We start from the raw sequence: 364,394 nt of genomic DNA on the forward strand, positions 1-364,394 counted from the left end.
GACTGCGGCGGTTTGCTCCAAATTCCCGATTCTGCCGAATTTGCATAGACTTTCTGCCGGTCATTCACGAATATCGTCTGCTCTACAGCCTTCGCGTGTGGCGTTTGTGGGGGTCAAAATGCCCTGGAGCAAAGTCCTTGTATTCAACGATCCGGCTCAATACGCGACGAGCGTACGTTCCGCGGAGATACAGATTTTCCCGACGACCAAAGGGGATTTTCGGGCTGAGTTGACTCAAGTTACATTGAATGAACTGTGGATGCAGCGCTTTGCGGAGTGCTTGCCACGCGTGCACAGGGGTACGATTAGCCCAGGCCGTCAGGTTTATACTTTTCTGACAAACGAACAGCCCGAGGTGCACAGCCGGGGACGACTATTATCGCTGGGGGAAATGTGTGTCCACGATTATGACGTGCAACATGTCAAAACCTCCGGGGATTATAGGTTTGGGGGGGTCTCCCTAAGACCAGAGGCGCTGGCTACGACCTGGAGGGCATTGGTCGGATCCGAATTCAATCCGCACAAGGGCGCGCGGTTCATACGGCCGAATTCTGGATTAATGAGCCGATTCCTGAACCTTCATGCGATTGCCGGAGGGTTGGCGAAGAGCGCGCCCGACCTCTTCACACAGCCGGAAGTGGCTCACGCGATTGAGCAGCATCTGCTGCACGCGCTGATAAACTGTTTAGCTGATTGTGAGGCCTCCAACATTGGAACAGGTTTGCTGCGCCACGGAATCATCCTCGGACGTTTCGAAGAGTATTTGGAAGCGAATCCAAATACTCCGTTGCATTTGAGCGAAGTTTGCGCAGCCATTGGGGTGGCAGAGCGAACGCTTCGCGCCGCATGCGAGGAGCATCTCGGGATGGGACCCATTCGATATCTGACGTTGCGGAGAATGCATCTCGTCCGCCATGCCTTGCGGCAAGCCGCTCCTGATGCAAAGACCGTTACCCAAGTGGCGACCGCGCACGGGTTTTGTGAATTGGGGCGGTTCGCTGTAGCTTATCGGCAGATGTTTGACGAATCACCAATTGCAACCCTTCGCAAAACACCAGACTCTTGGCAGGAAAAGGTAAGCCGTCCCTTGAAGCTAGTGTCGTAAGTTCGTCAAAGGCTCTACCGATGGATTTGGAAGAGCCGTCGGGCCGCAGGCGGTGCGCTGTCGATCAGTTTCCCAATACGGTGTGCCCACTGTACAGGTTATTGCCGGGAATACTCAGGCTGCCGTTTGCCCATGCCCAGCCGAGTTGCCACCAATCTAGAAGCCTTACCAATTACAAGGTGGTGCGCCCCTGAAGGTTCGCTCCAACAGCTAACGATCAGACAAAGGGCGCGCGAGGCCTATTCAGTCGCGTCATCTTTACGCGGATTTTGAACCGCCTGTGCCCCGTTCAGCAACTATTCCGAATGCAAAATTGGCTTCTAACGGCGGTCGCCTTTGCGCGCGCAATCGTTTGGTTTGCCGAACTCGCATAGTAACGCGCAGCCCCCCGCGCTAATTTGATCAGTCAACAGGCCGCGGCATGATTGCACGCATTCAGGACGAAGTGCTCCGGTCTAGCGCGAGATTTACGAAGACTCCGTCATAAGCAGCCGCCGAATTTCTCGCGCGAGGATCAACAAGGACGCGACCTATGTCGAATTACGACGGAAATGCACCCGCTGCCCCCCTTTCTCCGAACGCTACAGCGATTGACGTCGGCCTCCGCGCTTTCATGTTACGGGTCTACAACTATATGGCTGCCGGGGTTGCTTTAACGGGCGTCATGGCGCTGCTGACCTATCAGTTCAGCGGTCCGGAATTACTTCAAAGTCCGCTGATGTGGGTGCTGATGCTGGCTCCCCTGGCGCTGGTGTTCTTCATCAGTGCACGAATCAACACGATGTCGGTGGAAACCGCGAGAGGATTGTTTTTCCTCTATGCGGCGCTTGTCGGAATCTCCCTGTCGACCATCTTTCACATCTACACGGAGTCTTCGATCACACGGGTGTTCTTTGTCTCGGCCGCCGCCTTTGGTGCGCTTAGCATGTGGGGTTACACGACCCGGCGCAACTTGTCGGGTGCCGGCACCTTTCTTTTCATGGGCTTGATCGGCATCATTGTTGCCAGCCTGGTGAATTTGTTTCTGAGATCTAGCGGGCTGGATTGGATGATCTCCGTCATCGGTGTCGGCGTGTTCGCAGGTCTCACAGCGTACGATACCCAACGGATCAAGGAGATGTACGAAGGTGGCGATGACAGAACGTCGACAGGCCGCAAGGCGGTGATCGGCGCACTGTCGCTTTATCTAAACTTCATCAATCTGTTCATGATGATGCTGCGCCTCATGGGCGGCCGGCGTTAGCATCTGGACTAATTGGCGTGCGCGGCGCCCAGATCCCTCAAACGTCTCACGGGAAGAATTCATTGGGAATCAGGAGGGTGTGCAACTAAGCCGAGCGAGAGGCCCTGAGTTGTAGATGAGAAACAGGTCGCCCGTATAATGGAAGTCTTCTCCAACGAATTCCTTTGTCACAAACTTGAGCTGGATCTTGTTATTACTGGTAACACGGAGAGGGAGTTTATTATTTGCCATGATCAGCGACATCCCGTCCCTGCCATCCAGCGTGACGTTCAGGTCGACTGGTTTTGGTTGAATGGCCGGATCCAGCATCTGTTGAACGATTTGACCTTTGCATAAAAATTGCTGGCCTGCGGCATAGCTTGGCCCGATCATCGTCATCAGCATGGCCAGGCTAACCGCAAATTGAATTGCTTGCATTTTAGCATCCCTAAAATTCGAAGATCGTCGTGACTGGAAGATGTAAGCCATTGCTGATCGCGGGCTTGCCGAATGGCCCGATCTCGACGAGCAGGGGGCCGCTTTTAGTACAGATGGTCCAATACACCGCAGTGATGGCCGATTTGCCACGTCGAGTGTGGACCGATGCGTAGAAAGCAGTATGCAAATCCGGCCATTTCCGGCTTTTGCACCTCCGTGACGCTACACCGAAACGTTGAAAGTGACTCGCGAAGGCCGAGCCACAAGTTGCGGCGTCGCTGATCGTGATAACTGCGCCCGGAGCAAGCGCGCAGGCCGACCGGGTGACGCTGCGCCACCGACGAAGTGTGGGCTGCCTGATATCTGGCGGCACGTCTAATGGTCTAAAGGCAGTATCGAGCCTGACGTTCCGCTTGGCATGCTAGACCGAGTCAGCGCACGCCGAGCACTGCTTTGGAAAAGCGCGGCCAGCTATTTCTTGCTGCTGCCATCACCGTGCCCCAGAACCAACGCCGCCCCATCCTGGCCGTGCTTTTTCAGATCGGCCAAAATTCCGAGATCGGACAAATCGAGCCTATGCGAATGTTTCCAGTCGCGCCGCGAGACCTGGACCAACCGTTTGATCACAGGCTTGGATTTGGTCGCGATCGCCAGCTCGCGTCGCGAGTCGAAACTTCCCGGGCTCAGATTGATTGATCCGACAATTGCTTCTTTCCCATCCGCAATCAGAATCTTGCCGTGAAGCTTAAGCCCCTGCAACAGATGCACCTTCGCTCCAACGTCGTGCATGATGCGCAAGCCGCCGATCCCTTCGGCGAGCTTCTTGCCGCCTAGCTTATGTGGAGCTCGAGCCATGATCTTGACGCGAACGCCGCGGTTCACAGCACGTACCAGCCTTTCTACAATCACCGTGTCCTGATAACGTTCATTTTGCAGCCAGAGCGTCTTTTTCGCTTTATCGATCACATTCGCGATACGCTCGCGCCCGTTGTTCGGACACCAAATTAGGTGCGACTTCGGATCTGGCTTGAATGGTTTGCGGGTCCAATCAGCGTCGAAACACCGTACCATTTCCCGAACTTCGCTCTTCTTGGTCGTCGTGACCGCATAGTCTCTGGTTTCCGTGAGATCACGAGGCTCCCAATTCAGGGAATCTACAAAACCGATCTTGTCGTCGATGACCATTGATTTTTGATGCGTTAACGCGAACGCCGCGCTGCTGTCCCGCACTTCGACGCCCGCTGCCAAAAGTGCCTTTCTAGCCTTCGCGTTTTCACTCTTCCCGTTGCGCCTTGCGGGATTCAACATGACACGGACATTGACACCGCGTTCCTTGGCTGCGATCACCGCTTTCAATAGGGTCGGTTCGGTGAACAGAAACATCCTGATATTTAAGGAGCGCCTGGCGGCGCTGATCGGATCCAGAATTGCCGAGATGGTATCGTCCGGAAGAACGATAAGTCTGTGGGGCATGGTGTTGCTCCGTACTTTAGCCGGCTCGATAACTAGGCCGCGTTTGCTGATGCCGATGCCGGTTCGTATTGAATTCGGTGCAGCTCGGCATAGACGCCGTTGCGCGCGAGAAGTTCGCTGTGAGAACCCTCCTCGGCAACCACGCCATCCTTTAGAACGACGATTTTGTCTGCCTGGCTTATCGTGCTGAGGCGATGAGCAATCATGATGACGGTGCGGCCCTTCATCAATTGTCGTAGCCCCTCGATCACGAGGCGTTCGGATTCGGTATCGAGCGCGGCGGTCGGTTCATCCAGGATCATGATCGGACTGTTCCGAATTACAGCCCGGGCAATACCGATCCGTTGCCGCTGACCGCCAGAAAGAGTGTCTCCTCGTTCTCCGACGACGGTATCGTAACCGTGGGGCATACGGCTGATGAACTCGTCGGCGTTGGCAATTGTCGCCGCCGCGATGATTTCTTCGTCGGTTGCTCCGGGACGCCCGTAGGCGATATTTTCGCGAATGGTCCCGCGGAACAGGACCGTCTCCTGCAGGACGAATCCGACCTGAGACCGCAGCGCCGCCAACTTGAAAGTAGCCACGTCGTTTCCATCGACGAGAATGCGGCCACCGCTGGGATCATAAAAGCGCGGGAGCAAGCTCAGAATGGTAGATTTTCCAGACCCGGTAGGGCCGACAATGCCGATGACTTGGCCGGGTTCGATGTTGAACGAAACGTCCCGAAGTACCTGAACTTCGTCGCTATAGCCGAACGCGATACTCTCGAAAGAAATGGCGCCCTTAACGCGGCCTGGATCCACTGCCTCGGGATGTTCGCGAATGACAGCGTCGGCCAGGAGGATTTTCTGGATGCGCTCGAGCGCGACAGTTGTCTGTGCAATCGCGCTCGTCATGCTGGCGAGATCTTTCACAGGCTTGAAGAACTTTGCGAGATAGGCGAGGTAAACAGTAAGCGCGCCGGTTGTCATCACCCCCGCGACAATCAAGCCCGTACCTCTCCACAGTACGATTGCAGTGCAGAACGCAACTACGATGCTGACCATAGGCGACAGCAGCGATTTTACCTGCCGAGCCTTCAGAGCGGCCTCGACGCTAGCGTGACTCGCAGCCTCAAGATGAGCGGTCTCAAGGTCCTGTCGTCCAAATGCCTTCACAGCGCGCACGGATCCGAGGCCCTCTTGAACTACTGCGACAAGCTCGCTCTGCTTGATTCGGACGATACGCGTGACCTCCTTTACAGCTTTCTTGAAATGCATCACGGCCGTCAGGAGGAAGGGCGTCACTGCAAGGGCGATCAGGGTGAAGTCCCAGTCTAGCCAAAACATCAATCCCACCATGAAAATGATGGTAATGACATCAACGACGATGCTTAGCGTTGACGAAGACGCGAAACTCTGGATTGTCGCGACGTCACTTGTAATGGTTGACATTAGCGTGCCCGTCTTGGCGGTATCGTAGAAGCGGAGCGACAATCGATGCAGGTGTTCGTAAATCCGGATCCGCAGATCGTTCGCAACCCATTGTCCGATGCTGGTGGTGTAGTAATTGTCGATGTATGTGGCGAGCGCGCTTATGATTGCGATGACCAGCGTCGCGGCGCCCGCGAACATGGCCACACCGAGCGTGTGGCGTCCGAAGCCATAGTCATGTGCCCATGCCAGCCAGTCGGGCAATCTATGCTTTCCGAGTGCGTCGTCGAGCACGAGCTTTAGGGGCCAAGGCGCCGCCAGACTAGCCGCAATCTCGAGCAGCATCGCTGCGAAAACAATAGCGAGCCAGCCGCGATAAGGTCGGAGCAATCCGAGCACGAGACGCGTCATTTTGCTGTCCCCATCAGCAAGAGTCGTAATCATGCGGGCCGAGTGCTTGAGTGAATGTCCGCCGGGAGGATGTTCGCCGGTGCTGCAGCTAGGGGCTATGCAGAATCGGCCGTTCGCCGAAAATCGGCATAGTGCCTACCTGAGTTGGCAAAACCTCAGGAGGCGCCTTCCGCCCGAGAAGCCCAGCCGTCAATCCAGCCTGTGTCATTGCGTCTGCCGAAGTTGCATAGACGTCGTACGCAGAGCGTGGCTAACTGGCGTAGCGGTCCGGAAGTGTTCTGACCCGCTTCGCAGGGGGCGCTTGCTACCAAGAGAAAAGCGCACTGACATGAGCTTTTGTTAGCGATCGAGACTGCCGCTGGCGCCTTCGTTGAGGGCAGCTCTTCGGCAAAAAAGCGCTACTTCTAGGAGAATACGAAATGCCTTTTTCAGTGGCTATGATCGCTCTGAGCACACAACTGGTTGTGGCGGTAGCGGACGGTGTGCCGGCGTTTGACATGGCAAGAAGCTGCAAGCTCGATTTGGCTGCGACATCCGGACTGTCCGATACCCAATCGCTCCGGGCGTGCATCAGGGATGAACAGGGAGCGCGAAAGCAATTAGCCCAGCGATGGTCGACGTTCCCGGCCTCGAGCAAAGCGGAATGCATTCCCCAGGAGTCGATCGGGGGCACTCCCAGTTACGTCAGCTTGCAAACGTGCCTGCAAATGAACCAATGGGACAAGTAGACTTCTTTGAGTTCGGGTTGACGAGTATAGCGCACCGTCGACAGCGCGTTGAGATCGGCGGCAGTCTCGACATCGGCCGCTGCTGAAAAGCCATCACGGGGCAGTTTTACTCGCTTGTTAGTGAGAGACAGGTACATTCGCCGCGAATTAGAGCAACGGTAGGACATAGTCGCTACACGGAAACCCGCCGGAAGCGTGCGCGCACCGAACTCACGTCATCGAATTGCTTGCTGTGGTCGCAAATCGGCGTCGATGTCCTGTCGTGTCTCCGCCCAAATCGTATGGAGATAAACGTGATGCAAAGAACCAGCGGAATCCGCATGACCCAGCTTAGTGCGGGCGAGTGTGGTACTTGGACCAGCCCAAGCCTAGAAGTTCAATCACCCAGTGCGCTCCTGGGAAGTATGCGGAGGTTGAGGGCGGCGGGTGTGCCCTGCACAGGATGCGTTTCCAGGATGGGCGATATGCCGGCGCGATAGGATCTGAAGCATGAACGGGGGCCGGAAGAATTTCTAAGCGGCTCATCCGCCTCCCGGCGGATAAGAGCGTGCTTGCTTGATTAGACTTTGTGGCAAGCAGACGCTCGTAGCTCCGGGCTTACTTGTTCGGAGCATGGACCGGCGCGTGCCGAAATCGCATAGACGCGCAAACGAACGTTCGTAAGGTCGTGTCGTCGTAGTGCGAGAGGTTTCAGATGTACGCAAGCAGCCGAACAACTTTCGCATCAACGCTGCTTGCGGGCAGCATGTTCGGCGGACGCATTCGAGGGCATCGGCCGTGGCGAATCGCTTTCAAGCCGATGTACTGCTGGGTGAAGCCGGTTCGCGCGATAGCACGGCGTTTTGAGTATACCGCAACAGACGATATGGCACTGATCGCCCCGGGTGCCTTTCGGCACCGCTGGTCCTAGTGCACTGCTCAGTTCTCACGCGGAAACAGGATCAATTGTCCGGGCTCAGAAAGGTGCTCCCATGAAGATCTCTGCTGGATTGCGCTTTACGTCCTGTGTGGCGCTACTAGCCGTAATGGGGTCGACGACCGCGTTTGCGCAGCAGCGCAACAAGCCCAACGTCGTCTTTATCCTGGCTGACAATGTCGGCTACGGCGACCTCGGATCGTACGGCGGAGGCCAGCTGCGCGGAGCTCCGACGCCGCGCCTCGATGCGCTTGCCCAAGAGGGACTCCGTCTCACGCAGTTTTTGGTCGAACCGGCCTGCACGCCCTCCCGTGCGGCACTTATGACGGGCCAGTACTCGATTCGCAGTGGGCTTTCGCTGATCGCCATTGAAGGCAGCCCCTATACACTTCCTGCAAACGCCTTCACGATGGGGGAATTGTTCAAGAACGTGGGTTATGCCACCGCGATCTTTGGGAAATGGCATCTCGGAAGCGCCCCCCAAAGCCTGCCGACGGCGCACGGATTCGACGAGTTCTACGGTATTCCGCCTGACATTAGCTGGGATGCAGCAACATACCCCGCAACGATCGCTCTCACGCATTCGATCGACGAGCCTTATGATGCGTTGCTGAGAGCAGGGCCCCATATCGTCGAGGGGAAGGCTAAGGGGTCCTTGCAGACCGTCAAGCCATTCACCGAAGAGGTGCGCGCCAACATCGACAATGAGCTGGTGGACAAATCAGTCGATTTCATGCGGCGTCAAAAAGCCGCCGCGATGCCCTTCTTCCTCTACCTTCCCTTTTCCATGGGGCACTTTCCGAACCTGCCTTCTCAGCAATTCAAGGGCAAATCGCGGATTGGTAACTATGGCGACAAGCTGATGGAAGGCGATTATCACGTCGGCGAGATTCTCGACACGCTCAAGGAACTTGGACTCGAGGACAACACGATTGTCGTCTTTGCTTCCGACAATGGCCCGCAAGGACAAACCGCGCGCGAACACGGCAATCAGGGGACGCCCGACATGGGCAGTTCCGGGCCGTTCCGCGGTGAATTGGGCGAAGTGACCGAAGGAGCGATACGGACAGCGGCGATCATCCGCTGGCCTGGCAGGGTCAGGCCGGGAACGACTACATACGCCATGTTCTCCATCATGGACTTCCTGCCGACGTTCTCACATATCGTGGGAGGCACGATGCCAGCGGACCGAGCGATTGACGGCATCGATCAGTTCGATCTCCTGATCGGCGCTGCGGCCACGGGTCGTCGCGAAAGCATGTTGAGCTTTATCGGAGGAGAGCTCGTCGCCACGCGCTGGAAGCAGTGGCGCATTTACTTTACCGACGTTCACCCCACCGGTATCGGCCCGCAGCGGCAGCCGGGAATGTTCTCCGCCGGTGCTCCAATGGCCGGTTACCCGAAGATTTTCAACATTGAGATGGATCCTCACGAGGACCTCATTGTGGCTGCGATGTTTGGCTGGGTGTCGGGGCCGGCGCTCAAAACTGTCGAAGACTACAAGGCAACGACAAGGCGATATCCCAATCCGCCGGCGCCGAACATCACACAATTTGGCAGTGGCGGCTGATCCGGAGCGGCATCATCAAGCGGATAGCGGAACACCGGCGCGACACCAGCGGCCAGACGGAAGCCGATGCGCAGCGCAGGTCTGCCGGTCCATCGTCATCCGGGCGCCGGTGAGCGCGCCGAGCGGTGCGGCAATCGGCCGGATAGGTCGTCGCAGGATATGCAAAGCTGGCATTGTCACGGCAACGAGCATTCAGAACTCATGCACGTAGCTCCACGGGGAACCGCCACCGAGAAAGATGAACGAAGTTTATCCCATGTTGTAGCGCAAGCTTCCCCTCGATGGCCTGATCGCGAGCACCGCCAGAAGGGTAGCCAGCGTGAACACATCGATAAACGTCAGACCCTCGATCGAAGATCAACATCTGACTGTGGAGGAGTGCGACGAACTCTCGCAAATCCTGATTCAAGACGCCGCAAGCATGCAGGATGGACCGCAAAGACGGAAGCTTTTGGAATTGGCGGAGTGTTACGGGGCCTTGGCGCGCCTTAAGAATCTGGTTCTTGGAAAGGTGTATTGATCGTGTGCCGGGTAGGCACGGTTTTCCCTTCCGAGCAAACCAATACTGACTTGTCTAATCGTCAAACAGTCGGTTTCGTCTCGCGCCATTGGAATTCTGAACAGCCCGAACGGTCCGGTGCGAGAGCAAAAAAAAGCTCGGGTCGTTTCTTCCGGTTCGTTGTCGGACACGGAAGTCCTTCTGCGCTGTTTGGGCCAGCGATCTTCGGGAGACCGTCAGGCTGATGGGGATAGCGACCTGGCAGGTCAATAAGGCTTTGATCGACGAAGTGCTATTGAGACGACATGGTCTCGACCCTCTGAATGGCTTCCACGCAACCCGCAGAGGCTGTCGATTTATTAGACAGCAGACAAGCGGCAATTCGACCTTGGCCGGGCACTATTTTTCCACACGTTCCGGTTATCTCGGCTTTGCACGCAATCACAGCGTCTTTCAGAACGTCTGCCGTTGTTTGCACACTTGTCGCGGCTTCCCCGAGTTCAAATGCGCATTTGGGGCTGATCTTGTCTTCATGGGCTTGCATGCAATAAATCATGCGCCCTTCACCAGGCGTCACCGATTTGCAGTATTTCTTGATTTCGCTTGCGCAGGCGCTCTCAAGCTTTGCCACCCTGGCGGTCAGCTTTTCCAAAAGGGCCTTTCCCACGTCGGTCTGCGCGGACGCGTTGCCAGCCGACGAAATGGCCAGGCACAGGAGAGCCCCACGGATGATGATTAATCTGACTGTCATTCTCATCGATACGTCCTCTGATGACTGGCTCCGAACCGCGCCATCGTTGAAATGGCTGCGGGCTCGTGATGAACACTGAGGGATGCTCCTTGTCTGTAATTCATTGCGCTAAGGAAAGCGTGAGGCTTGAAACTCCAAGCGACAAATTGATCCCGACCGAGCCCTCGAGGGAGAGCGGCTGCAAGGCGATCGAACGCCCCGTTCCGCCGAACAGCAGATTGGCGCCGACCCCGACGCCTACGCCAACGGCGCCACTCGCGCCCACATAAGTGCCGGATAGCGCTCCGCGTCGTGGACCTGCCGTGGGGGCAAAGACGCCCCAAGCCATCGCCCCGCCTGCCGTGATCCCGATATCGATACCGATAGTGCCCATTACGCCGAGATATGCTTCTTGCGGATAAGGGCCATTGGGTGCGAAGCGGCATGCCATCCGCTGGCGTGATCCAAAGATCAAGCCGATGGAAGGCGCCATTTTGCACGTGAGGGTACCCACGCTAACTCCGGGAGCCGGCTGCTGGGCAACCGAAGGTGATACGACCACTGCGGCGAGCCCCACGAGCAACAGCGTGAACAGACATTTGAGCATGACGAAATCCCGCGTTGCTGCAATTACTCGATGTGGGCTCAGCCAAGGGTCGAAGGCGATTCAGAACTTATAGCCAAGGCGAACCGTGACCTGGTTGTTGCTCAGCTCTTGCTTAAGCCCAATGATGCCAAGATTGAGAACCGGTATCGGATACACCAAGGATCTGGATTGATACTGTGAGTAGCGATACTCGAGGCCTGTGAACCAGTTGTTTGTGATGGCGTAGTCCACTCCGGCGCCGGCCGTCCAGCCCACCCGCGTGCCGTCGCCGCCGACCGAAATGCCGGTAAAAGGAATCGAGGTCTCGATGGATGCGAACGCCGCTCCACCCGTCACATAGAGCAGGGCGCGGTCGGCAGCGTAGCCGAGCCGGCCGCGTATCGAGCCGCCCCATTTGCTATGCGCCGTGAGGAAATCGCCGGTGATGGCGGTGTAGCGTATTACGCCGACCGTCCATCCCTGAAAATCGCCTTCCACGCCCAACACAAACTGACCCGCTTGGTAGTTATAGCCAGTGAGAATTCCATATGTCAGGCCATCCTTACGCGAGCCGGATGTGAGCAGGAATGGAGCCCCAAACAAATGTGCGCCGGTCGTGTATTGGGGGTTCGTTTGTATCCACCCCAGCTCTCCACCAACGTAGAAGCCTGTCCATGAAAACGCAGGCGCATAGGCGACCGGTGCGAGCGGCTCCAGTCGACTTGGGAGGTCGGCAGCAGATGCCGATGCGCTAACGGCGCCGGTCGTGGTGGCGAGGAGAGCGATACGTGACAAACGCCACATGAGCCGGTCCTTATGAGTTGAAGCCGCCAAGTTTTACCGACGGAATTCTGGAGGAGCATTCGGGGAAGCCGAGCGGCTGTCAGGATTGAGCGCCCGCGGCAAAGGGCGCCGAGCTCCGAAGGCAAGAGGGTCTGTTCTCGGAGGTGCGTCTTCAATAGCAAGGCGGGTAAGGGTAGTAGCCGCAGGCCGGAGGGGGCGGATAGGAACGATAATATGGGGCGGCATAAGCTGCCGCCCCATATGCGGCAGCCCCTACAGCGCCCGCGTACATTGCGCCGCGGAATGCTGAACGGCGAGCAACTCCGGCAAACGATAGCGGCGTCAGCGGTCGCCCGATAATATCGATGAAGATCGCTGCCGCTCCGTCGGCGCCGGCGAGATCACCTTCCAGCGTCTGCACGGTGAACGTCAGCTTGTCACCCTCGAGCTTCGGGCTCTTCAGCACCACGACTGCATCCTTCACTGAGCCGTCCTTCGCTAAAACGGACACTGTCGCATTGGGCGGGTTCTTGGCGAAGCTGTCCTCTCCTGCGCCCCATTCTGCAATCACGTCGGCGGTGGCCTGGTGACCGGCAGCTCGTATCGGGCGATCGGCGAAGATAATCGAGCTCGGCGTGACGCCAGTCAGAACCAAGTTATCTCCCTGCAGTGATGCACCGCGGGAGTTCATTACGAACAGGGACGGGACGATTTCGGGTTTGGCAGGCGCGCTGGGGGTGCCGATCGTTTTGATTGGGGACGATGATGGACCTGCCTGCCCAAATGCGCTGGCGATGCCTGTGAACGCGATGGAAACGCCCAAAAATCCTGCGAGCGCGGCGGTCTTGGTCTTGCTCGTCATATCGCCCCCTTATTCGTCAACGTTCTCGGACGTCTCGCTTCCAGAATTGTCGGAAGGCGTCCCGTTACTCGGGGCGACCATGGAAGAGCGTTGTGCGTTTGGCTATGCAATTCCGGCGACCGGAAAGGTAATTCTCTCTGCCGGCCAATTCTGACGCGGAATCTGGGGATGAAGGCTCTCGTAAGACCACGTGCTCCACATCGTGAAGCTTAAAAATTGCGGTCAAGAGCAATGTCATTTGAATCCGGCCGAGAGCCGCTCTTGCTTGGGCATGACGGCAATGGCCTCAATGATGCTATTTGAGGACTTGCTTTGCAGTAGACGATCACCTCATGCTCGAGCTCTTTTGATCTCGCTATATTGTAATGCTTCTTGGCGAGGCCGTTGTAGCATCCGCATATGCGGTGAGGTCCGTTTGCGCTTCGCATGCGAGTTTTCCGCCAAAAGCATTGTTGTCACGACAAGGAGCATCTTGCGCATTGTTGGCCTCTCTGAAGTGTTAAGGCAGTCCGGTTGTCGGCGTCGAGATCACAATAAAATGGCCTGTCTGCAACTCGGTTCGCTTCGTGGCATCGACCTACGCGGCCCAAGATCGCGTGCGACAGGACCGACTTGATCACCCTCACGGATGAGGAAGTTCATCAAAAAGTTCTGCTCCCTCAGAATTGGCCGGGTTGAGCAGGAGGGCTGGGCCAGTCTACGCGGAAGTTATTTGGGTTGCGCCGATCAAACAGATCCTGTCGAGCGACCATGCTAGATCTCACGCGCAGAGCGGACCGAGTATCGCGAATTGTCACGGTGCGTTCGTGCCCGTCTTTGGCGATGGCCACTGACGGCAGCGCATGTTCAAGGATGAGAATGATAGCCAGCGAGCGGGCGGTGATCATGAGCAATCCTACAATCCTGCAGTCGGCCATGGAGTGGTTGCTGTCCTCGCCTCCAAAGCGATCGTGCCTGGAGGTGGTTTATCGCAGTGGCTTGCCGCAGTCTGAAGTTCAACACTCAGGCGCGCTATGCAATTCCGGAGAAATTTAATTCATTCGATTTTGCGGCAGTTCCATGTGAACGCGCGCGTAGGGGAGACATATTTCGGAAAGGTTGAGCAATGTCGAGCTTCCTCCTTCATTGCTCGTAAACCCGTGTATTCCGAAGATTCGCCGAAACTGCATAGACGGTGAGCATCCAAGTCCATCAAGCTTTGACTAGACGGCTGCTGTCATCAATTGGCTTTTGGAGGTGAGCTATGAGGCGCAAATGTTGGCGCGCCATTGCCGGCGCGATACTGTGCGTGGCGCTGACTCTCAGCTGGCTGCCGCGCGCGTCTGCCCAAGATGACCCATTGCCGTCATGGAACGATACTTCGACTAAACAAGCCATCGTCGATTTCGTGCGTCGAGTTACGACGTCCGGAAGTTCCCAGTATGTGCCGCCCGCCGCACGTATCGCGACCTTCGACAACGATGGCACGCTTTGGGTTGAGCAACCAATGTATGTTCAATTGGTATTCGCCCTCGAGCGGGTAAAGGCTTTGGCGCCATTGCATCCGGAATGGCGATATACCGAGCCTTTCCAGTCGGTTCTTGAGGGCGACATGAAAGCACTGGCGGGGTTCAGCGAGCGGAGCCTCCTCGATCTGATCATGCAGACCCATGCCGGGATGACCACTGACGAGTTCTCGAAAATAGTAATGGATTGGCTCGGCTCCGCGCGCGATCCGCGCTTCCGGCGGCCATATACTGATCTGGTCTACCAGCCAATGCTTGAGTTGCTCTCTTACCTGCGGGCGAACGGCTTCAAGACCTTTATCGTCTCGGGCGGTGGAGTTGAGTTCATGCGTCCATGGACAGATAAGGTTTACGGGGTTCCTCCCGACCAGGTCGTAGGCTCATCCATCAAGACCAAATTCGAGATGCGCGACGGAATTCCTACGCTGTTTCGTTTGCCGGAGTTGAACTTCATCGACGATAAGGCGGGCAAGCCCGTCGGCATCAACGAAGCCGTAGGCCGCCGCCCAATTGCTGCATTCGGAAACTCAGACGGAGATCTCGAAATGCTTCAATGGACTACCATCAGCGACGGCTTGCGCTTTGGGGCTATCGTTCATCACACCGACGCAGTGCGCGAGTACGCCTACGATCGGCAGTCGCATTTCGGGCATCTCGACATTGCTTTGGACGCCGCTGCTACGAATAGGTGGACGGTGATCGATATGAAAAAAGACTGGAAAGTGATCTTTCCCTTCGATACGCGCTGAAAACACTGCTGGTTCATTCTATCTGCACTGCATTCTATCTGCACTTCATTCGGCATCAGGCGCGATTGCAGCCACGAACGTCAAATTGGCGATGGCCCCGGCCGTTGGGTGTAATTCGCCGGCCCGGTAGCGCTTCCGGCATGGCGGCCAAGCCCGTCCGATCGAGCGATTAGAAGGAAAGTAGAAGGCGCGTTGGGAGGCGAAGGCCTCGGCGGCTTTGCGGCCCTACTTCGTCACGAGATGCCGGGTCGCTTTCGCATCAATTGCCGCAGTTGGGGAAATTGCAAACGTCAGCCAGGTATTCCAACCAGATGGCCGGTTGGCCGCATTGAATTCCCCATACGCTTTAATGTTTAAGTACCCCTGCATGTCGCCGACGGGAAAGATGTATCCCAATTGGGGCCCCACGCCGAGAACGCGGGATCTGAAGCCACCAAGCAGTGGATGACCGCCAGTATCATCTGAGACTTGCTGATAGGCGTAGCCAACGAAGCCCACAAAAGCCTGTTTCGTAAGAAATTGGGCTGTGCTCCAGTCGAAATGAAAATCGATCCCGCTTTGAACCTGAGTGTCGGGGTTCTTGAAATTGTAGGTAAACCCTGCAACTCCGGAAATCGTCACGCCGGAAGCCGGGTTCAGATAGGTGTAGCCGCCGCCGGCATCGATCGCGCCGTGGCCGATACCAAGGTTCGCGATGCGACTTGGATCGTAAGCGCCGACGGGAATGTCGCCCGTTATATACGTCATGTAATTGTTGACACCCGAATTCCATTTGAGCGTGATCATCGGATAGAGGTCGCCGACAGACGTGATTGAATCTCCGATACTCCCCATCCGGGTTGCCGCAAATCCTCCCACGTTAGCTGTCAATGTTCCGTCAATGGTCGCGGCTGACCGGCCGAATATGCCGGTTACTCCCATCGCCAACTGACCACCAAGGACCGGCGTGCCGAAAGTGTAGGTTGGGTTGAGCAACAAGAGATCGGCTTGCGCATTCAGGCTCGCGTTGAGGCTGACATTGACAGTCGGTGCCAATCTGCCGACCTGAATCTCTCTTGCCGCAGCGACGGAGCCGGAGGCTGCAACACTCGTGTGGTAGTAGACGGTTCCCATTGACCAGCCCGGCGCGCCCTGCGGGACTGCCGGCAGACTGCTGACCTGGCCAGGCAGCCAGAACGAAATGCCGCTTTCGTCGGCGCGGGACTGTTGGCTCGTGAGGATCAGCATCGCACAGATCGCACCGGTACCGAGCTGGAAGTCCCTGATCGAACGATCACGCCGCATCTGCCCGCTCCTCGATACATGCTTATCCTATGCTATCTGCGGTTCGGCCTTAAGCTATGCAAAATCGGCAAAAACAACAAACTGTGCGTGGTTGATGTACCGGCGCGACACTCGGAGTAAAGCGCGAGTCGCGTAGCGGAGCTCTCAGGGCACCAAAAAGTCGCGACGAAGCACAATCGGCTTCCGAAGCTGCATAGGCAGGTCGTTGCCAATCTACCATGCTGTAGCCCGGCTGGGCTCGCGGCGGTGGCGGCCATCTCGAACGAGACGATTCGGATGATCCAGAACGGAACGGCGATCTTCGTTAGTCCCGATGCCTACGGTGCGGCGATTGGAGCAGAAAAGGTCGAGCTTTTTGTAACAGGTAATGGAGAGTTCAAGGGGCAATTGACCCACTTGAAAATTGGTCGCCTGCACGTGCTGAGAGGAAGAGAGAACCTTCCCCGCATCGCCTTTATCGCCTTGCCGTCGGCCCATGTGCATATCTCGTTTTCGACAAGCCGGACGCGGAGCATGGTCTATTGCGGCGTGGCCTTGAACTTCGGCGACCTGGTGTTCCATTCCCTTGAACAGCGAGCACACCAGCGCACGACTGGAGGAGCCGAGTGGTGCCTTATATCTCTGCCGCCAGACGAGCTTACCGCATGCAGCAGAAGGTTGATCGGCGAAAGTATCAGAGTGCCATCAGAATCCTGTGACGTCATGCCTGCACACGACGCCACCGCAGCGTTTCTTGCCATCGTTTCGAAGCTGTGCGATCTCGCTGAACTGGTGGGAGAAGTATTCTCAACAGCGGGCGCCGCCTCGCTTGAGCGCGAGTTGCTCAGCGCGCTTGTCAAATGCCTGTCGATCAAGAATGGGGGTAGACCCTCGAACTCCAGGCGGCGCCACTCGGACATTATGGTTGGTTTCGAGGACTGCTTGGCTCGACAAAAAGAGCCTCATTTGAATCTGTCGGAGCTCTGCACCACAATCGGGGTGCCGGAGCGCACCTTGCGACTTTGCTGCGCCGAATTTCTGGGCGTTAGTCCAAGCCGTTACTACCTGTTGCAGCGATTGAATAGGGCGCGATCAGCATTGCGTTGCGCCGATCCGGCATCAGCCAGTGTTTCAGAGATTGCGCGAAATCATCACTTTACCGAACTCGGGCGCTTCGCGGTGGCTTACCGCGACGTCTTCGGAGAGACGCCGTCATCAACGTTGCGCCGCGTCTCCAGCAAGGAGGAGTAATTCAAGCGCTGTGCCGAATTCGCATAGCGCGATCGAAGAAACTTCGGACAGACTAACCTCCACGGAGAGCGGAGCCCTGTGAGTGGGGCAGCTCCTCTTCGCTTCTGCACCCCACAGACTTCGAGAAGTCTGCCGATCAAGTATCGTGACAGCTAGGAGCCGGAGTTATGAAGATCACTAGAAACTTCAAACGTATGCTGGTGTCAGCAACCGCCTTGGCGGCAGTCAGTCTGCCGGTAATCTCCCTGCCTGCCTTCGCACAGGCACCAGCCGGAAAGCCCAACATCCTCTTCATCATGGGCGACGACATTGGACTATACCAGCCAAGCATTTATCATCGCGGATTGATGGTTGGCGAGACACCCAATATCGACCGCATCGGCAACGAGGGTGCGATCTTCACGCATTACTATGCCGAGCAAAGTTGCACGGCCGGAAGGAACGCTTTCTTCACTGGAATGCATCCGTTGCGCACAGGTATGATTCCTCCGCAGTTGCCTGGCAGCCCGTCCTATCTACGACCCGGCACACCGGCACTCGCAAAATTCCTGCTGGATCTCGGCTATAATACCGGCGAATTTGGCAAAAACCATCTCGGCGACCATACCGATGCATTGCCGACCGCGCATGGATTTCAGGAATTCTGGGGCTATTTGTATCATCTCGACGCGATGCAAGGCGTGAGCTTCCCGGACCTCAACAAGTCTCCTACTCAACAGACCGTTGCTCCGCCGTGCAAGAACACGCCGATACCTGGGTTGCAGGAGGTAAATGGTGCGGTTGATCCGAAAACGTCACCAGTTTGCCTGACACCGCCGCGACCAGTCTTGTCGTGCAAATCGTCCGATGGCACCGCAAAGAACATGACGTGCAGCGATCAAGGTCCCCTGACGCTTGAGCGCTCGAAGAGCGTCGACGAGGAAATCTCGGCGAAGGTCGTTGACTTCCTCGATCGCAATGACCCGAAGAAAACCAACAAACCCTTCTTCGCCTGGTACAATCCGGCACGCATGCACATTACGACCGTGCTGAATGAGAAGTACGCGGGCATGATTGGCGAAGCCGGCGGCAAGGATTGGGGCCTTAACGAAGCCGGCATGAAGCAGCTGGATGATAACATCGGCACTGTGCTTAAGAAGCTCGAGGACATGGGCCAGCTCGACAATACGATCGTCGTGTTCACGACCGACAATGGCGCCGAAACCATCACCTTCCCGGACGGCGGCACTACCCCATTCAAGGGCGGCAAGCTTAGCACTTGGGAAGGCGGCATGCGTGCACCTGCACTTATCCGTTGGCCGGGAGTGATCAAGCCAGGCACGATCAAGAACGATATTTTTGCGTCGCTGGATTGGATGCCGACGCTTATCAATATTGCGGGCGGCGCCAAGGGTGATGGTTTGAAGAAGCGCATCGAGGCCGGGCAATATCCCGGCATCGTCAAGACGACCTTGGATGGCGTCGATCAGACCGAGTACCTCTCCGGACGTTCGGAAAAGTCTGCGCGCGACACATTCTTCTACTATTCCGGCAAGGACCCCTCGGCGGTTCGGTACAAGAACTGGAAGATCTACTTCACGATGGTATCTGACGCTCCATCCGGCTTTATTGCTGGCGCGCTTCCCTACCACTGGGCACAGGTCGTCAATATCAAGCGAGATCCGTTCGAGACGTCGATCGGTGCGCAGTTCAAGACCCTCATGGGCCAGGGTGGCACGATCGGCTCACCTTCGACGGCCTACGTTTACGACTGGAACATGTTGCCCATCGGTCAGACGCTGTGGCTGAAGGAATTGGAGACCTACGTCGAATATCCGCCGCTCCAGGATCCTGCAAGCTACAACCTCGACCAGGTTATCCAGCAGCTCAAGCAGGCCAAGACTGCTGGACGGAGCGATTAGCGAACGGTTAGTGCTCGATTGAAACACAATTAGCGGCCGGCCGCGAAGGGCCGGCCGCATGTTCCAGAAATTCCAGGAATCACAGGACGTAGAATGGGCTTCAGCAAGATCATCCGACCAAGCCTGATCGCACTCACCACCTTGGCCGCCGTCAACACTTCTGTTCGAGCGCAACAGCCGCAGAAGCCCAACATTCTCGTTATTATGGCTGACGACATCGGTTACTGGAATATCAGTGCTTACAACCGAGGTATGATGGGATATCGGACGCCCAACATCGATCGTATCGCCAACGAGGGCGCAATTTTCACCGACTATTATGGGCAACAGTCCTGTACAGCCGGTCGTGCTGCTTTCATCACCGGGCAGAGCCCGCTCCGCACGGGCCTTTTGAAAGTTGGGCTGCCTGCAGCCAAGGAAGGGCTCTCCGCGAAAGATCCAACGATCGCGGAGCTCTTGAAACCGCAGGGTTACGCAACCGCACAATTCGGCAAGAACCATCTAGGTGACCGCAACGAATTTCTGCCGACCGTGCACGGCTTCGATGAGTTTTTTGGAAATCTTTATCATCTAAATGCCGAGGATGAACCAGAGCATGCGGATTATCCGGCTAATCCATCGTTCCGGGCGAAATTCGGTCCGCGCGGAGTCATGAAGTGTTTTGCTACGGCAACTGCGACGCCCGGCGACGATCCCCGATTTGGACCTCTTGGCAAACAGCAGTGTGAGGACACCGGTCCTCTTACCAAGAAGCGCATGGAGACGATTGATGAGGAATTTCTAAAGGCATCGACAGATTTCATCGATCGCGCCAATCGGGACAAGAAACCGTTCTTCGTTTGGTTCAATCCCAGCCGCATGCATATCTGGACGCGCCTTAAGAAGGAATCGCAAGGCAAGACGGGTTTGGGCATCTACCCCGATGGTATGGTCGAACACGACGGGCAGGTCGGCCAGTTGCTGAAGAAACTCGACGATCTCGGCATTTCTAACAACACGATCGTCGTCTACACGACCGACAATGGCGCTGAAACTTTCAGCTGGCCTGATGGTGGAACCACGCCGTTCAAAGGCGAGAAGAACACCAATTGGGAGGGCGGCTACCGGGTCCCCGCGATGATCCGTTGGCCCGGCTTCGTCCCGGCGAAAACGGAAATCAACGAGATTTTCTCCGCCGAGGATTGGGCGATGACACTGATCGCTGCGGCCGGCGAGCCCGCCATCAAGGAAAAGCTGCTTCAAGGCTATGAGGCGGCGGGCCAAAACTTCAAGGTTCATCTTGACGGCTATGACCAGCGCGACCTGCTGGCGGGAAAAGGTCCCGACAAACGTCGGGAATTCTTTTACTGGACCGATGACGGCGACCTCGCCGGGCTCCGCTTCGAGCAATGGAAAGCAGTCTTTCTCGAGCAGAAGGCCGAAGGTTTCAGCGTTTGGCAACAACCGATGATTCAGCTCCGCCTTCCCATGCTGTTCAACTTGCGCTCCGATCCGTTCGAGCGGGCCCAACATGAATCCGGCGACTATGTCCGATGGTTTATCGAGCATGCGTTCGTGGTCATGCCCGCGCAGCTAGTTGTCGGGCAGCATCTGGCGACTTTCGCGCAATTTCCGCCTCGGCAACGACCTGGTTCGTTCTCTGTCGAACAGGCGATGGAGAAGCTGAGGCTGCCGCCGGCCAACAACTAGCAAATCTCGGGAGCTTAGGTCATGACCAACATCGCCGTCCTGCCACAGCAGTCCAGCATCTGGTGGGTTTTCCTCCTGCAAGGGTTTGCCGGCGTCATCCTAGGCCTTATGCTTGTCACCCAACCCAGCGCGACGATCCTCGCGCTCACAACGTTTTTGGGATTTTACTGGCTCATAACGGGCTTGCTTGCGTTCGTCCAAGTTTTTATCGATCGCTCAACGCCATGGATATGGTCGTTGCTCAGCGGAGTGGTTGGCGTTCTCGCAGGTCTTTTCGTTCTGCGACACCCGCTCGTTGCTGCCCTGACTGTGCCGACGGTGCTGGTGCTCATTCTCGGCGTTCAAGGACTTCTCATGGGCACTCTGCAGATCATTGCCGGCCTCAAGGGTGGCGGCATCGGGCCGCTTATCTTGGGAGCGATCAACGGCCTGGTCGGTCTTCTGCTACTAGGGTCTCCCATCGCAGCCGCATTGGCCGTGCCGGTTGTCTTTGGTGCGCTGCTCCTCATTCAGGGCGCGGGATTGGTAATCCTGGCCTTTCGAGTTCGTAGCTAAGGCTTTCTTTTCTCTTCGGGGTTTACGGATTTTGCCGAATTCGCATAGTGCGCACGGCGCAGGGTGCGCATTCTGCTGCTGAAGTGACCGTCAAGACGGAAGTCACATGAATTCTGCCCGCCAGTCTGATCTCAGGCGCCCCCTTGAAGACCCGCCGCATCCAGAGATGGTGCGCGTACCAGGCGGTACGTTTCGGATGGGCTCGGACAAGCATTATCCGGAAGAAGCTCCCGCCCACCGCGTCACCGTGGACGGTTTTTGGATGGACCGGACCCCTGTAACCAATCGCCAGTTCCGCGACTTTATCAACGCGACCGGCTACGTCACCTTCGCCCAGATAACTCCTGAAGCGAAGGATTATCCGAACGCATTGCCGCAGATGCTCAAAGCTGGCTCCCTTGTCTTCACTCCGCCCAAAGAGGCGGTGGATCTGCGTTACTGGGGTGAGTGGTGGACCTTCGACTTCGGCGCCAACTGGCGGCGGCCGTACGGACGCCACAGCAATATCCGTGGCCTCGAAGATCATCCCGTCGTCCACGTCGCATTACGCGACGTGGACGCATACGCAAAATGGGCCGGGAAGGATCTGCCAACCGAAGCCGAGTGGGAATTCGCCGCGCGAGGCGGATTGAGCGAGGCGGAGTTCGCGTGGGGAGACGAACTGACGCCTGCTGGCAAACACATGGCAAACACCTGGCAGGGTAACTTCCCGCATGAGAACCTTTTAGCCGATGGCTTCGAACGTACCTCGCCGGTGACCGCGTTTCCACCGAATGGCTACGGCCTCTACGACATGATTGGGAATGTCTGGGAGTGGACGGCCGATTGGTATTCGCCGAAGCACGACGCCGATGCGCCGAAGGCTTGTTGCATTCCGCAGAATCCCCGCGGCGGCGCCGAAGACGAAAGCTACGACCCACGTACCCCAAACATCAGCATTCCCCGGAGAGTGCTTAAGGGAGGCTCGCATCTGTGCGCGCCGAACTACTGCCGACGGTATCGCCCGGCAGCCCGTCACGCCGAGCCGATCGATACTTCGGCGAGCCATGTTGGATTCCGGTGTATCTCCAGGACGAAATCCTGATGTAAAAGGCCGTTGCCTAGCTTGCCATCTGCCGATGTCTCAGATGCTTCTCGATGTAAGCGCTATTGCAACGCTCGTGTCGGTTCATCTTAGCGTTCTCGACGAGCAAAATGTTTCTCGGTCTAGGTATTTTCCAGTGTGCTGCCTCCCTTGTAGAGGGAGGCTAACGTTTTTAGCGTGTGGCGGCGCTCAGGTTGATCCCTCGGCCGCCAACAGTGCGGTGTCGCATTCGTCCTTGGCTCTTAGCTGACATGCCGCGACTGTCGAAGTTGAGTCCAAAACGCATATGCGTGCGTTCGAAGCGGCTGCCGTTTGTGCATAGTCGATCGCTGGAAACACAGTCAAAGTGCGGCGTCGGCATCAGCGTGTCGGATCGCAAGATCTGATGTGCCCTGCGCGATATTCGTTGGGTTGAGTTAAAGCCCGTTAGCCACCGCGAACAGGAAAAAGGACTGTCATGAGCGACAAAAAGGCGTCCGAGAAGTCAGAGCTCTCTAGCGGGCCGAGCAGCGCAGGATTGAAACGCCGCGAGTTGCTGTTGAGCGGCAGCTCTCTGGTCGCGGCCTCCGCACTCGCAGCCGTCGGGTTGACGAACCCTGCCCAGGCGCAGCAGGCAACGACAGCGCCCGCAGCTGCGTCTGCCGGACAGAAGCCCAACATCGTCGTCATCATGGGCGACGACATCGGCATCTGGAATCTTGGCGCTTATCACCGCGGCATGATGGCCGGCCGGACTCCGAATTTGGACAAGATCGCCGCCGAGGGCATGCTGTTCACCGACTACTACGCCGAGGCGAGTTGTACGGCCGGCCGCGCCAACTTCATCACTGGCGAGCTGCCGATCCGCACCGGTATGACTACGGTTGGGCAAGCCGGCGCTCCCACTGGTCTGCCGGCTCAGGCGGTAACGATCGCTCAGGCGCTAAAAGGAATGGGCTACGCGACCGGCCAATTCGGGAAAAATCATCTCGGTGATAAGAACGAGTTCTTGCCAACCGTTCACGGCTTCGACGAATTCTTCGGCTACCTCTATCATCTCGACGCGATGGAAGATCCAGCTCATCCCGCCTATCCGCAGGATTTGCTGAACACCGTCGGTCCGCGGAACATGATTCATTCATATGCCACCAGCGTTGACGACGCGACGGTAGATCCACGCTGGGGCAGGGTAGGCAAGCAAAAGATCGAGGACGCCGGAACGCTCTATCCGAAGCGAATGGAAACTGTGGACGACGAAATTCGCGACTTCTCGCTGGCTTTCATCGATAAGGCCAAGGCTGAGAACAAGCCGTTTTTCCTGTGGCTCAACCCGACCCGCATGCACATCGTCACCCATCTGTCGCCGAAATATCAGGCGTTACGCAACTCCAAGAACGGCTGGACGATCCATGAAGCCGGCATGGCGCAACTCGACGATGACGTCGGTATCGTTATGAAGAAGCTCAAGGACATGGGGGTCGACGACAACACCATCGTCATCTTCACGACCGACAACGGCACCGAAGTGTTCACCTGGCCTGACGGCGGACAGACGCCTTTCGCGCAGAGCAAAGGCACGGTGATGGAAGGCGGCTTCCGCGCGCCAGCAATGATCCGGTGGCCCGGCAAAGTGCCGGCGGGCAGGGTGGAAAATGGCATGATCTCCGGCCTCGACTGGTTCCCGACACTTCTTGCAGCCGCGGGCAATCCCAACATTGCGGAAGAATTGAAGAAGGGAAAACAGATCGGCGACGCCACGTTCAAATGCCATCTCGATGGTTACAACCAGATGGATATGATCACCGGTCAGGGGCCGTCGAAAAGGCACGAGATCTGGTACTTCGGCGAAAGCGAACTCGGCGCGGTTCGCATCGATGACTACAAGTTTCGTTTCATCGACCAGCCCGGGGGCTGGCTGGGTGACAAAAGCAAGCCCGACGTACCCTACATAACCAACCTCCGCCTCGATCCGTTTGAGCGCACGGGCTGGCCGAACAATGGGACCAAGGAGGGCGCGCAGCAATATTTCGATTGGTTCAAATACGAATTCTGGCGCTTCGTATTTGTCCAACAACAGGTTGAAAAGCTGGCGATGACTGCGATCGAGTTTCCGCCGATGCAGAAGGGCGCGAGTTTTAATCTTGAGGCTGTGAAAGCGAAGATCGCTGCCGCCCAAGCAGCGATCGCCAAGTAAATTGAGCTTCGTTAACTAACTTGTACGGGTGCCCCCGATAGCGAGGCACCCGTCGTTTTTTTGATTAAGCTAATCACCTGCGGGCGTCCTGTGGCAGAACGGGTTGGTCCACAACATGCGTATTTGGCCTTTCGAGCGGAGGTCTGTTTACGACGTTGATCCGGACGTCGCACGACTTGCTCAACGATCCAGCGGGCCTAAGCGGGATCGACATTCATCGTGAGCTTATGATCGAGTTCTGAGCGTCGTCTTGTCTTCACCGGTGTCGTCCTGTGGCGCACGATGCAGGCTGGCGAAGGGGCTGCCAAGTACTTCATTGCACGCAACCGAGAAAAGACGCTGCTTCCCGACTCGTGGGTGGTAGCATCTGTGCAACTGGTGACGACGCGCGCCTTCGGACAAGATGTCTGCTCGTCTCAGTCATCAGCGAGAGAGGGGGAGGGAATGGAACAAGCTGGGCTGAACAAAGCTCATGGCCAGTACACTTTGTACGTCCGGGTTTGGTCTGTCCGTTCCTCTGGATATGTAGCCAGTCCAAGGAAAACCCGGTAGCAATCCTAGACCTAAAAAAGGCGAGCAGTCCGCGCCGGATACGGCAAAGCGCTGTCAGACGCTCCGTCCGCGCGTCGCTCAAGAGCGCTGATCCCGAATCTGTGCAGACTGCATCTGCTCACCGTGCACTAAGCCGAAGCTCTCGCTCATTCACATGCTTGCACGGCGCCTGGGATGAATGATTCTGCCACGTGATCCCTTGAGCCCAAGCGCCAAGGCTGGGGAGAACCCGATCCGCAGGAAATGGTTCCCTGACCGACTTTGTGAATGTCAGGCAAATTTCTAAGCAATAACAAGGTACTAGGCCGCTGCCCATGTTCAGCAAAAAGTGATATTTGTGCAACATCCGTCCAAAAACGCGCCATTCCGACCTCATCCGAGGCACTCTGTCATTGATTGATCGGAGGTCTTTGCCTCATATCGTGAGTGCGACGGAGGGGGGCATCCCGAGGTCGTCCCGTCTTAGGTGGTTCGCTTAAGTAGACCATCGTTACGAGGATGCGTTGATTTCCAACGTCTTTTCGCGGGTAGCTCAACGGCCTTTGTACGAGGGATTGTACGGGGCTTCAACTTGGAGGTTTAACATGAAGTTCAAGGGCCTTTTGCTCGGTTCCGCGGCAGCTCTGCTCGCCGTTGGTGGAGCACAAGCGGCTGATCTTCCCGTAAAGGCCAAGGCGGTCGAATACGTGAAGATCTGTTCGCTCTATGGTGCTGGGTTCTACTACATCCCGGGCACTGACACCTGCATCAAGCTGGGTGGTTACCTGCGCGCTGAAGTCGCGCTGGGCACCAACAGCGTCTACGGCATTTCCAACGGGTCTCCCGGTGGTGCGCGTAACCGCCTGAGCAACTACTACACTTGGCGCGCTCGTGAAGATCTCAACATCGACACGCGTACTGCCACCGAATACGGCGTCGTTCGCACGTTCTTCGATGCGACCTTCTCCTGGACCACCGGCAGCTATCAGGGCACCGGCTCCGGCTTCGGCGGCACTGCCTATTCCAGCACGGTGGCCATCAATAACGCTGGTGCGACCCCGGCGCTGGTTGGCACGACGATCAACCCGACCGACGGTGGTACCTCGGGCGGCTCGCTCGGCGTGTACTATGCCTTCATCCAGTTCGCTGGGTTCACGATGGGTAAGGCCGTGTCGCAGTTCGACGCGCCCTGGACCAACTATCCTGGTAACAACATCGACAGCCTCGTCGGCGGCAGCGGCACGGTCACTGGTGTCAACCAGTTCACCTACACCGCTGACTTCGGTCAGGGCATCACGGCGTCGTTCTCGGCGGAAGATAGGGCGGCTTACTATGATGCCGGCAACCTCAATCTGAGCAGCATCGGTGCGCCTGGTGGTGCGGGTGCTATCGCCGGGCTTACCCTTGGTGCGGTGGGTGCCAACGCCATCGGCGGTACGCGTTCTCCGAACCTCGTCGGTATGGTGCGTGTCGACCAGGCTTGGGGTCTGTTCCAGGCGTCGGTTGCTGCGCATGACAACCACGTTGCCTACTACGGTGCGACCGAGCCGACTGGCCACCCCGACGACAAGTGGGGTTGGGCGGTTCAACTCGCTCTGTCGATCAAGAACATCCCGACTGGTGCGGGTGACGTGATCAACATTTCGGGCGTCTACACGGACGGCGCGACCCGCTACAACTTCCAGAACCTGGCGGGTAGCTCGTACGTCATGTACGGCACCTCGGGCGCCGGTGCTTACGGCAGCGTCGCTGCTGTGAGCGCTCCGGACACCGTGTTTATCAATGGCGGCCAGCAGGAGTCCATCAAGACTTGGGGCTTCCGCGGTGCCTACACCCACAACTGGGATCCATACTGGAACACCGCAATCTACGGTGCTTACGCTGCAGCTCAGTTTGGCGGCGGTGCCAAGACCTTCCTCTGCGGTCCCACCGGTGTCTTCACGGCGGTCGCAGGGTTGACCTCGTGTAACCCGGACTTCAACGTCGGTCAGGTGGGCTTGATCACCCGCTGGACCCCGGTCAAGAACCTGACGTTCTCGGCTGACTTCAACTGGACGCACGTCGACCAGAAGTACGCTGGCGTCGTGGCCGCGGGAAGCAACTTCGCGGTTGCCAAGCCGGCCGCATTCTACGAGCTGAAGGATCAGGACTCGCTGACCCTGCTGCTCCGCGCTCAGCGGAACTGGTAAGTTTGGCACTAAGGACCTAACCTCCAAGAGCCCTCGGCGGGAAACTGCCGGGGGTTTTTGCGTTCGGTGGCAGTGACGAGGTCTCGCTGAGGGGCATCAGGCTGAGCAGGACAGCTAAGCCTGCTCTCCCCGCAGCGCGGTGAGCCGAATCGTCTCTCGACGATTTCTAGGCTAAGCGTCTCGGCATGGGCTGGGCCGGCCATGATGATTGTGGAATGCGGGCGGAACAGAACGTAGGAAGGCGGTCGCTTCGAGCCAAAAAGATGTTGCCTTGTCAGTCGCTTGTGACTTCATCATAGTGGTAAAAGAGACTTTGAAACGGCCATTGGCCTCAACTCAGGTAGTTGAGATGCCCCTGTAGATGGCGCCGTCCCACAAACGCAGCTCGTAGAATCGTCCTTTGACGTCGCGTCGAACAGCTGCATCCGCCAGACGATTCCCCGGAGTAGACCCGCTGCTTGAAAGCGTGAGCTGCGTCACGATCTTTCTGAGACTTAGGGCGATGGAGTAACGAGTGACGTAAAGGTCGCCGTCGTCACCCAAGCGGACGATGTCTCCAACCAGATTTCGAAGCTCGTCCTTCCGCGAGGGCTCGGCTGAGTCCAGGAGCGCAGGGTGGGCCAAAAACTGCCAAACGTTTGCTTCGAAATCTTGGTAGGACCATGCCGTCCGCGTGCACCCGTTTTCATCGAGCACCTTCGCACAGACCAGGCTCTTGTAAGGGTGACTACTAAGAAACCGGACTTTGCTCCCGCAGTAAGCGCATGTGGTAAGATCGTCGAACAGATTTGCTAAATTGTTGCCCTTTCGCCCGCGGCTGGTGATCAGATTTTGCTGCCGGGCGGCCTGAGCTTTTTGGAAGGTATCTTCGTCTATTACGGCCGGATAGTAATCCGGCACGGGCGGACCATTCGGAATTCCCTTGCTTCGGCCGCCGGCATAACTCTTCGGCTGATACTCCCCTAAGACGGCGCGGTTGCGAAGCATGCTATCTATCGTGGTGTGGTCCCATTTGCGCGATGATCCGAACGGGGGAATGCCCTGTTTCTCCAGAAAGTTCGTTATTGCGTAGCTGCCCAACCCGCCAATCGAAAGTTCAAAGATCTTTCGATTATCTCGGCTCAGCCGCTACAACTTCCAGGACCTGATGGCGACCAACTACGCGATGTATGGCGGCTCGGGCTTGCCCGGCGTCTACCAGAGCATCGGCGTCGGCGCTGTGACAGACTCCACATTCGTCACCGGTGGCCAGCAGGAACTGACCACGACGTACGGCTTCCGCGGTGGTTATACCCACAACTGGGATCCATACTGGAACTCCGGCCTTTATGGTGCTTGGGCTGCAGTCCGTTATAATAATAATGCCAAGTTTAACATCTGCAGTGGTGTGGGTGGTTTGCTCTCGACTGGTTTCGCCGGTTGCAGCCCCGACTTCAACTACGCTGTCGTCGGTGTGATCACCCGCTGGACCCCGGTCAAGAACCTGACCTTCTCGGCTGACCTTGCCTACGTCATGCTCGACCAGAAGTTCGCTTCCGGCACCACCTTTGCGGCGCCGGCCGCTCTCGGCATCGCCAAGCCGGCCGCTACCTATGAGATCAAGGACCAGAACTCCCTGCAGCTTCTGCTTCGCGCTCAGCGCAACTGGTAAGTTCAGTCTACGGACCTGATACCCAAGGCCCTCGGCGGGAAACCGCCGGGGGTCATTTGCTACGCAGGTACTTGCACAGGGGTCAATGACACGCTGGCCAACGAAAGAGACGGGAGCGGCTGCTGTTTCAGAACAGATCAGCAGATTGATCAGGTCCATAGGTGCTTCCATGGCCGAGGTTCAGGCCAATTGGGCAAGCAAGCTTGGTCTAACCGCCTCGCAATGGACCATCCTGCTCATTATCTCGGATGCGGATGACGAGTTGGGTATGCCTGTCAAAGCTGTCGCAGAGTTGCTCAGCGTCGAGAGCACGTATGTCACTGCGCAATCTAGGATTTTGGCGGCCCGAGGATTGCTGCAAAAAAGCAACTCCAAATCTGATAAACGGGTAATCTGCCTCACGCTCACGGAAAAGGCCCGCAAAGAGCTTCATAAGTTGGATAAGAGCAGGAGCGCCTTTGATGCTTCGGTCAAGCTGGCGTTCGGTGAGGTAGGAACATTGCGAACGCTCGAACTATTGCGGGATCTGCATCATTGCATTGTGCGGTGTCGCTTGAGCTTGCACTTGGAGGAGTAGCTTCGCTGTAAGAGGGGACGGCTCGCGATTATTTTCCCATTCGGCTTCTACATTTTAGAAGGCAGGCAGCCCCACCATATAGGCAACGACTTAGAAGCGCAGAAAACAATGCGAGCATGGATGGAGGCAAGTGTATTTGCGTTCGGACGTGATCGAGCTGGTGCTGTTCCTGACGAGGTTCCTGGGGCGTGACGAACGCACCCCGCAGCCAAGATGGCCAAGAGCCGCAGCTGTTCGAAACGAAACGCTGTGAAAATGAACGAGTAACCTTTAGCCGCCCTCACGATGCGGCTCTTACCGGTCATGCTGAGCTCGTCGCAATTGCTAGAGCAGGATACCATTGACCACGTCGGGCCCCCACCCGCCGGGGGGGTGTTGAGCAAAAGATCACGAGACCTCGATAGCCAGGAGTCTTGCGGCCAGCCGCGCGTTCTTTGCTATTGTTGCAAGCGCAGCGTTCAGCTCGGCCAGTTTCTTTTCACTTACGTCGTTGAACATCGTGGAGTTCAGGGCAGCCTGCCTTTTCGAAAGCTTGTTGATTGCATCTGTCGCGTTTGCAGTCAGCGACATCAGCACGAAGCGTGCGTCGTCGGCTCGCCGACGGATAAGGAAGCCGGCCTTTTCAAGGTTCTTTGTCTGATTGGTCACAAAGGCAGGGTGCACGCGCAGCTTATTCGCAATCTCAGTCCCAGCGACCCCGCGCCCCTTCTCCAATTCGACTATCGCCATCAGCATGAGCCACTGAGGCTCGGTAAGATCCAATAAACCAGCCCAAGCGGTATGAATGTCGCCTAATTGGGATCGAATTTCGATGATGTTCCAAACAAAATTGGTCATCGCTCTGTCGATTTTCTCAACCATTCGGGTCTACCACTTCGGACCGATTTGAATAATGAAAGGTGCTGTCACAAGCAGTCGTAGCAAAGGTTGCCGAAGCCGCCAACCAGGCAACGAGTCGTGGTGCGCTCATCTTGTCGACGCGAATGCAGCCGTCTTGAAGCGGCTCAATGGTCACCGCGATGGGGGCAGCAGTTACTCGATCGGCGCTCCCGGAGCGTCCGTTTCGCCCTTGCTGGCGCGCGGCTCGTGCTTGGACGCGCCCGCGCGAGAGCCGGAACGAGAGGGTCAAGACCTGGAGCTTCGGTAGCGGTTACACCACCTGGGATCCGTACTGGAACTCCGCGGTCTACGATCCCTACGGCTAGGCGCAGTTCGGTAGCTTGGCTAAGGGCACCCTCTGCGGTCCCGCATCGGCCAAGCCGGCGACGACCTACGAGCTGAAGGATCAGGACACGTTCACCATCTCCTCTGCGCTCAGCGCAACTGGTGAGTTCGGTCTAACGACCTTACATCCAAAGGCTCTCGGCAGAAAACTGCTGGGGGTTTTTCCATTGGTGCCCCGCAGATTAGGACAACCTAAGATTGCGTTCCCTGCAGCGCGGTTGAGCCGAAACGTCTCTCGACGATTTCTAGGCTACGCGTCTCGGCCTGGGCTGGGCCGGCCATGATGATTGTGGAATGCGGGTGGAACGAACGTAGGAACGCCGGTCGCTTCGACCCAAAAAGATGTTGCCTTGTCGGTCGCTTGTGACTTCATCATAGTGATAGAAGAGACCTCGAAACGGCCGTAGGCCTCAACTCAGCTCGTTGAGATGCCCCTGTAGATGTCACCGTCCCACAAACGCAGCTCGTAGAATCGTCCTTTGACGTCGCGTCGAACGGCTGCATTCGCCAGACGATTCCCGGGGGTAGACCCGCTGCTTGAAAGCGTAAGCCGCGTCACGATCTTTCTGAGACTTAGGGCGATGGAGTAACGAAGGACGTAAGGGTCGCCATCGTCGCCCAAGCGGACGATGTCTCCAACGAGATTTCGAAGCTCGTCCTTCCGCGAAGGCTCCGCTGCTTCCAGAAGCGCAGGGTGGGCCAAAAACTGTAAAACGTTTGCTTCGAAATCTTGGTAGGACCATGCCGTTCTCGTGCAGCCGCCTTCGTCGAGCACCTTCGCACAGGCTAGGCTCTTATAAGGGTGACTACTAAGAAACCGGACTTCGCTCCCGCAGTATGCGCATGTGGCAAGTCCATCGAACAGGGTTGCTAGATCATTTCCCTTTTCGCCCGCGGCCGGTCATCAAATTTTGTTGGCGGGCGGCCTGAGCTTTTTGGAAGGTATCTTCGTCTATCACGGCGGGATAGTAGTCCGGCACGGGCGGACCCGTCGGAATCCCCTTGCTTCGCCCGCCGGCATAACTCTTCGGCTGATACTCCCCTAAGACCGCGCGGTTGCGGAGCATGCTATCTATCGTGGTGTGGTCCCATTTGAGCGATGATCCGAACGGAGGGATGCCCTGCTTCTCGAGAAAGTTGGTTATTGCGTAGCTGCCCAACCCGCCAATCGAAAGTTCAAAGATCTTTCGAATTATCTCGGCTCGATCCTCGAGATAGACGAAGCTCCTGCGGTCCTCGCTCAGTTCGAGCCAGCTAGGACACGCGGAAATTTTCTTGCTTTGTGTGATCGTCATAGGGGGACGCCGTTCTCCATCGTCAATTTTATGTCGAGAGCAGAAAGTCGGGCGAAATGTGGCCGGGCGCAAGCCTTATCAAACTGGTTCCGATCGCTAGTGCAAAATGTGGCGTCTGGCCGAGCCGAGCGCCATTGGGAGCCTTTGCACAAGTATGATGCGATCGGACGTCTCAGCCGAAACTGCATAGTGGGTGGCGAAAATACCAATCACGATCCAGAACAGCCCAGCTGGGTGCGGGGGAGAACCGGATGCGTGTTAATTACCAGATCCAGAGCAACCATCAGCGGACATTGCTTTCTGACGCGGGCTGCGCGTCATGACTGTAGCGAGTACGCCGCGGTGGAGCTGGGCTTGGCCCGCGATGGCGTGGCTGCTGCTCGCGATGGCCCCCTTCATCGGTACCTGGGTCATCGTCGGTGGACTCGCCGGAGCCGTGTTGCTGGGTACCGTTTTTGCAGCCGTTTACCATGCCGAGGTGGTTGCCCACCGTGTTGGTGAGCCGTATGGAACACTTGTTCTTGCCTTGGCTGTAACAGTAATTGAAACGGCCCTGATCGTTTCGGTTATGGTCGCCGCGCCGGCCGAAAAAGCGGCGTTAGCTCGTGACACGGTCTTTGCTGCCGTCATGATCGTGTGCAATGGCATCGTAGGCGCGTGTCTATTGTGGGGCGGCATTCGTCACCACGAACAGGGATTCCAGGCTCAGGGTGCGAGTGCGGCGATGGCGGTTCTCGTCGCGCTCACCGGCCTAACGATGATTCTTCCGAATCTCGCGGCACAGGAACTCGGCCCCCTGTACAACACGCCGCAACTCATCTTCGCCGGCCTTGTATCGCTAGTGCTGTACTTCGCATTTGTCTTCATCCAGACGGTACGCCACCGTCATTATTTTCTGCCGGTCAAGCCACCAAGCAACGACGACCATGTCGCGCTGCCCGACAATAGAGCGACCGCGCTAAGCGCAGGGCTTCTCCTGGTTTCGCTTGCCGCCGTGGTCGCTCTCGGCAAGATTCTGACGCCTTCGATCGAACGGGGAATCAGTTATCTCCACGTGCCGGAATCAGTCGTCGGCATCATCATCGCTCTGCTGGTTCTGCTGCCGGAAGCGGGAGCAGCAATCAAAGCGGCGCGAAACAACAGATTGCAAACCAGCTTGAACTTAGCGCTCGGCTCGGCGCTCGCCACGATCGGTCTCACGATCCCTGCGGTAGCGGCAGTTTCAATTGCGCTCGGATACCGTCTGGAGCTTGGGCTGGATGCGAAGGAGCAGGGGCTTCTCGCCCTGACTCTGCTTCTCGGTGTGATCACTCTCGGCACGGGGCGAACAACCGTGCTTCAGGGAATCGTGCATCTCGTCATGTTCGCGGCGTATTTATTTTTTGCCGTTGTGCCATGATGAAACGCAATCCTTCCGGACTATCATCCATTCGATCATTGCAGAGACGCGTCTTCGTCGCGGCTTGGCAGGGGAAGAATCAATAGGACTTGGAATGTTGGCTGACACTCATTCGCCTGTCCTTCTGGTTCTGGTCATGGCCGTCGCCGGACCTTTGCTTGCTGAGCTTCCGATCGGATTTCGCATTCCAGCGGTAGTGCTTGAAGTCGTGTTAGGCGTCATCATCGGCCCGCAAGTTCTTGGCTGGGTGCGATTCGACGGCGTCTTGGCCTCTATGTTCGCCTTCGGAATGGCGGCTACGCTCTTCATGGCGGGCATGGAGCTCGAGTTCGAAAGAATTCGCGGACGGCCCTTGTTGCTTGCGATGGGCGGGTGGGGAATGTCAGTCTTGCTTGCGGTGTCAGCGGCAGCCATCCTTCGTGCGAGTTCGCTCCATGATCCTATGATCTTGGCATTGGCTCTTGCCACAACCGCGCTGGGTACGCTGCTACCCATTTTGCGTGATGCAAATCAACTCGACACACCGTTCGGGCGTTTTTTTATCGCCGCAGGGACAATGGGCGAACTAGGACCGATTGTCGCAATGTCGTTGCTGCTTAGCCAGCAGTACACGACTGTCCAGGAGTTTGGTTTCCTGGTGGCATTCCTTGTGGTCGTAGTTTTGGCGGCCGCAATCAGCTTGGGGCTACGTCCGCCCCGTGTTGTCGCCCTCCTGGCTCGCTCGCTGCATGGGAGCTCCCAGCTTCCAGTTCGCATTACTCTGCTACTGTTTGCCGCCTTCTTCGTTCTGTCGGAGCGCTTCGGGTTCGAGAGCATATTGGGAGCCTTTGCTGCGGGATTGGTCGTGGGGCTGGGTACACAAGGGCCGGACGGAAAAGCACCGCGGATGAAAATTGATGCCATCTTCTTCGGGTGGTTCATCCCGTTCTTTTTCGTCGGCACGGGTATAAAATTCGATCTCGCGTCAATAACCGGTAGCGTCGTCACGATGTTGCTAATACCGGTCGCGCTCGTGCTTTTTCTGCTGGTGCGAGGCGCGCCGGTATTTCTGTATCGCAGGGATCTGAAGCCCGCAGAACGGATACCGTTTGCGCTTTACAGTTCGGTCGCCTCGCTTTCATTGGTCGTGGTCATCACCGAGATCGCCGTTCGTGCAAAAACCATGAGCCAGCAGATGGGCTCCGTGCTGGTGGGAGCTGCAGTTTTGTCGGTGTTGCTGTTCCCGACCATCGCCGGGCAGCTTCTTCATAGGCGGCCCGACGAGCCGCCCAGGCGCCGGTAAAGGCTTGCACCGGCGATTTGACCAGCGACGATGTGAACCCGTCGGCATTGCGCTGCGGATGCCGGGCATCGAGGTGACAGCGCTGCAGCCACATGCTGAATGAATAGCCGCGGCTCTTCTTCATGCATTTCTGCGCCGAGGACCATGCCATCTATTCGCTGAAGACCTGAGCGGCGCTCCACGAGGTCGCGAATACAATGCGCCGATGCAAGGGAAGGAACCGCACGGGATATCGAAAAGAGCAAAAAAGAGGTGTGTTCGCGTGATGGTTCGCAGAGGAGCTTGTTGCTTTTAATGTCTCGAACGCTCGCCTTCAGCTGACGCTGGCAAAAAATGCGCCAATGATCCCACCTACTCGATCCATAGGCGGAATATTCGGGTATGTTCGTAGGGACACAAAGCTTGGGCGATCACGATGACAGCAAGCCAACTCGGCGAACTGAGAACTTTTTTCTTCGATGTCCTGCCCTTCTAGTTGAGATCGGAACGTTTCTGCTATGCATTCGTGTGCCGGAGGCACTTGGGGAAGAGTGTCCGACTACTCCTCAGTAATTCTTCGAGATGCTCATCCGACCGTTAATCTTGGAGGTCTGTATGGACGTATCACCCCCCGACAGAGCTCGTGGCGGAAAACGGTGGACTGGCGGCGACGATACCAGGCGTCTTGAGCTGGCTTCTCAGGGCAAGTCTATGGTGAACTCGCATGTACAATGCAGCGCAGCTACTCCAGCGTTCAGAGCCGACTGCGCACTTTGATCAACCAATCGGGTCGTGCCAACTGCCCACGTCCTCGCTCGGAACCAAAGCGGTTTCCGGCGGTCGATCTCTCCTGCGGCGCGCTTTCCCAAGCATCCCACGAAGTCTTGTCCACTTTATGGTTCGATATCAAAGGGCACCATAGCATCATAAGGCGATCGGAACCCTCGCTGCTTAAACCGGAAGTGGAATTGTTTTTGGGTGCAGTGATACGGGAGGCACTAATTTGCCTGCCACCAGACAGCCCCCCGACGTGGAAGAGATTGTCACTGTCTCGAATACGCGCGAATGATGCCGGGGTAGATTCTGGCGTAGCGAGAAACCTGATAAGCGCCCTTCACTATCATGGTTTTTTGGACTTATTTGTCGGATATGTAGGTTACAGTGGGTCCTTCCAATTGGACATCCATGCCGCTCGATTCGGCCGCTCCGCGCTCCTGAGGGCAACTCGAAAGACGCTGGAAGCCAGTGCACGGCGCGGAATAAATCTGAACAATCTTTATACGCATTTCCCAAGTCTTCGTTAAGGGGCTTTGATAATCGTCGACTTGGAGCACAGGCTCGCGACCATCGCGCTGACGATCCTGCCACGGGCTCAGATTGTTAAGAGCCGCGCGTATCCACAAGGGGACCCGGTGATCACGCTTCTACGTTCAGCGTGCATTTACTTTCACTACGAGCGATGCGCGTGCGAATGGCCCATTAACAAACTCGATCGATGCGCTATGTTGTGCTGTTCAGAAACCGTGTGCGCCGCCAAGTCGTACGCATCCGGTGACGACCCCTGGTTGGGTCGCCTTGGGCATATAGGTGATTTTGCGCTCAAGCAGCGTGGGCGATGCTCTTGGGGCTCCAATTCCAGGGCAGAAGTTCGTGGATGCGCTTGGCGGGATGATCCGGCAGGCGGGCCAGCACATCGGCGAGCCAAGCCTGAGGATCGATGTCGTTGAGCTTCGTGGCGACGAGGGTGTAGATCGCAGCCGCACGCCGGCCGCCCTCATCGGAGCCGGCGAAGGTCCAATTTCTTCTGCCCACGGCGACAGCCCGCAGCTCGCGCTCGGCGGCATTGTTCGACATGCACAGGCGCCCGTCATCGAGGAAGCGAGCAAATGCATGCCAGCGGCTGAGACAGTAATTGATTGCCTTCGCCGTATCGTTGCTCCTGGAGAGCTTGGCGCGCTGTTCGCGTAACCACGCCTGCAACTCGACGATCAGAGGGCGGCTACGCTGCTGGCGCACGCGCGGCGCTGCTGCGGAGCAAGCCCGTTGATCTCACGTTCAATGGCGAACAGGACATCGATGCGTTTGACAGCTTCGGCCGCAATCGGTGCCTTGCTGAGCCGTGCGAGATCAAAGAACTTGCGCCTGCCATGCGCCCAGCATGCGGCCTCGACGATTTGGTCTCCTTTGCGATTGGGCTCGTAGGGCGTGCTGAACCCGGCGTAGAGGTCGGCCTGCATCAGTCCGGCATACCCGGTCAAATGCTGCTCCGGATGCTCACCGCCACGATCGGGCGAGTAGAAGAACACGGCCGCCGGCGGATCGGGGTCGGCGAACGGGCGGTCGTCGCGCACATAGGTCCAAAGCCGGCCTTGCCCTTGGCCAGGACTGGTGCTGTCGTATCGTTCCGCGTGGATACGCTCGGCCGCAGACATGGCTCACGACCCGGGGAGCAGTCACTCTGGGGTCACGGGTCTTTAGGGTCGCTGAGACTACCTCAAACTCGGTCCTAGGAATGATGAAAGGCACCTCGACGGTGACATGCTCGTTGACGGGTTTCTGCTGCTGGGTCCTGGAATCCCGCTTATTGAACACCCACTCGCCAATATAGACGGTGTTGGTAGAATCCCGTGGACGGTCGCGACGCCGAAGCGGGCACCGCGACGGGTGCGGTAGCCGCGCTCGTTGAGCCAGGAGGTTGGTTCTTCACGCCCAGCGGTCCAGACATGCTGTCGCCCTGGCGATACAAGCGGAAGATTAACTTGATCGTCTCGGCCCTCCACGGGGTCGATGGTCAGCTTCGTCTTGATACGGGCGCCTCTTTTGTCGACCTCGATGGTCTTCTATCCGAGCGGGATGGGCGAGCCGTTGTAGAAACCCTGACGAGCATTCTCGACCATGGCCTTCCGGACGTGTTTGCCGTTCTCGCGGGACTGGTACTCGTCAAACAAACCGATGATCTGCCGCATCATGACTTGCGCAGGATCATCGCCCAGCTCCTGGGTGATGGAAACGAGCCGCACGCCCGCCTTCGTAAGCTTGCGGATGTACATTTCCATGGTGAAGCCATCGCGAAAGAAGCGGCTGAACGAGTAGGCAACGATGACGTCATAGGGATGATCATCGTCGCAGGCGCGCTCAATCATCTTCTGAAATCGGGGCGATTGTCATCGGTTGCCGTTGCACCCTGTTCGACGAACTGCGCTACCAATCTCCTACCCTTGCGGTCGCAAAAGGCCTCGACTGCGCGAATTTGACTCGGAATCGTGAGTTCGGCTTCTGTCTGTCGGGCCCGAAAATACCCGCAGGCACGCAGCCCGACATCCTCAAGGATAGAATTCGGCTCGTGATGCCCACTTGATTTCTTCATCTTAGTCTTACACCTACTTTGGATGGAGAATTGTGGCATCTGTTGAAGCCAAAGAAAAGCCCATGGTTATCGCGGATCGCGGGAGCGCTTTACTGCGAAATGTCGATACGCATACTCCTTAGGGGGCCTGCCAGCCGACCAAGTAAAGAACCGGAGAAAGTGCGGTTTGAGGGGGGCGAGGATACGATCAGGCCTTGCCGGCGCGAGGAAAACCTCGCGACGGCGCCCTTTTATTGGGCCCGCATCTCGATGCCCTCGGCCGTCACCAGCACGAGGCGCAGCCTGGTTTCGTCGTCGACGAAGAACCGCAGCCAGTCATCACGGCCGATGCTCCCGACCAAGCTAGGCGGGAAGCCGTCGTCCTCGAGCTTGCGGAAAGCCACGCGCCCGGCCACCAGCCCGTCGTGGACGCTCAGCCAAGAGTCCGTGGCCTCGCTGTCGATCCAAACGTCGATTGAAATCCTAGCACTCGCCGAGCATGTCGAGCTGATGCAGATCCTTGCGATCATGTGAGACATCGAGAATCGTAGAGTTTAAAAACTAACATTACTACGACAACGCAGAGAATGGCTGAGGCAAAGCAATTTAAGAGGGTCTGTCCATTGTATCTCGCTTTCCCGCTTATACCGATTTCACGCGCGGTTGGGGCCCATGCCAACGCATAAGTGGTGTCGCGGCCGCCTGCTTCCTCATTGGACTCATCGAGTCAATATCGACGGGGTGGATGCAGCCATCCACGATGAGACATCGCGGAGAGTGCTACCACGTGACGTTCAAGCGGAGCTGTCCTTTGAAGTTGTAGACGGGATAGTCCTTAATGATGGGCACTCCGACCTCGATCGACGCCGCGATTTGATCGGAGATCTTCTTTCCAAACCTGACATCGAGCGGAAGGAATAAGCGGCCGGTTTGCCCGGTGACCGGGTCGCCGAAATTGTATCGGATATCTTGGCTCGGAAAGAATGTGACGAACCAGCGCTTCGGAAGTCCGACATTCAAAGTAGGACCAAATTGGAGGTTGCTGATATTCCGCCTGGTCGGATCGCCGGCCACGCTGAAGTCGTACCGGAAGATCGGCTCAAAATAACTCGCCTTGCTGAGCTCGGGCAGCGCGACGCGAAAGCCGATGATCGGCATAGTACGCCACTTGCCCGATCCAAGAGGATCCGCGCCGGTGGGCGTGATCAGACGCAGGCCGAAGCCGACCGCCCAGCGCGTGTCGAGGTCGTGGATGACCGCAGCCTGGACGTCGACGTCTCCGAGGCCGGACAGATAGTCGCCGTTTGGATTACTCGCATTGATGGTGTTCCTGGCGAGCAGCGGGAGATCGATGCGGCTCACCACCGTCCAGGTCGGGGACAAATAGAACGCGTGGTCGTAACGAAGGTTAAGCGTGTCAGTCGTGACGTCGCGCGTGCTTCCGGGGGCGGTCCGGTATTCGTACTGCAACTGGAGGAGGTTGGTAGGTGGACGGAAAAAGTCCAGGCCGGTATTGTCGGCCGTCGCGGCGGATGACGTCTGCGCCGACGCTATCGGCGACCACGATATCATGGCGAGCGCGCCGAGCACGAGACCTCGTTGCCGAGCATAGTTCAGCCAGTACTTCATCCGCAGCAGCCGCCGGATCACCGCAAGGGTGGGGCGGTGATCGCTGCAAGCCACGAATTGCGGCGCGCCGACGACGGGCAGCTGAAAGGTCGGCAGATTGTCGAGAATGGTTAGTGACCAATGCAAGACCGGGGGCCGTCGCGCAATCCTCGGTGTCGAACCACGTCTGAGCACAACGCTCGCCTTGCCGGACAGGCGTGGGCCTGCAGCAGCCGTGGCGACTAAGCTTGCGCACTCTCCGGAATTTGGGTGGGCAGCCTTCGTGACCTTTGCTCCGGGTCGGACTTCAGCGATGTATCATCGGAAAGTCTTGGCGAGCTCGCAAGGCGAAAGTCTTGCAGGAGCGCAAGGCAGGAGAGCTGGGGCCCCGGCATAAGTAGGGTACGCCGGAGCCACCGTTGCCGATCCCTCTTGGAGGAAAAGAGATCAGATCAATCAAGCGATCGCCGCACGGACGGATCTTGTGAGAACTCGATGGGGCAGCGGCCAAGCGTCCATCGGATGTTTGTTCTGCGGCAGACTAGCAAACGTTGACGGTCTGCCGGACGTAAGCGTAGCCGTTCCAGACGTTCTGAGTCTGATAGCATGACGAGCCGTAGGCTGCGGCTGCACCAAGTGCTGCGCCCGTTGCAACGCCGGCCGCTGCAGCGCCCCAGCCGTAGCCTCCGCGGTAATATCCTCCACGATAGTATCGTCCACCGGCCCATCGCGTGCCGCCACCGTGCCAGCCGGGACGCCCATGCGCGTGCCAGCGCGCTCCGCCACCATGGAAACGTGCCGCACCTCCGTGGAAATGCGCTCCACCACCGTGGAAATGAGCGCCGCCACCTATGCGGCGCGCTCCTGCGGCGTTCGGAAGTGCGGTTGCTGCAGCAGCAACGAAGCCTAGGGCAAGCAAAGCTTTAGTGGAACGCATTGTATTCTCCATTGCAAGATACAACTCAGCGGGGAATGCGTCGCGACGGGATTCGTTCCCCATCCACGTTGCTCGTGGAGATGCTTCCTTGCGGAGGACTGACTTGCGGAGAACGATACCCCCGCGTCGCCCGTCGCGCCGATCGCGACAAGGTCGGAAATCGAGGCGCGCACCCTCAAAGAACTGGAAGTTCTCAATGGACGACGTCAAGGAGCGTCACCAGCGAACCGCAAAATTGAGCGGTCCATCGGATTGAGTGTAGGTCTTTCGACATGAGCAGCTGCGGCGCGAGCTTCGGATGGATCGGCTTCGCCGCAACCGTGCGAACATGTTCGTACCTTGAACATCTCCCTTCTTGGAGCAAACCTGCGACGGCTGATCTGCCGGTTTGGCCGGTGGGATGGGTCCAGAAAACAAACCGATCAAGGGAGAGGATGATGTTGAATGCAAGAACACTGAGCACTTTAGGCCTACTTGTGCTGGCGCTTGGCAGTGCCCGTCCAGCCGATGCTGCGCCAAAGAAAGATACCGACGCAATCCGTGCTGAATGTTTCAGACAGGCGAACGAAGCTGCCTCGGCTGCTGCCGGCAGCATGACAAGCGGAGCCACGGCCATGCGAAACTCCGCAGGCTATTCCGCCTACCGCGATTGCGCGCGTAAGAACGGGATTCGCCCGTAACCGTGCCCAGTCCCTTCACGGCTGACAGAGGGCCGCCGACAGGCGGTCTTTTGCCGGCGCGAACCAAAGCGAACAGGCCGCGTTTGACCGGATTGAAAGTTCTGCCCGGGTCAATGTGACCGCGCCTTGCGCAGGCCAGTCGTGAGAGCGTCAACAACTTGATCAGCCGCGCCATTGCGGCGAAGAAAACCTGCGGGATCGCTCGCCAATGGTTCATGTCGCGACAGCTTTGCAAGTGCGACCTCAGCGTCGTCGCGACGATCCAGTTCTGCATTCGCGATCGCGATCAATAACTGGCTGAACCCCGTATCGCTCAACGCCGCCTGTTCGGCTACATGCAGCATCTGCTCATACTGGCCTTGGATATACAGATCAACGGCGATGAAATGAAAATACCAGGGCGGAGGGCTCAACGAGCCTTCTATCGCCCGCTTGAGCAGTGGGACGCCCTCGGCAAAGTTTCCTCGGATCGAGAGCCGCCAACCGAACTGGCCGAGCGCATCGGGATCGTTCGGATTGAGTCGGATCGCTTGTCGGCTAATGCGATCACTTTCTTCATAGCGGCCCAAAAAATGATAAGTCGCGGCAAGGGCTTTCAGCGCAAGGGGACTATTTTGCTGGAGCTTGACCGCGCGCGACGTTGCTTCCAGAGCTTCGGCGTATTCCTTTTGAGTATTGCCGGCCCCGGTGTAGCCCAGGCGTCCCGCGTGAACATGCAGCCATCCGAGCATCGCCCATGCGTCACTGTATCGGGGATCCCGTCGAACGGTTTCCTTGAGACACTCCATGACAGGAGCGAAAAGCGCATGCGAGAAAGTGCGCTGATATTCATAAGCCCGCAACACGCAGTTGTAGCTTGCCATGCTGCGCGGGGACGGGCTGTTGCGAATGTCGTTCCGCAGCACGCCCGACGGTTGGCCGATGAGACCCGCAATTTCGCCCGCGAGTTCCTTTTGAGTCTCCATGAGCAATCGGGGATCGGCCGATCGGGTGTATGTTCGCGCCCAAACTATCTCCCTGTTGCTCGCGTTTGATACAGTTGTCGTCACCCGCACTTCGTCGGCATTAGTTTGCACGCTTCCGCTGATGGCGTAGACAACGTCAAGGCCGTTGCCGAATTGCGCGGCGGCTGAACTCGGGGGCTGGCCGCCACCTGTCGGCGAGGTGAAAAGCCGAAAGCCTTCAAACTGAATCAGATTGCTGGTCAATTCTTGACCAATGCCCGCGGCGAAATGGCGCGCACTTTCTCCAGGGCTCAGTGCCTCAAACGGCATGAGGAGGACCGCAGGCTCGCGCGAGGATACAAGCGGGGGCGATCGTGGCATCCAAATCCACAGCGCGGCGAGCCCAATGGACAGAATGGCCGCCGAGGCGGCAGCGATCAGCACTCTCCAAGAGAGGTCGGACCTCCTTGGATCGCGGACGCGCTTCGCGCCGTTCACTTGCGCAGTATCAGCAGACATCAACGGCGGTACGGGCGAGCGGGCGAACCACCCGAAATAAGGAACATACGATCCCTTGGGGACGACAATACGCACGGCATCGTCTCGTCCGGCGCCTACATAGTAGCTGTCCAAGTCTCGCCGCAAGCGGCGCGCCTCGAGACGGACGACCGGATCAGCTTGAGGATCGAACGTCTCCTTGCGGCCGAATACGGCCAAGGCAACAGTATAGCCCTTCAGGCTATCGCCACGGCCGGCAAGCGTCTCCTCAACAATAAAGCGAAGGAATGCGCGACGACGCTCGCTGGCTTGGAAGTGCTGGCTCGAGAGAATGCATTCCAACTCGGCACGTATCTGTGTTGGCGGGACCTCTGCGTCCTCGCCGGCCACGAAGTCCGCAGAACCGCTTCCCGGCTCAGGAGACAAGGGTACATCACGCATTAGACTGGCGAGCCCATAATTGCTCGACGGAACGATAATTTCTATCAGCGCTTTATGCAACTCACAAGCGAGCCGTTTGCCGCGCCCATGGTCCGTTTTGATTTGGAGCAAGGATCCGTCCCACCACGCTCAAACAAAGCGCAGTTGGCCTCGACTAAGGCACGGCGTCATTAGCGTACTGTGGTTCAGCCGGCCTGCACTCATACGGTGATAGGTGCGAACATGTTCGTACCTTGACCCCGCTTGCACAGCGAGTGAGCTTGGCGATGCATGGTGCTTGCACGGTTTTCGTTCCATGGAAGAAGTCCGCTCGATAGTGGCCCGCTTCCCGCAGCGCGAACTCGAAATTCGGCGCCGCTTTATGCGTGACGCTCAGTTCAGAGCAGTTTGCGCGGATCATGAGGAGGCGATGAGAGCGCTTCGGCATTGGCAACACGCAGCTCGCGTCGGAGACCCCGACGGGAACCGGAAGGCAGCGGAGTACGAACAGATCGTCGCCGAACTGGAACAGGAGGCCCTGGCCTATTTGAACTGACCCACGATACCTGCGGCTTGCGGACTTACCACTACGAATTTGGTCCCACTGGAGATGAGTATGACAGTGAAGGTTTTCGTCAAGCTTTCCATATCAAGTCTCGTCGCGCCTGGGATCTTGCATGCCTGCCCCAGACACAGGGACAGCGGCTGATCGATCTTCGAAGTCACCGACGACATCTACCATGCGCGGAATTCAGCCCTGTCGGACATGACGATCATTGAGCGAACATGACGACCATTGAGCGCAGCGAAGGAATCACATCGATCCGCTCTATTTCGGCGGGACCGACACTCGACCTGTATCGCTCGAAGGGCGGCACCCGTCGAGGCGGAAATCCAGCGAGGACGACGTCGGATTGGGCAAGGTGTAACGGCATCGCGAAGCTGCCTACCCTCGACACTGCAGTCACGGCACGGTAGGCGCGATGCCCATTGCGCCCAAAACACGATGGACCAAGGCTCAATTAGGCGAATCGTTGGGCCTGGTTCTCCCGCTCCTGGCCAGTCTTTCATCGAATGGATTGCGAGGAGCGCTCTTGCAGATATGGAGTATCCGACGTGAACATTGCGCAAGCACCGATCGCTGATATTGACGACAGCAGTCCGCCAAACTCGGTCTTCATTCCGGGCGGAACGTTTGGCATGGGATCGGATCGGCACTATCCAGAGGAAGCTCCGTCCCACAGGGTGAACGTCGACGGCTTTTGGATCGACCGGACGCCGGTGACGAACCGGCAATTCAAAGAGTTCGTGCGCGCCACCGGCCACGTCACGTTTGCCGAGGGCGCTCCGAATCCAGAGGACTATCCGGATGCCCTGCCGCACATGATCTTCGCAGGTTCGCTCACCTTCACGCCTCCGGATCATCCTGTCGACCTTCGCGACTACGGTCAATGGTGGACCCTGCTCAAGGGCGCAAGCTGGCGCCATCCCTACGGCCCGAAAAGTAACATCAAGTCGCTCGATGACCATCCTGTCGTCCACGTCGCTTATGCCGACGCCCTCGCCTATGCCCGGTGGGCCGGCAAGGACTTGCCGACGGAAGCGGAGTGGGAATTCGCCGCGCGCAGTGGACTCGATGGAGCCGAGTACGCCTGGGGTGACGAATTCGCTCCGGGTGGCACGCAACAGGCCAATACGTGGCAAGGCCACTTTCCCTTCGAGAACAGGTGCGAGGACGGGTATGAGCGCACCTCGCCCGTGACGGCCTATCCGCCGAACAGCTATGGCGTCTTCGACATGATCGGCAATGTCTGGGAGTGGACCAGTGACTGGTGGGCCCCCAAGCATCGCGCCGACGCAACGAAGGCCTGCTGCATTCCGCAGAACCCGCGGGGCGGCTCCGAACATGACAGCCACGATCCGTCGCTGCCGCTGAGCCGGATTCCACGCAAGGTGATCAAGGGCGGCTCGCATCTCTGTGCGCCGAACTATTGCCGGCGTTATCGACCGGCCGCGCGCCATGCCGAGCCGATCGACACGTCTACCAGCCACCTCGGGTTTCGCTGCGTCACACGTGCAGGGAGAAAGTGATGACTGAGAAGAAGACGACAGAAGACCTCAGCCGCCGCAAACTGCTCGCGGCCTCCAGCTCGCTTGCCACGATTGCGGCATTCTCGGCCATGGCACCCGTCCAAACAGCGCAAGCCCAGGCGACCACCCCGCAACCGTCGTCCTCCGCCGGTGGAGCGAAGCCAAACATCATCCTGATCCTGTCGGATGACTTTGGTTACGGTGACTCCGGGCCGTACGGCGGTGGTGAAAATCGCGGCATGCCGACGCCGAGTATCGATCGTCTGGCGGCCGAAGGACTGCAGTTCATGTCCTTCTACGCGCAGCCGAGTTGCACGCCCGGACGAGCGGCAGTGCAGACCGGCCGTATCCCAAATCGCAGCGGCATGACCACGGTGGCATTCCAGGGCCAGGGAGGTGGTCTTCCCGCGGCGGAATGGACGCTCGCCTCGGTTCTGAAAACCGGAGGCTACAAGACCTTCTTTACCGGCAAATGGCATCTCGGCGAGGACGACTACGCAATACCGAACGCTCAGGGCTATGACGAGATGAAGTATTGCGGGCTGTATCATCTCAACGCCTACACCTACGCCGACCCGACGTGGTTTCCCGATATGGATCCAGAACTCAGGGCGATGTTCACGAAGGTCACCAAGGGCGCGTTGTCCGGAAACGCAGGCGAGAAGGCGAAGGAAGACTTCAAGATCAACGGCCAGTACGTCAACACACCGGACAAGGGCGTGGTCGGCATCCCCTTCTTCGACGACTATGTCGAGAAGGCCTCGCTCGAGTATCTCGATCGCAACAAATCCTCGGGCCCCTTCTTCATGAGCATCAATTTCATGAAGGTGCACCAGCCCAATATGCCGGCGCCCGAATTCCAGGGCAAATCGATGTCGAAGAGCAAGTTCGCCGACTCGGTCGTGGAGAACGACACGCGTATTGGCCGCATCCTGGACAAGGTGCGGTCGCTCGGCCTCGACAAGAACACCTATGTATTCTGGACGACCGACAACGGCGCCTGGCAGGACGTCTATCCGGATGCCGGCTATACGCCGTTCCGCGGCACAAAGGGCACAGTCCGCGAGGGCGGCAACCGCGTCCCCTCCATCGCATGGGGACCTGGCATCAAGGCCGGCACGAAGAACTCCGACATCGTCGGCGGCCTCGATTACATGGCGACGTTCGCAAAGCTCGCCGGCGTGAACCTGCCGGAGAACGATCGCGAGGGTAAGCCCATCATCTTCGACAGTATCGACATGTCCCCGATCCTGTTCGGAACGGGAAAATCCGAGCGCAAGAGCTGGTTTTATTTCACCGAGTCCGAGCTCACGCCTGGTGCTGCTCGCGTCGGAAATTACAAGGCGGTGTTCAATCTGCGCGGCGACGACGGCGCAAAGACGGGCGGCCTCGCGGTTGACAGCAATCTCGGCTGGAAGGGCGCGGAGTCCTATGTGGCGACTGTTCCCCAGGTCTTTGACCTCTGGCAGGACCCGCAGGAGCGCTACGACATCTTCATGAACAACTACACGGAGCGCACATGGTCCATGGTTACGATTAGTGGCGCGATCAAGGATCTGATGAAGACTTACGTGAAGTATCCTCCGAGGAAGATCCAGAGCGAGACCTACGCGGGACCGATCACGATCCAACAGTACGAGCGGTTCCAGTTCTTCAGGGAAGCGCTCGCAAAGGATGGCTTTGCCATAGGCCTGCCCAACGGCAACTGAACTCGCTCGACGGAGCGGTCCGAAATCTCGGGCCGTTCCGACATCGTGAACGGCTGTATCGGAGGACAAGTGGCTGTGAAGGGAAGCTCCGTTGATCGTCGTACGATTCTGGCTGGTCTGCTGGTGTCGGCGGCCACGCTGTCGGTCTCGGGCCGGTCTGCGCGGGCCCAGAGTGATCCTCTTCCGTCCTGGAACGAAGGACAAGCGAAGACGTCGATCCTGGACTTCGTCTCCGCGGTGACAAGGGAGGGAGCGCCGGACTTCGTGCCTGCGCCGGAGCGTATCGCGACCTTCGACAATGACGGTACGCTCTGGTGTGAGCAGCCGATGTATGTGCAGCTCGCGTTCGCGTTGGACCGGGTCAAGGCCTTGTCCGCCAAGCACCCGAAATGGAAGCAGAAACAGCCGTTCAAGGCAGTGCTTGACAACGATATCGCGATGCTTGCCAAGGCAGGTGAGAAGGGCTTGGTCGAATTGGTCATGGCGACCCATGCCGGCATGACCACGGCCGAGTTCGAACAAATCGCCAGCGAGTGGATTGGCAGCGCGCGTCATCCGAAATACGACAAGCCTTATACCGATCTGGTCTACCAGCCGATGCGCGAGCTGCTTGCCTATCTCAGGGCCAACGGCTTCAAGACCTTCATCGTCTCAGGCGGCGGCATCGAATTCATGCGGCCCTGGAGCGAGCGCATCTACGGCATCCTGCCCGAGCAGGTCGTGGGATCGAGCATCAAGACTCAGTTCAAGGTCGACAAGGACGGGGCGGTGCTGGTGCGTCTGCCGACCATCGATCTCGTCGACGATGGTCCCGGCAAGCCGGTCGGCATCAATTCGCATATCGGCCGTCGCCCCATTGCGGCCTTTGGCAACTCCGATGGCGACTTCCAGATGCTGCAATGGACAACCGGCGCGCGCGGCCGCCGCTTCGGTCTGCTCGTGCATCACACGGATGCTGAGCGCGAATACGCCTACGACCGCAAGTCGCCCTTCGGCAAGCTCGACAAGGCCATCGACGCGGCCGGCGCCAACGGCTGGACGGTTGTCAGTATGAAAGATGATTGGAAACGTGTGTTCAGCTTCCAATAGATGAAAGAGCCAACGATGACGATCAGAAGACGCCAAGATCTCCAGCAAGAGGTGATATCCGTCGTGAAGACAATCTTCGTCGCCATCGCCGTCGCGACACTTGCAGCGTCAAGTGCGCGGGCACAAACTCCGCTTTCGGCCTATGCTGATTCAAAAGGCTTTGTCGACGTGCAGGCGCTGACATGCGCGCAGCTCGCCGGAACGTATCAGGAAGACGCCGATATGCTGGCCGCGTGGTATAGCGGCTGGTACAACGGTCTGGCTAAGAAGCACTTTGCCCACATCACACGGGCAAAGTCCGGAGAGCATCAGCTCATCCTCTATTGCAGGGCCCATCCAGATCTCAAGATCGTTGAAGCGATCGACACGCTCCTGAAGAACGAGAAGTAACTCGGCAATGGTGCCCAAATCATTACCGCGCCGGGGCATGGAGTCCGTACCAATGTTGTCGTCTGCCAAACTCGCAGTCGATCCTCATGCGGGCTCAATCGAGGGCATGGTTTGGGTCCCTGGCGGGACGTTCCACATGGGATCGAACGACCATTATCCCGAGGAGGCGCCCGTTCATCGCGTGGCGGTGGACGGGTTCTGGCTCGATCGTACCCCGGTGACGAATCGACAATTCAAGCAATTCGTCAACGCCACAGGTCACGTGACGACGGCGCAAGTAACCCCGGATCCGAAGGACTACCCCGGCGCACGTCCCGAAATGCTCTATGCGGGCTCGCTGGTGTTCTTGCCGCAAGCGAAGATCTCAGACCTGCGCGACTGGAGTCAGTGGTGGTCATTTATGAAAGATGCGAACTGGCGCCACCCTTATGGCCCGAAGAGCAACATCAGGGACCTCGATGATCATCCGGTCGTGCACGTGGCCTATGCCGATGCGCTGGCCTACGCGCAATGGGCGGGCAAGGACCTCCCGACGGAGGCCGAATGGGAATTTGCCGCGCGCGGTGGCCTGGACGGCGTGGAATACGCATGGGGCGATGCATTCGTGCCGAACGGCAAGCATATGGCCAACACCTGGCAGGGGAGCTTCCCGGCTCAGAACCTCTGCGAGGATGGTTTTGAGCGCACCTCGCCGGTGATGACATTTCCGCCGAACAATTACGGCGTCTACGATATGATCGGGAATGTCTGGGAATGGACCTCCGATTGGTGGTCGACCAGGCATGAGGCCGATGCAGCCAAGGCGTGTTGCATTCCGCAAAATCCGCGTGGCGGGCCCGAAAGTGCGAGCATGGATCCCCGCCTGCCCCATATCCAGATTCCACGAAAGGTCTTGAAGGGCGGCTCGCATCTGTGCGCTCCCAATTATTGCCGTCGCTATCGTCCGGCCGCGCGGCATGCAGAACCGATCGACACGTCGACGAGCCATGTGGGCTTCCGATGCATTGTGCGCGCAGGACCTCGCGAGGGGGGTCAGTCGCGCAATTTGTGATGGCCATTCGCCGACTTGGCCGGAAGGAGACGAGACGATGTTTGAACGGATCGTGCAGGCGCTGCGCACTTCGCTTGTCTACGTAGGCATGATGACCCTCGTCCTGGGCCTTCAAGATGTGCCCGCATTGGCGCAGGCGCCGGCACCTGAGGCGTCGCCAGCCGCTCCAGCGAGTCCGCCTCAAACCCAAACCCCGCCTCAACCCCAAGGCGGCGGCGCGGCTCCCGGCGCGAGCCCAAGCCCTGCGCCTGCAACGAGTGCGGCCCCGCCGCCGACAGCCGCGCTGACCCAGGGACAGATCGAACAACTGGTCGCGCCGATCGCGCTCTATCCCGATTCCTTGCTCTCGCAAATCTTCATGGCTTCGACCTACCCGCTGGAGGTGGTGGAAGCCGCACGCTGGTCGAAGGAGAATACGAACGTCAAAGGCGAGGCGCTCGAGGACGCCATGCAGAAGCAATCGTGGGATCCGAGCGTGAAGGCGCTCGCCGCAATTCCACAGACTTTGCAGATGATGAACGACAAGCTGGAATGGACCCAGCAGCTTGGCGATGCATTTCTGGCGCAGCAGCAGGACGTCATGGATGCCGTCCAGAAATTGCGCGCGCAAGCGGATGCCGCGGGCAATCTCAAGTCCACGCCACAGCAGAAGGTGACGAAATCTGCGCCGCCGGCCGGTGTTGCGCCGCCGCCGGGTATGCAGCAGGCCATCGCCATCGAACCCGTCGACCCCGACACTTATTACGTTCCGGTCTATGATCCCGGCGTCGTCTACGGCGCATGGGATTATCCAGCCTACCAGCCGTTCTACTGGTATCCGCCTGGCTATGTTGCAGCAGGGGTGATCGGCTTTACCGCCGGCGTCGCGGTGGGCGCCGCGATCTGGGGACGTTGCGACTGGTGGCGGCGCGACGTGAACATCAACGTCAATCGTTACAACCGGTTCAATCGCACCAGCATCGTCAATGGCGGATGGACCCATAATCCGGCGCATCGCGGTGGCGTGGCCTATCACAATGCTAACGTCGCGGCCCGCTTCGGCGGCGGCAATACGGCTGCCGCGCGGGAAGCTCTGAGGGGTCGCTCAAATCCGGGTCAGCGGAATTTTTCCAACGCAGGCAGGGGTCCCAAGAACGCTGGCGCGCGGCCGGGAGGCAATCGCCCGGCGAACGTCTCGCGGGGTGGTGGCCATAAGCAGGCTGGACGCGCGCGGAGCGGCGCGGGCAGGCACGCCGCTGGCTCGGGGCGGCACGTCAGCCGTCCTGGCGGCGGTGCGCGCCCTCACATCAACCGTGGCGGCGGTGCACCGCAGATTCATGCAGGCGGCGGTGGTGGGCCGCGATTTCATGCGGGCGGCGGCATACGCGGCGGTGGCGCGATGCGCGGTGGCGGCGGCCATGGTGGCGGCTTCCATGGAGGCGGCGGTCGCCGTCGGTAGCACTCTGACAGTCAGGCGTAGTCAACTCGAAGAAGCAGGGAAAAGCTCATGAAGTTCGAAAAGAAAGACCATTGTCGGGGTTCCGGGATGAATGAAGGTCCCAATCGCCATTCCCGGTCCGGCGGGATGCTTCGAACTATCTTCGCTGCAGCGCTCGTTGCAACGAGCCTCTCTCCTCTCGTCTGCTCGCCCGCATCTGCGCAACAGCCCAACGTCGCAAAGCCGAACATCCTGGTGATCTTCGGCGACGATGTCGGTCAGTCCAACATCAGCGTCTATACGCGCGGATTGGTCGGTTACAGGACGCCGAACATCGACCGCATCGCCAACGAAGGCATGTTGTTCACCGACTATTATGCGGAGAACAGCTGCACAGCTGGACGCTCCACATTCATCACCGGCCAGGTCTGCCTGCGTACCGGCCTTTGCAAGGTCGGCATTCCCGGCGCCACGGTGGGCCTGCAAGATCGTGACGTCACGATCGCTCAGGCCATCAAGGCGCGCGGCTACGCTACCGGACAGTTCGGCAAAAACCATCTCGGCGACCGCGACGAGTTCTTGCCGACCAAGCATGGCTTCGACGAGTTCTTCGGCAATCTCTACCATCTTAATGCCGAGGAAGAGCCCGAACGGCCCTACTACCCCAAGAACGATACGACATTCACCAAAAGCAATACGCCGCGTGGCGTGCTCAAGGCCTCGGCCGACGGCAAGATCGAGGACACCGGCCCGCTCAACAGGAAGCGGATGGAGACGATCGACGACGAGACGACGGCTGCGGCTATCGACTTCATGCAGCGGCAGGCGAAGGCCAATAAACCATTCTTCACCTGGATGAACACGACTCGCATGCACGCGTTTACTCACGTTCGTCCGTCAATGCAGGGCCAGAGCGGCATGCCTGGCAACGAATATGCCGACGGCATGATCGAGCACGACGGCGATGTCGGCAAGCTGCTCAAGGTGCTCGACGATCTCGGCATCGCCGACAACACCATCGTCGTCTACACCACCGACAACGGGCCCAATCAATGGTCGTGGCCGGACGCAGCGACGACGCCGTTCCGCAGCGAGAAGGACACGAATTGGGAGGGTGCATTCCGGGTGCCGGCAATGGTCCGGTGGCCCGGGCGCGTCAAGGCTGGCGAAGTCTCGAACGAGATGATCTCCGGTCTCGACTGGTTCCCGACGCTGCTGGCGGCAGCTGGCGACACCGATATCAAGGACCGGTTGCTGAAGGGCACCGATCTGGGCGGCAAGACGTTCAAGGTGCACCTCGACGGCTACAATCAACTGCCGTTGTTGACAGGCCAGGGCAAGTCCGCTCGGAACGATTTCTACTACTTCAATGACGATGGCGAGATGGTCGCCTATCGCTACAACGACTGGAAGCTCGTGTACTGCGAGCAGCGGCAGCCGGGTGGCTTTATCGTGTGGGCCAACCCGTTCACATGCTTGCGGGCGCCGAAGGTCTTCAATCTGCGGATGGACCCCTTCGAGCGTGCCGATGTTGTCTCGGATCAGTACTACGATTGGCTGGCCAAGAATGCCTACCTTCTTCAGTACGGCACCTGGCGGGTGGCGCCGTTCCTTCAGACCTTCAAGGACTATCCACCGAGCCAGCGCTCCGCGAGCTTCAGCATCGACCAGATGATCGAGGCGATGATGAAGACGCTCGACAAGGCAGGGACGAAGTAGGGGTCGCAAGCACAATGCCCTGGTCGCCAATCGCGGCGGCCGGGCATCATTCAATCAATGAGAGCCATGCCGGAACCTCGCATCAATAAATCGAGTGCCGCGACAGAGCCCGAAAGTTCAAAGGGAGCTTCGGCCGCCCGCGATGCCGTGCTCGAGCTGAAATCGCGGATTGGAAAGTCTGTGCTCGGCCAGGACCATCTCGTTGAAAGCATGCTGATCGGGCTGCTTGCCAACGGCAATCTGCTGATCGAGAGTCTTCCCGGTCTTGCCAAGACCCGTGCGGTCAAGACACTGGCGAAACATCTTGCGGCCGATCTGTCGCGCGTCCAGTTCACGCCGGACCTGCTGCCGTCGGATGTGACCGGTGCGGAAATCTATGTCCAGACCGAAAAGGGCGGCCAATTCGAGTTCCAAAAGGGACCGATATTCGCCAATCTGGTGCTTGCCGACGAGATCAACCGCGCGCCGGCCAAGGTGCAGTCGGCGCTGCTGGAGGCGATGGAGGAGCGCCAGGTCACCGTCGCCGGCAAGACCTACAAGATGCCCGACCTGTTCATGGTGCTCGCGACCGAGAATCCGATCGAACAGGAGGGCACCTATTCGCTGCCGGAAGCCCAGCTCGACCGCTTCCTGATGCATGTCGTCATCACCTATCCCGATGAAGCCGTCGAAGGCGAGATCATCAAACTCAATCGCAACGAGAACGCGCAGAAGCCGAAGGATCACGCTGCGGAGCCCGCGCCCATACCGCAGCAGGCCGTCCTGGACGCGCGCGGCGAGATCGACGGCGTTTTTGTCTCCGACCTTGCCCAGAAGTACATGGTCGACGTGATCTTCGCGACGCGCTTCCCCAGCCGCTATGGCGATCCGCTGGGCAAATGGATTCAAGTCGGCGCCAGCCCGCGTGGCAGCCTCGCGCTCGATCGGTGCGCGCGTGCCCGCGCCTGGCTCGACGAATACCAGTTCGTGACGCCAGACCACATCCGCGCGGTGATCCACGACTGCCTGCGGCATAGGCTGATCCTCAGCTACGAGGCCGTGTCACAGGGGATTACGCCCGACCAGGTGATCGACAAGATCATCGAACTGGTTGCGTCAGCCTGAGGCCGTCAATGACCGAGACATTAGCCAAAACGCCTGGTGTCTATGTCGGTCTCGACGATCTCATCGCGCTCGAACTCCGCGGGAGCAAGATTTCGTTCCTGCCGCGCCAGCCCGTGCACAGCCTGCTGTCCGGCCGCTTTGCCTCGCGCGTGCGTGGCCGTGGTCTCAGCTTCGAGGAGATCAGGGACTATCGCGCCGGGGATGATGTCCGCTCCATCGACTGGAAGGTGACAGCACGGCTGCAGAAGCCCCATATCCGCGTCTTCAACGAGGAGCGCGATCGGCAGGCGGTCCTCCTGGTCGACCAGCGCCTGTCGATGTTCTTCGGCAGCCGGCTTGCGATGAAATCGGTGACCGCGGCGCAAGCCGCGGCGATCGGCGCATGGCGCGTGCTCGGTGTCGGCGACCGTGTCGGCGCCATCGTATTCAACGACAAGGATCTGATCGAGGTGAGGGCGCGGCGCAGCCGGGCAACCGTGCTTCAGATCCTGTCGGCCATCGTGACTCAGAACCAGGCACTCGGCGTCGGGCGCGGTCTCGTTTCCGCGCCCACGATGCTAAACGCGGCGTTGGAGCATGCGCGGCGCCGCGCCCTGCATGACGCGCTCGTGGTCGTGATAAGCGATTTCGATGGTGCCGACAATGCGACGCGCCAGATGATCGGCGCGATGGCGCAGCACAATGACGTCGTAGCCTTGCTGGTCCATGATCCCCTGCAGAGCGATTTGCCGCCTTCCGCCAGCATGACCGTGACCGATGGCGAGTTGCAGATCCAGCTCGAGGTTGGTCGCGACACCGTTCGCAAGAGCATTTCGCAGGCCACGGAGGAGCGTCTGAAGGGCGTGTTTGCGCTGACGCACGAGCTCGGTGTTCCCGTGCTGCCGCTCAGCGCAGCCGAAGGAACTCCAGCGCAGCTTCGCCGCCTGCTCGGCGGGATGCCGGCCAGGCACGGACGCGGCGGCGGTGGCCAAAGGACGGAGGCGACCCTTGGCTGACGCTCAACCCATCGATCCCGTTGCAGGGCTCATCGATATCCCACTGCCCCCAGAGATCAGCCTGTGGCCGCAGACCTGGGAGGCGCGGATTGCGATTGTGCTGCTGCTTGCGGTCGTGGTCGCTGTGCTCTGGCGCCTGGTGCATTATCGGCGCGTCAATCGCTATCGCCGGGAGGCGCTCGCCGAATTGCGGTTGATGGCGGAGACGAGCCCCGCTGGGCCTGAAGATTTGCTGACGCGACTGACCCTGCTGGTCCGGCGGACTGCGCTCGCGGCATTTCCGCGCGAGCAGGTGGCATCCCTGGCCGGCCCGGCATGGCTTTCCTTCCTTGACCGTTCTTATGGCGGGCAGGAGTTTTCGCAAGGTATTGGGCGCCTGCTTGTCAGCGGGCCCTATCAGAAAATTCAGCCGGACGAAGCCGAGCTGAAATCGCTCTCGAATCTGGTGTGCCGCTGGATCGGGGGACACCATGCTTGAATTCGCCTGGCCATGGATGTTTCTGCTGCTGCCGCTGCCGGTCCTCGTCTGGTGGTTGTTGCCGCCTTACCGCGCGCAACAGGCCTCGATCCAGGTGCCGTTCTTCGAGCGGTTGGCCGCCGCGACCGGGCAGACGCCGCAACGGGGTGCCGTGGTACTCGAGCGCCGCGCCGTGCAGATGATCGCAGCGATCGCGATCTGGATTCTCCTGGTTGCAGCCTTGGCCAAGCCGCAATGGGTCGGCGATCCCGTGACGCGGGAAGTTTCCGCGCGCGACCTGATCCTGGCCATCGACATCTCGGGATCGATGGAGCAGCGCGATTTCAAGGCGCCTGACGGCGCGACGCTGACGCGCCTCGACGGCGTCAGGCGCGTCATCAAGGATTTCATCGCGCGGCGGAAGGGCGATCGCATCGCGCTGATCCTGTTCGGCACCAGGGCCTATGTGCAGGTCCCGTTCACGCAGGATCTGCAGACCGCGCAGCAATTGCTCGACCAGACCGCCGTCGGCATGGCGGGCCAGCAGACCGCGATCGGCGATACTATCGGGCTTGCCATCAAGACGTTCGTGACGAGCACGGCAAAACAGAAGCTTCTGGTCCTCCTGACCGACGGCAACGACACGGCAAGCCGCGTGCCACCCGAGCATGCCGCGGATATCGCACGCCAGAACGACGTGACCGTCTACACGATCGGGGTCGGCGATCCCGCGGCATCCGGCGAAAATCGCGTCGATCTCAGCGTACTGCAGTCCGTCGCGAGCACCACCGGCGGTCATTCCTTCCGGGCCGAGGATGGTATGCAGCTGCAGGCAATCTATGCCGATATCGACCGGCTCGCGCCGGCCAAGCTCCAGACGCTGTCGTGGCGGCCGAAGCTGCCGCTCTTTCAATGGCCGCTCGGCGCGGCCGTCGTCCTCGGCCTGTTGCTGTGGATCGCATTGCTGCTCGGCAGCGAATGGCGCCGGGTGAAGGCTGTCAGCCATGCATGACGCCGCCGCCATATCGTTCCACCTGCTGCGTCCGCTGTGGCTCGCCGCACTCATACCGGTCGCCGCCGTGTTCGCGCTCTTGCTCTGGCGACAAAGCGTACGGGCGCAATGGGGCGGTGTGATTGCGCCGCATCTCCTAGCCCATCTGATCGTTCAGCCCGGCCCGGGGCGCAGCGTCAATCCGCTCTATCTCGTCGCGGCCGCCATGACGATCGGCATAATCGCGCTGTCCGGCCCGACCTGGCGGCGCGAGTTGCCGCCCTTCGTCGAGGACAAGGCACCGCTGATGATCGCGCTCGCGGTCGGGTCCTCGATGAGCGAGAGCGACGTCGCGCCCTCGCGCCTCGAGCGCGCCAAGCAGAAGATTGCGGACCTCCTCGCGGCCCGTGCCGGCGCCAGAACCGGTCTCGTCGCGTATGCCGGGACCGCTCATCTCGTGATGCCCTTAACCGATGACCGCGCGGTCATCGCGCCCTTCCTCGCCGCGCTGGCGCCGGGATTGATGCCGGCCGATGGCAAGGACGTGGCCGATGCGGTTGCCCTGGCCGCACAGTCGCTCGCGACCGAGCCGGTTGCCGGCACGATCATGGTTGTTGCCGACGACCTGGGCACCGCCGACGCTGCCGCGATCCGGCAGGCGGCTGGGCGCAACAATCTCGTGATGCTCGCCGTGGCCGCGGGCACCACATCCGCTGCACTCGGAAGCGACGCCGTCAAGGTCAGCATAGATGGAAGCGACATCCTGCGGCTGGAGCGGCGGATCGAAACGCGCTTTCAGTCCGCGCAGGGCGATGCTTTTGGCACGCGATGGCAGGACGAAGGCTTTTGGCTGCTGCTGCCGCTCGTGCTGCTGATCCTGCTTTGGTTCCGGCGCGGTACGACCGTGGCATGGGTTGTTGCCCTGCTCATCGTAACGCATGCCGGTCAATCGCGGGCCGGCGAGGCCTTGCGCGTCATTAATCTTTGGTTGACGCCGGATCAGCAGGGCCGGCTCGCGTTCGACCGCGGCGACTATCGCGCCGCCGCAACGCTATTTGCCGACCCGATGTGGCGCGGCCTTTCCGCATATCGCGCCTATGATTTCATTGTGGCTGCGCAGGAATTTGCAAAGGTCAAAACCCTCGATGGCACGTTTGCGCTGGGCAACGCCCAAGCCCAAAACCACGCCTTCGAAAAGGCGATCGCGGCCTACGACGACGTGCTGAAGGTGCAGCCGAACAATGTCGCCGCCAAGAGCAATCGTGCGATCGTGCAGGCCGCTCTCGACGCCAAGGAGACGAAGCGGCGCAAGCAGGAGCAAGGCGATGACTCGCCGCCGGATCAGAAGGCCGACGAGATGCGCATCGATCCCAAGCAGAAAGGCGGCAAGACGATCAAGGTTACGCCGCAGGACGTCACGACCGCAGGGGCGGCGGAGGCCTGGATGCGCCAGGTGCAGACTTCGCCCGCAGATTTCCTGAAGCTGAAATTCGCAGTCCAGGCGGCGGCGCCGGTGCAGAAGGGAGCGTCGCCATGAGGTGCTGGCTCGCCGTCTTCGCCGTTGCGATCGCGCTGCCGTCGCAAAATGCGCTCGCGCAGCAGGCTGTTGGGCCCGAGCCGGTCGTCAAAGTGACGATCGATCCGCCACGCGTCGTGGTCGGGCAGCCGGCGACGATCCATATCGTCGTGCTGGCGCCGAACTACATGACGTCACCGCCCGAGTTGCCGGGCTTTCAGGTGCGCAATGCCGTGACGCGGCAGCTGCAGAGCGTCAACACTAACGAGCAGCGGGACGGCGTCGCTTACGCGGGCGTGCAGTTCGAATACGCCATCTATCCGCAGGAGCCCGGCTCCTACGCCGTCTCCGGCCAGAAGGCACATATCAAGTATGCGGCTGAGCCACCGGCGACGCGCGAGGTCGACGTCACGCTGCCCGATGTTTCCTTTGAGGCTTTCATTCCCGACGCGGCCGTCGAGCTGCAACCCTTTTTGTCTGCCGGCAAGCTGACGGTCGAGCAGGAGGTCAAGCGCTCGTCGGATCAGCTCAGGGCCGGCGATGCCGTGACGCGCACAGTGACGATCAGGGCGGAAGGTACGCCCGCGATGCTGCTGCCGCCGCAGTCGTTCGCGACGATCGACGGGCTGAGGCTCTATCCGGCGCAGCCGTCGCTCGAGGACCGCACGGACGGACGCACCGACGTCATGACGTCGACCCGGATCGATTCGGCGACCTACATGCTGGAGCGGCCCGGCGATTATGTGCTGCCCGCGATCGATTTCGGCTGGTGGAATGTCGGAAGCGGTAAAGTCGAGACGGTTCATCTCGATGTCGTGCCGTTGAAGGTCGCGGTCAATCCCGCTGCGCTCGGCACGGCGCCTGCTGGCGGGTCGAGCAGGAGTTGGACCTGGGATGGCTTCGTCGACTTCGCCGCAGAACACTGGCCATTCGCACTGCTCGCCGTTCTCGGCATCGCCGCACTCGCGTGGTTCGGACCGGGCGTGGTGCGGCGATTCGCCGACCACCATCGCAGGCGGCGACAGGCTAATTTGCAATCCGAAGCCTTTGCCTTCGGTAGGCTTCGTCGCGCGGTTCGTCACCGCGATGCAAGGGCCGCGTACTTCGCCTTGCTCGACTGGTTGCCGCATCTGGATGCAGCGCCGCCGGACAATACGCTTGGCGCTTTCAAGGCGATTGCGCGCGACCCTTCGCTAGACCTGCAGCTTGGGGTTCTCGAAGGCGAACTATTCGGAGCTCAGCGCGACGCAGGCCACTGGTCACCGAGTCAATTGTGGCGCGGCGTCGCCGTCGCCCGGCGCAGCGTGCGCTCGCGCGCGCGGGTCCACACGAACACACGTCTACCCCAGCACCTGAATCCGGCCGCGGCTTCTAGCGCTTCGGCTTACGTGGGCAGAAAGCCTGCCCGATGAGCGAAGGAGGAGGCCGAGCAAGCAGACTGCAAGACCCGAACCAACGACCGTAATCAAAGTTGGACATCAAGGAGCGCCGAATGAGCACCGAGAAGAAGCAGGACAACACCGTCGCCGATCCTACCCATGCTGACAATTCCACCATGAACCGCCGCGCCGTGCTGCTCGGCTCGTCATCACTTGTCGCCGCAGCGACGTTAACATCGCAGGCACTCGCACAAGCGCAAAAGGCGGCTCCCGCAGCAACTCCGGCGCCAGGCGCCTCGGGCCGCAAGCCGAACATACTGGTCATCTTCGGCGACGACATCGGCATCCCGCAGATCAGCGCCTATACCATGGGCATGATGGGATATCGCACGCCCAACATCGACCGCATCGCGAGCGAAGGGGCGATCTTCACCGACGCCTACGGCCAGCAGAGCTGCACCGCCGGCCGCGCCTCCTTCATTCTCGGCCAGGAGCCATTCCGGACCGGCCTGCTCACGATCGGCATGCCCGGCGATCCCCACGGCATCCAGGACTGGATGCCGACGATCGCCGATGCCATGAAGACGCAAGGTTACGCCACCGGGCAGTTCGGCAAGAACCATCTGGGTGATCGCGACGAGCATTTGCCGACGAAGCATGGCTTTGACGAGTTTTTCGGCAATCTCTACCATCTCAATGCCGAAGAGGAGCCGGAGGGCTATTTCTATCCGAAGGATCCGAACTTCCGGAAGCAATTCGGTCCGCGCGGCGTCATCAAATCGTCCGCTGATGGAAAGATCGAGGACACCGGTCCGCTGAATACAGCGCGCATGCCGACGGTCGACGAGGAATTCCTTGGCGCAGCCAAGGACTTCATCGGCCGGCAAGCCAAGGCGGACAAGCCGTTCTTTGTCTGGTTCAACTCGACGCGCATGCACGTCTTTACCCATCTGAAAAAGGAATCGCTGGGCAAGACCGGCAAGGGCATCCATGCCGACGGCATGGTGGAGCATGACGGGATGGTGGGAGAGCTGCTCAAGCAGCTCGACGATCTCGGCATCGCCGACAACACCATCGTACTCTACACGACCGACAACGGTGCCGAGATCGCGCTGTGGCCCGACGGAGCCATGACGCCATTCCATGGCGAGAAGGGCACGACGTGGGAAGGCGGCATGCGCATTCCCATGATGGTGCGCTGGCCGGGCGTGGTGAAGCCCGGTACCCAGTACAACGACATCATCTCGCTGATCGACTGGTTTCCGACCTTGGCCGCAGCGGCAGGGATCCCTGATGTCAAGGAGAGGATGAAGACCGGTTTCGCGGGTGCCAACGGGAAGAACTTTAAGGTCCATCTCGATGGATACAATTTCTTGCCGTACTTGAAGGGCGATGCCAAGGAGGGCCCGCGCGACGCGATCTACTACTTCGATCAGGGCGGCAATCTCAATGCCATCCGGTGGAAGGACTGGAAGCTGAGCTTTGCCTCGTCGAAGGGAAACATCGCAACAGGCACGCGCGAGGTGACGGCTTGGTCGTTGATCACCAATCTGCGCATGGACCCATACGAACGTGGTCTGGAAGAAGGCGGAGAGGCGATGAAATTCCTTGCCCAGAACATGTGGTTGATCGTGCCGGTGCAGGGCAAGATCAAGGAGTTCTTCTCCGATTTCGACCAGTTCCCCTATCAGGAAGGCAGTTCGCTGAACGCGGGCAGCATCAACTACGGAATGCTCCGGCAACAGGCGGCGCTGAAACGGCTCAACGAGCTTGAAACGCTCAAGCCGCGATAGGAGACGGCCAGGGATGACGGCGCGGCGAAAAAGGCGATTGCCGATTTCGTCGCGCGCGTCGCAACACAACGATACCACCGTAAACAATCTCAAGAGGTGCTTTGATGTCCAATCACACCCGCACGATATCGTTCGCAACCGCCGTCCTGATGGTCACGTCGAGCGCTTCCATGCCGGGCGGAATTGCCTTGGCGGCGCCGCTGTCACCCGCGACAATTCACCAGAACATCAGGGCACCGCCTGATCTCATCGAGGTGCGCGCTGCCGGTCACCGCGGCGGAGCTGCCGTTGGCCCGCGCGGTGGCGCCGTGGTGCACCGCGGCGGCGCCGCGGTCGGCCCTCGCAGCGGAGCCTATCACGGCCGAACCGCGGTCCGCGGGCCGCGCGGCAATGTCGCGGTTCGCAGCACCACGGTTGTGCGCGGAGGCGGCGGCTGGGCACGGCCCGGCAACTACCGCTGGCCAAGAGGCGGCGCTATCGCCGCCAGTGCGGCGATCGGTTTCGTGAGCGCGGCCACGGCGGCTGCCTGGGCGGGTGCGGCACCCGCACCCGGCATGTGTTGGTACTACACCGACCCGTCCCGGACACAGGGATTTTGGGATTATTGCCGGTGATGCGGGGCCGTCCTGAGGCGATCGCCTTTGAAAGCAGCCGGGCCTTCAGCGGCCCGGTCCGGGACGTTGACGCAAGCGGGATGACACCTGCGATCGCCGATCAGGGCGCCGACAGGGGCAAGCGATCGATTCAAGTTCGAAAAATGAGGTTCGATGATGTTTCTTCGTGCTGTGGCAGCTGCTGCTTCCCTATTCGTGATCTCGTCAACATGCGCGTCCGCGCAATCCGTCTCCTCGGCCGAGGCCAAGGCGATTGCGAAGGACGCCTATGTCTATTCCTACGCGATGATAGAGAGCTATCAGACTTGGCGCACCCAGGCGGTCGACAAGGCCGCAAATGGGTATGTCGGCGGCTTCAACGTGTTCCGGCATTATTCGGAGCCGTTCACGCCTGATAACAAGGACATCGTGACGCCGAACAACGACACGCCGTACTCCTGGGCGTGGCTTGATTTGCGCGCGGAGCCGATGGTGGTCAGCGTGCCGTCGGTTCCGAAGGATCGTTACTACGTGATGCAATGGATCGACCTGTTCACCCAGAATTTTGCTTACATCGGCGTGCGATCGACGGGCTTCGGCGCCAGCAACTACCTGATTGCCGGACCGAAATGGCGCGGCAGGAAGCCGGCCGGAATCAAGGACGTGTTCAAGTCTGAAACCGAGATCGTCGGAACGCTGACGCGTACCGCGCTGCAGGGACCCGAGGACGTTCCGAACGTCAAGGCGATCCAGGCGCAATACAAGCTTCAGCCGCTGAGTGCCTTCCTGAAGCAGCCCGCGCCGCCGGCACCGCCGCCGATCGAATTCCCGCTATATGACAAGGCCAAGGCTCGCACCCATGATTTCATCGGCTATCTGAACTTCCTGCTGCAATTCGCAGAACCGCCCGTTCCAAGCGAGTTCGCGATCCGCAAGCGCTTCGAGAAGATTGGTATCGGACCCGACCGGCCGTGGGACGCTTCGAAGGTCGATCCCGCGACGCTCGCTGCGATCGATGCCGGCGTGAAAGAAGGGCAGGCGGAGATCGATGCACTGGCAGCCAAGACCTTCAGCACCAACGGTCTGTTCGGTTCCCGCGCGCAGTTGAAGACCAACTATTTGCAACGCGACGTCGGCGCCATGAAGGGACTTTACGGTAACTCGCTCGAGGAAGCCTGGTACGGCGGCTACGTTTGCGACGGCAGCAAGTCGGCCATGGTGCATTTTACCAAGCCCAATCTGCCTCCGGCAAAATTCTTCTGGTCGATGACCATGTACACGATCCCGGACCGGTTTCTCTACGCCAATCCGATCAACCGCTACTCGATCGGCGATCGTACCAAGGGCCTTCAATACGGCAAGGACGGCTCGCTGACGATCTATGTGAGCAACGCCTCGCCGGGAACGGACAAGGAGAGCAACTGGTTGCCGGCGCCGGCGGGGAAGTGCAGCCTGGTCGCGCGCGTCTATGGCCCGAGCAAGGCTGCCATGACCGGGGCATGGAAGCTGCCGCCGCTGGAGCCGATGCAATGAGGAAGGGCTGGACTGTACCGTACGCCTTTATCGGCCAGGGCCTGAGATCATGACCGGCAAGAGGGATATTCCAAGAACCGCAGCCGGCCAGCTAGAGGATTGCCAATGAGCGGTTACGACATCTTCGCCTGGATCGTGCTCGTCATCCTGCTGGTGAGCGCGATCGGGGTCGTCTGCATCGCGGGTTGGTTGCCGGGGCACATCGCGAAATCCCGCAACCACCCCTACGCGGAGGCGGTGACAGTCGCCGGCTGGATCACGCTGTTCTTCGGCTTCGCCCTGTGGCCGGTTGCGCTGATCTGGGCTTATGTCGACGTTCCCGCGCGCAAGGCGGGAGACGTCTGATGGCGGTCGCGATTCTCAATATCTACCTGTTGCTGCTGTTCTTGCTGGTGCGCTTCAAGATCGTGCCCTTCAATGCGTTCTGGAAGGCCTCGCCCTTCATCGTGCTGGTGCTCGTGATGTTTGGCCTCCTGGTTCCGATGGGCTGGGGCGCCCCGCAAGGCAACGCGCTCGTGGCGCGCAATGCCGTCTCGATCGTGCCGGAAGTGGCGGGCGAGGTGATGGACGTGCCGGTGGTGGCGAACACTCCGCTGAAGACCGGCGACGTGTTGTTCAAGATCGATCCGACGCCCTACGCGGCACAGGTGAAAACCATCGAGGCGCAGTTCAAGCTCGCCAAGACGCGGCTCGGCCAGATGACGCAACTCTACGAACGCGACGCCGGCCGCGCCTTTGACGTCGAGCAGCGCCAGGCTGAGGTCGACCAGCTCGCAGGGCAGCTCGAGGCGGCACAATGGAATCTCGACAAGACTGTCGTGCGCGCACCGGCCGATGGCTATGTCACCAATCTTGCTCTCCGCAAGGGGGCGCGAGTGGGGACTTTATCACTGTCTCCGGTGATGGCCTTCATCGACACCTCCAACACCATCATCGGCGTCGAGATTAACCAGATCGATGCGCGCTACGTCGGGCCAGGGCAGGCCGTCGAAGTCACTTTCAAGTTCGCGCCGGGACAAATCTATGCCGGCAAGGTCGAGAGCGTGCTTCAGGCGATCGCGACCGGCCAGATCCAGACCTCGGGTACGGCGGTGGTGTCGAAAGCGATCGAGGCCGCTCCTTTCATCGTGCGGGTCAAGCTTGATGACGGCGCCTTTGCCGACCGCCTGCCGGCCGGCAGCACCGGAACGGCCGCGATCTACACCGAGCATTTGAAGCCGACCCACATCGTTCGCCGCGTGGTCCTACGCCAGCTCGCAATCCTCAACTACGTCAATCCGTTCTAGGGAGAATCGGTCCATGCGGAAGAGGATCGTCAGAGTGCCTGATGCTTTTGCAAGAGGAGAGGTCATGAGAAGAATTGCCATTTGCGCTGCTCTGGTTGCTGCCCTGTTCGCAGGGATCACATGCTTCAGTTCGGCATCGCGAGCCGATACGGGAAGGGTCGCTGTGGTCTTCACCAAGGGCGGGTTCATTGTCGGGGTGGGTGGGGGCGAAGGCGTGCTGATCTATCACGGCAGGCAATACCCCTTCACCGTTTCGGGCATGAGCGTGGGCTTCACGATCGGCGCCTCGACGACTAGGCTCACGGGACGGGCGCTTAACCTCAGAGGACCTGCATCATTCGAAGGCAGCTACAGCGCAATCGGCGCCGGCGGCGCGATTGCGGCCGGCGCGGGTGGTGTTCAGCTCCAGAATGGCAACGGCGTGATCCTCCAGCTCAGTGGACCGAGAGTCGGGGCTGAAGTGTCGGCGGCCGTCGGCGGGGTCACTATTCGATTGAAATAGATATGCGCGATGAAGCTGCGCCCTCATCGCGGCTGGATGGGCGATGTCGCCATCCGGATGATTGTTGACCGCCACCCAGGGTTACGATTTGCGGCGGTCCAGGGTGTCTGGTTCTGAATGGAAGCCGGATGCGGGATGCAAATGGAGAACAGCGGCTGCAGTCATGCAGCCGGCTAAAGAAAGAGGAAAACGCGGGTAAAGGCTCGTTGGATTCCATCTCGTCGATGGCTGCTCCGGAGTTTTTCGGCATCTGCGAATGCGGGTGTGTGCGGTGGATGTGCCATGAGTTTTCGTGTCACTCTTACGACCTCAGTCATGTTGATGATCGGCCTGTTGGCCGCTCTGCTGGTTTTTGTCCAGATCCGCACGCTCGATCTTGCTATTGAAGACGCCGCCTCCTCGACGATGGAGGCGGCCAGCAAGAACACGATTTCGCTGCTGCAGTACCAGGTAGAGATGCTCTCGCGGGCAACCCGAACGCTGGCTTTCAGTCCGGCGATTGCCGGATCAGACGAGCCGGACGCCGCGAGTTCGTCGGCGGCGCTGATGAGAAACAATCTTTTACAGTGGCCCGCATTGGACAGCATCTATGTCGGTTATGGCAACGGCCACTGGCTCCAGGTTCAACGGTTGGTCGGCTTGAAGGGCGAGCAGCGCAGTCGGGTGGGAGGTCCACCCGAAGCGGCATTTGCCGTCACGGTCACCCGCTGGAATGGTGCTCAGGAAATGCCGACCACGCGCGTGTTTCAGGACGCGACCGGCAACCGGATCGCACAAATTGAAATACCGCCACGCGGCTACGATGCCCGGCAGCGCGATTGGTACCTCAATGCCCGGGAAACCGGGCAATTAGTCGCCTCCGCGCCCTATCTTTCGTTCAATCTGCGCGTCCCTATGATCACGTTCAGCGCGCCTATTCAAGGATCAGCGTTGGGAGTTGTCGGCGTCGATCTCAAGCTCGACGTCTATAGCGCTTCGGAGCCGATCCTGAAGTTCGGCAAGAGCGGCTATCTCTCGATCTTCGACGCCAGTGATACCGTGATCGCGCACCGCGACTACGCCGCCATGTTTGCTCGTTCGTCTGCCAATCCAAACGGCGCCAGGCTTCCAAGCACGGATGATCTCAAGGGCAGCATCGAGGGCGAGATCATCGCCGAGTGGGACAAGGCGAGTCCCTATTGGTGCAAGCTGCGTTGGAGCGACCACAAGGTGTATTTTGCTCGCCTCGAAACCATCGCCATTGGTCCAACATTGACGGGAAATGTTCTGCTTGTCGCGCCTGAGGATGATTTTGCTTCTGGCATCAGAGATCTCAACAGGAGGGCGAAGATCCTGGCGGTGATCGCATGCTGTCTGTTCATCCCGGCGGCCTGGATTTTCGGCAGCGGAATGTCAAAGACAGTCAAGGACATCACGGTCGAAGCAGACCGCCTCCACACCATGGCGCCGCCGCCAGGCCGGCCGATCGGATCTTTCGTCACGGAGCTCAATACCCTGGGCAGGACGATACACAAGTCTCAACGCGCCATCTGGTCGTTTTCGCGGCTCGTACCGCGCGAGATCGTCCGAGGTGTACTCGACTACTCGATCTCCACAGAGCTTGGCGGCAAAAGGCAGGAGATCACGACCCTGTTCACCGATGTAAGAAACTTCACCACCATCGCCGAAGCAGCCGATCCCGATACTCTCATGCAGCAGACGTCTCGATACTTCTCGGCCCTGACGGACGTGATCCTAACGCAGGGTGGCACAGTCGATAAATTCATCGGTGATGCCGTGATGGCGTTTTGGAACGCGCCGAATCCGCAAGCCGATCATTGCGAGCGCGCATGTCGTGCCGCGCTGCAAGCGAAAGCCGTCAACGAAGCCATCAATCGTCAGTTCGACGCAGAGGGATTGCCCCCGTTCCACACGCGCTTCGGAATCCATGCCGGCGAGGCCGTTGTCGGCAATGTTGGTTCGTCCGAACGCATGAACTACACGGCACTCGGCAACGTCGTGAATCTCGCCGCGCGACTGGAAGGACTGAACAAGGACTACGGAACGCAAATTCTGGTCAGCGACGCCGTGCACGCACGGGTCAAGCATCGCTTCCGCTGCCGGTTCGTAGATTCGGCCGTCGCCAAAGGAATGGCTGCCGAGACCCGGGTCTACGAGCTCCTCGAGGAGAAAGCTGACGGCGATGTCGAGGATTCGAACCCGTTGAATCCTACTTTGTGATCGAATGTTTCGTTGGTGTTACGGTTGACGTGGGGGCGGCATTCGAAATAGCGAAGGTCAACCACACGTTCCAGCCGTCCGGGCGATTCTCTGCCGCGAATTCTTTGTAACCCTTCAGGTTCAGATACCCCTGCTTGTCGCCGATTGGAAATAGATAGCCCAGTTGAGGACCTGCACCGAGAACGCGCGACCTGAATCCGCCCAGAAATGGTGCCGCGCCGAAGTCGTCGGTGATCTGCTGATAGGCATACCCGACGAGGCCGACAAAAAGCTGCTTGGACAGGAAGTGCGATGCTCCCCAGTCGAAGTGGAAATCGATGCCGTTTTGATATTGTGTGGTCGGATTCTTGAAATTGTAGGTGAACCCGGCGACGCCGGAGAACTCGTTGCCTGTCGCCGGATTGAGGTAGGTATAGCCGCCGCCCAGATCGATCCCGCCATGCCCAATGCCGATGTTGGATAGACGTGTCGATTCGTAGGCGCCCACGGGAATGTCGCCGAATCCGTACACCATATAGTTGTGAACACCCTGGTTCCACTTCAACGAGATCAGCGGATAGAGGTCACCTACGCCGGTCAGTGAATCCGACAAAAATCCATTGCGTGTCGCGACGATTGGTCCAACCTGCGCGGTCAGCGTGCCGGCGATGCTGGTGTCGAGGTGGCCGACAATCCCGGTGACGCCGACGGCAAGCTGACCGCCGAGCACCGGCGTGGCGAACGTATATGTCGGTGCAACAAAAAATAAATCGCCATTGGCCTTGAGATTGGCGTTGAGACTGACGTTTGCCGTTGCAGGGACTTGGCCTATCTGGATTTGACGTGCTGCCGCAACGTTGCCTGAAGCTTCCACGCTGGTGTGATAGGCCACCATCCCGAGCGACCAGCCGGGAACGGCCGGCGCAGCAGCGAGGCTGCCGAACTGGCCCGGAAGCCAAAGCGAAACACCATTTTCATCCGCGCGAGCTGCTTGAGAAAACAACGCCAGCGCCGCGGAAGCGGCGATCGCGATTCGGCAGACAGTTGAGAAAACAATCTTCATTGTACCCCCGAACGCCGTCAAGATCACAAGTAGAGCAGAATCGAAGCCGGGAATCTGTAGCCGTTCGGTCACAAGTCGCTGCGAAATCGAAGTGGATCTTTGCAGTGCATCTCCAAATGTGCCGGCCTCACAATACCGTCGAGCGTGCAGCTTTAATCCCTTACCTTGAAATCCTTCACCCGAAGGCGGCTTCGGTGGTCCGCACGCGCTTCCTCGCCAGACGGATTGAGGCCACGAAAATATGCCTTCTGCCAGCGCTGCTGCGTTGCTTCCGATCCCGGCTGCTGCAAGTCGCTATTGAAGGCGCTGCGACCGTCAGACCATAGCTTGTATTCACGCTCGGTCGAAACCGGGATCCGTGCGAAACAGGCAGGGGACATGGAACGTCAAAACGCCATGACCGAAATGGCTCACGGCGGGCGCCACTGTGCCGAGATCAGGTTTGATCCGAATGGTCTCCTTGTGGTTGAGCCCGTCCCAGCGCGCCGAGAACCCGGACGGGCAGAGCAGTTCCCAGCCGTGAGCATTTGCGATGTTCAGCGGCAGGCAGCGATACGCGAACCGCTGGTCGCTGGCATCCATCCAGTCGCGTTCGAGCGGAGCAGGACGGATGTCCAGTTCATGTCCGTCGAGCGTGTAGGCCACAAGCTTCGGCATCGATCCTGCTATTGTCTCATTGCGCGAACCAGCCGGTAGCTCCATTTGGCGCACCGGTGAATTTGTAGCTCAACCCTAGGCGAATGACGTCGTCGCTCAATTTGGCCGAATGTGTCCATGCAAATGGGCTCAGCGCACCGACATTCTGTGGTGCCGGGGCGCTGCGATCGCCGAGGTCGACGTGAAGATACTCGAACTTGGCCGTCCACGGGCCGCTCACAACGGTTTCCCAGCCGAAGCCCGCCGTCCAGCCCGGCTTCACGCGCGAGTCAGCCCCCGCAAATCGAAAGCCGGAGAAGCCAGGGAAATCCGCCGCGGTCGCAAAGGCAAACTCCGCATACGCCAAGCCCGCGGTCACGTAGAACATGTTCGAAGGGTTGGCCAGGAACCCGAGGCGTCCGCGGATGGTCCCGAGATAGTTCGATCGAAAGCTGTTCTCCCAGGTGTTGTTGACTCCCGGCGCCAGCGGGAATGGTCCGCGCAGCTCCGACGATTGCAGATCGGTGTAGTTCAAATCTGTTTCGAGCCCGACGACCGTCTTGCCATACTGCACATTGCAGGAGACGCCTCCGCCGGCCGTAGCCCCGCCTTTGCGTCGAGCGGCGTTCGAGCCCGCCTGCTGGGTTGCAAGTTGGGGGAGAGTTCCGGTGATCTGAGCAAACTCAACGACGGCTCCATTCGGCGCCGAAGAGAATTCGGCATTGGCCGAACCATAGCCGGCGTTCACGCCGATGCTGCAGCCGGTCCAGCTATACGGCAGAATCGGCTTGGCCTTGACCGGCATGAAGGCAGCAAACGCCGAGCTCGCCTCGTCGAACCGCATGCGAAAATGCGCCTTCGCCTCCCACGCATCGATCCCGGGCGTAAAGAAGGACAGATAGCCGCCTGAGAGCCACAACTCAGCCTGGGATCCGAGCCGGGTCCGGACGCCGCCGCGCAATTGCCCGTGCAAGCGCGAGAGCTCGATATCCGTGCCGTTGATCGTTGTGATGGTGTTGACCAGTTGCTGCGTGTCGTACCGCAATGTGGCCTGGACGAACGGCTGCAGCATAAATCGGGAATCAAGACCGAAATCCCGGTTGAGCTCCACCGAGCCTTCCACATGGCCCCAGCTATAGGCCTGGCCGGGGATGGAAAATCCCTGACCGCTCGTGACACCCGAGACGTCGTCGTGAGCATGAAAAACCGTAAATCGAGGCAGGACACGCATCCAGGGCGTATCGATGATCTGGGTGATGCTCGAGGACAGGAAGACGCGGTCGACGGGCATATTGGCGCCGTGCCCGAAAGCGTCGAAGGCGCGATCGAGTCGCGCGTACCCAAGCCAGGCATCGAACAGCGTTGTTGGGGTGATGAGCCATCCCAGATAAGGCCCGCCGCCAATTCCCGATTGGTAAATCGACGCATTCAGTCCGTCATACGTGACTTTGGTGCTTTCCGGATTGAGCGCGATACCCGCAATGAGGTCCGGGCCGACACGATAGTCGAGCCCGTACGTGAGTTCCGACAGCGTGCCCTGCGACGTGAGCCCGACGACCCGGTCGGTGAAATTGACCTGGCGCGGCGTGACCCATGCGTGCCAACCGTGGCCCATCGATGCCGAGGTCGGACTGTTGGCAACGCTTGCGTACTGGTTGAACCCGGCCAGGATCGCGTCCGAGAGGAAGTAGCTGCGCGCAAAATCCGTCCCCAATGCGCGTGCGAAATTCGCATGCGGCACCGGCATCGGCGGCGGAGGTGGAGGTGGCCCGGGTGGTGCTGGCGGCGGCGGTGGCCCCGGCGGAGGTGGCGGAGGCGGTGGTGAGGGCGGTGACGGCGGCGGGAATGGCCCGAAATCTGGAAACGGTATGAAGCCGTTCCAGTGCCGTGGAAGCCGCGGAATTGGCGGCGGCGGCGGCCCCGGCGGTGGTGGCCCCGGTGGAGGCGGCGGCGGTGATGGCGGCGATATGGAACACAACTGGTTGGTGAATGCATTCACCTCGTTCGAAAGGGACTTTTCACCGAGCAGCGGTCCCAGGGCACTGCCATAGGCCCTGAACTTCTCATGATCATCGAATGACGGGGGGAATACTTCGATGGCCGGGTCTGTCCTCATGTCGAGGAAGGTCGGCCCGCCGGTCAGCGTTCCGCTCTTGCTGAAGCGCCACATGAAACCGATTTGCGGATCGCCTTGTACGCTGCTCGCATTGATGCAGTAATCATTCGTTGCGGGCGGGTAGCCATCGTATCGAAGGTGGATGCGATCCGCCGCAACCGCGACCTGGCCGTAGGCGAGCGTTACCGCCGTTCCCAATAGCAACGAGCGGAACCGCCACAGGTCGGCGGGGAAGCACAAGCGCTGCGGGTCGAATGCGACCGGATCTCCGGCTGGCGTTACCGAAGGCGAAGCCGATTGAATTCGCGGTACATCCATCCGCGGTCTCCAAAGCCAGCCCGATTCAACTCTAGTATTCGTCGATAGAATTTTCAGCCGCGAAAATGCGGCGCGAGGGATTGCCACTACAGATTGTCTGCCGGTGTTGTACCGCGCAACTTCTCGTTACAATTGCTGATATTGCCACGTCGTCGACGGCCGACGTCCGCCGCGGCAAAGACGCTGCGGCGTGGGAACGCAAAGCACTCTCGACGTGCGGATCCTTCGTTGACGTCGTCAAGCAGCCAAGTTCTTCGCTCCAGGCCCGGTCTGGTGGTTCTCACAGACAAAGCCTAAGCCGAAGCAGATGGGACAGTTGAGATGGAAGCGCAGGCGACGCGATGTGGCTGCGCAGCAGTACGGTTTCATCAAGCACGCCAACGCGCCCGAGACAGTCCATCCCAGCCTGTGGCGGCAATCCCGGCTCATCAACATCTCCGCCCTGTTCGAGATAGTGGAAGGCATCTATCAGGTCCGCAACCAGGACCAGTCCAACATGACGATCATCGAGGGCAGCGAAGGCATCACGATCGTCGATCCGCTGGTCTCGGCGGAGACGGCGAAGGTCGCCCTTGCGATATTGTCCCTAGTAGGACGGAACCTAGTCCCCAATCAACGAACCTCAATGAGAGCGCGGCAAATGGCTCGCTGTGAGTTGTTCTGATACATGGCCAGACCCTTCGGGCCGACCAGTTAGACGCCATGAATGCTCTTGGCATTATACGTCACTTTTCCCCAGCCAACGACTTTGATTCGTTCGGGCGCAGTTTTGTCCATCCAGCAGTCCGGGTTGATTTCACTCGAAACAATTCTCGCGATTTGTCTAAACCTCTGGGAGCGAATTCCTCGGCAAGCCGACGACCCTGTTCTTCTTTGGACGCCGTTTTCGACATGACCAACCGCAGCGCGGGTTGACGCCTCCATGCAGCGGTTCCGTAGGACCGGTGCGAACATGTCCGTATCTTGATCGCCTCTGTTCTTGAAGCAAACTTTCGAGGGCTAAGCTGCCGGTTGAGCCGGTGGGATGGGCTATCCAAGAAGCAACGGATCAAGGGAGAGGATGATGTTGAATGCAAGAACACTGAGCACTTTAGGCCTACTTGTGCTGGCGCTTGGCAGTGCCCGTCCAGCCGATGCTGCGCCAAAGAAAGATACCGACGCAATCCGTGCTGAATGTTTCAGACAGGCGAACGAAGCTGCCTCGGCTGCTGCCGGCAGCATGACAAGCGGAGCCACGGCCATGCGAAACTCCGCAGGCTATTCCGCCTACCGCGATTGCGCGCGTAAGAACGGGATTCGCCCGTAACCGTGCCCAGTCCCTTCACGGCTGACAGAGGGCCGCCGACAGGCGGTCTTTTGCCGGCGCGAACCAAAGCGAACAGGCCGCGTTTGACCGGATTGAAAGTTCTGCCCGGGTCAATGTGACCGCGCCTTGCGCAGGCCAGTCGTGAGAGCGTCAACAACTTGATCAGCCGCGCCATTGCGGCGAAGAAAACCTGCGGGATCGCTCGCCAATGGTTCATGTCGCGACAGCTTTGCAAGTGCGACCTCAGCGTCGTCGCGACGATCCAGTTCTGCATTCGCGATCGCGATCAATAACTGGCTGAACCCCGTATCGCTCAACGCCGCCTGTTCGGCTACATGCAGCATCTGCTCATACTGGCCTTGGATATACAGATCAACGGCGATGAAATGAAAATACCAGGGCGGAGGGCTCAACGAGCCTTCTATCGCCCGCTTGAGCAGTGGGACGCCCTCGGCAAAGTTTCCTCGGATCGAGAGCCGCCAACCGAACTGGCCGAGCGCATCGGGATCGTTCGGATTGAGTCGGATCGCTTGTCGGCTAATGCGATCACTTTCTTCATAGCGGCCCAAAAAATGATAAGTCGCGGCAAGGGCTTTCAGCGCAAGGGGACTATTTTGCTGGAGCTTGACCGCGCGCGACGTTGCTTCCAGAGCTTCGGCGTATTCCTTTTGAGTATTGCCGGCCCCGGTGTAGCCCAGGCGTCCCGCGTGAACATGCAGCCATCCGAGCATCGCCCATGCGTCACTGTATCGGGGATCCCGTCGAACGGTTTCCTTGAGACACTCCATGACAGGAGCGAAAAGCGCATGCGAGAAAGTGCGCTGATATTCATAAGCCCGCAACACGCAGTTGTAGCTTGCCATGCTGCGCGGGGACGGGCTGTTGCGAATGTCGTTCCGCAGCACGCCCGACGGTTGGCCGATGAGACCCGCAATTTCGCCCGCGAGTTCCTTTTGAGTCTCCATGAGCAATCGGGGATCGGCCGATCGGGTGTATGTTCGCGCCCAAACTATCTCCCTGTTGCTCGCGTTTGATACAGTTGTCGTCACCCGCACTTCGTCGGCATTAGTTTGCACGCTTCCGCTGATGGCGTAGACAACGTCAAGGCCGTTGCCGAATTGCGCGGCGGCTGAACTCGGGGGCTGGCCGCCACCTGTCGGCGAGGTGAAAAGCCGAAAGCCTTCAAACTGAATCAGATTGCTGGTCAATTCTTGACCAATGCCCGCGGCGAAATGGCGCGCACTTTCTCCAGGGCTCAGTGCCTCAAACGGCATGAGGAGGACCGCAGGCTCGCGCGAGGATACAAGCGGGGGCGATCGTGGCATCCAAATCCACAGCGCGGCGAGCCCAATGGACAGAATGGCCGCCGAGGCGGCAGCGATCAGCACTCTCCAAGAGAGGTCGGACCTCCTTGGATCGCGGACGCGCTTCGCGCCGTTCACTTGCGCAGTATCAGCAGACATCAACGGCGGTACGGGCGAGCGGGCGAACCACCCGAAATAAGGAACATACGATCCCTTGGGGACGACAATACGCACGGCATCGTCTCGTCCGGCGCCTACATAGTAGCTGTCCAAGTCTCGCCGCAAGCGGCGCGCCTCGAGACGGACGACCGGATCAGCTTGAGGATCGAACGTCTCCTTGCGGCCGAATACGGCCAAGGCAACAGTATAGCCCTTCAGGCTATCGCCACGGCCGGCAAGCGTCTCCTCGACAATAAAGCGCAGGAATGCGCGACGACGCTCGCTGGCCGGGAAGTGCTGGCTAGAGAGAATGCATTCCAACTCGGCACGTACGTGTGTTGGCGGGACCTCTGCGTCCTCGCGAGCCACGACGTCCACAGAACCGCTTCCCGGCTCGGGAGACAAGGGTACATCACGCATTAGACTGGCGAGCCCATGATTGCTCGACGAAACGATAATTTTTACCAGCGCTTTTTGCTGCGCGGCGATCGGCTTTTCCGTGCTTTTTCGTCGGATCCTGGAGAGCGGCGATGAAGACGTCGGCGGCCCGCGTCCCCGTTACAGTGACAGAGAAGCTGCCAGCCATGTGCGAACGCTAGATTCACCGCCCTAAAAGCCTTGTCGTCGGCGATCGCTGAATACCCGACGCAATCCAGGCCTTTGCCAAGCGGAGGGACGTAGTAGGGCCGCGTCAGCCAGGCGGTCTTGCCTTGGGGCGATCCGTCTTCCATGGAGCAAATTGGCAAGAGGGCCACAGGCCAAGGCACATTCCGACTCCTCGTTAGCGTGAGCGCCGCCGCGCCGCCTCGCACTATCCTTGAAAGAAACGCGCCAAATCCGCCTCCAACCGAGGCAGCACGATGCCATTCAAGGAAGAGCTTGCCGCAGGCGAGGTCTGTGCGTGAGCCGGCGACGCTGTCAAGAGTACTGCGCCGACGGCTGCTGCAGCGAGAAGCGAATGCTTCATGACGACTTCTCCATCTTAGAGGAAAAGAATCGTTCCTGGTTCAACCCGCGCCGCACAGCGGCCAGCAACCCGCTGAACCGGCGACAGCAAGCTCCCGCCGATCACGCTCGACAAACGCATTCGACGGCACGTACATCGAGGTAAATAGCGGATTGATTGAATTTGGATACCAAAACTCGCGCAAGATGTCAATGTGCCATTGATGGTCCGTCGGATTTGTGGAACTCTAAGCGCTTACGAGTAGGCTCAATAGCGATGAAAGCACAAAATAGCGTCGCGACGGGAGAGGCTGCACGCCGATTGAATGTCGCGCCCGCAACGATCCAGCGATGGGTCGATAGCGGTCTATTACGCGCAGAACGAACAAACGGCGGTCATCGACGCATACCCGTGGCTGAATTGCGGCGTCTGATCGCATCGATGCGTCCTCCAGAGTTGGCAAAGCCGCTGGCTGCGTGGCTCGATGCTATGCTCACCGGAGATTCACTGCGACTAAAGACGATGTTTCTCGTTGCTCGAGAGCGCTGTGGAGATTGGGCGCAGGTGGCCGACGAGCTTGCGTCGGTCATCGTTGAAATCGGGAGGCTTTGGGAAGCTGGTGATTGCAATGTGTTCCAGGAACATATTGCAAGCGAGGCGTTCCGACGCGCTGCGGCGGCCTGCGTTAATGAAATTTCGTCGGATGGCAACGCCTCACGTGTTGCCATCCTGCAGACTATGCCTGGGGAGCGACACACGTTGGGACTGTCGCTCGCGGAGTTGGTGCTGGTAGAAGCGGGTTTGCAAGTTCACTGGGTCGGCGAAGGCCCGCCCGCGGAAGAACTTGCTCCCCTACTCAAAAAGTTGAAGCCGGACGTTCTTGTCGTCTCGGGGTCTTCATACATGACCCGCCGGGCGACAGCGACTTATCAAGATCACCTGCGTCAAACGCTTACGAGTCGGCGTCTTAAATTGTTTCTGGCGGGAAGTGCGCCATGGGTACCGATGCGGAATGCGCGCCTCGTGGGTTCCTTCCGGGAGCTTCACACATTGCTCGGGCGGCTCCCAGCGAGCAACATGGGGCCAAGAAAGGCGCAGGTGGTCCAGCGTTCAATGCGCACTAAGGAACGGTAATTCGAAGCGCCAAGCGCAAGTAACCATTGAGTGCCCGGCATCATTCTCAGGACCGAGTTTGCGGCCCGAGCTTATCATGTTCTATCTCCTCAAGTGAGGAGCCTCAAATGAGGCGCTGCCGGCAACCAGCATGGGAATTACTTAGCCAGACGACGCCGGAAATGCCTGACGCACACAAGCTTGGTGGCATCGCCAATCTCAGCGTTGGTAACAGCGACGAGATTGACACTTATGTCGATCTCGTCGAAGCGAGCACCGTGCAGGCCTTCCTCGAGGAGCTGAATGCCGGTCGCGTGCAGTTCACCAACATCGACATCGATCGTCGCCCCGCCAGCCATGTTGGGGCGATCGATGATACCGATCGGCTGCGGGTCTTCGTCGATGGCAGGCCCACGCTGCGCGTTGCCGTCCCGCCCCTCTAGCCAGTTATCCCGATCTTCCGTCAGGAAACCGTAAAGGCGTTAAAATTCAGAGAGCTGGAGGCCGTTTCGTCGCCGTGAGTAAACCGGAGCGCGGTCACGACTGCCGCAATAGCCTCAGGGTTCTTCAGAGCCACCGTAGGTCCGCTTCGCCCAGCAAAACCATAATGCGGGATTCCGCCCCTTTAGTGCAACCGGAATCGACTCGCGGCCAGCTGTCCCAATGGCTAAATGCTCAGGGCGAGCCGCTCTTGCGAAACTCGATCAGCGGAGCAGACGGGAAAGCTGCGGCTGGAGACGCTTGAGCCGTTCTCACGGTCCTCCGACTATGAGGCCTCAACGACAGGCCGTACCTTGAGGGGCGCTCGCCGCTTCACGCTGGCCTGCCGTGCGGCGAAGGCCGCAGCGGGAGGTTAAGTCGCTGCGGCCCACGCGTCGTCAAATGAAGCCGGGTTAAAAACACCAAGTGAAATATGCAGCCAGCCCGTAACAAAAAGTTCTGCCGCACCTTTGTCTCTATTGCAAACATAAGTTCGTCGAAACCGAAACCCTCTGTTCCGAGGGCGGAACAATTCTGGTTTCTGCCGCTGCGAAGGCACAGAGACCCGGTCATGGTGGGCTCGGTCGAGACCCGGTTACTGGCATTTCGCTAATAGGACCGACTGCGGACGGCCTTGAGTCCTCAGCCCCTCGCTGAAATTAAGCTTTCCGGCGGGTTCTTTTTGACTGTGCGGGATTGAGCGCGTTCACTCTATAATGTTGATGGAGATGAGGGTGATCAGTTGGTTGTTAGTCATCATAATCGCCGCCAGCGTTGCGGTCCTGATAGCTCCACGCGATTGACGCCATCCGTTCTGAAGCCGAGCGCAGCGGCGGAAAGTGGCGCCTAATCTGATGACGCGGAAACAGTCGGCTTGCTTGTAACGATCGCCCAATTAAAGACGGTCCTAGACTGATGAGAATTGTCGGCAAACCTTATCAGTCAGCAGCAATTGATATTCGGCGAAATCTACGTGGTGGATACTCGACGAGAAGCGCCATGTGTGCGCGTTTCAATTTAACCTGAGTTAAGCAGGACGTCAGCAGAAGCAGGGTGGCCACAAAAATGGCCTTTAGTAGACCAAATTGTTTGTAGCCTCTGCAGGCGGGGCAGGACACGCGTAGGAGTCCTGCATGTTGAAGCTTGTCTTTTTCACTTCGCTTGTTTTCATCACCGGCTCAATCCCATCTGAGGCGCGTCCCTTCCGCAACCAGAAAATCGCCGAATGCAACGTGTCGATGCCGTGTGACTTCTCGTACCTGAACGCTGGTCCCAGGAGCGCACGACGCGCGGGTTGGCTGCAGATGCGCGAACGAGGGACTTCAACTGAAAATGCTTTGAATGCATTTGCGAGCGCGAGTGAGCCCGAGGGCAGCGTGATCGGTGGTCGTCCGGCCGGATGCCCGCCCTCATATTGCGGTTGTGGCGCCGCGATCCTTGCGTTCGGTCGGGTCATTCCGGAGTTGAACGTTGCGGCGAATTGGCTCCGTTTGCCCCGTACACGCCTGCACCGGGAATGGTCGCTGCACGCCACGGCCACGTGTTTGTATTGGAACAGCACGTTGGGGGCGACATGTGGATGGCGTACGACGCCAACTCTGGCGGGCATGCAACACGCGTTCATGCTCGCTCATTGCGCGGATATACAGTCGTGAATCCGCACGCGACCTAATCGGGGAACCCATCCTTAATGCGGCGCTCTCAGCAACGAAGCCTCTGTCTCGGAATTGGTCAGGCGTTCGCGCGCAAATGATAGGCGCCGGATGATGCCAATCTGGCAATACGGTTGCTACTGATTACCGGCTGGTGAGTCCTTGGGGGATTGGATTCCCACGCCGCCGCAAGTCGGGCGCTTTTGAGCTGGCCGTCGTCGGAGCGACGAGCCATCCCAGATGCTGCGCCTCCATCGTGACGCTCACATTTCTACGACTCTGACTGTGGCGCAAGAGAGCAACACTCCGCAGGGCTACAAATGTTAATTTGCGCAGCTACCGCGAGTCAGGCCACCTCCGTGCAATGAACCACCAGGTACGGAGGTAGCAATGAAGGTCGCGTCTGCCGTTTTGTTCCTGATCACGATGAGCTCTGACGCGTATGCCGCACGCCAACACAGGCCCGGAGACCGGATCTCCTGCTCGGAAGTCAGATACTACGTAGCAAGGTATTCAGCAGCCCTGGCTGAAATGTATGCCCGTAGTCAGGGTACTACCGACGTCCAGATAGAGCGGGCGCGGCGTTGCTTGTCTTCGAACAAGACGGCCGAAACAGGGCAACAGCGATCCTACAGTGAATGAGAAGGGCCAATGAAGCCGCAGCTGTGGTCGCTTAGTTATGCAAAAGAGGCGGTTTCGCCGCCAGTAGGCTCCAAGTAAACCGAAGCCATATCATCGACTGATTAGCTTTCGCACGGAAGCCTATTTTATGATGTAGAGAGCGCGGGTGCTACGGCTCCTTGCAACGGAGCCGCCAGCTTCCGCGATAAGATCACACGATTGTTTTTAGATACAGACTGGGGTCGAAATATTTGCTTGCCGGCGTGAAATCCTTGATGCCTGCATTGGCCATGAAGAAATCCGTAGATTGCTGCAGCCAGTTGGTGACCGTCCCGTCTGAATACATGCGCTTCCAGTCCTTGGACGTGAACATCTTCTGGGCCTTAAATGACTCGTTGATGTCCGCCAGCGGTGTTTGGCTATAGTGGTCCTTTTGCAGTTTATCCATTGCTTCGGTACTGTTCGCGATGATGTAGTCATTGGCATCCGCCCAACCACGGATGAGCTTCGCCAGCGTTTCCTTGTTTGGCTCGTAATAATCGTTGGCCGCCGCCCAGCCGCCGATGATAGCGGCCTTTGGATAGTAGGCTGATGCATCGGCGAGCTTGACCGCGCCTGGCACCTTGTCGCGAACCGTGACGTTGAAGGGTACCCAAAGAGCGACGGCCGGTACCGCGCCGGAGATAAAGGCGGTCACGGCGGCTGGCATGGTCTGGTTAACGAGTTCGACCTCCCTCGGATCGACCTTGTTGGCGCGAAGCGCGGTATCCAAGAACACATGCGCGGTGGTACCGGTCGCGGTCGCGATCCGCTTGCCCTTAAGGTCCTCAAACGACTTGATGCCCTGGTCGCCGCGAACCCAGAGCTGTGCCGTCGCGACCTCAATGTCGTTGATCAGGAACACCTTGCCCTGACCCCGGGCCGGGAAGTTCGAAAGCACGGCGCCGGTTGCCAGCACGTCGAGGCTGCCGCCGATCAGCGCCTGGAAGATCTCCAAGCCGGTGTTGAATTGTCGCAGCTCGAGATCGAGGCCCTGCTTTTCGAAGGAACCGCGATCCATGCCGGTCCAGATCTGGCCATCGACGGCGACAGTGTGAAGATAACCGACGCGGACCTTCGTTTTCGCTTGCGCGATCGCCGGTGCCGAGGCCGTGAAGGTGCCAAGCGCAAGGCCCGCCGTCGTGCCCAGAAATTGTCTGCGATCCATGGTGTATCCTCCAGTTTGCTTGTTATTCCGAGAATGATGCCGGACGCATTTGCGCCTGCTGGGCGCGATACTCGTCCATCACCAGTTGCTTGATGTAGCTTCGCAGCTCGCCGAATTCGGGCCGCTCCTGGATCGATTCATCGCGCGGATAGGCGAACGGCACGTCGATGATCTCCCTGATCCGTGCCGGCCGGGCGGTCACCACGACGATTCGGGAGGCGAGATAGATCGCCTCTTCCACGGAGTGGGTGATCAGCATGACCGTCTTGCCTTCAGTCTCAAGCACCTTGAGCAGCAGGTTCTGCATGTTGGAACGGGTCTGGGCATCGAGTGCGCCAAACGGCTCATCCATCAGCAGGAACTGCGGCTTGACAGCGTAGGCACGCGCGATCGCGAGCCGCTGACGCATGCCGCCGGACAAATGCTTGGGATAGGAGCTGGCGAAGTCGGACAATCCCATCAGACCCAGATAGTGATCGCAGATGGCATCGCGCTCGCCTGCCGCGACGCGGTTGGCGCTGAGCGTCAGGCCGAAAGCGATGTTCTGCTTCACAGTCAGCCACGGGAAGACTCCATACTCCTGAAAGATGACGCCGCGCTCGGGTCCGGGACCCGCGACGGGACGTCCGTCGAACAGCACATTTCCGGTCGTCGGCCTCTGGAAACCCGCGAGCATGCTCATCATCGTGGTCTTGCCACAGCCGGAGGGCCCGATCACGGCGATGAAGTCGCCATCGTTGATGTCGTAGCTGACGTCCTCGACGACGTTGAGCCGGCCCTTCGGAGTCTCAAAAGACAACGAAACGTTTTCGAATCGCGCACGCTTCGTCATGCGACGACCCGATCCTGCCACACCAACAGCCGCGCCGTGATCCTGCGCAGGATCATGTCCATGATCAGAGCGATGAGGCCGATGCAAATGATGCCGACATAAATGACATCGAGCAGGAAATAGGTCGAGGCATTCTGGATCATCGCACCAAGTCCGCGCTGGGCCGCGATCAGCTCGGATGCAACGAGAGTCGCCCACGCCACACCCAATGCGACCCGCAACGCGGTGAGGATATGCGGGACGGTGAGGGGAATGATGACCTTGCGGAAGATTTCCGCCTGACTCGCGCCGAGCGTCTGCGCTACGCGGATGTAGAGGGGCGTGATCTGCGAGACGCCTTCATACATCACGATCACGCCGGAGAAGAATGAGGCGTAGAACAGGATGACCAGTTTTGCGACCTCGTCCACGCCGAAATAGACAATCACCAGCGGGATCAGCGCGATTGGTGGCAGCGCGCGGAAAAAGTTGATCATCGGGTCGGCGAAGGTGCGGGCCGGGCGATACCAGCCGAGCAGGAAGCCAACGGGCACCGCTGCAAGAATCCCGAGCGCGACGCCGAAGAAGACGCGTCTGGTCGAGACGAAGATGTCGACGAGGAGGCCTTCCTTCGTGAGGAGCTCGAAGAACTTGGCGGCGACCTGGTGCGGCGCGGGGATCAGCGAGACATTGACGAAGCCGCTCCAGCGCACCGTGTACCAGAGCAGGATTGCACCGACCCACGGAATCAATCCGAGACCAAAGCGTCTTACGCCAGCTCCGTTCATTCGACGCGTCCACCTGGATAGCGGTTGATGTTTTCCAAGTCATATTATAAATAGGATGACCATACAAGAGCGCCTTTGGTCATAGGCATAGCAGGCCTTTTGAGCATGACATCGTCGTCTTTCACCATTCGCAGCCTCCAGGCTTTCGGCTATCGCTATCCGTTGACGACACACGTCACCACCTCGTTCGGGCGGATGGCCGATCGGCCTGCTGTTTTCGTTCGCGTCGAGGATACGGACGGTTACGTGGGTTGGGGCGAGGTGTGGTGCAATTTTCCAGCGCCGGGCGCCGAGCATCGTGTTCGGCTGGTCAACGAGGTGCTCGCGCCGGCCCTTGTCGGATTCAAGGCGCAAGGACCATCAGCTGCTTTCGAGCGCCTGACGCAGGGAACCTCGGTGCTCGCGCTGCAATCCGGCGAAGCGGGTCCCTTCGCGCAGGCGATCGCCGGCATCGATCTTGCTGTCTGGGATCTCCACGCGCGCCGCCAGAACGTTGCGCTGTGGAAGTTGCTCGGCGGATCTCGGAACAGGATCAAGGTCTACGCCAGCGGCATCAATCCGATCGGATCGGAGAAAACGGCGGAGGCAGCGCTTGCACGCGGTTACCGCGCCCTGAAACTGAAGATAGGTTTTGATCCAGCTGTCGACCGCGCCAATCTTGCAGCACTGCGGCGGCTTGTTGGCGAGGGCGTGCTTGCCGCCGACGTCAACCAGGCCTGGACCATCGCTCAGGCGCTTGAGCTTGCTCCGCAGCTGGAGGCCTTCGGCCTCGGCTGGCTCGAGGAGCCGATCCGCGCCGACCGCCCGCGGCAGGAGTGGAAGCAGCTCCGCGAGAAGATCCGCTTTCCGCTCGCCGCCGGCGAGAACATCGCCAGCCACGCCGGATTTGCCGAGGTGCTGGGCGAGCCGGTTCTCGGCGTGGTCCAGCCTGATATCGCGAAATGGGGTGGACTGTCGGCTTGCGAGGGCATCGCCCGCGACATCCTGCAGTCAGGAAAGATGTTCTGTCCGCATTATCTTGGCGCCGGCGTCGGACTTCTTGCATCGGCCCACCTTCTGGCCGGCGTCGGCGGGGACGGGCTGCTGGAAGTCGATTGCAATGAGAACCCGCTCCGCGATCGCTTCTGTGGTCCCGTGCTTGAAGTCCGGGACGGAACGATCGAGCTCGGCGACGGGCCGGGTCTCGGCCTCACGCCTGATCTCGCGTCGATCGAACAGTACCGGACCGCCTGATGTCATCGCACGGCTACGATTACATTATCGTCGGCGCGGGCTCCGCCGGCTGCGTGGTCGCAAACCGGTTATCAGCCGATCCCGCCTGCCGCGTGCTGCTGCTGGAAGCCGGTGGATCGAACCGGAACTTTTGGCTCAGGCTTCCGGTCGGATACTACCGGACCATCTACAACGAACGCTTCTCGCGCCTGTTCAGGACAGAACCATCGGAGGGAAGCGGGGGCCGCGCCATTGTCTGGCCGCGCGGTCGTGTGCTCGGCGGGTCCTCATCGATCAACGGCCTGATCTTCATCCGCGGCCAGCACGAAGATTTTGACGATTGGGACCGCCTCGGCGCCGATGGCTGGAGCTATCGCGAACTCCTGCCTTATTTCCGGCGCTACGAACGCTACCGCGGCGGCGAGAGCCAGTTTCACGGTGGCCTTGGGGAGTTCGAGGTCTCTGATCTCCGCAACGACAATCGGGCATCCAGGGCCTGGGTCGAGGCGGGTGTGCAGTTTGGCCTGCCACCCAATCCCGACTTCAACGGCGCAACCACGCTCGGCGTCGGCACTTACCAGCTCGGCATCGGGCGCCACTGGCGGACCAGCTCCGCCTCCGCGTTTCTGCAACCGGTTGCCGGCCGTCGGAATCTTTCCATCATCACCCATGCGCATGTCAGCAGGGTCGTTTTCAACGGTCACGTCGCGACCGGCGTCGAATGGATTAGCAATGGACAGGTGCACAGCGCAACAGCCGATCGCGAGGTCATCCTGTCGGGTGGGGCCCTGCAGTCGCCGCAGATCCTCCAGCTCTCCGGCGTCGGTCCGGCTGATGTACTGCGCAAGCTCGGCATCCCCGTCGTTTCCGATGCTCCGGAAGTGGGCGCCAATCTTCAGGACCACTATCAAGCTCGGCTGATCGTCCGCCTGAAGGAGCGGATCTCGCTCAACGATCAGGTCCGAAATCCGGTCGAGCTTGCGAAGATGGGCTTGCAGTGGATGCTCGCTGGCAGCGGTCCGTTGACGGTTGGCGCGGGGCAGGTCGGCGGCGCAGCCTGCACGGAATACGCGGTCGGAGGCCGGCCGGACGTGCAGTTCAACGTGATGCCGCTCTCAGTCGACAAGCCCGGTGAGCCGCTGCACAGCTATTCCGGCTTCACCGCCTCGGTTTGGCAATGCCATGGAAAGTCGCGTGGACGGCTTGTGATCAGCTCGACCGATCCGTTCAAGCAGCCGCGCATTGAGCCGAATTATTTTGCCGAGGAAATCGACCGCAAGACCATTGTTGCGGGCCTGAAGATTCTGCGCGAGATTTATCAGCAGAGGGCGTTTCGCACGCTCTGGGACGTCGAGATGGTGCCGGGCGAGGCGGCAAGGGATGATGCCGGGCTGTGGGACTTTGCGCGTAATACCGGGGGCACGGTGTTTCACTGTGTCGGCACCTGTCGCATGGGCAGGGATGCGCAGGCCGTGCTCGATCCGCAGCTGCGCGTGCGCGGCGTCGAGCGGTTGCGGGTGATCGATGCCTCGGTGATGCCGCAGATCACGTCGGCCAACACGAATGCGACCAGCCTGATGATCGGCGAACGCGGTGCCGCGCTGGTCATGGCTTGATCGCGCGGCCTGAATTCCGGAGGGCGAGATGGAATTGAGTTCCGACAGTCACGTCCCCAAGTACGCGCAGATTGCCGACATCTTCCGCCAGCGGATTGCGCGCGGCACCTGGACCCGTGGCTTTCGCCTGCCAGCCAACGAGGACCTTGCGGCCGAGTTCGGCGTGTCGCGCGTCACCATCCGTCAGGCGGTCGAGCTGCTTGCCCGCGACGGCGTGATCGAGGCCCAGCAGGGACGAGGCACGTTTGTCACGGGCACCGTGCGGCAGGATCGCTGGCTTAAGGTCGAGACTACGCTGTCCGATCTCGCCGACATGTACCGCGACACCTCTCCGGAGATCATCAACATCTCGGAGAGCCGCAGCAACGCGCCGCTGCTTGCCGAGGACGGCAAGCCGGCCGAGAAATACGTCTTCATGCGCCGTCTGCACTCACGCGGGAAGCAGCCTTACTGCGTCATTTCCATCTATCTCGACGAGAAGATCTTTCGCAGGTCGCCAAAGCGTTTCCGCAATGAGACCGTGATTCCGATCCTCAACGATCTCAAGGATCCCGCGATCGCCAGCGCCCGTCAGACGCTCACGATTGGCACCGCGGATCTCGAGGCGGCGCGGCTGCTGCGCGTGCCCCTGAACTCTCCCGTGGCCGAAGTCCGTCGCGTCTTCACAACCAGCGACCGCACCGTGATCTATCTCGGCGAAGTCACCTATCGAGGAGATTTCGTGCGTATCGACATGGACCTGCGGCCATAGAGCCTAATCCGCAAGAGCGCAGACGGCTTTCGGGCAAGGTCACGCTCAAACCCGGACTTTGACCGTCTAACGGGAAAATAATTCCTGGTTCCGACGCTCAAGTTCTTCGCCATAGGTCCGCAGCACGTGGGATTCGCTCAGCGTGCCGATCGCTGTGCGACTGTCGGCGCCGTCGACGACTGCAAGGACGTCGGCCTCGCTGCGCTCGAAAGCTTTCAGGATCTCGCGGACCGGGGTGGTCGGGAGCAGGTATTCACCCTGTTGCTGCGCCAGCGACCCGAGCAGTTCCTCGTCCTGACTGGCCACGGAATGCAGCGTGGCGGCGGGCACGATGCCCGCATAGATGCCGTTGGGATCGCGCAATACGATTTGGCGGACCAGCGCCGGCGAGAACTGCCTTTGCGCCTCGCCGATCGGCATCGTCGTCAGCGCATTCTCGAAGTCGGCGCGCATCAGGGATGCCGCGCTCATCTGCCGGACCCAGCCAATGTCCTGCGGGCCGCGGATCGCCTCGCCGCGCAGATGGAAGCGCCATGTCGCGAAGCTGTATCCGAACAGCTCGCGGACGATCAGCGCGCAGACCGACGAGGCGACCACGGCGCCAACGGTGACGGAGAAATCGCCGGTGATCTCGAGCGCGAGACAGACCATGCTGAAGGGTGCTCCGAGCACGCCGGTTCCGAGCGCGGCGAGCGCTGCAATCGCGGCGGTGCCGGGCTGAAGCGCGATCGTGGGAAGAGGCCCGGTCAGCACGACGCTGTAGAGCTGCCCGATCAGCGCGCCGAGCAGGAGCGAGGCGAAGAACAGGCCGCCGCGAAAGCCCGAGCCGAGCGAGATGGCGGAGGCCAGGATCTTGAACACGATGGTGGTCGTGAGCAGGAGCCAGGTCGGATTGCTGACCAGCAGAATCTGCATCGCGCCGTGGCCGGCGCCGAGCACGGTCGGCGTCAGCAGGGCGAGGCCGCCGAGCAGCAGGCCTCCGAGGATCGGCCGTACGAATCCCTTGAATACCGTGATGCGCTGAAAGCACCGTTCCGAGAACGCGACTGCGAGCATGACGATAATGCTGACGAAGGCGCAGATGACGCCGATCAGCACGGTTTGCCCGATCATCTCGACGGACACCGGTGAGGGGAAGCCGGGCACCATCAGGAACGACTGGTGCGTCAATTGCCGCGCGACCAGCCACGCAGTAACGGCGCTGGCGGTGACCGGAACAAGTGCGGCGGAAGTGTACGCGCCCAGCACGACCTCGAAGGCGTAGAAGGCGCCGGCCAGAGGTGCAGAAAACGCAGCGCTGATCGCACCCGCGGCGCCGCAGGCGACCAGGAGCCGCATGTCGTTACGTCGTGCGGCGAGGCGCTGGCCGACATGAGAACCGAACATCGCGCAGATCTGCGTGTAGCCGGCCTCCAGTCCGACCGACCCGCCGAAGCCGTTGGAGAGCAGGGTCTGCATCGAAATCAGGAGGCTGCCGCGAAACGACAGCCGGCCGCCATAGAGGGCATTCGCCTCGATCGCGTCGGCGAGCTGCTGGCCCTTTACGCGTCGGGCGAAGTAGAGCCCGATCAGCGCGAGCACAAGGCCGCCGAGCATCGGGATCAGCAGTGTTCGCTGCCACGAAATCACCCCGGTGGCGCTGAGATGTGCGTCGAAGGGAATATCGAACAGCAGCGCATGTGACACCTGGCTGAGGCCCGAGATGGTGGCGACGAGAACGCCGCTGAGCAGTCCGATGACAATGGCGACCAGCACAAGGCCGGTCTCGCGATTGCGCACGAAGTTGCGCAGAAAGAGCGGCAGCAAACGGATGCCGGCAGCTTGAGCCGGCTTCCCGGCATGTGAGGCTGGCGCCATCCTATGCCGGATCCCGCGGGGGTTCAGCGCGCACGACACGGAAGCCGGTATTACTCGATGACGAATCGGGTGAATTGGAGCTTCGCGCCGCGACGCGGTAGCGGTTGCAGTAGGATTCGTGGCAAAGGAAGGATCCGCCGCGCATCGAGCGGTTCGGGGCTAGTTCGCGATTCAAGGGATCGTGAGATGTTGTGAGGCGGTGATAACTCGGCGAAAAGTAGTCCTCACACCATTCCCAGACATTTCCGGCGACATTGTGCAGGCCGCATCCGTTCGGCGCAAAGGCGTGGACGGGCGACGTGCCGAGATAGCCATCGTCCAGAGTGTTGCGGCTCGGAAAATCGCCCTGCCAGATGTTGCAACGATGCTCGCCGCCTGGCTGAAGCTCATCGCCCCACGGATAGGTGGCCTGGTCCAACCCGCCGCGTGCGGCCATCTCCCATTCCGCTTCGGTCGGAAGCCGCGTGCGCGACCACGCGCAATAGGCCTGAGCGTCATTCCAGGAGACATGGACGACCGGATGATCGAGCCGGTCCAGAATGCTGCTCGACGGGCCCTCCGGTTGCGCCCAGTAAGCATGCAACACCCGGATCCACCAGGGCGTTTCGCGAACGCGCGCCGTTTGCGCAGTGCGCGTCTCTTCCGGCAGGAGCCCCTCGAAGACGAAACTCCAGCCGTAGCGTTCGGCTTCGGTCGTGTAGCCTGTGGCACGGACGAAGTCGCCGAACTGCAGGTTGCTTACGGCGTGACAGGCAATAGCGAACGGCGACAGCGTGACGGGCCGCACCGGGCCTTCGCCATCTTCAACGAAGCCCCTGTCGGCAGATCCCATGTGGAAGGTTCCGACGATCATTGAGCTCCAGCGGCGCGGGATCGGGGTTAGACTGGGAAGGATCGCTGCCTGCGCATCGTTGCCCGTCGCCGACCCCTTGTCGGCGGCGCTCTCGGTGCAACAGTGCGAGCGATCCTTCGTCATGTCCTACGTCTGCTTCTCTTCCTCCCAAAAGGCCGTGCCGCCCGCGGCCTTCATCAGTTCGAGAATCTTCTCGCGCGGGATCACGCCACAGCGATTGGCCCATTGCTGATACTGCGCCGCCATCTCGTGGACGCGATCCGGATGCTGCGCGGCCAGATCGTTCATCTCGGTGCGGTCGGTTTCCATGTCGTAGAGTTCCCAGGGGCCGGGATATTTCCGCACCAGCTTCCACTTGCTAACGCGCACGGCCGCATTGCCTTCATGCTCCCAGAACAGCGGGCCCCGATTGCCATAGGCCGCCGCGAAAGATGGCACCAGGCTCTCGCCCTCGCAGGGCAAAATAGTGTTGCCGTTGTATTCACTGGGGTAGGTGGCACCGGTGACGTCGAGGATGGTCGCCATCACATCGGTGAGCTGGCTTGGATTGTGCCGCAGGCCGCCCTTCTCGGCGATGCCGCGCGGCCAGTGCACAATGAACGGCGTGGCGATACCGCCCTCGTGGACCCAGTGCTTGTAGAGCCGGAACGGGCTGTTGGAGAGATTGGCCCAGGCGGTGCCGTAGCTCTGGTAGGTGTCCTCGCCGCCAGGCATGAGCCTTGGATCGTTGCCGAAGCGCACCGGCCTGCCGTCGCGCGTCTTTGCCTGCGCGATCATGAGCTGGTCGACCAGCTCCTTCGCGGTGACGCCTTCCGGAATGTCCTCGGCGCAGGCGCCATTGTCCGAGAGGAAGATGATCAGCGTGTTGTCCATCTGGCCGGTTTCTTCCAGCGCCTTCAGGATACGCCCGATGCCTTGGTCCATCCGGTCGATCTGGGCCGCGTAGACCTCCATGCAGCGCAGCGTCCATTCGCGCTGCTCGGCGTCGGTCCACGCGGGCTGGGTCGGGTCGCGGTCGGTCAGGCGCCAGTTCGGATGGATGATGCCGTCCTCGACGAGGCGCTTGAGGCGCTCCTCGCGCAGCTTGTCCCAGCCGGCGTCGAAGCGGCCCTTGTATTTTGCTATGTCCTCGTCATGGGCGTGGAGCGGCCAGTGCGGGGCGGTGTAGGCGACGTACTGGAAGAACGGCGCGTCGGGCTTTTCCGACCTGTGCTGGCGGATGAAGGCGGCAGCTTGGTCGCTGATCGCATCCGTATAGAAGAACGACGGGTCCTTGACGGCCTCGTGCTCGATATTGTCGTTGCCGCGGGTCAGCGTATTCGGGTGATAGAAGCTGCCGGCGCCGATGATGGTGCCGTAGAAATGGTCGAAGCCGCGCTGCATCGGCCACGCGTCGGTCGGCTCGGTGAGGCTGCTGGCGATGTGCCACTTGCCGCTGAGATAGCTCGTATAATTCCTGCTCTTGAGCGCTTCGGCGATCGTCACGCAGCTCTTGTTGAGGTTGCCGGCATAGCCTTCCGGGCCGTTGCTGTAAGTGAGGATGCCGATGCCGGTCTGGTGCGGATGCAGACCGGTGAGCAGCGAGGCGCGTGACGGGCTGCAGCGGGCGGTGTTGTAAAACTGCGAATAGCGCAAGCCGTTGGCCGCGAGGCGGTCCAGGTTCGGCGTCTGGATCTCTCCGCCGTAACAGCCGATGTCCGAAAAGCCCATGTCGTCGTTGAGTATGAGCAGGATGTTGGGCTTATCAGGGGTCTTTGCGCCATTCGGCATGTTTGTGTCCTCGTTATTGACGTGTGGCGATCTCAGTGGCGGCGAGTCAGGCTGATGCTGAGGCGGAAATAGTTCGGCAAATAGACCGCGCGCAGAAGCTCCAGCGCCCGTCCGTCCTTGCCGAAGGTGACGCGCTCGATGGCAAGCAGGGGGGACCCCACCTTCACGCCGAGCAGTTTTGCGCTGCTGGCGTCGGCAAGATCGGCGCTTATGGTTTGCTGCGCATCCTTGATGGCAAGGCCGAACTCGTCCTCGAAGACGCGATACATGATAATCGAGACCAGGTCGCGCTTTTCGAGCTCGAGCCCGATGTCCGGCGGATAGAAGGCGTGCTCGATCGCGATTGGCGTCTCATCTGCGAGCCGGAGACGCTTGAGTTGCCAGACGGCGCGCTCGCGCAGCTGATCGCGAACGGCGGCGTCGTGGCGATTGGTCATGCCTTGCTGCAAAATCCTGGCGCCGGCATGGTAGCCGGCGTCGCGGATGGTCTCCGAAAAGCCCATGAGGCGGCCGACCCAGTTCTCGGGCTGGTTCGAGCGCAGGAATGTGCCGCGGCCGCGTGAGCGGTCGAACATGCCTTCGTTCACCAACGGCGCAATGGCATTGCGGATGGTGATGCGGCTGACGCTGAAATGACGGCCGAGCTCGGCCTCGGTCATCAGACGGCCAGTTGCGTCAATCAGCTTGCCGTCGCGAACCTGACTGCGAATGGACTCGCGAATCTGGACGTGCAGGGGCGTCGAGCCTTCCGCGACGACATCGCTGCCGAGCGGAGCGGGTTTCTTCTTGCGGGTTTGAACAGCCATGGTGTCAGAGCCGCATGCGGGTCGTGGGATCAAACAAGTGAATGTCCCGGGGTCGGGCGGTGATCGAGATGGTCTCGCCTTCGCTGGGAATGTTGCCGTCGCTGACGCGCATGCGGATCATGGTGCCAGCGCAGTCGAGATCGAGCACGGCGGTATCTCCGAGGTCCTCGATCAGGTCGACGCGCGCGCCGAGTCCGCCCTCCGTCATGCGCAGGGCGCCGGGACGAAGCCCGACCACCACATCACGCTTGCCCGCGGTTGTGGTCGTCGTCTTGAGACGATGCCCGGCGATGATCACGTCGCCGTCGACATAGCGGGCGGGAACGAGGTTCATCGGGGGATTGCCGATGAAGCCGGCAATGTCGATCGAGTTCGGGCGCGCGAAAACCTCCGCGGGCGTGCCGATCTGCTGGATCTCGCCTGACATGAACACCGCCATGCGGTCGGCCAGCGTCATGGCCTCTTCCTGGTCATGGGTGACGTAGACCGCGGTGACGCCCAGCGAGCGTTGCAGCTTCTTAAGCTCCGCGCGGGTCTCCAGCCGCAGCTTCGCGTCCAGGTTTGATAGCGGCTCGTCGAGCAAAAAGAGCCGCGCCTTGCGCACAATGGCGCGGGCGAGTGCGCAGCGCTGCTGCTGACCGCCCGAGAGCTGGCCCGGCTTCCGATCCAAAAGGTGGTCGATCTTCACTTTTCTTGCCGCTTCTTGCACGGCGGAAGCAATTTGTGCCTTTGGCAGCCTGGCCATCTCAAGTGGGAAGGCGATGTTCTCTGCGACCGTCATGTGCGGATAGAGCGCGTAGCTTTGAAATACCATGGCGATGTCACGATCGCGCGCGTCAGTCGAGGTGACGTCCTTGTCGTCGATCAGCACGCGGCCGGCGGTGGGCGCATCCAGGCCGGCGAGAATGCGCAGTGTGGTGCTCTTGCCCGAACCAGAGGGGCCGAGCAGCGCGAAGAACTCGCCCGGCTTGATGTCGAAATTGACGCCCTTGAGCGCGGCGAACTCGCCGTGCATCTTGACGATGTTGCGAAAACTGACCTGACCCTGGCCGCTCATCGGCGCCCTCCGCCTTTGACTGCACCGACCGTCAAGCCCTTTACGATATGCTTCTGTGCGACTACGCCGAGCACGACGACAGGCAGCATGGCAAGGACCGAGACCGCTGCGAGCTTGGCCCACAGCGTCTGCTCAACGGAGACGAAATTGAACATGGCCACCGTCACCGGCCGCACCGTGTTGCCGCTGAGCACAACGGCGAACAGGAACTCATTCCACGCATTGAGGAACACAAACACGACGGTTACGGCGATGCCGCCGCGGACCTGCGGAATGATGATGCGCCACAGCGTCTTGAGCCTGCTGGCGCCGTCGAGATAGGCGGCTTCCTCCATCTCGAAGGGAATGTCCTCGAAATAGGAGACCAGTAGCCAGATCGCGAACGGCAGGGAGAACGACAGATAAATCAGGATGATGCCCTGATAGGTGTCGATCCAGCCGATGTTCCGCAGCACCAGGAAGTAGGGGATGATGATGCCGACTGGTGGCAGCATCTGGGTTGCCAATACGTAGAAGCCCGCGAACTTCTTGCCGCGAAAGCGCAGGCGCGCCAGGGCATAGGCCGCGGGCACCGCCATCAACATGGTGACGATAGTAGTGCCGACCGAGATGATGGCACTTGAAAGAAGGTTCGGGAGGATCGATCCGGAGCCGAACAGTACGTCCCGATAAGCCTCCAGCGTCGGCGAGAAAACGAGCTTGGGCGGATAGGCGAGCACGTCGGAATCGGTCTTGAGCGAATTCAGCACGCTCCAGATGATCGGGAAGGCCCAGGCCAGCAGGAAGACCATGGAAATCGCGAGCAGGGCGATGGCGCGGAGACGCTTTGCCGTCACTTCGCCCTCCGCAGGGCAAACAGGATACCGGAGATGATGATGGTCACGATCAGCAGCGCCACCGCCAGCGCCGCACCGTACCCGATTGACAGCTCGGTGAAGGATTTCCTGTAGGCATAGAGGTTGAGGATCTCTGTCGCAGTCCCGGGACCGCCGCCGGTGACGGTGAAGATCGCAGCAAACGCGGTCAGCGCCACCATCGTCCGCATGATGATGACCATCACGATCGCGGGCCGCAGCAAGGGCAGGGTGATGCGGCGGAAGCGCTGCCACGCCGATGCACGATCGAGCCGCGCGGCCTCATAGATATCTTCGGGCAGTGATGCCAGCGAGGCCAGCAGCACCATGAACGCAAACGGCGTCCATTGCCAGGTATGGATTGCGATCACCGAGACCGTCGCAAGCGTGGGATCGCCGAGCCAGTTCTTGCTACCGAGGCCGGCGTTGATCGCGAGGTAATCGATAATGCCGAATTCCGGTGCCAGCATGAAGGTGCGCCAGATCATCCCGACGACGGCAGGCGACAGCACGACGGGCAAGATCGCGATGACCCTGAACCAGCCCTGGCCCCGCTTCATGTCCATGACCAGCAAGGCGAGCGCCAGGCCGATGATGACCTGCAGCGCGACCGTGGAGCCGGTATAGACGAGGCTCACCAGCAGCGAGGTCCAGAAGCGCTCGTCGGAGAGCAGCACCTGGTAGTTCTCGAATCCGACGAAGCCGTTGGTGAACGGCATCGCCAGATCCATCCGGAACGCGCTGGTATAGACCAGAAAGAGCAGCGGAAACGTTGTCGTGGCAAGCAGCGCCAGAAACGCCGGTGCAAGCAAGGTTGCCGCAAACCGGCGCTCGCGCTGCGCCAGGACGCGCCCGAAATCGCTGTGAGGCGCCTCACTCGCGATCCCGGCTGATGTCGCCGCTGTCGTCGCCATGGCTCAGCCGCGCATCATGGGTTCGATGCGGCGCTGCGCATCGTCCAATGCGGCCTTGATCGTGGCTTGGCCGGAGAGGGCCGACTGGATCGCGGTTGCCATGGTGTCGCCGATCGCCGGCCATTGTGGCACGCGCGGGCGCCAGTCGACGTCGGTATCATCCTGCAGAGCGCCCATCGTGGCTTCGACGAAATTCTCGCCAAAGCCGTTCATGAGCTTGATGTATTCCGGATCCTTCCAAACCGAGGTGCGGTTGACGCCGGAGCGCTTGGTCGGGCCTGCAAAACGATGCGCGGTGCGCGCCTGGGTCTCGGCGCTCGCGGCCCATTGAATGAAAAGCCACGTCGCCTTGCGCTTCTTCTCGGGCAGCGCGGAATTGATTGGAAAACCCCAGTTCCAGATCGAGGTGGTGCGCGTGCCCGATGGGCCCTTGGGCCAGCGCGCAAAGGCGACCTTGCCGATGACCTTGGACTTCTCGGGATTGTTGATGACCGAGGCCGAGGAATGCGCGTCGATGTAGCTGGCGACGGTGCCTTGCGAGAAGGCGTCGGCAATATCGGGCCAGTTCCAGTTCGCAGCCGCCGTCGGCGCGTACTTCTTCATGATATCGACGTACCAGGCGAGCGCCGCCTCGGCCTCGGGGCCATTGACGGTGAGCTTGCCGCCCTTCATCCAGTCGCCGCCGAATTCGCGGAAAATTGACGGATAGATGTACATATTCTGGCCGGCACCGGCGACGCCGCGCAGCGCTGCGCCCCAGATGCGGTCGTTCGGCGTGTTCAGCGCCGCGGCGTTCGACATATAGGCTTCGAGCGTGTCGGCCGGCTTTAGACCCTTCGCGTCGTAGAGATCCTTGCGATAAACCTGAATGGTGACTTCGCCGTCATAGGGCATGCCATAGAGCTTGCCGTCGATGCCATTGGCGCTGCGCCAGGCCGGAATGATGTCGTCGAGCTTGAACCATGCCTGGTCGGTCAGCGACTTGTCGTTCAGATAGGTGTCAAGCGGCTCCACCCATTTGTTCGCGGCGTAGAGCGCGTAATACATGGGGTCCGCGGCATGGGTCGCGTAGGTGCCGGTCTTCGAGGTCAGGTCGATGACGCTCTTCTGACGGATCTGCGCCGGCGGAATCTTTTCGAAACGGACATCAATGCCGGTCAGCGCCTTGAACTGCGGCGTAAGCGTGATGAGGTTTTCGAAGTAGCTCGCCGGGATCACGGCGACCGTGATGGTCTCGCCGGAGACCTGCTGCCAGTCGATCTGAGCGGATTTGTAGGGCGCGAGGTCGGTGTCCTGTGCTGCGGCTTGCCGGAGAAAGGCCGGACCAAGCGTCGCAACGGCGGCGGCTGCGGTTCCGGTCTTGAGTAGCGTTCGTCGCGTCGGCTTGAATGACGGCATGCGGTCCTCCCGAAAATCCGGATTTATAATTCCGGTTAGTTAAGACATTTACTTAAATGTTATAACATGTCAACCGCGACCAGCCTGTGTCTGCTTGAGAGCGACTGGCCAATGTCGGCCATTACACTGAATGAGGTCTCAAAGTCGTGGGGTGCGATGCCCGGCCTCGATGACAGCAGTCTGACGGCGGACAAGGGGCTCGCTGCTGGTGCTGCCAGGACCGTCGGGGCTATGGCAAGTCGACCACGTTGCGGCTGATCGCCGGTCTATCGCGAGATCATGGCGGAGCTCCCCAAGCTCAGGCTTGGTGAGTTGAGGTTGTGGAAGGAAGTCAACGGCACGAACCGCAGGTCCGGCCGAAGGATGAGCGATGCGATCTTCCTGAGCAGGAAGGCCCCGGGCCCCCCTCAAGCTCGGCGACAAGAAGGAGCTCGACCGGGCGGAATGGCGAAAGCGCGCGGGTGGAAATTGCCTCCAACCTCGCGCTACGCGCCAAGCTGATTCCGAAATAGGCGGCGTGCCTTGCCGCGCTCTGTGCAGAGTAGAACGGGACAGTCTAACCTGCTGCGCGCGGGAGCATGCCCCTGGTCGTGATCTCCGCCGAGAGTTCTTCGATCGTCTTGCGCTGCTCCATCGCGGTTCTGCGGATCAGGGCAAAGGCGGCAGGTTCGGCGAGCGCATGCGAATGCATCACCTGAAGAACGGCAGCCAGAACGACGCGACGTGATCGCAGGCGCTGTTCGAGCTTGAGAATCTGCTGCTTCAGTTCGCTGGTGCGTTCGTTGCGCTCGAACGCCATGACGACCGCTGCGTAAATGCCGGCCGATCGCAACGGCTTGATGAGGAAGGAAGCCGGATCGAGTTCGAACACCAGCTTGAGGCGGCTTGGCGTCTCGGTGCCGAGCAGGGCGATGACAGGCGATCGCGCGAGGAACGCACGTTGCGCCGCTTGCAGCAGGGGCAGGAACTCGTCGTCGATCAGCGACAGGTCGGGAGCGAAGGTGACGGGCTCCGCAGGCGACCATGCAACCCCCTCGATCCCGAGACGCTCGAACTGGCGTCGCACGATGGTTGCGTCGCGTTCGTCCTTGATGGCGACGAGCGCCTTGCGTCCGCGTAGCGAAAATGAAGACGGTCTGCTCATTTTACAACCCGCAAATGCGGCGCGTTCGGCAATGCGCCGCCCGCCGAGGTTTCTTTCGACGGACTGACGGCGACGTCGAGCTGCGTCAGGTAAGGATCAGGTTTAACAGGCGCGTCGGCTTCCCAGAAGATATCAAACTGTCCTTGCGGATTGGATACCGCAAGCCGCGGTGTAAGGACGCAATGATTGTTGCCACCGTCGATCCACACCGGTCCTTGCGGCGAATTGTAGCGATATCCGGCCGCGGCGCGTCGCACCTCGGAGATGTCAGACGTGCCCGCGCGTTGCAGCGCGCGCGCCAGCAGATAGACTGCGACATAGGCGGATTGCCCGTCGACGGAAGGGCTGCTGTCCTCCCCGTAGCGCGCCCTCCAGCGCGCGACGAAGGCGCGGTTCTCCGGCAGGCGGATGCTCTCGAAATAGGCGGACGACGTGATGCATCCGGTCGATGCCGGCCCGACAATCGCCAGTTCCGGCTCGCACAGGCTGCAGCTCAGCATGGGAATCACCAGCCCCGCGGCCCTGGTGCCGGCGTGAAATGCGCGGATGAAGTCGTAGCTCGAGCTTCCGACCAGTGTGTTGAACACGATTGGCGGCTTGCGGCCAACGATCTCGTCGACGATGTGACCGACGGCGCTCTCGCCGAGCTCGAGCAGCCGCTCGGCGAGGATGTGGCCATCCGCCGCGCTGACCAGTTCACGGGTGACGCGATTGGTCTCCCAAGTCCACACGTAGTTGGAGCCGACGCAGAAGATTTCCCGCGACAGATTGTCGAGCACGTAGCGGACCAGCGGCAGCACGTTGTGATTGGGAGAGGCGCCGACATAGATCACGTTGTCCGAGCACTCGAAGCCTTCGTAGCGGGCGGGATACCAGAGCAGGCGATCGGTGCGCTCCACGATGGGAAGCACCTGCTTGCGCGAGGCCGAGGTGTAACAGCCGATGATGTGCGCGACGCCGACATTTCGAATGAGGTCGTCACAGACGGTGTGATACTCGGAGACGATGCCGCGAGGATCGCGAACATGAGGCGCGATCGCGAAGTCGAAGTCCGTCTGGCTGTTGATCTCGTCGACCGCCATCATCGCGCTCTTGAGGATCTCGCGTCCCATGGCCTGATAAGGCCCGGACTGCGAGCAGATGATGCCAACGGGAACAGACGGCTTTGTCATTGACAGCTTTCGATCAAGTAACGCGAAGATGAAATCATCATCGCGGATGACTGCGCAAGTGGCTTGCCGTTTTGCTGCGCAGCACTCTCGAAATTTAGGCAGACAGCATCGTTGACAACGCGATAGGCAGTTACTTAGACTTTTCTCCTACAGGGCAACCTGTCGAACCTCGCGTGCGCCGATCTGGCCGATGACGTCCAGTTCCTTGCACTAAGTGCTTCGTTCGATCACGGACCCTAAGCGACAGATCATAGCCGCGGCATTTGAGCCATTCGTCGCCTCATTCGGGAGGGACGGGTGGCTTTTTTCGTTTGCCGCCGAAGAAGCTGGCGATGCGTCCGCGTCGCCAGAACGGTGGCGCATGCGCGAGACGGCGGTGTGTCATGTGAGCGGGAGGATAAAGAGCGATGGCGGAAACGGATCTCCACTATCTCGGGCTCGTCGACCTTGGACGAAAGATCCAGGCGAAAGAGCTGTCGCCGGTCGAAGCGACCAAGGCGATGCTCGGGCGGATCGAGAAGCTCGACGGCAAGCTCAAGAGTTTTGCCTATGTGATGGCTGACTCGGCGCTCGCCGATGCCGCCGCGGCCGAAAAGGAGATCGTCTCCGGCAAGATCAGGGGGCCGCTGCACGGTGTGCCTGTGGCGGTGAAGGATCTCTGCTGGGCCAAGGGTGCACCTGCCGCGCATGGCATGACGATCCATGGTGACTTCCGCCCCACCGAGGATGCAACGGTCGTGGCGCGGCTGAAGGACGCCGGCGCCATCATCCTTGGCAAGCTGCAGCAGACCGAAGGCGCCTACGCCGATCATCATCCGAAGATCGACCCACCGAAAAATCCGTGGAACGCGGATCTCTGGCCGGGCGCATCGTCGAGCGGTTCCGGCGTCGCGACGGCAGCAGGCCTCTGCTTCGGCTCGCTCGGCACCGATACCGGCGGCTCGATCCGCTTTCCCTCCGCGGCCAATGGCGTCACCGGCCTCAAGCCGACCTGGGGACGGGTCAGCCGCTACGGCGCTTTCGAACTCGCCGCGACGCTGGACCACATCGGTCCGATGGCGCGAAGCGCGGTCGATTGCGGCGCCATCCTCGGCGTAATCGCGGGGCAGGACCCCAAGGACACGACGGCGGTGCCGCTGGCGGTTCCTGACTATCTTGCCGGGCTGACCGGTGATCTGCGCGGCGTGACCATTGGCGTCGACCGGCGCTGGACCAGCGACGGCACCGACGGCGATGCGGCAAAGGTGCTGGCCGAGGGGTTGCGGGTGGCGGCCGATCTCGGTGCTAAGATCAAGGAAGTTGCCTTTCCCGATCCCAAGGCGATTATCGACGACTGGTTCCCGCTCTGCGGCATCGAAGTCGCGGTCGCGCATGAGGAGACCTATCCGGCACGCAAGGACGAGTACGGCCCGGCGCTGGCGGGCCTGCTCGATCTCGGCCGGCAACAGTCCGGCATGGACTATCAGAAGATTGTGCTCCGACGCGAAGCGTTTCGCGGCGCCGTGCGTGCGCTGTTCGAGACGGTCGATCTTCTCGCGATCCCGGCCCAGGCGTTCGCCGCGCCGACGCTTGCCAAGATGGCAGCGCTCGGTGAGGACGCCTCGCTGATTGGAGGCTTGCTCCGCTTTACATGCCCGTTCGACATGACGGGGAGTCCGACCGTGACATTGCCCGGCGGCTCCGCGGCGAATGGCGGCCCGGTCGGTTTCCAGTTCGTCGGCCGTCACTTCGAAGAGGCCGGCCTCGTTCGCGCAGGCGATGCGTTCCAGCGCGTCACCGACTGGCACAAGCGTCATCCCGCGATCTGAGCCGAGGAGCCGATCTCATGTCCGAAGACTGGTTGAACACATCCATCTTGGCCAGGCGCGCCGTCGCCAAGGGCGCGACCGGCGCGACCCATAGCCTGACCATCGAGCAGCAGGGGGACTTCCATTACGTCTACGGTCCCTATGCCAAGCCGACCCTGTCGATCGACCCGGGCGGGGTGGTCGTCATCGAAACCGAAGATGCGTTCGGCGGCGTGCTGACCAAGGAGACCGACAGCCCCACCGCCAAGCTCAACTTCCCCTATCTCAATCCGCAATGCGGGCCGATCGCGGTGAATGGCGCCAAGAAGGGCGATTGCCTCGCGATCTATATCCGCGACGTCGAGACACGGGGCGAGCAGCCGGCCGGCACGACCTGCATCATTCCGGAGTTCGGCGGGCTGGTCGGGACCGGGTCGACGGCGCTGCTCAATCCGCCGTTGCGGGAGCGCGTGAAGAAGCTGCATGTCGACAAGAGCGGCGTGCGCTGGAACGACAGGCTCACGCTACCCTACGAGCCCTTCATCGGCACCATCGGCGTCTCGCCGGAGATCGAGGCGATCTCGTCGCTGCAGCCGGACTATCACGGCGGCAATATGGACCTGCCCGACGTCGCGCCAGGGGCGATCATCTATTTCCCGGTACATACCGACGGCGGGATGCTCTACGTCGGCGACTGCCACGCGACGCAGGGCGACGGCGAACTCTCCGGCGTTGCGCTCGAGCAGCGTGCGACCGTCACGCTCCAGGTCGATTTGATCAAGAACTGGAGCTTCGCCTGGCCGCGGCTCGAGACCAAGGACTTCATCATGACGATCGGCAGCGCGCGTCCGCTCGAGGATGCGGCGCGCATCGCCTATCGCGAGCTGGTGCGATGGATGGCGGCCGACTACGGCTTCGACGAGATCGACGCCTACATGCTGCTCAGCCAGGCCGGCCGCATGCGCCTCGGCAACATGGTGGACCCCAAATACACGATGGGGGCGTCCATCCTGAAGAATTACCTCAAGCCATGACACCCAGCCGCTTTCCATAGAGGGGACATCACGATGAATTCGGGACGCAAATTACGGATGGTTTTGCTCGGCGCCTTGCTCGGCACAGTGGCGTCGATGAGTGTTGGGCGCGCAGCGGAGCCGCCACTGAAGGTCGGCCTGCTCGAGGACGTGTCCGGCGATCTCGCCTTCATGGGCATGCCGAAGCTGCACGGCTCGCAGCTCGCTGTCGAGGAGATCAACAAGAGTGGCGGTATCCTGGGGAGGCAGATCGAACTGATCCACCTTGATCCGCAAGGCGACAACGCGCGCTATCAGGAATTTGGCCGCCGCCTGCTCAATCGGGACAAGGTCGACGTGCTGATCGGCGGCATCACCTCAGCCTCGCGCGAGGCGCTGCGTCCGATCGTCGATCGCACGACGACGCCGTATTTCTACACCAACCAGTACGAGGGTGGTGTCTGCGACGCCAGCATGATCAGCATGGGCGCGGTGCCCGAGCAGCAGTTCTCGACGCTGATCCCCTGGATGGTCGAGAAGTTTGGCAAGAAGGTCTATGTCATCGCCGCCGATTACAACTTCGGTCAGATCTCGGCGGAGTGGAACCGCAAGATCATGAAGGACCTGGGCGGCGAGGTCGTCGGAGAGGAATTCATTCCGCTCGGCGTGTCGCAATTCGCGCAGACCATCCAGAACATCCAGAAGGCGAAGCCGGACTGGCTGCTGACGATCAATGTCGGCGCCGCCCAGGATTCGTTCTTCGAACAGGCGGCCGCGGCCAACCTCAACCTGCCGATGGGCTCGTCGATCAAGGTCATGCTCGGCTTCGAGCACAAGCGGTTCAAGCCGCCGGCGCTCAACAACATGCACGCGACCGCGAACTGGTTCGAGGAGATCGACACGCCCGAGGCCACCGAGTTCAAGAAGCGATGGCACGCGAAATTCCCCGACGAGCTCTACATCAACGACATGGGGTACAACGCCTATAACGCGCTTTACATGTACAAGGCGCTGGTCGAGAAGGCGAAGTCGATCAAGCTCGAGGACATGCGCAAGGTCATCGCCACCGGCGATGCGTGTATCGATGCTCCCGAAGGCAAGGTCTGCATCGATCCCAAGAGCCAGCACACGTCTCACCGCATGCGCCTGATTTCGGTTGGACCAAAGCATGAGGTGAAGGTCGAGAAGGACTATGGCACGATCCAGCCTTATTGGCTCGGCGAGATCGGCTGCGATCTGACCAAGAAGAACGACAAGGATCAGTACACGCCAAACCATCTTCCCAAGAAGTCGTGATGTTCGGGCACGGATCTTGCTCGTGTTGAGTCTTACGATCCTGAACAAAACCGGCGCCGCAACGACGCGGCGCCGGGAGCGGCGGGGGTGACAGGATGTCGGCTGAAGTGTTCTCGGTATTCTACCAGTTCGCCGACGTCTTCGCGTTCCTCATTCTCTCGGCCGCGGGTCTCGCCATCGTGTTCGGCATGATGGGCGTGATCAACATGGCGCATGGCGAGTTCATCATGTGCGGCGCCTATGTCACCGTTGGCCTGGTGAATCTCGGTGTGCCGCTCGCAATCGCACAGATCCTGGCCGCGGTCACCGCGGGTCTCATCGGAGTTCTCGTCGAGTTCCTCGTCGTGCGGCGATTCTACAAGCGGCCGCTGGATTCGCTGCTCGCGACCTGGGGCCTCAGCCTTATCGTGACGCAATCGATGCTCCTGATCGTCGGCTCTGCCGTGCGCGGCATCGGAACGCCAGAGGGAAGTTTTGCGATCGGCGGCTATACGTTCTCGACCTATCGCCTGGTTCTGTTCGGTTGCGCGGTGGCCGTGCTGGCCGGCCTCTACATCATCTTTATGAAGACGCGGTTCGGCGTGATCGCCCGCGCGACCATGCAGAATGCGGCGATGGCGAAGGCACTCGGCGCGCGCACCGGACGCATCTATGCCATCAGCTTCGGGATCGGCACCGGCCTCGCCGGGCTTTGCGGGGCGCTATACGCGCCGACCATGACGCTGATTCCGACCATGGGGGCGACGTTCGTCGTCGAGAGTTTCGTCACTGTCGTGATCGGCGGAGCCAATGTGCTGCTCGGAACGGCGCCGGCGGCGGTGTTCCTGGCGATGATCCGGATGGCGCTGAACGCGAGTTACGGCCAGATTATAGGGCAGATCGGCATGCTGGTGGCCGTCATCCTGATCATCCGCGTGCTGCCCGAAGGGCTCTCCAGCGTGCTGGTTCGGCGTGGGCGGTAAGAGGAGATGTTGATGTTCAAGCTGCTGGAAGGTCCACAGACCCTTGGACGTGGCAGGATGTTCTGGTCTTGCTTCCTGGTTGGGTTGGGCGCGGCGCTGACCTACCCGCTGTTCGCCGACTCCTACGATGTCGGCAATTTCGCCTACTTCCTGATCTGGATCTTCATGGCACTTGGCCTCTGCCTGATGTGGGGCTATGGCGGGATGCTCTCGTTCGGCCAGACCCTGTTCTTCGGTATTGCCGGTTACGGTTACGGCGTGCTCGCGATCAACATGGGCGGCGGGAGCGCGACGATTGCCGCGCTCGTGCTCTCCGTGGTGCTCGCGATGATCGCGGCGGGCATCCTCGGCTACTTCATGATCTGGGGCGGTATCAATGGCATCTTCTTCGGCATCGTTACGCTGTCCGCAACGCTGGTGCTGGCCTTCTTCCTCGGCCAGACGGCTGGACCGGAATGGCATATCGGTCCGGCCCGGCTGAACGGCTTCAACGGCATGAAGGGCATGGACCCGCTGACCGTGGGTGACTTCTACATCGAGGGATCGGCGCTCTACTATGTCATGGTCGCGCTGATCGTGATCGTCTATCTCGCGCTGCGGATGCTGGTGAACTCGGGGATCGGCAACGTCATCGTGGCGACGCGCGAAAATCCGCAGCGTGCGGAAATGCTGGGCTATGACGTCCGCAAATATCAGCTTCTGACATTCGTGATCGGCAGCGGCCTCGCTGGGCTGAGTGGTGCGCTGTACACATCCTGGGGGCAGTTCATCACACCGTCCAGCATCGGCTTGCCGGCTGCCGCGATGCCGATCGTCTGGGTCGCCTTCTCCGGGCGCAGCGATCTGACGGCGACGTTGGTCGGGTCGTTCCTGCTGCTGTTCGGCTTTCAGACCATCACCGTCTACAGCCAGCAGGCCGCGCTGGTGCTGATGGGGGCGTTGCTGCTCGCCACGGTGATGCTGGCGCCGCAGGGCTTCGTGCTCGGCATCGGCAAGCTCGTTGCGGACTGGTCGCGCGGACGACGTCGCGGTGACGGTGACGTCATCGCGGAGGCCGGTCGCTTGCAGTCGGAAGAGTCCTGATCATGGCGCTGGTCGAGGTCAAAGGCGTATCCAAGCGGTTCGGCGGATTGACCGCGGTCTCCGGCGTCGACCTCACGGTCAACGCCGGCGAGGTCCACTGCCTGATCGGTCCCAATGGCGCCGGCAAGAGCACGCTGTTCAAGCTGATCGTGGGTCTCTACCCCCCGACCGAGGGCAGCATCCTGTTCGACAGTGTCGACATCACCAAGGAGCGTCCCTATGCGCGCGTGCAGCGGGGCATGAGCATCAAGATGCAAGCCCCGAGCGTGTTCAAGGAATTGCCGGTCCGACAGAACATCCAGACTGCGCTCCAGGAGCGATTGTCCGGCGCGGAACGCATCGCGGAGGAAAATCGCCTGCTGACGCTGCTCAACCTCGCACCGGACAGCGACAAGCTCGCGGGCGCGCTGTCGCATGGCCAGCAGCAATGGCTCGAGATCGGGATGGCGCTGGCGCTCAAGCCGCACCTCCTGCTGCTGGATGAGCCGACGGCCGGCATGTCGCCGGAAGAAACCTACAAGACCGGGGAGCTGATCAAATCGTTCAATGCCGAGGGAATGACGGTGCTGGTCGTCGAGCACGACATGGCCTTCGTACGCCAGGTGGCCCAGCGCGTCACGGTGCTGCATCTCGGCAAGATCTTTGCGCGCGGTGATCTCGAGAGCATCTTGCAGGACGAGAAGGTCGCGGAAATCTATCTCGGCAAGACCCATGCTCACTAAGCCCAAACCCACCGACCGGATTTTGCACGTATCGGAATTATGGGCCGGATATGGTGCGACGCCGATCCTGCAGGGAGTCACCATGTCGGTCGCGCGCGGCGAGATTGTCGGCGTGATCGGCCGCAACGGGGTCGGCAAATCGACCTTGATGCGATGCCTGATCGGCCTGCTGCAGACGTGGCGCGGCACGATACAGTTCATGGAGCAGGACGTCACGGCGCTGGAAGCCGATGCACGGGCGCGGGCCGGCTTCGGCTACATCCCGCAAGGGCGCGACGTGTTTCCACAGATGACCGTCGAGGAGAATCTTCAGGTCGGAGAGCTGATCGGCGGCCCCGGCGGCAAGAAGCTGCCGGAGCTCGTCTATGAATATTTTCCGCGGCTGAAGGAGCGTCGCCGGCAGGCCGCGGGCACCATGTCGGGCGGCGAGCAGCAGCAGCTCGCCATCGGCCGGGCGCTGATCGGCAATCCGTCGCTCATGATCCTGGACGAGCCGTCCGAGGGCATCCAGCCGTCGATCGTCCAGCACATCTGCGAGGCGCTGCGGTCGTTCCGCAACGAGCTCGGAACCACCATCATCTTCGTCGAGCAGAACCTCGACACGATCCTGGCGGTCGCCGAGCGCTGCTACATCATGGAGAAGGGCAAGATTACGCAGTCGCTGGCAGGCGCCGAGGTCAACGAGGAGAACGTCCGCGAACAGCTTCTGCTCTGAATGGCAGCATGCGTGTCTTGAAGTCGTCGATAGGGAGGAAATGAACATGGATCTGGGACTCAAGGGAGCAAGGGTTCTCGTCACGGGCAGCACCAAGGGCATCGGCAGGGCGATCGCCGACACGTTTGCGGCCGAAGGCGCCAATGTCGGCATCTGCTCGCGCAACCAGGCCGACGTCGACAACGCGGTCACCGCGATCAAGGCGAAGGGCGTCGCCGCGTTCGGCAGCTCGGTCGACGTTTCCAACGGCCCGGCGCTCAAGGCCTGGGTAGAGGATATGGCCTCCAGGCTCGGCGGCATCGACGTCGTCGTCGCCAATGTCAGCGCGTTGTCGATCGGGCAGGACGAGGAGAGCTGGGAGAAGGAGTTCTCCACCGACATGATGGGCACTGTGCGGCTGGTCAATGCGGCGATGCCGTATCTGGAGAAGAGCAAGGCCGCCGCGATCGTCACCATCTCCAGCGTGTCGGGCCGCGAGGTCGATTTCGCCAGCGGGCCCTATGGCACGTTCAAAGCCGCGATCATCCACTACACGCAAGGGCTCGCATTCCAGCTTGCTGGCAAGGGCATCCGCGCCAACTCGGTCTCGCCGGGCAACACTTATTTCGAGGGAGGCGTCTGGAACCAGATCAAGGATGGCAATCCCGAGCTGTACAAGGCTGCACTTGCGCTGAACCCGACCGGCCGCATGGGCACGCCGCAGGAAATGGCGAACGGTGCGGTGTTCCTCGCCAGCAAGGCTGCAAGCTTCATTACGGGGACCAACCTCGTGGTCGATGGCGCGCTCACGCGCGGCGTGCAGTTCTAGGGCCGCGAGCGCATCGCGCTTTCTCCCCCCGCCTGCGGGGGAGGATCGGCGAGAGGGTGTCTCCGCGTCGGGAATCCCCAAGAGGAGAAAGCCCTTATCCGTGCAGCGGCGCGACCTCTCCCGCGAGCGGGCGAGGTGCACCGAGTTTGTCGTTCAGTTGAGAATAACACCAAGAAGAAGAGCCTCCAATGTCCACCGATCCAATCCACTACAAGCAGATCACCGAACTCTCCGAACTGTTCCGCCGGGGTGAGCTCCTGCCGTCGAAGGTGACGGAGGCCATGCTGAGCCGGATCGAGAAGCTCGACGGCAGGTTTCACGGCTACGCACTCGTCCTCGCCGAGCGCGCCATGGCTCGGGCGAAAGTTTGTGACGCGGAGCTCGCGAAAGGGATCTGGCGCGGGCCGCTACACGGCGTGCCGATCGGGCTGAAGGATCTCTGCTACACCACCTTTGCGCCGACGGCGGGCGGCACCACGATCCACGCCAAGTTCGTCCCGTCCTTCAATGCGACGATCGTGGACCGGCTCGAGCATGCCGGCGCCGTTACGCTCGGCAAGCTGAAGATGACCGAGGGTGCCTACACCAGTCACCATCCGGACGATCAGGCGCCGCTCAATCCCTGGAACGTCGACTACTGGGTCGGCTCCTCCTCGAGCGGATCGGGCGTGGCGACCTCGGCGGGGCTCTGCTTCGGCTCGATCGGTAGCGACACCGGCGGCTCGATCCGGTTTCCGTCCGCGACCTGCGGGCTGACCGGCATCAAGCCGACCTGGGGACGCGTCAGCCGTCACGGCATCTTTCCCCTGGCGGACTCGCTCGACCACGTCGGGCCGATGTGTCGAAGCGCAGCCGATGCGGCCGCCATGCTTGGCGTGATCGCGGGAGCGGATGTCAACGACCCGACGGCGCTGCAGGCGCCGGTGTCGAACTATCTAGCCGCGATCGGAGACGGCATTCGAGGCTTACGGATCGGCATGGACCGCAGCTACACCCAGAATGGGATCGATCCGCAGGTGGTCGCCGCGCTGCTGGACGCCGAGCGGACGCTTGCGGCGCTGGGGGCCGACATCCGCGAGGTCAAGTTTCCGGCCTATGAGAAGCTCGTGAGCATGTGGATTCCGATGTGCTCGATTGAGACCGCGGAGGCGCATCTCGAGACCTATCCGTCGCGGAAGTCGGAATACGGCCCCGATCTGGCGCAGCTGATCGAGCAGGGGAGGTCAATGAGCGGCGTCGAGATCGCGCAGATCCATCACGAGCGCCTGAAGTTCTGCGGCAGCCTCTCCGCGTTGTTCCGTGACGTCGACCTGCTGCTCATTCCCACCATGCCCGTGCCGATCCCGACGCTAACCAAGATGGGGGAATACGGCGCAGATCCGGGTGTGCTGCTCAGCATCCTGCGCTTCACCGCGGTGTTCGACTTCTCCGGCAGCCCGACGATCACGCTGCCGAACGGCATAGCGTCGGACGGCCTACCGCTGAGCATGCAACTGGTCGGCCCTCATCTGTCCGAGGATGTGCTCGCCCGCTCCGGGCATGCCTTCCAATCGGTGACGGACTGGCACACCCGGCGTGCTCTGATCGATTGAACCTATGTCGGCCCGGCTCAGGGGCCGAACCGTCGCTTTCCGCATCACTGACGGTATTTTGAATTGATACTGTGGCAGTTCAAGAAGTGGCGATTTCCGCCACTTCTGTAGACTATTCGTCGATCGTCTCCGACAGGTAGCCATATCGCCGATACTTCGAACAGCGCAAATTATCCTGTGAATTCGAGATCGAAAATTGCAGCGGATATACCATCGGGATATGTCCGTCAGATGTGGAGATTTGTGCTTGTAGAACAAGGACGAAACTTTCTGCTCAACAATCGAGTGGGGGTAGTGTGGCCGGCGGCTGCCGCGCAATTTGGCTTGGTTTGGCGCGTCGACCTGAGTTGCGGCACCCACTTACCCCCTATCAGGGTGTGAATCCCACAGGCTTACGCAAGCAGCGTGTTGTGGCGCGCTCCAGCGGCCTCCACGAGTTCAACAGGTGTTTTTGTTCTGATGAGCCAATCGCACGTTGCGGCTTCGCGTAACTATCGGTGTGGAGATACTTTGCTGATTGATAGCTAAGCGGCCATTCGCAGCAGATCGAGGATGTCGGCTTCGCTTTTGAATGGCCGCGGATTGGCCAGGACGAAGCGATGATTGATTGCAATCTTGCTAATCTGGTCAAACTTGTCTTCGCCAATCCCGACGTCGGCAAGACGGCCGGGCAATCCAAGTTTCTTGGTGAATTGCGCGAAGGCGGCGGCGGCTTCCATACCGGGCTCGCCAAGGGCCGTCGCCAGGCGTTGCTGCGCATCCTCAGTGAACGGCTTGTTGTAACGAAGCAGGCTCGGCATGATGACCGGTGTGCAATAGTAGTGCGGAACGCCGAACGTTCCGCCGAGCACATGGCCAATGCCGTGACTGGCTCCCATCGGTACCCGCGCCTGGAGGCCGAAAGCGGCGAGCCACGCGCCGTATTGGGACAGTCGGCGCGCCTCCAGATCATCAGGTTGCTGCAAGGTCCGGAGCATTCCGTCGCGCAGGGTGCGGATGCCCGCCAGGACGACCTCGTCGGCGAGCGGGGTGCCGGCAGGGGAGCACAAGGCTTCAATGCCGTGATCCATCGAGCGCGTTCCCGATCCCATCCACAGCTTGGAAGGCGTATGAACGGTGAGCGCAGGGTCGAGAATGATCGCCACCGGCATCATCCGGGGATGAAAGAAAATCTGCTTCAGCCTGTTGCGTTCATCCGTGACAAGCGCTGCTGCATTGTATTCGCCGCCATTCAGCGTCGACGGCACCGCGATCTGTCGAATTTTTGGCGATCGGAACGGTGAGACGGTGACCCCAGGCCCCATCGGGAAGGGATCGAAACCCGCTTCGTCGGCGATGTCATGTTCCATCGCCATGATGACGATCTTGGCGAGGTCGATCGCCGAGCCTCCGCCGACGGCGACGACCAGGTCGGCTCCGGCATCCTTGGCTTGACGGGCAACCTCGGCAGCTTGCTTGCGCGTGGTGTGCTCTGCGATTCCATCGAAGGTCGCGACATGTCTTTCGCCGAGCGCGCGCCGGATCTTCTCGATCTCGTCGGTCCTGGTGTTCAAGGTGCGGCTGACGATCAGGAAGATGCGCTTGGCATCCAGCCGCACCGCTTCATCGTTCAAGGCGTCAGACGCAGCTTTGCCGTATACGACACGATCTATTGCCGGAAAATTGTGTATCCCTGCTTTGCGCATTTGCGTTGTCCCTGTGAGTTATCGAGCACCGGTCCTCAAGCGGCGACAGTGTCGCGAATCTGTCGCGACGCCGTTTTCAGAAAGGCCTGAGCGAGATCGGGATCGTTGACAACGCGTGAGAGTGTCAACGCCCCGACCATTGTCGAAAGAACGGCCATGGCTTTGCTCCTGGATTCTTCGTCGCTCGTTTCAGCGATCAGCCGGCTGAGGATTTCGATATGAGCTTTGATCCCGCCTTCAAACGACGCTTTCACCTCGCTGCTCTGTCTGGCCACATCGGAGCCGAGCGCCACGATCGGGCAGCCGTCCATCTTTTCGTCGCGATGATCCATGCTGAGATAGAACCCCATCACTGCCCGCAGGGGATCCTCAGGGGCCGCGGCGATGGCCGTCGACCACCGAAGTGTGGCGCTCTCCAGCGCGCGCGCCGACGCCTGCGTGGCCAGGTCCTCCTTCGACTCAAACTGCTTGTAGAATGCGCCTTGGGTCAGCCCGGCAGCTTCCATCAGGTCCTTGAGCCCGATGCCGTCAAATCCCCGCGACCGAAACAGGCGGCTTGCGACGTTGATGACGTTTTGCCGGTTTTCCTCAGCTTGATTGCGACTCACTCGCATCACTGGGTCTCCAAATTTGGATTGCGTTCAACATCTATTATTCGATATAGAGCTCGAGCGCAATCTATCTGGTATGAGGCGATCGTATGAGAGCGCGACCCGTGATCGAGCTTGGGAGCGTCCTGATGCGCGGTGGCCGCATTCGTTGCGCTTCGCGCGCCGGCAGCCTCCGCCGTGGGCGACCCGAGACAGGAAGCACCGGTCGTCAGGATCGCGGCCGCGGCGCGGATTACCGGATCGTAGCGTGGCTTCACCGGCATCCATCGGGGCGCGGATACCTTACCGTAAGCTTTCGGCCGATCAAACTTGTTCGGGTGACAGACGAAACGGCCGTGATCTCCGGGTTGACCTCTGGTGATGCGATCGTTTCGCTCGGCGCTCACCTCCCGCAGGAGGGCGCCCGCGTCAGGACCACCGCTGGAAGCCGGAGCAACTGCCTGGTCTCAATCTAACCGCGCTAACCGTTGGAGAAGCTATATGTACAGCTACATTGTCGAGCAAGAAATCCGAAAGAGCTTCGACCATGTCAACAACCATCAGGCCCTGAATGACCGCGGCGGCGTCAACGGACGCAAGATCAACTACATCGCCTATGACGACGGATACAGTCCTCCCAAGGCGGTGGAGCACGTCCGCAAGCTCGTCGAAAGCGACGAAGTATCGTTCATGTTCGGCCAGCTCGGCACGCCCGGCATCTCGGCCACTGCAAAATACCTGAAGGCCAAGGGGGTACCGAGTGTCGCCATCGTCAGCGGCTCGTCCAAATTCACGGATGTCGCCAATTTCCCGCTGATCACCACGGGTCTCGTCAGCTACGACACCGAAGGAAAAATCTACGCCAAATACCTGACGAGGACGTTGCCGAACGCCAAATATGCCATCCTGTATCAGAACGACGATCTCGGCAAAGATTACCTCGGCGCCTTCAAGGCGTTCCTCGGAAAGGATTTCGATCGCAAGGTCGTCAGCGCTTCCTATGAGGTCACCGAACCGACGATTGACTCGCAGATTACCAATCTGAAGAGCTCGGGTGCCGAGGCGCTGGTGATTGCCGGGACACCCAAGTTCGCGGCACAGGCCATCCGCCAAGCTTCCGTGATCGGCTGGAAGGCGACCGTGATCATCAATTTTCCGTCCGGATCGGTCGGAGGCACGCTTGCACCGGCCGGCCTGGACAAATCGGTTGGCGTGATGGTCGGGACGATCAACAAGGATATCCTGGACGAGACATGGAAGGATGACCCGGGCATGCAGGCCTACCGGGCATTTCTCGACAAATATCTCCCGGGCGTCGATGTCACCAACGGCAGTTATCTGACGGGCTATCAGCAAGGCGTCCTGCTCGAGCAGATTCTGAGGCAATGCGGAGATGATCTGTCGCGGAAGAATATTCTGGCACAGGCGAAGAACCTTAAAGATGTCGTCGTTCCCACTGCGCTGCCCGGGATCAAGGTCAACACCAGCGAGACGGAGAACATGATCTGGACGCAGATGCGGCTGCAGCGCTGGACCGGCACGACGTGGCAAGCCTTCGGAGAAGTCCTGGATGCCAGATCCGAGTGAATCTGGCGCCGCCCGCCGTTCTATCCGTCCGCGGAAATTCAGGAGATCGTTTTCGATGTCGACGAGGCCATTGACGTTTGCGCCAAGGGAGCTCTCTGTCGAGCGTCGGATCGACGGCACGCTCATATTGAGGTCGCCGCTCGAATTGGGGCCATGCGACTGGCGCGTCACCGATTTTCTGCCGCGCTGGGCAAGCGCGGTTCCGGACAGAATATTCCTCGCGCAACGCAATGCCAAAGGGGGATGGGACGAGATCACCTATGGCGAGGCATGGGCGCAGGTCCAGGCGGTCGGCCAGAGCCTGATTGATATGGGCGCAAAGCCGACTGACAGGCTGGCCGTGCTTTCGGGCAACTCCATCGAGAATGCGGTGATCTCCTTTGCGGCAATGTCGATAGGCGTCATTCTGGCGCCAATATCGCCGAACTACACGCTGATGCCCGGCGGCCTTGCGCGCCTCAAGGACATCGCGCAGGTGCTGCGGCCAAACTTCGTTTTCGTTCAGAGTGGACGCGATTTTTCTGCAGCCCGTTCCATTCCCGAATTGGCAGACTCGGCCTGGATCAGCGTCGATGGCACGCCGCAGACGACGCCCTTCCGTGTCCTGATGGATCGAACGGACCGTGACGGATTCACGCGTGCGTCGGGTGCAATCTCCAGCGACGCCGTTGCGAAAGTTCTCTTCACCTCCGGTTCGACCGGCCTGCCAAAGGGCGTGCTGAACACGCACCGCATGATGGCGAGCTCCCTGCAAATGGGGAGCCTGCTCGTGTCGCCTCCGGAGGCGCCGGTTCAGGTCGAATGGCTGCCGTGGCACCATACGATGGGCAGCAACGTCATTCTTCACGGCATTCTCAAGAACGGTGGCACGCTCTACATCGATGACGGCCGGCCGCTGCCTCAGCTCTTTCACAAGTCGGTGGCGAACCTCAAGGAGATCTCGCCGACGGCGATGTTCAACGTTCCCGCCGGCTATAATCTGTTGTGCGATGCCATCGAGAACGACGTCGGCCTCGGCGCGAGCATCTTCAAGCGGCTGGATCGACTGAGCTACGCTGGGGCTGCCATTTCACAAGGCACACTCGAAAAACTCTATCGGTTGACCTCGTCGATCACGGGCCGGCGGATTCCGGTGATGTCGGGCTACGGGACGACCGAAACGGCGCCGACAATCAGCACGACCCATTGGGCAACGGATCGGCCGGGCGAGATTGGCCTTCCCGCGCCGGGCGTGCAGCTGAAACTGATCCCTGTTTCCGACACCTTCGAGGCCAGGGTGAAGGGGCCCAACGTCACCCCCGGTTACCTCGGCAGGGACGATCTCACCGAGAAGGCCTTCGACGAGGAGGGGTTCTATCGCATCGGCGACACCGTGTCGTTTATCGATCCCGAGATGCCGGAGCTTGGTCTGCGTTTCACGGGCAGAATTTCCGAGAACTTCAAGCTCGCGAACGGCACCTGGGTTGCGATCGGAGCGATGCGTGCCGCCATCCTGGCCGCAACGTGCGGCGTCCTGCTGGACATTGTCGTTGCGGGAGAAAACCGTGAAGCCTGCGCGCTGCTATGCTGGCTGAACCCGACCGAGGCGGCGCGGATTTCGAACGCGCCAGCTGCTGATTTGACCTGCGACCCCCGAGTGATCGAATTCCTGAGGCAGCGCTTGCGGGAATACAATGAGGCGGTTGGAAGCAGCGAAAAAATCTGCTCATTCACCCTGCTGAAGGATCCGCCCTCGTTGGCCGCGGGAGAAATCACCGACAAGGCCTATGTCAATCAACGTGCTGTGCTCAAACACCGGGCTGATCAAGCGGACCGTCTCCACTGCAACGAACCCGACGCAGCCGTGATTCGAGTCTGAGGATGCGCTCGGTTCGTGATGCCAGTGGCTGGCTCAAGCGGCGCTGCGGCGCGGCTTTGCCTTCGGCTTGTCAGGTGCCGCGATCGTCCGCAGGCTTTGGGCGCCTGGGCCTGGATGGGTATGAACCTCCTTGGCCAGGAGCGGCTCGCCGCATTCAGAGCACACGATGACCGGATCGAAGTCCTTTCCGCACTTGCGATGCTGGTGCAGCAACGGCCGGCCGCGCTCGTCGACCATGTGAGTGTCGCCCCAATGCACGAGTGCCATCATGATCGGATAAAGATCGAGGCCCTTCTGGGTCAGGATATATTCGTGACGCTTGGGCGCCTCCTGGTAGGGAATGCGGCGCAGGATGCCCTGCCGAACCAGCTTCTTCAGCCGTTCGGCGAGGAGATGACGGGTAATTCCGAGCGCCGACTGGAATCCTTCGAAGCGCCGCGTGCGCAGAAAGCATTCGCGCAGGATCAGAAGGGTCCAGCGGTCGCCGATCACGCCGATGGTTCGGGCCATCGAACACGGCTCTTCCTCCAGTTCTTTCCACTTCATCCGTACTCTCCAATCATCCCGGCAAGGCCCGCTCGAATCGCCGCCGAGGTCGCTGCATTTCCCTAACATTCTAGATAGGTACTGAATTCCAAACAATACCCGATGAACTGGTCAAACCAGCACAAATACCGTCAAATTTGACAGTTCGATTTTAGAACTATAGAAGTGAGAACAGGCAAGCCATGCGATTGGATCGCCGGTCCCTGACCATCCAATACGCTCTGCGGGAGAAAGCGGTCATGACCCTCAAGGTTGAATTCCAGTTCGATTTCGGCAGCCCGAATGCCTATCTGGCGGAGGTCGCCATCCCAGGGATCGAGCGGCGGACGGGCGTAAAATTCGAGTACGTCCCGGTCCTGCTCGGCGGGATCTACAAGGCGACCGGAAACATGTCGCCGTTCGATTCGCTTCGCGGGATCAAGAACAAGCCGGAATACCAGGCGCTCGAAACCCAGCGGTTCATCCGGCGCCACAACATCACGAAATTTCGCCAAAACTCCTTCTTTCCGGTCAATACATTGATGCTGATGCGCGGGGCCGTCGCGGCCCAGTTCGAAGGCGTGTTCGAGCCCTATTTCCGTGCCGCCTATCATCACATGTGGGAGGAGCCCAAGAAGATGGACGATCCCGAAGTGTTCCGGAGTGCATTTGCTTCCTCGGGGATCGACATCGACAGGCTGGTCGCGCGCGCGCAGCAGGATGACGTCAAGAAGAAACTGATCGAGCTCACCAATGACGCCGTCAGCCGCGGCGTCTTCGGCTCGCCGACATTCTTCGTCGGCAAGGAGATGTTTTTCGGCAAGGACCAGCTCCGGGACGTCGAGGAATCGATCGTCAAACAGACCCGGCAGCCCGTTTCCAAGACCGGCTAGTTGCCTGTCCGGGCGATCGTGGTGAGGGGGGCAGCGGGAAGAGTTAACCTCAGCCCGTTGGCATAAAAAAATCCAGGGAGAGTGCAATGGCTGGTCCGCTTGGCGGCGTTCGTGTCCTCGATCTGACCGGCGTGGTGTCGGGCCCGTTTGCGACGATGTTTCTGGCAGATCAGGGCGCCGACGTGCTCAAGATCGAGCCGATCGGCGGCGATATCACCCGTCGCAGCCGTGCCACTATCGACAAGGATGGCGAATTCTCGGCGCTGTTTATCTCGTCGAACCGTGGCAAGCGCTCGCTCTCGATCGATGTCAAGAGCACGGCCGGGCGCGAGGTGCTGGCCAAGCTGGTCGCGCAGGCCGATGTCCTGGTGCAGAACTTCCGCCCCGGCACCATGGAGCGCCTCGGTCTCGGCGTCGAAGAGTTGCGTCGGCGCCATCCGCGCCTGATCTACGTGTCGATCAGCGGCGTCGGCGAGACCGGACCGTATGTGAAGAAGCGCGTCTACGATCCAATTATTCAGGGCCTGTCGGGCTTTGCCGATATCCAGTCGCAGCCGGTCACAAACCGCCCGCAGATGATCCGCACCATCGTTTGCGACAAGACCACCGCCGTGTTCACCGCGCAGGCCGTGGCGGCCGCGCTTTACGCGCGTGAGAAGACGGGGCAGGGGGATCATATCCAGGTCGCGATGCTGGACGCGATGATTTCCTATCTCTGGCCGGAAGGCATGATGCAGTACACCGTGGTCGGAGCCGAGGCCGCCGCCGCCGATCCCAACGACCGGCCGGATCTCGTGTTCAAGACCAGCGACGGCTACATCACGGCCGGCACCATCTCCGATTCCGAATGGCAGGGCTTCTGCCGGGCGTCCGGCGATGCCGAGCTTGCCAAAGATCCGCGGTTCGCGACCCCCTCGGCACGTTCGGTCAATGCGACGGCGCGCATCAACAAGATGGCGGAGTATATCGGCCAGCACACGACCGCCGAATGGCTGGAGCGTCTGGACGTCGCGGATGTGCCTTGCGCGCCGATCCTGCGGCGCGGCGAGATCATCCACAATGAGCAGGTCGTGGCGCGCGGGATCATCGCGGAGTTCGATCAGCCGAAGGTCGGCCGTGTGCGCCAGCCCAAGCCCGCGGCCCGCTTCGAGGTCAACCAGGCCGCGATCGGCGGCCCAGCCCCGCGCGTGGGCGAGCACTCGCGCGAGGTACTGCGCGAACTTGGCTACGATGATGGCGCGATCGACGATATGGTCGCTGCTCGCACGTTGCGCGTGGCCGTTTAGGCCGACGCCCTTTCCTCGTCCGGCGATCGGCGATCAAGCCTTGGCAGGCACCGGTGTAATCGGTGCTGCCGGAACATTCGCCGCAGCCGCGTGCTGGTAAGCCTCCCGGCTTCGCATACGCTCGAGATAAGGCAGCGCATTGTCGCAGATGCCGACACCGTAGGCGACCGCCCAGTCCAGGCACGTCGTCAGCAGGATATCGGCGCTGCTGAATCGCTCGCCCATGATAAAATGTCGGCCGTCGGCCAGCGCGACCTCGACATGGCGAAGCTGCGCCCGAAAATATTCGGCGGCTTGAGCTACGACCTCCGGTGCGACGCCGTAGATCGGGCCGAGCGCATCGGCGCTGTGACGGCGCATCACATACAGGCTGGTCGAGTCGAGCTCGGTGACGATGAAGAAGCACCATTCCAGCCACGCTGCATAGTCGCGGGTGGATTCAGGGATCAATGCGCGCTCCGGCGTAGAGTACATGCGCGACAGATAAGCGACGATCGCGGCGCTCTCGCCGATGCGGAAGTCACCGTCCTGCAGCAGCGGAATCTTCTGGCGCGGATTGAGCTTGGTGTATTCGGCGGTCTTGGTCTCGCCGGTCCGTGGGCCGATCGGCTTGATCTCGTAGGGCAGGCCCAGTTCGTGCATCGCCCAGTGCGGCCGAACGGTGCGGCTTGTCCCGACGCCCCACAAAGTGAGGTCTGGACTGTCGCCCATGTCACCATTTCTCCACAGAGGGGCGAAGATCGAGTTCATGGGTCCAGCCGTCGCGGCTTTGCTGATGGGCAAACCAATACGCTTCCGCAATCGAGGAGGTCTTGGTCAGGCTGTCGGGAGGGATTTCACTGGCCTCGATCCCCTTGGCTGCCTTCATGCGCTGATGAATGGCTTCGCTATCGACGCCGGCGTCGATGATGAGATGGACGACGTGAATGTTCTTGGGCCCGAGCTCGCGCGCCATGGCTTGGGCCAGCGCGCGAAGACCGAATTTTGCCGATGCGAACGCGGCAAACCCCTTGCTGCCGCGGATGCTTGCGGTCGCGCCGGTGAAAAAGATGGTGCCGCGTCCGCGCTGAAGCATGACGCGTGCGGCCTCACGTCCGACCAGGAAGCCCGCGTAGCACGCCAGCTCCCAGGCTTTGAAGAAGAGCTTCTCGGTGGTCTCCAGCAGGGGCTTGTTGACGTTCGATCCGGCATTGAACAGACAGATCTCGATCGGCCCGATGTCGCGTTCGACGTCCGCGAACAGCTTCTGCACCTCCGCTTCCTGGCGGGCATCGACGCTGAATGCGTGGATGTCGCAGCCTTTCGCCCTGAGCTCATCCACCAGCGCCTGGGACTTGGCTGCATCGCGCCTGCAGATGCAGACAGTGTAGCCGCCGTTAGCAAACCGCCGCGCAACGGCAGCGCCGATGGCATCACCCGCGCCGACCAGCATCGCGACCCCGCGACTTTCTCCCATGCTCGCCCCTCCCATAAGTTCTTATTTGATACGTTATGCGTAATGGCAGGAAGCTGCGTTGTAAACGGCGATCTCGCAGGTTGGCGATTATGGCAGTGAACTTGCCATTTCCTGATCCGGTTGTGAGAGCAAAATAGCAATTGACGAGTTCTAAAAAAGAACGCATGTTTCGACGCGAGGCGCATTGATGAGGAAGCGTCGATGTTCTTCAGGCGGGAGGTGGTTGGTCGTGGCGAAACTGTCGCAAGCGCTTGGCCTCGACGAGACTGCTGTCGGGTTGCGAGCCGCATCCATCGATCGGCCGGCCGCCAGGCTTCCAAACGCTTGGAGCGAACCACGCCGCTTGATGACTGCGCCTTTGCCCATGGTAACCTCACCAGCGTACTAGCGAGACGGGAGGGGACGAGCGCCTCGTCATCGGCCGCAAAATTGCGCTCCTCGTTCCAGGGCCACTAGAACAGCTTTGCGCACAGCGCGCCTAACCTAACCGGGAGAAGTTCCTTGAAAAAGAGAAATGCAACCGTCGCCGTGATCGGCGCGGGCGATTTCATCGGCGGCGAGATCGCCAAGAAATTTGCCTCCGAGGGCTTTACCGTCTTCGCGGGCCGCCGCAACGGCGACAAGCTGGCGCCGCTGGTCAAGGAGATCGAGGCCGCCGGCGGCGAGGTGCACGCACGTTCACTCGACGCGCGCAAGGAGGAGGAGATCATCTCCTTCCTGAATGACGCTGACAAGCACGCGCCTCTGGATGTCTGCATCTTCAACATCGGCGCCAACGTCAACTTCCCAATTCTCGACACGACCGAGCGCGTGTTCCGCAAGGTCTGGGAGATGGCCTGCTACTCGGGCTTTCTCGCCGGGCGCGAAGCGGCCCGGCTGATGCTGCCGCGCGGCCAGGGCAACATTTTCTTCACCGGCGCGACTGCTTCCTTACGCGGTGGCAGCGGCTATGCCGCCTTTGCCAGCGCCAAATTCGGGCTGCGCGCTGTGGCGCAGGCGATGGCGCGCGAACTCGGCCCGAAGAATATCCATGTCGCCCACTTGATCATCGATTCCGGCGTGGATACCGAGTGGGTTCGGCAGCGTCGCCTGGAAGCACTCGGGCCCAATGCGCTTGACGATCCCGATGCACTGATGCCGCCGGCCTCGGTCGCGACGTCCTATTGGCAGCTCTATCAGCAGCCGAAGAGCGCATGGACCTTCGAGCTGGAAATCCGGCCCTTCGGTGAGAAGTGGTAGGACGCCTCGATGGAACTCGCACTGTCTCCTGAAGACGCCGCCTTCCGCGATGAGGTGCGCGCTTTCATCGCCGAGAACTATCCGAAGGAAATGCGGGTCCCCAATCCGGAGACCGACCTCACCAAAGAGCAATCGTTGCTCTGGCATCGCATTCTCTACAAAAAGGGCTGGATCGCGCCGCTCTGGCCCAGGGAATATGGCGGCCCCGGCTGGTCGATTACCCGACGTTTCATCTTCGAGCAGGAGACGAGCCGGGCCGGCACGCTGCCGCCGTTGGCATTCAGCGTCACCATGGTGGGGCCGGTCATCTACACTTTCGGCAACGACGCGCAAAAGCAGAAGTTCTTGCCGCGGATCCTGTCGGGTGAGGATTGGTGGTGCCAGGGCTATTCCGAGCCGGGCTCGGGTTCGGACCTCGCTACCGTTCGCACCAAGGCCGTTCGCGACGGCGACCACTACATCGTCAACGGCCACAAGACCTGGACGACGTTGGCGCAGCACGCCGACTGGATCTTCTGCCTGGTGCGCACAGATGCGAGCGCAAAGCCTCAGGCGAGCATCTCGTTCCTCCTGATCGACATGAAATCGCCCGGCGTCACGGTGCGTCCGATTATCACGATCGACGGATCGCATGAGGTCAACGACGTCTTCCTCGAGGACGTCCGCGTCCCCGTCGAGAATTTGATCGGCGAGGAGAACAAGGGCTGGACCTATGCAAAATTCCTGCTGGGCAATGAGCGCACCAGCATGGCCGGTATCGGGCGGTCGACGCGCTATCTCGACCGGCTGAAGAAGATCGTGAACGCGGAGATCACAGCGGACGACCCGGCCCATCTCGAATTCCGCAAGGAGATCGGTCGGATCGAGCTCGACGTGCTTGCGCTTGAGGCGACCGAGTTGCGCGTTGTTGCCCAGATGGCGCGCGGCATTGATCCGGGTCCTGCGGCCTCGCTGTTCAAGATCCGCGGCACCGAGATCTTTCAGGGGATCACCGAGCTGACGCACCGTGCCATCGGAAATTACGGGCTGGCGCTTCGCGAGCAGCCGCTGAGCGCAAACCAGTTCATGCCGGGTCCCGATTACGGTCATACCGCGACGGAGAAGTACCTGAACGCGCGCAAGCTCAGCATCTACGGCGGATCGAACGAGATCCAGCGCAACATCATCGCCAAAGCAGTGCTCGGTCTCTAGCAACAGGCGCGACAAGAGGATCGGATGGATATCCAGTTCACGGAAGAGCAGGAACTGTTGCGCTCCAGCGTACAGCGCATGCTGCGCGACCAATACAGCTTCGAGGCGCGCCGCAAGATCGTCACCGGCGAAGAGGGATGGAGTCGGAAGCAGTGGAACGGCTTTGCCGAGCTCGGCCTGCTTGCCGCGCCGTTCTCGGAGGAGAGCGGCGGGCTCGGCGGCGGCCCGCTCTCCACCATGATCGTTGCCCAGGAGTTCGGACGCCACCTCGTCGTGGAGCCGTACGTCGAAACGGTCGTTCTGGCCGGGGGCTTGATCGAGCATGCAGGGACAGATGAGCAGAAGCAGGCGTTGATTTCCGATATCATCGCCGGACAGAAGATCTGGGCGCTGGCCTGGACGGAAAAGGGCGCGCGTTTCGATCTTGCCAATGTCGCGACTGCGGCGCGGCGCGACGGCAAGGATTACATCCTCAGTGGTGAGAAGACCGCTGTCATCGCCGCGCCCTGGGCCGATTATCTCATCGTCTCCGCCCGGACTGCTGGCAAGCGCGACGATCGCGCCGGCGTCAGCCTGTTCGTCGTCGACGCCCGGGCGGCCAATCTCGATCTGCGCAGCTTCAAGACCATCGATGGCCGCCGTGCCGCGGAGATCGCCTTCCGCGATGTGCGCGGCGAGTTGCTCGGCAGCGAGGGCGAGGGCGTCGCCTTGTTGGAAGCCTGCCGTGACAGGGCCATTGGCGCGCTCTGTGCCGAGGCGGTCGGCGCCATGGCCGAACTGAACTCCGCAACTCTGGAATATTCCAAGACCCGAAAGCAATTCGGCGTCACCATCGGCAGCTTCCAGGTGCTGCAACACCGGATGGTCGACATGTTCATCGCTCATCAGGAGGCGCTCTCCCTGATGCAGCATCTCAGTCTCAGCCTGGGCGCCGGCGAGAGCGGCGTCTCCCGCCTAGCGTCCGGCGTCAAGTCGAAGATCGGCTATGCCGGCAGGTTCATCGCCGACCAGGCGGTGCAGCTCCATGGCGGCATGGGCATGACCGACGAATTGAATGTCGGCCATTACTTCAAACGAATCTCCTCCATCAACATCCAGTTTGGCGATCCCGCTCACCACTTGCTGCGTTATGTGCAGCTCGACGCGGCTGCGTAACAAAAGAGGCAAGCATGACGACAGAGGCAGTTATCGTTTCCACCGCCCGCACCGGTGTCAGCAAGGCCTATCGGGGTGCATTGAACAACACCGAGGGACCGAGCATGGCCGGTCATGTCATGGCTGAAGCGGTCAGGCGCGCAGGGATCGAACCCGGCGAGGTCGAGGACGTGGTGATGGGCTGCGCGATGCAACAGGGCACCATGGTGATGAACGTCGCACGCAAGGGGGCGATTCGTGCCGGCCTGCCGGTTACCGTCGCCGGCACCACGATCGATCGGCAGTGCGCCTCCGGCCTGCAGGCCATAGCGGTCGCGGCACGCTCGATCATGCTGGACGGCGTCGAGATCGCAATCGGAGGCGGCATCGAATCGATCAGCCTGGTGCAGAACGAGCACATGAACAGGTTCCACGCGGTCGACGACGAGCTGATGGCAATGAAGCCGGACATGTACATGTCGATGCTCGACACTGCGGAAGTCGTCGCCGAGCGTTACAAGATCGGCCGCGACCGGCAGGACGAATACAGTCTCGAATGTCAGCGCCGTATCGGTGCCGCGGTGCAGGCCGGCCGCTTCAATGATGAGATCGTCCCGATCACGACCAGGATGGCCGTCGTCAACAAGGACACCAAGGAGGTCACCTATCAGCAGGTGACGCTCTCGAAGGATGAAGGCCCGCGCCCCGAGACCACGGCGGAAGGCCTTGCGAAGATCAAGCCGGTGTTCGAGGGCAAGACCATCACGGCGGGCAACGCCAGCCAGCTCTCCGACGGCGCATCGGCCTGCGTGATCATGAGCGACAAGATCGCCGCCAAGAAGGGCCTGAATCCGCTCGGCATCTTCCGCGGCTTCGTCGCCGCCGGTGTCGAGCCGGACGAAATGGGCATCGGCCCGGTAGCGGCGATCCCGCGCCTTCTCAAGCGCCACGGCCTGAAGATCGATGACATCGATCTCTGGGAGCTCAATGAGGCCTATGCCGTCCAGGTGATCTACTGCCGCGACAAGCTCGGCATCGATCCGGACAAGCTCAATGTGAATGGCGGCTCGATCGCGATCGGTCATCCCTACGGCATGACCGGCAGCCGGCTCGCTGGCCACATCCTGATCGAGGGGCGGCGGCGCAGGGCGAAGTACGGCGTTGTGACCATGTGCATCGGCGGCGGCATGGGCGCGGCCGGCCTGTTCGAAATCGTCAACTAATCGGAAAGCGGAGAAGCGCACGTGAAGACAGCAATTACCGAACTGTTCGGCATCAAGCATCCGATCATCCAGGGCGGCATGCATTACGTCGGCTTTGCCGAGTTGGCAGCCGCGGTGTCGAACGCCGGCGGACTCGGCATCATTACGGGCCTGACCCAGCGGACGCCGGAGCTGCTGGCGAAGGAAATCGCGCGCTGCCGCGACATGACCGACAAGCCGTTCGGCGTCAACCTGACCTTCCTGCCGAGCTTCACCGCGCCGCCTTATCCGGAATACATCGCCGCCATCAAGGAAGGCGGCGTCAAGGCGGTGGAGACCGCCGGCCGCAGCCCCGAGCAGTACATGCCCGCACTGAAGGCGGCTGGCATCAAGGTGATCCACAAATGCACCTCGGTACGGCATTCGCTGAAAGCCGAGAAGATCGGTTGCGATGCCGTCAGCGTCGACGGTTTCGAATGCGGCGGCCATCCCGGCGAGGACGACATCCCGAACATGATCCTGCTGCCGCGCGCGGCGGATGAGCTGAGAATTCCGTTCGTGGCCTCGGGGGGCATGGCGGATGCGCGGAGCCTTGTTGCCGCGCTGTCGATGGGGGCCGCCGGGATGAACATGGGGACCCGCTTCGTCGCAACCAAGGAAGCGCCCGTCCATGCCAACGTGAAGCGGGCCCTGGTCGGAGCCACCGAGCTCGACACGGTGCTGGTGATGCGTGCGCTGCGCAACACCGAGCGCGTGCTGAAGAACAAGGGTGTCGATCAGCTGCTCGAAGTTGAGCGCGAGAAGGGCGCCAGCCTCAAGATCGAGGACATCCATGAGCAGGTGGCGGGCGTCTACCCCAAGGTGATGGTCGACGGCGATATGGACGCGGGCGCCTGGAGCTGCGGCATGGTGGTCGGACTGATCCACGACATCCCGACGGTGAAGGAGCTCATCGACCGCATCATGATGGAGGCCGAGCAGATCATCCGGGAGCGTCTGATCGGGTTCCTCGATGCTGCCGAGCACAGGCCGGCTGTCGCCCGGGCGATTGCATAAGGGCTTCCACGGTTGTGCTGCTACCGTATGTCTTGACGAAGTTGCGCACACATGATCGAGCGTGCGTTGATTACTATCGATCAGGCTCGACTGTCGGCAGCCTTGAAGGAGAATGTATGGATCCGGCCGACTTCCACTACTATGAGCCTTCGAAGGGTCACGGACTCCGGCACAATCCGTTCAACGCGATCGTCGCGCCGCGTCCGATTGGCTGGATTTCATCGCGGAATGCGGCCGGGCAGCTGAATCTTGCTCCGTACAGCTTCTTTAATGCGTTTCTCTACGACCCTCCAATAATCGGGTTCTCCTCTATTTCATGGAAGGACACCGTCAAAAACGTCAGCGAGACCCGGGAGTTTGTCTGGAATCTGGTTACGATGGATCTGGGCGAGCGCATGAACACGACTGCGGCGCCTCTCGATCACGGCGTGAGCGAGTTCGAAGCGGCAGGGCTTACGCCAGTACCCGGGCGACACGTCGCTGTGCCGCGGGTAGGCGAGAGCAGGGCGGCAATGGAATGCAAGGTCGTCGACGTCTCTCAGTTGGCGAATGCGCGCGGCGAGAAGGTAGAAGGGTGGTTCGTGCTCGGCGAGGTCGTCGCGGTATACATCGACAAGTCCTTGATCGAGGACGGCGTCTACAACACTGCACTTGCGCGTCCCATTCTGCGCGCCGGCCGTGGTGGAGATTACCTCGAGGTCAGGACGGAAAACATGTTTGAGATGAAGCGGCCGCCGGCAGCAGCAAACCGGAATTCCACGGCACTTGATTGACGCCAATCAAGACCCCCGGCGCCGCGCGTACAGGCAAAGAGCCAGCAGCGAAAACGTGCTCAACACGATGCCTAGCGCCAACATCGCTTGATGCGACACCGTGGCGGCAAGCCATACTCCGATTGCGGCAGTCATCATTTGCGAGAAGCCGAGCAGCGCCGACGCCGCGCCGGCTTTCTCCCCGAATGGAGACAGCGCTCGCGCGGTGGCTAATGGACTGACAATGCCCATGCCGAGGAGAAATACGCTCATCGCGCCTAGAAATGGCAAGAAAGTCGGGTCGACCATCGAGATGAGCAGGATCGCAAGGCTGCTGGCGGCCGTCGCCCACAAGCCTGCCCGGATCGGGCCATCGAGCCCGTAGCGTGGTGCCAATCTCGTTGCGAGTATACCGGCGGCGAATACGATAAAGACGGTTCCGGCGAAGAAGAGACCGAGCTGGATTGGCGTGAAGCGCAGCGCTTCGATGAACAAGCGCGGTGCAGCCGAAAACATCGAGAACAACCCGCCCATGATTAGGCTTGAGGTCGCAGCTGGGATAGCGAAACGACGGTCGCCAATCAGGCCAGCATAGGTCTTTGCGATAGCGAGGGGATTGAGCGGCGTGCGGGTCGAATTGTGGGTTTCGCCAAGGACAATGCTGTAAGCAATTGCGCTAAAAGCGGCAAAGGCCGCGACCAGCACGAATTCGGAGCGCCAGCCAAAACTATGATCGAGTGCGCCACCAAGCAGGGGCGAGAATCCAGGAGCTGCTGACATCACGATCATGATCAGCGCCATCGCGCGTGCCAGCGCCGCGCCACTGAACATGTCGCGGGCGATGGCGCGAGACAGCACGGATGTCGCGCAAGCGCCGGCAGCCTGCACGATGCGGCCGGCCAAGAGATTAGGTAAATCGTTGGCCAAACCGCACCAAATGCTGCCGCCAAAGAACACGGCAAATCCGATCAGGACCGGCCAGCGTCTTCCGTAGCGATCCGAAAGCGGTCCGACCAGAAGCTGGCCTACCCCAAACACTGCAAGAAACGCGGTGATGGCGGACGTGACCGCCGCACTCGTGACATTCAATGAGATCGCAATTTGAGGCAGCGAAGGCAGCAAAATGTTGGTCGCAAGCGTTCCCATGGCGGCCAGGAGGGAAAGGATTGCAATCGGCAGCGCGCCGGAGATATTAACACTCGGCGGCGCGGACTCGATTGCTTCGCACTGGTCAGCCATTTGATCTTTCGCGGTAATAGGGAATAGGCAGACAATGCGGCGAGCATCGCGGTTCGCTCTGCTCGCCGTGCCGTTCACAGAGATGGTCCGTCCTATCGGCGGACAATGCGCTCAACCGCGATGGCGGTAGCCTCACCGCCTCCGATGCAGAGTGCAGCCACCCCCCGCTTGAGGTTTTGGGCTTCGAGCGCATGCAATAGCGTCACGATCAATCGAGCGCCGGTGGCGCCGATGGGGTGACCGAGCGCACAGGCGCCGCCATTGACGTTCAGCTTCTCCCTGGGGATGCCGAGATCCTTCTGCGCCGCCATCGCCACCACGGCAAAGGCCTCGTTGATCTCGAACAGATCGACGTCGCCGACGCTCCAGCCGACCTTGTCCAACAGGTTGCGAATCGCCGGGATCGGCGCCGTGGTGAACCATTGCGGCTCCTGACTGTGGGTGGCGTGGCCCTTGATCTCGGCCAGCACAGGGAGGCCGTCGCGATCCGCCAGCGAGCGCTTTGCGAGAATGAGGGCTGCGGCACCGTCGGCATTGGCGGAGGAGGCGGCCGGCGTGATAGTGCCGTTGGCGCGGAACGCGGCTTTCAGCCCCGGGATCTTGGCGGGATCGACCTTTAGCGGGTGCTCGTCATTGGCGATGATCCGCGGCCCGGCCTTTTCGGACAGTGTAATTGGCACGATCTCGGCCTTAAACGCGCCGCCCTCGACCGCCTTGCGCGCGCGGGTCAACGTCTCGATCGCGTAGGCGTCCTAGTCCTTGCGGGTGAATTGATAGGCCTCCGCAGTCGCCTCGCCGAAATCGCCCATCGAGCGCCCGGTCTCATAGGCGTCCTCCAGCCCGTCCATGAGCATGTGATCGATGATCCGGTCGTGCCCAGCGCGATACCCACCCCTCGCTTTCGCCAGCAGATAGGGAGCATTGCTCATGCTCTCCATTCCTCCGGACAACACGATCTCCGCTGATCTCGCGTTGATGATATCGTGCGCGAGCATAGTCGCCTTCATGCCGGAACCGCAGACCTTGTTAACGGTCGTAGCGCCAGTGGCGTCAGGCAGCTTGGCGCCGCGGGCGGCTTGGCGTGCCGGAGCCTGGCCCTGGCCGGCCGGCAGCACATTGCCCATAAATACTTCGTCGATCCTTTCAGGCGCGAGCTTCGCCCGCTCCAGCGCCGCGCCAATCACGTGAGCGCCGAGCTTGTGGGCGCTCACGGACGACAACTCGCCCATGAACCGCCCAAGTGGCGTGCGAGCGGCGGAAACAATGACGACGGGATCGGAAACGGCGGCCATCGCGAACTCTCCTGCTGATACCTGTTGTTATATGATGATAGTCATATAAGATGGTGGGCATTGCAATGAAATCCTGCCGCAGGCTTCAAGGAAGCGCGGTTCCAGAATTGTTCCGGGGGCGAGTACGGTTGCACAGCCGGTCCTCTTGGGAGCTTGCAACGGAGTGGCGATGCGCTACGGAGAAAACCACAGGCGTCGGACTCACCGTCGGATAGTCGAAAATGCCTCTTACGGTTTGCGCCAGAAGGGCGCCAAAGGGCTTAGCGTCATCGATTTGATGAAGCTTGCGGGTCTGACGCATGGCGGCTTCTACAATCATTTCGAGTCGCGTGAGGCGCTTGTTGGCGAGGCGATCGCCTTTGCAATGGACCAAACGACCGAGCGCTGGAAAAAGCTGACGCACGACACGGCCAACGGCGAACGCTTCGAGACCTTGATTGCCGACTATCTGAGTCCGCGGCATCGAGACAATCCCAAACATGGTTGCGCCCTTCCAACCCTGGCTGTCGATATCGCTCGATCGGGCTCGAGCGAGCAGCAGGCGTTTGCCGACAAGCTGGAGAAGATGATCGACGTCTTTGTCGAACTGCTTCCCGATCAGCCGCCTCGACAGGCCCGCCAAATCGCGACCGGCGCTATCGCAACGTTGGTTGGATCAATCGTGCTGTCGCGTGCTGTTGGTGCTGGGAAGCTTTCCGACGGAATTCTCGCTGCGGGACGCATGACTGCCAGTGGCCGGACTCAAAAGCCTCGGCGTCGGGCGACAACGACGATGCGCTGCGACAAATAACAATACCAGGGAGGTCACGATGACGGCCGGCAAGTGGCTCAAAACAGCCTGCAACCTGTGTTACATCAATTGCGGGATCGAGGTGTTCGTGAACAACGAGCGCCTCGAGAAAGTGCGAGGCGACCGTTCGAGCCCGAAATCACAGGGCTATCTCTGCAACAAGGCGACCCGGATTCCCTATTATGCCCATCACAAGGATCGGCTGACCAAGCCGTTACGTCGGCGCGCGGACGGAGGCTTCGACGAAATCGAGTGGGACGTGGCGATCGCGGAAATCGCGGCGCGGCTGCGCGAGATCGTGGACAAGCATGGCGGAAAGACTATTGCCCTTTACGGCGGTGGCGGGCAGGGCAACCACGCCGGCGGCGCCTATGCCAGCGGATTATTGCGCGCGCTGGGTTCGCGCAGCGTGTTCAACGCCCTTTCGCAGGAGAAGACCGGCGACTTCTGGGTCAATGGCCACATGTTCGGCAGCCAGACGTGTCACACCGCCGAGGATGTCCATCATTGCGATCTTCTGCTTGTCATCGGTGCAAATCCGTGGATCGCCCACGGCTTCCCCAATGCGCGCGATCATCTCAATCAAATTCGCAAGGATCCCGAACGCAAGCTGATCGTCATTGATCCCCGGCGAACCGAAACCGCGGAAATGGCGGATCTGCATCTCGCGGTCCGCCCCGGCACCGACTCGTTTCTCCTTGGCGCATTGCTGGCAACGCTAATCCGTTCCGACAGGATCGACCATGCCTTCATTCAGGAGCACACGATCGGCTTCGCGGACGTGAAGCAGGCGCTGCTGAACATCCCTGTCGAAGAATGGGCCGCCGCTGCCGATATCTCGATTGCGGATCTGGAGCGTTGCGCCGCGATGATTGCGGCCGCGAAGGCCATGGTGGTGCGGGTCGAGCTCGGCATTCAGCAAGGCATCAACTCGACACTCAACTCCTATCTCGAGAAGCTCTTGATCATGCTTTCCGGAAATTTCGGCCGAAAAGGTACAAACCAATTGCATAGCTGGCTTCAACCTCTGTGGGGCAATTCACCGAACCAGACGTTCGCGCCGACTGGCGACGCGATTATTGGGGGCCTGTTGCCTCCCAACATCTTCCCTGAAGCGGTGCTCAATGACCATCCCGACCGGTTGTGTTGCGTCTGGATCGACAGTTCCAACCCTGCCAATACGGCGGCAAACACCGAGGCGGTAGAACGTGCGTTACGCTCGCTCGACCTATGCGTCGTGGTCGACGTTGCGATGACCGAAACCGCGCGGCTCGCGCACTACGTTCTCCCGGCGTCTTCGCAATTTGAGAAGACAGAGTTTACCCTGTTCAACTTCGAGTTTCCGACGAACTATTTCCAGGTTCGTGCGGCTGCCTTGCCGCCGCTTGCCGGCACCTTGCCGGAGCCTGAGATCTACACGCGGCTGGCCGTCGCCCTGGGGCTTCTGCCGGGCGATAATGTGCTCGCGCCGCTGCGCGAGATAGCACGGCGCTCGCGACCGGAATTCGCCGCGGCCTTTCGTGCTTTCATCGGGGAAAACCCTGCGGCAGTGCCTGCCCTTGTGCTCTACCATACGCTGGGGCAGACGCTTCCGGATGGTACGGCGGCCGCGGCGCCTATGTGGAGCGCGGCACTGGCTTGCGCGAAACGAACACCGCAAGCGGTGCGGCGGGCGATCGGCGCATCGGACGACGTGGCGGATGATCAGCTCGGCGACCTCCTGTTCGATACGATCGTGTCCGCCCGGCAGGGCACGGCCATTACACGCCACGACTATGACGAGGTCTGGTCATTGATCGGCCATTCGGATCGCAAGGTCCGGCTGGTCGTCCCGCAGATGTTGGAATGGTTGGCGCGTCTCGATCCGCAAGCCGCGGGCGCGCCAAAGGAGTTCCCGTTCATGCTGGCGGCTGGTGGCCGCCGTATGTTCAATGCCAACCAGATCTTTCGCGATCCCGCGTGGCGTCGCGAAGATCCGGACGGCGCCTTGTTGATCAATTCGAGCGACTTGAGCGAGTTGGGCGCGAAGGATGGCGACTGGGTCGCCGTTGAGTCGATGGTCGGGCGGCTCGTGGTGCGCTGTAAGGTCGACGACGGCATGCGGAATGGGCAGCTCGCGCTCCCGCACGGCTACGGTCAGGCGTACCCCGCGTCCGACGGAGAGCGACTGATCAACGGGCCACGTATCAATCTGCTCACAGAGAGTGGTAACCGCGATCCCATTGCCGGTACGCCCTACCACAAGAATGTTGCGGTTCGTCTGGCCCTGGTGTCTGCGCAGGAAGCGGCCGCCTATCAGTCGCAGTCCGAGCGAATTCATATGAGAGCAGCCGCACAATAGCTCGAAGGGAGCGTCAAATGACCGAGAAACCGATCGCGATCGTGACGGGGGTGGGGCCCGGCACGGGAGCTGCCATCGTCAGGCGCTTCTCCGCTGGCGGGTTCCGTGTCATGGCGCTCGCTCGATCAGCGGAGCTCATCAATCGCCTTGCGCAAGAGCTCCCGGACGTGCACGCGGTGACCTGCGACGTCTCAGATGAGGGCCAAGTGCATGCCGCGGTCTGCGATATAAAGCACCGCTTTGGCGCGGCCGAGGTTCTCATTCACAACGCAGTAGGAGGCGGCTGGGGCAGTTTTCGCGAGATCGATCCGAAGATGCTCAAGGGCAATTTCGAGGTCAACGTAATGGGCTTGTTGTACCTCGCGCGCGAAGTGGCTCCTGACATGATCGACCGAGGCAAGGGCGCTATCCTGGTGACCGGAAACACGTCGTCGATCCGGGGCAAAGCCAATTTCGCCGGCTTCGCGCCGACAAAGGCGGCGCAGCGCATTCTGGCTGAATCGATTGCGCGTGAGGTGGGACCTCTCGGCGTCCACGTCTTTTATGTCCTCATCGACGCCGTGATCGACACCCCTCGTATGCGCGCGCGGATGAGCGACAAACCAGATGAAGTTTTCATCAGGCCTGAAGCGATCGCTGAAGAACTATTTCATCTCTACGGTCAGGGCCGATCGGCCTGGTCGTTTCTTACCGAGCTGCGGCCATTCCGCGAAAATTGGTAGTCCCTGGCTGACGCGAGAACGATCACCCGTAGTGCGCGCTTCGTCATTTGGAGAGCTCTGCGCGAAACTTGAAAGGACATGACATGGCGGATGAATCAATCTCAATCGATACCGGAACGGACGAACTGCTGTGTGTGATTCGGGACCGCGTCGCCGTGATCACTTTGAACCGACCGGCGGCACGAAATTCGCTGTCCGATCATCTCACGCCGGCGTTGCGTCGGATGATCAAGCGCAACGGTGACGATCCGGACGTCGGAGCATTGCTGATTACCGGCGCGGGTACCGCCTTCTGTTCGGGCGGCGACGTCAAAGGGATGGGCAGCAACACTGCAGCACCGGCCATGTCAGTCAGCGAGAAGGTCGAGCGATTAAGGGATCGTCAGCGAACCCTCACCGGCGTACTTGTCTCGGTGCGCAAGCCCACCATCGCGGCTTTGCCGGGAGCGGCGGCTGGCGCCGGACTTGCCATCGCGCTCGCTTGTGACATTCGTATTGCAGCCGAATCCGCCATCATGACGACTGGGTACGCCAAGATTGCGCTGACCGGCGATTACGGCATTTCGTGGCTATTGACCCGGTTGGCCGGAACGTCGCGTGCTCGCGAACTCATGTATTTGTCCGAACGGCTCGATGCACGCCGTTGTGAGGCACTGGGGCTGGTAAATCGCGTGGTGTCCGATTCTGAACTGCAACAGGAAGCATTTGCAGTGGCAAGGATGTTGGCGAACGGTCCGGGGAGCGCATTTGCCTCTATCAAGGATAATCTGGATCTTGCGCTGTCGGCTGATTTCCTGACGTCATTGGATCAGGAGGCCGAGCGGATGGTACTTGCGGCAGGGACTACGCAACACGCCGAAGCCGTGCGAGCTTTCATTGAGAAACGTTCTCCCAGTTACAGGTGAAACCCGCTGAGTGAATTGCGATGCCGGGCGCGAAGGACAATGTCGTCACTGCAGTGAAGCAATAGGTCACCAAACGCATCGGAGGCAGTAACATGACTCAATCCAACCGCGACACCCAGACTTCCGCCCAGCTTGTTGCTCTCATTGTCGGCGGCGGCCCGGGTATCAGCTCGAGTTGCGCCAGGCTGTTCGCGGAAAGCGGCATGCGTGTCGGTGTTGCAGCCAGGAATCCCGAAAAAGCGGTGCTTGAAACTCTCGAGAAGACGTCTGGCGTGCGCCGGTACGCCTGCGATGCAAGCGAACCGGCAGCCGTGGCACGGCTGTTCGATAATGTCGTTCAAGACATCGGAACGCCAAGGCTTGTCGTTCACAACATCGACGGCCGGGTTCCCGGCATTTTCCGCAAGAACGTGATCGAAGCCGACCCGGTCATGGTGCTCGCAACCCTTCGAAACGCGGCGTTCAGCGCGTTTTTGGTCGGTCAACAAGCAGCTCGGCTCATGCTCGGAAATGAACCCGACGGCAACGGCGCGAGAGGAACGATCATCTTCACGAACGCCAGCGCGGCGCTCAAGGGCTTCCCCTCAAGTGGCGCGTTTGCAATGGCATGTCATGCCAAGTCCGCACTCGCGCAAAGCATGGCAAGAGAACTGATGCCGCAGGGCGTCCACATAGCGAGTGTGCCGATCGACGCCGCGATCGGCTGGACCCAGGAGGACGGCACTCGCGCGCATCGGCTGGCAGGGACGACTGTCGAGGACAATATGGCCGACCCCGACCACATCGCGAAAACCTATCTGCAGCTTCATCGGCAGCATCGGTCGACCTGGGCGTTCGAAGTCGTGCTCCGGCCGTGGGTCGAGAAATGGTGAGTCTGGAGGCGCGAACTCTCAACCCGACGAACGCATGCCAAGTCCCGACAGAAGCTTCTCAAACCTGAGCGGTAGCGCAAGCGTTGGAACCAGGATCAGCAGACTCCGAGCACTGATCACCGCAGCTCCGTTCGAACGGGCACTCTGCTCTTTCGAGCCGGTGCCACCTTGCGGATTCACCGAACGATCTCCGCCGAGAGATAAAAATTCCAAATAGGAATTATGGCATTGCACCAACAGAACTGGTATCTGAGGCGTGTTGCACAGTCGTTCGTGTTGACAGTTCTGTTTTGGAACGATTTACTGATCGGCAGATGGAGTGACAGTGCGGACCCTCCCGTTCGAAGCGGGCCGCTCTGCGCTCTCAAAAACACAGCACCAGGGAGGACGGCATGAGGAGCGTGGACGATATCACTGCGGCCGAGTTGCTGGATGGACTGCCGTCCAGGGTACACGAGGTCTACGCGCCCTTCGTGCGGGACATCCCGGATCATCCGGCCTTCGTGGAAGGCGGGCGTTCGTGGAGTTACCGCCAGTTCTCGGAAGCCGTCGACGCTGCGGCGAACGATCTTTCCGGTTTGGGGATCAGGCCCGGCGATCGCGTGATGATTGCGAGCGAGAACAGCGTGGCTCTGGGCGCGATGCTCTTTGCGACCAGCAAGCTCGATGCGTGGGGCATCGCGGTCAATCCCCGCCTCTCGGCCCGGGAGATCGACCAGATCGGCACGCACAGCGGCGCCAGGCGCGTGCTGTTCAACGCGGCGCTCTCGAAGGAAGCCGCCAATCACGCCAGCCGCATCGGGGCCAAGATCAGCGCCGTGGGGCCGTTTGGCGGAATTGGCATCGGTCCTCTCAATGCCGATGCGAAGCCGGAGCCGGTCGAGAAGGATGGCGCGCGGCAGATTGCGGGTCTTCTTTACACATCGGGCACGACCGGTGCCCCGAAGGGAGTCATGTTGAGCCACCGCAACCTCCTCTTCACCGGGAGGGTTTCGGGGCTGCTGCGCAAGAACGATCCGGCCGACCGCATCTATGGTGTGCTGCCAATGTCCCACATCGTCGGCTATTCGATTCTGCTGATTGCAACGCTGATGCATGGCAGCACCCTGCACGTCGTAGCCAAGGCCGACCCGGCTGCGCTGGCACATGCCATAGCCGAGGAGGGTATTACGAGCCTGTTCGGCGTGCCCGCCACATATCAGCGTTTGCTAGAATACAAGGCTGTCAAGTGTATCCAACGGCTCGAACGGGGCAGGTTGCGGCTCATGTCTGTCGCCGGCGCTCCCCTCGACCTCGATCTGAAAAAGCGGATCGAGGACGAGTTTGGAATCCCGCTCTTGAACAATTACGGCATCACCGAATGCTCTCCGGGCTTGTCGGGTGTCCGTTCAGAGCATCCTGTCACAGACGAGTCAGTTGGCCCCTTTCTTCCCGGTATCGAGCACCGGATCGTGGACATGCAAGGCAACAAAGTCGCGACCGGTGAGGTCGGCGAATTGCACGTCCGGGGCCCCAATGTAATGCTCGGCTACTATCGCGCTCCGGAATTGACGGCGGCCGCGATCGACCACCAGGGATGGTTCAACACGGGGGACCTCGCCCGGGTCAACGGCGAGGGGCATCTGTATATCGCCGGCCGCACCAAGGAACTGATCATCCGCTCCGGCTTCAACGTTTACCCCGCCGAGGTGGAGGCTGTGCTGAACTCGCACGACAAGGTTGTGCAATCGGCCGTCGTTGGACGATCGGTCGACGGCAACGAGGAGGTCGTCGCGTTCGTGCAGCTTCTTCCCGGCGCACGCCTCAGCGCCGAGGACCTGAAGTCGTACTCGGCTCAACAGCTCGCATCGTACAAGCGTCCGACCGAGGTGATCGTGCTCGAGGCTCTGCCATCGGCCTCCACCGGCAAGATACTCAAACACAAATTGCGCGAGATGGCGACCGCGCCGGCGGTCGCAACCAGGTCCGATGTGGCGGCTGCGGTCTGACGCATGCAGGGAAGATAACCAGGGCGTTCAGAACAAGCTTGGATCGCTGGGAGAAGAAATCGAGAAGCGGCGCGAGCCGTCGCCGGGAGGAGAGATGTCGATGTTTGGGAAGATCATCATTGCGACTGCGCTCGCGGTATCTGTAGGGGGCGCGTCGGCTCGTGCGGAAACGCCGGGGGTCACCGAATCCGAGGTGAAGATAGGGGCGACCTTTCCGTTTAGCGGCCCCGCCTCCCCGCTCGGCAACACCGGAAAGGGCATGATCGCCTACGTCAATTCGCTCAACGAGCGTGGCGGCATCAACGGACGGAAAATCAATCTCGCACCTACGATGATGGTTACAGCCCTCCCAAGACGGTAGAGCAGACCAGAAAACTCATCGAGAGCGATGAGGTTGCCTTCCTGTTCGGTCCGTTGGGCACGCCCGGCATCAGCGCCACCATCAGGTACGTCAACGCGAAGAAAGTACCCCATCTGTTTGTCGTGAGCGGAGTCACCAAATTCACGAATTTCGCTGAATTTCCGATGACCACGACTGGATTGCCGAGCTACGACACCGAGGGACGGATCTACGCGAAGTACATCACCCAGACCCGTCCGGACGCGAAGATTGCCATCCTGTATCAGAACGACGATTTGGGTAAGGACTTCGTCAACGCATTCAAGGGCTACCTGAAGGACGATTTCGACAAGAAAGTCGTCGTGTCCTCCTACGAGGTGACCGAGCCGACCATTGATTCTCACGTCGTGTCGCTGAAGTCGTCAGGCGCAGAGGCCTTTTTGGTGGCCGGCACGCCAAAATTCGCAGCGCAGGCCATCAAGAAAGTCGACGAGATCGGTTGGAAGCCGCTGTTCCTGATCAATCTCGTTTCGAGCTCCGTGTCGTCGACCATCGTCCCGGCGGGACCGGAGAAGGCCATAGGCATAGTCGCTGCGACCATCTTCAAGGACCCGAATGACAAGAAGTGGGCCGACGATCCCGGCATGAAGTGGTACCGCGACTTCTTTGCCAAATACCTGCCGGGCGCCGATATTGGCGATAACAATTATCTGTTTGGTACCCAGCAGGGACAGATCCTGGAGCAGGTGCTCAAGCAGTGCGGCAACGATCTCTCACGCGAGAATATCGTCAAGCAATCGCGGAGCATACGCGGGCTGTCGCTTCCCACTCTCATGCCGGGCGCTACGATCAACACGGGCCCGGAAAGCAGCATGGCGTACACTCAGCTGCAACTGCAGCGTTGGAATGGCACCACGTGGGAGCAATTCGGTAACGTACTCAGCGCCGAGACCAAGTGAATTGGCCGTTTGAAGGCGCAATGCGGGTGATCTGCGCCCGCAAGGCGACCAGCCGAACTATGGAGGACCAATGTCCAGCGACGTTCTTTTCCGGCCTTTCAAGCTGAAAGGCCTGAACCTGCCGAACCGGGTCGTGATGGCGCCGATGACCCGCTCGTTTTCGCCGGGCGGAATTCCAACCGAAGACGTCGCGCAGTATTACCGCCGCCGTGCCGAAGGAGCAGTTGGGTTCATCATATCGGAGGGGACCGGCGTGGATCGTCCGGCATCCCTGAACGATCCGAATGTTCCCCGCTTTCATGGCGAGAAGGAGTTGGCCGGGTGGCGGCGCGTGGTAGACGAGGTGCATGGTGCGGGGGGCCTCATGGCGCCGCAGCTATGGCACGTCGGGGCCGTCCGCACGCGTGCCCAGAATTGGTCGCCTCCTGCAGCCTACGACAGCCCGTCTGGTCTGGCTCGACCCGAGAAGAAGTTCGGGGAGCCGATGAGCGAAGAGGATATCGCGGACGCTATTCGCGCGTTCGCCGATGCCGCGCTTGCCGCGAGGCGCCTGGGGTTTGATGCCGTCGAATTGCATGGGGCGCACGGTTATCTGATCGACCAGTTCTTTTGGGAAGGTACCAATCGCCGCGAGGATGCCTATGGAGGCAAGGATCTGCCAGGCCGGGCCCGGTTTGCCGCTGATATCGTCCACGCGGTGCGCCAAGCCGTGGGACCAGACTATCCGATACTGCTGCGGATCAGCCAGTGGAAGCAGCAGGACTATGAGGTGAAGCTCGCCGACACGCCTCGGGCGCTGGAAGAGTGGCTAAGACCATTGGTCGACGCCGGAGTTGACGTTCTGCATTGCTCACAGCGGCGCTTCTGGGAGCCCGAGTTTGATGGCTCGGATTTGAACTTCGCGGGGTGGGCCAAGAAGGTGACGGGTGTGCCGACGATCTCGGTCGGATCGGTCGGCCTGACCGGCGAGTTCATCGCAGCGTACGGCGGAGAGAGCTCCCGTCCGGCATCCCTCGACGAGTTGATCCGCCGCCTCGATCGCGAGGAGTTCGATCTCGTCGCGGCGGGGCGGGCGCTGCTTCAGGATCCGCAGTGGCTGCTGAAGATACGCGACGGACGGACGGAAGAACTGATGGCTTTTGAACGGACTGCGTTTGCGGCGCTGAGCTGAGCAAATTGACAGGTTAATCCTGCGCAACGTCGCGCAGTTGCCTACGAGCATTCGGAGACTAGCAAATGATCGAGACGACGCAAGTCGGTCAGATCCGTACCGTGGTGCATGGGCATGTGTTCAAGATCGTCATCGGCAACGTGGCCAAGAGGAATTCTTTCAGCCCGCAGATGATGGCTCAGATGTCGGATGCGATGACGCTTCTCGACCGCACCGACGACTATTGGGTCGGTGTGCTCTGCGCCGACGGCCCGGACTTCACGGCAGGCCTTGATATGCCGAAGTTCTTCGGACCCACGGCCGAAATACCGAGATCAAGCCCGGCAACATCGATGCGTTCGCGCTGAAAAGCCGGTGTCGTAAGCCGATCGTGACGGCCGTGCAGGGGATCTGTTTCACGATTGGCATCGAAATGATTCTGGCCGGCGACATCGTTGTGGCCACCGACGACGCCCGGTTCTGCCAAATGGAATCCAAGCGCGGGATCGCGCCGCTCGGTGGCGCCCATTCCGGTACGTGACGCGGGCAGGATGGGGGGATGCGATGTATCACCTGTTCTTGTGCGACGAGTTCAGCGCGGCGCGGGCGTACAAAATCGGGTTTGTTCAGGAAGTCGTCGCTCCTGGTCAGCAGATTCCCCGCGCGATGGAAATTGCTGGTCTGATCGCCAAGAACGCTCCGATCGGCATTCAGGTAACCAAAGAGGCCGCCCTGAAGTACATTGAGGCTGGCGAAAGAGCGGCGATCGATTATATCCCCAAGATCAAGCACCGCGTTTTCAGCAGCGAAGACATGAAAGAAGGCATCCAGTCTTTCGTGGAGCGTCGCCCGGCGGTGTTCCGCGGAAAATAATCCCGCTGGCCACACCGATAGACGTCTGTTTGTGGGTCGGCGAGGTCGACGGCAGCGGCATCAAGGGAATATTCATCTTCTCGGCAAGAACGCCTTTGTCTGTGCGGACCGAGCGAGCGGCCGAGCGCCTTTCCAATCTCTGACGGTATTTGAATTTACACCGCGCCAGTACGCGCACTGCCATCTTCGCTACCTAGGCAGAGCCGATCAGTCGATTGACCCCGATAGGTACCCGGACCGCCAGCGCTGCGAGCGGCTCGAATTTTTCTGTGAATTCAAGACCGAAAAATCGCAGCGGGTATATCGTCGGGGGTTGTCCGTGACGCGTGGAGAATTTTGCTTGCAAATCAACGACGAAGCCGCGTTCGAAATGATAAAGTGGGAGTTGTGTGGTCGTCGGCGGCTGCCGCGCAATTTGGCGTGTTTGGCGAGAATGTTCGCACTTCCTCTCATAGCGTCGACCCGAGTTGCGGCTTCCACTAAACCCCGATCGGTGTGTGGATTCCACGTGCTTCCGCGGGCAGAGTAATATGGCGCATTATAGCGTGCAAAACGGCCGTAGCCACGCGAGGCGAAGCCTCCGATTCACATCGGCTCGATGCCAATCTTTTTGATGATCGTCGCCCATTTCGCGGCCTCCAAGGTCATAAAATCCTTCAGACCTTGCGGGTCCATCACCAGCGGCTCGGCCCCTTGTTCGACGAAGAGGGCGCGCACCTTCGGATCGTTCACGGCTTCGACCATGGCTTTGTAGAGCTTGTCGATGACAGTCTTGTCCGTATTCGCCGGAGCAAGCAGCGCTAACCAAGCGGCACTTTCGTAATCCTTCAGGCCGGCCTCGGCTGCGGTTGGCACGTCCGGCAGGGCCGTCATGCGCTTGTCGCTGGCGACCGCGAGCGGACGCGCATCGCCGTTCCGGATCAGGCCGATGACGTTCGGCAGCAGCTGGAAGCCGAGCGGGACCTGACCCGCGATGAAGTCCGGCGTGTATGCGGCGATGTTGCGATAGGGAACGTGCGTGATCTCGGTGCCGGTGAGCTGCTCGAAATAGGCGGCCGCCAGGTGCTGCGACGAGCCGACGCCGACCGTTCCGTAGTTCAGCTCCCGAGGGTGCTCCTTGGCGTATTCGATCAGCTCGCGCAGGGATTTCGGCGGCAGCCTCGAATTGATCACGACGACATTCGGTAGCGCCGCGAACAGGCCGATCGGGGCGAGATCCTTCAGCGGTTCGTAGGGAAGCTCCTTATAGAGAGACTTGTTCGCAGCCAGTGGGCCGGACGTGCTCATCAGCAACGTGTACCCGTCCGCGGCAGCATGCGCCGCGGCCGCCGTGCCGATATTGCCGCCGGCGCCAGGGCGATTGTCCACCACGAAGGCTTGTCCCAATGACGTCGACATGCGGTTGAGAAGGATGCGCGTGATGACGTCGCTGGCGCTGCCGCCGGCGAAGGGCACGAGCACCTGGATTGGACGCGCGGGATAGTCTTGCGCTTGCGCAGGATGCAGTCCGGTGGCGGAGAGAGCCGCGCCTACGCCGAGCGAGAGCAGAGACCTGCGGTCAGGATGAAATCCCTCAACGTGCCGCCTGGTGCCGCCCGTGATCTTGCTGTGACCGAACCTTGCCATCTCGGACCGAATCTCCCGACGTGTCTTGTTCTGCGAACCTTGGGAGCGTCGTGACAAGAATAGTCCGGGAGGAGCGCAAGGCCGCGATTTTCTGCGCCTGGACCGTAATCAGCGACTTGACGTGACCGTCATGCTGGCTCGTCTCGAAACTTACCAACCCGTCTCATTTTAGGATGAGCGCGACATCTTGTCCGAGCGGCGTTCGGAATTCAGGAAATCGTCTTCCTGCGTGGCCGTCTGCCGCTGGAAGCGGGCTCTACGAACTCTCTCACCACTGCTGCGGCCTGTGCCAGATCGTGGCTGATGACGTCGAGCACGGCTTTGGCCGCGACCGACACCGCGCGCCGCGGATGATGCACCCAGGCGATCGAACGCACGATCCTTTGTTCGTCGAAGCGATGGGCCCGGATGGTCCCGCTCGCAAGCGATTGCCGGAGCGCGATGGTTGGCAAAACCGTAACGAAATCGGTGGTCGCGATTACGTCGCAGAGCGCGGGCAGGGTGTCGAGCTCGAGCCGCGGCCTCAGGTCAATGCCGGCGGCGGCGGCGTGCTCGTCGAGGATGAGTCGCAGGCCGTGACGCTTCGACGGCAGCACCAGATCGAACCTCGCGATGTGGTCGAAGCGCAGCTTGGCTGGCGGCCTGTTCGGGCTGTCCTTCCGATAGGCAAACACCATCTCCTCGTCCATCACGTGATGCGCGGCGAGGGGCGTTTTCCGGCGCGGCACGTTGATCAGCGCGAAATCGAGCTGACCGGTGTTGACCCAATCGACCAGCGTCTCGGTATAGCCCTCGCAGGCCGACAGCGTGATCTCGGGATAGCGGCTGGCGACGGTCGCCGACGAACTCGCCATGGTGCTCTGCGCCACCGAGGTAATGAGGCCGACCGAGACGCGGCCCGAGATGCGGCCGCCGAGCTGGGCCATCTCCTGCCGCGCATACTCGGCATCGCGCACGATCGGTGCCGTCAGCCGCACCAATACCTCGCCGGCGCTGGTCAGCGTCATACCCTGGACGCTGCGGTCGAACAGTTTTTGGCCGAGTTCGGCCTCGAGCTTCGCGATCTGCATGCTCAGCGCCGGCTGCACGATGTTGAGCTGGCGCGCGGCGCGGGTGACGTTCTTCTCCTCGGCCAGGCACAGGAAATATTGCATCTGCCTGAGTTCCACGGATCCGTCCTTCCTCGCCGGTCTTGCTCCCCGCACCATCATCGCGAATGATGAATGATATAATCAATCATTATTTGTGATGATGGATGGGATTGCCTAGTCTCGCGGCGGACCCGCGTGACCCCGGGAGCGAAACCATAAATATGCAGGACGCAACGCCCAAGCGGATGATCATCGGCATTTCCGGCGCCTCGGGCGTTACCTATGGCGTGCGCCTGCTGCAGCTGCTGCGCAATGCCGGCGTCGAGACCCATCTGGTGATGTCGAAGACGGCCGAGCTGACCTTTGCCTATGAGACCGACCTGAAGATCGCGGAGGTGAGGGCACTCGCCAATGTCAACTATGCCATCGACGACATGGCTTCGGCGATCTCGAGCGGGTCGTTCCGTACCGCAGGGATGATCGTGGCGCCGTGCTCGATGCGCTCGATGTCCGAGATCGCCTCGGGCGTGACCACGACGTTGCTCACCCGCGCGGCCGATGTCGTGCTGAAGGAGCGCCGGCGCCTGGTGCTGATGGTGCGCGAGACGCCGCTGCACACCGGCCATCTCAGGACGATGACGGCACTCTCGGAGATGGGCGCGATCATCGCGCCGCCCGTGCCGGCCTTCTACGCCAAGCCCGAAAATCTCGACGACATGGTCGAGCACACCGTCGGTCGCGTGCTCGACCTGTTCGACATCGATATCGGAATCGTGCGCCGCTGGGGCGAAGATGAAGCGCTCAAGCGCCGCTCGCCGTCGCTGCGCAAGATCGCGCCCTGACTTTGAGACAAAGGAAAGAACCGTCATATGCGAATGGAGAATGTTGCCGCGAAAGGTGTGAGCTCGCCCGCCGATCTGCGCGCCTGGCTCGCCCATCTCGCCGAACGCGGCAAGCTTGCGATTGCCCGTGAGGGCATTGGGCTGGCTGACGAGCTCGCCGCAATCGCCAAGCGCCTGGAGCGCGACAGCGCGGTGCTGTTTCCGCGCCCCGATGGGCACGATATTCCCGTCGTCGCCAACCTCTTTGCCGGTCGCGACTGGGTCGCCGATTCCATCGGTGTGACCGAGGACCAGCTGCTGCCGCGGTTCCTGGCCGCGGCGAATAACCCGTTGCCGACGCATGAGGTCGCGAGCGGGCCGGTGCAGGAGGTCGTGCACGACGAGGTCGATCTGCTCCGTCAGCTGCCGGTCCCCAAGCACAATGAGCGCGACAGTGGTCCCTACATCACCGCCGGTCTGCTGATCGCCCGCAATCCCAAGACCGGCGTGCAGAACGTCTCGATCCACCGCTGCCAGATCAGCAGCAAGAACCGCATCGGCGTGCTGCTGCTGCCGCGGCATACGTTCTCCTATTATCGCATGACGGAGGAGATGGGACAGGCGCTGGAGATCGCGATCGTGATCGGCGCGCATCCGGCGCTGATGCTGGCTTCGCAAGCGATTGCCGCGCTCGACGAGGACGAGATGGCGATTGCGGGCGCGCTGCTCGGCACGCCCGTGGACGTCGTCAAATGCCGCACCAATTCGGTGCGAGTGCCCGCCCATGCGGAAATCGTGATCGAGGGGCGGATTCTGCAGGGTGTGCGCGAGCCGGAAGGTCCGTTCGGCGAATTCCCTCAATATTACGGTCCGCGCGCCAATCGCGAGGTGATCGAGGTTGATGCCATCACGCATCGCATGGCGCCGATTTTCCACACCATCGTCGGCGGCGGTTTTGAGCATCTCATCCTCGGCGGCGTGCCGCGCGAGGCGACGCTGCTTCAGCACTTGCGCCGCAGTTTTCCAAATGTGCTCGACGTCCGCCTCACGCGCGGCGGCACCTGCCGCTATCATCTCGCGATCAGAATGGACAAGACCAACGATGGCGAGCCCAAGAACATCATGATGTGCGCCTTCGGCGCGCATTACGACATCAAGCAGGTGGTCTTGGTCGACAAGGACGTCGACATTTCCTCATCGGAGGAGATCGAATGGGCGGTGGCGACGCGCTTCCAGGCCGACCGCGACCTCATGGTCGTCGCCGGCGCGCTCGGCTCGAAACTCGATCCGACCACCGACAATGGCATCAGCGCCAAGATGGGCCTCGATGCGACCGCGCCGGTCAGCGCGCCCGAGCTCGCCTTCAAGCGCATCCGCGTCAAGGGCGAGGAGGAGGTCGATCTGGCCACCGCTCTGCAAGCTGACCCGAGCGCCGCGGTCGCGCGCCTCCTCGCGGAGACGCGGACGTGAGCCGGTTTCCGCCCGCGAGCAACTTGCGTCCTTGTGCGCGGTTGGAATATGTAGCCGGTGCTGCTTATAGTGCCGCGCCAACAAGCCAATCATTTTGGGGCGCAATGCCGGGAGGAAGGAACTGATGTCGACGGCCCTGCGCATCGCTCATGGCGCTTTCGGCAGGGTCGCTCTGCTCGACATGGACCGTTCGCTGGTCCGCCACGCCCATCATCACTGCCATGTCCTGCTCAAGGTCGAGGGCGCCGATACCCAGTTTCTGGTCGGCGACCGGGTCACGCCGCTCACGGACACCGCCGCCGTGCTGGTCGACGGCTGGAAGCCGCATGCCTATGTGCACGACGCCAACCGTCCGCGCACACTCATCATGGCGCTCTACATCGAGCCGGAATGGCTGAAGGAGTTCCGTCCCGGCTGGGCCGCGAGCGGCGCGCCGGGCTTTTTCGAGCGGCCGTCAGGCGAGGTATCGCGGCGCATCCGCCAGCTCACGTTGCATTTGGCGGCCGAAATGATGGCGAATCCGGATGCGGTGCGCACCCATGAGCAGACCCTGTCGGATCTCATGATCGCGGTGATCGAGCGCTTCACGCCGTGGCGCAGCTTTCCGGTCTCGATCCGCGGCATGAGCGCGGTGAGCTGCGACTGGCGCATCCGCCGCGTGATGGACGTGATGCGGACGCACGATTCCCATGCCAACGTCGATCAGTTCGTGAAGGGCGCCGGCCTCTCGCGCGCCCAGTTCTTCCGTCTGTTCGAGACCTCGCTCGGCGTCTCGCCAAAGCTCTATCTCAACGTCGTCCGCATGGAGCGCGCGCTCGATGCGGTGATGCGCGAGGAGACGCCGCTCGGTGAGCTCAGCGAGCGTTTCGGCTTTCCGGAGCCGGCGCATTTTACGCGCTTCTTCCGCGATCATGCCGGCGTCAGCCCGCGCGAGTTTCGCAACGTCTCGCGTCTTGCGGGCTGATCTTGCGGGCTGATATTGCGCTGCACGCGCTCGAATGAGACGATTTGGTAAGTCGTGAGAGCGGGCGGTATGGCCCGCGCACCTGCCGTCCTGACATCTGTCACCGCCGCGTCATAGAGCGCGTCGGGAGGTATGCCGGGACATGTTACAGGCGGTCAAATCCGCAAATCCGGGAAGCGGCGATGAGCCATGGGTCGGGCGCTCGATCGAACGCGTCGAGGATGCCGCGCTGCTCAGCGGCCATGGCCGCTTCATCGACGATCTCGGCGTTCAGCCTGGCACGCTTCATGCGACCATCCTGCGCTCGCCGCATGCGCACGCCGATGTTCTCTCCATAGACGTTGAAGCCGCCAAGCGCCTGCCGGGCGTTGCGGCCATTCTGATCGGCAGTGACGTCAAGGCCGTTACCACCAGCCTCGTCGTCGGCGTGAAGGCGCCGGTCGAATGCTGGCCGATTGCGATGGACCGTGTACGCTATGTCGGCGAGCCCGTGGCTGTGATCGTAGCGAGCGACCGCGCCCGCGCCGAGGACGCAGCCGAGCTGGTCAATGTCGAATATCGCCCGCGCGCTGCTGTCGTCGATCCGCTCGGCACGCTGTCGCCCGGCGCACCGCTGCTGCACGACGGCTTTCCCGGCAATCTCGCCAGCGATCGCCACTTCAGCTACGGCGACCCTGAAAAGGCCTTCGCCGATGCGCCGCATCGCTTCTCCATCGATATCAAATACCCCCGCAGTTCCTGCACGCCGATCGAGACCTATGGCGTCGTGGCCTCGCATGACGCCGGCGAAGATGCGTTCGAGGTGCTCGCCAATTTCCAGGGCCCGTTCAGCATCCACACGGTGATCGCGCGTGCGCTCAAAGTGCCTGGCAATCGGCTGCGGCTGCGCACGCCGCCGGATTCCGGCGGCAGCTTTGGCGTCAAGCAGGGCGTGTTTCCCTATATCGCGCTGATTGCGGCGGCCGCACGTGTGACGGGACGGCCGGTGAAATGGATCGAGGACCGGCTAGAGCATCTCACCGCATCGGTATCGGCCACCAACCGTGCAACGACGCTGGCCGCGGCGGTCGCGACCGACGGAAAGATCCTCGCGCTCGACTGGGACCAGGTCGAGGATTGCGGCGCGCATCTGCGCGCGCCCGAGCCGGCCACGCTCTACCGCATGCACGGCAATCTGACCGGCGCTTACGACATCCGCCACGTCAAAATCCGCAACCGCGTCGTCGTCACCAACAAGACGCCGACCGGCCTCAACCGCGGTTTCGGCGGACCGCAGGTCTATTTCGCGCTAGAGCGCCTGGTGCAGCGGATCGCAATCGTGCTCGGCCTCGATCCGCTCGATGTCATCAAGCGCAATCTGATCGATGCCGGCGCGTTTCCCTATCGCACCGCGACCGGCGCGCTGCTCGATTCCGGCGACTATCAAGAAGCGATCACGCGCGCCGTCGAGCAGGGAAGGCTCGCGGAGCTCAGGGCGAAGCGTGACGAGGTGCAGGCGCGTGGCGGCCTCTACGGCATCGGCTTCACCGCCGTGGTCGAACCCAGCGTCTCCAACATGGGCTACATCACCACCGTGCTGACGGCGGCCGAGCGCCGCAAGGCAGGCCCGAAGAACGGCGCGCAGGCGACCGCCACCGTCGGGCTCGATCCGGTCGGCAGCGTCACCGTCCACGTGGCGTCGGTGCCTCAGGGGCAGGGCCATCGCACCGTGCTGTCCCAGGTAGTCGCCGATGTCTTCGGCCTTCAGCCAAAGGATATCCGCGTCAACACCGAGATCGACACGGCGAAGGACGCCTGGTCGATTGCATCGGGCAACTATGCCAGCCGTTTTGCTGCGGCCGTCGCCGGTACGGCGAAGGTCGCGGCTGAACGCGTTGCGGGCCGTCTTGCCCGCATCGCGGCCAGCCAGCTCAACGTCGAAGCTGCGGACATCGTGTTCGCAAGGGGCTTCGTTTCTTCGAAACACAATCCGGAAAACCGGATCGCGTTCTCGCGCGTCGCGGCCCTCAGCCACTGGTCGCCCGGCTCGCTGCCCGACGATGCCGTCCAGACCATCCGCGAGACCGTGTTCTGGACGCCGCCGGAGCTGACGCCGCCGGACGAGGACGACCGCATCAACTCCTCGCTCTGCCACGGCTTCATCTTCGATTTCTGCGGCGTCGAGATTGACCGCACCACGCTGGAGACGCGGATCGACCGCTACGTCACCATGCACGACTGCGGCACGATTTTACATCCCGGCATGGTCGACGGCCAGATCCGTGGCGGTTTTGCCCAGGCGCTCGGTGCTGCGTTGTACGAGGAATATGCCTACGCCGAGGACGGCAGTTTCCTCACGGGTACGTTCGCCGACTATCTGCTGCCGACCACCACCGAGGTGCCGGAGCCTGAGATCATCCACATGGAGACGCCGTCGCCGTTCACGCCGCTCGGCGCAAAAGGCGTCGGCGAGGGCAATTGCATGTCGACGCCGGTGTGCATCGCCAATGCGGTCGCGGACGCGCTCGGTGTTGCCGACGTCACGCTGCCGCTGGTGCCGGCGCGGCTCGCAGAGATGGTGCGCCGTGCCGAACCGCCGCCGCCCGCTGGCGGTGCGGCCGCGGCGCCCGTGCGCGAGGGCGACCGGCGGCTGCGCGGCGAGGGGCAGGCCTCGGTGCAGGGCGCGCCGGAGCAGGTCTGGGCGATGCTGCTCGATCCGGATACGCTGCAATCCGTCATTCCCGGCTGCCAGCGTGTCGACAGGATCACCGACACGCATTTCCGCGCCGATGTCACCCTCGGCATCGGCCCCGTCAGCGGGCGTTATCGAGCCGATGTGGAATTGTTCGATCTCGATCCGCCGCGCGCGGTGACCGTGCGCGGAGGGGCCACCGGCGCGCTCGGCTTCGGCAAAGCCGAGGGACGGATCACGCTCGCGCCCGACGGCAGCGGCGGAACAAAGCTGACCTACAGCTACGACGCCGCGATCGGCGGCAAGGTCGCCAGCATCGGCGGCCGCCTGCTCGATGGTGCGACACGCGTCATCATCGGCCAGTTCTTCACGGCGCTGGCCCGCAAGGCCGGCGGCGGTAGTGCAACTGGCGGCGGTTTCTCGCTGTTCGCGGTGCTGACGAAACTCGTCAGCCTGTTCGGGGGGCGCCGATGAAGCCGCCCGCATTCGATTATCTCCGCGCCGAGACTGTCGGCGACGTCCTCGAAGGACTCGCGCAGCAAGGCGGCGACGCGCGCGTGCTCGCCGGCGGCCAGTCGCTGATGGCGATGCTCAATATGCGGCTCGCCAAGCCAAAACTCCTGATCGACATCATGCGCCTCGAGGAGCTGCGCAAGATCGATCGGAAGGCCGATGCCGTCGTCATTGGCGCCGGCGTGCGCCAGGCCGATCTGCTCGCCTGGCCGGAGCTGGCCGAGGCGCTGCCGCTGGTGGCGCTGGCGCTGCCATGGGTCGGGCACATGCAGACCCGTAGCCGCGGCACCATCTGCGGCTCGCTCGCGCATGCCGATCCTAGCGCTGAGATGCCGCTGGCTCTGGTCGCGCTCGGCGGCGAGGTGCTTTTGCGCAGTGCCAAACGTCGGCGCCGCGTCGCGGCCCAGGACTTCTTCGCCGGCATGATGCTGACGGCGCGCAGCGACGATGAATTGATCGAGGGCATCTCGCTGCCTGTTATCCAGGGATCGCGCGTTGCCTTCCGCGAGGTGGCGCGCCGTCACGGCGATTTCGCCATCGTCGCTTGCGCCGCGATGAAGACCGCCACGGGCGTGCGCCTCGCCGTCGGCGGTGTCGCCGACGTCCCGACCGCGCGGGATTGGCCGCCTCTGCAGGGCGGCGCGCTCGACGATGTCCTCAACGCCTTCGCCTACGAGCTCGGTGCGCGCGACGACGTTCACGCCACCGCACGTTACCGCCGCGACCTCGTCCGCATGATCGGCCGCGACCTGATCGGCGAGGTGCTGCAATGACCCGCCTCAAGGCAGATGCCCGCCATTCCGTCCGCCTCACGCTGAATGGCAAGCCCGTCCAGTCGGAAGCCGAGCCGCGCATGCTGCTCTCCGACTTCCTGCGTCACCAGATTGGTGCGACCGGCACCCATGTCGGCTGCGAGCACGGCGTCTGCGGCGCCTGCACCATCGTCGTCGACGGCATGCTGACGCGGTCCTGTCTGACGCTCGCAGCGCAGGTCGATGGCTGCGAGATCCAGACGGTCGAAGGGCTGGCGCCATCGGCGGACCGGCTCGGCGTGCTGCAGCAGGCGTTCCGCCGCAACCACGCGCTCCAGTGTGGCTTCTGTACCGCAGGCATTTTGATGTCGCTCGACCACTATCTCGCCAGGAACCCGGCACCGACGGAAGCGGAGATCCGCGATCTCCTCAGCGGCCATCTGTGCCGTTGCACCGGCTACACCCCGATCATCCAGGCGGCGCTGGAAGCCGCCGCCCAGCTTGCTTCATCCAAAAAAGAGACGTCCGATGCTTGATCTCGCCAGCAGCTTCATGGCCAGCGCCGCGCGCGATCCCCACGCCATTGCATTGGTCGACGGCGATCTCCGCCTGACCTACCGGCAATGGTACGACAAGATCTCCGCACTCGCGGCATCCTTCGACCGCCTCGGCCTCAGGCCGGGCGATCACGTCGTCACGCTGCTGCAGAACCGCTGGGAGGCGGCGACGCTGCACTGGGCCTGCCAGTTTGCGGGTCTCGTGATCACCCCGATCAACTGGCGGGCCAAGGCCGACGAGCTCGACTATTGCATCGAGAACGCCGAAGCCTGCGCGCTTGTCTATCAGGATATTTCCGCGGAGGCAGTGCAGGGATCGGCGCTGGCGGGCAAGCTGCTGCGCGTGTCCGTCGATCCTGGCACAGGCGGAGCGACGAGCTTCGCCGATCTGATCCGGGACGCCGCGCCAGATGCCGAGCCGCGCATCGGCGCGGACTCCTGGTCGATCATGCTCTACACCTCCGGCACGACGTCGCGGCCAAAGGGCGTGCCGCGGCGGCATCGCGCCGAACGTGCCGCGGCGATCGCCCATGTCGCACAAAACCTCTACGGCCGCGGCGAGCGCACGCTTGGCGTGATGCCGCTCTATCACACCATGGGGGTCCGCTCGCTCCTGGCGATGTCGCTGATCGGCGGCAGTTTCGTCTGCCTGCCGCGCTATGACAGCCGCCAGGCGCTGGCGCTGATCGAGCAAGAGGCGATCACCAATCTGTATCTGGTGCCGACGCTCTATCACGACCTCGTGCATCACGAGGCCTTTGCTGGGACCAACGTGTCCAGCGTCCGCAAGCTCGGCTTCGCCGGCGCGTCGATGACCGACGGACTGCTGAAAAAACTGAACGAGGCGTTCAAGCCGGACCTGTTCGTCAATCACTACGGCAGCTCGGAGATCTACACCTTTACCATCGACCAGAACGCCGCGGCAAAGCCGGGGTCGGCGGGCAAGGCCGGGCTGAACCAGCACATCAAGGTGGTGCGCATAGGCGCGCGATCGGTCGCGGAGCTTGCGGCGGTCGGCGAGGAGGGCGAGATCATCGCAACGCTTGCCGGCGACGAGGCGTTCGAAGGTTACTGGCGCCGTCCTGAAGCGGATGCCAAGTCGCTGCGCGAGGGCTGGTATTTCACCGGCGACACCGGCTTCGTCGATCCCGACGGCGACCTGTTCGTCACCGGGCGCGTCGACGACATGATCATCACCGGCGGCGAGAACGTCTCGCCGGTCGAGATCGAGAGCTGTCTGTCGCTGCATCCGGCGGTCGACGAGGTCGCGGTGGTCGGCGTCACCGACGAAAAATGGGGCAAGGTCGTCGCGGCTTTCGTGAAACGCAACCGTCCGGTGTCGGATGTCGAGCTCGAGCAGTTCTGCCGCACCTCGGGCCTCGCCAATTTCAAGCGGCCGCGCCGCTACGTATTCGTCGACGCGATTCCCAAATCGCCGGTCGGCAAGCTGCTGCGGCGACTGCTCGTTGCCGGAGAATACGAGGCCGAGCGCCAGCCGCCGTCGGACGCCGCCTGATCATCACGCACTCAACAGAAGGAAGCCAACATGCCGTCACCCTACACATTCGCCGATGCCCGGCTCGCTAAGCTCGACGGGTTCAAGGTCGAGATCGACGAGGCGCATGAGCGCGCCGACATCATCCTGGGCCGTCCGCCATACAACGTCGTGGCAATGCCGCAGCGCGACCAGCTGCGGCTGACCTTCGAGACGCTCGACGAGGATCCGCGCGTCCGCACCATTGTGGTGCGCGGCGAGGGCGAGCATTTCTCCAGCGGCGGTAATATCGGCGGCTTCATGGAGGCGAGCCCCGAGCACGTCTCCAAGCTCGCCTGGAACATCGCAGCACCGGCGCGCTGCGCCAAGCCCGTCATCGTCGCCAACCGGGGCTATTGCTTCGGCGTCGGCTTCGAGCTGTCGCTCGCCTGTGACTTCCGTATCGCATCCGAGACCACGCAATACGCATTGCCGGAGCAGAAGCTCGGCCAGATCCCGGGGTCGGGCGGTTCGGCGCGCCTGCAGAAGATGGTCGGCATCACCCGCACCAAGGACATCGTGATGCGCTCCAAGCGCATCTCGGCCAAGCAGGCGTTCGATTGGGGCATCGCCACCGAATGCGTGCCGGATGCCGAGCTGGAGAAGGCGACCGACAAGCTGGTCGACGAGCTCCGCACGTTCTCGCCGCTGGCGCAGCGCACGGCGAAAAAACTCCTCAACGACACCGAGGATTCGACGCTCGCCATCGCCATCGAGCTCGAAGGCCATTGCTACAGCCGCCTGCGCCAGTCGGAGGACTTCAAGGAAGGCGTCGAGGCCTTCAACGACAAGCGCCCGCCGAAATTCGCCGGCCGCTGATACGCGGGAAGAACTGCTGCGGTTCGCAATGGCGCGGACCGCGGCTCTATCAAAACGGGGGAGGTAAAACAACATGGCTGAGATGGATATGCCGGTCGCGGGTGCGCGAAGCTCGGCGGACAACAAGCAGATGGTCAATGCGATCATCGCCTCGGTGCTCGGATGGGCGCTCGACCTGTTTGATTTGTTCATTCTATTATATGTCGCGCCGGTCGTCGGCGCGCTGTTCTTTCCATCGAGCAATGCGGCGCTGTCGCTGGCCGCGGTCTATGGCTCGTTTGCCGTGACGCTGTTGATGCGGCCGCTCGGCTCGGCGGTGTTCGGTCACTATGCCGACGTGCACGGCCGCAAGCAGGCCATGCTGATCGCGATCGTCGGTGTCGGCATCAGCACGGCGGCCTTCGGCCTGCTGCCGACCATCGCGCAAGTCGGCGTGATCGCGCCGGTGATCTTCCTGATTCTGCGCCTGGTGCAGGGCATCTTCGTCGGCGGCGTCGTGGCGTCCACCCACACCATCGGCACCGAGTCTGTGCCGGCGCACTGGCGCGGCGCGATGTCCGGACTGGTCGGCGGCGGCGGCGCCGGCATCGGCGCACTGCTGGCGTCCTTCATCTTCCTGATTACGTCCTCGATCTTCCCGGGCGATGCCTTCGCCGTGTGGGGCTGGCGCTTCATGTTCTTCTCCGGCTTGCTGAGCTCGCTGCTCGGCTGGTTCATCTTCCGCAATCTCGAGGAGTCGCCCTATTTCAAGGAGCTCAAGCGTCAGCAGGGCAACAAGCAGGCGAAGGTCTCGAAGGCGCCGGTCAAGGACGTGTTCTCCGGCGAGTATCGGGGCGTCTTGTTGGTTAATTTGCTGATCACCTTCGGCGGCGGCGCCGGCTACTATCTGACCTCGGGCTATCTGCCGAGCTTCCTGAAAGTCATTAATGCGGTCCCGAACCAAACCTCATCGCTGATCCTGATGGGCGCGAGTGTCTCGGCGTTCTGCTCCGCGGTGCTGGTGGGGGCGCTCAGCGACCGCATCGGCCGTAAGAAGACGTTCCTCATCATCGGCGTGCTGGCGGCGGTGCTGCTGCCGCTCTGCTATCTCAACCTGGCTGCCACCAAGGACACGACGCAAATCACGCTCTATGCGTTTGCCATCGCCTTCATTGGCAATGCCGGATACGCGCCGGTGCTGATCTTCCTCAACGAGCGTTTCCCCACCGCGCTGCGCGCCAGCGGCACGGGCCTGTCCTGGAACATCGGCTTCGCGCTGGGCGGCATGATGCCGACCTTCGTCTCGCTGGTGAGCGGCAGCCCCGCGGAGATTCCGATGTCTCTAGCCTACTTCGCGGTGGGGGTGTTCGTGATCTACCTGATCGGGGCGATCGTGATTCCCGAGACCAAGGGCAACTTTCGCTAGATTATATCGGCGCGGCCGCAACGGCCGCGCCGATCCATCGAATTGCAAAACGAGATGGGAATGGATGAGCTGCATTTCGACGATGTGATCGTCGGCGGCGGATCGGCGGGGTGTGTGCTCGCGAACCGGCTTTCTGCGGACGTGAGCCGCCGCGTGCTTCTGATTGAGGCCGGGATGGACACGCCGCCCGAAGCGACGCCGCCGGAAATCCTCGACAGCTATCCGATGCCGCTGTTCTTTGGCGACAAATACATCTGGCCGGGCCTTTCGGCCGTAGCCGGCCGCAATGCCGAGGGCAAGCCGGTCGTCCGCGCCTATGAGCAGGGCCGGGTCATGGGTGGCGGGTCCAGTATCAATGTGCAGTCGGCAAATCGTGGCCTGCCGCGCGACTACGACGAATGGCGCGATCTGGGCGCGCATGGCTGGGGCTGGGCGGATGTGCTGCCCTATTTTCTCAAGCTCGAAACCGACCTCGATTTCAACGGCCCGCTGCACGGCAAGAGCGGACCGATCCCGATCCGCCGCGTCGCACGCGAGGCGATGCCCCGGTTTGGCAAAGCCGTCGGAGAAGCGTTGTCGGCAACCGGCTTGCCGTTCCGGAAAGACCAGAACGCCGAGTTCGAGGATGGCATTTTTCCGCCGGCCTTTTCGAACCACAACGATCGGCGCGTCTCGTCCGCTGCCGGCTATCTCGATGCGGCAACGCGGGCACGGCCGAACCTGACGATCTGGGCCGAAAGCGAGGTGGCGCAGCTTCAGCTTGAAAGGCGTCGCGCGACGAGGGTCGTGGTCGCGCGCGGCGGGCAGAAGCTTGCCGTTAGCGCCAGCCGCGTGATCCTCACCGCAGGCGCGTTGCAATCGCCGGCAATCCTGATGCGGGCGGGAATCGGCCCGGGCGCTGCGCTCCAGGCGCTCGGCATCCCCGTGGCCATTGATCTCGCGGGCGTGGGTAGCAATCTACGCGATCATCCAGCTCTGACGTTCTGCCAATATTTGCCGCGCCGGCTGCGACTGCCGCTGGCGCGTCGCCGCCCGAACTTCGCCGCGATGCGCTTCTCGTCGGGACATCTAGGCTGCGATCCCTCCGACATGTACATAACAGCATCGGCGCGCGGCGGCTGGCATGCTCTGGGCACCCGGCTCGGCCTCTATTTCCTCTGGTGTAACCGGCCGTATTCGAGCGGATCACTGAAGCTGGCAGCGCCCGATCCCAAGACCTATCCCGTTGTCGATTTCGACCTGTTGTCCGATCCGCGTGATCTCGAACGGATGATTGCGTCCGTGCGCCTGCTTGCGAGCCTCGTCGTTCACCCCGCGCTTAATCCTGAAGCCGCCGACTTCTTCCCGGCCTCGTATTCCCCGTGCATCAAGCGGCTGAGCCGGTATGGCACGGCCAACCGCATCGTCGCGTCCATCCTCGGGCCGATGCTCGACGTACCCGTTGGCCTCCGGCAGCTCGTGATCCGGCTCGCGCTGCTCAATGGTACGACCTTCCAGGCCACGCTTGCCGACCACCGCGCGCTCGAAGCTTTCGTGCGGCAGAGCGTTTTCGGCGTCTGGCACCCCGTGGGGACCTGCCGCATGGGCGATCCCACCGACCCTATGGCAGTGGTCGATCCAGAAGGGCTGGTGATCGGCAGCGATAATATCTTCGTGGGGGATGCCTCGATCATGCCGCGGTTGCCGACGGCCAATACCAACATCCCCGTGATCATGGCGGCCGAGAAGATCAGCGATGCGCTTTTGCTTCGAAGTTAGCTGTTTTTGATGCGCCAACCGCAGACGCGCGCAAAGAGCGTCAAGACCGCCCGGCGCGCCACCGCACTTCCGGATCACCCAGACTGGATAACCACAAACAGGAAACGGGACTGTCAATGGGTTGTGGCCAATGACCGCTGACGATATCGCGCGTCGAGAGCGCCAACTGGACTCCTAGCCTTCCCAGATCAGTGGACACCTATAGCTTAAGATTTGTGGTGGCGGCACGTGAACCATCGAACGACTGGACTAGCGCGCTCCTAATCTCTGACGGTATTTGAACAAGCGCCCAACTAGGGCGGTAACGTCCGTTTGGAGCCATGCTGTCGAAGGTGGTGCCGCGCACCCGCCTGCATGACATGTGGCGGTTGCCGGCGGAGCTTCTGGAAGAAGCCCAGGACGATGCCACCATCGTCGCGATCCGCGACATGGAGCGCGCCGGGATTGACATCGTGACCGACGGCGCGATCCGCCGCGAGAGCTACTCCAATCGTTTCGCCACCGCGCTCGACGGTATCGATGGAGACAATCCCGCGATGATCGTGGCGCGCACCGGCAACACCCCGACGCCGGTGCCGCGCGTCGTTGGTCCCGTCAAACGTCGGGCTCCAGTGGAGCTGCACGACATGCAGTTCCTGCGTGAGAATACCGACCGCGCCGCCAGGATCACGTTGCCGGACCCGTTCACCATGAGCCAGCAGGCCAAGAACGAATTCTACAAGGACGACGAAGAGCTCGCGATGGCTCTCGCCGAGGCCGTCAATGCAGAGGTGCTCGACCTGCAGAGAGCGGGCGCGGACGTGATCCAGCTCGACGAGGCCTGGGTGCGTAACAATCCGGATTTGGCCAAGCGCTACGCCGTGAAGGCGATCAACCGCGCGCTAAATGGCATCACCGTGCCGTCGTCCATCTCTGCTTCGGCCATGCGGCGGTCGTGCCGGGGTCAAACAAGCCGGCCGGCTATTCGTTCCTGGCCGAGCTCGACGACACCATTGCCGACCAGATCTCGATCGAGGCGGCGCAGCCGAAGCTCGACCTCGGCGTGCTCAAGGATTAGTCGAAGAAGATCATGCTCGGCGTGCTCGACCTCGGCAATCCGGCGATCGAGAGCGTCGATACCGTCGCCGACCGCATTCGCAACGGCCTCAAATACGTGTCGGCCGATCGTCTTATCCCGGCGCCGGATTGCGGCATGAAATACATGCCACGCAGAACTGCCTTCGGGAAGCTGAAAGCCATGTGCGATGCGGCAGTTAAGGTGCGGCGTGAGGTTGGTTGAAGAGTTTTGAGAGGCTTCTCGAATGTTGATGTCGGAGCAACGGAAGCGACTACTTTGCGGAAAGGAAAGTCGGCGCAATTCATGTTGCTCTTGATCAACTCCGCCGTCCTTGGGTGGAGTTAGCCCAAATTGGCCCATGATGGACTGGAGCGAGACCGCGGGCCTTTCAGTCGGTTAGATAATGGCGTGTGCATGACGTGTGCACCGGGAGGTCAAGAGAGATCCACACGGCAAGTTGGAATGACTGCGAAGCCGACCTTCTTAGGTCATCCCGCAAGGAAGCCGCCATCTACGGCAAGAACAGTGCCGGTGGCGTATTGGGAGGCCGGCATGCAGAGGAAGGCGACCGCACCTGCAATGTCTTCCGGCTTTCCCCACCGTTTGAACGCAATGCGATCAGCAATGCGCTGATAGTGTGCACCATCGGTGCGGCCCGCGGCGTTGATGGCCGTTTCGATATAGCCGGGCGCCACCGCATTGACGCGGATGCCTTCTTCGGCCCACTTCAAAGCCAGCGCCTTGGTCAGCATCACGACGCCACCTTTGCTGGCGCAATAGGCGGGGATCCGCGGCAACGCCAGCGTGGCGTTCATCGAGGCGATGTTGACAATCGAGCCCTTCGTCTCCGCGAGCAGGGGGTGGAACGCCATGCAGGTCCGGAACGTGCCGGTGAGATTGACGTCGAGCACTTTCATGAAGGTTTCGATCTCGAATTCCTTGTCGCGCGCGAGAATTCCGGCGCAGTTGACCAGCGCGTCCACGCGCTTGTGCTGCCGGGCACAGGACGTGACGGCGTTGTCGTCGGTGACATCGAGCGCCGCGAGCGAGAGCCCGGCACGTGGCTTAAGGAGAGTGCGGGCGAGATCGGCGTCATTGGCGCCTGTTGCCGTCACCGTTGCACCGAGATCGCAAAATTGATTGCTGATCGCGGCGCCAATGTCGCCAGCGCCGCCGATCACGACGGCATGAAAGCCCGGTTTGAGGGAAAAATTCGAACTCATCGGAAGGTCTCACTTCAGGGATTTCGGCGGTGAGGCCGTCGATTCGCGGACCACGAGCGAGAAGTCGATCTCGCGGTGCATGATGGTCTGCTCGCCGGCGAGGCTGCGCACCAGATATTCGCCGGCGCGCTGCCAGGTTTCTCCGGTCGGAACATGGATCGTGGTCAGGCTCGGCCGCAAATGCCGGCTCCAGTCGAGGTCGTCGAAGCCGACCACTGAAAGGTCGCGCGGCACGGCGAAACCGTCGCGCTCCGCCTCGAGCAATACGCCGTAGGCGATGACGTCGTTGCCGCACACCACGGCCGTCGGACGGTCCTTGAGGTTGAGGAGATAGCGTGCCGCCTCGCGCGCATCGTCCAGCGTATAGGGCACCTCGACGTGCCATTGCGGAGGAAGCGCGAGGCCGTTTTGGGTCAGCGCGCGGCGAAAGCCGGCGACGCGGGCGCTGGCGCGGTCGTTGTTTCGCTGGAGCGCCGAGACGATTCCGATACGGCGGTGACCGAGCTCGATGACATGTGCGGCGGCGCGGTGGGCTGCGGCTTCGTTGTCGGTGCCAACGCAAGGGTAGGGCCTGTCGGGCTGGTAGATGCCGACATTGATGAAGGGCACCTTGTTGTCGGCAAGCAGCTTGCGCAAGGCCTCATGATGGCAATCGCCGCGCAGCACGAGGCCATCGACGCCGCGGCTGATCAGATTGCGCGCTTGCTGCAATTCGACATCGAGATCATATCCGCTCGTGGTGAGGAACAGCATGTACCCGACTGACGATAAATATTGCTGGAGCGAGGCGATGCCGCGCGCGAACATCGTGTTGTCGATCGTCGGCACGATCGCGCCAAGCGTGCGTGAGCGGCGCGACGACAGGATCCGCGCCGGCGCATGCGGGATGTAGCCAAGCGCGTCGATGGCCTGCTCGATTCGCGCGCGCAGGGACGGGCTGACCGCGTTCGGATTGTTCAGGGCGCGCGACACCGAGGCGGTCGACACGCCGGCGCGCGCCGCGACGGCGCGGATGCCCTGCTTGACGGACTTGACGTTGGTCAATCTCATGAGTGTAACGTTACATTCTGCGTCGCGAGCCATATAGTAGTGGCACACGCCTAAATTTGTCGTAGATTGCGCGATCTGTCCATCGCTTGACACGGCGGATGTGAGGTCTATTTTGTAACCGTTTTCAAGTGACGCTCAACCATGTTCAAAATGGTCCGCCAGCTTAAGGCGGCCGGCCGGGAGGAGACTTCGATGAAGGCCAGGATGCTCGCGACGCATGTCGCGTTGCCCGTTCTCGCGATTGCCGTCAGTGCGCAGGCGCATGCCGCCGATTTTGACTGGATGAAGTTCAAGGGCAAGACCGTCGCCTTTCTCGCCAACAACAATCCGGTCGCGCAGGCACTGCTGACCTACAAGGCCGATTTCGAGAAGCTGACCGGCATGACCCTGAAGGTCGATGGCTATCAGGAACAGCAGATGCGCCAGCGTCTGGTCACCGTCATGAACGCGAACAGCGACGAGGTCGACGTGTTCATGACGCTGCCCTCGCGCGAGGGCGAGCAGTTCGCCGCTGCCGGCTGGTACGGCGATCTCACCGCGATGGCCAAGAACGACGTCGCCAAGGACTACGATCCGAACGGGCTGAGCCAGGCCCTGCTGAAGGCCGCGACCTTCAATGGCAAGCTCACCAGTATGCCGATGAATCTCGAAGGGCCGATCTTCTATTACCGCACTGACATCTTCAAGAAGTGCGGTCTCGAGGCGCCGAAGACCATCAAGGACGTCGAGGCCGCCGCCGTGAAGATCAAGGCTTGCGACAGCGCGGTGACGCCGTTCGTCTCGCGCGGCCTCAAACCCGCGGTCGCCTACACCTTCAGCAACATGCTGCACAATGTCGGCGGCAGCTATATCGCCAACGGCAAGTCGAATCTCTGCTCGGCCAAGGGCAAGGAGGCGCTCGACACCTATAGCCGGTTGCTGCGCGATTTCGGACCGCCCGGCGTCGTCAACTACAGCTTCCAGCAGATTTCCGCGCTCTATCGCAGCGGCCGCGCCGCGATGGCGTTCGAATCGTCGAACGAACTGCGCACAGTGATGGAAGGCGGCGCGCGCCTGAAGGATACCGGCCTGCTGCCGTTCCCGGCGGGTGAGGCCGGCCAGGTGCCGACCACGATCGGCTGGGGCATGGCAGTCTCCTCACACAGCAAGCAGCCGGAAGCGGCCTGGTATTTCGTGCAATGGGCGACGAGCCCCGAGGTGCAGAAGAAAATGGCGCTCCAGGGCATTGCCCCGCCGCGTCCGTCGGTCGCCAAGGATCCCGAATATCGCAAGTGGATCGATGAGGAGCCGGTGCGCAAGCAATGGCAGGCCGCGCTCGACGTGCTCGCCAGCAAGGGCTCCTCCGAGGTCGGCTATCCCATCGTTGCCAATCCGGCATCGCGCGAGTTCATCGGCCAGGCGGTGCAGGACCTGATCCTCAAGCAGAAGCCGATCGACCAGGCCTGCGCGGATGCCGACAAGGCGCTCGATGCGCTGATCGCCCAGAAGTAACGGCTTCATGCCGGCAGGCTCGCTGCCTGCCGGCATTTCCCCACACACTGAGGACGCGAACGGATGTCTGACTCGGCTGCGACACTCACGCAGGACCGGCAGAAGCTGGAAATGGCGGCGCTATCGGCGCCGGCCGTGATCTTCACGGTCGCAATGATCGCGTTTCCGGTCGTCTATACGATCTGGCTTGGCTTCCAGACATTTTCCTCGACCGGCAAGCAGTCCTTTGCGGGCCTTGCCAATTATTCCAAGCTGATCTCCGATTATGAGTTCTGGCACGGGCTGTGGATCACCATCGCTCTCTTCGTGCTGTCGCTGGTGCTGCAGCTCGTGTTCGGCGTCTGGCTGGCGCTGGTGCTGTTTCACGCCAAGCGGTTGCCGGGCATTGTGCGCTCGCTGTTCATCTCACCCTTCATGATGCCGCCGGTGGTGGCCGGCATGATGTGGCTGGTGATCCTCGATCCCTCGCTGGGCGCCGCCAATTATATCCTGCAATCGTTCGGTCTACCGCCGTCGGACTGGCTGGCCTCGCCGTCGCTGGTCATTCCGACCGTCGCGCTGATCGACAGCTGGCAGTGGACGCCTTACGTCGCCCTGATCGTGCTGGGCGGCTTGCAATCCCTTCCGACGAGTGTCTACGAGGCCGCGCAGATCGACGGCGCATCCGCGTTCAAGACCTTCCAGCGCATCACGCTGCCGCTGCTGCTGCCGACCATCGTCACCGCGGCGATCCTGCGCAGCGTCGATCTCCTGCGCTTCTTCGACATCATCTACATCACGACCCAGGGCGGCCCCGGCAACGCCTCGAACACGCTCAACATCTACGGTTTTCGCGTCGGCTTCGAGTTCTTCAACATCGGCTATGCCAGCGCTCTGATGCTGACCTTGACGGCGATCGTGTTCGGCGCCGTGCTCGCCTTCAACCGCCTGCGCGGCGCAGTGGCGTGGTGATGTCATGAACGATGCCGCCAACACCGAGCGCTGGATCCACCGCCTCAACACGGTGCAGCTCGTGCTCGCCGGCATCATCATCATGGCGCCGACGGTCTGGATGGTGCTGTCCTCGTTTAAGCCGTCCTTCGAGGTCACCGCCTATCCGCCGACGCTGGTCTTCACGCCGACGCTGGAGAATTACGCCGAGCTGACCAGGACCACGCCGTTCCTGAGCTACGCGCTCAACAGCCTCATCGTTACCGTCGGCTCGACCGCGCTCGGGCTGCTGTTCGGGATTCCCGCCGCCTTCGCCGTCTCCTGGACGCGGATTACCTGGCCGGCGATCCTGACGCTGGCGGCGCGGATGGCGCCCGGCACGCTGTTCCTGCTGCCGTGGTACGTCATGTTCCGGCAAATCGGCATGATCGGCTCCTACACCGCGCTGATCCTCAGCCACGCCGTCATCACGCTGCCGATCGTGATCTGGGTTTTGCTGCCGTCGTTCGATGTCATCCCGCGCAGCGTGTTCGAGGCTGCGCAAGTCGATGGATGCAGCTTCACGCGTATCCTCTGGCGCATCGCGATGCCGCTGGTGGCGTCGGGCGTCGCCGTCTCGGCGATCCTCGCCTTCGTCTTCTCGTGGAACTACTTCCTGTTTGCGCTGGTGCTCTCCAATGGCGACACCAAGACGTTGATCGCGGCGGCCTTCAACTTCATCGGCGAAGGCTCGACGCAATGGGGCGCCCTCATGGCCGCGGCGACGCTGATCGCATTGCCGCCGCTGGTGCTGGCGGCCTTGGTTCAGCGCTGGCTGGTGTCCGGACTGACGCTCGGCGCAGTGAAAGGCTAGGTATCTGATGAATATGTCCCCCAGTCCGAATTCGATCATGCAGGCCGCGGTCTTCCACGGCAATGATCGCATCACCATCGAGCGTGTGGCGATGCCCGAAATCGGCGCCGGCGAGGTGCTGGTCCGTGTCTCGCGAACGGCGCTGTGCGGCTCAGACTTCAAGCTCTGGCACAAGGGCGCCGAGTTCACCGCCGGCCACGAGATCTTCGGCGTCGTCGAGCAGCCAGGCCACGGTCTGTATGGCCGCCGCTGCGCCGTCTACATTCCCTTGCACTGCGATCACTGTGCCGCCTGCAAGCGCGGCGATACCCAGATGTGCCTCGAGGTCTCCAGCCTGATCGGCTGGAACAGGCCGGGCGGCTATGCCGAATACGTGCCCGTGCCGGAAAATTGTTTGCTGCCGGTACCCAATGATATCGAGGACAGCCTCGCGCCGCTGTTGCTCGACACCATCGGCACATCCGGCCACGCCGTACGGTTCGTCAGCCGCGTGGTGCCGGCGAACGAGGCCGGTCCGGCCCTCGTGATGGGGGCGGGGCCTGTCGGTCTCGGCGTCGTGCTGGCGCTTCGCGCGCTTGGCTACAACGACATTCATGTCGCCGATCCCAATGCGGCGCGGCTGAAGATCGCACAGTCCTTCGGCGCGAAGGCGCACCCGGTCGGCGACACCTCGAAGCGCTTCGCGCTCATCATGGAATGCTCGGGCGCCCATGCGGCGCGCAATCTCGGCATCGAGCTCGTGTTGCCGCGCGGCGCGCTGGTGCTGGTCGGCGAGAACGCCGCGCCATGGACCATCGAGGAGGGCAAGGTATTCCGCCGCAAGGATTTTTACATGATCCGGACCTTCTACTTCCCGGTCTCGGATTTCGAGCAGAATGTCGAGCTGCTGCGCAAGTACAAGGACGAATACCGCGTCCTCGTTGACGGCGAGTTCGGTCTTTCGGATCTCCCTGAAAACTTCGCGCGGTTCGCCAACGGCGAGCTGATCAAGCCTGTGCTGGCGCTGGACTAAGCGATCATGGCCTCGATCTCGATCCGCAATCTCACCAAGCGCTACGGTAATTTCACCGTGATCCCCGATCTCAATCTGGAGATCGCGGACCATGAATTCGTGGTGTTCGTCGGCCCATCCGGCTGCGGCAAGTCGACCTTGCTGCGCATCATCGCGGGCCTCGAGCCTATTTCGGGTGGAGACCTTTACATTGGCGACAAGCGCGTGAATGGCGTGCAGGCGGCCCAGCGCGATATCGCGATGGTGTTCCAGGATTACGCGCTCTATCCACACATGCGAGTCTACGACAACATGTCGTTTGCGCTGGAGCTGCGGGGAACGCCGAAAGCGGAAATCGACGCGCGGGTGAAGCGCGCCGCCGCGCTTTTGCACATCGAGCCTTATCTCGACCGCAAGCCGAAGGAGCTGTCCGGTGGCCAGCGCCAGCGCGTCGCCATGGGCCGCGCCATCGTGCGCAATCCCAAGGCGTTTCTGTTCGACGAGCCGCTGTCCAACCTCGACGCCAAGCTGCGCGGGCAGGTGCGCGCCGAGATCAAGGCACTATCGCAGCAGTTGAAGACCACCATGGTCTTTGTCACCCATGACCAGATCGAGGCCATGACCATGGCCGACCGCATCGTGGTGCTTCAGAGCGGCACGATCCAGCAATACGACACGCCGGAGACGGTTTACGAGCGACCCGCCAACCAGTTCGTCGCCGGCTTTATCGGCTCGCCCGCCATGAATTTCTTCGCGGTCGAGTGGCACGACGACTGCGCAATCCTCTCCCAAGGTGGAACGGCGGTGCCGGTGGACGGCGAGATCGCGAGTAGTCTGCGCCGGGCCGGCAATGCCTTACTCGGCATTCGTCCCGAACATTTCACTGTCGCCACCAATGCTGCCGATGGCATTGCCATCGAGGTCAAGCTGGTCGAGCCGCTCGGCTCCGATACGCTAATCCATTTTGATCTCGCCGGTGTCTCCGCGATCGCGCGGATCGACCCGTCGCTGCGACCGAAAGTCGGCGACCGCCTCGCGCTGCGCCCGCAGTCGAGCAAGACGCATCTGTTCGACGCCACCAACGGACAGGTCCTGCGGTGAGTACGTCAGCCAACATCGGTGATCTCTCAGCGCTGGCGGGCGTCGGGTCCAAAGCCCGACCCGTGCACGTGATCTGCCTCGGGCTCTCGGCGCTCGATCAGGTCTGGCGCGTCGATCGGCCGTTCGCGGGTGGAAGCGAGAAGATCAAGGCCCTCGCGTACGGCACGCTGGGCGGGGGCATGGCCGCCAATGCGAGCGTGGCGGTGGCGAAGCTCGGCGCGACCGTCGCGTTCTGGGGGCGGGCGGGGAATGACGCCGCCGGCCACGAGATGAGATCCGCCTTCGCCGCGGAAGGCGTGGATGTCGAGAATTTCCGGCTGTTTCCCCATGGCCGCTCGTCGGTCTCCGGGATTATTGTCGACAGTAGCGGCGACCGGCAGATCGTGAACTTCCGCGGCCTTTTTCCTGAAGCCGCGGATTGGCTTCCGCTCGAAGCTGTAGCCCGCGCATCCTCCGTACTAGCCGACCCGCGCTGGGTGGAGGGCGCCGCGACGCTGTTCCGCGAGGCGCGCTCGCGCGGCATTGCGACGGTGCTCGACGGCGACATGGCAGATGCCGAAGTGTTCGAACGGCTGCTGCCCCTGACCGATCACGCCATCTTCTCCGAGCCCGCGCTCGCCGTTTTTGCCGGCTCCGCCGATGATGAATCCCTCGCGTCCGTCGCCCGCTTCGGCTGTCGCGTCATGGCCGTCACGCGCGGCGAGGGTGGCGTGAGCTGGTACGAGAACGGCCAGCTTCACCGGCAGGCCGCCTATTCGATTGAGGTCGTCGACACCACAGGCGCGGGTGATGTCTTTCACGGGGCCTACGCGTTGGCGATCGGCGCCGGCCTGGAGGTGCGCGCCGCCATGGCATTTTCGGCGGCGACGGCCGCCATGAAATGCCGCCACGCCGGCGGCCGTAACGGAATCCCCGATATCAACGAGTGTCTTGCATTCATGAGGACGAAGCCATGAGAACGATTGGAAAGAACCGCGGCCTGGCACGGCTTGCTGATGCGGATGGCCACTTTCGCATGGTCGCGCTTGATCAGCGGCCACCCTTGTTCGATGCCATCGCGAACGCAAAAGGCATCACGCGGGACCAGGTCGAGTATTCCGACGTCACGGCGGCCAAGCGCCTTCTCGTCGAGAACCTTGCGCCGCATTGCAGCTCGATGCTGTTCGACCCGAACTTTGCCGTGCCTGCCGCGATCGATCTGCTGCCGCCGCGCTGCGGCCTGATCATGACGCTGGAAGAGCATCGCGTCGAGGAGACCGCGGGCGGTCGCAAGTCGCGGGCCATCACCAACTGGAGTGTGGAGAAGATCCGCGCCATGGGCGGTGACGCCGTCAAGGTGCTGGCCTGGTACCGGCCAGACGCCGATGCCGCGGTGAACGAACACCAGAAGAAGTTCGTGCGCGAGATCGGGCAGGACTGCGCCCGTCACGACATTCCCTATGTTCTCGAGCTGCTTGTTTATCCCTTCCTGGGCAGCGCCAATCACACCGCTGATTATGTCGAATCGCCGGGCAAGCTTCCCGGTCTGGTCATCGACAGCGTGCGCGAGTTTGCCAAGCCCGAATATGGCGTCGATCTCCTCAAGCTGGAGAGCCCAGTCGCGGCCAACAGCCTGCCGGCCCGCGATGGCAGCGCGGAAGCCAAGGCCGCGCAGAAGGAGTTTGATTCGATCGGCGATATCTGCCGCGAGCGCAACGTTCCCTGGGTGCTGCTGTCAGGCGGCGCTGCACCGGAGAAGTTCGAACGCGTGCTCGACTACTCCTATGCTGCAGGGGCCAGCGGCTTCCTGGCGGGCCGCACGATCTGGCTCGACGCCGTTCTAAAGAATTTTCCCGATCGGGCCGCGGTGTCTGCAAGTCTGCGCAAGGACGGTCTCAACGTGCTCGAACGGCTCAGCCAGATAACCACAGCCAAGGGCACGGCCTGGAAACCGCGCTATCCTGTCTTCACTGATATCAAGCAGGAGGGTGACTTCGCGCGCGCTTACTGTTCATTCCGTCTTGAAGTTCAATCCGAACCCACGCAGAGCTATGTTGAACCGCTAAATCCGTGTCGAGAACCGATCGAGTGATGTTATCGTCCGCCATACGATATCTAGGTCGTCCTGGCGGTAAATCTCCTTCGGAGAAAATCGAGCTCGGCCTCGACAGCATCGGCGTCGAGGTACCAGGCTTTGGGGCGACCATCGGTACCGTCGTGCCACCGATAGCCACGTTGCTTGAGAGTGTCTTTCAATGCGAACGGCGCGCCATCGGCCCAGATGCGGTGCTGAGGGCGATGCGCGCGATCGAGCAGAGCCGCAAGTCTGGATTGCTCGGTCCCGGGAAGATCGAGTGCCAAAATCTCAAGTACTGCACGACAATCATCCAGCGCCCGGTGAGCGTCGTGGAAAAGGCCGTATTCCGAGAGCAGGTAGGCGGGGCGGGCGCCGAGGCCATGGGCTTTCCAGTCGATGCCGGTCGCTGAACAGGCACAGTGACAGTCCGCGAAGACCGGCCAGTGCCGTTCCGCGACCTTGCGGTCGAAGGCAGCGTTGTGAGCAATTACGATGTGTGCGTCCGCTACGAACTGCTCCAGCGCCGTGTTATCGATATTATGCCCGTCCACCATTGCATCCGTGATGCCGGTCAATGCGGTGATCGCAGCCTCAATCGGCTCCGACGGCTGCTGGAATCCTTGGAAGGTGCCGATGACGGAAGTGTTCCGGTCGTCGGCGTAGCCGAACTTGATGGCGGCGATTTCCAGGACCTCGTTGCGCGTGGTATCGAGGCCGGTCGTTTCCAGGTCAATGATCAGGCCGATTCGACCAGCCGCGGGGCGAGGCTCGGCAGTCCGTGGGGCAAGACGGCGAAGGATTTTGTAGTTGCCGGTGGCCTCGAGCATGCGCGCCATCGTCTCGGGCGTTCCCGTATCCTCGGACAGAACAATCTCCGGCTGGCTCGGTACTTGGGTGGCGACTTCGACTAAAGGATTCGCCGGTTGTCTCCAAGGCAGGCCGAACGGGAGGTTTGGTGACTTGTACATGGCGGTACGGCTCATCAGTTTCGGGTCGCGTTGGCGTCGCGATCGCGGAGGATAGCCTCGACGATGCGACGGAGGAGCCGGACCGAGCCGCCGTGCCAGCTTTGCGCGGCGGCGATGTGTTCAGTGCCGTCGAGCGGCGGAACCCAGTGGGTGTCGAGGCCGCGATCCTTCGCAAGGTCGGCGATGATCGCAGGCAAGAGCGCGTCGAGATCAGCGGACGTGGGGTTCGGAAATCTCACGACCCGAAAGCGGTCGCGGATCGGCGAGGGCAGAGGATCGACGCTGTTGGCGGTAGCGACGTAGGAGACGTGCGACAAGTCCAGATTCGTCTGCAGCGCTGGATCTGGATAGCGACTGTTCGTCTCGAATTCGAGGAAGCCGAGGAGGCAGTCCCAGAGCCGGCCATAGTCATTCCGCGTCGCGCTTTTTTCGATCTCATCGATAATCACCAGTGGGTTGGCGCTCGCGCCCTGCGCAACCGCAAGAAAAGGATGGCAAGGTTCGGCGGAATACCACCGGCGGTCGGTGCCGCCGAACGCGGCGCCATCAGCGCGGCTGGCATCAGTGCGCCAGACGTTGACGCCCAACAACTCAGCCAGGCGCCGTGCGAATCTGCTCTTGCCGCCGCCGGATTCGCCCACGAACAGTAGAGGACGTAAGCGAACTGTTGGTCGGCCGACAAGATCGGCGAGCGCAAAATCAATCACTTCGGCGGCATAGGGGAATTCAAAAAGGAGGGCACTACGCACGACATGCAGAGGCGGCGCCTCGACAAGCGGCATGGCGACGTTGACGATACCTTTGAATGGCCCAAGAACGTCTTTGAGCTTGGTGTTCTTCATCTGCTGCTCAGAGAGCTGTGCCACAACGACGCTGCGCTCCGGCGCTGAAGGCGCCAGAGGTTTCTGCAACTCACTCGTGGAGGCGGTCTCGGCATCCCTCTGCTGCCGTCTTTCTTCCTCCTCTTTCAGCTTGCGACGCAGAGCTACCTTGGTCGCTGTGAGGCGGTGCTCTGCCGTGAGGGGGCCAAGCCTGGCGGCGCCGGCGGCGGCGCTGCCATGCCGTGAAACCAGATCGCTGCACGCCGGCAGCGCGGCCCAGCCGAAGACAAACTCTTCCAGCTCAGCACACAGGTTCTCATCGGCGTCGTGGCAGACCTTCCCAAAGCTTGCGATCAAAGCTTTGCCCACCCTCCGATAGTCATCGAAGAACTCTGCGCTGCAGGGTAATGGCAGACTAAAAACGCGAACGCAGTCGGAAAGGCTGCGTAAGGCGGGCTCGTCCTGTTTGACGGCTCGCCGGTCGAGCTCGGCGGCGAGCTCAAGACCGGCGGCCGAGGTCTGCGTCACGATCCAGGCCGAGGTCTCGGCAAGACCAGGACAGACCTCATTGATCTCTCCGACGAGTCGCTCCTGGGTGTGCTCTTCGCCTTTGCTCGAAAGCAATGCGTAGCGCAGGAGGCGCGGCAACTTTTTCAGTTCTTCATCGAGGTCCGAAGAATCGGCCGCGGCTCCAGTCGACGCAGCATCGTCCTCGACTGTGTGATCGAAATCATCGGAATCGTCCGAGGTCGTCATGCTTCGTGCTCCCAGCCGCCGTGTTGGCGGGAGCCGGACATCATCTGAGAAGCGTTTGGGGTGGAGACCAGCACCGCGTCCGTCACCGCGATCCGGAACGGTCGAGTTCATGGAAGGTCTTCAAGAGCACGGTCTCGGCCTCGCGGAATTTGCGCGGATCACTCGCGTAGCGCAGTCCGTGCCTGTACCAGGACATGGCAAGTTCGATGGACAACCCGTGATCGAAGTTGGTCAGGCCGATCACTTGCGCCATGACCAGCGCCGACGCCGCGTGTCGCGCAAGCGCGCAACGGCAGAGCGCGGTCATCCCGATGTCGATGGCCAGCGTGGTCTTCTCGATCGGCATCATCGAGAACGCCATGTTGATGGCGGCCGCCGCGTCGCCGGCGAGCGCGGCTTTAAGATCATCGACCGGATGGAGCACGCCGATTCGATCCAAGGTCGTCAGCATGAGGGACTGCTCGGCGTCGCGAAGCGCATCTGAGGGCAGCGTTCGCCACCATTGTAACGGCACGACATCGGCGGCCTTGAAAGGCCAACGGCGATCCGGCTGCTCCTTGACCGGCCAGACGGGGCGGTGGCCGCAAGCGTCGGGGGTCGATCGCCGATCGATCGCGACCACGGACCCAGCTCCGTCAACTCGGCGGTCATCCTCATGCCGAGCATTGGACGCGGGCGCATTGGTGTTGTCAGTCATGTCTTGGACGTCCACTTCCGTCGGGTTTGATTAGCGCCGCCGACGGGCCGTCGGCGGCGCCGATGGATTAAGCCGCGCCGATCTTGGCGGTCACGGCCGGTTTGCGCGGTCCCGGCCCGGTCGGGCGCGCGTTGGCGAAATGAACGACGGGCGCTTCGGCCCGCAACGGATCAAGATCGGGCATCAGCCCGATGCCGCAGGTCGTCTCATCCTTCTTGGCGTTCTCGCGGATAACCCCCTCGATGACGGTGGAGAAGAGGTGCGGCAGTTCGGCGAGCAGCGCCTTGCGAAGGCACGAGGTGACCGTGTCCAGCGTCTCACGGACCGGGACCTCGAAGTGCGAATCGAGCTCCTCGCGACCGATCTTGAAGTCCTTGGTGAAGCCGGTGTTCCCGTAGTAGTCGATCACGCCCGCCGTGACGCGCAAGATATTGCGGTAGCCTCGCTTCGCGAGATAGCTGGACAGCACCATGCCCGCCGCCCTCAAGTCATGCTCGGTCGGCCGCCGGGTGCGGCCGTCGACCGGGCCATTGCCCCGCTTGAAGTCGTAGACGCCGGCCCAGCCCACCTCCGGATCAACCACCACGAGATCGACCGTGACGATGCGCTCGGCAGACGCGTCGGCCCGGATATTGATCCGAGCAAGGTCTTCCGCGGCATTGCGGGCGAGCAGCAATTCGCTGGCGGCGTCGACGATCGGGATCGCGATGTCGACGAGGACGTCGAACCGGCCGCTGGCGGCGAGCGCATTGGCCGTCGTGCTCTGGAGCAAAAGGCCGTGGCGCTTCACGACGGAGCCCACCACCGAGATCGCTCGGCTGAGATCCGGGCCGATCACCGGGTCTTCATTGAAAGCCGATGCGACGGCGTTGGCAACGAGCGTTCGAGCGCTGCGCGCGAGCGCGGCCTCGGAAATGGACTCACTGAGCGACTCAACTTCCATGTAACGATCTCCTTTGGTTGACAATCGTGCTACTATAGCACGAATTAAGGAGGCCGCAACGTTTTCATGCCGAGGTACTCCGATCCAGCCGTGTTAACCTTAATCGCACCCTGAGGAGCGATTCGGTGACGGAGTTGGACCGGGAGGAGATGCTGACGTCGGCGATGATCCGTGCAGCAAGGGGACTGCTCGGTCTCGATCAGGCAGGAGCAGCCAAATTGGCAGGGCTCAGCCAGCGGACGATCTCGAAATTGGAAGCCGAGGACGACCTCTCCTCCAAAGATCTGCGCCGAAGGAATGCCCTGAAGGCCATCAGATCTGGCTTCGAGAAAGCAGGCATAGAATTCATTTTTCCGGACGAGAAGTCCGGTCAGGGAGTTCGGATTAAGCTCGCCTCCAAATAGTCGCTCAGGAAGACGGGAATATGCGAACGGGCTAGATCGCCAGGCGCTGTTTCATTGTGATGCTGGCGAGTTGATGGGACCTTCTCGGATCGGCGAATCGAAACGGACACCGGTCGGGGTCTCGATGACATCTATTTTGCCGGCAAAGCTTAAGCCACCAAGGAATCGCCGATCGGCGTCTCCATGAAATGATGACCGCTGGTCATGATCGCGTGGTATTGGCGGCCGTCGGCCTCATAGGTGATCGGCGTGGCCTGGCCGCCGGCAGGAAGCACGTCCTTCCAGATGGTTTTTCCGGTCTTAATGTCGATGGCACGGATCACATTGTCGGTCGTCGCTGCGATGAAGATCAGGCCGCCGGCGGTCACGACGGCACCGCCATTATTTGGCGTCCCAATTCTGATCGGCAACATCGACGGGATCCCGAACGGGCCGTTCGTCCGGGCTTCACCCAACGGACGATCCCACAGCGTCCTGCCGGTCTTCAGATCGATAGCGCGAATTCCGCCATAGGAGGCGTCGCTAATTTCGTGCGGAGGTTGGGTCGGGAGCCGAAAACGTTTGGTCGCTAGAAAAGATTGCAAATCGGCCAGGCGGATCGTGACTGTGCTCTCGCGATTGGCGTTGTTTCACGCGCCCCTACGCGCGGAATCTGCGCGGCCCCTGCCTTGCGCGTCTCCGATCACGGCCGCCACTCCGAGCCCAGTTGACTAGCGTCCTACAGAGATGGCGAATTCCTTTAAGGCATGCCAAACCCAAGCCCCTCGTCGGAGTTGTCATTGCCACGGGGCGTCAGCGTTTCACCCGCTGCGGTTGGGTCATCCGGGCGGGGCTGGTTCAAATTAGCGATCAATGGACGTTCGACCGGCGCGGTCGCATCGATAACCTCTCGTTTGCTGGTCTCGGCCCTGACAGCGACTGCCGGGCGAATGAGCGTCGTATTGTTACGCAACGAGATCAAGGCCGTCAGATCGGGGTCTGGCCGGGCGCAAGCAAATTTGGCCGTCCAACCATGGCGGCCGCCCGCGTAATGATTGCGGGCTGTCTTGATCGAGATATGTCCAGCTAGGGCCGCGATCTCCGCGGCGCCGAAGCCGGCGCGCTTCCAGTTAGCCATGGCTACGTGCCGTGTGGTGTACAACGACCACCTACGGATGCCCAACCGCGCACAAACCCTCGCCAGCCTCTCGCCAAGCCGCCCGAGGAGCCGCCTCCAGTTTTCTTCCAGTCCATAGAAAAGGCGGCGAAGCCCGGCGATCAGCTGCTCTACTAGATGCGTGATACCCTCCGGAAAGTTGTCGAGCAGAATAGTGCGGGTCTTGCCTGCCGATCGCCCGTTGGTTGATTTCGCGTTGGCAACAATCATTTTGTCGCCAAGGATCGTCGTGTTTAGCCATTCCTGGGGACGGAGCCCGAGGTAGGGGCCGAGGGCGATCATCAGGGACAGAACGGTATCGGTCTCGTCCAGCCCGCCGGCGAGCCTCCAGCGGCGATTGAAATCACTGCAAATCTGGAGGTATTCCGCTTTGGTCGGCGCCTTGAGTTTCGCTCCTGATGTACGCTTCCGGCAGGGGCCGCGGCGGTCCTTCAGCAGAGTCGTCAGGTCGGCGAGGCCGGACACTGCGCGATCATGGGCCAGTTCTCCTTTATTGAGCTTGTACTCAATGACCGCACGTACCTGCTGCTTGTACTGCCGCGTTGTTGCCGCCCGGAGCACGAGTGTGGGATCGGAAAACAGATGCATGAGGGCATCGATAATGTCGCCCGGCCTGGTCAGTTTCTTCTGCGCACGCGCCAGTAGCAACCATCCGCCCTTCAAGTATGAGCGCTTCGTGTCCTGCGTATGGGTCGGTTTGATCTTGCTGCCAGGAGGTTGTTTGGGCATCGCTTATGCTCCCGCTTGCGTTAGTCCATGCCCTGTTCCCTATACCCGCGGTTGGCAAGCCGGAAATTTGCCTGATCCGAAGCCACGGCGGCGCCAGTCTGGCACCGGAAAGTTTGCCCTCAGCAGGCGAGCGCAATGTTGTCCCGACAAAGAGGCGCACGAAGCTTGCATCCGGTTGGGTTTGTTCTTGTTTTGTTCTTTTTGAAAAAATGAGTGCCGTCGCCAGTGGCCTAAGTTGAGTTTGGGAATGGTCTTATACCCGCGCCAACGTTGCCAGCCTGGCCCTGTGCGTCGGCATGGGCTGCATGGAGCTGCACGACCGCATCATGGTCGGCGTGCGCACCGAGCGCCTTGCCTTGAGCTTGACGAGTTGTGGAGCTTCGTTGGCAAGATGCAAAAGAACGTCCAGTGCCACGAGATTAACGCCAAGGGCGATCAGTATGTTTTCATCGGCATCGCCGGAACGCAGAAGGCAATCATCAGCTGGGGCGTTGGCAAGCGGAGCGACGAAAGTACTTTGGAGACTTCCTACGCGACCTCCGCAACCGGGTTATTGGTCAGCCTGAGATTTCGACGGACGGCTTCCACCCCTAACGCGTAGCGATCCGCGACGCCTTTGGCCCGAATGCCTCACATGGCGTGATCGTGTAACGCATCTGGTAAAGGAAACGCAGGGCCGGTACTCGCCCGCCGCCGTAGTAGCTGTAAGCCGTGACGTAGTATCGGGCGACCCGACCAGTACGTTTCGACCTCCTACGTCGAGCGCCAGCACCTTTCGCTGTGCCTGGCCTCGCGTCGGTTCATGCGATTAACGAACGGCTTTTAGCAAGAAGCTTGACAACCACGTTGCAGCCGTCGCGCTGTACGTCGCTCACTACAATCTATGCCGTAGCCAAGTTCTTCTCCACGGCGAGTTCGACATCGCGCTTGGGGCCATCGGGCTCACGGTGCTTGCGGAGCATCTCAGCCCGCGTTCGCTGAGTTTCGAGGCATCGTTTGCGCCAAGCAGCTGTTGCACGTCGGCGAGTTGTCGTCCCGTATTCGGTTCATATCTTTAGGGTCTTCAAAATAGATGTTGGGGCTTCCGTGGGGTCCTGTTGCATTAGTGTAGCCCAGCGTAGCCCAAGAAGCTATCTGCGGCGATGAGCTGAGATAGGTCGGGGCTACAAATCAGGGATAAGCTGTTGTAAACGCTGGTGCCGGCTGAGGGGATTGAACCCCCGACCTTCGGTTTACAAAACCGCTGCTCTACCGCTGAGCTAAGCCGGCGACGCCTGAAAAACGGGGCAGGGCCGGCGTATGCCGGGGCTGTCCGCCCGTGCGCGCCGCAATACCAGACTTGCCCGGAAAGTGCCAGAACCCGCGATCCCCCTGCAGATATGAATCAGGCGGCCCGAAGGCCGCCTGATCAGTCGCGTTCGGTTCAACCGCCTTACTGGCAGATGTGGCGGCGCCCGTCTTGGCCCTTGAACCAGGTGCCGGGCGTGCAGACGAAGCCGTTGCGCTGGGCGTAGGTGCGGGTGTCCCAGCCGCGGTTGTCCCAAGAATTATTCCACGAATTATCCCAGCCATTGTCGTAGGCGTAGGCGTCGTTCGTGGCACGGAACGGGGCGGTTGCGATTGCGCCCGCAGTCCCGATGGCTGCGCCGGCCACGCCGGCGGCTGCTCCGACCGCGCCAGTGGCTACGTCGGTCGGCCAGAAGCCGGTGCGGCTCCTGTTCCAGTCGTTATTCCAATCGCCGTTGTTGGTCTGGCGATAGGACACGCGACGATGCCGATAGCCGCTATCGGTGTACGGATTTCCCGGTCCGACGTTCTGACAGTTGGCGTTGGGGAATTGCGCCGCGCACCGGCCCGGATTGGTGATCACGGCCTGCGCCATGGCAGAGCCTGTCACCAGGGTCGCCGCAATCGCCGTGGCTCCGAGAAGTTTGATATTCATGATTGTTTGGCTCCCGTTTTGTTGACGGGGGCTAAACGCCGAAGACGCCGGACGTTCCGCTGAAACCCGTGGATTTTCGTCAGCGATATTCAAACGGAAGTGAGCACGCACCATGGTTCCCGACTGCACCGTCCGGCGGCGTTAATGCTTCGCTAGTTCGCCTTGCAGCATTTGAGCGGCGCGCAATCCTTACACATTAGGCTTACCAGCAATTGGTGAGAGGGCCTTAACCCTCTCTGCGTCGCTATCGGGTAGGTTGTCGCCGAATAAATGGGATCCCCTCATGCGCGCATCTGCGCTCGCTGCGTTTCTGATCGGACTGCCCGCGACGGCGTTTGCCGGCGGCGGCTTCGATATCGTCGTCCCCGGCCGCCCGGGCGTGCCCATCATCATCAACAACATCGACGCGTCCTATGCCGTGGTCGAGGGGACCTGGGGCCTGGGGAAGAACGTCCAGGTGCAGCCCACGATCTATGGCGGACGTTACGTCGCCGAGCGCCAGCCCGCCGACGTCGGCCATTACTACCCGACGCTGGGCCTGCGGCCCGGCTATGGGCGGCTCGAGGTCGAGCCGCCCGCGAACCGCAAAATGCCCAAGCCCGCCGAGAGCTATTACCAGAGCTGGGGCGCGCAATCGGCGCCGCTGCCGCCGCAGATGGACGTGCCCGTCAATCCGCCGCCGGTGATCCTCGCGCCTGAGATCAACGACTATCCGCGGCGTCCTCGGCCGCGGCCGCGTGCAGAGATGCCCGGCAGGCCGCCGGGTTAAGAAACGAAAACAACAAACGAAAATCAACAGGAGAGAGTAATGCGTCAGATGATTTCGGGACTGGTCGTGGCGGCTGCCGCGATGTTCGTGGCTACCGCGCCCGCCGCGGCCTGCGGCTTCAATCCGTGCCAGCCGGTCGCGCCGGTCTATTCCGGCTGCAACACCGGCTGCGGCGGTTATGGGGCCGGCTACGGCTACGGTTATGGCGCCTATGAGCGTCTCGCCGAGCCCACCACGCAATATTATCACGTCAACCAGGGCCCGACCTATACCGGCCCGGGGGCCTTCGCGCCGTATCCGACCTATCGTGAGGACGCGGTGGTTGCGCCCGCCAATTACGGCTACGGCCGTGGCTATGGTTACGGCAACGGCTATGGCTATCGCGCCGCCGCGGTCGAAGCGCCGGCCGCCTATCCCTACCGCCGCCCGTATTACCGTCCGTATCGCTACGGCTACGGCCCGCGCGCCGGCTATCTGCCGCGCACGCATTACGGCTACGGTCCGCGCTACGGCTACGCTCCGCGCCATGCGCCGTACTATGGCGGCCACCGCGTGCTGCGCCGCTATTACTGATCGCTTGATCGGTTGAGCCAACGAGACGCCCGTCCGCGATGCGGACGGGCGTTTTGTTTTGCTTTGTTACCGCTTCATCAGCCCGAGCCGGCTGGCGCCGACATAGAGCGAGAGCACGGCGGCATTCGAGACGTTGAGGCTCTTGATCTCTCCGGGCATGTCGAGCCGCGCCACGACGCTGCAGGTCTCGCGCGTCAATTGCCGCAGGCCTTTGCCTTCCGCGCCCAGCACCAGCGCGAGCGGCTCGCGCAGGGTGACCTCGGAGAGATCCGCGCTGCCTTCACTGTCCAGCCCGACGGTCTGGAAGCCGAGCTCGTTCAGCGTGGTCAGTGCCCGGGCGAGGTTTTGCACCGTCACCATCGGGACGAGCTCCAGCGCGCCGGAGGCGGCCTTGGCCAGCACGCCGGTCGCTTCCGGACTGTGGCGCGCGGTGGTGACGATCGCCTTCACCGCAAACGCTGCCGCCGAGCGCAGGATGGCGCCGACATTGTGCGGATCGGTGATCTGGTCGAGCACCAGCACCATGCCGTCCTGCTCCAAATCCTCGATGTCGGGCGAGGGCAGGGGATCGGCCTCCGCGAGCAGGCCCTGGTGCACGGCGTCGGGCGACAGCAGCCGGTCGATCTCCTGGGGCCGGACGATCTCGGGCGTGACCGGGATTGCGATGTTCTCGTCCGCCAGACGCCTTGCGGCGTTCTCGGTCAGGGTCAGCTTGCGGATCTGCCGCTGGGGGTTGGCGAGCGCCATGGTGACGGTGTGCCAGCCATAGAGGATGACAGGCCCGTCGGTATCCGAATCGCGATCGCGCCGGGCCGGCCGACCGGCCGATTTTCCGGGCCTGTTGAAGGGCTTAGACCCGCCGCGGGGGCCCCTGGGGTTGAATTTTCGATCCTTCATGGGCTCGCTTGTGTCACGGGTCCCCGAATATGGCAATTTGGGTGGCTTCGGGGGCGATTTTAGCTGTTCGCCTCGGTTGACTTTACCCCACCGCTTCGCCGATAACCGCGCCCGGTCGCGCCCCCATCCGGGCTGTCGCGGCCTTCACGTTCCATGGCCGTCTTCGGTCGCCGGCAAGGTCCGGCCCGATTGTGCTGCCGTCGAGCGGGGGAGTGTCCCGAGTGGCAAAGGGAGCTGACTGTAAATCAGCCGCCTTATGGCTTCGCAGGTTCGAGTCCTGCCTCCCCCACCATCCTGCTTCGCGCTGACGCGCTTCGCAGGATTTGCAGCCTTTCACTGCGCGAAGCAGGATGCCCTCCGAAGCCTGGGCGAAGGAGGGCGGCGTCATGCACTATGTCTATCTTCTGGAGAGCGAAGCTTCCGTGGGCCAACGCTATATCGGGCTGACGAAGGATCTCAAGCAGCGGCTAGCCGATCACAACGCGGGTAAATCGCCGCACACGTCCAAGTACGGTCCGTGGCGACTGGTGACCTATGTGGCCTTTTCCGACATCGAGAAGGCTAGAGCCTTCGAACGCTATTTGAAGTCCGGTTCGGGCCACGCCTTCGCGAAGAAGAGACTTTGGTGAGCGAAAGCGAAGACGGACTGAAGCGGATCCGATCGCCTCACCCCATCATCTCCCGCACCATCGGCACCACCTTCCGCCCGTAGAGCTCGATGCTCTTCATCAGCTTCTCATGCGGCAGGGGGCCCGCCGAATATTTCAGCTGGAAGCGCGAGATGCCGAGTGCCTTTGCCGTCTTGGCGATCTTGCGCGCGACCGTCTCCGGCGAGCCGACATAGAGCGAACCGTGCTCGGCCTCGCTCACGAACTCGTCGCGGCCCATCGGGGGCCAGCCGCGTTCCTTGCCGATGCGGTCGCGCATCGCCTTGTAGTCGGGCCACAGTTCCTCGCGCGCCTGTTCGTCGGTCTCGGCGACATAGCCGGGCGAGTGCACGCCGATCGGCTGGGCCGGGCGGCCGAATTCCTTGAACGCGCGGTGATAGAGATCGACGAAGGGCGCGAAGCGCGCCGGATCGCCGCCGATGATCGCGAGCATCAAGGGCAGGTCGTAATGCGCGGCGCGCACCACCGATTTCGGACTGCCGCCGACGCCGATCCAGGTCTTCAACGTGCCGTTCTCGACCGGGGGATAGACCAGCTGACCCTTGAGCGGCGGACGCAGCTTGCCTTCCCAGGTCACCGGCTTCTGCGACAGCAGTGCTGCGAACAGATCGAGCTTCTCCTCGAACAGCTCTTCGTACTTGCCCAAATCAAAGCCAAACAGCGGAAAGGACTCCGTGAACGAGCCGCGACCAAGGATCACCTCGGCGCGTCCGTTCGAAAGCGCGTCCAGCGTGGCAAAGCGCTGGAAGACGCGGATCGGATCATCCGAGCTCAGCACGGTCACGGCAGAGCCGAGATGGATGCGCTTGGTCCGCGATGCGACGGCGGCCAGCACGGTCTCAGGGGACGAGATCGCGAAGTCGGCGCGGTGATGCTCGCCGAGGCCGATGAAGTCGAGGCCGAGCTCGTCGGCGAGCACCGCCTCGTCGACGACGTTGCGGATCACTTGCGCGTGCGGAAGCATCGCGCCGGAGGCGTCCCTGGTGACGTCGCCAAAGGTGTCCAGTCCGAATTCGAGCGGTGCGGTCATTGATGAGATCTCTGCGGGCGCGGCATGCGCGTCTGTCAATGTGGGGGGATTGCTTTGCGTTGCAGCTAGGCAGTGAAGACCGCTGCAACCATACTGCTTCTAGAAACCCATGGTTTCCGCATTTTCATCGTGACAGCCCTTGCGCCCGCGGCTTCAGTCAGACCTGGCAAACATCTCGACCAGGGTCTCGCGCAGCCAGCGCTGCGCCGGCACGGTGTCGTTGCGCTGGTGCCAGAACAGGCTGACGATGCGCGGCGGCGCCTTGAGCGGAAGCGGCATCGCGTGCAGGAACGGCGCGTGCCGGGATTGCGAGCGCAGATCGCTCGGCAGCACGGCGATCAGGTCGGACTGGCGCACGACCTCGTAGGCGGCGCTGTAGTGATTGACGGTCGCAACCAGGTTGCGCGACAGCCCGCGCGAGGCGAGGAAGAGGTCGTAGGACGGCAAGGTCTTGCCGGCGAGGCTCACATCGACATGCCCCGCGTTGAGGAAGCTGCGCGTGCTCAGCCGCTTCATCGTCGCGAGGGGATGACCGCGCCGCATGAAGCAGGCGTAGTCGACGGTCCACAGCGAGCGCGAGCGGATGGCGGCCGGCTGCTGTGCTTCGTTGACATAGACGCTCAACACACAATCAACGCGATTGTCCTCGAGCTGGTCAGCGATCTCCACGACGGTGTTGGGGACGGTATGGATTCGCGCCTTCGGCGCGACACTGCCGAAATGGTTCAGCAGGTTCGGCATCACCAGCGAAGCGACATAATCCGACATGGACAGGCTGAATTCGGTCTGCGCACGGCGCGGATCGAACACCTGCTCGTCGAGCGCGCCGCGGACGGTTTCGAGCGCTTCGCCAATCGGCTCCCACAGCACCACGGCGCGCTGGGTCGGACGAATGCCGGTGCCGGACCTGACGAACAGGGGATCGCCGAGCGCGTCCCGCAGGCGTGCGAGCGCGTTGCTGACCGCCGGCTGCGTCATCAGAAGCGCGTTGGCCGCGCGCGTGACGCTGCCCTCGGTCATCAGGGCCTCGAAGACTTTCAGCAGGTTGAGGTCGAGCTTTCGGAACGACAGAACATTCACCACGGTGATGTACTAGATCATGATTATAAATTATGACGATAATATCTCTTTGTCTATGGTTCCCCAGAGACGAGCGGTGTGCCGGGCCGCCAGACACGAGGGGACTTTCATGTCGATGATCTCGGCGCGCATCGAGCGCCTTCCATTCGCGCGCTTCCACGGGCATCTGCTGCTGATGGGCGGGCTCGGCTACATGTTCGACGCGATGGACGCAGCCGTGCTGGCGTTCATCCTGCCGGTGCTGCGCACGACCTGGAATCTGTCGAGCGTGCAGATCGGCGTGCTCGGCAGCAGCACCTATATCGGCTTCCTGTTCGGCGCGCTGCTGGCGGGCACGCTGGGTGACCTGATCGGCCGTCGTGCGGTGATGATGTCGGCGCTGGCGCTCTATTGCGTAGCATCCATCGTCAGCGCGGCGGTGAATGACTGGTCGTCCTTCTTCGCCGCCCGCGTCGTCGCGGGCATGGGCACCGGCGCGGAGAGCGCAATCATTGCGCCCTATCTCGCGGAATTCGTCGCAAGGCGTTACCGCGGCAGCTTTACCGGCGCGCTGGCCGGATTTTTCTCCTTCGGTTTCGTCGCGGCGGCCTTGCTCGGCTATTTCATCGTGCCCGCCTATGAGAACGGCTGGCGCATCGTTCTGGTGATCACCGCGGTGCCGGTCGTCATGCTGCTGTGGTGGCGCAGGGCGCTTCCGGAATCGCCGCGCTGGCTGGAAAGCCGGGGTCGGGAGAAGGAAGCCGAAGCCGTGCTGGACAGGATCGAGGCCGGTTTTGCGAGCCAAGGCCGCGTCCTGCCGCAGCCGGTCCTCGAACCCACGGCGCCTGCGGTGACTGCTGTTAGGCGCGCTCACCGTGGTGCTGATGGGGGTGCCGACGCGCGGCCGTTCGCTGGAAGAGATTGCGGCGGGTGAAGTCGCATGAGGGAGACGAAACGCCGGTCCGATCCGCTGCTCTGCGCCGTGGCGGCCGCGCAGGGCAGGGCGGATCAGCCGGATGCCCTGTACTCGGCGCTGGACGACGCCTTGAAATCGGCGATCGGGCACAAGCTGTTCACGATCCTGACCTATGACGACGACACAAGGGAAGCAGCGCGGGTGTATTCCAATCTCCCCGGACCTTACCCCGCGGGCGGACGCAAACGCCTGGCGCCGGGACCGTGGAGCGAGGCCGTGCTCGACCGCGGCGAGGCCTATATCGGCCGCACCCGGGACGATCTGCGCGAGGTGTTTTCCGATCACGAGCTGATCGCTTCGCTCGGCTGCGAAAGCGTGCTCAACATGCCCGTGCGCTGGTGCGGGCGCACGCTCGGCTCGCTCAATCTGCTCCATGAGGCAGGCTGGTACGGCGAGGACGATGTCGCTGCGTGCCTTCCATTCGCCCAGCTCGCCTTGCCCGCGTTGCTCACCTGATAAGACAGGAAGTCGTCATGTCCCGTGTGCTCTTCAAGAACGCCGCTCTGCTCGATCCGCTTCAGCCGGACCTCCTGGAGGGACATCATGTGCTGGTCGAGGACAATCTGATCAAGGAGGTCTCCGATCAGCCGCTCCAGGCCGAAGCCGATCGCACCATCGATCTGAAGGGCAAGACGCTGATGCCCGGCCTGATCGACCTACACGTGCATGCGATCGCCGTCGAGCTCAACCTGGCGCAGCAGGTGCACATGCCGAACGTGCTGGTGACGCTGCGCTCGACGCTGCTGCTGCGCGGCATGCTGCGGCGGGGCTTCACCACCGTGCGCGACGCCGGCGGCGCCGGCCATGCGCTGAAGCAGGCGATCGAGACCGGACTCACCGACGGTCCGCGGCTGTTCGTCTCGGGACGTGCGCTCAGCCAGACCGGCGGGCACGGCGACATGCGGGCGCGTTCGGATTACCTCGCCAGCGATGCACCGTGCCCCTGCTGCGTGCGTGTCGGCGCGCTGGCGCGCGTTGCCGACGGTGTCGACGGCGTGCGCAGGGCGGCGCGCGAGGAGCTCCAGATGGGGGCGGACCAGATCAAGATCATGGCCTCAGGCGGCGTCGCTTCACCGACCGATCCGGTCGGCGCCTTCGGCTACTCCGAGGACGAGATCCGCGCCATCGTCGAGGAGGCGCGCGGGCGTCAGACCTATGTGCTCGCCCACGCCTACACCGCTGCTGCCATCGAACGCGCGGTGCGCTGCGGGGTACGCACCATCGAGCACGGCAACCTGGTCGATGCTCCGACCGCGCAGCTGATGGCCGAGAAGGGCGCCTATGTGGTGCCGACGCTCGTCACCTACGAGGCGCTGGCCAACGAGGGCGCCCAATATGGCCTGCCGCCCGAAAGCGTTGCCAAGATCGCCGATGTGCGCGACGCCGGCCTGCGTTCGCTCACGATCTACCGCGATGCGGGCGTGAAGACGGGGTTTGGCAGCGACCTGCTTGGGCCGTCCCAACGGCTCCAGAGCGACGAATTCCGTATCCGCGCAGAGATTCTCGGTCCGCACGCCGTCATCGCCAGCGCGACATTGGTCGGCGCCGAGGTGCTCGGCATGGAGGGCAAGCTCGGCCGCATCATGCCGGAAGCCATCGCGGACCTGCTGGTGGTCGACGGCAACCCACTCCGCGATGTCGCCTGCCTGCTCGGCCAGGGCGAGCACATTCCGCTGGTGATGAAGGCAGGCAAGGTCCAGTTCGACCGGCTGAACGCTTAGCTGCCGCCACATCCCGCGCGCCGGTGCGGCCTATTTCGAGATGCGCACGACCATCTTGCCAAGCGCCCCGCGCGTTTGCATGGTCCTGAACGCTTCCCGGAAATCATCCAGCGCGAAGACGCGACCGACCACAGGCTTCAGCTGGCCCTCGGCCAACCAGGCCGCCAGCTCCGACATCAGGCGCTTCTGCACCTCGGGCTCGCGGATCGGAAGCTGCGCGAGGTCGACGCCGAGCAGGGCGCCGCCCTTCAGCAGCGGCAGATTGAACGGTAGCGCGGGGATCGCGCCGGCAGCAAAGCCAACCACGAGATGACGTCCGCGCCAGGCGATGGAGCGAAAGGCCTGCACCGAGACCTCGCCGCCGACGGGGTCGAAGATCACGTCGGCGCCGTGTCCTCCGGTTAATTCCTTCAACGTATCGCGCCAGTTGATCTGCGTGTAGTCAACCACAGCATCGGCGCCGTGCTGTCGCGCGAACTCGCGCTTGTCTGGTGTCGATGCCGCTGCGATCACACGGGCGCCGAGCAGCCTGCCAATCTGGACAGCCGCGATTCCCGTGCCGCCGGCTGCGCCCAGCACCAGGAGCTGTTCGCCTGCGCTGAGCGACGCGCGCGCACTCAGCGCATAGAGGGCTGTCGGGTAATTGGCACGAAACGAGGCGGCGACCTCGGCCGCGACGCCGTCCGGCAGGGGATAGAGCGCTTCGGGGGTGACGACGATCTCTTCGGCAAGCGCGCCCGAGCGCGTCATCCCCATCACGCGCATGCCGGGTTGATAGCCGCCCGGTGCACCGGGCGCTTCGTCCACGATCCCTGCGAATTCAGTTCCGGGTATAAAGGGCAGGGGATCTTTGGTCTGATAGCGCCCCTCGATCTTCAAGCCGTCGACAAATCCGATCCCTGCGGCCTCTACCCGGACGCGCAGCTGTCCGGGCTCGATGCGCGGAGACGGAACGTCCTTCAGGGCGATTTGATCGATGGGCGCGTATTGTTCGACGACGACCGCTTTCATGTCGGACCTCTGTTGTTCCAGTTATCCTGACAGGCCCCGACACCAGCCTCTTGTGTCTTACCGCCACATTCCCCGCATCCGAGCGCCGATGTCGACCTTCGGGCCTTGCGCGGCAGTGCGCGCTGCGCTTGCCCCGGCCTTCGGCCAGGCAGTACGCTCGAACAGATAGACGAGCTGCTCCGGGATGAAGCGGGTGCGCGAGGCGTAGACGTGGCGGTCGCCCTTGGCGGCCTGGCCGTGGACGAAGAAGCGCTGCGGCACCACGAGGTGCAGATCGTCCTTGGCGCGCGTCATCGCGACATAGAGCAGGCGGCGTTCCTCTTCGAGCTCGGCGCTGGTGCCGGCGCCGAGATCCGACGGCATGCAGCCGTCGACTACGTTGAGCACGAATACCGATTTCCACTCCTGGCCCTTGGCGGAGTGGATGGTGGAGAGGATCAGATAGTCCTCGTCGCGCAAGGGTGGTCCGGATTTGTCGCTGGTCGCATCCGGCGGGTCGAGCGTGAGCTCGGTCAGGAATTTCTCGCGTGAGGCATAGCCGCTCGCGATCTGCTCGAGCTGCATCAGATCGGCGCGGCGCGTCTCGGAATCCTCGTGCAGGCGATCGAGATGCGGTTCGTACCAGAGCCGCACGCGTTCGAGATCGGCCGGCCATTCCGAATAGCGCAAATTTTCGATCGTGCGGACGAAGCCGGTCCAATCCGCGCCGGTGCGCGGCGGCACCGGGAGCTGGCCGAGCGCGGCGAGCGGATTGGAGCTCTCCGCCATCTGGTCGAGCACACGCTGCGCCGTCGCAGGTCCGATGCCCGGCAACAGATGCAGGATGCGAAATCCGGCGACGCGGTCGCGCGGATTCTCGGTGAAGCGCAGCAGCGCCAGCACGTCCTTGACATGCGCGGCATCGAGGAATTTCAGGCCGCCGAATTTCACGAAGGGGATGTTGCGGCGGGTGAGTTCGATCTCAAGCGGACCCGAATGCGAGGACGTCCGGAACAGCACCGCCTGGTGCTTCAAGAGCGCGCCTTGCTCACGGTTGGCCAGCACCTCCTCGACGATATAGCGGGCCTGGTCGGTCTCGTCGTGCACGGTGACGAGCTGCGGCTTTTGCGCGGAGGTACGGTCGGTCCAGAGATTTTTTGTGAAACGCTCGCGCGCCAGGCCGATGACGCCGTTGGCCGCCGCCAGCACGGGTTGCGTCGAGCGGTAATTGCGGTCGAGCGTGATCATCTCGGCGCGGGGCGAGAAGCTCTGCGGGAAATCCAGGATGTTGCGAACAGTGGCGGCGCGGAACGAATAGATCGACTGCGCGTCGTCGCCGACGACGGTGAGGCCGCGTCCGTCCGGCTTCAGCGCCAGCAGGATCGAGGATTGCAGGCGGTTGGTGTCCTGATATTCGTCGACCAGCACATGATCGAAGCGGCCGCCGATTTCTTCCGCGATCAGCGCATCGCTCATCATCTGCGACCAGTAGAGCAGGAGATCGTCGTAATCGAGCACGTGCTGGGCCTGCTTGGCCTCGACATAGGCCGCGAACAGGCCCTTCAGCTCGGCCGTCCAGCCCGCGCACCAGGGATAGTGCGCCCCTAACACCTTCTCGATCTCCATCTCGGCATTGACGCAGCGCGAGTAGATCGACAGGCAAGTGCCTTTGGCGGGAAAGCGGCTCTCCGTCTTCGACAATCCGCGCTCGTGCCGGACCAGGTTCATCAGGTCGGCGGAATCCTCGCGGTCGTGGATGGTGAAGGCAGGATCGACGCCGATCCGCTCGGCATATTCGCGCAGCAACCGCGCGCCGATGCCGTGGAAGGTGCCGGCCCAGCTCAGCGCGTCGCGCATGATCGCGGCATTGTTCTCGCCGAGTACTTTTCGGGCGATGCGCTCGACCCGGCCGGACATCTCGGCCGCGGCGCGGCGCGAGAACGTCATCAAGAGGATGCGGCGCGGATCGCTGCCCGCGACGATCAGGTGCGCGACGCGATGGGCCAGCGTGTTGGTTTTGCCGGAGCCCGCACCGGCGATGACGAGCAGGGGCGCGCCCACGGTCGCACCATCGGCCACGCCATGCTCCACGGCGCGGCGCTGCTCCGCATTGAGCGTGTCCAGATATGTCGCCACGAATCGCCCCGGTGAAACAGCCAGAGTCGGCGATCCCGCTGCGAATCGCAATGCGTCTGGACGGGACCGATGTTAAGACCTAGGGACAAGACGGCCCAAGGTTCCATTCCGAAAAGAGCGCGCCCCGGCATGACCGAGCTCAAATCCGACCAGTTCGAGATGCGACGGCTGGAATCGCTCAGCAACACCATCTTTGGCGTCGCCATGACGCTGCTCGCCTACGACCTGCCCAAGGCTGCGGTGTTCACCAGCGCGCCCGACTGGAACGATCTCGCCCGGGTCTATTCCGGCAAGCTCGCGGGTCTCGCGCTCAGCTTCATCATCGCCGGCGTGTTCTGGATCAGCCATCACCGGCGGCTGGCGCGCCAGCCCGTCGGCAGCCGCGGCGCGGTGATCCTCAATCTGTTCTTCCTGCTATCGATCGTGCTGCTGCCGGTGACCAACGGCCTCTACACCAACTACCCCAGGAGCAGTGCGGTCGCCGTGCTCTACGGCCTGCACCTGACTGCGATCGCCGGCCTCAATGCTTGGCTGTGGTGGAGGATCCTGGGCGGCTGGCGCCACGAGATCATGGCCTCGCTGTTTCCGCTGCTGGTGTTCATCCCGGGCACCGTCGTTGCGGCGTTCGCGCCGCAAGTCGCGCCGTTCGTGTGGTTCATCGCCTTCGGCGGGCTGCTGATCCAGCGCTTCTATATCGGGCCGACCGGGACGGACAAGTAGGCCTGCCGTTCATTCGCCGGAAGGCGTCGCGCCGAACCCGTCGGCCGGCACGTAAAGCTTGACCGGGCGGATTTCGTAGACCGCTGACGGATTGACCTGCCGCAGCGTCCGCGCGGCCGCGATCGCCTCCTCGTCCGTGTCGTATTCGACGAGGTGGAAGCCCAGAAGCTGCTCTTTGGTCTCGGCAAACGGGCCGTCCAGCACGACGCCCGCGCCGGGGCCACGCAAGGTGCGGGCCTTTCGGGTCTCATCCAGGCGGGCGGCTGGGCCAAAGTGCCCGCTTGCCCGGAGGGGAGCCTGAACCTCGATGACTTTGGCCACGACCGCGGCGTCCTTCTCGGGGGTCCAGGACAAGATCTCGTCTTCCACGTGATAGGCCAGGATGGCGTAAAGCATCGTCACCTCGTTGATTTTCGCTGCGCGCGTCCGAAGGACGTATCACCACCGTCGCAGCCGACAATGGGGTTTGGGAAAATATTGCGTCGCGGCGTGCGGCGACGAAACATTCCCGAAACCCGATTGCGGCCGAAAGATGTGAACGCCGTCCGAAATCGGCGCGACTGATTGCCACCAAGAACACTTCGGAGGCGGCCATGTCGACCATCAAGATCATCTGCGACGCGCGTCGGGCGGGAAAGTCGGACCCGGCGGATCTGCACGACCAGAGCGGCCACCACCGCTATTATGGCAGCTCGGCCGAGAGCGGCGGCGAGCGCATCGTCGAAAGCCGGCGCGGCAAGCGCCCGCGCGCAATGAACGTTTGCGGCTTCTAAGCCCAACGCTTGCGAAACAGCGTGCGACAATGAACGCCGTGCAGATATCGATCGCCGCGATGCCGTTTCTGTTTTCGCTCGCGAGCAGGTCCGGCAAGGCGATCGCGCCATGCCTGCTTGCGGGCATCTTCACCGTGCTTCTCGGCAGCGAGCCGCCGCGGGCCGCCATGGCCTGGTGCGTCGGGCTGTTGATCGCCGCGGTAGCGGTGCGGGAGCGGCCTCGCACGAGCTGACCGCTTGTCACATCCCGCTCAGCACCTGCTTGATCAGGGATTCCCGCAACCGGGCGAGTTCGCCGCTCGCCTCCATCTGCTCGATCATCCTTCCGACCTTCGGCACGAGATCGCGATGCCCTTCATGCAGATGGTGATAGATGCTGATGCGCTCGAGTGGCGGTGAGAGCGGATGGATCCTGGCCTGGAGATTGAGTTTCCTCACCGCAGCCAACCCGCTGAAGAGGTCGGCGACCATCACGTCGAAGCGGTCGGCATCGAGCATCTTGACCATGTTGTCGAGGCTTGTGGTCGCCGTGACCCGGGTCATGCCGCGCGTACCGGCTTCCGACGAGCCGACGCCGCGTACGATGCCGATGCTGTAGTTCCTGATTGAATTCCAGCCGGCGACGTCGAACTGCAGTTTCGTGGTGAAGACAGCGGGCTCGATGTAATTGATCGCAGGTGTCACCTGGATCAGCGTCGGGTAGTCGCGAGAGAGCGTTCCGATCCGCTGGACCTCTCCGTCGACCTCGCCGGTGCTCGACAGCGCGAGCGCGCGCTTGCCGGGGACATCCTCGAATTCGAGCTTGATGTTGAGCCTGGCATAGACCGCGCGGAGCATCTCGCCGCCGACATATTGATCGGGGATATCGGCGATGCGTGCCAGCCGGATGACCTCTTGCGCCTGCGACGGGCTTGCCGCGAGCAGCAATAGGCAGACCACGACTATCCGCCTCATGACGCATCTCCCTGGCCATGCCTTTTGGGCGTGCCCTGCTACCATCGGATTGCGGTGCCGCGCGATCTACCGGAGATGGCAGCTGTGCCGGCCCGCAACGTTTGCAGCGCGTTCCCGCTGTGCGGGCGGCTCCGGACTTTCACCGATGTCATTCTAGCATGCGAGGTGGTAGTTTGCCCGGGGATCCTGTTGCTGGGCGCAAGATATGACCCCGTCGAGCTCAAGCCGCCCAAGGGCCAACAGGATCATCGGCCGACAGGATCATGGGCCGACAGGATCGCCACACGTATCGCCTACTGAGGCAGGGTCTCGACCGTTCACTTTGCTCGCGGCTGCGACCGCTAGGCTGAGCAGGTGCCGCCATTTTCGGGGACGTGGTGCATGGGCAACGCAGGCGACGACGATAGCAAGCGCGGCCGCGCCATTGCGCCGGTGGCTGCGAAGCAGGATTTGACCGGCATTGGCGCCGCGCTCGCGCCTCCCATGTTCGCGGCGCTCCTATCGCGGATCTTCAACTGGTCGCGCAGCGGCGTCGGGCCCCGGCTGCTTGCTGCCGTGCTGCTGTTCTCATCGGTCGTGACGCTGACCCTGACCGTGCTCCAGCTCTATCTGGATTACAATCGTGAGGTCGGACTTATCGAGACGCGGCTGGACGAGATCGGCCGCAGCACCACGGGCAGCCTCGGAGAGAGCCTGTGGAATCTCGACCAGAACCAGCTCAAGCTCCAGCTCGATGGCATTCTGCGGCTGCCTGACGTTCGCGCGGCGGAGGTCCGCGAGATCGCCGATCGGCCCGATCCTATCCGTGTCGAAGTCGGCGAGCGAAACACCCGTTCGATCATGACCCGGGAATTTCCGCTGACCACCATGGTGCAGGGGACCTCGCGCGCCATCGGCACGCTCCGGGTCGAGGCGACGCTGACCGACGTCTATCAGCATTTGCTGAACAGGGCCCTCGTCATCTTGGCAAGCCAGGCGGCAAAGACGTTCCTCGTCTCGTTGTTCATCATCTACATGTTTCATCTGCTGGTGACGCGGCATCTCGGCGCCATCGCCGAGTACGTCGGCAAATACAGCCTCGGACGGCCGCCGCCGCCTCTGCGCCTGGAGCGCCGGCCACCTTACGAGGCCGACGAGCTGGACAAGGTGGTCGTTGCTTTCAATGCCATGTGCGCCAACCTCGAACATGCCTATGGCGAGCTGCGCGAGGCCAATGGGAATCTCGAGCGTGACCTGAAGATCCGGCAGCACGCCGAGGAGAACGCCCGCGCGAGCGAGCAGCGCTTCCGCGATTATGCCGAGACCGCATCCGACTGGTTCTGGGAGACCGGCCCGGATCACGTGTTCACTTACATTTCAGAGCGGGCCGATGCTTTCGGCATGGACCCGAGGGCGCTGATCGGGAGGCGCCGTTCAGACGCCGCCTTCGACCACGATGCCGAGCCGCAGAAATGGCGCGCTCACCTGGCGACGCTGGATCGCCACGAGCCGTTCCGGAAGTTCGAGTATCGCGGCCGCGATGCGGCTGGGCGCGCGCGCCATTTCAGCGTCAACGGCCAGCCGGTGTTCGGCGCCGACGAAGGCTTCATGGGATATCGTGGTTCGGCCACCGACCTGACCGAGCAGCACGAGACCGAGGAGCGGCTTCGCCAGTCGCAGAAGATGGATGCGATCGGTCAGCTCACCGGTGGCGTCGCGCATGACTTCAACAACGTGCTCACTGTCATCACCGGCACCATCGAGATCGTTCGGGAGGGGCTGGCGGACAAGCCCGACCTCGCCGCGATCGCCCAGCTGATCGACGATGCGGCGGCGCGAGGCGCGGAGATCACCTCGCAGCTCTTGACCTTTGCGCGTCGCCAACCGCTGGAGCCGCGCGAGATCGACGTCAACGGCCTCGTGCTTGAGACGGCGAAGCTGTTGAAGCCGATCCTGGGCGGAAACGTCGAAATCGTGACCCACCTCGCGGACGACGCCTGGCCGGCGATGGCCGATCCGTCGCAGCTGTCGTCGGCGATCATCAATCTCGCCGTCAATGCGCGTGATGCGATGCCTGGCGGCGGCACGCTGACGCTCGAGACCGCAAACCGCGAATTCGATGGCGCGGATGGTGCTGGTGACGGCGACGCCACACGCGGCGCCTTCATCATGGTCGCGGTGACCGACACCGGCCATGGCATCCCCGCCGATATCCGCGACCGCGTGTTCGAGCCGTTCTTTACCACCAAAGGGGTCGGTCGCGGCACCGGGCTCGGCCTCAGCATGGTCTACGGCTTCGGCAAGCAGAGCGGCGGCAGCGTCGCGATCGAGAGTGAGGAAGGCCGCGGCACCGTGATTCGGCTGTTTCTGCCGCGATCTGCGGGCGGAGCGCAGGCGAGGGTCGGGTCGCTGCAGGCGCCCGCGGCGGCACGCGGGCACGAGACGGTTCTCGTCGTCGAGGACGATCCGCTGGTGCAGGGCTATGTCATCGCCCAGCTCGGCAGCCTCGGCTATCGCACCCTCGTAGCCGGCGACGGCGCAACCGCGCTTGCGCTGGTGCAGCAGGGCGCCCAATTCGATCTGCTGTTCACCGACATCATCATGCCCGGTGGCATGAACGGGCAGGAATTGGCCGAGGCCGTGCGGCGCCTTCGCCCGGGGATCAAGGTGCTCTATACGTCCGGCTATACCGACAACGCCCTCGACCACGAGGGCCAGCTCGGTCCCGGCGTTGCGTTGCTGAGGAAGCCGTACCGGAAGGCGGACCTGTCACTGAGGGTCCGCGAGGCGCTCGCCGGCGAGCCGCCCGCCTGAGCAGCAGGCGCGTGACCAACGAAAAGGCGCGGCGGGGAAGCCCCGTCGCGCCCGATTTCTTGCTCGCTGGTCCAGGGCTGAGAGCGCCCCGATGCCAAGCCTTTATTCAAAGCTTAGCGGGCGATCCCAGCGAGGTGACAGCGCTTGGTAAAAGACACTGGATCACCTCCTTTCGTTGGTTACGGAAGACATCAATATAGGCGGCAATTCCGGTGTTGTTAAGGGGAGGCGGGTCCGGAGGAACCAGCGGCTGTTCGCAGGGCAAGGACGGCGCTGGAAGCCGTCGATTGGGCAGTTGATCCTGGGCAGTTGAGACCGCCGCCCGGCCGTGTTAGGGAGCCCCTGTCGCGGGTGTAGCTCAATGGTAGAGCAGCAGCCTTCCAAGCTGAATACGAGGGTTCGATTCCCTTCACCCGCTCCAATGTTTTCATGTCCGGCCCGTTGAAGACGGCTGTGAGCATGGTAAGGCCGAGATGCTCAGCACGACGTTCTTGCAGCTGCACTCGGAGGTGTGGCTCGTGTGTCGAATACCGGGACCGGTAAGTTGAAGACAAAGGCGAGCGCTCCCCGGAAAAAGCGGCGAGCTGCCTAGCTATGCGCCTCTTCGCCGTAGGTCCAGCGCCGAGCGAAGGACACCACGAGCTCAATTGGTTCGGTCGCTGGACCTGGCCTTCTTGGGTGAAGCAACCCCTCGCTCCCGGCGAGGCTTCGCAGCAGCTTCAGGTTCGATCCCGTTCTGGCGGTCGAACTTCCTGATCCATGATTGAATGTAGCCCGGATCGTCCGGACAAAGCTGCTCAAGTAAACGAAGGTTCTGCGCTCTGAATTCCACTAGGGTTTTCGGCAATTGTGCCTCCTCAAAACCCTGCCCATATCTAGGCTGCTGCATCGGGAAAAAGTGGTCAAGCCAAAAGGGCGCTTGAAAAGATCGGTGCGTTGATGCAGCGCGCGACAGCGAAAACCCCGCCTGGGGGAAGCGGGGCTTTCTGGTAGGGGTGAAGCTTAGGGACGCTTCGACAGTATGACGCGCGGATCGCGGAAAAAGTTCAAAGCTAAAAAGCGAACCACGCCAATACTGCAATGATCGGGATGATTGCCACGCCGAGAAGCACCAAGGGTGCAGGTTCATTGCCCGTCCTGTCGCTCAATGCTGATCTCCTCCAAAGTCCGGAGCGTATCGAAAGCAATTGCAACATTCGTTTGCGACCGCCCCTGTTCGGAACGTTCAAACGTCACGTTTTCGGACTTGGCTGCGGCGTAGGTGCGGCTTGAGGAGAAGGTGTCGGATTGCTCTGCTGCGGAGGCGCTGCGGCCTCGCCGCCTGCGTGAGGAACGCAGGTACCGATGTTGCTGAGCAGCCGTTTGGCCTGGAGGTCGCGCACCTTTGAGTATTCGCGTCGTCGCTCGATATTGGCCGCGGCCCATCGGTCCCAGGCCTCGAAAGCGTCCGTGTAGTGCTTTCGCATCTGCTCCTCGGCGGCAAGGCAATCGACGAACTTGTCGAAAACCAGGTCGGTGTTGACCGGGGTCATACCTCCTACCAGGACAACGAGCATCCATTTCATCTTGCCGATCGCCTTTTGCGCCGGGCGAATTCTCCGCTAACGCGAAGATTCCGTTCGCGGTGGTTAGATGGCCCGGCGGCTCCGACCGGCCACAAAACCGTAGACGAGAAGCACGATGATGGCGCCTACCACGGCCCCCACCAGTCCTGCGCCTTCTCCTGGCCGGTACCAGCCGAGAGATTGGCCAAGATAGGTCGCAACGAACGCGCCCACTATTCCCAGGATCGTGGTCAGGATGAAACCCGAGGGCTCGTTGTCGCCAGGCATGATGAACTTCGCGATGACGCCTGCGATGAAACCGATGATGATCGTCCAGATGATGCTCATATCTTTTCTCGAGTCTTGAGGAGTGCCTATCCCACGGATTGCGCCGGAAGTCGTCCGTCCGGGGTGTATTTGTCCACCGCTGCCGGAAGCTCGCGCGACAATCGGTCGAGGATCTCCTGCTGCGACAGGCCGGTCTGCTGCTCCAGCTTTTGAAGAACGTCCGGACCGATAGCCTGCTGGAGTTCGGGCGGGGTGACTTCGCGATTTGGCCCCTGATTGATCCAGGATTGAGCCGCATCGCCCTGTCCGTTCTGCTTGAAGTGCTCGAGCAACTCGCCGATCCCGCCGTTCAGCAGCGAACCGACGCCGCCGCCTCCCACAAGGCCGCCAAGATTGCCGAGCATGCCGCCCAGGGAATCCTTGGCACCCGACGGCTGACCGGAGGTAGCATTGCGAAACATGTCGGCGAGCTTGTCCCGATTTTGATATCCGGCGATTGCGAGCATACCCAAGAGGGCGGTCATCGATGGCATTCCGCGGCTCATTTCCGGCTCCTGAGTTCGATGATGGGCATCGTGCGTAAGCAATGGCGGCCCGCCTTGTGCTGGCCGCCGCATCACTCATCGCCCACAACATACGCGGAGCTGGGAAGTTCCACGTTCCCCAGAACCACGTTTCCAAAGAACGATGGGCTTGTCAGTCACTGCCACTCCCGAACCAATTAATGCATCTCGCTTGACCGACTTGGCGTCTCCGGGAGGCCTCGTCGGAAATCAGCGCGTGAAACTCGCCTGGACGATCAGGGACAATCCAATCGAAAGACCGGCGGCGAGGCCAGACAGCACGATGGCCCACCATCGCCGCTCCAGCTCCGGCTCATCCTCGGTGCGGATCGTCTCGTGGATGAGTGCGGCGTTCGGCCGGCTTTGGGATTCGATCTGCTCGGTCTGGCGCCGCGAGACGCCATCGAGCTTCGAGGCGGATTGAAGGAGGCGCCGTCGCCAGGCTGGTCCCACTCCGTAATCTCCTGATGGGCGGTTCATTTCAAGGCCGAGATCAAGGCTCGTAGCGGCAAGGGGTTCCTCGTGAGTGCTTGGACGCCGCAGCGCTGTTGAGGCACCGCGGCGCCGTGGTCCACCATCAGGAACCTTCGCTGGAAGCGGGTGTTTTCCACCGGGGAGGGGCGGCGATCTGACAAGAGGCCAACCGTGCAAGACAATTTGCGTGTGCGCTCGACCGCGCAAATCGCAGGCCATCCGATTCATCCGATGCTGGTGCCGATCCCGATCGCTTGCTTCATCGGAGCGCTGCTGACCGACATCGCCTATGTCGTCAGTGCCGAGATCATGTGGGCGGATTTTTCCGCCTGGCTTCTGGTGGTCGGCGTCATCTTCGGCGTGCTCGCCGCCATCGCCGGCCTGACCGATTTTCTCGGCAACCGCCTGGTGCGGGCGCAGCCGCCGGCCTGGCCGCATCTGATCGGCAACGCGCTGGCGCTGCTCCTCGCCATCGTCAATGCATTGATCCACACGCGCGATGCCTGGACCTCGGTGTGGCCGACCGGGCTCATTCTGTCAGCCATCACCGTATTGATCCTGCCGGTCACCGGCTGGCTCGGCTGGGCCATGGTGTATCGCCACGGCGTAGGAGTTGCGCGATGAACTCCGCAATCGCTCGGGCGCTGTTGTGCGCCTCGCTGCTGTGTCTCGCCGGCTGCAATGACGGCAGCGGCGATCCGAAGGCGCAAATCGGCGCCAACCCGACGCTGCCCGACATCCAGCAATACCTGCTGCCGCCGATGCACATCGCGCGCATCGTCGGCTGGAAAAAGGACGAGACCCCGGCCGTTGCGCAGGGCCTGCAGGCCAAGGCCTTTGCGACCGGCCTGCAGCATCCGCGATTCCTTTACGTGCTTCCCAATGGCGACGTGCTGGTGGTGGAATCCAAGGCGCCGAAGGGCGCTCCGATCAAGCGGCCCAAGGAAATCGTGATGGGATACATCGAGTCCTGGGCGACATCCGGCGGCGACACCGGCGAGAGCAACCGCATCACGCTGCTGCGCGACAGCAACGGCGACGGCGTGCCAGATACGCAAAGCGTCTTCCTCGACCATCTCAACTCGCCGTTCGGCGTCGCGCTGGTCGGCAACGATCTCTATGTCGCCAACACCGATGCGATCGTCAGATATCCGTACACGGAGGGTGACACGAAGATCACCGCTCCGGGTACGGTGCTGACGCCGCTGCCGGGCGGACCGATCGACCATCACTGGACCAAGAGCCTGGTCGCGAGCCCCGACGGTTCAAAGCTCTATGCCGGCGTCGGCTCCAACAGCAACATCACCGAGAACGGTATGGAGGCCGAGCACAATCGCGCCGCCATCCTCGAGATCGACCGTGCCAGCGGCCGCTGGCGCATCTTCGCGAGCGGCCTGCGCAATCCCAACGGCCTCAGCTTCGAGCCGCAGACCGGGGCGCTGTGGACGGTGGTGAACGAGCGCGACGAACTCGGTCCCGATCTCGTGCCGGACTACATGACATCGGTGAAGGACGGCGGCTTCTATGGCTGGCCCTACAGCTATTACGGTCAGCATGTCGATCCCCGCGTCCAGCCGCAACGGCCCGACCTCGTCGCCAAAGCGATCGTGCCTGACTACGCGCTGAGCTCGCATGTCGCGCCGCTTGGAATGGCTTTCAACACTAGCGCGAGTCTGCCGGCCGCCTATCGCGGCGGCGCCTTCATCGGCGAGCACGGCAGTTGGAACAGGCAGGTCTTGAACGGCTACAAGGTGGTGTTCGTGCCGTTCACGGATGGCAAGCCGAGCGGCCCGCCGCAGGATGTCGTCACCGGCTTCCTCAACAACGACAATCACGCGCGCGGGCGGCCCGTTGGTGTCGCCATCGACAAGGTCGGGGCGCTGCTGGTCGCCGATGACAGCGGCAACACGGTCTGGCGCGTGACGGCGGCGCACCCGCAGCTCACGCAGCGCTAGATCTCGAGGAGTTATACCATGGGCCTTGCTCAATACACGATCGTGCCGGTGCAGGACGAATGGGGCGTGCTGCACGACGGCGACGTCAAGAACAGATACTCCACCAAGGAAGCGGCCTTCGAATCGGCGGTTGCCGCAGCGTCGTTGGCGCTTCGCGAGGGACACGAAGTCCATGTCAGCGTGCCCGGCCGCGAAGCCGGCGAGAACGCGCTGGGAATTTGACGAGACACTTTGAGCAGAACACTTCAGGAGCCTGCGATGACCAAGCCCCGTGAGCCGAACGGCATTGAGCCCTCCCGCTCCGAAGACGACATTCAGCGTGATCAGCTCGGGCCGCGCGGGGTGCCGGATGCGCCGGATCCGGCCAAGATGACGCCCCAACGCGATAAGAAAACGCCGAAGCACGTCGATCCCGGCCATACAGCCTGACGGCTGCCCCGCGGCTGGCGCGGCCGGGCCATTCGGAACCGTCATTCCCGGTCGTCGCATCCGGGGGTAAGACAATAGGGCTTCCCGCCATCGTCGCAGGCGATCTCGCGGCCTATCTCGGCCTGCCGGCGGTGTTCGCCGGGACGTCTCGCGCGCAAATAACATCATGTTAGGTTTGTCGCATAACTGGGTAATTGTGTTAGCCCGGCGAAAGCCTATCGTCGCCACCAAGCAGACACCCATCGGCAATGACAAGCGCTCGCGAAACTCCGCAGAGCGGCCGGAGAGTGCTGCCCAATTTTGAGCGAAGCCCGTCAACGGGACGTCAGCAAAACCCAAAGGAGGAATCTTGAGATGACTGCGATCCGACACATGAGTCAGTCCAGGAAGGCCGCTGCCAGCGGCTGGATCGGGTCAGCTCTCGAATATTATGACTTCTTCACCTACGCGACCGCCGCGTCGCTGATCTTCCCGCAAATCTTCTTCCCGTCGGAGAATCCCACCGTCGCGATCGTTGCGTCGTTGGCGACTTATGGCGTCGGCTATGTGGCTCGTCCCATCGGCGCCTTCGTGCTGGGACATTGGGGCGACACCCATGGCCGCAAGACCGTTCTCATCGTCTGCATGTTCCTGATGGGCATCTCGACCATGGCGGTCGGTATCCTGCCGACTTATCATCAGGTCGGTATCCTGGCGCCGATGCTGCTCGTCATGCTGCGCCTCGTGCAGGGATTTGCCGTGGCCGGTGAAATCTCCGGCGCGAGCTCGATGATTCTGGAGCACGCGCCGTTCGGCCGGCGCGGCTTCTATGCAAGTTTTGCACTCCAGGGCGTGCAGGCCGGACAAATTCTCGCGGCCGCGGTGTTCCTGCCGCTGGCGGCCTACATGCCGACCGAGGCCTTTAACAGCTGGGGCTGGCGGATTCCCTTCCTGCTCAGCTTCTTCGTCATCGTCGCGGGCTACATCATTCGTCGCGAAGTCGACGAGACCCCTGCCTTTGCCCGCGAGGGCGAACGCGGAGAAACGCCGCGGGCGCCGATCGTCCAGGCCATCAAACTGAGCTGGCGCGACATGCTCAGGGTCATCTGCATGGCTCTGATGAATGTCATCCCGGTGGTTGCGACCATCTTCGGTGCGGCCTATGCGGTGCAGCCAGCCTACGGCATCGGTTTTGCCAAGGACGTCTATCTCTGGATCCCCGTGCTCGGAAACATGCTGGCCGTGTTCGTCATTCCCTTCGTCGGCAATCTCTCCGACAAGGTCGGCCGCAAGCCTCCGATCGTCGTCGGAGCGCTGCTCTCGGGCGTACTGGCTTTCGGTTATCTCTATGCCATCAGCATCAGGAACGTGCCGCTGGCGATCCTGCTGTCGCTCTTGATGTGGGGCGTGGTCTATCAGGGCTACAACGCGATCTTCCCGAGTTTCTACCCCGAACTGTTTCCGACCCGCACCCGCGTGTCGGCGATGGCGATCTCGCAGAACATCGGCACGACCATCACCGCATTGCTTCCGGCCTTGTTTGCGACCGTGGCGCCTCCCGGCTCGGCCAACATTCCCCTGACGGTGGGGGCGATCGCCTTCGGCATCACCGTCATCGCCGCGCTGGCGGCGGTCACGGCGCGAGAGACCTATCGGGTCAGCATCGACGACCTCGGCAATCCGAAGGCCGTTCCGATGCCGCGGGCCGATTATGAGCGGCAGCGTGCGGAGGTGGCGAGCGGTGCGGCCGCAATTCCGACCTGACGGGTACGCAACGAAGCCATGCCGCTGCGATCGAGGACGGTTGCAGCGGCAGGGTGTGAGGCGTTACCTAACTGCCTGTTCGAATTCCGCGCGCGAGCGCGATCATCATGAGGTTGCAGAATGAACCCCGTCGTCGTCGCTGTCGCCATGACCGGCTCCGTTCCACGCAAGAAGGACAATCCGGCGGTGCCGATCTCGCCGTCCGAGCAGATCGACTCGACGCACCAGGCCTTCGAAGCCGGTGCCACGCTCGCCCATATCCATGTTCGCAACGATGACGAGACGCCGTCCTCCGATCCCGAGCGTTTCGCCCTGGTGCAGGCGGGGATCAAGAAGCATTGTCCTGACATGATCGTTCAGTTCTCGACCGGCGGGCGGGGCCGCGATCCCTCGGCGCGCGGATCGTCACTCTACCTGAAGCCGGACATGGCCTCGCTGTCCACGGGATCGGTGAACTTTCCGACCATCGTCTACGAGAACGGCGCCGCGCTGGTCGAGATGCTCGCCACCGGCATGAAGACGAATGGCATCCGGCCGGAAATCGAAATCTTCGATCTGTCGCATCTGCATGGCGCCCGCCGTCTGATCGAGGCGGGGCTGATCGACCAGCGTCCGCACGTTCAGTTCGTCATGGGCGTCAAGAACGCCATGCCCGCGGACGAGCATGTGCTCGACATCCTGCTGGGCGAGCTCAGGCGGCTGATCCCGAAGGCGACGTGGACGGCAGCCGGGATCGGACGCCACCAGGCCGAGGTCATGGGCTGGGCGCTGGCGCGGGGCGCCGATGCGGTCCGCACCGGGCTCGAGGACAATATCAGGATCGACAAGGCACGCCTCGCCGCCAGCAACGCCGAGCTCGTGACCATCGCCGGTGAGGCTGTCGCGCGCCACGGCCGGCGCGTGGCGACTGCCGCCGAGGCGCGATCCCTGCTCGGGCTCGCGGGAGAGGGAGCTCCTGCCGCCTCCTGACATGCTCCAGGCCGCCTGCTGCCATTCGACGGCCGGCGTTTCCGTGCGCTGAGTCTCCGGGTAAGACTGGCGTCACGGGCGTGATCGGCGCTTGGCGGGCAGGCGACGGTTGGAATGCGGTTTCTGAAATCTGACAGCAGGCTCATCGGGGTCCTGCTGGTACTTGCCGTCTCCCAGCTTGTCGGGTGGGGTACGATAGGTCTTCCCGCCATTGTCGGACGCGATCTTGCGGCCGATCTCGGCATGAGCCTGCCGGCGGTGTTCGCCGGGACGTCCGTTCTCTATGTCTCGATGGGCCTGTGTGCGCCCTGGCTCGCCAAGTCGTTTGCGCGGCACGGCGCGCGAAAGGTCATGATATCAGGCACGGTCCTCACCGTGCCGGGCTTCATCCTGCTGTCCCTCGCGCGCGAGCCGATGCTGTATTTCGCCGCCTGGATCGTCCTCGGCACTGCCGGCAGCGCCACGCTTTCGACCGGCGCCTATATCATGCTGAACGAGGTCGCCGGGCGGCAGGCCAAGAACGCCATCGGCGCGCTGATGCTGGTGACAGGCCTGTCGAGCAGCATCTTCTGGCCGACGACGTCGTTCCTCAGCGGTCAGCTCGGCTGGCGCGGGACGTGCCTCGTCTATGCGGCCATGATGCTCGTCATCAACCTTCCGCTCTATGCATTCTTTGCACCGCGCCGGAAAATCGTCGGTGATCGTGGCGGTGAGCCGGTGAAGCCTTCGCCGCCGCCTGCGATTCCCAGGAGCACGTTCGGCCTCGTCGTCGCCGCGATCACGCTCAATGCCTTCGTCAATTTCGGCATCGGCGCCATCATGATCGAGTTGCTCCGGGCAGAGGGGCTTCCCCCGGCGCAGGCGCTTGCGTTCGGCTCGATGCTGGGCGTGATCCAGGTCAGCGCCCGCGGGCTCGATTTTCTCGGCGGAGGGCGGTGGGATGGAATCACGACCGGGCTCGTCGCCGGCACGGCGCTCCCGGTCGCCATGCTGCTGCTGATGACCAGCGAGGGCGCGACCTGGGCGGTTGCGACCTTCATCCTGCTCTATGGCGCCGGCAGCGGTGCGATGGCGGTGGCGCGGGCGACGATCCCGCTCGTGTTCTACGATCAGACAGAGTTCGCCAAGGCGATGTCGATGATCGCGCTGCCGCTCAATCTCGCATCCGCGGTCTCGCCGCCGCTCCTTGTCGGCCTGCTCACCCAGTTCGGCAGCCGCGGCGCGCTCGGTCTCACCTTCGTCTGCTCCTGCGCCACGGTGCTGATCCTGGTCCTGCTCGGCCGCCGGCGGCCGCAGGTGGCTGCAGCGGCCGCGACCTGTGAATATTCGCGCTGCGGAAATTCACCGCGCAGGTGACCTGCGCCGGGCGGGCGGGGGGATAGCCGTATGCCGCCAGTGCAGTGCTCGGAACGCCAAAATAGTGTATCCGCAGGGAGCGCGTCCCGCGATCTCGCCGCCGCGCCAATATCCAGTTCCCGGAGGAATTCGACATGTCGGCCCTGCCGCTCTCAGGCATCAAGATCCTTGACCTCACCCGCGTACTTGCCGGGCCCTTGTCGGCCCAGATGCTGGGCGATTTGGGCGCGGAGGTGATCAAGATCGAGCGGCCGGGCACCGGTGACGACGCGCGCGCCTTCGGCCCGCCCTATCTGACCGATCCTGATGGCAAGGCCAACAACAACAACTCGTTTTACCTCTGCGCCAACCGCAACAAGAAGTCGGTCACGGTCAACATCGCCAAGCCTGAAGGGCAGGCGATCATCCGCGAGCTCGCCAAGGACGTCGACGTCTTCATGGAGAACTACAAGGTCGGCGATCTCAAGCGCTACGGCCTCGACTACGAGACCATCAAGGCGATCAATCCCGGCATTATCTATTGCTCGGTGACGGGCTTCGGCCAGACCGGCCCCTATGCGCCGCGCGCCGGCTATGACGCCATCCTGCAGGCGATGGGCGGCCTGATGAGCGTCACCGGCCATATCGACGGCGAGCCCGGTGAAGGCCCGATGAAGGTCGGCCCGTCGATCGTCGACTACATGACCGGCATGAACACCTCGATCGGGATTCTGTCGGCGCTCTACCATCGCGATGCCAATGATGGCGTGGGTCAGCATATCGACGTCTGCCTGTTCGACACCGTGATCGCGTCGCTGTCGCATTGGCTGCAGATCTACCTCGTCAACGGCAAGACGCCGCCGCGCCGCGGCACCTGGGGAAATGGCGGCATGCCGGCTGGCGTGTTCCGCTGCACCGACGGCGAGCTGATGCTGGTGGTCGGCAATGACGGCCAGTTCCAGCGCACCTGCGCCGTGCTCGGCGCGCCCGAGCTCGCGAGCGACAAGCGCTTCGTCAAGAACAACGACCGCGTCGTGCACGGCAAGGAGATCATGGCGATCTTCGCCGGCCTGTTCCTGAAGCAGCCGGTGGCCTACTGGCTGGACAAGCTGGAGGAGGCCGGCGTGCCCTCCGGCCCGATCAACAATTTCGAGCAGGTGTTTTCGGATCCGCACGTCCAGTCGCGCGGCATGCGGGTGAAGGTCGACCATCCCTTCCAGCCCGATCTCTCGCTGATCCGCAACGCGCTGACGCTCTCGGAAACCCCGATCAAGGATTACCGCGCCCCGCCGCTGCTGGGTGAGCACACTCAGGAGGTGCTCGCCGGTAAGCTCGGCTACGATGCCGGCAAGATCGAGGCGCTGAAGCAGCAGGGCATCATCTAGCCGGCTCGCATTCGAGCAAGGGACAGCACGCATGACGCCCACCAAGACCATCATCACCTGCGCGATCACCGGCAACCTGACCAAGCCCGAGCAGTCGCCGCATCTGCCGATCACGCCGGAGCAGATCGCAACATCGGCGCTGGAAGCGGCCGAAGCCGGCGCCGCCATCGCCCATATCCATGTCCGCGATCCCGCGACAGGGCGGCCCTCGATGTCGATTGATCTCTACCGCGACGTGGTGGACCGCATCCGCGCCCGCAACAAGAGTCTCGTCATCAACCTCACGACCGGCCCCGGCGGTCGCTTCGTGCCTTCGATCGAGGACCCCCGCGTCGCCGCTGCAGGCACAACGCTGCTGCCCCCCGAAAAGCGCGTCGAGCACATCGAGCTGCTCAAGCCCGACATCTGCACGCTCGACCTCAACACCATGAATTCGGGCGGCGAGGTCGTGATCAACACCCCGCGCAACGTCCGCATCATGGCCGAGCGGATGAAGGCGGTTGGCGTGCTGCCGGAGATCGAGCTGTTCGATTCTGGCGACTGTCATCTCGCCCGTGACCTCCTTGCCGATGGCACGCTGAAGGGACCGGGCCTGTTCTCGCTCGTGCTCGGCGTCAAATACGGCTTCTCGGCCACGCCGGAGACGATGTTCTATGCCCGCAGCCTGTTGCCGCCGGGCGCGATCTGGTCCGGCTTCGGTATCGGCCGCGCTGAATTCCCGATGGTGGCGCAGGCCTATTTGCTTGGCGGCCACGTCCGCGTCGGCATGGAGGACAATCTCTATATGTCCAAGGGCGTGCTGGCGAAGACCAATGCCGAGCTGGTTACGCATGCCGCCGGCATCCTCAAGAGCCTGGGGGCGAGCGTCGCGACCGCCAACGAGGCCCGCGCGATGCTCGGGCTTGCCTGAGGCTTGCGGGCAATCCCCAGATAATCCCGGTCCGTACTCACAAAGGCTTCCGCTCCGCGCGCGACTCAGATTCGATCCATCCACTCAGTCCGGGAGGGAACGCATGTCCTACACGATCGGGTTTCAGGCCAAGAACCAGAAGGCAATTCTGGCGACCGAGGCGGCAACGGCCAACCAGGCCGTCGCGATCGTTGCCGCATTGCGGCAAAGCGCCGACGAAATAAAGTTCATCCGCTCGCCGCAGGAAGGCGACATGGGCATCGAGATGCTGCTGCTGCTCGCCAAGGAAGAGGCGGAGGAGATGCCGCAGCACGCCTAGCCGGCTCGGCGGGCACACTTCGATCGGAAGCGAAGCATGACGGCTGCACAAATGATGTAGCAAGCCGCCATCTCGCTTGCACCGAAGGTGGCCGCCCGTGAAAGAAAAGAAACGCGAAGCGCTCCGCGTCGAACCGATCTCGACATTCCTCGACCGCCGGAACGCTCCGGTCTCGCCGGTCACGCGCGCGGGCAACATGATCTTCGTCGCCGGTCTGCCGCCGTTCGACCCCGAGACGGGCGAGATCGCGGAAGTGCCGATCGAACGGCAGAGCGAATTGATCATGGAACAGATGAAGCTGTGCCTTCAGACCGCGGGCGCGAGCCTCGACAACGTCATGAAGTGAAACGTCTACTGCACCTCGACCAAACACTTCGCTGCGTTCAACGCCGTCTATGCGCGCTATTTCCCGCACGATCCGCCGGCGCGGATCTTCGTCTGCACGCCGGAATGGTTCGGCCCCTTCGACATCGAGATCGACTGCATCGCGATGATGTGAGGTTAGCGTGCCGCCACCCTTGACGGCGCCTTCGTCTCCATCCGTCCCGCCGTCAGCGCCATCGTCGCTACGCTGACGACGCGCGCGACCACGTCATCGACGTCGTCGAGATCGCATTTGCCTTCCGACAATTTCGTCAGCCGTTCGCTCTCGCGGATGGTGTGGTGCGCCATGGCAAGCGCGAAGTTGAGGCCCCAGTAGATATCGACGTCGCTGCGGTCGGGCAGGGCGCGGCGCATCGCGCCGGCGAATTTCCGCAAATGGTCGATCTCGCGGTTCTTGATGCGGCGGATCGGCGGCACGGATTCGATCGAGGCGCGGATCATGAAGCGCGCCGCGCTCGAGCGCTGGTTCTCGGGGCCAAGGCAGCCGCGCAGCGTCGGGCCGACCAGGGCATGCAGGATCACCTCGATCGGCGCGCGGCCGCCGCCTTGTTCTTCCGCCGCCTTCAATTCGCGCAAACGCTCGCGGTTGGTGGCGATCGAGCGTGTCACGAACAGCTCCGCGATCAACTCGTCCTTCGAACCGAAATGATAGTTCACCGCCGCGAGGTTGACATTGGCCTCCGCGACGATGTCGCGCAGCGTTACGTCGCCGAACCCGCGATCGGCATAGAGCCGTTCGGCGGCGGCGAGAATGGCAGTCCGGGTATGATCGCTGGCCATGGGAGCCCCTCGGGGAGGGAGTTGCAATTCAAACAGTTGTATGAAACTATCGTTTGAAGGCCGGGAAAGTCAATCCGCAATCGGGACTCGTTCGCAACGTCGCGAACCGGTTCCCCAGCGTCCGCAAGTCGCGCATTCGCACTTGCGGGTCGCACAATGCGGGTGGACAGTCCGGCGCAAAACAAGTTCGCCAAAACAAGTTCGCCATAACAAGTTGGCAAAGACGAGGAGCGTCCCATGGATTTCGATCTGTCGCCGAAGCAGAAGGAATGGCTCGACCGCGTGCAATCCTTCATGGCCAAGCACGTGCGCCCGGCGGTGCCGGTCTATGATGAGCAGGATCGCAGCGGCGAACGCTGGAAGGTGATCCCGGTGCTCGAGGACCTCAAGAAGAAGGCGAAGGCCGAAGGCCTCTGGAACATGTTCATGCCGCCGAACGAGCATGAGGATGACGAATTCCGCGGCGCGGGACTGACCAATCTCGAATACGCGCTGCTCTCGGAGCAGATGGGCCACATCTCCTGGGCTTCGGAAGTTTTCAATTGTTCCGCGCCCGACACCGGCAACATGGAAGTGTTCATGCGCTACGGCTCCAAGGAGCAGAAGCGCAAATGGCTGCGTCCGCTGATGGACGGCGAAATCCGCTCCGCCTTCCTGATGACGGAGCCGGCGGTGGCCTCGTCTGACGCCACCAACATCGAGACCAGCATCGTAAAGGACGGCGACCACTACGTCATCAACGGCCGTAAATGGTGGTCGTCCGGCGTGGGCGATCCCCGCTGCAAGATCGCGATCCTGATGGGCAAGACCGATTTCAAGGCGGCCAAGCATCAGCAGCAGTCGCAGATCCTGGTTCCGCTCGACACTCCCGGCATCAAGGTCGAGAAGATGCTGCCCGTGTTCGGCTTCGACGACGCGCCGCATGGCCACGCCCAGGTGCTGCTCGAGAACGTACGGGTGCCGAAGGAGAACATCCTGCTCGGCGAAGGCCGCGGTTTCGAGATCGCGCAGGGCCGCCTCGGTCCCGGCCGTATCCATCACTGCATGCGCACCATCGGCAAGGCCGAGGAGGCGCTGGAGAAAATGGTGAAGCGGCTCACCTCGCGCACGGCCTTCGGCAAGCGGATCGTCGAGCATTCGGTGTGGGAGCAGCGCATCGGCGAGGCCCGCACCAATATCGAGATGACGCGGCTGTTGTGCCTCAAGGCCGCCGACATGATGGACAAGGTCGGCAACAAGACCGCGCAGGCCGAGATCGCCATGATCAAGGTCGCAGCTCCCAACATGGCGCTGAAGATCATCGACGAGGCGATCCAGGCCTTCGGCGGTGCTGGCGTCTCGGACGAAGCCGGCCTTGCCAAGGACTACGCTCACATCCGCACGCTCCGTCTCGCCGACGGCCCGGACGAGGTGCACAATCGCGCCATTGCCAGGCTCGAGGTTCGGAAGTATGCAAACTCTTCCAGTCATTAAGCGGGAGAGCATGCTGGCGCTCCCGATTTGAAGAAACGACAGAACATGATCCGTGATCGGATGACCGCTTGACGCAAGTGCGCTGGGGGTTACCGATTAGGATCATGTTCGGACTGAAGAGGGAGCGTCATCGTGGCTGACGGCGTCAGGAAAGACGAAGAATTCTCGGGTACCAAGCCCGTCGAGGAGCGTCATCGTATCGACGAGATGCGGCTCGAAGCCTGGATGCGCGACAACGTCGAAGGCTATGAGGGACCGCTGGTCGTCCTCCAGTTTAGGGGTGGCCAGTCCAACCCGACCTACCGGCTCGACACGCCGAACCGCTCCTATGTGATGCGTAGAAAGCCGTTCGGCAAATTGTTGCCGTCGGCGCATGCGGTCGATCGCGAATATCGCGTGATCGCGGCACTGGGAAAACAGGGTTTTCCGGTCGCGAAGGCCTATGCGCTGTGCCAGGACGACAGCATCATCGGTTCGGCCTTCTACATCATGTCGATGGAAGACGGCCGGGTGTTCTGGGATCCGACGCTGCCAAGCCAAACGCCGGAAGATCGTCGAAAGATATTCACCAGCAAGATCGAGACGTTGGCCAAGCTTCACATGTTCGATCCCGTCGCGATCGGTCTTGGCGACTTCGGCAAGCCCGGCAATTATTTCGCGCGCCAGATCGACCGCTGGACCAAGCAGTACCGCGCGTCCGAGACCCAGACCATTCCGGAGTTTGAGAAGGTCGCTGAATGGCTGCCGAAGACCGTGCCGGAGCAGGCGCGCATCTCGATCGTCCATGGCGACTATCGCCTCGACAACATGATTTTCCATGCGACGGAACCACGCGTGCAGGCCGTGCTCGATTGGGAATTGTCGACACTCGGCGATCCCATGGCCGACTTCACCTATCTGTTGATGCAGTGGGTCATGCCCGGCCTGGACGGCGCCGACCTCAAGGCGCTCAACATTCCGAGCGTGGAAGAGGCCGCGCAGATCTATTGCAACGTCACCAAGATGACGGTCCCTGATCTCAACTGGTACTTCGCCTACAACCTGTTCCGCCTCGCCGGCATCACGCAAGGCATCGCCGGCCGCGTCCGCGACGGCACCGCGGCAAACGCCAAGGCGCTGGAGTCAGCCAAGCGCACCGTGCCGCTGTCGAAGGCATCGTGGGAATACGCGCAGAAGGCGGGGGCGGTTTAAGGAATCCGAAGGCGCGGCCGGCGGCCGCGCCTTTGCTTGCGTTCCTCTCGTGTCCGGGACACGAGACAGAATGACGAGAGAGATGTCCGCATGATCGACCACACCACGCTCATCACCTACATCCTTATCGTCCTCGGGTTCGTCTTCATTCCCGGACCGGCGACACTCCTCACCATGGCGCGCGCCGCAAGCTCGGGAACCAGGGTCGGCATCGCGACGGGGGCGGGAATTGCGGCCGGTGACGTGGTCCACACCACAATGGCAATCGTCGGCCTCTCTGCGGTCATCGCAACGTCGGCGCTCCTGTTCAGCGTTGTCAAATACGCAGGCGCAGGCTTCCTGATCTATCTCGGCATTCGCGCCATGCTCGACAAGACGCCGCTCGAGGTGAATGGCGGCGCGCCCGCGATCAGCGCAGCGCGGGCATTCCGGCAGGCCGTGCTGACTGAGGTGCTCAATCCGAAGACCGCGCTGTTCTTCCTTGCGTTCCTGCCGCAGTTCGTCCGTCCCGAGCATGGTTCGACGACGCTGCAGCTCGCGCTGTTCGGCGCTGTCTTCGTGTGGCTCGGCCTCGTCAGCACGGTGGTGTTCGCCGTCGGCGCCGGTCGCCTTGGCAATTTGCTACGCCGCCATCCAGCCGTCGTGAAATGGCAGGGCAAGGTGGTCGGGACCATCTACTGCGCGATCGGCGTGCGGCTGGCATTGCAGGAGCGCTGAGGGGTATCCGCCGCTCTCGTGTCCCGGACAGAGCCGGGACCCAGTTACGTCGCCAAGGTATTCAGTTCTCGGGAATGTAGTCTTCAAATTCCCACTTCTCGAGGCGGGCCACTTTTCTGCCGCTTCCTTCCAGGACTTTCCCGAGCATTCAGCGCAATAAGCTTCGACAAACTCTCGCAGCCGAGCATAGTTAAACTGCTTTACGAAGACGTGATGCCGTCCGATCGTGATGTCGTGCTTCATATTGGAACTGTACCCGTCGGGTGTGCAGAGCATGAAGTCGAAAGACTCTTGTCCTGGCGCATCAGCGGGGCCGACCATAGCCGTCACCAAAATCCCAAATGGCCCGCTCGGCGCAAACGCCTCGAGCGGATCCGCATCAGTGCTGTCTAGAAACCTCAGTTTTGCCGTAACCATGGGCGCTCCATTGTAGGTGGTTCGTAGCCCGGATGAGCGTAGCGATATCCGGGACAGCGGTCCCGCCGTCGGTACGCTCATGCGGGCTACGGGTGTCTCCACACGCTCGTCATTGCGAGCGAAGCGAAGCAATCCAGAATCTTCGCACGGTGGCAGTCTGGATTGCTTCGTCGCAAGAGCTCCTCGCAATGACGCGGAAACACCTCACCCCTTCACGCAATGCGCGATCAGCTTCTCCACAAACCCTGCGCATTTCTCCAGCTCCGCCATTTCCACGAACTCGTCCGGCGTGTGCGCCTGCGCGATCGAGCCGGGGCCGATCACGACGGACGGGATATCGGCCATGCTGGCGAACAGGCTTGCCTCCGTGCCGAACGCGACCTTGGCGTGATCGTTGCGCCCCGCAAGGCTCTTGGCCAGCGTGACGATAGGCGCATCGGCCGCCGTGTCGAGGGCAGGGTAGTCGAGGATCTCCTCGAAATCGATGCCGCACTCCGGATGCTGCTTCTTCATCGCGGACTCGATCTCCGCCTTGGCCCAGGCGACGATCGCATCCGTGACCTCGCGCGACTCGGTGATGCCGATGCCGCGGCATTCGAAATCCACCGTACAAGTATCCGGCACGATGTTCAGCGCCGCGCCGCCATGGACGATGCTCGTGAGCAGCGTCGAATGCGGGACGTCATAGAGGCTGTTCGGCGCTTTCGTGCTTTCGAGCTGCAACGCGCGGCGGCGGATTTCGACGATCAGTTCGGCCGCATATTCGATCGCATTCACCCCGTCGGGCGCGATCGAGGAGTGGCGGGCGAGCCCCTTGAACGTGGCGCGCACGCCGTGCTTGCCCTTGTGCCCGATGATGACCTTCATCTCGGTCGGCTCGCCGATGAAGGCGCCGAGCGGCTTCACGCGTTTCTTCGCTACCTCGCGCAGCATCGGCCGCACGCCGACGCAGCCGATCTCCTCGTCATAAGAGATCGCGAGGTGAATCGGCGTCGCGAACTTCGCTTCCAGCATCTCCGGCACCATGGCGAGGCACACGGCGACAAAACCCTTCATGTCGGTGGTGCCGCGGCCGTAGAGCTTGCCGTCGCGCTCGATCAGCTTGAATGGATCGTGGCTCCAGTCCTGGCCGACCACGGGCACCACGTCGGTATGTCCCGACAGCACCAGACCGGGGCGGTCCTCGGGTCCAATGGTGACCCATAGCGAGGCTTTCTGTCCGGTCTCGTCAACGATGCGCTCGCCCTTGACGCCGAGCGCGGCGAGATAGCCTTCGATATGCGCGATCAGGGGCAGGTTGGAGCGATCGCTGATCGTGTCGAAGCCGACGAGGTCGGCGAGCAGCTTGCGAATGCGGTCGGGTCTTGAGCTTGGCATTTTCACGTTCTTGTCAGGGGGATGGAAGCTGAAGTGCCTGCACGAACCATACCAATGCGGTGGCTGGAGGCGCAAATCCAGATCACAGGTCCGTAGCCCGGATGGAGCGAAAGCGTAATCCGGGACCTCTTGTCCGCGTGAATGGATTCCCGGATTTCGCTGCGCTCCATCCGGGCTACAAGACTTTGCGTTGCCTGTCGGGCAAAACACCCCAATTGTGGTCAACGCGGGGCGCAACCCTGCGCCCTCTTTCGTTGAGCGTAAGGCGACGAAGCAAAGCTCGGGCGCAATGAGCCGCGAGAGGGCGAAGGTGTGTCTGCGATCTGGAGTGCGAATGGAAGCGCGACCCTGCCACCCACAGGCTCCGTCATTGCGAGCGCAGCGAAGCAATCCAGGCTGCCGCTGCGGAAAGACTCTGGATTGCTTCGCTACGCTCGCAATGACGGTGCTGAAGCAGTTGTGCTAAACCGGCTTCCCCGTATACGGCATCGACGCGGTGAGGCCGCCGTCCACCGGGAACGCCTGGCCGTTGACATACGACGCCTCGTCGCTGGCCAAGAACAATCCCATCGCGGCGAGCTCGTGCGGCTGGCCGGGGCGCTTGAGCGGGTTGAGCTGACCGATCTTGTCGGCGGTGCCGCGCTCCTTGGCGCGGTCGAAGATCGGCTTGGTCATGCCGGTCTCGATCAGGCCCGGGCACACTGCGTTAATGCGCACGCCGGTGCTGGTGAGCGAATAGGCGGTGGTCTGCACCAGGGAGATGACGCCGGCCTTGCTCGCGGCATAGGGATGTCCGCTGGCGCCGGCCTTGAGGCCCGCGACGGACGCGGTCAGCACGATCGCGCCGGACTGCTGCTTCACCATGTGCGGCATCGCATGCTTCACTGCGAGGAACGGCCCGATCAGATTGATGCGCAAGACCTCCTGCCATTGCTCGACGGTCTGCTCGCCGAGCGGAACGAGTCCGCCGGAGACGCCGGCATTGGCCCAGATCACGTCGAGCCGCCCGTGCGTCTTCACCGCCTTGTCGATCACGGCGATGACGTCCTGCTCGGAGCCCGCGTCCGCCATCATGGCTTCCGCGACACCGCCGGCCTTCTTCACCTCGTCGACCGTCTCCTTCACCGCCTCGGTGCGATCGACCGCGATCAGCTTGGCGCCTTCCCTGGTGAATAGCAGCGCGGCGGCGCGGCCGATGCCGCTGCCGGCACCGGTGATGATGACGGATTTGCCTTGCAGACGGCCCATGCGATTTCTCCCTTTGGTTCGCACGCGACGCTTGCCGCGCGACGGAATTTCAAACAAGATTTCAAACGGTAAAGTGTCTTGAGACACGTTCACTACTGACGTACAGCGACATCAAACGCGATGGAAGGGTTTCGATGGCAGGCGCAGACAAGCCCAAAGTGGTGACGACACGCTGGTGGTGGGTCCGTCACGCGCCCGTGCGCAATGACGGCGGCAACATCTACGGTCAGTCCGATCTCGCCTGCGACACCAGCGATACCTACGTCTTCAATGCTGTTGCCAAGGTGCTGCCACGCAAGGCGGTCTGGTATTCGAGCAATCTGATGCGCACGCATCAGACTGCCGAAGCGATCTGGGCGGCGGGCTTCCCTAGGCCTGCGTCGATGACATGGGAAGCGGACCTCGCCGAACAGAATCTCGGGCGATGGCAGGGCATGAACCGCGCCGAGTTCATCGCCAGCCGTCCCGTCGGCTCGAGCTGGTTCGCCGACATTAACGAGCCCGCACCCGGCGGCGAGAGCTTCATGGACCTCTACAACCGCACCCGCCGCACCATCGAGCGGATCAACATCGAGGCAGCCGGGCAGGACGTGATCGCGGTCGCACATGGCGGCACCATCAAGGCGGCGCTGGGGCTGGCGCTCGACAATCAGCCGGAGCGGGGGCTCGCGTTCGATATCGACAATTGCTCGGTGACGCGGCTCGACTATTTCGCAAGTCCCGAGCGCAATGTCTGGCGGCTGCCGATGGTGAACCAGCAGCCGTGGATCGCGGACGACGCGCATGCGGCGATGCATCAACCCGCGGGGCCGGAAGTCAAGAAGCTCGCCTGAGTGAGCTGTCATTCCGGGACGGTCCGCAGGACCGGACCCGGAATCTCGAGATTCCGGGTTCGGCTTCGCCGCCCCGGAATGACAATGAACACGAAGATCAATCTGGGAGAGAAACATGACCTTGTTCGACATGAAGGGGAAAGTCGCCGTCATCACCGGCTCGACGCGCGGCATCGGGCTTGCGATCGCCGAACGCATGGCCGAGCACAGCGCCAAGGTGGTGATCTCCTCGCGCAAGGCTGACGTTTGCGACCAGGTCGCGAAGGGCATCAACGACAAGTTCGGCAAGGGCACGGCGGTCGCGATCGCCGCCAACATCTCGTCGAAGGAAAACCTGCAAAACCTCATCGACGAGAGCAACCGCGTCTTCGGCAAGATCGACGTGCTGGTCTGCAACGCCGCGTCGAACCCGTATTACGGCCCGCTCGCCGGCATCTCCGACGATCAGTTCAGGAAGATCCTGGACAACAACATCGTCGCCAATAACTGGCTGATCTCGATGGTGGTGCCGCAGATGATCGAGCGCAAGGACGGTTCGATCATCATTGTGTCCTCGATCGGCGGCCTCAAAGGCTCGACCATCCTCGGCGCCTACGCGATCTCGAAAGCCGCCGACATGCAGCTCGCGCGCAACCTGGCCTGCGAGTACGGCCCGCACAACATCCGCGTGAACTGCATCGCGCCCGGCCTGATCAAGACCGATTTCGCGAAAGCGTTGTGGGACAATCCGGAGAATCTGAAAGCCTCCACCGCGCGTTCGCCGCTGCTGCGCATCGGCGTCCCCGACGAGATCGCGGGCGCTGCGGTGTTCCTGGGCTCGAAGGCCGGCGACTTCATGACCGGCCAGACCATGGTGATCGACGGCGGCGCAACGATCAGCTGAGGCCCCAGTAGCTGTCATCGCCCGCGAAGGCGGGCGATCCAGTACTCCGCAGCGGTCGTTGGAGAGCTCGCTCTCACCACATCCGCTGCGGAGTACTGGATGCCCCACCTTCGCGCGGCATGACAGGGAGTGTGGAGGTGCGACGCTGCGACTAGGCGAAGACCTCAATCCACCGCCGCGTACACCAAATCCCGCACCAGCGTTCGCGTAAAGTCGCGCTGTCCCGGGCCCTGGCTCATGAAGACGACGAACAGATCCTCCTTTGGATCGATCCAGAAGAACGTCCCCGCAATGCCGCTCCAGAAATACTGGCCGACGCTGCCGGGGAAGGGCGCGATGCCGGCCTCGCGGCGCACCGCGAAGCCGAGGCCAAAACCGTGGCCCGGCGACAGCAGCGTGCCGTTGGTCACGACGTGAGGTCCGAGATGATCGGAGGCCATCAACTCCAGCGTCTTGCGGCCGATGATCCTGTTGCCGTCGAGCGTGCCGCCATTGCGCAGCATCAGCGCGAAGCGAGCATAATCCATGGTGGTGGAGACAAGGCCACCGCCGCCGGACTCCATGATCGGCTGCTCGAGCATATTGAACAGCGCGACCTTGTCGCCGGTCCAGGGATCGGCCGCGAACGGCTCGGCAAGCCGGCCGACATTGGCCTCGGCTGTCGAGAAACCGGTCTCGGCCATCTGCAAGGGCGTGAGAATGCGCTCGGCGAGGTACGTGCCGAGCGACTTGCCGCTGACGATTTCGATGATGCGCCCGAGGATGTCGGTGGAGCGGCTGTAGTTGAACTCGTCGCCGGGATGGCAGACCAGCGGGAAGCTCGCCACCAGGGTGGCGTGCTCGGCATTGGTGATCTTGCGGCTGCGCACCCGCGAGTCCTGGTAGATCTTGTGCACGGGGCCGTCGCCCTGGTGCTCGTAGGTCAGGCCGGAGGTGTGGCGGAGCAGGTCCTGCACCGTCATCGGGCGTTTCGGCGGAACCAGTTCCAGTTTGCCGCCGCTGACCACGCCAACCTTCTGGTCGGCGAACTCCGGAATGAATTTCGCAACCGCGTCGCCAAGAATTAGGTGGCCGTCCTCGACCAGCGCCATGATGCCGACCGACACGATCGGCTTGGTCATCGAGAAGATGCGGAAGATCGAATCATGGGCCATCGGCGCCGCGCCCGTCGGGCTCTGCCTGCCGAGCGCCTCGAACCAGCCGACTTGGCCGTGCCGTGCCACCAGCACGGTGACGCCCGGCACGGTTCCCTTGTCGATCTCGCGCTTGAAGGCCTCCGACATGGCCTGGAGGCGGGGGCGCGACAGCCCGAGCGTCTCGGGGCGGGATTCCGGCAGATGCGGGGTCTTCGGCGCGGTCGACGGGCGGTGGGCGGCTGTAACGGACGCTTGGGCAGTCGCAGAGGCTTGGGCAGTCATGGGCACTCCCGGTTGCTTATTATTGTTCGGAGCGGACTGTGGCCCAGAAGGCGCGGCACAAACAAGCGAAGCCAGCGCGCTTCACCCTTGCAATCCGGCCTTGCAATCCGGCCGCCCCCTGTGCTTCAAAGCGGCCTGATCCGAGCGGCAACGCAGGGTCCGTAGGAGTGTAGCTCAATTGGTAGAGCACCGGTCTCCAAAACCGGGGGTCGCAGGTTCGAGCCCTGCCACTCCTGCCAGCGAAATCAAGCACTTAGCTAGGATGTGGGCGATCAGCCATCGTCGGGATATTGCCGCCGGACGGCGTGAAACCTAACCGCTGACCTGCCGTTTCCAGATCGCCTCCGCAAGGGCGATATCGGCCACGGAATCTGCGCCGGACGCCAGCGGCGTCCTCCGTTCCACGATATCGGCGACGAATGCATCGGCTTGACGCTGAAACGCCCAACTGGTGTCGCGCGGCAATTGCGTGCGTTGTCCTTGCTGATCGAGGATGACCTCCGCCTCCTGCTCGGCAAAAGGCGGGGGCAATTCGATGGTCAGCGCGCCCCGCTCGAACTTGATGCTCAGTCCCTCGCGCCAAACGCCTTCGGATTCATTCGCGAGTTGCAGCACGCAGGCGACGCCGTCGAAGTCGAGTGTCACGGTCGCCGCGCCCGAGCTCGCAATGGTGCTTTCGGCGACCGCCGGTGACGATCCGAGCACGTAGCGTGCGAGGTTGATGATATGGCTGAACACGTTCAGAAAATTGTCGTAGCCGGGTCGCATCGCGCCCGGCATCCAGTCGGGGCCATCCTGCCAGAGTTCGAGCCCGTCCGGCCGTACCTCGCCGGTCATGACGAAATTGTCCTGCGACCGGCCCGTGCTGCCGCCGAAGCACCAGCCTCGCGTGCCGACAATGCGTCCAAGCGACTGATCCGCTCGCAGGCGCGCCAATTCGGCCATCGCGCGCGCCACCCCGGCGTCGTGACGCTTCATGTAGCCGATGCTGTAGACGCGGTTGTGCCGCCGCGCCGCCTCGGCCAGTGCAACGGCCTGAGCCGTGGTGTAGGCCATCGGCTTTTCCGAGAGCACATGGCGGCCGCTGTTCAACGCATCCAGCACGATCGGGCCGGTGGCGCGACGCTTGGTCACGACGACGACGGCCGACACCTCGCTGTCCGCCAGCAGTTCCCGGTGCGTGCCGTAGACCCGCGCGATGTCGAATTTTTGCGCCGCTGCCGCGGCGAGATCAGGCCGCAGATCCGCGATCGCGACAACGCGGCAGGCGGGATTGGCGACGAAATTGGCGAGGTGGCACATCTGGCCGACCATGCCCGTTCCGATGATGCCAATGCCCGGCCTCACTTGTTAGGACCCTCGAAGCGTTTCCGGAGAACGAGGAAATGCGCCGGCTGTCCCCAGGTGTGGATGAACGCCTGGTCTGACTGGGTGAGGGCGGTAACTGTGGACACGTCCCGTCGCCCGATCGCGCCAAAGATGCGATGGAAACTGTCGAGGGTCGCAATGATGGCATCGAGGTCGGACGCATCGTCGGCGAGAACATCTGTCGTCGGTATCGTCTCGCGCAGCGAAGCGAGGTTCGCGATCACACGGGGCAGGCTGTCGCCGAAGGGATCGTCGATCATCGCGTCGACATCGTGAACCAGAGTCTCGATCGAAGCCGAAATCGCGTCGACCGCTTTGGTCTTGCCGGTCAGATAGAGCTTCCGTCCGCCGAGAAAGCTCAGACGGCTGCGACCGAGGTGGCGCGTCGCGCGCCGCAGCTTCTCGTCGTCGGAGAGAACCTTCTTGTGCCAGTAGACATCCAGGCTGTCGCGATAGGCGGGCCACGCCGAATGGATGTCGAATCCCTGCTCATGTGCCGCCGTGCACAAGGCTCCCGCGTCGAGAAAGTAGCGGTGCCGGACGAAAGGATTTTCGAGCACGTCCATCAGCCAGGATTCGAAGCTGCGCGTGTGCGGAATGCTGTTCCATTTCGCGTCGAACAGCAGCTTCGCCGTTTCGAGTCCGGGACGGCCCGTCAGTGCCTTGCCGGCCGCATGAATCGCCTTGAGCGCGAGTTCGAAGAAGCCGCCGTAGCGCTCGTAGTAGGAAACGACGGCGTAACCGTCCGGATTGAGTAGCCGGTGAAAGATGCCGAGCCAATTTTCAGTCGGTTGTACCGTATAGATGAATCCTTCGGCATCGATGATGTCGAAACGACGATCGCTGCGAAAGCCTTCGACGTCGAACGACACGAGTTCGCGGAGACGTTCCGCTTGGCTGAAATGCGCGAAGTAAGCCTGGATTTTCGCGTGCGCATGCCGGTTCGGCTCGGCGAGCGTCATGTTCGCGCCCCAGCCTGCAAACACCAGCGCGTTCTCGCCGGAATCGGGGCCGAATTCGAGCACGTCTGCATCGCGGAACAACCGCGGCGGCAGCACCAGCTTGTCCGAAAACAACTCGCGCCGCAGGCCGGCATAGGCTCCGAGTTCGGCGGCGGATTTGAAATTCCCGAACGTCGGCAGGACGTCCTGGCGTTCGTAATAGTTGAAGAGCTTGTCCTCAGCCATGCCGCGACCCCGCGGCCGCCTCGAGGCGATCGAGCTCGCTCCAGATGTCCGAGGGCGCGAAGATCGAAACGATGTGGAGCGGACGCTTCACGTTTTCACGTAGTCGGCTACCGACCTTGTCTTCGTTCTCCTGGTTCACGGCCAGAAGACAGACGAGCGGATTCGACTTGCCGGCAAGGTCCTCCGGCGGGCGGATCGGAATGCCGGTCCCGGGCAGGAATAAGCCCTGGCGCTCCTTCTGGTCGTCGACCGAGAGATCGACGAGATCCCCGAGTTCATGGGCATTGGTGAAGGTGCAGGCGCGGCAGCCGGCGCCGTAGATGGCGATTTCGGCCCTGTTGGCGCGGGCCTTGGCGAGGATCGGGCGAAGACGCGCGCCGTACTCCCTGGCGCGCCGACCGAATTTCTCGCCGACGCCGGATGGCGCGGGCGGGGCCGTCACGTCGCGCGTCGCGCGTCGCGCTGCGATCGCGAGACTGCCGCCGCTGAAATTGTATTTCTTCACCGACACCGCCTCGAAGCCGTGGCGCGCCAGCAGCGCGAGCAGCGTCGGCTCGGTGAAGTAGCTGACGTGCTCCTCCCAGAGGACCGAGAGGTCGCCCGCCGTCGAGCCGGGTGCGAAATCAGGTACGTCGATGAACAGCAGCCCGTCGTCGCGCAGCGCGATCTTCACGCAGTCGAAAAAGTTCTCGAAATCGACGATGTGCTCCAGCACCTGGCGCGAGACGACGAGGTCGAACTTGCCGGCCTCGGCAATCGCGTCGTGACACAGCGCCGGGCTGATCATGTCGGCATAGACCTTGATGCCACGCTCGCGGGCGATCTTGCCGGACACCGGGTTGGGCTCGACGCCCACCAAGACCTTCGCACCGCGTTCGCGAAGCCTGTCCATGAACAGGCCGTCATTGCATCCGATCTCGAACACGGATTGGTGGGCTGAGAATTTGGCGATGGTGTCGAGTTCGTCGACCTGGTGCGGCTCCGGCTTCCAGCTGCTGAAATTGTAGTTGAACTGCCGGTACAGAATGTCGGGATCGATCGGCTTGACGATCTGGGGCAGGCCGCACTCGCCACACGCCAGCACCTCGAACGGATACCGTTCCTCCTGTTCGTCGCGGCTGTGCCGAAGCCGATGCGCAATCGGCATCTGTCCGAGGTCGATGACCGGGCGCAAATTGGTCGAATGGCAGAGGCGGCAATGGTCAGTCATCGGTAGAAACCTCTGCTGGAATGGCTCGTGAAGTATGGCGATGGGCCAGATGCTCCGTGGCGAGCGCACCAACCTTGGTGACGTAGTTCTGGACCTCCGCCACATCGCCGCCATCCGGTGCCCAGTCGGGAAACGCCGTGCGGGAGGGATCGAACGGACCGGCGGTGGTTTCGTGAAACACCAGCCACTCCGAGGTGATCAGGATCGAGTGAAACACCTGCTCGGGCATCCGGTAATAGCAGAGCGCGCCCCGGCCGTACGGCGCCATATCGAGCACATCGCGAATGCGGCCGTCGTCCTCGAAGATCACGACCTGCGCAGTGCCCTCGATCAAGTGAAACGATTCAGGTTTGCCAAAATGCTTGTGAGGCCGCACATAGGCCTCGCGCTGATGCACGATCAGCATCTCGTGAAGGTCGGACGAGGGCTCGGGATGCGTGCACAGCCGGCTGCGCAGACGCGGATTGCCGGCAGCGATGCGCTTCAGCTCCGCGATCGTGGCGTCGTCCGCCGTGACGATGGCGTCATCCGAATAATACACTTCGGGATTTTGCGCCCGCAACGAGGCCGGCCGGCGCAGGCCCGTTGCTTCATTCGAAGAAGATGAACCCATGGTCGCCCCGGTAGCCGCATTTGTCGTAGATCCAGGCCCAGGTTTCCGGACCATGGAAACTCAGGCAGGTGAGCTGCCAGTAGAGCAGGTTCGCCTTCTCGCGCTCGTCGCGGAACGATTCCACCATCAGATATTTCGAGGCGCCGCGTCCAACGCGCTCGATCTCCGACACGGCGCGGAAGACGTCCTCGAGCGGAAGATTGTGGAGCACGCCGAGCGACACCACGAGATCGAAGCTATGGTCGGGGTAGGGGAGCTCGACGGCGCTGCCGACCTTCAATTGCGGTCGCACCTCCTCCTTGGCGTTGGCGATGCCATAGTCGGAGATGTCGATGCCTGCGATGGTGAGGCCGGGGACGAGCTGGGTGAATTCGTAGAGCAAATAGCCCTTGCCGCAGCCGACATCCAGTACGCTCATCCCGGGCTTGATGCCGTAGCGGTCGATCAGGGTCTGGGCGAGCGGGCGCCAGCGTCCGTCGTAGCGGTAGCCGCCGTAGCCATAGCGGCGGTCGCCGTCCCAATAGTCGTATCCCCATTGCCGCGCGACGGTGGCGGATTCCGCCTTGTCGTGCTCGACGACCCGCTGAACGTAGTTCCGCTTGGTCGATGCGTGCATCGGCTGGAGCAGGTTGATCTCGGTCATTGTCCTGAACCGGTCCGCGGCATCGTTACAGGATAGTCGCGAATTTGTTGACGAGCAGGATGTCCTCGACGGCTTGTATGTTGTCGCGCGAGGACAGCGTGATCTCCTCGACGGCCGCGTGCAGATCGCAGCCCTCGCTCAGCACGCGGTCATAGATCGCCCGCCGCCGTGCCTCGTCGGGCGGCAGCATGAAGATGCTGTAGAGGATCAGGCCGCGCAAACGCGGCAGCTCGTCGAGGATGTCCTCGAGCACCATGTAGCTGCTGGGCATGGTGTGCTCGGCGGCGCTGAGCAGATAGTGCAGGTTTTTCCGCCGCGCATAGTCGCGGATCACGATGTTCTGGACGTGCTGGGGGGTACGGCTGCCGTTCAGCGGCCGGGCGCCGATATAGCCGCGATGGCCGGCTCGCTCAGCCATGGAAGCCTCCCGGCAGCTTGTACTGCATGCCGACGCGTGTCGCCGGACGCAGCAGGATTGGTTCGAAGAATTCGCCGAATCGCTTGTCCGCATAGGGCGACATGATGCTTTTAAAGCGGCAGTTCATGCTCCAGCGCGAGCCGGCTTCCTCGTTGATGCGATTGCCGTGCATCAGGGTCTGGTTGAACAGCATCACGTGACCGTAGGGAATCTCGATGAAGGTCGCGTGCGGCTTGATGGTCTGGTAGAGTTCCTCGGCGCTGCGCAAGCTGGCCATCCGGTCCTGCATGTCGCCGTTCAGGGATGGCGGCAGCAGATACATCGATTTGGTGCGGTGGACGTCGACCAGGGGTACCCACACCACGACCTCGAACGGGGAGTCGCCCGACCAGACGTCGGAATGGGTGGCGAGCAGCGACGAATCGTCTCCCGGCAGCTGGATGCTGAGATTGACGCGGCGCTGCATGCAGAGCTCGTTGCCGACGATGGTCTCGATCGTCGAGCGCGCGAGACGGAAATAGGTCGGCCGGAACCAGGGCTCGGCATTGAGGCCGTTGAAGACGTGCAGCCGCAGGCCGTTGAGATCATCCACGCTCACCCGCGTGTGGATGGTGTCGAGCATCGCGTAGGGGTCGTTGCCGTGTGGCAGCTTCAGATAGTCCGCCGCGAGCTCGGCGGCGCGCCGCTGGATCCGGTCCAGCCCGGCGCGATCGTCGGCCGGCGTGGTGACGAAGCCGTCGTCGATGAAGCGTTGCGCCAGTGCCTGCTCATCGGCCTCGAGGAAAGCCGTGTCCGTCATGCAAAATACTCCCGGGCGGTCGCGCAAACATAGCTGATATCCGAGGCCGAGAGGAACTGGTTGATGGGAAGCGTGAGGATCTGATCCGCCTGCCGCTCGGTCACCGGAAACGCGCCGCGACCGTGGCCAAGATGCGCCGCCGCCTCCTGGAGGTGGATCGGTACCGGATAATGGATCGCGGTCTCGATACCCTTGTCGGCAAGATATTTCTGGAAGTCGTCGCGACGGTCCGTCTGCACGACAAAGGTGTGGAAGGTGTTGAACTCGATGTTGCGGCAAACCGGGATGAACAGGGGAAGACCGGCGAGTTCGGCGCGGTATTGCGCGGCGTTGCGACGCCGGCGCTCGATGACGGAGGGCAGGTGACGCAAGCGAATGCGAAGCACCTCGGCCTGGACCGTGTCGAGGCGCGACACGATGCCCCATTCCTGAACGTCACTGCGATTGATCAGGCCGTGATTGCGCAGGCGGCGAATTCTCGCGGCAAGCTCGGCATCGGCGGTGACGACGAAGCCGGCGTCGCCCGCGGCATTGAGGTTCTTCAGCGGGTGGGCGGAGAAGCAGCCGAACGTTCCGATGGTCCCGCTCATCCGCCCGTCATAAGTCGAGCCGACGGCCTGCGCGCTGTCCTCGATCACGGCGAGAGCATGCTTGGCGGCGATCGCCATCAGCGGGTTCATGTCGGCCATGCGCCCGGTCAGGTGCACCGGCATGATCGCCCTGGTCCGCGAAGTGACGGCGGCCTCGACTGCGGCGGGATCGATATTCTGGTCCGGCAGCACGTCCGCAAACACGGGCCTGGCGCCGACGGCGATAATGGCCGCGGTCGATGCCACGAACGAATTCGGCGGGGTAATCACCTCGTCCCCGGGACCGATGTTGAGCGCCCTCAAGGACAGGATCAACGCATCGGTGCCGGAATTCAGCGTCACCACATGCGGCGAGCCGAGATAGGTGGCGAGCTCCTCTTCGAGTTTCGCAACGGCCGCGCCGCCGATGAAATCGCCGCGCTGGAATACGCCCTCGACCGCCTGCATGATCTCAACGCGCTCTTCCTCGAATTGCGCGGGAAGATTGACGTAACCGATGCGCCGGCGGCCGGTGTCAGCGTCCATGGCAGAACTTCCGAACGATCTCGATGACGCGGTCCTGCTGGGCGCGCGTCAGATGCTGGTCGACGGGGAAGCTGATGACTTCCTGGGCGTGGCGGTCGGTGACTGGGAACGTCCCCGGCGCGTAGCCGAGGTGCTTGAGGCCCTCCTGCTGATACAGCGGGATGGGATAGTGGATCTTCGCTTCAATGCCGTTGTCCAGGCAGTATTTGTAGAGCTCGTCGCGACGCTCGGCGAACACCATGTAGAGATGGTAGACGTGCTTCACGTTGGGCCGGCGCGGCGGAGTGCGCAGGCCGGGCAGGTCGGCAAGGCCCGAATCGTAATAGGCCGCGTTCTCGATCCGACGGCGCGTGATCTCGCTGGTCTGGCCGATCAGCCAGTTGCCGACCACCGCCTGGAGGGAATCGAGCCGCGAATTGCAGCCGAGGATCGCGATCTCGTCGCGATTCTTCATGCCGTGGTTGCGGATCAGGCGAAGCCGCTCGTTCATCCCGTCGTCGTTGGTGACGACGACGCCGGCATCGCCCCAGACGTTGAGGTTCTTGAGCGGATGCAGGGAGAAGCCGGCCGCGATACCGTGGGTGCCGGACCGTTTTCCCGCGAACTCCGACAGGATGCCCTGGCAGGAATCCTCGACCACGGGGATGTTGTGACGCTGGGCGATCGCCATCAGCTTGCCCATATCGGTGACCTCGCCGGTCAACTGAACCGGCATGATCGCCTTGGTCTTCTCCGTGATCGCGGCTTCGACGTAGTCGACATTCATGCAGAAGGAGTCGTCGCAGTCGACCAGCACCGGCGTCGCGCCGGTCTCGGCGATGGCGCCGACGGTGGCGATGAAAGTGTTGGCGGCCGTGATGACCTCGTCGCCATGGCCGATGCCGAGCGCCTTGAGCGGCAGCTTGAGCGCATCGGTGCCCGATCCGACACCGATGGCATGACGCACGCCGATCAGTTCGGCAAAGCGCCGTTCGAATTCCGCGACCGGCTTGCCCAGGGTGAAGTCACCCGTCGCCACCAGTCGGCCGATCTCGGCCAGGATCGGTGCCGGATCGGAGAATTGCTCGAGCAGATAGGAATATCGAACGTCGTGCATGGGGCCCGTCAGGTGGAATGAAGTTGAGGAGAAGAGGTGGGCGAGGCGATGAGCGCGCGCGCGATCGAGGTCGCAATGGCGTCGGCAGAAAGTCCGTGCTTCTTCAGCAGCGAGTCCTGCGATCCGTAATTGTGCATGAACCGGTCCGGCAGCGACAACCGCAGCATCGCGGGCAGGCCAGAGCCGAGCTTGTCGATCAGCGCCTCGGCGACCGCGCTGCCGAGGCCGCCGGAGGGCACGTGCTCCTCCAGCGTCGCTACTAGCCTGGTGCCCCGGATCGCTTGCAGCAGCGCCTCGGTGTCCAGCGGCTTGACGGTGTGCATGTGCAGGATGCCGGCGCGGATGCCCTGCGCGGCCAGCAAGTCGGCCGCAGCGAGGGCGCGCTGGAGCATGATGCCTGTCGTGACCATGACGACGTCGCCGGGGGGGCGCATCAGGATGGCCTTGCCGATCTCGAAGCCGTGCTCGGCCCTCGAGACGATTGCGTCGCCACCCTTGCCGAGCCGGATGTAGATCGGCCCGGTCCAGTCGAGCGTCTGCTCCATCAGGCGCGCCGCTTCGTCGGCGTCGCACGGGCAGACCACCGTCATGTTCGGCAGCGCCCGCATGATGGCGATGTCCTCGATCGCCTGGTGGGTGGGGCCGAGCGGCGCATAGACCAGCCCGCCGCCGTTGGCGATCAGCCGTACCGGCAGATTGTGCAGGCAGAGATCGACGGCGACTTGCTCGTAGCAGCGGCGGGTCAGGAATGTGGCGATGGTGTTGACGTAGGGCACGAAGCCTTCCATCGCGAGACCGGCCGACATGCCGATGATGTGCGCTTCCGAAATGCCTTCGATCAGGTGGCGCTTGGGAAACTCCTTGCTCATCGCGCGCAAGGTGCCCGCGCCGGGATCGGAGCCGATGTAGAGCACACGCTCGTCGCGCGCGGCGAGCTTGTGGACCATGTTCATCGCGGTGTTGCGCATGAGGAGCCGATCAAAAATCCCCGACGGCGACGCGGATGGCGTCGAGCTCGCTGTCGGTGAGCTTGTTCTTGTGATGCCAATCGGCGTTGGATTCCGCGGCCGGCAGACCCTTGCCCTTGACAGTATGGCAGATGACCGCGGTGGGCTTTCCCGGAACGGCCGGGACCTGCTTCAGCACGGTGCGCAGGGCGCCGACGTCGTGGCCGTTGAGCTCCTGGACGGCAAAGCCGAAGCTGCGCCATTTATCCGCGAGCGGCTCCAGCGGCAGGACGTAGTCGGTGGGCCCGTAGCTCTGCAGCTTGTTGTAGTCGATCAGCGCGACAAGATTGTCGAGCCCGTGCTTGGCCGCGCCCATGGCAGCTTCCCACACCGATCCTTCGTTGATCTCGCCGTCGCCAAGCAGGACGAAGGTGCGGTAGGTGCGCTCGCGCAGGCGCGCGGCGAGCGCCAGGCCGACACCGATCGACAGGCCGTGTCCGAGCGCGCCGGTCGAGGCCTCGATCCCCGGCACCATTCCGTATTCGGGATGTCCGCCCAGAATGCTGTCGGGGCCGCAGAAACCGTCCAGCTCCGACAGCGGAAAGAAGCCGCGATCGGCCAACAGCGCATAGAGCGCCAGACACCCGTGTCCCTTGCTGAGGATCGCGCGATCGCGGGCCGGATCGCGCGGGTTGCTGGGATCAATCCGCAGCACGTCATCGTAGAGCACGCGGACCATCTCGATCAGCGACAATGCCGGACCGACATGTCCGCGCCCCGCGGAGCGGACAGACCCCAAGACCAGGCGGCGCAGATAAAGGCTGCGCTCATCCAGCGTGCAGGTGAGGGCGGCTTCAGCGTGGGGTGAGATCTGGGTCACTTCGGTAAATCGGTTGGGCGAATCGTCTGGTGAAGTCGGCGGGCTTTGTCGAGCTGACCGGCGAGGCGGATCCTAACATCGCCACCTTGCGCAGCCATTGCGCGCCGGGAGCGGCTGTCCGGCAAATAGGCGTTCAGGACAATCAGGCACCAGATTCCCTTGAACACAGGATACAGTACGTCACGTCGGATCGCAAACGCGTCATCGCTCGCCTCGAAGGCGCGCGACAGCCGTTCGATCAAGCGATTAGCGCTCGCCTCGGGCAGATCGCTGCCGGGGTGAATGGCGGTGTCGGACATGAGCTTGACCGGATCGTCCCAGCCGAAATATTCGAAGTCGATGAATCGCAAGCGCCCGTCTTCGGCGCGCAGTGCGTTGTGCAGTCCGAAATCGGACGGACTCAGCGCGCGATGGGTGGGCGCAAGGTCCGCTGCGGGATTCCGACCGAGTTCCGCGTAGCGCCGGCGGAGCTGCCGAATCGCAACGACCGTGCTGGGAACCAGGCTGCCTTCCATGAACGCGCGCAGGTCAGGATGATCATCCGAAGCCCGCCTCAATGCGTCCAGGCGCTGTTCGTACTGGGCGATGGCCGCTTCGGGCGAAAAGATGCTGGCTGAGGCGTTGCGCAAATTCTGCGCGCCTTCGGCCTCGCGCAGCTTCTGCAGCGCGATCAAGAAATCGGCGAGCTGATCGGCGTCGTCGCCTTGGGGACGCAGCGCCGCGGCCTCGCCGTCGAACCATTGGTACAGCGCGCAGAACGCATCTGCGTCCTTCGCGACTGGCTGCGGTGTCGACGTGATGCCGTGGCGCGCCAGGAACGAGAGTGCATCATACTCCTGTCCCAGGCGATCGCGTCCGTCGGACGGATAATGCTTGAGGGCGAGGGGCGGTCCATCCGCCATCTCCAGCCGAAAAACCCTGTTGTTGCCGCCGGACCGTGCCGGCTGGGCGGACGCGACACGCGCGCCGGCCAGGCGGCTGCCGATCGCCATCGCATCCGGCGCGGTGATGTCGGTCCCGTTCATGCCGCAAACACCTCGCGGCGGATGTCGGCCCATGTTCCGATCGGCTTGCAGTGTTCGGGGTGGGGAGGCTGCGACCGCGTGAACAGGATCGATCGCGTGGCCTTCGGAAAATGCGGTTGCTCGAAGACATCGACGAGGTCGTCGATGAAGACGTTGAGCTTCAGGCTCACGAGCCTCTCGACCTTGGCGGGCAGTGTGTCCTCGAAATAGATGTCGCCGATGGCCAGCGCCGCATCCGCGGCGTCGATCAGGCTGGCTCCCCGCAGCCAGCCACGGGCGGCGTCACGCAGGTCGGTGCGGTCGGGGTCCTGATGACCGAATCGGGTCTTGTGGCTGACGATGCAGACCTTCGAGCCGGCCTGCTTGCACGCCGCCAGGAATTCCCGCACTCCCGGATAGATTTCGGCGCCGCCAATTCCCTTGCCGTAGACGAAGCCCTGCAGTCCTTGCCAGGCGAGCTCGCCGCCCGCGCGGGACCGGAGATGATCCCGTAGGTCGGTCTTCAGCCCCTCCCACCCTTCCGGCACCAGCCCACGCTGACGTGCGACGGCGGCAAAGACCTTGTCGTAGCAGATGATCGTGTTGTCGAAATCGATGCCGATCCGCACGCCGCTCACTTCAGGCTGATGTTCTGCATCATCTTGATGTTGAAGTACCGGGGGTCGTTGAGCGAGTTCGGCAGGCGGCCCCCCTTGAAGGCGTTCACGAGTCCGGACACGGCCTGCTCGATCGTGTGGGTCGGCGCAAAGCCGAGCTCGCGGCGGATCTTCTCCGAAGAGACGTGGTAGGAGCGGAGATCGTCCGTCGGCTCGACGACGACGTCGACATTGCTGCCGACCACCGACTTGACGATGTCGGCGATCTTCATCAGCGAGTGGTTCTCGTAGCCGATATTGTAGGTCTTGCCGTCGATCTTTGCGTCATCCTGCTGGAGCAGGAACAGATAGGCAGCTGACATGTCCTCGATGTGCAAATTGGGCCGGCGCTGCGTACCGCCGAACACGCGGATGCGGCCGGTGTTGACCGCGAGATTAGTCAGGATGTTGACGACGACGTCGAGCCGCTGCCGCGGTGCGTAGCCGCAGACGGTAGCCGGGCGGACCGTGCAGGCGACGAACCCGGACGCGGCCTCGTCGGCAAGGTCGGTTTCGCACATCGCCTTGAACTTCGAGTAGTCCGTGAGCGGCTCGCAGGACAGGTCCTCGGTCACCTCGGCTTCGTCCTTGATGCCGTAGACGCTGGACGAAGAGGCATAGATGAAGCGCTTGATGCCCGCCTTCTTGGCGGCGCGCACCATCGGCCGGAAGCAGTCGTAATTGATGGACTTGCCGAGCCCCGGGTCCAGTTCGAACGACGGGTCGTTGGAGATGCAGGCGAGGTGGATGACGGCGTTGTTGCCGCGCAGGGCCTCGTTGATCGCGGCTTCGTCACGGATGTCGCCCTTGATCAGGCGCAAATTGGGATTGTTGCGGACGGCATCGAACACGTCCTCGCCATACATGAACAGGTCCAGCACGGTGACCTTGTGGCCCGCAGCGAGCAACTGGGGAACCAGCACGCTGCCGACATAGCCGGCACCACCGGTGACCATCACATTCCACTTTTGACCAATCACTGTCGTTCTCCAGTATCTGCCGTCGCGCTACTTCAACAACGCGGTGACGAACTTGACCAGCGGCACCTTCTCGACCGAGCTGCGGTGGCCGACGATCCCGACCTTGATCGCGCCGGCTGCGTTGCCGATGAAGGCGACGTCCTCGATGTTGCCGCCGGCGGCGACCAGCGGCGCGGTGATCGTCAGGAAGGCGTCGCCCGCGCCGACGGTGTCCACGACGGTCTTGGTGAAGGCGGGAACGCGCGTGACGCCGGTTTTCGACGAGAAGGGGTAGCAGCCGAAGGAGCCGTGCGTGATGATCATGTTGTCGCAGTCGATCTTGCCGTGCAGGCCGGCCTCGATCACGGACGCGATGTCGCTGAACTTGTCGGTTGCAGCCAGACGCGCCTCCGGCGCGTCGATGCAGATGTAGTCGGCTCGCGGATACCTCGTGATCAAATTGTACCCGTGATTGCCGCTGTTGCTCTGGGCATTGACCGCCAGGAACTTGGACTTGGCGATCAGGGTGTCGATCGTGCTCGACGCGATCATGCCGTGGCCGAAATCCGTGGCGATCACCACGTCCGCGCCACGGACGCGCTCCGTCGTGATGCGGTCGATCTCCTTCCGATCGGCCTCCTCGAGCGGCGTATCGTCCATGGTGTAGACTTCGAAGAGCTTGTGCAGATACCCCAGCTCGACGTACCGCGATTTGCGGGTCGTCGGACGGCCCTGAAGGCGGATCGGCGTCAACGTGACATTCGGGCGGACATGCGCACGAATGAACTCCTCAGGGTAGTCGTTGCCACCCAGCGTCGTGACGACCTCCACCGACTTGCAGAAGCTCGCGACATGGTTCGCCGCGGCAATGACTCCGCCGGCAAATTGCTCGCCGCTCTTGAACAGCGTGGCGACGATGTTTTCCTTCGAGGCCTTTCCGAGCGCCGTGACGTACTGGTATTCGTCGATGATGGTGTCGCCGACCAGCACGACGTGCATGTCCTGCACTTTGTCGATCAGCTTCAGCAGGCGATCGGCGCCGCCACCTTCACGGACTTTTTGCAGGTAGTCGCGGAGTGGAGGATCGTAGATGTCGAAATACCGGTTCACCAGCGACGAGGAGCTGAATGTCACGTCCCGGGTGAACACGATGCGTCCGCCGTGACGCTCGACGGCGTCGCGCTCGGTTCGGATCTTGCCGGTCACGTCGTCTTCGGGATTTTCGTAGTCGGACCCCTTCACATAGATGTCCGGCCTCACCGTATCCAGGATCGGCTCGGCGCTGGAAGTGTGATTGATACCGACCCAATCGACCGTCGCGAGCGAGGCCAGCATCTCGGCCCGCATATTTTCGGGGAAGATCGGTCGACCGGGGCCCTTGTTGACGTAACGGTCGGCGGTGATCGTCACCATGACGACGTCGCCCTCGTTGCGCGCCGCCTGGATGTGTCTGATATGGCCGAGATGCACGAGGTCGAAGACGCCGTGGCAGAGTGCAACCTTCCGGCCCCGCGCCTGCGCGGACCGCGCGATCTCGCCCAATTCCTCGATCGTCTTGATCTTTTCGTGCGCCGCCAGTTGGTCGTTCAACGCGGGATTGCCGGTCGGAAGATTGCCCATGTGAATAACCCAAAGCGCCGGCCGGACTCAGCCGGGCGGCCCGGAATTGATCGATTCGCGGCAACAATACCCGGTGAACCTGTTCACTGGCTTGCCTTCTGCGGTGCGCCGGACGCCGCGTCGGTGTTGTCCCCGAGATATTTGAACCAGTCCTTCGTGGCGTCCGCGATCTTGTCCACCGTCCACAAGGGAGCGTCCTTGTACTGATCCATCGACTTCAGCATCGTCGCGACCCCGTCCTCAAATTTTACCCTCGGCGTCCATTTCAGGATCCGCTTGATCTTGGTGATGTCGGCATAGGTGCAATCGGGCTCGCCGGGACGCTTGGGAATGTGGACCTTGTCGCCGCCGAGAAGCTCGACCAGCCGGTTGACACTGTAGGTGTTGTCGGAGCCGACGTTGAAAATTTCGTTCGAGACGTCGGAGCGCGCAGCGGTCACGAAAGCGTCGGCGACATCGCTGACGAAGGTGAAGTCGCGGGTCTGCTCGCCGTCGCCAACCACCGTGAAGGGCTTGCCGGCGAGCTTCTGCGCCATGAACACGCCGAACACGGCGCCGTAGGTGCCCGTGGTGCGATGGCGCGGCCCGTACACGTTGAACAGGCGCAGCGCGACCGCGGGCAGCTTGTAGACCTGGCACCAGTGCATGACGCACTGCTCGCCGAGATTCTTGGTGAGGGCATAGGGATACATCGGGCGGATCTCGGCGCTCTCCGGCGTCGGATAGACGTCCGGAATTCCGTAGCAGGACGACGACGCGGCATAAACGAAGCGGCTGACGCCGGCCTGCCGTGCAGCCTCGAGAACGTTCACGGTGCCGTCGACATTGGCGCGGTGATAGGGGATCGGGGACTCGATCGAGGGAACGATGTCGGCCAGCGCGGCGAGATGGAACACCCAGTCGATGCCGTCGAAATGCGGCTTGATCGATTCGAGTTCGGTGACGTCGGCCCGCACGACTTTCAGTCGATTCGAATCGATGCGCGAGGCCAGATTTTCGGGGCGTCCGATCACGAAATTATCGAGCGCGATGACCTCGTGGCCATCGTCGAGGAGGCGGTCGAGGAGGTGACTGCCGATGAAGCCGGCGCCACCAGTAACGATGCATTTCATAGGAACATCCGTGATGCGAATGCCCAGCGAAACAGGCTCGCCAATGTTGAGTGAAGGTGGAAACCGAATCGGCTGCTGATAGACTTCGAAGGTAATATACCTTTGCAATCCCTGGTGATAGCCGGTATCAGGACGTCATGTCGCCGTCGAGCTGCCAACCTATGCCTGTGGAGCCCATCGATCCCGATCACAAGGCTTTCCTCGACGATTATGTGGGGCGCCTCCATCGCGCGACGGCAATTGACGACGGGATTTTCGCCAGGATTTCCGCCACCCGCACGGCCTGGTTGCGCGCGCGCGAGCAGGGCGGCCGCGTCATCTTCATCGGCAATGGAGGCTCGGCCGGCATCGCCTCCCATCTCGCGATCGATCTGGCGAAGAACGCATCAGTGCCCGCACTCTGCTTCAGCGATGCCAGCATGATTTCGTGCCTTGCCAATGATTACGGTTTCGAGGACTGGCTTGCGCATGCTGTGAGGCTGAGCGCCCGCGCTGGCGATTGCCTCGTCGCGATCAGCTCGTCGGGACGCTCGAAGAACATTCTCAATGCGGTCGCGCAGGCGCGGACGATGAACCTCGATGTGATCACGCTGTCGGGCATGAACGCGGAGAATCCCCTGCGCAATCTCGGCGACGTCAATTATTACGTCGACAGCCGCAGCTACAACATCGTCGAGACCACGCATCAGTTCTGGATGATGGCCGCGATCGACCTCATCATCGGTCGCGCGGAATATCCGGCGTCCTGAGGCGGTGCCGTCGATCTGATCACCACGGGGTGAGATTGCCTCACCTGTTCGCATGTCTCCGTCTTACGGTCCTACGATGAAAAACCTGTTCTACGTCCGTCATACCTGCCGCCTCTGTCATTCGGACAAGCAAGAGCTTGTCGTCCCGATGGCAGGCATGCCCATTGGCACGCCGAACTTCCAGGTGCCGGATGCAAGCGTCGACGATCCCGTCTTTCGGGCCGCGGTGCCGATGGCGCTGCACCTGTGCGCGGACTGCGGCCATCTGCAGATTCTCCACGTCGGCAATCCAGAGATCCAGTACCGAAACTACGTCTATACCACCTCGCTCTCGCTTGGCCTGCGGGAGCACTTCGCGGGCTACGCCAACGACGTCGTCAGCCGGTTCGCCATCGCGCCGGGCTCGCTGGTCGTCGAGCTCGGCAGCAACGACGGATCGCTGCTCGGTTTCTTTAAGGAGCGCGGCATGCGGGTGCTGGGTGTCGATCCCGCCGTCGACATCGCGCGGCGTGCGACGGAAGCGGGAATCGAGACTATCGGCGATTTCTTCACCGATGCCATCGGTCGCCGCATCCTGCAAAGCCATGGCGCGGCCAGCGTCGTAATCGCCAACAACATGATCGCCAATGTCGACAATCTAGACCCGCTGGTGATCGGGGTTCGCGACGTGCTTGCGCCGGACGGGCTGTTCGTTTTCGAAACGCAGTATTGCGTCGACGTCACCGAGAAGAACCTTCTCGACACCGTCTACCACGAGCATCTGTCGTATTTTAACATCAAGCCGCTGACACGCTTCTTCGCGCGGCTTGGCATGGAATTGATCGACGTCCAGCACATCGAGACCAAGGGCGGCTCGATCCGGGTGACGGTGCAGCGTACCGGCGGCGCGAAGAAGCCGTCCGCGGAGGTCGCCCGCTTCATCGCCGAGGAAGACCGGCTCGGCGTCGACCGGTCGGCCTACTATGTGCCCTATGCGAAGAGGATCGCCGCCATCCGCGACGAGCTGGTCGCGATGGCCGATGCCGCCCATGCGCGCGGCCAGCTCGTGGCCGGCTACGGCGTCTCGGTGGGGACCACGACCCTGCTGCCGCAGTTCGGCCTGGAGAACAAGATCGATTTCCTGGTGGACGACGACCCCAAGAAGGGGAACGTGATGGCCGGCCCTGGGTACGACATCCCGATACTGCCGCCCGCCGCCCTTTACGAGCGCAAGCCGGCGTTCGTCGTCGTCTTCGCCTGGCGCTATGTGGATCCGATCCGGGCCAAGCACGCCGGCTATTTCGCAGAGGGCGGAAAGTTCGTTGTGCCGTTGCCGGGCATTTCGACGATCGACCGGGCGGACTGACCTTGAGAGTCGCCAAAGGGGCGGCAGGTGAGGGGGCGCCGGTGGTGTCGTCCTGCAAGGAACCGGCTGCGGCCTTGGGACGGCGCATTGCAGGCGGCAGATAAGCCCTTGATCGGCCTGATCTCTGGTCGGTCGCCCGCGGAGGTCGTTTTGCGCGCGCAGGGCCGCCCTATCTTGACCTTTGGCCCCATCCGCAGTAGATACCGCGCACTCGCAGCCGGCCCGTTAGACGCGGATCTCCGGCGCGGCTTTGAAATCCCCGAACAATCGAGCCCGGTTTCCGGCTCATCCTTCGAGACAGAGGGCTGGGCCAACGGCGGCTGTTCGGATCCCTGAAATTCATTCGCGTCTGTCGACGGACGTTGGACATCAAACGATGGCAGTCAGCCCGTTCAAGTTCTTGCAGGAAGTCCGCTCGGAGACCGCCAAGGTCACCTGGCCGACCCGCCGCGAGACCACGATCACCACCATCATGGTGTTCGTGATGGTCGCCGTGGCCTCGATCTTCTTCTTCGCCGCCGACCAGATCATCCGCGTCCTCATCACCTTCCTTCTGGGCATTCACTGATGGCAACAGCAACGGCTCAATTGTCTGACAAGCGCTGGTACATCGTCCACGCCTATTCGAACTTCGAGAAGAAGGTCGCCGAATCGATCCGCGAGCAGGCCAAGCAGCGCGGGCTCGAGGAGCTGTTCGAGCTGGTGCTGGTTCCGACCGAGAAGGTCACGGAAGTGCGCCGCGGCCGCAAGATCGACGCTGAGCGTAAGTTCTTCCCGGGCTACGTGCTGGTGAAGATGAAGCTGACCGACGAGGCGTTTCATCTGATCAAGAATACGCCGAAGGTGACCGGCTTCCTCGGCGCGGAAAACAAGCCGATGCCGATTTCGGAAGCTGAGGCCATGCGCATTCTGCACCAGGTGCAGGAGGGCGTGGAGCGGCCGAAGGCGTCGGTGTCGTTCGAGATCGGCGAGAACGTGCGCGTGGCCGACGGCCCGTTTGCCTCGTTCTCGGGTGTGGTCGAGGAAATCGACGAGGCGCGCTCGCGCGTGAAGGTCGCGGTGTCGATCTTCGGCCGCGCCACGCCGGTCGAACTGGAATTCGGTCAGGTCGAGAAGGTCTGATCGCGTAGGCGTGAGACTTCGGTCTCGCGCAACAAGAGGCCGTGGGAGGGAGAGGGCGGTTGCCAGCCGCATCCGACCCAGACCACGAACCTGAAACCGCCGGCCCAGGCCGGCCCAACAGGAGTGATACATGGCAAAGAAAGTGACCGGATACCTGAAGCTTCAGGTCCCGGCCGGTGCGGCGAATCCTTCGCCCCCGATCGGTCCCGCGCTCGGTCAGCGCGGTCTCAACATCATGGAGTTCTGCAAGGCGTTCAACGCCCAGACCCAGAAGGAAGAGAAGAATACCCCGATTCCCGTCGTGATCACGATCTACGCCGATCGTTCATTCACGTTCGAGATGAAGACGCCGCCCATGTCCTTCTTCCTCAAGCAGGCTGCCAAAATCCAGTCCGGCTCCAAGGCGCCGGGCCGTGACAAGGCGGGTGCGGTGACCAAAGCGCAGGTGCGCGAGATCGCCGAGAAGAAGATGAAGGATCTCAATTGCGACTCGATCGAGTCGGCCATGAAGATGGTCGAGGGCTCTGCCCGTTCGATGGGTCTGGAAGTGGCGGGGTAAGGGCTCATGGCAATCGGAAAGCGTTTGAACAAAGCCCGCGAAGGTATTGATCGCGAAAAGCTTTACCCGCTCGCGGACGCCATCAAGATGGTCAAGGAACGCGCGAAAGCGAAGTTCGACGAGACCATCGAGGTCGCGATCAACCTCGGCGTCGATCCGCGTCACGCCGACCAGATGGTCCGCGGTGTCGTGACCCTGCCGAACGGCACTGGCCGTACGCTCCGCGTTGGCGTGTTCGCCCGCGGCGCCAAGGCCGACGAGGCCAAGGCCGCGGGTGCCGATGTCGTCGGCGCCGAGGACCTGGTCGAGAAGGTGCAGAACGGCACGATCGATTTCGACCGCTGTATCGCAACCCCCGACATGATGCCGCTGGTCGGCCGCCTTGGTAAGGTGCTCGGCCCGCGCGGCCTGATGCCGAACCCGAAGATCGGCACCGTGACCATGGACGTCACCGGTGCGGTGAAGGGTGCCAAGGGCGGCTCGGTCGAGTTCCGCGTCGAGAAGGCCGGCATCCTGCAGGCTGGTGTTGGCAAGGCCTCGTTCACCGAGGAAAAACTGGTCGAGAACATCAAGGCCCTGGCGGACGCTGTCTCCAAGGCCAAGCCGGCCGGTTCCAAGGGCACCTACATCCAGCGCGTTGCGGTGTCCTCGTCGATGGGCCCCGGCGTGAAGGTCGAGCCGGGCACCATTCTCGGCTAAGGTCTGGAAATGACATGAGGCGAGGGGCGGAATTGGGCAACCGATTCCGCCCCTCGTCATTTGTGACGGCGTTCACCGGAAACAAGAACAATGACTGACAAGGTCCTGATCTACTCGCGCTTTCCCAAGACGATGATGGCGCGCTTCGCCGAGCGGTTCGAGCTGCTCGACACCGCCGGCAAGCCGGCGCGCGAGGTGTTTTCGGCCGACGAACTCGGCGGCATCCGCGCGGTGCTCACCGCCGGCGGCACGCCACTTGGCGCGGAGGCGATGGACCTGTTTCCGAAGCTCGGCGCCATCGTCTGCTACGGCACTGGCTATGACGGTGTTGACCTGAAGGCCGCTGCTGCCCGCAACATCGCGGTCGGACATAGCCCGGGCGCCAATGCGGCCTCGGTCGCCGACATCGCGATGACCCTGATGCTCGCGGCGACGCGGCGAATCCTGGTGGCCGACCAGTACGTCCGAAGCGGCGATTGGGCCGCGTCAAAGCCCTCGCCGATGATGCGCCCGCAGGTGGGCATGCCGGGCCGCCGCATCGGCGTCTACGGCATGGGCGAGATCGGCCGCAAGATCGCGGCGCGTTGCGCATCCTTTGAGAGCGAGGTCGGCTATTTCAGCCGCAGCAAATACGATCTGCCCTATCAATATTTCCCGACGCTGGAGGCGCTCGCCGACTGGTGCAGCGTGTTGATGATTGCGGTCCGGGCAGGAGCCGAGACCCAGCATGCCGTCAGCGCCGATATCCTCAAGCGCCTCGGGGCGGACGGCTATGTCGTCAACATCTCCCGCGGCTCGGTGATCGACGAGAAAGCCCTAGTGGTGGCGCTCACCGAAAAGACCATCGCCGGCGCCGGTCTCGACGTCTACGACAAGGAGCCGCACGCCCCGGACGCGCTGACGGCGCTGCCCAACGTCGTATTCGCTCCCCATATCGGCGGCCACACGCTCGAATCGCACGTCGCCATGCAGAACTGCGTGCTGGCGAACCTGTCCGCGTTTTTCGAGGGCAGGCCGCTGCCTTACGGGGTCAAATGAGCCTGAATCGGCCCTTGTCGGCCGGGTCAAGCGCCTGCGGCAACGGATTGGAACTGGTGTGAATTTTGCTCTTGGCAAGCAGGCTCCGAGCGGTTAAAGAACCGCTTCCGGACGCACCGGCCTTGGCTGGCGCGTTCGTGCACGCATTCCGAAAACAAGCGATGGAGATCATTCCTTTTCAGGACGTCCGTGAGGATTGGCTGGAAAAGGAGGGAAATTCGTCGGGCGTGGGATGCGGGCAGAGGTCGGGCGGTTCGCCGGCTGACCTTGTCCTGTCCAAGACTGCAGGCGCCCGCGGGGAATTTCGATTTCTCAACGGCTTAATCGCATGGCCTGCATAGACGGGTGAAGACCGGATTTCACGTCGTGACCACCTTAGGGGCGGTTGCGGAATGGGTTTGGTTCGGACCTCGACACGCCGTGGGCTCTAACGCGCTCCCGGAGGGCAGGCTTTGAATTGTCGTCTTGCCCGGCGTGTCCGATGGGTTTTGCCCTGAGGTTCAGGTTTGGTGGGACGATGGGTGCAACCCGGCGGTCCCGCTTTCGCGATGACCGCCAACCGGAAAGAGCTTGCTGTGGAACGAGCGGCAAAAAAGGAAGCGGTCGAACAGCTCAATGGGGTCTTCAAGACCACGAGCGTCGCGGTCGTTGCCCAATATTCCGGCCTGACCGTTGCCCAGATGCAGAAGCTGCGCATGCAGATGAAGCAGGCTGGCGCCTCGGTGAAGGTCTCGAAGAACCGTCTCGCCAAAATTGCTCTTGAAGGCACTGACGTCGTTGCCATCGGCCCCATGCTGAAGGGACCGACCGTGATCGCCACTTCGGACGATCCGGTAGCGGCGCCAAAGGTCGCCATCGAATTCGCCAAGGCGAACGAAAAGTTCGTCATCATTGGCGGCTCGATGGGAAAGACCGTCCTGAATGTCGACGGCGTGAAGGCACTTGCCTCGCTGCCGTCGCTTGACGAACTGCGCGCCAAGATCGTCGGCCTGCTTGTGGCCCCGGCGACCAAGATCGCTCAGCTCGCCAACGCGCCCGCGGGCAAGCTCGCGCGCGTCATCCAGGCTTATGCCTCAAAGGGCGAAGCGGCCTGACGCCCTTCGCAAAACTCAAACCCGAACCAGACTTACATTCAAGGAAACTGAACAATGGCTGACCTGCAGAAGATCGTTGACGACCTCTCGAGCCTCACCGTGCTCGAAGCTGCCGAACTCGCGAAGCTCCTCGAAGAGAAGTGGGGCGTTTCGGCTGCCGCGGCTGTCGCCGTGGCCGGCCCGGCTGGTGGTGGCGCTGCCGCCGCTCCGGCCGAAGAGAAGACCGAGTTCACGGTCGTTCTTGCCGCCGCCGGCGACAAGAAGATCGAGGTCATCAAGGAAGTCCGCGCCATCACCGGCCTGGGCCTGAAGGAAGCAAAGGACCTCGTCGAGGGCGCGCCGAAGCCTGTCAAGGAAGGCGTGAACAAGGACGAAGCTGAGAAGCTCAAGGCCCAGCTCGAGAAGGCTGGCGCGAAGGTCGAGCTCAAGTAAGCATCGCTTACTGGCACGAGATCCCGGTGAGCATCATCGCAACCGGGATCTCGGTCCACTCCCCGAAAGGGTGGGCTAGATGCAAAAGGCGTGCGACGGAACCGCCCGACGCAAGCCGAACACGAAAAAGTGTGGGGATTTGAGGGTTTGTCCCTCGAATCTGCACTAATGTCGCCCCATATCGGGTCGGCAGCACGAAAGCGCGGTGGGCAGGGATACCGGATCCCCTGTAAGCCGTTGGGAGAGCAAGCTATTTCGGGCTTTTGCAGTCCGTGAAGAGGATGGTTGTGACGGGCGGGCGCGCTCCTGCGCCCCGCGCGTCGTTTTGCGTTTTGAAGGTCTGAAGAACAGATTCAGGGCATTCCTGCCTGAAACTGAGTCTCCGGCCCCCAAGACGGGTTCGAAAAATTCAACCCGGGGAGCGGCGGTCGCTGCGTTCCGGAGGGCGCGCCCAAATCGGGCGACGAAAATGAGAGGCCACGATGGCGCAGCAGACATTCACCGGTCGCAAACGCGTTCGCAAGTTCTTCGGACACATCAAGGAAGTGGCCGAGATGCCGAACCTCATCGAGGTTCAGAAGGCGTCCTATGACCAGTTCCTGATGGTCGACGAGCCCCAGGGCGGTCGGTCTGACGAGGGCTTGCAGGCGGTGTTCCGCTCGGTGTTCCCGATCTCCGACTTCTCGGGCACCTCGATGCTGGAATTCGTCCGCTACGAGTTCGAGCCGCCGAAATACGACGTCGACGAGTGCCGCCAGCGCGGTATGACTTTCGCGGCCCCCCTCAAGGTGACGCTGCGCCTCATCGTATTCGATATCGACGAGGAAACCGGCGCGAAGTCGGTCAAGGACATCAAGGAGCAGGACGTCTACATGGGCGACATCCCGCTCATGACGATGAACGGCACCTTCATCGTCAACGGCACCGAGCGCGTCATCGTCTCGCAGATGCACCGTTCGCCGGGCGTGTTCTTCGACCACGACAAGGGCAAGACCCATTCGTCGGGCAAGCTGCTGTTCGCCGCCCGCGTGATCCCGTATCGCGGCTCCTGGCTCGACATCGAGTTCGACGCCAAGGACATCGTCTATGCGCGTATCGATCGTCGCCGCAAGCTTCCGGTGACGTCGCTGATGTTCGCGCTCGGTCTCGACGGCGAGGCGATCCTCAGCACCTTCTACAAGAAGATCCAGTACAAGCGGATCAAGGAAGGCTGGCGCGTTCCGTTCGACGCCAATCGTTTCCGCGGCTACTCGACCATCAACGACCTGATCGACGCCGATACCGGCAAGGTCGTGCTCGAAGCCGGCAAGAAGCTCACCGTGCGCGGTGCGCGTCAGATGCAGGAGAAGGGGCTGAAGGCGCTGCGTCTGTCGGATGCGGAGCTCGTCGGCAACTACATCGCCGAGGACCTCGTCAATCCCAAGACCGGCGAGATCCACGCGGAAGCCGGTGAAGAGATCACCGACAAGTCGATGAAGGCTCTCAACGAGCAGGGCTACAAGGAACTGCCGCTGCTCGACATCGACCACGTCAATGTCGGCGCCTACATCCGCAACACGCTCTCGGCCGACAAGAACATGACGCGCGAGGACGCGCTGTTCGATATCTACCGCGTGATGCGTCCCGGCGAGCCGCCGACGCTGGATTCGGCGCAGGCGATGTTCCAGTCGCTGTTCTTCGACGCCGAGCGCTACGACCTCTCGGCGGTCGGCCGCGTCAAGATGAACATGCGCCTCGACCTCGATGCGCCCGACACCCAGCGCACGCTGCGCAAGGAAGACATCCTCTCCGTCATCAAGACACTGGTGGATTTGCGCGACGGCAAGGGCGAGATCGACGACATCGACCATCTCGGCAACCGCCGTGTGCGTTCGGTCGGCGAGCTCATGGAGAACCAGTACCGCATCGGCTTGCTCCGCATGGAGCGCGCGATCAAGGAGCGCATGTCTTCGGTCGACATCGACACGGTCATGCCGCAGGACCTGATCAACGCGAAGCCGGCGGCCGCCGCCGTGCGCGAGTTCTTCGGCTCCTCGCAGCTCTCGCAGTTCATGGACCAGACCAACCCGCTGTCGGAGATCACCCACAAGCGCCGCCTCTCGGCACTTGGACCGGGCGGTCTGACCCGCGAGCGCGCCGGCTTCGAGGTGCGCGACGTGCATCCGACGCATTATGGCCGTATCTGCCCGATCGAGACGCCGGAAGGTCCGAACATCGGCCTGATCAACTCGCTCGCGACCTTCGCGCGCGTGAACAAATACGGCTTCGTCGAGACCCCTTATCGTAAGGTCAAGGACGGCCGCGTCACCGACGAGGTCGTGTACCTCTCGGCGATGGAAGAGGGCCGCTACACGGTCGCGCAGGCCAACGTGCCGCTCGATCCGAAGGGCCGCTTCACGGAAGATCTCGTGGTCTGCCGTCACGCTGGCGAAGTCTTGCCGGTGACCCCGGACAAGGTCGACTACATGGACGTGTCGCCGAAGCAGCTCGTTTCGGTCGCAGCCGCGTTGATCCCGTTCCTCGAGAACGACGACGCCAACCGCGCGCTGATGGGCTCGAACATGCAGCGCCAGGCGGTGCCGCTGGTTCGCGCCGAGGCGCCGTTCGTCGGCACTGGCATGGAAGGCGTGGTTGCGCGTGACTCGGGTGCTGCGATCGCAGCGCGCCGTTCGGGCGTGATCGACCAGATCGACGCAACCCGCGTCGTCATCCGCGCCACGGAAGATCTCGATCCGACCAAGTCGGGCGTCGATATCTACCGGCTGATGAAGTACCAGCGCTCCAACCAGTCGACCTGCATCAACCAGCGTCCGCTGGTGAAGGTCGGCGACATCGTCAAGAAGGGCGACATCATCGCCGACGGTCCGTCGACCGATCTCGGCGAGCTCGCGCTCGGCCGCAACGTGCTCGTCGCGTTCATGCCGTGGAACGGCTACAACTTCGAAGACTCGATCCTGCTCTCCGAGCGGATCGTGAAGGAAGACGTGTTTACCTCAATTCATATCGAAGAATTCGAGGTGATGGCCCGCGACACCAAGCTCGGACCCGAGGAAATCACCCGCGACATTCCGAACGTCTCGGAAGAAGCGCTGAAGAACCTCGACGAAGCCGGCATCGTGTACATCGGTGCGGAAGTGCGCGCCGGCGACATCCTGGTCGGCAAGATCACGCCGAAGGGCGAAAGCCCGATGACGCCGGAGGAAAAGCTCCTGCGTGCCATCTTCGGCGAGAAGGCCTCCGACGTCCGCGACACCTCGCTGCGCGTTCCTCCGGGCGTGCAGGGCACCATCGTCGAAGTGCGCGTGTTCAACCGGCACGGCGTCGACAAGGACGAGCGTGCGCTGGCGATCGAGCGGGAAGAGATCGAGCGTCTGGCCAAGGACCGCGACGACGAGCAGGCGATCCTGGACCGCAACGTCTATAACCGTCTTGCCGAGCTGCTCGAAGGACGGCAGGGCATCGCCGGTCCGAAGGGCTTCAAGAAGGACACCAAGATCACCCGTGCGGTGCTCGAGGAGTACCCGAAGTCGCAGTGGTGGCTGTTCGCTTCGCCGAACGACAAGCTGATGGCCGAGATCGAGGCCATGCGGAAGCAGTACGACGAGTCGAAGAAGGGGCTGGAACAGCGCTTCCTTGACAAGGTCGAAAAGCTGCAGCGCGGTGACGAATTGCCGCCCGGCGTGATGAAGATGGTCAAGGTCTTCGTCGCGGTGAAGCGCAAGATCCAGCCCGGCGACAAGATGGCCGGCCGCCACGGCAACAAGGGCGTGGTGTCGAAGATCGTGCCGATCGAGGACATGCCGTTCCTCGAAGACGGTACGCATGCCGACATCGTGCTTAATCCGCTGGGCGTGCCCTCGCGCATGAACGTCGGACAGATCCTCGAGACGCATCTCGGCTGGGCCTGCGCCGGCCTCGGCAAGCGTATCGGCCAGACGGTCGATGCCTATTTGTCGAAGCAGGACATCAGGCCGCTGAAGGAAACCTTGAAGAAGGTCTACGGCGAGGACGAGACGATCAAGTCGCTCAACGACAACGAGTTGATCGAGCTCGGCCACAATCTGAGCCGCGGCGTTCCGATCGCGACGCCGGTGTTCGACGGCGCCAAGGAAGCCGACATCGAGGAGATGCTGAAGCTTGCCGGTCTCGACGCTTCGGGTCAGTCGACCGTCTATGACGGCCGTACCGGAGATGCCTTCGATCGCAAGGTGACGGTGGGCTACATCTATATGCTCAAGCTGCACCATCTCGTCGACGACAAGATCCACGCGCGTTCGATCGGTCCGTACTCGCTCGTTACCCAGCAGCCGCTGGGCGGCAAGGCGCAGTTCGGCGGCCAGCGCTTCGGCGAAATGGAAGTGTGGGCGCTCGAGGCTTACGGCGCGGCGTACACGCTCCAGGAGATGCTGACCGTGAAGTCGGACGACGTCGCCGGCCGTACCAAGGTGTACGAGGCGATCGTGCGTGGCGACGACACCTTCGAGGCCGGTATTCCGGAATCGTTCAACGTGCTGGTCAAGGAAATGCGCTCGCTCGGCCTCAACGTCGACCTGCACAATTCCAAGGTCGGACCGGGGACGGCGGAAGCGGCCGAGTAATACGACCCTCATGCCCGGCCTGAACGGCCGGGCATCGGCGCCCAGTCCTGGAGTCGCGAGGGCAGGGCGCCCCGCATAGTGATTTTCGAATTTGCTGCCGGAGGCGACCGGCACGCGAGGAGAAGACGATGAACCAAGAAATTATGAATCTCTTTAATCCGACGACGCCGGCTCAGGTCTTCGACCAGATCCGGATCTCGATCGCGAGCCCCGAGAAGATTCTGTCCTGGTCGTACGGCGAGATCAAGAAGCCGGAAACCATCAACTACCGGACCTTCAAGCCCGAGCGCGACGGCCTGTTCTGCGCCCGCATCTTCGGGCCGATCAAGGACTACGAGTGCTTGTGCGGCAAGTACAAGCGCATGAAGTACAAGGGCATCATCTGCGAGAAGTGCTCGGTCGAGGTCACGCTGTCGCGCGTCCGGCGCGAGCGCATGGGCCATATCGAGCTCGCAGCCCCCGTCGCCCACATCTGGTTCCTGAAGTCGCTGCCCTCGCGCATCGGCCTCCTGCTCGACATGACGTTGAAGGATCTCGAGCGGATCCTCTACTTCGAATATTACGTAGTGCTTGAGCCGGGCCTCACCGCGCTGAAGGACCGTCAGCTCTTGTCGGAAGACGAGTATCTGAAGGCGCAGGACGAATACGGCCAGGATTCCTTCACCGCCATGATCGGCGCGGAAGCGATCCGCGAGCTGCTCAAGGGCATGGACCTCGAGAAGCTTGAGCTGACCTTGCGCGCGGAGATGCAGGAGACCGACTCCGACATCAAGCACAAGAAGCTCGCCAAGCGCCTGAAGATCGTGGAAGCGTTCCGCCACTCCGGCAACAAGCCGGAATGGATGATCATGACCGTGGTCCCGGTGATTCCGCCGGACCTGCGTCCGCTGGTGCCGCTGGACGGCGGCCGCTTCGCGACCTCGGACCTCAACGACCTCTACCGCCGCGTCATCAACCGCAACAACCGCTTGAAGCGGCTGATGGAGCTGCGCGCGCCGGACATCATCATCCGCAACGAGAAGCGCATGCTTCAGGAGGCCGTCGACGCGCTGTTCGACAACGGCCGCCGTGGCCGCGTCATCACGGGCGCCAACAAGCGCCCGCTGAAGTCGCTCGCCGACATGCTCAAGGGCAAGCAGGGCCGGTTCCGTCAGAACCTGCTCGGCAAGCGCGTCGACTATTCGGGCCGTTCGGTGATCGTGGTCGGTCCCGAGCTGCGCCTGCATCAGTGCGGCCTGCCGAAGAAGATGGCGCTCGAGCTGTTCAAGCCGTTCATCTACTCGCGGCTTGACGCCAAGGGCCTGTCCACCACCGTGAAGCAGGCGAAGAAGCTGGTCGAGAAGGAGCGGCCCGAGGTCTGGGACATCCTGGACGAGGTCATCCGCGAGCATCCGGTGCTGCTCAACCGCGCACCGACGCTGCATCGCCTCGGCATCCAGGCGTTCGAGCCCGTGCTGATCGAGGGCAAGGCGATCCAGCTCCACCCGCTGGTCTGCGCCGCGTTCAACGCCGACTTCGACGGCGACCAGATGGCCGTGCACGTTCCGCTGTCGCTTGAAGCGCAGCTGGAAGCGCGCGTCCTGATGATGTCGACCAACAACATCCTGCATCCGGCCAACGGCCAGCCGATCATCGTGCCGTCGCAGGACATCGTGCTCGGTCTCTACTACGTCTCCATCATGCGCGAAGGCCTGCCCGGCGAGGGCAAGATCTTCGGCGAGATGGCGGAACTCGAGCACGCGCTGCACGCGAAGGTCATCCACCTCCACACCAAGATCAAGTACCGGTGGGAAGGCATCGACGATACCGGCAAGATCTCCAAGCGCTGGATCGAGACCACTGCTGGCCGCGTCATGCTGGGCAATCTGCTGCCGAAGAACCCGCGTGTTCCGTACGAGATCATCAACAAGCTGATGACCAAGCGCGAGATCTCCGGCGTTATCGACCAGGTCTACCGTCACTGCGGTCAGAAGGAGACGGTGATCTTCTGCGACCGCATCATGGCGCTCGGCTTCTACAACGCGTTCAAGGCCGGCATCTCGTTCGGCAAGGACGACATGGTCGTTCCGCACTCCAAGTGGAAGATTGTCGACACCACCCGTACGCTGGCGAAGGATTTCGAGCAGCAGTACAACGACGGTCTGATCACCCATGGCGAGAAGTACAACAAGGTCGTCGACGCCTGGTCGAAGGCCACGGAAGAAATCGCCAAGGCGATGATGAAGGAGATCTCCTCGACCAAGAAGACGGCGAGCGGGGCGGATGCCGACATCAACTCGATCTACATGATGGCTCACTCCGGTGCCCGCGGTTCGCCGGCCCAGATGCGCCAGCTCGCCGGCATGCGCGGCCTGATGGCCAAGCCGTCGGGTGAGATCATCGAGACGCCGATCATCTCGAACTTCAAGGAAGGCCTCTCGGTGCTCGAGTACTTCAACTCGACCCACGGCGCCCGCAAGGGCCTCGCGGACACCGCGTTGAAGACCGCGAACTCCGGCTACCTGACCCGTCGTCTGGTCGACGTCGCGCAGGATTGCATCATCACGCAGGACGATTGCGGCACCAAGCTCGGTATCAAGATGCGCGCCATCGTCGATGCCGGCACCGTGGTCGCTTCGCTTGGCTCGCGCATCCTCGGACGCACGGCCTGCGAAGACGTGCGTGACAGCACCGGCAAGGTGATCTTCAAGCGCGGTACGCTGATGGAAGAGAGCCATCTGGATGCCATCCAGCAGGGCGGCGTCCAGGAGGTGAAGATTCGCTCGGCGCTGACCTGCGAGCTCGTCAACGGCATCTGCGGCAAGTGCTACGGCCGCGATCTCGCTCGCGGCACGCCGGTCAACCACGGCGAAGCGGTCGGGGTCATTGCGGCCCAGTCGATCGGCGAGCCGGGCACCCAGCTCACCATGCGCACCTTCCACATCGGCGGTGCGGCGCAGCTGAACGAGCAATCTTTCGTCGAATCCAACTTCGACGGCAAGATCGTGATCAGGAACAAGGCCATCGCCCGCAACAGCGAAGGCCACCTGGTCGCGATGGTTCGCAACATGGTGATCGCGATCGTCGATGCCGACGGCACCGAGCGTGCGACGCACCGTATTCAGTACGGTTCGCGCCTGCACGTCGACGAGGGCGACATGGTCAAGCGTGGCCAGCGTATCGTCGAATGGGATCCCTACACCCGTCCGCTCCTCACCGAGGTCGAAGGCACCATCGGCTTCGAGGATCTGGTCGAGGGACAGTCGATCTCGGAAACGCTCGACGAGGCCACCGGTATTGCCAAGCGCGTGGTCATCGACTGGCGCTCGATGCGCGGCGGCGGGGACCTGCGTCCCGCCATCGTGATCAAGGGCAAGGACGGCAAGGTGCTCAAGCTCGCCCGTGGCGGCGATGCCCGCTACATGCTGTCGGTCGACGGCATTCTGTCGGTCGATGTCGGAGCCAAGGTCCAGGCGGGCGACATTCTCGCCCGTGTCTCGACCGAAAGCGCCAAGACACGCGACATCACCGGCGGTCTGCCGCGGGTGGCGGAACTGTTCGAGGCTCGGCGTCCGAAGGATGCGGCGATCATCGCCGAAATCGCGGGCACCATCCGGTTTGGGCGCGACTACAAGAACAAGCGTCGCATCTCGATCGAGCCGATGGACAAGACCGACGAGCCGCGCGAGTACCTGATCCCGAAGGGCAAGCACATCCACCTTCAGGACGGCGACGTCGTCGAAAAGGGTGACTTCATCGTGGAAGGCAACCCGGCGCCGCACGACATTCTGGCGGTCAAGGGCATCGAGGAACTCGCGGCCTATCTGGTCAACGAGATCCAGGAGGTCTACCGGCTCCAGGGCGTGCTCATTAACGACAAGCACATCGAGGTGATCGTCCGTCAGATGCTCCAGAAGGTGGAAGTCACCGACCAGGGCGATACGGACATGATCTCGGGCGAGCAGATCGACAAGATCGAGTTCGACCAGATCAACGCGAAGGCCAAGGAAGAGGGCAAGAAGATCGCCACGGGGACGCCGGTTCTGCTCGGCATCACCAAGGCGAGCCTTCAGACCCGCTCCTTCTTCTCGGCGGCCTCGTTCCAGGAGACCACCCGCGTCCTCACGGAAGCGGCGGTCAACGGCAAGGTCGATCCGCTCGAAGGCCTCAAGGAGAACGTCATCGTCGGCCGGCTGATCCCGGCAGGCACCGGCGCCTCCATGGCGAAGATCCGCGAAGTCGCGGTGAAGCGCGACAAGATGATCCTCGACGAGCGCGAGAAGCAGGCGGCGGTCGTGCCGCCCGCGCCGGAAGTGGAGCCGATGGCGCTGCCACCTGCGGAATAATCGTTCATCCGTAGGAATACCGAGGACACTGGAAAGGCCGGCGCAAGCCGGCCTTTTTGCTGCTTTGTTTCCCTGTTGCGGTGCAGGATCAACCTTTGTTCATCTTTCCTTCAGGCACAAAAGCGCTTCTGCTAGGAGAGCTTAGACCGGTGGTCCCGTGAAGGGGGCGGGCCGGAGACCACGGAATTCTCATGCTTGATCTCGCAATCGTAGGCGGCGGCCCCGGCGGGCTGATGAGCGCTTGGTATTTGAAGCGCAAGCTCGGCGACCTCTGCCGCGTCACCATCTACGAGGCGTCCGACCGGCTCGGCGGCAAGATCGTCACGCGCAAGTTCGATTCCGCGCCCGCGATGTACGAGGCCGGCGTTGCCGAGATCTACGATTACTCGATGACCGGGCCGGATCCGTTGCGCGAGCTGATCCAGCATTTCGGCCTGCAGACCATTCCGATGGATGCCGAGCAGGTCCAGTTCGGCGGCGAGCTCCTCAACGACGTCGCGGGCATGCGCCGCAAATACGGTGCCAAGACCGCGGCCGCGATCGAGGCGTTCCGTAACCGTTGCGCCGAGACGATGACACCGATCGAGTATTACGAGGGCGTCGGCGCGCACGACAACGAGAATCCCTGGGCCTACAAGACCGCCGAGCAGGTGCTCGACGAGGAGGTCGAGGACGAGACCGCAAAGCGATTCTTCAAGGTGATGGCGCGCTCGGACCTCGCGACCGAGAGCCACAACACCAACGGGCTCAACGCGCTCAAGAACTACCTGATGGATGTCGACGGCTATATCGGCCTCTATTCCATCCAGAACGGCAACGAGCAACTCATCGAGTGCCTCCAGTCGGAGGTCAATGCCGACATTCAGCTCAATCACCGAATCCTCACGGTCGGCAAGGCGACGACCGGCCGCTATCAGCTCAAGATGATGAACGGCAAGGGGCCGGAGACGCGCGACTTCGACCTTGTGCTGGTCTGTCTGCCGCATTCCTGGCTCGGGACCGTCGGCTGGGAGGGCGAACAGCTCCGCAAGTCGATGGTCAAGCACGTCTCGTACTTCGACCGTCCCGCGCACTATTTGCGTGTCTCGATCCTGTTCGACACGCCGTTCTGGGGCGACAAGATCGCCGGCGCCTGGTTCATGTCGGAAGCCTTTGGCGGTTGCTGCGTCTATAACGAGGGCGCGCGCCATGATGTGGGCAAGCACGGCGTGCTGAACTGGCTAATTCCGGGCTCCGACGCGCTGGCCTTTGCGAATCTCTCCGACCAGGAACTGATCGATGCCGCGCTGAAATCGCTGCCGGCATCGCTCGGCGATGCACGCGCGCATTTTATGGAAGGCAAGATCCACCGCTGGCTGTCGTCGGTGAACGCGATTCCAGGCGGCTTGCCCGTGCGCGACGTCATGACCAATCACCGCCCCGAGCCGAAGGAACATCCCGGAATCGTGGTGGTCGGCGACTATCTGTTCGACTCGACGCTGAACGGCCTGCTCGATTCCTCGGACGCGGCGACCGACATCATCTTGACCGAGATGATGCGCCTGCGCCGCGAACGTTCGCAGGACGACAAGCCGCTCTCGGACAAGATCGATCGCGACTATTTTGACAATTATCGCGGGCAGGGTCCTTACAGCGAAGCGTGGCAACACTTCACGGATCCCGACTATCTCACAAAACTGATCGGCATCGTCTGGGGCAAAGCCAAAGGCACGAAGCTCTTGATCGCGGGCTCGGCCAGCGGCGAGCTGGTCGGCGCGCTGCGCGATCGCGGCATCGATGCCTGGGGGATCGAGAACAACCGCGCCATTCACGCCAGAACGCCGAAGGCGCTGAAGAAGTACAACAAGCTGGGTTCGATCACCGACATGCCGTTCAAGGACGGTGCGTTCGACTTCGTGTTCGAGACCAGCCTCTGCCATCTTTCCCCGAAGCAGGTGGTCCGTGCGATTAGGGAGCTGAACCGCGTGGTCAAGACCGGCCTCGTGTTCGGCTCGGTCACCTCGGACATGGCGCCGGCACTGATCGACCGCTACGACCTTCTGCGCGGGGTCAAGAAGCTCGGCACCTGGTGGGAATGGTCCGAACTGTTCTTCGGCAACGGCTTCGACCTGTCGATGCACCGCAAGGACTGCACCGACGCGCTCTGGGAGGCGACGCTCGCCGCCAACAAGGGCCCGGGGCAGTGGTACGCCGACGCCGATTCCTTGCGCTATTCCTTTTTCGACAAGGTCGAGGACGAGGAAGACGACTAGCCGCCTGAAGCGGGCGCCTTCGCCAATTGTTTTGCCGAATTCATCTTGATCGCATAGAATCGATGCAATAGCGGTTGCCGCTATCTCCTGCTTTCTCTGCGGTCATGCCGGCCGTCAGCATCGGTTGGTTTCATGGCGTCCAAGCCCCTCCCGCCCGACAAACAGAAGCTCGCCGCGGAAGAGGCGGCCGAGCTCGACGACAAGCTCGTCCCTACCGCCAAGTCGGACCTCGAAGACGAGGAGGACGATGAAGACGAGGAGGATGGCGGGCTGGAGCTCGATGACGACGATGAGGACGAGGACCTCGTCGTCTTTACCGCGCGCGAGGCCGCCGGCGCGCTCGCGACCATCCTGGGTTTCGTCAAACCCTTCCTGGTCAACTACAAGCAGATGCTGTCGTTCGTGGCGTTCGGCGTCTTCGTCGAGACGCTATTCAACGTCATCATGCCGCTCAGCCTGAAGTACCTGATCGACGACGCGCTCGGCGAGGAGGATTTCCAGGCGCTGTACAAGATCCTCGGCGTGCTCGCGGTCGCAGGCATCTTCACCTCGATCGTCGCGGTCTGGTACGAACGCTGGGATGCACGGCTTGCGGCCTGCATTATCTCCGATGTCCGCAAACGGCTGTTCGAGCACGTCCAGGATCTGCCGGCGGCCTATTTCGGCCGCACCAAGCGCGGCGAGATCCTGTCGCGCTTCTCGGTCGATCTCGCGGCCTTCGAGGGCTCGGTCAAGACCTTCGCCAACAGCGCGGCACTGCCGTTCCTGGAGTTGATTGCGGGCATCATCCTGATGGTGTTCCTGAACTGGCAGCTCGCGGTGGTTGCGCTGCTGGTGTTTCCGATCACGCTGATCGGTCCCCGCATACTCACGCCGAAGGCTGTTCAGGCCAATTACGAGCAGAAGCTCAATGAGTCCGCGCTGCTCGGCATGGTGCAGGAGAACGTGGCAGCCCAGGCCGTGATCAAGGCGTTCAGCCTGCAACGCAGGATGTTCGGCTTCTTCACCTTTCGCAACGACGAGACGCGAAACAGGATGGCCTCGGCGACGTTCCTGTCGACCATGGTGGAGCGGACGGTCACGATCTCGGTGCTGCTCCTGCATCTCGTCGTGCTCGCGATCGGAGCGTATCTGGCGACGAAGGGGCAGATCACCATCGGCACCTTCGTCACCTTCGAGAGCGCGTTCTGGGAGGTGTCCTACAACATCGCCCATGTGATGCATTTCATCCCCGTGTCGATCTCCTCGGCAGCCGCGATTCGTCACATGCAGGAGCTGCTCGACGAGCCCACGCGCAGCGCCGATCGTGCCGGCGCGCCCGATCTGCCCCGCATCACCAACGACATCACCTTCGACCACGTGACGTTCCAGTACGAAGGCAGTCAGACGCCGGTGCTGGACAATCTCAGCCTGAAGCTCAATGTCGGCAAGCGCATTGCCATCGTCGGTCCCTCGGGTTCCGGCAAGAGCACGCTGCTGAATCTGATCCTGCGGCTCTATGTGCCGGACGAGGGGCGCGTCACCATCGACGGCGTCGACGTCCGCAAGGTAACGCTGGATTCGCTGCGCCGGAGCATGGCGGTGGTGTTCCAGGAGAACATGCTGTTCAACATGTCGATCCGAGAGAACATCCGGCTCGGCAAAGAGGGCGCGACCGACGAGGAGGTGGAGGAGGCGGCCAAGAAGGCCGAGATCCACCGCTACATCATGAGCCTGCCGCAGCGATACGACACGCCGGTGGGCGAGCGCGGCGATACCTTGTCGGGCGGCCAGCGCCAGCGCATCGCGATCGCGCGCGCGGTCATCCGTAATCCCTCGGTGCTGCTGCTGGACGAAGCCACTTCGGCGCTCGACCAGACCACGGAAGCCGCGATCAACCGCACGCTGCTGAAGGTTGCCAAGGGGCGCACCATGATCTGGTCGACCCACCGACTGACCTCGGTGGTCGAGATGGACGAGATCATCGTGATTTCAGGGGGCAGGGCGATCGAGCGCGGCTCGCATGCCGAGTTGCTCGCCAAGAACGGCACCTATCGCAAGCTGTGGAACGACCAGATCCACCAACCTCATGGCGCGCCGGCTCACGTCGACGAGGACAGCGACGATGACGAAGAGGATGATGACGACCTCGACGAGGACGATGAGGAGGAGTGACCGAGGAAGTTCGGCTCCAGATGGACGGCTCCTCCAAGCGGCCGCAATAGCCCCTGAACCGACCAGGCAATGAAGCGTGCCCAGCGCTGCGCCGCCCAATAGGGGCTCGTCGCAATCGAGACCGAGCGGAAGTCGAACGCCTTCGCCGCCGACCAATCGTCGCACGCCCGCTTGACCGGATCTGCGTAGAAGGCGGCGATCTTGCTTGTATCCATCCCGTCGGAAGCCAGCCACTGCGGGATGTAAACGTTGCAGAGCCGCTCGATGTCGGTGAACACCTTGTCGCAACCGGTGCCGGCGGCGGGGCAGGAGGTCGAGAAGGCATCGCCAACCAGCACGAGGCCGGGTTGGCCGCTTGCATCGTTCACATAGAGATCGACCGGGCGGATTTTCAGCTCACCGGGAATGTCGAATGGTCCGGTGATGCGCTTGAGCCGTGGCAGCGCGGCGTTCAGCGTCTCGGCGGGCGCGCGGCGCAGCTCCCGCAGCCAGGGATCGTCGAAGCTGCGATAGACGAACAGATTGGCGCGCATCCGCGTTCCGATCGGAAACAGCGTGAGGTAGGGGATGCGGTCGCTCGGCCGTTCCGAGAAATAGGTCAGCGCCGGGAAGTCGAACGAGGCCCGTCCTGCGGGCACCACGTCGAACCCGATCGAAATCGAATGGCAGGGACTAACGATCTTTCGCGCGATTCCCAGCTGGTGGCGCAGGCCGACGTTGAGTCCATTGGCGAGCACGACCAGCCGGGCGGAGACCATCTCGTCGCTGGAGAGAGTGACCTTCTGCCGCTCCGCACTTGTTTCGACCGAGACGGCCTTGGCGCAGATGCGCTCGACGCCGGCGGGAATTTCGTCGCGGACAGCGCTGACGAGGGAATCGTAGGGGATGTTGAACTGCCGGCTTGGCGCCTTGTCGAGAAGACGGCCGAAGCGCGCGATCCAGTTCCCACCCACAAAGGTCGCGCGGCGCAGCACCGATTCGGCGATTCCCGTCTGAAGGAATCGCCCGACCTGCACGTGACCGCTGAGTTTTTCGACTCGAAAATCCGCCGAATAGCTCTCCTGCGGATCGATCAGGATGGTCGAAATGCCGCTACGGCCGAGCATCGCGGCGGCGGTAGAGCCGGACAATCCCCCGCCGATAATGGCAATGTCGGTGTACCGCATGGCGCCAATCTCTGCCCAAGGCGGCACATTGACGCTCCAACAGGAAAGAAAGCCTTAGCCAACGGTTATAAAAGTATATTTAACCCGGGTATAAATAGGATTCGAGGTGGCGGAGCGCTCTCCTCATTTCCATATCGGGAAGGCGCAGCGAGCGACCCAGGAAGCAATTTCGACAGGCGCGGGAAGCGCTTCTGACTGACGTTTCGCCTTGACTTGACCGACTCCCACTTATAGAACCCCCTCACTTAACGACAGGCGGTGAGCATCGCCAACGTCGGAACGGGCCACCTGTTTGATCCCCCTGGGATCGCCAAGACAGGCACCAACCTCGACGAATGCCGCTCAAACGCTGTCGATCATAGCTAGGCAATGCCAGTGCGATTTTAGGTCTCTTGAGCATGTTCTCTCGAGATCGAATTCGGATGCATGACCTCGGTGCGCGGGCCGCAGCTGCAAGCTGACGGTTCAACTACTGCGGTCCTCTGTGGCGTCGAAGCGCTTTCCGCCCGTTGATGGGTGGTTGGCGCGATTTCGCTTTGTGCGGATTGTTCCGCGGAAGGCGGCCTCGTCGGGCGGGTAGCTCGAAAGAATTTGCGGACCCGGTGACGGGCCGCGGCAGAACACAAAGGGTAATGCCAGGATGCCGACGATCAACCAGCTGATCGCTCAACCGCGGGAAGTGCAGAAGTCGCGCAAGAAGGTGCCGGCGCTGCAGCAGTCGCCGCAGAAGCGCGGTGTTTGCACGCGCGTTTACACCACGACCCCGAAGAAGCCGAACTCGGCGCTTCGTAAGGTCGCCAAGGTGCGCCTGACCAACGGCTTCGAGGTGATCGGCTACATCCCCGGTGAAGGCCATAACCTCCAGGAGCACTCCGTGGTCATGATCCGCGGCGGTCGCGTCAAGGACTTGCCCGGCGTGCGCTACCACATCCTCCGCGGCGTTCTGGATACCCAGGGCGTCAAGAACCGTAAGCAGCGCCGTTCGAAGTACGGCGCCAAGCGTCCGAAGTAAGCGGGAACCAGGTCCATGTCTCGTCGCCATTCTGCCGAAAAGCGCGAAGTCCTTCCCGATCCGAAGTTCGGGAACATCATCGTCACGAAGTTCATGAATTCGGTGATGTACGCCGGAAAGAAGTCGGTCGCCGAAGGTATCGTCTACGGCGCGTTCGGCCTCATCGAAAGCAAGACCAAGCAGAACCCGCTCGGCGTGTTCGAGCAGGCACTCGAGAACGTCATGCCGACGATCGAAGTGCGCTCCCGCCGCGTCGGTGGCGCGACCTATCAGGTTCCGGTCGAAGTTCGCTCGGTGCGCCGTCAGGCGCTGGGCATTCGCTGGCTGATCTCGGCTGCGCGCGATCGCAACGAGAAGACGATGACCGAGCGGCTCTCTGCGGAGCTCCTGGACGCGTCGAACAACCGGGGTAACGCCGTCAAGAAGCGCGAAGACGTGCACCGGATGGCGGAAGCCAACCGCGCCTTCTCGCACTATCGCTGGTAACGGCGACACACGGAATCTAAGGAACACTCCATGCCCCGCGTTCATGCCATAGAGAACTACCGTAACTTCGGTATCATGGCGCATATCGATGCCGGCAAGACCACGACCACCGAGCGCATCCTCTATTACACCGGCAAGAGCCACAAGATCGGCGAAGTGCACGAAGGTGCCGCGACGATGGACTGGATGGAGCAGGAGCAGGAGCGCGGCATTACGATTACGTCGGCCGCGACCACCGCGTTTTGGGAAGGCAAGCGTCTCAACATCATCGACACTCCCGGCCACGTCGACTTCACCATCGAAGTCGAGCGCAGCCTGCGCGTGCTCGACGGCGCCGTGTGCGTGCTCGACTCGAACCAGGGCGTCGAGCCCCAGACCGAGACGGTCTGGCGCCAGGGCGACAAGTACAAGGTTCCGCGCATCGTCTTCGCCAACAAGATGGATAAGACCGGCGCCGACTTCTACAAGTGCATGCAGGATATCGTCGATCGCCTCGGCGCGAAGCCGATCGCGATCCAGCTTCCGATCGGCTCGGAGAACAACTTCAAGGGCCTGGTCGATCTCGTCCGCATGAAGGGCGTGGTCTGGGAAGAAGAGAAGCTCGACGCCAAGTTCGTCGACATCGATATTCCCGAGGACATGGTCGAGAAGGCCAAGGAATATCGCGAGAAGCTGTTGGAAGCCGCCGTCGAGCTCGACGACGACGTTCTCGCCGCTTACCTCGACGGCAATGAGCCCGATCAGGCGACGTTGAAGCGCTTGATCCGCAAGGCCGTGCTGACTGGCGCGTTCTTCCCGGTATTGTGCGGCTCGGCCTTCAAGAACAAGGGCGTGCAGCCTTTGCTCGACGCGGTCGTGGATTATCTGCCGTCGCCGGTTGACGTGCCCGCGATCAAGGGCGTCGATGAAGACGGCAACGAGGTCGTTCGCCGGCCCGACGACAAGGAGCCGCTGGCTCTGTTGGCGTTCAAGATCATGGACGACCCGTTCGTCGGCACCATCACCTTCTGCCGCATCTATTCGGGCACGCTGCTGTCTGGTACCGGCGTCATCAATTCGACGCGCGACCGCAAGGAGCGCATCGGCCGCATGTTGCTGATGCATGCGAACAACCGCGAAGACATCAAGGAAGCCTATGCCGGCGACATCGTTGCACTGGCCGGCCTGAAGGAAGCGCGCACCGGTGACACGCTGTGCGATCCCGACAAGGCGGTGATCCTCGAAAAGATGGAATTCCCCGAGCCGGTCATCGAGATCGCGATCGAACCGAAGTCGAAGGCCGACCAGGAAAAGCTGGGCGTGGCGCTGGCGAAGCTGGCCGCGGAAGATCCGTCTTTCCGCGTGTCGACCGACCAGGAGTCCGGCCAGACCATCCTCAAGGGAATGGGCGAACTCCATCTCGACATCAAGGTCGACATTCTTCGCCGTACCTACAAGGTCGATGCCAACATCGGCGCGCCGCAGGTGGCGTTCCGTGAGCGCGTCACCAAGCGGGCTGAGGTCAAGTACACCCACAAGAAGCAGACCGGCGGTACCGGTCAGTTCGCGGAAGTGTCGATCGTGGTCGAGCCGAACGAGCCCGGCAAGGGTTACGAGTTCGAGTCCAAGATCGTCGGCGGTGCGGTTCCGAAGGAATACATCCCCGGCGTCGAAAAGGGCCTCAACAGCGTGATGGGCTCTGGTGTCGTCGCGGGCTTCCCCGTGGTCGACGTCAAGGTTCAGCTCGTCGACGGCAAGTATCACGACGTCGACTCGTCGGCGCTCGCCTTCGAAATCGCTTCGCGCGCTGCATTCCGCGAAGCTTTGCAGAAGGGCAAGTCCGTCCTGCTCGAGCCGATCATGAAGGTCGAAGTGGTGACCCCGGAAGATTACACCGGCTCGGTCATCGGCGACCTGAATTCCCGGCGCGGTCAGATCCAGGGTCAGGACATGCGCGGCAACGCCAACGTCATCAACGCGATGGTGCCGCTCATGAACATGTTCGGTTACGTGAATAACCTGCGCTCGATGAGCCAGGGTCGCGCAACCTTCACCATGCAGTTCGACCACTACGCAGAAGCGCCGGCCAACGTGTCGGCAGAAGTCCAGAAGAAGTTTGCCTGATTGTCGTCGGTCTCGAACTGACGATTGAACGGAGAGTCAAATGGCCAAAGCAAAGTTTGAACGTAACAAGCCGCACTGCAATATCGGCACCATCGGTCACGTCGACCATGGCAAGACGTCGCTGACCGCGGCGATCACCAAGGTCCTCGCCGAAGCCGGCGGTGCGACGTTCACGGCGTACGACCAGATCGACAAGGCGCCGGAAGAGAAGGCGCGCGGCATCACGATCTCGACGGCGCACGTCGAATACGAGACCAAGAACCGCCACTACGCGCACGTCGACTGCCCCGGCCACGCCGACTACGTGAAGAACATGATCACTGGCGCCGCCCAGATGGACGGTGCGATCCTGGTCGTGTCGGCCGCTGACGGTCCGATGCCGCAGACCCGCGAGCACATCCTGCTCGCCCGCCAGGTCGGCGTTCCCGCGCTCGTCGTGTTCCTCAACAAGTGCGACATGGTCGATGATCCGGAACTGCTCGAACTCGTCGAGCTCGAGGTTCGCGAGCTGCTCTCGAAGTACGAATTCCCGGGCGACACCATCCCGATCATCAAGGGCTCGGCGCTCGCCGCCCTCGAAGATTCCGACAAGACGCTCGGCCACGAGGCCATCCTCGAGCTGATGAAGCAGGTCGACGCTTACATTCCGCAGCCGGAGCGTCCGGTCGACCTTCCGTTCCTGATGCCGGTTGAAGACGTGTTCTCGATCTCGGGTCGCGGCACCGTCGTGACCGGCCGTGTCGAGCGCGGCATCGTCAAGGTTGGCGAGGAAATCGAGATCGTAGGTCTGCGCGCCACGCAGAAGACCACGGTCACCGGCGTCGAAATGTTCCGCAAGCTGCTCGATCAGGGCCAGGCCGGCGACAACATCGGTGCGCTGCTTCGCGGTACCAAGCGTGAGGACGTCGAGCGCGGCCAGGTGCTGTGCAAGCCGGGTTCGGTCAAGCCGCACACCAAGTTCAAGGCTGAGGCCTACATCCTCACCAAGGAAGAGGGCGGTCGCCACACTCCGTTCTTCACCAACTACCGTCCGCAGTTCTACTTCCGCACCACCGACGTGACCGGTGTCGTGCATCTGCCGGAAGGCACCGAGATGGTGATGCCGGGCGACAACATCGCGATGGAAGTGCACCTGATCGTGCCGATCGCGATGGAAGAGAAGCTCCGCTTCGCGATCCGCGAAGGTGGCCGCACCGTCGGCGCCGGCGTCGTCGCCTCGATCATCGAGTAATTACGAGAATAGGGATCGGCGAATAGCGAATGTGACATTCGCTATTCGCTATTCGCCACCCCACTGAAGAAAGACCACGGCAATGAACGGCCAAAACATTCGCATCCGTCTCAAGGCGTTCGACCATCGTATCCTCGATACGTCGACCCGCGAGATCGTGAACACGGCGAAGCGCACCGGCGCGCAGGTCCGCGGACCCATTCCGCTGCCCACCCGCATCGAGAAGTTCACCGTCAACCGTTCGCCGCACGTCGACAAGAAGAGCCGCGAGCAGTTCGAGATGCGCACTCACAAGCGCCTGCTCGACATCGTCGATCCGACCCCGCAGACCGTCGATGCTTTGATGAAGCTCGACCTGGCCGCCGGTGTCGACGTCGAGATCAAGCTCTAAGATTTTTGGATCACGTTCGCCACTAGCGGACAGAAAGAACAGGAAGCACGCCGATGCGCTCCGGAGTGATCGCACAAAAGGTCGGGATGACGCGGGTCTTTACAGAGGCCGGCGAACATATCCCCGTGACCGTGCTGAAGCTCGGCAATTGCCAGGTCGTAGGCCACCGCACCGAAGAGAAAAACGGTTATGTCGCGCTCCAGCTTGGTTCTGGCAGCCGCAAGACCGTGTACATGCCCAAGGCGGAGCGCGGCCAGTTCGCGGTCGCCAAGGTCGAGCCGAAGCGGCAGGTCGAGGAATTCCGTGTCTCCGCGGATCAGATGATCCCCGTCGGTGCTGAGATCCTGGCCGACCACTTTGTCGTCGGTCAGTTCGTCGACGTCACCGGTACTTCGGTCGGCAAGGGTTTTGCCGGCGGTATGAAGCGCTGGAACTTCGGCGGTCTGCGCGCCACTCACGGCGTCTCGGTCTCGCACCGTTCGATCGGTTCGACCGGTGGCCGTCAGGATCCGGGCAAGACCTGGAAGAACAAGAAGATGCCCGGTCACATGGGCGTCGACCGCATCACCACGCTCAACCTTCGGGTCGTCCAGCTCGATGTCGAGCGCGGCCTGATCCTCGTCGAAGGCGCCGTTCCCGGCTCCAAGGGCGGCTGGATCCGCGTGCGCGACGCCGTCAAGAAGCCGCTGCCGAAGGAAGCTCCGAAGCCCGGCAAGTTCAAGGTTGCTGGCGAAGCGGACGCTGCTCCGGCTGCGCAGGAGGCGTGAGATGGAATTGAAGGTCACGACCCTCGAGGGTAAGGAAGCCGGCTCGGTCCAGCTTTCCGACACCATTTTCGGCCTCGAGCCGCGCCAGGACATCATTGCACGTTGCGTGCAGTGGCAGCTCAACAAGCGCCAGGCCGGTACGCACAAAGCCAAGGGCCGCGCCGAGATCTGGCGCACCGGCAAGAAGATGTACAAGCAGAAGGGCACCGGTGGTGCTCGTCACGGCTCAGCGCGCGTGCCGCAGTTCCGCGGCGGCGGCCGTGCCTTCGGTCCGGTGGTGCGTTCGCATGCCACCGACCTGCCGAAGAAGGTCCGTGCGCTTGCCCTCAAGCATGCGCTCTCGGCCAAGGCCAAGGACGGCGATCTCGTCGTGATCGACAAGGCCGCGCTGGAAGCTGCCAAGACCAAGGCGCTGCTTGGTCATTTCTCCGGTCTGGGTTTGACCAACGCGCTGATCATCGACGGCGCCGAGCTCAACAACGGCTTCGCCGCTGCGGCCCGCAACATCCCGAACATGGACGTGCTGCCGATCCAGGGCATCAACGTCTATGACATCCTGCGCCGTCGGAAGCTTGTTCTGACCAAGGCCGCCATCGATGCGCTGGAGGCGCGCTTCAAATGACGAAGAACATCGAGCCTCGCCACTACGACGTGATCCTGTCGCCGGTCGTGACCGAAAAGGCCACGATCGCCTCGGAGCACAACAAGGTGCTGTTCAAGGTGGCCGCGAAGGCGACCAAGCCGCAGATCAAGGAAGCGATTGAGAAGCTGTTCGACGTCAAGGTCAAGAGTGTCAACACGCTGGTCCGCAAGGGCAAGACCAAGATCTTCCGCGGCAATCTCGGCTCGCAGTCGAACTCCAAGCGCGCGATCGTGACTCTCGAAGAGGGTCACCGGATCGACGTGACCACCGGTCTGTAAGGTCGTACGACGATGGCACTGAAGACATTCAATCCCACGACGCCGGGCCAGCGCCAGCTGGTCATGGTCGATCGTTCGGCCCTCTACAAGGGCAAGCCGGTCAAGGCGCTCACCGAAGGCAAGCACTCCTCTGGCGGCCGCAACAACACCGGTCGTATCACCGTGCGCTTCCGCGGCGGCGGTCATAAGCGGACGCTGCGTACTGTCGATTTCAAGCGCGACAAGGTCGATGCGCCCGCGACGGTCGAGCGGCTGGAGTACGATCCGAACCGCACCGCGTTCATCGCGCTGGTCAAGTACGAAGACGGTACCCAGGCCTATATCCTGGCGCCGCAGCGTTTGGCCGTCGGTGATTCCGTTGTCGCCGGCAACTATGTCGACGTGAAGCCGGGCAATGTCATGCCGCTCGGCAACATGCCGGTCGGCACGATCATCCACAATATCGAGGTCAAGATCGGGAAGGGCGGCCAGCTCGCCCGTTCCGCGGGCACCTACGCCCAGCTCGTCGGTCGTGACCAGGACTATGTGATCATCCGCCTGAACTCGGGCGAACAGCGCCTGGTGCACGGCCGTTGCCGCGGCACGATTGGCGCGGTGTCGAACCCGGATCACATGAACACGTCGATCGGCAAGGCCGGCCGCAACCGCTGGCTGGGCCGCAAGCCGCACAACCGCGGCGTTTCGATGAACCCGATCGACCATCCGCACGGCGGTGGTGAAGGTCGTACCTCGGGCGGTCGCCACCCGGTCACTCCGTGGGGCAAGCCGACCAAGGGCAAGAAGACCCGCTCCAACAAGTCGACCAACAAATTCATTCTCCTAAGCCGCCACAAGCGGAAGAAGTAAGGAACGCCGGACATGGTTCGTTCAGTCTGGAAAGGCCCGTTCGTCGAGGGTTCTCTGCTCAAGAAGGCAGATGCCGCGCGTTCGTCCGGCCGTCACGACGTCATCAAGATCTGGAGCCGTCGCTCGACGATCCTGCCGCAATTCGTCGGCCTGACCTTCGGCGTCTACAATGGTCAGAAGCACGTGCCGGTGGCGGTCAACGAGGAAATGGTTGGTCACAAGTTCGGCGAGTTCTCGCCGACCCGTACCTTCCATGGCCACTCCGGGGACAAGAAAGCCAAGAAGGCTTGAGGATTAAACGATGAGCAAACCTAAGCGCGAACGGAGCCTCGCCGAGAACGAGGCCAAGGCGGTCGCCCGGATGCTGCGGGTGAGCCCGCAGAAGCTCAACCTGGTCGCCCAGCTCATTCGCGGCCGGAAGGCGGCTGCTGCGCTCGCCGACCTGCAGTTTTCGCGCAAGCGGATCGCGGTTGACGTGAAGAAGTGCCTGGAATCGGCTATTGCCAATGCCGAGAACAACCACGACCTCGACGTCGACGATCTCGTCGTGGCGCAGGCCTTCGTCGGCAACGGCCTCGTGATGAAGCGCTTTGCCGCCCGCGGCCGTGGCCGCTCGGGCCGTGTCTACAAACCATTTTCACAGCTGACGATCATCGTTCGTCAGGTCGAAGCCGCGGCAGCGGCTTAAGGGACGCAGGAGAACACGATGGGTCAAAAGATCAATCCGATCGGTCTGCGTCTTGGCATCAACCGGACCTGGGATTCCCGCTGGTTCGCCGGCAAGCAGGAATACGGCAAGCTGCTTCATGAGGACGTCAAGATCCGCGAGATCCTGCACAAGGAGCTCAAGCAGGCGGCCGTCGCCCGCATCGTGATCGAGCGTCCGCACAAGAAGTGCCGCGTCACCATCCACTCGGCTCGTCCGGGCGTGGTGATCGGCAAGAAGGGCGCCGACATCGACAAGCTGCGCAAGAAGGTCGCGGACATCACCTCGTCCGACGTCGTCATCAACATCGTCGAGATCCGCAAGCCGGAGCTCGATGCGACGCTGGTGGCCGAGTCGATCGCGCAGCAGCTGGAGCGCCGCGTGGCGTTCCGCCGCGCCATGAAGCGCGCCGTTCAGTCCGCGATGCGTCTCGGCGCGGAAGGCATCCGCATCAACTGCTCGGGACGTCTGGGTGGTGCGGAAATCGCGCGCATGGAGTGGTACCGCGAAGGTCGCGTGCCGCTGCACACGCTGCGCGCAGACATCGACTACGGCGTTGCGACCGCGTTCACGACCTTCGGCACCTGCGGTGTCAAGGTCTGGATCTTCAAGGGCGAGATCCTCGAGCACGATCCGATGGCCCAGGACAAGAGAATGGCCGAGGGCGAGACTGGTGGCGGCGGCGATCGCGGCGGCCGGCAGCGCCGTGACAACGCTGCAGCCTGACGCCAGCACAGAGAATTTGAGGGCTTGAAGCCATGATGCAACCTAAGAAAACGAAGTTCCGGAAGGCGCATAAGGGCCGTATCCACGGCGTTGCGTCTTCGGGCGCGACGTTGGCGTTCGGCCAGTTCGGCCTGAAGGCAACCGAGCCTGAGCGCGTCACCGCGCGCCAGATCGAAGCCGCTCGCCGCGCGCTGACCCGCCACATGAAGCGCGCCGGCCGCGTCTGGATCCGCATTTTCCCCGACGTTCCCGTGTCGAAGAAGCCTGCCGAAGTCCGCATGGGTTCCGGCAAGGGTGCACCGGAATTGTGGGTCGCGCGCGTCAAGCCGGGCCGGGTGCTGTTCGAGATCGACGGCGTCAACACCCAGACGGCGCGTGAGGCGCTGACCCTGGCTGCAGCCAAGCTGCCGATCAAGACGCGCTTCGTCGAGCGCATTGCGGAGTAATGGCCATGGCCCAGATGAAAATCGAAGACATCCGCGCGTTGAGCCCCGATCAGCAGGATGACGCCATCCTGAACCTGAAGAAGGAGCGCTTCAACCTGCGCTTCCAGCGCGCCACCGGGCAGCTCGAGAACACCTCGCGCCTGCGCGAGGCCCGCCGTGACATCGCCCGGATCAAGACCGTCGCCGCGCAGACGCGCGCGAAGAAGAAGTAAGAGGCTTACGAAGATGCCGAAACGTACTTTGCAGGGCGTGGTCGTCAGCGACAAGCAAGCCAAGACCATCGTGGTGCGCGTCGATCGCCGCTTCACGCACCCGATCTACAAGAAGACGATCCGCCGTTCGAAGAACTACCACGCGCACGACGAGAGCAACGAGTTCAAGCCGGGCGACATGGTGTGGATCGAGGAATCGAAGCCGATTTCGAAGTTGAAGCGCTGGGTCGTGATCCGGGGCGAACACAAGAAAAGCGCCTGATCTGTTGGCTTTAGCCGACTGACTTCAGGGAAATGTTGAGCGCCGGCTGGGCTGGCGCAAATAGAAGAGGACGAGGTGCATCAATGATTCAGATGCAGACCAACCTCGACGTGGCCGATAATTCTGGCGCACGCCGTGTCATGTGTATCAAGGTGCTCGGGGGCTCCAAGCGCCGCTACGCCACGATCGGCGACATCATCGTTGTCTCGATCAAGGAAGCGATTCCGCGTGGCAAGGTGAAGAAGGGCGACGTGATGAAGGCCGTCGTGGTGCGCGTCCGCAAGGACATCCGCCGCGCCGACGGTTCGGTCATCCGCTTCGACCGCAACGCCGCCGTTCTGATCAACAATCAGTCCGAGCCGGTCGGCACCCGTATCTTCGGGCCCGTGCCCCGCGAGCTGCGCGCCAAGAACCACATGAAGATCATCTCGCTCGCGCCGGAGGTGCTGTGATGGCTGCGAAGATCCGCAAGGGCGACAAGGTCGTCGTGCTGACCGGCCGCGACAAGGGCCGCACCGGCGAGGTGTTCGAAGTGCGTCCCGACGCCGGTACGGCGCTGGTGCGCGGCATCAACATGGTCAAGCGTCACCAGAAGCAGACGCAGGCCCAGGAGGGCGGCATCATCTCGAAAGAGTCGCCGATCCAACTGTCCAACATCGCGTATGTCGGCAAGGACGGGAAGCCGACCCGCGTCGGATTCAAGATTCTGGCGGACGGCAAGAAGGTCCGCATCGCCAAGAGCTCGGGAGCTGAGATCGATGGCTGAGGCCGCTTACACGCCGCGCCTGCGCGCGGAATACGACGCGAAGATCCGGACGGAAATGACCGAGAAGTTCGGTTATGAGAACGTCATGCAGGTTCCGCGCCTGGACAAGGTCGTGCTGAACATGGGCGTTGGCGATTCCGTCAACGACCGCAAGAAGGCAGAGAACGCCGCTGCGGAATTGACCCAGATCGCCGGCCAGAAGGCGATCGTGACCTATTCGCGGATCGCGATCGCGACCTTCAAGTTGCGTGAGAACCAGCCGATCGGCTGCAAGGTCACGCTGCGCAAGGCCCGTATGTACGAGTTCATCGATCGCCTGGTGACGGTCGCGCTGCCGCGCGTCCGCGACTTCCGCGGCTTGAACCCGAAGAGCTTCGACGGCCGTGGCAACTACTCGCTCGGTCTCAAGGAACACATCATTTTCCCCGAGATCGACTTCGACAAGGTCACGGAATCCCGCGGTATGGATATCACCGTCTGCACCACGGCCAAGACCGACGACGAGGCGAGGGCCTTGTTGACCGCTTTCAATTTCCCGTTCCGGCAGTGAGACGCTGACCTAAAGCCTCTCAAACGCGGATACCCAGGAGCCAAGCATGGCAAAGAAGAGTTCAATCGAGAAGAACAACCGGCGCAAGCGGATGGCGAAGAACGCCGCCCCGAAGCGCGAGCGGTTGAAGGCGATCATCGCCGACAAGTCGCTGCCGATGGAGGAGCGGTTCGCCGCGACCCTCAAGCTGGCGGAAATGCCGCGCAACTCGTCGGCGACCCGCATCCGTCTGCGTTGCGAGCTGACGGGCCGCCCGCGTTCGAACTACCGCAAGAACAAGCTGTCCCGTATCGCGCTGCGTGACCTTGGCTCCAGGGGCATGGTCCCGGGCCTCGTGAAGTCCAGCTGGTAAGGAGGGTCGTTTAAATGTCTACGCACGATCCAATCAGCGATCTGATCACCCGAATCCGCAACGCGCAGATGCGCTCCAAGAACAAGGTCTCCACGCCTGGCTCGAAGATGCGCGAGAATGTTCTCGAGGTGCTGAAGAGCGAAGGCTACATCCGCGGTTACGCCACACTCGAGCACTCCTCGGGCCGCAGCGAGATCGAGATTGAGCTGAAGTATTTCGACGGCGAGCCCGTTATCCGCGAGATCGAGCGTGTCTCCAAGCCCGGGCGTCGCGTTTACGCCTCGGTGAAGAACCTGCCGCGGGTCAATAACGGACTCGGCATTTCGGTGTTGTCGACGCCGAAGGGAATCATGGCTGACCACAGTGCGCGTGAAGCGAACGTGGGCGGCGAAGTTCTCTTCACGGTGTTCTGAGAAGGATTTTTGATCCATGTCACGTGTTGGCAAAAGGCCGGTAGCGGTGCCGTCGGGTGTGACCGCGACCGTCGACGGGCAGACCGTCAAGATGAAAGGGCCGAAGGGCCAGCTTCAGTTCGTCGTCCATAGCGACGTCGAGGTGAAGCTCGACAACGGCCAGGTCAAGGTGAACCCGCGGGTCGAGACCAACCGCGCGCGGGCCCTGTACGGGACCGCTCGCGCCCAGGTCGCGAATCTGGTCGAAGGCGTCACCAAGGGCTTCGAGAAGAAGCTCGAAATCACCGGCGTCGGTTACCGCGCCGCGCTGCAGGGCAAGAACCTGCAGCTCGCGCTCGGCTACAGCCACGATGTGGTCTACGCGATCCCGGAAGGGATCACGATCACCGTGCCGAAGCCGACCGAGATCACGGTGACCGGCAGCGACATTCAGCGCGTCGGCCAGGTCGCCGCCGAGATTCGCTCCTATCGTCCGCCGGAGCCCTACAAGGGCAAGGGCGTGAAGTATGTTGGCGAATTCATCTTCCGCAAGGAAGGCAAGAAGAAGTAACGGAGCCGGTCATGTCGAAAGCCAAGGTTACGAATGCCCGGCGCAAGCGCAGTGTACGACTGAAGCTGCGCCGCTCGGGTGGCGGCCGTCCGCGCCTGTCGGTGTTCCGCTCGTCCAAGCACATCTACGCCCAGGTCATCGACGACCTGAAGGGCGAGACGCTTGCCTCTGCCTCGTCGCTCGAGAAGTCGATGCGCGATGGCGGCAAGACCGGCGCCGACATCGATGCGGCGAAGGCGGTCGGCAAGCTGCTGGCCGAGCGCGCCGCCGAGAAGGGTGTCAAGGAAGTCGTGTTCGATCGCGGCAGCTATCTCTATCACGGGCGCGTCAAGGCTCTTGCCGACGCGGCGCGTGAGAGCGGGCTGAGCTTCTAACAGAATTTGAGGATTGAGGCGTAAGCCTCTGAAGGACTGGAAAAACCATGGCAGAACGCGAACAACGTGGTGGACGCGATCAACGCGGCGGCGGACGTGAACGCAGGGAAGAGCGCGACAGCGAGTTCGTCGACAAGCTCGTCCACATCAATCGCGTCGCCAAGGTCGTCAAGGGCGGCAAGCGCTTCGGTTTCGCAGCGCTGGTCGTGATCGGCGACCAGAAGGGCCGCGCCGGCTTCGGTCACGGCAAGGCGCGCGAAGTGCCCGAGGCGATCCGCAAGGCAACCGAATCCGCCAAGCGCAACCTCACCCGCGTGTCGCTGCGCGAGGGCCGCACGCTGCATCACGACATCGCCGGCCGTCATGGCGCGGGCCGTGTTTACCTGCGCGCAGCTCCGGCCGGCACCGGCATCATCGCCGGCGGTCCGATGCGCGCCGTGTTCGAGACGCTCGGCGTCCAGGACGTGGTTGCGAAGTCGATCGGCTCGTCGAACCCGTACAACATGGTTCGCGCGACGTTCGATGCGCTGAAGCATCAGGATTCGCCGCGCTCGGTCGCTGCCCGCCGCAACATCAAGGTGTCCACCCTCCAGTCCCGCCGTATCGGTGGCGACGCCGAGGCGGTTGCCGAATAACGCAAGCTTTTCGGAGTAGACGCCCATGGCCAAGAGTGCCGTTACGACCGCAAAGACGATCAAGATCGAGCAGACCGGCAGCGCGATCCGCCGCCATCACTCGCAGCGCTCGACGCTGATCGGGCTCAAGCTCAACAAGATCGGCCGCACCAGCGAACTGCCGGACACCCCGGCGGTGCGCGGCATGATCTTGAAAGTTCACCATCTCGTTCGCATCGTCGACGAGAAGTAAGCAAAGGCGCACGATCCCGAAGCGGGGACCCGTTTTCGGTGAAGGTCATGCGCAGGAAACAAGGAGCAGGGCGATGAAGCTCAGCGATATCGCCGACAATGCCGGCTCGCGCAAGAAGCGTATGCGCGTCGGCCGCGGCATTGGTTCGGGCAAGGGCAAGCAGGCCGGCCGCGGTGGCAAGGGCCAGACCGCGCGTTCGGGCGTGCGCATCAAGGGTTTCGAAGGCGGCCAGATGCCCTTGCATCGCCGTCTGCCCAAGCGCGGCTTCAACAACATCTTCCGCATCGAGTTCGCCGAGATCAATCTCGACCGGCTCCAGGACGCGGTCGATGCCAAGAAGATCGACACCGGCAGCGTCGTGAACGTCGAATCCCTGGTCAAGGCCGGCGTGCTGCGCCGCGCCAAGGGCGGCCTGCGGCTGCTCGGCCGCGGCGAGTTCAAGGCCAAGCTCAACATCGAAGTGCACGGCGCCTCGAAGACCGCAATCGCGGCAGTCGAGAAGGCCGGCGGCTCGGTGAAGATCCTCGCGCCTGCCAAGGAAGAAGGCGAGGCGGCGTAACAACTGCGTCATCGGCCCGCAGCTCGCGGGCCTTTACGCATGCGGGACGATGGACTTATCGAAGCCGTAGCCCCAGATAATGTCCGGTGTCCGGTATAATGTAGCCCGGCCGCGGGCATGACGGCGCAATAAGCGGCGGGAGAAAGTCCAAGATGGCCTCTGCAGCGGAACAACTGGCAGCCAATCTCAATTTCGGTGCGTTTGCCAAGGCCGACGAACTGAAGAAGCGCATCTGGTTCACCCTGGGTGCGCTGCTCGTTTATCGGCTCGGGACCTACATCCCGCTGCCCGGCATCGATCCCAACATCTGGGAGCAGGTGTTCCGCTCCCAGGCGGGCGGCATCCTCGGCATGTTCAACATGTTCGCCGGCGGCGGCATTCACCGCATGGCGATCTTTGCGCTGAACATCATGCCGTACATCTCGGCCTCCATCATCATCCAGCTCCTGACCACCGTCTCGCCGCAGCTCGAGGCGCTGAAGAAGGAAGGCGAGTCCGGCCGCAAGCTGCTGAACCAGTACACCCGTTATCTCACGGTGATCCTGGCCGCGTTCCAGTCCTACGGCATCGCGGTAGGCCTCGAAGGCGCAGGCAACGTCGTCAGCGACCCCGGCATGTTCTTCCGTCTGTCCACGGCGATCACGCTGACCGGCGGCACCATGTTCCTGATGTGGCTGGGCGAGCAGATCACCTCGCGCGGCATCGGCAACGGCATTTCCCTTATCATTCTCTCCGGCATCGTCGCCGAGCTGCCCGCGGCGCTCGCCAACATGCTCGAGCTCGGCCGTCAGGGTGCGATGTCGACGGGCCTGATTCTGGTCGTCATCATCATGGCGGTGGCCGTGATCGCCTTCATCGTGTTCGTGGAGCGCGCCCAGCGCCGGCTCTTGATCCAGTATCCGAAGCGCCAGGTCGGCAACAAGATGTTCGAGGGGCAGTCCTCGCATCTGCCGCTCAAGCTCAACACCTCGGGCGTGATCCCGCCGATCTTCGCGTCCTCGCTGCTGCTGCTGCCGACCACGGTCGCGAACTTCAACGCGGGCAGCGGGCCGGAATGGTTCCAGTGGATCAACACCCAGCTCGGCCACGGCCGTCCGCTGTTCCTGATCATGTATCTGGCGCTGATCGTGTTCTTCGCCTTCTTCTACACCGCGATCGTGTTCAATCCGACCGAGACCGCGGACAATCTGAAGAAGCACGGCGGCTTCATTCCGGGCATCCGTCCGGGCGAGCGTACCGCGGAATATATCGACTACGTGCTGTCGCGCATCACTGTGCTCGGCGCGGTCTATCTGGCGATCGTCTGCTTGATTCCGGAAATCCTGATCTCCTACGCGTCGGTGCCGTTCTACTTTGGCGGCACGTCGCTGCTGATCGTCGTCAGCGTCACCATGGACACGGTGGCGCAGGTGCAGGGCTATCTCCTGGCGCATCAGTACGAAGGCCTGATCCGGAAGTCGAAGCTGCGCGGCCGCCGCCGTTAAGCGCGGCGTCCCCTCGGGCGGCGCAATTGCGCCGCCGATTCGCCGCGCGTGCAACGCGCGCGGACGGCGAGCCGGGCATTCGGTCGCCTCGACAGAGCCGCTCTTACTGTCGTGCAAGCACTGATCTCAAAGGCTTCTTGGCGTCCGGCCATTTGCTCCCCTATGATATGGGTAGCGGTGCGGCGCTGATTATGATTTGCACTGTAGCTGGACTTCAAAACACGGGCGCGCGACGCATCGCGCACCAATCGGGGGGCGTACGCCGATGAGAATTATACTTCTGGGGCCGCCGGGATCGGGCAAGGGCACCCAGGCGCAGCTGCTTGTGCAGCGCTATGGTATCGTCCAACTCTCGACCGGCGAGATGTTGCGTGCAGCGGTGGCGGCCGGAACGCCGGTCGGTCTCAAGGCCAAGGAGATCATGGCCAGCGGCGGTCTCGTGCCCGATGATGTCGTGGTCGGAATCATCTCCGATCGAATCGATCAGCCGGATGCCAAAAACGGTTTCATCCTCGACGGTTTCCCGCGGACCGTGCCGCAGGCCGAGGCGCTGGATGAGCTGCTCAAGCACAAGCACCTCAAGCTCGACGCCGTGATCGAGCTCCGCGTCAACGAGAGCGCGCTCCTGAACCGTGTCGAGACCCGCGTCGCCCAGATGCGCGAGCGCGGGGAGGAGGTCCGGCTCGACGACACCCCGGAGGTCCTAACCAAGCGGTTAGCCAGCTACCGCAACCAGACGGAGCCGCTGATTCACTACTATTCCGAGCGGCGGAAGCTCTCGACCATCGACGGCATGATGGCCATCGACGAGGTCACCCGCGCCATCCATCGCCAGCTCCTGGCGCTCGGGGCGGTCGAGCCCAAGACTCATGGCAAGACCCGCGCCCGCAGCGCGGCCAAGGCCGCCCCGGCTAAAAAGGCCAAGGCGGCGACGAAATCGGCTAAAAAGCCGACGAAGACGGCCAAAAAGGCCGCCAAATCCAAGAAGGCGGCTAAAAAGACCGTGACGGGTCCCAAGAAGGCGGCCAAGAAAACCGGCAAGAAAGCCGCCAAGAAGGCAGGGAAGAAGAAGGCAGCCAAAAAGACCGCAAAGAAGGCTGTCAAAAAAGGTGCCAAAAAGGCCGCAAAAAAGGTCACGAAAAAGCGAGCTAAGCGCTAGCAGCGGTTGACGAAAGCCCCCTGAATCCCCTAATAAGCCCCGCATCCAAGTCGGATAGTTTCAAACGATGCCGGGCCCCAGGAAGACCAGGGGTGGGCGTCGTGTTCGCGTTTGTGAACACCTGCCCGAGAAACCAGCACTTAAAGCGCGATTCCTGACGAGGAATCGGCGACAGGAGAGAAGGCCGTGGCCCGTATTGCCGGCGTGAACATCCCGACCAACAAGCGCGTGCTGATCGCGCTCCAGTACATCCATGGCATCGGCCAGAAGATCGCCGGTGAGATCATGGAGAAGGTCAAGATCCCAGACGATCGTCGGGTCAATCAGCTCAGCGACGCCGAAGTGCTTCAGATCCGCGAAGTGATCGACCGCGACTATCTCGTCGAGGGCGATTTGCGTCGTGAGGTCGGCATCAACATCAAGCGTCTGATGGACCTCGGCTGCTACCGCGGCCTGCGCCATCGTCGCGGTCTGCCGGTGCGTGGCCAGCGTACCCACACCAACGCGCGCACGCGCAAGGGTCCGGCCAAGGCCATCGCCGGCAAGAAGAAGTAAGTTTTCGCATCCAATCACGGCGTGTGGCGAAAGGGGATGACCCGTTCGCCACGCGCCTTTCGTTCCACAGGTGTAGCCGCTGGCATTACGGCGGCGTTTGAGATCTTCAGGAAAGGTAGTCTATGGGCAAGGAAGCCACCCGCGTTCGTCGTCGTGAGCGCAAGAACATCGCCTCCGGCGTCGCGCACGTGAACTCGTCGTTCAACAACACGACCATCACCATCACCGACGCGCAGGGCAACACGATTGCCTGGTCCTCCGCCGGCACGATGGGCTTCAAGGGCTCGCGCAAGTCGACCCCGTATGCCGCACAGGTTGCCGCCGAGGACGTGTCGAAGAAGGCGCAGGAGCACGGCATGCGCACGCTGGAAGTCGAAGTCGCCGGTCCCGGTTCGGGCCGCGAATCGGCGCTCCGGGCGCTCCAGGCCGCGGGCTTCACCGTCACCTCGATCCGTGACGTGACCACGATCCCGCACAACGGTTGCCGTCCCCGCAAGCGTCGGCGCGTTTGATACCAAATTGCGGGCGCATTGGCGCCCGCAATGATTTTTTGCAAAGCCGTGGAAATGATCTGCGGCCTTTCTCCAACGCCAGTGCCTGCAACAGCAGTCTGACTGGCCTGTATGGGTGAAACAGTGACGATCCAGAAAAATTGGCAAGAACTGATTCGGCCGAACAAGCTGCAGGTACAGCCCGGCAGCGATCCGACCCGTTTCGCGACCATCGTCGCCGAACCGCTCGAGCGCGGCTTCGGCCAGACGCTCGGCAACGCGCTGCGCCGCATCCTGCTGTCCTCGCTCCAGGGCGCGGCGGTGCAGTCGGTGCATATCGACGGCGTGCTGCACGAGTTCTCCTCGATCGCGGGCGTCCGTGAGGACGTCACCGACATCGTGCTCAACATCAAGGACATCTCGATCAAGATGCAGGGCGAGGGCCCCAAGCGCATGGTCGTCAAGAAGTCCGGCCCGGGCGTCGTCACCGCCGGCGACATCCAGACCGTGGGCGACGTCGTCGTGCTCAATCCCGACCTGCAGATCTGCACGCTCGACGAGGGCGCCGAGATCCGCATGGAGTTCACCGTCGCAACCGGCAAGGGCTACGTTCCCGCCGAGCGCAACCGCCCCGAGGACGCGCCGATCGGCCTGATCCCGGTCGACAGCCTGTACTCGCCGGTCCGCAAGGTCTCCTACAAGGTCGAGAACACCCGCGAGGGCCAGATCCTCGACTACGACAAGCTGACCATGACAATCGAGACCAACGGCGCGCTGACGCCGGATGATTCCGTGGCCTACGCCGCGCGCATCCTGCAGGATCAGCTCAACGTGTTCGTCAATTTCGAAGAGCCGCGCAAGGAAGTCGCCCAGGAGATCATCCCGGACCTCGCCTTCAACCCGGCCTTCCTCAAGAAGGTGGACGAGCTCGAGCTGTCGGTGCGTTCGGCCAATTGCTTGAAGAACGACAACATCGTCTACATCGGCGACCTCGTGCAGAAGAGCGAAGCGGAAATGCTCCGCACTCCGAACTTCGGCCGCAAGTCGCTGAACGAGATCAAGGAAGTGCTGGCCCAGATGGGTCTGCACCTCGGCATGGAAGTGCCGGGCTGGCCGCCGGAGAACATCGACGAGCTCGCCAAGCGCTTCGAGGATCACTACTAGGACTTCGTCGTTCCGGGGCGATGCGCGAGCATCGAACCCGGAACCTCGAGATTCCGGGTTCGGCTCTGCGAGCCGCCCCGGAATGACTAACTGGGGCGAACGCAGGCGGCCCACCTGAGCAACATGTCCGACGAACCGTCGCGGCAGTTTCAACGTAAGGAATAGATAAATGCGTCACGGCAAGGTTCATCGTAAGCTCAACCGCACCGCCGAGCATCGCCGCGCGATGTTCGCCAACATGTGCGCCGCGCTGATCAAGCACGAGCAGATCGTCACCACGCTGCCGAAGGCGAAGGAATTGCGTCCGATCGTCGAGAAGCTGATTACCCTCGGCAAGAAGGGCGGGCTTGCCATGCGCCGCCAGGCCATCTCCGAGATGCGCGACAAGGATCAGGTCCGGAAGCTGTTCGACACGCTCGCGCCCCGCTACAAGGATCGCCAGGGCGGCTACACCCGCATCATCAAGGCCGGCTTCCGCTACGGCGACAACGCCGCGATGGCCGTGATCGAGTTCGTCGATCGTGACGTCGATGCCAAGGGCCAGGACTCCGGTCCGGTGCAGGAAAAGGAAGCCGAGGCAGCGTAAGCCGACCGGCAGAGAGTTTTCAGAAAGCGGCGCCTTCGGGCGCCGCTTTTTTATTGGCTGTCCTCGTTCGTTACGTCCCGTTCCTCACGCGTCGGTGAGTACCGATTGCTATCGTGCCGGTAGCGCCCAATATCTCCGTCAGCATCAACGGAGATCACGCATGAACATCGACCTTTCCGGAAAGACCGCCCTCGTCACCGGCTCGACCGCCGGTATCGGCCACGCCATCGCCAAGGGCCTTGCCGGCTCGGGTGCGAGCGTCGTGATCAACGGACGCGGCCAGGACAAGGTCGATGCGGCCGTGCGCAAGCTGGAGGGAGCGGGGGCCAAGGTCCGCGGCATCGCCGCCGATGTCTCGACCGCTGCCGGCTGCAAGGCGCTGGCCGCGGCGCTGCCAGACGTCGACATCCTCATCAACAATGCCGGCATCTTCGAGCCGAAAGACTTTTTCGACATTCCGGACGAGGACTGGAGCCGCTTCTTCGAGGTCAACGTGATGAGCGGCGTGCGTCTCTCGCGCGCGTATATGAAGGGCATGCTCAAGCGCAACTGGGGCCGAGTTGTCTTCATCTCCTCGGAATCCGGGCTCAACATCCCGGTCGAGATGATCCACTATGGAATGAGCAAGACGGCCCAGCTCTCGGTCGCGCGGGGCCTGGCGCAGCTCACACGCGGCACCGGCGTCACGGTCAATTCCGTGCTGCCGGGCCCGACGATGTCGGAAGGCGTCGAGACCTTCGTCAAGGATCTTGCCAAGCAGAACGGCCAGTCGGTCGATGAGGCCGCGGCCAATTTCGTCAAACAGCATCGCCCAAGCTCGCTGCTCCAGCGCTTCGCCAGCGTCGACGAAATCGCCAACATGGTGGTTTATGCGGCTTCGAAGGAAGCTTCCGCTACCAACGGCGCGGCGTTGCGTGCCGAGGGCGGCATCGTCAACACGATTGCCTGAGATCAGCTCATGCCGGCCTATGTGATCTCGGAGGTCGAGGCGCGCGATCAGGCCGCGATGGAGGCCTATCGCGGCTTGGCGGCGCAAACCATCGCGCAATATGGCGGCCGCTACCTCGCGCGCGGCGGTGCCGCTGAGGTGGTGGAGGGCGGCCCGGCGCCCAAGACCATCATCATCGTAGAGTTTCCCTCGATAGAACGCGCGCGCGAATGGTACGCGTCGCCGGAATATGCGGCGGCGCTCAAGCTGCGGCGGACCGCGCTGGAGCGGCGGTTGATGTTCGTCGAAGGCGTGGTTCCAGTCTAGCTGGTCTGCTCGCTTGCCCCTTCAATTCGCGACGTGACCGGCTAAAACACCGGCTGATGCTCTGGCCCCTGTCGACCCGCCATAAACGCCTGTTCAGGCTGACATCCGCGCGATGGCAGCGGCGGGCAATCTTCGTGCTCGGTGGGATCGGGGTTGGCGCCGCGGCGGTGGCGCTGGCGCAACTCGCCGATCTCGCCCAGCACGCCTTTGCGCTGCTGTTGGCCCAGTCCCGGTACGCCGTGCTCGCGGTGACACCTCTCGGCTTCATGCTCTCGGCCTATCTAACTACCCGGCTGTTCCCGAACGCACAGGGCAGCGGCATTCCTCAGGCGATCGCCGCACGGCATCTGACCGACCAGACGGCGCGCGAGAGCCTGGTCTCGATCCGAATCGCGATCGGCAAGGTGATCCTCACCTTGTTCGGTCTGCTGTGCGGTGGCTCGGTCGGCCGGGAAGGACCGAGCGTTCAAGTCGGCGCTTCCATCATGTTCGCGCTCGGACGCGTCTCGCCACGCCGCCAGCCCGGATTGATCCTGGCCGGCGCGGCCGCCGGCGTCGCGGCCGCCTTCAACACGCCGCTGGCAGGGATCGTCTTCGGCATCGAGGAGATGAGCCGGGCTTTCGAGACGCGTACCAGCAGTCTCATCATCGCGGCGGTGATCGCGGCCGGCCTGACCTCGCTCGCGCTGATGGGCAACTACGCCTATTTCGGCAGCAGTGCGATGTCGCTGGCCCCCGGTGCCAACTGGCTGGCGGTTCCGGTGTGCGGCGTGGTCGGCGGTTTGGCCGGCGGCCTCTTCAGCCGCATCGTCATCGTGATGGCGCGCGGCTTGGCCCATCCTTTCGGACGCGCGGTGAAGGGCCACCCTCTGTGGTTCGCGCTTGCGTGCGGATTGGCGGTCGCGATCTGCGGCATCGTCTCCGGCGATACGATCTATGGCACAGGCTACCAGCAGGTAAAGACGGCCCTGGAGCAGGGCGCACCGCTGCCGCAGGACTTCGGCATCCTCAAGCTTCTCGCCACCACCTTCGCGGCGATCAGTGGCATACCCGGCGGAATTTTTTCGCCGTCACTCGCTGTTGGAGCCGGCCTCGGCAGCAATATCGCATCCTTCTTCCACGACGCGCCCCTCGGTGCGATCATGTTGCTCGGCATGGTCTCCTATTTTTCCGGTGTGGTGCAGGCGCCGATCACCGCTTTCGTCATCGTGACCGAGATGACCGACAACCACGCCATGGTGGTGCCGTTGATGGCCGCCGCACTGATTGCGCACGCCACATCGCGGATGATCTGCGAGGAAGGGATCTACCACGCGCTCGCCAAGGGCTTTATCGAGCGGGCGACGCGTCCACCGGAGACGAATGCGGCGCCCGCTTCGCGCTAAGACCTACCACCCCTCCAGCACGATTTTGCCGCGCGACTTGCCGCTCTCGAGCAGCGCGTGCGCGCGCTTGAGATTGGCCGCATTGATCGTGCCAAAGGTCTGGTCGAGCGTGGTACGCAAGACGCCCTTGTCGATGAGGTCGGCGACGTCGTTCAGCAGATGATGCTGCGCGATCATGTCGGCGGTCTGGAACGAGGAGCGCGTGAACATCGATTCCCAGTGCACCGAGATCGCCTTGCCCTTGAACGTGCTCATGGTGAACTCCGGGGGATCGTCGATCAGACCGAACCGCCCCTGTGGCGCCATCAACTCGGCAATGCTCTTGTAGTGCTGGTCGGTGAAGGTGAGGCTCGCCACCAGCGCGACGGGCGGCAGCTTGAGCTTCTCGATCTGCTCCTTCATCGGCTTGCCGTGGTCAATCACCGCATGCGCGCCGAGATCGAGGCACCATTTTTGCGATTCCGGCCGCGTCGCGGTCGCGACCACCGTCAGCCCGGTGAGGCGGCGGGCGAGCTGGATCAGGATCGAGCCGACGCCGCCGGCGCCGCCCGTGATCAAGAGCGTGCGCGGATCGACGCTCTTGCCGGGCGCGGCACCGAGCCGGTCGAACAGCAATTCCCACGCGGTGATGGAGGTGAGGGGAAGGGCGGCTGCCTGCGCGAACGACAGGCTCTTCGGCTTGTTGCCGACGATACGCTCGTCAACCAGATGGAATTCGGAATTGGTGCCCTGGCGCAGGATCGAGCCGGCGTAAAATACCTCGTCGCCCGGCTTGAACAACGTGACGTCGGGACCGACGGCTTCGATCACGCCGGCCGCGTCATAGCCCAAAATCTTCGTTTCCCCTCGGGCGGGGCGGCGCGCTTGCGCACCTTGTAGTCGACCGGATTGGCCGAGATCGCCTTCACGGCCACGCGGATATCACGGCCTTTGGGTTCGGGCTTAGCGGTCTCGAAATCGAACAGCGCGTCCTGTTCCTCGATCGGAAGCGACTTCTTGTAACCAACGGCCTTCATGGTTTGTCTCCTTCAGATAGCGGCGTTGCAGATGCGGGGTCCCGGGTCCGCGTTTTGCGCGCCCCGGGACGACAGGCGAGACCTAGAACGCGAACTGCGTCCGCATCGCGACCGCATCGAACTTCGAGCCGACATCGGCGGTCGAGATCGGCGAGGCCTGCCTCGACACCGTGCCATGCAAATAGTCCAGCATGAAACGGACGTTGCCGTTGACGTACCAGTTCAGCGCCGCCGTGTAGACGGTCTGCCGGCCGCCCGCGATGCCGGTGGCGCTCCCGAGCTGGTCGTTGAGATCGATCGTGGAGAAGCGTCCCGCGATTTCCCACGCGCCCCAGCCGCCGCCCTCGAGCGAGAACGGATGCGCCGGCTTGACGCCGCCATAGGCCGCATTGGCCGCATTATAGCTGCGGCCCTCGCCTGTCAGCACGTAGCCGGCCTGCGCGTAGCCGCCCTGGAATTTGAGGCTCGGCGCACCCAGCGGCGGCAGGCCGGTATTGGCGCTCCGATCGATGTTGTACCAGAAATACTCGCCTTGCAGGATCAGCGGTCCATAGGTGGCGGCCGCTTCGACGCTGTAGACCTGCGCGCCGGAGGCATTGGCGATCGCGCCGGTCGTAGCCAGCGCCGTGGGATCGATGCGCAGTTCCGGGCGGTCGCTGAGTGTCACCGTCTGTGCGCCCATCACCATGTTGCGCGACGGCTGGATCAGCCATTCGGCGTTTCCGCCAAGATGCAGCGAGTAATCCTTGCCGCTGACGACCTGGCCGGCAACGCGGGCGACGGCGCCATACTGCTCGGAAGCACCGTTCGGTGCTACGCTCGACGCCGAATGGATCGCGCCGGTCGAGGGTCCCGTGACATAGCCGCCGATCCAGAGCTGGTCGTTGTACCAGCGCGTGCCGATCGCCGAACGGAAGTCGCCCGCAGCGATGCTGGTGGCGACGATGCCGGCCGAGGCGCGCTCCATGAACATGATGTCATTGGAGCTCGTGGCCTCATCGAGAGTGTAGGGCAGGTCCATGATGCCGCCTTCGATGGCCATCTTGCCGCCGAATGGCTTCAAGCCGGTGTAGCTGAGATAGGCGTTCTCGATGCCGGAGACGCCGCCGCCGGGCAGCGAACCCGGAGCTGCGCCGCCAAACCCGTCGGAGGAGCCGCCGAAGTCGTAGACCAGCGCGAAATTCCAGTCGTGGAAGAACTTGCCGGCGAGACCGATGCGCGCGCGGCGGACATTCTCGCCGCTGTCGAGCTTTTGCGGCACGGTTGCCGCCGTGTTGGGCCGATAGTCGTAGCCGCCGACATCCCAATGCACGCGGCCTGTGATCCCGACGCAGTTTGCCCCATCGGCAGTGCAGATGGTCGGCCGGTTAGTCGGCATCGTCACGACGACGCCGGATGCGGGCGCCGGTCCCTTGAGCGGGATCGCCGCGTTGGCGTTGGCGACCGCGGCCTTCGCTTCGGAACGCGCTTCGGCTTTCGCCTCCGCCTTGGCTTCGGTCCTGGCCTTTGCCGCAGCGGCAGTGTTCGCGGCGGTCTGGCTCTGGAGTTTGTCGAGCTTCTGCTCCAGCATCTTCAACTGCTGCTTCAGGAGCGCGATCTCCTGGTCGCTGCTGCTCGCCGATTGGGCCTGGGCCTGCGAAGCTGCCAGTGCGGCGGCGAGACCAATCGCCGTGGCTGCAATTCTTGTCCTGCTCACGTCATGACTCCATCGTTTGACGAACTTCCCCAAGTCGCTGCCGGAGAGCCTAGATATGATCGATGACTGCCCCGCGACGCTGCGCTCGGTTGCGCGGTTCCCACTGGTGTAAATTCGTCGCAACCGAATCCGCCTTGCACCACCATGCAAGATGACGCACATCATGCCAATGCACAGCCCCGCCAAATTGCCATTTGGCACGCAGAGCTTGCAGGCCGGACACACCAAAAGGGGGGCGAATATGCCGCTGGGCGCCCTTCTATTGGGGGGCGAACGCGCCTATATTCCGGCGTCTTTTCCAAGAGGTAGGAATGTTTCGATCGACCTGGACCGCCGTCGTCACGGCGCTGTGCATAGCCTTTTCGGCCAACGTCAATCCGGCCGCCGCGCAAGACCGCCGAGTGCCGTCCTCGCCCGCCGAACTGCGGCTGTCCTATGCGCCGATCGTGCAGCGGGTGCAGCCGGCAGTCGTCAACGTCTATGCCGCCAAGGTGGTGCAGAACCGCAATCCGCTGCTCGACGACCCGATCTTCCGCCGCTTCTTCGGCGTGCCCGGCCAGCAGCAGGAGCAGGTGCAGCGCTCACTTGGTTCGGGCGTGATCGTCGATGCGTCCGGGCTCGTCGTCACCAACGTCCATGTCATCGAAGGCGCCGACCAGGTCAAGGTCTCGTTGTCGGACAAACGTGAGTTCGAGGCCGAGATCGTGCTGAAGGACTCTCGCAGCGATCTCGCGGTGCTGCGTCTGAAGGACACCAAGGAGAAGTTTCCGGCTCTCGAATTCACCAATTCGGACGAGCTGCTGGTCGGCGACGTCGTGATGGCGATCGGCAATCCCTTCGGCGTCGGCCAGACCGTGACCCACGGCATCATCTCGGCCCTGGCGCGCACGCAGGTCGGTATCACCGACTACCAGTTTTTCATCCAGACCGACGCGGCGATCAATCCCGGCAATTCCGGCGGCGCGCTGGTCGACATGAACGGCCGGCTCGCGGGCATCAACACCGCGATTTATTCGCGCTCCGGCGGCTCGCAGGGCATCGGCTTCGCGATCCCCGCCAACATGGTGCGCGTCGTCGTCGCCTCCGCCAAGGGCGGCGGCAAGGCGGTAAAGCGGCCCTGGCTCGGCGCGAAGCTGCAGGCGGTGACGCCGGAGATCGCCGAGAGCCTCGGCCTGCGTTCGCCGACCGGTGCGCTGGTCGCAAGCGTCGTTCCGAACGGACCGGCGGCCAAGGCCGGGCTGAAATCCTCCGACCTGATCGTCTCGATCGACGGCCAGACCGTGGATGATCCCAACGCCTTCGACTATCGCTTCGCCACACGGCCGCTCGGCGGCACGGCGCAGATCGACGTGCAGCGCGGCGGCAAGCCGGTCAAGCTGACGGTGGCGCTGGACGCCGCGCCGGATACCGGCCGCAACGAGCTCGTCATCACCGCGCGCTCGCCTCTGCAAGGCGCGAAGGTCTCGACCATCACCCCGGCGCTCGCCGACGAACTGCATCTGGACGCCGACACCGAAGGCGTCGTGGTCACTGATCTTGGCGGCGACAGCGCGGCCGCGAATGTCGGCTTCCAGAAGGGCGACGTCATCCTGGCGGTCAACAACCAAAAGATCAGCAAGACCAGCGATCTCGAAAAGGCGGCGGCCGAGCGCCAGCGCATCTGGCGCATCACGCTGGTGCGCGGCGGCCAGCAGATCAACGTCACGCTGGGCGGATGAGTCCGAAGCGACCACAGGAGACGCCAACCCTCTTCGCCGCGGCGGGGCTGGATCACGAAGCTCCGCATCCGCTGCCGGATCGGCTGCGACCGCGGGCGCTCTCGGAGGTCGTCGGCCAGGATCACATCCTGGGTCCCGACGGCGCGCTGACGCGCATGCTGGAGACGCGCACGCTGGGCTCGCTGGTGTTCTGGGGCCCGCCCGGCACCGGCAAGACCACGGTCGCGAGGCTGCTCGCGGACGCCACCGATCTGCATTTCGAGCAGATCTCCGCGGTGTTCTCCGGCGTCGCCGATTTGAAGAAGGCCTTTGAGGCCGCGCGTGCACGCCGCGAGATGGGCAAGGGCACGCTGCTGTTCGTCGACGAGGTGCATCGCTTCAACCGCGCCCAGCAGGATTCGTTTCTGCCCGTCATGGAAGACGGCACGGTGGTGATGGTCGGCGCTACCACCGAAAATCCGTCCTTCGAGCTCAATGCGGCGCTTCTGTCCCGGGCGCGCGTGCTGGTGTTTCGCTCGCTCGACGCGGCCGCGATCGAAAAGCTGTTTGCGCACGCCGAGGAGGTCGAGGGCCGCAAGCTGCCGCTCGACGAGGAAGCGCGGGCGGTGCTGGTGCGCATGGCCGATGGCGACGGCCGCGCATCGCTGACGCTCGTCGAGGAAGTCTGGCGCGCCGCGCGCAAGGACGAGATTTTCGACGCCGCGCAGTTGCAGGAGATTTTGCAGCGCCGCGCGCCGATCTACGACAAGTCGGCCGACGGCCATTACAATTTGATCTCGGCGCTGCACAAGTCGGTGCGGGGCTCTGATCCCGATGCCGCGCTGTATTATCTCGCGCGCATGCTCGATGCCGGCGAGGATCCGCTGTTTCTGGCCCGTCGCGTCGTGCGCATGGCGGTCGAGGATATCGGGCTTGCCGATCCGCAGGCGCTGGTCATCGCCAACGCGGCCAAGGACGCCTTCGACTTCCTCGGTCATCCCGAAGGCGAGCTTGCGATCGGGCAGGCGGTGGTCTATCTCGCCACCGCACCGAAATCGAATGCCGTCTACACCGCCTTCGGCAAGGCGATGCAGGTCGCAAAGCAGGCCGGCTCGCTGCTGCCGCCGAAACACATCCTGAATTCCCCGACCAAGCTGATGAAGTCGGAAGGCTACGGCGCATCTTACGAATACGACCACGACGCCCCCGACGCCTTCTCCGGCCAGGATTACTTCCCGGAAGCCCTGGGCCGCCAGACCTTCTACGACCCGCCCGACCGCGGGTTCGAGAGGGAGATCAGGAAGCGGCTGGATTATTGGGCCAAGTTGCGGAAGGAGCGGGGCGGCTGAAGCCAAATCGCCATTTCGCCGTGACGTGAGGCCGCTTTTGAGCTAGGCAGGCACCATGAGCCGCCGCATCAAAAGAACCGATCCAAAGCCCCGTTCGCGCGATGAGCGCAAGGAGGCGCGCCCGTTCAAGGCGCGCAGCGCGAAGCCTGCTGGGCTGCGGCCGGGCGGCAAGCCGGGCACGAAGCCGCCGCGCTTTGCCAGCGAGCGCGTCGAGCGGCGCGCGCCCAAAGCCGAACCGGAAAAGGCTGCACCGGCAAAGCCCGTCGAGGCATTGCTGCCGACCAAGGTGCAGACCGTCAAGGTGACAGCCGACGAGAACAACATGCGCGTCGATCGCTTCCTTGAAGCGCACTTTCCCGGCCTGTCGTTCTCCCACATCCAGCGCGTCGTTCGCAAAGGCGAACTGCGCGTCGACGGCAAGCGCGTCGACAGCAAGGATCGCCTGGAGGAGGGCCAGAGCGTTCGCATTCCGCCGCTGAAGCTCGACACGCCGAAGGCGCCCAACCCGCAGTCGGAGGCGGCGCAAAAGACGCTTGCCGCGCTGAAGGAGATGACGATCTACGAGGACGACGACGTTCTCGTGCTGAACAAGCCGGCCGGACTTGCAGTGCAGGGCGGCTCGGGCATGACGCGGCACATCGATCAGATGCTGGAGGTGATGCGCGATTCCAAGGGCCAGAAGCCGCGCCTCGTGCACCGCATCGACAGGGAGACGTCAGGCTGTCTCCTGGTCGCCAAGACCCGCTTTGCCGCCTCGCATCTGACCGGCGCGTTCCGTTCGCGGTCGGCGCGAAAGACCTATTGGGCGCTGGTGCCGGGGCTACCGAAGCCGAAGCAGGGCCGCATCTCGACATTTCTCGCCAAGGAGGAGAGCGAGGACGACACCATCATGCGCATCGCCCAGCATGGCGACGAGGGCGCAAGCCACGCGGTAACGTACTATGCGGTGGTCGAGACCGCCGGCAACAAGCTGACCTGGGTGTCGCTGAAGCCGGTGACGGGGCGCACCCACCAGCTGCGCGCCCACATGGAACATATCGGTCACCCCATCGTCGGCGATCCCAAATATTTCAACATCGAGAATTGGCAACTGCCGGGCGGCCTGCAAAACCGGCTGCATCTGCTGGCGCGCCGCATCGTCATTCCGCATCCGCGCGGCGGCTTCATCGACGCCACCGCGCCGCTGCCGCAGCACATGCAGCAGTCGTGGAACCTGCTCGGGCTCGATGCAAGCCGGTTTGATCCGATCGAGAACGCGCCGGAAGAGTAGTTGAGTTTGCGATCGGGTTGCTTCGCTGCGCCCCGAAATAATGAAGCCCGCTCAATTCCGAAACTGCTCCAGAAACATACGCAGGCTATCGTGCGGGCTCTCGACATCCGTGATCAACCAGCCCTCGGGCCCGCTGACCAGGATGAAATTTAAGGTCACCGGCCGGCCGCGGTTGTCAAAATTCGCCGCGACATAGGTCTTGTCGTATTGCCTGCGAATGACCGCGATGGCGACGGGGCCGAGTTTCCAGCTCGGGCTCTGCACCAGAAAATCGTAGGGCGCGACCTGCGGCGCGGACCACACCTTGCGCAAGGAAGGGTCGAAGAATTGCCGGGCGGTGGCGGCATCCCGCGGCAGGCCTTTTGAGAGCTCCGGCGCGCCTTGGCCGTAATGAGCGTAGACGTTGCGGACCACCGATTCCGGAGTCCGAAAGCCGGCCTGCGCCGCGGCCGACCAAAACCCGGCTAGCAGAGCCACAATGCCCGCAAGTTCCCTCATACCTGCCGCCCGCTTTATCGGTCGCCGCTCTTACCTTACAAGCCTAGCATTGAGTGATCAGGGCCGAAAACCAGATGCGCGAATTGTTCGATGAAGTTGCGGGGCGATCCCCACTCGATCCGCAAGAGGCGGTCCGCCAGGCCTCGCGTGTGCCGTTGCGCAAGCGCTTCTACAAGGAGGTGGGGGTGGCCGAGGCCGAAGGCGGCTTCGCCATCACACTCGATGGCAAGGCGATCCGCACGCCCTCTGGCCGCCAGGTGGTGATCCCTTCGCGCGCGCTAGCCGATGCAGTCGCCACGGAATGGGCGGATCAGAAAGAGACGATCAATCCCATGACCATGCCGCTGACGCGGATCGCCAACAGCGTGGTCGAGGGTGTCGTCGACCGCGTCGATCTCGTCACGGAAGACCTCGCAAAATACCTCCAGTCCGATCTGCTGTTCTACCGCGCCGGCCATCCCGAGGGACTTGTCGCCCGGGAGGCCGCGCATTGGGATCCCGTGCTGTTCTGGGCCGCGGAGACCCTGGGCGCGCATTTCATCCTGTCCGAAGGCGTCATGCATGTGACGCAGCCGGAGGAGGCTGTTCGGGCGGCGCGTGCGGCGCTGCCGGGGGATGCCTGGTCGGTCGCCGCCCTCCACGTGATCACCACGCTCACCGGCTCGGCTCTGCTGGCGCTGGCGCTAGCCCATGGCGTACGGGACGCCGACCAGGTCTGGGCGGCGGCTTATGTCGACGAGGACTGGAACGCCGAGAAATGGGGCGTGGACGAGGAAGCGGCCGGCCGCCGCGCCGCCCGCCTGCGGGATTTCGAGGCTGCCGTGGCGGTTTTGAACGCCGTGAGACCGCCCGCGGCCAAGGGTCCTTAACGAGAGGTTTACGAGGGCGGCCTTAGGGTAGGACCTGCGCTCCCCGGGCCCCTCGCGATGCCGACGCCGATAAGCTCGATTCTTCCCGTCAGTGCCGCCAGCCCTGTTGCTGACGCGGCGACGCCCGATCTTGTGCTGCAGGCCGGCAGCGTCGTCGACGCCAGAGTGGTCAGCGTGCTCGCCGATAATCTGGTGCGGATCGCGATCGCCAACCTCTCGATGGATGTGATGTCCGAGGTGGCGCTGACACCAGGACAAAATCTTCAGCTTGCGGTGTCGCAGAACGGCGGCACCATCCGGCTCGCCGTCATGGGCGGAGCAGGCGAGGCGGCCGCCGATCAGGTCACGCTGACGCCTGCTGCGGCCTCGCTGGTTGACAGCCCCTCGCTTGCTCCGTCGGCGAGCGCGGGACGCAACGTGCTGACGCCATCGGAGCAGGTCGCCGTTACCGCAGCTTCGGCCGAGGCGGTCACAAAACAGGGCAGCCAGGCGCCGCTGTTCGCCAATCTGGCCGCGGTGGTCACCGGCAGCGATCTTCCGGCGGGGCTGAAGCAGGCGGTGCTGGGCGTGCTGGCGCAGCAGACGCCGCTCAACACCGGGCTCGATGGCGGCGACGTCGAATCCGCTTTCCAGAGATCCGGGCTGCTCCTAGAGGCCTCGCTCGCCGCAGGCGCGACGCCGTCCTCCGCCACGATGCCGGATTTGAAAGCCGCGCTTCTGGTGCTGCGGCAGACGCTGGCAACGCTCGAGACGGCGCCACAGACGCAAGGTGCCACCCTTCCAGCTGGTACCGTGGCGACACCGCAGGTCCCTGCCGCGCAGACGCAGGCTGCAAAGGCCGCCTTGCCCGCAACCGAACCCGGGATGGCCCAATCACCGCAAATGCCGCGCAGCGCCAATCTCGCGGCCGCTGTGCTGGCGGACATAGCTGGCGGTGCTCCGCAGGCTGCGATGCCGCGAACCATATCTGCGGGCCTTGCCGCGAGCCTCCTGCAAGAGATCACGCAAAACCTGCCGCGCATGATGGGCAATTTGCCGGGCTCGAACAAAGCCGTGCCCGACGGACATATTTTCGAAGCCGCCGCGCGCGCGACGCCACCGCCGGTTCGCGGCGCGTTGCCGTCGCCGCAAGCGATCGCCTCGCCGTCACTCGTACCGGATACTCCGCTCGCTGCGACCGTGCATCGGTTGCTCGATGATACCGATGCCGCGATCGCGCGCCAGACCTTGCTCCAGGTCGCTTCGCTCCCCGATCGCACCGATGCCAGCGGTCACAGGATCGATCCGACCGTGGTGCAGTGGAATTTCGAGATTCCATTCGCGACGCCGCAGGGCACGGCAATGGCGCAGTTCGAGATCTCGCGCGACGGCGGCAATGAATCCGCCGATCCCGCCGGGCGCGCCTGGCGCGCGCGCTTCACACTCAGTGTCGAGCCGGCCGGCCCCGTGCACGCTTTGATTACTCTGAACGGCGACACGACCTTCGTGCGGATGTGGGCGGAGCGGCCGGCGACCGCACAGCAGCTGCGCGCCGGAATCGGTGAGCTCAACCAAGCCCTGACCAGGGCCGAGCTCAAGCCCGGCGACATCCTGGTTCGCGATGGCACCCCGCCACAGCCCGCACCGGCCCGCGCCGGCCACTTCCTGGATCGCGCCACATGAGCGACCCGTTGAAGCTTGCGATTGCGCTCCATTATGAGAAGGGCAGCAACGCGCCTGTCGTCGTCGCCAAGGGCAAGGGCACGATCGGCGAAAAGATCGTCGAGATCGCCAAGGCCAACGACATCCCGATCGAGGAGAACGAGATCCTGGCCGGCGCGCTCTCCAAGGTCGAGCTCGGCGAGGAGATCCCGCCCGACCTCTACAAGGCCGTCGCCGAAGTGCTGGTGTTCGTGCTGCGGCTGTCGGGTCGGCGGTAGAGCATGATCCGCAAAAGTGTGCAGCGGTTTTTCGAAGAGATCATGCTAAAGAAATAACCTGTCATCGTTTCACCACGATAGCGGCTGCATGGTCGGGGCCTTCTTCATCGCGTAAACGGACACCGCCAGTGCTCACCCGCCGTTCGACTCTCGGTCTTCTCGCCGCAACCGCGATCCTGCCGTCGCGCGCACTCGCCCATGTCGCGCCGCCGCGAAATGAAATCCGTGACAGCCTCGCAAAGCGCTTCACCGACCTCGGCACGGCCGGGACGTTCGTCGGCTACAAGGTCGAGGATTATCTGGTCATCGCGAGCGACAAGGAACGTTCGGGCGAGGCGAAGCTGCCGGCTTCGACCTTCAAGATACCGAACTCGCTGATCGCGCTCGAAACTGGCGTCGTCGCCGATCCCGACAAGGACGTATTTCCCTGGGATGGCGTGAAGCGTCCGATCGAGGCCTGGAACAAGGATCACACGCTGCGCAGCGCGATTCTCGTGAGCGCGGTACCGGTCTATCAGGAGATCGCGCGTCGGATCGGACAGGAGCGCATGCAAAAATACGTCGATCTGTTCGACTACGGCAATCGCGACATCGGCGGCGGCATCGACCAGTTCTGGCTCACCGGCGCCTTGCGCATCGATCCGGTCGAGCAGGTCGATTTCGTTGACAGGCTGCGCCGCCGCGCACTGCCAATCTCCAAACGCAGCCAGGATCTCGTCGCTGACATCCTGCCGGTGACCAAGGTCGGCGATAGCGTCATTCGCGCCAAGTCAGGGCTGCTTGGCGCCGAGCGCGGCGAGCCGTCGCTTGGCTGGATGGTGGGCTGGGCGGAGAAGGGCGAAGCACACACCGTGTTCGCGCTCAATATGGACTGCAAGGAGCCGCGTCTGGTCGGCGAGCGCATGCCGCTGACGCAAGCCTGCCTTGCCGAGATCGGCGCGATCTAGCGCTACCAAGCCGGTGCCGCTCGACTAGCATCCTCCGGATCAAGAAAAACCGGGAGGACAACATGAACTCAACGCCACTCTGGCTGTCGTCGCTGACGCTTGCTGCCGCGGGCGGCTGGCTCGCCGCCACGATGTTTGCCGGTCCCGCCACCAGCAAGGAGCCGCGCTTTCCGCAGCTCACCATGGACCAGCTCGACGCCAAGCAGAAACCGCTCGGCGAGCAGATCATGAAGGTCTCGAGCGTCGGCATCGGCGGTCCCTACAATCCGATGATCCGCAGCCCGGTGCTCGGCCAGCGCCTGTTCGACCTGTTCCACTATCTGCGCTGGGAAACCTCGGTCCCGACAAAGCTCAACGAGTTCGCGATCCTGATCATCGGGCGGCAATGGCGCTCGCAGGTCGAGTGGTACGCCCATGCGCCGCTCGCTGCGAAGGCGGGCTTGTCGCCCGACATCATCGCGGAGCTGAAGGCCAACAAGCGGCCGTCGAAGATGGCCGAGGACGAGGCCGTCGTCTACGACTTCGTCACCGAACTCACCACGACCAGGAAGATCGCCGACGAGACTTACGCGCGCGCGAAGAAGGTCTTCAATGACCAGCAGATTGTCGACCTCACCGCGGTCGCCGGCAATTACGTGATGGTCGCGATGCTGCTGGCAATGGCGGAGGAGACCGTACCGCCGGACAAGCAGGAGCCGTTCAAGCCGGGCGAGCCGTAAGACCCGTTCAATTTGGTGCGCGCTGATCGCTCCCGCGTCATGGCCGGGCTCGTCCCGGCCATCCACGACCTTCTCAAGCAGCGCAAAGGACGTGGATGCCCGGGACGAGCCCGGGCACGACGACCTCGTCCGCCTCAGGCGGGATCGGCCTTCTTCACCGTCAGCGCCTGGTCGATCGCAAAACCGCCGATTTCGCTCATCGCCTGCGAGATCACGTCGCCCTTGCGGGCAAAGCCGGCGGAGAGGACATCGAACTGGGTGCGCGCCTCGGGGACGAAGAACAGCAGGGCGAACACGAGCCATGAGTCGTCCCAGGCCCAGTAGAGCATCACCATGCCCACGAACAGGGTCAGGCCCTCCAGCCGCAGCAGGATGTTGACGCCGCCCGTCGCCGCGCCGGCCTCGGCCGTTCCTTCGGTCATGGTCGTCTCCCAGCCAAAACTTTGAATTCCTTGCGCTTTCCCGCTGCGGCAAGGCAGCCCTGCGAGGCCGAAAGGCGCTTTCCGGCTCGCAAAATGCCGTGTTAGAACCCCGCATCACTTAAGAACTGGCGGGAGCAAATGAAACACATCCTGGACGCCCTTGAAGACCGTCGCGCCGGCGCAAAGCTCGGCGGCGGTGAGAAGCGCATCGAGGCGCAGCACGCCCGCGGCAAGCTGACCGCGCGTGAGCGCATCGAGCTCTTGCTCGACAAGGGATCGTTCGAGGAATTCGACATGTTCGTCGAGCACCGCTCCACCGAGTTCGGCATGGAGAAGAACAAAGTGCCCGGCGACGGCGTCGTCACCGGCTGGGGTACCGTCAACGGCCGCAAGACGTTTGTCTTTGCCAAGGACTTCACCGTATTCGGCGGGTCGCTCTCGGAAACGCACGCGCTGAAGATCACAAAGCTTCAGGACATGGCGATGAAGGCGAGAGCGCCCATCATCGGCCTGTATGACGCCGGCGGCGCTCGCATCCAGGAGGGCGTCGCTGCCTTGGCGGGCTATTCCTACGTGTTCCGCCGTAACGTGCTCGCCTCCGGCGTGATCCCGCAGATCTCCGTCATCATGGGCCCCTGCGCCGGCGGCGACGTCTATTCGCCTGCGATGACCGACTTCATCTTCATGGTGAAGAACACCAGCTACATGTTCGTCACCGGTCCCGACGTGGTGAAGACCGTCACCAACGAGGTCGTCACGGCGGAAGAACTCGGCGGCGCCTCGGTGCATGCGACGCGCTCCTCGATCGCCGATGGCGCCTTTGAGAACGACGTCGAGACGCTGTTGCAGATGCGGCGCCTGATCGACTTCCTGCCGTCCAACAACACCGACGGCGTGCCGGAATGGCCGAGCTTCGACGACATCGGCCGCGTCGACATGTCCTTGGACACGCTGATCCCCGACAATCCGAACAAGCCCTACGACATGAAGGAGTTGATCCTGAAGGTCGTGGACGAGGGCGACTTCTTCGAGATCGCGGACGCTTTTGCCAAGAACATCGTCACCGGCTTCGGCCGCATCGCCGGCCGCACGGTGGGCTTCGTCGCCAACCAGCCGATGGTGCTAGCCGGCGTGCTCGACAGCGATGCCTCGCGCAAGGCGGCGCGCTTTGTTCGTTTTTGTGACGCCTTCAACATCCCGATCGTCACCTTCGTCGACGTGCCGGGCTTCCTGCCCGGCACCGCGCAGGAATATGGCGGCCTGATCAAGCACGGCGCCAAGCTGCTTTTTGCGTACTCGCAGTGCACCGTGCCGCTGGTCACCATCATCACCCGCAAGGCCTATGGCGGCGCCTTCGACGTCATGGCCTCCAAGGAGATCGGCGCCGACATGAACTACGCCTGGCCGACCGCCCAGATCGCGGTGATGGGCGCCAAGGGCGCGGTCGAGATCATCTTCCGCGCCGACATCGGCGACCCCGACAAGATCGCCGCGCGTACCAAGGAATACGAAGACCGCTTCCTGTCCCCCTTCATCGCCGCCGAGCGCGGCTACATCGACGATGTCATCATGCCGCATTCGACGCGGAAGCGCATCGCGCGGGCGTTGTCGATGCTGAAGGACAAGAAGGTGGAAACGCCGGCGAAGAAGCACGACAATTTGCCGTTGTGAGGGGACTTGTAGCCCGGATGAGCGTAGCGACATCCGGGTTTTCTATCCAACTCCCGCATTTCGCTTCGCTCATGCGGGCTACTGATCTTGTTTCTGACTTGGCATCCTCGATCCGAATCCAATGACCGAAGACGATCCGACCGACGAGATTTCAGACATTGAAGACCGGATTGCGGCGCTGGCCGAGACTGCCGAGCGATGCCGGAAGTATATTTTGGCATCCAAGATTGCCATTGGTGGCGGGGCTGCACTGTTGCTGATCACGATCCTCGGTCTGCTCGGGACGGGGCAGACCGCCGCCCTCGGCTCAGTAGCTCTCGTGCTCGGCGGGATCGTCTCGCTCGGCTCGAACGTCAGTACACTGCGGCAGACTGACGAGGCCATCGGTGCTGCGGAGGCGCGCCGCTCAGCGTTGATTGGGAGCTTCGACCTTCGCGTGGTCGCCGACACGCCGATGAAGCTCGTGTAACCGAGCAGCCTTACGCCGCAGCCCTGCGCGACAGCACCTGCAACTCTTCGCGGCATTCGGCCGCAAATGCCTGAAGCTGCTCCGCGGTTTGCCGGTCGAGAATCGCCTTTGCCAGTCTTTCAGCGCGGGCAAGCTGGTCTCTGAGATATGCGATGCGGGCCATGTGTCACCTTCCGCAGGGATGATTTGATGGCTGTGAGCCTATGGCGAACACCGGGCCAGTTATGTGAGGCACGTCACATCTGACGCGGGCGCGGCGTCAGCGGGTCGCATCCGCCGCAGCGAAATGTGCCATCTGGTCGGCGTGGGCCTTGGCGAAGGCCGGGCGGGCCGTGGCGCGTGCAACATAGGCGCGGCAGGCGGGACTGTCCGCGAGCCCATCGAACTGATCGACGACGCGCAGCACGTCGGACATCAGGATGTCGGCGACGGAGAACGTGCCTGCCAGCCATTCGCGGTTGGCCAGCACCGCCTCCATGTGCTTGAGGCGGAGTTTGAGGAAGTCGTCCACGAATTTCCATGCTGCCGTATCGGTCGGATGTCCCATGAACTTCGACATCCCCCAGGGCAGGCTTGCCATCTCCACCGAATTGAGTGCGGCGAACAGCCATTCCGTGGCTTCGTTGCGGCCGCGCGGATCTGATGGCATGAGCTTTGCGCTGAGGCCGCCGAGATGCAGCAGGATCGCGCCGCTCTCGAAGATCGAGAGGTCGCCATCGGTCAGCCACGGCACCTGGCCGAACGGCTGGTGCGCGAGATGTTGGGCGCCGCGCCCGTTGAAGGGCGCGCTCGCGACGCGATAGGGCAATGCGGCCTCTTCGAGTGCCCAGCGCACCCGGAGGTCGCGGACGAAACCGCGCGGGGGCGGGGGAACCCAGTCGAAGGTGGTCAGGGTGAGGTCGGGCATGTGGTGTCTCCGTCTGCTGTCCAGGCATAGGACGGACGAGAGGCGCGCGTTCCGACACCGGTGCCGTCTTTTTTGCCGTCGTCGGCGTAACCCGCTAGTCTCCCCAAACAACAGGAGGAAATCCGATGCCGTCAGCCTTCTTCGTCGTCCGCGCCATCGTCGCCGATGCCGGCAGGCGCGCCGCGTTCGACAGATGGTACGAGACGGAACATCTGCCCGACGCGGCGAAGGCGTTCGGTGTGGCTAAGGCCTGGCGGTTCTGGAGCCTCGACGATCCGTCACTGCATCAGGCGATGTATCAGTTCGAGAGCGAGGCTGCGCTGCACGCCATGCTGAAGGGCGATGCGCTGACGCAGCTGGTGGCGGATTTCAAGCGCGATTGGCCCGACGTGACGCGCACGCGCGAGTTGCTGGTGCTGGCGCAGGAGTTTGGCGAGTAGCGCCTGGGCGGCGTGCCGTCACTGTCAGAGTCGCAACGAACCTGAACGCGCGATTCAGCTTCGGTTCATGTCGTCGCCGCGACACTCGCCTCTGCATCACTGGAACGGCCGTCCAAGAGGAAAGAAATTATGGAGCGCCGGAACTTTCTAAAATTTGCAATCGGTGTCGCGGCCGGAGCTGCGTTCACGACCGCCGCGAAGGCTGCGCCGCTGGCGCCGCAGCCGCTCGGTGATTCCAGCATGCCGCAAGGCAATCCCGACGCTCATCCCGCAGTCACCAGCAGCGAAGAGGCGGCGCAGTTGAAGCCGGAGCAGGTGCACTGGCACGGCCACCACCGTCATTGGGGTTGGCGCCGCCGTCACTGGGGCTGGCATCGCCGGCGATGGCACCGCCGCCATTGGTAAGCTTCGCGCAAGCCAGGCTCGAACGGGGACCGCGATCGCGGTCCCCGTTTTGATTCGAAACATCCCGGTGCGACGTCAGGTGCCCCAAAAAAAGGCCGCGCAGGCTTTCGCCGCGCGGCCATTTAGCTATGCAAAAAACGAGATCAGAACGGGCGGCAGCGGCCGGCGTACCAGCGGAAGCCGTAGGGGCACACGCGCGCGCGCGGCACGACGACGACAGGGGCCGGCGCAACCACGATCGGACCCGGGCGGACAACGACCGGACCGCGCATCGGGCGGCAGCCGCCATAGGCGCCGCGATACCAGCCGGGGCCGCAACCGCCGGCGGCGCTGGCCGCCTCGCTGAAACCAACGACCGCGCTGGCAAGCATCACGGCGGCAAACAGGTATTTCATTTGATCTTCCTTCTCGTCTTTGGGGGTAGGCTTTGGGGGCAGGTTCTAGGAGGGCTTGGCGCTTTCGGCGCACCATGAATCAAAAGACACGATTCGACACGTTAAAATCGCAACATGCCGACACGACGCGAGCCAAATCTGCCAATCATGACCTGAATGCGGCATGAACATTCCCTGCATGCGGCTCCGGACGACAGCAATTTCGCTAGCGGCCGAGAAAGCCCAGGACCAGCTCCTTGTACTTCTCAGGCGCCTCCAGGAAGACGAGATGGCCGGTGTCCGGGATCACCTCGGCCCGCGCATTCGGCATCTTCGCCGCGAGTGCTTTTGCCAGCTCGGCGTTCTGCCCCATTTTCGCGCGCAGCGCCTCCGGCGCGCTCAGTCGGCCCGGTGCGTTGTGGTCGTCGGCGCCCATGATGAACAGCGTCGGCTCGGTGATCAGTGCGATCTCATGCGCCACCGGCTCGCGATAGATCATCTGGCCGGAACTGACGAAGGCGCGCAGCCAGCGCGGATAGTCCGGGCTGCCCTTGATATTGAAGCGGGCATCAATGAACGGCGTGATCGCCTCCGCCGGTAGCTTGATCGCATAATTGGTCTGGAGCTGCTTGCGATAGCCATCGGCTGTGAGCTTGTCCTCGGTCTCGACGATCTTCTCGGTCGGCGTCGGCGGCACATAGAGGCGGTAGTCTTCCAGCCCAATCGGGGCCGTCAAAACAAGGTGGGCGACGCGGTCGGGATAGGCGCGGGCGATGCGGACGCCCAGCATTCCGCCGAGCGAATGGGCGACGATCTCGGTCTTGTCGATCTTGAGGTGATCGAGCAGCGCGATGGTGTTGCGCGCCAACGTGTCGAAATGCAACTCGCTCGTCGGCTTGGAAGATTTGCCGAAGCCGATCTGGTCCGGCACCACGACGCGGTAGCCGGCCTCGCTCAGCATCTTGATAACAGGCGCCCAGTAGCTCGACGGGAAATTGCGCCCGTGCAGCAGCACGACGGTGCGGCCGTTCGGCTGCGCAGGCGTCACGTCCATATAGGCCATGCTGAGCTGCTCGCCGTCATTGACAATAGGCAACAGGTGCACGGGGTAAGGATAGGCAAAGCCTTCGAGCGCGATGCCGTAAGATTCGCGCGGGGCAGTGTCGGCGGCGTGGGATGAAAGAGGAGCGAAGAAGAGGAGAGCGGCGCAGAGGGCAGCCGGGAGGAAGCGGTTCATTGAGGTCTCTGGTTGGGACTGAGGTGCTCGATACAATCTCCGTCATGCCCGGGCAAAAGCGCGAAGCGCATCTTCGCGCAGACGTCCCGGGCATCCACGTGGCAGCCGCAGTAAAGACGTGGATGGCCGGGTCAAGCCCGGCCATGACGAGATCCTCAGTTCACACGGAGTTGTGTTTAGTCCCGCCCGTCACCGAACAACACGGCAAACTGCTTCTCGCCGGTGCGGGTGAAATTCACCACGCGGCTGCCGGGCGTGGCGTCGCGGGCGGCCCATTTCAGCTCGGCGAAACGCTGCATCATCGCGGCGCCGAGCGTGCCGGCGAGATGGTGGCGCCGCTCGCTCCAGTCGAGACAGGCCTTGCAGACCGGACGGCGCGGATGAGCGAGCATGTCGGGCGAGATCTGCAAATGCTTCGCCAGGAAGCGCTCGCCCTCGGCCGTCAGCTCGATCTCCTGCTTCTTCTGCCTGACCAGGTTTTTCGCACGCAGGGTGTCGAGCATCTGCACGCCGAGATCGCCGGCGAGATGGTCGTAGCAGATCCGCGCACGCCGCAGCGCCGGATCCTTCGGCCCGGTACGCACGCGCATATGGCCGGTCCGCGCGGCGAGGCCCGCAAGGCCCTCCAGCACACCGGCGACGTCATCGTCGGTGAGGCGGTAGTAGCGGTGGCGGCCCTGCTTCTCCGGCTCGATCAGGCCACCGGCCTCGAGCTTGGAAAGATGCGAGCTTGCGGTCTGCGGCGTGATGCCGGCCTCCTGCGCCAGCTCGCTCGCGGTGAGCGCGCGGCCGTTCATCAGCGCCGTGAGCATGTTGGCGCGTGCGGGATCGCCGACGAGCGAGGCGATCATGGCGATGTCTGGACCTGATTTCATGCTTCGATGGTAGCCGAAGCATTGCGGTGGGGCAAGCGCGTAGCGTGGTGTTGCTCGTCATTGCGAGGAGCCCGTGACAAAATTGCGAAGCAATTTTGCACTGGCGACGAAGCAATCCAGGCTGCCTCCGCAGAGGGATTCCTGGATTGCTTCGCTGCGCTCGCAATGACGGTGTGGAACCAGAGGAGCCATCATGTCCATCACCGTCTTCATCCGCTATCAGCTCGATCCCTTCAAGCGCGCGCAGTTCGAGGAATATTCGAAGCGCTGGCTCACCATCATCCCGAAATGCGGCGGCGATCTGATCGGCTATTTCATGCCGCACGAGGGCACCAACAACATCGCGTTCGCGCTGATCACCTTCGAGAGTCTCGCTGCCTATGAGGCCTATCGCGCTCGGTTGCGTCAGGATACGGAAGGCATGGCGAACTTCCACTTCGCCGAGGAGCACAAATTCATCCTCGCGGAAGAGCGCACGTTTTTGCGTAAGGTGGTATTGTAGGCCATCAACGACAGGAGAGACGCCCATGATCGCCGTGATCTTCGAGGTCTGGCCGAAGCCGGAACACCGCCAGGATTATTTCGACCTCGCGGCCGACCTCAAGCCGATCCTGCAAACCATCGACGGCTTCATCTCGGTCGAGCGTTTCGAGAGCCTGACCGACAAGGGCAAGATTTTGTCGGTGTCGTTCTGGCGGGACGAGGCGGCCGTGCAAGCCTGGCGCAACACGATGGAGCACCGCCGCACCCAGGCGAAGGGCCGCGCGAAGATCTTCGCCGACTATCATTTGCGTATCGCCAGCGTCATCCGTGACTACAGCATGAATGATCGCGAGCAGGCGCCGAAGGACAGCCGCGCGGTGCACGACGCGCACTAGCGCTCGCGGCGGCACGTCCCCATGTCTGCGCGGCCAACAAGGGAGAGAAAGATGCACGTGACAACTGCTGACAAGCGCGCGACCTTCAGGAAGCTGCACGAGAGCGGCTGCTTCATCCTGCCCAATCCGGTCGACGTCGGCAGCGCGAAAGCGTTGCAGCATCTCGGTTTCAAGGCACTCGCGTCGTCGAGTGCGGGCTTTGCCTGGACCATCGGCAAGGCCGACAACCATGTCTCCGTCGAGGACGTCTGTCAGCATCTGGCGGCATTGAGCACGTCCGTCGACATCCCCGTGAACGCGGATTTCGAGGGCGGCTTTGCGGTCGAGCCGGACAAGGTCGCGGACAATGTCGAGCGCTGCGTGCGCACCGGCGTTGCCGGCCTGTCGATCGAGGATTCCACCGGCGACAAGGACAAGCCGATCTACGAGCGCGCGCTCGCAGTCGAGCGCATCAAGGCGTCGCGCACGGCGATCGGCGACAGCGGCGTTCTCTTGGTCGGCCGCTGCGAGGCCTATCTGTGGGGCGTGACCGACCTCAAGCTCGTCATCGACCGGCTGGCCGCCTACGCCGATGCCGGCGCCGATTGCCTTTACGCGCCGGGCTTGAAGAGCCGCGAGGACATCGCCGCGGTGGTGAAGGCTGTCGCACCCAAACCATTCAACCTGCTGATCGGCGGCTCCGGGCTGTCATTGCAGGAAGCTGCCGATCTTGGCGTGCGCCGGATCAGCGTCGGCGGTTCGCTCGCTCGCGCCGCCTGGGGCGGCTTCATGCGGGCCGCGAAAGAAATGGCGGAGAAGGGCACCTTCGCGGAACTCGCGGGCGGCTATCCCGGCGGCGAGCTCAACAGGATGTTCAGCTAGAGACAAACGAAAGCGGCGGGATGAGCATCCCGCCGCTGTCGCATATTGTTGTAAATCGTTACTTCGCGCCCTCAGTGGGCGCCGGCGTATCCGGGGCCGGCTTGCTCGGCGCGGCGCCCGTGGTCACGCCCGGGCCGGTGTTGGTGCGCGGCGTCACATCACGCATGCCTGGAGGTGCGGCCGGATTGGTAGCCGGCGCCTGCTGGGCGGTCTGCGTTGCCGGCGTGGTGCTCGCCTGGTTGCCGGTGTTCGTGTTGTTCAGGCCGTAGAACACGGCACCCAGCACCAAGGCAATTGCCACTGCGAACAGGGCTACCTTGCCGCTGGAGGCGGGGCCTTCGCCAAGCTCAGGGTCGGCCTGAAGCTGGGCATCCCGTCGCGCCGCATTGCGATACTCATCATCGGCGAGATTCGGGCGGTACGGATCGTTCGTAAAACGGTCGTCAGCCATCGATTGGTTCTCCTCGATTATTGCGGCGGGACAACCCGTGGATGCGAGATTCTGTTCCGCCCTCCTTAATGCTTTCGTCGCATGTTGCGCCCGCGGCGTGAATCGGAACCTGTTCGCCGGGGAACCCGAAGCGTAAGCTCCGCTGACGGAAGGGGGACAAAACGATGTGGAGCTTGCCGCCGAGCGATAGCGTGCTGCATCTGTTGTCGCTGGTCGCGGTCGCAGCGCAAGGCATGACCGCCGCGCTCGCAGCCGGCCGCCGCAGCATGGACTGGCTCGGCGTCTGCTTCCTCGGCTGCATCACGGCGCTCGGCGGCGGCACCTTGCGCGATCTCTTCCTAGGGCATTATCCGCTGGCCTGGGTGCAGAATCCCATCTACCTCGCGCTGGCCGGCGGCGCCGCCTTCCTCACCATCCTGATGGCGCGGCTGGTGCACCGGCTGAAATTGGCCTTCATCGTGCTCGATGCCATCGGCCTCGTCGTCTTCACCATGACCGGCTGCGACATCGCCTGGCAGATGGATGCCACGCTGCCGATCGTCATCGTCTCCGGCATGGTGACCGGTTGTGCCGGCGGCGTCTTGCGGGACGTGCTCTGCAACGACGTCCCGCTGCTGTTTCGCTCCGAGCTCTACGCCAGCGTCTCGGTGGTGACGGGACTGTTCTATGCGACCGCGTTCGGTCTCAAGCTGAACGCTGAGCTCTGGACCATTTTGACGTTCGCCCTCGGCATCAGCTTCCGCCTGCTGGCAGTGCGCTACAAATGGGAGATGCCGAAATTCGTGTTCACGGAAGACGAGCAGCGGTAGGTCTTCTTTCTTACCTCGCCCCGCTTGCGGGGAGAGGTCGACGCGCGAAGCGTGGCGGGTGAGGGGGGCTCTCCGCGAGTCTAACTGTCACTATCTTCGCTGAAGCAGCCCCTCACCCCAACCCTCTCCCCGTAAGACGGGGCGAGGGAGCGTACCGTCGCTGCGGCGCGAGGTTCTTTCTTTACGGCTCCTGCTTCCGCGCCCTCGCCACCTGCGCCGGCGTCACCAGTGGCGCGGCGTTGCCCCAGGAATTGCGGATGTAGTTCGTCACCGCCGCGACCTCTTGGTCGGACAGCTGGTTGGAATAGGCCGGCATCTCCCCCGTATTGGGCGCGCGTGGCGTGGTCACAGTGTGGGCGCCGTCGAGAATGATGCGCAAGGTCGAGGACGGATTGACCGATTGCAGCAGCGCGTTGGCAGGCAGCGGCGGATAGATCCGCGGTGCGCCGGATCCGTCGGCCTCATGGCAGGCGATGCAGAGCTTGGCGTAGATGGCCTTGCCGGCCTTCATCTCGGCATCGTCAGGCGGCGTCACCATCGTCTCACGCCGTGCTGGCGGCAGGTTCTTCAGGTAAACCGCGATCGCGCGCACGTCGGCGTCGCTCATCTTCGAGGTCGAGTTGACGACCACCTCCGCCATCAGCCCGCTGGCATGGCTCCTGGCGTTGCGCCCGCTCTGAAGATATTCCGTGACGTCCTCGAGGCTCCACGATTTCAGCCCGGTGCGGGCGGCACCATCGAGCCTTGGCGCGTACCAGCCGCCGACCTCGTTGCCCGCGAGGGCCTGCGCCTGCCTGTCCGCGCCAAAATAGTTCTTCGGCGTATGGCAGGCGCCGCAATGACCGAGCCCGGTGACGAGATAGCCGCCCCGATTCCACGCCGCGCTCTGGCTCTGGTCCGGCTCGAACAGGCCGGGTTTGAAATAGACCATGTTCCAGATCCGCATCAGGCCGCGATAGCCAAACGGCCAGCGCAGTTCTGGCGGCTTGTTGCGGCTGCTGATGGCCGCGAGCGTTCCGAGATAGGCCCGGATCGCCAGCGTGTCATCCTTCGTCATCCGCGTGAAATAGGGGTAGGGGAACGCCGGGTAATAGTTGGAGCCGTCGGGCGCGACACCGGTGCGCACGGCGCGAGTGAAATCGGCGTCGGTCCAGGCGCCGATCCCGGTGTCGCGGTCAGGCGTCAGGTTCGGCGCGTAGATCGCGCCGAAGGGCGTGTCGATGCGCTTTCCGCCTGCGAGCGGTTTGGCCGGATCGGCGGTGTGGCAGCCAGCGCAATCGCCGGCCTCCACCAGCGCTTTGCCGTAGGCGATCAGCTCGGGTGACGGCTCGGCAGCAACGGCCGCGCTCGCAACCGCACTGCACAACGCCAGACCCACGAGAGCCAGGCCAGCCAGAATCGTCCGCATCGAAAGCCTCTCCTGCGACCCATCGACGCCGTCCCGGACGAGCGGGCGTCAATTCGTTGCGCGACGGCGGGGGTATGGTGACACAAAATGAAAATCGCGGATGCCAATGCAGCCACGAAATTGCGATTTTTACCCGACGCTGCCTTTGGTCCAGAATTGTGATGCGGAGCGTGAAATATCCGACATAGAGTGGCGGAAATGGTCGGCGCGCCCTAGCTAAAAACAACGGGCAGGCAACGGCTTAAGCAGCCAAGCGCTCAAAAGGGCGGAAGAGGACATAATGGGCATCAACCAGGGTCCGATCAGTCTCGATCAGAAATACACCCAGGACACCGGACATATTTTCACGACCGGCATTCAAGCCCTGGTCCGCCTGCCGATGGCCCAGATCCGGCGCGACCGTGCCGCGGGGCTGAACACCGCGGGCTTCATCTCCGGCTATCGCGGCTCGCCGCTCGGCGGCTATGACCAGCAGCTCTTCGCGGCGCGCAAGCATCTCGAGCAATACAACATCAAGTTTCAGCCCGGCGTGAACGAGGATCTGGCCGCGACCGCGGTCTGGGGCTCGCAGCAGCTCAACCTCTCGCCCGGCGCCAAGTATGATGGCGTGGTCGGCATCTGGTACGGCAAGGGCCCCGGCGTCGATCGCTGCGGCGACGTCTTCCGCCACGGCAATGCCGCGGGCTCCGCCAAGAACGGTGGCGTCTTGTGTCTCGCCGGCGACGACCACGGTGCAAAATCCTCGACCGTCCCGCATCAATCCGACCACGCCTTCATGTCGGCGCTGATGCCCTATCTCTACCCGTCGAGCGTCCACGAGATGATCGAGATGGGTCTTCTCGGTATCGCGATGTCGCGCTACTCGGGCTGCTGGGTCGGCATGAAGGTGATCACGGAGACGGTGGAGACCACCGCCGAGATCGACCTCACCGACGAGATGACGCCGTTCGTGATCCCGACCGATTTCGAGATGCCCGAGGGTGGCCTCAATCTGCGCTGGCCCGACGACCGCTTCGCCCAGGACCGCCGCCTGCAGGACTACAAGGGCTTTGCCGCGATCGCCTTTGCGCGCGCCAACAAGGTCAATCGCATCACGATGGATTCGCCGAACGCGCGCTACGGCATCATGGCGTCCGGCAAGAGCTACGAGGATATCCGTCAGGCGCTGCGCGAGCTCGGTATCACGCCCGAGGTCGCCGCCAAGATCGGACTTCGATTGTACAAGATCGGCATGCCCTGGCCTCTGGAGCCGGAAGGCGTCAGGCAATTCGCTGTAGGCCTCGAGGAAATCTTCATCATCGAAGAGCGCCGCGAGATCGTCGAGAATCAAGTGAAGCAGGAGCTGTTCAACTGGCGCGACGATGTCCGTCCCCGGATCATCGGCAAGATGGACGATCACGACAAGCGCTTCCTCCCCTTTGCCGAAGAACTCAGCGTCGCCTCGCTGGCCAGCTCGCTCACCGAGCGGCTGCTTCGACTTGATCTCAATCCCGAAATTGCAACGATGCTGCGCGCCAAGGCCGATTGGTTCAACGGCCGCCAGGCGTCGCAAATGCAGGCGACCGCGCCTGTCGCCCGCACCCCGTATTTCTGCTCCGGCTGCCCGCACAACACATCGACCAAGGTGCCCGAAGGCAGTCGCGCCTTTGCCGGCATCGGTTGCCACTTCATGGCGCTGTGGATGGATCGCTCCACCGAGACCTTCACACACATGGGCGGCGAGGGTGTGCCGTGGGTCGGCGTTGCCCCCTTCACCAAGGAAGAGCACGTGTTCGCCAATCTCGGCGACGGCACGTATTTCCACTCCGGCAGCCTCGCGATCCGCCAGGCGATCGCCTCCGGCGCCAACATCACCTACAAGATCCTCTATAACGACGCGACCGCGATGACCGGCGGCCAGCATGTCGACGGCGAATTGTCGCCGCAGCAGATCACCTTCCAGCTTCACAGCGAAGGCATCCGCGAGATCTATCTCGTCTCGGAAAATCCCGACGCCTATCCGGCGAACGAGATCGCGCCCGGCGTCAAGACCGCGCATCGTGACGAGCTCGACGCGGTCCAGAAAACGTTGCGCAAGGTCAAGGGCGCGTCCGCGATCGTTTTCGTGCAGACTTGCGCCGCCGAGAAGCGCCGTCGCCGCAAGCGCGGCACGATGGAGGATCCGGCGCGCCGTGTGCTGATCAATCCGGCGGTGTGTGAAGGCTGCGGCGATTGCTCGGTGCAATCGAACTGCATTTCGGTCGAGCCGCTGGAGACCGAGTTCGGCCGCAAGCGCGCCATCAATCAGTCGACCTGCAACAAGGATTATTCCTGCGTCAAAGGCTTTTGCCCGTCCTTCGTCACCGTCGATGGCGGCAAGATGCGCAAGCGCGCGCCGGCGGGCGTCGGCGATATCGGCGATCTGCCCGAGCCGGCATCGCGCCCGAACCTGGACAAGCCCTACAACATCGCGGTCGGCGGCGTCGGCGGGACCGGCGTGCTGACCATCGGCGCGCTGCTCGGCATGGCCGCCCATATCGAGGGCAAGGCCTCGATGATCCTCGACATGTCGGGCCTGGCGCAAAAGGGTGGGGCGGTGCTCAGCCACGTCCGGCTGTCCGACCATCCGGCCGAGGTGACCTGCTCGCGCATCGTCACCGGCACGGCCGATGTCGTGCTCGCAGCCGATGAGGTGGTCGCGGTTGCCAAGGACACCATCTCGCTCTGCGATAGCAGCCGCACCCGTGGCATCATCAACAGCCACGTCATTCCCACCGCCGACTTCGTTCTCAACCGCGACTTCAACTTCCAGACCCGCAAGCTGAACGGGTTGCTGGAAACCGCGCTACATGAGGACTCGGTGTTTTTCGACTTCACCAAGCCGGCCGAGCAGCTGCTCGGCGACAGCATCGCCACCAACATGATGATGATGGGCTACGCCTATCAGAAGGGCTTGCTGCCGTTGTCGGCGGAGTCGATCGAGCAGGCGATCGAGGTCAACGGTGTCTCGATCAAGATGAACAAGGAAGCCTTCCGCCTCGGCCGCCTCGCGGTCGCCGATCCCCAGCGCCTCGCCGGCATGCTGAAGGGGACTGACGAAGTCGTCGCACCGAAGACGCTGGACGCCATGACGCTCGACGAACTCGTCGAGCACCGCGCAAAACACCTCACCGCCTATCAGAACGGCCGCTTGGCCAAGCGCTACCGCAAGCTGGTGGACCAGGTCAGCGACGCCGCCAGACAGGGCGGCTATGACGAGGCGCTGACGCGCGCCGTTGCGGTCAATTACGCAAAACTGCTGGCCTACAAGGACGAATACGAGGTTGCGCGCCTCTACACCGACGGCGCGTTCGAAAAGCAGCTCGGAGACCAGTTCGAAGGCGACTTCAAGTTCAATTTCAACCTGGCCCCGCCTATTCTCAGCAGGGGCGTCGATGCGCTCGGCCGCCCGAAGAAGCGCGCCTTCGGCCCGTGGATGCTTCCGGTGTTTCGTATGCTGGCAAAATTCAAGTTCCTGCGCGGCACGCCGCTCGACATCTTCGGTCGCAGTGCGGACCGCAAGCTCGAACGCGATCTCATCGCCGGCTACGAGAAGGACGTCGCCACCGTGCTCGGCTTGCTGTCGCCGCTCACGATCGACACCGCGGTGGAGCTGCTGTCGTTGCCCGACCGCATTCGCGGCTACGGCCCGGTCAAGGAGAAGGCCGTCGCAGACGCCAAGGCCCGCTACGCCCAGCTCGCCGCCGATTTGGCCAACCCGCCGCCGGCACCAAGGCAGATCGCAGCGGAGTAGAATTTGTGGGGTGGGCTCGCTAATCCACCCCACAAATTCCTGTATGAAATCAACCACCATTCTACTGTGCATGGGGTTGTTTTCGCGGAAAAGGGTTTTTCGATAAAACGAAACCGCTTGTGCCGTCGGGCAAAACACCTTTAGGGTTCTGCCCGTCGTTCCCGTCATTGCGAGCGCAGCGAAGCAATCCAGAAAGCGTCCGCGGAAAGATTCCTGGATTGCTTCGCTGCGCTCGCAAGGACGATCCGGCAGCAGAGGCCCTCCCGCCGCACCTCGGCGATTTGCGCCAACGCGCTGCCCTCTCGCCCGGCGGAATATTTCCGCGCTTGCCAACAGGGCAGCAGCGGTTCAGAAAAAACCGGAAGTGAGAAACGCCAGCGGAGACCTTATTTGACCATCAAGGGCAAGGCCTACATTGCCGGGATCTACGAACACCCGACCCGGCATGCGCCGGACAAATCCACCGCGCAGCTCCATGCCGAAGTCGCCAAGGGCGCGATCGAGGATGCCGGGCTCAGCAAGGACGATGTCGACGGCTATTTCTGCGCGGGCGATGCCCCGGGCGGCGCCTGGCCGATGGTCGATTATCTCGGGCTGAACACCAAAAAGCTCCGTCATGTCGATTCCACCGAGACCGGTGGCTGTTCTTACATCATCCATCTCGGCCACGCCGCTGAAGCCATCGCCGCGGGCAAGTGCTCGATCGCGCTGATCACGCTGGCCGGCAAGCCGCGCACCGGCGCGATGCCGCCGCGCGCGGCCGGCGCGGAAGCCGATTTCGAGACGGCTTACGGCGCGACTACGCACAATGCCTACGGCATGTGTGCCATGCGCCACATGCACGACTATGGCACCACCAGCGAGCAGCTCGCCTGGATCAAGGTCGCGGCCTCGCACCACGCGCAATACAATCCGCACGCGATGCTCAAGGACGTCGTCACCGTCGAGGACGTTCTGAACTCCCCGATGATCTCCGATCCCTTGCATCGCATGGATTGCTGCGTCGTCTCCGACGGCGGCGGCGCGCTGATCGTGACGACGCCCGAGATCGCAAAAAGCCTGAAGAAGCCGCTGGTCAAACTGATCGGACATGGCGAGGCGATGAAGGGGCCACGCGGCGGCAAGGATCTCGACCTCACGTACTCCGCCGGCATCTGGTCGGGCCCGCGTGCGTTCGAGGAGGCCGGCATCACGCCGAAGGACATCAAATACGCCTCGATCTACGACAGCTTCACCATCACCGTCCTGATGCAGCTCGAAGACCTCGGCTTCTGCAAGAAGGGCGAGGGCGGCAAGTTCGTCGCCGACGGCAATTTGATCTCGGGCGTCGGCAAGCTGCCGTTCAACACCGATGGCGGTGGTCTCTGCAGCAACCATCCCGTCAACCGCGGCGGCATGACCAAGATCCTCGAAGCCGTGCGGCAACTGCGCGGCGAGGCGCATCCGAAGGTGCAGGTCAAGAATTGCGATCTCGCCATCGCCCACGGCACCGGCGGGCTTCTCGGCGTCCGCCACGCCGCCTCGACGGCCATTCTGGAGCGCGTGTGATGAGCGAAGCCAAGAAATATCCGGCCCCGGTGACGAACCCCGAGACCGCCGCGTTCTGGGACGCGGCCAAGCAGGGCAAGTTCATGATCAAACGCTGCACCGCCTGCGGCGAAGCGCATTACTTCCCGCGCGCGATCTGCCCGTTCTGCTACTCCGACAAGACGGTGTGGGAGGAGTCTTCGGGCGAGGCCACGATCTACACTTACAGCCTGATGCGAAAGTCGCCGACCGGCCCCTACGCGATCGGCTACGTCACTCTGAAGGAGGGGCCGTCGCTCCAGACCAATTTCGTCGATTGCGATTTGACGACGTTGAAGATCGGCCAGAAGGTGAAGGTGGTGTTCAAGCCGACCGATGGCGCGCCGCTGCCGTTTTTTACGCCGGCGTAGTAGGCGCGGTGAGTTCTTCCCTTCCCCCTTGTGGGGGAAGGTGGCGCGAAGCGCCGGATGAGGGGTATCTCTCCACAGAGAGATTGTTCGATGAGGAGCGAACCCCTCACCCAAACGAGTTTGTTGCGGGCACCTTGTAGCCCTCTCCCACAAGGGGAGAGGGCGCAACAATGGGCGCCGCTCAGCTGAAGCTGCCGGGAGGAAACAACAAAAATGTCCGCCAGATACGACGAACTCAAAGGCCTCAAGAACCTCGGCCAGAAATATGCCTACACCGATCGCGAAGTGATGCTCTACGCCTACGGCATCGGGCTCGGCGCCGATCCGATGGACGAGAACGAGCTCGCTTTCGTCAACGAGGGCACGCTGACGCCGCGGCCGCTCAAGGTGGTGCCGACTTTTGCATCCGTCGCGGCGTGGGGCGCGGGTCCCGGCGAGATGAACCTCAACCGTGTGATGGTGGTCGACGGCGAGCGCGACATCACCTTCCACCAGCCGCTGCCGGTGGCGGCACACATCACCGCCGATTCCTCCGTGGTCGAAGTCTACGACAAGGGCAAGGACAAGGGCGTCGTCATCAGCCACCAGACCGTGCTCAAGAACGAGAAGGGCGAGAAGCTGGCAACTTTGGTCGCCTCGCGCTTCGCCCGCGGCGACGGCGGCTTTGGCGGGCCGAACCTGACCCAGCCGGATCCGCACAAGATCCCGTCGCGCGCACCCGACACGACCATCGACATCGTGACGCGCCCGGACCAGGCGCTGGTCTATCGTCTCTGCGGCGACCGTAACCCGCTGCACTCCGATCCCGAATTCGCGAAGAAGGCCGGCTTCCCGCGCCCGATCCTGCACGGCATGTGCACCTACGGCATCACTTGCCGCGGCGTACTCCAGACCTATGCCGACTACGACGCCTCCGCCTTCCGCCAGCACGTCGCGCGGTTCTCCTCGCCAGTCTATCCCGGCGAGACCGTGACCATGGACCTCTGGAAGGACGGCAGCGTGATCTCGTTCGAAGCCAAGGTGAAGTCGCGCGGCGTCACCGTGATCAAGAACGGCAAGACGGTGCTGGGTTGATGATGCCGCTCGACGCGCTCTGAGTTATCTCGTCATGCCCGGGCTTGTCCCGGGCATCCACGTTCTTCCGCGCGGTTGGCGACCAAGTTCGTGGATGGCCGGGACAAGCCCGGCCATGACGGAGCAAAAAAACAAAGGGAGACGCCACCATGGGACTACTCGACGGCAAGGTTGCGCTGATCACCGGCGCGGGTGGGGGGCTCGGTGAGGCCTACGCAAAGCTGTTCGCGCGGGAAGGGGCTTCCGTCGTCGTCAACGACCTCGGCGGTCCCCGTGACGGCTCCGGCGCCGACACATCGATGGCGCAGCTCGTGGTGGATGCGATCAAGTCCGAAGGCGGCAAAGCGGTCGCCAACGGCGCCGACATCTCCACTATGGAAGGCGGCCAGTCGGTGTTCGACGACGCCATCAAGCATTTCGGCCGCGCCGACATCCTCGTCAACAATGCCGGCATTCTGCGTGACCAGACCTTCGCCAAGGCCTCTGAGTCTGACTGGGACAAGGTCATCAAGGTGCATCTGAAGGGCACCTTTTGTTGCACCATGCCGGTGTTTCGCTGGATGCGGGAAAACGGCGGCGGGGTCATCGTCAACACCTCCTCGACCTCGGGCTTGATCGGCAATTTCGGCCAGAGCAATTACGGCGCGGCCAAGGGCGGGATCTGGGGCCTGTCCAACGTGCTGGCGATCGAGGGCCGCAAATACAACATCCGGATCTGGACGCTTGCGCCGGGCGCGTTGACCCGCATGACCGCAGACCTGCCCCGCTATAAGGAGAACCCCGGTGCGGCGCTGGGGCCGGACGGCATCGCGCCGGCCGTGCTATACATGGTCAGCGACTTGTCGGGCGACCAGACCGGCAAGGTGCTGGGCGTGTCCGGGCCCCGCGGCGTGCGCGAAATGCGGATGATGGAAATGGACGGCTGGAAGCCGCCGCACACGGGCTGGAAGGCCCAGGACATCGCCGATCATGCCAAGGAGATCTTCTTCTCCGAAGAGCAGATCAAGATGGGGGCGCGGCGGTTTTAGGCCATGGTCGTCCCGGGGCGCGCAGCGCGCGAACCCGGGACCTCGAGATTCCGGGTTCGATGCTAACGCATCGTCCCGAAATGATGAACAAGAGGATAGAGGACTAGATGAAACTCACCCCCGACGCCAAGGGCACCTTCGCAATCGCGCCGACGCCGTTCCACGATGACGGCCGGATCGACGAGCGCTCGATCGACCGCCTGACCGATTTCTACGAGGAGGTCGGCTGCGACGGCGTCACGGTGCTGGGCATTCTTGGCGAGGCGCCGAAGCTCGATGCCGCCGAGGCCGAACAGGTGGCGGTACGCTTCGTCAAGCGCGCCAAGAAAATGCAGGTGATCGTCGGCGTCTCCGCGCCGGGTTTCGCCACCATGCGCTCGCTGGCAAAGGCATCGATGGAGGCCGGTGCGGCCGGTGTGATGATCGCGCCGCCGCCGTCGTTGCGGACCGACGACCAGATCATCGGCTATTACAAGCAGGCGGCCGAAGCCATCGGCCCCGACGTGCCCTGGGTGCTCCAGGACTATCCGCTGACCTTGTCGGTGGTGTTCACCCCCGCCGTGATCCGCAAGATCGTCATGGACAATCCGAACTGCGTGATGCTCAAGCACGAGGACTGGCCGGGGCTGGAAAAGATCTCGACGCTGCGCAATTTCCAGAAGGACGGCTCGCTGCGGCCGCTCTCGATCCTCTGCGGCAACGGCGGGCTCTTTCTGGACTTTGAGATGGAGCGCGGCGCCGACGGCGCCATGACCGGCTATGCCTTCCCCGAGCTTCTGATCGACGTCGTGCGACTTTCGAAGGAAGGCAAGCGCGACGCCGCCCATGATCTGTTCGACGCACATCTGCCGCTGATCCGCTACGAGCAGCAGCCTGGCGCGGGCCTTGCCGTGCGCAAATACGTGCTGCAGAAGCGCGGCATCATCGCCTCCAGCGTCCAGCGCAAGCCAGGCGCCACCATCACGCCGGCGGCGAAGGCAGAGGTCGAGTACCTGCTGTCGCGCGTCGCCCGCGTCGACAAGCGCGCCAATCTCGGCCCGCAATCCAGCGCGGCAGGTTAGTCGAATGGCCGAGACGACAGCATCACGCCCTGCGTCGACGATCCTCCTGCTGCGCGACGGCGCAGCAGCGAAGGAAATTGAAGTCTTCATGATGGTCCGCCATCATCAGATCGAGTTCAGTTCGGGCGCGCTGGTGTTTCCCGGCGGCAGCGTCGATGCCGGCGATCAGGAGATCGTCAAGCGCTCCGACCTGTATTCGGGCGGCGAGGGCCTGAGTGAAGCGGACCGCGGGTTTCGGATCGCTGCGATCCGTGAGACCTTTGAGGAAAGCGGCATCCTGCTGGCGCGGTCGAAGGATTCGGGCACGCCTGTTGACGCCAGGCGCGCCGGCGAGATCGCCGATGCGCATCGCGTCGCGCTCAACGAGCACAAGGTTAGCTTCCTGAGCATTCTGGCCGATAACGGCCTCCAGCTCGCGCTCGATACGCTGGTGCCTTACGCGCACTGGATCACGCCCGAGGGGATGCCAAAACGTTTCGACACCTGGTTCTTCCTTGCGGCAGCACCGCCCGACCAGCTCGGCGCGCATGACGGCCGGGAGTCGACCGATTCGATCTGGGTCTCGCCGCGCGAGGCCGTGGAGGGCGGCGAGAGCGGCCGCTTCAAGCTGCCGTTCCCGACCACGCGCAATTTGATTCGGCTCGCCAAGCAGTCGAGCGTGAGCGCCGCGCTGGAGCACGCCCGCGGCATGTCTGTCGTGACGGTGATGCCTGTCATGACCAAGACCGACACCGGCCGCCAGCTCCGCATCCCCCGCGAGGCCGGCTATGACGGCGAAGTGTTCGAGGTTGGGGCGGTCGGCTAGGACAGTTCGACACACAACGAAGTATCCGCGAGGGCAGACGCGCTAGGTTCCGTCCCGGACAACGGGACGGAGCGCGCGACATGGACAACCGGCAGGACAACAACATTGCCGTCGAGCTGGCGCTGCTGCTCGCGCTCGCAACGCTCTGGGGCGGCTCCTACACCTTCATCAAGCTCGGCGTCGCCACCATTCCGCCGATCACGCTGATCGCAGCGCGCACCACGATTGCCGGCCTGCTGCTGCTCGCGATTATGTGGGCGCGGGGCATCAGGATGCCGACGGATGCCGCGACCTGGCAACGCTTCGCCTTCCAGGCCGTGCTCAACAGCGTGATCCCCTGGACGTTGATCGCCTGGGGCGAGCGCCATGTCGACGCCGCGCTCGCGACCATCCTCAACTCGGCCGGCCCGATCTTCACCTTCCTGCTCACGGCCGTTGTGACGCGTCACGAGGCGACGACACCGCGAAAGCTGGTCGGCGTGGTCGCCGGCATGGCCGGCATCCTGCTGATCGTCGGCGTCGATGCCTTCCATGATGTCGGAAACGGCCTCGTCGCGGAGGCCGCCATCGTTGCCGCCACCATCTGCTACGCCTGCGCCGCGATCTTCGGTCGCAGCTTCAAGGGCCTCGATCCCATGGCGCCTGCGGCCGGCTCGCTGCTGGCGGGGGCGGCGGCGCTGATCCCGGCCTTGCTCATCGTCGAGCAGCCCTGGACGCTGTCGCCCTCGCTGAGTTCCGTGCTGGCGCTGCTCGCGCTGGCGACCTTCTCGACCGCCGCGGCCTTCGTGATCTATTTCCGCCTGATCCAGACCCTGGGCTCGGTCGGCACCACCGCGCAGGCCTATCTCCGCGTGCCGATCGGGGTTGCCATCAGCGTCGCCTTCCTCGGCGAGGGCCTGAGCCGGACCGCCTGGATCGGCCTTGCCTGCGTCGTCCTCGGCGTCGCCGCCATGACCATCCCGGCCCGGCGGCCGGCCGACGTCAAAACGTCGTAAAACCGGCGCCAGGGAGGGCGGCAGGGCTTTAATATTAAGGATATTCGGCGGCCAGACGCATGTTCCCCCGGGACCGCAATACGTCGTATATTGGGAGCTCCAATAGCCCGGTCCTCACATCACCAATGTCCGCCGAATTGACGCCGACCCCTGAGAAAAAGCGAACATTCTCGCTCTCCATCGGCCAGCTCACGTTCGGCAGCTTCCTTCTGGTGCTGGCGGTGATCATCGTCACCTCGACCGCGAGCGTGATCGCGATCCGGCACATCGACAGGACCTTTGCCGAGCTGCAGCGGCTGCAGAGCGTCGGCGATCTCGCCGAGGACATCGACCGCCGCATGAACGAGCTGCGGCTCGCCGCGCGCGACTTCGTCACCGATCCCGGCGCCGGAATCCAGTTCAAGCAGGTGGGCGAGGCGGCCTCGACGCTCAGTGACATCCTGAAGAAGACCCGCATCGAGCTCGTGCCCGAGCAGCAGGATATGATCGACGGGGTCAGCGAGCGGCTTGCGACCTATCGCAGCGGGCTGGAGCGGATCTCGACCTTGATCGACCGCCGCGCCCAGCTACTTGCCGGCCTGCCGCCGCTCCGCGACCAGTTCGATGCGGCTGTCTCCGGCACCGGGGACCGAGAACTGGCATCCCGCCTGTCGGAAGCGCAGAGCCGGATCGCGCTCGGTTTGCTTGCGCGCAACCCGTCCGCGGCCGAGCAGGCGGCGCAGAGCATGTGGGCGATGGGGATCGCTGATCCGAAGCTCAGATCGGCCGTCAACGATTACGCCGAGGCTATCATCGCGGTCGCTGTCCGGGAACGGCAGATCGCCGACATCGACCGCGAAGTACTGGGAACCGAGGGCCGGCTGATCGGCCGCGTCACCGAATTGCTGCGCGAGGTCAGCGCCCGGCGCGGCCACGTGCTGTCGCGCGACTTTGCCCGCACGCTGACGGAGGCGCGCTGGCAGAGCATCGTGCTCGGTACCATCGGCGTGCTGATCGGCATTCTCGCGGCCGGCTTCGTGGTGCGGCGGACAGTCCGTCCTCTTGCCCAGATCGCGCGGTCGATCCGCGCGCTCGCAGCCGGCGAGAAGAACACCTCGATCCCGTCCGCCGACCTCGATAATGAGATCGGCGACATTGCGCGGGCGGCCGAAGTGTTCCGCCGCGCGCTGGAAGAGGCCGACACGGCGCGCGAGGCGGCGGTGCGCGCACTGACCGAGCAGCGCCTTGCCGAAGAGAGCTACCGGAAGCTGTTCGAGGGCTCGGTCGATGGCATCTATGTCACGACGCCGGCCGGCGACCTCCTCAACGCCAATCCGGCGCTGGCGCGGATGATGGGTTACGATGGCCCGCAGCAGCTGATCGACAGCATCAACGACATCGCCCACACCATCTACGTCAATCCCGAGGCACGCGTCGAATATCAGCGGCTGATGGCACGCGACGGCATGGTGCGCGAGTTCGAATACCAGGTGCGCCAGCGCGGCGGCGACATCTTGTGGCTGTCCGACAGTGCCACCGGCGTCCGCGACGAGGCGGGCAACATCGTCCGCTACGAGGGCACGCTGCGCGACATCACCGACCAGAAGCGCGCCGAAGACGCCATCGCCGAAGGGCGGCGCCTGCTCCAGCAGGTCATCGACACCGTGCCCGCGGTCATCAACGTCAAGGATCGCGATCTGCGCTACGTGCTGATGAACCGTTACATGGCCGGCATCTTCGGAATCGAGCCCGGCGATGCACTGGGTCGCACCACGGCCGACCTGATGTCGCGCTACGGCGCGGCCAAGTCCGACGAGAGCGACAAGCGCGTGCTGACGCTGCGAAAAGGTCTCGGCTTCTACGAAGAGGAGTACATTGATTCTTCCGGCCACATGCGGCAATGGCTCGTCAACAAGCTGCCGCTGCTCGATGCAGAAGGCGAGATCGAGCGGATCGTCACCGTGGCGCTCGATATCGGCGAGCGCAAGCGCGGCGAGCAGGAGATGCGGAAAGCCAAGGAATCCGCCGAGACCGCGCTGCGCAATCTGCGCGAGACCCAGGCCTCGTTGATCGAGGCGGAGAAGCTGGCGGCGCTCGGGCGCCTCGTCGCCGGCGTCGCACACGAGGTCAACAATCCCGTCGGCATCAGCCTCACGGTCGCCTCCGCGCTGGAGCGCAAGACCGCGATGTTCACCGCCGAGGTCGAGCGGGGCGAGTTGCGCCGCTCCACGCTCAACGACTTTCTCCATACCAGCCGCGACGCGTCCTCGCAGCTCGTCTCCAATCTCAATCGCGCCGCCGAGCTGATCCAATCGTTCAAGCAAGTCGCCGCCGACCGCAACTATTCGGACCAGCGCAGCTTCGATCTCGGTGACCTCACCGAGCAGGTGGTGATGAGTCTGCGGCCCGGCCTGCGAAAGCACAATCTGACGCTCAATGTCGAGTGCCAGCCCGATCTGACCATGAACAGCTATCCCGGACCGTACGGCCAGGTCCTGACCAATCTGTTTCTCAACGCGGTGGCGCACGCCTTCCCGGACGGCCGGCCGGGGACCATCGACATCCAGGTGCGCGAGTCCGGCAAGGACAATGTCGAGATCATCTTCTCCGACAATGGCTGCGGCATGTCGCTCGACGTCCGCCGCCGTGCCTTCGATCCGTTCTTCACGACGCGCCGCGACCAGGGCGGCACCGGCCTCGGGCTGCACATCGTCTACAGCATCGTCACGAACAGGCTTGGCGGACGGCTCGATCTGGATTCCGAACCGGGCGGCGGCACACGTATCCAGATCATCCTGCCGCGAGTCGCGCCACTCGAGCAGGCCGCGGAATAGCCCGAGCGTTTTCGAGCGAAGTAGATGCCCGGTTCGCGCGAAGAAAACGTCGAAATAACAACAATTGAGAGCTGAGATTCTGATTCAATCAGAACCGAAGCTCTAGTCGGCCTCTGCAAGCTTGTGCAGCGTTGCGCCGAAAATCTGGCTAGCCTTGCCGACCAGCGCGGTCCCCGTCATGTCCCCGCGCGTCTCCGTGAAGGTGCCGCTGACGCCGATGCCGACCGCGGCAGGGCCGCCGAACAGCGGATTGTCGTCACCCCGCGGCGAGGTGTGACGCTGGACCAGCACCTCGCCCTTGAAGGTATTGTCCTTCACCGTGTAGCTGCCGGTGTAATAGAGGTAGGCATCGCCGCCAAGAATCTTGCCGTCGCGAAAAAGAATCACGCCGCTGCCCTTGCCGACCCGACCATCGAGCAGGTTCACGTGAATCGAATAGAGGCCGTTCTTCATAACGTCCCGAGGCCGGCCGCCATCGCCCAATGGCGTAACCGGTAGGGCATTTATGCCAAAGCGCATGCGCCCACGCAACGCGGGAGTTTGGCCGCCGGGCTTGCGCGCCTGCCCGTGAGCCGTAGTTGTCCCGGCTTGTCTATGACGCCGCCATGACGGTCTGATCATGAAGCGAGGCCAGTCGTTGCGAATCAAGTTGGCCCGCGAAATGCATAACCATTGTTGCACTGGCCGCGGGGTGCTGGAGCAAGACAAACGTGAGCAACTGGATCGATTCCGGCGGCGAGAAGCCGCGTCTGTACAGTGTGCGTCCCACGATTTGCGAAACACGACAACGGCGGATTGGCGGCGCGGCACGCTGGCGAAGCGTGGCGAGCCTCGCTTGCGCCCTGACCCTGATCGCACTCGCAGCCCCCTTCGGGCACGCGCGCGACCGCGGCCAGTTCGTCAACACCAATGCCGAATTGAAGGCCTGGTTCGACGGCCTGCGAAGCGGCAAGGGGCCTTGCTGCTCCGATGCAGACGGCTCGGCGCTCTCGGACACCGACTGGGACAGCAAGGACGGGCACTATCGGGTCCGTGTTCCACGCTATGGCTACGTGATCGACGGCCGACCGCAGGAGCTCGTCTGGGTCGAGGTGCCCGAGGAGGCCGTGATCTCGGAGCCAACCGGGTGGGACGCACCATGGTCTGGCCGATCTACGGCTACATGGGCGTCGCCATCCGCTGCTTCATGCCCGGCAGCATGACTTAGGCGCTCCGGGCGGCACGACGACCGGTGAGCCGATGCGGCGCGCGCCGTGTCAGGTATATTTCTTGTCGCGCTCGAGCAGCTCGATGGAGATGCCTTCGGGGCCGCGGATGAAGCAGATGCGCACGCCGGGGCGGATCGTGGTCGGTTCGCGCGTGAAGGTGACGCCCTTGGCCTTGATCTCGGCGGCGACGGCGTCGATGTCCTTCACCGTGAGACCGAAATGGTCGAGGCCCTGATGCGGGTGCGACGGCGGCGGGTTGACCGCGTTGTCGCCTTCGAGTGGCGCAATGAAGATCCTTGCGCCTCCAAGATTCACGTCGATCCGTCCGGGCGCTTGCACGATCTCGCCACCGAGGATGTCCCGCAACCAGGCCGCCGTGGCCTCTGGATCAGGGCTGCGCAGATGGACGTGATCCCAAGTGACGACTGGCATTTCATGTTCTCCCGACGGGTCTTGATGTTGCAGCGCATGTTAGCGGCCTCGGCCGGTGACCGCCACCGCTCTTGCCACTCGAAAGCTGCGCGGGAACCTTAGTTCGTCTTCCCGATTAAGGTAAGCAGTGGCCGAATTCGTTGTCGAACGTGCTTCCGCCGCGATCGGTGAGGCAACCATGAACGCTCGGTTTGACCGCATCGGGTTAGGGCGTTTCGCCGGGACCGGCGAACGACTGGCGCGGGCGGTGACGATCGCGAGCGTTTCATTTGGGCGAGGCCTGCTGTGGCTGTTGGCGGCCATCATCGTCGGTTGCGGCGTCTGGATGCTGCTCCCTCTCTCCAGAGGCAACAGTGCCGAACCGGTGAGGTCTGACGTGGCAGCGGTCGAGACGGCGCCTTCGGGCGACGAGGCCGTCGTGTCGTCGCCATCCGAAGCTCAGATTCCGACAATGGCTGAACTCGGTCGGATCAGGATTTCATCGCAGACCTGGCGCCGCGGCGGCCATGGCTCGAAGGCGCTGGTGACGTTCACGCTGCGCAACGACAACGACTATGCCGTAAAGGATGTCGAGATCGCCTGTGCTTTTGCGCGGCGCGATGGCAGTCATCTCACTGACCGCAGCCGCGTTCTGGCGGATACGGTTAACATGAAGAGCCGCAAGACTTTTGCGCGCATTCCTGTCGGCTTCGTCAATGTGAATGCCGATCAGGCGAAGTGTTCGCTTGTGGCAGCACGTCGGACCTAAGGCCGGCATTTTTCGGTAGCGGAAAAGTTACTGTCCTGGGGCCTTGGCCAAAAAACTTGCCGTCGCCATTTGAACCGAATGGCTGGGGCAGGAACCAATTAAATGATCGCCTGTTGAGGCGGAGAGCCCACGCGGGGATGCGGCGGGCGGAGCGCGGCCAATGCCTATCCTTCGGTATTTCATTTTTGTCGGTGGAGCCTTGCTCGCACTGCTGCTCGCGGCGAACCACGTTCTGCCGACTTCGCCTGTGACGCAGGCGGTTGCAACCGCAAGCAACGAACAGCCGTTGATCCGGATCCGGTCCGATCGCCACCTGCCGGAGCGCGTCGTGCTCGACACCACTCAGCCGCCGCTTGCCGCCCCTGCGGTGAAGATCGCCGCCGCCGCGGCTCCCCAGCCGCCCGTGGAGGGTATGTCGCCGGCCTTGGCCGAGATTACAGCCAAGGCGCGGGTCCGCGAGACTTTCGCTCAATTCACGCCGGCCGCGAAGGCTGATGCCGCTGCGGTCAAGAAGGCCGAAGCCAAGACGCAAGTTCAGGCGCAGGCCCAGGCCCAGACTCCTCAGGCCCAGCCACTTCAGACCCCAGCGCAGCAGCCCAAGCGCAAGGTCGCCAGAGCGCATCCGGTGCCGCAGCAAGGGCGGCCGATGATGGTGATGGCGCAGCAGCCGCATTTCGGCTTCTTCGATAGCACCTGGTAAGAGCGGGTCTGCCCCGTCTCGAATCGGGGCGGGAAGGGCTTTTTATTGGCGGGCCTCTCTGCTAATTCGAACCCATCCGAACGTCATCCGGCCTGCTGCCCGCCAGCAGCGAACTGGGGCGTCTCGGCTGCGGCCCAATGTCGGGCCCAGGGCGCTCGTAGCTCAGCTGGATAGAGCATCGGATTTCGATTCCGAGGGTCGGGAGTTCGAATCTCTCCGAGCGCGCCAATTCCGGATATGTTCGGAAGAGGGCGCTGACAACAACAACAACAACCACCGCCGCAGCGGCCTGCCTGGTCAGCCTGCCGTCGGACCGGCTTGCCGGCCCCGCGCCAGCGTGTCGGACGGCGCTTCGTGGAAGGTCGCGCGGTAAGCTGCGGCAAACTCCCCCAAATGGTGAAAGCCTTGGGCGCGCGCGCATGTGGTGACGGTGGCGCCGCCGCCTTTGAGAAGGCGAGACCGGGTGGCCCACAATTTTTTCAGGCGAATGTACTGGTGCAAGCTCATGCCGCGCACCTTGCTGACGGCGCCGCCGAGCGTCCGGATCGAGACGCCGAACTCGCCGGCGAGATCGGCTGTATAGATCGGAGCAGTCGGATGTGTCGCGACGTAATCGTCGATCCGCTGCACGAGTTTGATCGACCGCTCGCCCTGGACGGAGGCACTCCGGTCTGAGAGCGGATCGATGCAAAACAGATCGTCGAGCGCGAGCAGCAGACCTTCCTGGAGATGGGCGGCGACCTCGGTCGTTTCGAACAGGGCCGGCTGCACCGACGCGGTTCGCAGAATGTCGAGCAGGAGCTGGCGTATGTGGAGCAAAGCGGGGCGGTTCGCGCCAAAGGCCCGCAAATCGTCCACCTGATCGAACCAGCCCCGGTCACTCAGGCCAGGCGAGAAGATGATCATCGCATGATGATTGGTCCGGCGCTCGACGAAATGGCATTCATCGCTGCCGCGGAGCGCGATGAAGAAGCGCGCGTCCAGCTCCATGCCCTTGGAATTGACCTGAAGGTCGTCCGTCATGGGCAGGATCACCATCCCGCCGGGCATCCGATAGGCGGCGTCGAGGATGCGCGCGAACGAGCGCATCATGACGATGCGGCAGCCGGGCAGGGAGACGACAGCGCGAGCCGCCGCGAAATTCTGGACATCGAGCGGAATGCTTCTCGCATCCTCCATCGACTCGATCGGCCGAAACGCATCGACGTCGGCAAAGCCGATCAATTGAAGCGCCGAGGATGGGGCGAGGGCGTCGAACAACATGGGTGTGGCCGGCTGCCGCAATGTGACAATCAAATGAACGTCAGTACATCGCCATCAATGGCGAAACATCGCGCTTCAGTAAACCGGATTCCGGGCCGTAGTATTGCGGACATCATCGCATAAAGCCCGGCGGATCGATGTCGTCGTCAACGGTCTCGCGTCATCGGCTGGCCGGAGGCGAGGTCGATGAAATGCAGCCGCGTACAGGCAGGACAGGCGAAGGAGGCAAAGCTCTGCGCCTCCTGTCTCTGTTGCTTCTCGAGATGTGTCTGCACATTCATGCCCGTCTGGGGACATCGAAAAACGATCAAATCGACCATCGTCGGAGAATGACGGCGTGGCGGATTTCGTCTTTGATCTAGATCAGTTTTGGAATGCCTCCAGATCAACATCCTTGATCTCGCAAAAGCGAAGGGGGCCCCGGAGGGCCCCCTTAAAATCACCAGCGGCGGTAGCGTGGTCCGTAATAGCGAGGACCACCATAAAAGCGCGGTGCATATCGGGGACCATAGTAGGGCCGCGGCCCGTAGTATCCATAGTAGTTCGGGCGCCAGAAACAGCGTCCCCAGGCGTCACAGACCATGCGGACCTGCTCGACGTCCGAGACCTGCGGCGTCGCAGGAGCAGGCGCGATGGGCATGGCGGACGCCGCCGATGCGACCAACGCACCCAACAGGGACGCGGCGACGAGGCCAATTCTAAGCTTCATGATGTCTTTCTCCGCTTACGCAATACAGGGATATCGAAGTTTGTTCTGATCAAATTGTGGCGAGACCGAAATGTAATGCTGATGAACAGGTCTTCAGCCAGCCCGCCGCGGGCCTGACCTTTGGCTCCGGGAAACTATCCCAGGTTCGAGCTCTTGACCAATGCTGCGCTTGCGTTTGCGTCCCCGCAGGACATTGCCGCCATCCTTGATCCCGCGCAATTCAGCGGTGCGGCTTCGTCCCTAAGCTTGGCGTCGTGCCAGCCTTTCGAGCAATTCGAAGAGCAGGCTCGCGAGGTCGCTTTGGAGCTGTGCAAATGGACAAAATGAGAATCGACAAGGGTGACTGGCTGGTCGTGTGCGACGGGCGCAAGGCGCTCATTTTGGAAAACCTCGGCGACGAGATGTTTCCGAACCTCCATACCAGGGAGGTGCACGAGCAGCCTAATCCCTCGACCGGTGCGCAAGGGACCGACGCTCCCGGCAGGCTCCATGGCGCGGCCGGCAGCACGCGCAGCTCGGTGGAGCAGACTGATTGGCATGACGAGGCCGAGCGCGCCTTCCTGCGCGGCCTCGCCGGACGGCTCGATGCCGCCGTCAGCTCAGGCGAGACCTCGGCCTTGACCATGGTGGCCTCGCCGCGCGCGCTTGGGATGATCCGCGCCGACTATTCGGACGTAGTGCGCAAGGCACTCCAGGGCGAGGTCGGCAAGGACCTCGTCAAACAGCCGGTCTACGAGATCGAGAAGCAATTGCTGCTGTCGGGCGCCGTCAAATAGGGCCCCCGCAGAGAATACGCCTGCGCCCCTCAGTAGCAGGGGTGCCGGCGGCGGTCCTGGCCGACATAGGCGGCTGCGCTCTGGTAGCAATGGTTGGTCGACGGGCCGTCGTAAAAGGCGAACGTCCCGGGAGTCATGCCGGGCCCGTAATTGTGCAGATAGCTGATCGGGTAGGGCAGCGGGTTCGTGTAGTGGCGGTGGTACCGGTGATGTCCACGCGCCTCTGCGAGGCCAGGGACAAGGATTGCGGCCGACAGGGCAGCAATCGCGGCTACAAGCTTCAACTTGCTCATCTCGAATCTCCGGAACCCGCACGAATAGGACACCCGTTTATAGCCACTTCGGGGGGCCGGAACACCCGTCCGAAGCCCGGAAATCGGGGCCAATCCCGCAGATTCCCAAGTGGGTGTGACAGAATTGCCGGTTCTGTGGTCCAGACTTGCCCATTTTTGGCCTTTTCGAGATGCTTAACGAATTCCCCACACAAGTGTGACCAAAGAGAATTAGCATAAGACTCCTGTTGCCGGCTTTTTGGGGTCCATAGGCCGGTCCATTCCTGAAGGCTTTCGCCGTCACCTCACCATGCGCATCACGCTTCTGAGTCTGCTGTTGCTCTCAGTCGTCGCCGCCTCGCCGGCGCGGGCGGAGCTGCACATCACCCGCGACCACGGCGGCTATGTCGAGGAGTACAAGGCCAAGTACAAGCGCGTCCGCGAGAAGGGCGAGCGCGTCATCATCGACGGCATCTGCAACTCGGCCTGCACCCTGGTGCTCGGCATCGTGCCGATGAACAAGATCTGCGTGACGCCGCGTGCCAGCCTCGGCTTCCACCAAGCCTACTACGACAAGGCCTTCACCTTCGGCATCAAGGTCACCAGCGCGGAGGGGACGTCCGACCTTATGGCCTATTACCCCGACAAGGTGAAGGACTGGATCCGCCGCAATGGCGGGCTCACCACCGACATGAAAAAGATCAAGAACGGCGTCGAGCTCTGGAAGATCATCGATCCCTGTCCGGACGAATGGTGAGCGGCTGAGCCGTCGCTCCGTCGCAGGGCAGCATCGCTCGGACAAAATTGGTCCAAATTCGCATTGCCGCATTGGCCCCCGGTGGGGCAATGAGGGCGGCAATGAACCAAAATCAAGAAGCCCTGGCCGCCCGCGCCGCGCCGATCCTGTTCGTCCTGCTCTGGAGCACCGGCTTCATCGGCACGAAATACGTCGTCAACAATGCCGACCCCTTGACCTACCTCGCCATCCGCATGGCGTTCGTGGTCGGTCTGATGGCAATCATCGTGGCGATTGCGCGACCGAAATGGCCGGACCGTATCGGCATCGCGCACAGCGCGGTCGCCGGCATCCTCGTCCATGGCTTCTATCTCGGCGGCACCGCAATCGCGATCGCGCACTCGGTTCCGGCCGGGCTCTCCGCGCTCATTCCGGGCCTTCAGCCGATTCTGACCTCGACCATCGCCAACCGCTGGCTCGGGGAGAAGGTGACGCCAGTGCAATGGGCGGGGCTCGTGCTTGGCCTCGGCGGCGTGGTGCTGATCCTGCACGGCCGTCCCATGACTGGCGAAGCCGGGCTCGGCTGGCTCGCCTCCGTGGTCTCGCTGATCAGCATCACGCTCGGCACGCTCTATCAGCGCCGCTACTGCAACCAGATCGACTGGCGCGCCGGCAATCTCGTGCAGTACGTATCCGTCACGATCTTCTTCGCGATCGGCGCCTTCCTGTTCGAGGACCGCGTGGTGCACTGGACGCGCGAGTTCATGCTTGCGCTGGCCTGGCTCGCCGTGGCGCTTTCGATCGGTTCGATCGGGCTGCTGTACTGGCTGATCCGCCATGCCGCCGCCACATCTGTCGCCAGCCTGTTCTATCTGGTGCCCGCCGTGACGGCGCTGATGGCTTATCTGCTGTTCGGAGAGAAGCTCGATGCGCTGGCGATCGCGGGCATGGTGATGTGCGCGGCCGCGGTGTTCGTGGTCAACCGACGCTTCTAGGACCGGCGGGCCGGATCCCCGGAATACATCCCTGACGTGCGGGTGCGTTCGTGTTAGGTTTGGGGCATTTCAGCCTCCCTTTCACACGGTGATTTCCATGAAGAAGGCGCGTCGTGCACTGCTCGCCAGATCCCTGAAGCCGGTCCGGATTGCCTGCATCAATTACGCAGAGGAGATGATGAGCGAGCGGATGATGGCGCGGCTCACGGCCGCGCTGCAGAAATGCTATGACGAGCACTTCCTGCCGGTCTGGGGTTATCCCGTCGATCTCGACGTCACCCGCAAGCCGAAGCCCACCGACTGGCAGCTGGTCTATTTCGACGATGCGACCCACGAAAATTTCCTCGGGCGGCATGAATTGACGCATCGGGGACAGCCGATCTCGAAGATCTTCCTCAAGGCGCTGGCCGAGGACGATCCGGTCAGTCTGGCAGCCTCGCATGAGCTGTTCGAGATGGTGCTCGACCCCATGGCCAATCTGTGGGCCGACAAGACCCGGCACACCCAATATGCCTACGAGGTTTGCGACGCGGTCGAAGAGGACGCCTTCGTCGTCAACGGCTTCCCGATGTCGAACTTCGTCTATCCCTCCTGGTTCGAACCCTTCAAGCATCCCCGGGGCACGAAGTTCGACCACATGGGATCGCTCAAGGAGCCGTTCTCGATGACCGAGGGCGGCTACGTCATCAAGAAGGTGAACGGCAGGAGATTGATCAAGCAGTTCGGCTCACCTGAGAAGCGGCGGCGCTTCAACGCCGAGGACCGGCGCGGTCATCGCAGCGAATTCCGCGATCCGCAAGGCGAGCATCATCCGGGCCGGCGTGCAGCCAAACGGCGAGGATAGGGGGCGCGGCGAGGTCTCCGGGCGCGTCCGCACCCGGAGACTTGGGCTTTGCGATCAGCGCTTGGCCTTCTTTTTCGACTTGGCAGCTTTCTTGGTGGCCTTCTTTGCCGTTTTCTTTGCAGTTTTCTTGGCCGCCTTCTTCGACGACTTCTTTGCAGCTTTCTTCGAAGTCTTCTTGGCCGCCTTCTTCGAGGTTTTCTTCGCAGCCTTCTTGGCTTTCTTCTTGGAAGCCTTCTTCGGCGCTACCTTCTTCGCGACCTTCTTGGCGGCTTTCTTCACCTGCTTGACGGCGGTGACAGCGGCGTCCTTGGTCGTTTCTACGGCGGCGGTGATCGTGTCCATCGCCTGTTCGGTGATCGGCTTGTCGTCGTCCATATCGTCCCCCACGGTTTGCATGGAGCGATGACGATAGCGGGTTTCATAATTGTGTCAAAGCAACGCTCAACCTTTGCGGATCTTTGCGTAGGCGGCGAGCGCGCGCTCTCGTCCCTTGGCATGATCGACAATCGGATGCGGATAGGTCTTGCCGAGCGTGACGCCGGCGCTTGCAAGCTCGATCGGCGTCGCCTGCCAGGGCTGGTGGATCAGCTTGGCGGGTACGTCTTTCAGCTCGGGCCCCCAGCGCCGCACATAGGTTCCATCCGGGTCGAACTTCTGGCCCTGCAGCACCGGATTGAACACGCGGAAATAGGGCGCCGCGTCGGCGCCGCAGCCGGCGACCCACTGCCAGTTGGCCGGATTGCTGCCGGCATCCGCATCGACCAGCGTGTCCCAGAACCAGCTTTCGCCGTCGCGCCAGTCGATCAGGAGGTGCTTGACCAGGAACGAGGCGACCACCATTCGCACCCGGTTGTGCATCACGCCGGTGTGCCAAAGCTCGCGAAGGCCGGCGTCGACGATGGGATAGCCTGTGCGGCCGCGCTGCCAGGCGGAGAGCGCCTTGGCGTCGGGCTTCCATGGGAAGCTGTCGAAGTTCGCTTGCAGGTTTTCGGTGGCAAGGTTGGGATGGTCGTGCAGCAGGTGCCGGCAGAACTCGCGCCAGCCGAGCTCGCTCAGGAACTTGTCGACACCAGGTCCGATCGCGGGATTTTCCGCTGCGGCGAACCGCGCGGCGTACCAGACCTGGCGCGGGCTGAGTTCGCCGAACCTCAAATGCGGTGACAGGTGTGAGGTGCCTTCCCGGTCCGGGCGGTCGCGATCGCCGACATAGCCACGTGCGATGTGCTCGAGAAAGTCGCACAGGCGGCTGCGGGCGGAGGCTTCGCCGGCGGTCCATGTCTCGCGCAGGCCGCCGGCCCAATCGGGCGTGCCCGGCTCGAGCTTCCAGGTCTCCAGCGCGTCGCTGGCGACCGTCGGCGCAGGACGCAGCTCCTTCGGGGCCGGCAGGGGCTTGGGCGGATCGCCGAGCGCCAGCACGCGCCGCCAGAATGGCGTGAACACGCGCAGGCCGCGGCCTTCCTTGTTGCGGATTGCCGCGGGCGGGACGAGCAAGTCACCGGGAAAACTATGCGAGTCCACGCCGATCTTCGCCAGCGCAGCTTCGAGCTGCCGCTCAACCGCCTGATGCGGCGCCTGTGCGATCCCATTCCAGTAGACCGCGCCGGACCCGCTCTCGCGCGCCACTTCGGTGATTACCCTGGCCGCCGGCCCCTTGCGCAGGATCAGCGATCCGCCGCGGGTGGCAATGTCGGCGCCGAGCGCCCGCAGCGACTGCGCCAGCCACCAACGTGCCGCCGCGCCCGGCGCTCGCCCGGCCGCGTCGTCCAGCACATAGAGGCATATTACCGGCGCGCCGGTCTTTGCAGCGGCCTTGGCGGCGGCGTGGAGGGAGGGATGGTCGGACAGGCGGAGGTCATCGCGAAACCAGACGATGATGGGCGGAGCGCTTGGCGTGGTCCTTAGCGTAGTTCTGGGCGTGGTCAGGGGTGTCCTCGTTAACGATTTGGAAAGCATGTCGCGACGGGAACCGCGTTAATGCGGCCGCAAGCCGATTGCATGAATATGCAGGAATTACAGGAGTCATTCCATTCATGTACGGACGAGCAACGGCGAAGTTTCTGCCGCAATTCAAACTTGGCACCAAGGCGCTCCTCTGCGCGGTGCTGCTGATCGCCATGAATACGGCGCTCGTGGTCGGGGCCGGCTATTGGTCGCTCAGCTCCGTGTTCAACGATCGTGCGCTGCGCGATATCGAGGTTAGCCTGCGCACGCTGGCGCTGGCCTTTGCCGAGACCAATCCCGACGCGAAGATCAGCATGAAGGATGGCGCGGTGGCGCGTGCCGAGATTCCCAAGATGCCGGACTTTAGGGATCACGCCATCGTCGATCGCGCGGTGTCCTATGTCGGCGGCAACGCGACCCTGTTCGTGTTCGACGATGCGAGCGGGCAGTTCGTGCGGCGCTCGACCAACGTGAAGAAGGAAAATGGCGACCGCGCCGTCGGCACCCAGCTTGCCGCCGATCATCCGGCGCAGGCGCTGCTGCGCCGCGGCGAAGCCTACAAGGGCCCGGCCACCCTGTTTGGCAAGACCTTCATGACCGCCTATTTCCCGATCGCCGACGCCAACGGAAAGGTCGCCGGCATCCTCTATGTCGGCATCCCGATGGCCCAGTTCGAGAGCATGCTGGCCCACACGATCGAAAGCATGGCGGTCGCCGCCGGGCTCGCCGCGCTGCTGGTGCTGGTCCTGACCTTGCTGGTCGTCCGCCGTATCACCAAGCCGCTCACCTCGGTCGCGCGCTCGCTGACGGCGCTCGCCGAAGGTCAAAGCGACGTCGAGATCGATTGCGAGGATCGCGCCGACGAGATCGGCGAGATCGCCCGCACGGTCGCTGTGTTCAAGAGCAATTCGCAGGAGCGGGCGCGGATGCGCAGCGAGCAGGCGGCGGCTTCGGCTGCAGCCGCCGAGCAGCGCAAATCCGACTTGCGCAATTTCGTCGAAGAGTTCCGCGGCGGCGTCGGCGGCATTCTCGACAAGGTGCTGACATCGTCAGGCGAATTCGAGCGGGCGGCGCGGCAGCTCACCGACACCGCGCGCTCCACCGCCGATCTGTCGGCGCGGTCGGCGGGAGCTTCCGAAAATGCCTCCGAGCACGTGCGTTAGGCGGCTTCGGCCTCGGACGAGCTGTCTCAATCGATCTCCGAAATCACCCGGCGGGTTCAGGAATCGAACGTCATTTCCGCCGAGGCCGTGCGGCAGGCCGAGGCGACCGATCAGCGCATCGCGCAGCTCTCCGAGGCGGGCGCGCGCATCGGCGATGTCGTCAAGCTGATCACCTCGATTGCCGAGCAGACCAACCTCCTGGCGCTGAACGCGACCATCGAGGCGGCGCGCGCGGGCGATGCCGGCCGCGGTTTTGCGGTGGTGGCCCAGGAGGTCAAGACGCTGGCCGGCCAGACCGCCAAGGCCACCGACGAGATCTCGAACCAGATCGCCAGCATGCAGCTTGCGACCGAGGAATCGGTCGCCGCCATCAAGGCGATCAGCCAGACCATCGAACGCATCAGCGGCATCGCCGGCTCGATCTCGGCTGCGGTCGAGCAGCAGAAGAGCGCGACCCACAACATCGTCGCCAGCGTTCGCGCAGCGGTATCGGGCACGGCCGATGTCGCCGTCAACGTCCGTCAGGCCGCCGAGGGTGCGAACGAGACGGGTGAGACGTCCAGCCGGATGTTTGCCTCCGCCCAGGCGTTGTCGGGCGAGAGCCTGCACCTGAAGGCCGAGGTCGAGGGCTTCCTCGAACGCGTGCGCGCGGCGTAAGAGCCAACATCGTCATCCCGGGCGACGCTGCTGACGCATCGCCCGGAATGACAATTGGGTTATTTCGGCTGCGGCACGATCCGGATGTAGGGCTTCGGTTCCTTCCAGCCCTGCGGGTAGATCGTCTTGGCCTCGTCGTTGGAGACCGAGCCCGCGATGATGACGTCGTCGCCCTGCGACCAGTCGGCCGGCGTTGCGACGCGATGCTTGGCGGTGAGCTGGAGCGAGTCGATGACGCGGAGGATCTCCTGGAAGTTTCGGCCCGTCGTCATCGGATAGACCAGCACCAGCTTGATCTTCTTGTCCGGCCCGATGATGAAGACGTTGCGGACGGTCTGGTTGTCAGCGGCGGTGCGGGTGAGGGGATCGCCCGAGATCGCGGCCGGCAGCATGCCGTAGAGCTTCGAGACGTTGTAATCGGTGTCGCCGATCATCGGATAGTTCGGGGCCGCGCCTTGCGTCTCCTTGATGTCCTCCGACCATTTGGCGTGGCGGTCGACCGGATCGACCGAGAGGCCCATCAGCTTGACGCCGCGCTTGTCGAATTCCGGCTTCAGCTTGGCGAGCGCGCCGAGTTCGGTCGTGCAAACCGGCGTGAAGTCCTTGGGGTGCGAGAACAGCAGCGCCCAGCTATTGCCGATCCAGTCGTGGAACTTGATCTTCCCTTCGGTGGTCTCGGCTTCGAAGTCGGGGGCGGTGGCGCCGATCGGAAGTGTCATGGTTCTACCTCATGCCATTGAATTTGCTTGCGAATTCATCTTTGATCGTCAGGGCTAGTATAGAGACTCCACGATCCCAAGTGAACGCTAACTGAACAGCTTCAAGTAAAATGTGAATTCCTTCTTTGAAGGCCTGATTTCCTAGCACCTTTTTGTTACAGCCGCGCCTGCGGCGAAACATCTCCACCGGGGCTATACGGGCGCGATTGCCCCGAGAAAGCCTTTTATGACTCTCATCACGCTCGCCCGTCGCTTCCCAGAACCGAAATGGTCCTGACAGCGACCAATTGGCAACCATCTAGAAAAGTCGCGATCCCCGTATCGAATCATTAACCACCCCTTTACGCCGACATGAAAATGCTGGCCGATCAGAAGAAATCTGGAAGTGAACTATGTCTGCCGCTGCGCATAAGTCTGTTGAGTCGCCGTCCCTCGAACCGTCCTGCCGCGATACCTCGGCCCATGCACTGACTATCGTGCGCGACGGCGTGATCACGGGCGAAGGCCCGACCACCAAGGGAAGGGTGCATTTCTCCCGCTCGCTCGATGCCGATGATACCGCCTGGTGCGCCCGCATTCTGACGGCCACGGCCGTCAACGACCAGCCGATCAGCCGCGCCGAGGCCGAAGTGCTGTTCGAGATCAACGAAGCCGCAACCGAGCGCACCGATGGTGGCCGTTTCGACGACCTGCTCGCCAAGGCGGTGGCCCATTATGCCGCCAGCGCCTCCGGCCTGAAGGTGCCGCCGCGCAGCGTGGCGCTGTCGGCCGAGTCCGACATCGAGAGCTGGGCGCCGTCCTATGCCTCCAAGGTCAACAGCGAAATGCTGGAGTGGATCGCCGGCCAGATGCGCGGCAAGCGCCAGAACAACCGTCGCCTGATGGCGATGGTGGCGACCTTCCTGGGCGCCACCGCGCTGCCTCTGGCGGGCCAATTGCCGAACGTGTTCGACATCGGCATGTAAGATTTCGGGCATGTAAAATTCTGCGCCTCTCACGAGGACGCATTTGAACGGCGGGGTTATTTCCCCGCCGTTTTTTGTTTGCCGGTCTCCAACTCGAGACCGAGCGTGCGGCCCGGGAAACCGGCAGTGTCGAAATAGCGCTGGCTGCCGACGCGCTGGAAGTTCAGCACGGTCTGCAGGCCGTTCTCGGACTTCTTCGACTTTTCGACCCCCTTGTACGCCTTCGGTACGGTGCCGTTGGGCAGGGCCTCCGACATCACGCGGCCGACGAGGCCGCCGTTCTGCGAACTGCGCAGGCCGAGGAGCTGGGCGGCGGTCATGCCGACATCGGCATTGCTGACCGGAATCTCGCTGACATAGCCGGCTTTGAAGTCCGGACCGATCGCGGCCATGAAGTTCATGGTGTCTCCGCGGCTGAAGCTGCCATGCATTCCCTGGCCCTGGCGCAGCACGGTGTCGGCGACCTGCACCGAGCAGTTGGTTGGCGCCTCGCCGCAATCGCTGGCATAGGAGCGGAAGTTGACGACGATCGCCGGCGTCGGCGTCGCCGCCTTGCCGCGCAGGTTGATGCTCGACAGCGGCAGGGTGCCGGGGAAGCGGCCGAGCGAGTCGTCGACGAACAGGCCGGAGACGTAATCCTGTTCGAGCAGCAGTTTGACGGTCCTGGCCGCCAGCTTCTTGTCCTTGTTCGGCAGATAGATCAGGTCGGAGCCGCCATTGGTGGCGACGACGAGATCGGGCTTTTCCGGATCCTTGCCGAGCACGCCGTTGCCGGCCTTCGGATGCTTGTTGCCCTCGATCTTCGCATTCTTGTCGTTGGGATCGAACAGCGGCAGGTCGAGCGCCTTGGCAAGGTCGAGCGCGAGAAAGCCCATCGGCAAAAAGTCCTTCGGCGTGTCGTCATAGCTAAGCTTGGCCGAGGGGCTGGTCTTGCTCTCCTTGGAGATGGTCGAGAAGCCGTGGTCGGCCTGGACCATAATGTTGGTGTTGGCGGCAAGGCCGAGCTCGTCCAGCGCCTTGCGGAGCTGGGCGAGGTTGTTGTCGGCATTCTTGATGCCGGCCATCGAGGTCGGCCCGTTGATGCCGGGCATGATCTGATTGAGGCTGTCGCCGGTGTTGTGCTGACTGCCGTCGGGGTCGCGCGACCAGAACACCAGCACGAACGGCTTGTTGCGGGCCTTGAACATCGGCAGCACGACCTTGGCCGCGACGTCGGCGAAATAGGCCTGCTGCGCGATGTTGGCCGCCGTGGTGCCGGGCGTCTTGGCATCGCCCGCCTTGGAGTTGTCGCCGCGCGGCGGCGTTGCGAGGGGCAGGCCGGCCTTGGTGAGAGCGGCCTTGACCTCGTCCGACAGCGCCACGCCGTTCTTGCCGCCGGTCGCATCGTCGAACACGACCGAATGCAGGCCGGCCTTTTCGGGCTTGTCGGTGTGGTCGAACTGATAGGTCGGACCATGCTTGCCGAGCGCGGCGGTGCTGTAGCCCTTGTCGCGGGCCAGCTTCAGGATCGTGTCCTCATTGAGATAGTCGCCCTTGAAATGCTCGTCGATGTCGCCGAGCACGGCGTCGTTCTCGATGAAGGGGACCACGGTGTCGCCGGCGGGCACCGAGGTGTAGTTGGTCCAGATCGTGTTGGAGAACACGCCGGTGTCGCCGAGATAATGGCCGGTCGACATCGCCGAGCCGTTGGCCATGGTGAAGGTCGGGAACAGCGAGTGCGAATTCTTGAAATTGACGCCCTTGTCGCGGATTTCGGCCATCGCCGGTGCAGTCTCCGGTGTGACCTTCAGCGCCCGCAGACCGTCCGGAATGAACAGGATCAGGTTGCGGGGCGTGTTGTTCTCGGCGGAGGCAGGTCCGGTCGAAAGTCCGGCGGACAGCACTGTCAGTCCGGCTGACAGCAACACCAGTGAACGGCGCATCAAAATCTCTCCCTGCGAAGACAGCTTGGCCGCCAACCGCGGCCCCCGGCTTCGTTTAGTTTCGCTGCATGACGGTTTTGTTACAAGAGCGGAGCGGCATGCAAAGAAGGGTAGGGATCCCGCTCTGCGCTGCGTCCGGGCACGAGATCGCGGTGTCGGCAGGCAACTGCTTCAGCATCGTCATTGCGAGCGCAGCGAAGCAATCCAGAATCTTTCCGCGGCAGACTGGATTGCTTCGCTGCGCTCGCAATGACGGAATCTGTGGCTGGCAGCGTCGCGCTTCCATTCGCATTCCGGATCGCAGACGCACCTTCGCATCCTCGCGGCGTGTTCGCCCGAGCTTTGCTTCGTCGTCTCACCCTCAAGTGAAAGAGGGCGCAGGGAAGACCGGGTGCCGGCTGGCACCCGCGGTCCACTGTGCGAGATTGTGGTAACTGGATTGCACAGCGGCATACAGGTGAAGCCAAAACATCCGGCCTTCCCTGCGCAGTGGTTTTACGGCTTATGTCGCGCTCTCCCCGGGGAGCGATGCACTATTGCCCCCGTCGCCTTGCGGATGGCTGATGCGTGTGCCCGGTTGGGCAACCCACATCACCGCAACACTTGGCGCACAGACCCCGGGCGCCAGGACCACACGATTTTGCCGTACGCCAATCACACCGGTCGTGTGCGCGACACTTTCGCTCACGGTTGCCCGCCCTGCGAAGCCCTTCGCGCCGATGTGACCTGCGTCCACCGCCGTCCGGCCCGCGTTCGTGACGATCGCGATACGCCCCTCTTCCTTGGGCCGGAGTGAGGAATTACTAACAAAAATCCGAATTCTAATAAAGAGAAATATTTTGTCGCCGGTCCGTTGACCCCGGACTTGGGTGTTTCGTCTGAGATGACGCAAGGGATTGTGGCCGGAGCGGTCAATCCGGCGACGTCGGCACCGGCGTATTCTGCGCGACCGCCTTGGCAGGCGCGGGATTGGGGCCGCCATTGGCCAGGTGGCGGCGAAACGATGGCGGCGCCGCCTGCAGGGCAAAGATGATCGCAATCTGGGTTCGGTTCTGGAGACGGTATTTGCGCATGATGTTGCCGATATGCGCCCGGACCGTGTTCTCCGAGATCTTGAGCTCGTACGCGATGTTCTTGTTCTGCATTCCGCGTGCGATCAGCATCATCAGGTCCCGCTCGCGTGGCGTGGGTGTGATCGATTGTTTCGGATCCGGACTCATGAATGCTCCTCCGTGGCCTTTGGTCGATGCGAACACCCCAGCATGTTCTCACTCCGTCTTGAGTGCCTCGATCGGGCTGAGCTTGGATGCCTTGTGGGCGGGATAAAAGCCGAAGATCAGGCCGGTCGCGATCGAGAAGGCGAGGGCAAGGCCGATCGCCTGGCCGTCGATCGAGGTGATCCATCCTGCCAAGCGAGCCACCGTCATCGAGAGCGTGACGCCGGCACCGACGCCGATCGCGCCGCCGAGCAGGCAGAGCACGAGCGCCTCGCAGAGAAACTGAAGACGGATGTCCCGCATCCGCCCGCCAAGCGCGCGGCGGATTCCGATCTCCCGCGTGCGCTCGGTGACCGACACGATCATGACGTTCATGATGCTGATGCCGCCGACGAGCAGCGAGACCGAGGCGATGGCGACGAGTAGGAGCGCGACGGTCCGGATCGCTCCCTGCTGCGCTTCCATGGCGGCGGCCGGATCCTGGACCTTGAAGTCGTCCTCCTGGCCGGCGGGGATACGGTGGCGTTGCCGCAGCAGGTTTTCGATCTCCGTTCGCGCCCCCGCCATTTGTCCGTCCGCAGCCACCTTGGCGATGATGTAGGCGACCGAATCCCGGTTGATGTTGCTCGCGCTGCCGAGGAAGCGCAGCTTGGCCGTGGTGAGCGGCACGAAGGCGACGTCGTCCTGCGCCGGCCCCTTGCGATCGAGGACGCCGACCACTTCGAGCGGCACCTTCATGATCCTGATCTGTGCACCGATCGGATCCTCGCCGGGCGCGAACAGCTCTTGCGCCACCGTGCTGCCGAGGATCACGACCTTGCCGGCGCCTGCCTCCTCGGTGCCGGAAAAATAGCGGCCGGTCGCAAGCTGCCAGTCGCGCACCATGAAGTGCCCGGTCGTCGTCCCGTTGATCGTCGTGTTCCAGTTCTTGCTCTCGTGAATGACCTGGGCCGTTCCTGCAATCGAGCCGGCCGCTGCCTGGATCTCGGGGATCTGTTCGAGGATCGCCTGCACGTCGCTCTCGGTCATGGTCAGCTTGCTGCCATCCTTGAGACGCACGCCGCCCTGGTAGACCGCGCCGGGGTTGATCATCAGCACGTTGGCGCCGATCGAGCGGATCTGCTCCTGGAGGCGAAGCTGGGCGCCGGACCCGATCGCAAACACCGTCACGATGGAGGCGACGCCGATCACGATGCCGAGCATGGTGAGGATGCTGCGCAACGGATTGAGGCGCAAGGCATGCAGCGCGATTTGAAAGCCCTGGAGCATCGTCATGGCGCAGCGCTCCGTTTCGGCAGGATCGGAGCCAGCGTTTCGTCAGCGACGAGCGCGCCGTCGTGCAGGCGGATCGTGCGCCGGCACTGGGTCGCGATCCCTGGATCATGCGTGATCATGACGATGGTCTGGCCGCTCCGGTTGAGCGCGGCGAACAGGGCCAGTATCTCGGCGCCGGTACGGCTGTCGAGTGCGCCGGTCGGCTCGTCGGCGAGCACGATCAGCGGGGAGGCGATCAGGGCGCGCGCGATCGCGACGCGCTGCTGCTCACCGCCCGAGAGCTGCCGCGGGAAGTGATGGGCCCGGTGCACCATGCCGACGGCCTCCAGGCTCTGCTCAGCGCGGGCCAGACGTTCCTTGCGGCTGATGCCGCAATAGACCAGCGGCAATGCGACGTTCTCAATCGCATTATGGCGAGCGAGCAGATTGTAGGACTGGAAGACGAAGCCGATGCTGCGGGCGCGCAGGGACGACCGGCGGTCTTCCGAGAGATCGGCGACGTCCGTTCCCTCGAGATAGAGCGCGCCCTCGCTCGGCAGGTCGAGCAGCCCGATCATGTTCATCAGCGTCGATTTTCCCGAGCCGGACGGTCCCATCACCGCGACGATCTCGCCTCGTTCGATGTCGAAGCTGACATTGCGCACCGCAGTCACCGCTACGCCGTCGGCACGATAGGTCCTGGAGACCGACTGCAGGCTGATGAGGGGCGGGAGGGCCGTCATGATCCGAACCTGATTCCGAGAAACTCCATGCCGGCCGGCCGGATGGCCTGACCAACGGCGACCTGACTGCCCTCGACGAGGTCTCCGCTCCTGAGCGCGACTTGTTCGGTGCCGGCCGCGCCGACGGTCACGGGAATACGCCGGAGTGAGCCGCTTGCGGTGCGCGCCCACACCCCGCTGCGCGCCGCGGCATCCGGCTGTGTGCCGGAGGGCTGGAAGCGCAACGCGGCAAGCGGCACTTTCAGCACGTCGTCCTGCCGCTCGATCACGATCTTCACCAGGGCGGTCATGCCGGGCAGCAACGCGCCGTCGAGATTGGAGGTCGCCAGGACGACGGTGTAGGTCACGACGTGCTGCTGGTTCTGCGGTGCCTTGCGCACCTGCCGCACCACCGCCTCGAAGCGGCGGTCCGGGTAGGCATCCACCGTGAAATGGGCGCGCTGGTCGGGCGCGATGCGCCCGATATCGGCTTCGTCGACCTGCGCGTGGATTTCCATGTCCTCAAGCCGGTGCGCGACCACGAAGGTGGTGCGCGATTCCAGTCCGACCGCGAGGGTCTGGCCCTCGTTGACGAACCTTCCGACGACGACGCCATCGATCGGCGAGCGGATCACGGTGCGGTCGAGATCGGCCTGGGCCGCAGCGAGAACGGCCGCCTTCTCCGGCACGGCCATTCGTGTCTGCTGCAATTCCGCCTCGATTCGGCGGACGTCGGCCTGCGCCCCATCCACCGCATAGGAGTTGAGGGACATCAGAACTTCGGCCTCGCGTTCCTGGGCCAGACGCGCGGTGAACTCTGTCTGCGCGTCATCAACCGCCGTCGTGGCCACCACGTTTTGCGACTGGAGGGCCTGCTTCCGCTGCAGGGTCTTTTGCGCCGAACTCTTGACGGCCTGAGCGCTGTCGAGCTTGGCGGCGAGCACGTCCCGGCTCCCCCTCGCGTTTTGCAGGTCGATCCTGGTGCGATCGAGCTTGGCCCGGGCGACGTCGACCAGGGAATTGGCAACGGCCAGAGAGGCCCTGGCCTCGTCGACCTTTGCCGCAAAGCTGCGCGGATCGATCAGGGCGAGCGGCTGATCCTTGCTGACGGTGTCGTTGAAATCGACATAGACCCGGGCGAGCTGCCCGGACAGCTGGGAACCCACCTCGATCGTCTTGACCGGCTGCAGGGCACCGGTGACGGTGATGGTCTGCTCGATGCTGCCGCGCTGGATGGAGGCATAGCGGAACACGGGGGCATCCGATCCGAAGCTCCGTGCTTCCAGGCTGACGGGTTTGAGCAGCCGCTGGGTCGATTCAAAGGCGCGGGCCGCCTTCTCCGCGGCGCTCCCGGCCGCGTCGGTGATGACGGCTGGCCCGGCGGCGTAGACCGCGGCGAGGCCACATGCAGTTCCGAGCAAGGCAATAACTGGCACAAATCGCATATCGAAAACCCGCCTCTTGAAATGGCATCGTTGGCGGCAAAGGCAAAGATCGCGCTATGGTTGTAAACTCGCTGTGGTTGTAAATCACCAAAAACGCAGTCGATCGTCAGTGTGTCGCCGCTGCCGGGGCGACGGTCGGGCGCGCTTGATGATCCAGAAGTAAAGCCTGCGGGTACTATTTTTCGTGACTTGCCGGAAATGCATACGGAGCGTATCGATATGATGCGCGCGGTATCGAACTCGACAAGCTGACTGAACGTCCCGTCTGCTCTGGCCGAAGCGGCCAGCGCCTGGCGTTCAACTCGGCACGTGGGTGGCGACGCCATGACGCAGTCGGCGATACCGAAGTTCCGACGCCCGATCGTCGCATTCCCGATCGTCGCATTGTCGATATCGCGCCTCGCCATGATGCCGCAGGTCGCGAGGGCAAATCCCCGCAATCACGAAAGCCGATATGTGAACACCTTCACTCGTCTTGAACGGGTGTTGGCCCTAAGACGTCGAAGCGGCGGATCGGAGCGACTCGCTCGATCCTCGCGAATTCATCCAAGCACCTTGATCTCGCTTGCAAGAAGAATGGATGGCTCGATGCTTGTTCATCGAGCCCCAAGCCGGGGAGCCCGTTGCCATGAGTTCAGGTCAAGCCACAGTTTATATCATTGACGACGAAATTCAGATTCGAACCGCGATAGGAAGTCTCTGCGAGGAGACCGGGCATCAGGTAAAATTGTTTGCATCGACGGACGAGTTCGTCGCGGGCAGTATTTCCGACGGGCCTTCATGCCTCGTGCTCGACGTCCGTTTTCCCGGCACGGCGCCGACCGGCCTCGAGCTTCAGCGCCGGCTCGCCGAGACGGGCGTGCTCATCCCGATCGTCTTCATCAGCGGCCATTCCGACGTCCGGGTCTCGGTCGAGGCCATGAAGCGCGGCGCGGTCGAGTTTCTTCCAAAACCCTTTCGCGAACAGGCGATCCTCGACGCGATCAGGCATGGCATCGAGCGCGACCGCAGGCGGCTCGAGCGCGAAGATAGCGTTCGCGAAGCTCGCCAGCGCGTCGAAACGCTGACGGCGAGGGAGCGCGAGATCATGCTGTTGATGGCCGAAGGTCTCGTCGCCAAGCAGATCGCGGCGAGGCTCGGGGTGAGCGAAGTGACAGCCAAGGTCCATCGCACCCGGATGATGCGAAAGCTGGAGCTTCGCTCGCCGATCGAGGTGGTGCGGTTGGTCGACAGTATGGGACGCGAAGAAGAGACGACACGAACCGGCACGGGACAACCGTACAGCTAGTACCGCGGGCACCAACACGCCGCGCAACGTCTAGTCCGTACCGATTAGCATGAACTGCAGTCTGTTGCACGCAGCACGATCGGTTCAAAGTCTGTCCTGCGATGTCGGCCTCCTCCAAGACGGCATCCGAACCCAGTCAGAGATCTTAGCCAGAAAGGATATTCCATGCGCAAATTGTTTTTTGCTTCCGTTGCCGTGCTCGCCCTGTCCTCCGCCGCGCAGGCCGCTAACACCTCGACCACTGTGCAAGTGGGCGTCGTGAACGGTTCCAGCGTCTCGCAGCAGGGCCTCACCAACGACACCTCGTCGACCAGCCAGCTCGGCATCATCAACAGCGCGACCACGATGCAGGGCACCAGCGCGGCCTCGCTCAACAACGGCAGCACGGTGAACCAGATCGGCGTGCAGAACTCGGCAACGACCGGCCAGGTGGCGTTCGGCAACAACGGCAGCGCGATCACCCAGAACTCGTTCGGGCCTGCCCCGCTCCAGAACAACGCCGCCGCCGTCGGACAGCTCAGCGTGTTCGGCGTCAACGGCAGCACCGTCTCGCAGACGGCGCACTAAGCCAGCCCCGTTTGGCCGGACGCGTCAACTGCGGCGCGTCCGCGCCATTCTTGAAAGCACCGCCTCGGGCGGGACGACTCAGTGAGAGGTTGTCCGCCGACTTTGCGGAGGAAATGTCATGCATCAAAAATATCTCGTTGCCACGATCATCGCGTTCAGCTTGCTGACCGCCGTCGATGCCCAGGCCGGCAACTCGGCCAGCGTGCTGCAATTCGGCACCACCAACAACTCCTTCATCTCGCAGAGTGGCGGCACCAACAACAGCGCCACCACGATGCAATTCGGCGCCACCAATACTGCGACCACGTTGCAGACGGGCTCGTTCCTTACCGTCAACACCTCGGTGATCGGGCAGGGCGGCACGACTGCGACGGCGTCCAACACCGCGTTACTCGGCCAGGTCGGCGGCTCCAATTCGAGCCTGATCGGCCAGATCGGCGCGAACAACGCGGCTGGCGTCGGACAGCTCGGAATCCTGAACGGCTCGACGATTTTGCAACAGACTCCTTGATCGCAAATCAATTTTCAGTCGCGAGGCATGTCATGAGGCATTTTTCAGGCGCCGCCTGTGGCGCACTTCTCACCTTGTGTTGCGTGGGCGCCGGATCGGCCGGTGCCCAGACCGCCGACATCAAGACCATCGTGTCGCTCGGCGGCCCGCCGGTCGTGTTGAACCAAAGCAGCCAACTCAACATGGCCGGCGTGTTCATGATCGGCGGCAGCACCAGCGCGACCGTCACTCAAAACGGCACGAACAACGCGACCGGAATCCTGCAATTCGGCGGGACGACCTCGGCATCGGTCGGGCAGGCGGGCGTGAACAATGTCGCGTTTGTCGGCCAGGCCGGCCAGTCGACCAGCAGTTTCCTGTCGCAGTTCGGTGCGTTCAACTCGGCGACGGTTGTCCAGAATGGCCATTGAGCTGGGCGACCTCACCGCCATCAGAAATGTGATGGGGCAAGGCGATGAAACGCGGTAGACTTCTCCTGGCATTGGCGGCATTGCTCGCCGCTGTCAGCGTCGCGTCCGAGGTTTCCGCCGGATCCGTCCAGCGCGGCGTGACGAACCGGAACGTGAGCATCGAAACGGTCGTGCAGTTCGGCAACGATGTCCAGCCTGTTACGATCGAGGAGAACAGCCGCATCAATATCGCGCGTGTCATCCAGATCGGTGGCACGGGAACGGTCGATGCGACGATCATCCAGAACGGCACGCGAAATTATGTCAATGTGATCCAGGTCGGTGGCACGACCAACGTGGCGATCGGTCAGTCCGGCGTGAGCAACATTGCCGATATCACTCAGGTCGGCAGTTCCACCAACGCCCTCCTGCTCCAGATCGGAGATCTGAACACCGGAACGGTGCGACAATTCGGGCGCTTCAACTGGCTGTCGCTATTTCAGTTCAGCCGGTGATCGTGAAGGCGAGGTGCAACATGAGGTTCTTCGTACTCGCAGCAGGACTGAGCATCATGATGGCAACGGCAGCCGGGCCGGCGGGAGCCGGCGAGTCAGGTGACGGCCACACCACAATAGTTCAGGACGAGAATGGCACGTCCGTCATTACCCAGAGCGGCGATCCGGCGCAGGCCGAGGTCAAGATCGAGAAGGAGCCTGGGCGCACCACGGTCTATCGCCGCAGCGGTAGCAACACCGCCATCGTGTCGCAGGGCACCGGAAATCCACAGGACATGCTGGACTGGCTGCGCAAGCAGCAGGGCCGCTGACGCACGAAGGCCCATCGTCCGTGATGGACGATGGGCCACATCGTGAGCGAGCGTTACCAGCTGCGATAGACGCCGGTCAGTGTGCCGTTGTTGTTGCCATCCGGGCCGACATCGCCCTGCGTCGAGCTCGGCGCCGGATGGTTGGTGCCGTTGAGCGCACCGTACGGTCCGGCGACATCCGGATAGTACGCGCGTGGCTGAACCGGTTGGTAGGCCGGGGCGGTGCGGTCCCATCCCGCGCGCGCTCCGTTCCAATCATAGCCCTGGGCCGAGGCGGCCGTCGTGCCCGCGACGAGTGAAGCCGTGATCAGGCAGAGGAGTTTTGATTTGTTCTGCATTGGAGATGCTCCTTGCTGGTGTCGGGAGCCAACGACCGCAGTGCGGGAGCGTTCCGGGTGTTGTCGGCCGAAGCGATCAACTCCGATCAACTGGTTATGAAGTCCGCTTTCCCGGAACACGTGCGACATCAGCCGGAAGCCCGGGCGTCTTGCCGCAGCTTGTTCCCTGTTAATCCCGTGCCTTAACCAATAATTAATTATACGTTTGCGGGTGGGCGACAGCCCGGCCTAGCGTGCGGTGGGGAGCCGCTATCCGCGAAGCCAAACGAGTTGTGCGTATCATGATGTCCAGATCATTTGGGGCGTTGCTCGCCTCGCTCAGCGCAGCCGCGCTGCTCCTTGCCCCCAGCGACAGTTTTGCGAGGCCCGGCGGCACCGTCGCCCATGCCGCCACGCCGTCCGGTCCGGCGGCGCGTCCGCCGATTGCGCCAGGCGCCAGGTTCCGGGGCCGAAACACGCCCTGGGTCTACTGGCCGGGCGGCGGCGGGTTCTACTATGACAACGCAGGCTACGGCCAGCCTTTCGCCGAGACCGCACAACCCGTCTCCAGTGATGTGCGCTACACCTATACGTACGACGTTCCCTGGGATTGGACGCATCGCTTCCCGCCGAACGTGGTGCCGTCAGACCGGCCCTACGTGCCGAGCTGTCCGACGGAGCAGGTGACTGTGCCCGGCCGCGGCGGCGGCGAGCACACGGTCAACATCATGCGTTGCTACTGAGCAGCGCATTCGGCTCAGCTAACCCAGCTCAAAACTGGTCACGCCGAAGACGCGGTCGATCCGCAGCGGCGCGAGCGGTCCTGTGTACATCCGCGCCGTCTCGAACACCGGCTTCAGCCCGAGCTTCTCCGCGAGCGCAATCGCCTCGCGATTGACGGCGGGGACATCGAGGAAGATTTCGCCGCCGTTTGCACTCGCGAGCAAGGCCTGCACGATCGCGTCCGCCGCCGCGCGGTTGTCGGCGACGAGCGGGCCGATCTTGCGGCCGGTCCGGCACGGCCGGATCACGCCCCATGCAGCGAGCTTGCCGTCGCGCAGCACCGCGCGACCGACATGACCTGATGCGCCGATCCAGGAACGCAGGAAGGCGCCGCGCGGAGCCGGGAACACCGTTGCATCGTCGGCTTCAATGAGCGCGAACGGGATCGAGCCGAGCGCAACGACATCGGCGGGCGGCCTCGGTGGCGCGGCGATGAAGCCGCCATAGCGGACATTCGCGTAAGCAAGTTGGAAGCCGGACTTTCTGTAATTGTCCTGCTGCGCCACGACCCCGTCGAGGCCGATCACGCGAGTGCCCGCATGCGCGATCGCCGCCTTCCAGATGCGGAGGCCATGGCCGGAGCCGCGAAAACCTTCGCGCACGATGTAGAAGCCGAGGAAGGCGAAGCGATCGTCGTAGTTGACGCAGGAGACAGTCGCGACCGGCTCGCCGTCGATCTCGCCAACGAAAAAGCCGTTTGGGTCGGGGATCGCGAAACAGACGGCGTCGGAGAGGCACGGATTCCAGCCCTCGGCCGCGGCCCAGTCGACGGCGATGGCGATCTCCTCGGGGCGCAAATTACGGATCTGCAAATCGCTCATCTTTTAAGGTCGCTTTCGATGGTGGACCATCCGGCTGGTCCGGCGGTAGAAGGCCCATGACGGGCCGGGCTCGGCGGCTCGCCTCCACGATATCACAGAGGATGATCGGTCATGGCAGCACAGATGGCAGCAGAGAAGGTCGCACTCGTGACCGCCGGCGGCAGCGGCATGGGGGCAGGGGCTGCGCGCCGGCTCGCAGCCGACGGCTTTCGCGTCGCCATCCTGTCCTCCTCCGGCAAGGGCGAGGCACTGGCAGCCGAGCTCGGCGGATTGGGGGTCACCGGTTCCAACCAATCGAACGACGATCTGGAGCGGCTTGTCGACGGGGCACTTGCCAAATGGGGACGCATCGACGTGCTCGTCAACAGCGCGGGCCATGGGCCCCGGGCGGCGATCACGGAGATCACCGACGAGCAGTGGCACACCGGCCTCGACACCTATCTGCTCAACGTGATCCGTCCCACCCGGCTGGTGATGCCAATCATGAAGGCGCAGAAGGGCGGCGCCATCATCAACATCTCGACCGCCTGGGCATTCGAGCCGAGCGCGATGTTTCCGACCTCTGCGGTGTTCCGCGCCGGCCTTGCCGCCTTCACGAAGATCTTCACCGACACCCATGCCGCCGAGAACATCCGCATGAACAACGTGCTCCCGGGCTGGATCGACAGCCTGCCGCAGCTAGATGCGCGCCGCGACAGCGTGCCGATGAAGCGCTACGGCAAGGTCGAGGAGATCGCGGCGACCGTCTCGTTCCTGGCGTCCGACGGTGCTGCCTACATCACCGGGCAGAATATCCGCGTCGACGGCGGACTGACGCGCTCGGTCTGAAACGCTAGGGCTCGAATCGCGTTTCGCGCGCTTGTCGCGATGCGACATTGGCGTGCGTCGTGCGCCGCGGATGTGTGATCACGCGTGGCCCCTCAGTCACACTTGTCACGCGTTCGCGTGCCGCACGGCTCACACTACGTCACAGTCCCTATGAACTTCGCCGCAGCCCAAGACGGCGAGGGATCGGCAGCCTATGCCCGATCTGCGCCGGACAACTTCCGCCCGCGCATTCGAAACGCGAGATCGATCGCGTGAGGCAAGGAGACTGGAATGAAGAAGTTTTTGCTGGCAGTTGCCGCGGTCGTTTTGGGCTCCGCATCCGTGCAGGCGGCCGACCTCGCGGCGAACTATACCAAAGCGCCGATGATGGCGACGGCCTACAACTGGACCGGCTTCTATGTCGGCGGCAATGTCGGCGGACAGTGGGGGAGCGCCGATCCGACCACCTCGACCATCTGGACGCCGACCGGTTATTTCGACCCCAGCAGCGTTCCCGCCATCAACACGGTCGGCGCCCAGCGCGTCAACAGCTCCAGCGTGACCGGCGGCTTCACCGCGGGCTATAACTGGCAGGTCAACCACGCGCTGCTCGGCCTCGAGGGCGACATCAACTATTTCGGCTTCAAGGGCAGCGCGAGCGGCTCGGCGCTCTATCCCTGCTGCGCACCGACCGGCTTCACGGTGTCGTCGTCGGTCTCGGCCGACTGGCTCGCCACCATCCGCGGCCGCATCGGCTTCCTCGCGGCTCCGACCTGGCTGCTCTACGCCACGGGCGGTGCGGCGATCGCGGAGGTGAAGGGCAATTTCAACTTCACCGACACCTTCTCCGCGGCATCAGAATCGGCCGCGATCCGCGACACCCGCCTCGGCTGGACCGCGGGTGTTGGCACCGAATATGCGTTCGGCGGCGGCTGGTCGCTCAAGGCCGAATATCTCTACGTCGATCTCGGCCGCGCCAGCGCGACCAGCACCAATCTTACGAGTTTCGCAGGCGGCACGGCAAATCCGAGCAACGTCTACACCCACTCGGTCGACCTCAAGTCGAACATCGTGCGGGTCGGCGTGAACTACAAGTTCGGCGGACCCGTCGTCGCCAGGTATTGAGCTTCATCCCGTTTCCTGATCTGGCGTGGAAAGCCCCGGCCTGGCCGGGGCTTTCTGTTTGGACCTCAGCCTGCGTGGGACGCCACCAGATGCGCCAGTTCGGGCAGGATCCTGTAGCGTGCGATCTCGTGGGGATATTCGCCCCGATTGGCGAGCAGCACGATGCCGATCCGCTGCGCCGGCACGAGGCCGATGTAGCCGGAGGCATTGTTGAGGCCGCCGGGCTTATCGACAACGGTGACGCCTGGAAGACGCACCGTCTCCCAGGCCATTGCTTGTCCGAACTTGTCGTCGACGCGGAAGATCTCGTGCTGTGTCATCCGCAATGCCTCGCGCAAGTGAGGCTCGATCGTCCGCCCGTCGATGCAGGCAGCAACGAATCTCGCGAGATCCCGCGGCGAGGAAAACATCTGGCCCGTGCCGGGAAAATCAAAATAGCTCTGCTGGTTGCCGATGGGGCCGATCGCCATGCCCTGATCCGAATAGCCCTGGACCGCGCGCTGCATCCAGGCCTCCTCCATGACGGCACGGCCGTCCTCGCCACGTTCGGGTACGGAGGTCGCACTCATGCCGATCGGCTTGAAGATGCGTTGTTCGAACAGGCGTGCGATCGGAGCGCCGTAGCAGCGCTCGAGCACGAGTTGAAGCAGCACGTAGCCGGCGTGGCTGTAGACGCGCTGCTTGCCGGGCGCTTCGCCGGCTTGCGGTCTCCAGCTGTTGAACATCTCGATGAGCTGCGCGCGGGAGAAAGTGTCGCTCGGCCACGGCGGATGGTCGGTCGGCAGCAGCATGCCTGAGGTGTGCGTGACGAGCTCGCCGACGGTGATGCGGCGGACATAGTCGCCGGTGAGCTCGGGGAGATATTTCGCCAGACGATCGTCGAGCTGCAGCTCGCCGCGGAGGGTGCCGAGCGCGACCAGCGTCGCCTCGAACGGCTTGCGCAGGGAGCCGAGATTGAACAGGGTGTCGGGCGTGACCGGCCTATGCGTGGCGTCGTCGGCAAAGCCGTAGTTGAAGAACTCGACATGGCCGCCGGCATAAAGCGCGACGGCAAGGCCGCCCGGCTGGTCCGGCGTCACGGTCGGCGCCAGCTCGTTCGCGACGATGTCGCGCATCTGCGCGATCATGTCGGAATCCGCGGCGGCCTCGCGCGGCCAGGCAAGCGCGAGCGGAACGAGCGCAGCCCGGGCGAGCGCCCGTCGGGTAAGATATGATGAGGTGACAACAGGCGGCACGGCTCTGATGCAGAATGCGATGCGCCCCCACGTCTCTTGTAGCGGGACGGACCGTGTCTCCCTATTCACGATTGCGCGTGGTGGGTTCCGCGCGAGTGGTCCGTAGCCCGATGGAGCGAAGCGCAATCCGGGAAAGTGCCGCAGCCGAGTGAGCGCCCCGGATTACGCTTCGCTTCATCCAGGCTATCAGCCGGCGAAATTTAACTTAGCTAGTCGGCTAACAATTGTTGACGGCGGTTAGCGGCAATCCTATAGTTAGCCCCATGGCTAACCAATTATCCCGGCTCGATCAGGTTTTCGCGGCCCTTGCCGATCCCACCCGGCGGGCGATCGTGATGCGGCTCTGCGCCGGCGAGGCGTCGGTCGGCGAGCTTGCCGATCCCTTCGAGATGGCGCTGCCGAGCTTCATGAAACACATCCACGTGCTGGAGACGAGCGGCCTCGTCCTGTCGGAGAAGTCCGGCCGCGTGCGCACCTGCCGCCTCAGTCCCGACGCGCTTGTCGGCGCGGAGGACTGGTTCCAGCAGCAGCGCGCGATCTGGGAGGCGCGGCTCGATCGGTTCGAGGCCTACGTCATGCAGATGAAGAAGGAAAGGGCGGCCGCCAACCGCCCGTCCAAGACAGCTAACAAGACAACCAAACGGAAAGGTTCCTGACGATGACGAATTCTGCCAATCCCGCCCTGTCGCAATGGTCGCTCGACCGCGAGATCGTGATGTCGCGCGTGATCGACGCGCCGCGCGATCTGGTGTTCGAAGCGTGGTCCGACCCGAAGCATCTGCCGCAATGGTTCGGGCCGAAGGGTTTCAAGCTCGAGACCTTCGAGATCGACGTGCGGGTTGGCGGCGTCTGGCGCTTCAACATGATCGGCCCGGACGGCACGGTCTATCCGAACCGCATGCGCTTTCGCCGCATCGAGCGGCCGTCCTTGATGGAGATGGATCACGGCGTCGACCAGGACGAGGATCCCGGCATGTTCCGTTTCACCGTCACCTTCGCCGAACAGAGCAACGGCAAGACGGTTCTGATGATGCGGCAGCTGGCCTCGAGCACGGCGCAGCGCGACGGCATGATCAACTTCGGTGCGGTCGAGTACGGCTACCAGACGCTCGACAAGCTGGCGGCTTATGTGGGCGGGATGAAGAGGTAGCGCGAACAGCCACCTTCCTCCTTCATACCGAGGAGGCCGCGGAGCGGCCGCCTCGAGGCACGAGGACCACCGGTGAGGCCTTCAGTCTTCAAGGCGCGCGCCCCTCAGGATGAGGGGCGCTTCATTCCTTCGCCTCGTCCGTGACGATGTCGCCGAGTTTCTGCCAGCGCTGGCCGTCGAACTGCACCATCTGGAACTGCTTGTTGACGCGGTAGTCGGTAGGCGTCGTCGTCACCGAGATGCCCGGCAGCGTCAGGTCGAGTGTGATGTTGTTTAGGCTTGCGGCCTGGCGCATCACGTTCTCGCGCGTGAGATCGTCGCCGCATTGTTTCAGCACCTGCACCAGCAACTGCGCGGTGATATAGCCATAGACGTTCAGGTTCGAATCCTTATCGCCCTCCGGGTAGTACTTGGCCATGAAGGCGAGATATCGCTTCATGCCGGGATCGTCCTTCCATTCGGGATCGGCTGAATCCTTGACATAACCGACGCTGACGACGCCCTTGGCATTGTCGAGTCCGGCGGGTTTCAGCACCGCGCTGACCGAGGAGGCGTTGATGTCGATGATGTGCAGCGGCTTCCAGCCGATCTCGGCGACCTTCTTGATCGCCTGCGCGGCCTGTTTCGGTGTCGTGGCGCTGAACAGCACGTCGGCACCTGCATCCTTCAACCGCAGGATCTGCGAGTCGATGGTCGGCTCGGTGATCTCGTAGGACGTCTCGGCGACGATCATCTTCGCCTTGTCGCCGAGACCTGCTTTGAAGCCCGCGAGATAATCCTTGCCGAGATCGTCGTTCTGGTAGAGCACGCCGATCCTGGCGTTCGGATAGTTCTTCAGAAGATATTGCGCGTAGATCCGGCCCTCGACGAGGTAGGACGGGTTGAAGCCCATGGTCCAGGGGAAGTTCTTCGGATCGGTGAAACGCGCCGCGCCCGTTGCCGCGAAGAGCTGCGGGACCTTCTTGGCGTTGAGATATTTTTGCACGGCGACATTCGGCGCCGTGCCGATGATCTGGAAGGTCAGCAGCACTTCGTCGCTTTCGACCAGCTTGCGGGTCTGCTCAACCGTCTTCGGAGGCGAATAGGCGTCGTCATACTGGATCAGGTTGACCTTGCGGCCGTTGACGCCGCCCTGGTCGTTGATCATCTTCATGTAGGCGGCCTGGGTCTTGCCGATCACGGCATAGGCCGAGGCCGGCCCGCTGAGCGGGACGGTCTGGCCGACCTTGATCTCCGTGTCGGAAGCGCCGGGATCGTATTTCTTCTGCGCCTGTGCCGCCGGGATCGACAGTGCGAGAACGGTCGCGGCTGCCGCGACACGTATGAGAAGTATTTTTTTCATTTCCATTCCCTGTCCGTGACTGTCACTCGCCCTTGAGGCCGGCCTCGCGGATCAGCCCGGTCCACTTTTTTGTTTCGTTGTCGATGAACTGGCCGAACTCGGCCGCGGTACCGGCGCGCACTTCGAGGCCCTGGGCGGTCAGCTTGTCCTTGATCGCCGGCTGGGCCAGCGCGCGCAACACTTCGGCCTGCAGCTTGTCGACGATGGCGCGCGGCGTCGTCGAAGGTGCCATGAAGCCGTACCAGCCGGCGGCGGCCACGTTGGGAAAACCCTGCTCGCGCAGGGTCGGCGCCTGCGGATAGAGCGCGCTGCGTTCGGCGGAAGCGACGCCGAGCACGATGAACTTGCCGCTCTGGATGTAGGGCAGTGCGGTCGGCAGCGCCGTCAGCGTGGCATCGACGCGGCCGGCGAGCAGCTCCGTGTAGGACGCCGCATCGCCACGGAAGGGAATGTTGAGCCCCTTGACGCCGGCATCCCTGAACAGGAGTTCGCCGGCAAGATGCGGCTGCGAGCCGGCGCCGGGCGAGGCGAAGGTCAGGCCATCCGGCTTCGATTTGCCGTAGGCGATCAATTCGGGGAGCGTCTTGAACGGCGCGTCCGCGCTGATGATCAGGAACAGCGGCGCGATCACCGTCATCGCGACCGGCTGCAGATCCTTGCGCTCATAAGTCAGCTTGCCGAACAGCGCTTCGGCCGTGGCGTAGGGCGCCGCGACATAGAGGAGGGTATAGCCGTCGCCCGGCGCATGCGCGACCGTGTCGTTGGCGATGCGGGTGCCGGCGCCCGGCTTGTTCTCGACGATGAACTGCTGGTGCAGGTTGCGGCCGAACTCTTCGGCCAGCAGCCGCAGCGAGATGTCATTGGAGCCGCCGGGCCCATAAGGCGAGATCAGCCGCACCATACGCGACGGCCAGGCGTCCTCAGCGTGTGCGGAGAATGGAAGTCCCGATAGCGAAAGGGCGAGGGTGCCCAAGAATGTTCGCCGTGTGACGGTCATGGTGGCCTCCCGGTGGCGGAGCGCCGATTGTCTCGTTCATCGTCTGGCGCTCTTCTTGTTTTGCTTTTGTGTTTCGGTCGTCGGCGCCGCGCCAACCATGGTGCGGATGCTGTCGGCAAGGGCGGCAATGCGCGGGCCGATCTCGCCCTCCAGCTGGCCGGGCTGGAGCCGGAACGCGGGAATGCCGCAATTGATCGAAAAGGCCTGCTTCGCCTCACGCGCATGAAACAGCGGCGCGGCGACGGCATGGATCGAGGCGATGTACTCGCCGAAGCAAGTGCAGAAGCCGCGGCTGGCGCATTGTGTCAGGCCGGCGCGGTAGGTCTCACGGAAGGACGACCACAGCTCGGTGTCCTCGCTTGCAATGCGCTGTTCGAGCAGCGCGGCATCGGCCTGCGGCAAGGTCGCCGCCGCGGCACGGCCCATAGCGGTCATCACCACGGAAATGGGCATGCCGATGTCGGGGACGTGCGGGCCGACGTCGCCGGAGCGCGCGGTCTCGACATAGATCATGGAGGTCGCATCGAGCAGGCCGATCGAGACCGTGCCCCGTACGCTTAGCGCCAGCTCCTGCATCATGGGACGCGCGACCTGGCGGAACTGCATGTCGGCGAGCAGCGGATGCGCCATGCGGAGTGCGCGCGCACCGACGCGATATTTGGCGCGTTCGGCGTCGTAGCGGAGGTAGCCGAGCTCCGCGAGCGTGTGCGTCAGCCGCGCCACCGTCGGGCGCGGAATCCCGGTCAGCGTCGACAGCTCCATGTTGCCGAGCTGGGTCGCCCCCGCCTTGAACGCTTCGAGCACTACGAGACCTTTCGCCAGCGTCGTCGCGAACGCGGCGTCATCGATGCTGTCCGCCAGCACGGCGGCAGCGGACGAGGAGGCGCGGATCGGTTTGGAGGCGGTTCTGGCCATGCAGGCTTTAATGAACCCGGTCCCGCCAGATGTCCAATAGATTCATAAAATGTAGTTTTATGTCCATTATCCGGACATACGGCGGCTGTGCCGGCAGGGCAAGAATGTGCGCGAAGAGCCCCGCCGCACACAGATTTTCGTCGCGATTGCGTGGCTTGTTGTGACAGGATTATTACGACTGAATGTCATATCGATTACATCGGAGCGATTCATGTTGCAGTGGCAGGCGCGGACAAATCCCCTCGCGTGGTGGTGGGGGTCCCTGACGCTGGTCAGTGCTGCCAACATTCTCGTCTGGTTCATGCTGTACCGCGAGTTCTACCCGACGCCCGCCGGCAGCATCAGTGGCGGCTCCGACATCGGACTGATGTTCCTGCTCTGCGCCGGCTACGTCTTCGGCTGCGCCTTCCGTTCGTTCCTGCCGCGCGCCGACGTGCAGCGCATCTGTCTGTTCGACACCTGGCTCTCCAGCGTCTTCGTCGGTCGCACGGTCGCGACCGTGGCCGAACTGTGCTTCGCCGCGCAATGGGCGGTCATCCTGCATCAGCTCGGGACCATGACGGGCGCCGAGACGGTCGTGAACGTCGCGTGGGTGATCGTGCCCATCATCATCGTCGCGGAGTGCTTCTCCTGGTATGCGGTGGTGACGACCAACTTCCTCTTCAACGCGATCGAGAACTCGCTGTGGGCGGTGACATTCTTCCTCGCGGGCATCGCGCTGTGCCGGCTGATGCCGGAATTCCAGGGACCGGTGCGTTGGGCGCTGATTGCCGGCATCGTCGGCATCGCCTGCTTCCTGGCCTTCCTCGTCACCGTCGACGTGCCGATGTATCTCAGCCGCTGGCGGGCAGGGCATGAAGAGGGCAACAGATTGCTCGGCTTCCTCGAAGGCCTGCATGACGTCTCGACCCGGTGGGTCGTGACCCACGACATCGCGCACTGGAAGGGCGAGCTGACCTGGATGTTCCTGTATTTCACCGCCGCCGTGTGGTCGAGCCTGGCGCTCTGTGCGCTCTACGCGATGGAAGGCTATCTCACGCGCTATCTGGCTTGACAGATTATTTGCCGACCAGGCCGCACTTGCTGCGTTCAAGCGGGCGGAAGGCCTGGTCGGGCGGGATGGTCGCGACCAGCTTGACGAAATCCCAGGGCCCTTTGGATTCCTCAGGCGTCTTGACCTGCACCAGATACAGATCATGCACCATGCGCTGGTCCTCGCGGATGCGGCCGTTGGGCGTGTAAGCGTCGGAGACGGGCGTCGCCTTCATCTTGGCCATTACAGCCGTGCTGTCGTCTGAGTCGGTATCCTTCATCGCCTGGAGATAGTGGCGCACGGCGGAATAGACGCCCGCCTGGATTTGCGACGGCATCGCTTTGCGGCGGGCGAAGAACGCATCGGAGAATTTCCGGGCCGTCGGCGAGACGTCCTCGAAGAACGAGGTGACGATGAGATCGCCGCGCGTCGCCTTCAACCCGACGGCCTCGATATCGACATTCTGGAATGACATCGGCACGATCTTGATGCCCTGGTCGGCAAGGCCGAATTCTTCCGCCTGCTTGATTGCGGTGGCGTTGTCGCCGGCAACGTTGATTGCCAGGATTTTTGCACCCGAGGACTGCGCCTGAAGCAGGAACGAGCTGTAGTCGGGCGTGCCGAGCTGCGCCTTGACGCTGCCGGCGACCTTGCCGCCGAGCTCGGTGATGCGGGCGCGCGCGGTTGTCTCGATCGAATGGCCGAAAGCGTAGTCGCCGGTGATGAAGAACCACGGCTCCTTGCTGGTCTGCATGATGCCGGAGACCACCGCGGTCGCGGTCGAATAGGCATCCTGGGTCCACTGCACGCTGCCCGCGGCACAGGCTTCATCGGTGAGCTGGTTGGCGCCTGCGCCCGAGATGAGGAAGATCTTTCCGTTGCCGCGCACCAGTTCCTGCACCGCGAGCGCGGCACCGGAACTGCCGCCGTCCGCGATCGCCTGCACGCCGTCGCTGAACCATTTGCGGGCGAGCGAGGCCGCAAGGTCCGGCTTGTTCTGGTGGTCGGCCTGCAGGATCTCGATCGGCTTGCCGTTGATCTTACCGCCGAACTCTTCCGCCGCCATGCGCGCCGCCTCGACCGAGCCCGGGCCCATCGCGGTCGCAAAGATGCCGTTCATATCTGTGAGGACGCCGATGCGGACGGCCTCGCCCTTGATCTCGGCACGCGCGGGAGTACCTGCGAGCGCCAGCGTGATCAACAGAGTGGCGGCGGATGTCGTGCGGAGGATGGCCATGGCGTTTCCTGATGTTGTTATGTTTGATTGATTGGCGTCGGCAGTCAGGCCGGCTCGGCGACGACCTTATTGCGCAGGATGCCGATGCCGGAGATTTCGACCTCGACAGTGTCGCCGGGGCGCATCCACAGGGGCGGCTTGCGCTTGGCGCCGACGCCGCCGGGCGTGCCTGTCACGATGACGTCACCGGGGACGAGCGGGCAGATCGTCGAGATGTAGGCGATCAGTTCGGGGATTGCGGTGATCAGGAGATCGGTGGTGGTGTCTTGCACTACGGTCCCGTTCAGCCGTGTCTGCAAGTTGAGCTTTGACGGATCGGGGATCTCGTCCGCCGTCACCAGCCACGGGCCAAAGCTGCCGCTCTCGGCAAAGGTCTTGCCGGAGAGGAATTGGCTGGTGTGGCGCTGCCAGTCGCGAATGCTGCCTTCGTTGTAGCAAGAATAGCCGGCGATGTGGTCGCGTGCGCGGCTCGCGGAGATGTGGCGGCCTGCCTTGCCGATGACGAGCGCAAGCTCGCCTTCATAATCGAAATCGTCACTCACCTTTGGCTTCACAATCGGCTGGAGATGGCCGACCTGGCTGCAGGGGAAGCGCACGAACAGCGCAGGCTTCTCGGTGACGGTGCGCCCCGTTTCGGCGACGTGGTCGCGATAGTTGAGGCCGACGCAGATGATCTTGCCGGGATCGGGGATGACCGGGGCAAAGGTGATCTCGTCGAGTGCATGATCTGGCGCAGCGGATGCCGCGTGCTTTGCCGCCTCGGCAACGCGCCCAGCTTCGAGCAACTGCCGCAACGTGGTGCAGCCCGCGATGCGTGTGCCGAGATCGACGACCCCATTGTCCGTGACAGCCCCGAAAGAGGCATGGCCGTCGGTGATGAAAGAGAGCAGCTTCATGAGATATCCTTGGGAGAAGTCGGTTCAGGCCGCGGACGGCACGTGGGTTGGAGGTGTGACGGCGGCAATCAGCCGGTCGAGGTCGGTGTCGTTGCCGGCGCTGCCGCGGACGTAGCGATCGGGGCGAACGAGCGCGGCGATGATGCCGTGCTCGCGCAGCCATGACCCGACGCCTTCGGCATCGTCGCTGGTCAGGATTTCGGTTCCAGATTGCGAAAGAGCAAGACGCGATGAGATCGTCGCGGCGCTCTCGACGAGGAGCACGTGGCTGTAGCCAACCCGGTCGTCGCCGCGGCGGCCGTCCTTCAATTCGAATTGCGGCGCAAGATGTCCGGCGAGCGGGAGATCGCCAAGCGCGAGGCCGGGGCCGAGCAGGGGCTTTTTGACCTCGAGCCTGACCGGCGCATTCGCGCGCGCCTCGCCGGCCGCAAGGCCCGCTTCGATCGCCTTGGTGTTGATGACGCCGCCGAGGCGGATCGCGAGCTCAATGAACTCGCGCACGTGCGGCTGGCGCTCGCTCTGATAGGTGTCGAGCAGGCTTGGATCCGCCAGTCCGCGCAGGACTGCAGCGAGCTTCCAGGCAAGGTTGGCGGCATCTCGGATGCCGGCGCACATGCCCTGGCCGAGGAAGGGCGGGGTCTGGTGTGCGGAGTCGCCGGCGAGCAGCAGACGACCGCTCCGCCATTGCTGCGCGATGATGGAATGAAAGGTGTAGACCGCGGCGCGCTCGAGTTCGGCATCCTCGGGCGTGATCCAGCGCGACAGCAGCTCCCAGACCTTCGCTGGCTGCGCGACCACCTGGGAGTCTTCGTCGGGCAGAACTGTGATCTCCCAGCGTCGCCGCGTGCCGGTGCCGCGGACATAGGTCGCCGGACGGCGTGGATCGCAATGCTGGATACTGTAGTCGCCGAGATCGTCGCGGTTGCGCTTGAGCAGCACGTCGATCACCAGCCAGCGCTCGTGGAAGCCGAGATCGTCCATGCCGGAGCCGATGAAGCGGCGCACCAGAGAGCGAGCACCGTCGCAACCGATGACGTAGCCGGCACGGACTTCGCTCAGCCTCCCGTTGGAAAGGTCCTCGTAACGGACGCGTACGCCGATCTCGTCCTGATCCAGCGCGAACACGTCGCAGCGGTTGCGCAAGGCGATGTGTGGCCAGCGCGCGAGGCCAGCGATCAGCGCGTCCTCCAGGTCAGGCTGATGGAAGCGATAGCTGAGATTCCATCCCATCGGCGTCAATGTCTGCGGCCGCGACCAATCCAGCAGCATCCGGCCGTCGGCGTCGAGAAAGAGCATGCCGGGGCTGAGGATGACATGCGGCAGGATCGCGTCGGCGAGGCCGAGGGTTTGGAACACCCGCATGCATTCGTCGTCGAAATGGACCGCCCGCGGCAGATGATAGGTCCGCGCCTCGCGCTCCAGCACCAGCGTCCGCACGCCGCACAGGCCAAGCAGGTTGGCCAGCGTGGCTCCGACCGGGCCGCGGCCGACGATCACGACGTCAAACTCTTCAGGGGCGGATTTATCTTGCATGGGGACTATCTCTTCCCCAAGGGATGCAGTCGTATCAACGCCGCCGCGCCAAGTGTCCGCCCAGCGGACGGCTCGCCTAGATCTCGACGGGAATGGCCGACGCCGTCTCCTGGAGCTGCGCCGCAAACTGCACCACCGCCTCTTCGATTCCGAGGGCCGAGCGGATCCAGATGATGGAGGCAGCCAAATACCGCGCCGTTCCGCACGATGGGTACGGCGATCGAGGCAGTCTTGGGATTGTATTCGCCCTCGCTGCGGATCGCGTATCCGCGCGCCTGCGTCTCGGCGATCATTCGGCCGAGGCGGCCTTCGTCGAGGAAGGGGCGGTCGTCGGCCTCGTCGATCCGGCGCAGATGATTGACAATCAGGTCGCGTTCGCGCGCGGGGCTAGCGGCGAGATAGGCCCGCCCCGCGGAGGTGCGCAGCATCGGCAGGCGCTTGCCGATCATGCCGCGGTCGATCGAGAGCGGGCTGCGCGAATGCGTGGTCTCCTGCACCACCATCGCGGCGTTTTCGTAGGTCGAGAGATCGACCGGCCAGACCAGGCCCTTGCTCAGCTCGGCGAGGAAAGGTGCTGCCGCCTGGCAGATCACGACGCCGGGATCGTAGCCATCGCCAAGACTGAGCGCCCGCCGGGTCACACGAAAGCGGTCGTCGCTGGCGCTGCGCGCGACATAGCCGAGCTCTTCCAAGGTCTCGAGCAGGCGGTAGACGGTCGGGCGAGGCAGGTCGAGCGCGCGGGCCACGTCACCGGCGCGAATGCCGCCGGAGCGATTGACTTCGTGCAGCACGTCCAGCCCACGCTTGAAGGCGCGGACGCCTTCAGGCTGCCGCGGCTGACCGTTCGTCCGCTCCTTGGACACTTCGCATTTCCTCCCTTGTGGCCTGCGGCCTCGCGATTATCGTCTTTGCGAACGCGAAGCGATTGCGGATGCCACCGTAGGATCGCGCGCGGCCGGTATCAAGTTCACCGCAGTGCGGCGGACGCGATGCCCTCGGGAGGAATTCGATGGAAATCACCGCGCTCGGCTATATCGGGATCAATTCATCCCAGCTCGACCAGTGGGGCCGGATGGCGACCGGGCTGCTCGGCATGCAGCAGGTGGATCGCGGCGGCAAGATGCGCGCTTTCCGCATGGACGACCACAAGCAGCGCCTGGTGGTCGACGGCAGCAGTGATGCCGGGCTCGCGGTGATGGGATGGGAGGTTCCCTCGACCGCGGACCTCGACCGTCTCGCCGGCCGTCTGGAAAGCCACGGCGTAAAGGTGACCCGCGGCTCCCGCGCGCTGGCCGACGAGCGGCATGTGGCCGAGCTGATCGTATTCAGCGATCCCGCCGGCAACCGGCTCGAAGCCTTCTACAAACCGGAGCTGGCGACCGAGCCGTTCAAGCCCGGACGGCCAATCTCGGGCTTCCGCACCGGCGCGCTCGGCATGGGGCATGTCGTGCTCAACGTCGAGGAAGTCGAACCGTTGGTGCCGTTCTATCGCGACGTGCTCGGCTTTCAAGTTTCCGATTTCGGCCTCAAGCCCTACGGGCTCTATTTCTTCCACGTCAACGGCCGTCACCACTCCTTTGCAATGGTTGGCTCAGGGCGGAAAGCGCTGCACCATTTCATGGTCGAACTTGGCAGCCTCGATGATGTCGGGCAGGGCTACGATCTCGCGCAGATGGACGACGGCCGCGTCGCCTACACGCTAGGACGGCATACCAACGACCACATGACGTCGTTCTACGTGAACACGCCATCCGGCTTCTTCATCGAATATGGCTGGGGCGGTCGTGTGATCGATCCCGAGACCTGGAAGCCACACGAGACCTTTGACGGCCCGTCGCTATGGGGCCACGAGCGGCTCTACATGCCCGAGGAGCAGCGCAAGCGCCTTCGCGACATGAGACTGGATGCAGCGTCGCGCGGCGTTCGTGTGGCCGACCCCCGCGTGCCGCCACTGAATTGCGCGTGGCTGGATTCGGTGGTCGCGCGGGAGTAATCCGGGGCGGATACGATCAGGCCTCGCCGAGATCGACCTCCGTCAAGATGCCCTGGCGCAGTGCCAGCCTGACCAGCTCGATGTCGGATCCGACGCCGAGCTTGTCCTTGATCAGGGAATGCAGGTTCGCCACCGTCTTCGGGCTGACATGGAGCGTCTCGGCGATCTCCTCTGTCGTGTTCTCGGCGAGCAGGAGCCGCAGCACTTCGAATTCGCGCGGCGTGAGGACGTCGGCGGCAGAGCTTTCTCCGGCGAGCCGGCTCAGCGCGAGCTCATGGTCGATGTCGGGGCTGATCGCGATCTTGCCGGCGAGCACGTCCATCACGGCGCGCACCAATGTCTCCGGGGGACTGGTCTTGGTGACATAGCCTCTGGCGCCGGCGCGGATCGCCTGCACGGCAAAGCCGGCGTTCTCGTGCATGGTGAAGACGAGGATCCTCGCGCCCTTGTCCCACTGCCTGATCCGCCTGACCGCCTCGATGCCGCCGATGCCGGGCATGCTCAGGTCCATAATGACGAGATCGGGCGCCTCCGATTTGTAGAGACGGTAGGCCTCCGCGCCGTCGGCGGCTTCGGCGATGACGCGAAGTCCCGGCTGCTTCTGGAGCACGGAGCGATAGCCCTCGCGGACGACGGAATGGTCGTCGACCAGCAGGATGGTGGCGTCGGCCGCGCTCATGCGGCGTGCTCCAGCGGCGGCCGATCGGCGGCTGCGAGCGGAATGACCACGCGCAGTGCGGAGCCGCCGTTCGGCGCGGCCTCGAAGGTCATTTGGCCGCGCAAGGCGGCGACGCGCTCGCGCATGCCAAGCAGGCCCATTCCGGATTTCGCGACGGGATCGCTCGCGCGACCGTCGTCGTCGATCGCAAGCGCGATCTCGCTGGCCCCCATCGTCAATTCCAGGCTGACCCGCGTGGCGACGGCATGCTTGGCGGCGTTAGTGAGCGCCTCCTGCACGATCCGGTAGAGGCTGGCGCTGATCGTGGCCGGCAGGGTCTCGAATGCGCCGTCGAACCGGATCGAGAAGCGCGTCTCGCCGCGGCTGCGCCCGTTCCAGCCTGCGACGAGGCCTTCGAGGCTGGCGACGAGCCCGAGCTCCTCGACATCGGGCGGCCGCAGCCGGAACAATGTGCCGCGCAACGTCTCCATCATGCCGGTTGCGGTCCGCGCGATGCCGTCGCATTCGCCAAGCAGGGAGGGACAGTCCTGCGCGGCGGTCTGGCGGGCGGAGGAGGCGAGCGCGCGGATGGCGGCGAGCGACTGGCCGAACTCGTCATGCAGCTCGCGCGCGAGATGGCGACGCTCCTCGTCCTGCAGCGCGATCAGCTTCCGCGTCAGCTCGCTGCGTTCGGCAAGCGCGGTCTCGAGGCTTTCGGCGAGATGGTTGAAGCCGTCGCGGATCGCGGAGAGCTCGGCAAGATCGAACGGCGGCAGCCGCGTGGTGAGATCGTTGGCGGCAATCCGCTCGAGGCCGGTGCGGATCATGCGGGTGGGGCGCAGCGCGCGCGCCAGTGCGGCGTAGACCAGCCCGCAGAGTAGCGGCAGCGCGATCGCGAGCGCGAGCATCAGGCGGCCGGCCTCGTGCCAAGCCTCCGCGGTCTGCACGCCCGGCTCGACCGAGACCACGGCCTCCCCGAGCTTCGTCCCGCGCACGATCACGGGCCGTGCCGCTTCTCGGCCGGGGTCGAACAAGCCGCGATAGAACGCCGTGAAGGCTTGCGGCGGCGGGTTCGCCGGGACAGGCGCGCCGCTACAGAAGCGCTGGAGGACGTCGCCGCTCGTGCCGCGGAACGCCAGGCACAGACCGGGCGTCATCACATAAGCCGAAACGGGGTCGAGGTTGGGAAAGTCCGAGCGCGGGCTCGCGACCCACTGGATCTTGCCCTGCTGCAGCTCCAGCGTCTTGGCCACGATGGCGGCGATATCGTCGAGGCGCGCATGCGCCTCGCGGTCGGACGTAATCAGGAAATAGGCGGAGATCGCCGCGAAGCAGGCGGCCGATATCGCGGCCACGCGCAACGTCAGACGGACTTTGAGATCGAATCTCGGTCGGTTCCACATCGGCGGGCACCTTGGTGCGAACGGATTTGTCGCGCTCGCATTAAACGGCAGAACGCATCCGGCGCAAAGCCGCCAGGCGCCAGTGCGGTGCACCGTCGTGAAATTTTCCCGGCCATCGCCGGGACCGGCGCTGCTGCATGGCCTGATTGCGCCGTCCAGATTGGCGCGCCGCTCCGTCACACGAGGCACATTTATGCACCTGCGCCGGTTGATCCTCTCAGTCTGTCTCCTTGTCGTCCTTCCGGCGGCTTATGCGTCGGCCGGTGCCGAAACGGCCATCGGCGTCGCCATGGACGACTTCAGTTATACCGATACGTCGGCTGAACCCGCCAACCAGACCGCCGCCCATGAGCGACGACTGTCGGCCTTCATGGCCGCGCTCAGGCGGGACATTGGAGGCGACCGGCGCTACCGGCTCGTACCGTCGGCCCAGGACGGCGCGGCGTTCAAGGTGATCGGCGGCATCCAGAAGACGAGCACCTTGGTGCAATGGGCCAAGGTCGCCGTGATCGACGTCGGCGCCAAAAAGGTCGTGATGGACAAGCTCTACACCTTCCGCGGCGACAATGATGAATCGTGGGAGCGCGCCGAGATCTTCGTGTCGCGCGAGATCGTAGCCGCGCTCGGCACGCCTGCTCCGATCGCACTGGCGGTGTTCGAATTCGAGCTCGACGACAACACCGCGGCGCCGGCCGCCGGCCTCGCGGCCGCGGACGCATCCTATCTGGCCGAAGTGACTGGCAGCGTCCGCGACGCCCTCGGCCGATCCGGCCGCTACCGTCTCGTCGATGTCGGCAGCGCCAACGAGGCGGCGGTGAAGGCGCGCGCTTTACGCGACTGCGGCGGCTGCGAGGCGGCGATTGCGCAAGAGCTGGGTGCGGATCAGTCGCTGATCGGGGTGGTGCGGCGGGTCAGCCGCACCGAGTACACGCTCGGCTTTCAGGTGCGCGATGCCAGGACCGGCGCGGTGCTGGCACGCGGCGACAGCGGCCTGCGCCTGGGCGCGGACTATTCGTGGAAACGGGGCGCCGTGCGGCTGGTCAGCGAAAAGCTGGTCGAAAGCCAGTAGCTCAGAACGTCAACTGCACCTTCATCGATTGCGAGCGGTCGCTGGCGAGCTCGAACGCGGCGACCGCGTTCTCGAACGGCAGGGTCGCCGTGATCAGCGGCTTGACGTCGATCAGGCCTTCGCCCATCAGCCGCACCGCCAGCTCGAACTCGGGATCGAAGCGGAAGGTGCCGCGCAGCTGCAATTCCTTGGCGACGATGGCGTTGATCGGCAGCGTCATCTCGCCGCCGAGGCCGACCTGCACCAGCGTGGCGCCGGGCCTGAGCACGTCGAGCGCGGTTCGGAGTGCTGCCTGGTTGCCCGAGGCTTCGAACAGCGTGTCGAACACACCTTTGCCGGTGCGCCACGGATCGAGCGCCGTGGCATCGGCGGCGACATTGATGGCGTGAGTGGCGCCGAGTTGCCTTGCGACGGCAAGCGGCGCCTCCGCGACATCGGTGACCACGATCTCGGCCGCGCCGCCGAAGCGTGAGACCAAAATCATCAGCGCGCCGATCGGGCCGCAGCCGGTGATCAGCACGCGCTTGCCGAGCAGGGCCCCGGCCTGCTTGCCGGCGTGCAGGCACACCGCGAGCGGCTCGGCGACCGCGGCTTCCGCCAGCGACAGCTTGTCGGTGATCGGAACGGCCTGCGCGGCATCGACCGTGATGAATTCGCGAAAGCCGCCCTGCACATGGGGAAAGCGCATCGCGCTGCCGAGGAAGCGCATGTCGAGGCACTGGTTGCGCATGCCTTCCTGGCAATGCAGACACTGGCCGCACGGCTTGCTCGGATTGACCGCGACGCGGGTGCCCGGCTTCACATTCGTGACGCCGTCACCGACGGCTGCGACCACGCCGGCGATCTCGTGCCCCAGCGCCATCGGTTGCTGGATCCGAACGACGCCGAAGCCGCCGTGATGATAGTAGTGCAGATCGGAGCCGCAGATGCCGCCATTCGCGATCTTGACGCGGACTTCACCCGGACCGGGCGCTGCATCCGGATAGCTATCGATCCGCAGATCTTTTGGTGCGTGAATGACGACGGCGCGCATGCTTGGCTCCCTCAGGGTTCGCGGCTCACATCGCGGCGATCATGCCGCCATCGACATAGATGATCTGGCCGTTGACATAGGTCGAGGCATCCGACGCCAGGAAGATCGCAGCGCCCACCAGCTCGTCCGGTCGGCCCCAGCGCTTGGAGGGGACGCGGCCCATCAGCCAGTTGTTGAAGTCGGTGTTGTTGACCAGCGCCTCGTTCATGTCGGTCAGCATGTAGCCGGGGCCGATCGCGTTGGCCTGGATGCCGTGCTGGGCCCATTCCACCGCCATCGAGCGGGTCAGGTTCTTGATGCCGCCCTTGGCGGCGGTGTAGGGCGCAATTGTGGGACGCGCGAGCTCGCTGCCGAGTGAGCCGATGTTGATGATCTTGCCGTGCTTGCGCGGGATCATGCGCTTGGCCGCCTCGCGGCCGATCACGAAGGCGCTGGTGAGGTTGGTCTCGATCACCTTGCGCCACTCCTCGGTGGTGAACTCCACCAGCGGCTTGCGGTGCTGGATGCCGGCATTGTTGACGAGGATGTCGACCGCGATGCCCTTGTTGTCGAAGTGGTTGAAGGCGGCGACGATTGCAGGCTCGTCGGTAACGTTGAACGCGGCGCCCTCGGCCTGGTGGCCGGCGGCGCGAAACTCGGCGACGGCCTGCTCGACACGCTTGGGATCGACGCCGTTGATGATCAGCTTGGCGCCAGCCTTGGCCATGCCCTCGGCAATGGCGCGGCCGAGGCCGCGGGAGGAGCCGGTCACGAGCGCGGTGCGGCCGGAAAGGTCGAAGAGGGCGGTGCTCATCTCAAAAATATCCTTAAGAGTTGGAACGGCGCACGGTCAGATCGGAGCGGTCGAATACGGCGGGCAGAAGGTCGACGCCGAGGCCGGGGCCCTCCATCGGATAGACAAAACCGTCCTTGATCGTGGGCATGGTGGTCACGAGCTCATTGTACCAGCCCTTGTAGAAGGCGCGCACCGATTCCTGGATCAGCGTGTTGGGCTGGCTGAACGACATGTGGATGGCGGCGATGAAGCCGATCGGGCCGATGCAGTCGTGCGGTGCGAAGGGCCGGTGATAGGTCTCGGCCATCGCCGCGATCTTGCGGCCCTCGGTGAGGCCGCCGGTCCAGCACAGGTCCGCCATCACTACATGCATGGCGTCGCGGTCGAGCATGTCCTTGTAGGGGAATCGCGAGCCCAGCGTCTCGCTGGCGCAGACCCAGACGTCGGTGCAGCGGGCGTATTCGGCCAGCGCCTGCGGCGAGTTCATCCGGATCGGGTCTTCGTACCAGGTCGGCTTGTAGGGCTCGAGCGCGCGCGCGATCTGTTTTGCGGTCGGCAGGTTCCAGAGCGAATGAAGCTCGACCATGATCTCCATCTTGTCGCCGACGGCTTTGCGGATTTTTTCAAACGGCTCGATCGCGTGCTTCATCTGGGCGGCGGTGATGTACAGGCCCTTGTTCTCCTGCGCCGCCGGATCGAACGGCCAGATCTTCATCGCCGAGATGCCGCTCTCCAGCAGACTTTCGGCAAGCGCATCGGCGTGGTGCATGAAGCCATCGAGATCCTCATAGGGACCCTTGGCAGCGCCAAGATTCCAGTTCGCGACCGGGCTGATATTGGTCGAGCGGACATATTGGGTGCCGGCGCAGGTGTTGTAGATGCGCTGCTTGTCGCGGCAGAGGCCGCCGAGCATCTGGTGCACCGGCTGATTGCAGACCTTGCCGAACAGGTCCCATAGCGCGATGTCGATTGCCGAAGCCGCGCGATATTCGACGCCGGTGGAGGACTGCGCCATCGGCAGATTCAGCATGTCGCGGTGGATCGCCTCGATGTGCAGCGGATTGCGGCCGAGCAGGCGGCCGGCAAAGGTATCGTGGATCTGCGCCTCGACGGCGCCGGCGCCGTAGAAGGTTTCGCCAAGACCAATCATGCCCGTGTCGGTGTGGACGCGCACCCAGATGACGTTGGAGAATTCTTCGGTGCGCAGCGTCTCGATCGACGTGATCTTCACGGCAATACTCCTCCCATCGCAGGCGCGCGCAGCGCCGTCTTGTTGTCATTCCGCACCGCAACATGGTGCGGGCGCATGCCGAGTCTTACGCTCGCTTGTAATATATCACGACATGTTTTAGGGATATCACCAACAAGGCGCCGCCCTGCAACGACGGCGCGGGCTGAGGGGAGAGACGACATGGCAACACGCAAGCGCGCGCTCGAAGTGGTGAGGAACGACGACGCCGAGGGCAAGCCCTCCCGGCGCAACCGTCTCAACTTTTTCGAGCTCGCCTATCAGAGGATCGAAGAGCTGCTCGTCCATTGCGAGCTCAAGCCCGGCCAGTTCATGACGATGCTGGAATTGCAGCACATTACCGGCTTCGGCCGCACGCCGGTTCATCACGCCGTCAATCGTCTCTCCGCCGATACATTGATCATCATCCGTCCGCGCCACGGTCTGCGCATTGCGCCGATCGATCTGGCACGCGAGCGCATGCTGCTGGCCTTGCGCCGCGACATGGAGCGCTTCGTGATCCGGCTCGCGGCCGATCGCGCCAGTCTCTCGCACCGCAATCAGGCGCTGCATATTGAGCGCCTTCTGCGCGAGCGCCGCGCCAATCTGACCCTCGACGAGTTCAATCATATCGACCGCCGCATCGACGCGCTGGTGCTGGAGGCGGCAGGCGAACCGTTTCTGGTGCACACGCTGCGGCCGTTGCACACGCTGTACCGGCGTATCGGCTACATCCACCACCGTTTCATGCCGGGACAGGCCGAGCTGTCAGGAACAATCGATCATCATCTGGCTATTCTTAATGCGGTTGCCAATCGTCGTGTCGAGGACGCGGTGAAGGCGAGCGATGCACTGATCGACTACATGGGCGAGATGTTCACCGGCATGGAGGTCGGGATCGACCCGCGCCTGCTCGATTGCAGCATCGAGCCGCTACTTGGCACGTAAGAGAGTTTAAGAGAGGACCAAAGATGTCGACGATGGCGATGCCACAACCGACCGCGAGCGAAGCCGCGGTCCGCTACCTCATCACGAACTACAGTCCCAAGGGCAACAAGGTCGGCTGGCTGATGATGGCCTCGATCCTGGTCGAAGCCTGGGATCTCTATTCGATCGCCTTCGTGCTGATCTTCATCAAGGAGCAGTTCAATCCCGATCCGCTGATGCTGGGCCTGGCCGCGGCCGGTACGCAAGGTGGCGCCATGATCGGCGCACTGCTCGGCGGCTGGCTTTCCGACAAGATCGGCCGTCGCGTCATGTTTCTGGTGACGATGGTGCTGTTCATCGTGCTGGCACTGGCGCAGGCCTTCGTGCCCAGCGTCGGCTGGCTCGTCGTGATCCGCTTCCTGCTCGGCATACCGCTCGGTTCGGACATCTCGACCGGCTACACCTACATCATGGAATCCATGGCCAAGGGCGAGCGCGAGGTCATGGGCAACCGCTGGCAGTTCATGTTCGCGGTCGGTGAGGTCCTCACCATCGGCGTCATCGTGATCTTCCTGCTGATCGACATGCAGCACGAGATGCTGTGGCGGGTGACGCTCGGCCTCGGCGCGCTGCCGGCGCTGATCATCCTGGTGATGCGCCACGACGTGCCTGAGACGGCGGTGTGGCTGGTGCAGAAGGGACGCTACCGCGAGGCCAAGCAGGTCGCGCGCGAGATGTTCAACGACGATCTCGCCATGCTGCCGGACCATGACGTCGAAGTGCCGAAGGTCTCCACCCGCGCGTTCCTCGCCGACCTCAAGAAGGATCCGATCCGCTGGCGCGCCACGATCTACGGCTGGATCGCCTGCTTCGCGCAGGCCAGCGAGTTCTCGACCTTCGCGTTCTACCTGCCGGTGCTCTTTGTGATGGTCGGCGTGTCGAGCGTGCTCGGCATAAATCTGGTGACGATGGCGCTGTTCTCCTTCGCCGCCTTGTCGGGCTGGGTCGGTCCGCTGCTGACGCCGAAGATCGGCCATCGCGGCATCTCGATCGCGGGCTTCTCGATCGTGCTGGCCTCGCTGCTGGTCGCGGCCTTCGCTCTCTACACCGACAACAAGATCCTGCTGCCGTTCGCGGCTGCCGCGATGCTGTGGGGCCATTATTGGGATGCGTCGAACTGCATGACGATCCCGACCATGGTCGCCAAGCCGAAATATCGCGGCACCGCCAGCGGCTTCGCCTACATGTTCGTGAAGCTGCCGTCGTTCCTCGCGATCTTCCTGTTCCCGACGGTGTTCGCTGCGATCGGGCAGGCGAACGCCACGCTGATGGTCGCGATCTTCCCGCTGATCGGATTGCTTGCCGCAATCTTCATCCTGCCGGAAGTCTACGGCTACGAGAACGATTGACGATGCGTGACCCGGTCGCGGCCGCGACGGCCGCGATCGGGCTTTGTCCTGCTACGGGCTCAGGAAGACGGGATCGATCCCGATCCCATGGCTGAGCAGGCCGATGGCCTGAAGCTGGGCGGAGTGCAGGTCGATTTCCACGATGGCGAACAGAGTCAGCAGCGCCACGACCGAGAAGACGAGCAGGGGATGGGACGTCTCGCCCCGGCCGCCAGCGGGCGCGATGTAGCTCTGGATTTCGCGACGCAGGGAAAAGCTCTGCGGTAGCGCCTTCGATTGAATCTGCATGATGAACCTTCCTTGTCGCGGCATGTCTCAATCACGCGACAAGAGAACTGTAGCCGCGGTCAGACCGTCGGCATTGATGCACCGCAAACAACTGAACGTAATCGGCCGCGCTAACGGATCGCGGCCGCAAGCGCTGCGATCAAGGCGGGCGGCGTCACCAGCAGTCCGAGCTTCAGGAACGGCCAGGCGCCGACTTCGATCTTCTCCCGCCGCAACGCCACCAGCCACAGGATCGTGGCGAGCGAACCGGTCACCGACAGGTTGGGCCCGAGATCGACGCCGATCAGGATGGCGCTCACGACCGGCGCGGGCAAATGATCGCTGGCGGCGACCGAGCCAGCAACGAGGCCGATGGGAAGATTGTTGGCGATGTTGTCGGCGATCGCGGTGGCGATGCCGACGCTCCAGGCCGCCTTCGTCACGGATTGCCCGACGGCTTCATGCAGCAGCGCGCTGAGCCGTCCGATCACGCCGGTCTTGATCAGCGCTTCCACCATCACGAACAGCCCGCCGACCAGCGGCAGCACGCTCCAGGAGACGCCGCGCAGCACGGGGAGCGGCGATTGCCGGCTGAGCAGCAGCACGATTGCCGCTGTCACCACGCCGCAGACGAAGGTCGGCAGGCCCAATTGCTTGTCCAGCGCGGAGGCCGTGACCAGCACGATTCCGATCGCCACGATGCCGATGGCGGTCAGCTTGCCACCGCGGCCGAGCTTCGGATGCGGCACGCTGCGCGCGATGGTTTCTTCCTTCAGGGCGCGGTGCTGGGTCAGGCGCAGCACGACATAGGTCAGCAGGATCGAGGCCGCCGAGGGCAGGGCGAACAGGCGCAGCCATTCGGTGAGCTCAGGCATGTGCGCCCCGAACACGACCAGATTGGCCGGGTTGGAGATCGGCAGCACGAAGCTTGCGGCATTGGCGATGAAGGCGCAGACGAAGAGATAAGGCAGCGGCTTGGCGCCGGCTGCGCGCGTCGCGGCATAGACGGCGGGCGTCAGCACGATCGCGGTGGCGTCGTTCGAGAGCAGGACGGTGACGAGCGTGCCGACGATGTAGATCAGCAGGAACAGCCGCTGCGGCGAGCCGCCTGCATATTCCACGGCGAGCGCTGCGAGGTAGTCGAACAGGCCTTCGAGCCGCGCCAGCTCGGCGATCAGCATCATGCCGATCAGGAAGAGATAGACATCGACACCCTTCCCGATGCCTGTCAACGCATCCCGCCACGGCAGCAAGCCGAACAGCACGAGCGCACTGGCGCCGATGGCGGCCCAAATCGCCTCCGGCAGGCGAAAGGGCCGGATGATGACGCCTGCGGTCGCAGCGACGATGATGCTCCAGGCCAGGATGGCGTCAGACGGCACGTTCGGTCCTCGAAGTGGGAAGGCTCATTCGGCAGCGATAGCGGAAGCCGCCGGCGCTGTCTTCCCCTGCGGGCCGCGGACCGCCACCTGTGATTTGCCGCGTCTCGGCCTGAGCTTCAGTCCTCAATTTTGTTCAAAAGTATGTTAGGTTGGAACGGCACGCGCCGTCATTGCGAGGAGCGCAGCGACGAAGCAATCCAGACTGTTCCTGCGGGAAGATTCTGGATTGCTTCGCTGCGCTCGCAATGACGGAGTTTTTGTCAGCTTCGTGCAATCACAACACTCACCGCGTGATCGACGGCTTTGCCGTGATCGCCTTGCGCAAGATGCGCGAGAGCAATTCCACCGAATACGGCTTCTGGATCAGTTCGAAACCGCGATCGGCGTTCTCGGCGAGGACGTTGCTGTAACCAGAGGTGAGCACGACGGGCAGGCCCGGATAGCGTTCGCGGATGATGCCGGCGAGCTCGACGCCGTTCATGCCGGGCATGATGACGTCGGAGAAGACGAGGTCGACGGCGAACTCGTTCTCGCCGAGGATGGCGAGCGCCGCATTGGCGTTGGCGACGCGGCGGACGACATAGCCGAGGTCTTCCAGCAGCTCAGTGGAGAAGCGGCCGACCTCGTCGTCGTCTTCCACCACGAGCACGCGATAGCCGCGCCCGGTGGCGGCGGCCTCATAGGTCAGCGCCGCGGCTTCCTGATCCGTCGCGGGGCTATGCGCCCGCGGCAGATAAATGGTGAAAGTCGCGCCTTCACCATGCGTGCTCGTCACGGCGATGTCGCCCTCGGACTGCTTTGCGAAGCCGAAGGCCTGGCTCAGCCCGAGGCCGGTACCCTTGCCGACCTCCTTGGTGGTGAAGAACGGCTCGAAGATGGCCTCGATGTTGTCGGGCGCGATACCGCTGCCGGTGTCGGCGACCGAGATCGCGACATAGTCGCCGCCGCGCGCCGACTGCGCCCGCAGGTTAGGGATGCCCTGAACTTTCCGGACGGCTATCGTGAGGCGGCCTTCGCCGTCCATGGCGTCGCGGGCGTTGACGGCGAGGTTGATCAGCGCGGTCTCGAATTGCGCGACATCGGCGATCGTGAAGCAGTCGCCATCGTGAACCTCCACCGCGATTTCGATGCGGCCACCGACCAGCGGCCGGACCAGCTGCGCGACGCCTTCGACCTGGCTGCCGACGTTGAAGATCTGCGGTTTCAGCGGCTGCCGGCGTGCAAACGCCAGCAGCTGGGCGGTCAGCTTGGAGGCCCGCTCGACGGTGTCGGAGATGGCATCGACATAGCGGCGGCGGCGCTCCTCCGGCAGCTCGCGGCGGCGCAGGAAATCGGTTGCCGAGCGGATGATGGTGAGCAGATTGTTGAAATCGTGCGCGACGCCGCCGGTGAGCTGGCCGATCGCCTCCATCTTCTGCGATTGCCGCAGCGCTTCCTCGCCGCGGCGGCGCTCGGTGATGTCCACCGCCTCGGGTACCGCGCCGGTGATGTTGCCGTGGCGGTCGAGCACCGGGCGCATGCCGAACTCGAAATCGCGCTCGCCGATGGGAAGGCGCAGCCGCATCTCCAGCCGCACGGCTTCGCCCTTGAGCACGGTGTCGAAGGCCTCGCGCACCCGCGCGCTCATGCCGTCTGTCGTGCTGAACCAGGGCGTCTGCCATAACGGCTTTCCGATCACGTCCGCAGGGCTCGCCTTGATGGCGTCGAGCACGGTCGTGTTGGCGTAAAGCAGCTCGCCCCTGAGATTGACGAGGCCCTGGTACTGGTTGCTGGTCTCCAGGATCGCGCGCAGCCGCGCCTCGTTGGATTCGAGCTCGGCAGTGCGCTCGACGATACGTTCTTCCAGCGTCTCGTTGAGCTGCCGGAGCTCGATCTCGGCCTGCTTGGCCACCGTGATGTCATGGGCAACGCCGATGAAGCCGATATGCCTGCCGGTCGGGTCCCAGCGCGGCTGCGATTCCGAACGCAGCCAGCGCCATTCGCCGGCGGCGTTCTTGTAGCGGGCTTCCAGCACGAACGGTTTGAGCGATGCTTCACCCTGGACGGACTGCTGCAGCACATGCGGCAGATCGTCCGGATGCAGCACCTTGCGCCAGTCGAAGGAGATGGCCTGGTCGTAGGGCAGGCCGACGAAATCGACATAGGCTTGATTGGCGAAGGATCGTGTGCGGTCCAGTTTGGTGACCCAGATCGGCACCGGCGCGCTGTCGGCGATCAGCCGGAAGCGCTCCTCGCTCTCGCGCAGGGTCTCGCGCACCAGCATCTGGTCGGTGACGTCGATATGGGCGCCGACGAGGCGGACGGCGCGGCCGCCACCGTCGCGCTCGATCTTGGCCACGACGCGGATCCAGCGGGTCTCGCCGTCGCTGGGGCGGATGATGCGGTATTCGGCGGTGTAGTCCTCGCTGGTGCCGGACAGCGAATCGATGAAGTGCTTCACCGTTGCGTCGCGGTCGTCGGGATGAATGCGATTGATCCAGTCCTCGTGCGACTCGTCGGCCGCTTCCGGCGGCAGGCCGTGGAGCATCAGATATTCAGGCGAACGGCGGTTCTTGAAGCCTTCGCGGAAGTCGACTTCGAGACCGCCGACCTTGCCGATGCGCTGGATGCGCGCAAGCTCGGCTTCGCGTTCCTGGAGCGCGCGATAGGCGCTGTCGCGCTCGCGCGCGACATCTTCCAGGTGCTGGCGCAGCCTTTCGGCGGCGATGGTCTCGGGCGAAGGATCGTTCAAGGCGATGGCCGTTGTGATGCGGGAGCGCACGTGGCCGACCGATATTCACACAGACGACGCGTGATGGCCATTGCTCAAAAGAAATATGGAAAGAAAGGCGCCGCCGAATGCAGCGTGCTGGGTATGAACGAACGCCGGGTCTGGCTATTTGTTCCGAACCTTGGAACGATGAGCCCTCCGCGCGCGTATCTCCGAGCGGCCGCAACCTTCATTACCAAACACTCGCTTTCCGAAGAGGCTAAATCTTGAAGCTTTTTGTCTGCCAGGCCTGCGGCAACGTCCTCTATTTCGAGAACCGCGCCTGCGAACGCTGCGGCCATCGCGTCGCGTTCCTGCCGGAGAAGGAGACGATGTCGGCGATCGAGCCCGACGGCGAGGCACAAGGTGGGGCTTGGCGGACGCTGGCCACCAAGGGCGAAAGTCGCATGCTGTGCAGCAATGCCGAGCACGATGCGTGCAACTGGCTGACGGATGCAGGTGATACCACAGGCTATTGCCGCGCCTGCCGCCATAACGGCGTCGTGCCGGACCTGTCGGATCAGGCGCAACTCGCCGGCTGGCGCGAGCTGGAGATGGCGAAGCACCGGCTGTTCTATTCCCTGATCCGCTGGAAGCTGCCGCTCCAGACCCGGCAGGACAATCCCGAACATGGCCTAATCTTCAATTTCCTCGCCGACGATCCGCAGAGCGGGCAGAAGGTCCTGACCGGTCACGACAACGGCCTGATCACGATCGCGCTGACCGAGGCCGACGACATCGAGCGCGAGCGGCGCAGGCTGGAGATGGGCGAGCCCTACCGGACGCTGCTCGGGCATTTCCGCCACGAGGTCGGGCACTATTTCTGGGACGTGCTGGTACGCGACGGCGGCAAGCTGGACGAATGCCGCGCCGTGTTCGGCGACGATTCCGCCGATTATGGCCAGGCCTTGCAGCGCCACTATGCCGAAGGCGCCCCGCCGGACTGGCAGCAGAATTATGTTTCGGCCTACGCGACCACGCACCCCTGGGAAGATTTCGCCGAGACCTGGGCGCACTATCTCCACATCGTCGACACCCTGGAGATGGCTAGCGAGTTCGGCATGGAGGTGCGGCCCAAGGTCGACCGCGACGGGGAGTTGACGACGCGCATCCGCTTCAACCCCTACGAGGCGAGAGACGTCGAGGCGATCGTCAACGCATGGCTGCCCTTCACCTTCGCCATGAACAGCGTCAACCGCGCCATGGGCATGCGCGACCTCTATCCATTCATCCTCTCGCCGGTCGTCGTCGACAAGCTCCGCTTCATTCACGGCCTGGTCCGGGACGTGGGCAAGGCCGGGAAGCCGTAGGCCGTCCGGGGCTTGCCAGGCCCGTTTCGGTCTTGCTTCGGTCTTGCGCTGGTACGCCAGAGCGGCCGGATTTTGACCGTTGCCTCCGGCCTATTTTGATGTACCACGGGAGCCACACGGCCCGTCCTATAGGCTCCAACGGCCAGGGAAGGGTCCCGCCCAAGGTCGAGACTCAAGAAAAGCATGTTCAAACGCATTCTGATCGCTAATCGCGGCGAAATCGCCTGCCGGGTCATCAAGACCGCTCGCCGCATGGGAGTTCAAACGGTCGCGGTCTATTCCGAGGCCGACCGCGACGCGCTCCATATCGAGATGGCCGACGAGGCCGTGCTGATCGGCCCGCCGGCTGCGGCCGAGAGCTATCTGGTGATCGAGAAGATCGTGGAGGCCTGCCGCAAGACCGGCGCCGAAGCCGTGCATCCCGGTTACGGCTTCCTGTCCGAGCGCGAGGCGTTCCCGCGCGCGCTGGAGGCGGCGGGCATCGTCTTCATCGGCCCCAACCCGGGCGCGATCGCGGCGATGGGCGACAAGATTGAATCCAAGAGGGCTGCGGCGAAGGCAAAAGTCTCGACCGTGCCCGGCTATCTCGGCGTCATCGAGGACGCCACGCACGCGGTCAAGATCGCCGACGAGATCGGCTATCCCGTGATGATCAAGGCCTCCGCCGGCGGCGGCGGCAAGGGCATGCGCATCGCGCATTCGACCTCCGAGGTCGCAGAGGGATTCAACCTCGCCAAGGCCGAGGCCAAGGCCTCGTTCGGCGACGACCGCGTCTTCATCGAGAAGTTCATCGTCGACCCCCGCCACATCGAGATCCAGCTGCTGGGCGACAAGCACGGCAACGTGATCTATCTCGGCGAGCGCGAATGCTCGATCCAGCGCCGCAACCAGAAGGTCATCGAGGAAGCGCCGTCGCCGCTGCTCGACGAAGCCACCCGCCGCAAGATGGGCGAGCAGGCCGTCGCACTCGCCAAGGCCGTGAATTACGACTCCGCCGGCACCGTTGAATTCGTCGCGGGGCAGGACAAGAGCTTCTACTTCCTGGAGATGAACACGCGCCTCCAGGTCGAGCATCCCGTCACCGAGCTCGTCACCGGCGTCGACCTCGTCGAGCAGATGCTCCGCGTCGCCGCCGGCGAGAAGCTCGCGATCACGCAGAAGGACGTCACGCTGACGGGCTGGGCCGTGGAATCGCGTCTCTATGCCGAGGACCCGTTCCGCAACTTCCTGCCCTCGATCGGTCGCCTGGTGAAATACCGTCCGCCGGCGGAAGCGAGCCAGGATGGCATCACGGTGCGCAACGACACCGGCGTGCAGGAGGGCGGCGAGATCTCGATCCATTACGACCCGATGATCGCCAAGCTCGTCACCCACGCGCCGTCGCGCGCGGCCGCGATCGAGGCGCAGGCCACCGCACTGGACTCGTTCTACGTGGACGGTATCCGCCACAACATTCCGTTCCTGTCGGCGCTGATGCATCATCCGCGCTGGCGTGAAGGCCGGCTCTCCACGGGCTTCATCGCGGAGGAATTCCCCAAGGGGTTTGCCGTTCGTGTGCCGGAAGGCGAGGTCGCACGGCGGCTTGCCGCGGTCGGCGCCGCCATCGATCACGTGCTCGGCGAGCGCAAGCGGCAGATCTCGGGTCAGATGGGCGGCCGCATCGTGCAGCGCGAGCGTCGCCGTGCGGTTTGGCTCGACCGTCAGGAGATCCTGCTGGAGATCGCGCGCGAGGGCGAGGCGGTCGCGGTGCGTTTCCTCGATGCCGACGGCAAGGCCGGCACTGCGCACCTGTTGCAATCGCCGTGGAAGCCGGGCGATCCGGTCTGGCAGGGCACCATCGACGGGCACATCGTGGCGGTTCAGGTGCGCCCGATCGCGAACGGCATTCGCCTCGCGCATCAGGGTGTCGAGGTGCCGGTCTATGTCTGGACCGAAGCGGAAGCAGCCTCGGCGCGGCTGATGCCGGTGACCACGGCTGCCGACACCGGCAAGAAGCTGCTTTGTCCAATGCCCGGCCTCGTAGTCTCGATCGCGGTGACCGAAGGGCAGGAGGTCAAGGCGGGCGAGACGCTCGCGGTGGTCGAAGCCATGAAGATGCAGAACGTGCTGCGCGCCGAGCAGGACGGCACCGTAAAGAAGATCCACGCCACCGCCGGCGCGACGCTCGCGGTGGATGCGCTGATTTTGGAGTTTGCGTAAGGGGCCTCAATGTCGTCCTGGCGAAAGCCAGGACCATTACCACAATTGGAGGTGGCGACAGAGAATGACGGCCACCATCGCCGTCAACAACTACTCCCTGGGGTAATGGGTCCTGGCTTTCGCCAGGACGAC

The 364,394-nt window shown here is 62.5% G+C and carries 336 protein-coding genes, 5 tRNA genes and 15 pseudogenes (1 of these 356 running past the window's edge); 223 read left to right on the plus strand and 133 right to left on the minus strand.

Annotated elements, in window-relative coordinates:
- Together AC0L3P_RS00565 and AC0L3P_RS00570 are read left to right on the plus strand one after the other, a co-directional pair.
- Positions 1-1,105: the 3' portion of a helix-turn-helix domain-containing protein gene (locus AC0L3P_RS00565; RefSeq protein ID WP_473300798.1), read on the plus strand. 11 nt of this gene lie to the left of the window's left edge; 1,105 of the gene's 1,116 nt are visible here — the last part of the coding sequence; the start codon falls outside the window, past its left edge; the stop codon is at positions 1,103-1,105.
- Positions 1,106-1,637: 532 nt separating this feature from the next.
- Entirely contained in the window at positions 1,638-2,348 is a 711-nt protein-coding gene (locus AC0L3P_RS00570; RefSeq protein WP_275168331.1) for a Bax inhibitor-1/YccA family protein, read from the plus strand.
- 69 nt (positions 2,349-2,417) lie between these two features.
- Here the strand turns inward: AC0L3P_RS00570 and AC0L3P_RS00575 are convergent, their stop codons facing one another.
- From AC0L3P_RS00575 to AC0L3P_RS00585, 3 genes are all read right to left on the minus strand, one after another.
- Positions 2,418-2,765 carry a hypothetical protein gene (locus AC0L3P_RS00575; RefSeq protein WP_275168330.1) on the minus strand — a complete coding sequence of 116 codons (348 nt, stop codon included), beginning with the start codon at positions 2,763-2,765 and terminating at the stop codon, positions 2,418-2,420.
- Between the two features lie 471 nt (positions 2,766-3,236).
- Complete coding sequence (locus AC0L3P_RS00580; protein WP_473300799.1) at positions 3,237-4,238, minus strand: phospholipase D-like domain-containing protein; 1,002 nt, start codon at positions 4,236-4,238, stop codon at positions 3,237-3,239.
- Positions 4,239-4,270: 32 nt separating this feature from the next.
- Complete coding sequence (locus AC0L3P_RS00585; RefSeq protein ID WP_473300800.1) at positions 4,271-6,061, minus strand: ABC transporter ATP-binding protein; 1,791 nt, start codon at positions 6,059-6,061, stop codon at positions 4,271-4,273.
- A 1,699-nt stretch (positions 6,062-7,760) separates the two neighbouring features.
- Between AC0L3P_RS00585 and AC0L3P_RS00590 the strand changes: the two genes are divergently transcribed.
- A complete protein-coding gene (locus AC0L3P_RS00590) occupies positions 7,761-9,275 on the plus strand; it encodes an arylsulfatase (protein WP_275168327.1) in 1,515 nt (504 codons plus the stop codon).
- Between the two features lie 791 nt (positions 9,276-10,066).
- On the opposite strand, the gene AC0L3P_RS00595 is transcribed toward AC0L3P_RS00590, so the two are convergent.
- From AC0L3P_RS00595 to AC0L3P_RS00615, 5 genes are all read right to left on the minus strand, one after another.
- Positions 10,067-10,531, minus strand: coding sequence for a cysteine rich repeat-containing protein (locus AC0L3P_RS00595; RefSeq protein ID WP_275168326.1), 465 nt, complete (start codon positions 10,529-10,531; stop codon positions 10,067-10,069).
- Positions 10,532-10,625: 94 nt separating this feature from the next.
- Positions 10,626-11,111: a DUF992 domain-containing protein gene (locus tag AC0L3P_RS00600; RefSeq protein ID WP_275168325.1), complete on the minus strand. Its 486-nt coding sequence runs from the start codon at positions 11,109-11,111 to the stop codon at positions 10,626-10,628.
- A gap of 60 nt (positions 11,112-11,171) precedes the next feature.
- Positions 11,172-11,894: an outer membrane protein gene (locus AC0L3P_RS00605; RefSeq protein WP_275168324.1), complete on the minus strand. Its 723-nt coding sequence runs from the start codon at positions 11,892-11,894 to the stop codon at positions 11,172-11,174.
- Positions 11,895-12,045: 151 nt separating this feature from the next.
- A complete protein-coding gene (locus AC0L3P_RS00610) occupies positions 12,046-12,735 on the minus strand; it encodes a hypothetical protein (protein ID WP_473300801.1) in 690 nt (229 codons plus the stop codon).
- 659 nt (positions 12,736-13,394) lie between these two features.
- Positions 13,395-13,622: a hypothetical protein gene (locus AC0L3P_RS00615; RefSeq protein WP_275168323.1), complete on the minus strand. Its 228-nt coding sequence runs from the start codon at positions 13,620-13,622 to the stop codon at positions 13,395-13,397.
- A 356-nt stretch (positions 13,623-13,978) separates the two neighbouring features.
- Here AC0L3P_RS00615 and AC0L3P_RS00620 point away from each other — a divergent pair, with 356 nt between their 5' ends.
- Positions 13,979-14,989, plus strand: a complete 1,011-nt coding sequence (locus tag AC0L3P_RS00620; protein ID WP_473300802.1) for an HAD family hydrolase — start codon at positions 13,979-13,981, stop codon at positions 14,987-14,989.
- 225 nt (positions 14,990-15,214) lie between these two features.
- Here AC0L3P_RS00620 and AC0L3P_RS00625 read toward each other — a convergent pair whose 3' ends face one another.
- Entirely contained in the window at positions 15,215-16,273 is a 1,059-nt protein-coding gene (locus AC0L3P_RS00625; protein WP_473300803.1) for a SphA family protein, read from the minus strand.
- Between the two features lie 276 nt (positions 16,274-16,549).
- On the opposite strand from AC0L3P_RS00625, the gene AC0L3P_RS00630 reads away from it, so the two are divergent.
- The 7 genes from AC0L3P_RS00630 to AC0L3P_RS00660 all read left to right on the plus strand — a co-directional run bounded on the left by AC0L3P_RS00630 (position 16,550) and on the right by AC0L3P_RS00660 (position 27,625).
- On the plus strand, positions 16,550-17,503 hold the full coding sequence (locus AC0L3P_RS00630) for a helix-turn-helix domain-containing protein (protein WP_354255032.1): 954 nt from the start codon (positions 16,550-16,552) through the stop codon (positions 17,501-17,503).
- Between the two features lie 167 nt (positions 17,504-17,670).
- Entirely contained in the window at positions 17,671-19,404 is a 1,734-nt protein-coding gene (locus AC0L3P_RS00635; RefSeq protein ID WP_275168320.1) for an arylsulfatase, read from the plus strand.
- Positions 19,405-19,497: 93 nt separating this feature from the next.
- The gene (locus tag AC0L3P_RS00640; RefSeq protein WP_275168319.1) at positions 19,498-21,093 is read left to right on the plus strand and encodes an arylsulfatase; all 1,596 of its coding nucleotides are present in this window, start codon (positions 19,498-19,500) and stop codon (positions 21,091-21,093) included.
- Between the two features lie 21 nt (positions 21,094-21,114).
- Positions 21,115-21,648 carry an HdeD family acid-resistance protein gene (locus tag AC0L3P_RS00645; RefSeq protein ID WP_275168318.1) on the plus strand — a complete coding sequence of 178 codons (534 nt, stop codon included), beginning with the start codon at positions 21,115-21,117 and terminating at the stop codon, positions 21,646-21,648.
- Between the two features lie 106 nt (positions 21,649-21,754).
- Positions 21,755-22,732 (plus strand): formylglycine-generating enzyme family protein, encoded by a 978-nt coding sequence (locus AC0L3P_RS00650; RefSeq protein WP_275168317.1) that lies wholly within the window; start codon positions 21,755-21,757, stop codon positions 22,730-22,732.
- A gap of 457 nt (positions 22,733-23,189) precedes the next feature.
- Complete coding sequence (locus tag AC0L3P_RS00655) at positions 23,190-24,905, plus strand: arylsulfatase (RefSeq protein ID WP_275168316.1); 1,716 nt, start codon at positions 23,190-23,192, stop codon at positions 24,903-24,905.
- 1,136 nt (positions 24,906-26,041) lie between these two features.
- Positions 26,042-27,625, plus strand: coding sequence for a porin (locus tag AC0L3P_RS00660; RefSeq protein ID WP_275168315.1), 1,584 nt, complete (start codon positions 26,042-26,044; stop codon positions 27,623-27,625).
- A 336-nt stretch (positions 27,626-27,961) separates the two neighbouring features.
- On the opposite strand, the gene AC0L3P_RS00665 is transcribed toward AC0L3P_RS00660, so the two are convergent.
- Complete coding sequence (locus AC0L3P_RS00665) at positions 27,962-28,750, minus strand: recombinase family protein (protein ID WP_473300883.1); 789 nt, start codon at positions 28,748-28,750, stop codon at positions 27,962-27,964.
- Here AC0L3P_RS00665 and AC0L3P_RS00670 point away from each other — a divergent pair.
- Positions 28,749-29,276 (plus strand): annotated as a pseudogene (locus AC0L3P_RS00670) (porin); the annotation flags it as partial. The gene AC0L3P_RS00665 and the pseudogene AC0L3P_RS00670 sit on opposite strands and share 2 nt — an antisense overlap.
- Before the next feature lie 169 nt (positions 29,277-29,445).
- Positions 29,446-29,853, plus strand: coding sequence for a MarR family transcriptional regulator (locus tag AC0L3P_RS00675; RefSeq protein ID WP_473300804.1), 408 nt, complete (start codon positions 29,446-29,448; stop codon positions 29,851-29,853).
- A gap of 387 nt (positions 29,854-30,240) precedes the next feature.
- Here AC0L3P_RS00675 and AC0L3P_RS00680 read toward each other — a convergent pair whose 3' ends face one another.
- Together AC0L3P_RS00680 and AC0L3P_RS00685 are read right to left on the minus strand one after the other, a co-directional pair.
- The gene (locus AC0L3P_RS00680; protein ID WP_473300805.1) at positions 30,241-30,714 is read right to left on the minus strand and encodes a MarR family winged helix-turn-helix transcriptional regulator; all 474 of its coding nucleotides are present in this window, start codon (positions 30,712-30,714) and stop codon (positions 30,241-30,243) included.
- A gap of 1,238 nt (positions 30,715-31,952) precedes the next feature.
- Positions 31,953-32,372 (minus strand): recombinase family protein, encoded by a 420-nt coding sequence (locus AC0L3P_RS00685; RefSeq protein ID WP_275168314.1) that lies wholly within the window; start codon positions 32,370-32,372, stop codon positions 31,953-31,955.
- A 364-nt stretch (positions 32,373-32,736) separates the two neighbouring features.
- Between AC0L3P_RS00685 and AC0L3P_RS00690 the strand changes: the two genes are divergently transcribed.
- Together AC0L3P_RS00690 and AC0L3P_RS00695 are read left to right on the plus strand one after the other, a co-directional pair.
- Positions 32,737-33,771 carry a calcium:cation antiporter gene (locus AC0L3P_RS00690; RefSeq protein WP_275168313.1) on the plus strand — a complete coding sequence of 345 codons (1,035 nt, stop codon included), beginning with the start codon at positions 32,737-32,739 and terminating at the stop codon, positions 33,769-33,771.
- Positions 33,772-33,865: 94 nt separating this feature from the next.
- On the plus strand, positions 33,866-35,053 hold the full coding sequence (locus tag AC0L3P_RS00695) for a cation:proton antiporter (protein WP_275168312.1): 1,188 nt from the start codon (positions 33,866-33,868) through the stop codon (positions 35,051-35,053).
- Positions 35,054-36,631: 1,578 nt separating this feature from the next.
- On the opposite strand, the pseudogene tnpC reads toward AC0L3P_RS00695, so the two are convergent.
- From tnpC to AC0L3P_RS00735, 8 genes and pseudogenes are all read right to left on the minus strand, one after another.
- Positions 36,632-37,458, minus strand: a pseudogene (gene tnpC, locus AC0L3P_RS00700) (IS66 family transposase); the annotation flags it as partial.
- A gap of 100 nt (positions 37,459-37,558) precedes the next feature.
- Positions 37,559-37,624: pseudogene (locus tag AC0L3P_RS00705) on the minus strand (hypothetical protein); the annotation flags it as partial.
- Between the two features lie 248 nt (positions 37,625-37,872).
- Positions 37,873-38,175, minus strand: a complete 303-nt coding sequence (locus AC0L3P_RS00710; protein ID WP_473300806.1) for a recombinase family protein — start codon at positions 38,173-38,175, stop codon at positions 37,873-37,875.
- A gap of 454 nt (positions 38,176-38,629) precedes the next feature.
- The gene (locus AC0L3P_RS00715) at positions 38,630-38,908 is read right to left on the minus strand and encodes a hypothetical protein (protein ID WP_275168311.1); all 279 of its coding nucleotides are present in this window, start codon (positions 38,906-38,908) and stop codon (positions 38,630-38,632) included.
- Between the two features lie 250 nt (positions 38,909-39,158).
- On the minus strand, positions 39,159-40,007 hold the full coding sequence (locus AC0L3P_RS00720) for a transporter (protein ID WP_275168310.1): 849 nt from the start codon (positions 40,005-40,007) through the stop codon (positions 39,159-39,161).
- Positions 40,008-40,527: 520 nt separating this feature from the next.
- Complete coding sequence (locus tag AC0L3P_RS00725; protein ID WP_275168309.1) at positions 40,528-40,923, minus strand: hypothetical protein; 396 nt, start codon at positions 40,921-40,923, stop codon at positions 40,528-40,530.
- 193 nt (positions 40,924-41,116) lie between these two features.
- Entirely contained in the window at positions 41,117-41,539 is a 423-nt protein-coding gene (locus AC0L3P_RS00730) for a hypothetical protein (RefSeq protein WP_275168308.1), read from the minus strand.
- 174 nt (positions 41,540-41,713) lie between these two features.
- Positions 41,714-43,597, minus strand: a complete 1,884-nt coding sequence (locus AC0L3P_RS00735) for a tetratricopeptide repeat protein (protein WP_275168307.1) — start codon at positions 43,595-43,597, stop codon at positions 41,714-41,716.
- A 184-nt stretch (positions 43,598-43,781) separates the two neighbouring features.
- Between AC0L3P_RS00735 and AC0L3P_RS00740 the strand changes: the two genes are divergently transcribed.
- The 21 genes from AC0L3P_RS00740 (at position 43,782) to AC0L3P_RS00840 (ending at position 67,300) form a co-directional block, all read left to right on the plus strand.
- Entirely contained in the window at positions 43,782-44,021 is a 240-nt protein-coding gene (locus AC0L3P_RS00740) for a hypothetical protein (RefSeq protein WP_275168306.1), read from the plus strand.
- A gap of 560 nt (positions 44,022-44,581) precedes the next feature.
- Positions 44,582-45,556 (plus strand): formylglycine-generating enzyme family protein, encoded by a 975-nt coding sequence (locus AC0L3P_RS00745; protein ID WP_275168305.1) that lies wholly within the window; start codon positions 44,582-44,584, stop codon positions 45,554-45,556.
- Positions 45,556-47,265, plus strand: coding sequence for an arylsulfatase (locus AC0L3P_RS00750; protein WP_473300807.1), 1,710 nt, complete (start codon positions 45,556-45,558; stop codon positions 47,263-47,265). The genes AC0L3P_RS00745 and AC0L3P_RS00750 overlap by 1 nt, the downstream gene beginning before the upstream one ends.
- A gap of 75 nt (positions 47,266-47,340) precedes the next feature.
- Positions 47,341-48,354 carry an HAD family hydrolase gene (locus AC0L3P_RS00755; RefSeq protein WP_275168303.1) on the plus strand — a complete coding sequence of 338 codons (1,014 nt, stop codon included), beginning with the start codon at positions 47,341-47,343 and terminating at the stop codon, positions 48,352-48,354.
- Between the two features lie 15 nt (positions 48,355-48,369).
- Positions 48,370-48,744: an HdeA/HdeB family chaperone gene (locus AC0L3P_RS00760; RefSeq protein WP_275168302.1), complete on the plus strand. Its 375-nt coding sequence runs from the start codon at positions 48,370-48,372 to the stop codon at positions 48,742-48,744.
- Between the two features lie 106 nt (positions 48,745-48,850).
- Positions 48,851-49,795, plus strand: a complete 945-nt coding sequence (locus AC0L3P_RS00765) for a formylglycine-generating enzyme family protein (RefSeq protein ID WP_275168411.1) — start codon at positions 48,851-48,853, stop codon at positions 49,793-49,795.
- 37 nt (positions 49,796-49,832) lie between these two features.
- Positions 49,833-51,233 (plus strand): DUF3300 domain-containing protein, encoded by a 1,401-nt coding sequence (locus AC0L3P_RS00770; protein WP_275168301.1) that lies wholly within the window; start codon positions 49,833-49,835, stop codon positions 51,231-51,233.
- 126 nt (positions 51,234-51,359) lie between these two features.
- Entirely contained in the window at positions 51,360-52,931 is a 1,572-nt protein-coding gene (locus tag AC0L3P_RS00775; protein WP_275168300.1) for an arylsulfatase, read from the plus strand.
- Between the two features lie 66 nt (positions 52,932-52,997).
- The gene (locus AC0L3P_RS00780; protein ID WP_275168299.1) at positions 52,998-54,035 is read left to right on the plus strand and encodes an AAA family ATPase; all 1,038 of its coding nucleotides are present in this window, start codon (positions 52,998-53,000) and stop codon (positions 54,033-54,035) included.
- A gap of 8 nt (positions 54,036-54,043) precedes the next feature.
- Positions 54,044-55,030: a DUF58 domain-containing protein gene (locus AC0L3P_RS00785; protein WP_275168298.1), complete on the plus strand. Its 987-nt coding sequence runs from the start codon at positions 54,044-54,046 to the stop codon at positions 55,028-55,030.
- Complete coding sequence (locus AC0L3P_RS00790) at positions 55,023-55,508, plus strand: DUF4381 domain-containing protein (RefSeq protein WP_275168297.1); 486 nt, start codon at positions 55,023-55,025, stop codon at positions 55,506-55,508. The genes AC0L3P_RS00785 and AC0L3P_RS00790 overlap by 8 nt, the downstream gene beginning before the upstream one ends.
- The gene (locus tag AC0L3P_RS00795; RefSeq protein WP_275168296.1) at positions 55,501-56,499 is read left to right on the plus strand and encodes a VWA domain-containing protein; all 999 of its coding nucleotides are present in this window, start codon (positions 55,501-55,503) and stop codon (positions 56,497-56,499) included. Before AC0L3P_RS00790 ends, AC0L3P_RS00795 begins: the two co-directional genes overlap by 8 nt.
- A complete protein-coding gene (locus AC0L3P_RS00800; protein ID WP_275168295.1) occupies positions 56,492-58,015 on the plus strand; it encodes a VWA domain-containing protein in 1,524 nt (507 codons plus the stop codon). The genes AC0L3P_RS00795 and AC0L3P_RS00800 overlap by 8 nt, the downstream gene beginning before the upstream one ends.
- Positions 58,012-59,406: a BatD family protein gene (locus AC0L3P_RS00805; RefSeq protein WP_275168294.1), complete on the plus strand. Its 1,395-nt coding sequence runs from the start codon at positions 58,012-58,014 to the stop codon at positions 59,404-59,406. Before AC0L3P_RS00800 ends, AC0L3P_RS00805 begins: the two co-directional genes overlap by 4 nt.
- Positions 59,407-59,549: 143 nt before the next feature.
- The gene (locus AC0L3P_RS00810; protein ID WP_473300884.1) at positions 59,550-61,166 is read left to right on the plus strand and encodes an arylsulfatase; all 1,617 of its coding nucleotides are present in this window, start codon (positions 59,550-59,552) and stop codon (positions 61,164-61,166) included.
- 104 nt (positions 61,167-61,270) lie between these two features.
- A complete protein-coding gene (locus AC0L3P_RS00815) occupies positions 61,271-61,780 on the plus strand; it encodes a hypothetical protein (RefSeq protein WP_275168292.1) in 510 nt (169 codons plus the stop codon).
- Positions 61,781-61,933: 153 nt separating this feature from the next.
- Entirely contained in the window at positions 61,934-63,292 is a 1,359-nt protein-coding gene (locus tag AC0L3P_RS00820; protein WP_275168291.1) for a DUF1254 domain-containing protein, read from the plus strand.
- Positions 63,293-63,397: 105 nt separating this feature from the next.
- Positions 63,398-63,637: a DUF3302 domain-containing protein gene (locus AC0L3P_RS00825; protein ID WP_473300808.1), complete on the plus strand. Its 240-nt coding sequence runs from the start codon at positions 63,398-63,400 to the stop codon at positions 63,635-63,637.
- Positions 63,637-64,578, plus strand: coding sequence for an HlyD family secretion protein (locus AC0L3P_RS00830; RefSeq protein WP_275168289.1), 942 nt, complete (start codon positions 63,637-63,639; stop codon positions 64,576-64,578). Before AC0L3P_RS00825 ends, AC0L3P_RS00830 begins: the two co-directional genes overlap by 1 nt.
- A gap of 64 nt (positions 64,579-64,642) precedes the next feature.
- Positions 64,643-65,080, plus strand: coding sequence for a hypothetical protein (locus AC0L3P_RS00835; protein WP_473300885.1), 438 nt, complete (start codon positions 64,643-64,645; stop codon positions 65,078-65,080).
- 315 nt (positions 65,081-65,395) lie between these two features.
- The gene (locus AC0L3P_RS00840) at positions 65,396-67,300 is read left to right on the plus strand and encodes an adenylate/guanylate cyclase domain-containing protein (protein WP_275168287.1); all 1,905 of its coding nucleotides are present in this window, start codon (positions 65,396-65,398) and stop codon (positions 67,298-67,300) included.
- Here the strand turns inward: AC0L3P_RS00840 and AC0L3P_RS00845 are convergent.
- From AC0L3P_RS00845 to AC0L3P_RS00860, 4 genes are all read right to left on the minus strand, one after another.
- Positions 67,290-68,342, minus strand: a complete 1,053-nt coding sequence (locus tag AC0L3P_RS00845) for a SphA family protein (protein ID WP_275168286.1) — start codon at positions 68,340-68,342, stop codon at positions 67,290-67,292. The genes AC0L3P_RS00840 and AC0L3P_RS00845 overlap by 11 nt on opposite strands.
- A gap of 152 nt (positions 68,343-68,494) precedes the next feature.
- A complete protein-coding gene (locus tag AC0L3P_RS00850) occupies positions 68,495-68,722 on the minus strand; it encodes a DUF6065 family protein (protein WP_473300809.1) in 228 nt (75 codons plus the stop codon).
- Positions 68,676-68,987 (minus strand): DUF6065 family protein, encoded by a 312-nt coding sequence (locus AC0L3P_RS00855; RefSeq protein ID WP_473300810.1) that lies wholly within the window; start codon positions 68,985-68,987, stop codon positions 68,676-68,678. Before AC0L3P_RS00855 ends, AC0L3P_RS00850 begins: the two co-directional genes overlap by 47 nt.
- A gap of 28 nt (positions 68,988-69,015) precedes the next feature.
- Positions 69,016-71,412 (minus strand): autotransporter domain-containing protein, encoded by a 2,397-nt coding sequence (locus tag AC0L3P_RS00860; RefSeq protein WP_473300811.1) that lies wholly within the window; start codon positions 71,410-71,412, stop codon positions 69,016-69,018.
- Between the two features lie 343 nt (positions 71,413-71,755).
- On the opposite strand from AC0L3P_RS00860, the gene AC0L3P_RS00865 reads away from it, so the two are divergent.
- Entirely contained in the window at positions 71,756-72,076 is a 321-nt protein-coding gene (locus tag AC0L3P_RS00865) for a hypothetical protein (RefSeq protein ID WP_275168283.1), read from the plus strand.
- Between the two features lie 752 nt (positions 72,077-72,828).
- On the opposite strand, the gene AC0L3P_RS00870 is transcribed toward AC0L3P_RS00865, so the two are convergent.
- Positions 72,829-74,502, minus strand: coding sequence for a tetratricopeptide repeat protein (locus AC0L3P_RS00870; protein ID WP_275168282.1), 1,674 nt, complete (start codon positions 74,500-74,502; stop codon positions 72,829-72,831).
- A gap of 91 nt (positions 74,503-74,593) precedes the next feature.
- Positions 74,594-74,767, minus strand: a complete 174-nt coding sequence (locus AC0L3P_RS00875; RefSeq protein ID WP_275168281.1) for a hypothetical protein — start codon at positions 74,765-74,767, stop codon at positions 74,594-74,596.
- A gap of 636 nt (positions 74,768-75,403) precedes the next feature.
- Here AC0L3P_RS00875 and AC0L3P_RS00880 point away from each other — a divergent pair.
- The 3 genes from AC0L3P_RS00880 to AC0L3P_RS00890 all read left to right on the plus strand — a co-directional run bounded on the left by AC0L3P_RS00880 (position 75,404) and on the right by AC0L3P_RS00890 (position 78,375).
- A complete protein-coding gene (locus AC0L3P_RS00880; protein WP_275168280.1) occupies positions 75,404-76,261 on the plus strand; it encodes a helix-turn-helix domain-containing protein in 858 nt (285 codons plus the stop codon).
- 161 nt (positions 76,262-76,422) lie between these two features.
- Complete coding sequence (locus AC0L3P_RS00885; protein ID WP_275168279.1) at positions 76,423-76,683, plus strand: hypothetical protein; 261 nt, start codon at positions 76,423-76,425, stop codon at positions 76,681-76,683.
- Between the two features lie 1,170 nt (positions 76,684-77,853).
- Complete coding sequence (locus tag AC0L3P_RS00890) at positions 77,854-78,375, plus strand: hypothetical protein (protein ID WP_342761023.1); 522 nt, start codon at positions 77,854-77,856, stop codon at positions 78,373-78,375.
- Between the two features lie 829 nt (positions 78,376-79,204).
- Here the strand turns inward: AC0L3P_RS00890 and AC0L3P_RS00895 are convergent.
- The 3 genes from AC0L3P_RS00895 to AC0L3P_RS00905 are packed head-to-tail and all read right to left on the minus strand — an operon-like array spanning position 79,205 to position 81,799.
- Entirely contained in the window at positions 79,205-80,200 is a 996-nt protein-coding gene (locus AC0L3P_RS00895; RefSeq protein WP_275168278.1) for an ABC transporter substrate-binding protein, read from the minus strand.
- Positions 80,201-80,222: 22 nt separating this feature from the next.
- Positions 80,223-81,032 (minus strand): ABC transporter ATP-binding protein, encoded by an 810-nt coding sequence (locus AC0L3P_RS00900; protein ID WP_275168277.1) that lies wholly within the window; start codon positions 81,030-81,032, stop codon positions 80,223-80,225.
- A complete protein-coding gene (locus AC0L3P_RS00905; protein WP_275168276.1) occupies positions 81,029-81,799 on the minus strand; it encodes an ABC transporter permease in 771 nt (256 codons plus the stop codon). The genes AC0L3P_RS00900 and AC0L3P_RS00905 overlap by 4 nt, the downstream gene beginning before the upstream one ends.
- A gap of 105 nt (positions 81,800-81,904) precedes the next feature.
- On the opposite strand from AC0L3P_RS00905, the gene AC0L3P_RS00910 reads away from it, so the two are divergent.
- The 3 genes from AC0L3P_RS00910 to AC0L3P_RS00920 are packed head-to-tail and all read left to right on the plus strand — an operon-like array spanning position 81,905 to position 85,378.
- Positions 81,905-83,032, plus strand: coding sequence for a mandelate racemase/muconate lactonizing enzyme family protein (locus tag AC0L3P_RS00910; protein ID WP_275168275.1), 1,128 nt, complete (start codon positions 81,905-81,907; stop codon positions 83,030-83,032).
- A complete protein-coding gene (locus AC0L3P_RS00915) occupies positions 83,032-84,627 on the plus strand; it encodes a GMC family oxidoreductase (RefSeq protein WP_275168274.1) in 1,596 nt (531 codons plus the stop codon). The genes AC0L3P_RS00910 and AC0L3P_RS00915 overlap by 1 nt, the downstream gene beginning before the upstream one ends.
- Positions 84,628-84,655: 28 nt before the next feature.
- On the plus strand, positions 84,656-85,378 hold the full coding sequence (locus AC0L3P_RS00920; RefSeq protein ID WP_275168273.1) for a GntR family transcriptional regulator: 723 nt from the start codon (positions 84,656-84,658) through the stop codon (positions 85,376-85,378).
- A gap of 66 nt (positions 85,379-85,444) precedes the next feature.
- Here AC0L3P_RS00920 and AC0L3P_RS00925 read toward each other — a convergent pair whose 3' ends face one another.
- From AC0L3P_RS00925 to AC0L3P_RS00960, 8 genes are read right to left on the minus strand one after another with little or no spacing between them, the layout of a single operon-like run.
- Complete coding sequence (locus AC0L3P_RS00925) at positions 85,445-87,235, minus strand: chloride channel protein (protein WP_275168272.1); 1,791 nt, start codon at positions 87,233-87,235, stop codon at positions 85,445-85,447.
- A gap of 1 nt (position 87,236) precedes the next feature.
- On the minus strand, positions 87,237-88,211 hold the full coding sequence (locus tag AC0L3P_RS00930) for a formylglycine-generating enzyme family protein (protein ID WP_275168271.1): 975 nt from the start codon (positions 88,209-88,211) through the stop codon (positions 87,237-87,239).
- Between the two features lie 3 nt (positions 88,212-88,214).
- Positions 88,215-89,858 (minus strand): arylsulfatase, encoded by a 1,644-nt coding sequence (locus AC0L3P_RS00935; protein ID WP_275168270.1) that lies wholly within the window; start codon positions 89,856-89,858, stop codon positions 88,215-88,217.
- Between the two features lie 32 nt (positions 89,859-89,890).
- Positions 89,891-90,664, minus strand: a complete 774-nt coding sequence (locus AC0L3P_RS00940) for a GntR family transcriptional regulator (RefSeq protein WP_275168269.1) — start codon at positions 90,662-90,664, stop codon at positions 89,891-89,893.
- A gap of 4 nt (positions 90,665-90,668) precedes the next feature.
- Positions 90,669-91,721 (minus strand): ABC transporter ATP-binding protein, encoded by a 1,053-nt coding sequence (locus AC0L3P_RS00945; RefSeq protein WP_275168268.1) that lies wholly within the window; start codon positions 91,719-91,721, stop codon positions 90,669-90,671.
- The gene (locus tag AC0L3P_RS00950; protein ID WP_247447685.1) at positions 91,718-92,557 is read right to left on the minus strand and encodes a carbohydrate ABC transporter permease; all 840 of its coding nucleotides are present in this window, start codon (positions 92,555-92,557) and stop codon (positions 91,718-91,720) included. The genes AC0L3P_RS00945 and AC0L3P_RS00950 overlap by 4 nt, the downstream gene beginning before the upstream one ends.
- Positions 92,554-93,489: a carbohydrate ABC transporter permease gene (locus tag AC0L3P_RS00955; protein ID WP_473300812.1), complete on the minus strand. Its 936-nt coding sequence runs from the start codon at positions 93,487-93,489 to the stop codon at positions 92,554-92,556. Before AC0L3P_RS00955 ends, AC0L3P_RS00950 begins: the two co-directional genes overlap by 4 nt.
- A gap of 3 nt (positions 93,490-93,492) precedes the next feature.
- Entirely contained in the window at positions 93,493-94,887 is a 1,395-nt protein-coding gene (locus AC0L3P_RS00960) for an ABC transporter substrate-binding protein (protein WP_275168266.1), read from the minus strand.
- A 270-nt stretch (positions 94,888-95,157) separates the two neighbouring features.
- Between AC0L3P_RS00960 and AC0L3P_RS00965 the strand changes: the two are divergent.
- Positions 95,158-95,388, plus strand: a pseudogene (locus AC0L3P_RS00965) (NUDIX hydrolase); the annotation flags it as partial.
- A gap of 55 nt (positions 95,389-95,443) precedes the next feature.
- Here AC0L3P_RS00965 and AC0L3P_RS00970 read toward each other — a convergent pair.
- Positions 95,444-96,031, minus strand: coding sequence for an ANTAR domain-containing response regulator (locus tag AC0L3P_RS00970; protein WP_275168265.1), 588 nt, complete (start codon positions 96,029-96,031; stop codon positions 95,444-95,446).
- The gene (locus AC0L3P_RS00975) at positions 96,028-97,203 is read right to left on the minus strand and encodes a transporter substrate-binding domain-containing protein (RefSeq protein WP_473300813.1); all 1,176 of its coding nucleotides are present in this window, start codon (positions 97,201-97,203) and stop codon (positions 96,028-96,030) included. The genes AC0L3P_RS00970 and AC0L3P_RS00975 overlap by 4 nt, the downstream gene beginning before the upstream one ends.
- Before the next feature lie 407 nt (positions 97,204-97,610).
- On the opposite strand from AC0L3P_RS00975, the gene AC0L3P_RS00980 reads away from it, so the two are divergent.
- From AC0L3P_RS00980 to AC0L3P_RS01020, 9 genes are all read left to right on the plus strand, one after another.
- On the plus strand, positions 97,611-99,011 hold the full coding sequence (locus tag AC0L3P_RS00980; protein ID WP_275168263.1) for an amidase: 1,401 nt from the start codon (positions 97,611-97,613) through the stop codon (positions 99,009-99,011).
- A 17-nt stretch (positions 99,012-99,028) separates the two neighbouring features.
- Positions 99,029-100,024 carry an acetamidase/formamidase family protein gene (locus tag AC0L3P_RS00985; RefSeq protein ID WP_275168262.1) on the plus strand — a complete coding sequence of 332 codons (996 nt, stop codon included), beginning with the start codon at positions 99,029-99,031 and terminating at the stop codon, positions 100,022-100,024.
- Positions 100,025-100,081: 57 nt separating this feature from the next.
- Complete coding sequence (locus AC0L3P_RS00990; RefSeq protein WP_181956203.1) at positions 100,082-101,299, plus strand: urea ABC transporter substrate-binding protein; 1,218 nt, start codon at positions 100,082-100,084, stop codon at positions 101,297-101,299.
- Positions 101,300-101,394: 95 nt separating this feature from the next.
- Complete coding sequence (locus AC0L3P_RS00995; RefSeq protein WP_247385980.1) at positions 101,395-102,261, plus strand: ABC transporter permease subunit; 867 nt, start codon at positions 101,395-101,397, stop codon at positions 102,259-102,261.
- Positions 102,262-102,273: 12 nt separating this feature from the next.
- A complete protein-coding gene (locus AC0L3P_RS01000) occupies positions 102,274-103,344 on the plus strand; it encodes a branched-chain amino acid ABC transporter permease (RefSeq protein WP_275168261.1) in 1,071 nt (356 codons plus the stop codon).
- Between the two features lie 2 nt (positions 103,345-103,346).
- Positions 103,347-104,066, plus strand: a complete 720-nt coding sequence (locus tag AC0L3P_RS01005) for an ABC transporter ATP-binding protein (protein ID WP_275168260.1) — start codon at positions 103,347-103,349, stop codon at positions 104,064-104,066.
- Positions 104,056-104,781: an ABC transporter ATP-binding protein gene (locus AC0L3P_RS01010; protein WP_275168259.1), complete on the plus strand. Its 726-nt coding sequence runs from the start codon at positions 104,056-104,058 to the stop codon at positions 104,779-104,781. The genes AC0L3P_RS01005 and AC0L3P_RS01010 overlap by 11 nt, the downstream gene beginning before the upstream one ends.
- Positions 104,782-104,827: 46 nt before the next feature.
- The gene (locus tag AC0L3P_RS01015; RefSeq protein ID WP_275168258.1) at positions 104,828-105,589 is read left to right on the plus strand and encodes an SDR family NAD(P)-dependent oxidoreductase; all 762 of its coding nucleotides are present in this window, start codon (positions 104,828-104,830) and stop codon (positions 105,587-105,589) included.
- Positions 105,590-105,777: 188 nt separating this feature from the next.
- Positions 105,778-107,181: an amidase gene (locus AC0L3P_RS01020; RefSeq protein ID WP_275168257.1), complete on the plus strand. Its 1,404-nt coding sequence runs from the start codon at positions 105,778-105,780 to the stop codon at positions 107,179-107,181.
- 524 nt (positions 107,182-107,705) lie between these two features.
- Here AC0L3P_RS01020 and AC0L3P_RS01025 read toward each other — a convergent pair.
- Positions 107,706-108,866 (minus strand): iron-containing alcohol dehydrogenase, encoded by a 1,161-nt coding sequence (locus tag AC0L3P_RS01025; protein WP_275168256.1) that lies wholly within the window; start codon positions 108,864-108,866, stop codon positions 107,706-107,708.
- A 35-nt stretch (positions 108,867-108,901) separates the two neighbouring features.
- On the minus strand, positions 108,902-109,480 hold the full coding sequence (locus tag AC0L3P_RS01030; protein ID WP_275168255.1) for a TetR/AcrR family transcriptional regulator: 579 nt from the start codon (positions 109,478-109,480) through the stop codon (positions 108,902-108,904).
- 281 nt (positions 109,481-109,761) lie between these two features.
- On the opposite strand from AC0L3P_RS01030, the pseudogene AC0L3P_RS01035 reads away from it, so the two are divergent.
- The 3 genes and pseudogenes from AC0L3P_RS01035 to AC0L3P_RS01045 form a co-directional block, all read left to right on the plus strand.
- Positions 109,762-109,932 (plus strand): annotated as a pseudogene (locus AC0L3P_RS01035) (efflux RND transporter periplasmic adaptor subunit); the annotation flags it as partial.
- A 25-nt stretch (positions 109,933-109,957) separates the two neighbouring features.
- Entirely contained in the window at positions 109,958-111,043 is a 1,086-nt protein-coding gene (locus AC0L3P_RS01040) for an ABC transporter substrate-binding protein (RefSeq protein WP_473300814.1), read from the plus strand.
- A gap of 55 nt (positions 111,044-111,098) precedes the next feature.
- Positions 111,099-112,901 carry an AMP-binding protein gene (locus AC0L3P_RS01045; protein ID WP_275168252.1) on the plus strand — a complete coding sequence of 601 codons (1,803 nt, stop codon included), beginning with the start codon at positions 111,099-111,101 and terminating at the stop codon, positions 112,899-112,901.
- 33 nt (positions 112,902-112,934) lie between these two features.
- Here the strand turns inward: AC0L3P_RS01045 and AC0L3P_RS01050 are convergent, their stop codons facing one another.
- Complete coding sequence (locus AC0L3P_RS01050) at positions 112,935-113,447, minus strand: winged helix-turn-helix transcriptional regulator (RefSeq protein WP_275168251.1); 513 nt, start codon at positions 113,445-113,447, stop codon at positions 112,935-112,937.
- Between the two features lie 239 nt (positions 113,448-113,686).
- Between AC0L3P_RS01050 and AC0L3P_RS01055 the strand changes: the two genes are divergently transcribed.
- Together AC0L3P_RS01055 and AC0L3P_RS01060 are read left to right on the plus strand one after the other, a co-directional pair.
- Positions 113,687-114,319 (plus strand): 2-hydroxychromene-2-carboxylate isomerase, encoded by a 633-nt coding sequence (locus AC0L3P_RS01055; RefSeq protein WP_275168250.1) that lies wholly within the window; start codon positions 113,687-113,689, stop codon positions 114,317-114,319.
- Positions 114,320-114,405: 86 nt separating this feature from the next.
- Positions 114,406-115,605, plus strand: coding sequence for a CaiB/BaiF CoA transferase family protein (locus tag AC0L3P_RS01060; protein WP_275168249.1), 1,200 nt, complete (start codon positions 114,406-114,408; stop codon positions 115,603-115,605).
- A gap of 33 nt (positions 115,606-115,638) precedes the next feature.
- Here the strand turns inward: AC0L3P_RS01060 and AC0L3P_RS01065 are convergent, their stop codons facing one another.
- Both AC0L3P_RS01065 and AC0L3P_RS01070 read right to left on the minus strand, forming a co-directional pair.
- Positions 115,639-116,316, minus strand: a complete 678-nt coding sequence (locus tag AC0L3P_RS01065; protein ID WP_275168248.1) for a glutathione S-transferase family protein — start codon at positions 116,314-116,316, stop codon at positions 115,639-115,641.
- A 1-nt stretch (position 116,317) separates the two neighbouring features.
- Complete coding sequence (locus tag AC0L3P_RS01070) at positions 116,318-117,061, minus strand: SDR family NAD(P)-dependent oxidoreductase (protein WP_275168247.1); 744 nt, start codon at positions 117,059-117,061, stop codon at positions 116,318-116,320.
- Positions 117,062-117,562: 501 nt separating this feature from the next.
- Here AC0L3P_RS01070 and AC0L3P_RS01075 point away from each other — a divergent pair.
- The 6 genes from AC0L3P_RS01075 (at position 117,563) to AC0L3P_RS01100 (ending at position 123,656) form a co-directional block, all read left to right on the plus strand.
- Positions 117,563-118,300: an SDR family oxidoreductase gene (locus tag AC0L3P_RS01075; RefSeq protein WP_473300815.1), complete on the plus strand. Its 738-nt coding sequence runs from the start codon at positions 117,563-117,565 to the stop codon at positions 118,298-118,300.
- Positions 118,301-118,309: 9 nt separating this feature from the next.
- Positions 118,310-119,491, plus strand: coding sequence for an acyl-CoA dehydrogenase family protein (locus tag AC0L3P_RS01080; RefSeq protein WP_275168245.1), 1,182 nt, complete (start codon positions 118,310-118,312; stop codon positions 119,489-119,491).
- A gap of 24 nt (positions 119,492-119,515) precedes the next feature.
- Complete coding sequence (locus tag AC0L3P_RS01085; protein ID WP_275168244.1) at positions 119,516-120,646, plus strand: acyl-CoA dehydrogenase family protein; 1,131 nt, start codon at positions 119,516-119,518, stop codon at positions 120,644-120,646.
- A gap of 14 nt (positions 120,647-120,660) precedes the next feature.
- Entirely contained in the window at positions 120,661-121,848 is a 1,188-nt protein-coding gene (locus tag AC0L3P_RS01090) for an acetyl-CoA C-acyltransferase (RefSeq protein ID WP_275168243.1), read from the plus strand.
- A gap of 21 nt (positions 121,849-121,869) precedes the next feature.
- A complete protein-coding gene (locus AC0L3P_RS01095) occupies positions 121,870-122,883 on the plus strand; it encodes an NAD(P)H-dependent flavin oxidoreductase (RefSeq protein WP_275168242.1) in 1,014 nt (337 codons plus the stop codon).
- 116 nt (positions 122,884-122,999) lie between these two features.
- Positions 123,000-123,656, plus strand: a complete 657-nt coding sequence (locus AC0L3P_RS01100) for a flavin reductase family protein (RefSeq protein ID WP_473300816.1) — start codon at positions 123,000-123,002, stop codon at positions 123,654-123,656.
- Between the two features lie 6 nt (positions 123,657-123,662).
- On the opposite strand, the gene AC0L3P_RS01105 is transcribed toward AC0L3P_RS01100, so the two are convergent.
- Entirely contained in the window at positions 123,663-124,874 is a 1,212-nt protein-coding gene (locus tag AC0L3P_RS01105; protein WP_473300817.1) for a multidrug effflux MFS transporter, read from the minus strand.
- 92 nt (positions 124,875-124,966) lie between these two features.
- A pseudogene (locus AC0L3P_RS01110) lies at positions 124,967-126,166 on the minus strand (acetyl-CoA C-acyltransferase).
- Positions 126,167-126,335: 169 nt separating this feature from the next.
- Here AC0L3P_RS01110 and AC0L3P_RS01115 point away from each other — a divergent pair.
- The 10 genes and pseudogenes from AC0L3P_RS01115 to AC0L3P_RS01160 all read left to right on the plus strand — a co-directional run bounded on the left by AC0L3P_RS01115 (position 126,336) and on the right by AC0L3P_RS01160 (position 137,106).
- Positions 126,336-126,956 (plus strand): TetR/AcrR family transcriptional regulator, encoded by a 621-nt coding sequence (locus AC0L3P_RS01115; RefSeq protein ID WP_275168409.1) that lies wholly within the window; start codon positions 126,336-126,338, stop codon positions 126,954-126,956.
- Positions 126,957-126,975: 19 nt separating this feature from the next.
- On the plus strand, positions 126,976-129,297 hold the full coding sequence (locus tag AC0L3P_RS01120) for a molybdopterin-dependent oxidoreductase (RefSeq protein ID WP_473300818.1): 2,322 nt from the start codon (positions 126,976-126,978) through the stop codon (positions 129,295-129,297).
- Positions 129,298-129,314: 17 nt separating this feature from the next.
- Positions 129,315-130,019, plus strand: coding sequence for an SDR family NAD(P)-dependent oxidoreductase (locus AC0L3P_RS01125; RefSeq protein WP_275168238.1), 705 nt, complete (start codon positions 129,315-129,317; stop codon positions 130,017-130,019).
- An 83-nt stretch (positions 130,020-130,102) separates the two neighbouring features.
- Positions 130,103-130,924, plus strand: a complete 822-nt coding sequence (locus tag AC0L3P_RS01130) for an enoyl-CoA hydratase-related protein (RefSeq protein WP_275168237.1) — start codon at positions 130,103-130,105, stop codon at positions 130,922-130,924.
- Positions 130,925-131,016: 92 nt separating this feature from the next.
- Positions 131,017-131,796 carry an SDR family oxidoreductase gene (locus AC0L3P_RS01135; RefSeq protein WP_275168236.1) on the plus strand — a complete coding sequence of 260 codons (780 nt, stop codon included), beginning with the start codon at positions 131,017-131,019 and terminating at the stop codon, positions 131,794-131,796.
- Positions 131,797-132,188: 392 nt separating this feature from the next.
- Positions 132,189-133,784 carry a class I adenylate-forming enzyme family protein gene (locus AC0L3P_RS01140; protein ID WP_473300819.1) on the plus strand — a complete coding sequence of 532 codons (1,596 nt, stop codon included), beginning with the start codon at positions 132,189-132,191 and terminating at the stop codon, positions 133,782-133,784.
- Between the two features lie 100 nt (positions 133,785-133,884).
- Positions 133,885-135,083: pseudogene (locus AC0L3P_RS01145) on the plus strand (ABC transporter substrate-binding protein).
- 70 nt (positions 135,084-135,153) lie between these two features.
- Positions 135,154-136,254 (plus strand): NADH:flavin oxidoreductase, encoded by a 1,101-nt coding sequence (locus tag AC0L3P_RS01150; protein WP_275168234.1) that lies wholly within the window; start codon positions 135,154-135,156, stop codon positions 136,252-136,254.
- A 65-nt stretch (positions 136,255-136,319) separates the two neighbouring features.
- Positions 136,320-136,601, plus strand: a complete 282-nt coding sequence (locus AC0L3P_RS01155; RefSeq protein ID WP_275168233.1) for a Clp protease/crotonase-like domain-containing protein — start codon at positions 136,320-136,322, stop codon at positions 136,599-136,601.
- Positions 136,598-137,106 (plus strand): annotated as a pseudogene (locus AC0L3P_RS01160) (enoyl-CoA hydratase-related protein). Before AC0L3P_RS01155 ends, AC0L3P_RS01160 begins: the two are co-directional and overlap by 4 nt.
- A gap of 585 nt (positions 137,107-137,691) precedes the next feature.
- Here the strand turns inward: AC0L3P_RS01160 and AC0L3P_RS01165 are convergent.
- Together AC0L3P_RS01165 and AC0L3P_RS01170 are read right to left on the minus strand one after the other, a co-directional pair.
- The gene (locus tag AC0L3P_RS01165; protein ID WP_275168231.1) at positions 137,692-138,732 is read right to left on the minus strand and encodes a Bug family tripartite tricarboxylate transporter substrate binding protein; all 1,041 of its coding nucleotides are present in this window, start codon (positions 138,730-138,732) and stop codon (positions 137,692-137,694) included.
- A gap of 209 nt (positions 138,733-138,941) precedes the next feature.
- Positions 138,942-139,886, minus strand: coding sequence for a LysR family transcriptional regulator (locus AC0L3P_RS01170; protein WP_275168407.1), 945 nt, complete (start codon positions 139,884-139,886; stop codon positions 138,942-138,944).
- 158 nt (positions 139,887-140,044) lie between these two features.
- Between AC0L3P_RS01170 and AC0L3P_RS01175 the strand changes: the two genes are divergently transcribed.
- From AC0L3P_RS01175 to AC0L3P_RS01225, 11 genes and pseudogenes are all read left to right on the plus strand, one after another.
- The gene (locus AC0L3P_RS01175; RefSeq protein ID WP_473300820.1) at positions 140,045-140,665 is read left to right on the plus strand and encodes a UbiX family flavin prenyltransferase; all 621 of its coding nucleotides are present in this window, start codon (positions 140,045-140,047) and stop codon (positions 140,663-140,665) included.
- Positions 140,666-140,692: 27 nt separating this feature from the next.
- Positions 140,693-142,114, plus strand: coding sequence for a UbiD family decarboxylase (locus AC0L3P_RS01180; RefSeq protein ID WP_275168229.1), 1,422 nt, complete (start codon positions 140,693-140,695; stop codon positions 142,112-142,114).
- Between the two features lie 124 nt (positions 142,115-142,238).
- Complete coding sequence (locus AC0L3P_RS01185; protein WP_275168228.1) at positions 142,239-143,078, plus strand: helix-turn-helix transcriptional regulator; 840 nt, start codon at positions 142,239-142,241, stop codon at positions 143,076-143,078.
- 142 nt (positions 143,079-143,220) lie between these two features.
- The gene (locus AC0L3P_RS01190) at positions 143,221-146,223 is read left to right on the plus strand and encodes a xanthine dehydrogenase family protein molybdopterin-binding subunit (RefSeq protein ID WP_473300821.1); all 3,003 of its coding nucleotides are present in this window, start codon (positions 143,221-143,223) and stop codon (positions 146,221-146,223) included.
- Entirely contained in the window at positions 146,220-147,035 is an 816-nt protein-coding gene (locus AC0L3P_RS01195) for an FAD binding domain-containing protein (RefSeq protein WP_275168226.1), read from the plus strand. Before AC0L3P_RS01190 ends, AC0L3P_RS01195 begins: the two co-directional genes overlap by 4 nt.
- Positions 147,032-147,550, plus strand: a complete 519-nt coding sequence (locus AC0L3P_RS01200) for a (2Fe-2S)-binding protein (RefSeq protein WP_275168225.1) — start codon at positions 147,032-147,034, stop codon at positions 147,548-147,550. Before AC0L3P_RS01195 ends, AC0L3P_RS01200 begins: the two co-directional genes overlap by 4 nt.
- A complete protein-coding gene (locus tag AC0L3P_RS01205; protein ID WP_275168224.1) occupies positions 147,543-149,087 on the plus strand; it encodes an AMP-binding protein in 1,545 nt (514 codons plus the stop codon). Before AC0L3P_RS01200 ends, AC0L3P_RS01205 begins: the two co-directional genes overlap by 8 nt.
- A 30-nt stretch (positions 149,088-149,117) precedes the next feature.
- Positions 149,118-149,924: an enoyl-CoA hydratase/isomerase family protein gene (locus AC0L3P_RS01210; RefSeq protein ID WP_275168223.1), complete on the plus strand. Its 807-nt coding sequence runs from the start codon at positions 149,118-149,120 to the stop codon at positions 149,922-149,924.
- 73 nt (positions 149,925-149,997) lie between these two features.
- The gene (locus AC0L3P_RS01215; protein ID WP_473300822.1) at positions 149,998-151,329 is read left to right on the plus strand and encodes an MFS transporter; all 1,332 of its coding nucleotides are present in this window, start codon (positions 149,998-150,000) and stop codon (positions 151,327-151,329) included.
- A 60-nt stretch (positions 151,330-151,389) separates the two neighbouring features.
- Entirely contained in the window at positions 151,390-153,087 is a 1,698-nt protein-coding gene (locus AC0L3P_RS01220) for a GMC family oxidoreductase (protein ID WP_473300823.1), read from the plus strand.
- A gap of 317 nt (positions 153,088-153,404) precedes the next feature.
- A pseudogene (locus AC0L3P_RS01225) lies at positions 153,405-154,366 on the plus strand (5-methyltetrahydropteroyltriglutamate--homocysteine methyltransferase); the annotation flags it as partial.
- Positions 154,367-154,632: 266 nt separating this feature from the next.
- On the opposite strand, the gene AC0L3P_RS01230 reads toward AC0L3P_RS01225, so the two are convergent.
- Both AC0L3P_RS01230 and AC0L3P_RS01235 read right to left on the minus strand, forming a co-directional pair.
- Positions 154,633-155,367 carry an SDR family NAD(P)-dependent oxidoreductase gene (locus AC0L3P_RS01230; protein WP_275168220.1) on the minus strand — a complete coding sequence of 245 codons (735 nt, stop codon included), beginning with the start codon at positions 155,365-155,367 and terminating at the stop codon, positions 154,633-154,635.
- Between the two features lie 9 nt (positions 155,368-155,376).
- Positions 155,377-156,417: a LacI family DNA-binding transcriptional regulator gene (locus AC0L3P_RS01235; RefSeq protein ID WP_275168219.1), complete on the minus strand. Its 1,041-nt coding sequence runs from the start codon at positions 156,415-156,417 to the stop codon at positions 155,377-155,379.
- Between the two features lie 192 nt (positions 156,418-156,609).
- On the opposite strand from AC0L3P_RS01235, the gene AC0L3P_RS01240 reads away from it, so the two are divergent.
- The 7 genes from AC0L3P_RS01240 (at position 156,610) to AC0L3P_RS01270 (ending at position 163,854) form a co-directional block, all read left to right on the plus strand.
- Positions 156,610-157,908, plus strand: a complete 1,299-nt coding sequence (locus AC0L3P_RS01240) for an ABC transporter substrate-binding protein (RefSeq protein ID WP_275168218.1) — start codon at positions 156,610-156,612, stop codon at positions 157,906-157,908.
- A gap of 63 nt (positions 157,909-157,971) precedes the next feature.
- Positions 157,972-158,859, plus strand: coding sequence for a carbohydrate ABC transporter permease (locus AC0L3P_RS01245; protein ID WP_275168217.1), 888 nt, complete (start codon positions 157,972-157,974; stop codon positions 158,857-158,859).
- Between the two features lie 4 nt (positions 158,860-158,863).
- Positions 158,864-159,691: a carbohydrate ABC transporter permease gene (locus AC0L3P_RS01250; RefSeq protein WP_275168216.1), complete on the plus strand. Its 828-nt coding sequence runs from the start codon at positions 158,864-158,866 to the stop codon at positions 159,689-159,691.
- A gap of 7 nt (positions 159,692-159,698) precedes the next feature.
- Positions 159,699-160,703, plus strand: a complete 1,005-nt coding sequence (locus AC0L3P_RS01255; RefSeq protein WP_275168215.1) for a zinc-dependent alcohol dehydrogenase family protein — start codon at positions 159,699-159,701, stop codon at positions 160,701-160,703.
- 6 nt (positions 160,704-160,709) lie between these two features.
- A complete protein-coding gene (locus AC0L3P_RS01260; protein WP_473300824.1) occupies positions 160,710-161,783 on the plus strand; it encodes an ABC transporter ATP-binding protein in 1,074 nt (357 codons plus the stop codon).
- A gap of 68 nt (positions 161,784-161,851) precedes the next feature.
- A complete protein-coding gene (locus tag AC0L3P_RS01265) occupies positions 161,852-162,739 on the plus strand; it encodes a sugar kinase (protein ID WP_275168213.1) in 888 nt (295 codons plus the stop codon).
- Positions 162,736-163,854: a tagatose 1,6-diphosphate aldolase gene (locus tag AC0L3P_RS01270; protein WP_275168212.1), complete on the plus strand. Its 1,119-nt coding sequence runs from the start codon at positions 162,736-162,738 to the stop codon at positions 163,852-163,854. The genes AC0L3P_RS01265 and AC0L3P_RS01270 overlap by 4 nt, the downstream gene beginning before the upstream one ends.
- Before the next feature lie 23 nt (positions 163,855-163,877).
- Here the strand turns inward: AC0L3P_RS01270 and AC0L3P_RS01275 are convergent, their stop codons facing one another.
- The 4 genes from AC0L3P_RS01275 to AC0L3P_RS01290 all read right to left on the minus strand — a co-directional run bounded on the left by AC0L3P_RS01275 (position 163,878) and on the right by AC0L3P_RS01290 (position 168,024).
- Entirely contained in the window at positions 163,878-164,822 is a 945-nt protein-coding gene (locus tag AC0L3P_RS01275; RefSeq protein WP_473300825.1) for a 3'-5' exonuclease, read from the minus strand.
- Positions 164,822-166,384, minus strand: coding sequence for an AAA family ATPase (locus tag AC0L3P_RS01280; RefSeq protein ID WP_473300826.1), 1,563 nt, complete (start codon positions 166,382-166,384; stop codon positions 164,822-164,824). Before AC0L3P_RS01280 ends, AC0L3P_RS01275 begins: the two co-directional genes overlap by 1 nt.
- Before the next feature lie 82 nt (positions 166,385-166,466).
- A complete protein-coding gene (locus AC0L3P_RS01285) occupies positions 166,467-167,006 on the minus strand; it encodes a hypothetical protein (protein WP_275168209.1) in 540 nt (179 codons plus the stop codon).
- 142 nt (positions 167,007-167,148) lie between these two features.
- Positions 167,149-168,024 carry a hypothetical protein gene (locus AC0L3P_RS01290; protein WP_275168208.1) on the minus strand — a complete coding sequence of 292 codons (876 nt, stop codon included), beginning with the start codon at positions 168,022-168,024 and terminating at the stop codon, positions 167,149-167,151.
- Between the two features lie 125 nt (positions 168,025-168,149).
- On the opposite strand from AC0L3P_RS01290, the gene AC0L3P_RS01295 reads away from it, so the two are divergent.
- Entirely contained in the window at positions 168,150-168,428 is a 279-nt protein-coding gene (locus AC0L3P_RS01295; protein WP_275168207.1) for a helix-turn-helix domain-containing protein, read from the plus strand.
- A gap of 149 nt (positions 168,429-168,577) precedes the next feature.
- On the opposite strand, the gene AC0L3P_RS01300 is transcribed toward AC0L3P_RS01295, so the two are convergent.
- The 4 genes from AC0L3P_RS01300 to AC0L3P_RS01315 all read right to left on the minus strand — a co-directional run bounded on the left by AC0L3P_RS01300 (position 168,578) and on the right by AC0L3P_RS01315 (position 172,255).
- Positions 168,578-169,012, minus strand: coding sequence for an outer membrane protein assembly factor BamB family protein (locus AC0L3P_RS01300; RefSeq protein WP_473300827.1), 435 nt, complete (start codon positions 169,010-169,012; stop codon positions 168,578-168,580).
- Positions 169,013-169,167: 155 nt separating this feature from the next.
- The gene (locus AC0L3P_RS01305) at positions 169,168-170,313 is read right to left on the minus strand and encodes a site-specific integrase (RefSeq protein ID WP_275168205.1); all 1,146 of its coding nucleotides are present in this window, start codon (positions 170,311-170,313) and stop codon (positions 169,168-169,170) included.
- A gap of 1,194 nt (positions 170,314-171,507) precedes the next feature.
- Positions 171,508-171,582, minus strand: a tRNA-Thr gene (locus AC0L3P_RS01310).
- Positions 171,583-171,745: 163 nt separating this feature from the next.
- Positions 171,746-172,255, minus strand: coding sequence for a hypothetical protein (locus tag AC0L3P_RS01315; protein ID WP_354058666.1), 510 nt, complete (start codon positions 172,253-172,255; stop codon positions 171,746-171,748).
- 283 nt (positions 172,256-172,538) lie between these two features.
- Between AC0L3P_RS01315 and AC0L3P_RS01320 the strand changes: the two genes are divergently transcribed.
- Positions 172,539-173,024, plus strand: coding sequence for a hypothetical protein (locus AC0L3P_RS01320; RefSeq protein ID WP_354209192.1), 486 nt, complete (start codon positions 172,539-172,541; stop codon positions 173,022-173,024).
- Positions 173,025-173,063: 39 nt separating this feature from the next.
- Positions 173,064-173,597 carry a hypothetical protein gene (locus tag AC0L3P_RS01325; protein WP_473300828.1) on the plus strand — a complete coding sequence of 178 codons (534 nt, stop codon included), beginning with the start codon at positions 173,064-173,066 and terminating at the stop codon, positions 173,595-173,597.
- A gap of 66 nt (positions 173,598-173,663) precedes the next feature.
- Here the strand turns inward: AC0L3P_RS01325 and rlmB are convergent, their stop codons facing one another.
- Positions 173,664-174,494, minus strand: coding sequence for a 23S rRNA (guanosine(2251)-2'-O)-methyltransferase RlmB (rlmB, locus tag AC0L3P_RS01330; protein ID WP_473300829.1), 831 nt, complete (start codon positions 174,492-174,494; stop codon positions 173,664-173,666).
- Between the two features lie 206 nt (positions 174,495-174,700).
- Between rlmB and AC0L3P_RS01335 the strand changes: the two genes are divergently transcribed.
- Together AC0L3P_RS01335 and AC0L3P_RS01340 are read left to right on the plus strand one after the other, a co-directional pair.
- A tRNA-Tyr gene (locus AC0L3P_RS01335) sits at positions 174,701-174,786 on the plus strand.
- Between the two features lie 94 nt (positions 174,787-174,880).
- Positions 174,881-175,123: a GIY-YIG nuclease family protein gene (locus tag AC0L3P_RS01340; RefSeq protein WP_473300830.1), complete on the plus strand. Its 243-nt coding sequence runs from the start codon at positions 174,881-174,883 to the stop codon at positions 175,121-175,123.
- A 37-nt stretch (positions 175,124-175,160) separates the two neighbouring features.
- Here the strand turns inward: AC0L3P_RS01340 and AC0L3P_RS01345 are convergent, their stop codons facing one another.
- On the minus strand, positions 175,161-176,192 hold the full coding sequence (locus AC0L3P_RS01345; protein WP_473300831.1) for an LLM class flavin-dependent oxidoreductase: 1,032 nt from the start codon (positions 176,190-176,192) through the stop codon (positions 175,161-175,163).
- Positions 176,193-176,345: 153 nt separating this feature from the next.
- Positions 176,346-177,275, minus strand: a complete 930-nt coding sequence (locus AC0L3P_RS01350) for a LysR family transcriptional regulator (protein ID WP_342761018.1) — start codon at positions 177,273-177,275, stop codon at positions 176,346-176,348.
- Between the two features lie 106 nt (positions 177,276-177,381).
- Between AC0L3P_RS01350 and AC0L3P_RS01355 the strand changes: the two genes are divergently transcribed.
- The 3 genes from AC0L3P_RS01355 to AC0L3P_RS01365 are packed head-to-tail and all read left to right on the plus strand — an operon-like array spanning position 177,382 to position 179,948.
- Positions 177,382-178,185: an MFS transporter gene (locus AC0L3P_RS01355; protein ID WP_473300832.1), complete on the plus strand. Its 804-nt coding sequence runs from the start codon at positions 177,382-177,384 to the stop codon at positions 178,183-178,185.
- Positions 178,186-178,191: 6 nt separating this feature from the next.
- A complete protein-coding gene (locus tag AC0L3P_RS01360; RefSeq protein WP_473300833.1) occupies positions 178,192-178,683 on the plus strand; it encodes a GAF domain-containing protein in 492 nt (163 codons plus the stop codon).
- 17 nt (positions 178,684-178,700) lie between these two features.
- Complete coding sequence (locus AC0L3P_RS01365) at positions 178,701-179,948, plus strand: metal-dependent hydrolase family protein (protein WP_473300834.1); 1,248 nt, start codon at positions 178,701-178,703, stop codon at positions 179,946-179,948.
- A gap of 30 nt (positions 179,949-179,978) precedes the next feature.
- On the opposite strand, the gene AC0L3P_RS01370 is transcribed toward AC0L3P_RS01365, so the two are convergent.
- Together AC0L3P_RS01370 and AC0L3P_RS01375 are read right to left on the minus strand one after the other, a co-directional pair.
- Complete coding sequence (locus AC0L3P_RS01370; protein WP_473300835.1) at positions 179,979-180,959, minus strand: NADPH:quinone oxidoreductase family protein; 981 nt, start codon at positions 180,957-180,959, stop codon at positions 179,979-179,981.
- 57 nt (positions 180,960-181,016) lie between these two features.
- Positions 181,017-183,074 carry an ATP-dependent helicase gene (locus tag AC0L3P_RS01375; protein WP_473300836.1) on the minus strand — a complete coding sequence of 686 codons (2,058 nt, stop codon included), beginning with the start codon at positions 183,072-183,074 and terminating at the stop codon, positions 181,017-181,019.
- A gap of 129 nt (positions 183,075-183,203) precedes the next feature.
- On the opposite strand from AC0L3P_RS01375, the gene AC0L3P_RS01380 reads away from it, so the two are divergent.
- Positions 183,204-183,794, plus strand: coding sequence for a TMEM175 family protein (locus AC0L3P_RS01380; RefSeq protein ID WP_473300837.1), 591 nt, complete (start codon positions 183,204-183,206; stop codon positions 183,792-183,794).
- Positions 183,795-183,803: 9 nt separating this feature from the next.
- Here the strand turns inward: AC0L3P_RS01380 and AC0L3P_RS01385 are convergent, their stop codons facing one another.
- Positions 183,804-184,190, minus strand: coding sequence for a YciI family protein (locus AC0L3P_RS01385; protein ID WP_007611703.1), 387 nt, complete (start codon positions 184,188-184,190; stop codon positions 183,804-183,806).
- Between the two features lie 197 nt (positions 184,191-184,387).
- Between AC0L3P_RS01385 and AC0L3P_RS01390 the strand changes: the two genes are divergently transcribed.
- Positions 184,388-184,567 carry a hypothetical protein gene (locus AC0L3P_RS01390; protein ID WP_473300838.1) on the plus strand — a complete coding sequence of 60 codons (180 nt, stop codon included), beginning with the start codon at positions 184,388-184,390 and terminating at the stop codon, positions 184,565-184,567.
- Between the two features lie 29 nt (positions 184,568-184,596).
- On the plus strand, positions 184,597-184,800 hold the full coding sequence (locus AC0L3P_RS01395) for a hypothetical protein (RefSeq protein ID WP_473300839.1): 204 nt from the start codon (positions 184,597-184,599) through the stop codon (positions 184,798-184,800).
- A 7-nt stretch (positions 184,801-184,807) separates the two neighbouring features.
- On the opposite strand, the gene AC0L3P_RS01400 is transcribed toward AC0L3P_RS01395, so the two are convergent.
- Positions 184,808-185,521 carry a substrate-binding periplasmic protein gene (locus AC0L3P_RS01400; RefSeq protein WP_473300840.1) on the minus strand — a complete coding sequence of 238 codons (714 nt, stop codon included), beginning with the start codon at positions 185,519-185,521 and terminating at the stop codon, positions 184,808-184,810.
- A gap of 381 nt (positions 185,522-185,902) precedes the next feature.
- On the opposite strand from AC0L3P_RS01400, the gene AC0L3P_RS01405 reads away from it, so the two are divergent.
- Together AC0L3P_RS01405 and AC0L3P_RS01410 are read left to right on the plus strand one after the other, a co-directional pair.
- Positions 185,903-188,314 carry an ATP-binding protein gene (locus tag AC0L3P_RS01405; RefSeq protein WP_473300841.1) on the plus strand — a complete coding sequence of 804 codons (2,412 nt, stop codon included), beginning with the start codon at positions 185,903-185,905 and terminating at the stop codon, positions 188,312-188,314.
- Between the two features lie 347 nt (positions 188,315-188,661).
- Positions 188,662-188,735: transfer RNA gene (locus AC0L3P_RS01410), tRNA-Gly, on the plus strand.
- Between the two features lie 811 nt (positions 188,736-189,546).
- Here the strand turns inward: AC0L3P_RS01410 and AC0L3P_RS01415 are convergent.
- The 4 genes from AC0L3P_RS01415 to AC0L3P_RS01430 all read right to left on the minus strand — a co-directional run bounded on the left by AC0L3P_RS01415 (position 189,547) and on the right by AC0L3P_RS01430 (position 191,162).
- A complete protein-coding gene (locus tag AC0L3P_RS01415) occupies positions 189,547-189,879 on the minus strand; it encodes a hypothetical protein (protein WP_354058679.1) in 333 nt (110 codons plus the stop codon).
- A gap of 63 nt (positions 189,880-189,942) precedes the next feature.
- Entirely contained in the window at positions 189,943-190,206 is a 264-nt protein-coding gene (locus AC0L3P_RS01420; protein WP_007611688.1) for a GlsB/YeaQ/YmgE family stress response membrane protein, read from the minus strand.
- 26 nt (positions 190,207-190,232) lie between these two features.
- Positions 190,233-190,691 carry a YidB family protein gene (locus tag AC0L3P_RS01425; protein WP_275168181.1) on the minus strand — a complete coding sequence of 153 codons (459 nt, stop codon included), beginning with the start codon at positions 190,689-190,691 and terminating at the stop codon, positions 190,233-190,235.
- A 228-nt stretch (positions 190,692-190,919) separates the two neighbouring features.
- Entirely contained in the window at positions 190,920-191,162 is a 243-nt protein-coding gene (locus tag AC0L3P_RS01430) for a hypothetical protein (protein WP_354058680.1), read from the minus strand.
- A gap of 192 nt (positions 191,163-191,354) precedes the next feature.
- Here AC0L3P_RS01430 and AC0L3P_RS01435 point away from each other — a divergent pair, with 192 nt between their 5' ends.
- The 11 genes and pseudogenes from AC0L3P_RS01435 to AC0L3P_RS01485 all read left to right on the plus strand — a co-directional run bounded on the left by AC0L3P_RS01435 (position 191,355) and on the right by AC0L3P_RS01485 (position 200,727).
- Positions 191,355-191,807 (plus strand): DUF2231 domain-containing protein, encoded by a 453-nt coding sequence (locus tag AC0L3P_RS01435; protein ID WP_354058681.1) that lies wholly within the window; start codon positions 191,355-191,357, stop codon positions 191,805-191,807.
- Positions 191,804-193,138, plus strand: a complete 1,335-nt coding sequence (locus tag AC0L3P_RS01440; protein WP_354101093.1) for a PQQ-dependent sugar dehydrogenase — start codon at positions 191,804-191,806, stop codon at positions 193,136-193,138. Before AC0L3P_RS01435 ends, AC0L3P_RS01440 begins: the two co-directional genes overlap by 4 nt.
- An 18-nt stretch (positions 193,139-193,156) precedes the next feature.
- Positions 193,157-193,360, plus strand: coding sequence for a hypothetical protein (locus AC0L3P_RS01445; protein WP_007611681.1), 204 nt, complete (start codon positions 193,157-193,159; stop codon positions 193,358-193,360).
- A gap of 36 nt (positions 193,361-193,396) precedes the next feature.
- Positions 193,397-193,567 (plus strand): hypothetical protein, encoded by a 171-nt coding sequence (locus AC0L3P_RS01450; RefSeq protein WP_219683770.1) that lies wholly within the window; start codon positions 193,397-193,399, stop codon positions 193,565-193,567.
- Positions 193,568-193,921: 354 nt separating this feature from the next.
- The gene (locus AC0L3P_RS01455) at positions 193,922-195,310 is read left to right on the plus strand and encodes an MFS transporter (protein ID WP_473300842.1); all 1,389 of its coding nucleotides are present in this window, start codon (positions 193,922-193,924) and stop codon (positions 195,308-195,310) included.
- A gap of 120 nt (positions 195,311-195,430) precedes the next feature.
- Positions 195,431-196,279: a 3-oxoadipate:acetyl-CoA acetyltransferase gene (locus tag AC0L3P_RS01460; protein WP_473300843.1), complete on the plus strand. Its 849-nt coding sequence runs from the start codon at positions 195,431-195,433 to the stop codon at positions 196,277-196,279.
- A 114-nt stretch (positions 196,280-196,393) separates the two neighbouring features.
- A complete protein-coding gene (locus tag AC0L3P_RS01465) occupies positions 196,394-197,635 on the plus strand; it encodes an MFS transporter (protein WP_473300844.1) in 1,242 nt (413 codons plus the stop codon).
- Positions 197,636-197,769: 134 nt separating this feature from the next.
- The gene (locus AC0L3P_RS01470; protein WP_275168173.1) at positions 197,770-198,999 is read left to right on the plus strand and encodes a CaiB/BaiF CoA transferase family protein; all 1,230 of its coding nucleotides are present in this window, start codon (positions 197,770-197,772) and stop codon (positions 198,997-198,999) included.
- A gap of 31 nt (positions 199,000-199,030) precedes the next feature.
- On the plus strand, positions 199,031-199,909 hold the full coding sequence (locus AC0L3P_RS01475) for a beta-keto acid cleavage family enzyme (protein WP_473300845.1): 879 nt from the start codon (positions 199,031-199,033) through the stop codon (positions 199,907-199,909).
- Between the two features lie 103 nt (positions 199,910-200,012).
- Positions 200,013-200,228 (plus strand): hypothetical protein, encoded by a 216-nt coding sequence (locus AC0L3P_RS01480; RefSeq protein WP_007602925.1) that lies wholly within the window; start codon positions 200,013-200,015, stop codon positions 200,226-200,228.
- Between the two features lie 97 nt (positions 200,229-200,325).
- A pseudogene (locus AC0L3P_RS01485) lies at positions 200,326-200,727 on the plus strand (RidA family protein).
- 2 nt (positions 200,728-200,729) lie between these two features.
- Here the strand turns inward: AC0L3P_RS01485 and AC0L3P_RS01490 are convergent.
- Positions 200,730-201,392, minus strand: coding sequence for a TetR/AcrR family transcriptional regulator (locus AC0L3P_RS01490; RefSeq protein ID WP_473300846.1), 663 nt, complete (start codon positions 201,390-201,392; stop codon positions 200,730-200,732).
- A 237-nt stretch (positions 201,393-201,629) separates the two neighbouring features.
- Between AC0L3P_RS01490 and AC0L3P_RS01495 the strand changes: the two genes are divergently transcribed.
- From AC0L3P_RS01495 to AC0L3P_RS01505, 3 genes are all read left to right on the plus strand, one after another.
- Complete coding sequence (locus AC0L3P_RS01495; RefSeq protein ID WP_018460217.1) at positions 201,630-202,865, plus strand: acyl-CoA dehydrogenase family protein; 1,236 nt, start codon at positions 201,630-201,632, stop codon at positions 202,863-202,865.
- Between the two features lie 132 nt (positions 202,866-202,997).
- On the plus strand, positions 202,998-204,056 hold the full coding sequence (locus AC0L3P_RS01500; RefSeq protein ID WP_275168168.1) for a phosphotransferase family protein: 1,059 nt from the start codon (positions 202,998-203,000) through the stop codon (positions 204,054-204,056).
- Positions 204,057-204,146: 90 nt separating this feature from the next.
- Positions 204,147-204,773, plus strand: a complete 627-nt coding sequence (locus AC0L3P_RS01505; protein ID WP_275168166.1) for a LysE family translocator — start codon at positions 204,147-204,149, stop codon at positions 204,771-204,773.
- Here the strand turns inward: AC0L3P_RS01505 and AC0L3P_RS01510 are convergent.
- The 3 genes from AC0L3P_RS01510 to AC0L3P_RS01520 all read right to left on the minus strand — a co-directional run bounded on the left by AC0L3P_RS01510 (position 204,678) and on the right by AC0L3P_RS01520 (position 207,815).
- Positions 204,678-205,271, minus strand: coding sequence for an immunity 8 family protein (locus AC0L3P_RS01510; protein WP_473300847.1), 594 nt, complete (start codon positions 205,269-205,271; stop codon positions 204,678-204,680). The two genes, AC0L3P_RS01505 and AC0L3P_RS01510, sit on opposite strands and share 96 nt — an antisense overlap.
- A gap of 123 nt (positions 205,272-205,394) precedes the next feature.
- Positions 205,395-206,567, minus strand: a complete 1,173-nt coding sequence (gene argE / locus AC0L3P_RS01515) for an acetylornithine deacetylase (protein ID WP_473300848.1) — start codon at positions 206,565-206,567, stop codon at positions 205,395-205,397.
- A gap of 462 nt (positions 206,568-207,029) precedes the next feature.
- Positions 207,030-207,815, minus strand: a complete 786-nt coding sequence (locus AC0L3P_RS01520; protein ID WP_275168163.1) for an SDR family NAD(P)-dependent oxidoreductase — start codon at positions 207,813-207,815, stop codon at positions 207,030-207,032.
- A 134-nt stretch (positions 207,816-207,949) separates the two neighbouring features.
- Between AC0L3P_RS01520 and AC0L3P_RS01525 the strand changes: the two genes are divergently transcribed.
- Together AC0L3P_RS01525 and AC0L3P_RS01530 are read left to right on the plus strand one after the other, a co-directional pair.
- A complete protein-coding gene (locus tag AC0L3P_RS01525) occupies positions 207,950-208,648 on the plus strand; it encodes a histidine phosphatase family protein (RefSeq protein WP_275168162.1) in 699 nt (232 codons plus the stop codon).
- Positions 208,649-208,763: 115 nt separating this feature from the next.
- Entirely contained in the window at positions 208,764-209,531 is a 768-nt protein-coding gene (locus AC0L3P_RS01530) for an SDR family NAD(P)-dependent oxidoreductase (protein ID WP_275168160.1), read from the plus strand.
- Between the two features lie 164 nt (positions 209,532-209,695).
- Here the strand turns inward: AC0L3P_RS01530 and AC0L3P_RS01535 are convergent, their stop codons facing one another.
- Complete coding sequence (locus AC0L3P_RS01535) at positions 209,696-210,949, minus strand: serine hydrolase domain-containing protein (RefSeq protein ID WP_275168158.1); 1,254 nt, start codon at positions 210,947-210,949, stop codon at positions 209,696-209,698.
- Positions 210,950-211,112: 163 nt separating this feature from the next.
- Between AC0L3P_RS01535 and AC0L3P_RS01540 the strand changes: the two genes are divergently transcribed.
- A tRNA-Trp gene (locus tag AC0L3P_RS01540) sits at positions 211,113-211,188 on the plus strand.
- Positions 211,189-211,261: 73 nt separating this feature from the next.
- Here AC0L3P_RS01540 and AC0L3P_RS01545 read toward each other — a convergent pair.
- From AC0L3P_RS01545 to AC0L3P_RS01620, 16 genes are all read right to left on the minus strand, one after another.
- Complete coding sequence (locus AC0L3P_RS01545; RefSeq protein ID WP_275168129.1) at positions 211,262-212,296, minus strand: Gfo/Idh/MocA family protein; 1,035 nt, start codon at positions 212,294-212,296, stop codon at positions 211,262-211,264.
- Positions 212,293-213,504, minus strand: a complete 1,212-nt coding sequence (locus AC0L3P_RS01550) for a class I SAM-dependent methyltransferase (RefSeq protein WP_275168128.1) — start codon at positions 213,502-213,504, stop codon at positions 212,293-212,295. The genes AC0L3P_RS01545 and AC0L3P_RS01550 overlap by 4 nt, the downstream gene beginning before the upstream one ends.
- On the minus strand, positions 213,497-214,714 hold the full coding sequence (locus tag AC0L3P_RS01555; RefSeq protein ID WP_275168127.1) for a class I SAM-dependent methyltransferase: 1,218 nt from the start codon (positions 214,712-214,714) through the stop codon (positions 213,497-213,499). Before AC0L3P_RS01555 ends, AC0L3P_RS01550 begins: the two co-directional genes overlap by 8 nt.
- The gene (locus tag AC0L3P_RS01560; protein ID WP_275168125.1) at positions 214,707-215,327 is read right to left on the minus strand and encodes a WbuC family cupin fold metalloprotein; all 621 of its coding nucleotides are present in this window, start codon (positions 215,325-215,327) and stop codon (positions 214,707-214,709) included. The genes AC0L3P_RS01555 and AC0L3P_RS01560 overlap by 8 nt, the downstream gene beginning before the upstream one ends.
- Positions 215,305-215,970, minus strand: coding sequence for a class I SAM-dependent methyltransferase (locus AC0L3P_RS01565; RefSeq protein WP_275168124.1), 666 nt, complete (start codon positions 215,968-215,970; stop codon positions 215,305-215,307). The genes AC0L3P_RS01560 and AC0L3P_RS01565 overlap by 23 nt, the downstream gene beginning before the upstream one ends.
- Positions 215,971-215,995: 25 nt before the next feature.
- Entirely contained in the window at positions 215,996-216,388 is a 393-nt protein-coding gene (locus tag AC0L3P_RS01570) for an LIC12192 family sporadic carbohydrate cluster protein (protein WP_275168123.1), read from the minus strand.
- Positions 216,381-217,187, minus strand: a complete 807-nt coding sequence (locus tag AC0L3P_RS01575) for a sporadic carbohydrate cluster 2OG-Fe(II) oxygenase (protein ID WP_456769418.1) — start codon at positions 217,185-217,187, stop codon at positions 216,381-216,383. The genes AC0L3P_RS01570 and AC0L3P_RS01575 overlap by 8 nt, the downstream gene beginning before the upstream one ends.
- Positions 217,184-218,302, minus strand: a complete 1,119-nt coding sequence (locus tag AC0L3P_RS01580; protein WP_275168120.1) for a DegT/DnrJ/EryC1/StrS family aminotransferase — start codon at positions 218,300-218,302, stop codon at positions 217,184-217,186. Before AC0L3P_RS01580 ends, AC0L3P_RS01575 begins: the two co-directional genes overlap by 4 nt.
- Positions 218,292-219,398: a DegT/DnrJ/EryC1/StrS family aminotransferase gene (locus AC0L3P_RS01585; RefSeq protein ID WP_275168119.1), complete on the minus strand. Its 1,107-nt coding sequence runs from the start codon at positions 219,396-219,398 to the stop codon at positions 218,292-218,294. The genes AC0L3P_RS01580 and AC0L3P_RS01585 overlap by 11 nt, the downstream gene beginning before the upstream one ends.
- Positions 219,399-219,406: 8 nt before the next feature.
- The gene (locus AC0L3P_RS01590; RefSeq protein WP_275168118.1) at positions 219,407-220,366 is read right to left on the minus strand and encodes a transketolase family protein; all 960 of its coding nucleotides are present in this window, start codon (positions 220,364-220,366) and stop codon (positions 219,407-219,409) included.
- Positions 220,367-220,376: 10 nt separating this feature from the next.
- Complete coding sequence (locus AC0L3P_RS01595; protein WP_275168117.1) at positions 220,377-221,225, minus strand: transketolase; 849 nt, start codon at positions 221,223-221,225, stop codon at positions 220,377-220,379.
- The gene (locus AC0L3P_RS01600; RefSeq protein ID WP_473300849.1) at positions 221,222-222,250 is read right to left on the minus strand and encodes an aminoglycoside phosphotransferase family protein; all 1,029 of its coding nucleotides are present in this window, start codon (positions 222,248-222,250) and stop codon (positions 221,222-221,224) included. Before AC0L3P_RS01600 ends, AC0L3P_RS01595 begins: the two co-directional genes overlap by 4 nt.
- Positions 222,247-222,858: an HAD family hydrolase gene (locus tag AC0L3P_RS01605; RefSeq protein ID WP_473300850.1), complete on the minus strand. Its 612-nt coding sequence runs from the start codon at positions 222,856-222,858 to the stop codon at positions 222,247-222,249. Before AC0L3P_RS01605 ends, AC0L3P_RS01600 begins: the two co-directional genes overlap by 4 nt.
- A gap of 5 nt (positions 222,859-222,863) precedes the next feature.
- Positions 222,864-223,865, minus strand: coding sequence for an NAD-dependent epimerase/dehydratase family protein (locus tag AC0L3P_RS01610; RefSeq protein WP_473300851.1), 1,002 nt, complete (start codon positions 223,863-223,865; stop codon positions 222,864-222,866).
- A gap of 27 nt (positions 223,866-223,892) precedes the next feature.
- On the minus strand, positions 223,893-225,464 hold the full coding sequence (locus AC0L3P_RS01615) for a PfkB family carbohydrate kinase (RefSeq protein WP_473300852.1): 1,572 nt from the start codon (positions 225,462-225,464) through the stop codon (positions 223,893-223,895).
- 83 nt (positions 225,465-225,547) lie between these two features.
- The gene (locus AC0L3P_RS01620; protein WP_275168112.1) at positions 225,548-226,576 is read right to left on the minus strand and encodes an SDR family oxidoreductase; all 1,029 of its coding nucleotides are present in this window, start codon (positions 226,574-226,576) and stop codon (positions 225,548-225,550) included.
- A 161-nt stretch (positions 226,577-226,737) separates the two neighbouring features.
- Here AC0L3P_RS01620 and AC0L3P_RS01625 point away from each other — a divergent pair, with 161 nt between their 5' ends.
- The 13 genes from AC0L3P_RS01625 (at position 226,738) to AC0L3P_RS01685 (ending at position 246,943) form a co-directional block, all read left to right on the plus strand.
- The gene (locus tag AC0L3P_RS01625) at positions 226,738-227,325 is read left to right on the plus strand and encodes an SIS domain-containing protein (RefSeq protein ID WP_275168111.1); all 588 of its coding nucleotides are present in this window, start codon (positions 226,738-226,740) and stop codon (positions 227,323-227,325) included.
- Positions 227,326-227,401: 76 nt separating this feature from the next.
- Positions 227,402-228,670: a class I SAM-dependent methyltransferase gene (locus AC0L3P_RS01630; RefSeq protein ID WP_275168109.1), complete on the plus strand. Its 1,269-nt coding sequence runs from the start codon at positions 227,402-227,404 to the stop codon at positions 228,668-228,670.
- A 376-nt stretch (positions 228,671-229,046) separates the two neighbouring features.
- Positions 229,047-229,238 carry a preprotein translocase subunit SecE gene (gene secE / locus AC0L3P_RS01635; RefSeq protein ID WP_007602984.1) on the plus strand — a complete coding sequence of 64 codons (192 nt, stop codon included), beginning with the start codon at positions 229,047-229,049 and terminating at the stop codon, positions 229,236-229,238.
- The gene (nusG, locus tag AC0L3P_RS01640; protein WP_007602985.1) at positions 229,238-229,792 is read left to right on the plus strand and encodes a transcription termination/antitermination protein NusG; all 555 of its coding nucleotides are present in this window, start codon (positions 229,238-229,240) and stop codon (positions 229,790-229,792) included. The genes secE and nusG overlap by 1 nt, the downstream gene beginning before the upstream one ends.
- Before the next feature lie 130 nt (positions 229,793-229,922).
- Positions 229,923-230,351: a 50S ribosomal protein L11 gene (rplK, locus tag AC0L3P_RS01645; protein WP_007602986.1), complete on the plus strand. Its 429-nt coding sequence runs from the start codon at positions 229,923-229,925 to the stop codon at positions 230,349-230,351.
- Positions 230,352-230,357: 6 nt separating this feature from the next.
- Positions 230,358-231,050, plus strand: coding sequence for a 50S ribosomal protein L1 (rplA, locus tag AC0L3P_RS01650; RefSeq protein ID WP_007602988.1), 693 nt, complete (start codon positions 230,358-230,360; stop codon positions 231,048-231,050).
- 90 nt (positions 231,051-231,140) lie between these two features.
- The gene (locus AC0L3P_RS01655; protein WP_473300853.1) at positions 231,141-232,088 is read left to right on the plus strand and encodes a 2-hydroxyacid dehydrogenase; all 948 of its coding nucleotides are present in this window, start codon (positions 231,141-231,143) and stop codon (positions 232,086-232,088) included.
- Between the two features lie 575 nt (positions 232,089-232,663).
- The gene (gene rplJ / locus AC0L3P_RS01660; protein WP_275168107.1) at positions 232,664-233,182 is read left to right on the plus strand and encodes a 50S ribosomal protein L10; all 519 of its coding nucleotides are present in this window, start codon (positions 232,664-232,666) and stop codon (positions 233,180-233,182) included.
- A gap of 54 nt (positions 233,183-233,236) precedes the next feature.
- The gene (rplL, locus tag AC0L3P_RS01665; protein ID WP_007602994.1) at positions 233,237-233,614 is read left to right on the plus strand and encodes a 50S ribosomal protein L7/L12; all 378 of its coding nucleotides are present in this window, start codon (positions 233,237-233,239) and stop codon (positions 233,612-233,614) included.
- Positions 233,615-234,096: 482 nt separating this feature from the next.
- Positions 234,097-238,212 carry a DNA-directed RNA polymerase subunit beta gene (gene rpoB, locus AC0L3P_RS01670; protein ID WP_007602996.1) on the plus strand — a complete coding sequence of 1,372 codons (4,116 nt, stop codon included), beginning with the start codon at positions 234,097-234,099 and terminating at the stop codon, positions 238,210-238,212.
- Between the two features lie 128 nt (positions 238,213-238,340).
- A complete protein-coding gene (gene rpoC, locus AC0L3P_RS01675; RefSeq protein WP_275168106.1) occupies positions 238,341-242,537 on the plus strand; it encodes a DNA-directed RNA polymerase subunit beta' in 4,197 nt (1,398 codons plus the stop codon).
- A 191-nt stretch (positions 242,538-242,728) separates the two neighbouring features.
- On the plus strand, positions 242,729-244,789 hold the full coding sequence (locus tag AC0L3P_RS01680) for an FAD-dependent oxidoreductase (protein ID WP_354058712.1): 2,061 nt from the start codon (positions 242,729-242,731) through the stop codon (positions 244,787-244,789).
- Between the two features lie 132 nt (positions 244,790-244,921).
- A complete protein-coding gene (locus AC0L3P_RS01685) occupies positions 244,922-246,943 on the plus strand; it encodes an ABC transporter ATP-binding protein (RefSeq protein WP_473300854.1) in 2,022 nt (673 codons plus the stop codon).
- On the opposite strand, the gene AC0L3P_RS01690 is transcribed toward AC0L3P_RS01685, so the two are convergent.
- Positions 246,871-248,109, minus strand: coding sequence for an FAD-dependent oxidoreductase (locus AC0L3P_RS01690; protein WP_473300855.1), 1,239 nt, complete (start codon positions 248,107-248,109; stop codon positions 246,871-246,873). The two genes, AC0L3P_RS01685 and AC0L3P_RS01690, sit on opposite strands and share 73 nt — an antisense overlap.
- A 640-nt stretch (positions 248,110-248,749) precedes the next feature.
- Here AC0L3P_RS01690 and rpsL point away from each other — a divergent pair.
- From rpsL to AC0L3P_RS01860, 34 genes are all read left to right on the plus strand, one after another.
- A complete protein-coding gene (rpsL, locus tag AC0L3P_RS01695; RefSeq protein ID WP_007603006.1) occupies positions 248,750-249,121 on the plus strand; it encodes a 30S ribosomal protein S12 in 372 nt (123 codons plus the stop codon).
- Between the two features lie 15 nt (positions 249,122-249,136).
- A complete protein-coding gene (gene rpsG / locus AC0L3P_RS01700) occupies positions 249,137-249,607 on the plus strand; it encodes a 30S ribosomal protein S7 (protein ID WP_007603009.1) in 471 nt (156 codons plus the stop codon).
- Positions 249,608-249,637: 30 nt separating this feature from the next.
- The gene (fusA, locus tag AC0L3P_RS01705) at positions 249,638-251,710 is read left to right on the plus strand and encodes an elongation factor G (protein ID WP_275168101.1); all 2,073 of its coding nucleotides are present in this window, start codon (positions 249,638-249,640) and stop codon (positions 251,708-251,710) included.
- A 40-nt stretch (positions 251,711-251,750) separates the two neighbouring features.
- A complete protein-coding gene (gene tuf / locus AC0L3P_RS01710; RefSeq protein ID WP_007603012.1) occupies positions 251,751-252,941 on the plus strand; it encodes an elongation factor Tu in 1,191 nt (396 codons plus the stop codon).
- Between the two features lie 82 nt (positions 252,942-253,023).
- Positions 253,024-253,332, plus strand: coding sequence for a 30S ribosomal protein S10 (gene rpsJ, locus AC0L3P_RS01715; RefSeq protein ID WP_002712302.1), 309 nt, complete (start codon positions 253,024-253,026; stop codon positions 253,330-253,332).
- Positions 253,333-253,385: 53 nt separating this feature from the next.
- The gene (gene rplC, locus AC0L3P_RS01720) at positions 253,386-254,099 is read left to right on the plus strand and encodes a 50S ribosomal protein L3 (protein WP_007603016.1); all 714 of its coding nucleotides are present in this window, start codon (positions 253,386-253,388) and stop codon (positions 254,097-254,099) included.
- A 1-nt stretch (position 254,100) separates the two neighbouring features.
- The gene (gene rplD / locus AC0L3P_RS01725) at positions 254,101-254,721 is read left to right on the plus strand and encodes a 50S ribosomal protein L4 (RefSeq protein WP_211399436.1); all 621 of its coding nucleotides are present in this window, start codon (positions 254,101-254,103) and stop codon (positions 254,719-254,721) included.
- Positions 254,718-255,020 carry a 50S ribosomal protein L23 gene (locus AC0L3P_RS01730; RefSeq protein ID WP_007603019.1) on the plus strand — a complete coding sequence of 101 codons (303 nt, stop codon included), beginning with the start codon at positions 254,718-254,720 and terminating at the stop codon, positions 255,018-255,020. The genes rplD and AC0L3P_RS01730 overlap by 4 nt, the downstream gene beginning before the upstream one ends.
- A 12-nt stretch (positions 255,021-255,032) precedes the next feature.
- Positions 255,033-255,866: a 50S ribosomal protein L2 gene (gene rplB, locus AC0L3P_RS01735; RefSeq protein ID WP_007611609.1), complete on the plus strand. Its 834-nt coding sequence runs from the start codon at positions 255,033-255,035 to the stop codon at positions 255,864-255,866.
- 12 nt (positions 255,867-255,878) lie between these two features.
- Positions 255,879-256,157, plus strand: coding sequence for a 30S ribosomal protein S19 (gene rpsS, locus AC0L3P_RS01740; RefSeq protein WP_007603021.1), 279 nt, complete (start codon positions 255,879-255,881; stop codon positions 256,155-256,157).
- A 10-nt stretch (positions 256,158-256,167) separates the two neighbouring features.
- Positions 256,168-256,554 carry a 50S ribosomal protein L22 gene (gene rplV, locus AC0L3P_RS01745; protein WP_007603022.1) on the plus strand — a complete coding sequence of 129 codons (387 nt, stop codon included), beginning with the start codon at positions 256,168-256,170 and terminating at the stop codon, positions 256,552-256,554.
- A gap of 18 nt (positions 256,555-256,572) precedes the next feature.
- Positions 256,573-257,298 carry a 30S ribosomal protein S3 gene (gene rpsC / locus AC0L3P_RS01750; RefSeq protein ID WP_247497528.1) on the plus strand — a complete coding sequence of 242 codons (726 nt, stop codon included), beginning with the start codon at positions 256,573-256,575 and terminating at the stop codon, positions 257,296-257,298.
- Between the two features lie 32 nt (positions 257,299-257,330).
- Positions 257,331-257,744, plus strand: coding sequence for a 50S ribosomal protein L16 (rplP, locus tag AC0L3P_RS01755; protein WP_007603024.1), 414 nt, complete (start codon positions 257,331-257,333; stop codon positions 257,742-257,744).
- A 5-nt stretch (positions 257,745-257,749) separates the two neighbouring features.
- Positions 257,750-257,956, plus strand: a complete 207-nt coding sequence (rpmC, locus tag AC0L3P_RS01760; protein ID WP_007603026.1) for a 50S ribosomal protein L29 — start codon at positions 257,750-257,752, stop codon at positions 257,954-257,956.
- A gap of 13 nt (positions 257,957-257,969) precedes the next feature.
- Positions 257,970-258,218, plus strand: coding sequence for a 30S ribosomal protein S17 (rpsQ, locus tag AC0L3P_RS01765; RefSeq protein ID WP_007603028.1), 249 nt, complete (start codon positions 257,970-257,972; stop codon positions 258,216-258,218).
- Between the two features lie 83 nt (positions 258,219-258,301).
- A complete protein-coding gene (rplN, locus tag AC0L3P_RS01770) occupies positions 258,302-258,670 on the plus strand; it encodes a 50S ribosomal protein L14 (RefSeq protein WP_007603030.1) in 369 nt (122 codons plus the stop codon).
- Complete coding sequence (gene rplX, locus AC0L3P_RS01775) at positions 258,670-258,984, plus strand: 50S ribosomal protein L24 (protein WP_007603031.1); 315 nt, start codon at positions 258,670-258,672, stop codon at positions 258,982-258,984. The genes rplN and rplX overlap by 1 nt, the downstream gene beginning before the upstream one ends.
- A complete protein-coding gene (gene rplE, locus AC0L3P_RS01780) occupies positions 258,977-259,534 on the plus strand; it encodes a 50S ribosomal protein L5 (RefSeq protein WP_007603032.1) in 558 nt (185 codons plus the stop codon). Before rplX ends, rplE begins: the two co-directional genes overlap by 8 nt.
- Positions 259,535-259,580: 46 nt before the next feature.
- Positions 259,581-259,886 carry a 30S ribosomal protein S14 gene (gene rpsN / locus AC0L3P_RS01785; RefSeq protein ID WP_275168100.1) on the plus strand — a complete coding sequence of 102 codons (306 nt, stop codon included), beginning with the start codon at positions 259,581-259,583 and terminating at the stop codon, positions 259,884-259,886.
- A gap of 14 nt (positions 259,887-259,900) precedes the next feature.
- On the plus strand, positions 259,901-260,299 hold the full coding sequence (gene rpsH, locus AC0L3P_RS01790; protein WP_007603034.1) for a 30S ribosomal protein S8: 399 nt from the start codon (positions 259,901-259,903) through the stop codon (positions 260,297-260,299).
- 16 nt (positions 260,300-260,315) lie between these two features.
- The gene (rplF, locus tag AC0L3P_RS01795) at positions 260,316-260,849 is read left to right on the plus strand and encodes a 50S ribosomal protein L6 (RefSeq protein WP_007611603.1); all 534 of its coding nucleotides are present in this window, start codon (positions 260,316-260,318) and stop codon (positions 260,847-260,849) included.
- Positions 260,850-260,860: 11 nt separating this feature from the next.
- The gene (rplR, locus tag AC0L3P_RS01800; RefSeq protein WP_007603036.1) at positions 260,861-261,223 is read left to right on the plus strand and encodes a 50S ribosomal protein L18; all 363 of its coding nucleotides are present in this window, start codon (positions 260,861-260,863) and stop codon (positions 261,221-261,223) included.
- 47 nt (positions 261,224-261,270) lie between these two features.
- Positions 261,271-261,858, plus strand: coding sequence for a 30S ribosomal protein S5 (gene rpsE / locus AC0L3P_RS01805; protein ID WP_007603037.1), 588 nt, complete (start codon positions 261,271-261,273; stop codon positions 261,856-261,858).
- Positions 261,859-261,883: 25 nt separating this feature from the next.
- Entirely contained in the window at positions 261,884-262,090 is a 207-nt protein-coding gene (rpmD, locus tag AC0L3P_RS01810; RefSeq protein WP_007603038.1) for a 50S ribosomal protein L30, read from the plus strand.
- Between the two features lie 73 nt (positions 262,091-262,163).
- Positions 262,164-262,649, plus strand: coding sequence for a 50S ribosomal protein L15 (rplO, locus tag AC0L3P_RS01815; RefSeq protein ID WP_247497526.1), 486 nt, complete (start codon positions 262,164-262,166; stop codon positions 262,647-262,649).
- A 152-nt stretch (positions 262,650-262,801) separates the two neighbouring features.
- Positions 262,802-264,133, plus strand: a complete 1,332-nt coding sequence (gene secY / locus AC0L3P_RS01820) for a preprotein translocase subunit SecY (protein ID WP_007611601.1) — start codon at positions 262,802-262,804, stop codon at positions 264,131-264,133.
- 265 nt (positions 264,134-264,398) lie between these two features.
- The gene (locus AC0L3P_RS01825; protein ID WP_354209264.1) at positions 264,399-265,292 is read left to right on the plus strand and encodes an adenylate kinase; all 894 of its coding nucleotides are present in this window, start codon (positions 264,399-264,401) and stop codon (positions 265,290-265,292) included.
- A 186-nt stretch (positions 265,293-265,478) separates the two neighbouring features.
- Entirely contained in the window at positions 265,479-265,847 is a 369-nt protein-coding gene (rpsM, locus tag AC0L3P_RS01830; protein WP_007611599.1) for a 30S ribosomal protein S13, read from the plus strand.
- Between the two features lie 122 nt (positions 265,848-265,969).
- Entirely contained in the window at positions 265,970-266,359 is a 390-nt protein-coding gene (gene rpsK, locus AC0L3P_RS01835; RefSeq protein ID WP_007603045.1) for a 30S ribosomal protein S11, read from the plus strand.
- Between the two features lie 111 nt (positions 266,360-266,470).
- A complete protein-coding gene (locus tag AC0L3P_RS01840; protein ID WP_007603046.1) occupies positions 266,471-267,502 on the plus strand; it encodes a DNA-directed RNA polymerase subunit alpha in 1,032 nt (343 codons plus the stop codon).
- A gap of 169 nt (positions 267,503-267,671) precedes the next feature.
- Entirely contained in the window at positions 267,672-268,088 is a 417-nt protein-coding gene (gene rplQ / locus AC0L3P_RS01845) for a 50S ribosomal protein L17 (protein ID WP_275168098.1), read from the plus strand.
- Positions 268,089-268,248: 160 nt separating this feature from the next.
- Positions 268,249-269,037, plus strand: coding sequence for an SDR family NAD(P)-dependent oxidoreductase (locus AC0L3P_RS01850; RefSeq protein ID WP_473300856.1), 789 nt, complete (start codon positions 268,249-268,251; stop codon positions 269,035-269,037).
- A gap of 9 nt (positions 269,038-269,046) precedes the next feature.
- Positions 269,047-269,343: a DUF1330 domain-containing protein gene (locus AC0L3P_RS01855; protein ID WP_473300857.1), complete on the plus strand. Its 297-nt coding sequence runs from the start codon at positions 269,047-269,049 to the stop codon at positions 269,341-269,343.
- Positions 269,344-269,399: 56 nt separating this feature from the next.
- Positions 269,400-270,728 carry a chloride channel protein gene (locus AC0L3P_RS01860; protein WP_473300858.1) on the plus strand — a complete coding sequence of 443 codons (1,329 nt, stop codon included), beginning with the start codon at positions 269,400-269,402 and terminating at the stop codon, positions 270,726-270,728.
- A gap of 3 nt (positions 270,729-270,731) precedes the next feature.
- On the opposite strand, the pseudogene AC0L3P_RS01865 reads toward AC0L3P_RS01860, so the two are convergent.
- Together AC0L3P_RS01865 and AC0L3P_RS01870 are read right to left on the minus strand one after the other, a co-directional pair.
- Positions 270,732-271,744: pseudogene (locus AC0L3P_RS01865) on the minus strand (zinc-binding alcohol dehydrogenase family protein).
- 82 nt (positions 271,745-271,826) lie between these two features.
- Positions 271,827-273,440, minus strand: a complete 1,614-nt coding sequence (locus AC0L3P_RS01870) for an OprO/OprP family phosphate-selective porin (protein ID WP_473300859.1) — start codon at positions 273,438-273,440, stop codon at positions 271,827-271,829.
- Positions 273,441-273,751: 311 nt separating this feature from the next.
- Between AC0L3P_RS01870 and AC0L3P_RS01875 the strand changes: the two genes are divergently transcribed.
- Genes AC0L3P_RS01875 through AC0L3P_RS01885 form a run of 3 tightly spaced genes read left to right on the plus strand, consistent with a single transcriptional unit; the run spans position 273,752 to position 277,756 of the window.
- Positions 273,752-275,158 (plus strand): DegQ family serine endoprotease, encoded by a 1,407-nt coding sequence (locus AC0L3P_RS01875; RefSeq protein WP_354058722.1) that lies wholly within the window; start codon positions 273,752-273,754, stop codon positions 275,156-275,158.
- Positions 275,155-276,486, plus strand: a complete 1,332-nt coding sequence (locus AC0L3P_RS01880; protein WP_473300860.1) for a replication-associated recombination protein A — start codon at positions 275,155-275,157, stop codon at positions 276,484-276,486. The genes AC0L3P_RS01875 and AC0L3P_RS01880 overlap by 4 nt, the downstream gene beginning before the upstream one ends.
- A gap of 55 nt (positions 276,487-276,541) precedes the next feature.
- Positions 276,542-277,756: an RluA family pseudouridine synthase gene (locus AC0L3P_RS01885; RefSeq protein ID WP_275168088.1), complete on the plus strand. Its 1,215-nt coding sequence runs from the start codon at positions 276,542-276,544 to the stop codon at positions 277,754-277,756.
- Between the two features lie 51 nt (positions 277,757-277,807).
- Here the strand turns inward: AC0L3P_RS01885 and AC0L3P_RS01890 are convergent, their stop codons facing one another.
- Positions 277,808-278,254 carry a hypothetical protein gene (locus AC0L3P_RS01890; protein WP_473300861.1) on the minus strand — a complete coding sequence of 149 codons (447 nt, stop codon included), beginning with the start codon at positions 278,252-278,254 and terminating at the stop codon, positions 277,808-277,810.
- Positions 278,255-278,328: 74 nt separating this feature from the next.
- On the opposite strand from AC0L3P_RS01890, the gene AC0L3P_RS01895 reads away from it, so the two are divergent.
- The 5 genes from AC0L3P_RS01895 to AC0L3P_RS01915 all read left to right on the plus strand — a co-directional run bounded on the left by AC0L3P_RS01895 (position 278,329) and on the right by AC0L3P_RS01915 (position 282,708).
- Positions 278,329-279,123: an ATP12 family chaperone protein gene (locus AC0L3P_RS01895; RefSeq protein WP_473300862.1), complete on the plus strand. Its 795-nt coding sequence runs from the start codon at positions 278,329-278,331 to the stop codon at positions 279,121-279,123.
- Between the two features lie 57 nt (positions 279,124-279,180).
- On the plus strand, positions 279,181-280,785 hold the full coding sequence (gene fliK / locus AC0L3P_RS01900; protein WP_473300863.1) for a flagellar hook-length control protein FliK: 1,605 nt from the start codon (positions 279,181-279,183) through the stop codon (positions 280,783-280,785).
- Entirely contained in the window at positions 280,782-281,042 is a 261-nt protein-coding gene (locus tag AC0L3P_RS01905; RefSeq protein ID WP_473300864.1) for an EscU/YscU/HrcU family type III secretion system export apparatus switch protein, read from the plus strand. Before fliK ends, AC0L3P_RS01905 begins: the two co-directional genes overlap by 4 nt.
- Before the next feature lie 128 nt (positions 281,043-281,170).
- The gene (locus AC0L3P_RS01910) at positions 281,171-281,989 is read left to right on the plus strand and encodes a penicillin-binding transpeptidase domain-containing protein (protein WP_275168083.1); all 819 of its coding nucleotides are present in this window, start codon (positions 281,171-281,173) and stop codon (positions 281,987-281,989) included.
- Positions 281,990-282,051: 62 nt separating this feature from the next.
- Positions 282,052-282,708, plus strand: a complete 657-nt coding sequence (locus AC0L3P_RS01915) for a carboxymuconolactone decarboxylase family protein (RefSeq protein ID WP_354058729.1) — start codon at positions 282,052-282,054, stop codon at positions 282,706-282,708.
- A gap of 266 nt (positions 282,709-282,974) precedes the next feature.
- On the opposite strand, the pseudogene AC0L3P_RS01920 reads toward AC0L3P_RS01915, so the two are convergent.
- A pseudogene (locus AC0L3P_RS01920) lies at positions 282,975-283,130 on the minus strand (DUF4260 domain-containing protein); the annotation flags it as partial.
- 138 nt (positions 283,131-283,268) lie between these two features.
- Between AC0L3P_RS01920 and AC0L3P_RS01925 the strand changes: the two are divergent.
- Both AC0L3P_RS01925 and AC0L3P_RS01930 read left to right on the plus strand, forming a co-directional pair.
- Positions 283,269-284,801, plus strand: a complete 1,533-nt coding sequence (locus AC0L3P_RS01925) for an acyl-CoA carboxylase subunit beta (protein WP_211399411.1) — start codon at positions 283,269-283,271, stop codon at positions 284,799-284,801.
- 121 nt (positions 284,802-284,922) lie between these two features.
- The gene (locus AC0L3P_RS01930; RefSeq protein ID WP_354209286.1) at positions 284,923-285,270 is read left to right on the plus strand and encodes a hypothetical protein; all 348 of its coding nucleotides are present in this window, start codon (positions 284,923-284,925) and stop codon (positions 285,268-285,270) included.
- Positions 285,271-285,280: 10 nt separating this feature from the next.
- On the opposite strand, the gene AC0L3P_RS01935 is transcribed toward AC0L3P_RS01930, so the two are convergent.
- Entirely contained in the window at positions 285,281-285,433 is a 153-nt protein-coding gene (locus AC0L3P_RS01935; protein WP_018456483.1) for a hypothetical protein, read from the minus strand.
- Between the two features lie 96 nt (positions 285,434-285,529).
- On the minus strand, positions 285,530-286,177 hold the full coding sequence (locus tag AC0L3P_RS01940; protein ID WP_473300865.1) for a glutathione S-transferase family protein: 648 nt from the start codon (positions 286,175-286,177) through the stop codon (positions 285,530-285,532).
- A gap of 125 nt (positions 286,178-286,302) precedes the next feature.
- Between AC0L3P_RS01940 and AC0L3P_RS01945 the strand changes: the two genes are divergently transcribed.
- Both AC0L3P_RS01945 and AC0L3P_RS01950 read left to right on the plus strand, forming a co-directional pair.
- Positions 286,303-286,617 (plus strand): hypothetical protein, encoded by a 315-nt coding sequence (locus tag AC0L3P_RS01945; protein ID WP_275168079.1) that lies wholly within the window; start codon positions 286,303-286,305, stop codon positions 286,615-286,617.
- A gap of 129 nt (positions 286,618-286,746) precedes the next feature.
- Positions 286,747-287,022: a twin-arginine translocation signal domain-containing protein gene (locus tag AC0L3P_RS01950; protein ID WP_473300866.1), complete on the plus strand. Its 276-nt coding sequence runs from the start codon at positions 286,747-286,749 to the stop codon at positions 287,020-287,022.
- 143 nt (positions 287,023-287,165) lie between these two features.
- On the opposite strand, the gene AC0L3P_RS01955 is transcribed toward AC0L3P_RS01950, so the two are convergent.
- From AC0L3P_RS01955 to AC0L3P_RS01965, 3 genes are all read right to left on the minus strand, one after another.
- Positions 287,166-287,417 (minus strand): GCG_CRPN prefix-to-repeats domain-containing protein, encoded by a 252-nt coding sequence (locus AC0L3P_RS01955; RefSeq protein ID WP_007603074.1) that lies wholly within the window; start codon positions 287,415-287,417, stop codon positions 287,166-287,168.
- A gap of 205 nt (positions 287,418-287,622) precedes the next feature.
- Complete coding sequence (locus tag AC0L3P_RS01960; protein ID WP_473300867.1) at positions 287,623-288,633, minus strand: alpha/beta fold hydrolase; 1,011 nt, start codon at positions 288,631-288,633, stop codon at positions 287,623-287,625.
- 176 nt (positions 288,634-288,809) lie between these two features.
- Complete coding sequence (locus AC0L3P_RS01965) at positions 288,810-289,508, minus strand: ArsR family transcriptional regulator (protein ID WP_354058737.1); 699 nt, start codon at positions 289,506-289,508, stop codon at positions 288,810-288,812.
- 193 nt (positions 289,509-289,701) lie between these two features.
- Here AC0L3P_RS01965 and AC0L3P_RS01970 point away from each other — a divergent pair, with 193 nt between their 5' ends.
- Genes AC0L3P_RS01970 through AC0L3P_RS01980 form a run of 3 tightly spaced genes read left to right on the plus strand, consistent with a single transcriptional unit; the run spans position 289,702 to position 291,247 of the window.
- On the plus strand, positions 289,702-290,010 hold the full coding sequence (locus AC0L3P_RS01970) for an NIPSNAP family protein (RefSeq protein WP_275168075.1): 309 nt from the start codon (positions 289,702-289,704) through the stop codon (positions 290,008-290,010).
- A gap of 25 nt (positions 290,011-290,035) precedes the next feature.
- Positions 290,036-290,386: an antibiotic biosynthesis monooxygenase family protein gene (locus tag AC0L3P_RS01975; protein WP_007603077.1), complete on the plus strand. Its 351-nt coding sequence runs from the start codon at positions 290,036-290,038 to the stop codon at positions 290,384-290,386.
- Between the two features lie 51 nt (positions 290,387-290,437).
- Positions 290,438-291,247, plus strand: coding sequence for an isocitrate lyase/PEP mutase family protein (locus AC0L3P_RS01980; protein ID WP_473300868.1), 810 nt, complete (start codon positions 290,438-290,440; stop codon positions 291,245-291,247).
- A 58-nt stretch (positions 291,248-291,305) separates the two neighbouring features.
- Here the strand turns inward: AC0L3P_RS01980 and AC0L3P_RS01985 are convergent, their stop codons facing one another.
- The gene (locus tag AC0L3P_RS01985; protein WP_275168073.1) at positions 291,306-291,698 is read right to left on the minus strand and encodes a hypothetical protein; all 393 of its coding nucleotides are present in this window, start codon (positions 291,696-291,698) and stop codon (positions 291,306-291,308) included.
- Between the two features lie 164 nt (positions 291,699-291,862).
- Here AC0L3P_RS01985 and AC0L3P_RS01990 point away from each other — a divergent pair, with 164 nt between their 5' ends.
- Entirely contained in the window at positions 291,863-292,507 is a 645-nt protein-coding gene (locus AC0L3P_RS01990) for a trimeric intracellular cation channel family protein (protein WP_473300869.1), read from the plus strand.
- Between the two features lie 181 nt (positions 292,508-292,688).
- On the opposite strand, the gene AC0L3P_RS01995 is transcribed toward AC0L3P_RS01990, so the two are convergent.
- Positions 292,689-293,915, minus strand: coding sequence for a cytochrome c (locus AC0L3P_RS01995; RefSeq protein WP_275168071.1), 1,227 nt, complete (start codon positions 293,913-293,915; stop codon positions 292,689-292,691).
- Positions 293,916-294,195: 280 nt separating this feature from the next.
- Between AC0L3P_RS01995 and AC0L3P_RS02000 the strand changes: the two genes are divergently transcribed.
- From AC0L3P_RS02000 to AC0L3P_RS02040, 9 genes are all read left to right on the plus strand, one after another.
- Positions 294,196-297,687, plus strand: coding sequence for an indolepyruvate ferredoxin oxidoreductase family protein (locus AC0L3P_RS02000; protein ID WP_275168070.1), 3,492 nt, complete (start codon positions 294,196-294,198; stop codon positions 297,685-297,687).
- Positions 297,688-298,077: 390 nt separating this feature from the next.
- A complete protein-coding gene (locus tag AC0L3P_RS02005) occupies positions 298,078-299,235 on the plus strand; it encodes a thiolase domain-containing protein (protein ID WP_085360843.1) in 1,158 nt (385 codons plus the stop codon).
- Positions 299,235-299,624 (plus strand): Zn-ribbon domain-containing OB-fold protein, encoded by a 390-nt coding sequence (locus AC0L3P_RS02010; RefSeq protein ID WP_275168069.1) that lies wholly within the window; start codon positions 299,235-299,237, stop codon positions 299,622-299,624. The genes AC0L3P_RS02005 and AC0L3P_RS02010 overlap by 1 nt, the downstream gene beginning before the upstream one ends.
- A 213-nt stretch (positions 299,625-299,837) precedes the next feature.
- Complete coding sequence (locus AC0L3P_RS02015) at positions 299,838-300,698, plus strand: MaoC family dehydratase (RefSeq protein WP_007603085.1); 861 nt, start codon at positions 299,838-299,840, stop codon at positions 300,696-300,698.
- Between the two features lie 149 nt (positions 300,699-300,847).
- Positions 300,848-301,726 carry an SDR family oxidoreductase gene (locus AC0L3P_RS02020; protein WP_275168068.1) on the plus strand — a complete coding sequence of 293 codons (879 nt, stop codon included), beginning with the start codon at positions 300,848-300,850 and terminating at the stop codon, positions 301,724-301,726.
- A 107-nt stretch (positions 301,727-301,833) separates the two neighbouring features.
- Positions 301,834-302,787, plus strand: a complete 954-nt coding sequence (locus tag AC0L3P_RS02025; RefSeq protein WP_275168067.1) for a dihydrodipicolinate synthase family protein — start codon at positions 301,834-301,836, stop codon at positions 302,785-302,787.
- A gap of 4 nt (positions 302,788-302,791) precedes the next feature.
- A complete protein-coding gene (locus tag AC0L3P_RS02030) occupies positions 302,792-303,592 on the plus strand; it encodes an NUDIX hydrolase (protein WP_473300870.1) in 801 nt (266 codons plus the stop codon).
- A gap of 80 nt (positions 303,593-303,672) precedes the next feature.
- On the plus strand, positions 303,673-304,587 hold the full coding sequence (locus AC0L3P_RS02035; protein WP_275168064.1) for a DMT family transporter: 915 nt from the start codon (positions 303,673-303,675) through the stop codon (positions 304,585-304,587).
- Positions 304,588-304,712: 125 nt separating this feature from the next.
- Positions 304,713-307,400 (plus strand): PAS domain S-box protein, encoded by a 2,688-nt coding sequence (locus AC0L3P_RS02040; protein WP_275168063.1) that lies wholly within the window; start codon positions 304,713-304,715, stop codon positions 307,398-307,400.
- Between the two features lie 102 nt (positions 307,401-307,502).
- Here the strand turns inward: AC0L3P_RS02040 and AC0L3P_RS02045 are convergent, their stop codons facing one another.
- Entirely contained in the window at positions 307,503-307,853 is a 351-nt protein-coding gene (locus AC0L3P_RS02045; protein ID WP_007603093.1) for a GrlR family regulatory protein, read from the minus strand.
- A 257-nt stretch (positions 307,854-308,110) separates the two neighbouring features.
- Between AC0L3P_RS02045 and AC0L3P_RS02050 the strand changes: the two are divergent.
- Positions 308,111-308,607 (plus strand): annotated as a pseudogene (locus AC0L3P_RS02050) (hypothetical protein).
- Positions 308,608-308,656: 49 nt separating this feature from the next.
- Here AC0L3P_RS02050 and AC0L3P_RS02055 read toward each other — a convergent pair.
- Complete coding sequence (locus AC0L3P_RS02055) at positions 308,657-309,040, minus strand: VOC family protein (RefSeq protein WP_275168059.1); 384 nt, start codon at positions 309,038-309,040, stop codon at positions 308,657-308,659.
- Positions 309,041-309,218: 178 nt separating this feature from the next.
- Here AC0L3P_RS02055 and AC0L3P_RS02060 point away from each other — a divergent pair, with 178 nt between their 5' ends.
- The 3 genes from AC0L3P_RS02060 to AC0L3P_RS02070 all read left to right on the plus strand — a co-directional run bounded on the left by AC0L3P_RS02060 (position 309,219) and on the right by AC0L3P_RS02070 (position 310,716).
- Positions 309,219-309,788 carry a hypothetical protein gene (locus AC0L3P_RS02060; RefSeq protein ID WP_473300871.1) on the plus strand — a complete coding sequence of 190 codons (570 nt, stop codon included), beginning with the start codon at positions 309,219-309,221 and terminating at the stop codon, positions 309,786-309,788.
- Between the two features lie 160 nt (positions 309,789-309,948).
- Entirely contained in the window at positions 309,949-310,488 is a 540-nt protein-coding gene (locus AC0L3P_RS02065) for a hypothetical protein (protein WP_275168058.1), read from the plus strand.
- Positions 310,489-310,639: 151 nt separating this feature from the next.
- A tRNA-Arg gene (locus tag AC0L3P_RS02070) sits at positions 310,640-310,716 on the plus strand.
- A gap of 69 nt (positions 310,717-310,785) precedes the next feature.
- Here the strand turns inward: AC0L3P_RS02070 and AC0L3P_RS02075 are convergent.
- Positions 310,786-311,751, minus strand: a complete 966-nt coding sequence (locus AC0L3P_RS02075) for an AraC family transcriptional regulator (RefSeq protein WP_275168057.1) — start codon at positions 311,749-311,751, stop codon at positions 310,786-310,788.
- Positions 311,752-312,190: 439 nt separating this feature from the next.
- Positions 312,191-312,460, minus strand: a complete 270-nt coding sequence (locus AC0L3P_RS02080) for a hypothetical protein (protein WP_275168056.1) — start codon at positions 312,458-312,460, stop codon at positions 312,191-312,193.
- Between the two features lie 314 nt (positions 312,461-312,774).
- Here AC0L3P_RS02080 and AC0L3P_RS02085 point away from each other — a divergent pair, with 314 nt between their 5' ends.
- The gene (locus AC0L3P_RS02085; protein ID WP_275168055.1) at positions 312,775-313,236 is read left to right on the plus strand and encodes a host attachment protein; all 462 of its coding nucleotides are present in this window, start codon (positions 312,775-312,777) and stop codon (positions 313,234-313,236) included.
- Positions 313,237-313,265: 29 nt separating this feature from the next.
- Here the strand turns inward: AC0L3P_RS02085 and AC0L3P_RS02090 are convergent, their stop codons facing one another.
- On the minus strand, positions 313,266-313,529 hold the full coding sequence (locus AC0L3P_RS02090) for a hypothetical protein (RefSeq protein WP_275168054.1): 264 nt from the start codon (positions 313,527-313,529) through the stop codon (positions 313,266-313,268).
- A gap of 289 nt (positions 313,530-313,818) precedes the next feature.
- Here AC0L3P_RS02090 and AC0L3P_RS02095 point away from each other — a divergent pair, with 289 nt between their 5' ends.
- The 3 genes from AC0L3P_RS02095 to AC0L3P_RS02105 all read left to right on the plus strand — a co-directional run bounded on the left by AC0L3P_RS02095 (position 313,819) and on the right by AC0L3P_RS02105 (position 316,083).
- The gene (locus AC0L3P_RS02095) at positions 313,819-314,265 is read left to right on the plus strand and encodes a hypothetical protein (RefSeq protein ID WP_275168053.1); all 447 of its coding nucleotides are present in this window, start codon (positions 313,819-313,821) and stop codon (positions 314,263-314,265) included.
- Positions 314,266-314,366: 101 nt separating this feature from the next.
- Entirely contained in the window at positions 314,367-315,239 is an 873-nt protein-coding gene (locus tag AC0L3P_RS02100) for a DMT family transporter (protein ID WP_275168052.1), read from the plus strand.
- A 97-nt stretch (positions 315,240-315,336) separates the two neighbouring features.
- Positions 315,337-316,083 (plus strand): hypothetical protein, encoded by a 747-nt coding sequence (locus tag AC0L3P_RS02105; RefSeq protein ID WP_275168051.1) that lies wholly within the window; start codon positions 315,337-315,339, stop codon positions 316,081-316,083.
- A 54-nt stretch (positions 316,084-316,137) separates the two neighbouring features.
- Here the strand turns inward: AC0L3P_RS02105 and AC0L3P_RS02110 are convergent, their stop codons facing one another.
- Entirely contained in the window at positions 316,138-316,458 is a 321-nt protein-coding gene (locus tag AC0L3P_RS02110; protein ID WP_275168050.1) for a histone, read from the minus strand.
- 66 nt (positions 316,459-316,524) lie between these two features.
- Positions 316,525-318,036: a cryptochrome/photolyase family protein gene (locus AC0L3P_RS02115; protein ID WP_473300872.1), complete on the minus strand. Its 1,512-nt coding sequence runs from the start codon at positions 318,034-318,036 to the stop codon at positions 316,525-316,527.
- Between the two features lie 77 nt (positions 318,037-318,113).
- Between AC0L3P_RS02115 and AC0L3P_RS02120 the strand changes: the two are divergent.
- A pseudogene (locus AC0L3P_RS02120) lies at positions 318,114-319,844 on the plus strand (methyl-accepting chemotaxis protein).
- A 59-nt stretch (positions 319,845-319,903) separates the two neighbouring features.
- Here the strand turns inward: AC0L3P_RS02120 and AC0L3P_RS02125 are convergent.
- Positions 319,904-320,563, minus strand: coding sequence for a peroxiredoxin (locus AC0L3P_RS02125; protein WP_007603114.1), 660 nt, complete (start codon positions 320,561-320,563; stop codon positions 319,904-319,906).
- Positions 320,564-320,955: 392 nt separating this feature from the next.
- Here AC0L3P_RS02125 and AC0L3P_RS02130 point away from each other — a divergent pair, with 392 nt between their 5' ends.
- Positions 320,956-321,528, plus strand: coding sequence for a hypothetical protein (locus AC0L3P_RS02130; RefSeq protein WP_275168047.1), 573 nt, complete (start codon positions 320,956-320,958; stop codon positions 321,526-321,528).
- A 56-nt stretch (positions 321,529-321,584) separates the two neighbouring features.
- Here the strand turns inward: AC0L3P_RS02130 and AC0L3P_RS02135 are convergent, their stop codons facing one another.
- From AC0L3P_RS02135 to AC0L3P_RS02155, 5 genes are all read right to left on the minus strand, one after another.
- Positions 321,585-323,450, minus strand: coding sequence for an alkaline phosphatase family protein (locus AC0L3P_RS02135; protein WP_275168045.1), 1,866 nt, complete (start codon positions 323,448-323,450; stop codon positions 321,585-321,587).
- 911 nt (positions 323,451-324,361) lie between these two features.
- A complete protein-coding gene (locus AC0L3P_RS02140) occupies positions 324,362-324,670 on the minus strand; it encodes a response regulator transcription factor (RefSeq protein WP_275168044.1) in 309 nt (102 codons plus the stop codon).
- A gap of 48 nt (positions 324,671-324,718) precedes the next feature.
- Positions 324,719-325,942 carry an ABC transporter permease gene (locus tag AC0L3P_RS02145; protein WP_275168043.1) on the minus strand — a complete coding sequence of 408 codons (1,224 nt, stop codon included), beginning with the start codon at positions 325,940-325,942 and terminating at the stop codon, positions 324,719-324,721.
- Positions 325,939-326,664, minus strand: a complete 726-nt coding sequence (locus AC0L3P_RS02150) for an ABC transporter ATP-binding protein (protein WP_275168042.1) — start codon at positions 326,662-326,664, stop codon at positions 325,939-325,941. The genes AC0L3P_RS02145 and AC0L3P_RS02150 overlap by 4 nt, the downstream gene beginning before the upstream one ends.
- Entirely contained in the window at positions 326,661-328,088 is a 1,428-nt protein-coding gene (locus AC0L3P_RS02155) for an efflux RND transporter periplasmic adaptor subunit (protein WP_473300873.1), read from the minus strand. The genes AC0L3P_RS02150 and AC0L3P_RS02155 overlap by 4 nt, the downstream gene beginning before the upstream one ends.
- Before the next feature lie 628 nt (positions 328,089-328,716).
- On the opposite strand from AC0L3P_RS02155, the gene AC0L3P_RS02160 reads away from it, so the two are divergent.
- The 6 genes from AC0L3P_RS02160 (at position 328,717) to AC0L3P_RS02185 (ending at position 331,669) form a co-directional block, all read left to right on the plus strand.
- The gene (locus tag AC0L3P_RS02160; protein WP_473300874.1) at positions 328,717-329,376 is read left to right on the plus strand and encodes a response regulator transcription factor; all 660 of its coding nucleotides are present in this window, start codon (positions 328,717-328,719) and stop codon (positions 329,374-329,376) included.
- Positions 329,377-329,541: 165 nt separating this feature from the next.
- Complete coding sequence (locus AC0L3P_RS02165) at positions 329,542-329,943, plus strand: curlin subunit CsgB (RefSeq protein WP_275168039.1); 402 nt, start codon at positions 329,542-329,544, stop codon at positions 329,941-329,943.
- A 118-nt stretch (positions 329,944-330,061) separates the two neighbouring features.
- Positions 330,062-330,454 carry a curlin gene (locus AC0L3P_RS02170; protein ID WP_473300875.1) on the plus strand — a complete coding sequence of 131 codons (393 nt, stop codon included), beginning with the start codon at positions 330,062-330,064 and terminating at the stop codon, positions 330,452-330,454.
- Between the two features lie 32 nt (positions 330,455-330,486).
- A complete protein-coding gene (locus AC0L3P_RS02175) occupies positions 330,487-330,864 on the plus strand; it encodes a curlin (RefSeq protein ID WP_275168037.1) in 378 nt (125 codons plus the stop codon).
- Between the two features lie 71 nt (positions 330,865-330,935).
- Positions 330,936-331,358 (plus strand): curlin, encoded by a 423-nt coding sequence (locus AC0L3P_RS02180; protein WP_275168036.1) that lies wholly within the window; start codon positions 330,936-330,938, stop codon positions 331,356-331,358.
- 20 nt (positions 331,359-331,378) lie between these two features.
- Positions 331,379-331,669 (plus strand): hypothetical protein, encoded by a 291-nt coding sequence (locus AC0L3P_RS02185; protein WP_275168035.1) that lies wholly within the window; start codon positions 331,379-331,381, stop codon positions 331,667-331,669.
- Between the two features lie 53 nt (positions 331,670-331,722).
- On the opposite strand, the gene AC0L3P_RS02190 is transcribed toward AC0L3P_RS02185, so the two are convergent.
- A complete protein-coding gene (locus AC0L3P_RS02190; protein WP_275168034.1) occupies positions 331,723-332,007 on the minus strand; it encodes a hypothetical protein in 285 nt (94 codons plus the stop codon).
- Positions 332,008-332,288: 281 nt separating this feature from the next.
- On the opposite strand from AC0L3P_RS02190, the gene AC0L3P_RS02195 reads away from it, so the two are divergent.
- Positions 332,289-332,729, plus strand: a complete 441-nt coding sequence (locus tag AC0L3P_RS02195) for a hypothetical protein (protein WP_247462781.1) — start codon at positions 332,289-332,291, stop codon at positions 332,727-332,729.
- Between the two features lie 18 nt (positions 332,730-332,747).
- Here the strand turns inward: AC0L3P_RS02195 and AC0L3P_RS02200 are convergent, their stop codons facing one another.
- The gene (locus AC0L3P_RS02200) at positions 332,748-333,590 is read right to left on the minus strand and encodes a GNAT family N-acetyltransferase (protein ID WP_473300876.1); all 843 of its coding nucleotides are present in this window, start codon (positions 333,588-333,590) and stop codon (positions 332,748-332,750) included.
- Positions 333,591-333,713: 123 nt separating this feature from the next.
- Here AC0L3P_RS02200 and AC0L3P_RS02205 point away from each other — a divergent pair, with 123 nt between their 5' ends.
- Both AC0L3P_RS02205 and AC0L3P_RS02210 read left to right on the plus strand, forming a co-directional pair.
- Positions 333,714-334,418, plus strand: coding sequence for an SDR family oxidoreductase (locus AC0L3P_RS02205; RefSeq protein ID WP_473300886.1), 705 nt, complete (start codon positions 333,714-333,716; stop codon positions 334,416-334,418).
- Between the two features lie 270 nt (positions 334,419-334,688).
- Positions 334,689-335,522: an outer membrane protein gene (locus AC0L3P_RS02210; RefSeq protein ID WP_473300877.1), complete on the plus strand. Its 834-nt coding sequence runs from the start codon at positions 334,689-334,691 to the stop codon at positions 335,520-335,522.
- A gap of 65 nt (positions 335,523-335,587) precedes the next feature.
- Here the strand turns inward: AC0L3P_RS02210 and AC0L3P_RS02215 are convergent, their stop codons facing one another.
- Positions 335,588-336,757 carry a serine hydrolase gene (locus AC0L3P_RS02215; RefSeq protein ID WP_473300878.1) on the minus strand — a complete coding sequence of 390 codons (1,170 nt, stop codon included), beginning with the start codon at positions 336,755-336,757 and terminating at the stop codon, positions 335,588-335,590.
- A 263-nt stretch (positions 336,758-337,020) separates the two neighbouring features.
- On the opposite strand from AC0L3P_RS02215, the gene AC0L3P_RS02220 reads away from it, so the two are divergent.
- On the plus strand, positions 337,021-337,413 hold the full coding sequence (locus AC0L3P_RS02220; RefSeq protein ID WP_275168031.1) for an ArsR/SmtB family transcription factor: 393 nt from the start codon (positions 337,021-337,023) through the stop codon (positions 337,411-337,413).
- Positions 337,414-337,415: 2 nt separating this feature from the next.
- Positions 337,416-337,907 (plus strand): SRPBCC family protein, encoded by a 492-nt coding sequence (locus AC0L3P_RS02225; RefSeq protein ID WP_275168030.1) that lies wholly within the window; start codon positions 337,416-337,418, stop codon positions 337,905-337,907.
- Between the two features lie 121 nt (positions 337,908-338,028).
- Here the strand turns inward: AC0L3P_RS02225 and AC0L3P_RS02230 are convergent, their stop codons facing one another.
- From AC0L3P_RS02230 to AC0L3P_RS02240, 3 genes are read right to left on the minus strand one after another with little or no spacing between them, the layout of a single operon-like run.
- The gene (locus AC0L3P_RS02230) at positions 338,029-339,249 is read right to left on the minus strand and encodes an ABC transporter substrate-binding protein (protein ID WP_275168029.1); all 1,221 of its coding nucleotides are present in this window, start codon (positions 339,247-339,249) and stop codon (positions 338,029-338,031) included.
- 22 nt (positions 339,250-339,271) lie between these two features.
- On the minus strand, positions 339,272-340,246 hold the full coding sequence (locus AC0L3P_RS02235; RefSeq protein WP_275168028.1) for a Bug family tripartite tricarboxylate transporter substrate binding protein: 975 nt from the start codon (positions 340,244-340,246) through the stop codon (positions 339,272-339,274).
- A 36-nt stretch (positions 340,247-340,282) separates the two neighbouring features.
- The gene (locus AC0L3P_RS02240) at positions 340,283-341,161 is read right to left on the minus strand and encodes an IclR family transcriptional regulator (RefSeq protein WP_275168027.1); all 879 of its coding nucleotides are present in this window, start codon (positions 341,159-341,161) and stop codon (positions 340,283-340,285) included.
- A 211-nt stretch (positions 341,162-341,372) separates the two neighbouring features.
- Between AC0L3P_RS02240 and AC0L3P_RS02245 the strand changes: the two genes are divergently transcribed.
- Entirely contained in the window at positions 341,373-342,215 is an 843-nt protein-coding gene (locus AC0L3P_RS02245) for a hypothetical protein (protein ID WP_275168026.1), read from the plus strand.
- A 4-nt stretch (positions 342,216-342,219) separates the two neighbouring features.
- Here the strand turns inward: AC0L3P_RS02245 and AC0L3P_RS02250 are convergent, their stop codons facing one another.
- From AC0L3P_RS02250 to AC0L3P_RS02265, 4 genes and pseudogenes are all read right to left on the minus strand, one after another.
- Positions 342,220-343,431 carry an ABC transporter substrate-binding protein gene (locus tag AC0L3P_RS02250; protein ID WP_275168025.1) on the minus strand — a complete coding sequence of 404 codons (1,212 nt, stop codon included), beginning with the start codon at positions 343,429-343,431 and terminating at the stop codon, positions 342,220-342,222.
- 44 nt (positions 343,432-343,475) lie between these two features.
- The gene (locus tag AC0L3P_RS02255) at positions 343,476-344,327 is read right to left on the minus strand and encodes a fumarylacetoacetate hydrolase family protein (protein WP_275168024.1); all 852 of its coding nucleotides are present in this window, start codon (positions 344,325-344,327) and stop codon (positions 343,476-343,478) included.
- A gap of 24 nt (positions 344,328-344,351) precedes the next feature.
- On the minus strand, positions 344,352-345,860 hold the full coding sequence (mhpA, locus tag AC0L3P_RS02260; protein ID WP_275168023.1) for a bifunctional 3-(3-hydroxy-phenyl)propionate/3-hydroxycinnamic acid hydroxylase MhpA: 1,509 nt from the start codon (positions 345,858-345,860) through the stop codon (positions 344,352-344,354).
- Positions 345,861-345,936: 76 nt separating this feature from the next.
- A pseudogene (locus AC0L3P_RS02265) lies at positions 345,937-346,723 on the minus strand (DNA-binding transcriptional regulator).
- Between the two features lie 146 nt (positions 346,724-346,869).
- Between AC0L3P_RS02265 and AC0L3P_RS02270 the strand changes: the two are divergent.
- Complete coding sequence (locus tag AC0L3P_RS02270; RefSeq protein ID WP_275168021.1) at positions 346,870-347,853, plus strand: VOC family protein; 984 nt, start codon at positions 346,870-346,872, stop codon at positions 347,851-347,853.
- 16 nt (positions 347,854-347,869) lie between these two features.
- Here the strand turns inward: AC0L3P_RS02270 and AC0L3P_RS02275 are convergent, their stop codons facing one another.
- Together AC0L3P_RS02275 and AC0L3P_RS02280 are read right to left on the minus strand one after the other, a co-directional pair.
- Positions 347,870-348,532 carry a response regulator gene (locus AC0L3P_RS02275; protein WP_027518509.1) on the minus strand — a complete coding sequence of 221 codons (663 nt, stop codon included), beginning with the start codon at positions 348,530-348,532 and terminating at the stop codon, positions 347,870-347,872.
- Positions 348,529-349,914 carry a HAMP domain-containing sensor histidine kinase gene (locus AC0L3P_RS02280; RefSeq protein WP_275168020.1) on the minus strand — a complete coding sequence of 462 codons (1,386 nt, stop codon included), beginning with the start codon at positions 349,912-349,914 and terminating at the stop codon, positions 348,529-348,531. Before AC0L3P_RS02280 ends, AC0L3P_RS02275 begins: the two co-directional genes overlap by 4 nt.
- Before the next feature lie 193 nt (positions 349,915-350,107).
- Between AC0L3P_RS02280 and AC0L3P_RS02285 the strand changes: the two genes are divergently transcribed.
- Positions 350,108-350,983, plus strand: coding sequence for a DUF3280 domain-containing protein (locus AC0L3P_RS02285; RefSeq protein ID WP_275168402.1), 876 nt, complete (start codon positions 350,108-350,110; stop codon positions 350,981-350,983).
- 1 nt (position 350,984) lies between these two features.
- Here AC0L3P_RS02285 and AC0L3P_RS02290 read toward each other — a convergent pair whose 3' ends face one another.
- Genes AC0L3P_RS02290 through AC0L3P_RS02300 form a run of 3 tightly spaced genes read right to left on the minus strand, consistent with a single transcriptional unit; the run spans position 350,985 to position 354,022 of the window.
- Positions 350,985-352,016, minus strand: a complete 1,032-nt coding sequence (locus AC0L3P_RS02290) for an L-idonate 5-dehydrogenase (protein WP_473300879.1) — start codon at positions 352,014-352,016, stop codon at positions 350,985-350,987.
- Positions 352,017-352,041: 25 nt separating this feature from the next.
- Entirely contained in the window at positions 352,042-352,809 is a 768-nt protein-coding gene (locus AC0L3P_RS02295; RefSeq protein ID WP_275168018.1) for an SDR family oxidoreductase, read from the minus strand.
- A gap of 13 nt (positions 352,810-352,822) precedes the next feature.
- The gene (locus AC0L3P_RS02300) at positions 352,823-354,022 is read right to left on the minus strand and encodes a mandelate racemase/muconate lactonizing enzyme family protein (RefSeq protein ID WP_275168017.1); all 1,200 of its coding nucleotides are present in this window, start codon (positions 354,020-354,022) and stop codon (positions 352,823-352,825) included.
- 180 nt (positions 354,023-354,202) lie between these two features.
- Here AC0L3P_RS02300 and AC0L3P_RS02305 point away from each other — a divergent pair, with 180 nt between their 5' ends.
- On the plus strand, positions 354,203-354,967 hold the full coding sequence (locus tag AC0L3P_RS02305) for a GntR family transcriptional regulator (RefSeq protein WP_275168016.1): 765 nt from the start codon (positions 354,203-354,205) through the stop codon (positions 354,965-354,967).
- Between the two features lie 23 nt (positions 354,968-354,990).
- Positions 354,991-356,355, plus strand: coding sequence for an MFS transporter (locus AC0L3P_RS02310; protein ID WP_342761015.1), 1,365 nt, complete (start codon positions 354,991-354,993; stop codon positions 356,353-356,355).
- 51 nt (positions 356,356-356,406) lie between these two features.
- On the opposite strand, the gene AC0L3P_RS02315 is transcribed toward AC0L3P_RS02310, so the two are convergent.
- The 3 genes from AC0L3P_RS02315 to AC0L3P_RS02325 all read right to left on the minus strand — a co-directional run bounded on the left by AC0L3P_RS02315 (position 356,407) and on the right by AC0L3P_RS02325 (position 360,765).
- A complete protein-coding gene (locus AC0L3P_RS02315; protein WP_275168014.1) occupies positions 356,407-356,643 on the minus strand; it encodes a hypothetical protein in 237 nt (78 codons plus the stop codon).
- Positions 356,644-356,753: 110 nt separating this feature from the next.
- Entirely contained in the window at positions 356,754-358,004 is a 1,251-nt protein-coding gene (locus AC0L3P_RS02320) for an arsenic transporter (protein ID WP_275168013.1), read from the minus strand.
- 283 nt (positions 358,005-358,287) lie between these two features.
- Positions 358,288-360,765 carry a PAS domain S-box protein gene (locus tag AC0L3P_RS02325; RefSeq protein ID WP_275168012.1) on the minus strand — a complete coding sequence of 826 codons (2,478 nt, stop codon included), beginning with the start codon at positions 360,763-360,765 and terminating at the stop codon, positions 358,288-358,290.
- Here AC0L3P_RS02325 and AC0L3P_RS02330 point away from each other — a divergent pair, their 5' ends adjacent.
- The 3 genes from AC0L3P_RS02330 to AC0L3P_RS02340 all read left to right on the plus strand — a co-directional run bounded on the left by AC0L3P_RS02330 (position 360,766) and on the right by AC0L3P_RS02340 (position 364,262).
- Positions 360,766-360,984, plus strand: a complete 219-nt coding sequence (locus AC0L3P_RS02330) for a hypothetical protein (protein WP_275168011.1) — start codon at positions 360,766-360,768, stop codon at positions 360,982-360,984.
- Entirely contained in the window at positions 360,981-362,063 is a 1,083-nt protein-coding gene (locus tag AC0L3P_RS02335) for a zinc-binding metallopeptidase family protein (RefSeq protein ID WP_275168010.1), read from the plus strand. Before AC0L3P_RS02330 ends, AC0L3P_RS02335 begins: the two co-directional genes overlap by 4 nt.
- 183 nt (positions 362,064-362,246) lie before the next feature.
- Positions 362,247-364,262 (plus strand): acetyl-CoA carboxylase biotin carboxylase subunit, encoded by a 2,016-nt coding sequence (locus AC0L3P_RS02340; RefSeq protein WP_275168009.1) that lies wholly within the window; start codon positions 362,247-362,249, stop codon positions 364,260-364,262.
- Positions 364,263-364,394: the final 132 nt, after the last annotated feature.

The organism is Bradyrhizobium sp. WSM4874 (assembly GCF_055811835.1).

What these genes read in the sequence shown, in the direction of transcription:
- AC0L3P_RS01260 (WP_473300824.1), top strand. Translation starts at nt 160,710, where the DNA reads ATGGCCTCGATCTCGATCCGCAATCTCACCAAGCGCTACGGTAATTTC.
- AC0L3P_RS02175 (WP_275168037.1), top strand. Translation starts at nt 330,487, where the DNA reads ATGAGGCATTTTTCAGGCGCCGCCTGTGGCGCACTTCTCACCTTGTGT.
- AC0L3P_RS02315 (WP_275168014.1), bottom strand. Translation starts at nt 356,643, where the DNA reads ATGCAGATTCAATCGAAGGCGCTACCGCAGAGCTTTTCCCTGCGTCGC.
- AC0L3P_RS01115 (WP_275168409.1), top strand. Translation starts at nt 126,336, where the DNA reads ATGCGCTACGGAGAAAACCACAGGCGTCGGACTCACCGTCGGATAGTC.
- AC0L3P_RS00630 (WP_354255032.1), top strand. Translation starts at nt 16,550, where the DNA reads ATGATCCAGAACGGAACGGCGATCTTCGTTAGTCCCGATGCCTACGGT.
- AC0L3P_RS00860 (WP_473300811.1), bottom strand. Translation starts at nt 71,412, where the DNA reads ATGGATGTACCGCGAATTCAATCGGCTTCGCCTTCGGTAACGCCAGCC.
- fliK (WP_473300863.1), top strand. Translation starts at nt 279,181, where the DNA reads ATGCCGACGCCGATAAGCTCGATTCTTCCCGTCAGTGCCGCCAGCCCT.
- rplL (WP_007602994.1), top strand. Translation starts at nt 233,237, where the DNA reads ATGGCTGACCTGCAGAAGATCGTTGACGACCTCTCGAGCCTCACCGTG.
- AC0L3P_RS01975 (WP_007603077.1), top strand. Translation starts at nt 290,036, where the DNA reads ATGATCGCCGTGATCTTCGAGGTCTGGCCGAAGCCGGAACACCGCCAG.
- AC0L3P_RS01245 (WP_275168217.1), top strand. Translation starts at nt 157,972, where the DNA reads ATGTCTGACTCGGCTGCGACACTCACGCAGGACCGGCAGAAGCTGGAA.
- AC0L3P_RS01210 (WP_275168223.1), top strand. Translation starts at nt 149,118, where the DNA reads ATGCCGTCACCCTACACATTCGCCGATGCCCGGCTCGCTAAGCTCGAC.
- AC0L3P_RS00580 (WP_473300799.1), bottom strand. Translation starts at nt 4,238, where the DNA reads ATGCCCCACAGACTTATCGTTCTTCCGGACGATACCATCTCGGCAATT.
- AC0L3P_RS02295 (WP_275168018.1), bottom strand. Translation starts at nt 352,809, where the DNA reads ATGAGCACCGCCCTCTTCGACCTTTCCGGCCGCACCGCGCTCGTGACC.
- AC0L3P_RS02135 (WP_275168045.1), bottom strand. Translation starts at nt 323,450, where the DNA reads ATGCGCCGTTCACTGGTGTTGCTGTCAGCCGGACTGACAGTGCTGTCC.
- AC0L3P_RS02185 (WP_275168035.1), top strand. Translation starts at nt 331,379, where the DNA reads ATGAGGTTCTTCGTACTCGCAGCAGGACTGAGCATCATGATGGCAACG.
- AC0L3P_RS00885 (WP_275168279.1), top strand. Translation starts at nt 76,423, where the DNA reads ATGCCTGACGCACACAAGCTTGGTGGCATCGCCAATCTCAGCGTTGGT.
- AC0L3P_RS00640 (WP_275168319.1), top strand. Translation starts at nt 19,498, where the DNA reads ATGGGCTTCAGCAAGATCATCCGACCAAGCCTGATCGCACTCACCACC.
- rpsJ (WP_002712302.1), top strand. Translation starts at nt 253,024, where the DNA reads ATGAACGGCCAAAACATTCGCATCCGTCTCAAGGCGTTCGACCATCGT.
- AC0L3P_RS00685 (WP_275168314.1), bottom strand. Translation starts at nt 32,372, where the DNA reads ATGACGATCACACAAAGCAAGAAAATTTCCGCGTGTCCTAGCTGGCTC.
- AC0L3P_RS02285 (WP_275168402.1), top strand. Translation starts at nt 350,108, where the DNA reads ATGCACCTGCGCCGGTTGATCCTCTCAGTCTGTCTCCTTGTCGTCCTT.
- AC0L3P_RS01885 (WP_275168088.1), top strand. Translation starts at nt 276,542, where the DNA reads ATGAGCCGCCGCATCAAAAGAACCGATCCAAAGCCCCGTTCGCGCGAT.
- AC0L3P_RS01345 (WP_473300831.1), bottom strand. Translation starts at nt 176,192, where the DNA reads ATGACCGCACCGCTCGAATTCGGACTGGACACCTTTGGCGACGTCACC.
- AC0L3P_RS01185 (WP_275168228.1), top strand. Translation starts at nt 142,239, where the DNA reads ATGTCGACGGCCCTGCGCATCGCTCATGGCGCTTTCGGCAGGGTCGCT.
- AC0L3P_RS00970 (WP_275168265.1), bottom strand. Translation starts at nt 96,031, where the DNA reads ATGAGCAGACCGTCTTCATTTTCGCTACGCGGACGCAAGGCGCTCGTC.
- AC0L3P_RS01290 (WP_275168208.1), bottom strand. Translation starts at nt 168,024, where the DNA reads ATGGAAGTTGAGTCGCTCAGTGAGTCCATTTCCGAGGCCGCGCTCGCG.
- AC0L3P_RS01455 (WP_473300842.1), top strand. Translation starts at nt 193,922, where the DNA reads ATGACTGCGATCCGACACATGAGTCAGTCCAGGAAGGCCGCTGCCAGC.
- AC0L3P_RS01195 (WP_275168226.1), top strand. Translation starts at nt 146,220, where the DNA reads ATGAAGCCGCCCGCATTCGATTATCTCCGCGCCGAGACTGTCGGCGAC.
- AC0L3P_RS01385 (WP_007611703.1), bottom strand. Translation starts at nt 184,190, where the DNA reads ATGCTTTACGCCATCCTGGCCTATCACGTGGAAGACGAGATCTTGTCC.
- AC0L3P_RS01530 (WP_275168160.1), top strand. Translation starts at nt 208,764, where the DNA reads ATGACCTTGTTCGACATGAAGGGGAAAGTCGCCGTCATCACCGGCTCG.
- AC0L3P_RS00805 (WP_275168294.1), top strand. Translation starts at nt 58,012, where the DNA reads ATGAGGTGCTGGCTCGCCGTCTTCGCCGTTGCGATCGCGCTGCCGTCG.
- AC0L3P_RS02015 (WP_007603085.1), top strand. Translation starts at nt 299,838, where the DNA reads ATGTCCGCCAGATACGACGAACTCAAAGGCCTCAAGAACCTCGGCCAG.
- rplF (WP_007611603.1), top strand. Translation starts at nt 260,316, where the DNA reads ATGTCACGTGTTGGCAAAAGGCCGGTAGCGGTGCCGTCGGGTGTGACC.
- AC0L3P_RS00595 (WP_275168326.1), bottom strand. Translation starts at nt 10,531, where the DNA reads ATGAGAATGACAGTCAGATTAATCATCATCCGTGGGGCTCTCCTGTGC.
- AC0L3P_RS02160 (WP_473300874.1), top strand. Translation starts at nt 328,717, where the DNA reads ATGAGTTCAGGTCAAGCCACAGTTTATATCATTGACGACGAAATTCAG.
- rpmC (WP_007603026.1), top strand. Translation starts at nt 257,750, where the DNA reads ATGGCCCAGATGAAAATCGAAGACATCCGCGCGTTGAGCCCCGATCAG.
- AC0L3P_RS02105 (WP_275168051.1), top strand. Translation starts at nt 315,337, where the DNA reads ATGAAGAAGGCGCGTCGTGCACTGCTCGCCAGATCCCTGAAGCCGGTC.
- rpsG (WP_007603009.1), top strand. Translation starts at nt 249,137, where the DNA reads ATGTCTCGTCGCCATTCTGCCGAAAAGCGCGAAGTCCTTCCCGATCCG.
- AC0L3P_RS01025 (WP_275168256.1), bottom strand. Translation starts at nt 108,866, where the DNA reads ATGCGCAAAGCAGGGATACACAATTTTCCGGCAATAGATCGTGTCGTA.
- AC0L3P_RS01280 (WP_473300826.1), bottom strand. Translation starts at nt 166,384, where the DNA reads ATGACGACCTCGGACGATTCCGATGATTTCGATCACACAGTCGAGGAC.
- AC0L3P_RS01360 (WP_473300833.1), top strand. Translation starts at nt 178,192, where the DNA reads ATGAGGGAGACGAAACGCCGGTCCGATCCGCTGCTCTGCGCCGTGGCG.
- AC0L3P_RS01370 (WP_473300835.1), bottom strand. Translation starts at nt 180,959, where the DNA reads ATGAAAGCGGTCGTCGTCGAACAATACGCGCCCATCGATCAAATCGCC.
- rplO (WP_247497526.1), top strand. Translation starts at nt 262,164, where the DNA reads ATGAAGCTCAGCGATATCGCCGACAATGCCGGCTCGCGCAAGAAGCGT.
- AC0L3P_RS02095 (WP_275168053.1), top strand. Translation starts at nt 313,819, where the DNA reads ATGCGCATCACGCTTCTGAGTCTGCTGTTGCTCTCAGTCGTCGCCGCC.
- rpsH (WP_007603034.1), top strand. Translation starts at nt 259,901, where the DNA reads ATGTCTACGCACGATCCAATCAGCGATCTGATCACCCGAATCCGCAAC.
- AC0L3P_RS00740 (WP_275168306.1), top strand. Translation starts at nt 43,782, where the DNA reads ATGGAAGAAGTCCGCTCGATAGTGGCCCGCTTCCCGCAGCGCGAACTC.
- AC0L3P_RS00940 (WP_275168269.1), bottom strand. Translation starts at nt 90,664, where the DNA reads ATGGCTGTTCAAACCCGCAAGAAGAAACCCGCTCCGCTCGGCAGCGAT.
- AC0L3P_RS01230 (WP_275168220.1), bottom strand. Translation starts at nt 155,367, where the DNA reads ATGAGTTCGAATTTTTCCCTCAAACCGGGCTTTCATGCCGTCGTGATC.
- AC0L3P_RS02275 (WP_027518509.1), bottom strand. Translation starts at nt 348,532, where the DNA reads ATGAGCGCGGCCGACGCCACCATCCTGCTGGTCGACGACCATTCCGTC.
- AC0L3P_RS01080 (WP_275168245.1), top strand. Translation starts at nt 118,310, where the DNA reads ATGGAACTCGCACTGTCTCCTGAAGACGCCGCCTTCCGCGATGAGGTG.
- AC0L3P_RS01320 (WP_354209192.1), top strand. Translation starts at nt 172,539, where the DNA reads ATGCGCGCATCTGCGCTCGCTGCGTTTCTGATCGGACTGCCCGCGACG.
- AC0L3P_RS01565 (WP_275168124.1), bottom strand. Translation starts at nt 215,970, where the DNA reads ATGACCGAGATCAACCTGCTCCAGCCGATGCACGCATCGACCAAGCGG.
- AC0L3P_RS01620 (WP_275168112.1), bottom strand. Translation starts at nt 226,576, where the DNA reads ATGAAATGCATCGTTACTGGTGGCGCCGGCTTCATCGGCAGTCACCTC.
- AC0L3P_RS01985 (WP_275168073.1), bottom strand. Translation starts at nt 291,698, where the DNA reads ATGGCTGACGACCGTTTTACGAACGATCCGTACCGCCCGAATCTCGCC.
- AC0L3P_RS01175 (WP_473300820.1), top strand. Translation starts at nt 140,045, where the DNA reads ATGCAGGACGCAACGCCCAAGCGGATGATCATCGGCATTTCCGGCGCC.
- AC0L3P_RS02080 (WP_275168056.1), bottom strand. Translation starts at nt 312,460, where the DNA reads ATGAAGCTTAGAATTGGCCTCGTCGCCGCGTCCCTGTTGGGTGCGTTG.
- AC0L3P_RS02000 (WP_275168070.1), top strand. Translation starts at nt 294,196, where the DNA reads ATGGGCATCAACCAGGGTCCGATCAGTCTCGATCAGAAATACACCCAG.
- AC0L3P_RS02060 (WP_473300871.1), top strand. Translation starts at nt 309,219, where the DNA reads ATGAACGCTCGGTTTGACCGCATCGGGTTAGGGCGTTTCGCCGGGACC.
- AC0L3P_RS00900 (WP_275168277.1), bottom strand. Translation starts at nt 81,032, where the DNA reads ATGACGAAGCGTGCGCGATTCGAAAACGTTTCGTTGTCTTTTGAGACT.
- AC0L3P_RS01090 (WP_275168243.1), top strand. Translation starts at nt 120,661, where the DNA reads ATGACGACAGAGGCAGTTATCGTTTCCACCGCCCGCACCGGTGTCAGC.
- AC0L3P_RS01400 (WP_473300840.1), bottom strand. Translation starts at nt 185,521, where the DNA reads ATGAGGCGGATAGTCGTGGTCTGCCTATTGCTGCTCGCGGCAAGCCCG.
- AC0L3P_RS02340 (WP_275168009.1), top strand. Translation starts at nt 362,247, where the DNA reads ATGTTCAAACGCATTCTGATCGCTAATCGCGGCGAAATCGCCTGCCGG.
- AC0L3P_RS01880 (WP_473300860.1), top strand. Translation starts at nt 275,155, where the DNA reads ATGAGTCCGAAGCGACCACAGGAGACGCCAACCCTCTTCGCCGCGGCG.
- AC0L3P_RS01355 (WP_473300832.1), top strand. Translation starts at nt 177,382, where the DNA reads ATGTCGATGATCTCGGCGCGCATCGAGCGCCTTCCATTCGCGCGCTTC.
- AC0L3P_RS02305 (WP_275168016.1), top strand. Translation starts at nt 354,203, where the DNA reads ATGGCAACACGCAAGCGCGCGCTCGAAGTGGTGAGGAACGACGACGCC.
- AC0L3P_RS02025 (WP_275168067.1), top strand. Translation starts at nt 301,834, where the DNA reads ATGAAACTCACCCCCGACGCCAAGGGCACCTTCGCAATCGCGCCGACG.
- AC0L3P_RS00750 (WP_473300807.1), top strand. Translation starts at nt 45,556, where the DNA reads ATGACTGAGAAGAAGACGACAGAAGACCTCAGCCGCCGCAAACTGCTC.
- AC0L3P_RS01165 (WP_275168231.1), bottom strand. Translation starts at nt 138,732, where the DNA reads ATGGCAAGGTTCGGTCACAGCAAGATCACGGGCGGCACCAGGCGGCAC.
- AC0L3P_RS01060 (WP_275168249.1), top strand. Translation starts at nt 114,406, where the DNA reads ATGGCTGGTCCGCTTGGCGGCGTTCGTGTCCTCGATCTGACCGGCGTG.
- AC0L3P_RS01875 (WP_354058722.1), top strand. Translation starts at nt 273,752, where the DNA reads ATGTTTCGATCGACCTGGACCGCCGTCGTCACGGCGCTGTGCATAGCC.
- AC0L3P_RS01855 (WP_473300857.1), top strand. Translation starts at nt 269,047, where the DNA reads ATGCCGGCCTATGTGATCTCGGAGGTCGAGGCGCGCGATCAGGCCGCG.
- AC0L3P_RS02150 (WP_275168042.1), bottom strand. Translation starts at nt 326,664, where the DNA reads ATGACGGCCCTCCCGCCCCTCATCAGCCTGCAGTCGGTCTCCAGGACC.
- AC0L3P_RS01045 (WP_275168252.1), top strand. Translation starts at nt 111,099, where the DNA reads ATGTCGACGAGGCCATTGACGTTTGCGCCAAGGGAGCTCTCTGTCGAG.
- AC0L3P_RS00760 (WP_275168302.1), top strand. Translation starts at nt 48,370, where the DNA reads ATGACGATCAGAAGACGCCAAGATCTCCAGCAAGAGGTGATATCCGTC.
- AC0L3P_RS01475 (WP_473300845.1), top strand. Translation starts at nt 199,031, where the DNA reads ATGACGCCCACCAAGACCATCATCACCTGCGCGATCACCGGCAACCTG.
- AC0L3P_RS00585 (WP_473300800.1), bottom strand. Translation starts at nt 6,061, where the DNA reads ATGACGCGTCTCGTGCTCGGATTGCTCCGACCTTATCGCGGCTGGCTC.
- AC0L3P_RS00930 (WP_275168271.1), bottom strand. Translation starts at nt 88,211, where the DNA reads ATGACGAAGGATCGCTCGCACTGTTGCACCGAGAGCGCCGCCGACAAG.
- AC0L3P_RS00730 (WP_275168308.1), bottom strand. Translation starts at nt 41,539, where the DNA reads ATGGCCGTGGCTCCGCTTGTCATGCTGCCGGCAGCAGCCGAGGCAGCT.
- AC0L3P_RS01480 (WP_007602925.1), top strand. Translation starts at nt 200,013, where the DNA reads ATGTCCTACACGATCGGGTTTCAGGCCAAGAACCAGAAGGCAATTCTG.
- AC0L3P_RS00675 (WP_473300804.1), top strand. Translation starts at nt 29,446, where the DNA reads ATGGCCGAGGTTCAGGCCAATTGGGCAAGCAAGCTTGGTCTAACCGCC.
- AC0L3P_RS02245 (WP_275168026.1), top strand. Translation starts at nt 341,373, where the DNA reads ATGTTGCAGTGGCAGGCGCGGACAAATCCCCTCGCGTGGTGGTGGGGG.
- AC0L3P_RS02055 (WP_275168059.1), bottom strand. Translation starts at nt 309,040, where the DNA reads ATGCCAGTCGTCACTTGGGATCACGTCCATCTGCGCAGCCCTGATCCA.
- AC0L3P_RS00775 (WP_275168300.1), top strand. Translation starts at nt 51,360, where the DNA reads ATGCTTCGAACTATCTTCGCTGCAGCGCTCGTTGCAACGAGCCTCTCT.
- AC0L3P_RS02250 (WP_275168025.1), bottom strand. Translation starts at nt 343,431, where the DNA reads ATGGCCATCCTCCGCACGACATCCGCCGCCACTCTGTTGATCACGCTG.
- AC0L3P_RS01120 (WP_473300818.1), top strand. Translation starts at nt 126,976, where the DNA reads ATGACGGCCGGCAAGTGGCTCAAAACAGCCTGCAACCTGTGTTACATC.
- AC0L3P_RS01250 (WP_275168216.1), top strand. Translation starts at nt 158,864, where the DNA reads ATGAACGATGCCGCCAACACCGAGCGCTGGATCCACCGCCTCAACACG.
- AC0L3P_RS01825 (WP_354209264.1), top strand. Translation starts at nt 264,399, where the DNA reads ATGAGAATTATACTTCTGGGGCCGCCGGGATCGGGCAAGGGCACCCAG.
- AC0L3P_RS00925 (WP_275168272.1), bottom strand. Translation starts at nt 87,235, where the DNA reads ATGGCGCCAGCCTCACATGCCGGGAAGCCGGCTCAAGCTGCCGGCATC.
- AC0L3P_RS02190 (WP_275168034.1), bottom strand. Translation starts at nt 332,007, where the DNA reads ATGCAGAACAAATCAAAACTCCTCTGCCTGATCACGGCTTCACTCGTC.
- AC0L3P_RS01460 (WP_473300843.1), top strand. Translation starts at nt 195,431, where the DNA reads ATGAACCCCGTCGTCGTCGCTGTCGCCATGACCGGCTCCGTTCCACGC.
- AC0L3P_RS01730 (WP_007603019.1), top strand. Translation starts at nt 254,718, where the DNA reads ATGACGAAGAACATCGAGCCTCGCCACTACGACGTGATCCTGTCGCCG.
- AC0L3P_RS01625 (WP_275168111.1), top strand. Translation starts at nt 226,738, where the DNA reads ATGCCTGTGGAGCCCATCGATCCCGATCACAAGGCTTTCCTCGACGAT.
- AC0L3P_RS02255 (WP_275168024.1), bottom strand. Translation starts at nt 344,327, where the DNA reads ATGAAGCTGCTCTCTTTCATCACCGACGGCCATGCCTCTTTCGGGGCT.
- AC0L3P_RS02045 (WP_007603093.1), bottom strand. Translation starts at nt 307,853, where the DNA reads ATGAAGAACGGCCTCTATTCGATTCACGTGAACCTGCTCGATGGTCGG.
- AC0L3P_RS00800 (WP_275168295.1), top strand. Translation starts at nt 56,492, where the DNA reads ATGCATGACGCCGCCGCCATATCGTTCCACCTGCTGCGTCCGCTGTGG.
- AC0L3P_RS02110 (WP_275168050.1), bottom strand. Translation starts at nt 316,458, where the DNA reads ATGGACGACGACAAGCCGATCACCGAACAGGCGATGGACACGATCACC.
- AC0L3P_RS01570 (WP_275168123.1), bottom strand. Translation starts at nt 216,388, where the DNA reads ATGGCTGAGCGAGCCGGCCATCGCGGCTATATCGGCGCCCGGCCGCTG.
- AC0L3P_RS02225 (WP_275168030.1), top strand. Translation starts at nt 337,416, where the DNA reads ATGACGAATTCTGCCAATCCCGCCCTGTCGCAATGGTCGCTCGACCGC.
- AC0L3P_RS00815 (WP_275168292.1), top strand. Translation starts at nt 61,271, where the DNA reads ATGTCCAATCACACCCGCACGATATCGTTCGCAACCGCCGTCCTGATG.
- AC0L3P_RS01680 (WP_354058712.1), top strand. Translation starts at nt 242,729, where the DNA reads ATGCTTGATCTCGCAATCGTAGGCGGCGGCCCCGGCGGGCTGATGAGC.
- AC0L3P_RS01965 (WP_354058737.1), bottom strand. Translation starts at nt 289,508, where the DNA reads ATGAAATCAGGTCCAGACATCGCCATGATCGCCTCGCTCGTCGGCGAT.
- AC0L3P_RS02090 (WP_275168054.1), bottom strand. Translation starts at nt 313,529, where the DNA reads ATGAGCAAGTTGAAGCTTGTAGCCGCGATTGCTGCCCTGTCGGCCGCA.
- AC0L3P_RS00935 (WP_275168270.1), bottom strand. Translation starts at nt 89,858, where the DNA reads ATGCCGAATGGCGCAAAGACCCCTGATAAGCCCAACATCCTGCTCATA.
- AC0L3P_RS00850 (WP_473300809.1), bottom strand. Translation starts at nt 68,722, where the DNA reads ATGTCCCCTGCCTGTTTCGCACGGATCCCGGTTTCGACCGAGCGTGAA.
- AC0L3P_RS01470 (WP_275168173.1), top strand. Translation starts at nt 197,770, where the DNA reads ATGTCGGCCCTGCCGCTCTCAGGCATCAAGATCCTTGACCTCACCCGC.
- AC0L3P_RS00920 (WP_275168273.1), top strand. Translation starts at nt 84,656, where the DNA reads ATGGAATTGAGTTCCGACAGTCACGTCCCCAAGTACGCGCAGATTGCC.
- AC0L3P_RS01055 (WP_275168250.1), top strand. Translation starts at nt 113,687, where the DNA reads ATGACCCTCAAGGTTGAATTCCAGTTCGATTTCGGCAGCCCGAATGCC.
- fusA (WP_275168101.1), top strand. Translation starts at nt 249,638, where the DNA reads ATGCCCCGCGTTCATGCCATAGAGAACTACCGTAACTTCGGTATCATG.
- AC0L3P_RS01000 (WP_275168261.1), top strand. Translation starts at nt 102,274, where the DNA reads ATGTTCAAGCTGCTGGAAGGTCCACAGACCCTTGGACGTGGCAGGATG.
- AC0L3P_RS00820 (WP_275168291.1), top strand. Translation starts at nt 61,934, where the DNA reads ATGATGTTTCTTCGTGCTGTGGCAGCTGCTGCTTCCCTATTCGTGATC.
- rpsQ (WP_007603028.1), top strand. Translation starts at nt 257,970, where the DNA reads ATGCCGAAACGTACTTTGCAGGGCGTGGTCGTCAGCGACAAGCAAGCC.
- AC0L3P_RS01690 (WP_473300855.1), bottom strand. Translation starts at nt 248,109, where the DNA reads ATGCGGTACACCGACATTGCCATTATCGGCGGGGGATTGTCCGGCTCT.
- AC0L3P_RS02155 (WP_473300873.1), bottom strand. Translation starts at nt 328,088, where the DNA reads ATGCGATTTGTGCCAGTTATTGCCTTGCTCGGAACTGCATGTGGCCTC.
- AC0L3P_RS01050 (WP_275168251.1), bottom strand. Translation starts at nt 113,447, where the DNA reads ATGAAGTGGAAAGAACTGGAGGAAGAGCCGTGTTCGATGGCCCGAACC.
- AC0L3P_RS01905 (WP_473300864.1), top strand. Translation starts at nt 280,782, where the DNA reads ATGAGCGACCCGTTGAAGCTTGCGATTGCGCTCCATTATGAGAAGGGC.
- AC0L3P_RS02210 (WP_473300877.1), top strand. Translation starts at nt 334,689, where the DNA reads ATGAAGAAGTTTTTGCTGGCAGTTGCCGCGGTCGTTTTGGGCTCCGCA.
- AC0L3P_RS00620 (WP_473300802.1), top strand. Translation starts at nt 13,979, where the DNA reads ATGAGGCGCAAATGTTGGCGCGCCATTGCCGGCGCGATACTGTGCGTG.
- AC0L3P_RS00610 (WP_473300801.1), bottom strand. Translation starts at nt 12,735, where the DNA reads ATGACGAGCAAGACCAAGACCGCCGCGCTCGCAGGATTTTTGGGCGTT.
- AC0L3P_RS01315 (WP_354058666.1), bottom strand. Translation starts at nt 172,255, where the DNA reads ATGAATATCAAACTTCTCGGAGCCACGGCGATTGCGGCGACCCTGGTG.
- AC0L3P_RS01600 (WP_473300849.1), bottom strand. Translation starts at nt 222,250, where the DNA reads ATGAACGGGACCGACATCACCGCGCCGGATGCGATGGCGATCGGCAGC.
- AC0L3P_RS00690 (WP_275168313.1), top strand. Translation starts at nt 32,737, where the DNA reads ATGGCGTGGCTGCTGCTCGCGATGGCCCCCTTCATCGGTACCTGGGTC.
- AC0L3P_RS01020 (WP_275168257.1), top strand. Translation starts at nt 105,778, where the DNA reads ATGTCCACCGATCCAATCCACTACAAGCAGATCACCGAACTCTCCGAA.
- AC0L3P_RS01205 (WP_275168224.1), top strand. Translation starts at nt 147,543, where the DNA reads ATGCTTGATCTCGCCAGCAGCTTCATGGCCAGCGCCGCGCGCGATCCC.
- AC0L3P_RS00680 (WP_473300805.1), bottom strand. Translation starts at nt 30,714, where the DNA reads ATGGTTGAGAAAATCGACAGAGCGATGACCAATTTTGTTTGGAACATC.
- AC0L3P_RS00770 (WP_275168301.1), top strand. Translation starts at nt 49,833, where the DNA reads ATGTTTGAACGGATCGTGCAGGCGCTGCGCACTTCGCTTGTCTACGTA.
- secE (WP_007602984.1), top strand. Translation starts at nt 229,047, where the DNA reads ATGGCAGTCAGCCCGTTCAAGTTCTTGCAGGAAGTCCGCTCGGAGACC.
- AC0L3P_RS01950 (WP_473300866.1), top strand. Translation starts at nt 286,747, where the DNA reads ATGGAGCGCCGGAACTTTCTAAAATTTGCAATCGGTGTCGCGGCCGGA.
- AC0L3P_RS01850 (WP_473300856.1), top strand. Translation starts at nt 268,249, where the DNA reads ATGAACATCGACCTTTCCGGAAAGACCGCCCTCGTCACCGGCTCGACC.
- AC0L3P_RS01970 (WP_275168075.1), top strand. Translation starts at nt 289,702, where the DNA reads ATGTCCATCACCGTCTTCATCCGCTATCAGCTCGATCCCTTCAAGCGC.
- rpsN (WP_275168100.1), top strand. Translation starts at nt 259,581, where the DNA reads ATGGCAAAGAAGAGTTCAATCGAGAAGAACAACCGGCGCAAGCGGATG.
- AC0L3P_RS01525 (WP_275168162.1), top strand. Translation starts at nt 207,950, where the DNA reads ATGGCAGGCGCAGACAAGCCCAAAGTGGTGACGACACGCTGGTGGTGG.
- AC0L3P_RS00785 (WP_275168298.1), top strand. Translation starts at nt 54,044, where the DNA reads ATGACCGAGACATTAGCCAAAACGCCTGGTGTCTATGTCGGTCTCGAC.
- AC0L3P_RS01895 (WP_473300862.1), top strand. Translation starts at nt 278,329, where the DNA reads ATGCGCGAATTGTTCGATGAAGTTGCGGGGCGATCCCCACTCGATCCG.
- AC0L3P_RS01615 (WP_473300852.1), bottom strand. Translation starts at nt 225,464, where the DNA reads ATGGGCAATCTTCCGACCGGCAATCCCGCGTTGAACGACCAACTGGCG.
- AC0L3P_RS01015 (WP_275168258.1), top strand. Translation starts at nt 104,828, where the DNA reads ATGGATCTGGGACTCAAGGGAGCAAGGGTTCTCGTCACGGGCAGCACC.
- AC0L3P_RS00625 (WP_473300803.1), bottom strand. Translation starts at nt 16,273, where the DNA reads ATGCGGCGTGATCGTTCGATCAGGGACTTCCAGCTCGGTACCGGTGCG.
- AC0L3P_RS02205 (WP_473300886.1), top strand. Translation starts at nt 333,714, where the DNA reads ATGGCAGCAGAGAAGGTCGCACTCGTGACCGCCGGCGGCAGCGGCATG.
- AC0L3P_RS00795 (WP_275168296.1), top strand. Translation starts at nt 55,501, where the DNA reads ATGCTTGAATTCGCCTGGCCATGGATGTTTCTGCTGCTGCCGCTGCCG.
- AC0L3P_RS01925 (WP_211399411.1), top strand. Translation starts at nt 283,269, where the DNA reads ATGAAACACATCCTGGACGCCCTTGAAGACCGTCGCGCCGGCGCAAAG.
- AC0L3P_RS02170 (WP_473300875.1), top strand. Translation starts at nt 330,062, where the DNA reads ATGCATCAAAAATATCTCGTTGCCACGATCATCGCGTTCAGCTTGCTG.
- AC0L3P_RS01365 (WP_473300834.1), top strand. Translation starts at nt 178,701, where the DNA reads ATGTCCCGTGTGCTCTTCAAGAACGCCGCTCTGCTCGATCCGCTTCAG.
- AC0L3P_RS01535 (WP_275168158.1), bottom strand. Translation starts at nt 210,949, where the DNA reads ATGACTGCCCAAGCCTCTGCGACTGCCCAAGCGTCCGTTACAGCCGCC.
- AC0L3P_RS01390 (WP_473300838.1), top strand. Translation starts at nt 184,388, where the DNA reads ATGTCGACCATCAAGATCATCTGCGACGCGCGTCGGGCGGGAAAGTCG.
- rpsE (WP_007603037.1), top strand. Translation starts at nt 261,271, where the DNA reads ATGGCAGAACGCGAACAACGTGGTGGACGCGATCAACGCGGCGGCGGA.
- AC0L3P_RS01955 (WP_007603074.1), bottom strand. Translation starts at nt 287,417, where the DNA reads ATGAAATACCTGTTTGCCGCCGTGATGCTTGCCAGCGCGGTCGTTGGT.
- rplN (WP_007603030.1), top strand. Translation starts at nt 258,302, where the DNA reads ATGATTCAGATGCAGACCAACCTCGACGTGGCCGATAATTCTGGCGCA.
- AC0L3P_RS00600 (WP_275168325.1), bottom strand. Translation starts at nt 11,111, where the DNA reads ATGCTCAAATGTCTGTTCACGCTGTTGCTCGTGGGGCTCGCCGCAGTG.
- AC0L3P_RS01630 (WP_275168109.1), top strand. Translation starts at nt 227,402, where the DNA reads ATGAAAAACCTGTTCTACGTCCGTCATACCTGCCGCCTCTGTCATTCG.
- AC0L3P_RS00765 (WP_275168411.1), top strand. Translation starts at nt 48,851, where the DNA reads ATGGTTTGGGTCCCTGGCGGGACGTTCCACATGGGATCGAACGACCAT.
- AC0L3P_RS01990 (WP_473300869.1), top strand. Translation starts at nt 291,863, where the DNA reads ATGTGGAGCTTGCCGCCGAGCGATAGCGTGCTGCATCTGTTGTCGCTG.
- AC0L3P_RS01580 (WP_275168120.1), bottom strand. Translation starts at nt 218,302, where the DNA reads ATGGACGCTGACACCGGCCGCCGGCGCATCGGTTACGTCAATCTTCCC.
- AC0L3P_RS01220 (WP_473300823.1), top strand. Translation starts at nt 151,390, where the DNA reads ATGGATGAGCTGCATTTCGACGATGTGATCGTCGGCGGCGGATCGGCG.
- AC0L3P_RS00645 (WP_275168318.1), top strand. Translation starts at nt 21,115, where the DNA reads ATGACCAACATCGCCGTCCTGCCACAGCAGTCCAGCATCTGGTGGGTT.
- AC0L3P_RS01585 (WP_275168119.1), bottom strand. Translation starts at nt 219,398, where the DNA reads ATGCACGACGTTCGATATTCCTATCTGCTCGAGCAATTCTCCGATCCG.
- AC0L3P_RS01980 (WP_473300868.1), top strand. Translation starts at nt 290,438, where the DNA reads ATGCACGTGACAACTGCTGACAAGCGCGCGACCTTCAGGAAGCTGCAC.
- AC0L3P_RS01100 (WP_473300816.1), top strand. Translation starts at nt 123,000, where the DNA reads ATGGATCCGGCCGACTTCCACTACTATGAGCCTTCGAAGGGTCACGGA.
- AC0L3P_RS01275 (WP_473300825.1), bottom strand. Translation starts at nt 164,822, where the DNA reads ATGAGCCGTACCGCCATGTACAAGTCACCAAACCTCCCGTTCGGCCTG.
- rpmD (WP_007603038.1), top strand. Translation starts at nt 261,884, where the DNA reads ATGGCCAAGAGTGCCGTTACGACCGCAAAGACGATCAAGATCGAGCAG.
- AC0L3P_RS01005 (WP_275168260.1), top strand. Translation starts at nt 103,347, where the DNA reads ATGGCGCTGGTCGAGGTCAAAGGCGTATCCAAGCGGTTCGGCGGATTG.
- AC0L3P_RS00975 (WP_473300813.1), bottom strand. Translation starts at nt 97,203, where the DNA reads ATGACAAAGCCGTCTGTTCCCGTTGGCATCATCTGCTCGCAGTCCGGG.
- AC0L3P_RS00875 (WP_275168281.1), bottom strand. Translation starts at nt 74,767, where the DNA reads ATGGCTGGCAGCTTCTCTGTCACTGTAACGGGGACGCGGGCCGCCGAC.
- tuf (WP_007603012.1), top strand. Translation starts at nt 251,751, where the DNA reads ATGGCCAAAGCAAAGTTTGAACGTAACAAGCCGCACTGCAATATCGGC.
- AC0L3P_RS00710 (WP_473300806.1), bottom strand. Translation starts at nt 38,175, where the DNA reads ATGATTGAGCGCGCCTGCGACGATGATCATCCCTATGACGTCATCGTT.
- AC0L3P_RS01305 (WP_275168205.1), bottom strand. Translation starts at nt 170,313, where the DNA reads ATGCCCAAACAACCTCCTGGCAGCAAGATCAAACCGACCCATACGCAG.
- AC0L3P_RS01325 (WP_473300828.1), top strand. Translation starts at nt 173,064, where the DNA reads ATGCGTCAGATGATTTCGGGACTGGTCGTGGCGGCTGCCGCGATGTTC.
- AC0L3P_RS00650 (WP_275168317.1), top strand. Translation starts at nt 21,755, where the DNA reads ATGAATTCTGCCCGCCAGTCTGATCTCAGGCGCCCCCTTGAAGACCCG.
- AC0L3P_RS01490 (WP_473300846.1), bottom strand. Translation starts at nt 201,392, where the DNA reads ATGGCCAGCGATCATACCCGGACTGCCATTCTCGCCGCCGCCGAACGG.
- rpoC (WP_275168106.1), top strand. Translation starts at nt 238,341, where the DNA reads ATGAACCAAGAAATTATGAATCTCTTTAATCCGACGACGCCGGCTCAG.
- AC0L3P_RS00575 (WP_275168330.1), bottom strand. Translation starts at nt 2,765, where the DNA reads ATGCAAGCAATTCAATTTGCGGTTAGCCTGGCCATGCTGATGACGATG.
- AC0L3P_RS01240 (WP_275168218.1), top strand. Translation starts at nt 156,610, where the DNA reads ATGAAGGCCAGGATGCTCGCGACGCATGTCGCGTTGCCCGTTCTCGCG.
- mhpA (WP_275168023.1), bottom strand. Translation starts at nt 345,860, where the DNA reads ATGCAAGATAAATCCGCCCCTGAAGAGTTTGACGTCGTGATCGTCGGC.
- AC0L3P_RS01560 (WP_275168125.1), bottom strand. Translation starts at nt 215,327, where the DNA reads ATGGGTTCATCTTCTTCGAATGAAGCAACGGGCCTGCGCCGGCCGGCC.
- AC0L3P_RS01105 (WP_473300817.1), bottom strand. Translation starts at nt 124,874, where the DNA reads ATGGCTGACCAGTGCGAAGCAATCGAGTCCGCGCCGCCGAGTGTTAAT.
- rpsS (WP_007603021.1), top strand. Translation starts at nt 255,879, where the DNA reads ATGGTTCGTTCAGTCTGGAAAGGCCCGTTCGTCGAGGGTTCTCTGCTC.
- AC0L3P_RS01040 (WP_473300814.1), top strand. Translation starts at nt 109,958, where the DNA reads ATGTACAGCTACATTGTCGAGCAAGAAATCCGAAAGAGCTTCGACCAT.
- AC0L3P_RS02125 (WP_007603114.1), bottom strand. Translation starts at nt 320,563, where the DNA reads ATGACACTTCCGATCGGCGCCACCGCCCCCGACTTCGAAGCCGAGACC.
- AC0L3P_RS02230 (WP_275168029.1), bottom strand. Translation starts at nt 339,249, where the DNA reads ATGAAAAAAATACTTCTCATACGTGTCGCGGCAGCCGCGACCGTTCTC.
- AC0L3P_RS01235 (WP_275168219.1), bottom strand. Translation starts at nt 156,417, where the DNA reads ATGAGATTGACCAACGTCAAGTCCGTCAAGCAGGGCATCCGCGCCGTC.
- AC0L3P_RS02145 (WP_275168043.1), bottom strand. Translation starts at nt 325,942, where the DNA reads ATGACGATGCTCCAGGGCTTTCAAATCGCGCTGCATGCCTTGCGCCTC.
- AC0L3P_RS01445 (WP_007611681.1), top strand. Translation starts at nt 193,157, where the DNA reads ATGGGCCTTGCTCAATACACGATCGTGCCGGTGCAGGACGAATGGGGC.
- AC0L3P_RS01405 (WP_473300841.1), top strand. Translation starts at nt 185,903, where the DNA reads ATGGGCAACGCAGGCGACGACGATAGCAAGCGCGGCCGCGCCATTGCG.
- AC0L3P_RS00890 (WP_342761023.1), top strand. Translation starts at nt 77,854, where the DNA reads ATGTTGAAGCTTGTCTTTTTCACTTCGCTTGTTTTCATCACCGGCTCA.
- AC0L3P_RS01520 (WP_275168163.1), bottom strand. Translation starts at nt 207,815, where the DNA reads ATGGGCCGTCTGCAAGGCAAATCCGTCATCATCACCGGTGCCGGCAGC.
- AC0L3P_RS02200 (WP_473300876.1), bottom strand. Translation starts at nt 333,590, where the DNA reads ATGAGCGATTTGCAGATCCGTAATTTGCGCCCCGAGGAGATCGCCATC.
- AC0L3P_RS00895 (WP_275168278.1), bottom strand. Translation starts at nt 80,200, where the DNA reads ATGGATCGCAGACAATTTCTGGGCACGACGGCGGGCCTTGCGCTTGGC.
- AC0L3P_RS01945 (WP_275168079.1), top strand. Translation starts at nt 286,303, where the DNA reads ATGCCGTCAGCCTTCTTCGTCGTCCGCGCCATCGTCGCCGATGCCGGC.
- AC0L3P_RS01130 (WP_275168237.1), top strand. Translation starts at nt 130,103, where the DNA reads ATGGCGGATGAATCAATCTCAATCGATACCGGAACGGACGAACTGCTG.
- rplE (WP_007603032.1), top strand. Translation starts at nt 258,977, where the DNA reads ATGGCTGAGGCCGCTTACACGCCGCGCCTGCGCGCGGAATACGACGCG.
- AC0L3P_RS01340 (WP_473300830.1), top strand. Translation starts at nt 174,881, where the DNA reads ATGCACTATGTCTATCTTCTGGAGAGCGAAGCTTCCGTGGGCCAACGC.
- AC0L3P_RS02140 (WP_275168044.1), bottom strand. Translation starts at nt 324,670, where the DNA reads ATGAGTCCGGATCCGAAACAATCGATCACACCCACGCCACGCGAGCGG.
- secY (WP_007611601.1), top strand. Translation starts at nt 262,802, where the DNA reads ATGGCCTCTGCAGCGGAACAACTGGCAGCCAATCTCAATTTCGGTGCG.
- AC0L3P_RS01505 (WP_275168166.1), top strand. Translation starts at nt 204,147, where the DNA reads ATGATCGACCACACCACGCTCATCACCTACATCCTTATCGTCCTCGGG.
- rpsK (WP_007603045.1), top strand. Translation starts at nt 265,970, where the DNA reads ATGGGCAAGGAAGCCACCCGCGTTCGTCGTCGTGAGCGCAAGAACATC.
- AC0L3P_RS01590 (WP_275168118.1), bottom strand. Translation starts at nt 220,366, where the DNA reads ATGCGCAACACCGCGATGAACATGGTCCACAAGCTCGCCGCGCGCGAC.
- rpsL (WP_007603006.1), top strand. Translation starts at nt 248,750, where the DNA reads ATGCCGACGATCAACCAGCTGATCGCTCAACCGCGGGAAGTGCAGAAG.
- AC0L3P_RS01070 (WP_275168247.1), bottom strand. Translation starts at nt 117,061, where the DNA reads ATGGGAGAAAGTCGCGGGGTCGCGATGCTGGTCGGCGCGGGTGATGCC.
- AC0L3P_RS00945 (WP_275168268.1), bottom strand. Translation starts at nt 91,721, where the DNA reads ATGAGCGGCCAGGGTCAGGTCAGTTTTCGCAACATCGTCAAGATGCAC.
- AC0L3P_RS00915 (WP_275168274.1), top strand. Translation starts at nt 83,032, where the DNA reads ATGTCATCGCACGGCTACGATTACATTATCGTCGGCGCGGGCTCCGCC.
- AC0L3P_RS01440 (WP_354101093.1), top strand. Translation starts at nt 191,804, where the DNA reads ATGAACTCCGCAATCGCTCGGGCGCTGTTGTGCGCCTCGCTGCTGTGT.
- AC0L3P_RS01270 (WP_275168212.1), top strand. Translation starts at nt 162,736, where the DNA reads ATGAGAACGATTGGAAAGAACCGCGGCCTGGCACGGCTTGCTGATGCG.
- AC0L3P_RS00720 (WP_275168310.1), bottom strand. Translation starts at nt 40,007, where the DNA reads ATGAAGTACTGGCTGAACTATGCTCGGCAACGAGGTCTCGTGCTCGGC.
- AC0L3P_RS02130 (WP_275168047.1), top strand. Translation starts at nt 320,956, where the DNA reads ATGTCTGCCGCTGCGCATAAGTCTGTTGAGTCGCCGTCCCTCGAACCG.
- AC0L3P_RS01510 (WP_473300847.1), bottom strand. Translation starts at nt 205,271, where the DNA reads ATGAGCGTACCGACGGCGGGACCGCTGTCCCGGATATCGCTACGCTCA.
- AC0L3P_RS01890 (WP_473300861.1), bottom strand. Translation starts at nt 278,254, where the DNA reads ATGAGGGAACTTGCGGGCATTGTGGCTCTGCTAGCCGGGTTTTGGTCG.
- AC0L3P_RS00840 (WP_275168287.1), top strand. Translation starts at nt 65,396, where the DNA reads ATGTTGATGATCGGCCTGTTGGCCGCTCTGCTGGTTTTTGTCCAGATC.
- AC0L3P_RS00905 (WP_275168276.1), bottom strand. Translation starts at nt 81,799, where the DNA reads ATGAACGGAGCTGGCGTAAGACGCTTTGGTCTCGGATTGATTCCGTGG.
- AC0L3P_RS01085 (WP_275168244.1), top strand. Translation starts at nt 119,516, where the DNA reads ATGGATATCCAGTTCACGGAAGAGCAGGAACTGTTGCGCTCCAGCGTA.
- AC0L3P_RS01150 (WP_275168234.1), top strand. Translation starts at nt 135,154, where the DNA reads ATGTCCAGCGACGTTCTTTTCCGGCCTTTCAAGCTGAAAGGCCTGAAC.
- AC0L3P_RS02115 (WP_473300872.1), bottom strand. Translation starts at nt 318,036, where the DNA reads ATGCTTTCCAAATCGTTAACGAGGACACCCCTGACCACGCCCAGAACT.
- AC0L3P_RS02065 (WP_275168058.1), top strand. Translation starts at nt 309,949, where the DNA reads ATGCCTATCCTTCGGTATTTCATTTTTGTCGGTGGAGCCTTGCTCGCA.
- AC0L3P_RS00960 (WP_275168266.1), bottom strand. Translation starts at nt 94,887, where the DNA reads ATGCCGTCATTCAAGCCGACGCGACGAACGCTACTCAAGACCGGAACC.
- AC0L3P_RS01010 (WP_275168259.1), top strand. Translation starts at nt 104,056, where the DNA reads ATGCTCACTAAGCCCAAACCCACCGACCGGATTTTGCACGTATCGGAA.
- rlmB (WP_473300829.1), bottom strand. Translation starts at nt 174,494, where the DNA reads ATGAAGGATCGAAAATTCAACCCCAGGGGCCCCCGCGGCGGGTCTAAG.
- AC0L3P_RS01655 (WP_473300853.1), top strand. Translation starts at nt 231,141, where the DNA reads ATGACTGACAAGGTCCTGATCTACTCGCGCTTTCCCAAGACGATGATG.
- AC0L3P_RS01935 (WP_018456483.1), bottom strand. Translation starts at nt 285,433, where the DNA reads ATGGCCCGCATCGCATATCTCAGAGACCAGCTTGCCCGCGCTGAAAGA.
- AC0L3P_RS01940 (WP_473300865.1), bottom strand. Translation starts at nt 286,177, where the DNA reads ATGCCCGACCTCACCCTGACCACCTTCGACTGGGTTCCCCCGCCCCCG.
- AC0L3P_RS02035 (WP_275168064.1), top strand. Translation starts at nt 303,673, where the DNA reads ATGGACAACCGGCAGGACAACAACATTGCCGTCGAGCTGGCGCTGCTG.
- AC0L3P_RS00835 (WP_473300885.1), top strand. Translation starts at nt 64,643, where the DNA reads ATGAGAAGAATTGCCATTTGCGCTGCTCTGGTTGCTGCCCTGTTCGCA.
- AC0L3P_RS01170 (WP_275168407.1), bottom strand. Translation starts at nt 139,886, where the DNA reads ATGCAATATTTCCTGTGCCTGGCCGAGGAGAAGAACGTCACCCGCGCC.
- AC0L3P_RS02020 (WP_275168068.1), top strand. Translation starts at nt 300,848, where the DNA reads ATGGGACTACTCGACGGCAAGGTTGCGCTGATCACCGGCGCGGGTGGG.
- AC0L3P_RS01575 (WP_456769418.1), bottom strand. Translation starts at nt 217,187, where the DNA reads ATGACGGACACGGCTTTCCTCGAGGCCGATGAGCAGGCACTGGCGCAA.
- rplV (WP_007603022.1), top strand. Translation starts at nt 256,168, where the DNA reads ATGAGCAAACCTAAGCGCGAACGGAGCCTCGCCGAGAACGAGGCCAAG.
- AC0L3P_RS01840 (WP_007603046.1), top strand. Translation starts at nt 266,471, where the DNA reads ATGGGTGAAACAGTGACGATCCAGAAAAATTGGCAAGAACTGATTCGG.
- AC0L3P_RS00605 (WP_275168324.1), bottom strand. Translation starts at nt 11,894, where the DNA reads ATGTGGCGTTTGTCACGTATCGCTCTCCTCGCCACCACGACCGGCGCC.
- AC0L3P_RS01215 (WP_473300822.1), top strand. Translation starts at nt 149,998, where the DNA reads ATGGCTGAGATGGATATGCCGGTCGCGGGTGCGCGAAGCTCGGCGGAC.
- AC0L3P_RS01555 (WP_275168127.1), bottom strand. Translation starts at nt 214,714, where the DNA reads ATGACTGACCATTGCCGCCTCTGCCATTCGACCAATTTGCGCCCGGTC.
- AC0L3P_RS00715 (WP_275168311.1), bottom strand. Translation starts at nt 38,908, where the DNA reads ATGATCGCAAGGATCTGCATCAGCTCGACATGCTCGGCGAGTGCTAGG.
- rplX (WP_007603031.1), top strand. Translation starts at nt 258,670, where the DNA reads ATGGCTGCGAAGATCCGCAAGGGCGACAAGGTCGTCGTGCTGACCGGC.
- AC0L3P_RS01180 (WP_275168229.1), top strand. Translation starts at nt 140,693, where the DNA reads ATGCGAATGGAGAATGTTGCCGCGAAAGGTGTGAGCTCGCCCGCCGAT.
- AC0L3P_RS01380 (WP_473300837.1), top strand. Translation starts at nt 183,204, where the DNA reads ATGACCGAGCTCAAATCCGACCAGTTCGAGATGCGACGGCTGGAATCG.
- AC0L3P_RS00725 (WP_275168309.1), bottom strand. Translation starts at nt 40,923, where the DNA reads ATGCGTTCCACTAAAGCTTTGCTTGCCCTAGGCTTCGTTGCTGCTGCA.
- AC0L3P_RS00985 (WP_275168262.1), top strand. Translation starts at nt 99,029, where the DNA reads ATGTCCGAAGACTGGTTGAACACATCCATCTTGGCCAGGCGCGCCGTC.
- rpsC (WP_247497528.1), top strand. Translation starts at nt 256,573, where the DNA reads ATGGGTCAAAAGATCAATCCGATCGGTCTGCGTCTTGGCATCAACCGG.
- rplR (WP_007603036.1), top strand. Translation starts at nt 260,861, where the DNA reads ATGTCGAAAGCCAAGGTTACGAATGCCCGGCGCAAGCGCAGTGTACGA.
- AC0L3P_RS01135 (WP_275168236.1), top strand. Translation starts at nt 131,017, where the DNA reads ATGACTCAATCCAACCGCGACACCCAGACTTCCGCCCAGCTTGTTGCT.
- AC0L3P_RS02235 (WP_275168028.1), bottom strand. Translation starts at nt 340,246, where the DNA reads ATGACCGTCACACGGCGAACATTCTTGGGCACCCTCGCCCTTTCGCTA.
- AC0L3P_RS01450 (WP_219683770.1), top strand. Translation starts at nt 193,397, where the DNA reads ATGACCAAGCCCCGTGAGCCGAACGGCATTGAGCCCTCCCGCTCCGAA.
- AC0L3P_RS01995 (WP_275168071.1), bottom strand. Translation starts at nt 293,915, where the DNA reads ATGCGGACGATTCTGGCTGGCCTGGCTCTCGTGGGTCTGGCGTTGTGC.
- AC0L3P_RS01125 (WP_275168238.1), top strand. Translation starts at nt 129,315, where the DNA reads ATGACCGAGAAACCGATCGCGATCGTGACGGGGGTGGGGCCCGGCACG.
- AC0L3P_RS00695 (WP_275168312.1), top strand. Translation starts at nt 33,866, where the DNA reads ATGTTGGCTGACACTCATTCGCCTGTCCTTCTGGTTCTGGTCATGGCC.
- AC0L3P_RS00825 (WP_473300808.1), top strand. Translation starts at nt 63,398, where the DNA reads ATGAGCGGTTACGACATCTTCGCCTGGATCGTGCTCGTCATCCTGCTG.
- AC0L3P_RS01930 (WP_354209286.1), top strand. Translation starts at nt 284,923, where the DNA reads ATGACCGAAGACGATCCGACCGACGAGATTTCAGACATTGAAGACCGG.
- AC0L3P_RS02165 (WP_275168039.1), top strand. Translation starts at nt 329,542, where the DNA reads ATGCGCAAATTGTTTTTTGCTTCCGTTGCCGTGCTCGCCCTGTCCTCC.
- nusG (WP_007602985.1), top strand. Translation starts at nt 229,238, where the DNA reads ATGGCAACAGCAACGGCTCAATTGTCTGACAAGCGCTGGTACATCGTC.
- AC0L3P_RS00910 (WP_275168275.1), top strand. Translation starts at nt 81,905, where the DNA reads ATGACATCGTCGTCTTTCACCATTCGCAGCCTCCAGGCTTTCGGCTAT.
- AC0L3P_RS02085 (WP_275168055.1), top strand. Translation starts at nt 312,775, where the DNA reads ATGGACAAAATGAGAATCGACAAGGGTGACTGGCTGGTCGTGTGCGAC.
- AC0L3P_RS01465 (WP_473300844.1), top strand. Translation starts at nt 196,394, where the DNA reads ATGCGGTTTCTGAAATCTGACAGCAGGCTCATCGGGGTCCTGCTGGTA.
- AC0L3P_RS01425 (WP_275168181.1), bottom strand. Translation starts at nt 190,691, where the DNA reads ATGAGCCGCGGAATGCCATCGATGACCGCCCTCTTGGGTATGCTCGCA.
- AC0L3P_RS01190 (WP_473300821.1), top strand. Translation starts at nt 143,221, where the DNA reads ATGTTACAGGCGGTCAAATCCGCAAATCCGGGAAGCGGCGATGAGCCA.
- AC0L3P_RS02240 (WP_275168027.1), bottom strand. Translation starts at nt 341,161, where the DNA reads ATGGCCAGAACCGCCTCCAAACCGATCCGCGCCTCCTCGTCCGCTGCC.
- rpoB (WP_007602996.1), top strand. Translation starts at nt 234,097, where the DNA reads ATGGCGCAGCAGACATTCACCGGTCGCAAACGCGTTCGCAAGTTCTTC.
- AC0L3P_RS01140 (WP_473300819.1), top strand. Translation starts at nt 132,189, where the DNA reads ATGAGGAGCGTGGACGATATCACTGCGGCCGAGTTGCTGGATGGACTG.
- AC0L3P_RS01200 (WP_275168225.1), top strand. Translation starts at nt 147,032, where the DNA reads ATGACCCGCCTCAAGGCAGATGCCCGCCATTCCGTCCGCCTCACGCTG.
- rplB (WP_007611609.1), top strand. Translation starts at nt 255,033, where the DNA reads ATGGCACTGAAGACATTCAATCCCACGACGCCGGGCCAGCGCCAGCTG.
- rplP (WP_007603024.1), top strand. Translation starts at nt 257,331, where the DNA reads ATGATGCAACCTAAGAAAACGAAGTTCCGGAAGGCGCATAAGGGCCGT.
- AC0L3P_RS02040 (WP_275168063.1), top strand. Translation starts at nt 304,713, where the DNA reads ATGTCCGCCGAATTGACGCCGACCCCTGAGAAAAAGCGAACATTCTCG.
- AC0L3P_RS01255 (WP_275168215.1), top strand. Translation starts at nt 159,699, where the DNA reads ATGAATATGTCCCCCAGTCCGAATTCGATCATGCAGGCCGCGGTCTTC.
- AC0L3P_RS01860 (WP_473300858.1), top strand. Translation starts at nt 269,400, where the DNA reads ATGCTCTGGCCCCTGTCGACCCGCCATAAACGCCTGTTCAGGCTGACA.
- AC0L3P_RS01155 (WP_275168233.1), top strand. Translation starts at nt 136,320, where the DNA reads ATGATCGAGACGACGCAAGTCGGTCAGATCCGTACCGTGGTGCATGGG.
- AC0L3P_RS01550 (WP_275168128.1), bottom strand. Translation starts at nt 213,504, where the DNA reads ATGGCTGAGGACAAGCTCTTCAACTATTACGAACGCCAGGACGTCCTG.
- AC0L3P_RS01065 (WP_275168248.1), bottom strand. Translation starts at nt 116,316, where the DNA reads ATGGGCGACAGTCCAGACCTCACTTTGTGGGGCGTCGGGACAAGCCGC.
- AC0L3P_RS00780 (WP_275168299.1), top strand. Translation starts at nt 52,998, where the DNA reads ATGCCGGAACCTCGCATCAATAAATCGAGTGCCGCGACAGAGCCCGAA.
- rplK (WP_007602986.1), top strand. Translation starts at nt 229,923, where the DNA reads ATGGCAAAGAAAGTGACCGGATACCTGAAGCTTCAGGTCCCGGCCGGT.
- AC0L3P_RS00845 (WP_275168286.1), bottom strand. Translation starts at nt 68,342, where the DNA reads ATGAAGATTGTTTTCTCAACTGTCTGCCGAATCGCGATCGCCGCTTCC.
- AC0L3P_RS02195 (WP_247462781.1), top strand. Translation starts at nt 332,289, where the DNA reads ATGATGTCCAGATCATTTGGGGCGTTGCTCGCCTCGCTCAGCGCAGCC.
- AC0L3P_RS00955 (WP_473300812.1), bottom strand. Translation starts at nt 93,489, where the DNA reads ATGGCGACGACAGCGGCGACATCAGCCGGGATCGCGAGTGAGGCGCCT.
- AC0L3P_RS00810 (WP_473300884.1), top strand. Translation starts at nt 59,550, where the DNA reads ATGAACCGCCGCGCCGTGCTGCTCGGCTCGTCATCACTTGTCGCCGCA.
- AC0L3P_RS01495 (WP_018460217.1), top strand. Translation starts at nt 201,630, where the DNA reads ATGGATTTCGATCTGTCGCCGAAGCAGAAGGAATGGCTCGACCGCGTG.
- AC0L3P_RS02100 (WP_275168052.1), top strand. Translation starts at nt 314,367, where the DNA reads ATGAACCAAAATCAAGAAGCCCTGGCCGCCCGCGCCGCGCCGATCCTG.
- rplC (WP_007603016.1), top strand. Translation starts at nt 253,386, where the DNA reads ATGCGCTCCGGAGTGATCGCACAAAAGGTCGGGATGACGCGGGTCTTT.
- AC0L3P_RS02010 (WP_275168069.1), top strand. Translation starts at nt 299,235, where the DNA reads ATGAGCGAAGCCAAGAAATATCCGGCCCCGGTGACGAACCCCGAGACC.
- AC0L3P_RS02075 (WP_275168057.1), bottom strand. Translation starts at nt 311,751, where the DNA reads ATGTTGTTCGACGCCCTCGCCCCATCCTCGGCGCTTCAATTGATCGGC.
- AC0L3P_RS00980 (WP_275168263.1), top strand. Translation starts at nt 97,611, where the DNA reads ATGGCGGAAACGGATCTCCACTATCTCGGGCTCGTCGACCTTGGACGA.
- AC0L3P_RS02270 (WP_275168021.1), top strand. Translation starts at nt 346,870, where the DNA reads ATGGAAATCACCGCGCTCGGCTATATCGGGATCAATTCATCCCAGCTC.
- AC0L3P_RS00880 (WP_275168280.1), top strand. Translation starts at nt 75,404, where the DNA reads ATGAAAGCACAAAATAGCGTCGCGACGGGAGAGGCTGCACGCCGATTG.
- AC0L3P_RS01420 (WP_007611688.1), bottom strand. Translation starts at nt 190,206, where the DNA reads ATGAGCATCATCTGGACGATCATCATCGGTTTCATCGCAGGCGTCATC.
- AC0L3P_RS01030 (WP_275168255.1), bottom strand. Translation starts at nt 109,480, where the DNA reads ATGCGAGTGAGTCGCAATCAAGCTGAGGAAAACCGGCAAAACGTCATC.
- AC0L3P_RS00635 (WP_275168320.1), top strand. Translation starts at nt 17,671, where the DNA reads ATGAAGATCACTAGAAACTTCAAACGTATGCTGGTGTCAGCAACCGCC.
- AC0L3P_RS00990 (WP_181956203.1), top strand. Translation starts at nt 100,082, where the DNA reads ATGGTTTTGCTCGGCGCCTTGCTCGGCACAGTGGCGTCGATGAGTGTT.
- AC0L3P_RS00830 (WP_275168289.1), top strand. Translation starts at nt 63,637, where the DNA reads ATGGCGGTCGCGATTCTCAATATCTACCTGTTGCTGCTGTTCTTGCTG.
- AC0L3P_RS01395 (WP_473300839.1), top strand. Translation starts at nt 184,597, where the DNA reads ATGAACGCCGTGCAGATATCGATCGCCGCGATGCCGTTTCTGTTTTCG.
- AC0L3P_RS02290 (WP_473300879.1), bottom strand. Translation starts at nt 352,016, where the DNA reads ATGCGCGCCGTCGTCATTCACGCACCAAAAGATCTGCGGATCGATAGC.
- AC0L3P_RS02030 (WP_473300870.1), top strand. Translation starts at nt 302,792, where the DNA reads ATGGCCGAGACGACAGCATCACGCCCTGCGTCGACGATCCTCCTGCTG.
- rplD (WP_211399436.1), top strand. Translation starts at nt 254,101, where the DNA reads ATGGAATTGAAGGTCACGACCCTCGAGGGTAAGGAAGCCGGCTCGGTC.
- AC0L3P_RS01415 (WP_354058679.1), bottom strand. Translation starts at nt 189,879, where the DNA reads ATGAAATGGATGCTCGTTGTCCTGGTAGGAGGTATGACCCCGGTCAAC.
- AC0L3P_RS00660 (WP_275168315.1), top strand. Translation starts at nt 26,042, where the DNA reads ATGAAGTTCAAGGGCCTTTTGCTCGGTTCCGCGGCAGCTCTGCTCGCC.
- AC0L3P_RS00655 (WP_275168316.1), top strand. Translation starts at nt 23,190, where the DNA reads ATGAGCGACAAAAAGGCGTCCGAGAAGTCAGAGCTCTCTAGCGGGCCG.
- rplA (WP_007602988.1), top strand. Translation starts at nt 230,358, where the DNA reads ATGGCAATCGGAAAGCGTTTGAACAAAGCCCGCGAAGGTATTGATCGC.
- rplQ (WP_275168098.1), top strand. Translation starts at nt 267,672, where the DNA reads ATGCGTCACGGCAAGGTTCATCGTAAGCTCAACCGCACCGCCGAGCAT.
- argE (WP_473300848.1), bottom strand. Translation starts at nt 206,567, where the DNA reads ATGCCAAGCTCAAGACCCGACCGCATTCGCAAGCTGCTCGCCGACCTC.
- AC0L3P_RS00615 (WP_275168323.1), bottom strand. Translation starts at nt 13,622, where the DNA reads ATGATCACCGCCCGCTCGCTGGCTATCATTCTCATCCTTGAACATGCG.
- AC0L3P_RS00995 (WP_247385980.1), top strand. Translation starts at nt 101,395, where the DNA reads ATGTCGGCTGAAGTGTTCTCGGTATTCTACCAGTTCGCCGACGTCTTC.
- AC0L3P_RS01960 (WP_473300867.1), bottom strand. Translation starts at nt 288,633, where the DNA reads ATGAACCGCTTCCTCCCGGCTGCCCTCTGCGCCGCTCTCCTCTTCTTC.
- AC0L3P_RS02220 (WP_275168031.1), top strand. Translation starts at nt 337,021, where the DNA reads ATGGCTAACCAATTATCCCGGCTCGATCAGGTTTTCGCGGCCCTTGCC.
- AC0L3P_RS02280 (WP_275168020.1), bottom strand. Translation starts at nt 349,914, where the DNA reads ATGTGGAACCGACCGAGATTCGATCTCAAAGTCCGTCTGACGTTGCGC.
- AC0L3P_RS00570 (WP_275168331.1), top strand. Translation starts at nt 1,638, where the DNA reads ATGTCGAATTACGACGGAAATGCACCCGCTGCCCCCCTTTCTCCGAAC.
- AC0L3P_RS01915 (WP_354058729.1), top strand. Translation starts at nt 282,052, where the DNA reads ATGAACTCAACGCCACTCTGGCTGTCGTCGCTGACGCTTGCTGCCGCG.
- AC0L3P_RS01685 (WP_473300854.1), top strand. Translation starts at nt 244,922, where the DNA reads ATGGCGTCCAAGCCCCTCCCGCCCGACAAACAGAAGCTCGCCGCGGAA.
- AC0L3P_RS00590 (WP_275168327.1), top strand. Translation starts at nt 7,761, where the DNA reads ATGAAGATCTCTGCTGGATTGCGCTTTACGTCCTGTGTGGCGCTACTA.
- AC0L3P_RS02310 (WP_342761015.1), top strand. Translation starts at nt 354,991, where the DNA reads ATGTCGACGATGGCGATGCCACAACCGACCGCGAGCGAAGCCGCGGTC.